The organism is Rhodobacter sp. SY28-1 (genome assembly GCF_005222785.1).
GTDB lineage: Bacteria > Pseudomonadota > Alphaproteobacteria > Rhodobacterales > Rhodobacteraceae > Tabrizicola.
In genome coordinates this window covers 1,391,476-1,811,325 of sequence record NZ_STGH01000001.1, presented here as the reverse complement: position 1 = coordinate 1,811,325, position 419,850 = coordinate 1,391,476, and the positions used below count along the sequence as shown (strand labels likewise).

At 65.9% G+C, this 419,850-nt stretch carries 422 protein-coding genes, 4 tRNA genes and 1 other RNA gene (1 of these 427 only partly in view); 213 read left to right on the top strand and 214 right to left on the bottom strand.

Annotated elements, in window-relative coordinates; translation table 11 throughout:
• Positions 1 to 244 precede the first annotated feature (244 nt).
• From E8M84_RS08990 to E8M84_RS08970, 5 genes are all read right to left on the bottom strand, one after another.
• Positions 245 to 1,111 (bottom strand): NUDIX domain-containing protein, encoded by an 867-nt coding sequence (locus tag E8M84_RS08990; protein WP_137110775.1) that lies wholly within the window; start codon positions 1,109 to 1,111, stop codon positions 245 to 247.
• A 4-nt stretch (positions 1,112 to 1,115) separates the two neighbouring features.
• On the bottom strand, positions 1,116 to 1,568 hold the full coding sequence (locus E8M84_RS08985) for a TrgA family protein (protein WP_137110774.1): 453 nt from the start codon (positions 1,566 to 1,568) through the stop codon (positions 1,116 to 1,118).
• 10 nt (positions 1,569 to 1,578) lie between these two features.
• Entirely contained in the window at positions 1,579 to 2,793 is a 1,215-nt protein-coding gene (locus E8M84_RS08980) for a cyclopropane-fatty-acyl-phospholipid synthase family protein (RefSeq protein WP_137110773.1), read from the bottom strand.
• 55 nt (positions 2,794 to 2,848) lie between these two features.
• A complete protein-coding gene (locus E8M84_RS08975; protein WP_137110772.1) occupies positions 2,849 to 4,261 on the bottom strand; it encodes a deoxyribodipyrimidine photo-lyase in 1,413 nt (470 codons plus the stop codon).
• A 221-nt stretch (positions 4,262 to 4,482) separates the two neighbouring features.
• The gene (locus tag E8M84_RS08970; protein ID WP_137110771.1) at positions 4,483 to 5,709 is read right to left on the bottom strand and encodes an aminotransferase class V-fold PLP-dependent enzyme; all 1,227 of its coding nucleotides are present in this window, start codon (positions 5,707 to 5,709) and stop codon (positions 4,483 to 4,485) included.
• A gap of 404 nt (positions 5,710 to 6,113) precedes the next feature.
• Between E8M84_RS08970 and E8M84_RS08965 the strand changes: the two genes are divergently transcribed.
• Together E8M84_RS08965 and E8M84_RS08960 are read left to right on the top strand one after the other, a co-directional pair.
• Complete coding sequence (locus E8M84_RS08965) at positions 6,114 to 7,160, top strand: PotD/PotF family extracellular solute-binding protein (protein WP_137110770.1); 1,047 nt, start codon at positions 6,114 to 6,116, stop codon at positions 7,158 to 7,160.
• Positions 7,161 to 7,361: 201 nt separating this feature from the next.
• Entirely contained in the window at positions 7,362 to 8,936 is a 1,575-nt protein-coding gene (locus E8M84_RS08960) for a cation:proton antiporter (RefSeq protein ID WP_137110769.1), read from the top strand.
• A gap of 88 nt (positions 8,937 to 9,024) precedes the next feature.
• Here E8M84_RS08960 and E8M84_RS08955 read toward each other — a convergent pair whose 3' ends face one another.
• The 4 genes from E8M84_RS08955 to E8M84_RS08940 are packed head-to-tail and all read right to left on the bottom strand — an operon-like array spanning position 9,025 to position 11,409.
• Positions 9,025 to 9,762: a type 1 glutamine amidotransferase domain-containing protein gene (locus E8M84_RS08955; protein WP_137110768.1), complete on the bottom strand. Its 738-nt coding sequence runs from the start codon at positions 9,760 to 9,762 to the stop codon at positions 9,025 to 9,027.
• Positions 9,763 to 9,773: 11 nt separating this feature from the next.
• On the bottom strand, positions 9,774 to 10,325 hold the full coding sequence (locus E8M84_RS08950) for an antibiotic biosynthesis monooxygenase (RefSeq protein WP_137110767.1): 552 nt from the start codon (positions 10,323 to 10,325) through the stop codon (positions 9,774 to 9,776).
• Between the two features lie 59 nt (positions 10,326 to 10,384).
• Positions 10,385 to 10,762, bottom strand: coding sequence for a GFA family protein (locus E8M84_RS08945; RefSeq protein WP_137110766.1), 378 nt, complete (start codon positions 10,760 to 10,762; stop codon positions 10,385 to 10,387).
• Positions 10,763 to 10,773: 11 nt separating this feature from the next.
• On the bottom strand, positions 10,774 to 11,409 hold the full coding sequence (locus E8M84_RS08940; RefSeq protein ID WP_137110765.1) for an NAD(P)-binding domain-containing protein: 636 nt from the start codon (positions 11,407 to 11,409) through the stop codon (positions 10,774 to 10,776).
• A 74-nt stretch (positions 11,410 to 11,483) separates the two neighbouring features.
• On the opposite strand from E8M84_RS08940, the gene E8M84_RS08935 reads away from it, so the two are divergent.
• The 12 genes from E8M84_RS08935 to E8M84_RS08880 all read left to right on the top strand — a co-directional run bounded on the left by E8M84_RS08935 (position 11,484) and on the right by E8M84_RS08880 (position 20,212).
• Entirely contained in the window at positions 11,484 to 12,404 is a 921-nt protein-coding gene (locus E8M84_RS08935) for a LysR family transcriptional regulator (protein ID WP_137110764.1), read from the top strand.
• A 94-nt stretch (positions 12,405 to 12,498) separates the two neighbouring features.
• Positions 12,499 to 12,853, top strand: a transfer-messenger RNA (tmRNA) gene (gene ssrA / locus E8M84_RS08930).
• Positions 12,854 to 12,965: 112 nt separating this feature from the next.
• Positions 12,966 to 13,616, top strand: a complete 651-nt coding sequence (locus E8M84_RS08925) for a DUF1194 domain-containing protein (RefSeq protein ID WP_137110763.1) — start codon at positions 12,966 to 12,968, stop codon at positions 13,614 to 13,616.
• A gap of 114 nt (positions 13,617 to 13,730) precedes the next feature.
• Complete coding sequence (locus E8M84_RS08920) at positions 13,731 to 14,528, top strand: sulfurtransferase/chromate resistance protein (RefSeq protein WP_137110762.1); 798 nt, start codon at positions 13,731 to 13,733, stop codon at positions 14,526 to 14,528.
• A complete protein-coding gene (gene chrA, locus E8M84_RS08915) occupies positions 14,525 to 15,793 on the top strand; it encodes a chromate efflux transporter (protein ID WP_137110761.1) in 1,269 nt (422 codons plus the stop codon). The genes E8M84_RS08920 and chrA overlap by 4 nt, the downstream gene beginning before the upstream one ends.
• A gap of 86 nt (positions 15,794 to 15,879) precedes the next feature.
• On the top strand, positions 15,880 to 16,335 hold the full coding sequence (locus E8M84_RS08910) for an SspB family protein (protein WP_137110760.1): 456 nt from the start codon (positions 15,880 to 15,882) through the stop codon (positions 16,333 to 16,335).
• A complete protein-coding gene (locus E8M84_RS08905) occupies positions 16,335 to 16,886 on the top strand; it encodes a class I SAM-dependent methyltransferase (protein ID WP_137110759.1) in 552 nt (183 codons plus the stop codon). The genes E8M84_RS08910 and E8M84_RS08905 overlap by 1 nt, the downstream gene beginning before the upstream one ends.
• Before the next feature lie 103 nt (positions 16,887 to 16,989).
• Complete coding sequence (gene fumC, locus E8M84_RS08900; protein WP_137110758.1) at positions 16,990 to 18,384, top strand: class II fumarate hydratase; 1,395 nt, start codon at positions 16,990 to 16,992, stop codon at positions 18,382 to 18,384.
• 12 nt (positions 18,385 to 18,396) lie between these two features.
• The gene (locus E8M84_RS08895) at positions 18,397 to 18,576 is read left to right on the top strand and encodes a DUF4169 family protein (protein WP_137110757.1); all 180 of its coding nucleotides are present in this window, start codon (positions 18,397 to 18,399) and stop codon (positions 18,574 to 18,576) included.
• A gap of 47 nt (positions 18,577 to 18,623) precedes the next feature.
• Positions 18,624 to 18,854, top strand: coding sequence for an N-(5'-phosphoribosyl)anthranilate isomerase (locus E8M84_RS08890; RefSeq protein WP_137110756.1), 231 nt, complete (start codon positions 18,624 to 18,626; stop codon positions 18,852 to 18,854).
• A 101-nt stretch (positions 18,855 to 18,955) separates the two neighbouring features.
• Entirely contained in the window at positions 18,956 to 19,174 is a 219-nt protein-coding gene (locus tag E8M84_RS08885) for a ribbon-helix-helix domain-containing protein (RefSeq protein ID WP_137110755.1), read from the top strand.
• Positions 19,175 to 20,212, top strand: coding sequence for a zinc-dependent alcohol dehydrogenase family protein (locus E8M84_RS08880; protein ID WP_137110754.1), 1,038 nt, complete (start codon positions 19,175 to 19,177; stop codon positions 20,210 to 20,212).
• On the opposite strand, the gene E8M84_RS08875 is transcribed toward E8M84_RS08880, so the two are convergent.
• From E8M84_RS08875 to E8M84_RS08870, 3 genes are all read right to left on the bottom strand, one after another.
• Positions 20,209 to 20,847, bottom strand: a complete 639-nt coding sequence (locus tag E8M84_RS08875) for a DUF1638 domain-containing protein (RefSeq protein WP_137110753.1) — start codon at positions 20,845 to 20,847, stop codon at positions 20,209 to 20,211. The two genes, E8M84_RS08880 and E8M84_RS08875, sit on opposite strands and share 4 nt — an antisense overlap.
• Position 20,848: 1 nt before the next feature.
• Positions 20,849 to 21,007 carry a hypothetical protein gene (locus E8M84_RS21420; protein WP_170971879.1) on the bottom strand — a complete coding sequence of 53 codons (159 nt, stop codon included), beginning with the start codon at positions 21,005 to 21,007 and terminating at the stop codon, positions 20,849 to 20,851.
• 88 nt (positions 21,008 to 21,095) lie between these two features.
• On the bottom strand, positions 21,096 to 21,794 hold the full coding sequence (locus E8M84_RS08870; protein WP_137110752.1) for a B12-binding domain-containing protein: 699 nt from the start codon (positions 21,792 to 21,794) through the stop codon (positions 21,096 to 21,098).
• 157 nt (positions 21,795 to 21,951) lie between these two features.
• Here E8M84_RS08870 and E8M84_RS08865 point away from each other — a divergent pair, with 157 nt between their 5' ends.
• Entirely contained in the window at positions 21,952 to 23,037 is a 1,086-nt protein-coding gene (locus tag E8M84_RS08865; protein WP_137110751.1) for a PA0069 family radical SAM protein, read from the top strand.
• A gap of 71 nt (positions 23,038 to 23,108) precedes the next feature.
• On the opposite strand, the gene E8M84_RS08860 is transcribed toward E8M84_RS08865, so the two are convergent.
• The 3 genes from E8M84_RS08860 to E8M84_RS08850 all read right to left on the bottom strand — a co-directional run bounded on the left by E8M84_RS08860 (position 23,109) and on the right by E8M84_RS08850 (position 25,137).
• Positions 23,109 to 23,480 (bottom strand): DUF4260 domain-containing protein, encoded by a 372-nt coding sequence (locus tag E8M84_RS08860; protein ID WP_137110750.1) that lies wholly within the window; start codon positions 23,478 to 23,480, stop codon positions 23,109 to 23,111.
• Positions 23,480 to 24,493, bottom strand: coding sequence for a betaine--homocysteine S-methyltransferase (gene bmt / locus E8M84_RS08855; protein WP_137110749.1), 1,014 nt, complete (start codon positions 24,491 to 24,493; stop codon positions 23,480 to 23,482). Before bmt ends, E8M84_RS08860 begins: the two co-directional genes overlap by 1 nt.
• A gap of 329 nt (positions 24,494 to 24,822) precedes the next feature.
• A complete protein-coding gene (locus E8M84_RS08850) occupies positions 24,823 to 25,137 on the bottom strand; it encodes a DUF1476 domain-containing protein (RefSeq protein ID WP_137110748.1) in 315 nt (104 codons plus the stop codon).
• 178 nt (positions 25,138 to 25,315) lie between these two features.
• Here E8M84_RS08850 and E8M84_RS08845 point away from each other — a divergent pair, with 178 nt between their 5' ends.
• The gene (locus tag E8M84_RS08845) at positions 25,316 to 26,068 is read left to right on the top strand and encodes a phosphoribosylaminoimidazolesuccinocarboxamide synthase (RefSeq protein WP_137110747.1); all 753 of its coding nucleotides are present in this window, start codon (positions 25,316 to 25,318) and stop codon (positions 26,066 to 26,068) included.
• Positions 26,069 to 26,180: 112 nt separating this feature from the next.
• A complete protein-coding gene (purS, locus tag E8M84_RS08840) occupies positions 26,181 to 26,420 on the top strand; it encodes a phosphoribosylformylglycinamidine synthase subunit PurS (protein ID WP_137110746.1) in 240 nt (79 codons plus the stop codon).
• Positions 26,421 to 26,445: 25 nt separating this feature from the next.
• On the opposite strand, the gene E8M84_RS08835 is transcribed toward purS, so the two are convergent.
• Both E8M84_RS08835 and E8M84_RS08830 read right to left on the bottom strand, forming a co-directional pair.
• The gene (locus E8M84_RS08835; protein ID WP_205914567.1) at positions 26,446 to 27,819 is read right to left on the bottom strand and encodes a sensor histidine kinase; all 1,374 of its coding nucleotides are present in this window, start codon (positions 27,817 to 27,819) and stop codon (positions 26,446 to 26,448) included.
• A gap of 10 nt (positions 27,820 to 27,829) precedes the next feature.
• Positions 27,830 to 28,507, bottom strand: a complete 678-nt coding sequence (locus E8M84_RS08830) for a response regulator transcription factor (RefSeq protein ID WP_137110744.1) — start codon at positions 28,505 to 28,507, stop codon at positions 27,830 to 27,832.
• Between the two features lie 150 nt (positions 28,508 to 28,657).
• Between E8M84_RS08830 and E8M84_RS08825 the strand changes: the two genes are divergently transcribed.
• From E8M84_RS08825 to E8M84_RS08810, 4 genes are all read left to right on the top strand, one after another.
• On the top strand, positions 28,658 to 29,695 hold the full coding sequence (locus tag E8M84_RS08825) for an ABC transporter substrate-binding protein (RefSeq protein WP_137110743.1): 1,038 nt from the start codon (positions 28,658 to 28,660) through the stop codon (positions 29,693 to 29,695).
• A gap of 122 nt (positions 29,696 to 29,817) precedes the next feature.
• Positions 29,818 to 30,762, top strand: coding sequence for a tripartite tricarboxylate transporter substrate binding protein (locus tag E8M84_RS08820; protein ID WP_137110742.1), 945 nt, complete (start codon positions 29,818 to 29,820; stop codon positions 30,760 to 30,762).
• Positions 30,759 to 31,247 carry a tripartite tricarboxylate transporter TctB family protein gene (locus tag E8M84_RS08815; RefSeq protein WP_137110741.1) on the top strand — a complete coding sequence of 163 codons (489 nt, stop codon included), beginning with the start codon at positions 30,759 to 30,761 and terminating at the stop codon, positions 31,245 to 31,247. The genes E8M84_RS08820 and E8M84_RS08815 overlap by 4 nt, the downstream gene beginning before the upstream one ends.
• Positions 31,248 to 31,251: 4 nt before the next feature.
• The gene (locus E8M84_RS08810; RefSeq protein ID WP_137110740.1) at positions 31,252 to 32,769 is read left to right on the top strand and encodes a tripartite tricarboxylate transporter permease; all 1,518 of its coding nucleotides are present in this window, start codon (positions 31,252 to 31,254) and stop codon (positions 32,767 to 32,769) included.
• Positions 32,770 to 32,796: 27 nt separating this feature from the next.
• On the opposite strand, the gene E8M84_RS08805 is transcribed toward E8M84_RS08810, so the two are convergent.
• From E8M84_RS08805 to E8M84_RS08795, 3 genes are all read right to left on the bottom strand, one after another.
• Positions 32,797 to 34,137: a cytochrome P450 gene (locus tag E8M84_RS08805; RefSeq protein WP_137110739.1), complete on the bottom strand. Its 1,341-nt coding sequence runs from the start codon at positions 34,135 to 34,137 to the stop codon at positions 32,797 to 32,799.
• Positions 34,134 to 35,351 carry a hypothetical protein gene (locus E8M84_RS08800; RefSeq protein WP_137110738.1) on the bottom strand — a complete coding sequence of 406 codons (1,218 nt, stop codon included), beginning with the start codon at positions 35,349 to 35,351 and terminating at the stop codon, positions 34,134 to 34,136. Before E8M84_RS08800 ends, E8M84_RS08805 begins: the two co-directional genes overlap by 4 nt.
• A gap of 63 nt (positions 35,352 to 35,414) precedes the next feature.
• Positions 35,415 to 36,170 (bottom strand): cytochrome c biogenesis CcdA family protein, encoded by a 756-nt coding sequence (locus tag E8M84_RS08795; protein WP_137110737.1) that lies wholly within the window; start codon positions 36,168 to 36,170, stop codon positions 35,415 to 35,417.
• 112 nt (positions 36,171 to 36,282) lie between these two features.
• Between E8M84_RS08795 and E8M84_RS08790 the strand changes: the two genes are divergently transcribed.
• Positions 36,283 to 36,513 carry a sulfurtransferase TusA family protein gene (locus tag E8M84_RS08790; RefSeq protein ID WP_137110736.1) on the top strand — a complete coding sequence of 77 codons (231 nt, stop codon included), beginning with the start codon at positions 36,283 to 36,285 and terminating at the stop codon, positions 36,511 to 36,513.
• Between the two features lie 56 nt (positions 36,514 to 36,569).
• On the opposite strand, the gene E8M84_RS08785 is transcribed toward E8M84_RS08790, so the two are convergent.
• From E8M84_RS08785 to purQ, 5 genes are all read right to left on the bottom strand, one after another.
• On the bottom strand, positions 36,570 to 39,284 hold the full coding sequence (locus tag E8M84_RS08785) for a ribonuclease E/G (RefSeq protein WP_137110735.1): 2,715 nt from the start codon (positions 39,282 to 39,284) through the stop codon (positions 36,570 to 36,572).
• A 397-nt stretch (positions 39,285 to 39,681) separates the two neighbouring features.
• Positions 39,682 to 40,542, bottom strand: a complete 861-nt coding sequence (locus tag E8M84_RS08780; protein ID WP_137110734.1) for a hypothetical protein — start codon at positions 40,540 to 40,542, stop codon at positions 39,682 to 39,684.
• 237 nt (positions 40,543 to 40,779) lie between these two features.
• On the bottom strand, positions 40,780 to 42,108 hold the full coding sequence (locus E8M84_RS08775; RefSeq protein WP_137110733.1) for a sigma-54 dependent transcriptional regulator: 1,329 nt from the start codon (positions 42,106 to 42,108) through the stop codon (positions 40,780 to 40,782).
• A gap of 10 nt (positions 42,109 to 42,118) precedes the next feature.
• Positions 42,119 to 43,879 (bottom strand): ATP-binding protein, encoded by a 1,761-nt coding sequence (locus E8M84_RS08770; RefSeq protein WP_137110732.1) that lies wholly within the window; start codon positions 43,877 to 43,879, stop codon positions 42,119 to 42,121.
• Between the two features lie 46 nt (positions 43,880 to 43,925).
• The gene (gene purQ, locus E8M84_RS08765; RefSeq protein ID WP_137110731.1) at positions 43,926 to 44,594 is read right to left on the bottom strand and encodes a phosphoribosylformylglycinamidine synthase subunit PurQ; all 669 of its coding nucleotides are present in this window, start codon (positions 44,592 to 44,594) and stop codon (positions 43,926 to 43,928) included.
• Between the two features lie 97 nt (positions 44,595 to 44,691).
• Here purQ and E8M84_RS08760 point away from each other — a divergent pair, with 97 nt between their 5' ends.
• Positions 44,692 to 46,062 (top strand): FAD-binding oxidoreductase, encoded by a 1,371-nt coding sequence (locus E8M84_RS08760; protein WP_137110730.1) that lies wholly within the window; start codon positions 44,692 to 44,694, stop codon positions 46,060 to 46,062.
• Positions 46,063 to 46,077: 15 nt separating this feature from the next.
• Here the strand turns inward: E8M84_RS08760 and E8M84_RS21610 are convergent, their stop codons facing one another.
• The 18 genes from E8M84_RS21610 to E8M84_RS08670 all read right to left on the bottom strand — a co-directional run bounded on the left by E8M84_RS21610 (position 46,078) and on the right by E8M84_RS08670 (position 65,294).
• Positions 46,078 to 46,341, bottom strand: coding sequence for a hypothetical protein (locus E8M84_RS21610; RefSeq protein WP_205914583.1), 264 nt, complete (start codon positions 46,339 to 46,341; stop codon positions 46,078 to 46,080).
• A 49-nt stretch (positions 46,342 to 46,390) separates the two neighbouring features.
• Positions 46,391 to 48,034, bottom strand: coding sequence for a DNA repair protein RecN (gene recN / locus E8M84_RS08750; RefSeq protein ID WP_137110729.1), 1,644 nt, complete (start codon positions 48,032 to 48,034; stop codon positions 46,391 to 46,393).
• Positions 48,035 to 48,070: 36 nt separating this feature from the next.
• A complete protein-coding gene (locus tag E8M84_RS08745) occupies positions 48,071 to 48,910 on the bottom strand; it encodes an outer membrane protein assembly factor BamD (RefSeq protein ID WP_137110728.1) in 840 nt (279 codons plus the stop codon).
• Positions 48,911 to 49,015: 105 nt separating this feature from the next.
• Positions 49,016 to 49,945, bottom strand: coding sequence for a UDP-3-O-acyl-N-acetylglucosamine deacetylase (gene lpxC / locus E8M84_RS08740; protein WP_137110727.1), 930 nt, complete (start codon positions 49,943 to 49,945; stop codon positions 49,016 to 49,018).
• Between the two features lie 194 nt (positions 49,946 to 50,139).
• Entirely contained in the window at positions 50,140 to 51,780 is a 1,641-nt protein-coding gene (gene ftsZ / locus E8M84_RS08735) for a cell division protein FtsZ (RefSeq protein WP_137110726.1), read from the bottom strand.
• 196 nt (positions 51,781 to 51,976) lie between these two features.
• Entirely contained in the window at positions 51,977 to 53,311 is a 1,335-nt protein-coding gene (gene ftsA / locus E8M84_RS08730; RefSeq protein WP_137110725.1) for a cell division protein FtsA, read from the bottom strand.
• Positions 53,308 to 54,204 carry a cell division protein FtsQ/DivIB gene (locus E8M84_RS08725; protein WP_137110724.1) on the bottom strand — a complete coding sequence of 299 codons (897 nt, stop codon included), beginning with the start codon at positions 54,202 to 54,204 and terminating at the stop codon, positions 53,308 to 53,310. Before E8M84_RS08725 ends, ftsA begins: the two co-directional genes overlap by 4 nt.
• Positions 54,192 to 55,112: a D-alanine--D-alanine ligase gene (locus E8M84_RS08720; protein ID WP_170971878.1), complete on the bottom strand. Its 921-nt coding sequence runs from the start codon at positions 55,110 to 55,112 to the stop codon at positions 54,192 to 54,194. The genes E8M84_RS08725 and E8M84_RS08720 overlap by 13 nt, the downstream gene beginning before the upstream one ends.
• Before the next feature lie 39 nt (positions 55,113 to 55,151).
• Entirely contained in the window at positions 55,152 to 56,081 is a 930-nt protein-coding gene (gene murB, locus E8M84_RS08715; protein WP_170971877.1) for a UDP-N-acetylmuramate dehydrogenase, read from the bottom strand.
• Positions 56,082 to 56,120: 39 nt separating this feature from the next.
• A complete protein-coding gene (locus E8M84_RS08710) occupies positions 56,121 to 56,384 on the bottom strand; it encodes a hypothetical protein (RefSeq protein ID WP_137110723.1) in 264 nt (87 codons plus the stop codon).
• Positions 56,385 to 56,390: 6 nt separating this feature from the next.
• Positions 56,391 to 56,663, bottom strand: a complete 273-nt coding sequence (locus tag E8M84_RS08705) for a DUF2484 family protein (protein ID WP_137110722.1) — start codon at positions 56,661 to 56,663, stop codon at positions 56,391 to 56,393.
• The gene (locus E8M84_RS08700) at positions 56,660 to 57,871 is read right to left on the bottom strand and encodes an APC family permease (protein WP_137110721.1); all 1,212 of its coding nucleotides are present in this window, start codon (positions 57,869 to 57,871) and stop codon (positions 56,660 to 56,662) included. The genes E8M84_RS08705 and E8M84_RS08700 overlap by 4 nt, the downstream gene beginning before the upstream one ends.
• Before the next feature lie 34 nt (positions 57,872 to 57,905).
• Entirely contained in the window at positions 57,906 to 58,184 is a 279-nt protein-coding gene (locus tag E8M84_RS08695; protein WP_137110720.1) for a DUF2484 family protein, read from the bottom strand.
• Positions 58,185 to 58,212: 28 nt separating this feature from the next.
• Positions 58,213 to 59,622, bottom strand: coding sequence for a UDP-N-acetylmuramate--L-alanine ligase (gene murC / locus E8M84_RS08690; protein ID WP_137110719.1), 1,410 nt, complete (start codon positions 59,620 to 59,622; stop codon positions 58,213 to 58,215).
• Positions 59,619 to 60,713, bottom strand: a complete 1,095-nt coding sequence (locus E8M84_RS08685) for a glycosyltransferase (protein ID WP_137110718.1) — start codon at positions 60,711 to 60,713, stop codon at positions 59,619 to 59,621. The genes murC and E8M84_RS08685 overlap by 4 nt, the downstream gene beginning before the upstream one ends.
• A gap of 94 nt (positions 60,714 to 60,807) precedes the next feature.
• On the bottom strand, positions 60,808 to 61,971 hold the full coding sequence (gene ftsW, locus E8M84_RS08680; RefSeq protein ID WP_137110717.1) for a putative lipid II flippase FtsW: 1,164 nt from the start codon (positions 61,969 to 61,971) through the stop codon (positions 60,808 to 60,810).
• A 139-nt stretch (positions 61,972 to 62,110) separates the two neighbouring features.
• Positions 62,111 to 62,749, bottom strand: a complete 639-nt coding sequence (locus E8M84_RS08675; RefSeq protein ID WP_137110716.1) for a nucleoside/nucleotide kinase family protein — start codon at positions 62,747 to 62,749, stop codon at positions 62,111 to 62,113.
• A gap of 172 nt (positions 62,750 to 62,921) precedes the next feature.
• Positions 62,922 to 65,294, bottom strand: coding sequence for an ATP-dependent helicase (locus tag E8M84_RS08670; protein ID WP_137110715.1), 2,373 nt, complete (start codon positions 65,292 to 65,294; stop codon positions 62,922 to 62,924).
• A gap of 199 nt (positions 65,295 to 65,493) precedes the next feature.
• Here E8M84_RS08670 and pyc point away from each other — a divergent pair, with 199 nt between their 5' ends.
• The gene (gene pyc / locus E8M84_RS08665) at positions 65,494 to 68,937 is read left to right on the top strand and encodes a pyruvate carboxylase (RefSeq protein ID WP_137110714.1); all 3,444 of its coding nucleotides are present in this window, start codon (positions 65,494 to 65,496) and stop codon (positions 68,935 to 68,937) included.
• Complete coding sequence (locus E8M84_RS08660) at positions 68,934 to 69,434, top strand: DUF2314 domain-containing protein (protein ID WP_137110713.1); 501 nt, start codon at positions 68,934 to 68,936, stop codon at positions 69,432 to 69,434. The genes pyc and E8M84_RS08660 overlap by 4 nt, the downstream gene beginning before the upstream one ends.
• Before the next feature lie 56 nt (positions 69,435 to 69,490).
• On the opposite strand, the gene E8M84_RS08655 is transcribed toward E8M84_RS08660, so the two are convergent.
• Entirely contained in the window at positions 69,491 to 69,688 is a 198-nt protein-coding gene (locus tag E8M84_RS08655) for a CsbD family protein (RefSeq protein WP_137110712.1), read from the bottom strand.
• A gap of 163 nt (positions 69,689 to 69,851) precedes the next feature.
• On the bottom strand, positions 69,852 to 70,097 hold the full coding sequence (locus E8M84_RS08650) for an EF-hand domain-containing protein (RefSeq protein WP_137110711.1): 246 nt from the start codon (positions 70,095 to 70,097) through the stop codon (positions 69,852 to 69,854).
• 297 nt (positions 70,098 to 70,394) lie between these two features.
• On the opposite strand from E8M84_RS08650, the gene E8M84_RS08645 reads away from it, so the two are divergent.
• Positions 70,395 to 70,469: transfer RNA gene (locus E8M84_RS08645), tRNA-Gly, on the top strand.
• 53 nt (positions 70,470 to 70,522) lie between these two features.
• On the opposite strand, the gene E8M84_RS08640 is transcribed toward E8M84_RS08645, so the two are convergent.
• From E8M84_RS08640 to E8M84_RS08630, 3 genes are read right to left on the bottom strand one after another with little or no spacing between them, the layout of a single operon-like run.
• Positions 70,523 to 71,326, bottom strand: coding sequence for a CpsD/CapB family tyrosine-protein kinase (locus tag E8M84_RS08640; RefSeq protein ID WP_137110710.1), 804 nt, complete (start codon positions 71,324 to 71,326; stop codon positions 70,523 to 70,525).
• 5 nt (positions 71,327 to 71,331) lie between these two features.
• Positions 71,332 to 72,891, bottom strand: coding sequence for a Wzz/FepE/Etk N-terminal domain-containing protein (locus E8M84_RS08635; RefSeq protein ID WP_137110709.1), 1,560 nt, complete (start codon positions 72,889 to 72,891; stop codon positions 71,332 to 71,334).
• On the bottom strand, positions 72,892 to 73,962 hold the full coding sequence (locus tag E8M84_RS08630; protein ID WP_240790318.1) for an ExeA family protein: 1,071 nt from the start codon (positions 73,960 to 73,962) through the stop codon (positions 72,892 to 72,894). It lies immediately after the preceding gene.
• Positions 73,963 to 74,397: 435 nt separating this feature from the next.
• Here E8M84_RS08630 and E8M84_RS08625 point away from each other — a divergent pair, with 435 nt between their 5' ends.
• The 6 genes from E8M84_RS08625 to E8M84_RS08600 all read left to right on the top strand — a co-directional run bounded on the left by E8M84_RS08625 (position 74,398) and on the right by E8M84_RS08600 (position 89,088).
• Entirely contained in the window at positions 74,398 to 80,721 is a 6,324-nt protein-coding gene (locus tag E8M84_RS08625) for a type I polyketide synthase (protein ID WP_137110707.1), read from the top strand.
• A 13-nt stretch (positions 80,722 to 80,734) separates the two neighbouring features.
• The gene (locus E8M84_RS08620; RefSeq protein ID WP_137110706.1) at positions 80,735 to 85,366 is read left to right on the top strand and encodes a MupA/Atu3671 family FMN-dependent luciferase-like monooxygenase; all 4,632 of its coding nucleotides are present in this window, start codon (positions 80,735 to 80,737) and stop codon (positions 85,364 to 85,366) included.
• Positions 85,363 to 86,019, top strand: coding sequence for a 4'-phosphopantetheinyl transferase (locus tag E8M84_RS08615; RefSeq protein WP_137110705.1), 657 nt, complete (start codon positions 85,363 to 85,365; stop codon positions 86,017 to 86,019). Before E8M84_RS08620 ends, E8M84_RS08615 begins: the two co-directional genes overlap by 4 nt.
• A gap of 2 nt (positions 86,020 to 86,021) precedes the next feature.
• Complete coding sequence (locus tag E8M84_RS08610; protein ID WP_240790336.1) at positions 86,022 to 86,972, top strand: hypothetical protein; 951 nt, start codon at positions 86,022 to 86,024, stop codon at positions 86,970 to 86,972.
• Positions 86,973 to 87,139: 167 nt separating this feature from the next.
• Positions 87,140 to 87,742 (top strand): polysaccharide biosynthesis/export family protein, encoded by a 603-nt coding sequence (locus E8M84_RS08605; RefSeq protein ID WP_137110703.1) that lies wholly within the window; start codon positions 87,140 to 87,142, stop codon positions 87,740 to 87,742.
• A gap of 101 nt (positions 87,743 to 87,843) precedes the next feature.
• Positions 87,844 to 89,088, top strand: coding sequence for a hypothetical protein (locus E8M84_RS08600; protein ID WP_137110702.1), 1,245 nt, complete (start codon positions 87,844 to 87,846; stop codon positions 89,086 to 89,088).
• Positions 89,089 to 89,092: 4 nt separating this feature from the next.
• On the opposite strand, the gene E8M84_RS08595 is transcribed toward E8M84_RS08600, so the two are convergent.
• The 3 genes from E8M84_RS08595 to E8M84_RS08585 all read right to left on the bottom strand — a co-directional run bounded on the left by E8M84_RS08595 (position 89,093) and on the right by E8M84_RS08585 (position 91,839).
• Entirely contained in the window at positions 89,093 to 90,070 is a 978-nt protein-coding gene (locus E8M84_RS08595) for a class I SAM-dependent methyltransferase (RefSeq protein WP_137110701.1), read from the bottom strand.
• Between the two features lie 66 nt (positions 90,071 to 90,136).
• Positions 90,137 to 91,099 carry a glycosyltransferase family 2 protein gene (locus tag E8M84_RS08590; RefSeq protein ID WP_137110700.1) on the bottom strand — a complete coding sequence of 321 codons (963 nt, stop codon included), beginning with the start codon at positions 91,097 to 91,099 and terminating at the stop codon, positions 90,137 to 90,139.
• On the bottom strand, positions 91,096 to 91,839 hold the full coding sequence (locus E8M84_RS08585) for a WecB/TagA/CpsF family glycosyltransferase (RefSeq protein ID WP_240790317.1): 744 nt from the start codon (positions 91,837 to 91,839) through the stop codon (positions 91,096 to 91,098). Before E8M84_RS08585 ends, E8M84_RS08590 begins: the two co-directional genes overlap by 4 nt.
• 166 nt (positions 91,840 to 92,005) lie before the next feature.
• Here E8M84_RS08585 and E8M84_RS08580 point away from each other — a divergent pair, with 166 nt between their 5' ends.
• Positions 92,006 to 92,974 carry a glycosyltransferase gene (locus E8M84_RS08580; RefSeq protein WP_137110698.1) on the top strand — a complete coding sequence of 323 codons (969 nt, stop codon included), beginning with the start codon at positions 92,006 to 92,008 and terminating at the stop codon, positions 92,972 to 92,974.
• A gap of 9 nt (positions 92,975 to 92,983) precedes the next feature.
• Complete coding sequence (locus tag E8M84_RS08575; RefSeq protein ID WP_137110697.1) at positions 92,984 to 94,228, top strand: glycosyltransferase family 4 protein; 1,245 nt, start codon at positions 92,984 to 92,986, stop codon at positions 94,226 to 94,228.
• 87 nt (positions 94,229 to 94,315) lie between these two features.
• Here E8M84_RS08575 and E8M84_RS08570 read toward each other — a convergent pair whose 3' ends face one another.
• Complete coding sequence (locus E8M84_RS08570) at positions 94,316 to 95,287, bottom strand: glycosyltransferase (RefSeq protein ID WP_137110696.1); 972 nt, start codon at positions 95,285 to 95,287, stop codon at positions 94,316 to 94,318.
• 176 nt (positions 95,288 to 95,463) lie between these two features.
• Here E8M84_RS08570 and E8M84_RS08565 point away from each other — a divergent pair, with 176 nt between their 5' ends.
• From E8M84_RS08565 to E8M84_RS08555, 3 genes are all read left to right on the top strand, one after another.
• Positions 95,464 to 96,948 carry a hypothetical protein gene (locus E8M84_RS08565; protein WP_137110695.1) on the top strand — a complete coding sequence of 495 codons (1,485 nt, stop codon included), beginning with the start codon at positions 95,464 to 95,466 and terminating at the stop codon, positions 96,946 to 96,948.
• 175 nt (positions 96,949 to 97,123) lie between these two features.
• The gene (locus tag E8M84_RS08560) at positions 97,124 to 98,041 is read left to right on the top strand and encodes an NAD-dependent epimerase/dehydratase family protein (RefSeq protein ID WP_137110694.1); all 918 of its coding nucleotides are present in this window, start codon (positions 97,124 to 97,126) and stop codon (positions 98,039 to 98,041) included.
• Between the two features lie 148 nt (positions 98,042 to 98,189).
• On the top strand, positions 98,190 to 99,485 hold the full coding sequence (locus tag E8M84_RS08555) for a glycosyltransferase family 4 protein (protein WP_137110693.1): 1,296 nt from the start codon (positions 98,190 to 98,192) through the stop codon (positions 99,483 to 99,485).
• 5 nt (positions 99,486 to 99,490) lie between these two features.
• Here the strand turns inward: E8M84_RS08555 and E8M84_RS08550 are convergent, their stop codons facing one another.
• Positions 99,491 to 100,330, bottom strand: coding sequence for a 2OG-Fe(II) oxygenase (locus E8M84_RS08550; protein ID WP_137110692.1), 840 nt, complete (start codon positions 100,328 to 100,330; stop codon positions 99,491 to 99,493).
• Between the two features lie 81 nt (positions 100,331 to 100,411).
• A complete protein-coding gene (locus E8M84_RS08545) occupies positions 100,412 to 102,232 on the bottom strand; it encodes an ABC transporter ATP-binding protein (protein WP_137110691.1) in 1,821 nt (606 codons plus the stop codon).
• Positions 102,233 to 102,675: 443 nt separating this feature from the next.
• On the opposite strand from E8M84_RS08545, the gene E8M84_RS08540 reads away from it, so the two are divergent.
• Positions 102,676 to 102,885, top strand: a complete 210-nt coding sequence (locus tag E8M84_RS08540) for a hypothetical protein (RefSeq protein ID WP_137110690.1) — start codon at positions 102,676 to 102,678, stop codon at positions 102,883 to 102,885.
• Positions 102,886 to 103,295: 410 nt separating this feature from the next.
• Here E8M84_RS08540 and E8M84_RS08535 read toward each other — a convergent pair whose 3' ends face one another.
• The 4 genes from E8M84_RS08535 to E8M84_RS08520 all read right to left on the bottom strand — a co-directional run bounded on the left by E8M84_RS08535 (position 103,296) and on the right by E8M84_RS08520 (position 107,422).
• Complete coding sequence (locus E8M84_RS08535) at positions 103,296 to 103,988, bottom strand: sugar transferase (RefSeq protein ID WP_137110882.1); 693 nt, start codon at positions 103,986 to 103,988, stop codon at positions 103,296 to 103,298.
• 549 nt (positions 103,989 to 104,537) lie between these two features.
• On the bottom strand, positions 104,538 to 105,119 hold the full coding sequence (locus tag E8M84_RS08530) for an isopropylmalate isomerase (protein ID WP_137110689.1): 582 nt from the start codon (positions 105,117 to 105,119) through the stop codon (positions 104,538 to 104,540).
• A gap of 27 nt (positions 105,120 to 105,146) precedes the next feature.
• Entirely contained in the window at positions 105,147 to 105,980 is an 834-nt protein-coding gene (locus tag E8M84_RS08525) for a hypothetical protein (RefSeq protein ID WP_137110688.1), read from the bottom strand.
• The gene (locus E8M84_RS08520; protein ID WP_137110687.1) at positions 105,977 to 107,422 is read right to left on the bottom strand and encodes a mannose-1-phosphate guanylyltransferase/mannose-6-phosphate isomerase; all 1,446 of its coding nucleotides are present in this window, start codon (positions 107,420 to 107,422) and stop codon (positions 105,977 to 105,979) included. Before E8M84_RS08520 ends, E8M84_RS08525 begins: the two co-directional genes overlap by 4 nt.
• A gap of 363 nt (positions 107,423 to 107,785) precedes the next feature.
• Between E8M84_RS08520 and hisB the strand changes: the two genes are divergently transcribed.
• Genes hisB through E8M84_RS08505 form a run of 3 tightly spaced genes read left to right on the top strand, consistent with a single transcriptional unit; the run spans position 107,786 to position 109,972 of the window.
• Positions 107,786 to 108,373 (top strand): imidazoleglycerol-phosphate dehydratase HisB, encoded by a 588-nt coding sequence (gene hisB, locus E8M84_RS08515; RefSeq protein ID WP_137110686.1) that lies wholly within the window; start codon positions 107,786 to 107,788, stop codon positions 108,371 to 108,373.
• A gap of 58 nt (positions 108,374 to 108,431) precedes the next feature.
• Positions 108,432 to 109,073, top strand: a complete 642-nt coding sequence (hisH, locus tag E8M84_RS08510; RefSeq protein WP_137110685.1) for an imidazole glycerol phosphate synthase subunit HisH — start codon at positions 108,432 to 108,434, stop codon at positions 109,071 to 109,073.
• A 2-nt stretch (positions 109,074 to 109,075) separates the two neighbouring features.
• Positions 109,076 to 109,972, top strand: coding sequence for a glutaminase (locus E8M84_RS08505; protein ID WP_394347400.1), 897 nt, complete (start codon positions 109,076 to 109,078; stop codon positions 109,970 to 109,972).
• On the opposite strand, the gene E8M84_RS08500 is transcribed toward E8M84_RS08505, so the two are convergent.
• From E8M84_RS08500 to E8M84_RS08490, 3 genes are read right to left on the bottom strand one after another with little or no spacing between them, the layout of a single operon-like run.
• Complete coding sequence (locus E8M84_RS08500) at positions 109,969 to 110,376, bottom strand: VOC family protein (protein ID WP_137110683.1); 408 nt, start codon at positions 110,374 to 110,376, stop codon at positions 109,969 to 109,971. The two genes, E8M84_RS08505 and E8M84_RS08500, sit on opposite strands and share 4 nt — an antisense overlap.
• A 31-nt stretch (positions 110,377 to 110,407) precedes the next feature.
• Positions 110,408 to 111,274 carry a DMT family transporter gene (locus E8M84_RS08495; RefSeq protein ID WP_137110682.1) on the bottom strand — a complete coding sequence of 289 codons (867 nt, stop codon included), beginning with the start codon at positions 111,272 to 111,274 and terminating at the stop codon, positions 110,408 to 110,410.
• A gap of 49 nt (positions 111,275 to 111,323) precedes the next feature.
• Positions 111,324 to 111,713, bottom strand: coding sequence for a DUF2147 domain-containing protein (locus tag E8M84_RS08490; protein WP_137110681.1), 390 nt, complete (start codon positions 111,711 to 111,713; stop codon positions 111,324 to 111,326).
• 145 nt (positions 111,714 to 111,858) lie between these two features.
• On the opposite strand from E8M84_RS08490, the gene hisA reads away from it, so the two are divergent.
• A complete protein-coding gene (gene hisA / locus E8M84_RS08485; RefSeq protein WP_137110680.1) occupies positions 111,859 to 112,578 on the top strand; it encodes a 1-(5-phosphoribosyl)-5-[(5-phosphoribosylamino)methylideneamino]imidazole-4-carboxamide isomerase in 720 nt (239 codons plus the stop codon).
• A gap of 176 nt (positions 112,579 to 112,754) precedes the next feature.
• Here the strand turns inward: hisA and E8M84_RS08480 are convergent, their stop codons facing one another.
• Positions 112,755 to 114,302, bottom strand: coding sequence for a GMC family oxidoreductase (locus tag E8M84_RS08480; RefSeq protein WP_137110679.1), 1,548 nt, complete (start codon positions 114,300 to 114,302; stop codon positions 112,755 to 112,757).
• A 284-nt stretch (positions 114,303 to 114,586) separates the two neighbouring features.
• Here E8M84_RS08480 and E8M84_RS08475 point away from each other — a divergent pair, with 284 nt between their 5' ends.
• The 6 genes from E8M84_RS08475 to E8M84_RS08450 all read left to right on the top strand — a co-directional run bounded on the left by E8M84_RS08475 (position 114,587) and on the right by E8M84_RS08450 (position 117,322).
• Entirely contained in the window at positions 114,587 to 115,030 is a 444-nt protein-coding gene (locus E8M84_RS08475; RefSeq protein ID WP_137110678.1) for a DUF2867 domain-containing protein, read from the top strand.
• 135 nt (positions 115,031 to 115,165) lie between these two features.
• Positions 115,166 to 115,927: an imidazole glycerol phosphate synthase subunit HisF gene (hisF, locus tag E8M84_RS08470; protein WP_137110677.1), complete on the top strand. Its 762-nt coding sequence runs from the start codon at positions 115,166 to 115,168 to the stop codon at positions 115,925 to 115,927.
• A 7-nt stretch (positions 115,928 to 115,934) separates the two neighbouring features.
• Positions 115,935 to 116,240 (top strand): phosphoribosyl-ATP diphosphatase, encoded by a 306-nt coding sequence (locus tag E8M84_RS08465; RefSeq protein WP_137110676.1) that lies wholly within the window; start codon positions 115,935 to 115,937, stop codon positions 116,238 to 116,240.
• 109 nt (positions 116,241 to 116,349) lie between these two features.
• Positions 116,350 to 116,679: a metalloregulator ArsR/SmtB family transcription factor gene (locus E8M84_RS08460; RefSeq protein WP_240790315.1), complete on the top strand. Its 330-nt coding sequence runs from the start codon at positions 116,350 to 116,352 to the stop codon at positions 116,677 to 116,679.
• Positions 116,676 to 117,119: an SRPBCC domain-containing protein gene (locus E8M84_RS08455; RefSeq protein WP_137110675.1), complete on the top strand. Its 444-nt coding sequence runs from the start codon at positions 116,676 to 116,678 to the stop codon at positions 117,117 to 117,119. Before E8M84_RS08460 ends, E8M84_RS08455 begins: the two co-directional genes overlap by 4 nt.
• On the top strand, positions 117,116 to 117,322 hold the full coding sequence (locus E8M84_RS08450; protein ID WP_137110674.1) for a hypothetical protein: 207 nt from the start codon (positions 117,116 to 117,118) through the stop codon (positions 117,320 to 117,322). The genes E8M84_RS08455 and E8M84_RS08450 overlap by 4 nt, the downstream gene beginning before the upstream one ends.
• Here the strand turns inward: E8M84_RS08450 and E8M84_RS08445 are convergent.
• Both E8M84_RS08445 and rlmB read right to left on the bottom strand, forming a co-directional pair.
• A complete protein-coding gene (locus E8M84_RS08445) occupies positions 117,319 to 117,726 on the bottom strand; it encodes a CoA-binding protein (RefSeq protein WP_137110673.1) in 408 nt (135 codons plus the stop codon). The genes E8M84_RS08450 and E8M84_RS08445 overlap by 4 nt on opposite strands.
• A 168-nt stretch (positions 117,727 to 117,894) precedes the next feature.
• A complete protein-coding gene (gene rlmB, locus E8M84_RS08440; protein ID WP_137110672.1) occupies positions 117,895 to 118,683 on the bottom strand; it encodes a 23S rRNA (guanosine(2251)-2'-O)-methyltransferase RlmB in 789 nt (262 codons plus the stop codon).
• Positions 118,684 to 118,814: 131 nt separating this feature from the next.
• Between rlmB and E8M84_RS08435 the strand changes: the two genes are divergently transcribed.
• A tRNA-Tyr gene (locus E8M84_RS08435) sits at positions 118,815 to 118,898 on the top strand.
• 12 nt (positions 118,899 to 118,910) lie between these two features.
• Here the strand turns inward: E8M84_RS08435 and E8M84_RS08430 are convergent.
• From E8M84_RS08430 to E8M84_RS08415, 4 genes are read right to left on the bottom strand one after another with little or no spacing between them, the layout of a single operon-like run.
• Positions 118,911 to 119,222 carry a hypothetical protein gene (locus E8M84_RS08430; protein ID WP_137110671.1) on the bottom strand — a complete coding sequence of 104 codons (312 nt, stop codon included), beginning with the start codon at positions 119,220 to 119,222 and terminating at the stop codon, positions 118,911 to 118,913.
• On the bottom strand, positions 119,219 to 121,081 hold the full coding sequence (locus E8M84_RS08425) for a hypothetical protein (RefSeq protein WP_137110670.1): 1,863 nt from the start codon (positions 121,079 to 121,081) through the stop codon (positions 119,219 to 119,221). Before E8M84_RS08425 ends, E8M84_RS08430 begins: the two co-directional genes overlap by 4 nt.
• The gene (locus E8M84_RS08420) at positions 121,078 to 123,333 is read right to left on the bottom strand and encodes a glycosyltransferase family 2 protein (RefSeq protein WP_137110669.1); all 2,256 of its coding nucleotides are present in this window, start codon (positions 123,331 to 123,333) and stop codon (positions 121,078 to 121,080) included. The genes E8M84_RS08425 and E8M84_RS08420 overlap by 4 nt, the downstream gene beginning before the upstream one ends.
• 15 nt (positions 123,334 to 123,348) lie before the next feature.
• Positions 123,349 to 123,705, bottom strand: a complete 357-nt coding sequence (locus E8M84_RS08415; protein WP_137110668.1) for a hypothetical protein — start codon at positions 123,703 to 123,705, stop codon at positions 123,349 to 123,351.
• A gap of 333 nt (positions 123,706 to 124,038) precedes the next feature.
• On the opposite strand from E8M84_RS08415, the gene E8M84_RS08410 reads away from it, so the two are divergent.
• Both E8M84_RS08410 and E8M84_RS08405 read left to right on the top strand, forming a co-directional pair.
• A complete protein-coding gene (locus E8M84_RS08410) occupies positions 124,039 to 125,184 on the top strand; it encodes a hypothetical protein (RefSeq protein WP_137110667.1) in 1,146 nt (381 codons plus the stop codon).
• A gap of 190 nt (positions 125,185 to 125,374) precedes the next feature.
• On the top strand, positions 125,375 to 126,358 hold the full coding sequence (locus tag E8M84_RS08405; RefSeq protein ID WP_137110666.1) for a hypothetical protein: 984 nt from the start codon (positions 125,375 to 125,377) through the stop codon (positions 126,356 to 126,358).
• Positions 126,359 to 126,417: 59 nt separating this feature from the next.
• Here E8M84_RS08405 and map read toward each other — a convergent pair whose 3' ends face one another.
• The gene (gene map, locus E8M84_RS08400; RefSeq protein ID WP_137110665.1) at positions 126,418 to 127,164 is read right to left on the bottom strand and encodes a type I methionyl aminopeptidase; all 747 of its coding nucleotides are present in this window, start codon (positions 127,162 to 127,164) and stop codon (positions 126,418 to 126,420) included.
• Positions 127,165 to 127,273: 109 nt separating this feature from the next.
• On the opposite strand from map, the gene E8M84_RS08395 reads away from it, so the two are divergent.
• Positions 127,274 to 128,065, top strand: a complete 792-nt coding sequence (locus tag E8M84_RS08395; RefSeq protein WP_137110664.1) for a dimethylarginine dimethylaminohydrolase family protein — start codon at positions 127,274 to 127,276, stop codon at positions 128,063 to 128,065.
• Complete coding sequence (locus E8M84_RS08390; RefSeq protein ID WP_137110663.1) at positions 128,062 to 129,030, top strand: hypothetical protein; 969 nt, start codon at positions 128,062 to 128,064, stop codon at positions 129,028 to 129,030. Before E8M84_RS08395 ends, E8M84_RS08390 begins: the two co-directional genes overlap by 4 nt.
• A 25-nt stretch (positions 129,031 to 129,055) precedes the next feature.
• Here the strand turns inward: E8M84_RS08390 and E8M84_RS08385 are convergent, their stop codons facing one another.
• Positions 129,056 to 129,655, bottom strand: coding sequence for a LysE family translocator (locus E8M84_RS08385; protein WP_137110662.1), 600 nt, complete (start codon positions 129,653 to 129,655; stop codon positions 129,056 to 129,058).
• Positions 129,656 to 129,727: 72 nt separating this feature from the next.
• Here E8M84_RS08385 and E8M84_RS08380 point away from each other — a divergent pair, with 72 nt between their 5' ends.
• Complete coding sequence (locus E8M84_RS08380) at positions 129,728 to 130,180, top strand: Lrp/AsnC family transcriptional regulator (RefSeq protein ID WP_137110661.1); 453 nt, start codon at positions 129,728 to 129,730, stop codon at positions 130,178 to 130,180.
• On the opposite strand, the gene E8M84_RS08375 is transcribed toward E8M84_RS08380, so the two are convergent.
• Positions 130,177 to 130,500 carry a 4a-hydroxytetrahydrobiopterin dehydratase gene (locus E8M84_RS08375; protein WP_137110660.1) on the bottom strand — a complete coding sequence of 108 codons (324 nt, stop codon included), beginning with the start codon at positions 130,498 to 130,500 and terminating at the stop codon, positions 130,177 to 130,179. The genes E8M84_RS08380 and E8M84_RS08375 overlap by 4 nt on opposite strands.
• Positions 130,500 to 131,288 carry a phenylalanine 4-monooxygenase gene (phhA, locus tag E8M84_RS08370; protein ID WP_137110659.1) on the bottom strand — a complete coding sequence of 263 codons (789 nt, stop codon included), beginning with the start codon at positions 131,286 to 131,288 and terminating at the stop codon, positions 130,500 to 130,502. Before phhA ends, E8M84_RS08375 begins: the two co-directional genes overlap by 1 nt.
• Before the next feature lie 117 nt (positions 131,289 to 131,405).
• Between phhA and E8M84_RS08365 the strand changes: the two genes are divergently transcribed.
• Both E8M84_RS08365 and E8M84_RS08360 read left to right on the top strand, forming a co-directional pair.
• The gene (locus E8M84_RS08365; protein ID WP_137110658.1) at positions 131,406 to 131,876 is read left to right on the top strand and encodes an Lrp/AsnC family transcriptional regulator; all 471 of its coding nucleotides are present in this window, start codon (positions 131,406 to 131,408) and stop codon (positions 131,874 to 131,876) included.
• 45 nt (positions 131,877 to 131,921) lie between these two features.
• On the top strand, positions 131,922 to 132,374 hold the full coding sequence (locus E8M84_RS08360; protein WP_137110657.1) for a thioesterase family protein: 453 nt from the start codon (positions 131,922 to 131,924) through the stop codon (positions 132,372 to 132,374).
• On the opposite strand, the gene E8M84_RS08355 is transcribed toward E8M84_RS08360, so the two are convergent.
• The 3 genes from E8M84_RS08355 to E8M84_RS08345 all read right to left on the bottom strand — a co-directional run bounded on the left by E8M84_RS08355 (position 132,371) and on the right by E8M84_RS08345 (position 136,681).
• Positions 132,371 to 134,125 carry a monovalent cation:proton antiporter-2 (CPA2) family protein gene (locus E8M84_RS08355; protein WP_137110656.1) on the bottom strand — a complete coding sequence of 585 codons (1,755 nt, stop codon included), beginning with the start codon at positions 134,123 to 134,125 and terminating at the stop codon, positions 132,371 to 132,373. The two genes, E8M84_RS08360 and E8M84_RS08355, sit on opposite strands and share 4 nt — an antisense overlap.
• Before the next feature lie 96 nt (positions 134,126 to 134,221).
• Positions 134,222 to 136,159 carry a DNA/RNA non-specific endonuclease gene (locus tag E8M84_RS08350; protein ID WP_137110655.1) on the bottom strand — a complete coding sequence of 646 codons (1,938 nt, stop codon included), beginning with the start codon at positions 136,157 to 136,159 and terminating at the stop codon, positions 134,222 to 134,224.
• 108 nt (positions 136,160 to 136,267) lie between these two features.
• On the bottom strand, positions 136,268 to 136,681 hold the full coding sequence (locus E8M84_RS08345; protein WP_137110654.1) for a VOC family protein: 414 nt from the start codon (positions 136,679 to 136,681) through the stop codon (positions 136,268 to 136,270).
• Positions 136,682 to 136,907: 226 nt separating this feature from the next.
• Between E8M84_RS08345 and E8M84_RS08340 the strand changes: the two genes are divergently transcribed.
• The gene (locus tag E8M84_RS08340) at positions 136,908 to 138,197 is read left to right on the top strand and encodes an O-acetylhomoserine aminocarboxypropyltransferase/cysteine synthase family protein (RefSeq protein ID WP_137110653.1); all 1,290 of its coding nucleotides are present in this window, start codon (positions 136,908 to 136,910) and stop codon (positions 138,195 to 138,197) included.
• Positions 138,198 to 138,213: 16 nt separating this feature from the next.
• Here the strand turns inward: E8M84_RS08340 and E8M84_RS08335 are convergent, their stop codons facing one another.
• From E8M84_RS08335 to E8M84_RS08325, 3 genes are all read right to left on the bottom strand, one after another.
• On the bottom strand, positions 138,214 to 139,017 hold the full coding sequence (locus E8M84_RS08335; RefSeq protein WP_137110652.1) for a hypothetical protein: 804 nt from the start codon (positions 139,015 to 139,017) through the stop codon (positions 138,214 to 138,216).
• Positions 139,017 to 140,165 (bottom strand): hypothetical protein, encoded by a 1,149-nt coding sequence (locus E8M84_RS08330; RefSeq protein ID WP_137110651.1) that lies wholly within the window; start codon positions 140,163 to 140,165, stop codon positions 139,017 to 139,019. Before E8M84_RS08330 ends, E8M84_RS08335 begins: the two co-directional genes overlap by 1 nt.
• Positions 140,166 to 140,290: 125 nt before the next feature.
• A complete protein-coding gene (locus E8M84_RS08325; RefSeq protein ID WP_137110650.1) occupies positions 140,291 to 140,986 on the bottom strand; it encodes an SIMPL domain-containing protein in 696 nt (231 codons plus the stop codon).
• A 160-nt stretch (positions 140,987 to 141,146) separates the two neighbouring features.
• Between E8M84_RS08325 and E8M84_RS21415 the strand changes: the two genes are divergently transcribed.
• A complete protein-coding gene (locus E8M84_RS21415; protein WP_170971875.1) occupies positions 141,147 to 144,095 on the top strand; it encodes a hypothetical protein in 2,949 nt (982 codons plus the stop codon).
• A 157-nt stretch (positions 144,096 to 144,252) separates the two neighbouring features.
• Here E8M84_RS21415 and cobT read toward each other — a convergent pair whose 3' ends face one another.
• Positions 144,253 to 145,257: a nicotinate-nucleotide--dimethylbenzimidazole phosphoribosyltransferase gene (cobT, locus tag E8M84_RS08315; protein WP_137110649.1), complete on the bottom strand. Its 1,005-nt coding sequence runs from the start codon at positions 145,255 to 145,257 to the stop codon at positions 144,253 to 144,255.
• An 83-nt stretch (positions 145,258 to 145,340) separates the two neighbouring features.
• Between cobT and cobS the strand changes: the two genes are divergently transcribed.
• The 5 genes from cobS (at position 145,341) to E8M84_RS08290 (ending at position 148,685) form a co-directional block, all read left to right on the top strand.
• Complete coding sequence (gene cobS, locus E8M84_RS08310; RefSeq protein WP_137110880.1) at positions 145,341 to 146,096, top strand: adenosylcobinamide-GDP ribazoletransferase; 756 nt, start codon at positions 145,341 to 145,343, stop codon at positions 146,094 to 146,096.
• Between the two features lie 86 nt (positions 146,097 to 146,182).
• Positions 146,183 to 147,265 (top strand): 3,4-dihydroxy-2-butanone-4-phosphate synthase, encoded by a 1,083-nt coding sequence (ribB, locus tag E8M84_RS08305; RefSeq protein ID WP_137110648.1) that lies wholly within the window; start codon positions 146,183 to 146,185, stop codon positions 147,263 to 147,265.
• A gap of 3 nt (positions 147,266 to 147,268) precedes the next feature.
• On the top strand, positions 147,269 to 147,769 hold the full coding sequence (locus E8M84_RS08300) for a 6,7-dimethyl-8-ribityllumazine synthase (RefSeq protein WP_137110647.1): 501 nt from the start codon (positions 147,269 to 147,271) through the stop codon (positions 147,767 to 147,769).
• A complete protein-coding gene (gene nusB, locus E8M84_RS08295) occupies positions 147,766 to 148,233 on the top strand; it encodes a transcription antitermination factor NusB (RefSeq protein ID WP_240790314.1) in 468 nt (155 codons plus the stop codon). Before E8M84_RS08300 ends, nusB begins: the two co-directional genes overlap by 4 nt.
• Positions 148,234 to 148,274: 41 nt before the next feature.
• Positions 148,275 to 148,685 carry an META domain-containing protein gene (locus tag E8M84_RS08290; RefSeq protein WP_137110646.1) on the top strand — a complete coding sequence of 137 codons (411 nt, stop codon included), beginning with the start codon at positions 148,275 to 148,277 and terminating at the stop codon, positions 148,683 to 148,685.
• A 44-nt stretch (positions 148,686 to 148,729) separates the two neighbouring features.
• On the opposite strand, the gene E8M84_RS08285 is transcribed toward E8M84_RS08290, so the two are convergent.
• The gene (locus tag E8M84_RS08285) at positions 148,730 to 149,674 is read right to left on the bottom strand and encodes an alpha/beta fold hydrolase (protein WP_240790313.1); all 945 of its coding nucleotides are present in this window, start codon (positions 149,672 to 149,674) and stop codon (positions 148,730 to 148,732) included.
• On the bottom strand, positions 149,671 to 149,958 hold the full coding sequence (locus E8M84_RS08280) for an SCP2 sterol-binding domain-containing protein (protein WP_137110645.1): 288 nt from the start codon (positions 149,956 to 149,958) through the stop codon (positions 149,671 to 149,673). Before E8M84_RS08280 ends, E8M84_RS08285 begins: the two co-directional genes overlap by 4 nt.
• 109 nt (positions 149,959 to 150,067) lie before the next feature.
• Between E8M84_RS08280 and E8M84_RS08275 the strand changes: the two genes are divergently transcribed.
• The 5 genes from E8M84_RS08275 (at position 150,068) to E8M84_RS08255 (ending at position 154,976) form a co-directional block, all read left to right on the top strand.
• Positions 150,068 to 150,586, top strand: a complete 519-nt coding sequence (locus E8M84_RS08275; RefSeq protein WP_240790312.1) for a tetratricopeptide repeat protein — start codon at positions 150,068 to 150,070, stop codon at positions 150,584 to 150,586.
• 3 nt (positions 150,587 to 150,589) lie between these two features.
• The gene (locus tag E8M84_RS08270) at positions 150,590 to 153,463 is read left to right on the top strand and encodes a helicase-related protein (protein WP_137110643.1); all 2,874 of its coding nucleotides are present in this window, start codon (positions 150,590 to 150,592) and stop codon (positions 153,461 to 153,463) included.
• Positions 153,464 to 153,784, top strand: a complete 321-nt coding sequence (locus E8M84_RS08265; RefSeq protein WP_137110642.1) for an RNA-binding S4 domain-containing protein — start codon at positions 153,464 to 153,466, stop codon at positions 153,782 to 153,784.
• Positions 153,785 to 153,836: 52 nt separating this feature from the next.
• The gene (fdxA, locus tag E8M84_RS08260) at positions 153,837 to 154,175 is read left to right on the top strand and encodes a ferredoxin FdxA (RefSeq protein ID WP_137110641.1); all 339 of its coding nucleotides are present in this window, start codon (positions 153,837 to 153,839) and stop codon (positions 154,173 to 154,175) included.
• 288 nt (positions 154,176 to 154,463) lie between these two features.
• On the top strand, positions 154,464 to 154,976 hold the full coding sequence (locus tag E8M84_RS08255; protein WP_137110640.1) for a CarD family transcriptional regulator: 513 nt from the start codon (positions 154,464 to 154,466) through the stop codon (positions 154,974 to 154,976).
• Positions 154,977 to 155,027: 51 nt separating this feature from the next.
• Here E8M84_RS08255 and E8M84_RS08250 read toward each other — a convergent pair whose 3' ends face one another.
• From E8M84_RS08250 to E8M84_RS08240, 3 genes are all read right to left on the bottom strand, one after another.
• Entirely contained in the window at positions 155,028 to 155,261 is a 234-nt protein-coding gene (locus E8M84_RS08250) for a hypothetical protein (protein ID WP_137110639.1), read from the bottom strand.
• Positions 155,262 to 155,290: 29 nt separating this feature from the next.
• Positions 155,291 to 155,839: a hypothetical protein gene (locus E8M84_RS08245; RefSeq protein ID WP_170971874.1), complete on the bottom strand. Its 549-nt coding sequence runs from the start codon at positions 155,837 to 155,839 to the stop codon at positions 155,291 to 155,293.
• Positions 155,840 to 155,946: 107 nt separating this feature from the next.
• Positions 155,947 to 156,537 (bottom strand): riboflavin synthase, encoded by a 591-nt coding sequence (locus E8M84_RS08240; protein ID WP_137110637.1) that lies wholly within the window; start codon positions 156,535 to 156,537, stop codon positions 155,947 to 155,949.
• Positions 156,538 to 156,679: 142 nt separating this feature from the next.
• On the opposite strand from E8M84_RS08240, the gene E8M84_RS08235 reads away from it, so the two are divergent.
• From E8M84_RS08235 to E8M84_RS08225, 3 genes are all read left to right on the top strand, one after another.
• On the top strand, positions 156,680 to 157,960 hold the full coding sequence (locus tag E8M84_RS08235; RefSeq protein WP_137110636.1) for a capsule biosynthesis protein: 1,281 nt from the start codon (positions 156,680 to 156,682) through the stop codon (positions 157,958 to 157,960).
• Between the two features lie 98 nt (positions 157,961 to 158,058).
• Complete coding sequence (locus E8M84_RS08230) at positions 158,059 to 159,201, top strand: polysaccharide biosynthesis/export family protein (RefSeq protein ID WP_240790311.1); 1,143 nt, start codon at positions 158,059 to 158,061, stop codon at positions 159,199 to 159,201.
• A gap of 7 nt (positions 159,202 to 159,208) precedes the next feature.
• Positions 159,209 to 161,260, top strand: coding sequence for a capsular polysaccharide biosynthesis protein (locus E8M84_RS08225; RefSeq protein WP_240790310.1), 2,052 nt, complete (start codon positions 159,209 to 159,211; stop codon positions 161,258 to 161,260).
• Positions 161,261 to 161,305: 45 nt separating this feature from the next.
• On the opposite strand, the gene E8M84_RS08220 is transcribed toward E8M84_RS08225, so the two are convergent.
• From E8M84_RS08220 to ppk2, 4 genes are all read right to left on the bottom strand, one after another.
• Complete coding sequence (locus E8M84_RS08220) at positions 161,306 to 162,652, bottom strand: MATE family efflux transporter (RefSeq protein ID WP_137110635.1); 1,347 nt, start codon at positions 162,650 to 162,652, stop codon at positions 161,306 to 161,308.
• A gap of 61 nt (positions 162,653 to 162,713) precedes the next feature.
• Complete coding sequence (locus tag E8M84_RS08215) at positions 162,714 to 163,706, bottom strand: nickel/cobalt transporter (protein WP_137110634.1); 993 nt, start codon at positions 163,704 to 163,706, stop codon at positions 162,714 to 162,716.
• Complete coding sequence (locus E8M84_RS08210) at positions 163,691 to 164,338, bottom strand: DUF1007 family protein (protein WP_137110633.1); 648 nt, start codon at positions 164,336 to 164,338, stop codon at positions 163,691 to 163,693. Before E8M84_RS08210 ends, E8M84_RS08215 begins: the two co-directional genes overlap by 16 nt.
• 75 nt (positions 164,339 to 164,413) lie before the next feature.
• Positions 164,414 to 165,337, bottom strand: coding sequence for a polyphosphate kinase 2 (ppk2, locus tag E8M84_RS08205; protein WP_137110632.1), 924 nt, complete (start codon positions 165,335 to 165,337; stop codon positions 164,414 to 164,416).
• Positions 165,338 to 165,490: 153 nt separating this feature from the next.
• Between ppk2 and E8M84_RS08200 the strand changes: the two genes are divergently transcribed.
• Positions 165,491 to 166,150 carry a glutathione S-transferase family protein gene (locus E8M84_RS08200; RefSeq protein WP_137110631.1) on the top strand — a complete coding sequence of 220 codons (660 nt, stop codon included), beginning with the start codon at positions 165,491 to 165,493 and terminating at the stop codon, positions 166,148 to 166,150.
• 35 nt (positions 166,151 to 166,185) lie between these two features.
• Here the strand turns inward: E8M84_RS08200 and E8M84_RS08195 are convergent, their stop codons facing one another.
• Together E8M84_RS08195 and E8M84_RS08190 are read right to left on the bottom strand one after the other, a co-directional pair.
• Entirely contained in the window at positions 166,186 to 167,082 is an 897-nt protein-coding gene (locus E8M84_RS08195; protein ID WP_137110630.1) for an HNH endonuclease, read from the bottom strand.
• A 133-nt stretch (positions 167,083 to 167,215) separates the two neighbouring features.
• A complete protein-coding gene (locus E8M84_RS08190) occupies positions 167,216 to 168,100 on the bottom strand; it encodes an NAD(P)-dependent oxidoreductase (protein WP_137110629.1) in 885 nt (294 codons plus the stop codon).
• A gap of 122 nt (positions 168,101 to 168,222) precedes the next feature.
• On the opposite strand from E8M84_RS08190, the gene parE reads away from it, so the two are divergent.
• The 7 genes from parE to E8M84_RS08160 all read left to right on the top strand — a co-directional run bounded on the left by parE (position 168,223) and on the right by E8M84_RS08160 (position 175,573).
• A complete protein-coding gene (gene parE / locus E8M84_RS08185) occupies positions 168,223 to 170,175 on the top strand; it encodes a DNA topoisomerase IV subunit B (RefSeq protein WP_137110628.1) in 1,953 nt (650 codons plus the stop codon).
• 37 nt (positions 170,176 to 170,212) lie between these two features.
• Positions 170,213 to 170,941 carry a hypothetical protein gene (locus E8M84_RS08180; RefSeq protein WP_137110627.1) on the top strand — a complete coding sequence of 243 codons (729 nt, stop codon included), beginning with the start codon at positions 170,213 to 170,215 and terminating at the stop codon, positions 170,939 to 170,941.
• Between the two features lie 421 nt (positions 170,942 to 171,362).
• Positions 171,363 to 171,494, top strand: a complete 132-nt coding sequence (locus E8M84_RS21795) for a hypothetical protein (RefSeq protein ID WP_276607109.1) — start codon at positions 171,363 to 171,365, stop codon at positions 171,492 to 171,494.
• 171 nt (positions 171,495 to 171,665) lie between these two features.
• Positions 171,666 to 172,355, top strand: a complete 690-nt coding sequence (locus E8M84_RS08175) for a DUF1194 domain-containing protein (protein ID WP_137110626.1) — start codon at positions 171,666 to 171,668, stop codon at positions 172,353 to 172,355.
• A 60-nt stretch (positions 172,356 to 172,415) separates the two neighbouring features.
• The gene (proS, locus tag E8M84_RS08170; protein ID WP_137110625.1) at positions 172,416 to 173,753 is read left to right on the top strand and encodes a proline--tRNA ligase; all 1,338 of its coding nucleotides are present in this window, start codon (positions 172,416 to 172,418) and stop codon (positions 173,751 to 173,753) included.
• Between the two features lie 112 nt (positions 173,754 to 173,865).
• The gene (locus E8M84_RS08165; protein WP_137110624.1) at positions 173,866 to 174,510 is read left to right on the top strand and encodes a dihydrofolate reductase family protein; all 645 of its coding nucleotides are present in this window, start codon (positions 173,866 to 173,868) and stop codon (positions 174,508 to 174,510) included.
• Positions 174,511 to 174,583: 73 nt separating this feature from the next.
• Positions 174,584 to 175,573 carry an aldo/keto reductase gene (locus tag E8M84_RS08160; protein WP_137110623.1) on the top strand — a complete coding sequence of 330 codons (990 nt, stop codon included), beginning with the start codon at positions 174,584 to 174,586 and terminating at the stop codon, positions 175,571 to 175,573.
• Here E8M84_RS08160 and E8M84_RS08155 read toward each other — a convergent pair whose 3' ends face one another.
• The 3 genes from E8M84_RS08155 to E8M84_RS08145 are packed head-to-tail and all read right to left on the bottom strand — an operon-like array spanning position 175,574 to position 177,241.
• Entirely contained in the window at positions 175,574 to 176,533 is a 960-nt protein-coding gene (locus tag E8M84_RS08155; protein WP_137110622.1) for an NADP-dependent oxidoreductase, read from the bottom strand.
• Positions 176,534 to 176,569: 36 nt separating this feature from the next.
• On the bottom strand, positions 176,570 to 176,791 hold the full coding sequence (locus tag E8M84_RS08150) for a helix-turn-helix transcriptional regulator (RefSeq protein WP_137110621.1): 222 nt from the start codon (positions 176,789 to 176,791) through the stop codon (positions 176,570 to 176,572).
• 3 nt (positions 176,792 to 176,794) lie between these two features.
• Positions 176,795 to 177,241, bottom strand: coding sequence for a hypothetical protein (locus tag E8M84_RS08145; protein ID WP_137110620.1), 447 nt, complete (start codon positions 177,239 to 177,241; stop codon positions 176,795 to 176,797).
• Positions 177,242 to 177,392: 151 nt separating this feature from the next.
• On the opposite strand from E8M84_RS08145, the gene E8M84_RS08140 reads away from it, so the two are divergent.
• From E8M84_RS08140 to E8M84_RS08125, 4 genes are all read left to right on the top strand, one after another.
• Positions 177,393 to 178,049, top strand: a complete 657-nt coding sequence (locus E8M84_RS08140; protein ID WP_137110619.1) for a ThuA domain-containing protein — start codon at positions 177,393 to 177,395, stop codon at positions 178,047 to 178,049.
• Positions 178,050 to 178,134: 85 nt separating this feature from the next.
• The gene (locus E8M84_RS08135; protein WP_137110875.1) at positions 178,135 to 178,797 is read left to right on the top strand and encodes a hemolysin III family protein; all 663 of its coding nucleotides are present in this window, start codon (positions 178,135 to 178,137) and stop codon (positions 178,795 to 178,797) included.
• 55 nt (positions 178,798 to 178,852) lie between these two features.
• A complete protein-coding gene (locus tag E8M84_RS08130; protein ID WP_137110618.1) occupies positions 178,853 to 179,701 on the top strand; it encodes a carbohydrate ABC transporter permease in 849 nt (282 codons plus the stop codon).
• Positions 179,698 to 180,477, top strand: coding sequence for a carbohydrate ABC transporter permease (locus E8M84_RS08125; protein ID WP_346763684.1), 780 nt, complete (start codon positions 179,698 to 179,700; stop codon positions 180,475 to 180,477). Before E8M84_RS08130 ends, E8M84_RS08125 begins: the two co-directional genes overlap by 4 nt.
• Positions 180,478 to 180,494: 17 nt before the next feature.
• Here E8M84_RS08125 and E8M84_RS08120 read toward each other — a convergent pair whose 3' ends face one another.
• The 3 genes from E8M84_RS08120 to E8M84_RS08110 are packed head-to-tail and all read right to left on the bottom strand — an operon-like array spanning position 180,495 to position 181,958.
• Positions 180,495 to 181,031, bottom strand: coding sequence for a helix-turn-helix transcriptional regulator (locus tag E8M84_RS08120; protein ID WP_137110617.1), 537 nt, complete (start codon positions 181,029 to 181,031; stop codon positions 180,495 to 180,497).
• Positions 181,028 to 181,681 (bottom strand): cytochrome b/b6 domain-containing protein, encoded by a 654-nt coding sequence (locus E8M84_RS08115; protein WP_137110616.1) that lies wholly within the window; start codon positions 181,679 to 181,681, stop codon positions 181,028 to 181,030. Before E8M84_RS08115 ends, E8M84_RS08120 begins: the two co-directional genes overlap by 4 nt.
• A gap of 1 nt (position 181,682) precedes the next feature.
• On the bottom strand, positions 181,683 to 181,958 hold the full coding sequence (locus tag E8M84_RS08110) for a PepSY domain-containing protein (protein ID WP_137110615.1): 276 nt from the start codon (positions 181,956 to 181,958) through the stop codon (positions 181,683 to 181,685).
• A 222-nt stretch (positions 181,959 to 182,180) separates the two neighbouring features.
• Between E8M84_RS08110 and E8M84_RS08105 the strand changes: the two genes are divergently transcribed.
• From E8M84_RS08105 to E8M84_RS08095, 3 genes are read left to right on the top strand one after another with little or no spacing between them, the layout of a single operon-like run.
• The gene (locus E8M84_RS08105; RefSeq protein ID WP_137110614.1) at positions 182,181 to 183,341 is read left to right on the top strand and encodes an AI-2E family transporter; all 1,161 of its coding nucleotides are present in this window, start codon (positions 182,181 to 182,183) and stop codon (positions 183,339 to 183,341) included.
• A complete protein-coding gene (locus E8M84_RS08100; protein ID WP_137110613.1) occupies positions 183,338 to 184,003 on the top strand; it encodes a chromosomal replication initiator DnaA in 666 nt (221 codons plus the stop codon). The genes E8M84_RS08105 and E8M84_RS08100 overlap by 4 nt, the downstream gene beginning before the upstream one ends.
• Before the next feature lie 45 nt (positions 184,004 to 184,048).
• A complete protein-coding gene (locus E8M84_RS08095; protein WP_137110612.1) occupies positions 184,049 to 186,253 on the top strand; it encodes an RNA degradosome polyphosphate kinase in 2,205 nt (734 codons plus the stop codon).
• Between the two features lie 64 nt (positions 186,254 to 186,317).
• Here the strand turns inward: E8M84_RS08095 and E8M84_RS08090 are convergent, their stop codons facing one another.
• From E8M84_RS08090 to E8M84_RS08075, 4 genes are all read right to left on the bottom strand, one after another.
• Entirely contained in the window at positions 186,318 to 186,773 is a 456-nt protein-coding gene (locus tag E8M84_RS08090) for an MmcB family DNA repair protein (RefSeq protein ID WP_137110873.1), read from the bottom strand.
• 369 nt (positions 186,774 to 187,142) lie between these two features.
• Positions 187,143 to 187,970, bottom strand: a complete 828-nt coding sequence (locus E8M84_RS08085; protein ID WP_137110611.1) for a YdiY family protein — start codon at positions 187,968 to 187,970, stop codon at positions 187,143 to 187,145.
• A 231-nt stretch (positions 187,971 to 188,201) separates the two neighbouring features.
• Positions 188,202 to 189,074: a LysR family transcriptional regulator gene (locus tag E8M84_RS08080; protein WP_137110610.1), complete on the bottom strand. Its 873-nt coding sequence runs from the start codon at positions 189,072 to 189,074 to the stop codon at positions 188,202 to 188,204.
• Between the two features lie 165 nt (positions 189,075 to 189,239).
• Entirely contained in the window at positions 189,240 to 189,551 is a 312-nt protein-coding gene (locus tag E8M84_RS08075) for a hypothetical protein (RefSeq protein ID WP_137110609.1), read from the bottom strand.
• A 193-nt stretch (positions 189,552 to 189,744) separates the two neighbouring features.
• On the opposite strand from E8M84_RS08075, the gene E8M84_RS08070 reads away from it, so the two are divergent.
• Both E8M84_RS08070 and E8M84_RS08065 read left to right on the top strand, forming a co-directional pair.
• Positions 189,745 to 190,173 (top strand): host attachment protein, encoded by a 429-nt coding sequence (locus tag E8M84_RS08070; protein WP_137110608.1) that lies wholly within the window; start codon positions 189,745 to 189,747, stop codon positions 190,171 to 190,173.
• Between the two features lie 33 nt (positions 190,174 to 190,206).
• The gene (locus tag E8M84_RS08065; protein WP_137110607.1) at positions 190,207 to 190,497 is read left to right on the top strand and encodes a DUF4389 domain-containing protein; all 291 of its coding nucleotides are present in this window, start codon (positions 190,207 to 190,209) and stop codon (positions 190,495 to 190,497) included.
• A 40-nt stretch (positions 190,498 to 190,537) separates the two neighbouring features.
• Here the strand turns inward: E8M84_RS08065 and E8M84_RS08060 are convergent, their stop codons facing one another.
• The 6 genes from E8M84_RS08060 to E8M84_RS08035 all read right to left on the bottom strand — a co-directional run bounded on the left by E8M84_RS08060 (position 190,538) and on the right by E8M84_RS08035 (position 196,772).
• Positions 190,538 to 191,368 carry a hypothetical protein gene (locus E8M84_RS08060; RefSeq protein WP_137110606.1) on the bottom strand — a complete coding sequence of 277 codons (831 nt, stop codon included), beginning with the start codon at positions 191,366 to 191,368 and terminating at the stop codon, positions 190,538 to 190,540.
• Between the two features lie 190 nt (positions 191,369 to 191,558).
• The gene (locus E8M84_RS08055) at positions 191,559 to 193,385 is read right to left on the bottom strand and encodes a M3 family oligoendopeptidase (RefSeq protein ID WP_137110605.1); all 1,827 of its coding nucleotides are present in this window, start codon (positions 193,383 to 193,385) and stop codon (positions 191,559 to 191,561) included.
• 144 nt (positions 193,386 to 193,529) lie between these two features.
• The gene (locus E8M84_RS08050) at positions 193,530 to 194,513 is read right to left on the bottom strand and encodes a Gfo/Idh/MocA family protein (protein WP_137110604.1); all 984 of its coding nucleotides are present in this window, start codon (positions 194,511 to 194,513) and stop codon (positions 193,530 to 193,532) included.
• Between the two features lie 44 nt (positions 194,514 to 194,557).
• The gene (locus tag E8M84_RS08045; RefSeq protein WP_137110603.1) at positions 194,558 to 195,178 is read right to left on the bottom strand and encodes a class I SAM-dependent methyltransferase; all 621 of its coding nucleotides are present in this window, start codon (positions 195,176 to 195,178) and stop codon (positions 194,558 to 194,560) included.
• A gap of 86 nt (positions 195,179 to 195,264) precedes the next feature.
• Positions 195,265 to 196,017 (bottom strand): CDP-diacylglycerol--serine O-phosphatidyltransferase, encoded by a 753-nt coding sequence (gene pssA, locus E8M84_RS08040; protein ID WP_137110602.1) that lies wholly within the window; start codon positions 196,015 to 196,017, stop codon positions 195,265 to 195,267.
• A gap of 2 nt (positions 196,018 to 196,019) precedes the next feature.
• Positions 196,020 to 196,772, bottom strand: a complete 753-nt coding sequence (locus E8M84_RS08035) for a phosphatidylserine decarboxylase (RefSeq protein ID WP_276607116.1) — start codon at positions 196,770 to 196,772, stop codon at positions 196,020 to 196,022.
• A gap of 93 nt (positions 196,773 to 196,865) precedes the next feature.
• Between E8M84_RS08035 and E8M84_RS08030 the strand changes: the two genes are divergently transcribed.
• Positions 196,866 to 197,831 carry an alpha/beta fold hydrolase gene (locus E8M84_RS08030; protein WP_137110600.1) on the top strand — a complete coding sequence of 322 codons (966 nt, stop codon included), beginning with the start codon at positions 196,866 to 196,868 and terminating at the stop codon, positions 197,829 to 197,831.
• A gap of 11 nt (positions 197,832 to 197,842) precedes the next feature.
• Here E8M84_RS08030 and rpoH read toward each other — a convergent pair whose 3' ends face one another.
• Positions 197,843 to 198,739: an RNA polymerase sigma factor RpoH gene (gene rpoH, locus E8M84_RS08025; protein ID WP_137110599.1), complete on the bottom strand. Its 897-nt coding sequence runs from the start codon at positions 198,737 to 198,739 to the stop codon at positions 197,843 to 197,845.
• Positions 198,740 to 198,910: 171 nt separating this feature from the next.
• Positions 198,911 to 200,887, bottom strand: a complete 1,977-nt coding sequence (locus E8M84_RS08020; RefSeq protein ID WP_137110598.1) for a potassium transporter Kup — start codon at positions 200,885 to 200,887, stop codon at positions 198,911 to 198,913.
• A gap of 361 nt (positions 200,888 to 201,248) precedes the next feature.
• Here E8M84_RS08020 and E8M84_RS08015 point away from each other — a divergent pair, with 361 nt between their 5' ends.
• Entirely contained in the window at positions 201,249 to 201,806 is a 558-nt protein-coding gene (locus tag E8M84_RS08015) for a DUF4189 domain-containing protein (protein ID WP_137110597.1), read from the top strand.
• Between the two features lie 121 nt (positions 201,807 to 201,927).
• On the opposite strand, the gene E8M84_RS08010 is transcribed toward E8M84_RS08015, so the two are convergent.
• Together E8M84_RS08010 and E8M84_RS08005 are read right to left on the bottom strand one after the other, a co-directional pair.
• On the bottom strand, positions 201,928 to 202,185 hold the full coding sequence (locus E8M84_RS08010) for a YjhX family toxin (protein ID WP_137110596.1): 258 nt from the start codon (positions 202,183 to 202,185) through the stop codon (positions 201,928 to 201,930).
• A gap of 341 nt (positions 202,186 to 202,526) precedes the next feature.
• Complete coding sequence (locus E8M84_RS08005) at positions 202,527 to 203,594, bottom strand: RluA family pseudouridine synthase (RefSeq protein WP_137110595.1); 1,068 nt, start codon at positions 203,592 to 203,594, stop codon at positions 202,527 to 202,529.
• Here E8M84_RS08005 and E8M84_RS08000 point away from each other — a divergent pair.
• From E8M84_RS08000 to E8M84_RS07960, 9 genes are all read left to right on the top strand, one after another.
• Positions 203,593 to 203,937, top strand: coding sequence for a DUF6476 family protein (locus E8M84_RS08000; protein ID WP_170971872.1), 345 nt, complete (start codon positions 203,593 to 203,595; stop codon positions 203,935 to 203,937). The genes E8M84_RS08005 and E8M84_RS08000 overlap by 2 nt on opposite strands.
• 63 nt (positions 203,938 to 204,000) lie before the next feature.
• On the top strand, positions 204,001 to 205,680 hold the full coding sequence (locus E8M84_RS07995) for an ATP-binding protein (RefSeq protein WP_137110594.1): 1,680 nt from the start codon (positions 204,001 to 204,003) through the stop codon (positions 205,678 to 205,680).
• 99 nt (positions 205,681 to 205,779) lie between these two features.
• Positions 205,780 to 207,216, top strand: a complete 1,437-nt coding sequence (locus E8M84_RS07990; protein WP_137110593.1) for an amidase — start codon at positions 205,780 to 205,782, stop codon at positions 207,214 to 207,216.
• A 95-nt stretch (positions 207,217 to 207,311) separates the two neighbouring features.
• The gene (locus E8M84_RS07985) at positions 207,312 to 208,358 is read left to right on the top strand and encodes an ABC transporter ATP-binding protein (protein WP_276607115.1); all 1,047 of its coding nucleotides are present in this window, start codon (positions 207,312 to 207,314) and stop codon (positions 208,356 to 208,358) included.
• Between the two features lie 2 nt (positions 208,359 to 208,360).
• Entirely contained in the window at positions 208,361 to 209,272 is a 912-nt protein-coding gene (locus E8M84_RS07980) for an ABC transporter permease (protein WP_137110591.1), read from the top strand.
• Entirely contained in the window at positions 209,265 to 210,065 is an 801-nt protein-coding gene (locus E8M84_RS07975) for an ABC transporter permease (RefSeq protein ID WP_137110590.1), read from the top strand. The genes E8M84_RS07980 and E8M84_RS07975 overlap by 8 nt, the downstream gene beginning before the upstream one ends.
• Positions 210,066 to 210,098: 33 nt before the next feature.
• The gene (locus E8M84_RS07970) at positions 210,099 to 211,121 is read left to right on the top strand and encodes an extracellular solute-binding protein (RefSeq protein ID WP_137110589.1); all 1,023 of its coding nucleotides are present in this window, start codon (positions 210,099 to 210,101) and stop codon (positions 211,119 to 211,121) included.
• Between the two features lie 94 nt (positions 211,122 to 211,215).
• The gene (locus E8M84_RS07965) at positions 211,216 to 212,661 is read left to right on the top strand and encodes an amidase (protein WP_346763683.1); all 1,446 of its coding nucleotides are present in this window, start codon (positions 211,216 to 211,218) and stop codon (positions 212,659 to 212,661) included.
• Positions 212,662 to 212,685: 24 nt separating this feature from the next.
• The gene (locus E8M84_RS07960) at positions 212,686 to 213,396 is read left to right on the top strand and encodes a cytidylyltransferase domain-containing protein (RefSeq protein WP_137110588.1); all 711 of its coding nucleotides are present in this window, start codon (positions 212,686 to 212,688) and stop codon (positions 213,394 to 213,396) included.
• Here the strand turns inward: E8M84_RS07960 and E8M84_RS07955 are convergent.
• From E8M84_RS07955 to E8M84_RS07910, 10 genes are all read right to left on the bottom strand, one after another.
• A complete protein-coding gene (locus tag E8M84_RS07955) occupies positions 213,386 to 214,657 on the bottom strand; it encodes a 3-deoxy-D-manno-octulosonic acid transferase (protein ID WP_137110587.1) in 1,272 nt (423 codons plus the stop codon). The genes E8M84_RS07960 and E8M84_RS07955 overlap by 11 nt on opposite strands.
• Positions 214,654 to 215,829 carry a 3-deoxy-D-manno-octulosonic acid transferase gene (locus E8M84_RS07950; RefSeq protein ID WP_170971871.1) on the bottom strand — a complete coding sequence of 392 codons (1,176 nt, stop codon included), beginning with the start codon at positions 215,827 to 215,829 and terminating at the stop codon, positions 214,654 to 214,656. The genes E8M84_RS07955 and E8M84_RS07950 overlap by 4 nt, the downstream gene beginning before the upstream one ends.
• 76 nt (positions 215,830 to 215,905) lie before the next feature.
• On the bottom strand, positions 215,906 to 217,021 hold the full coding sequence (gene neuC / locus E8M84_RS07945) for a UDP-N-acetylglucosamine 2-epimerase (RefSeq protein WP_137110585.1): 1,116 nt from the start codon (positions 217,019 to 217,021) through the stop codon (positions 215,906 to 215,908).
• A 71-nt stretch (positions 217,022 to 217,092) separates the two neighbouring features.
• Entirely contained in the window at positions 217,093 to 217,878 is a 786-nt protein-coding gene (locus tag E8M84_RS07940) for a hypothetical protein (protein ID WP_137110584.1), read from the bottom strand.
• Positions 217,878 to 219,350 carry a hypothetical protein gene (locus E8M84_RS07935; RefSeq protein WP_137110583.1) on the bottom strand — a complete coding sequence of 491 codons (1,473 nt, stop codon included), beginning with the start codon at positions 219,348 to 219,350 and terminating at the stop codon, positions 217,878 to 217,880. Before E8M84_RS07935 ends, E8M84_RS07940 begins: the two co-directional genes overlap by 1 nt.
• A complete protein-coding gene (locus E8M84_RS07930) occupies positions 219,347 to 220,150 on the bottom strand; it encodes a glycosyltransferase family 25 protein (protein WP_137110582.1) in 804 nt (267 codons plus the stop codon). Before E8M84_RS07930 ends, E8M84_RS07935 begins: the two co-directional genes overlap by 4 nt.
• On the bottom strand, positions 220,147 to 221,175 hold the full coding sequence (locus tag E8M84_RS07925) for an N-acetylneuraminate synthase family protein (protein WP_137110581.1): 1,029 nt from the start codon (positions 221,173 to 221,175) through the stop codon (positions 220,147 to 220,149). Before E8M84_RS07925 ends, E8M84_RS07930 begins: the two co-directional genes overlap by 4 nt.
• A 65-nt stretch (positions 221,176 to 221,240) precedes the next feature.
• Positions 221,241 to 221,783, bottom strand: a complete 543-nt coding sequence (thpR, locus tag E8M84_RS07920) for an RNA 2',3'-cyclic phosphodiesterase (protein WP_137110580.1) — start codon at positions 221,781 to 221,783, stop codon at positions 221,241 to 221,243.
• Positions 221,780 to 222,922: an acetoin utilization protein AcuC gene (locus E8M84_RS07915; RefSeq protein WP_137110579.1), complete on the bottom strand. Its 1,143-nt coding sequence runs from the start codon at positions 222,920 to 222,922 to the stop codon at positions 221,780 to 221,782. Before E8M84_RS07915 ends, thpR begins: the two co-directional genes overlap by 4 nt.
• On the bottom strand, positions 222,919 to 223,434 hold the full coding sequence (locus E8M84_RS07910) for a glutathione peroxidase (RefSeq protein WP_137110578.1): 516 nt from the start codon (positions 223,432 to 223,434) through the stop codon (positions 222,919 to 222,921). Before E8M84_RS07910 ends, E8M84_RS07915 begins: the two co-directional genes overlap by 4 nt.
• A 165-nt stretch (positions 223,435 to 223,599) precedes the next feature.
• On the opposite strand from E8M84_RS07910, the gene E8M84_RS07905 reads away from it, so the two are divergent.
• Positions 223,600 to 224,136, top strand: coding sequence for an NUDIX hydrolase (locus tag E8M84_RS07905; protein WP_137110577.1), 537 nt, complete (start codon positions 223,600 to 223,602; stop codon positions 224,134 to 224,136).
• A gap of 54 nt (positions 224,137 to 224,190) precedes the next feature.
• Positions 224,191 to 224,640 carry a DUF1178 family protein gene (locus E8M84_RS07900; protein ID WP_137110576.1) on the top strand — a complete coding sequence of 150 codons (450 nt, stop codon included), beginning with the start codon at positions 224,191 to 224,193 and terminating at the stop codon, positions 224,638 to 224,640.
• A gap of 250 nt (positions 224,641 to 224,890) precedes the next feature.
• Here E8M84_RS07900 and E8M84_RS07895 read toward each other — a convergent pair whose 3' ends face one another.
• From E8M84_RS07895 to E8M84_RS07885, 3 genes are all read right to left on the bottom strand, one after another.
• A complete protein-coding gene (locus E8M84_RS07895) occupies positions 224,891 to 225,388 on the bottom strand; it encodes a MarR family winged helix-turn-helix transcriptional regulator (protein WP_137110575.1) in 498 nt (165 codons plus the stop codon).
• Positions 225,389 to 225,465: 77 nt separating this feature from the next.
• Positions 225,466 to 225,702 carry a succinate dehydrogenase assembly factor 2 gene (locus tag E8M84_RS07890; protein WP_137110870.1) on the bottom strand — a complete coding sequence of 79 codons (237 nt, stop codon included), beginning with the start codon at positions 225,700 to 225,702 and terminating at the stop codon, positions 225,466 to 225,468.
• A gap of 60 nt (positions 225,703 to 225,762) precedes the next feature.
• Positions 225,763 to 226,167, bottom strand: coding sequence for a helix-turn-helix transcriptional regulator (locus E8M84_RS07885; RefSeq protein ID WP_137110574.1), 405 nt, complete (start codon positions 226,165 to 226,167; stop codon positions 225,763 to 225,765).
• A gap of 97 nt (positions 226,168 to 226,264) precedes the next feature.
• Here E8M84_RS07885 and E8M84_RS07880 point away from each other — a divergent pair, with 97 nt between their 5' ends.
• Together E8M84_RS07880 and E8M84_RS07875 are read left to right on the top strand one after the other, a co-directional pair.
• Entirely contained in the window at positions 226,265 to 227,467 is a 1,203-nt protein-coding gene (locus E8M84_RS07880; RefSeq protein WP_137110573.1) for a pyridoxal phosphate-dependent aminotransferase, read from the top strand.
• Between the two features lie 95 nt (positions 227,468 to 227,562).
• Positions 227,563 to 227,970 (top strand): hypothetical protein, encoded by a 408-nt coding sequence (locus E8M84_RS07875; protein WP_137110572.1) that lies wholly within the window; start codon positions 227,563 to 227,565, stop codon positions 227,968 to 227,970.
• Here the strand turns inward: E8M84_RS07875 and E8M84_RS07870 are convergent, their stop codons facing one another.
• Positions 227,971 to 228,612, bottom strand: a complete 642-nt coding sequence (locus tag E8M84_RS07870) for a VCBS repeat-containing protein (RefSeq protein ID WP_240790309.1) — start codon at positions 228,610 to 228,612, stop codon at positions 227,971 to 227,973.
• Positions 228,613 to 228,638: 26 nt separating this feature from the next.
• Positions 228,639 to 228,962 carry a 2Fe-2S iron-sulfur cluster-binding protein gene (locus tag E8M84_RS07865; protein ID WP_137110571.1) on the bottom strand — a complete coding sequence of 108 codons (324 nt, stop codon included), beginning with the start codon at positions 228,960 to 228,962 and terminating at the stop codon, positions 228,639 to 228,641.
• A 104-nt stretch (positions 228,963 to 229,066) separates the two neighbouring features.
• Between E8M84_RS07865 and E8M84_RS07860 the strand changes: the two genes are divergently transcribed.
• The gene (locus tag E8M84_RS07860; RefSeq protein ID WP_137110570.1) at positions 229,067 to 229,468 is read left to right on the top strand and encodes an OB-fold nucleic acid binding domain-containing protein; all 402 of its coding nucleotides are present in this window, start codon (positions 229,067 to 229,069) and stop codon (positions 229,466 to 229,468) included.
• Positions 229,469 to 229,574: 106 nt separating this feature from the next.
• On the opposite strand, the gene E8M84_RS07855 is transcribed toward E8M84_RS07860, so the two are convergent.
• The 8 genes from E8M84_RS07855 to E8M84_RS07820 all read right to left on the bottom strand — a co-directional run bounded on the left by E8M84_RS07855 (position 229,575) and on the right by E8M84_RS07820 (position 236,830).
• The gene (locus tag E8M84_RS07855) at positions 229,575 to 231,032 is read right to left on the bottom strand and encodes a Do family serine endopeptidase (protein WP_137110569.1); all 1,458 of its coding nucleotides are present in this window, start codon (positions 231,030 to 231,032) and stop codon (positions 229,575 to 229,577) included.
• 164 nt (positions 231,033 to 231,196) lie between these two features.
• Positions 231,197 to 231,385 carry a DUF2065 domain-containing protein gene (locus E8M84_RS07850; RefSeq protein ID WP_137110568.1) on the bottom strand — a complete coding sequence of 63 codons (189 nt, stop codon included), beginning with the start codon at positions 231,383 to 231,385 and terminating at the stop codon, positions 231,197 to 231,199.
• Positions 231,382 to 232,329, bottom strand: coding sequence for a protease modulator HflC (hflC, locus tag E8M84_RS07845; protein WP_394347391.1), 948 nt, complete (start codon positions 232,327 to 232,329; stop codon positions 231,382 to 231,384). The genes E8M84_RS07850 and hflC overlap by 4 nt, the downstream gene beginning before the upstream one ends.
• Positions 232,329 to 233,507: an FtsH protease activity modulator HflK gene (hflK, locus tag E8M84_RS07840; RefSeq protein ID WP_137110566.1), complete on the bottom strand. Its 1,179-nt coding sequence runs from the start codon at positions 233,505 to 233,507 to the stop codon at positions 232,329 to 232,331. The genes hflC and hflK overlap by 1 nt, the downstream gene beginning before the upstream one ends.
• A 74-nt stretch (positions 233,508 to 233,581) precedes the next feature.
• Positions 233,582 to 234,940 (bottom strand): glutathione-disulfide reductase, encoded by a 1,359-nt coding sequence (gor, locus tag E8M84_RS07835; protein WP_137110565.1) that lies wholly within the window; start codon positions 234,938 to 234,940, stop codon positions 233,582 to 233,584.
• A gap of 114 nt (positions 234,941 to 235,054) precedes the next feature.
• Positions 235,055 to 235,375 carry a low molecular weight protein tyrosine phosphatase family protein gene (locus E8M84_RS07830; RefSeq protein WP_137110564.1) on the bottom strand — a complete coding sequence of 107 codons (321 nt, stop codon included), beginning with the start codon at positions 235,373 to 235,375 and terminating at the stop codon, positions 235,055 to 235,057.
• Positions 235,376 to 235,404: 29 nt separating this feature from the next.
• A complete protein-coding gene (gene rpiA, locus E8M84_RS07825) occupies positions 235,405 to 236,190 on the bottom strand; it encodes a ribose-5-phosphate isomerase RpiA (RefSeq protein ID WP_137110563.1) in 786 nt (261 codons plus the stop codon).
• Positions 236,191 to 236,290: 100 nt separating this feature from the next.
• Entirely contained in the window at positions 236,291 to 236,830 is a 540-nt protein-coding gene (locus tag E8M84_RS07820; protein ID WP_137110562.1) for a hypothetical protein, read from the bottom strand.
• Positions 236,831 to 236,986: 156 nt separating this feature from the next.
• Here E8M84_RS07820 and E8M84_RS07815 point away from each other — a divergent pair, with 156 nt between their 5' ends.
• The 4 genes from E8M84_RS07815 (at position 236,987) to E8M84_RS07800 (ending at position 240,872) form a co-directional block, all read left to right on the top strand.
• Entirely contained in the window at positions 236,987 to 237,667 is a 681-nt protein-coding gene (locus E8M84_RS07815; protein WP_137110561.1) for a glutathione S-transferase family protein, read from the top strand.
• Positions 237,664 to 238,329, top strand: coding sequence for a glutathione S-transferase family protein (locus E8M84_RS07810; protein WP_137110560.1), 666 nt, complete (start codon positions 237,664 to 237,666; stop codon positions 238,327 to 238,329). Before E8M84_RS07815 ends, E8M84_RS07810 begins: the two co-directional genes overlap by 4 nt.
• The gene (locus tag E8M84_RS07805; RefSeq protein WP_137110559.1) at positions 238,329 to 239,708 is read left to right on the top strand and encodes an L-serine ammonia-lyase; all 1,380 of its coding nucleotides are present in this window, start codon (positions 238,329 to 238,331) and stop codon (positions 239,706 to 239,708) included. Before E8M84_RS07810 ends, E8M84_RS07805 begins: the two co-directional genes overlap by 1 nt.
• Before the next feature lie 225 nt (positions 239,709 to 239,933).
• Positions 239,934 to 240,872 carry a DMT family transporter gene (locus E8M84_RS07800; protein ID WP_240790308.1) on the top strand — a complete coding sequence of 313 codons (939 nt, stop codon included), beginning with the start codon at positions 239,934 to 239,936 and terminating at the stop codon, positions 240,870 to 240,872.
• Here the strand turns inward: E8M84_RS07800 and E8M84_RS07795 are convergent.
• Positions 240,847 to 241,515, bottom strand: coding sequence for a thiamine diphosphokinase (locus E8M84_RS07795; protein WP_137110558.1), 669 nt, complete (start codon positions 241,513 to 241,515; stop codon positions 240,847 to 240,849). The two genes, E8M84_RS07800 and E8M84_RS07795, sit on opposite strands and share 26 nt — an antisense overlap.
• 136 nt (positions 241,516 to 241,651) lie before the next feature.
• Here E8M84_RS07795 and E8M84_RS07790 point away from each other — a divergent pair, with 136 nt between their 5' ends.
• On the top strand, positions 241,652 to 243,814 hold the full coding sequence (locus E8M84_RS07790) for a hypothetical protein (protein WP_137110557.1): 2,163 nt from the start codon (positions 241,652 to 241,654) through the stop codon (positions 243,812 to 243,814).
• 26 nt (positions 243,815 to 243,840) lie between these two features.
• Here E8M84_RS07790 and E8M84_RS07785 read toward each other — a convergent pair whose 3' ends face one another.
• The 4 genes from E8M84_RS07785 to E8M84_RS07770 all read right to left on the bottom strand — a co-directional run bounded on the left by E8M84_RS07785 (position 243,841) and on the right by E8M84_RS07770 (position 246,593).
• Complete coding sequence (locus E8M84_RS07785; protein WP_137110556.1) at positions 243,841 to 244,101, bottom strand: DUF2842 domain-containing protein; 261 nt, start codon at positions 244,099 to 244,101, stop codon at positions 243,841 to 243,843.
• A 77-nt stretch (positions 244,102 to 244,178) separates the two neighbouring features.
• Complete coding sequence (locus tag E8M84_RS07780; RefSeq protein ID WP_137110555.1) at positions 244,179 to 245,471, bottom strand: adenylosuccinate synthase; 1,293 nt, start codon at positions 245,469 to 245,471, stop codon at positions 244,179 to 244,181.
• A gap of 79 nt (positions 245,472 to 245,550) precedes the next feature.
• Complete coding sequence (locus E8M84_RS07775) at positions 245,551 to 245,862, bottom strand: hypothetical protein (protein ID WP_137110554.1); 312 nt, start codon at positions 245,860 to 245,862, stop codon at positions 245,551 to 245,553.
• Positions 245,859 to 246,593, bottom strand: a complete 735-nt coding sequence (locus E8M84_RS07770) for a bifunctional 2-polyprenyl-6-hydroxyphenol methylase/3-demethylubiquinol 3-O-methyltransferase UbiG (protein ID WP_137110553.1) — start codon at positions 246,591 to 246,593, stop codon at positions 245,859 to 245,861. Before E8M84_RS07770 ends, E8M84_RS07775 begins: the two co-directional genes overlap by 4 nt.
• 67 nt (positions 246,594 to 246,660) lie before the next feature.
• On the opposite strand from E8M84_RS07770, the gene E8M84_RS07765 reads away from it, so the two are divergent.
• The 5 genes from E8M84_RS07765 (at position 246,661) to E8M84_RS07745 (ending at position 250,989) form a co-directional block, all read left to right on the top strand.
• The gene (locus tag E8M84_RS07765; protein ID WP_137110552.1) at positions 246,661 to 247,056 is read left to right on the top strand and encodes a DUF6524 family protein; all 396 of its coding nucleotides are present in this window, start codon (positions 246,661 to 246,663) and stop codon (positions 247,054 to 247,056) included.
• Positions 247,049 to 247,438 carry a VOC family protein gene (locus E8M84_RS07760; protein WP_137110551.1) on the top strand — a complete coding sequence of 130 codons (390 nt, stop codon included), beginning with the start codon at positions 247,049 to 247,051 and terminating at the stop codon, positions 247,436 to 247,438. Before E8M84_RS07765 ends, E8M84_RS07760 begins: the two co-directional genes overlap by 8 nt.
• Before the next feature lie 222 nt (positions 247,439 to 247,660).
• The gene (gene secG / locus E8M84_RS07755; protein ID WP_137110550.1) at positions 247,661 to 248,068 is read left to right on the top strand and encodes a preprotein translocase subunit SecG; all 408 of its coding nucleotides are present in this window, start codon (positions 247,661 to 247,663) and stop codon (positions 248,066 to 248,068) included.
• Between the two features lie 152 nt (positions 248,069 to 248,220).
• On the top strand, positions 248,221 to 249,864 hold the full coding sequence (locus E8M84_RS07750) for a CTP synthase (protein ID WP_137110549.1): 1,644 nt from the start codon (positions 248,221 to 248,223) through the stop codon (positions 249,862 to 249,864).
• A gap of 216 nt (positions 249,865 to 250,080) precedes the next feature.
• Positions 250,081 to 250,989 (top strand): porin, encoded by a 909-nt coding sequence (locus E8M84_RS07745; RefSeq protein WP_137110548.1) that lies wholly within the window; start codon positions 250,081 to 250,083, stop codon positions 250,987 to 250,989.
• A gap of 63 nt (positions 250,990 to 251,052) precedes the next feature.
• On the opposite strand, the gene E8M84_RS07740 is transcribed toward E8M84_RS07745, so the two are convergent.
• Positions 251,053 to 251,499, bottom strand: coding sequence for an META domain-containing protein (locus E8M84_RS07740; protein WP_137110547.1), 447 nt, complete (start codon positions 251,497 to 251,499; stop codon positions 251,053 to 251,055).
• 182 nt (positions 251,500 to 251,681) lie between these two features.
• The gene (locus E8M84_RS07735) at positions 251,682 to 252,344 is read right to left on the bottom strand and encodes a TerC family protein (protein WP_137110546.1); all 663 of its coding nucleotides are present in this window, start codon (positions 252,342 to 252,344) and stop codon (positions 251,682 to 251,684) included.
• Between the two features lie 92 nt (positions 252,345 to 252,436).
• Between E8M84_RS07735 and E8M84_RS07730 the strand changes: the two genes are divergently transcribed.
• The 17 genes from E8M84_RS07730 (at position 252,437) to E8M84_RS07650 (ending at position 269,160) form a co-directional block, all read left to right on the top strand.
• Entirely contained in the window at positions 252,437 to 253,234 is a 798-nt protein-coding gene (locus tag E8M84_RS07730) for a 23S rRNA (adenine(2030)-N(6))-methyltransferase RlmJ (RefSeq protein ID WP_137110545.1), read from the top strand.
• A gap of 9 nt (positions 253,235 to 253,243) precedes the next feature.
• The gene (locus tag E8M84_RS07725) at positions 253,244 to 253,678 is read left to right on the top strand and encodes a TerB family tellurite resistance protein (RefSeq protein ID WP_137110544.1); all 435 of its coding nucleotides are present in this window, start codon (positions 253,244 to 253,246) and stop codon (positions 253,676 to 253,678) included.
• Positions 253,675 to 254,445: a phosphate/phosphite/phosphonate ABC transporter substrate-binding protein gene (locus E8M84_RS07720; RefSeq protein WP_137110543.1), complete on the top strand. Its 771-nt coding sequence runs from the start codon at positions 253,675 to 253,677 to the stop codon at positions 254,443 to 254,445. The genes E8M84_RS07725 and E8M84_RS07720 overlap by 4 nt, the downstream gene beginning before the upstream one ends.
• A gap of 102 nt (positions 254,446 to 254,547) precedes the next feature.
• Positions 254,548 to 255,330 (top strand): ABC transporter ATP-binding protein, encoded by a 783-nt coding sequence (locus E8M84_RS07715; RefSeq protein ID WP_137110542.1) that lies wholly within the window; start codon positions 254,548 to 254,550, stop codon positions 255,328 to 255,330.
• Positions 255,330 to 256,037 (top strand): ABC transporter substrate-binding protein, encoded by a 708-nt coding sequence (locus tag E8M84_RS07710; RefSeq protein WP_137110541.1) that lies wholly within the window; start codon positions 255,330 to 255,332, stop codon positions 256,035 to 256,037. Before E8M84_RS07715 ends, E8M84_RS07710 begins: the two co-directional genes overlap by 1 nt.
• 35 nt (positions 256,038 to 256,072) lie before the next feature.
• On the top strand, positions 256,073 to 256,825 hold the full coding sequence (locus tag E8M84_RS07705) for a transporter substrate-binding domain-containing protein (RefSeq protein ID WP_137110540.1): 753 nt from the start codon (positions 256,073 to 256,075) through the stop codon (positions 256,823 to 256,825).
• A gap of 52 nt (positions 256,826 to 256,877) precedes the next feature.
• A complete protein-coding gene (locus E8M84_RS07700; protein WP_137110539.1) occupies positions 256,878 to 257,756 on the top strand; it encodes an ABC transporter permease in 879 nt (292 codons plus the stop codon).
• A 76-nt stretch (positions 257,757 to 257,832) separates the two neighbouring features.
• The gene (locus tag E8M84_RS07695) at positions 257,833 to 258,657 is read left to right on the top strand and encodes an ABC transporter permease (RefSeq protein ID WP_137110867.1); all 825 of its coding nucleotides are present in this window, start codon (positions 257,833 to 257,835) and stop codon (positions 258,655 to 258,657) included.
• A 188-nt stretch (positions 258,658 to 258,845) separates the two neighbouring features.
• Complete coding sequence (locus E8M84_RS07690) at positions 258,846 to 260,180, top strand: glutamine synthetase family protein (RefSeq protein WP_137110538.1); 1,335 nt, start codon at positions 258,846 to 258,848, stop codon at positions 260,178 to 260,180.
• Between the two features lie 121 nt (positions 260,181 to 260,301).
• Positions 260,302 to 261,009 (top strand): type 1 glutamine amidotransferase, encoded by a 708-nt coding sequence (locus tag E8M84_RS07685; protein WP_137110537.1) that lies wholly within the window; start codon positions 260,302 to 260,304, stop codon positions 261,007 to 261,009.
• Positions 261,010 to 261,051: 42 nt separating this feature from the next.
• Complete coding sequence (locus E8M84_RS07680; protein ID WP_137110536.1) at positions 261,052 to 262,407, top strand: glutamine synthetase family protein; 1,356 nt, start codon at positions 261,052 to 261,054, stop codon at positions 262,405 to 262,407.
• 4 nt (positions 262,408 to 262,411) lie between these two features.
• On the top strand, positions 262,412 to 263,713 hold the full coding sequence (locus E8M84_RS07675) for an FAD-binding oxidoreductase (RefSeq protein ID WP_137110535.1): 1,302 nt from the start codon (positions 262,412 to 262,414) through the stop codon (positions 263,711 to 263,713).
• A gap of 100 nt (positions 263,714 to 263,813) precedes the next feature.
• Positions 263,814 to 265,739: a DNA primase gene (dnaG, locus tag E8M84_RS07670; RefSeq protein WP_137110534.1), complete on the top strand. Its 1,926-nt coding sequence runs from the start codon at positions 263,814 to 263,816 to the stop codon at positions 265,737 to 265,739.
• A 90-nt stretch (positions 265,740 to 265,829) separates the two neighbouring features.
• On the top strand, positions 265,830 to 267,821 hold the full coding sequence (gene rpoD / locus E8M84_RS07665; protein WP_137110533.1) for an RNA polymerase sigma factor RpoD: 1,992 nt from the start codon (positions 265,830 to 265,832) through the stop codon (positions 267,819 to 267,821).
• Positions 267,822 to 267,832: 11 nt separating this feature from the next.
• Positions 267,833 to 268,198 (top strand): hypothetical protein, encoded by a 366-nt coding sequence (locus E8M84_RS07660; protein WP_137110532.1) that lies wholly within the window; start codon positions 267,833 to 267,835, stop codon positions 268,196 to 268,198.
• A gap of 86 nt (positions 268,199 to 268,284) precedes the next feature.
• A complete protein-coding gene (locus E8M84_RS07655; protein ID WP_137110531.1) occupies positions 268,285 to 268,587 on the top strand; it encodes a putative quinol monooxygenase in 303 nt (100 codons plus the stop codon).
• 105 nt (positions 268,588 to 268,692) lie between these two features.
• Entirely contained in the window at positions 268,693 to 269,160 is a 468-nt protein-coding gene (locus E8M84_RS07650) for a hypothetical protein (protein ID WP_137110530.1), read from the top strand.
• On the opposite strand, the gene E8M84_RS07645 is transcribed toward E8M84_RS07650, so the two are convergent.
• The 3 genes from E8M84_RS07645 to yghX all read right to left on the bottom strand — a co-directional run bounded on the left by E8M84_RS07645 (position 269,157) and on the right by yghX (position 271,399).
• A complete protein-coding gene (locus E8M84_RS07645) occupies positions 269,157 to 269,432 on the bottom strand; it encodes a hypothetical protein (RefSeq protein WP_137110529.1) in 276 nt (91 codons plus the stop codon). The two genes, E8M84_RS07650 and E8M84_RS07645, sit on opposite strands and share 4 nt — an antisense overlap.
• Positions 269,433 to 269,511: 79 nt before the next feature.
• Positions 269,512 to 270,384, bottom strand: coding sequence for a glycosyltransferase family 2 protein (locus E8M84_RS07640; RefSeq protein WP_137110528.1), 873 nt, complete (start codon positions 270,382 to 270,384; stop codon positions 269,512 to 269,514).
• 112 nt (positions 270,385 to 270,496) lie between these two features.
• Positions 270,497 to 271,399: a YghX family hydrolase gene (gene yghX / locus E8M84_RS07635; RefSeq protein ID WP_394347390.1), complete on the bottom strand. Its 903-nt coding sequence runs from the start codon at positions 271,397 to 271,399 to the stop codon at positions 270,497 to 270,499.
• A gap of 224 nt (positions 271,400 to 271,623) precedes the next feature.
• Between yghX and nrdR the strand changes: the two genes are divergently transcribed.
• Together nrdR and ribD are read left to right on the top strand one after the other, a co-directional pair.
• A complete protein-coding gene (gene nrdR / locus E8M84_RS07630) occupies positions 271,624 to 272,091 on the top strand; it encodes a transcriptional regulator NrdR (protein WP_128514091.1) in 468 nt (155 codons plus the stop codon).
• The gene (gene ribD / locus E8M84_RS07625; RefSeq protein ID WP_276607108.1) at positions 272,088 to 273,206 is read left to right on the top strand and encodes a bifunctional diaminohydroxyphosphoribosylaminopyrimidine deaminase/5-amino-6-(5-phosphoribosylamino)uracil reductase RibD; all 1,119 of its coding nucleotides are present in this window, start codon (positions 272,088 to 272,090) and stop codon (positions 273,204 to 273,206) included. The genes nrdR and ribD overlap by 4 nt, the downstream gene beginning before the upstream one ends.
• 5 nt (positions 273,207 to 273,211) lie before the next feature.
• Here ribD and E8M84_RS07620 read toward each other — a convergent pair whose 3' ends face one another.
• The 14 genes from E8M84_RS07620 to E8M84_RS07555 form a co-directional block, all read right to left on the bottom strand.
• Positions 273,212 to 273,784 carry a hypothetical protein gene (locus tag E8M84_RS07620; RefSeq protein ID WP_137110527.1) on the bottom strand — a complete coding sequence of 191 codons (573 nt, stop codon included), beginning with the start codon at positions 273,782 to 273,784 and terminating at the stop codon, positions 273,212 to 273,214.
• Between the two features lie 121 nt (positions 273,785 to 273,905).
• Positions 273,906 to 275,846: a 1-deoxy-D-xylulose-5-phosphate synthase gene (gene dxs, locus E8M84_RS07615; RefSeq protein WP_137110526.1), complete on the bottom strand. Its 1,941-nt coding sequence runs from the start codon at positions 275,844 to 275,846 to the stop codon at positions 273,906 to 273,908.
• 168 nt (positions 275,847 to 276,014) lie between these two features.
• Positions 276,015 to 276,239 carry an RC-LH1 core complex protein PufX gene (pufX, locus tag E8M84_RS07610; RefSeq protein WP_170971870.1) on the bottom strand — a complete coding sequence of 75 codons (225 nt, stop codon included), beginning with the start codon at positions 276,237 to 276,239 and terminating at the stop codon, positions 276,015 to 276,017.
• Between the two features lie 9 nt (positions 276,240 to 276,248).
• Positions 276,249 to 277,172, bottom strand: coding sequence for a photosynthetic reaction center subunit M (pufM, locus tag E8M84_RS07605; protein ID WP_137110524.1), 924 nt, complete (start codon positions 277,170 to 277,172; stop codon positions 276,249 to 276,251).
• Positions 277,165 to 278,013, bottom strand: a complete 849-nt coding sequence (gene pufL, locus E8M84_RS07600; protein WP_137110523.1) for a photosynthetic reaction center subunit L — start codon at positions 278,011 to 278,013, stop codon at positions 277,165 to 277,167. The genes pufM and pufL overlap by 8 nt, the downstream gene beginning before the upstream one ends.
• A gap of 134 nt (positions 278,014 to 278,147) precedes the next feature.
• Positions 278,148 to 278,330, bottom strand: a complete 183-nt coding sequence (gene pufA / locus E8M84_RS07595; protein ID WP_137110522.1) for a light-harvesting antenna LH1, alpha subunit — start codon at positions 278,328 to 278,330, stop codon at positions 278,148 to 278,150.
• Between the two features lie 13 nt (positions 278,331 to 278,343).
• Positions 278,344 to 278,493 carry a light-harvesting antenna LH1, beta subunit gene (gene pufB, locus E8M84_RS07590; protein WP_137110521.1) on the bottom strand — a complete coding sequence of 50 codons (150 nt, stop codon included), beginning with the start codon at positions 278,491 to 278,493 and terminating at the stop codon, positions 278,344 to 278,346.
• Positions 278,494 to 278,658: 165 nt separating this feature from the next.
• Positions 278,659 to 278,892 (bottom strand): cytochrome PufQ, encoded by a 234-nt coding sequence (pufQ, locus tag E8M84_RS07585; RefSeq protein ID WP_137110520.1) that lies wholly within the window; start codon positions 278,890 to 278,892, stop codon positions 278,659 to 278,661.
• On the bottom strand, positions 278,889 to 280,367 hold the full coding sequence (gene bchZ / locus E8M84_RS07580) for a chlorophyllide a reductase subunit Z (RefSeq protein WP_137110519.1): 1,479 nt from the start codon (positions 280,365 to 280,367) through the stop codon (positions 278,889 to 278,891). Before bchZ ends, pufQ begins: the two co-directional genes overlap by 4 nt.
• On the bottom strand, positions 280,367 to 281,809 hold the full coding sequence (gene bchY, locus E8M84_RS07575) for a chlorophyllide a reductase subunit Y (RefSeq protein ID WP_137110864.1): 1,443 nt from the start codon (positions 281,807 to 281,809) through the stop codon (positions 280,367 to 280,369). The genes bchZ and bchY overlap by 1 nt, the downstream gene beginning before the upstream one ends.
• 117 nt (positions 281,810 to 281,926) lie before the next feature.
• Positions 281,927 to 282,928 carry a chlorophyllide a reductase iron protein subunit X gene (locus E8M84_RS07570; RefSeq protein WP_137110518.1) on the bottom strand — a complete coding sequence of 334 codons (1,002 nt, stop codon included), beginning with the start codon at positions 282,926 to 282,928 and terminating at the stop codon, positions 281,927 to 281,929.
• Complete coding sequence (bchC, locus tag E8M84_RS07565; RefSeq protein WP_137110517.1) at positions 282,925 to 283,860, bottom strand: chlorophyll synthesis pathway protein BchC; 936 nt, start codon at positions 283,858 to 283,860, stop codon at positions 282,925 to 282,927. Before bchC ends, E8M84_RS07570 begins: the two co-directional genes overlap by 4 nt.
• A 131-nt stretch (positions 283,861 to 283,991) precedes the next feature.
• Entirely contained in the window at positions 283,992 to 285,104 is a 1,113-nt protein-coding gene (locus tag E8M84_RS07560; RefSeq protein ID WP_137110516.1) for a methyltransferase, read from the bottom strand.
• Complete coding sequence (locus E8M84_RS07555) at positions 285,101 to 285,964, bottom strand: polyprenyl synthetase family protein (RefSeq protein ID WP_137110515.1); 864 nt, start codon at positions 285,962 to 285,964, stop codon at positions 285,101 to 285,103. The genes E8M84_RS07560 and E8M84_RS07555 overlap by 4 nt, the downstream gene beginning before the upstream one ends.
• Before the next feature lie 106 nt (positions 285,965 to 286,070).
• Between E8M84_RS07555 and crtD the strand changes: the two genes are divergently transcribed.
• Both crtD and crtC read left to right on the top strand, forming a co-directional pair.
• A complete protein-coding gene (gene crtD / locus E8M84_RS07550) occupies positions 286,071 to 287,636 on the top strand; it encodes a 1-hydroxycarotenoid 3,4-desaturase CrtD (RefSeq protein WP_137110514.1) in 1,566 nt (521 codons plus the stop codon).
• The gene (gene crtC, locus E8M84_RS07545) at positions 287,633 to 288,466 is read left to right on the top strand and encodes a carotenoid 1,2-hydratase (protein ID WP_137110863.1); all 834 of its coding nucleotides are present in this window, start codon (positions 287,633 to 287,635) and stop codon (positions 288,464 to 288,466) included. Before crtD ends, crtC begins: the two co-directional genes overlap by 4 nt.
• Here the strand turns inward: crtC and E8M84_RS07540 are convergent.
• The 3 genes from E8M84_RS07540 to E8M84_RS07530 are packed head-to-tail and all read right to left on the bottom strand — an operon-like array spanning position 288,463 to position 291,534.
• Positions 288,463 to 288,951 carry a TspO/MBR family protein gene (locus tag E8M84_RS07540; protein WP_137110513.1) on the bottom strand — a complete coding sequence of 163 codons (489 nt, stop codon included), beginning with the start codon at positions 288,949 to 288,951 and terminating at the stop codon, positions 288,463 to 288,465. The two genes, crtC and E8M84_RS07540, sit on opposite strands and share 4 nt — an antisense overlap.
• A gap of 55 nt (positions 288,952 to 289,006) precedes the next feature.
• Positions 289,007 to 290,014: a 15-cis-phytoene synthase gene (gene crtB, locus E8M84_RS07535; RefSeq protein ID WP_137110512.1), complete on the bottom strand. Its 1,008-nt coding sequence runs from the start codon at positions 290,012 to 290,014 to the stop codon at positions 289,007 to 289,009.
• Positions 290,011 to 291,534, bottom strand: a complete 1,524-nt coding sequence (locus tag E8M84_RS07530) for a phytoene desaturase (protein WP_137110511.1) — start codon at positions 291,532 to 291,534, stop codon at positions 290,011 to 290,013. Before E8M84_RS07530 ends, crtB begins: the two co-directional genes overlap by 4 nt.
• Positions 291,535 to 291,676: 142 nt before the next feature.
• Between E8M84_RS07530 and crtA the strand changes: the two genes are divergently transcribed.
• Genes crtA through bchO form a run of 4 tightly spaced genes read left to right on the top strand, consistent with a single transcriptional unit; the run spans position 291,677 to position 296,026 of the window.
• Positions 291,677 to 292,459 carry a spheroidene monooxygenase gene (crtA, locus tag E8M84_RS07525; protein ID WP_346763687.1) on the top strand — a complete coding sequence of 261 codons (783 nt, stop codon included), beginning with the start codon at positions 291,677 to 291,679 and terminating at the stop codon, positions 292,457 to 292,459.
• Complete coding sequence (gene bchI / locus E8M84_RS07520) at positions 292,456 to 293,508, top strand: magnesium chelatase ATPase subunit I (protein ID WP_137110510.1); 1,053 nt, start codon at positions 292,456 to 292,458, stop codon at positions 293,506 to 293,508. Before crtA ends, bchI begins: the two co-directional genes overlap by 4 nt.
• Positions 293,508 to 295,163 carry a magnesium chelatase subunit D gene (locus E8M84_RS07515; RefSeq protein WP_137110509.1) on the top strand — a complete coding sequence of 552 codons (1,656 nt, stop codon included), beginning with the start codon at positions 293,508 to 293,510 and terminating at the stop codon, positions 295,161 to 295,163. Before bchI ends, E8M84_RS07515 begins: the two co-directional genes overlap by 1 nt.
• 2 nt (positions 295,164 to 295,165) lie before the next feature.
• A complete protein-coding gene (gene bchO, locus E8M84_RS07510; protein WP_137110508.1) occupies positions 295,166 to 296,026 on the top strand; it encodes an alpha/beta fold hydrolase BchO in 861 nt (286 codons plus the stop codon).
• Here the strand turns inward: bchO and idi are convergent.
• The 8 genes from idi to E8M84_RS07470 form a co-directional block, all read right to left on the bottom strand.
• Positions 295,991 to 296,563 (bottom strand): isopentenyl-diphosphate delta-isomerase, encoded by a 573-nt coding sequence (idi, locus tag E8M84_RS07505; RefSeq protein WP_394347399.1) that lies wholly within the window; start codon positions 296,561 to 296,563, stop codon positions 295,991 to 295,993. The two genes, bchO and idi, sit on opposite strands and share 36 nt — an antisense overlap.
• Positions 296,563 to 297,741 (bottom strand): geranylgeranyl diphosphate reductase, encoded by a 1,179-nt coding sequence (locus E8M84_RS07500; RefSeq protein WP_137110507.1) that lies wholly within the window; start codon positions 297,739 to 297,741, stop codon positions 296,563 to 296,565. The genes idi and E8M84_RS07500 overlap by 1 nt, the downstream gene beginning before the upstream one ends.
• Before the next feature lie 2 nt (positions 297,742 to 297,743).
• Positions 297,744 to 299,030 (bottom strand): BCD family MFS transporter, encoded by a 1,287-nt coding sequence (locus E8M84_RS07495; RefSeq protein ID WP_137110506.1) that lies wholly within the window; start codon positions 299,028 to 299,030, stop codon positions 297,744 to 297,746.
• The gene (gene chlG / locus E8M84_RS07490) at positions 299,027 to 299,926 is read right to left on the bottom strand and encodes a chlorophyll synthase ChlG (protein ID WP_137110505.1); all 900 of its coding nucleotides are present in this window, start codon (positions 299,924 to 299,926) and stop codon (positions 299,027 to 299,029) included. The genes E8M84_RS07495 and chlG overlap by 4 nt, the downstream gene beginning before the upstream one ends.
• Before the next feature lie 55 nt (positions 299,927 to 299,981).
• A complete protein-coding gene (bchJ, locus tag E8M84_RS07485) occupies positions 299,982 to 300,554 on the bottom strand; it encodes a bacteriochlorophyll 4-vinyl reductase (protein WP_137110504.1) in 573 nt (190 codons plus the stop codon).
• Positions 300,554 to 302,209, bottom strand: coding sequence for a magnesium-protoporphyrin IX monomethyl ester anaerobic oxidative cyclase (gene bchE, locus E8M84_RS07480; protein ID WP_137110503.1), 1,656 nt, complete (start codon positions 302,207 to 302,209; stop codon positions 300,554 to 300,556). Before bchE ends, bchJ begins: the two co-directional genes overlap by 1 nt.
• 102 nt (positions 302,210 to 302,311) lie before the next feature.
• Positions 302,312 to 303,712, bottom strand: a complete 1,401-nt coding sequence (ppsR, locus tag E8M84_RS07475) for a transcriptional regulator PpsR (RefSeq protein ID WP_240790307.1) — start codon at positions 303,710 to 303,712, stop codon at positions 302,312 to 302,314.
• Entirely contained in the window at positions 303,702 to 304,445 is a 744-nt protein-coding gene (locus tag E8M84_RS07470) for a cobalamin B12-binding domain-containing protein (RefSeq protein ID WP_137110502.1), read from the bottom strand. Before E8M84_RS07470 ends, ppsR begins: the two co-directional genes overlap by 11 nt.
• Positions 304,446 to 304,868: 423 nt before the next feature.
• Here E8M84_RS07470 and bchF point away from each other — a divergent pair, with 423 nt between their 5' ends.
• The 15 genes from bchF (at position 304,869) to E8M84_RS07395 (ending at position 320,824) form a co-directional block, all read left to right on the top strand.
• Positions 304,869 to 305,366 carry a 2-vinyl bacteriochlorophyllide hydratase gene (gene bchF / locus E8M84_RS07465; RefSeq protein ID WP_137110501.1) on the top strand — a complete coding sequence of 166 codons (498 nt, stop codon included), beginning with the start codon at positions 304,869 to 304,871 and terminating at the stop codon, positions 305,364 to 305,366.
• Entirely contained in the window at positions 305,363 to 306,634 is a 1,272-nt protein-coding gene (locus E8M84_RS07460; RefSeq protein ID WP_137110500.1) for a ferredoxin:protochlorophyllide reductase (ATP-dependent) subunit N, read from the top strand. Before bchF ends, E8M84_RS07460 begins: the two co-directional genes overlap by 4 nt.
• Positions 306,631 to 308,184 (top strand): ferredoxin:protochlorophyllide reductase (ATP-dependent) subunit B, encoded by a 1,554-nt coding sequence (gene bchB / locus E8M84_RS07455; RefSeq protein ID WP_137110499.1) that lies wholly within the window; start codon positions 306,631 to 306,633, stop codon positions 308,182 to 308,184. The genes E8M84_RS07460 and bchB overlap by 4 nt, the downstream gene beginning before the upstream one ends.
• Entirely contained in the window at positions 308,174 to 311,758 is a 3,585-nt protein-coding gene (locus E8M84_RS07450) for a magnesium chelatase subunit H (protein ID WP_137110498.1), read from the top strand. The genes bchB and E8M84_RS07450 overlap by 11 nt, the downstream gene beginning before the upstream one ends.
• A 25-nt stretch (positions 311,759 to 311,783) precedes the next feature.
• On the top strand, positions 311,784 to 312,686 hold the full coding sequence (gene bchL, locus E8M84_RS07445; RefSeq protein ID WP_137110497.1) for a ferredoxin:protochlorophyllide reductase (ATP-dependent) iron-sulfur ATP-binding protein: 903 nt from the start codon (positions 311,784 to 311,786) through the stop codon (positions 312,684 to 312,686).
• On the top strand, positions 312,686 to 313,354 hold the full coding sequence (gene bchM / locus E8M84_RS07440) for a magnesium protoporphyrin IX methyltransferase (protein ID WP_137110496.1): 669 nt from the start codon (positions 312,686 to 312,688) through the stop codon (positions 313,352 to 313,354). Before bchL ends, bchM begins: the two co-directional genes overlap by 1 nt.
• On the top strand, positions 313,351 to 314,784 hold the full coding sequence (locus E8M84_RS07435) for a PucC family protein (protein WP_137110495.1): 1,434 nt from the start codon (positions 313,351 to 313,353) through the stop codon (positions 314,782 to 314,784). Before bchM ends, E8M84_RS07435 begins: the two co-directional genes overlap by 4 nt.
• A 17-nt stretch (positions 314,785 to 314,801) precedes the next feature.
• Positions 314,802 to 315,566, top strand: coding sequence for a photosynthetic reaction center subunit H (gene puhA, locus E8M84_RS07430; RefSeq protein WP_137110494.1), 765 nt, complete (start codon positions 314,802 to 314,804; stop codon positions 315,564 to 315,566).
• A 65-nt stretch (positions 315,567 to 315,631) separates the two neighbouring features.
• Positions 315,632 to 316,270: a photosynthetic complex putative assembly protein PuhB gene (gene puhB / locus E8M84_RS07425; RefSeq protein ID WP_137110493.1), complete on the top strand. Its 639-nt coding sequence runs from the start codon at positions 315,632 to 315,634 to the stop codon at positions 316,268 to 316,270.
• A gap of 5 nt (positions 316,271 to 316,275) precedes the next feature.
• Positions 316,276 to 316,740 (top strand): photosynthetic complex assembly protein PuhC, encoded by a 465-nt coding sequence (gene puhC / locus E8M84_RS07420; RefSeq protein WP_137110492.1) that lies wholly within the window; start codon positions 316,276 to 316,278, stop codon positions 316,738 to 316,740.
• Between the two features lie 12 nt (positions 316,741 to 316,752).
• A complete protein-coding gene (locus E8M84_RS07415; protein WP_137110491.1) occupies positions 316,753 to 317,049 on the top strand; it encodes a hypothetical protein in 297 nt (98 codons plus the stop codon).
• The gene (gene acsF, locus E8M84_RS07410; protein WP_137110490.1) at positions 317,046 to 318,146 is read left to right on the top strand and encodes a magnesium-protoporphyrin IX monomethyl ester (oxidative) cyclase; all 1,101 of its coding nucleotides are present in this window, start codon (positions 317,046 to 317,048) and stop codon (positions 318,144 to 318,146) included. The genes E8M84_RS07415 and acsF overlap by 4 nt, the downstream gene beginning before the upstream one ends.
• Before the next feature lie 94 nt (positions 318,147 to 318,240).
• Positions 318,241 to 319,038: a putative photosynthetic complex assembly protein PuhE gene (gene puhE / locus E8M84_RS07405; protein WP_137110489.1), complete on the top strand. Its 798-nt coding sequence runs from the start codon at positions 318,241 to 318,243 to the stop codon at positions 319,036 to 319,038.
• A 13-nt stretch (positions 319,039 to 319,051) separates the two neighbouring features.
• Positions 319,052 to 320,266 carry a 5-aminolevulinate synthase gene (gene hemA / locus E8M84_RS07400; protein WP_137110488.1) on the top strand — a complete coding sequence of 405 codons (1,215 nt, stop codon included), beginning with the start codon at positions 319,052 to 319,054 and terminating at the stop codon, positions 320,264 to 320,266.
• A gap of 87 nt (positions 320,267 to 320,353) precedes the next feature.
• Positions 320,354 to 320,824, top strand: a complete 471-nt coding sequence (locus tag E8M84_RS07395; protein ID WP_137110487.1) for a cytochrome c family protein — start codon at positions 320,354 to 320,356, stop codon at positions 320,822 to 320,824.
• A gap of 41 nt (positions 320,825 to 320,865) precedes the next feature.
• Here E8M84_RS07395 and E8M84_RS07390 read toward each other — a convergent pair whose 3' ends face one another.
• Complete coding sequence (locus E8M84_RS07390; RefSeq protein WP_137110486.1) at positions 320,866 to 321,294, bottom strand: VOC family protein; 429 nt, start codon at positions 321,292 to 321,294, stop codon at positions 320,866 to 320,868.
• 90 nt (positions 321,295 to 321,384) lie between these two features.
• Here E8M84_RS07390 and thyX point away from each other — a divergent pair, with 90 nt between their 5' ends.
• Together thyX and E8M84_RS07380 are read left to right on the top strand one after the other, a co-directional pair.
• Positions 321,385 to 322,290, top strand: coding sequence for an FAD-dependent thymidylate synthase (gene thyX, locus E8M84_RS07385; protein ID WP_137110485.1), 906 nt, complete (start codon positions 321,385 to 321,387; stop codon positions 322,288 to 322,290).
• Positions 322,287 to 322,955, top strand: coding sequence for a hypothetical protein (locus E8M84_RS07380; protein ID WP_137110484.1), 669 nt, complete (start codon positions 322,287 to 322,289; stop codon positions 322,953 to 322,955). Before thyX ends, E8M84_RS07380 begins: the two co-directional genes overlap by 4 nt.
• Before the next feature lie 64 nt (positions 322,956 to 323,019).
• Here the strand turns inward: E8M84_RS07380 and E8M84_RS07375 are convergent, their stop codons facing one another.
• Positions 323,020 to 323,577 carry a transposase gene (locus E8M84_RS07375; RefSeq protein ID WP_137110483.1) on the bottom strand — a complete coding sequence of 186 codons (558 nt, stop codon included), beginning with the start codon at positions 323,575 to 323,577 and terminating at the stop codon, positions 323,020 to 323,022.
• A gap of 58 nt (positions 323,578 to 323,635) precedes the next feature.
• Between E8M84_RS07375 and E8M84_RS07370 the strand changes: the two genes are divergently transcribed.
• The 3 genes from E8M84_RS07370 to E8M84_RS07360 all read left to right on the top strand — a co-directional run bounded on the left by E8M84_RS07370 (position 323,636) and on the right by E8M84_RS07360 (position 325,053).
• Positions 323,636 to 324,118, top strand: coding sequence for a cupin domain-containing protein (locus tag E8M84_RS07370; protein WP_137110482.1), 483 nt, complete (start codon positions 323,636 to 323,638; stop codon positions 324,116 to 324,118).
• Positions 324,119 to 324,223: 105 nt separating this feature from the next.
• Positions 324,224 to 324,616 carry a DUF2177 family protein gene (locus tag E8M84_RS07365; RefSeq protein ID WP_137110481.1) on the top strand — a complete coding sequence of 131 codons (393 nt, stop codon included), beginning with the start codon at positions 324,224 to 324,226 and terminating at the stop codon, positions 324,614 to 324,616.
• Between the two features lie 110 nt (positions 324,617 to 324,726).
• On the top strand, positions 324,727 to 325,053 hold the full coding sequence (locus tag E8M84_RS07360) for an arsenate reductase family protein (protein WP_137110480.1): 327 nt from the start codon (positions 324,727 to 324,729) through the stop codon (positions 325,051 to 325,053).
• Here E8M84_RS07360 and E8M84_RS07355 read toward each other — a convergent pair.
• The 6 genes from E8M84_RS07355 to thrS form a co-directional block, all read right to left on the bottom strand.
• Positions 325,050 to 325,256, bottom strand: a complete 207-nt coding sequence (locus E8M84_RS07355) for a cold-shock protein (protein ID WP_128514143.1) — start codon at positions 325,254 to 325,256, stop codon at positions 325,050 to 325,052. The two genes, E8M84_RS07360 and E8M84_RS07355, sit on opposite strands and share 4 nt — an antisense overlap.
• Positions 325,257 to 325,391: 135 nt before the next feature.
• On the bottom strand, positions 325,392 to 325,931 hold the full coding sequence (locus E8M84_RS07350) for a DoxX family membrane protein (protein WP_137110479.1): 540 nt from the start codon (positions 325,929 to 325,931) through the stop codon (positions 325,392 to 325,394).
• The gene (locus E8M84_RS07345; RefSeq protein WP_137110478.1) at positions 325,928 to 326,659 is read right to left on the bottom strand and encodes a DNA-binding domain-containing protein; all 732 of its coding nucleotides are present in this window, start codon (positions 326,657 to 326,659) and stop codon (positions 325,928 to 325,930) included. The genes E8M84_RS07350 and E8M84_RS07345 overlap by 4 nt, the downstream gene beginning before the upstream one ends.
• Positions 326,656 to 327,501 carry a DUF692 domain-containing protein gene (locus tag E8M84_RS07340; RefSeq protein ID WP_137110859.1) on the bottom strand — a complete coding sequence of 282 codons (846 nt, stop codon included), beginning with the start codon at positions 327,499 to 327,501 and terminating at the stop codon, positions 326,656 to 326,658. The genes E8M84_RS07345 and E8M84_RS07340 overlap by 4 nt, the downstream gene beginning before the upstream one ends.
• A gap of 50 nt (positions 327,502 to 327,551) precedes the next feature.
• Complete coding sequence (locus E8M84_RS07335) at positions 327,552 to 327,857, bottom strand: DUF2282 domain-containing protein (RefSeq protein ID WP_137110477.1); 306 nt, start codon at positions 327,855 to 327,857, stop codon at positions 327,552 to 327,554.
• Positions 327,858 to 328,043: 186 nt separating this feature from the next.
• A complete protein-coding gene (gene thrS, locus E8M84_RS07330; protein ID WP_137110476.1) occupies positions 328,044 to 329,990 on the bottom strand; it encodes a threonine--tRNA ligase in 1,947 nt (648 codons plus the stop codon).
• A gap of 165 nt (positions 329,991 to 330,155) precedes the next feature.
• Here thrS and E8M84_RS07325 point away from each other — a divergent pair, with 165 nt between their 5' ends.
• Complete coding sequence (locus E8M84_RS07325) at positions 330,156 to 330,953, top strand: alpha/beta fold hydrolase (protein ID WP_137110475.1); 798 nt, start codon at positions 330,156 to 330,158, stop codon at positions 330,951 to 330,953.
• 134 nt (positions 330,954 to 331,087) lie between these two features.
• On the top strand, positions 331,088 to 331,831 hold the full coding sequence (locus E8M84_RS07320) for an alpha/beta fold hydrolase (RefSeq protein ID WP_137110474.1): 744 nt from the start codon (positions 331,088 to 331,090) through the stop codon (positions 331,829 to 331,831).
• Between the two features lie 2 nt (positions 331,832 to 331,833).
• Here E8M84_RS07320 and phaZ read toward each other — a convergent pair whose 3' ends face one another.
• Positions 331,834 to 333,102, bottom strand: coding sequence for a polyhydroxyalkanoate depolymerase (phaZ, locus tag E8M84_RS07315; RefSeq protein ID WP_137110473.1), 1,269 nt, complete (start codon positions 333,100 to 333,102; stop codon positions 331,834 to 331,836).
• Positions 333,103 to 333,198: 96 nt separating this feature from the next.
• On the opposite strand from phaZ, the gene E8M84_RS07310 reads away from it, so the two are divergent.
• The 5 genes from E8M84_RS07310 (at position 333,199) to E8M84_RS07290 (ending at position 337,951) form a co-directional block, all read left to right on the top strand.
• Entirely contained in the window at positions 333,199 to 334,998 is a 1,800-nt protein-coding gene (locus E8M84_RS07310) for an alpha/beta hydrolase (protein ID WP_137110472.1), read from the top strand.
• Between the two features lie 158 nt (positions 334,999 to 335,156).
• Complete coding sequence (locus E8M84_RS07305; RefSeq protein ID WP_137110471.1) at positions 335,157 to 335,606, top strand: Phasin; 450 nt, start codon at positions 335,157 to 335,159, stop codon at positions 335,604 to 335,606.
• A gap of 118 nt (positions 335,607 to 335,724) precedes the next feature.
• A complete protein-coding gene (locus E8M84_RS07300) occupies positions 335,725 to 336,366 on the top strand; it encodes a glutathione S-transferase family protein (RefSeq protein ID WP_137110470.1) in 642 nt (213 codons plus the stop codon).
• Between the two features lie 79 nt (positions 336,367 to 336,445).
• On the top strand, positions 336,446 to 337,000 hold the full coding sequence (gene phaR, locus E8M84_RS07295; protein ID WP_137110469.1) for a polyhydroxyalkanoate synthesis repressor PhaR: 555 nt from the start codon (positions 336,446 to 336,448) through the stop codon (positions 336,998 to 337,000).
• 3 nt (positions 337,001 to 337,003) lie between these two features.
• Complete coding sequence (locus E8M84_RS07290) at positions 337,004 to 337,951, top strand: LysR family transcriptional regulator (protein WP_137110468.1); 948 nt, start codon at positions 337,004 to 337,006, stop codon at positions 337,949 to 337,951.
• A gap of 240 nt (positions 337,952 to 338,191) precedes the next feature.
• Here the strand turns inward: E8M84_RS07290 and E8M84_RS07285 are convergent, their stop codons facing one another.
• From E8M84_RS07285 to E8M84_RS07250, 8 genes are all read right to left on the bottom strand, one after another.
• A complete protein-coding gene (locus E8M84_RS07285) occupies positions 338,192 to 339,379 on the bottom strand; it encodes a DegT/DnrJ/EryC1/StrS aminotransferase family protein (RefSeq protein WP_137110858.1) in 1,188 nt (395 codons plus the stop codon).
• A gap of 93 nt (positions 339,380 to 339,472) precedes the next feature.
• Complete coding sequence (locus tag E8M84_RS07280; RefSeq protein ID WP_240790332.1) at positions 339,473 to 339,961, bottom strand: sarcosine oxidase subunit gamma; 489 nt, start codon at positions 339,959 to 339,961, stop codon at positions 339,473 to 339,475.
• Positions 339,962 to 340,010: 49 nt separating this feature from the next.
• Entirely contained in the window at positions 340,011 to 342,920 is a 2,910-nt protein-coding gene (locus E8M84_RS07275) for a sarcosine oxidase subunit alpha family protein (RefSeq protein WP_137110466.1), read from the bottom strand.
• Positions 342,917 to 343,180 carry a sarcosine oxidase subunit delta gene (locus E8M84_RS07270; RefSeq protein WP_137110465.1) on the bottom strand — a complete coding sequence of 88 codons (264 nt, stop codon included), beginning with the start codon at positions 343,178 to 343,180 and terminating at the stop codon, positions 342,917 to 342,919. Before E8M84_RS07270 ends, E8M84_RS07275 begins: the two co-directional genes overlap by 4 nt.
• Before the next feature lie 94 nt (positions 343,181 to 343,274).
• A complete protein-coding gene (locus E8M84_RS07265; protein ID WP_137110464.1) occupies positions 343,275 to 344,525 on the bottom strand; it encodes a sarcosine oxidase subunit beta family protein in 1,251 nt (416 codons plus the stop codon).
• A 112-nt stretch (positions 344,526 to 344,637) separates the two neighbouring features.
• A complete protein-coding gene (locus E8M84_RS07260; protein ID WP_137110463.1) occupies positions 344,638 to 346,053 on the bottom strand; it encodes a pilus assembly protein TadG-related protein in 1,416 nt (471 codons plus the stop codon).
• 1 nt (position 346,054) lies between these two features.
• Entirely contained in the window at positions 346,055 to 346,483 is a 429-nt protein-coding gene (locus tag E8M84_RS07255; protein ID WP_170971868.1) for a TadE/TadG family type IV pilus assembly protein, read from the bottom strand.
• A 143-nt stretch (positions 346,484 to 346,626) separates the two neighbouring features.
• Positions 346,627 to 348,060 (bottom strand): Glu/Leu/Phe/Val dehydrogenase, encoded by a 1,434-nt coding sequence (locus E8M84_RS07250; protein WP_137110461.1) that lies wholly within the window; start codon positions 348,058 to 348,060, stop codon positions 346,627 to 346,629.
• Positions 348,061 to 348,408: 348 nt separating this feature from the next.
• On the opposite strand from E8M84_RS07250, the gene E8M84_RS07245 reads away from it, so the two are divergent.
• From E8M84_RS07245 to glpX, 7 genes are all read left to right on the top strand, one after another.
• Positions 348,409 to 350,427 (top strand): TadE/TadG family type IV pilus assembly protein, encoded by a 2,019-nt coding sequence (locus E8M84_RS07245; protein ID WP_170971867.1) that lies wholly within the window; start codon positions 348,409 to 348,411, stop codon positions 350,425 to 350,427.
• Entirely contained in the window at positions 350,424 to 350,966 is a 543-nt protein-coding gene (locus tag E8M84_RS07240) for a TadE/TadG family type IV pilus assembly protein (RefSeq protein ID WP_137110459.1), read from the top strand. Before E8M84_RS07245 ends, E8M84_RS07240 begins: the two co-directional genes overlap by 4 nt.
• A 7-nt stretch (positions 350,967 to 350,973) precedes the next feature.
• Entirely contained in the window at positions 350,974 to 351,582 is a 609-nt protein-coding gene (locus tag E8M84_RS07235) for a TadE/TadG family type IV pilus assembly protein (protein WP_137110458.1), read from the top strand.
• A 68-nt stretch (positions 351,583 to 351,650) separates the two neighbouring features.
• On the top strand, positions 351,651 to 351,887 hold the full coding sequence (locus tag E8M84_RS07230) for a hypothetical protein (RefSeq protein ID WP_137110457.1): 237 nt from the start codon (positions 351,651 to 351,653) through the stop codon (positions 351,885 to 351,887).
• Between the two features lie 65 nt (positions 351,888 to 351,952).
• Positions 351,953 to 353,242, top strand: a complete 1,290-nt coding sequence (locus E8M84_RS07225; protein WP_137110456.1) for a homoserine dehydrogenase — start codon at positions 351,953 to 351,955, stop codon at positions 353,240 to 353,242.
• An 85-nt stretch (positions 353,243 to 353,327) separates the two neighbouring features.
• A complete protein-coding gene (locus tag E8M84_RS07220) occupies positions 353,328 to 354,422 on the top strand; it encodes a hypothetical protein (protein ID WP_137110455.1) in 1,095 nt (364 codons plus the stop codon).
• A 71-nt stretch (positions 354,423 to 354,493) separates the two neighbouring features.
• Positions 354,494 to 355,459, top strand: coding sequence for a class II fructose-bisphosphatase (gene glpX, locus E8M84_RS07215; RefSeq protein ID WP_137110454.1), 966 nt, complete (start codon positions 354,494 to 354,496; stop codon positions 355,457 to 355,459).
• On the opposite strand, the gene E8M84_RS07210 is transcribed toward glpX, so the two are convergent.
• Positions 355,456 to 356,376 (bottom strand): LysR family transcriptional regulator, encoded by a 921-nt coding sequence (locus E8M84_RS07210; protein WP_137110453.1) that lies wholly within the window; start codon positions 356,374 to 356,376, stop codon positions 355,456 to 355,458. The genes glpX and E8M84_RS07210 overlap by 4 nt on opposite strands.
• Before the next feature lie 119 nt (positions 356,377 to 356,495).
• On the opposite strand from E8M84_RS07210, the gene E8M84_RS07205 reads away from it, so the two are divergent.
• From E8M84_RS07205 to E8M84_RS07190, 4 genes are all read left to right on the top strand, one after another.
• Positions 356,496 to 356,954, top strand: a complete 459-nt coding sequence (locus tag E8M84_RS07205) for a cupin domain-containing protein (protein WP_137110452.1) — start codon at positions 356,496 to 356,498, stop codon at positions 356,952 to 356,954.
• Positions 356,955 to 357,011: 57 nt separating this feature from the next.
• Positions 357,012 to 357,500 (top strand): cytochrome c, encoded by a 489-nt coding sequence (locus tag E8M84_RS07200; RefSeq protein WP_137110451.1) that lies wholly within the window; start codon positions 357,012 to 357,014, stop codon positions 357,498 to 357,500.
• A gap of 320 nt (positions 357,501 to 357,820) precedes the next feature.
• On the top strand, positions 357,821 to 359,560 hold the full coding sequence (gene recJ, locus E8M84_RS07195; RefSeq protein ID WP_137110450.1) for a single-stranded-DNA-specific exonuclease RecJ: 1,740 nt from the start codon (positions 357,821 to 357,823) through the stop codon (positions 359,558 to 359,560).
• 61 nt (positions 359,561 to 359,621) lie between these two features.
• Positions 359,622 to 359,696 (top strand) — tRNA-Glu (locus E8M84_RS07190).
• A 5-nt stretch (positions 359,697 to 359,701) separates the two neighbouring features.
• Here the strand turns inward: E8M84_RS07190 and E8M84_RS07185 are convergent.
• From E8M84_RS07185 to E8M84_RS07175, 3 genes are all read right to left on the bottom strand, one after another.
• Positions 359,702 to 360,058, bottom strand: coding sequence for a hypothetical protein (locus tag E8M84_RS07185; RefSeq protein WP_137110449.1), 357 nt, complete (start codon positions 360,056 to 360,058; stop codon positions 359,702 to 359,704).
• A 704-nt stretch (positions 360,059 to 360,762) separates the two neighbouring features.
• Entirely contained in the window at positions 360,763 to 361,821 is a 1,059-nt protein-coding gene (locus tag E8M84_RS07180) for an AI-2E family transporter (protein WP_137110448.1), read from the bottom strand.
• 709 nt (positions 361,822 to 362,530) lie between these two features.
• A complete protein-coding gene (locus tag E8M84_RS07175) occupies positions 362,531 to 362,728 on the bottom strand; it encodes a CsbD family protein (protein WP_137110447.1) in 198 nt (65 codons plus the stop codon).
• A 275-nt stretch (positions 362,729 to 363,003) separates the two neighbouring features.
• Here E8M84_RS07175 and E8M84_RS07170 point away from each other — a divergent pair, with 275 nt between their 5' ends.
• From E8M84_RS07170 to E8M84_RS07160, 3 genes are read left to right on the top strand one after another with little or no spacing between them, the layout of a single operon-like run.
• Positions 363,004 to 363,993 carry an efflux RND transporter periplasmic adaptor subunit gene (locus E8M84_RS07170; protein WP_170971866.1) on the top strand — a complete coding sequence of 330 codons (990 nt, stop codon included), beginning with the start codon at positions 363,004 to 363,006 and terminating at the stop codon, positions 363,991 to 363,993.
• A complete protein-coding gene (locus E8M84_RS07165; protein WP_137110445.1) occupies positions 363,993 to 365,198 on the top strand; it encodes an ABC transporter permease in 1,206 nt (401 codons plus the stop codon). The genes E8M84_RS07170 and E8M84_RS07165 overlap by 1 nt, the downstream gene beginning before the upstream one ends.
• Complete coding sequence (locus E8M84_RS07160; protein ID WP_137110444.1) at positions 365,195 to 365,869, top strand: ABC transporter ATP-binding protein; 675 nt, start codon at positions 365,195 to 365,197, stop codon at positions 365,867 to 365,869. Before E8M84_RS07165 ends, E8M84_RS07160 begins: the two co-directional genes overlap by 4 nt.
• A 67-nt stretch (positions 365,870 to 365,936) precedes the next feature.
• On the opposite strand, the gene E8M84_RS07155 is transcribed toward E8M84_RS07160, so the two are convergent.
• The 3 genes from E8M84_RS07155 to E8M84_RS07145 form a co-directional block, all read right to left on the bottom strand.
• Positions 365,937 to 366,191 carry a hypothetical protein gene (locus E8M84_RS07155; RefSeq protein WP_137110443.1) on the bottom strand — a complete coding sequence of 85 codons (255 nt, stop codon included), beginning with the start codon at positions 366,189 to 366,191 and terminating at the stop codon, positions 365,937 to 365,939.
• A gap of 133 nt (positions 366,192 to 366,324) precedes the next feature.
• Complete coding sequence (locus E8M84_RS07150; protein WP_137110442.1) at positions 366,325 to 367,125, bottom strand: DUF6544 family protein; 801 nt, start codon at positions 367,123 to 367,125, stop codon at positions 366,325 to 366,327.
• Positions 367,122 to 367,574 (bottom strand): cupin domain-containing protein, encoded by a 453-nt coding sequence (locus E8M84_RS07145; protein WP_137110441.1) that lies wholly within the window; start codon positions 367,572 to 367,574, stop codon positions 367,122 to 367,124. The genes E8M84_RS07150 and E8M84_RS07145 overlap by 4 nt, the downstream gene beginning before the upstream one ends.
• A gap of 218 nt (positions 367,575 to 367,792) precedes the next feature.
• On the opposite strand from E8M84_RS07145, the gene E8M84_RS07140 reads away from it, so the two are divergent.
• Positions 367,793 to 368,428 (top strand): OmpA family protein, encoded by a 636-nt coding sequence (locus E8M84_RS07140; RefSeq protein ID WP_240790305.1) that lies wholly within the window; start codon positions 367,793 to 367,795, stop codon positions 368,426 to 368,428.
• Between the two features lie 296 nt (positions 368,429 to 368,724).
• Here E8M84_RS07140 and E8M84_RS07135 read toward each other — a convergent pair whose 3' ends face one another.
• Positions 368,725 to 369,477: a Crp/Fnr family transcriptional regulator gene (locus E8M84_RS07135; protein WP_137110440.1), complete on the bottom strand. Its 753-nt coding sequence runs from the start codon at positions 369,475 to 369,477 to the stop codon at positions 368,725 to 368,727.
• Positions 369,478 to 369,664: 187 nt separating this feature from the next.
• Here E8M84_RS07135 and E8M84_RS07130 point away from each other — a divergent pair, with 187 nt between their 5' ends.
• Positions 369,665 to 369,898, top strand: coding sequence for a hypothetical protein (locus tag E8M84_RS07130; protein ID WP_137110431.1), 234 nt, complete (start codon positions 369,665 to 369,667; stop codon positions 369,896 to 369,898).
• A 14-nt stretch (positions 369,899 to 369,912) separates the two neighbouring features.
• Here E8M84_RS07130 and E8M84_RS07125 read toward each other — a convergent pair whose 3' ends face one another.
• Positions 369,913 to 370,068 carry a DUF3309 family protein gene (locus E8M84_RS07125; RefSeq protein ID WP_137110430.1) on the bottom strand — a complete coding sequence of 52 codons (156 nt, stop codon included), beginning with the start codon at positions 370,066 to 370,068 and terminating at the stop codon, positions 369,913 to 369,915.
• A 205-nt stretch (positions 370,069 to 370,273) separates the two neighbouring features.
• Between E8M84_RS07125 and E8M84_RS07120 the strand changes: the two genes are divergently transcribed.
• Positions 370,274 to 371,107, top strand: coding sequence for a YdiY family protein (locus E8M84_RS07120; RefSeq protein ID WP_137110429.1), 834 nt, complete (start codon positions 370,274 to 370,276; stop codon positions 371,105 to 371,107).
• A 60-nt stretch (positions 371,108 to 371,167) separates the two neighbouring features.
• Here E8M84_RS07120 and E8M84_RS07115 read toward each other — a convergent pair whose 3' ends face one another.
• A complete protein-coding gene (locus tag E8M84_RS07115) occupies positions 371,168 to 373,732 on the bottom strand; it encodes a cation-translocating P-type ATPase (protein WP_205914566.1) in 2,565 nt (854 codons plus the stop codon).
• Positions 373,733 to 373,862: 130 nt separating this feature from the next.
• On the opposite strand from E8M84_RS07115, the gene E8M84_RS07110 reads away from it, so the two are divergent.
• The 4 genes from E8M84_RS07110 to arcC are packed head-to-tail and all read left to right on the top strand — an operon-like array spanning position 373,863 to position 378,473.
• Positions 373,863 to 375,293 (top strand): YfcC family protein, encoded by a 1,431-nt coding sequence (locus E8M84_RS07110; protein ID WP_137110439.1) that lies wholly within the window; start codon positions 373,863 to 373,865, stop codon positions 375,291 to 375,293.
• Complete coding sequence (gene arcA / locus E8M84_RS07105) at positions 375,290 to 376,513, top strand: arginine deiminase (protein WP_137110438.1); 1,224 nt, start codon at positions 375,290 to 375,292, stop codon at positions 376,511 to 376,513. The genes E8M84_RS07110 and arcA overlap by 4 nt, the downstream gene beginning before the upstream one ends.
• A gap of 30 nt (positions 376,514 to 376,543) precedes the next feature.
• Positions 376,544 to 377,545, top strand: a complete 1,002-nt coding sequence (gene argF / locus E8M84_RS07100; RefSeq protein WP_137110437.1) for an ornithine carbamoyltransferase — start codon at positions 376,544 to 376,546, stop codon at positions 377,543 to 377,545.
• A 1-nt stretch (position 377,546) separates the two neighbouring features.
• Positions 377,547 to 378,473 (top strand): carbamate kinase, encoded by a 927-nt coding sequence (gene arcC, locus E8M84_RS07095; RefSeq protein ID WP_137110436.1) that lies wholly within the window; start codon positions 377,547 to 377,549, stop codon positions 378,471 to 378,473.
• A 660-nt stretch (positions 378,474 to 379,133) separates the two neighbouring features.
• Here arcC and E8M84_RS07090 read toward each other — a convergent pair.
• The 3 genes from E8M84_RS07090 to E8M84_RS07080 form a co-directional block, all read right to left on the bottom strand.
• Positions 379,134 to 387,434, bottom strand: coding sequence for a GH36-type glycosyl hydrolase domain-containing protein (locus tag E8M84_RS07090; RefSeq protein ID WP_240790304.1), 8,301 nt, complete (start codon positions 387,432 to 387,434; stop codon positions 379,134 to 379,136).
• 152 nt (positions 387,435 to 387,586) lie between these two features.
• Positions 387,587 to 387,802: a hypothetical protein gene (locus E8M84_RS07085; protein ID WP_137110434.1), complete on the bottom strand. Its 216-nt coding sequence runs from the start codon at positions 387,800 to 387,802 to the stop codon at positions 387,587 to 387,589.
• Between the two features lie 129 nt (positions 387,803 to 387,931).
• Positions 387,932 to 388,864: a UTP--glucose-1-phosphate uridylyltransferase gene (locus E8M84_RS07080; protein WP_240790303.1), complete on the bottom strand. Its 933-nt coding sequence runs from the start codon at positions 388,862 to 388,864 to the stop codon at positions 387,932 to 387,934.
• Between the two features lie 442 nt (positions 388,865 to 389,306).
• On the opposite strand from E8M84_RS07080, the gene E8M84_RS07075 reads away from it, so the two are divergent.
• Positions 389,307 to 389,501 carry a hypothetical protein gene (locus E8M84_RS07075; protein WP_240790302.1) on the top strand — a complete coding sequence of 65 codons (195 nt, stop codon included), beginning with the start codon at positions 389,307 to 389,309 and terminating at the stop codon, positions 389,499 to 389,501.
• 11 nt (positions 389,502 to 389,512) lie between these two features.
• On the opposite strand, the gene E8M84_RS07070 is transcribed toward E8M84_RS07075, so the two are convergent.
• Positions 389,513 to 390,265, bottom strand: a complete 753-nt coding sequence (locus E8M84_RS07070) for a Crp/Fnr family transcriptional regulator (protein ID WP_137110432.1) — start codon at positions 390,263 to 390,265, stop codon at positions 389,513 to 389,515.
• Positions 390,266 to 390,452: 187 nt separating this feature from the next.
• On the opposite strand from E8M84_RS07070, the gene E8M84_RS07065 reads away from it, so the two are divergent.
• On the top strand, positions 390,453 to 390,686 hold the full coding sequence (locus E8M84_RS07065) for a hypothetical protein (protein WP_137110431.1): 234 nt from the start codon (positions 390,453 to 390,455) through the stop codon (positions 390,684 to 390,686).
• Between the two features lie 14 nt (positions 390,687 to 390,700).
• Here E8M84_RS07065 and E8M84_RS07060 read toward each other — a convergent pair whose 3' ends face one another.
• On the bottom strand, positions 390,701 to 390,856 hold the full coding sequence (locus E8M84_RS07060) for a DUF3309 family protein (RefSeq protein ID WP_137110430.1): 156 nt from the start codon (positions 390,854 to 390,856) through the stop codon (positions 390,701 to 390,703).
• 205 nt (positions 390,857 to 391,061) lie between these two features.
• Here E8M84_RS07060 and E8M84_RS07055 point away from each other — a divergent pair, with 205 nt between their 5' ends.
• The 3 genes from E8M84_RS07055 to E8M84_RS21935 all read left to right on the top strand — a co-directional run bounded on the left by E8M84_RS07055 (position 391,062) and on the right by E8M84_RS21935 (position 392,695).
• Positions 391,062 to 391,895 carry a YdiY family protein gene (locus tag E8M84_RS07055; RefSeq protein WP_137110429.1) on the top strand — a complete coding sequence of 278 codons (834 nt, stop codon included), beginning with the start codon at positions 391,062 to 391,064 and terminating at the stop codon, positions 391,893 to 391,895.
• Between the two features lie 240 nt (positions 391,896 to 392,135).
• Positions 392,136 to 392,537 (top strand): hypothetical protein, encoded by a 402-nt coding sequence (locus tag E8M84_RS21670; RefSeq protein ID WP_240790301.1) that lies wholly within the window; start codon positions 392,136 to 392,138, stop codon positions 392,535 to 392,537.
• The gene (locus tag E8M84_RS21935) at positions 392,504 to 392,695 is read left to right on the top strand and encodes a sigma factor-like helix-turn-helix DNA-binding protein (RefSeq protein WP_394347398.1); all 192 of its coding nucleotides are present in this window, start codon (positions 392,504 to 392,506) and stop codon (positions 392,693 to 392,695) included. Before E8M84_RS21670 ends, E8M84_RS21935 begins: the two co-directional genes overlap by 34 nt.
• Positions 392,696 to 392,795: 100 nt before the next feature.
• Here the strand turns inward: E8M84_RS21935 and E8M84_RS07045 are convergent, their stop codons facing one another.
• Complete coding sequence (locus E8M84_RS07045) at positions 392,796 to 393,209, bottom strand: hypothetical protein (RefSeq protein ID WP_137110428.1); 414 nt, start codon at positions 393,207 to 393,209, stop codon at positions 392,796 to 392,798.
• 446 nt (positions 393,210 to 393,655) lie between these two features.
• Here E8M84_RS07045 and E8M84_RS07040 point away from each other — a divergent pair, with 446 nt between their 5' ends.
• The 6 genes from E8M84_RS07040 to E8M84_RS07015 all read left to right on the top strand — a co-directional run bounded on the left by E8M84_RS07040 (position 393,656) and on the right by E8M84_RS07015 (position 398,734).
• Positions 393,656 to 394,456: a lytic murein transglycosylase gene (locus E8M84_RS07040; protein ID WP_137110853.1), complete on the top strand. Its 801-nt coding sequence runs from the start codon at positions 393,656 to 393,658 to the stop codon at positions 394,454 to 394,456.
• A 43-nt stretch (positions 394,457 to 394,499) separates the two neighbouring features.
• Positions 394,500 to 394,574 (top strand) — tRNA-Glu (locus E8M84_RS07035).
• Between the two features lie 92 nt (positions 394,575 to 394,666).
• Entirely contained in the window at positions 394,667 to 395,881 is a 1,215-nt protein-coding gene (locus tag E8M84_RS07030; RefSeq protein WP_137110427.1) for an ABC transporter substrate-binding protein, read from the top strand.
• 126 nt (positions 395,882 to 396,007) lie between these two features.
• Entirely contained in the window at positions 396,008 to 396,901 is an 894-nt protein-coding gene (locus tag E8M84_RS07025; protein ID WP_240790300.1) for an ABC transporter permease, read from the top strand.
• Positions 396,891 to 397,697 (top strand): ABC transporter permease, encoded by an 807-nt coding sequence (locus E8M84_RS07020; RefSeq protein WP_137110426.1) that lies wholly within the window; start codon positions 396,891 to 396,893, stop codon positions 397,695 to 397,697. The genes E8M84_RS07025 and E8M84_RS07020 overlap by 11 nt, the downstream gene beginning before the upstream one ends.
• Positions 397,694 to 398,734, top strand: a complete 1,041-nt coding sequence (locus tag E8M84_RS07015) for an ABC transporter ATP-binding protein (protein WP_137110425.1) — start codon at positions 397,694 to 397,696, stop codon at positions 398,732 to 398,734. The genes E8M84_RS07020 and E8M84_RS07015 overlap by 4 nt, the downstream gene beginning before the upstream one ends.
• Positions 398,735 to 398,753: 19 nt before the next feature.
• Here E8M84_RS07015 and E8M84_RS07010 read toward each other — a convergent pair whose 3' ends face one another.
• The 3 genes from E8M84_RS07010 to E8M84_RS07000 all read right to left on the bottom strand — a co-directional run bounded on the left by E8M84_RS07010 (position 398,754) and on the right by E8M84_RS07000 (position 402,118).
• The gene (locus E8M84_RS07010; protein ID WP_240790299.1) at positions 398,754 to 399,740 is read right to left on the bottom strand and encodes a diguanylate cyclase; all 987 of its coding nucleotides are present in this window, start codon (positions 399,738 to 399,740) and stop codon (positions 398,754 to 398,756) included.
• A gap of 3 nt (positions 399,741 to 399,743) precedes the next feature.
• Positions 399,744 to 400,319 carry a heme NO-binding domain-containing protein gene (locus E8M84_RS07005; RefSeq protein ID WP_170971865.1) on the bottom strand — a complete coding sequence of 192 codons (576 nt, stop codon included), beginning with the start codon at positions 400,317 to 400,319 and terminating at the stop codon, positions 399,744 to 399,746.
• 71 nt (positions 400,320 to 400,390) lie between these two features.
• Positions 400,391 to 402,118: a DUF4153 domain-containing protein gene (locus E8M84_RS07000; protein ID WP_137110423.1), complete on the bottom strand. Its 1,728-nt coding sequence runs from the start codon at positions 402,116 to 402,118 to the stop codon at positions 400,391 to 400,393.
• Positions 402,119 to 402,254: 136 nt separating this feature from the next.
• On the opposite strand from E8M84_RS07000, the gene E8M84_RS06995 reads away from it, so the two are divergent.
• Positions 402,255 to 402,713, top strand: coding sequence for a GNAT family N-acetyltransferase (locus tag E8M84_RS06995; RefSeq protein WP_137110422.1), 459 nt, complete (start codon positions 402,255 to 402,257; stop codon positions 402,711 to 402,713).
• A gap of 6 nt (positions 402,714 to 402,719) precedes the next feature.
• On the opposite strand, the gene E8M84_RS06990 is transcribed toward E8M84_RS06995, so the two are convergent.
• Positions 402,720 to 403,577: a helix-turn-helix domain-containing protein gene (locus E8M84_RS06990; RefSeq protein ID WP_137110421.1), complete on the bottom strand. Its 858-nt coding sequence runs from the start codon at positions 403,575 to 403,577 to the stop codon at positions 402,720 to 402,722.
• Between the two features lie 109 nt (positions 403,578 to 403,686).
• Between E8M84_RS06990 and E8M84_RS06985 the strand changes: the two genes are divergently transcribed.
• Positions 403,687 to 404,679 carry a fatty acid desaturase gene (locus tag E8M84_RS06985; RefSeq protein ID WP_137110420.1) on the top strand — a complete coding sequence of 331 codons (993 nt, stop codon included), beginning with the start codon at positions 403,687 to 403,689 and terminating at the stop codon, positions 404,677 to 404,679.
• On the opposite strand, the gene E8M84_RS06980 is transcribed toward E8M84_RS06985, so the two are convergent.
• Positions 404,599 to 405,207: an NUDIX hydrolase gene (locus E8M84_RS06980; protein WP_137110419.1), complete on the bottom strand. Its 609-nt coding sequence runs from the start codon at positions 405,205 to 405,207 to the stop codon at positions 404,599 to 404,601. The two genes, E8M84_RS06985 and E8M84_RS06980, sit on opposite strands and share 81 nt — an antisense overlap.
• Positions 405,200 to 405,592, bottom strand: coding sequence for a DUF983 domain-containing protein (locus E8M84_RS06975; protein ID WP_137110850.1), 393 nt, complete (start codon positions 405,590 to 405,592; stop codon positions 405,200 to 405,202). The genes E8M84_RS06980 and E8M84_RS06975 overlap by 8 nt, the downstream gene beginning before the upstream one ends.
• A 203-nt stretch (positions 405,593 to 405,795) precedes the next feature.
• On the opposite strand from E8M84_RS06975, the gene E8M84_RS06970 reads away from it, so the two are divergent.
• Genes E8M84_RS06970 through E8M84_RS06955 form a run of 4 tightly spaced genes read left to right on the top strand, consistent with a single transcriptional unit; the run spans position 405,796 to position 407,774 of the window.
• Positions 405,796 to 406,299, top strand: a complete 504-nt coding sequence (locus E8M84_RS06970) for an EF-hand domain-containing protein (protein WP_240790297.1) — start codon at positions 405,796 to 405,798, stop codon at positions 406,297 to 406,299.
• Between the two features lie 41 nt (positions 406,300 to 406,340).
• Entirely contained in the window at positions 406,341 to 406,949 is a 609-nt protein-coding gene (locus E8M84_RS06965) for an RNA polymerase sigma factor (protein ID WP_137110418.1), read from the top strand.
• Positions 406,939 to 407,277, top strand: a complete 339-nt coding sequence (locus tag E8M84_RS06960) for a dihydroorotate dehydrogenase (RefSeq protein ID WP_137110417.1) — start codon at positions 406,939 to 406,941, stop codon at positions 407,275 to 407,277. The genes E8M84_RS06965 and E8M84_RS06960 overlap by 11 nt, the downstream gene beginning before the upstream one ends.
• A gap of 5 nt (positions 407,278 to 407,282) precedes the next feature.
• Positions 407,283 to 407,774: a periplasmic heavy metal sensor gene (locus tag E8M84_RS06955; protein ID WP_137110416.1), complete on the top strand. Its 492-nt coding sequence runs from the start codon at positions 407,283 to 407,285 to the stop codon at positions 407,772 to 407,774.
• Positions 407,775 to 407,804: 30 nt separating this feature from the next.
• Here the strand turns inward: E8M84_RS06955 and E8M84_RS06950 are convergent, their stop codons facing one another.
• The gene (locus tag E8M84_RS06950) at positions 407,805 to 409,193 is read right to left on the bottom strand and encodes a diguanylate cyclase (RefSeq protein ID WP_137110415.1); all 1,389 of its coding nucleotides are present in this window, start codon (positions 409,191 to 409,193) and stop codon (positions 407,805 to 407,807) included.
• 176 nt (positions 409,194 to 409,369) lie between these two features.
• On the opposite strand from E8M84_RS06950, the gene E8M84_RS06945 reads away from it, so the two are divergent.
• The 3 genes from E8M84_RS06945 (at position 409,370) to E8M84_RS06935 (ending at position 412,027) form a co-directional block, all read left to right on the top strand.
• Positions 409,370 to 409,648: a DUF3572 domain-containing protein gene (locus tag E8M84_RS06945; RefSeq protein WP_137110414.1), complete on the top strand. Its 279-nt coding sequence runs from the start codon at positions 409,370 to 409,372 to the stop codon at positions 409,646 to 409,648.
• 25 nt (positions 409,649 to 409,673) lie between these two features.
• Positions 409,674 to 410,366, top strand: coding sequence for an HAD family hydrolase (locus E8M84_RS06940; RefSeq protein ID WP_137110413.1), 693 nt, complete (start codon positions 409,674 to 409,676; stop codon positions 410,364 to 410,366).
• Positions 410,367 to 410,470: 104 nt separating this feature from the next.
• A complete protein-coding gene (locus E8M84_RS06935) occupies positions 410,471 to 412,027 on the top strand; it encodes a trimethylamine methyltransferase family protein (protein ID WP_137110412.1) in 1,557 nt (518 codons plus the stop codon).
• Between the two features lie 321 nt (positions 412,028 to 412,348).
• On the opposite strand, the gene E8M84_RS06930 is transcribed toward E8M84_RS06935, so the two are convergent.
• The 3 genes from E8M84_RS06930 to E8M84_RS06920 all read right to left on the bottom strand — a co-directional run bounded on the left by E8M84_RS06930 (position 412,349) and on the right by E8M84_RS06920 (position 413,621).
• Positions 412,349 to 412,798, bottom strand: coding sequence for an SRPBCC domain-containing protein (locus tag E8M84_RS06930; protein WP_137110411.1), 450 nt, complete (start codon positions 412,796 to 412,798; stop codon positions 412,349 to 412,351).
• Positions 412,798 to 413,139 (bottom strand): helix-turn-helix transcriptional regulator, encoded by a 342-nt coding sequence (locus E8M84_RS06925; RefSeq protein WP_137110410.1) that lies wholly within the window; start codon positions 413,137 to 413,139, stop codon positions 412,798 to 412,800. The genes E8M84_RS06930 and E8M84_RS06925 overlap by 1 nt, the downstream gene beginning before the upstream one ends.
• Positions 413,140 to 413,351: 212 nt before the next feature.
• Positions 413,352 to 413,621, bottom strand: a complete 270-nt coding sequence (locus E8M84_RS06920) for a hypothetical protein (protein ID WP_137110409.1) — start codon at positions 413,619 to 413,621, stop codon at positions 413,352 to 413,354.
• Positions 413,622 to 413,822: 201 nt separating this feature from the next.
• On the opposite strand from E8M84_RS06920, the gene E8M84_RS06915 reads away from it, so the two are divergent.
• Genes E8M84_RS06915 through E8M84_RS06905 form a run of 3 tightly spaced genes read left to right on the top strand, consistent with a single transcriptional unit; the run spans position 413,823 to position 416,244 of the window.
• Positions 413,823 to 415,109, top strand: coding sequence for a lipoprotein-releasing ABC transporter permease subunit (locus E8M84_RS06915; RefSeq protein WP_137110408.1), 1,287 nt, complete (start codon positions 413,823 to 413,825; stop codon positions 415,107 to 415,109).
• Positions 415,102 to 415,776 (top strand): ABC transporter ATP-binding protein, encoded by a 675-nt coding sequence (locus tag E8M84_RS06910; RefSeq protein ID WP_137110407.1) that lies wholly within the window; start codon positions 415,102 to 415,104, stop codon positions 415,774 to 415,776. Before E8M84_RS06915 ends, E8M84_RS06910 begins: the two co-directional genes overlap by 8 nt.
• A gap of 54 nt (positions 415,777 to 415,830) precedes the next feature.
• Complete coding sequence (locus tag E8M84_RS06905) at positions 415,831 to 416,244, top strand: c-type cytochrome (protein WP_137110406.1); 414 nt, start codon at positions 415,831 to 415,833, stop codon at positions 416,242 to 416,244.
• Between the two features lie 12 nt (positions 416,245 to 416,256).
• Here E8M84_RS06905 and E8M84_RS06900 read toward each other — a convergent pair whose 3' ends face one another.
• From E8M84_RS06900 to E8M84_RS06890, 3 genes are all read right to left on the bottom strand, one after another.
• Positions 416,257 to 416,748, bottom strand: a complete 492-nt coding sequence (locus E8M84_RS06900; RefSeq protein WP_137110405.1) for a lipocalin family protein — start codon at positions 416,746 to 416,748, stop codon at positions 416,257 to 416,259.
• Positions 416,736 to 417,317, bottom strand: a complete 582-nt coding sequence (locus E8M84_RS06895) for a hypothetical protein (protein WP_137110404.1) — start codon at positions 417,315 to 417,317, stop codon at positions 416,736 to 416,738. The genes E8M84_RS06900 and E8M84_RS06895 overlap by 13 nt, the downstream gene beginning before the upstream one ends.
• A 73-nt stretch (positions 417,318 to 417,390) precedes the next feature.
• Positions 417,391 to 418,431 carry an aldo/keto reductase gene (locus tag E8M84_RS06890; RefSeq protein ID WP_137110403.1) on the bottom strand — a complete coding sequence of 347 codons (1,041 nt, stop codon included), beginning with the start codon at positions 418,429 to 418,431 and terminating at the stop codon, positions 417,391 to 417,393.
• Between the two features lie 97 nt (positions 418,432 to 418,528).
• Between E8M84_RS06890 and E8M84_RS06885 the strand changes: the two genes are divergently transcribed.
• The 3 genes from E8M84_RS06885 to E8M84_RS06875 all read left to right on the top strand — a co-directional run.
• Complete coding sequence (locus tag E8M84_RS06885) at positions 418,529 to 419,167, top strand: ImuA family protein (RefSeq protein ID WP_137110402.1); 639 nt, start codon at positions 418,529 to 418,531, stop codon at positions 419,165 to 419,167.
• 67 nt (positions 419,168 to 419,234) lie between these two features.
• Positions 419,235 to 419,804 carry a YceI family protein gene (locus E8M84_RS06880; protein ID WP_137110401.1) on the top strand — a complete coding sequence of 190 codons (570 nt, stop codon included), beginning with the start codon at positions 419,235 to 419,237 and terminating at the stop codon, positions 419,802 to 419,804.
• Between the two features lies 1 nt (position 419,805).
• Positions 419,806 to 419,850, top strand: partial view of a cytochrome b gene (locus E8M84_RS06875; protein WP_137110400.1) — the beginning only. 498 nt of this gene lie beyond the right edge of the window; 45 of the gene's 543 nt are visible here — the first part of the coding sequence; the start codon lies at positions 419,806 to 419,808; its stop codon lies beyond the right edge, outside the window.

The window sequence follows — 419,850 nt, the reverse complement described above, 5'->3', positions numbered from 1 at the left end:
CCCGTCCCCGACGGCACCACATTCCCCGGCCTGAGGGAAGGCCTCGAAGGCGTCGCATTCGTCGATGCCTGCGTCAGGTCGTCCGAACGGAATGGGGCGTGGGTCGGGCTGAATTTGTAGGTTTGCTCTTTTCAGAAATACTCCACGGGAGGTCCGGAGGGTGTGAAACCCTCCGGGGTCGGGTACAGAAGACGGCCTTCCAGAATGTGGCGCACGCGTAAGGTGGGCAATCTGCCCACCGCCCCTACCCGCGCAACCGCGCCCGCTCGCGCTGCAGCCAAAGCACAGTCAACAGCAACGGCGCATTCCCGATCTCGCCTGACGCCATCACCTCGACCAACCGGCCAAAGGACAAGAGATGTCCCTTGATGTCCTCGCCCTCCTCCGCCGCGCCGAAGACCCCCGCCACCCCATCGGGCAGGTCGCACAGCGCGACGTAGGAATAGAGAAACTCCGCCACCGCCCCCGGCGTCGGGTAATATTCAGCCACCTTCTCCAGGCGGCCCAGCACCAGCCCCGCCTCCTCCACCGCCTCGCGCCGGGCGGCATCTTCCGGGCTCTCGCCCGGGTCGATCCGGCCCGCGATGGCCTCGAGCTGCCAGGGCAAAGGGTCCCCCCGCCCGAACGGACCCATCCGGAACTGCTCGATCAGAAGAACCCGGTCCCGGACCGGGTCATAGGGCAGGACCGTGACCGCATCGCCCACGACAAAGACTTCCCGCGTCAGCAGATCGCTCATCCCGCCGTCAAAACGCCGATGCCTCAACTGGTGCCGGTTCACCGCAAAGAACCCGGCATGGGCCGGGTCGGGCGGACCCGAAGCCACCTCCCCCGTCCCCAGCCGCAGACCAGCAACCGGCGCACCCGCTGCCCTGACCCGGCTGGCCGCCTCGACCCGCAGCGACGGCAGACGCCGCGCCACGACCTCTGGGGACAGACGGCCAAAGGCCTGCATCACCAGCCCTGCAAGCGCCAATCCCTCGGCATCCGCCCTTATCGCATCCGGCGGCATCACCCGGGCAAAGAACACGGCGCGCGCGTCACCAAGACCCGCATCCTCGCCCAGCACGACTGACCAAAGCGCCTCCGGCCAGTCCTCCGACACTGACATCAGATCACTTCCAGCGGCGTGCCGCGTTCTCGGTCAACAGGCCAGCGACGATGCCGCCCAGAAGGATCGTCCCGAACACCCCCAGCGACACCATGGCCTGTGACCGCGTCGCCATCGTCTGGAACACGTCCAGGATCGCCTCCAGCGCCGTGTCATACCGCATCTTGACCGAGTTCTCGAGCATTTCGCGCATCGCCAGCAGAAACAGCGCCGCCACCGCCAGGATCACCGCCGTCTTGATTCCGGCTCCCGCGGCCTCGACATAGCCCTTGCCGACCGTCGGTCCCATCACCCACCAGCCGATGATCGCCCCCACCACCGCGGCCCCTTCGCGGATCGGCCCGGCCGAGGAGGCATCCGGCATGTTCATGGCGTAGTAATTCGCCATGACGAAGCCTACGACCGCGAAACAGACCGCGGCCATCAGCTTGGCGCCGGTCGGCATTTTGCTTGCCATTCCAAAGTCCTCAGTTCGGACGCGTCACCGTGATCTGCGTCACGTCGCAGTTTCCACCCTGAAACGCCCCCGCGCAAGAGGCGAGGTAGAAATCCCACATCCGCTTGAAACGGTCGTCAAACCCCAGTTTCTTCACCTCGCCCCAGCGGTCGGCAAAGGTCTCGTGCCAGCGCCGCAGGGTCAGGCTGTAGCTCTCGCCGAACTCGATCGACCCCTTCACCCGCAGCCCCGCCTTCTCCACCTCGGCCCGCAGCACGGACGGCGCGGGCAGCATCCCGCCCGGGAAGATGTATTTCTGGATGAAGTCCACGCCCTTGCGGTACAGGTGCCAGCGCGCATCGGCGATGGTGATGATCTGCAAGGTCGCATGCCGTCCCGGTTTCAGCCGGTTGCGCAGCGTATCGAAATAGACCGGCCAGTACTTCTCGCCCACCGCCTCGAACATCTCGATGCTGGCGATCCCATCGTAGCTGCCCTGCTCGTCCCGGTAATCTTGCAGCTTGATCTGCACCCGGTCCGACAGCCCCGCCTTGGCGATCCGCTCCACCGCATAGTCATGCTGCGCCTGGCTGATCGTCAGGCCCGTGACACGCAGGCCCCGCTCCTTCGCCGCATATTCCGCAAAGCCCCCCCAGCCGCATCCGATCTCCAGCACATGATCGCCGGCCTGAGCGCCCATCTGGTCGACCATGCTCGCATATTTCCGGCGCTGCGCGGTCTCCAGGCTTTCCTGCGGATTTGCGAAGATCGCCGAGGAGTAGGTCATCGTGTCGTCCAGCCACAGCCGGTAGAACTCGTTCCCCAGGTCATAATGGTACTGGATGTTCTTCTTCGCCTGGCGCTTGGAGTTGGACTGCAGCCAGAACCGCATCCGTTCATAGGCGCGGATCAGACCCAGGCCCGGGAATCCGTCACCCACGATGTTGTTCGCGGGCCGCTGGATCAGGTCAAGGAAGGCCTGCAGGTCCGGCGTCGTCCACCAGCCGTCCAGATAGGCATCGCAAAAGCCCAAGTCCCCCTCGCGCACCAAGCGGGCGAAGAGATCAGGGTTCACCACCTGGATCTCGGCCACGATCCCCGGCACCCGGCCCTCGATCCGGAACCGGCGCCCGTCGGGCAGCACAAAGTCCAGCCGGCCCTCACCCAGCCGCCCCGCCGTCTCGAACGCGGTCGCGAAATAGCGCGGCAGGTCCGGCTGCCCCTTCACCGTCGTCAACACGTCCATCGGCCCACCCCCAGGGTCGTTATTGCAAACACTTTCACCAAAGGTGATGCGTTCCTCAAGCATTTCGTGCCCCATATGCCGCAAGGGCAGCCGCCCGGCCCTCGGCCAGGTCCACGACCGGCTTCGGATAGGCCTGGTCGGGCCGCAGCCCCCAGGACCGTGGCACCGCGTCGAAATAGGCCAGGGCCTCCGGCCCGGGGTTCTTCGACAGTTCCGCGATGAACCGGCGGCGATAGCGCGCATCGGCGTCGAACTTCTCGGCCTGCCCCGCCGGATTGAACACCCGGAAATAGGGCGCGGCATCTGGCCCTGACCCCGCAACCCATTGCCAGCCCATCGCATTCGCCGCCGGGTCCCAGTCAGTCAGGCAGTCGGCGAACCAGTCCAGGCCCAACTTCCAATGCGTCAGAAGGTGCTTCGTCAGGTAACTTCCCACGATCATCCGCACCCGGTTGTGCATCGTGCCCGTGACATACATCTCGCGCAGGCCCGCATCGACGAACGGCTCGCCGGTCATCCCCTGCCGCCACCGCTCCACCGCGGCACTTTCGCCGCGCCACGGGAAAGCGTCCCATTCCGGCTTCCAGTTCCCGCTGGTGATGTGGGGAGTGTGATGCATCAGGTGATAGCTGAACTCCCGCCAGGCCAGTTCCCGCAGAAAGCTCTCCGCCCCCGCCTTGCCCTCATCCCGCGCCCGCAGGCCCGCATGCCAGACCTCGCGGATGCCGATCTCGCCATAGGTCAGGTTCTCGGACAGCCGCGAGGTACCAGCCACCCCCGGAAAATCCCGCATCTCGCTGTAGCGCTGAACCGGCCCATCCAGAAACGCATGCAGCCTTGAACGCGCCGCTACCTCGCCCACTGCCTGATACCGGGCGACGACCGCGCCTCCCCGGTTCATCGCCGCCCCCAACCGCCACTCCTCCAGCCGGTCCGAGACGGGCCACCCTTCCACCCCCCGCACCGCCCTAGGCGCAGCCTCGGGCGCAGACACCTCCAGCCCGCGCGCAGCTTTCCAGTACGGCGTGAACACCCGATAGAACCCGCCCTGCCCGGTCTCGATCTCCCAAGGCTCGTGCAACAGATGGCCGGCAAAGGACCGCGCTTCGAGCCCTTCACCCTTCAGCGCCGCCTTGACGCCCGTATCCCGCGCGACCGAGGCCGGATCATACAGCCGCGACCACCAGACCCCGCCGGCTCCGGTTTCGGCCACCAAGGCCTGCAAGACATCCAAGGCGGGCCCACGCCGAAGAATCAGCCGCGCGCCCAGGCCTTCCAGCGACCGGGCAAACGCCGCGATCGCCAGCCCCAGCCGCCACTTCGGCGCCGCGCCCAGCGCCTCGGTCTCCGGGTCCAGGATGAACACCGGCAGCAATGGCCGCCCCGAGGCCACCGCCGCCGCCAGCATCGGCTGGTCCCCAAGCCGCAAGTCCCGGCGGAACCACAAGATCAACGGTTTATCGGACATTCCCCAGCCCTTGTTGCGCAGCATCAACCTAGGCCGATAGCGGCAGGGTCAATATGTTCTTGCCCATGTTCCAAATACTCTCGAGGGGTGCCGTTGGTTTCGCCCTTGGTTCGAGAGATCAGAGGCACGGGTGGCCCCCCCCCAACGCCGTCCCTTGTGCGTTCTTCACGCACAAGGGACAAACGCAAAGGCTTGCGCGCCAGCGCTCCGCTTGGCTGACCCTACAGCACCCGGTCCAGGGCCGCGATCAGCCGCGCCACTTCCTCGGCGCTGGTATAATGCACCGCCGACATCCGCAGCACACCCTTGTCGCGGTCGATCCCCATCGCCTCCAGGGGCCGCACCGCATAGAAATCCCCCGCCCAGCAGGCGATCCCGTTGCGGCCCAATTCCTCCGACACCGGCTCTGCCGCCCGGTCCAATTCCACCGCCACCGTCGGCGCCCGCCGCCCCGCATCGCGGGGACCAAGCAACCGCACATCGTTCCGCTGCCCCAGATAGTCGAGCAACGGCTGGATCACCGCCACTTCCTGCGCCCGCATCAGGTCATGCACGCCCCGGTTCCGCGCCGCCGGATCGCCCGAAATCCCATGCCGCTCGGCCAGCGCATCGATGTAATCCGCCATCCCCGCACAGGCCGCGATCTGCGCATGGTCCGGCCCCGCCGGCGTATGCCGCTTGTACAAGACCCCATGGTTGAAGAAATGCGCCTGCCCCGGCAGTTCCATCCCGAAGCCCTCGCGCAACACCATGATCCCCTGATGCGGCCCGTAGGTCTTGTAGGCCGAGAACAGGTAAACATCGCAGCCCAGCGCAGGGATATCCGGGAACCCGTGCGGTGCATAGCTCACCCCATCCACCACCGTCCGCGCCCCCGCCGCCTTGGCCATCGCGCAGACCGCCGCCACGTCGTTGATCTCGGCGATGACGTTCGAACAATGCGGGAAACAGACCAGCTTCACCTTCCCATCCGCCAGAGCCGCATCCAGCGTCTCCAGGTCCAGAGACCCCGTCGCCCGGTCGATCTTCCACTCCCGGACCTCGATCCCCTCCTCGGCCAGCCGCCGCCAGACGCCCGAGTTCGCCTCGTGGTCCTGGTTCGTCACCACCACGGCCCCGCCCGTGCCCGCCAGCCACTTCCGCACCGCCTGCGCCAAGACGTATGTGTTTGCCGAAGTGGACGGCCCGAACGACACCTCTTCCCGCGCGACGCCCATCATCGCGGCAAGCCGCGTCCGCGCCTCGTCCATCTCCGCACCCCCCGCCTGCGCCCCCGGATAGGGCCCATAGGGCTGCACCTTCCGGTCCCGGTAGAACCGCGTCAGCCGGTCCACCACCTGCAGGCAAGGGTAGCTCCCGCCCGCGTTTTCAAAGAAGGCATGGGACGACAGGACAGGCGAGGTAAACGCCGGAAACTGCGAACGGACGAAATCAAGATCAAGCGCCAAGGCTTACGGCTCCATGTTGGGGCCGCAGGGCGGGTGGCCCGCACGCAGTGCGGGAGGGTCCCGGTCTGCGGCAGGTCTTCCAGCCAGACCCCCGGATGTCTCTCCGAAGGCCAGAGCCGGGGTTCACCCCGGCATCGACGGCAACGCTATCCGCCCTGCCCTGCGCCCGCAACCCCTGGAGCCCGCTCCCAACCGCCCGTCAATCGGGCAACCTGACGCAAGGTCACCCGAATTTGTGCCGTTTTCTGCGGCAAAGGCTGCAAAATCCCGCAGATTCCCCTTGTCCTTTCGAACGCGCCTCGCCACTTTTTCCTCAGGGCGCGCCGAGGGGGCCGCGTCATCATACCAGAAAAGAACATCGGGCGGCCCACCGCGTCGTCCGCATGTCTCGCAGAGGAGAACTCATGTCCCGCAAAAGCCTCGCAATCCTCAGCGCCGCTTCGGTCCTGGCGCTTTCCGTCTCGGCTCGCGCCGCCGATCCCGACCTGACCGTGCTCGACTGGGCCGGCTGGGAAATCGACGGGATGCTGCAGCCCTATGTCGACAAGCACGGCCAGAAACCGTCCTACGTGTTCTTCGCCGATGATGACGAGGCGTTCCAGAAGGTCTCCTCCGGCTTCAAGGCCGACGTGGTCCACCCCTGCGCCGCCGCCGTTCCCCGCTACATCGACGCCGGCCTGATCGAGCCGTGGGATACCTCCAAGATTCCGGAATTCGCCAACATCCCCGCGCGGATGCACGAGCCCTTCACCAATGACCAGGGCGTCTGGTTCATCCCGACCGACTACGCCTACACCGCCATCGCCTACAACGCCGAGACGGTTCCGGCCGAGGACGTTGCCTCGGTCCAGGTCTTCACCAACGAGAAATATGCCGGCCGCATCTCGATGCCCGACAACACCGATGACGTCTGGTCGCTTGCGTTCATGGCCACCGGCGTCACGTCCTGGGACAATGTGACCGACGAGCAGTTCACCGCCGCCGCCGACTGGCTGCGCAAAGTCCACCCGAACGTCCGCGCCTACTGGTCCGACCCCTCGGAACTGTCGCAGCTGATGGCCTCGGGCGAGGTTCAGGTCGCCTGGTCCTGGAACGACCCCGTCGCGATCCTGCAGGCGGAAAACTTCCCCGTCGGCTTCAACCGCGCTGCCGCCGAGGGTGCCGCGACCTGGTACTGCGGCATGGTCAACATGAAGGACGCCCCCGGCAACGAGGACAAGGCCTACGACTATATGAACTCGATCCTGGCCCATTCCTCGGCCCAGCCGCTCCTCGACGCGATCGGCTATGCGCTCGCCAACGATGCCGCGATGGCCGAGATCCCGGCCGAAGCGCTGGCCGCGGCCTATGTCGACCCGGTGACCACGCCCCTCTTCGTGCAGTCGCCGCCCACGACCGAACTCCGCGACCGCATGATCGAGGAATTCGAGCTCATCAAGTCGGGCTTCTGATTCCGACGGTTCTGCAAGACAGACGCCCGGGGGAAACCCCGGGCGTTTTGCTTTCAAGCCCTGCAAGCTTTCCGGCATCGAAGACCGCACTTCAGCCAAACATCCATCTTCCTTGGCGAAGGCCCGCCCGAACCCCGGAAGGCCCGGTTGCGCCCCTCGCCTGTCCCCTCTAAGCCTCGGGGTGCCCCAGCCCGGTCGTCCATGTTCGAAGTCATCGCCCTCAGCTTCGCCTTCACCTTCGGCCTTGCCGTGCGCCGGCTGGGCCTGCCGCCGCTCGTGGGGTTCCTGGCGGCAGGCTTTGCCATCCACGCGGTCGGCCCCGCCCTCGGCCTGCCTGACAAGACCGGCGAGATTCTGGACCACGTCGCCCACCTTGGCGTCCTTCTCCTTCTCTTCGCGGTCGGCCTCAAGCTCCGCCTCGGCCAACTCGCCCAGCCCCAGGTCTTTGGCACCGCCCTCATCCATTCCGCGATCACCACGGCCGTCTTCTCCCTTGGTCTGGTCGTCTTCCTCCGCCTCGACTGGCCCACGGCCCTCCTCCTCGGCGTGGTCCTCTCCTTCTCCTCCACCGTTTTCTCGGCCAAGGTGCTGGAGGCCAAACGCGACATCGGCGCCTTCTACGGTCGCACCGCCATCGGCATCCTCGTCGTCCAGGACATCGTCGCGCTGGCGGTCCTGTCGCTGTACAGCGGCCAGGCCCCTTCGCCCTGGGCGCTTGCCCTTCTCGCCACCCTCCCCGTCCTGCGTCCCGTCCTGCACTGGCTTCTCGACATCTCCGGCCACGATGAGCTTCTTATCCTCGCCGGGATGCTCTTGGCCATAGTCGCGGGTGGGGCGGGGTTCCAGGCCGTGGGTCTCGGGGCCGAAATCGGCGCACTGGTGATCGGACTCCTCCTGTCCACCCACAATCGCGCCAAGGAGCTTTCCGATTCGCTCTGGGGCCTAAAGGAGCTGTTCCTGGTGGGCTTCTTCCTGCAGATCGGCATGTCCGGTCTGCCGGGGATGCAGGACCTGATCCTCGCGCTGGTCCTCACCCTCCTCCTGCCCTTGAAGGGCGCGCTCTTCTTCGCCCTTCTCCTGTCGTTCCGCCTGCGCGCCCGGACCGCCTTCCTGACCGCCCTCAACCTCACAGCCTACAGCGAGTTCAGCCTGATTGTCGCCGCGACGGTCCTGCCGGACTGGCTGGTGCCCCTCGCCCTTGCCGTAAGTCTCTCCTTCGTTTTCGCTGCCCCCCTCGACCGCTTTGCCGACCGGCTGTTCATCCGCCTGGAACCCCATCTCAAGGGATTCGAGGCCCGCCGCGTCCACCGCGACGAGCTTCCGACCGATCTTGGCACAGCGTCAGTCCTGATCCTCGGCATGGGCCGCACCGGCACTGCCGCCTACGACCAGATCACCCCGCATCTCAGCGCCGTCGGCATCGACGCCGACACCTACCGCGTGCAGGCCCATGTCGCCGCCGGGCGCCGGGTGCTATTTGCCGATGTCGAGGATGCAGGTTTCTGGCGCGGGTTGCGCCTGCCAGGCATCGAGGGCGTGATCCTTGCTATGGACAGTATCGAGGCCAAGGAAAGCGCCGCCCACGCGCTGCGTGCCAAGGGCTTCCGCGGCCCGATCGTCTCACATGCGCTGTACGAAGAGCATGTCCTGCGCCTCAAGACTGCGGGGGCCGACCACATCTACCAGACGATGAACCAGGCCGGGATCGGGCTCGCCGACCAGGCCGCCCGCGCCATTGCGCTCGACCGCCAACCTGCCAGTTTCATCGAGGTCTAGGGCCGCGGACAGACCTTTCCAGATCCTTAACGCCCGCGGCCAAGCCACTGTTTTCCTTATACCATCAGCGTTTGTCCACCGTGGACACTCACCGCCCCAGCGTCGCCACCACCAGCTCTGCCGCCGCTGCGCCCGAGTTCTGCTGCTGCCCCGTGATCAGGTTCCCGTCCCGCACCGCGAAGGGTTTGAACATGCCCTGCACGATGAAATTCGTCCCCTCGATCTTCCGCGCCTCCTCCTCGATCCAGAACGGCTGGATCCGCTTGCCGACAAAGCTGTCCGCGAAGGCCTCCTCGCTGTTGGCGAACCCGGTCCAGGTCTTGCCCTTGACCAGCAGTTCCCCGTTCGACAACCGAGTTTTCAACAGCACGCAGGTTCCGTGGCAGACGATCGCCACCACCTTCCCCGCCTCATAGGCCCGTGCCACGAACCCGTGCAGCTCCGCATCGTCGATCATCGTCACCATCGGCGACTGCCCCCCGGCCAGGAAGATCGCGTCGTATCCCGCCAGATCGACCTCATGGACCGACTTCGTCGCCTTCAGCAGCGCCGCATGGGTCGGAGATTTCTTGAACCCCAGCGAAAGGATATCCGCCGCCGAATAGCCGCTTGCATCCTCCGGGTCGGAAAACCCGTCCGCCACCAGATCGCCGCCCTTCGGGCTGACGATGTCGGCCTCGTAGCCCGCCTCGGTGAAGGTCCAGTAGGGGTGGGTCAGTTCTGCCCACCAGAACCCGATGGGCCAGCCTGTGGTGGGCGACACCCCCGGGTTCGCCGCCACCATCAGGACGCGTTTCTTGGTATGGATGTCGATGTTCCCGGACATGGGATCTCCTTTCAGGTTGCAGGTTTCGGATAGATGAAGCGGGCAATGCGCGGCGTCAGACGCGGCATGATCAGGTAGGTCATCAGCCCGACCTGGATCACCACAGTCACGAAGACCCGCAAGACGAGGGGCCAGCCCGCCATGAACGGTCCCAGGGCAAGGTTCAGGATCAGGACCAGCACGAACACCACCGCGACCAGAACCAGTGCCATTCGATGCGGACTTGGCTGCGGCACCTTCGTCCCCGGCGGCGCGTCGAACCAGAACTCCAGGCCCGTCAGCCTTTCCCAGGCCGCATCGCCAGCAAAAAGCGGCGCCGCTTCCGCCAGCATCCGCGCCCGGAAGTCCGAGCCCTCGAACCGCTCCAGCGCCGCCAGTCTGTCGAAGCGGAAGACGCTGCGATAGTCGCCGCCAAAGCCCGAGGGCCGGTGAAACTCCGCCCCCAGATAGCCCGGAAACTCCCGCGCCACTCCCTCGGTCAGCCGGGTCAGCCAGGCCTCATACTCGGCCTCCCGTCCCGGTTTCACCCGGCGGCGCACCAGGATGGTGACAGGCTCGCTCATGACAAATCTCTCCCGTTCCGGGACTGTGCCCGGCGTCCGTCACATGGGATGGATGGGGGTTACGGGGCCGTGACCGGCAGGTCGTACCAGTCCGGCTTCGACTGCTCCCACAGGTTCTTGATGATGCGTTTGCCGGTGGGTCCGTCGACCAGCCCGGCCGAGACCAGCCAACGCCCCGCGGCCGTGACCTCCTTCAGAACCCGTCCTCCGCAGGTGCCGCAGAACGCCCGGCGCGAGGCGTCCGAGGACTGGTACCACACCAGCGCATCGGCCCCGGACAGTTCAACCTCTGTCTTAGGAACGGCCAGGAAGGCATTGAAATTGCCATGCATCTTCTGACAGTCGCCGCAGTGGCAGGCCAGCACGCCCACCGAGGCCGCCGGGATCGTCATCTGCACCTTGCCACAGTGGCATGATGCGTGAAGTGTCTCGCTCATCCGTCTCTCCCTTACTGGCCCGCGACCGCGGCGAAGGCCCAATCCCGTCCCTTGCCCCGCAGGATCGCCTGATTGATCCAGACCATCCCGAAGGGCTCGAGCAACCGCGCCTTGGCCAGTCCGCCCGCATCCAGCGGCTCGAACCCCAGGTCGCGCAGCAGGGCCATTGCCGCCTCCTTCGCCGCGGTATCGTCGCCCGCGACGAACTGCACCGGGCGGTGCGGCAGATGATCGTTCTTCGCCATGATCTCGGCGCCCACCTGGTTCAGCGTCTTCACGACGCGCGCGCCCGGCAGCCAGCCCTGCACCATCTCGGCCCCGCTGGTCGTGTGGCCGACCATCAACCCCAGCGCACCATCGACCATGCCCAAGGGGTTCATGCAGTCGATCACCACCTTGCCCGTCAGGTCCCCCAGAGCCCTGACCGCCGCTTCCGCAACGCGCCAGGGCAGCGCCAGAACCACAACATCGGCCCCCTTGGCAGCCTGATCCGGCGCAGCCACCGCCGCCCCCGTCGCCGCCGTCAGCGCGACGACCTCCGGCTTCGCGGGATCGCGGACGCCCAGCACCAGCTGATGGCCCTTTCCGGCCAACCCCCGCGTGATGGCCGCCCCGACGTTCCCCGCTCCGATGATCGCGACCCGCATCCGTCTTTCCTCTTGCTTCACTCTTGCGGCCACAGATATGCGGGCAGTGGCAGAAAAGAAAACGAATAGGCTTCATGTCTGACTTAAGTGAAACGCAACTCAGGCGGCTGGACCTGACCCTGCTCCTGGTCTTCCTTGGCCTCCTCCGGCACCGCAAGGCGCTGGACGTGGCGGGTGAGCTTGGGCTCACGCAGTCCGCGATCAGCCAGGCGCTCCGCCGCCTGCGCGATGTCTTTGGCGACCCCCTGTTCCTGCGCCGCCCGCACGGGATGGAGCCGACGGCGACCGCCCTTGCCCTGGAGCGCCCCGTCGCCGAGGCGGTCGAGGCGCTGCGCGGCGCGCTCGGCCAGGCCCGCGCCTTCGATCCGGCCGTGGCCAAGGGCGTGATCCGCATCGCGGCGCTGGACAGCCAGCAGGCCGGGCTGATCCCCGCGCTTGCCGCCCGCCTGCGCGACCGTGCCCCGGGCCTGACACTCTCGCTTCTGCCGCTTGGTCGCGCGGGTGCAGTCGAGGCGCTGGTCGAAGGCCGGATCACCCTGTTCCTCGGCCTCCTCCCCGACCCGCCCGAGACGATCCGTGCGCAGGCGCTCTACACCGAAACCTACCTCGTCGCGGGCCGCCCCGAGGCCCTGCCCGACGCGCCCCGGATCAGCCTTGACGCCTATTGCGCCGCCGACCACGTCCTCGTCTCGCCCGGCGGGGACCTGACCGGCATCATGGACCTGGAGCTTGAGCGGCAGGGCCGCAGCCGTCGGGTGATCCTGGGCCTGCCTGCCTTCCTGCCCGCATTGGCCGCCGTCCAGGCCTCGGGCGCGTTGGTCACCCTTCCCGGTCGCATCGCCACGGCCTTTGCCCCCGGCTTCGGCCTGGTGAAGGCCGAGCCGCCCCTGCCCCTGCGCAGCTTCGCCGTCTCGGCCTACTGGCACCGCCGCAACGATCACGACCCGCAGGTGCGCTGGCTGGTGGACGAGGCCGCAGCGGCGGGCGACGGCTGATCCTTAGGGGTTACCATGGTGAACAGGACCTGAATGCCTATGCCCAACCTCTTGGAATCCTTGCGGCCCCTGGGTTTGTCCTGTGCGGACAGCCGCCCTTGCACCCCCCCGGTCCCACCCTTATATTCACTCTTGATCGGGGCAACCCGGTCTATGGCGATAAACGCACCTGTAATAATCGGCTCGGACCCGGGGGCGGTACCCGGCGGCTCCACCAACACCCCGTTCGTTGCGGGAGGAGGGGGCCGAAATAGGATCGACGAACGACCAAAGAGGCCAGCTTTCGCTCGGTGAGGTACCACCGTTATCGGTCCATGATCACAGTTGCCAACGACAACCGTGCTCCGGTGGCGCTGGCCGCGTAAGCGGCTCGCAAGACCAAAACTAAGTCCTTGCGGTTAGCCCCGTAAGGCGGGGTTCGCAGGTACCTGGCAACAGAAACCTGCACCTTCCCTTTATCGCTCTTCGTTCGATCTCGCCTCCACATCGCATAAAGCGACGAGAACCGTAGGGCACGACGAGCGGCTTGCCAGACAGCACCTCTCGCCCGCATCCTTCCCCATGCTCCGCGCGGCCCTCCTCCTTTGCCTCACCGCCCAGCCCGCCGTTCCCTGCGAGACGGCGCTCCTCCTGTCCATCGACGTGTCCGGCTCCGTCGACGGTGGCGACTATCGCCTGCAGACCGAGGGCCTCGCCACCGCCCTGCAGGACCCCGAGGTCGCCGAAGCCCTTATCAGGGGCCAGGTCGCCCTTGCCGTCGTCCAGTGGTCGGGCGTCCCCGAACAGGCGCTGGTCTTGCCCTGGCAGCGCATGCTGACCGAAAGCGACGTCACCCGTTTCGCCGCCCGCGCTGCCGCCATCCCCCGCGCCTTCTCGGGTTCGGACACCGCGGTGGGCGAAGGTCTCCGCTTCGCCGCCGCCCAGTTCGCCGCCGTCCCCGACTGCAAACGCCGCGTGATCGACGTCTCGGGCGACGGGCAGGAAAACGCGGGCTTCACCGACGCCCGGGCGCGGGGCGAGGCGATGGACACGGGCATCCAGGTCAACGCCATCGCGATCGAAGAGCCAGGCCCAGCCTTCCCCATCACCACCTACTACCGCCGTTGGATCATCACGCCCGGTGGCTTTGTCGTCACCGCCCGGGGCTTGCAGGACTATGCCGAAACCCTGCGCCTGAAGCTTCTCCGCGAGCTCACGAAACCCGTCGGCTGACGCTTGACCTCGGCACCTGAACTGCCTACCCCTTCCCGCATGGGGTTCGCGTCCACCCCGTGAGGCCAAGGCCCAAGCGTCGCATCCCTGACCCTTTGACCAAGGATGCACCCCATGCCCCAATTCGGCACGATCACTCCCGCACAAGCCATGCGCCTTGTCGGCACCCCCGAAGCGCCCCTCATCCTCGATGTCCGCCTGCCCGAAGACCTGCAGGCCTTGCCGCGGCTTGTCCCCGGCGCACGCGTCGTTCCACACAGCGCCGTCGACACCCTGGCCGACCCGCCTGCCCGGGCCATCGTGGTCTGCATGAAAGGCCGCAAGCTGTCGGAAGGCGCGGCCGCCCTGTTGCGGACCAGAGGCTGGCAGGCCGAAGTCCTGGACGGCGGCGCCCTGGGCTGGGAGGCCGCAGGCCTGCCGATGCTTCCGCTCGACATCCTGCCCACCCGCGGCACCCCATGGGTCACCCGCCACCGCCCGAAGATCGACCGCATCGCCTGTCCATGGCTGATCCGCCGTTTCATCGACCCGACCGCCCGCTTCCTGTTCGTCGCCCCCTCCGAGGTCGAGGCTGTTGCCGACCGCTTCGGCGCCATCCCCTTCGACATCGAGGGGGTGACCTTCTCTCACCGGGGCGAGCGGTGCAGCTTCGACGCCCTGCTCGACGACTTCCAGCTGCACACCGAGGCGCTCGACCGGCTGGCCACCGTGGTCCGAGGCGCGGATACCGACCGGCACGATCTGGCCCCGCAGGCGGCAGGTCTTCTGGCCCTTTCCGTCGGACTGTCACGGATGTTTCGTGATGACCTGCAACAGCTTGGGGCCGGGCTGTCCCTGTATGACGCCCTTTACCGCTGGGCCCGCGACGGGCACGAAGAAGGCCACGACTGGCCCGCAGGACGCCCCGAATGACCGTGACGCCGCACCCGACCCTCTCTGATCTGACCCACACATTCGCCCGCATCGGCATCCTGTCCTTCGGCGGCCCCGCCGCGCAGATCGCGCTCATGCACCGGGTGATCCTCGAAGAACGCCGCTGGGTGGCCGAGGCGGACTACCTCCGCGCGCTTTCGTTCTGCATGCTGCTGCCTGGACCCGAGGCGATGCAGCTGGCCACCTGGATCGGCTGGCGACTGCACGGCGTGAAGGGTGGCCTCATCGCGGGCGGCCTTTTCGTCCTGCCCGGCGCGTTTGTGGTGCTGGCGCTCTGCCTGATCTACGCCGCTTTCGGACAGGTCCCGCTGATCGCTGCCCTGTTTACCGGCGTGCAGGCCGCCGTGATCGCCATCGTGATCGAGGCGCTGATCCGGGTCTCTAAACGGGCCCTGAAATCGCGCGAGGCCTACATCATCGCCATCGCCGCATTCCTTGGCCTCTTCGCGCTGGACCTGCCCTTCCCGGTCATCATCCTTGCCGCAGGCCTCTGGGGCTTCTTCCGCACCGCCAGCGCAACGCGCGACCCCGCCGCACCGGCTCCTCCCGCAGCCCTCGCCCAATCCCTGCGCGCCGCTGCCGTCTGGCTGGTCATCTGGCTCGCGCCCCTCGGCGCCCTGATCCTCGCCGCGCCCGGACGCCTCGCCGAAATCGGGATCTTCTTCTCGAAACTCGCCGTCCTCACCTTCGGCGGGGCCTATGCCGTCCTCGCCTGGATGGCGCAGGAGGTGGTTCAGGACAAGGGCTGGCTCACGCTCAAGCAGATGATGGACGGACTCGGCCTGGCCGAAACCACGCCCGGTCCGCTGATTCTGGTGAACGAATTCGTGGGCTTCATGGCCGCGCATCAGGCGGGCGGCTGGCAGCTTGGCCTCGCCGGGGCAGCGATCGCCGTCTGGATGACCTTCATCCCCTCGTTCCTGTTCATCTTCACCGGCGCGCCTTTCATCGACCGGCTGACCCATATGCCGCGCCTGTCCGGCGCATTGGCGGCGATCACCGCAGCGGTGGTGGGGGTGATCGCCAACCTCTCTCTATGGTTTGCCCTGCACGTCCTGTTCGCAAACCTGCCCGAACTGACGCTCGGCCCCCTGCGCCTTCTGGCCCCTGACCCGACCAGCCTGCGCCTGATCCCGGCGGCCATCGCACTTTTCGCCACCTATACCCTGTTGTGGCGGCACTGGTCGCTTGCCGCGGTGCTGGGGATTTCAGCACTCGCCTCGGCGGCAGCGGGTCTGCTTTAGGCCCCGGTGCAGATCGCAGGCATCCGCCCCTTCCCTTGGCCCCCGAATTGCCTATGCTGCAACTCAACCGCGAAAGGACGGCGCCCATGGCACGCAGTATCGACTATGGCAATCTCATGCACCGCGCGATGCGGGGCCTGATCCAGTCGGTGCTGACCGAGGTCGCCGAACACGGTCTGCCCGGGGCGCATCATTTCTTCATCACTTTCGACACCACGCATCCCGACGTGCAGATTGCCGATTGGCTGAAGGAACGCTACCCGACCGAGATGACCGTCGTCCTGCAGCATTGGTTCGAAAACCTGTCCGTCACCGATGAAGGCTTCAGCGTAACCCTGAACTTCGGCAACAATCCCGAGCCGATGGTGATTCCGTTCGACGCGCTGCGCACCTTTGTCGACCCCTCGGTCGAATTCGGCCTGCGGTTCGAAACCCAGGAGCAGGACGATGAGGATGAAGACGAAGAGCACATCGAGGTCGAGGAAGAGCCCGAACGGCAGGCGGCCGAAGTGGTTTCGCTCGACCAGTTCCGCAAGCATTGATGAGTGATCTTGCCCTCTTCCGTCGCCGGCTTCTGAAAAACCCGCGACAGGTCTCGGCCATTGCGCCGTCCTCGCGCACCCTTGCCCGGGCGATGACCCTGGGCCTTGGCCCGACCAGCGGCCCGGTGGTCGAATTCGGCCCCGGCACCGGCCGCTTCACCGAGGCGATCCTGGCCCGCGGTGTCCCGCCCGAAAACGTCACCCTGTTCGAACTGGACGAGGAATTCGTCGCCTACCTGCGGCAGAAGTTCCCCGGCGTGACCGTCCACCAGTTGCCCGCGCAAGAGGCCGCCCGCCTGGTGCCAGCGGGCGTCGCCACCGTCATCTCCGGCCTGCCGCTTCTGTCGATGCCGCCCGAAGTGCGCGAAGGGATCGTAAGTGCCGCCTTCGCCATCCTCGCCCCGCGCGGCCGCTACGTCCAGTTCACCTACGGTCCGCGCCCGCCCCTTCCGCCCGAGACGATCTCGGCCCTCGGCCTGACCGTCAACAAGGGCCACAAGGTCTGGGCCAACCTGCCACCCGCCACCGTCTACCGCTTCCGCCGCGCCTGACCCTGCGGCATTTGCGGCTTTCTCTCGGTATACCATTGCATGCCAATTGATTTCGCGGCCCCCGGGCGCTATGCGGGGCGCGAGAGCTTGCGAGGAGGCCCCGATGACCGCGACCCGTACCGAAACCGACAGCTTTGGCCCGCTTGAGGTTCCCGCCGACAAATACTGGGGCGCGCAGACCCAGCGGTCGATCATCAACTTCCCCATCGGCTGGGAACGCCAGCCCGTGCCGATCATCCGCGCCCTTGGCGTCATCAAGCGCGCCTGCGCGCAGGTGAACATGGCACAGGGCGACCTGTCCGCCGATCTGGGAAATGCCATCGTGGCCGCCGCGCAAGAGGTGATCGAGGGCAAGTTCGACGACAACTTCCCGCTGGTCGTCTGGCAGACGGGGTCCGGCACCCAGTCGAACATGAATGCGAACGAGGTGATCTCGAACCGCGCCATTGAAATGCTCGGCGGCGTGATGGGCTCCAAGAAACCCGTCCACCCGAACGACCATGTGAACATGGGCCAGTCCTCGAACGACACCTTCCCCACCGCGATGCATGTCGCCATCGGTATGCACACCCGCGACGTGCTGATCCCGGGGCTGGAAAAGCTGGCCAAGGCGCTCTGGGCGAAGTCCCACGAATTCAAGGACATCATCAAGATCGGTCGCACCCATACGCAGGATGCGACCCCCTTGACGCTGGGCCAGGAATTCTCCGGCTACGCCACCCAGGTCGACCGCGGGATCGAGCGGGTGAAGATGTGCCTTCCCCACATCTATGAACTCGCGCAAGGCGGCACCGCCGTCGGCACCGGCCTCAACACCCGCGTGGGCTTTGATGTCCGTGTCGCCGCCGAGATCGCAAAGATCACCAACCTCCCCTTCGTTACCGCCCCGAACAAGTTCGAGGCGCTGGCCGCGCATGACGCTATGGTCATGTTCTCGGGCGCCTTGAAGACCGTCGCCGGGTCGCTGTTCAAGATCGCGAACGACCTGCGTCTCCTTGGCTCCGGCCCCCGCTCGGGCCTGGGCGAGCTGATCCTGCCGGAAAACGAGCCCGGCTCCTCGATCATGCCGGGCAAGGTCAACCCGACCCAGGCCGAGGCGCTGACCATGGTCTGCGCGCATGTCATGGGCAACGACGCCGCCGTGGGCTTCGCCGGGTCGCAGGGGCACTTCGAGCTTAACGTCTACAACCCGATGATGTCCTACAACGTGCTGCAGTCGATCCAGCTTCTGGGCGATGCGGCGTCCAGCTTCACCGACAACATGGTGGTGGGCACTCAGGCCAACATCCCCCGGATCGAGAAGCTGATGAAGGAATCGCTGATGCTGGTGACGGCGCTTGCCCCCACCATCGGCTATGACAACGCCACGAAGGTCGCCAAGACCGCGCACAAGAACGGCACGACCCTGCGGGAAGAAGCCATCGCGCTTGGCTTCGTCGATGGTGAGACCTTCGACCGCATCGTCCGCCCGGAAGACATGGTCGGCCCCAGAGGTTGATTTGGGGGGCTGATGGGCGAGATCGTCAACCTTCGCACCGCAAAGAAACAGGCGGCCCGCAAGGCCGCTCGCTCGGAGGCGGATGCGAGTGCCGCGAAACACGGGCGGACCAAGGCGGAGCGGGAGTTGGAGAAAGCCCGGGCCCACAAGGCCACGCGCGAACTGGACGGCCACAAGCTCGAGACGGAGTAACCAGCTGTTAACCCTGCTTTGGCAGGGTTTCGGCAGGAGGTGCGCCGATGTCAGTCATGCCGGAATTTCTGTCGTCCGATCAGTGGATCTCGCATCTCTTTTCGTCGCAGGCCGCGCGGGAAGGCGGGGTCATTCGCCGGAAAGTGCGTGACGTAGAACGCTACGTCGGTCGCGGGCCATTCCTGGACGAAATGAAGCGACGTGGCTTCCCGGTGGTCGAGAACGCCGGACAGTTCGTGATCTTCTGCAATTGCGAGCCGATCCGCCGAGTCGCTTGAGCGATTTCTTCGAAGAAATCGCACCGGACCCTTTGAAGGGTCCGAACCGGAGTTTTCGAAAACTCCGGTGACAACGCCGATCGTTGCGCTACGGTCCCCCCATGACCACCCGCCCCGCCAAACACTCCCTGACCCTCCATGGCCACCGCACCAGCGTCTCGCTGGAACCCGAGTTCTGGGAGGCCTTCCGCTCCATCGCCGCCGAAACCGACACCCCCCTCAACGCCCTCGCCGCCGAAATCGACGCCGCGCGTCGCGGAGAGGAGGGCCTCGCCTCGGCCATCCGGGTCTTCTGCCTGAACCATTATCGAGGAACCTGAATGCGCGCCGCCGTCCTCCGCGCCTACCGCGAACCCCTGAGCTTGGAAACCGTCCCCGACCCGGTCTGCGAGCCCGACGGCGTCGTCCTGAAGACCCTCGCCTGCGGCATCTGTCGCAGCGACTGGCACGGCTGGGTGGGCGAACACCCCAAGGTCAAACCCGGCGACATCCCTGGCCACGAATACTGTGGCGAGGTCGTCGAGGCCGGACTGCTGGCCAAATGGCGCAAGGGCGACCGCGTCATTGCCCCCTTCATCCTCGCCTGCGGTGACTGCCCCGAATGCCGCTCGGGCCAGACCACCACCTGCCGCAGCCAGCGCGTCCCCGGCTTCGGCGACCGCGGGGCCTATGCCGAATATGTCGGCGTTCCGCATGCCCACAACCTGACGCGCCTGCCGGAAAGCCTCTCCGCCGCGCTCGCCGCCGGCCTTGGTTGCCGTGTCACCACCGCGTTCCATGCCCTGACCGGCCGCGCCGCCCTGCAAGCGGGCGAATGGCTCGCCGTCCACGGCACTGGCGGGATCGGACTCTCCTGCCTGCTGATCGGCAAGGCGCTTGGCGCACGGGTCATCGTGGTCGACGTCGTCCCAGAAAAACTCTCCCACGCCCTAAGCCTTGGTGCCGAAGCCGCGCTGGACGCCCGCGATGGCGACGTCGCTGCGAAAATCGTCGACCTGACCCAGGGTGGCGCCCATGTCAGCGTCGAGGCCCTTGGCATCGAAGTCACCGCCAACAATTCGTTGAAATGCCTGCGTCCCTTGGGCCGCCATGTCCAGGTCGGCCTGCCCGTCGGCCACACTGCGCAGATGCAGATCGACATGAACACGCTCTACATGCGCCAGCTCTCGGTCTTCGGCACAAGGGGCATGCCCGCCTGGCGCTACCCGTCGCTCCTCAGCCTGATCGAGACCGGCAGGATCGACGTCAGTCCCATCGTCGCGCGGACGGTCGCCTTGTCCCAAGCCACCGACGAACTGAAAGCCTTCGACGGCCCCACCGCCCCCGGCGTCGCGGTCATCACCGATTTCGCTGGCTAACCCGCCACGCGGGCCAGCGTCAGCGCCAAGTCCCCATAACCGGTGAAGCGCCGCTCATAGGCCAGCCCCAGCCGCCGGGCGCAGTCCTCGGCCTTCGCATCCAGCGCGGGGTCGTCCGTCTGCGCCTGATAGACCAGCTTGCGGTAATTGCCGAAATACATGTCCCGCAGCTCGGGGTGGCGGTCCAGACCCATCGGCTTCCAGACGAAGGCATCAAACTGCCGGACCAGAAAATCGGTCAGGTAGAAGGCGTCGAACTCGGTCTCGGCCCGCGCCGCAAAGACGGCATTGCCCTCGAAGAAGGCATAGCAGTGCGGGCCTTCGACCATCTCGACGCCCAGCCTGTCGCAGGCCGCCTGCAAGAGCCCCCCCGTCCCGCAATCGGCATAGACGACGAAGACCGTCTCATAGGCCCCGCGCGCCCCAGCGACAGCCTCTTCCACCGCAGGAATGATCTTGTCGGGCCAGAGATGCAGCTTCGCGGGCAGGCATTGCAGGTCCAGATGCGCCCAGCCATTCGCAGCCTTCAGCGCGAGGATCTCATGCGCCAAGGCCCCGCAGGCGATCAGCAGGATGCGGCCCACATGCGCCGGAGGCAGCCCGGTCTCGGAGAGGGTAAGGTCGTCGATCACCAGATTACCGGCTGACGCGGGTCCAGGTCAGGATCACGCTGGCCGAAATCGCCGCAAAGGCGAGCGCCGCGAAGGGGACGCCGGTCCACAGCGCCAGCCAGAGGGTCAATCCTGCCGCAAGGATCACGAGGGCGATCAAACCAAGGAAATGGGTCAAGGGCATAGGCTGCGTCTCCCTGACGTTCAATCTGCGCTTCGGGAGGGCGCAAGACAAGCCCCTCCCGAATCACAGGACCGTGTCACGCGAAATATCAGCCGTTCAGCTGGTTGTGCTTGCGGGCGACCCAGGCCTTGGCGGTTTCCACGGCCACAGCCGCATCCCGGCAATAGGCGTCAGCGCCGATCGCCTTGCCGAATTCCTCGTTCAGCGGCGCACCACCGACCAGCACGATGTAGTCCTCGCGCAGGCCCTTTTCCTTCATCGTGTCGATCACGACCTTCATGTAGGGCATGGTCGTGGTCAGCAGCGCCGACATCCCCAGGATATCCGGCTGCTCCTTCTCCAGCGCATCCAGATACTTCTCGACCGCGTTGTTGATCCCCAGGTCCACGACCTCGAAGCCCGCGCCTTCCATCATCATCGCGACAAGGTTCTTGCCGATGTCGTGGATGTCGCCCTTCACCGTGCCGATCACCATCTTGCCCATGCGCGGCGCGCCGGTTTCAGCCAGCAACGGCTTCAGGATCGCCATCCCTGCCTTCATCGCGTTCGCGGCCAGCAGGACCTCGGGGACGAACAGGATCCCGTCGCGGAAGTCGGCACCGACGATGGTCATGCCCGCAACCAGCGCCTTGGTCAGCACGTCATAGGGAGCCCAGCCGCGCTCGATCAGGATGTTGACGCCCTCTTCGATCTCTTCCTTGAGACCGTCGTACAGGTCGTCATGCATCTGCAGCACAAGCTCGTCATCCGACAGTTCGGACAGGATGATCTCGTCGTCGTCAGCCATCGGGCGCGCTCCAAGCGGAAGGGTTTGGCATGGTGATGGTCGCAAAGCGACGTACCCACTATTCGCCAAGCGACATACACCGGATGAAAGCCGACAGAAAGCCGCCGCGAACCGGAAAGTTGTGGCCAATGTTCCCGTTTGGTTCTAAACTTCGACCATGACCCGAAACCCCAGCCTTCTTCCCGGCCAGCGTTTGCGGGCGCGGGGGGCCGACACGAACCGCGCCGGCCGGTTCGAGGCGACCGACCGCGAGGCCTTCGATGACGGCTGGGACCTGCCCGAGGAAGAGCGTCTGGTCGCAACCGAAGTTCGAATCGAACGTCCCCGCTCGGCCCTGAGTTACAACCGCTCGCCCGACCTGCCCTTCGACCGCTCGATCAATCCCTACCGGGGCTGCGAACACGGCTGCATCTACTGCTATGCCCGTCCGACCCACGCTTACCTGAACATGTCGCCCGGCCTCGACTTCGAAACCCGCCTCATAGCCCGCCCCGGCATCGCCGAGGTGCTGGACACCGAACTGCGCAAGCCCGGCTACCGCGTCGCCCCGATCGCCGTCGGCACCAACACCGACCCCTACCAGCCGGTCGAACGCGACCACGGGATCATGCGTGACATCCTCTCGGTCCTCTTGGCCTTCCGCCACCCGGTCTGGATCACCACCCGCGGCACCACGATCGAACGCGACATCGACCTGATCGCACCGATGGCCGCGCAGGGCCTCGCTTCCGCCTCGATCAGCGTCACGACCCTCGACGCGGACCTCGCCCGCAGGATGGAACCTCGCGCGCCCTCCCCGCGACGACGGCTGCAGATCATCCAACGGCTGGCGCAGGCGGGCATTCCCGTGCGCATCCAGGTCTCGCCCCTGATTCCGGCGCTGACCGATCATGAGCTTGAGGCGGTCATGCAGGCCGGTCGCGACGCCGGGGCCACGGCGGCCAACAGCATCCCCCTGCGCCTGCCGCTGGAGGTATCTGGCCTCTTTCGCGACTGGCTGGAGGCGACGGTCCCCGACCGGGCAGCCCGAGTCATGGGAAGGGTGCGCGAATTGCACGGCGGGCGCGACTATGACCCGGAGTTCGGCACCCGGATGCGCGGCCAAGGCCTCTGGGCCGAGCTGATCCACCGCCGCGCCGATCTTGCTCGCAAGCGGCTGGGGCTGGGCGAGGGTCTGCCTGCACTGCGAACCGACCTGTTTGCCGCACCACCAAAGCCGGGCGACCAGTTGACGCTGTTCTGACCCGACGCGCCCGGGCGCAAAACTTTTCGAAAAGTTTTGCCAAAATCCTTTGATGGATTTTGCACCCGGCCTCAGCCGTCGCGCCCGATCCCGCCCAGATGCGTGTCCTGAAACCCCGACGTCAGTTTCAGCCCGTAGCCCAGCATCCGGTCAAATCCGGCATGGGCGAGCCACAGAAACCCAAGCGTCGTGATCCAGGGCTGATCGGTCAGGGCTCCCAGTGCCATGACGATCAGGCCGAAGCCGTACAAGTGCAACGCATTGTAGACCGCAGCGCCCACTTTCGGGCCAGCCAGATAGGCCGCAAAGGACAAGTCGGGCGCGAAGAAGACGATCAGCGCCAGCCACCAGACCATCGGCTGCCAATCCAGCGTCAGGATCGCCAGCGCCCCCAGAAAGACCAGCGCGCCCTCGGCCCTTTGCCAGAGGATCGCGCCGGACATCAGCCCCGCCGCCCGCGACGCTCGCGGCGCCCTGCGCCCGCGTCATCGCCGGTCCCGTCCGAGGCCGAGGAGAACCCGCCGAGTTTCGCCTGGATCACTTCAAGCGAGGGGCGGTTGCCCTTGGGGCGGCTTTCCAGCGCCACCCGCATCGCGCGCAGGTGTTCCGGCATCGTGCCGCAGCAGCCGCCGATGATCCGCACGCCCGAATCCCGTGCCATCACCGCATATTCCGCCATCAGTTCCGGCGTGCCGTCGTAATGGATGTGACCGTCGTGATACTTCGGGATGCCCGCGTTGCCCTTGGCGATGATTGGCCGTTCCGTGCCCGTGGCCGCAAAGCCGAGCACCGTCCGCATCAGGTCCGAGGCCCCCACCCCGCAGTTCGCGCCAAAGGCGATGGGCGGGTTGATCAGCCGTTCCACCATGTCGGCCATCGCCGCCGAGGTCATGCCCATCATCGTCCGGCCCGCCGTGTCAAAGCTCATCGTGCCGCACCAGGGCATGTCGGCCCGCAGCGCCGCATCCGCCGCCGCGCGGTACTCCTCGGGGGCCGAGATCGTCTCGACCCAGAGGACATCCGCGCCGCCTGCTTTCAGCGCCTCGGCCTGTTCATGGAAAATCTCCACCGCCAGCGCATGGGTCAGCGTCCCCATCGGCTCGAAGATCTCGCCCGTCGGGCCCATCGAGCCCGCAACGACCACCGGCCGACCGGCCTTGTCGGCGATCTCACGCCCCAGTTCCGCGCCGATCCGGTTCAACTCGCCCACGCGACCTTGCGCATTGTGCAGCTTCAGCCGCGCGGCATTGCCGCCGAAGGTGTTGGTCAGGAACAGGTCCGACCCCGCCGCGACAGCATCGCCGTACAGCTTGAGGATGTTCTCGGGCTTCTCGACGTTCCAGAATTCCGGCGGCTCGCCCGAGGACAGGCCCATGTTGAACAGGTTGGTCCCCGTGGCCCCGTCCGCCATGATCCAGTCGCGCTTTTCAAGCATCCGGGTCAGTGCGTCGGTCATGTCGGGTATCCTTCGGGCTTGAGTGTCCCCCTCCCTCTGCCATGGGTCGCGGCGATAGGCAAATTCATATTCCTCATCTTGTCCCGCGGTTCGGTTCATGTCGGCAAGAGCTTGCGGACGGCAGACCCGGCGTCAAGTTCCTGTCCCGATTGGGCCAGCGGCGACCGTCAGGTCCCGGTCACCGGAAGCGATGGCCGCTTCCGTGGCCTTCATTTGTACGACAGCCCAAGGTGCACCGGCACGGCTGGCAACCCGGACGCTTCTGTTGCGCCAAAACAAAAAGCGCGGCCCCGACGGACCGCGCCAACTCTCATTCATCCTTGATGGGATCAGAACTCGCCCAGAAGCTGCGCCTTGGCCACCGGCATCAGCTCCTTCATCTTGGCGCGGATCTCGTCGGCGCTGGCCTTGCCCGCGAGATCGGCCACGACCTTGCGCACCACATCCTCGTCGCCCGCTTCCTCGAAGTCGGCACTGACGACCTCGATGGCATATTCCGCCGCCGCCTCGTCCGTTTTGCCCATCAGGCCCGCGGCCCACAACCCAAGCAGCTTGTTGCGCCGCGCCTCGGCGCGGAACTGCATTTCGCTGTCATGGGCGAACTTGGCCTCGAAGGCATTTTCGCGATCGTCGAACGTGGTCATGGGCTCCCCCGACTGGTCTGGCGTTTCATCCCATATGCCCATCCCGCCCCGTCCCTGCAAGCCCCCTTCGGGTGCGCAGGCGGCTCGCGCCTTGCGGGTATTGGCCCCTTGGACTATAGGCCTTTTAAAGCGGCTTGAAGGATCGCCCTTCCGCCCATACCCCCGGATGAAGTGAACCATGGCACGGCGCAAGAAGGTCTACGAAGGCAAGGCCAAGATCCTCTACGAAGGCCCCGAGCCCGGGACCCTGGTCCAGTACTTCAAGGATGACAGCAGCTCTTCGGTCGCCGTCCCCTCGACGCTGGAGGGCAAGGGCGTCCTGAACAACCGCCTGTCCGAATTCTTCATGTCCGGCCTGAACCAGATCGGCGTGCCGACCCATTTCATCCGGCGCCTGAACATGCGCGAACAGCTGGTCCGGATGGCCGAGATCATCCCGCTGGAAATCGTGGTGCGCAACTTTGCCGCAGGCCCGCTGACCGCCCGGCTCGGCATCCCCGAGGGCACGCAGCTGCCGCGGCCCATCGTCGAATACTACTTCAAGGACGGCAAGCTGAACCTGCCCCTCGTGGCCGAGGAACATATCGTCGCTTTCGGCTGGGCCAATCAGCAGGACCTCGACGACATCGTGGCGCTGTCGCTGCGGGTCAACGACTTCCTGTCCGGCGTGATGATGGGCGTCGGCATCCGGCTCGCCGATTTCCGGATCGAGGTCGGCCGGATATGGGAAGGCGACTTCATGCGCCTGATCGTCGCGGACGAGATCAGCCCGGACAGCTGCCGGCTCTGGGACATGCGCCAGCCCGAACGGCCCGACGGCACGATCCCCGACCCCCAGCCGATGGGCGACGTCTATACCGAGCTTGCCCGCCGTCTGGGCGTCCTGCCGACGAACATCACCCACACGATGAAGCCGACGCTGATCAACTGAAGCCCATGCACAGCCCGGACGCCCAAAATTCTTCGCCGAAGAATCTTGGCCGCCTTGCCCCGCGCCCGCCCCTTCGCTAATGACCGGGCATCCCGCAACCCGGAGGCCCCCGATGAAAGCCCGCGTCACCGTCATGCTCAAATCCGGCGTCCTCGATCCGCAGGGTGAGGCCGTCCGGCATGCACTTGGATCGCTGGGCTTTGCGGGCGTCAATGGCGTGCGGCAGGGCAAGGTGATCGAGCTGGACCTGGCCGAGACCGACACCGCGAAGGCCGAGACCGCCGTCAAGGCGATGTGCGACAAGCTGCTGGCGAACACGGTGATCGAAAGCTACCGGGTCGAACTGCTCTGACCGGGCGGTGGGCGGATCGCCCACCCTACGCTACCGCGCGAAAACGGCAGCTGACCTTCAGGCCCCGGCCCTCGGCCAAGGGATCGAACCGGCAGGTCGCGCCGAACAATCCGGCAATCTCGGCCACGATGGCCAGACCCAGCCCCGACCCGCCCGCCTGCGGCGACATCCGCTGCGGCATCGCACCGGCGCGCAATTCGGCCAACCTTTCGGCAGGCAGGCCCGGCCCATTGTCCTCGACCTCAAGGACCACGCCGTCGGCCTCGGGCCTGACCCGGACCGTGACCACCGCGCCTGACCCGGCATAGGCCACGGCATTGTCGATCAGATTGCGCAGAAGTTCCGCCGCCAGCACCGGCTCGGCCAGCGCCTCGGCCCGGTCGGCCCCGTCGTACCCCAGATCGATCCCCCGGGTATCGGCCCGCGGCAGGGCTTCGGCGGCAAGGTCCCGCGCCAGCGCCGCCAGATCGACCGGGCCCAGCGCCAGCCCCGTCGCCGCCGCATCGACCCTCGCCAGCGCCAGCAGCTGCGCCAGCACCCGCTCGGCCCGGACCAGCGCCTGATCTGCCTTGTCCAGCGCCGCCTCGCCCTGCGCCGCATCCCCCGCCCGCCGCGCGAGCGCCAGTTGGGTGCGCAAGGTGGCCAAGGGCGTGCGCAACTGATGGCTCGCGTTGCCGGTAAAGTGCCTCAGCGCCGCCACCGCGTCCTCCAGCCGCCCCATGAAGCTGTTCACCGCCCCGGCCAGGGGTGCTGCCTCCAGCGGCACTACCTCACGGATCGGGCGCAGGTCGTCGGGCGTGCGCTCGGCAATTGCCGCCCCCAGCCGGTCCAGCGGGCGGAAGGCCAGCGTCACCGCCACCCAGACCAAGGCAATGGTGCACAGCATCAACGCGAGGATCCGCAGCGCCGAGCGGATCAGGATCGTCCGCGCCAGTTCCGACCGCGCCAGCGTCGATTCGGCCACCGTCACCGTGAAGGCGACCGATTCGGACCCGGTCGACACCCGCCGCAACAGCGTCGCCGACCGGATCGGCACCTCACCATAGCGCCCGTCGGCAAAGCCGATCCCCTCCTCGTCCAGGGGCACCAGCGCCAGGTCCTCATACCCCGTCAGGAACTGCCCCGCCGGAGCATCGACCCGGTAGAACACCTGATCCTCGGCGGCAGAGGCCAGCATCTCCAGCGCGGCAAACGGGATGTCGACCTCCAGCCCGCCGCCTTCGTCCACTGTCACCCGTTCCGCAATCGCCAGGGCCGAGCCTTCCAGCACCCGGTCCGACAACCCCCGCGCCGTCGCCACCGCCTCGCGCCAGGTGTCGGCCAGGGCGATCACGCCCAAGGCCGCCGTGGCCAGGCTCAGCCAAAGGATCAGCCGCCGCCGCAAGGAATAGCCGGTCACGCCACCACCTTCATTGGGCCTCCGCCGGCTTTTCCAGCATATAGCCCAGCCCCCGCACCGTCCGCAGCACCAGCCCGTAAGGCGCGATCCGCCGCCGCAGCCGCGAGGCATACTGCTCGATCGCATTGTCCGACAACAGGTCATCCAGACTGGTCAGCGATTGCACGATCGCCTCTTTCGCGACCACCTTCCCCGCCCGCTGGAAGAACAACTCCAACAGCGCGCGTTCCCGGGGCGGCAGGTCCAGCACCGCTCCCTCCGCGCTGAACTGGCGGGTGGTCAGGTCCAGTTCCAGCCCCCCCAGCCGCACGACCGACGACTTCAGCCCTGCCTGCCGCCGCAACAGGGACCGCACCCGCGCCTCGAACTCGCGCACGTCGAAGGGCTTGGAGAGATAATCATCCGCCCCCAGGTCCAGCCCCCGCACCCGCTCTTCCGCCGTGCCCCGCGCCGTCAGGATCATCACTGCTGGCGACGGCTGCCGCGCCCGGATGCGCTTCAACAGGCTCAGGCCATCCAGCCCCGGCAGGTTCAGGTCCAGGATCACCAGCTCGAACTGCTCGGCCAGCAGCAGCGCCTCGGCCCCCAGCCCGTCATGCACGCAATCGACCGCATGCCCCGACCCCGCCAGCAGCGCGGTCAGCGCCTCGGCCAAAGGCAGATCATCCTCGACAAGCAGCAGACGCATCGCTTCCCCCTTTGGCCAGCCTAGACCACCCCGGTCCCGCAGGGGAGGCGATTTCTTCGAAGAAATCGCTACGGGGTCTTCAAAGGATCCGACCCGGAGTTCTGAAAAACTCCGTTTGAGCCACAGCCCCACATCGTGCACCCTTCCCCCATGTGGCGCCTCCTCCTCCCCCTCCTCGCTCTCCCAGCCTGGGCTGACCCCGCGCGCTTCCCCGCGCCGGGGGCGGAAGAGGCGACCCTCACCATTTACTCCACCCTCGACACCCCGCTCGCCACGCCCCTCATCACCGCCTTCCAGTCCGAACGCCCCACCGTAACGGTCGTCTACGAAGACCTCCTCGCCGCCGAGATCGCGCAGCGCGTCACGGCCGAGACCGATGCCGGCCAACCAACGGCGGATTTCGTCTTCTCCTCCGGTATGGACCTGCAGGTAAAGCTCGCGAACGACGGCTACGCCCAACCCGTCACCGTGCCCCTGGCCGCCGACTGGCCGGACTGGGCCAACTGGCGCGACATGGCCTTTGCGCTGACCTTCGAGCCCGGAGTCCTTGTATGGCACAAACCCTCCTTCCCCGACGGCCCGCCGCAATCGCGGCTGGAGATGATCGACTGGCTGAAACGCCCGCAGGCGCAGGGCCGGATCGGCACCTACGACGTGGCCCGCTCCGCCGTGGGCTACCTCTACCTCGCCCGCGACGCCGAACATTTCGCCGACATCTGGTCGCTGGTCGCCGCCATGGGCCGCGCTGGCCTGCAGACCTTCCCGACCAGCGCCGAGATCATTGACCGCGTCGAAGACGGCCGCCTCGCGCTTGGCTACAACATCCTCGGCTCCTACGCCGATGCCCGCGCGCGGGCCAACCCAGACCTCGGCGTCGTCCTCCTCAAGGACTTCACCGTCGTCACCAGCCGCGTGGGCCTCGTTCCCCGTGCCGCCGCGCGCCCCGACCTCGGCACCGCCTTCCTCGCCTTCCTGATGGGCCGCGACGGCCAGACCATCATGGCCGACCGTCTCCGCCTTGCCGCCGTCTCGCTGGAGGTCTCCGGCCAGAACACCGCCCGCGCGATGGAAGCCGCGCTTGGCGACCAGTTGCGCCCGGTTCCGGTCAGCCCCGGCCTCCTGGTCTATCTCGACCAGTCCAAGCGTTCCCGGATGCTGTCGCTCTGGAACAAGGCGCTCGGGCGCTAGGGTCGCACAACCGTTGTCAGCTTCCTGACAGCTTTCTATGCTGATCTTCCGGCAGGGAACGGCACGAGGAGGTGCCGCCCGGAACAATCCGGCGCCCAAACGCGCCTTGGGAGGAGACCAAGATGAAACACGCCCTTCTCGGCGCGGCCTTTGCCGTCGCCGCTGCCACCGCAAGCTTTGCCGAAGATTACATGATCATGGCCCCTGCTGCCCCCGGCGGCGGCTGGGATTCCACCGCCCGCACCATCCAGGAAGTGATGGTCGCCGAAGGCATCTCGGGCAACGTCCAGGTCCAGAACGTCCCCGGCGCGGGCGGCACCGTTGGCCTCGCCCAGTTCGCGGCCTCGGCCAGCGGTGACCCCAAGCAGCTGATCGTCGGCGGCTACGTCATGGTCGGCGCGATCCTGACCAACGCCTCGCCCGTGTCGCTGGCTGACGTCACCCCCATCGCCCGCCTGACTGGCGAAGCTGTGGGCATTGCCGTTTCGGCAAACTCTGACATCCAGACCATCCAGGACCTGGTCGAGAAGATGAAGGCCGATCCGGGCTCCGTCTCCTGGGCCGGCGGCTCGGCGGGCGGCGTTGACCACATCACCGTGGGCCTTCTGGCCAAGGCGGCAGGCGTCGACCCGACCAAGATCAACTACGTCGCATTCTCCGGCGGTGGCGAGGCGCTGGCGGCCATTCTCGGCAACCAGGTCACGGTCGGCATTTCCGGCGTGGGCGAGTTCCTGCCCCAGGTCGAGGCCGGCACCATGCGGATGCTTGCCGTTTCGACCGACACCCGCTGGCCCGGCACCGACGCGCCGACGCTGATGGAATCGGGCTATGACGTGAACGTGCAGAACTGGCGCATGATTGCCGCCGCGCCCGGCCTGACCGACGAACAGAAGGCCGCCGTCACCGCCGACATCGACAAGCTGGCGAAATCGGCGGGCTGGAAAGCCCAGCTGGAAGCCAAGAACTGGGCCGACACCTACCTGTCGGGCGCAGAGTTCGAGGCGCAGCTGGCCAAGGAAGTCGAGGCCACGACCGCGATCCTCAAGGACATCGGTCTGGTGAAATGACCGGTCAACCCGGAACCGGACGCCGCCCCGACGGGGCGGCGTTTGTCATCGCGGCCCTGTTGGCCATCTTTGGCGCGGTCCTTCTCTGGGACGCAGGCCGCCTGCCCCAGGACGGCGGCTATGCCGGGATCGGCCCGGCCGCCATGCCCAAGGTCATCGGCGGGGTCCTTATCCTGCTGGCGGTGCTGACCGCCCTGAACGGCCTGAAACGGGCCGTGGCCTCGGTCCCGCGCCAGAATCCCGTGCCGCTTTTGTGGATCGGCGGCGGCGTGGCGCTGCAGATCGCGCTCTTGCACGTCATCGGCTTCATCATCGCCACCGGACTTCTCTTCGCTGCCACCGCCCGCGCTTTCGGCGAACGCCGCCTGCCACTGGCCCTTGCGGCGGGATTTGCCCTCTCCTTCATCGTCTACGGCATCTTCGACCGGCTCCTGCAGCTCAACCTGCCCGCCGGTCCGCTTGAAACCCTGATCTTCGGGGGCTGACCGAATGAGCACCTTCGACTTCCTCCTCCAGGGCCTCGGGACCGCAATGGACCCGATGATCCTGCTTTACGCGCTGATCGGCGTGACGCTCGGCACCGCTGTCGGCGTCCTGCCCGGCATCGGCCCCGCCCTGACCGTGGCGCTCCTCCTGCCGGTCACCTACGGCCTCGACCCGGCAGGCTCGCTCATCATGTTCGCGGGCATCTACTACGGCGGGATGTATGGCGGCTCGACGACCTCGATCCTGCTGAACACCCCCGGCGAAAGTGCCTCCATCGTCACCGCTCTCGAAGGCAACCGCATGGCCCGAGCGGGCCGCGGCGGTCCAGCCCTTGCGACCGCCGCCATCGGCTCCTTCGTCGCGGGCCTTCTGGCAACCCTCGCCCTCGCCTTCCTCGCCCCGCATATCGTCAAGCTCGCCCTCGTCTTCGGCCCCCGCGAATACTTCGCGCTGATGATCCTCGCCTTCGTCACCGTCTCCGCCGCCTTTGGCGAATCGGCCCTGAAAGGCCTCACCTCCCTCTTCATCGGCCTCGGCCTCGCCGTGATCGGCATCGACGGTCTGACCGGCCAGGCCCGGATGTCCTTTGGCGTCCCCCAGCTTCTGGACGGGATCGAGGTCACCACCCTCGCCGTCGCCCTCTTCGCGCTCGGTGAGGCGCTGTTTGTCGCCGCCCAGACCAATGGCCACGACGACAAGGTCGAGGCGCTGAACGGCCCCGTCGCGATGACCAAAGCGGACTGGCGCCGGTCCTGGCCCGCCTGGCTGCGCGGGTCCGCCATCGGCTTCCCGATTGGCGCCATGCCCGCAGGTGGGGCCGACATCGCCAGCTTCCTCAGCTACGGCACCGAAAAGAAGATGTCGAAACACCCCGAGGAATTCGGCCACGGCGCCATCGAAGGCGTCGCGGGACCCGAGGCCGCGAACAACGCCGCCGCCGCAGGCACCCTGGTCCCCCTCCTGACGCTGGGCCTACCCACCACAGCGACAGCCGCGATCATCCTCGCAGCCTTCCAGCAGTTCGGCCTGCAACCCGGGCCGCTTCTCTTCGCCACCGCGCCCGACCTCGTCTGGGGCCTGATCGCCAGCCTCCTGATCGCGAACTTCATGCTTCTGGTGCTGAACCTGCCGCTCATCCGCTTCTGGGTCATGCTCCTGCGCATCCCGCGCCACTGGCTTTACGCGGGCATCCTCCTCTTCGCGACGCTTGGCACCATCGGCGTAAACCCCTCGCCGGTCGAGCTGACCATGCTCCTCCTCTTCGGTTTCCTCGGCTATGGCCTGCGCCTCTACGGCTACCCCATCGCCCCGGTGGTCGTCGGCCTGATCCTCGGCCCGATGGCCGAGCAGCAGCTCCGCCGGGCGCTGGCCATCGCGCAAGGGGACTGGACAACGCTTGTGTCCACGCCCCTGTCTGCCAGCCTTCTGGGCATCGCGGCACTTGCCCTGATCGTCCCGATGCTGATGCGCCTGCGCGGCAAGGGTCAGGTCCTGGCGCAAATCGCCGGGGACAGCGACTGATACGTAGGGTGGGCGATATCGCCCACCTTACCTTCGGGTCACCCTCAACCAGATCCCGTCCTTCGCCCTGACCGTCAGATGCGCCACGGGCACCGGTACACGGCCCTCCAACGCCTCGAACCGGAACGCCCGCACCAGATGCGCAAGCATCAGCGTGCCCTCCAGCATCGCAAACCCCGCCCCCGGACAGACCCGGGGGCCCCGCGAGAACGGCAGATACCCCCCCTGCGGCACCTCGCCCGTCCATCGGTCGGGATCAAACGCGTCCGGCCGTTCCCACAGCCGCTCATGCCGGTGAAGATGCCAGGGGCTGATGACCACCTGCGCCCCCCGCTTCACCTTCCGCCCCCGGAACTCCTCCGCCCCCGCCGCCTCGCGCACCATCATCGGCACTGGCGGGTACAGCCGCAGCGCCTCGCGGAAGACATCCCGGGTGAACCGCAAGGACCCCATCACCCCGAACTCTGGCCGCAAGGCCCCGGTCTCTGCCGCCACCCTCTCCTGCGCCTCCGGATGCGTCGCCAACAGATACAGTGCCCACCCAAGGGCCGAGGCGCTGGTCTCATGCCCCGCGAGGAAGAAGATCGCCACCTGATCGACCATCTCCGCTGTCCCGAACCGCTCTCCCGTCACCGGGTCCGGCGTGGTCATGATCCGTGTCGCCAGATCCGCAGGAGCCGTTCCCGCCGCAATCGCCGCCGCCCGGTCAGCCGTCAGCCCCCCGATCAACTCCCGGATCACCCGCGCCGACCGTTTCGTCGCCCCCCGGTGCAGCCGCGGCACCCACCAAGGCAGCGGCAGAAACGCCCCCAAATTCAGGATCGGCGCTGACCGCTGATAGGCCCGGAACTCATGAAACACGGCCTGGGCAACCCGGTCCTCAATGGGAATGGAAAACAGCGTGCGAAAGATCACATCCGCCGCCGCATGGCTGGCCGCCAGCTCCACCTCCACCTCGCCCACCGCCATCCGCGCCACCGCCGCCTCGGACGCCGCCCAGATCGCCGGAAACGCCTCCCTGACCCGCCCGCCCTCGAACGCCGGGTCGATGATCCGTCGCTGGCGCAGCCACTCCTCGCCGTTGGTCACAAAGACCGACCGGCCCAAAAGCGGTCGCAAGCCTTCCGTCACCCGGTCCGACTTCGGGAAATCGCCGGGCCGCTCGTCCAGCACCAACCGCACCAGCGCCGGATCATTGCACAGATAGCTGCGGAAGAACGGCGTCCGGAACTCGGCCATCCAGGCCCGATACAGCCGCGCCGGTTGCGCCGACAGGATGTCGCGCCGGAAGGCCCGCAGGTATCCCCACAGCGAAACCCGGTCCGCGCGCGGCTCTGGCTTGGGCGGAAAGGTTTCGGGGGCGGTCATGCCACGTCCCGGAACGGCGACAGCGGTGCCACGATCCGGCTGGCCGAGGGCTTGCGGCCCCTGAACCGCTCCGCCAGCGTCCGGGGGCCTGCCGTGATCCGGAAATAGTCATAGTCCCCCGGCCGGTCAAAGGCGCAGAGATATTGGAAATGCAGCCGGAAATACCGCCGCCGCAAGGCCTGCCACCGCTCCGGGCTCAGCGTCTGGGTGAACGCCGCCGAGATCACCAAGGGCCACCTCTGCCCCACAGGCGCCACCCCGCTGACCGCCACCGGATCGCACAGCGCGAAACTGCACCCGTCGCCCGGCGCCGAGACATCGACCCAGGTCAACTCCTCGCGTACCGACAAATACGCCAGATCTCCCCGCAGCCGCCCGGCCCCCGGCAGGAACGACGCCATCGGCACCGCCTGCCCCAGGCTCAGGAACCCCAGTGCCGGACCGCCCGACACTCCCCCGCGGATCAGGTCGGCCAGCACCGTCACCCCCAGATGCACGCCCGAGGAATGGCCGACCAGCAGCACCTCGTCCACCCCGCTCTCCAGCGCCGCGCGGACACGCTGCCCGAAGGCCCGCAACCGCCCCTCCAGCGCCACCGGATAGGCCCCGCCCTCGACGGCGGTATAGGCATAGTCATGCATCAGGTAGTAGACGAAGAGCCGCCGGTCGATACGCCGAAACCCTTCCAGCACCGCCCATCCCGCGCCAAGCGCCAGCCCCGCCTGCATCGCGACGCCCAGGCCGGACGTGGCCCATGCGACCAGCCAGCAGACCGCGACAGCAACCAGCGCCTGAAGCACAAGCAGGACCGCCGGATACAGCGCCGCAATCATCGGACCCTTGCGCAACCGGATTAACCGCCGCAGCGCCCCCGAGGACCCATAGACCCACGCCGTCCGCGCCAGTTGCAGATAGGTCCCAAGCACCCCACGCCCCATCGACCCCTTCACCAGGTCCGACCAGACGAGCACTTCGATCTCGGCCTCGACCTTACGCCCCTCGATCATTGAGACGACGCGCCAGCCGTAAGTCTCACCCGCCCGGGGCTGGATGGTCAGCTGATACCCCGAGATCGCCGCCTGCGCCGCCCCTTCCGTCCGGTAGAGTTCGCGGTAGCGACGCGGCGGAAACGGATCGTAGCCCGGAATGTACAGCACATGCCGCCGAAAGACGCCCGCCACGTCTGCGCTGTTGCCGTTTCCGTCCACGCCCATCCCGTCCCTCTGCCACACTCACCTTAACGGCTGGTAAGCCAGAGGGAAGCCTTGCCCCGCCGGTCAACCCGGCAGCGGCAGGCCCAGCACTTCGTAGGTTTCCAGCATCCAGTAGCTGAAGTCGGTGAAGGCCCCCGTCACCAGCGCCAGCCCGACGACGACCAGAAGCCCGCCCATCAGCCGCTCAATCAGCTTCATGTGACGCTTGAGCTTTGTCATCAAGACCATTGAATGTTCAATGAAAATGGCCGCCAGCAGGAAAGGCAGGCCCAGACCCAGCGCATAGACGCCCAACAGCAGGGTCCCGCGCTCCATGCTGCCCTCCTGCGCGGCCAGCGACAGGATCGCACCCAGTTGCGGGCCGATGCAGGGCGTCCAGCCAAAGGCGAAGGCCAGGCCCAGAAGATAGGCGCCAAAGGCCGACCCGCCCCTGTCCCCGGCATCGACGCGCATCTCCCGGTCCAGGATCGGGATGCGGTAGAGGCCCAGGAAATGCAGCCCGAAGGCGATGATGAGCAGACCGGAAATCCGCGCAAGCAGCACTTGGTTGTCCAGCACGAAACTCCCGAAGGCCGAGGCGGTGAAGCCCAACAGAAGGAAGATCGTCGATAGCCCCATGACGAAGAACAGCGCGGGCAGGATCACCCGGTGCCGGTCCACCCCGTCGCGCATGTCGCCCATGGAAATGCCGCCCATATAGGCCAGGTAGGGCGGCACGATGGGCAGGACGCAGGGGCTCAGGAACGACAGCACGCCCGCCACCAGCGCGACCAGCATCGCGGGCAGAAGGGCAGCGTCGATGATCTCGATTCCGAACATGTTCCGTCCCAGATAGCGGCTTTCGACCGGCCCGTCACCGGGTCACCCCGTCACATGCGCGTTGCGGGGTTGTAACCTTGCCCTGTGGCGGCACCGCGGCTACACCCGTTACATGCCGGATTGGGACGAGATCGTGGATTGCGAAGGGCTTCTCTGCCCCCTCCCCGTCCTGCGCGCGCGCAAGCGGCTCCTGTCGCTCGCCTCCGGCTCTGTCCTTTGCGTGCGCGCGACCGATGCCATGGCCCTGATCGACTTGCCCCACTTCTGCGATCAGGCCGGTCACGCCTACCTTGGCAACCAGGCTGATGGCACCGTCACGCTCCACCTGATCCGCCGCGGCTGAACGCAAACGGGCGGAGGGTTGCCCCACCGCCCGCCGCCTGTTCCATGGTCCCGCGCCTATCGGCCCAGCGACCACCAGCCCTTGCGCTTGGGCTTGGCCGGTTCATCCGGTTCCGGCGCGGGGGCTTCCGCCTCGCCCGGATCGGCCACCACCGTCTCGGCCACCGCCACCATCCCCGGATCGGGTGCCAGCGCCGGCGCCTCGGCCACTGCCGCAGCCGGAGCCTTGGCCCGCGATCGCCCTTTCGGCTTCGGCGCCTCGGCGACCGGGGCTTCCGCCACAGGAGCCTCCGCGACCGGAGCCTCGGCCTCTACCGTCACCGCCTTGGCCCGGCTGGCCCGCTTCTTCGGCGCAGGCTTCGCGTCGGCAACCGGCTCGGCCGCAGGTGCTTCAGCCACCGGCTCTGCAACCACCGGCTCTGCCACAACCGGAGCCGCCTCAACCGCAGCTTCCGCCGCCTCGGCCTTGGCCCCGCGCGGCTTGCGCGTGCGCCGCGGCTTGGCCTTCGGCTCCTCGGTCACGGCCTCCGCCACAACCACCGCCTCGGCCTCACCCGCAACTTCGCTCTCGTCTGCGCCGTCCTCGTCCTCGTCGCCGTCCGCTCCGGCCTCGCCGCCCTCGGTCACGGCACCTGCGCCATCACGCTGGCCACCCCGCCGCCGCCGACGCCGCCGACGCTTCTTGCGACCGCCCTGGCCATCGCCCTCGCCCGTCGGAGCGGCAGTCCGCACCTCGTCCGAAGCCTCGGCCTCCTCGGCTTCCTCCTCGACCAGATCGTCGACGATATCCTCGTCTTCCTCTTCCTCGACCGGCGCGCCCATCAGCCCGGCATGGCCCGACACGACCGGACCCTCCGGCACCGCACGGATCGCGGTCTTGAACTTCTCGATGGAGTAATCGGGCGAGACCATCATCGGGTCCGCCTCGATCCGCACCGCCATGCCATAGCGCGCCTCGATCAGCGCCACATGCTCGCGTTTCGCGTTGAAGAGATAGTTCACGATCCCCACAGGCGCCTTCAGCAGCACCTCTTTCGACCGCTTCCGCGTCCCCTCTTCCTCCAGCGCGCGCAGCACCTGCAGCGCCATGCTGTCATCGCTGCGGATCAGGCCAGTGCCATGGCAGTGCGGGCAAGGCTGGGTCGTCGATTCCAGCATCCCCGGCCGCAACCGCTGCCGGCTCATCTCCAACAGACCGAACCCGGAAATCCGCCCGACCTGAATGCGGGCGCGGTCGGTCTTCAGCTTGTCCTTCAGGCGCTTCTCAACCGTCAGGTTGTTCTTGCGCTCTTCCATGTCGATGAAGTCGATGACGATCAGACCCGCAAGGTCGCGCAGCCGCAGCTGCCGCGCGATCTCCTCGGCCGCCTCGACGTTGGTCTTCAGCGCGGTTTCCTCGATCGAGCCTTCCTTGGTGGCCCGACCGGAGTTCACGTCGATCGCCACCAGCGCCTCGGTCACCCCAATCACGATGTAGCCGCCGGATTTCAGCTGCACCACCGGGTTGAACATGCCGCCCAGATAACCCTCGACCTGGTACTTCGCAAAGAGGGGCGTCGAATCCTGATACCGCACCACCTGCTTGGCGTGGCTCGGCATGATCATCCGCATGAAGTCCTTGGCCGTGCGATAGCCGCCCTCGCCCTCAACCAGCACCTCGTCGATCTCGCGGGAGTACAGATCGCGGATCGACCGCTTGATGAGGTCGCCTTCCTCGTAAATCTTGGCGGGCGCAATCGACTTCAGCGTCAGCTCGCGGATCTGCTCCCACAGCCGCATCAGGTATTCGTAGTCGCGCTTGATCTCGGGCTTGGTCCGCTTGGCCCCGGCCGTCCGGACGATCAGGCCCGCACCTTCCGGAACCTCCAGCTCGCCCGCGATTTCCTTCAGCTTCTTGCGGTCGACGGCATTGGTGATCTTGCGGGAAATCCCGCCGCCCCGCGCCGTGTTCGGCATCAGGACGCAATAGCGACCGGCCAGCGACAGGTAGGTGGTCAGCGCCGCGCCCTTGTTGCCGCGCTCTTCCTTGACGACCTGGACCAGCATGATCTGCCGGACCTTGATCACTTCCTGGATCTTGTAGCGCCGGGCACGCGGCCGACGCGGAGCGGCGATTTCCTCGGCCACATCCTCTTCGGCGATGGATTCGATCTCGTCATCGGTGTCACTGGCATGGTCCACCGCGCGATAGCGCCCGCCATTGCCGGATTCGACCGACTCGTTGTGATGGTCGTGATCGTGGTGCCCGTGGTCATGGTCATGCTCGTGGTCATGCGCATGATTGACCGGCGCGTCCTCCTGCGCCTCGACGGCCGCCTGCACCAGCGGCCCGTCCGCGACCTCGTCCTCGCCCAGGTCCACCACATCCATGCCCGACGGCCCTTCGGCCACCGCATCGTCGGATTTCACCTGCTCGGCCTTGGCCGCAGGCCGGGGCGGACGGCGACGCGACCGGCGGTTGTCCTCTTCCTCCTCGGCGCGGGCCATTGCCCGCTCTTCCTCGATCAGCGCCTTACGGTCGGCGACCGGGATCTGGTAATAGTCGGGATGGATTTCGGCAAAGGCCAGGAACCCGTGCCGGTTGCCGCCGTATTCCACGAAGGCCGCCTGCAGTGACGGCTCAACCCGCGTCACCTTGGCAAGGTAGATGTTTCCGGCAAGCTGGCGCTTGTTTACGGTCTCGAAGTCGAATTCTTCGACCTTGTTTCCGTCGACCACGACCACCCGGGTTTCCTCGGAATGGGTGGCATCGATAAGCATTTTCTTTGACATGTTGGTCCACTGCGCCCCAAGCGCAACGGGTCGCCTGGCGGACCAGACGGGGATATGGAACGGAGGGGGCGACTTGTCTGAGCGCGGGCAGCGGGCATATGCAGCGGTCTCCGACCCCGTGGGTCGACTGTTCCGTTGCTTGAAATGCCTGCACGCCTCATCGCGGTTACAATTGAAGGGCCTTTCGGGCCCTCCACCTAATCAAGCCAGCAAATCCAGGGACTTGCGGGCAATGTGCACGACCTTGCGGCCGATCCGGCTCCTTCAAAGGGACACGAATTTCACGCGCCCAGGCCCCAAAGGAGAGAATTCCTCGGGCAGATAGACTGCCTCTGGCCGACCCTATGGGTAAGCCGCAAGAAGGGCAATGGCGAATTTCGCCCCCCCGCAGGCTGCCCTAGCGCTCCAGCAGAGACAGGCAGTTTCCGCTGGGATCATCCGCCGGGCAGATCGCGGCAGCGGCCTCTGCCATCCCGGCCGCATGGTTGCCGGGGCCCTGGGTGTTCCTTGGGGCCAGTGGAATGGCCAGGGCACGATCCAGAAGGCTCAGGTCCAGAAGATCGGGCCGCAGGGTGGCAAAGGCAATCTCGCCCTGCGCCGGGTCCAGCGGCGCCATCAGGAACCGCACCGTCTCACCCGCCCCCATGCCCGGGACGGCGGGATTGCTCCGCAGAGCCGCCTCGACCGGCCCCGGATCGGCCGGGAAATACGCCCAGGTGGTCATAACCAGATAGTCGATCCGCGAGGCCGCGGCCTGTCTTTCTTCCGCGGACAGCGCCCGGCGCCGGATTTCCCCCCCATCGGTCGGCTGCGCCCAGATTTCGATGGGCAGGTCCGCGAAGGCGACCGGCCGCGTCAGGTCCAGTCCTTCCAGCGCCGTGGCCAAGACGACATGGACCCCCGCCGCCCCGCTCGCCCGCACCACAACCGCACAGGCGCTGTCATAGCAGTACTCGTCCGGCGTGATCAGCAGCACAGTCCGTTCAGCCAGCTTCGGCGGCGATCCGGCAATCTCGCGTCCTTCGACCGACCGCAGCTTCCACGACGTCCACGCCTGGCTGACCAGCGGCACCCCCAGCGACAGGACCAGCACAAGCCCCAGCCCCTTAAGTCCTGCCCGCCGCCATTTCGCGCGGATCAGCATCACCAGCAGCGTGATCGCGATGACGAGGTAGACCAGAAACGACAGAAGCGCCGCCTCCAGGTCCTTTGCACAGGACCCCAGGCACTCCGCCTGTGCCGGGGTCGCTGTCAGCAACAAACCCGTACCGATCCACCAGTTCCGCACTCTGCCACCTCTGCGATTCATCCGCAGAGAAAGGCACGGCACGCCGGCGGCAGGCAAGTCCGGATTCCATCTTCAAGGGCCGGGAAAGGGGCGAACTGGCGCCCCCTTCAGGCACGGACAAGTCCTAACGAACCTCTAACGTCCACAGCCAACCCTTTGTTTTCGCTTGGCGCGACACCCTGTCCACCCGTGGACAGCCCCAAGGGGTCAGACGTAGTCCCCCCGGGTCAGCCCATACTTGGCCATCTTCTCGTTCAGGGTCCGGCGCGGCAGGCAAAGCTCCTCCATCACCGCCACGATCGACCCCTTGTGCCGCCGCATCGTGTTGTCGATCAGCATCCGCTCGAAGGCTTCGACATAGTCCTTCAACGGTTTGCCCTCGGTGGTCAAAGCCGGCCCCGAGGCCTCGTTCTCCGCCATCAGCAGCGACGCAATCGACCCCGATCCCCGCCGGTTCTGCAACACCGCCCGTTCCGCGATGTTGACCAGCTGCCGCACGTTCCCCGGCCAGGGCGCCTGCAACAATTGGGCCGCTTCCTGCGCCGTCACCTGCGGCGCATCACAACCGTATTCCTCGGCGAATTGCTCGGACAGCCGAGTGAACAGCTGCAGGATATCCTCGCCCCGCGTCCGCAGCGGAGGCAGCAGGATCGTCATCGCCCCCAACCTGTAGAACAGGTCCGGCCGCAGCGTCTGCTCCAACGTGGTATCCGGCGCATGGCTGTTGCAGATCGCGATGATCCTGGTTTCCGGCGGCAGGCCCTGGTCGTTTATGAAGGTCAAAAGCCGAGCCTGCAATGCCCCCGGCATCGCCTCGATATCCTCCAGGCACAGCGTGCCCCCCCGCGCCTCCTCGACCAGCGGCAGCGTTCCGTCCTCGCCCGGACCGAACAGCCGCGCGGCCAGTTTGTCCTCACTCCAGGCCGCGCAGGAAATCGCCACGAACTTCTTCGACGCCCGCGGCCCCACCGCATGCAGGGCATGGGCGACCAGAGTCTTGCCCGTCCCCGTCTCGCCGTCGATCAGGACGTGAGAATCCGCCTGCCCCAGATCAAGGATATCCTCCCGCAGCCGCTCCATCGCCGGGGAGGACCCGATCAGCTTCTTGATGATGGTGGATCCGTCCGACAACTCCTTGCGAAGCGCCCGGTTGTCCAAGGTCATCCGCCGCGCCTGGGTCGCGCGCTTGGCAAGCTCGGTCATCCGGTCGGGATTGAACGGCTTCTCCAGGAAGTCGAAGGCCCCCACCCGCATCGCCTCGACCGCCATCGGCACGTCGCCGTGGCCGGTAATCATGATGACGGGCAGCCCTGAATCCTGCCCCATCAACCGCTTCAACAGCGCCATGCCGTCCATCCCCGGCATCTTGATGTCGCTGACCACCACGCCCTGGAAATCCGGCCCGATCACCTTCAGCGCATCCTCGGCGCTGGCGTAGGTTTCCGTGTCGAACCCCGACAGAGCCAGCCACTGGCTGATCGACTGCCGCATGTCGGCCTCGTCATCGACGATTGCCACCTTCATTGCGCGGGCCATTGGGACCTCTTCATTCTGCTGCTTCCACTTTGTTGCCCAGGATCGGCAGTTGCATCTCGAAAACCGCGCCACCCCCATCCCCGTTCCGCGCGGTCAGACGCCCGCCCAGATCGGTGACGATGCCGGACGAGATCGCAAGGCCCAGCCCCACGCCCTCGCCCGGCTTCTTCGTCGTGTAGAAAGGTTCGAACAGGTTATCGAGATCGCTGATCCCGTGGCCGTTGTCGCGCACCGTCAGGGTCGCGGTTTCGCCCGCCGACAACAGGATGTCGATCTGCGGGTCCTTGATATCCTTCGTCGCGTCCAGCGCATTGCGCAAAAGGTTGATGATGACCTGCTCCAGCCGCAGCCGGTCGGCCATCACCATCACCGCCTGTCGCGGGATGCCCCGGCTGATCTTCACCACGCGCGCCTTCAACTGCGGTTCCATCATTGCCAGGGCCGAGGAGACGCAAGCCCGAAGATCAACCTCTTCAAAGGCTTCGCCGCCCTTCCTCGCGTAGGACTTCAACTGCCGCGTGATCGCGCCCATCCGTTCGATCAGGTCATCGACGCGCTGAAAAGACGACAGCGCCTCGTCCAGCCGCTTCCTCTGCAACAACAGCCGCGCGCCCGCCAGATAGGTCTTCATCGCGGCCAGGGGCTGGTTCAGCTCATGGCTCACCGCCGCCGACATCTCGCCCAAGGCCGCCAGTTTCGACGACTGCGCCAGCGTCAGTTCGGCAACCTCCAGGTCCTTCTTCACCTTCTCGCGTTCCGCAATCGCCCGCTGCAGCCGCGCGTTCAGAAGCCGCAGTTCCGCCGATTCCCGCTGGAACGACAAGGACCGCGACCATGCCCGCCGCGACAGCAGGTAGAAGGTGAAGGCCATCAGGATCGCGAACCCCATGATCTCCAGCGCGAGGATGCCGTTCACCTGATCGCGCACCGACCCGTAGGCGGTGAAGGTCGCGATCTTCCAGCCCCGGAACGGCACCCGCGCCTCGGTGCGCATCACCGCCTCGCCACGCACATAGGCATCGGGCGGGTCCTGCGTCCACTCCGCCGTCGCCCGCAACGCCCGCGCAATGGCCGAGGGCGGATCACGCAGCGCCAGCGCCTCGGCGGCAGGCAGCCCGCGCCAGCGCGGCTCGGTCGCCAGCATCACAGTGCCTTCGCTGTCGGTGACCATGATTGCATCCTGCAGACCGGCCCAGGCGCGCTCATACTTCACCAGATCGACCGACACGAGGATCACGCCCAGCGTCGACGCCCCCTCGATCACCTTGCGGGAATACAGGAAGTCGAAGCCGCCCGTATCGCGCCGAACGGCCGAAAAGATCGTGTCCTTCGACCGCTGCGCCTCGACGAAATATGTCGAATTCCGGTGGCTGGTTCCCAGCAGGTTGCGGTTGGTCGCACCGACCACCCGCCCGTCCACATCCACAAGCCGGATCGAAGCAACGCCCAGTTCGGCCTGCAGTTTTATCAGCTTGGCCGACGTGCCCGAAAAGTTCCCGCTTTTCAGCGCCGACACCAGATCCGGGTCACTGGCCAGCAACAGCGGCACGACCGAGGTCCGCTGCAACTCGGCCATCAAGTTGCCCGTATACAGCGCCAGGCGAACTTCGGCGCGGCTGCGCGTGTCGGCCGTGTAGCGGTCGGTCAGAAGTCGGTTCGACACCAGCACGACGACGACAGCCAGCACCACCAGCATGACCACAGCCAGCTTGGCACGCCACGGCAGGCCCGGCGTTGTGGCAGAGATCGAACTGGGATCCGTTGCGGTCATGCGGGCAGAGTAGGCCCCGCCCGATGGGGCCTCAAGCCGATGCGGCTCAGGCCAGCGCCATCCCGCGCATCAAGGATGCGAACAGCCCCTTGCCGTCCACGCTGCCAAGCGCTGCCTCGGTCGCACGCTCCGGATGCGGCATCATCCCCAGCACACGACGGTTTTCCGACAGCACGCCCGCGATGTCGCCCATGCTGCCATTGGGGTTCTGCGCATAGGTGAAGGCGATGCGATCCTCGCCCTGCAGCCGCGCCAGCCCTTCGGCGTCGATGGTGTAGTTGCCATCGTGGTGCGCAATCGGAATCTTGATGTCCTGCCCCTTGCGATAGGCACTGGTGAAATCCGACTGCACCGTCGCGACCTTCAGCGACACTGTCCGGCAGACGAATTTCAGCGTCGCATTGCGCATCAGGACGCCCGGCAAGAGGCCCATCTCGGTGATGACCTGAAACCCGTTGCAGATGCCCAGCACATAGCCGCCCCGGTCGGCATGGGCCCGGATCGCGCCCGAGATCGGCGACTGCGCCGCAATCGCCCCGCAGCGCAGATAGTCGCCAAAGCTGAAGCCCCCCGGCACCCCCACCACGTCGACCCCGGCCGGCAAGGCGCTGTCCTTGTGCCAGACCCGCGCCACCTCGAACCCTGCGCCTTCGAAGGCCACCGCAAGGTCACGGTCGCAATTCGAACCCGGGAAGGTGACGACAGCGGCTTTCATCGGGGCGACTCCTTTGCTGGAATGCGCGCCTGATAGCTGAAAGCCGCGCAAAGGACCAGAGCTTGCGCCCGCGCCCAAGGCGGCTAGCATCCCCTCCATGTTGACCGATCCCGCCCTTGCAGATCTCCGCGCCCTGTTCGGCGACCGCCTGTCCACCCAAGGCCCCGTGCTGGCCGAACACGGCCAAAGCGAAAGCCTGGTCAGCGCGGGCCTGCCCGATGCCGTGGTCTTTCCCCGCGCGACCGATGAGGTCGCCGCCCTGGCCCGCTGGTCCACCACCCACCGCGTACCGCTGATCGGCTGGGGCGCCGGAACCTCGCTGGAAGGCCATGCGCTGGCCGTCGCGGGCGGTGTTGTCGTGGACTTCCGCAACATGGCGGCCGTCCTGGAAATTCGGGCCGAGGACCGCCTCGTCCGCGTCCAGCCCGGCATTACCCGCGAGGCGTTGAATGTCGAACTGCGCACGACCGGGCTGATGTTCCCCGTCGATCCCGGGGCCAACGCATCTCTGGGAGGGATGGCCGCAACCCGCGCATCCGGGACCACTGCCGTCCGCTACGGCACGATGCGCGACAATGTCCGGGGGCTGGAGGTGGTGCTGGCCAGTGGCGAGGTGATCCGCACAGGCACCGGCGCTCCGAAATCTTCGGCAGGCTACGACCTGACCGCCCTCTTCGTCGGGTCGGAGGGCACCTTGGGCCTCATCACCGAACTGACCCTGAAACTCCACGGCCAGCCCGAGGCGGTAATGACCGCCGTCGCCGCCTTCCCGTCCGTGGGCGCGGCAGTCGATTGCGTGATCGCCACGATGCAGATGGGCCTGACGCCCGCGCGGATCGAGTTTCTGGACACCGACACGGTCACGGCCTGCAACGCCTATTCGCGCCTGTCCCTGCCCCCTGCCCCGCAACTGCTCGTAGAATTCCACGGCCACCCGGCCGGGCTTGCCGAAGACGTTGACCGATTCCGCACCCTGGCTGCCGACTTCGGCGCCGAAGGACTGGACTGGGCCGAACGGCCCGAGGACCGCACCCGCCTCTGGGCCGCGCGCCACTCTGCCTACCGGGCGATTCTTGCCTCACGCCCGGGGGCGAAGGCCGTGGTGACGGACGTTTGCGTGCCGATTTCCCGACTGGCGGAAGCGGTCGAGGAAACCCGGGCGGACATCGCCGCATCCGGCATTCCCGGCCCGATCCTCGGGCATGTCGGCGACGGGAATTTCCACGCGATCCTGCTGGTCGATCCTGCCTCGGATGCCGAGATCGCCACGGCCAAGGCGCTGGCGGGCCGGATGGCCGACCGCGCTCTGCGGCTGGGTGGCACGATCACCGGCGAACACGGGGTGGGCTTTGGCAAACGACCCTACATGCAGGCCGAACATGGGGAAGGCTGGGCGGTCATGGGCGCGCTGAAACGCGCCCTTGATCCTCTGGGGCTGATGAACCCCGGCAAGGTGATCCCGGACTAGGCCGGGAACCCATGCCTAGAAGTCAAAGCTCGACTTGCGGAACAGCCCGGCGTCGATCTCGCGCTGGCGGCGTTCCAAGTCGATGCGGCTGACCGAGGCATCCAGGTAGGACCGCTCAAGGTCGGAAATACGCGGGAAGGCTTTCCCGGAAACCAGCGATTTGAACAGGTTGAACATGATGTGTCCTTTCTTCTTGCCCAGAAGATAGGACGCTGCAGTGCGGCATTGTAGAGCCATCACGGGAATCCCGCCATGCGCCAGATGCAAGGGTCGCCACATTTGCGCCGTAGCTTTGGACAGATCGACGCAAAAAACGCTGAAGTTCTCGTCAGCCTGCCAAAAGCGCCCGCGCCGCGGCCCGTGCCGCCTCGGTCACCGTGTCACCAGCCAGCATCCGGGCAATCTCCTCGATTCGATCCTCGGTCCCAAGCCCCGTGACCGTGGACAGGGTCTGCCCCTTCGCCACCCGCTTTTCCACCCGCCAATGCTGCGCGCCAAAGGCCGCGACCTGGGGCGAGTGCGTCACCACCAGCACCTGCGCGCCCGACGCCAGCGCTTTCAGCCGTCGCCCGACCGCATCCGCCGTCGCCCCACCGACACCCCGGTCTATCTCGTCGAAGATCAGCGTCAGGCCGGGGCTGTCGCCCGTGAGACACACTTTCAGCGCCAGCAGGAACCGCGACAATTCCCCGCCCGAGGCGATGCGATTCAGCGGCCCCGCAGGAGCGCCGGGGTTCGTGGCCACCGTGAAGGTCACGGCATCCACCCCCTCCGGTCCCGGCTCCCCCGCCGTCACCTCGGTCACGAACACTGCGCGTTCCATCTTCAAGGGCGCCAGTTCCGCCGCCATCGCTGCATCAAGCTTCCTTGCCGCCGCAACCCGCGCCTTCGTCACCCGCGCCGCCTCGGCCGCGTAACCCGCCTCAGCCTCGGCCACCGCCTTCGCCAACCGGGCAATCCCCGCAGCCCCGCCGTCAATCGCCGCCAGTCTCACCCGCAGGCCCTCGGCGAAGCCCCCAAGATCGTCCGCCAGCACCCCATGCTTCCGCGCCAGCGCCCGGATCGCGAACAGTCGTTCCTCGACCCGCTCCAGCTCACCCGGATCAAAGTCCAGCGCCTCCAGCGCCCGCTCTACCCCGTCTGCCGCCTCGCCCAACTCAATGAGCGCGCGGTTCAACGCCTCCATCGGGCCGTCCAACCGCCCCTCGGCCTTCTCCGCCGCGCCATCCAGCCAGCGCAAGGCATCGCGCATCCGGCCCTCGGCCCCTTCGTCGGACAGTGCCATGAAGGCCTTCGCCACATCCTCGCGAATCCGCCCCGCGCTCTGCATCAGTCGGCGGCGGGCATCCAGCGCCTCGTCCTCGCCGGGCTGCGGGTCCAGCTTGTCCAGTTCCGCCACAGCATGGCGCAGGAACTCTTCCTCGGCCGCCGCCCGCGCCAGCGCCCCCTCGGCCTCAGCCAAAGCGGAACGAGCGTCCCGCTGCGCGGCCCAGGCCCCACGCAGACCCGCAAGGTCCAGCCCCGCGAAAGCATCCAACAGCGCCCGATGGCCACGGGGGTTCAGCAAGCCCCGGTCATCATGCTGGCCATGCAGTTCCACCAACGTATCCGACAGGTCCCGCAGCACCTCGCCCGAGACCCGACGGTCATTCACAAAGGCTGTCTTCCGCCCGTCCGCGCTATTGACCCGGCGCAGGATCAGCTCGTCCTCCGCCTCGATCCCCGCCTCCTCCAGCACCGCCCGGGCCGCATGGCCCGGCGCAAGGTCAAAGACCGCCGTCACCTCACCCTGCGCGGCCCCCTGCCGCACCAGTTCGGCCCGCCCGCGCCAGCCCAGCACGAACCCCAGCGCATCCAGCAGGATCGACTTGCCCGCCCCGGTCTCGCCGGTCAGCACGTTCAGGCCCGCGCCAAGCTCCAGGCTCAGCCGGTCGATGATCAGGACATCGCGGATATCAAGGCTGCGCAGCATCGGGCGCCTCGTGGGGTGCGCGACAGCGCACCATGACTACAACCACTCGCCCCGCACCATCTGGCGATAGATCGTGCGCAGCCAGCCTTCGCCCTTGGCTTCCGGCGACAGGCCCTTGCCCTTCAAGAGGCGGAAGCTGTCGTCATAGAACGGCGAGGACTGGTAGTTGTAACCCAGGATCGCCGCCGAAGTCTGAGCCTCATCGGTCAGACCCAGCGCCAGATAGCTTTCGGTCAGGCGATGCAGCGCCTCGGCCGTAAACGAGGTGGTCTGGTAATCTGCCACGACTGTCCGGAACCGGTTGATCGCCGCCGCGTAATGCTTGCGCTTCAGGTAATAGCGCCCGACTTCCATTTCCTTCGCGGCCAGCTGGTCGAACGCAAGCTCGAACTTCAGGATGGCGGACCGGGCATATTCGCTGTCGGGATAGGTCTCGATCACGTCGCGCATGCCCTTCAGCGCCTGGAAGGTGACCCCTTGGTCGCGGCCGACATCGTCGATCTGGTCGTAATAGGACAGCGCCATCAGATACAGGGCGTAAGGCGCATCCTCGTCACCCGGGTAGAAGTCGAGGAATCGCTGCGCCGCGTCGCGGGCCTCGGGATATTCCTTCGCCTTGTGATGGGTGAAGGCCTGCATGATCAGGGCGCGCTTGGCGAATTCAGTATAAGGATACAGCCGCTCGACTTCCTGGAAGTAAAGCAGCGCATCCTTGGGCTTCTTGCCGGTCTCAAGCTCCAGCTCGCCCTTCTTGTAGATTTCTTCCGCCGTGTAGGAATCAAGCGCACGTTCCTGCTGGCCGCCACCGCAGCCGGTCAGCACCATCGCCAGAACCGCCGCTCCTACAAACCCTGCGCCGGGCCTTCTGCCTGACATTCTTTGCCTATCCAACCTGCAGCCCGGGCGGTTCGCCCTATGTTTGGCCCGTCCTAGCACAGAAAAATCCGGGGCGCAAAACGCCTTTCGTGACTTTGCGCAGGTTCAGCAGGACCCGTTGCGGATGGGCAAATCGCCCGCATGGACGCCAACACCCGGCAACTTGCCCAAGGTGCGCGGCCCGCAGTCGACGATTTCATAGGCCGAAGCATCGGCAAACAGCGCGCGCAGCAGCCGGTTCGTCAGCGCATGACCTGCCCGTTCGCCCACATAACGCCCCAGAACCGGGCCACCGGCCAGCGCCAGATCGCCCACCGCGTCCAGCATCTTGTGGCGCACAGGCTCGTCCGCATGGCGCAGACCGCCCGGCGACAGCACCTGGTCGCCCGCAAAGACGACCGCATTCTCCAGCGTCCCGCCCAGAGCCAGGCCCTTGGCCCGCATTGCATCGATATCGGACTGGCGGCAGAAGGTGCGGCTGTCGGACAGCTCGCGCACGAAGGCGCCGTTGGCCATGTTCAGGCTGCGCTCCTGCACCCCGATGGCCGCGTCCTCGAAGTCGATGCGGAAATCGATCTCCAGCATGTCGGCCGGTTCCAGCCGCGCCACCGCGTCACCTTCGCGCACTTCGACGGGACGAAGCACCCGCACGGCGCGGACCGGCAGATACTGCTCGTCCAGACCTGCGGCCATGAAGCCCTCGATGAAGGCCAGCGCCGAGCCGTCAAGGATCGGAACTTCCGGCCCGTCGATCTCGATCAGTGCGTTGTGAACGGCGAAACCAGCCAGCGCAGCCATGATGTGTTCGATGGTCGAGACGGACACACCCGCGTCGTTCTCGATCACCGTGCACAGCCGCGACGGAGTGACTGCATCCCAGCGCGCCGGGATCAGCGCATCCCGGTCGGCGATGTCGGTGCGGCGAAACCAGATCCCGTGGTCGGCAGGCGCCGGGCGCACGACCATGCGCACAGGCAAGCCCGAGTGCAGGCCAAGCCCGGTAAAGGTCGCAGGGGAATTCAGCGTATTCTGCACGTCTCGCTCAACCTCATGCCGGGCAGGTTCAGTGCCTGCTTCCGGTTGCAAGTTAGGTATTCTCTCATGCGCGCGATCTCAACTCACTCTTTGTGACGGTATGTGACAGGGTTGAAATGATCGGCAAGTCCTTGCCACAAAAAGGAAAAGGCCCGGTTTCCCGGGCCAGTCTCTGTCAGTGTGCCGCGTTCTTTTCAGTTTGCCTGGCGGCGCAGGAAGGCGGGAATCTCGATCCGGTCCTGGTCGGATCCCATGTCATGATCGTCGTCGTAGGACGTGACCGGCGGTTGCGTCCGCCCGGCCGGTGCTGTCGGGCTGCCCGCTTCCAGATGGCCTGCCATACGGTTGATCAGCGAGCCGATGCCAAAGCGCGGCTTCGGTGCCGCAGCCGCTGCTGCCGCCGGGGTCGGGGCCGCAACCGGCGTTGGCCGGGTGAACTTGGCCGGGGTGCTGCCAGGACGGCTCACCGCTGCCTGCAGCCGGGCCAGAGCCTCGGGCGAGGGCTGACCTGCGACGCGCGGACGCGGGGCGACAAAGTCGCTCGGGTCGGCCTCGATCGCCGCCGGGGTCGAGCGGACCAGCGTCGGCTGGGCCGGGGCCGGACGATAGGCGGGCGGCGGCAGATCGTCGGCAATCGACAGATCGTCCATATCCATGTCGGCTTTCGACGCGGCGGCGTCGAAGGCGGCATCAGCCACGCTGTCGACCTCTTCCTCGAAGGCCATCCGCTCTTCCATCACCGGCTCGGGGGCTGGGGTATAGACCGGGGCGGCTGCACGCGACGCTTCGGGCTCACGCACCGGGTTCAGCGTCAGCGGCGTCCCCATGGACCGGCGCGCCACCGGCGGTTCGGCCTTGTTCGCAGCCGAAGCGTCGATGCCGGTCGCCACGACCGACACGCGGATCCGGCCTTCCATCGCGGTGTCGAGGGTGGAGCCCACGATGATGTTGGCTTCCGGGTCCACCTTCTCGCGGATGATGTTCGCGGCTTCGTCCAACTCGAACAGCGTCAGGTCATGGCCGCCGGTGATGTTGATCAGCACACCCTTCGCGCCGTTCAGGCTGATCTCGTCCAGAAGCGGGTTGGCAATCGCCTTCTCCGCCGCCTGCACCGCACGGTCGTCTCCCTGGGCTTCGCCCGTGCCCATCATCGCTTTGCCCATCTCGTCCATCACGGCGCGGACGTCGGCGAAGTCGAGGTTGATGAGGCCCGGACGGACCATCAGGTCCGTCACACCTTTGACGCCCTGATACAGCACGTCGTCGGCCATCGCGAAGGCTTCGGTGAAGGTGGTGCGCTCGTTCGCCAGCCGGAACAGGTTCTGGTTCGGGATGATGATCAGCGTATCGACGACCTTCTGCAGGCTTTCGATGCCTTCTTCGGCCTGCCGCATCCGCTTCTGGCCTTCAAACTGGAACGGCTTCGTCACGACGCCAACCGTCAAGACGCCCAACTCCCGTGCGGCCTGTGCGATGATCGGCGCGGCCCCGGTTCCCGTGCCGCCACCCATGCCCGCGGTGATGAAGCACATATGCGCCCCGGCAAGGTGGTCGACGATTTCTTCGATCGTCTCTTCCGCCGCCGCTGCGCCGACCGAAGGCCGCGCCCCTGCCCCAAGTCCTTCCGTTGCCTTGACACCCATCTGGATGCGCGCGCCTGCCCGGCTTTGCTGCAGGGCCTGCGCATCGGTGTTCGCCACGACGAACTCGACGCCTTCCAGCATCTTGTCGATCATGTTGTTCACCGCATTGCCGCCCGCGCCGCCGACGCCGAAAACGGTGATGCGCGGCTTCAGCTCTTCACGCTCAGAAGTCATCGTCAAATTGAGTGCCATGGGTTTGCCTGTCCCTTTGTCCGCCGCCTGTTTACCGGTCCTTTCCGCCATTAAATCCCCGCGGAAGGCCGACTTATCCCCGATTCTATCCACAACGTTTCAAAACGTCACGCGAAAACTCTCGCAAGACCACGAAATCTGGGGGTCAAGCCCCCGATTTCAGCGGTATTTCGCCCTCGGCGCGTGGATATAGTGGTCACCAGTTGTCCTTGAACCATTTGACGGCCCGCCGCAGCGAGCGTGCGGGATAGCGTTCCGCCGGAATCTCGAAGTCCCACCATTCGTCCTGCGGATGCGCAGCGAACAGGCACAGCCCTACCGCCGAGGCAAAAGCCGCCCCCGTCGCCGCCTGCGGCAAGCCTTGCACCCGCAGCGGACGACCCAGCCGCACCCGCTGGCCCAGCACCCGTGTCGCGATGCCGTCCAGCCCCGGAATCTGGCTGCCACCCCCGGTCAGCACGATCTGCTGGCTCGGCAACGTGTCAAACCCTGCTGCGTCCAGCGTGGCGCGCACTTCCTCAAGGATTTCCTCGACGCGCGGCCGCATGATCCCGATCAGCTCGGTCCGGCTGATCTGTCGCCGGTCCTTCTCCCAATCCCCGCTGTCGCCGCCAATGTCGATCATTTCCCGATCATCCATCCCGGTCGCATACAGCCCGCCGTGGCGCGTCTTGATCTTCTCGGCCGTCGCCATCGGGATCTGCAGACCCTTGGAGATGTCCGAGGTCACATGGTCCCCGCCCATCCGCACCGAATCCGCATAGATCATGTGCTTCTTCATGAAGATCGAAATGCCGGTCGCCCCGCCGCCCATGTCGATGCAGGCCGCACCCAGCTCCTGCTCATCCTCGACCAGCGAGGAAATCGCCGAGACGTAGGCGGACGAAGCAATCCCCGCCAATTCCAGGTCACAGCGCTTGATGCAGTACAGCAGGTTCTGCACCACATCGCCGTCCACTGACAGAAGGTGCATGTCGACCGCCAGCCGATGCCCGATCTGCCCGCGCGGATCGCCAAGGCCCGACCGATGGTCCAGCGCAAAGTTGACCGGCTGGGCGTGAAGCACCTCGCGCCCTGCCCCAAGGTCCGGCACGTCGCAGGATGCCAGCACCCGGCTGACGTCCTGTTCCGTCACCACCGAATCCTGCAGGTCCAGCTCGCCCGCCAGCCCATAGCTGCGCGGCTCCGCGCCCGAGAAGCAAGCGATCACATGATCGACCCGCACGTTGGCCATCTTCTGCGCCGCCTGCACCGCCGTGCGGATGGCGCGCTCGGTCTCGTTCATGACCGCGATCTCGCCGAAACGGACGCCACGGCTGCGCGTCGTCGCTGCCCCGATCACCCGGAACTGGCTTTGCCCCGCCATCGGCCCGACACCATCCTGCTCGCGCAGCCGGTCCGGCCCGTCGAACCGCAGCACAAGGCAGGCAATCTTGCTGGTGCCCACGTCCAGAATGGCGATCACGCCGCGCTGCATGGCCGCCTTGCGCATGTTCCGCATGGCGCGCTGGGAAGTATAGAGATCGGTCACAGTTCGTTCTCCACGGTTTCTAGGCCTTGCGCGCGACGGATTTCGGCAAGGGCATGGGGGGTAAGGCGAAGGGTGGGTCGGTGATCTGACCGCAGGTCCACGGTCAGGATGTCGCGGTTCATCAGGTCTTGCGCATGGTCCAGCGCCAGCAAGCGCTCCAGCGCCTGCACCGGATTCACTTCGGGCAGCAGCACGCGCTGCTCGCGGTCAAGGACCAAGTCCCAGCGCCGCTCGCCCACCCGCACCAGACCGCGAATGCGAGGCAGCAGCGGACCGGCGGCAGCGATCAGGTCCAGCGCCTCGGGCGTGGCGAGGTCAGCGCCCTCGCCCGCGATCAGCGGCAGGTCGGGCCGGTCGGCGCGCGACATCAGGCCCGCCACACGGTGGCCGGTCTCATCAACCAGCGTCAGCCCGTCCTCGGTCCGCCAGATCGCGACCGGCATGCGCTCGGTGATCACCACCTGCAACACGCCGCCCGACCGCACCCGCAGATCGGCCTTCCTGACCGCATCCAGCGCCTCGATCCTTGCCCGCGCGGCATCCAGGTCAATGTCGAAAGAAGACATCGGCAGGGGCAGCGCCAGCTTGGCCCGCACCGCCACGGCCAGATCGTCCGACGCACCCTCGACACGCGCCAGCGACACCCGGAACTCCGGCCGCGCCTCGAACTCTTCACGCAGATGCGTCAGCTGCCCGATCACCGCCTGCCGGTTCGGCTCGTGGCTGAACCACAGCGCGATCCCGCCCAGGATGACCAGCGTTGGCAGACCCTTCCAGACAAAGCCCCGGACGTAAGGCGTCAGCATCAGCCGCTGCAGCCGGTAGTCCCACTTGGACGGCGCCGGATCGCGGCGGATACCCCGGCTTGGACGGCGCGCGGTCAGCGATTGCATGACGCGTCCTCCACCATCCAAGCGCAGAAGTCGGCAAAGCTCATCCCATGCAACGCGGCATGTTCCGGGGCAAGCGAGGTCGGCGTCATCCCCGGCTGGGTGTTCGTCTCCAGCAGGATCAGCCCCGCCAAGCCCCGCGTTTCATCCCAGCGGAAATCGGTCCGCGACACCCCCCGGCACCCCAGCGCCTTGTGTGCCCGCAGCGCATAATCCAGACAGGCCGCCTCGATCTCGGCCGGGATATTCGCCGGGCACTCATGCCGACTGCCACCGGGCGCATATTTCGCCTCGTAATCATACCAGCCGTCGGTGATGATATCCGTCACCCCCAGCGCCCGGTCGCCCATCACCGTCACCGTCAACTCGCGACCCGGAGCGTAAGTCTCGACCATCACCACCGCAGGCATCGACGCAGCCAGCCGCGGCGCGTTCGACCCCTCGCGGACGATATAGACCCCGACCGAGGAGCCCTCGTTGTAAGGCTTCACCACATAGGGCGCGGGCAGGACATGCCCCGCCTCCACCTCGTCCCGCGTGGCCAGCACACTGTCGACCACCGGCAGACCGGCGGCCCTGTAAACCTCCTTGGTCTTGACCTTGTCCATCGCCAGGGCCGAGGCCAGCACCCCGGAATGCGTGTAAGGGATGCCCAGCCATTCCAGCATCCCCTGGACGCAGCCATCCTCGCCCCATCGGCCGTGCAGGGCGTTGAAGCAGACATCGGGCTTAAGGTCAGAAAGGCGCGCAGGCAGATCGGGGCCGCAATCGACCTCCGTCACCTTGTAACCAGCCTCCCGCAGGGCCTTGGCGCATTCGCGCCCAGAGACAAGCGATACTTCCCGCTCAGCGGAAAGCCCACCCATCAGAACCGCCACTTCGGGGGCCATCCTGCTCGATGCGCCCGCCATACACTGCCTCATCCGGGTCTGTTGCCGACCCGTGATTTGTTATTCGTGCGGGAATTCTCCGACCCGCATGATTTCCCACTCTAGCGTGATACCGCTTGATTGGTAAACCTTTTTCCTGACCTCTTCGCCGAGATTTTCCAGATCCGCCGCCGTCGCCCCCCCGGCGTTGATGAGAAAATTGGAATGCATGGTGGACATCTGCGCCCCGCCCACCCGAGCGCCCCGCATCCCCGCGTCGTCGATCACCTTCCAGGCCTTCAATTCATGCGTGTCGTCGGCCTTGCCCGTGGACGACCGCCCCGCCGGATTGCGGAACGTCGACCCCGCCGACCGCTCCTTCGTCGGCTGCGACGCATCGCGCTTGGCGATCTGCTCCGCCATCCGCGACTCGAGCGCCGCCGGATCACCCTTCACCGCCCGGAATGTTGCCGACACGATGACCGAGCCTGCCGGCACATCGCTCTGCCGATAGCGCAGGTTCAGCGCCGACGCGGGCAGCGTCTGCACCTCACCCGAGCGCGTGACAACCCGCACCTCCTCCAGCACATCCGCGACATAGGACCCGTAGCACCCTGCGTTCATCCGCACAGCGCCGCCGATGCTTCCCGGGATGGTGCGCAGAAATGTCAGGTCCAGCCCGGCCTCGACCGCGCGCCGCGCCACATGCGCGTCCAGCGCCGCCGCACCGGCTACAACCCTATCGCCCTGCACCTCAATCGAGTTGAACCCCCGCCCCAGCCGGATCACCACCGCCCGGATGCCGCCATCCCGCACGATCAGGTTCGACCCCACTCCCATCGGGAACACCGGCACCGAAGGGTCCAGCGTGGCCAGAAAGGCGCAAAGATCAGCCTCATCCGCAGGCTGATACAGCCAATCCGCAGGCCCCCCCACCCGCAGCCAGGTCAGGTCCGCCAAGGGGCGATCCGGCGTCAGCACGCCGCGCGTTTCGGGTAGTGTCATCCTCATGCCCGTCTTCTGCGGCGCTTTCCGCGCCTCTGCAAGACCTCAGGCCCGCCGCCGGGCCACCAGAATGCCGACCAGCACCCCGCCGAAGACGGGGGCCGCAAAGACCAGCGACTCTCGCATCAGGTCGATGCCCCCGGCCAAGTCCAGCCCAGAGTCCTGCCAGGTCATCCCGATCATCGCCGCCAGCGCAACCACCGGCAGGATCACCGCCGCGCCCCAGCCATAGCGCCGGGTCACGAAATAGGACACGACCCCGGCCAGGATCACCACCGCCCCCGCAATCGCCCAAAGCGTCCCGTTCATCACACCCTACCCGATCTGGCGGCGCAGCCAGCGCCACAGGAAAATCACCGGCCAGCGCAGGATCGAGGCCCCCGCCGCCAGAAGCAGAAGCCCTACCACCGGACCCGAGACATAGGTCGCCCAGCCCAGAAGCGGCACGCCCACCGCAATCAGCACATAGGCCGCCCGCCAGTGCTTGTCGCGCGAGGGGAACATCGCGATCACATTGGCCGCGATCAGCCAGACCAAACACAGGACCAGCGGCCAGTAATCCGGGTCGGCGCCAAGATTGCCAATCATGCGGTCTCTCCCGAAAGGACGGCGAACAGCGCCGCGCCAAGCGCCGACAGCGCGGTGAAAAGGCCTGCCCAGGGCACCCAGGCCGCCACGCGAAAAATCGCCTCGGGCTCACGCCGGTGCAGCCGGATCAGCGCAGCGTTGACCAGGACGAAGACCGCCAGCAGGATAATCGCCGTCGCCTCGGCCAGCGTCTCGACCGGCAGGGCCAGCGCAGCACCCAGGACAGCCGCGCCAACCAGCAGCGTCGCCCGGACCGGAGTGCCAAAGCGGTGATGCGATTGCGCCAGGGCGGCAAGGGCCTGCGTCTTCCGGCCAAGGCCGAACAAGACCCGCGACGCCATCACGATCTGCGCAAGAACCCCGTTCAAGGCCGCAGCGACCGCGATGGCCGAAAGGAACGCCGCGGACCCGCCCGTCGCCCGCTCCCAGATCAGCGCCACCGGCTGTTCGCTCTGCCGCAGATCGGCATGCGGCGCCACACGGACTGCCGCAAGGCTGACCAGAATATACAAAGCCGCGGTGACGGCGAGCGCCAGAAGGATCGCCTTCGGCAGCACCCGCTCCGGCTCCCTCGCCTCTTCCGCCATGTTCGTCAGGTCCTCGAAGCCGATAAAGGCAAAGACCGACAGCGAAATCGCCGCTGCAATCCCGGCCAGGGGCGGCTCGGGCAGATCACCCAGACCCGTCCAGTCCGGCCCCGCGGGCGCAAGGAACCCAGCCGCCACAACGGCGAGAAGCCCCGACACCTCGACCACGGTCAGGATGGCGATCAGGGCCAGGCTTTCCAGCACCCCGACCAGCGCGACCACGGTCAGGGCCAGCCCGATCCCGGCGATCAGCCAGGCTTCCGGCAGGTCCACGAACGCCATCAGATAGCCGACCCCGCCCCGCAGGACTGCCGCCGCCGAAATCACCCCGGTCAGCGCGATGGCCAAACCGGCCAGGATACCCAGACCGCGCGAAGAAAAGCCGCGCTCGATATAGGCGGCCTGCCCCGCCGCCTCGGGCAGCCGCGTTGCGAATTCGGCATAGGACAGGGCCGAGAACAGCGCCACAAGCCCGGCCAGGACAAAGGCCAGCGGGGCCCAGATCCCGGCATGGCCGACCACGGTCCCCACCAGGACATAGATCCCGGCACCGACCATCACGCCCACGCCGTAGGCGGTCAGCAGGCCAAGTCCAAGGCGTCGCTTCAGCGTGTCAGCCATCTGCCCGGTCCAGCAAGGCCCGCGACCTGCCGCGTCATTTCTCCAGATCCTTCGGCAGCGGGGCGGGTTTTCCCAAGGCGCGACGGACGAAGTAGATCAACGGATTGCGGAACATCGACACAAAGGCCAGCGTCCCCACCACGACCCAGACCCAGCCATGCACCCAGCCGATCCAGACCAGCAGGAACGGGGCAAGGATCAAGAGCGCCAGCCCCGGCGCCATCTGCCGCTTCATCGGCAGCATCGCGACCACCGCCGCCACCAGGATCCAGAGGCAGCCGAAGAACAGGGGCGAGATATAGCCCCAGATCATGCAGCCCTGCCCTGACCGGCGCGTCGGGTCATGCCGCAGCCCCCATCAGCTTGGCCGGCAGCGCATTCGCCCAGGCACTGATCGTCCCCGCCCCAAGGCACACCACCATGTCCCCCGGCCGCGCCTGTTCCTTGACCAGCCGTGCCAGATCGGCCTCGTCCAGCAGCGCGCGGGCATGGCGATGGCCGTGGGCGATCAGCCCCGCCACCAGATCATCGCGCGACGCGCCCGGGATCGGGTCCTCACCGGCGGAATAGACATCGGCGATGGCCACCACATCGGCTTCGTTGAAGCAGGTGCAGAACTCCTCGAAGAGGCTCGACAGCCGGGTATAGCGGTGCGGCTGGTGCACCGCGATGATCCGCCCCTTGGTCGCCTGCCGCGCGGCCTTCAGCACCGCGGCGATCTCCACCGGGTGATGCCCGTAATCGTCGATGATCGTGACCCCGTTCACCTCGGCCACCTTGGTAAAGCGACGGTTCACGCCCGCAAACCCGGCCAGCGCCTCGCGGATCTCGTCGCGCTTCATCCCCAGATGCCGCGCCACTGCCACCGCCGCCAGGGCGTTCGACACGTTGTGATCCCCCGGCATCGGCAAGGTGCAGCCCTCGATCACCTGCCCCTCGGACTGCAAGGCGATGTCGAAATGCGCCACGCCGTTATCATAGGTCAGGTTCACCGCCCGCACATCGGCCTGCGCGTTGAAACCGAAGGTCACCACCCGACGATCCGTCACCCGCCCGACCAGCGTCTGCACTTCGGGATGATCGGTGCAGCACACCGCCAGCCCGTAGAACGGGATGTTCGACACGAAATCCAGGAACCCCTTCCGCAGCGCGTCGAACGTATGCCAATGCTCCATATGTTCCGGGTCGATATTCGTCACGATGGCGATGGTCGCCGGCAGGCGGTTGAACGAGCCATCCGACTCGTCGGCCTCCACCACCATCCACTCCCCCGCCCCGGCGCGCGCATTCGAGCCGTAGGCATGGATCACGCCCCCGTTGATGACCGTCGGGTCAAACCCGCCCTTGTCGAGCAAAGTCGCCACCATCGTCGTCGTCGTGGTCTTGCCATGGGTCCCGGCGATGGCGATGTTCGACCGCAGCCGCATCAGTTCGGCCAGCATCTCGGCGCGACGCACCACCGGCAGCTTCCGCCGCCGCGCTTCCTCCAGCTCGGGGTTGCCCTTCTTGATCGCGGAGGAGATCACGACGACCGACACGCCGTCCCCGATGTTCTCCGCCTTCTGGCCCTCGAAGAACGTCGCCCCCAGCTTGACCAGCCGGTCGGTGATCTTGGATGCCTTCGCATCCGACCCCTGCACCCGGTAGCCCAGCGTGATCAGCACTTCGGCGATACCGCTCATCCCGATGCCACCAATCCCCACGAAATGGATCGGCCCCAGTTCCAGAGGAAGTTTCGTCGCTGCGTTCATGATGCGTCTCCGCCCAACTCTTCGACCAATGCCACCAGCCGCGCTGTCGCGTCCGGCTTGCCCTCACCCAGGGCCGCGCGGGCCATCGTCTCGGCGCGGTGCGGGTCCTGCAGGATCGCGGCGATGTGGCCCGCAAGGGTCCTCGCGTCAAGCGCCTTCTCCTGCACCACGATCGCCGCCGCTGCGTCAGATAGTCCCTTGGCGTTGGCCGTCTGGTGGTCCCCCGTCGCCGCCGCATAGGGGATCAGGATCGCCGGGCGCCCGATCACGGAAATGTCCGCCACCGACGACGCGCCCGAACGGCTGATAACCAGCTGAGCCTCCGACAACCTGCGCGGAATGTCGGGGAAGAACGGCGCGATCTCGGCCCGGACCTCCGCCTCGGCATAAGCCGCCTCTGCGCGGGCGGCATCCTCGTTCCGCGCCTGATGCTCCACCCGCAGGTTCGCCCGCAACCCCTCGGGCAAAAGCGCCACCGCCGCAGGCACCACGTCCGACAGGATGCGCGCGCCCTGACTGCCACCGATCACCACCAGCGCCATCGGATAATCGCCCGGAGGAATATACGGCGCCGAAGCCCGGTCCAGCACCGCCTGCCGCACCGGGTTGCCGGTGGCTTCCCCGGTCACACCCGCAGGCAAGGCCGTTGGCCAGGTGCCGCAAGCCACCTTGTCCACCCGCCGCGCGAAGATCTGGTTCACCCGACCCAGCACCCCGTTCTGCTCATGGATCATCCGCGGCCGCCGCAAGACCCAGGCCGCAGACAAGGCCGGGATCGAGGGATAGCCGCCGAACCCCACCACGACAGCAGGCTTGTCGCGCAACTGCGACCAGATCGCGCCCATGACCCCGCCCAGAATGCGGAACGGAACCATCAGCTTGGCCGCCGCCCCACCCCGCGCAAAGGTCGCACTCGCCACCTGCTCGATCCGCACCTCTTTCGGGAACCCCCCGGCATAGCGCGCCCCGCGGTCGTCGGTGGACAGCTTCACCCGCCAGCCCCGCGCCAGCATCGCCTCAGCCAGAGCCTGCGCCGGGAACATGTGCCCCCCCGTGCCCCCCGCCGCGATGAGGAGAAGCTTGCCGCTCATATCCCTGGACCCCCGGCTGCGCACCGCGACTCCCTCTCCCCCCGGGGGAGAGGGCCGGGGTGAGGGGGAAGCCCCGAAGAGACGCCGCCCATCATCAGCGTCCCCGCCGGAAGACGTCGCTCATCTGCCCGCGCGGGCGTTCCCGCGTCAAAGCCAGCAGCATCCCCAGCGTGATCCCTGCGGCAATAACCGACGACCCGCCATAAGACACGAAGGGCAGCGTCATCCCCTTGGCCGGCAAGAGCCGCACCGCAACCCCCATGTTGATCATCGCCTGGACGCCGAAGATGCAGGCCATCCCCGCCCCAGCCAGCCTCGCGAACGGGTCCCGCTCCTGCAGCAGCCGCCACAGCGACCGCACCACGATGACCCCGTACAAGGCTAGGATGAACAGAACGAGGATCAGCCCGTATTCCTCGGCCGCCACAGCGATGATGAAGTCGGTATGTGCGTCCGGCAGCGACCACTTCACCTGCCCCTCGCCCACGCCCACCCCGAAGAACCCGCCCTCCTGGATCGCGTTCGCCGCGTATCCCAGCTGAGTCCGCGGGTCGACATCCGGCGACAGGAACCCGTCGATCCGCCGCGCGAAGTGCTCGCTGCTCTCATAGAACACCAGCCCGCTCGCCGCGACGATCCCCCCCACGACACCGATCAGCAGCATCGGCGCACCGCCGACGAAATAGACCACGCCCCAGGCGAACAGGATCAGCGCCGACTGGCCGAAGTCCGGCTGCATCGCCAGGAACCCCACCACCACCAGCGTCAGCGCGAAGGAAATCGTCTTGCCCGGCGGCCCGGCTAGGTCCTGTGACGCCGCGATCAGCCAGGCCACAACGACGACGAACCCCGGCTTCAGGAACTCCGACGGCTGTACCGACGCGAACCCGAAAGAAAACCACCGCACCGCGCCCTTGCCGAAATCCGTCCCGAAGATCGGCAACAGCATCAGCGCCAGCATCGACACCGCAAATCCCATGACCCCCAGCCGGCGCACCATGTCCGGCGGCATCATCGACACCCCCAGCATCACCACCAGCGCCACCCCGCCGAAAAAGGCCTGCCGCTGCACGTAATAGAACGGCTCCAGCCCGTTGCGCGTCGCCAGCGGCACACTCGCCGCCAGCCCCAGCAGAAGCCCGATCCCGAACAGGACGAACACGCAGGTCAGCGTCCACTTGTCGATCGTGCGCCACCACTTGGGGATGACCGGCTCCGATACCCGCACGGGATTCGAGCCATAGACCATTTCAGTCATGGAAAACCGCCTGTCCGTCTGCTCTGCCTATAAGCCCAGGTGTGTCCCCCGGGTCTTGAGCGTCAGACTAGCGCCAAATCCGTCGCGTGGCCAGCAGGAATGCAGGGCTTGACCCGCGGATTTTCGGCCCTCGCTCGGCCTAGCTGTTGCGGACTACAAACTCCGCCGCGATGGACCCATCCCGGACCCAGCGTCCATTCGGCAGGTCGTTTTCTTCCAGTTTTTCAATGATCTCGGCCTCGGATAACCCCAACCGCTCCCACCGCCCGCGCAAACGTGCGCGCAGCACATGCTCAGGCACATCGACCATCACCGTGACATCAAACATCGGCCGCAGCCGGTCCCACGGCGCCTGTTTGAGCAAAAGCCAGTTCCCCTCCACCACGATCACCGGGGTCTCCCGCGGGATCAACCTTGCCCCCGCCCGCGCGATCTCGATCTTGCGGTCGAAGACGGGGACAGCCACCTCCGCCTCATCCCGCGCCCGCAGCCGCTTCAGGGTGTGGAACAGCCCCCCCACATCGAAGGTCATCGGAGCGCCCTTCCGGGGCCGCAGCCCCGCCGGCACCAGGTACAGGTCATCATAATGGTACCCGTCCATCGGCAAGACCGCCGCCAACCCCGGTTGCCGCGCGTTCAGCTTCCCCACCAGCTTCTCCGCCAGCGTCGACTTCCCCGACCCGGGAGCCCCCGCAATGGCCGCAATGACCCGGGCACCATCGGCAGCACGTGCTTCCAGAATGTCGGCAATCCGCGTCAGGTCGGCTGCTTCCGCCATGTTGCAATCCTCCCGGTCACTGCCTCACCATGCCGCCCCTTCCGGCTGCAGCGCAAGACCCTCATCGGCTTTTCCGGCGCCCGCGGGCAGGTGTTAAGAAACCCCTAACAGGAAATCCCAAGTCATTGAAATCAAAAGAGTCCCAGAGTTTGTCCACCGTGGACACATCACCCTAGAACGGCACGTCATCCACCTGATCCGCCGGGATCACCCAGCGCGCGACGACCTTTTTCGCCCCGGCGTGGTCGAACTCAACGTCCAGCTTGTCGCCCTCGATCCCCATGATCTCGCCATAGCCGAACTTCTGGTGGAAGACCCGGTCCCCGATCACATAGGGCGAGGCCGCCTCCAGATCGATCACCACATGCCGCGCCTCCTGCGGCTGCCGCATGGACCGGGCGCCCGAGTTCTCCTGCAGCCGCCGCCAGCCGGGCGAGTTGTAGACGTCGGCCTTGGAAACCCGTTCCTCCAGGCTCGACCCGAACCCCACCGATGCCGCCGCGCCGAAGCCCCCGCCATAAAGGCCCGGCGCCGTCAGCACCTCGACATGCTCCCCCGGCAGTTCGTCGATGAAGCGGGAGGGCAACTGCGACTGCCACTGCCCGTAGACCCGGCGGTTCGAGGCGAAACTGATCGTGCAGACCTCCTCAGCCCGCGTGATCCCGACGTAGGCGAGCCGCCGCTCCTCCTCCAACCCCTTCAGCCCGCTTTCATCCATGCTGCGCTGGCTGGGGAAAAGCCCATCCTCCCACCCCGGCAGGAACATGACCGGAAACTCCAGCCCCTTGGCGGCGTGGAGGGTCATGATGGTGACCTTTTCCTCCGCCCCCTCCGTCTCGTTGTCCATGATGAGGCTGACGTGCTCCAAGAACCCCTGCAGGTTGTCGAACTGCTCCAGCGCCTTGATCAGTTCCTTGAGGTTGTCGAGCCGCCCCGGAGCCTCCGGCGTCTTGTCGTTCTGCCACATCTCGGTGTAGCCGGTCTCATCCAGGATCGTTTCGGCCAGACGGATGTGGTCGTATTCCGGGTGCAGCGTCGCCAGATGCCAGCGGTCGACGCCGTCGACGAAGGCGCGGAGCTGCGAGGCCCCCTTCCCCGGGATTACCCCCCTCGCCAAGGCCTCCCGCGCGCCGTCGAGGAGGGAGACCCCCGCCCCCCGCGCGAGCACGTTGATCTTCGACTGCGCGGTGTCACCAAGGCCCCGCTTCGGCAGGTTCACCACACGTTCAAAGGCCAAATCATCGTCGGGGGACACCGCGAGCCGGAAGTAGGCCATCGCATCGCGGATTTCCTGTCGTTCGTAGAACCGGGGCCCGCCTATGACACGGTAGGGCAGGCCGATGGTCAGGAACCGGTCCTCGAAGGCCCGCATCTGGTGGCTGGCCCGCACGAGGATCGCCTGATGGTTCAGGTCCACCGGATCGCGGCCCCGGGTGCCCCGCTGGATCGCCTCGATCTCTTCCCCGATCCAGCGCGCCTCTTCCTCGCCGTCCCAGTGGCCGATCAGGCGGACCTTCTCGCCCAAGGCCCCGGCGGTCCACAGCGTCTTGCCCAGCCGTCCGGCGTTCTTGGCGATGATTCCCGAAGCGGCCCCAAGGATATGCCCGGTCGAGCGATAGTTCTGCTCCAGCCGGATCACCTGCGCGCCCGGAAAATCCTTCTCGAACCGCAGGATGTTGCCGACTTCGGCGCCGCGCCAGCCGTAGATCGACTGGTCGTCGTCGCCCACGCAGCAGATGTTCCGGTGCGCCTGGGCGAGGAGCCGCAGCCACAGGTACTGGGCCACGTTGGTATCCTGGTATTCGTCGACAAGGATATAGCGGAACCAGCGCTGGTATTGCTCCAGCACGTCCTGGTGCGTCTGGAAGATCGTCACGCAATGGAGGAGCAGGTCGCCGAAATCCACCGCGTTCAGGGTCTTCAGCCGGTCCTGATAGGCCGCGTAAAGCTCGGTCCCCCGGTTGTTGTAGGCCCCGGCTTCCGAGGACGGCACCTTCTCTGGCAGCCAGGCGCGGTTCTTCCAACCGTCGATCAACCCGGCCAGCATCCGCGCCGGCCAGCGCTTTTCATCGATGTTCGCGGCCAGGACCAGCTGCTTCAGCAACCGCAACTGATCATCCGTGTCCAGGATCGTGAAGTTCGGCTTCAGCCCCACCAGCTCGGCATGCCGCCGCAGGATCTTCACGCTTAGCGAGTGGAAGGTGCCCATCCAGGGCATTCCCTCGGCCACCTCGCCCAGCAGCCGACCCACGCGCTCCTTCATCTCGCGCGCGGCCTTGTTGGTGAAGGTCACCGCCAGGATCTCGTTCGGGCGCGCCCGGCGCTGGTGCAGCAGATGCACGATGCGAGAGGTCAGCGCCTTGGTCTTCCCCGTCCCCGCCCCCGCCAGCATCAGGACCGGACCGTCCAGCGCCTCCACCGCCGCGCGCTGCGCCGGGTTCAGGTCGTCGAGATAGGGCATCGGCCGCGCCGCCATCGCGCGCTGCGACAGGGGCACGGGCGCGGCGGCGGCCTCGAAGGCCTGTTCTTCATCCCAAGCTGTCATGCGCGACAGTATACCCGCATCGCGCGCGGGGGAAAGTCCCGCGTTCACCGATTGTTCAGGCCCACCGACCACGCAATGTTTGCGCTAACACCACACTCCCCCACCCTGTCGCAAAACAGTGGGAAAAGGACGCCAAATCCCCTTGCGCTGCATCGCAGCACCTCTAATGTCCTCGCGTCCAGCCTTGGGGGAGGCCCGAATGCCCGAGTTCAAGAAGATCCTTGTCGCCAACCGGGGCGAGATCGCCATCCGCGTCATGCGGGCCGCCAACGAGATGGGCAAGAAGACCGTCGCGGTCTATGCCGAGGAAGACAAGCTCTCCCTCCACCGCTTCAAGGCGGACGAGGCCTACCGGATCGGCGAGGGCCTTTCGCCGGTGGGCGCCTACCTGTCGATCCCCGAGATCATCCGGGTCGCACGGATGGCAGGCGCAGATGCGATCCACCCGGGCTACGGACTTCTGTCGGAAAACCCCGATTTCGTCGATGCCTGCGACCAAGCCGGGATCACCTTCATTGGCCCGCAGGCCGACACCATGCGTGCGCTTGGCGACAAGGCCTCTGCCCGCCGCGTGGCGATGGAGGCCGGCGTCCCCGTCATCCCGGCGACCGAAGTGCTGGGCGACGACATGGCGCTTATCAAGAAACAAGCCAAGGAAGTGGGCTACCCGCTGATGCTCAAGGCCTCCTGGGGTGGCGGCGGTCGGGGCATGCGGCCGATCCTGAGCGAGGACGAGTTGGAGGCCAAGGTCCGGGAGGGCCGTCGCGAGGCGGAAGCGGCCTTCGGGAACGGCGAGGGCTACCTCGAAAAGATGATCACCCGCGCCCGCCACGTCGAGGTGCAGATCCTGGGCGACAAGCAGGGCAACTGCTGGCACCTCTGGGAACGCGACTGCACCGTCCAGCGCCGGAACCAGAAGGTCGTCGAGCGCGCCCCTGCCCCCTACCTCACGCAAGCGCAGCGCGAGGAAGTCTGCGAGATGGCCAAGCGCATCTGTTCCCACGTGAACTACGAATGCGCGGGCACTGTCGAATTCCTGATGGATATGGAGACGGGCAAGTTCTACTTCATCGAGGTGAACCCCCGCGTCCAGGTCGAGCATACGGTCACCGAGGAAGTGACCGGCATCGACATCGTCCAGGCCCAGATCCTGATCGAGGAAGGCAAGTCCCTGCCCGAGGCGACGGGCGTGGCCTCCCAGGCCGACGTCAAGCTGAACGGCCATGCCCTGCAGTGCCGCGTAACGACGGAAGACCCGCTGAACAACTTCATCCCGGACTATGGCCGCCTGACCGCCTATCGCTCGGCCACCGGGAACGGCATCCGCCTCGACGGCGGCACGGCCTATGCTGGCTCGGTCATCACCCGCTACTACGACTCGCTTCTGGTGAAGGTCACCGCCCATGCCCAGACGCCGGAGAAGGCGATTGCGCGGATGGACCGCGCGCTGCGCGAATTCCGGATCCGTGGGGTTGCCACGAACATCGAGTTCGTCATCAACCTGTTGAAACACAAGACCTTCCTGAACGACACCTACACGACCAAGTTCATCGACACGACGCCCGAGCTCTTCGCCTTCAAGAAGCGGCGCGACCGGGCGACGAAGATCCTCCTCTACATCGCCGACATCACCGTGAACGGCCATCCGGAGACCGCAGGCCGCCCGAAACCCCCGGCCGAGGCCAAGCCCCCGAAACCGCCCGCGCTGAAGGCCGATCCCGCGATGGGGACGCGCAACCTTCTGGAGCAGAAGGGCCCGCAGGCCGTCGCCAACTGGATGAAGGAACAGCAGAAGGTCCTTCTGACCGACACCACGATGCGGGACGGGCACCAGTCGCTTCTGGCGACCCGGATGCGGTCGATCGACATGATCAAGGTCGCGCCCGCCTATGCCGCGAACCTGCCGCAGCTTTTCAGTGTCGAATGCTGGGGCGGGGCCACCTTCGACGTGGCCTACCGCTTCCTGCAGGAATGCCCCTGGCAGCGCCTCCGCGACCTGCGGGCCGCGATGCCGAACCTGATGACGCAGATGCTGCTGCGGGCCTCGAACGGGGTGGGCTACACCAACTACCCCGACAACGTGGTGCGCAGCTTTGTGCTGCAGGCCGCCAAGACCGGCGTCGACGTGTTCCGCGTCTTCGACAGCCTGAATTGGGTCGAGAACATGCGCGTCGCGATGGACGCGGTGCTCGAGGCGAACAAGGTCTGCGAAGGCACGATCTGCTATACCGGCGACCTTCTGGACCCGGCCCGGTCGAAGTACGACCTGAAATACTACCTCGACCGCGCGAAGGAGCTGAAGTCGGCTGGCGCGCATGTCTTGGGCCTGAAGGACATGGCCGGCCTGATGAAACCCGCCTCGGCCCGCGTCCTCATCAAGGCGCTGAAGCAGGAGATCGGCCTTCCGGTCCACTTCCACACCCATGACACCAGCGGAGCAGGGGCGGCGACGATCCTTGCGGCCTGTGACGCGGGCGTGGATGCCGTGGACGCGGCGATGGATGCGTTCTCAGGAGGCACGTCGCAGCCCTGCCTTGGCTCCATCGTCGAGGCGCTGCGGAACACCGACCGCGACACCGGCCTCGACATCGCGGCGGTCCGGCAGATTTCCGACTACTGGGAAGCCGTCCGCAAGCAGTACGCGGCCTTTGAATCCGGCCTGCAGGCCCCGGCCTCCGAAGTCTACCTGCACGAAATGCCCGGCGGGCAGTTCACCAACCTCAAGGCCCAGGCGCGCTCCCTGGGGCTTGAGGAACGCTGGCACGAGGTCGCGCAGGCCTATGCCGATGCGAACCAGATGTTCGGCGATATCGTGAAGGTCACCCCGTCCTCCAAGGTCGTGGGCGACATGGCGCTGATGATGGTGGCGCAAGGCCTGACCCGCGCGCAGGTCGAGGACCCCAACGTCGACGTGGCTTTCCCGGACTCAGTCGTGGATATGCTGAAGGGCAACCTCGGGCAACCGCATGGCGGCTGGCCGCAGGGTATCCTGAAGAAGGTCCTGAAGGGCGAAGCTCCGCTGACCGAACGCCCGGGCAAGACCCTGCCCCCGGTGGACCTGGAAGCAGTGCGCAAGAAAGTCTCCGAGGAGATGAACGGGATCACCGTCGATGACGAGGATCTGAATGGCTACCTCATGTATCCCAAGGTCTTCCTCGACTACATGGGCCGCCACAAGACCTATGGCCCCGTCCGCACCCTGCCGACGCCGGTCTTCTTCTACGGGATGCAGCCGGGTGACGAGATTTCGCTGGAAATCGACCCCGGCAAGACGCTGGAAATCCGGCTGCAGGCGGTTGGCGAGACGACCGAGGATGGCGAGGTCAAGGTCTTCTTCGAACTGAACGGCCAACCCCGGGTGATCCGCGTGCCGAACCGGGCGATCAAGGCCAAGACGGCAGCGAAGCCCAAGGCGCAGGACGGCAACCCCGCCCATATCGGTGCGCCGATGCCGGGGGCTGTCGCCTCCATCGCGATAACGGTGGGCCAGAAAGTCCGGGCGGGCGACCTCCTTCTCAACATCGAAGCGATGAAGATGGAGACGGGCCTCCACGCCGACCGCGAGGCCACCGTGAAAGCCATCCACGTCCACCCGGGCAGCCAGATCGAGGCCAAGGACCTGCTGGTGGAATTCGAGGCATGATAGCCCGCGCTGCGGCGCTGATCCTTTGTCTGTCCGGGCCCGTGTTCGCACAGGACCCGACAGTCAATTACAGCGACTCCGACGCCCAGATGCTGGCCGCCATCGCCGAGGCGCGATCGACCCTGCCCCTGTTCCTTGCCAATGCGCTGGACCGGGACGGCAACTCGATTGCTGGCGCGGTCATCAAGGTCGAACTTCCGACCGTCGAGGGGAGCGATACCGAGTCCGAGCACATCTGGGTCACGCCCTTCGCCCGCCTGCCGGATGGCAGCTTGGCTGGGCTTCTGGCCAACGAGCCCGTGAATCTGGGCGCGCTGCAGGTGGGCGACCGGGTCGACTTCACGGAAGAAATGATCTCGGACTGGCATTACGACGCACCATCCGGGCGCTACTGGGGCAGCTACACCTCACGCGTGATGTACGAGGCAGGAGCCTTTGGCGACACGCCCTTCGACCAGATCTTCGAACCCGATCCGGTCCCGCCCCAGTGGAAATGACCTGCTGCACATGAAAAGGGGCGCCAGACGGCGCCCCCTTCCACACATTGACCGCATCACACGCGGTCGAAAAACCGCTTCACTTCGGTCTCGGCCTCTTCCTTGGTGCGGCCGTACCGCTCCTGGATCAGCCCGGCGAGCTTGTCCTTCTGGCCCTCGGCCTGGTCAAGCTCGTCATCGGTCAGCTTGCCCCACAGGATCTTCGCTTCGCCTTTCAGCTGCTTCCACTTGCCGGCAATCTGGTCCTGGTTCATTGGATTTCTCCTCGTCACTGGCCGCGCGGGGTGTCGCGGCCTTCATGACGACACAACGCCGCAATCGCACACGGGTTCCACACGGACTTGCTGATCGACGGGTCACCGTCCAAACAAAAAGGGCCGCCCCGAAGGACGGCCCCCCATATCCTTGCTGCCGAAATCAGACCGCGAAAGCGCCTGCGTCCACGGCGGCCTGCAGTTCTTCCGGCGACAGCTCGCCCGACGCGTCGGTGTCGGCGGCCTTGAAGGCCTCTTCGGTGACCGAAGCGTAAGCAGCCTGCACTTCTGCCAGCGAGAAGGTGCCGTTGGCGTCGGCGTCAGCGACGACCGGGGCGGCAGCGTCCTGCGCGAACGCAGTGGTGGCGGTCAGGGCCGTTGCGGCCAGAACGAGAGCGAATTTGGTCATTGTCTTTCTCCAGTTTGCGGCAGCGCAGAAAGCGCCGCCACGCAAGAAGGCGACTGTGCCTTCGCGGCGCAACCTATTCAAAACATTTCCGAATCCAAGCCGATTCTCGGTCAGGTTGCAAAGGCCTCACACCGATTTTACTGCACCCGCAAAGGCCATTGACGCCGCGCCTGCATCATGCTGGCGGACCATAGCGGCCGCCCCCACCGCCGAATGTGCGAGAATTTTGCGCCTGCATGCACTTTCCCTCTTGCAGCCATCCGCGCCACTTTATAAATCCCCCGTCATCCAGACGGTGCGGGCGTAGCTCAGGGGTAGAGCATAACCTTGCCAAGGTTAGGGTCGTGAGTTCGAATCTCATCGCCCGCTCCATCTGGATCTGACATGGGGCCCCCTCGCGGGGCCCTTTGCCATTTCTGGACGGTCTATTCCGGATAGGCGTGCGGCTCTTCCTGTTCCATGAACCGGCACTTGTTCAGCACCACGCCCAGCACCTGGGTCCGCTTGCCCAGATCCTTGCCGCACTTGTCCACCTCGGTCGAGGTAGTCTCATCCGCCGCAGCGACCATCAGCGCGCAGTCCACCTGGTCCAGGAACGAGATCGCATCGTCGTTGGACAGCATTGGCGACATGTCGAACAGGATGACATCGGGTTGCAGCTTGGCCTCGATCTCGTCGACCATGTCGGCAGTCCGGGTGGCCGACAGAAGCTCGGCCGGGCTGTCCATGGGTTTCGAGTTCAACCCGACCGCAAGGTTCGGCCCCAACCGGCGAATCTGGCTGTAGTCGATCGTGCCGCTGGCCAGCATGCCAGCAAAGTTCTGGCTGGGTTCCAGGCCCAGGATGCCCTGAAGCGTCGGGTGCCGCATGTCCAGTTCCAGCAGCAGCACGCGGGTATCGGCCATCCGCGCCAGGCTGAAGGCCAGGTTCAGCGCAACGGTGGACTTGCCGCAACCCTGCGTCGGCGAGGTGATGGCCACCCTGCTCCACCCGTTCGAGCGCAGCGCCCGGATCAGGTTCGTGCGCATCAGATCGAAGCTTGCCGCAGCCTGCCCCGGATGCATCGCAACGACGCGGTTTCGTTCCAGCACCTTCGGGTTCAGCGGGATCTCTGCAAGGTCGTACCACGGCCCGCTTTCGACCGCCGACTGCCCGCCGGGCTTCGATGCCTGCATCTTGCGGTCACGCGCCGCCCGGGCTTTCGCGAGTGCCGATTGAATCCGTTCCATATGTCCTACTCGGTCTGTCCGGTGGTCGCGGGATCAGCCACCCCGCTGATGTCGGGTGCCTTCGAGGCAAGCCCGAGAAGTGAGTTGAGCGGCATGACGTAGATGTGAACCACCAGCATCAACACCGGAATGTTGATCAGGAACACCGCCAGCATCGCCAGGCTGCCATGCGAGAACCGCCTGGCCTCTGACGCCCCCGGAAGATAGCCCACAGTCCCGAACGGCGGGGCACCGATCACCTTGGCCAGTTCTGACGGTCTGCGGATCGTCTGGTTCATGAACTCCAGCAGGAAAAGCAGCGCGCCAGAGAGGATCACCCCGGCCCCGAATGCCGCGACCGCGATCCGCTTGCGGTTCGGCTCGGCGCGGAAGGCGGGCGGGACGGCCCGTTCGATCATGGTGATGCGCTGCCCCCGGTCCGTCGCTTCGATCCGGTTGCCCATACGGGCCTCGGACAGGCTGCCGACGGCCTCTTCGTACTGGACGCGCAGGGTCTCGTAGTTGCTGCGCAGTTCGCCCAGCCGGATCGAGTTGCCGGGTGTCGCCTCGATGCTGGCCTCCAGTGCCACCAGGTCCTTCTCGACCAGGGCCTTCTGTTCGGCGAGGTATTCAATCTGCCCATCGATATCCAGCATCTGCACCTGGAAAGGTGTCAGCCGCCCGCCGCCCGATGCGTCCAGCTGTTCCTTGACGGCCTCCTCAAGTGCGGTGACCTCGTTCTGCAGCGCCTTCACACGCGGGTTGGTCGGCGACAACACCACCAGGGCCGAGGCAAGTTCCTGCCGCAACTCGTCCAGCCGCGTTTCTTCCGGCGTGCGGGCTTCGGTTGTCGTCACCAGACGCCCGGTGCGGTCGAAAAGTTCGGTCAGGCGCTGGCGTCGGTCCCGCAGAGACGAAAGCTCCCGGTCGATCTGCAACAGGCGCTCCTGCTGTGCCGCCTGGCGTGACCGGCGGAATTCCAGGCTTTCCGGCAGGGCATCCCGGTTGGCCTGTTCGAACTCCAGGATCTTCGCGTTCTGCTCACCCAGCTCCTGCGTCAGGCGCTGCACTTCCTGTTCGAAGAAATCCAGCGTGTTGGCCGAGGCCTCGGTCCGCAGCTCCGTGCTCCACTGCAGGATCTGGTCCGCCAGGTCATTGGTGACGGCAGCCGAAAGCTCGGGCTCGGACGCGGCGAAGGATACGTTGACCACCCCGGTATTGCCCTGGTTGTTGGGCATGTAGATCGCCACGCGGCTGCCGATCGCCACCAGCTTCTGTTCCGAGGTCATCGACGGTGCGCTCTTGAACAGCTCATGCCTCTCAGCAACAGCCAGAAGGTTGTCGCGGGTCATGATCCGTTGCTGGATCGCCAGCAGGATCTCGTCAGCCGTGGACCGCACGGTCGAGGCGGCCAGTTCGTCCGGGATCTGGGCATTCTCGATCAGAAGCCGCGCCTCTGCCCGAAAGACCGGCGGCAGCGACACGGCATACAGGACGCCGGCCGTCGTCGCGGTGAAGATGATCGCCGCGATGACGGGAAGCCGCCGCAGGATCAGGGACAGGTAGAAACGCAGGTCCAGCGTCATTTAGGGGGTCTCACTCGTCTCGCTTGCGGCTGCTGCCGAAAAGAATACGCCATCATCCAGCACCTGCTGAAGGATCGCGGGGGTCACGATCTGCTTGCCCTTGGTGAAGGCATAGACCATCGCAAGATCGCACAGTTGGTTCACTAGTCGCGGCACGCCCTTCGTCAGGTCATAGATGATGCTGACCGCCGGCGCGGTGAAGATGCGCTTCTCGCAACCCGCCACCTTCAGACGATGCGGAATGTAGCCCCGGACCGTCTTGAGGTCCATCGCTGTCAGGTGATAGCTGGCCGCCACCCGCTGGGCAAACTGCCGCATCTCGGGCCGCGACACCAGCGCCCGCAGTTCCGGTTGCCCGATCAGCACCAGTTGCAGGACCTCGTCCTTGCCCGAGTTGATGTTGATGAACATCCGCAGTTCTTCCAGCGCCTCGGCGGACAGGTTCTGCGCTTCGTCGAAGATCAGGACGACACTGCGCCCCGAGGCATATTCCGACAGCAGGAAGTTCTGAAAGCGCGAAAAGAGATCGACGTAGCTTTCTTCCAGTTCGGCAGGCTGTTCCAGCGCATGCAGCACCCAGCGCAGAAGCTCGGCCCGCGATCCATGCGGGTTCGACACCAGCCCGACCTTCAGTTCGGATCCCAGCGACCGCACCAGATGCAGAAGCAATGTCGTCTTGCCCGCACCGACCTCGCCGGTGATCAGCGTGATCGGTGCATGGGCCCTGACCCCGTATTCCAGCATCGTGTAGGCCCGCTGGTGCGAGGGCGGCCAGTACAGGAAATCCGGGTCGGGGGTCAGGGCGAAGGGGCGCATCTTCAGCCCGAAATGCTCGGTATAGAGATCCGCAGAGTTCCCGACCGGCGGGTGGCTCGGCAGCAGCCGTGACCGGACCCGCACCGGGCGCGGAATCGGCGCGTCGACAAAGCTCGACGGCGGCGTCACGACGACGCTGCGGTCCTGATAGGTCGGAATGTCCAGTGCCGTATCGTCAACGCGATCCGAAGCCCCGGCCGGCGACTCCGTTTCGTTTCCGACTTCCGGATCGAACCACAGGATACGGGATAACAACCTGCGGGACCTACTTCGCGTCATCTACTCACCTTTAAGCAATTCCCCAAGGTATTGGGGCTTTGTGGCCCTGTAATAAGCAAACTTGAAAGGCATGGCGACGCCTTCCACAATACTGATGCCGAGCTAGCAACAAAGTAGGGAAATCATAGCCGTAGGGTCCGGAATCCCCCAGAAATGGCCACTTTCTTACCCAACACCCGTGCGTATCTAGACGGACTCATGTAGGAAAGCTCAAGGAAATTTTGACAGCGCGCGAATCGTTGATGGTCCCGGTCAGTCCCCGGATTTCGGGTTGGTGCAGAGTAGGTGAGATTGTGCTGAACTGTCCCGGCGCTGCGGCGCATCCTTGGGACCAAGGCCATTGTCGCCCGTCGGGCGGGCCAAACGCCAGGACAGCGCAGGTCGCTGAAGACAAGTCGAGAGGGTAGTCGCATGAAGGACGTGATGCAGGACCTTCCGGCCGAAACGGATATCGCCATTGTCGGCATGGCTGCGCATCTTCCGGGTGCCGCGGACATCCAGGCCTATTGGGACAACCTGCGCGAAGGCCGGTCGGCCGTGCGTCGGCTGACCGAAGAGGAAATCCTCGCTTCGGGCGAGAACCCCGCGCTGTTGCGCAATCCGAACTACGTCCCCGCCGCTGCCCTTCTTGAAGGCTACGACCGCTTTGACGCCGAGTTCTTCGGATTCTCCCCCAAGGAAGCCGCGATCCTAGACCCCCAGCACCGCCAGTTCCTGGAAGTGGCGTGGGAGGCGCTGGAAAACGCCGGCCACACTCCCGAAGGGTTCAAGGGCCGCATCGGCGTCTTCGCGGGCTGCGGCATGGGCAGCTATTTCTACTTCAACCTCTGCTCGAACCCGGCGCTGGTCGAAAGCACGGGGATGTTCCTTCTGCGCCATACCGGCAACGACAAGGACTTCCTCGCTACCCGCGTCAGCCACGTCTTCGACCTCAAGGGGCCAAGCCTCGGGATGCAGACCGCCTGCTCCACCTCGCTGGTCGCCACGCATTACGCGATCCAGGCGCTCTTGAACGGTGAATGCGACATGGCGCTGGCTGGGGGTGTCACCATCGACATGCCCCAGGGCCGCGGCTACCTCTACAAGGAGGGCGAGGTCCTGTCGCCCGACGGCGTCTGCCACGCCTTCGACCACCGAGCGCAAGGCACGGTCTTCGGGTCCGGTGCGGGCACGGTCTTGCTGCGTCGGCTTGAGGATGCCCTGGCCGATGGCGACCATATCTGGGGCGTCATTAAGGGGTCAGCCGTCAACAACGACGGGGCGGCAAAGGCCGGATACCTTGCGCCTTCAGTCGAGGGTCAATCCGCCTGCGTCGCCACGGCCCTCGCCGTTGCAGGGACCCCGGCGGAGACCATCGACTACATCGAATGCCACGGCACCGGCACCTACCTTGGCGACCCCATCGAAGTCGCCGCCCTGACCGAAGCCTTCCGCCGCACCACCAATGCCACTGGCTTCGCGCGCATCGGGTCTGTGAAAACCAACATCGGCCACCTCGACACCGCCGCGGGCGTAGCAAGCCTCATCAAGACCACGCTCGCGCTGCACCACGGCCAGATGCCGCCCAGCCTCAACTTCGAGGCCCCGAACCCCGCCATCGACTTCGACGGCAGCCCCTTCCGCGTCAACGACAAGCTGTCGGACTGGCCCCGCCGCAAGGGCCCCCGCCGCGCCGGGGTGAACTCCTTGGGCGTCGGCGGCACCAACGCCTTCGTCGTCGTGCAGGAACCCCCTGCCGTGGCCGCTTCCGAGGCTTCGGACTGGCCCTTCCAGCTCATCACCCTCTCCGCCCGCAGCCAGTCGGCTCTGGGCGAAGCCTCCACCCGCCTCGCCGCCCATCTCCGCGCGCATCCCGAACAGGACCTCGCCGACGTCGCCTGGACGCTGAAAGAAGGCCGCCGCGCCTTTGAACACCGCCGCGTGCTGGTGGCCGAAAGCCATGAGGAAGCCGCGAAGATGCTGGAGGCCGGTGATCCCCGCCGCGTCTTCACCCAGCGCCGGTTGGGCGACCGCCCCGACGTCGTCTTCATGTTCCCCGGCGGCGGCGCGCAATACCCCAACATGGCGCGCGACCTTTACGAGACCGAACCCGTCTTCGCCGAATGGATGGACCGGGGCCTTGCTGCCCTGGGCGATGCCGAGGCGGAAACCCGCGCCCTCTGGCTGCCCGCCAAAGGCCAGGAACAGGCCGCCGCCGAGGCCCTGCGCCAGCCGTCGAGACAGCTGCCCCTGATCCTGATCGTCGAGGTCGCGCTGGCGAAGCTGTGGGAAAGCTGGGGCATCCAGCCCGCCGTCCTGATCGGCCATTCGATGGGCGAAAACGCGGCCGCTTGCGTGGCGGGCGTGATGACGCTGGAAGCCGCCGTCGGCCTCGTCCGCCTGCGCGGGCAACTCTTCGACACCGTCCCTGCGGGAGGGATGCTGTCGGTCCCGCTCTCTGAAGCCGCGCTGAAACCCTACCTCGGCGATCTCGACATCGCCTCGGTGAACGCGCCGGAACTGACCGTGGTCTCGGGGTCCGACGCGGGCCTGAAGGACCTGGCTGAGCGGCTCAAGGCCGACGGCATCGACACCACCCGCATCGCCATCGACATTGCGGCGCATTCGAAGATGCTGGAAGGCATCCTTTCCGCCTTCCGCGCCCACCTTGGGGGCATGCACCTCAGCCCACCGCAGATCCCGATCATCTCCAACCGCTCCGGCCAGGTCCTGACCGACGAGGAGGCCACCAGCCCCGACTACTGGGTCGCCCACTTGCGCAACACTGTCCGCTTCGCCGACGGCATGGCGGCGCTGCGCCAGAAGGCCGACCGGGTCTACCTGGAGGTCGGCCCCGGCCGCGCGATGGCGTCGCTCGCGCAGGCGAACGGCGCGATGGGCGGCCAGCCGGTCCCGGCCAGCCTCCGCCACCCCGACGACACCGTCAGCGACGACCGCCACTTCATCGCCACCCTCGGCCGCCTCTGGGCCTGCGGGGCCGAACCCGACCTGACCCAGCTTTGGGGCGAGGCGAAGCGCCGCCGCGTCCCCCTGCCGACCTACCCCTTCCAGCGCAGCCGCTACTTCGTCGAACGCGGCCAGCCCACTGTCGTGACCGAGGCCGACCTGACCCCGACCCGCCACGACAGCGTCACCGACTTCGGCTACAAGATCGGCTGGCGCGTGATGCCTGCCGACTGCCCGGTCGACGTGGAAACCGAACTCGGGGAACCCCTGACCTGGCTGGTCTTCGCCGACGAAGCCGGCCTTGCCCGCGCCGCCGTCCAGCGCCTGCGGGCCGCCAACCACCGCGTCATCACCGTCCACGTCGGCGACGCCTTCGCCCGCACCTCGGACGACACCTACACGCTCGCCCCCGAACACGGGCGCGAGGGCTACGACGCCCTCCTCGCCGACCTCGCCCAGCGGGACCTCTCACCCGCCCGCATCGCCCATTTCTGGCTGGTGACCGAGAAAGAGGCCTTCCGCCCTGGCTCCAGCTTCTTCCAGCGAAACCTCGAACAGGGCTTCTGGAGCCTCTTCTTCCTCGGCCAGGCCATCGCCGAAATCGGCCTCAAGCCCGCGCCGCACGTGACCGTCGTCACCTCCGGCGCCGCACAGGTCCGCACGGAAGCCCTCCCCTACCCCGAGAAAGCCACCGTCGCGGGCCCCGTCCGCGTGATGCCGCGCGAATTGCCGGGGCTGACGGCGAGCCTTCTTGACGTGACGCTTGACAAGAAGATAGCGGGCGAAACCGTCTCCGCCGTCCTCGAAGAGATGCTGGCGACGCCTTCCAACACCGTCGCCGCGATCAGGGGCAGCCGCCGCCTGGAAACCCGCCTCGTCCCTGCAAAACTGCCGGAACAGGCCGAAGTCCCCGAAGGCTCGGTTTGGGTCATCACCGGTGGCTTCGGCGGGATCGGCGTCACCGTCGCAGAACGCCTGATGCGCGACCGCCACGCCAAGGTTGCGCTCATCGGTCGCCACGTCCCCGAACCCGGATCCGTCCGCGCCGGGGTCCTGTCGCGCCTTGAACGCCTCGGCCGCGTGATGGCCGTCGCCGCCGATGTCTGCAACCCCGAAGACATGCGCGCGGCCTTCGACCGCGTGAAGGCCGAGCTTGGCCCGATCTACGGCGTCGTCCATGCCGCGGGCACCGTCGACGACGCCCCCCTCCTCGGCAAGGACCCCGGCAGCGCCGACGCGGTCCTGTCGCCCAAGGTCCACGGGACAAAGCTTCTCGACACCCTCCTCCCCGACGGCTCCGTCGACCGGATCGTGCTGTTCAGCTCCACCTCCACCGTCCTGACCCCAGCCGGTCAGGCCGACTACGTCGCGGCAAACGAGTACCTCAACGCCTTTGCCCGCAGCAGGGCTGGCGGACGCACCCGCGTCACGGCGATCAACTGGGGCATCTGGTCCGGCATCGGCATGGCCGCTGACGCCGACGCCCGCCGTCAGGGCAAGGACGCGGGCGCCCCGCTGCCCGGCCAGCTGGTCCTCGAAAGGATGCAGAAGGGTGAGGATGAAACCCGGTTTCACGCCACGCTCACCAAAGAGCACTGGGTCATGGACGACCACCGCCTCTTGGACGGCACGGCGGTCCTCCCCGGCTCGGCCTACCCGGAAATCGCGGGCGAAGCCCTTGCAGCGGCAGGCGCGAAGCCCGGCTTCCAGCTCACCGACCTTACCGTCTTCCGCCCACTCCGGCTGGAAGCGGACCTCCCCCGCGACTTCCGCGTCAGCTTGACCCGCGGCCGCGATGGCAACCAGCGCTTGCAAGCCCGCGCGCTGGAGCCGCAAGGCTGGGCGCTGACCGCCGAAATGGGTGTGGCCCCGCTCACCACGCTGGCTGAAGAGCTGGACCTTGCCGCCATAGCCGCCCGTTGCCCCGACAAGGCCGCGGCAGCAGGGGGCGAGAACCTGCCCTCCGCCCAGGAAGACCGCATCGCCTTTGGCCCGCGTTGGCAGGTCCTCAAGGCCACCGCGCTCGGCAACGGTGAAGGCCTTGCAACCCTCGCCCTGCCGACGCAAGCGGTGCAGGATACCGCAACCTGCGCGCTGCATCCCGCGCTTTACGACATCGGCACCGGCTGGGGCATCGCGCTTCTCCCGAAGGTGCAGGAGGGCTTCGTCTGGGCCCCGGTGATGACCACTGCCATCCGGGTCTACGCAGCACTCCCTGCCGAAATCCGCAGCTGGGTCCGCCTGTCCGGCAGACCGACGGACGACACCGCCAGCTTCGATGTCACCCTGACGGACCCCTCGGGCAAGGTGTTGGTCGAGGTCGAAGGCATCACCTTCCGCAAGGTCGCCTTCGAGGAAGCCCTTGCCAAACCCGCCTCCCCGAACCCGCGCGAAGTGATCCGCGACGACGACCAACGCGGCCAGTCCCCCGCCGAACAGCGCCTGGCCCAGGCCCTTGCGGGCGGCATCCGCCCCGCCGAGGGCGCCGAGGCCTTCCTCCGCGCGCTGGCGGCGGATGGCGCGCAGGTCCTCGTCTCCTCCCTCGACCTCGACGCGCTGATGAAACAGGCCAACGCCCCCGTTGCGGTCGAGGCCGAAGGCCCGGGCTTTGCCCGCCCTGACCTCGAAACCGACTACGTCGCCCCGAGGAACAGCATCGAACGCACCCTCGCAGGCTTCTGGGCCGAGCTTCTGGGCGTCGCCGAAGTGGGGGTCGAGGATGACTTCTTCACCCTCGGCGGCCACTCCCTGATCGCCGTTCGCCTGTTCGCGATGATCCGCCGCCAGTGGAAGGTCGACTTCCCGATCTCGATCTTGTTCGAGGCCCCGACCATCGCTCGTTGCGCCCAGCTTATCATCGACCGCATCGGCCCGCAGGACGACAGCGCCCCTGCCCCGACCGAACTCGCCGACCCTGCTGGTCCGAAGTTCACTCACCTCGTCGCCATGCACCGCGGCGATGGCGGACCCAAGACCCCGTTCTTCCTCGTCGCCGGGATGTTCGGCAACGTCCTCAACCTCCGCCATCTCGCCAGCCTCCTCGGCACCGACCGGCCGTTCTACGGCCTCCAGGCCAAGGGCCTTTTCGGCGACGACACGCCGCATATGACCATCGAGGACGCCGCCGCATCCTGCCTGGCCGAAATCCGGCAGGTCCAGCCCAAGGGCCCCTACCTTCTGGGCGGCTTCTCGGGTGGTGGTCTGACCGCGTGGGAGATCGGCCAGATGCTCCGCGCCGAAGGCGAGGAGGTGGCCCTCATGGTCCTTCTCGACACCCCGCTGCCAGTCCGGCCCTTCCTGACCAAGCCCGACAAAGCGCTCATCAAGCTGGCCGAAATCCGCGCGGGCGGGCCGAAGTTCCTGGCCGACTGGGCCAAGCGCCGCTGGGAATGGGAACGCTCGCGCCGCGCCAAGGCCGCGAACGAGCCTGACCCGACCGTGCCGTCCTACAACAACGCCGCGATTGAGGCCGCCTTCCGCCATGCCATCGGCGTCTATGACCTCAGGGGCTGGGAGGATGGCAACGTCGTCCTCTACCGTCCGCCCTTGGACCGCCGCTACAAGGTCACGGGGGGCAATTGGGTGTCCGAGGCGCGGGAATATGTCTTCCACGACAACCTCTGGACGCCCTTCGCGCCGCGTCTCGACGTGGTCGAGGTCCCGGGGGACCACGATTCCATGGTGCTGGAACCGAACGTGCGCGTATTGGCCGCACGGATGAAGGCCGCAATCCAGGCGGCCGAGGCTGGCGAGCACCGCCATCCTGACCATAGACTCGCTGCCGAGTGACCGGAGATTTCCAATGACCCTGACCGCCCTTCTGATCGGCAACGAAAGCCTGACGGTGGAATGCGGCAAGCGCTGGCTGGATCGGGGGCACCAGCTTGCCGCCGTCGTCACGCGCGAACCCCGGGTCGCCGCCTGGGCCTCGGCGACCGGGCTGCGGGTCATCGCCCCGGGTGCGGGGCTGACGGATCGCACGGCGGGGCTGACGGTCGACTGGCTTCTGTCGGTCGCCAACCTCTCCCTCGTGCCCGCCCCGGTCCTTGCACTGGCCCGTCAGGGTGGGGTCAACTTCCACGACGGTCCGCTTCCAGGCTATGCCGGCCTGAACGCCCCGGTCTGGGCGCTTCTGAACGGCGAGAAGACCCATGCCGTCACCTGGCACCTGATGACCCAGGGGATCGACGAGGGCGAGGTGCTCGCCACCCGCGCTTTCGAGATCGAAGCGGACGACACCGCCTTCACCCTGAACGCCCGCTGCTTCACTGCGGCCCTTGACAGCTTTGCCGACGTGATGGCGGCGGTGGAGGCGGGCGGCCACCCGCGCCAACCGCAGGGCCAGGGTCCGCGCAAGATCTGGATGCGGGCCGACCGGCCTGCGGCGGCAGCGCGGCTTGACTTCACCCAGCCGGCCGAGGCGGTTGCCCGGCAGGTCCGGGCGCTGGATCATGGCGGATACCGCAACCCGCTATCCGTCCCGAAGATTGAAGTCGAAGGCCAGGTCTGGGCCGTGGGCCAGGCCGAGGTTGTCGCCGGAACCGCCGCGCCGGGCACGGTGCTGGCGCGCGACGAGGGCAGCCTGACCGTGGCCTGCGCCGACGGGGCCGTGCGTCTGTCGCACCTGACCTGCCTCAAGGGCTTGCCCATCGACACCGCCCGCGCGGGCGCAACCCTGCCCTCCCCCGCCCCGGCCGAAGCCGCCCGCCTGGACGCAGCCCTCGCCCCCGCCGCCGAAGCCGAAGCGCGGCTCCGAGCCCTGCTCCTCAAGTCCGATCCTGCCCTTGCTGGCAACGCCGCGGGCGCACCGGATTGGCGCCAGCTTCCGCTGGCCGCCTCTGCCGCATCCTCCGCTCAGTTGGCCCTCGCCGCCATCCGCGCTCTTGGCCGCACCGGCGGGGATGTCGCACTGGGATTGGCCCAGGACCCGGCCCCCGGCTACCTTCTGCCCTGGGTTCCGGTTCGGATCGACGCCACGGGTCCGATCGCAGCAGCCGAGGCGCGCGCCGCCCGTGCGCTCGACACGGGCCGTGCGGCAGGCGGCATCGCCGCAGATCTCGCCCTGCGCGAACCGGGCCTGACGGCGCTTCTCCCCTCGGGCCTTGCCCTGTCGGACGGGGCAACACCCGTCACCGGCAGCGTGGTCACCCTGACGACCGGCGGCGCACCCATCCTCTGGCACGATGCCGCTCGGGTTCCTGCAACCGAGGCCACCCGGCTGGCCGACCGGATCGCCCGGCTCCTTTCGGCCATGGCCGCCACGCCCGATGCGGACCTGTCGGGTCTCAGCCTGCTATCCGACGCGGAAACCCGCACCTACTCTGGCGCGCTTGCCGCCACCGCTCGCGACTATGACCGCCAGATTACCCTGCCCGGCGCGATCCTCGCGCAGGCCGCCCGCACACCCGAGACTGCCGCCGTCATCGCGGGCGACAGCCGCCTGACCTATGCCCAGTTGGCCGACCGCGCGGGCCGCATCGCCAACACACTCCGTGCCATGGGCGTCCAGCGCGGCACCCTTGTCGGCCTCGCCTGCAGCCGCTCGACTGACATGGTGGCAGGCGCCCTTGGCATCCAGCTTGCAGGCGCGGCCTATGTCCCGATGGACCCGGCCTACCCCGCCGATCGTCTGGCGCTTTATGCCGAGGATTCGGGTTGCCCCGTCATCCTGACCGAAAGCGCCGTCGCTGACGCCCTTCCGCAGGGCCCGACGCTTCTCATCCTCGACACCGACCCGCGTCTTGCCACGGCCGCCACGACCGCGCCCGCCGATGGCCCGACCGCCGACGACCCGGCCTATGTGATCTACACCTCCGGCTCCACCGGCCGCCCCAAGGGCGTCGTCGTCGGCCACCGCAACGTGATGAACTTCTTCGCCGGGATGGACGACACGCTCGGCACCGACCCCGGCACCTGGCTCGCCGTCACTTCGCTATCCTTCGACATCTCGGTCCTCGAACTCTTCTGGACACTGACCCGCGGCTTCACCGTCGTCCTCGCCAATGAGACCGCCCGCGTCCGCCCCTCGGGCGACAGCGCGATCAACCCGCGCAAGATGGACTTCTCGGTCTACTATTGGGGCAACGACGACCTGCCCGGCCCCTCGAAGTATGAGCTTCTGCTCGAAGGCGCCAAGTTTGCCGACCAGAACGGTTTCGTCGCCATCTGGACGCCCGAGCGTCACTTCCACGCCTTCGGCGGCCCCTACCCGAACCCCGCCGTGACCGGCGCAGCAGCAGCGGCGGTCACCAAGAACATCGGCGTCCGCGCCGGGTCCATCGTCGCCCCCCTGCACCACCCCGCCCGCATCGCCGAGGAATGGGCCGTCATCGACAACCTGACCAACGGTCGCGCGGGCCTCGCCTTTGCGTCCGGCTGGCAACCCGACGACTTCGTCCTGCGGCCCGAGAACACACCCCCCGCCAACCGTCAGGCGCTCTTCGACGCCCTCGACCAGGTCCGCCGTCTGTGGCGCGGCGAAGCGGTAGAGTTTCCCCGCAAGGACGGCACCCCCTTCGCCGTCAAGACCCAGCCCCGCCCCGTGTCCAGGGAAGTCGAGGCCTGGGTCACCACCGCCGGCAACCCCGAAACCTGGCGCGAGGCCGGGAAGATGGGCGCAAATGTGCTGACCCACCTCCTTGGCCAGTCGATCGACGAGGTCGCAGGCAAGGTGCAGCTCTACCGTCAGGCCCTGAAGGATGCAGGTCACGACCCCTCGCGCTTCAAGGTCACGCTGATGCTCCACACCTTCCTGGCCGAAGACCGCGAGAAAGCGCGGGAAGTGGCGCGTGAGCCGATGAAAAGCTACCTGCGCTCGGCGGCGGGCCTCATCAAGCAATACGCCTGGGCCTTCCCGGCCTTCAAGAAACCGCAAGGTCTGGCGAACCCGATGGACATCGACCTCGGCAGCCTTGCCCCCGACGAGCTTGAAGCCATCCTCGACTTCGCCTTCTTGCGCTATTTCGACGACTCCGGCCTGTTCGGCACAGTCGAAGACGCCGTGAAGCGGGTCGAAGAGCTGAAAGCCATCGACATTGACGAGGTCGCCTGCCTGATCGACTACGGCATCCCGACCGCCGTCGTTCTGGAGGGCCTGAAGCCCGTCGCCGAAGTCCTGCGCATTACCAATTCCGGTGCCGAAGACGACGACACCATGGCGGGCCTGATCCACCGCCACAACGTCACCCACCTGCAATGCACACCGTCGATGGCCCGGATGCTGGCTGAAGACGATGGCGCCCGCGCGGCACTGAAGCGGCTGAAGCGGATGCTCGTCGGCGGCGAGGCGCTGATGGGTCGCCTCGCGGGCGATCTGTCCGGCCTGATTGGCGCTCCGGTCCTGAACATGTACGGCCCGACCGAGACGACGATCTGGTCCTCGGTCGAGGCGACGACCGGCGAGGAAGGCGTGGTCAACATCGGCCAACCCATTGCCAACACGTCGCTTTATGTCCTCGACGACACCCAGGCCCCCGTGCCCGACGGGCAAGAGGGAGAGCTTTGGATCGGCGGCGAAGGCGTCACCCAAGGCTATTTCCAGCGCCCCGACCTGACCGCCGACCGCTTCCGCCCCGACCCCTTCGCCGGGTCCGGCCGGATGTACCGCACCGGCGACCTCGTGCGGAAGCGCCCGGACGGCAAGCTCGACTACCTCGGCCGCGCCGACTTCCAGGTCAAGATCCGCGGCCACCGGATCGAACTGGGGGAAATCGAGACCACGCTGGAAGCCGCCCCCGGCATCCGCCAGGCCGTCGTCATCGCGCGTGAGGATCAGCCGGGCGACGTGCGCCTCGTGGCCTATGTCACCTCTGCCGGACCCGTCGACGCCACGGCGCTGAAGACCACCCTGGCAGAGCATCTGCCCGAGGTCATGGTCCCCGCCCATATCGTCAAGCTCGACAGCTTCCCGCTGACCCCGAACGGCAAGGTCGACCGCAAGGCGCTGCCTGCGCCCTTTGCTGCGACCGCCGCCACTCCGGTCGCCGCTCCCGCCGCTGCGCCAGTGTCGGCAGCCACCAGAGAAGCCCGGCCCGCAGTCGCCCTCGAAGGCAACCTCGAAGACGCCATCGCCGCCGTCTGGGCCCGCGTTCTTGGCGTGCCGCAGGTCGCTCGGTCGGACAACTTCTTCACCCTTGGCGGCCATTCCCTTCTGGCCGTGCAGGCCCACCGCGAGATGAAGGTGGCGCTCAACTCCGACCGGCTGGCAATCACCGACATCTTCCGCTTCCCCGTCGTCTCGGCGCTGGCCGCGCATCTGGGCAAGTCGATCACCGTGGTGCCGACACCCGTCCAGCCCATCTCCGCCGCGCCCGCCCCGGCCCCCACTCCAACGGTCCCGCCGGCCCCAAGCGGCGACACAGCTGCCGACAGCCGGATGGACGCGATGGCCCGCCGCCGGGCGATGCGCGAAGCGCGGGAGAAGGCGCTGGGATGACCCAGCCTGCACGGGTCAGACGGATCGAGGCCGCCATCGGCGCGCTGTTTCCAAAGGACGTCGCCGTGGCGCTCTGCAGCCTCTCCGCCGCCGACCCGCGCGACCTCTGGCCAGAGGAACGCCCCGCCCTGAGAGGTGCCGTGCCGCACCGCGTGGCCGAATTCGCCGCAGGTCGCCAGGCCGCCCGCACCGCCCTGGCCGCGCTTGGACACCGGGCCGTCGCTCTGCCGATGGGACCGGACCGTGCGCCGATCTGGCCCGACGGCATCGCCGGGTCGATCTCTCACACCGCCGGAATCGCCGTCGCTGTCGTCCGCCACGGCGCCCCCTTGGGCATCGACATCGAAGACGACAGCCCCCTGGCCGAAGACCTCTGGTCCACCCTCACGTCGCCCGAGGAACGCTCGGCCTTTCCGCCCGGTGAAACCGGCCAGCAGGTCCGCAGGGTGTTCGCCGCCAAAGAGGCGCTGTTCAAGGCGCAAGCCCAAGGCGCACGCGCGATGTTCGGCTTCGACGCCGTCCGCGTGACCCTTGCCGAATCCGCCTTCGATGCCCAGTTCCTCACCAATGCCGGGGCGTTCCGCTCTGGCGGCAGGGTGCAGGGTCGGCTGGCCCTGGTCGATGGGTTGGTAGTGGCAGGGGTGGCACGGTGAAGATGATGACACGGCGGACGGCGATCCTTGGCAGCCTTCTCTCCGCGCTCGGCGCAGGCGGGCTCTACTGGCACCTGACCCGCGCGCCCTCTGCCGCATCGGTCAAGTCCCGGCTGACGGCAACCTCGGTCCCGAAGCCCGAGCAGCCGATGACCGTCTTCCACCTGGGCCACAGCCTGGTGAACCGCGACATGCCCGCCATGCTGGCCCAGCTGGCCCCCACCGGGCACCAGTACGACAGCCAGCTCGGCTGGGGCACCACGCTGCAGGCCCATTGGGGCGACGCGCCCATCAACGGGTTCGAGGCGGAAAACGCCCATCCCCGCTTCCGCCCCGCGCTGGAAGCCGTGCGCAGCGGTGACTATGACGCCATTGTCCTGACCGAGATGGTCGAGATCCGCGCCTCGATCCGCTACTACGACAGCCCGGTCTACCTCGCCCGCTGGGCCGAAGAGGCGCTGCGGGCCCGGCCCGACGTGCGGCTCTACCTCTATGAAACCTGGCACCAGCTGGACGACCCCGAAGGCTGGCTCGAACGGCTGGACCTTGACCACGACCGCTACTGGCTGTCGCGCGTCCTTGGCCCCGCGCTGAAACGCCTGCCCGAAGTGACGCAGATCTTCCTGATCCCCGCGGGCCAAGTCCTTGCCGCCTTCGTCCGCGCGGTCGAGGCGCGGGGCGGCGTCGGCAATGTCCGCGACCGGACCGACCTTTTCTCCCGGGCCGAGGACGGCACCCTGGACGTGATCCACCTGAACGACGTCGGCAACTACCTCGTCGCACTGGTCCATCGCGCAGTGCTCTATCAGCAGCCCACCCTCGGCCTGCCCCACGCTCTTGCCCGCGCCGACGGCACCCCTGCCACGGCCCCCGACCCCGAGGTCGCGCGGCTGATGCAGGAGACGACCGATTCTGTGGTCGACACCCTCCGCTTGTCCGGTTTCGCGGCCTGATGTTGCATATCCGCCACCGTCAGCGGCAATGGCGGGCTTCCACCGCCTGACGTGGCCTTCCCGGCTTCATTCAGGCGCATTTCCTCTTTCCGATCCTCCCTTAGACAAATATCGTGGTCCGGAAGCAGCCGAACCCGTATTTTGCGGGCGCAATGGAGAGTTTTTCGATGTCCATCCTTCGCCGTCTGGTCGCCGCCCTGTTCCTTTTGCCGATCCTCGCCCTGGCAGCGACGGCACAGGACTACCGCGTCCGCGCGGGTGACACGCTGCAGATCGAGGTTCTGGAAGATGCCACGCTGAACCGCAGCGCGATCGTGCTGCCGGATGGGCAGATTTCGCTCCCGGTCGCGGGGACCATCCGCGTTGCGGGCCGCAGCCTGGCAGAAGTGCAGGCCGAACTGGCCAGCCGCCTCGCCCCGGGCTTCGCCTCGACCCCGACCGTCTTCGTGACGCTCAGCGCGCTTGCCGAACGCCCCGCCGCTTCGGCGCCGCGCACCATCGACATCTTCATCCTGGGCGCCGCCAACACCCCCGGCAAGGTTCAGGTGAGCCCCGGCACCACCCTCCTGCAGGCCATTGCCCAGGCCGGCGGCCTGTCGCCCTTTGCCGCGAAAAAGCGCATCCAGCTGCGTCGTGTCGACAAGGCCGGGAACGAACGTATCTACAAGCTTGACCTCGACGCCATCGAACGCGGCGCCTCGTCCGGCGGCACCACGCGCCTTGTCTCTGGCGATGTCATCGTGATCCCGCAGCGCAAACTGTTCGAGTAATCAGAGCCATGCGCCGGTCCGGCCACCTTTTGGGAGGGGTTTGCGCCCTTAGCGCGGCCCTTGTGCCCGGCGCAGGCCGTGCGCAAGAGGGTGGCGTCCTGTTGACTTTCGGGATCGAGAACCGGCTGGAAATCAGCCGCAACGATGACCTGTCGATCCCGGCAAGCGGGACCGAGATTGCCAACGTCACGCTTCTGTCCTTTGGCCTGTCCAGCGAAACCGCGATTGACCGGCTTGATTTCGGGGTGACGGGCGGCATCATCGCCCGGGACGGCGATTCCGGCAGCGAGATCGACTTTGGCCGCACCGCCCTGACCTTCGCCTATCACCGGGAAGTCCCGTCTGCCGTGCTCGACCTTGCGGCCGAGTTCCGCACCGATGACGCCGATGCCTTCGGCGACGACCTCGGCGATGTCGGCGCAGTTGGCACCCGCAGCGACCTGCTCCTGTCCGCGCGGCTGGAAACCGGCCGCACCTCCACTGTCGGGCTTGCCTTCGGTCTCGCCTATGACCGGACCGAATACCAGGACACGATCGACCCCGATCTGGTCGACAGCGATGAATGGCGCGCCGACCTGGCGGCGATCCTGCGTTTCTCCGAAGTCGCGACCGGCCGCGTCGGCATCCGCTATCGCCACCGTGAGGAAGAGGATCTCGGCACCACAACCACCGATGCCGGGACCGTCTTCGCCGGCCTCGATTATGCGATCAGCGAACGCACCGACCTCTCGGTCGAACTGGGCTATACCGACACCGAAACCGAAGACGGCGGCGTGATCGAGCATGACCGTGGCCCCGATGCCAGCATCCGGCTGTCCTACGACATGCCCGTCGGCACTGCCTATGCCCTTCTGCGCGTCGCAACCGATGCCGACGAAGGCCAGCGCGAGACGTTCGAAATCGGCCGCGCTTTTGAGGCCCAGCGCGACACCTTCTCGGCCAGCCTCGGCTTGACCCATGGCGACGAAACCGGGACTGACCTGATCGGCTCGCTGGAATGGACCCGGGCCCTGCCCGACGGCAGCGTCGGCCTTCGGGTCCAACGCAGCGTTGCCTACGATGTCGACGACGACGCGTCGGTCACGGATTCCACCTTCAGCCTGTCCTGGGCCAAGAACCTGAACGACACGACGACCTTCCTCTTCGACGCCAGCTACGAAAACAGCGACTCGCCCTCCGAGCGCATCGAACAGATTTCGCTCGATGCCGGTGTCAGCCACATGCTGACCGCTGACTGGAGCCTGTCCGGCGGCATGGGCTACACCATACGCCATGACGCTGGCGGCCGCGCGGAATCGCCCAGCGTCTTCGTCGCGATCAGCCGGGACTTCCAGTTCCGTCCCTGACGCTCTAGGCGGTCCGGGCGAACAGCCCGATGCAGTCGTATTTCCGCTCGGGCCCCGCAAAGGCTGATCTTGCGATCAATCCCAGATCCCGTCCCAGACTGCGGCGCTGGGTCTGTCTGGCGCCGCCTGCTGCGCGCAAGCGCCGATGGACCAGGTTTTCCCAGGCTCGCCACCCTGCCGAGAAGTGGCGGGTATGGCCGTGGTGCACAGCGGCTGCGACCGTAAACCCGGCGTCTTCCATCAGTCGCCGCAAGGAACCCTGGGTGAAGAAGTGCACATGCCTCGGCACGTCCAGCATTTCCGAGATTTCGGCATAGGTCTGGAAATGCAGCGCCGCGCAGTTCGGAACCTCGCAATAGAACCCTCCGCCCGGGGCAAGCAGATCCCGCACATTGCGCAAGGCGCGCGCCGGGTCGGCGCAATGTTCCAGCACATGGGTCATCACGATCAGGTCGAACGTCTGCCCCCCGATGGCAGAAGGCATGACCTCCGCCGTCCCCGCTTCGACCGTCACGCCGCGCGCGGCCGCCATGTCCCGCGCCTTCGGATCGGGGTCGACCCCGAACAGCTCCCGCCCCGGAGCGGCCAGGCTGGCCACGAAATCCCCGCCGCCACAGCCGATGTCGAGGACCCGCCGCGCCCCGGGCTGCAGCTCCTGCAGCCGGGCCGCATCCATCATCCGGCCACGGTCTGTCAACCAGGCCAGCTTGACCAGGACCCGGTCGGCCAGACCCGGAGCCACATCCGGAAAATGCGTCTGACCATGCGTGTAATAGGCCGCCATGTCATAGCTGACCCGCACTTCCTCGGGCGTCATCGCCCGTCGCATCAGCCCGACGTCGCAGGACTGGCACCAGACCAGCTTGCCCGTGTCGATCGGTTGCCCCGTCTTCACATCAATCGGGATGTCCAGCCAGGTTGTCAGCTCCCCCGCCGAAGTTCCGCAAATCGGACAGCGAGGCTGTCGTACAGGATCGTCCATGGCAGATGTCCCGTGCTTTTTTAGAATTGCTTAACCAAAGATAAGCAATCCTAGCACCGAAACACCCTACCGACGATCAACACTCTGTTTCCTGAACAGGCTGCGCAGGGCATGTCCCACCAGGTCACGCAGGAAATGCGGCGGTCCGGGGTCAATTTTCGGCTGCACCAGCCGCCGCGCCTTCAGGATCAGCGCCCCCAAGACATGCGCCAGCGTCGCAGCCACTGCGCGCGACGTGCCGCCCACCTTGCGGAAGTAGTGCCAGCGGCTGTCGAACCAGTAGCCCGGCACCCGTTTCCAGGATTTCATGCCCGTGGACACCGAGCCGATATGCTCGACCCGGCTTTCCTTGACGAAATGCGTGGGCCAGCCCGCCTCGGCCGCGCGACGGCACAGGTCGGTTTCCTCGAAATACAGGAAGAAGGTCTCGTCGAAGACCCCGACCGTCCGGATCACCTCTTCCCGCAGCATCATGCTGGCACCCGCTAGCCAGTCCACCGGCCCCGTTGCCTCGGGCACCCCGATCGCCACCAACTTGTGCCGCAGGAGGCGCGAGATCGGCCCGGTCCGCGCCGCCACTTCCAGTTCCGACGCGACCGAGGGAAAGCGGAAACAGGTCACATGCGGCTCGCCGTCCGACCCGTGGATGTAGCTGCCGACGATCCCGACCCTGGGATGCGCCTCAAGGTAGTCCAGCAGCAGCCGGATCGCATCCGGCGCCGGAAAGGCATCCGAGTTCAGGATATAGACATAGTCCGGCCGCACGCCCCCCAGCAGCCCCAGCCGGATGCCCACGTTGTTGCCGGCCCCAAAGCCGCCATTGCGGCCCGATTGCACCACGCGAAACCGCGGCCGATCCTTCAGCGCCGCGCTCATCTTCTCGAAGGACCCGTCGCCGGAATCGTTATCGACGACGACGATCCCGCCTTCGATCCCTTCCATCGCCCGCTCGGCACTGTCCGCCGCGCGCAGCGTCATGTCCGCCGTCCGCCAGTTCAGCAGCACAGTCAGGACTGTCGGAGCGCTCATTTCCCCGCCCCCCCGTTGCGCGCCTTCAGCGCCGTCACCGTCATCGACGGCAATACCAGCGCGCAGTCCAGATAGCGTTTGGCCAGACGCCGCGGGTTCGACAGCATCCGCCAGAGCCATTCCATCGCGATCTTCCGCACCCAGACCGGCGCGCGGGTCTGATGCCCGGCGATGAAATCCAGCCCTGCGCCAATGGACAGGAACCCCATCCCCGGATGCCGCGCCAGACCCCGCGCTGCCAGAAGCTCCTGCTTCGGTGCCCCCAGCGCCAGCAGACAGATCCGCGCGCCCGAGGCCGCGACCTGATCCAACAGCGCATCCGCCGCCGCGCTCGCCGGGTCAAACCCATAGGGTGGCGCCAAGCAAGCCGCGACCTCCAGCCCCGGATGATCCGCCTTCAACTGCTTCGCCGCCGCCTGCAACACCGGCTCTGTCGACCCCAGAAACGCCAGCGGCGCCCCCACCCGTGCCGCCATTGCCGCCACCGGAGCAATCAGCTCCGACCCCGGCACCAGCGCCACATCAGACCGCCCCGACAGCCGCGCCATCCAGACAATCGGATTGCCATCCGCCACCACATGGCTATGCGTCCGGTAGGCCGCCAGAAACGCGGGGTTCCGGCGCAGCTTCACCACATGGTCCAGGTTCAGCGTTGCGACCGCAAAGCCCTGCCCTCGCGCCAGACAGGCCTCCATATCCGCCAAGAGCGCCGCCTCGGTCGGAAAATTGACCAATGTCATCGGGTCCAATCGCGCATCTCCGGAAACAGACAAACCAACCGTCACAACTCTATCCCTTGCCATCCTGTCGCCACACACATCTGGCACCGCACCTGACTGACAGGCGATTGTTCATTCGCCGTCAAGACGATAGTCTGCGACATACAAGGTTTGGCAGGGTTTTTTCGTGGCATTCGCGCAAGAGACATTCAGTCAGGGGAACGATCCCGCGCCATCAGCCGAATTGTTGCCGGTGTCGTTTACCATCGTCGTCCCCACCTTCCGGCGCCAGGCTCTCCTGCCCCCTCTCTTCGCCGCCGTCGCCACCGAACGCGCATCGATTCCGGAACCCGTCGAACTCCTCCTGATCGACAATTCGCCCGAAGCCTCGGCAAAAGCTGCCGCCGCTGCCGCCCCGGCCTTCGTCCGATATGTCCACGAACCGCAGACCGGCGTCGCCCGCGCCCGCAACCGTGGCGTGGCCGAGGCCGCTGGCACGCATGTGATCTTCCTTGACGACGACGAAACCCCGGCCGCGGGCTGGCTTTACGCCTTCGCCCGGGCCGCCCGGCAGGGCGCCAAGGCCGCTTTCGGCGCGGTCGAGCCACGTTTTGAAACCGACCCGCCCGCCGCCTTGCGCGGCCCCCTCGACCGCGTCTTCAGCCGCCGCCTTCCCGCCGCCGACGGGGCCGAGGTACAGCACCTCCGCGCCTATCTTGGTTCGGGCAATTCGATGTTCGCGAAGGCCACCCTTGCCCTGGTCGATCCCCCCTTCGACACCGCCTTCGACCGGGGGGGAGAGGACGTCTGGCTTTTCCGCCGCCTCGTCGACGATCACCAGATCCCGATGCTCTGGTGCCCCGGCGCGCTGGTCCAAGAAATCGTCCCCGCCTCCCGCGCCAGCCTCGCTTTCCTCCGCGCCCGCCGGTTCAGCGACGGCCAGCTCCGCTGCCTTGTCGAAAGCGGCCATGGCGGCCTGCGCGGCGCGGCCCGCGTGGCGCTCTGGATGGCCGTCGGCGGCGCCCAGGTCCTGGGGCACGGCCTCGCTGCCCTTCTGACCCGCTCCTTCTCGCCCACCCGCTCCACCCACTTCCAGCTTGCCGCCTGCGGCGGGGCGGGCAAGATCCTGTGGTGGCGGCGTAAACTTGTGCGATAGAGACCCGGCATGACCGAAACCCCCGACACCCGGCCCGTCGCCTATCTGACCGGCGACTATCCCAAGGTCTCGCACACCTTCATCCTGCGCGAGGTGCTGGCCGTCCGCGCTGCAGGCGTCCCGGTCATCACCTGCTCGATCCGCCGCCCGCCTGCATCCGAGTTCAAGGGGCGCGAGGAACAGGAAGCCCGCGCCGAGACCTTCTACGTCATCGCCGCCGCAAAGAACCCGCTGACCCTCGTGAAAGCCCACGCCCGCGCCCTTGTCCGCGCGCCGGGCACCTGGTTTTCAACCCTAGCCCTCGCGATCAGGATGCGCTCACCCGGCCTCAAGGCCTTCCTCTGGCAGCTGTTCTACTTCCTTGAGGCCGGTGTGCTTGCCGATCACCTCCGCACCCAGAACGCCCGCCACCTGCACAACCACTTCGGAAATTCCAGCTGTTCGGTCGCCATCCTTGCGGCGAAACTGGCGGGCATCCCCTTCAGCTTCACCGAACACGGCCCCGCGATCTTCTTCGATGTCGACCGCTGGTCCCTGCCCGAAAAGATCGCCCGGGCAAAGTTCGTTGTCGCCATCACCCATTTCTGTCGCTCGCAGCTGATGCTGTTCTCCGACCCCATCCACTGGGGGAAGATCGCCATCGTCCATTGCGGCCTCGACCCCTCGCTCTACCACCGCACCCCCCGCGCTTTCGGCAAGCGCGTGGCCTTCGTCGGCCGTCTCGACCCGGTAAAAGGCGCACTCCTTCTGATCGAGGCGATGGCCGAGGTCCTGAAAACCCACCCCGACGCGACCCTGACCCTCGCCGGCGACGGCCCCGCCCGCGCCCCGGCCGAAGCCCGCGCGCAGGCGCTCGGCATCGCGGCATCGGTCCATTTCGCAGGCTTCATGACCCAACCCCAGGTCGCGGACCTCCTCTCAAACTCCGACATGCTGGTCCTGCCCTCCTTCGCCGAAGGCCTGCCGGTCGTCTACATGGAGGCCCTCGCCTCCCGCATCCCCGTCGTTGCCAGCCGTGTCGCGGGCGTGCAGGAACTGGTCGAGGACGGCGTGACCGGCTTCACGGTGCCCCCGGGGGACGTGCCAACCCTCGCCGACCGGATGATGCGCCTGATGGCCGACCCCGAGCTTTCCGCCCGGATGGGAGAGGCCGGGCGCAAGGCGGTGGAGCGCGAACACGACATCGCCCGCGAAGGCGCCTGGCTTGCCGACCTGTTCCGGGCCGGAGGGCCAGACGGCAATCTTCGCCCCTGACGCTCCTCGGTGACTTCGTCCCTCGTCGCTACCCTCAGCGACGAGAAGCCGAAGGCGCACGAGGAGCATTCCCAAGGCAAGCTGCCCCTACTTGTATTCGATCAACCCAGCCCGCCGCCGACGCAGCCGGTTCAGCCAATACTGCAGCACCCCCAGCGCCTCGGGGAACTTGGCCAGGACCATGAAGACCCCACGCTCCCAGCCATAGCGGCGGCCAAGGCGCAGCATCTGCACCGGATAGAGCAGCAGCAGCACCAGCGCCCAGGGGCTCACCAAAGCCCCGACCAGCGCCACCACCGGCAACACTGCCCCCCACAGCACCGCCCGCCGCGTCTCGGCCACCCAATGGCGTTCCGGCGGTGCGCCATGCAGCGCCGCGCCCTCGGCAAAGGCATGTCCGCCCCGCCGGGTCCGCTTCCACCATTGCCCGACCCGCGTCATCGCCGCATCGTGCAGCGTCATCTCCTGACCCGACCGCCAGACCTTCCAGCCCGCAGCCCGCAGCCGCACGCACAACTCCGGCTCTTCCCCCGCGATCAGCGTCGGATCATAGCCCCCCACCGCCTGCACCGCCGCCACCCGCATCAGTGCATCGCCACCGCAGGCCTTGGCCTCACCAACTGGAGTATCCCATTCCGCGTCGCACAGCCGGTTCCAGATCGAAACCTCAGGCTTCATCTCGCGCCGCCGCCCGCAGACCACCCCCACCTCGGGACGCGCCTCCAGAAACGCCCTGGCCGCCGCCAGCCAGCCCGGCTGCATCACGCAATCGCCATCGACGAACTGCACGAACTCGGGCGCGCCAAGCTCAACCAGCCGCCGGAACCCCTCGTTCCGCGCCCGCGCCGCGGTGAAGGGCAGCGACATGTCCAGCGCCACCACCTCGGCCCCCGCCGCCTTCGCTGCCGCGACACTACCGTCCGTCGATCCCGAATCGACATAGACCAGCGGCCGCACGCTATCGGGAAACGAGGCCAGGCACGCCACCAGCCGCGCCCCTTCGTTGCGCCCGATGATCACGGCCCCAAGGCCACTGGGACGAAGCAGCTGGTCGGTCACGCAGAACTCTCGGGGCTTTCGGCAATCATTCCGCCAGAATGCACAAAACCGGAAGGCTTCCAAGGGCCGCCGGTCTCCGGAAATCTTCGCCTCCCACCCCCCGCGCCACCACTTGGCATTTTCCTTGCGCGCCAGAGCGGGTAAAAGAAACCACCCAGCACGTCCGGACAGGTTTGATGCCGAATATCCTTGCCTATCTGGTCCTGCTCAGTTCGCCCCTTGCAGCCGTGGTGCTGTTCCGCTTCCTTTCCCTGGAACGCGCGCTGGTCTGGACGCTGATCGGCGGGCACCTGCTGCTGCCATCCGGGACCTACATCAAGTTCCCGATGATCCCGGTCATCGACAAGTCGCTGGTTCCTGCGGTTTCGGCGCTGGTGCTGTGCCTGCTCATGGCGCCCCGGATCAAGGTCCCGCAGGACGCCTCCTCTCGCACGGGAAGGCTGGTTCTCGTCTGCCTTCTGGGCCTTGTTGTGGTGACCCCGGTTCTGACCGTGCTCTACAATACCCAGCCGATCATCGACGGCCGCACCTTCCTGCCGGGCCTCCGGCTCTATGATGCCTGGGGCCTGATTTCGGCGATCCTTGTCGCGCTCATCCCGCTTGGGCTCGGCCTGCGCTATCTGAACAACGAGGCCGGTCACCGCGCGCTGCTGGAAGCCATCGCGATCGGCGGCCTCGCCTACTCGATCCCAGCGCTGATCGAAATCCGCCTCTCGCCGCAGCTGCACACCTGGCTTTACGGCTTCTTCCCCTCGGACTTCGTGCAGCACGTCCGCGCCGGAGGCTTTCGCCCCACCGTCTTCCTCAACCACGGCCTGATGGTCGGCATCTTCTTCTGCATGGCCATCATCGCCTCGGCCGTCCTGTTCAAGGAGGCCCGCCGTGAAGGGCGCACGTCCTTCGGCTGGCTTGCCGCGACGCTCTGGCTCACGCTGGTTCTCTACCTTTCGAAAAGCCTGGGCGCTCTTGCCATCGCCGTGCCCTCGGCGCTGATCGTGATCCTGCTTGGCAGCCGCTTGCAGGTCATCCTCGCCACCGGCATCGCCGCGATCGTCATGTTCTACCCGATGCTGCGCGGCGCGGGCTGGATCCCGGTCGACACCGCCTACAACCTCGCCCTGTCGATCAGCGAGGACCGGGCCAGCTCGCTGAAATTCCGGCTGGACAACGAGGACGCGCTTCTGGAGAGGGCCAACCAGAAGCCTATCGCCGGTTGGGGCAGCTGGGGCCGCAACTCGATCTTCGACCCCGAGACCGGCCAGATGACCAGCGTCACCGATGGCATCTGGCTGAACTTCATCGGCGTATACGGCTGGCTTGGCTACATCGGTCGCTTTGGCCTCCTGACGGTGCCCATTCTCCTCTACGCCCTCCGCCGGAAGTCGTCGGGCCCCTCGCTCATCACACCGGGCCTGACCGTCCTTCTGGCGGCCACGCTGATCGACCTCCTGCCCAACTCCGGTCTCGTCAACTATGTCTGGCTTTGCGCCGGGGCAGTCGCCGGCGCTGCGGTGCTTCGCTCCGCAAGGGACAGCGCCGAAACAGCAGGCACAGCGAATCCCCAGGCGGACGACGACCGGGCAAGCTGGCTCATGCCGGACGAACGCGGCACGCCTCAGAAGAGACAGAAACGATCCGAGCAAAGAGGCGCCTTGAGATGAATTCTCCCTCCCGGGCGGTGACGCATTTCGCCTGGCCGAACGTGAGCCCTACGCCTGCGCTGCGGCCTGTGGCGGCGAGGGAGACCTGTTCGCTTGCAACGGGCGGGCGTGTGGTGGCATGACGATGCGGCGCGCCTGCGTTTGCGGATGATCGGGATTTGAGGGTGGAATTGAGATGGCGGAATATCTGATCACCGGAGGCTGCGGCTTTGTCGGATCGCATCTGGCGGACGCGCTTCTTGCGCGGGGCGACGGGGTGGTCGTGCTGGACAATCTGTCCACCGGCAAGCGCAGCAACCTGGCGCCCGAGGTGCGGGTGATCGAGGGGGACGTAGCGGACCCCGAGGTGGTGGCGCAGGCCATTGCGGGCTGTGCAGGCGTGTTCCATCTGGCCGGGATCGCTTCGGTCGCCTATTGCAACGAACACTGGCGCGAAGGGCATCTCACCAATCAGACCGGCACTGTGACGGTGTTCGAGGCAGCGGCGCGGGCGGGACGCGTGCCGGTGGTCTATACGTCCTCGGCCGCCGTTTATGGCGATGCGGGTACAGGGGCGGTTGACGAGGCGCGGGTGCCGCGCCCGCAGACGCCCTATGGCGTGGACAAGCTGGGATCGGAACTGCACGGGCGCATCGCGATGGCGGTGCATGGCCTGCCGACCGTGGGCCTGCGGCCGTTCAACATCTATGGCCCGCGGCAAGATCCGTCTTCGGCCTATTCGGGGGTGATCTCGATCTTCAACAGCCGCCTGGCGCAGGGATTGCCGGTGACGGTTTTCGGTGACGGATTGCAGACGCGAGACTTCGTCTTTGTCGCCGATGTGGTTCGGTTTCTCATGGCGGCGATGGCCCGCGCGCCGCAGGCGGCTGGCGAGGTGTTCAACATCTGCACCGGCCGGACGACGACGCTTCTGGCGCTGATCGACACGCTGGCGCGGCTGCACGGGCGGGTGCCGGTGGTGCAGCATGGCGATCCACGCGTGGGGGATATCCGGGAATCGCTGGGCGACCCGAACCGCGCGCGCGCGGTGCTCGGCGTGACAGCAGAGGTGACGCTGGAGGACGGGCTGGCGGCGCTGCTGGGGCGGTCGTAAGGGTCCGTAGAACCGCCCCCTCCCGCGCTCGCCAACCGCTCGCCCAAGCCTGGGTTCCCTTGACAGCACTTGCCGGTTCTGCTCACTGTCCTCCGGCGAAAGACGCTGGGCGAAACGCTGATTACCATTGGTACGCTTTTGATCTTGAATGCGAACTTTATCGGCCTTTGCCCAAGATGCCTGGACGTCAGCAAACCCAGCGCAAGGTCCGAACTGCGCGGCAGAGAGGCCTTCAATGACCAAGGGCAGTGAAGCCCGGCCGCTGCGGGTCGCCTTTGTGACACCGGCTTGGCCCGGTGTTCTGACGCCAAACGGAATTGCAACCGCAGTCAGCCACCTGGCAGCGGGTTTGCAGAAAGCAGGGCACGAAGTCACCATCATAGCGCATTGGTTGGATGCACCGCATGACCACCCGCGCGTCATTGCGATGCCCGATGCCAGGCTGCGGCTTGTGGATCGTCTGAGGCAAAAGCTGGACCCGGAGGGCGCGCAGGTCCGGTCGATGGTCGATCAGCACGTAGAGGCGATCCGGCGCGCAGTTGCCCTGTACGGTGTCGAAGTTGTCGTGATGGAAGAGACGCAGGGCTGGGTCGGACAAATCCGGGGGAAGGTGTCCGTACCGATCGTGGCGACCTTGCATGGCCCGTGGTGGCTGCACCGCATGGCAGGCAGTGCCCCGGATGATGCCGCCAGCGCCCGTCGAGAAGCGCGCGAGGCCAAAGGCCTGCAGCGGGTGGATGGCATAACCTCGCCATCAGCAGTCGTGCTACGGCAGACCGAAGCGCTGTGGGGCCTGCCGAATGTCCCCAAGGCCGTGATCCCGAACCCGTTTCCGGTTCCGGCGCAAGGCATTGATCTGAAAGAAGAGCTTCTGAATCACGTCCTCTTTGTCGGTCGGTACGACCACATCAAGGGTGGCGACCTTGTGGTAGACGCATTCGCGTTGATCGCCGCGGCGCATCCTACTGCGCAGTTCACTTTCGTCGGGCCCGACGACGGGGTGCCGCGTGACGGGGGCGGCATGGAGATGCTATCCGACCGACTTGCCCGTCTGCCCGAACCGGTCCGCTCGCGGATCAAGGCGGTCGGAAAGCAGTCGCGTGAGGAAGTGGCTGCCTTGCGTGCACGGCACGGGGTCACTCTGGTCGCGTCACGCTATGAAAACTTCGGGGGCACCCTGATTGAAGCCATGGCGGCAGGGTCAGCGGTCGTCTCAACCAGCGTTGGTGGCCAGCTAGAGATCGCGACGCATGAGGAGACGGCCCTGATGGTCCCGCCTGAAGATACCGAAGCGATGGCCAATGCCTGCCTTCGGCTGATGCGGGACCCGTCCCTGGCGTGCCGTCTGGGTACTGCCGCGCGCAGCCACGTTGCCGCCAGCTATGCGCCGGACGTCATCGCCCGGCGGATGGCTGACTTTCTGTCCTCGGTCTTGCGCCGTTAAGGTCCTCAGATCCCCAGCTTGCGCAGCCGGTGGCCCAACCTGCGGTAGATCACCGGTGGCAAAAGGTTCTCCATGATCCGATGCCGCTGTTCCAGTCGGTCGACCTTGTCCTTCGTGCCGGGACGCGGCTTGAACAGCGTCGTGTGCGACACCTTCGTCGAATCCCAGGTCGCGGTGTAATAGTACAGCGCAATCGACATCCGGGGTTCCTTGTCGGGATGGTTCACCGGCTCGGGGTTGCCGTGCCAGGTATCGGACCCGGTGTTGAAGCAGCACATCCGGTTGAACAGCGGCACAAAGCCCGCGACCTTGGCCGTCATGTCGGTGTTCCAGACCTCGAACGACCCGCCGTATTCTTCCTTCCAGTCCTTGTTCAGGTAGATCAGCACGTTCAGCCGCCGTTCCAGGTTCAGCTTGCCCTGACGGTTGAAGTCGGCATGGATGTCCAGGTGCCCGCCGTTCGACACCACATGGATGCCACCGCCCGCGTAATAGGGGTCGGGGATCAGCCCGTCGATGCCGGTCAGCTCCTCCAGGAAGGCCAGGAAGGCCTTCGAGTTCAGCGAATGGAACAGGGCGCGGGTATAGGGCCCCAGCCGTTCGGGCATATAGGCCGCCTTCAGCTTTTCCTGCGGGCGGTTGAAGAAACTTTCCGCCGCTGGCAGCTCGCGCAGCTCCTCGCGGACCTTGTCCAGGATTTCCGGCGGCATGAAATTGTCGAAGCAGCCATAGGGATAGGGCGTCTTCGACCGATAGGCCTCGGCAACGGACTTGCCAAACTCACGCGCGCCATCGGCGTCGATCAGCAGCGTCTCGGGATCGATCGGCAGAGTGCTAACGGACATATTCAACCTCTCAGTCTTCTTCTCTCGGCTTTGGTCTAACAGGCCTGCCAACACGCAGGTCCGGGTTCAAGAATCTCGCATTCACATCGTAGCATGTACTTCTTCCGCACCCCCTGCGACCATTCGCCGGAACACCTCGTTTCCGGCGAGCAGCTCGTCATAACTGCCCTGGGCCAGAAGCCTGCCGCGATCCATCAGGAAGATCGTGTCGCAGGTCTTTACCGTCGTCAGCCGGTGCGCGATCAGGATGATCGTCTTGTCGGCACGGATACGGTCAACCGCCTCCATCACCACCCGCTCGGTGATGTTGTCCAGGGCCGAAGTTGCCTCATCCATGATCAGAAGCGTCGGGTTACGGTACAACGCGCGGGCAATCCCGATCCGCTGCCGCTGCCCACCGGACAGCCGCACCCCGCGCTCGCCAACGAAGGTGTCATAGCCCTGCGGCAGGTCGGCCATCACAAAGTCATGCAGCGCCGCAATCTTCGCCGCGCGCTCGACCGCGGCCATGTCGATCTCATCCTTGGGCACCCCGAAGGCGATGTTCGAGGCGATCGTCTCGTCCGTCAGGTAGATCGTCTGCGGCACATACCCCAGTGTTCCCTGCCAGGCCCTCACGTTCTCCGGCGTGATCGGATGCCCGTCCACCCGCAGCTCCCCCGCGTCCGGGGTCAGCAGCCCCAGGATCAGGTCCACCAGCGTCGTCTTGCCCGCCCCGGTTCCCCCGACGATCCCCACCGTCGTCCGCGCCTTGATCTTCAGATCGACCCCGCGCAGCGTCGGCTTGTCCGCCTGGGCATAAGCAAAGCTTACCTTCTCCAGTTCCAGTTCCCGCAGCAGCGGCAACGGCTCGGTCCGGGTCGCATCCGCCAGCGGCAGGGGTGGCGTCGAAGCGAAATCCGCAACGATGGCATCCAGGATCGCCGTTGCCCCACGCACCGACACCAGCGAGTGATAGATCTGCTGCAAGGACGGCAGCAGCCGCATTGTCGAAAACGCGATGACCCCCAAAATCGGCACGATTTCGGTGACATTGCCCCCGCTCTTGACCAAGAGCAGCAGGATCAGCGCCAGCATGGTGCCGAAGGTGATCGCCTCCAGCACGAACCGCGGCAATTCCTGCATCACGCCCATGGTCGCACCGGACTGCGCGGCCTTTTGCGCCGCCGCCGAATAGCTGCGGACATAGGTCGACTCCAGCCCCATGAGCTTGACGTCCTTGATCCCGCCGGTTGCCTCCTGCGCGACGAGGAAGCGGTTTTCAAACGCATCCATCATGACGGTGCCAAGCCGATGCAACCGCCCGCGGAACCGCATGTAGATCAGCCCGTAGCCCAGTCCCAGCACCCCGCCGGAAAACAGCGTGACCAGCGGGTCAACCATCAACAGGAACCCAAGGATCGCCAGCACCAGAAGGCTGTTCGATACCAGCCGCAGGCAGGGCAGGATCACCCGGTCGACCAGGCCATCCACCTCAATCAGCACGTTCTTTTCCAGTTCGGCGCTGTTGCGCTGCAGGAACCACGGATAGGGCTGGCTCAGATAGGACGCCAGCAGGCGGGAGGAGATGGTATAGCCCCGCATCGTCGAGAACCGGATCGTCGCGTAGTTCCCCAGCGCCTTGATCGCAAGTCCGACCATGACCACGCACAGGACAGCCGCCGACAGCCCGACCTGAAAGCTGAACGTGCTCTCAAGTCCGAAAAGCTGCGCCAGGTAGGATAGGGTCTGGTTGGTCTGCAACGACTCCGGGGTCGCAAGCACGTTCAACAGCATCAGGACAGCCGAGATCCCGGCAATCTCCGCCGTCGCCACCAGCAGCATGACCCCGGTCAGGACCCAGAACCGGCGCCGCTCGACCGCGTCGAACAACGAAAACAGCTTGCGATACGTTGCGATCAATTCCCGTCCTCACGGCCTGCGACCGGCCCACCTTGCTGCCCGGGCATGACAAAAGAAAGGCATTCCTCGTGCACTTCGCGGGCCGAATCACTGCCTCTGCAGGCAGTTTCGCGCCATCTTCCGGCCGGGTCACGAATTTGGCTGCTCGGTCCGGCCGAATCGCCCGAATCCGACAACCATCCGAAAGACACGATACCCATTTTTTCTGTTTTCTTTCAATATGCTACAGCCCAAGCACGAAGCTCAGTACCGAATTTCCCGTCAAGGTTGCACCCACCTTGCCCCCCGGCCTGCTGGTGGCAGATCCAAGACAAGCCCATTGATAACGCTACGTAATCTCGGGGAACTTCTGCCAAGACGACGAACTTTGACCAAAGCGCGGCCACATTCTTGCCACGCGTGACGAGCATCCTGACTACACACTTCGCGTAGGGGTTGCGAAAATGCTTGTCGGAAACATCCTTCTGTCTGCTGCAGTCGGCATGATCTTCCTCTGCACGGCGATTGCCCTGTCCGTGCCGCTCTGGATCGCCCTTGTGGCCTACCCGGCGATCACCAGCCTCACGCTTCTGTTCTTCGCTGCAGCCTGGAACATCCGCACCTCGACCACCGCGTCGAAAGACCAGTTGGCGCGGCAATACTCCCACGGCTGATTGCAGCTGAGCTTTCGGCGCCCCGGGATGCCCGCGATCATCGGCGAGAAACGTCGCCTTTGGTAGCCGATGTTCGGCCAAGTTTCGCCAAATGCCAAGCGAACCTGGCGAGCATGAAAAGTAAATCACGTTTCGTATCTCGACATACGCCCCGAGTTGCCTAAGCTAACAAATGACGGGGGTCTGTTGTGGTGTGAAGATTTCTCCGAACAAGGAGACGGGGATGGCATTGGGGCTGGTTCTGATCGCGATGTTCGGCGCAGCCAGCGTCTCTGTGGTCCTTTTTGTCTATGACTATCCGCTCTGGGCCGTTGCCCTGGCTTATCCGTTGACCGGAACGGCAATCCTGTTACCGGGCGTCGCCCTGGTTGGCTGGGTGCGCCAGCACAGCCCGTCCGATCAGTCGATGATTACTTCCCAGTCGCCCGCAGCACCACACCCACAGTCGACAGCAGGATCTTCAAATCCTTGAAGAACGACAGGCTGCGCTCGTATTCGGCGTCGAACTCGGCACGCTGCGCGAACGTCGACTGGTTGCGATCCGAAATCTGCCAGGTGCCGGTCAGTCCGGGACGCAGCGCATAATAAGCGGTGCCCGGGTACAGCTCCTGCTGGTCCACCATCATCGGACGCGGGCCGACAAGGCTCATGTCGCCAATCAGCACGTTCCAAAGCTGCGGCAGTTCGTCCAGCGAGCTCTTGCGGAGGAACTGACCGAATTCGGTGATGCGCGGGTCATGCGACAGCTTCTGGTAGGCGTCCCATTCCCGGCGCGCGACGTCGTCGTTCTGCAGATACTCCTGCAGCCGCTCTTCCGCGTTGGGAACCATCGTCCGCAGTTTCCAAAGCCGGAACGTCCGACCGCCCATCCCCACCCGCTCTTGCGTGAAGAACGGCGCATTGCCGCTGAACTTCAGCACTGCAGCAAGCACCAGGATGACCGGCAGCACGAAAGGCAGCGCCATCAGGACGAAACCGACGTCCAGGCAACGCTTCAGCGATCTGCGGTAAAGCGGCTCGCGCCGCACCCTAACCCACCCGTCGCTGACGTTCGCGGACGGCCGTTCAAAGTCTTGCCCTGCCAATCCAGAACGAAAGTCCATCTGCAACGCCTCCGCAAGGGTACCAATCGCTAAGCGAAATTTTCGGTGCCGACGCTATGCCGCCGACCCAGAATGAACTCTCGCACTCGCCACATAACCGTTTTCACTGTTAGGCTTCTACCACTCGGACGGTCCGGTAGCAATGCAGTCCCGAGGAACGCACAAGCCAGAAAGTGGTTATTTCTCATTAGGTTACACGCTATGGTTGTGTCGATTTCCGGTCTGGGACAGGGCTCGAAACAGCCGTTTTGCCAGCCTGTAAAGCAGCCGCTGCCACAATTCAGACCAGGTTGCCAACCACTGCTATGATTTTCTTCGCCTTTTAAAGAATTCCGATTCAAATGGTTCCTTCCGCCCTCTCTAGCTTTGGGTCAGGTTCCCTCACAAGTCAGGTTTCACGACCGAAACCGCCGTTCCGATTGTGCGTCTTTTTGAAACGGTGAATTTTCCGTTAAAGTGCTCCGTCAACCACAGTTTGGGTCAAGCCTGCCTGCAAAACCGGCAGCGACCCGGCGCAGGCGGGATTGCGCGATTCGATTTCCTGACGGATCAGCGGGTGGAACCGCCTGACACCCTGCGCCAGGCGACCAGCGCGACGAGGATCGGGCCTGGCAGTTCCAGCAGCCAGTTCAGCTTGATCCCGGCCGAGGAACTACCCAGAAGCACGTCGACATGGTGAAAGCTCGCAGCCCGGATCACAACGAAGGCGCAGACAAAGCCAAGTCCGACCAATGCCAGCCAGATCCGGCTCAGGATTCCCCGCAGGAGCAGCGTCATCAGGCCGATGGTGACGACGGCACCAGCCGCCACAAGGTAGATGAAGGCTTCCTGCACCCCGCGCCGGGCACCGTACCAGCCGGACAGCTGGGCATGGCAGCGGGCGAACAAAGTCAGCAGGGATTGCAAGTCCAGCTGCTTGTTCAGCGCCAGAAGCAGCAGGATCACTGACGCCATCCGCCAGAACCACCGCTCGCTACGGTTGGCCGGATCCGCGGACGCCAGCCGCCGTGCCACCAGCCCGGACGCCACCGCCGCGCCCAGATAGACGCCCACGGTCACCCAGCCCATCAGATGGTTGTCGCCCAGCTCCGGGCGCCATTGCGTGAAGGCGCAGGTCAGGGCCGTCCGCATCAGGTCGGTCCACGCCCTGGCATGGCGTCAGCCAAAACGGCGGCCGTTGATCCAGCTAAGCACCTTGCGCGCCGCCTCGCGCCGCCAGGGCAGGAACTTGCGCCAGGCGTCATGGTCCGCCGGAAAAACAATGTGATGCACATCGGCCGGATCCGCCCTGTCGCCGGGAGGCGCACCTCCCGCGATAAAGGGAAGAAACCGCTCTGACTTTGGCCAGACATAGGTGTCAGAGAAGGTCCAGGTGTTCGTCCGCTTGTAGAGATCGGTGATCTCGGCCGCCAGGGCGGCATCGATCGGCATCGGCGGCGTCGGCCTGCCAAAGAACCGCAGGTTCCGCAACATCAGCGCTTCGGACTTCTGCGCAACGTAAGCCGGCACCCACAGCCGGAACCCCATCTCCGCCGCAAGCCTTTCCACCACGCGGAACACCTGCACATGGTCCTCATGGCCATATTCACCCCAGGGCCCATGCGCGATCACGTTCCGGATGCCTGCAAACCGTGGGCGCAAAGCGTCGGTCAGCTTGCCGAACGTGGCGCGATACGCTTCCGGGTTGAAGTGGTCCAGGATCCGCAGCGCGCGATGCGGATAAAGCCCGTAATCGGTTTCCCGCACCTCGGGCCACGAGGCACTGTCGAACACGCCCACTTCCGGCAGCGCCAGCCAGTCGAGCGTCGGCAGCGGAAACTCCGCCATCGACGCGCGGCGCCCTTCGTTGAACGCCGGCTCATTCGGTCTGTCGCCATAGACCAGGATGATCTTCTCGGCCGCCTTCAGCGCCGAACAGGCCCACAGCACCTCGTCATCGGGATGCGCCATCACGATGGCCAGCCGGTCCAGGATATCAGTTGCTTCGCTCACCGCGCTGGACCCTTCTCGTCGCCCCGGGCATAGATGTCCTCGTAGCGGATGATGTCATCCTCGCCCAGATAGGCCCCGGTCTGCACCTCGATCAGCACCACTGGCACCTTGCCCGGGTTGGCCAGCCGGTGAATCGCCCCCAGCGGCACATAGATCGACTGGTTCTCGCTCAACAGCTTCACCTCGTCGCCCACGGTGACCTGAGCCGTTCCACTGACCACGATCCAGTGTTCCGCCCGGTGGACATGGCTTTGCAGGGACAGTGCCGCCCCGGGCTTGACCACGATCCGCTTGACCTGGAACCGGTCGGCCAGCGCCAGCGTCTCGAACCAGCCCCAGGGCCGGTGATCGCGCGGGAAGACCTCTGCCTGCCGCACCGAGCGCGCCTTCAGCTGCGCCACCGCCGTCTTCACGTCCTGCGACCGCGACCGGTCGGCCACCAGCACCGCATCCGGCATTGCCACGACGACCAGATCCTTCAACCCGATCCCCACCACATGCTGGCCCTCGACCTCCGACCGCAGCAGGGTCCCCTCGCAGTCGATCGCCGTCACTGGGCCATGCGTGACCGCGCCCCCCGCCGCCCCGCCATTCTCGCGCCAGACCGCGTTCCAGTCGCCCAGGTCCGACCAGGCCGTGCCCAAGGGCACCACCTCGATGGTCGCTGCCTTCTCCATCACCGCATAGTCGATGGAAATGTCACGCACCCCCGCCCACGGTGCCTCGGCCAGGCGCAGGAACTCCAGGTCCTGCCGCGCGTCGCGGACCGCCTGCGCCACCGGAGCCACCAGATCGCCTGCATGCGCCTCGAACGCAGAAATCAGCGCCTTGGCCGACATGAGGAAAATGCCCGCATTCCACAGATAGCGCCCCTCGGCCAGCATCGCCTCGGCCTTGTCCAGCGCGGGCTTCTCGACAAACCGCGCCACCTTCTGCGCCTGGCCATCGACCGGGGCCGCAGCAAGCTCGATCCAGCCATAGCCCGTCTCGGGCCGGTCGGGGCGAATCCCGAAGGTCACGATCTGCCCCGCCAGGGCGCGCGGCACCCCGGCCGCCACTGTCGCACGAAACGCATCGACGTCCGGAATGCTGTGATCCGTAGGCATCACCAGCATCAGCGCCTCAGGATGATCCGCCACCAGATGCAGCGCCGCCGCCAGGATCGCGGGACCAGTGTTCCGCGCCGCAGGCTCGATCAGGATCGCCGCCGGGCGGATGCCCTCTGCCGCCAGCTGCTCGGCCACGATGAAGCGGAAGTCTGAATTGGTCAGCACCAGCGGCGCGACAACCCCTTCCGCCCCCTGCATCCGTCCGGCCGCCGCCTGAAACAGGGTTCCTTGCCCGGCCAGCGGCACGAACTGCTTGGGAAAGCTCTTGCGCGAGACGGGCCACAGGCGGGTCCCCGACCCGCCGCACAGTAGAACCGGAAAAATCTCAGGCATGACCTGATTGAACTCCAAACTTTGGTCCGGCCCCGAGTCGAAGCCGCGGTGAATGTCTTGCTGCCAGTCTGGGCCATATTAAGCCAAGAATCGGGCCAAAGGGACCGCATTCGCGACAGGAAGGCAACTGCCGAACCGGCGCCCTTTCGCCTTTGCGACCACAAGGCGACCGGGTGCGGGACGCATCGCCCGCTGGTTGGGCCGCACCCGCCGAAGCTACACTATATATAGTCGGTGCGTGCGGACGTCCCCGCTGTGGCACCTCTGCGCAGCCCGAAGGCCCAAGGACGGCCTCACCCCGGAACCGCCTTCCCCTTGCGCCCCCCGCGCCCTATAAGGCCCGCGTTGTCAGGAGAGCCGCCGATGCGCGAAGCCACCGTCACCCGCAAGACCGCCGAGACCGAGATTTCGGTTTCCCTGAACCTCGACGGCACCGGCCGCTCCGACTGCCAGACCGGCGTCGGCTTTTTCGACCACATGCTGGACCAGCTGTCCCGGCACAGCCTGATCGACCTCACCATCCGTGCGAAGGGCGACCTGCACATCGACGACCACCACACGGTCGAAGACGTGGGCATCGCCCTTGGCCAGGCCTTGACCAAGGCCCTGGGCGACAAGCGCGGCATCCGCCGCTATGGCCACTTCCGCCTTGCGATGGACGACGCCCAGATCGTCACCGCGCTGGACCTGTCGGCGCGGCCCTACCTGATCTGGACCGTAGCTTTCCCCACGGGGAAGATCGGCACCTTCGACACCGAGCTTGTGCGCGAGTTCTTCCAGGCCCTGTCCACCCACGGCGGCATCACGCTGCACGTCGATCAGTTGCACGGGCTGAACAGCCACCACATCGCCGAAGCCACGTTCAAATCCGTCGCCCGCGCCCTGCGCGAGGCGGTGGAACCCGACCCTCGTCTTGGCGACGCGCTTCCCACCACCAAAGGCGCGCTCTAACCCCGCGCGCCCAAGATTTTTCGCCGAAAAATTTTGGGCCCCGAGAGACCCGAACCCGATGCCCCTGACCGCCCTCGTCGACTACGATTCCGGCAACCTGCACTCTGCCGAGAAAGCCTTCCAGCGCATGGCGTTGGAGGTTGGCGGCGGCGATATCCTCGTCACCTCGCGCCCCGAGGACGTGGCCCGTGCCGACCGCATCGTCCTCCCGGGCGACGGCGCCTTCCCGGCCTGCCGCGCAGCCCTTGGTTCCTATGGCGGGCTGTTCGAGGCCATCGAAGAGGCCGTCATCCAGAAGGCCCGCCCCTTCCTTGGGATCTGTGTCGGCATGCAGATGCTGGCCAGCCGTGGCCACGAATACCGCGAGACATCGGGCTTCGGCTGGATCCCCGGCGATGTCGTGAAGATCGAACCCACGGACCGCGCCCTGAAGGTCCCGCACATGGGCTGGAACGACCTTGTCGTGGAACGCCCCCACCCGGTGCTGACGGGCATCGCTACCGGCGACCACGCCTATTTCGTCCACTCCTACCACTTCCGCGTCACCGACCCTGCGCACCGCCTCGCCTTCTGCGACTATGGCGGCCCCATCACCGCCATCGTCGGGCGCGACAACATCCTCGGTACCCAGTTCCATCCCGAGAAGTCCCAAGCCGCCGGTCTCCGCCTGATCGGCAACTTCCTCCGCTGGGCCCCGTGAGCCTGTCGCAGACCCTAGCCGAGATCGCGGCGGAGATGGCCGGCCGCACCGACCGGGGCCAACCCGCCGACTATATCCCGCAGTTGGCCGAAGTAGACCCGAACCAGTTCGGCATCTCCGTCTGCCTTGCCGACGGCACGCAACTCTCTGCGGGCGACAGCGCCACGCCCTTCTCGATCCAGTCCGTCTCCAAGGTCTTCGGCCTCGCCATCGCGCTTGGCCGCCTTGGCGACCAGCTCTGGACCCGGGTCCGGCGGGAACCCTCGGGCCTCGCGTTCAACTCGATCCTGCAGCTGGAAAGCGAACAGGGCATCCCCCGCAACCCCTTCATCAATGCGGGCGCCATCGTCACCACCGACGCGGCCTTGGGTCACCGCCCGCCCAAGGAATACCTCGCGGAACTCCTCACCTTCCTCCGCACCGCCGCCGGGGACGAGGACATCCACATCGACCGCGCCGTGGCGAAGTCGGAAACTGAAACCGGTCACCGCAACTTTGCCCTCGCGCATTTCCTGAAATCGCAAGGCAACCTGACCAACGCCCCCGACCTCGTCCTCGGCGCCTATTTCCACCAATGCGCCATCGCGATGACCGTCGAACAACTCGCCCGCTCCGGCCGCTTCCTCGCCGGGTTCCAGCGCCTGATCGCCCCCGAACGGGTCCGCCGCATCAACGCGCTCATGCTGACCTGCGGCCATTACGACGGTTCGGGCGAGTTCGCCTTCCGCGTGGGCCTTCCCGGCAAGTCGGGGGTGGGAGGCGGCATCCTCGCCATCGCCCCCGGCCGCGCCTCGATCGCCGTCTGGTCCCCGGGCCTGAACACGCAAGGCAACTCGCAACTCGGTACGGAGGCCCTCGAACTCCTCGCCCGCCGGACCGGCTGGTCGATCTTCGGCTAGGCGTCCCACAACCGGGGTTCGGCAAACTCCACCGAGTTCCCGCCGGGGTCCCGCACATACAGCGACCGCGCGCCGTTCGGCCAGTCGAACTCCGCTTCGATCCCGACCCCGGCGGCGGTCAACCGCTCCCGCCAGCCCGCGATCTCTTCCCGCGAGGCGGCAAAACAGACATGCCCCGGCCCCCGCGCCCCATGCGTGGGCACCGGTAGGTCCGGGTTTGCGGACGGCACCTCGGTTGCCGCCGGATCGAAGACCAGCAGCACCCCTGCGCCCACCCCGAAGAACACATGCCGCCCGGCAACCCGCGCGATCACGGGCAGTCCCAGGACCTCGCCATAGAACACCTCCGCCGCCGCAAGATCGGACGCATAGACCGCAGATTCGAGGATGGCCTTGGGCTTCATCTGCCCAGCCTGCGCGTCCTCGCGCCCAAGGTCAACGCCGGGCCCGCTCGATCAACGCAAGCCCACCCAGGATCAGCGCCAACCCCGCCAGATGCCGCGCCTCCAGCCTTTCGCCCAGCACCAGCCATCCCAGACCCGCCGCACTGAACGGGATCAGGAACGTCACCAACGAAATCGCCACCGCCCCCGCCCGCGCCAGTATCTGGAAGAAGATCAGATAGGCCAAAGCCGAGGACAGCACGGCCAGCGCCACGACCGCCAGCACCGGCCCCGGCTCCGGAACGGCCATCGCCCAGGGCCGGTCCACCGCCAGCCAGACCGGCGTCAGCATCACGCTGCTTGCCGCCAGCATCCCCGCCGCCGTCTGCAAGGGCGTCACCCCCGCCGCCCTGAACCGCCGCCCCCAGACCCCGGCAAACCCGTAGGACAGCGCGGCCCCCAGACAGGCCAGCATCGCCGGCAACTCGCCCCCCAGATCCTCCCCCGCCATCATCGCGACGACCCCGGCGAACCCCAGCCCCACCCCCGCCGCCTTCACTGGCGACAGCCGCTCGTCCGCCGTTGCGAAATGTGCGACCAGCATGGTGAACAAGGGCGTCGTCGCGTTCAGCACCGACGCCAGCGCCCCGGTGATCTGCCCCTGCGCCAGCACGAACAGCGTGAACGGCACCAGGTTGTTCAACACCCCCATCACCGCCAGCGCAGGCCAGACCCGCCGCGGCGGCACTCCCTGCCCCGACATCCGCACCGCCATCGCCAGCACCACCGCCGCCAGCGCCACCCGGCCCCAGACGATGGTCAGCACCGGCAGGCCCGCCAGCGCCAACTCGTTGAACAGAAAAGACCCTCCCCACAGAAGGGAGAGGGTCCACAACAATATCCACTCAATCGCTTTCATGCCGCCTTCATGCCCGAAGCCACGGGCAAAGGCGACCCGAAGCCTGCGGTTACTTCACCCGCTTCCAGGTCCCGCCGTCACGGCAAATGCCCAGCACGCAGCCCCGCACCTTCAGGCTGTCGCCCGCCAGCGTCATGTCGCCGTTGTAGGTCTTGTCCCGGTCCGGCGAATAGATCGTGCCGTCGTCATACAGGCCGTCGGCATAGGCCACCATGTCCGACACGATCTTGCGGCCCACATTGGGGCTGTCGATCTCTTTTCCGTCCGACCCGAAAGCCTTGATCAGCGTCCCGCAGAACGCAGGGCCGCAAGGCTTGATCTGGACATGGCCGAAGTTGCCGTTGTCGTCCTTCTTGGTCTGCCAGATCCCTTCCACTGGATCGGCCCAGGCCGCACCCGCCAGCAGCGCCAGCGCCGCCGCCATTGCGAAAACCTTCATCTTGCGTCCTCCTCCGCAATCTCCCTCTGCGCGCGACAATGCCCCGTTCGCAAAACCGATCAAGCGTGACGTGGGGTCGCTTTTGCCCGCTTTTCATTCCGCGCGCCCCATGCCAAAGACCCCCCGTCCAGCGACGGAGCCCGCGATGATCCTTTACCCCGCCATCGACCTGAAAGACGGCCAATGTGTCCGGCTCCTGCGTGGAGAAATGGAGGCCGCCACCGTCTTCGGCGACGACCCCGCCGCCCAGGCGCTGAAGTTCCAGGCCGCAGGCTGCGAATGGCTCCACCTCGTCGACCTGAACGGCGCCTTCGCGGGCGAGCCGGTGAACGGAGCGGCGGTAGAGGCGATCCTCAAGGCGGTGAAAGTCCCCGCCCAACTCGGCGGCGGCATCCGCGACATGGCGACGATTTCGATGTGGCTGGACAAGGGCCTCGCCCGCGTCATCCTCGGCACTGTCGCCGTGGAGAACCCCGCCCTGGTGCGTGAGGCCGCGAAAGCCTTCCCCGGAAAGGTCGCCGTCGGCATCGACGCCCGCAAGGGCCGCGTCGCCACCAAGGGCTGGGCGACGGAAACCGACGTCATGGCCACCGACCTCGCCCGCAGCTTCGAGGATGCCGGAGTCGCGGCCATCATCTACACCGACATCGACCGCGACGGCGCGATGCAGGGCCCGAACATCGAAGCGACCGAGGCGCTCGCCCGCGCCGTGACGATCCCCGTGATCGCTTCGGGAGGCGTCTCCCGGATGGAGGACCTCATCGCCCTCCGCGACACCGGAGTGATCGCGGGGGCCATCTCGGGCCGCGCGCTCTATGACGGAGCGATTGATCTGGCGGCGGCGCTGGCGGCTCTAAAGGCTTAGGCGTTCTGCGCCTAAGAAAGGCTACCTGACGACAGCTTCGGGCTCGGAGTGGACCTTTAGCGCAGGCGAAGCAAGGTTGAGGCATTCTCAAACGTTGCTTGGTGATCGGCCCTGTGCGGCCATTGCTGAATATCGCGGGGATCAAATGATCGCTTGGCCCACGTCAACGGCGCGCCTCAGCCATTCATCACAAGAGCAGCCCCCTTCCAGGCTACCATCATGGTGGGGCCATTGATGTTTCCGGAAATGATATTGGGGAACACCGAGGCATCGATGACACGGAGTCCGTCAACGCCGCGCACACACAATTTTTCATCTACAACCCCGTCTGCGCCCATGCGAGCCGTACAACAGGGATGAAAAACGGAGTAACTGCGTGCTCTTATGTCGGCCTCCATGTCGGCATCTAGTTGAGTCGAAAGCCCCGGCTTTATCTCCGCCGCAATAACACTGGCCAGCTGCGGTGTCATTGAAAGCGCCCGTATCAATCGCGCCCCTTCCAACATCTCTGCAAGGTCGTGTTCAGTAGCGAGCAAATTGGGTTGTATGGAGGGAGGATCGCTAGGTGAAGCTGACTTGATCTCGACCGACCCCAGACTTGTCGGGCGGCAATTTGAAAAGCCCATCATAATGCCGGGAAACGGATCAGGTTTGACCGATGTGAGTTCATAGGAAGAGGGGGTGAAATAGAGCTGGATATTGCAGCGATCCAGTCCCTTACGGGAAAATACAAATCCGCCTGCATGGGTCCCCCCGCAGGCCAACGGGCCCTTCCGATCCCAAAGATAGCGCAAAGCAACCCACATCCTGCGATGCAAGGGCCCAAGCTCTTGGTTAAGTGTCGGCACTCGCGTCCTATAGACATGATCATAGCACGCATGATCTTGGAGGTTGCGGCCCACCGCTTCATTGGCGACCAGAACTGCGATTCCGTGGCGTGACAATAAACCCGGAGGCCCGACGCCAGAGAGTTGCAGAAGTTGCGGCGTGTTGATTGCTCCAGCTGATAATATCACCTCGCGCGCGGCCCGGGCCACTCTCTTTACTCCATCGCGTATATACGCAACGCCGACCGCTTTTCGATCCTCAAACTGAATACCCGCTACCAGTGCCCCGGTTTCGATTTTTAGATTTGGTCTTCTTGCGGCTGGCGCCAGAAAGACAGCGGCAGAAGACATGCGACGCCCGCGATGAATATTCACCGGGTTGTATCCGACGCCGTGCAGGTCAGGGCCATTGGTATCGAGATTGAGTGACAAACCCAGCTGTCGGGCAGCGTCAAAATAAATCTCAGACAGCGAATGGGCGTTGTCCCGCGTGCTTCCAATCCGGAGCCTGGACTCAATCGCCTCAAAACCCTGCCGGACGTCGTCCCACCCCCAGTTGGTACAGCCCGCAGCTTTCCAATCCTCGAAATCATTGGCCGCTCCGCGGAAGTAGATCATGCCATTGATCGAGCCTGAACCTCCGATCACTTTCCCGCGTGGATAGTATGTCCGCCGTCCGTTAAACCCGGCTACGGGCTCCGACTCGTACATCCAATTTAACTTTGGATTGCGAAAATTCCTGGCGTAGCCAAGCGGAACAGTAATCGAGAGATTGCGGTCTGGTGGGCCGGCTTCAAGGAGCAGAACCCTGGTGGCCGCGTTCTCAGTCAGTCGGCTGGCGACAATGGAGCCAGCCGAACCCGCACCCACGATTATGTAGTCAAATAGGTCGGTCATGATGTGATACAGTATCACGTTCCGAAGGCCGCTACATCTCCGGCTTTTTTGGAGCAACGCAGTCGGAGACCGCTTTTGGCCCTCTTTGTCGGTCCTCCCGCAACTTGAAACAGGAAGTTGGAAGCTGCAGCTAACGGAAGATGTCCGCATAACCGACCATCGTCACTTTTGGCGGAACCCTGCGTCAGGCGAAGAACACTCAGGGCAGCAGAAAGCAAGCCATCTCTTAACCTGCGTCACCCTGCCTCCTGTTCAAGCGGTCGCAACTGAGGGATTTTTTTCACATGACCCAAGTCCGCGCCGACATCCTCCCCCCTCAGTCCTCGCTCTGGTCGCATCACAACCCGGGCGACTTCCTTGACTGCTACTCGGTCCCCTCCACCCTCTCCCCGCGTGAGGCCGCAACCCGTGGCCTCGCGCTCCCCGGCTGGGCCGCAGCACTTCTCACCCTTCGCAACACGCTCGTCCGCCCCTTCGGCCTCAAGACCGGAGACCCGGACGCCCCGATCTTCCCCACCTGCCTGGAAAGCGAAACCGAGCTGATCCTCGGCACCGACGACCGCCACCTGAACTTCCGCATCGGTCTCTTCCGGCAGGACGGGCTGATGTTCATGTCCACTTGGGTCCACCCCCACAACCTCTGGGGCCGCGCCTATCTGCGGCTTGTGACGCCCTTCCACATCCTGATCTCGCGCGGGGCCGTGGCGCGGATGGCGACCGGGCGTTAACCATCGGGTTTCCAATTCCCTAACGCCCACGCCCAAACCCATGGTTCCAAAACGGAATCCGGAAATGCCCACCGTGGACATCCCACCCCGCAAACCCGCTTGCTTTTCCGCCCCCCGCGCGGCATCTCTCCTTCCATGCTAAAGACCCGCATCATCCCCTGCCTCGACGTGGCCGACGGCCGCGTGGTGAAGGGCGTCAATTTCGTCGACCTGATCGACGCGGGCGATCCCGTGGAGGCCGCGAAGGCCTACGATGCCGCGGGTGCGGACGAGCTCTGCTTCCTCGACATCATGGCGACCGAGGACAACCGAGCTACGATGTACGACCTCGTGACCCGCACCGCCGAACAGTGCTTCATGCCCCTCACCGTCGGCGGTGGCGTGCGGACCCCCGAGGATGTGAGAAAACTCCTCCTCGCCGGGGCCGACAAGGTCAGCTTCAACTCCGCCGCCGTGGCCCACCCGGATGTGGTCGCCGAGGCCGCCGATCGCTTCGGATCGCAGTGCATCGTGGTGGCCATCGACGCCAAGACCACCGCCCCCGGCAAGTGGGAGATCTTCACCCACGGCGGCCGCCGCGCGACCGGCATCGACGCCGTCGACTTCGCCCGCACCGTCGCCGCGAAAGGGGCCGGCGAGATCCTCCTGACCTCGATGGACCGCGACGGGACCAAGGGCGGCTACAACATCCCCCTGACCCGCGCCATCGCCGATGCCGTGGACATCCCCGTCATCGCCAGCGGAGGCGTGGGCACGCTCGACCACCTCGTCGAAGGCATCACCGAGGGCCACGCCTCCGCCGTCCTCGCCGCCTCGATCTTCCACTTCGGCACCTTCACCATCGGCCAGGCCAAGGCCCACATGGCCGCCGCCGGCATCCCCGTTCGACTGACGTGAGGTGGGCATGAGCCTGGAAAAACTCGCCGCCAGCATCGCCTCCCGCAAGGGGGCGGACCCCGAGACCTCCTGGACCGCCAAGCTCCTGTCCAAGGGCCCGGAGAAATGCGCCGAGAAGTTCGGGGAAGAAGCCGTCGAGGCGATCATTGAGGCCGTGAAGGGTGACCGCGCCCGGCTGACCGCCGAGGCGGCAGATGTCCTTTACCACCTCCTCGTCATGCTCGCCGCGCGGGACGTGACTTTGGACGAAGTGCTGGCCGAACTGGACCGCCGCGAAGGCACCTCGGGCATCGCCGAAAAGGCACAGCGCTAGCCACAAGGCGCAAATCTTTCCGAACAGTTCTGCAAGGTCCTTCGAAGGACCCCGGATCACCGTTGACAAACCAATCACCAAACGGCTATGGATTATCCATAACCAAACGGTGATCGATTTGACCCCGCGAGACACGCTCTTCCACGCCCTTGCCGACCCCACCCGCCGCGGGCTCCTTGAGCAGCTCATGCGCGATGGCGAGGCGAATGTCGTCCGGCTCACTCAAACGGCAGGGGTCTCGCAGCCCGCTGTCTCGAAGCACCTCGCCATCCTGCGCAATGCCGGTCTGATCGCTGGTCGGGCCGAGGGGCGCGAGGTGCGCTACCGGGCGGAACCAAAGGCCCTGGCACCGCTGTTCGACTGGATGACCTTCTACCGCGCCTTCTGGGATGACCGGCTCGCCGCGCTGGAGGACACGTTGAATCGGATGGACCAATGACCGACACGATCCTGATTGAAAAAGACCTGCCGCATCCGGTCGCAAAGGTCTGGCGCGCGCTGACCGATGGCCCGCTGCTGGCCGACTGGCTGATGGCGAACGACTTCCGGGCCGAGGTCGGCCACCGCTTCACCTTCCGACATCCGCCTATGCCGCACTGGAACGGCATCACCGACTGCGAGGTGACCGAAGTCACGCCGATGACCCGCCTCGCTTACCGGTGGAGTTCCTCGGGCGACGAGGCGACGAACGGCATCCGCACCACGGTTACCTGGACCCTTGCCCCGACAGCCACCGGCACGCGCCTCAGGATGGAGCAGTCCGGCTTCCGCCCGGACCAGACCCAGGCCCTCGGCGGGGCTGGCACCGGCTGGCGGCGCTTCCTGGCGCAACTCGACGGTCTTTTGCACCGCATCGAAAACGAAAAGGACCCGACATGACCCTGCACAGCCTTGCCCGGACGAGCCACCGCTGGCTTGGTCTTCTCTTCACCCTGTTGTCCGTCGCGCTCTGGCTGTCGCTTGGTCTCGGGATCACCGTGCCGCAGGCGGTCTACTTCCTGCCGCTCGCGCCCTTGGCGCTGATGATGGTGTCGGGACTCTATCTCTTCTTCCGGCCCTACCTGCGCCGGACGGCGGCCTAAAGCCCCAGCCGCGGGATCTCGATCGCAGGGCAGCGGTTCATCACCACCTGCAGCCCTGCCCCCCGCGCCCGGCTCGCCGCAGCCTCGTCCACCACGCCCAGCTGCATCCAGACGACCTTCGCGCCCAACCGCACCGCCTCATCCGCCACTGCCCCCGCCTCCTCGCTGCGGCGGAAAATGTCGACCATGTCGACCGGCCCGGCCTCGGCCAGCGTCGCGACGACCGTCTCGCCCAGGGCCTCCTGCCCCGCCTGCCCCGGATTCACCGGGATCACCCGATAGCCCTTGCGCTTCAAGTAGTCGGCCACCCGGTGGCTGGGCCGGTCGGGCTTTGGCGACCAGCCGACCAGGGCAATGGTTTTCACCGAAGTCAGGATGTCGCGAATGTCGGCGTCGCTGGTCATGGTCACTCCCGATAGAAAAAGGCGCCCAAGGAGAACCTCAGGCGCCAAGTCGCGGAACGAGGGACAGTGAAGAGAGTACGGGGTTCCGGTCCCGTGCCTCTTCACTGTCATTTAGAAAGCTGAATGCGTGGTTAAAGGCCTGTCGCAAATAAGTGAACGAAGCGGCCTTCACCGGCGTGTCGCGGCATACAGTGACACCGCCGCTGCGTTCGACACGTTCAGGCTTCCGAATGCCCCGGCAAAGGGAATTCGTGCGAGGACATCGCAGGTCTCGCGGGTCTTTTCGCGCAGGCCCGGCCCCTCGGCCCCAAGCACCAGCCCAATGGGCCGACCACCCACGCCCGCCACCGCATCCGCCAGGGTCACTGGCGCTTCACCATCCAGCCCGATCAGGGTAAAGCCCATGTCCTTCAGCTCTTCCATCGCTTCGGCCAGGTTCGTCACCTTCAGATAGGGCTGCCGCTCCAGCGCGCCGCTGGCCGTCTTCGCCAGGGCCCCGGTTTCCGGCGCCGAGTGATGCTTCGGCGCGATCACCGCGCGCGCCCCGAACACCTCGGCCGACCGCAGGATGGCCCCCACGTTGTGCGGATCGGTCACCCGGTCCAGCAGGACAACCAGCGGCAGCCCCTCGCCTGCCGCGCAGACATCGGTGAACTTGCCCCAGTTCAGCGCGCGGACCTCGACCGCTGCCCCCTGATGCACCGAACCTTCGTCGATCGGCACACGGAAATTGCGCGGCTCCACCACCTCCGGCACCATGCCCGAGGCCGCAACTGCCGCCTCCAGCTTGTCGAGCGCGTTCTTCGTCACCACCAGCCGCAGCTTTTCGCGCCGGGGGTTCACCAGCGCGTCCCGCACCGCATGCAGCCCGAAAAGCCAGACGGTCTCCCGCGCCTCGCGCCGCTCACCGCGTTCCTTTTCGACCACCCAGGCCGGTTTCTTTCCGCCCGCTGCCATTGCAAAACCCCCTGAAATCAGGCCCGGACCTTGGCCCGCAGACGCCGCGTGATGCAAGCCGAAAACTTGGCCCCGTCGGCTCTGATCCACCCTTGACGCCCCCGGCCCCCTTGAGTACACGACGCCGCAGTGGGCGATATGCTACAAGGTGTGGCAGCGGACTGTAACTCCGCCGAGGCGACTCATGCCTGGTTCGATTCCAGGATCGCCCACCATCTTCTGGACAGTCAGATCGGCAGGGAAGCACGCAGGTCGCGCGCGGCCTTGAGGATGCTGCCAGCTGTGGTCTCCGTCGGCAAGGACGCCAGAATGGCCCACATCTGGCGGGCGCGCATAAGGTCCTGATCGCTTGCCGCCTGGATGAAGCGCAGGGCCAGGACATCCGGCGTGTCGCTCACATCGGCAAGCCGGTCCCGCGCCCAGGCAGACCATTCGTCATCGCCGTCCGTGAGGGCGGCCAGCCACAGCGCCATCGTCGCCGAAAGGGACGGGCGAAGGGCCCGCAACTGGTGCCCTTCCGGGCTTTCAAAGGCAATCATCGCAAGCCCCCCAGAACATCCCTCAGAGGACGGTATCGGTTGATATGTCCCACAAGCGGTCCCATCGTGACGGGTGGCGCTTGCGGTCCCAGGTGGCCCTGCGCGACCCGGTTCGCCTCCTCCAGAAAACTGCGGCGCGCGGTCTTCACCAGATCCATCGTGGCACGGCGCACTTCGTTGCGGGTCAGCCGCCGCGCCACCATTTCCGCCACCCCCGCCGCAACGGCTTCGGGCGTAGCGTCGACAATCACGGAATTGGACGCGGACAGAAAGGCGTCTCGGCCGCCGATGGACGGAACGGTGACCAGCGGCAGGCCCGACAGCAGGCATTCCATCGAGGCGCGCATGACGCCCTCGACCTGGGACAAGGCCAGCCCCACGCGGGCGCAGGACATGACCTTTGCGATGTCTTCGTGGGTCAGTTGCAGATGGCTGCCGTCGCCCAGCAGATGGTTCACGAACTGCGCCGTAGGAAGCTGCGCGCGATAGTCGTCCAGCAGTCCGGGGTTCTCAAGCAGATCGCGCCGACCATAGACGAACAGCGGGCGGTCCAGCCGGGCTGCCAGCCGGTGGTTCTTCCAGCTGGCCAGTCGCGCGATGTAGATCGCGTCAGCCGGTTCAAGGCCCGGAGGCGGCGGGGCATCTTCGGCCCAGATCCGTTCGTCGGCAAAGATGTTCGAATTCCCAAGGATCGAGCGGATGCCGTGTGCGCGATACTTCTCCTCCTCCTTGTCTGACGCATGCAGGGCAACAAAAACCTGCCCCGGGTTGGCGCTTTCCGCCGCGGTAACCGCCTGCGCCAGCTCGCTCAGCGACCCCCGTTCCATCGTCCAGGACGGGCGCAGGAAATGCAGACCTTTCCTGTCACCGAAGATCCCGGTCGCGGTCGCCATGACAGCGGCAAGCGGTGAGGTGTTGTACTGGATCGACGTGATCGTCATCACCGGATCAACCGACAGAACCGCCGAGGTCACATGCATTTCAAGCGGGTTTTCAATCTCGGCCTGCTTGGGGCTGGCGGCCGGTCTTGCGGGCGCTGGCGATGACAGGAAGCACTCCAGCGGCGCCTCTTGCGCATAGTCCAGCAGGCCGCACCCGGCCAGGGCCGCCGCGGTCTCAAAGCCGTTGGCGATCTTCAGGCGCCAATCCGGGCTTTCATCCTGTTTGACAAGCCAGTTCTCCGGCCTTGCATGCGAAACACCCTGTGGCAGGCCCACGGCGACAAGGGCATCGGAAATGCGCGCCTTGCGCTGGTCCTGGTCGATGTCCAGATCGCGTTCATAGTTCAGGTAGCTGTAGGGAACGCCCGCAGTCCGGACGCTGCGATACATTGCCTCCAGTTGGTGGTCGTCCTGGAACATCTCCTTCAGGAAACCGAGCGTGCTGATCAAGGGGCGGGTCTCGGTCGTGTTGGCCTGCAGGTATTTGCCACTGATCCGGGCCTTTTCCGCCGAGATGAAGCGGTCGATCCTGCGACGGGACAGGAAGATCACCCTCAGGTTCGGGCGGCGCAGGATCGCGTCCAGGTGGGGAATGGAAATCTGGTGGTCGAAGATCTTGCAGGTGATCGATCGCGCGCCTGCCTCTCGCGCGCCCTTCGACAGGGCATCGAAGAACGCCACCGGGTCACTGTCCCGGGCGGCGATCAGCTCGGCGCTGTCGGCCGTCGCGCCCGGAACCGTAAGACTGGCGGCCACCCGCGCCTCGACCGCGGGATGCCACTGCAACCCCTCGATCCTGTCCTTGGCCAGGATCTCGAAGAACCCGATGTTGTCCGGCAGGTCCCGCAGGATCGAACACAAGAGGTTCGACCCGGATCGTGGCGATCCCAGAACGACTATCTCCCTGAACTCAGTCATTCTCGTCCCGTACCCTTCCACGCGTCCCAGTCCGGCGCTGTCGTCAGAAGGCCCATCCGGGTCAGTTGCCGGTCACCCCGATAGGTCCTTGTCCACAACCCGCGCCGGATGCCGTTGCCCTGCAGCCGGGCCAGCATGTCGCGGTAGAACCGCCCGCCGAGGAAATGCTCGCCCCGCTCGACAGCCTCGACAAAGCGGGCCTTGGCATCGCCCACGAACTTGTAATGAAGCAGTGCCGTTGTCACGTCGCAAGGCGGCAGGTGCGTGTGCAGATGGTTGTTTTCCAGGAAGACCACATCTGCGTCGACCCGCACCAGCGGCGACTTGGTGATCAGGAACTGCCGCCCCGTCAGCCGCCCCCGCACGCCGCCCTGCACCACCCGGTAGGGCGGCAGGACCGAGGGGAAGCTCACATACTCCCGGTCGAAATAGCGATGCCCGGCAAAGCCTTCGGTCGCCGAACCGGGGCTGGCGAAAAGGTCCAGCATGTAGGACGGGAAACAGCCCGCACCCCGCGCTTCGGCATAGGCGACCAGATCGGCCAGCTTGCGGCCTTGGCCGCTCCCCGGGAACACCAGATGCTCGTCGATGTCGACAAACAGCGCCCAGCGGCCCAGCGCGTGCTGCTGGATCAGCGGGTTGATCCAGGCCACCCCATGCGCCGAGGCGCGGAAACTGCCGGGCTGGTCGTAAAGGACCACATCGGGCGCCGCCGCCAAAGCCTCGCGGGTCCCGTCGGTCGAGCCGTTGTCGACCATGACGAACCCCTCGACCCCCAGCTTGCGGTAATGGTCCAGGAAGGGCTGCACATAGTCGATGCCATTGAAGACCAACGCAAAGACGACGACGCGCCCCTTGGGTTCGCGCCCCGGCTGCACTGGCACTGCCGCGGTCGTCTCGGCCGAGAACACCCGATACCCGCCCTGCCGCGCATGGTCGGCCCAGGCCTGCCGGACCCCGGAATGGTCGCCCTCCGCCTGACGAAAGCCCAGCTCGACCTCCCGCACCAGGCGCGAGGTGCGCAGGCCTTCCGGCAGGACCGCCAGATGCGCCTTCGCCTCCTCGGCCCGGCCACAGGCGACCAGCAGCGACAGGAACAGCCGGTGGAAATAGGGGTTGCCCTTGGCATGGGGCAGGCCGGTGCGGACCACAGCCAGCGCATCAGTCAGGTCCGACCGGCGCCGGGCCGCGTTCAGAAGATAGCTGCCGAACTGCATCTCCGGCCCGGCGTGGCCCACCCCCAGGGCGCGATAGTCCCGATAGGCCCGCAGCGCCACCCGGCGCGGGCAGGAGGGATCCGTGGTCGCAATCCCCAGGCGCAGGCGGCAGGCAGCCTCGCCCGCCTGATCGCCAAGCTTCGCCTGTTGCGCCCAGGCAGCCGCATAGTCATCCGCGTCCAGCGCCTTCAGAGCCCGCAGCTCCACCGCCTCGGGCCGCCCCTCCAGCGCCGAGGCGCAGCGGGAAAGCCAGGGCGTCACCTCGGCCAGCCGATCCAGCCGGATCGCGACATAGCGGATCAGCTGCACCACGGACGGGCTGGCCGGGACCCGCTCCAGAAAGGCCGTCCCCCGCGCCAGACAGTCGTCAAGCCGCCCCAAGGCCTCCAGCGCCGAGAGGTAGGAGGCGGCCAGTGGGGCATCGGTCACGCTTGTGATGCCGCCGGCGGCCTCGACATGGGCACAAAGCTCTGCATGCGCACTTGCCGCCTGGAACGTCTCGACCATTGCCTTTGCCAGGTCGGGGCTGTTCACCCCGTCCTTTCCGCGCGCCAGGACCAGCGCCTCGTCCACCCGGCCCGCCGCCACCAGCCCGCGCAACTGCGCCGCCTCGGCCCGCGTGGCATCATATCCCGGAGCGAAGGCGGCCAGTTCCGCCAGCCGTTCGGCCCCCGCATCGCACTGCCCCAGCAGAAAATCCGCCCGCACCAGCGCATCCAGGATGCCGGGTTTCCGACGCTCGTTCTCCGACAGGCTCGACAGCACCGCGCGCAGCGTCCGGACGATCCCGGTCTGGCCCCGAATGGTTTCGTGCAGCATCCAGCGCGCGACCAGTTCCATGTCCTTGGGATAGCGCTTCGCCGCCTCACGATCGGCCCATTGCAGCCAGTCATCGGCCCCCCCGGCCTCGGCGCGGTCGATCAGGGCCAGCAGATCGCCGTAGTCCACCGCCGCGACGCGAAGCGCCTCGCCCAGATCCGAGGCAAAGGGCGGAAGCACGTCATGCTTCCGCCCCATGTCGTTGTCGTTCTGCACCACGGCCTGCAAGGATCAGTAGACGTAGATGGACATGAACCCGTTGGGATTGCTGTCTTCCCAGACGATCCGTTCGATCCGGTTCGGCATGTTGGTGAAATTGGCCGTGCGCTGAACCACGATCTCACGCGCGATCGCGGCGTATTCGGCCGTCAGGGGCGAAGAGCCGCAGGCTTCCAGATAGGCGATGTAGATCTCGGTCTTGTCGGCCTTCTGGACATGAGCCCACAGCTTCGCACTCTGCTCGGCATACTCGGGCTTGGAACACACATCGGAAATCGTGATGCCACTGCCCTCTTGGGCCAACAGTGCCGCCGGAGCGATGGTTGCAGCCCCGAGGGACAGCAGGAACCGGCTAACAATCTTCTTCACAAGTAGTCTCCATTTACATGCGCATATTTGCGTAAAGTCCCGCAGACCTGTCGTCCGCGGCACGAGGTCCAGTTTACGCCAAAGTCGGGAAACACTGGGACCCAAATGCGGCATAACTTGGTATCTGCGAAAACAATCCTATCCTTCTGGTTGTTCTGCCTGACCCCTCCTGAACAGAGTTGCGTCTCTGGCAAAGCCTTGCACCGCATCGGTTAACGCGCGGTTTCCGGCCGATGCGCGATTTTCTGCCCCCAGGGAAAGTCCGCAAAGGAATCGTCGCCCACTCGCGTTTTTCGTGTAATGTTAATATCATTAACAAAGGACGAGGCCGAGATGGATCGCCGCCAATTCACCCTGTCGACCCTGGGCCTTGCCGCCAGCCTCGCCATCCAGCGCCCGGCGCTGGCCCAGTCCGCCGGTTACCGTGGCCCGAATGTCATTCTGGTCCGCTTCGGCGGCGGCGTCCGGCGGGCCGAGACCATCGACGAAGCCACAACCTGGGCGCCCTACCTGCGCCACACCCTTGCCCCGCGCGGCACCTTCATCCCCGACCTGCGCATCGACCGGCTGGAAGGCGTGAACACCTCCCACGCGGAAGGCACTCTCAACCTCCTTACCGGCCGCTACCTCGCCTACCGCGAACTGCCGGGCGTCGGCGACCAGCTGGAACCGACCGCACCCACGCTGTTCGAATACCTCCGCCGCGCCTTCGACATCCCCTCGCACCAGGTCCTCCTCGTCAACGGTGAGGACCGCCCGCAGGAGGAGTTCTTCACCTTCGGCGCGGGCGACCATTTCGGCGTCGAATACCGGTCCGAGATGCTGTCGCTGCATCGCTACAAGCTCTACCGCACCGCCATGCAACTGGCTGAGGGCCGCCTGCCCGAGGATGAGTTGCGGAAGGTCCAGGAAGAACGCCAGACGCTTCTGACCAAGGACCCGCGCGGCGCAACGCCCGACCCCTCGCCGCAGGTCACCGCTTTCTGGGAACGCTGGCGGCAGGACTTCGGCGACACTGGCTTCAAGAACCCGCGCGGCGACCGGCTGCTGACAGAACTCTCGGTCCGCGCGATGGCCGAACTGCAACCCCGTTTCCTGATGGTGAACTACCAGGACCCGGACTACGTCCACTGGGGCAACCCCAGCCATTACACCCGCGCCATCGCAATCATCGACGAAGGCCTGCAACGCCTGGTCAGCGCCGCCGACGCCAATCCCTTCTACCGCGACAACACGATCTTCGTCATCACCCCCGACTGCGGCCGCGACGCGAACCCCTTGGCCGAGGTGCCGTTCCAGCACCACTTCAACTCCCGTTCGGCGCATGAGACCTGGGCGGTCATCTTCGGCCCCGGCATCGGCAAGGGCGTGATCGACCGACCTGTCGACCAGTCCGCCATCGCCCCCACTATCGCCGCCGCCATGGGCTTCAGCGCGGATCGCGCCGAGGGTGACGCACTCGACGGGCTGTTCCTGTGACAGCCCGCGCCCACTCCCACTTGCGGCTGCTTCCACCCGGCGCCCCCTCTCCCGCTTTCAACGAGAGCGCCAGGGAGGGGGTGAGGGGACCAGCGCACCGCTTCACCATCCCATTCCCCCCTCTGGCCACCCCAAATCCGATAGCGCCCGCCCGTCGCACACCCAGCCAAGCCCCAGGGAAGCCGACCCCATGACCACCCTTGCCCCCGTCGCCTATGGCCCCGGTCGCCTCGCCCGCCTTGGCCGGTTCATTGCCAATCTTGCCGCCGGCACCCTCCTCTGTACCGGCCCTGTCACCGCGGTGATCGCCTTCGGCTGGCTGACCCGCAGGCAAGGCCATCTCGCCCGCACCCGCTTTGGCAGCGCCGAGGAACCCCCCGGCTGGCTCCTTGGCCCGCGCGAACGGGGGCGCACCGCACGCGCCCTTGGCGGCCTTGCCGCCAACATCCGCACCGGGCTGATCGCCCTCACCGCCCTGCTCGCCTGGACCCTGCCCTTCACCCTCCTTTGGCTCGGCGCCTGGTGGGCCGGATGGGAGAACTCGTTCAACAAGGGCTACGAACAGGCCCTCGTCGGCCCCGCCGTCTTCCTGACCGGCGCCTTCCTCGCTGCGCTGATCCTGCCCGCCCTGCCCCTGATGCTAGCCCATCTCGCCACCGCGGACCGCCTCTCTGCCGCGTTCGAGCTGCGCCGCATCCGATCCCTCGTCGCCCAGGCCGGTTGGCGCATCCCCGCGCTGATGACCCTGACCACGCTTGCCGCCCTGCCCTTCGCCGCCGCCCGCGGCCTGATCACCACCGCTACCGACTGGGCCCCCGGGATCGAGGACCTGACCGCAGAGGACCTCGCCGCGCTGCAAGGACAGATCACCCTCGCCCTCGCAGCCCTGGCCTTCCTGGCGGCCTGGGTCCTTCGCGCAGTTTCCGCCCGGATCTACGCCACCGCCGCCCCGCGCGCGGCGGGCCTGAAGCCGGGCCTCTGGGACGGCTCTCAGGCCGCCGAGGCCGCCTGCCCGGCCCGCGCCCGGTCCCGCCTGATGACGGCGGTCTGGTACGGGCTGGCCATGGCGATCACCCTGGCGCTGTCATTCCTGATCCTCGCCGGGCAGTTCCTCGACCACGCCTGGTGGCGCTGGCTTTTCCACCCCGCGCTGACCCTGCCCTGGGCGGGCTAAGGCCCACCGCCTCCCACTTGCGCCCCCTCCCAGACAGGCGGAGGGCCGCGGAGGGTGTCTCACCCCGGGAGCGTCACGATCAACGCCCCACGCTCGGTCGCGACCACAGTATGCTCGTACTGCACCGCCAGCGCCCGCGGCGCGGCCAGAAGCGTCCAGTCATCCCGGCCCGAGACGGCAAACTGCCCGCCCAGCGACAGGAACGGCTCCACCGTCAACACCAGGCCCCGATGGATCTTGCGCCTGTCCCGGTTCGGCCAGGTCGCGATTTCCTCGGGATACTCGTGCAACGCCCGACCCACCCCATGGCTCGCCAGATTGCGGATCAGCGAATAGCCGCGCTTGGCTGCAAAGCGCCCGATGGCGTTGCCGATACCCGCCAAGGGCCGACCATGCCCGACCTCGGCAATCCCGACCTGCATCGCGCGCCGCCCATCGCGGCACAGCCGGGTGATGTCGGGCCGCACCGGACCCAGCGGGAAGCTCGCCCCGGTGTCGGCAAAGAACCCGTCCTTCACCGCCGAGACGTCGATGTTGACCAGATCGCCCGCAACCAGCACCCGATCCCCCGGGATGCCATGCGCGATCTCCTCCCCCACGCTGATGCAGGTCGCGCCCGGAAAACCATAGGTCAGTTCCGGCGCGGACTGCGCTCCCGCTTCCTCCAGACACCTCCGCCCGATCCCGTCCAGCTCCCGCGTCGTCATGCCCGGCTCCATCGCCCGCGCCATGACCTGCAAGGTGTTGGCGACGATCCGGCCGACGGCCTTCAGCCCGTCAAGTTCGTCCTGATTGGTGATGGTCATGCGCCCTCGCTTTGCCCGCCCGTTTAGCACATCAGCTCACCCTTCCCCATCCCCCTTGCATGGCCCCATCCGGGATGCGACACCCTGTGCGCGAACCCCGGGGTCCTGAATGTCCTTCTCCACCCATTTCACGCACGCCATCACACGGGCGCCAGCGGCCTCGATCACCCGGGGCCTGCGCGCAGTCGACACCGGCTCGCCGGACCTTGGTGTGATGCAAGCCCACCACGCGGCCTACATCGCAACCTTGCGCGAAACCGGCGCGACGGTCGTGGAACTGCCCGCCCTCGACGCCTACCCCGACTCGGTCTTCGTCGAGGATACCGCCCTCTGCCTGCCACAGGGTGCCGTCATCATGCGCCCCGGCGCGCCCTCCCGCCTGGGCGAGGCCGCCGAGATGGACCCGCACCTCAAGGCGATCTACTCCGACGTCGTCGCCATCACAGGTGACGGCAGCTTCATCGAAGGCGGCGATATCCTTGTCACCGAACGCGAGATCCTCGTCGGCCGCTCCGCACGCACCAATGCTGCCGGGATCGCCGAACTCACCCGCCTCGTCGCCCCGTGGGGCCACACTGTCCGCGAGGTGCACACGCCCCCCGGAGTCCTGCATTTCAAGACCGACTGCTCGCTTCTGGACGCGGACACGATCCTCTCCACCAAACGCCTCTCCGCCTCCGGCTGCTTCACCGGCTACAGGATCATCGACGTCCCCGACGGCGAGGAAGCCGCCGCCAACACCATCCGCTTTAACGATCTGGTCCTGATGCCCGCGGGCTTCCCCCGCACTCGCGACGCCATCGCCGCGGCAGGCTTCACCGTCCGTGAGATCGGCAATTCCGAATGCGCGAAGCTTGACGGTGGCATGTCCTGCCTCTCCCTGCGCTTCACCCCCCGATGACCTTCAACATCCTCGCCATCGCGCAATCCGGTCGGCTGGAACACGAGGCGATCCTGCTGGCCGCCTCGCTCCGCCACTCCGATCCCGTCTTCCCCGGCACGCTCTATATCGCCGAACCGCAACCGGGGCCGAAATGGCAGGGCGATCCGCGCATCTCGGACCGGACGCGCAAGACGCTCACCACTCTTGGCGCGCAGATCCTGCCCTTCGAGGCCCGCGCCTTCGGCTCCGACTATCCCCACGGCAACAAGATCGAGGCGCTGGCCGCCCTGCCCGATGCCCCTTTCCTTTTCGTTGACACCGATACCCTGATAACCGGCCCCCTGTCGCAGGTGCCGTTCGACTTCTCGAAGCCCTCCGCCTCGATGAAACGGGAAAACACCTGGCCCAAGGTCGAGCTTTACGGCCCCACCCTGACCGAGACCTGGGCCGCGCTCTATGACCGCTTCGGCCTCGATTTCGCGTCCAGCTGGGACACCACCCACCCGCAGGACTACTGGCAGCGCTACCTCTACTTCAACGCGGGCTGGTTCTTCCATGAAAGCCCCAAGACCTTCGGCAACCGCTTCCTCGCCTGGGCCAAGAACATCCGCGACAACCCGCCCGAAGCGCTGGTCTGCCAGGAGCTTTACCCCTGGCTCGACCAGATCACCCTGCCCCTGGTCATACATTCCCTTGGCGGCGGGCGCCCGGGACCCGAACTTGCGGCGCTGGACGGCAGCGCCACCTGCCACTACCGCACCCTGCCGCTTCTCTACGCCCGCGAAAGCGACCGGGCGGTGGAGGTGCTGGAGACGCTGGCCGACGACCTCCGCCCCGTCCTGCGCCACTGGGGCGCCTTCAAGCGCATGTTGATCCAGGGCGAGGGTGCCAAGGCCCGCGCTCTCTTCGACCGGACGAACCTGCCCCGCCGCGAACAGATGATCCGCAACACCCTGAAACGTGAAGGGTTATGGGTGCGTTAGGTCGGGCTTCAAACCGACCCCGCCCTCACATCTCCAGCGTTACCACCGGCCACAGCGACAGCACCAGAAGTCCCGCCATCGTCCAGTTGAACGCCCGCAGGCGCCCCGGCGCGTCCAGCCAGCGCCGCACCGCCTGCCCGGCCCCGGCCCAGACCGACACCGAGGGCAGGTTCACGCAGGCGAAGGCCCCGGCGACCGCGGCATAGGCCCAGACCGACGGCTCGGTCACATAGGCCGCGACCGCCCCCAATGCCATCGCCCAGGCCTTCGGGTTCACCCACTGGAACGCCGCCGCCTGCAGGAAGGTCATCGGCTTTGTCTTAGCCCGCCCCTCACCCGGCGCGCCCGCCTGGGCGATCTTCCAGGCAAGCCACAGCATGTAGGCGACCGACGCCGCCTTCAGAGCCAGCAACGCCGGGGGCCAGGCCTTGAACACCCCCGCCAATCCCAGCCCCACCAGAAACACCATCAGCGCATGCCCGACGCTGATCCCCAGCATATGCGGCACCGTCCGGCGAAAGCCGAAATTCACGCCACTGGCCAGAAGCATCATGTTGTTCGGCCCCGGCGTGACCGAGGTGACGAAGGCAAAGCCCAGCAGGGCAAGGAAAAGATCATATGTCATGGCGCAATCCTGCAGCGCCCCATGAGACAAAGGATTGCAAAGATGCCGCATTGCAAGCACAATTCACAACAAATGACCAAGCTTGACGACATCGACCATCGTATATTGCAACAGCTGACCCGCGACGCGCGCCAGCCCAACCTCGCCTTGGCCGACCGCGTCGGCCTCTCGCCCTCGGCCTGCCTCCGCCGGGTGCAGGCGCTGGAAAAGGCGGGGATCATCAAGTCCTACCGCGCCGTCCTTGACCCGGCGAAGCTGGGGATCGGCTTCGTGGCCTATGTCACAGTGGGCCTCGGCACCCACACCAAGGCCGCGCAAGAGGCGTTTGAGCGTGCCGTCGCCCGCGCGCCCGAGGTTCGGGAATGCCACAACATCACCGGCACCGTCGAATATCTCCTCCGCGTCGAATGCGCCGACCTCGCCGCCTTCAAGCACTGGCATACCGAGGTGCTGGGCACCCTGCCCCAGGTCCGCGCCATCACCACCTTCGTCGTGATGGGCAGCCCCAAGGACGACCGCGCCTAGGCCAGCAACCGGTCCAGCCCCTCCGCGGTGGCAAAATCCACTTCGGACAATCCGCCGATCTCGTGCGTCGTGTAGGTCACGCGCGCATAACCCCAGCCGAAGGCAATGTCGGGGTGGTGCCCGGACTTCTCGGCATACCACGCGCAGAGGTTCGCCAGTTGCACGGGCTTGGCGAACCCCTTGAAGGCGAAACTCCGGGTGATGCAGGTGGCGGCGGGGTCAAGGACCCAATCTGAGTGCAGCCCCCCCATCCGGGCGCGGCAATCGTCGGGGACCAGCCGGGGCGTGGCTTCGGAACAGGGCAGGCATACGGCGGTCATCAGGCGCTCTCCAGCTTTGCAGGGAATTTCGGGGCGTGCAGTCCCAATCGCCGCGCCGTCGCCACATCCGCCAGCAGGTCCCGTTCGGCGGCGGCGAACAGGTCGTCCAGCCGATCGATCACGAAATAGACCGGCTGGTGGATGTCGATCCGGTAGGGCGTCCGCAGGATGTCGATCACGTCAAAGGGTCGCAACTCTGGCCCCTCGCTCACCGCCCACAAAAGCTCGGACGGCGAGGACGCCAGCCCCGAGCCCAAGGTCTTCGTGACGCCGCCCTCAATCGTCAGACCGAACTCGATCGAAAACCAGTACAGCCGGATCAGCCAGGCGTAATCCTCTTTCCCGGCCCGCAACCCCGCTTCGCCGATGGCCTGCGAGAAGTTCGCGAAGCAGGGGTCGGTCAGCAGCGGCGTATGCCCGAAGATTTCGTGAAAGATGTCCGGCTCCTCGATGTAATCGAAGTCCTGACGGCTGCGGATGAAGCTCGCCGCCGGGAAGGTCCGCTCGGCCAGCATCCGGAAGAACCGCCCGAATGAGATCAGCGCCGGGACCGGCACCACCTGCCACCCTGTCAACGCGCGCAAGCTCTCCGACAAGTCCGGGCATTGCGGCACCCGCGTCCGCGGCATGTCCAGCAAGTCCAGCCCCTTCAGGTAGGGTGCCGCCGCATGGGCCGCCACCATCGGCCATTGCCGCGCGACAAGGTCCGCCCAGACCGCATCCTCTTCGGCCGTATAGTCGATCCGCCCCACGGCATCGGACTCTTTCGCAAGATAGCTCGTCGGCATCGCGGCTACTCCCTGCCATAGCTGGCCAATCTTTGCCCCGCCACACCGAAATCAGGTTTCTTTCTTGACACTTATAGTGCATACTTATGGTAAACTTTACTCCAAAAGCGCCAAACCATGCAAAATTATGCCCTGGACGATACTGACCGCCGCCTCCTCGCCGCCCTCCAGCGCGACAGCACCCTGTCGATCCAGGCCCTAGCCGAAATCGCGCAGATGTCCACTTCCCCCTGTTGGCGCCGCATCAAGGCCCTGCGCGAGGCCGGGGTGATCCGGGGCGAGGTCGCCCTCGTCGACCGCCGCAAGGTCGGGATGTCCACCCTCGCCTACATCCACCTGTCGCTGGTGGACCACTCCGAACCCACCATCCGCCGCTTCGAGGATTTCGCCCAGCGGCACGACCGCGTGGTCGAATGTGCCACGATCACCGGGGCCGACGACTACGTCATCAAGGTCATGGCCCAGGACCCCGAAGACCTAGAACGCTTCCTGATGCGCGACCTTCTCTCCCTCGGCCTCGTCCGCGCCTCGACCACCCATTTCGTCCTGCGCCAGACCAAGTATTCGACCGCCGTGCCGCTGGATTGACAAGCGGCCGAAACCCGGCACCGTAGACCCAAAAGGGGGACCACGATGACCGTCTGCTTCACCACTGACCGGATGCTGCATTTCGGCGATTGCGACATCTCGGGGACCGCCTATTACCCGGCCTACCTCAACATCCTGAATGGCGTGGTCGAGGAGTTCTGGGCCCATATCGGCTGGCCCTGGCATGAGATCATCTGGAACGAACGCTGGGGCACCCCGACCGTGCATCTGTCCTGCGACTTCTCGAAACCCTCGTTCTTCGGCGACAAGCTGACCTTCCGGCTGTCGATCCTGAAGGTCGGCAAATCCTCGGTCCGGCTCCACCACACCATCCACTGCGGCGACGAACACCGCTGGTCGGTGGAACAGGTCCTCGCGGCCTCCTGGCTCGACAAGCACACCTCGATGCCCTGGCCCGATGCCGTGAAAGCCAAGCTTGAAAGCCTGATGGCCCCGCCCGAACCCGCCGACCGCCGCGCCGTGGGGGCGCCGACCTAACTGCTCACCGTGTGCTCGGCATTGCCCAGAAGCAGGCTCTTGCCGGAATAGATGTCTCCCGCCATCTGCAGGGCCAGCCGCTCGGCATCCCGTTTCCGCACGCTTTCGGCAATCTCCTCAACCTCGTCACGATCGACCCCCAGCACCTCCAGCACCTCGGACCCAAGCGCCAGCGCCGAATGGAACAGCTCGCGCATGTGGTGATCGACGCCCAGCTTGACCAGTTCCAGCAAATGCGCCCGGTCGAAGGCCCGCGCCAGGATGACCGCGTTCGGAAACTCGTCCCGGACAAGATGCGCGATCCGCGTCGTGACCTCGGGCTTTTCCGTTGCGATCACCACCGCCCGCGCCGTCCCCGCCCCGGCGGCCTTCAGGATATCCAGCCGCGTGCCGTCACCGAACCAGACCTTGAAGCCGAAGGTTTCCGCCGCGCGGATCATCTCGGGATCGTCGTCGATGATGGTGATTGAACATTTCCGCGCCAGAAGCGGCTGGCTGGCAATCTGCCCAAAGCGGCCGAAGCCGATGATCAGCACGCTGGCGCTCTGCCCATCCGGCGCCTCCATCCCTTCCGTCGACACCGCAGACGCCGGCCTGAACCGGTCATGCAGGATCACCATCAGCGGCGTCATCACCATCGAGATGATGATGATCGCGTTCAGGATCGCGTTCTCCTCAAGCGACAGCAGCCCGACCGCCAGCGCGGCGGAATACAGGACAAAGGCGAACTCGCCGCCCTGCGCCATCAGCACCGTGCGTTCCAGCGCCTCGGCGTGATCGGCCCTGTTCAGCCGCGCCACGCCGTAGATGATCGCCGACTTCAGCACCATCAGCGCCAGCACGCTGACCGCGACCAGCCCCCAGTTCGCGGCAATGACCGACAGGTCCAGAGCCATCCCGACCGCAAGGAAGAACAGCCCCAACAGGATCCCCCGGAACGGCTCGACATCCGCCTCCAGCTGGTGACGAAAGCTTGATTCCGACAGCAGCACACCCGCAAGGAAGGCCCCCATCGCCAGCGACAGGCCCCCAAGCTGCATCCACAAGGCACTGCCCAACACCACCAGCAGCGCCGCCGCCGTCATCACCTCTCGCGCGCGGGACGCCGCCAGAAGGCGGAACATCGGGTTCAAAAGATAGATCCCCGCCACGACCAGCGCCGCGATGGCCCCCAGCCCGATCCCGACGCCGATCAGCCGGTCCATCAGGGTCACCTCCTCGCCCCCAGGTGCCAGGAACGCAACCAGCGCCAACAAGGGCACGATGGCCAGATCCTCCAGAAGCAGGATCGACACCATCCGCTGCCCCTTCGGAGTGGAGATATCGTTCCGCTCCTGCAGCATCTGCATCACGATGGCAGTCGAGGTCAGCGTGAACCCCGCCCCGGCGATCAGCGATCCCGCATAGGGATAGCCCAGCGCCACCCCGACCAGCCCCAGGATCGCGACGCACAGCAGCACCTGGATCAGCCCGAGACCAAGAATGTCCCGCCGCATCGCCCAAAGCTTCGACGGCTCCATCTCCAGCCCGATGATGAACAGGAACATTACCACGCCCAGCTCGGCCACATGCAGGATCGCCATCGGATCGGAAAAGAGACCCAACCCGAACGGCCCGATCGCCAGCCCCGCCGCCAGATATCCCAGCACCGATCCCAGCCCGATCCGCTTGAACACCGGCACCGCGACAACCGCCGCGCCCAGCAGCGTGACCACCGAGACCAGATCAACTCCCGCGGATTCCGTTGCCATGCTGTGCTCCCTTGTCAGTAGGCCAGATTTGGCCGGGAAGCCGAGAATGGCAATGGGGATCGCTCCCTCACGATCTCGGAAGAGCGGATGGACCCCTTACAGTCGTATATCCCTTTGCGCCAGGATTTCGATGATTTCGCCCGCCCCTTCGGCCATGACCCGCCCGACATGCTCAGGGCGAAGCAAGGTGTCGAATGTGGTCAGTTTCTCGAAACCAAGCCCCGACAGCTGCGTCAGGGTTGCCAGACCAACCTGATAAAGCCGGAACGGATCCAATTCCAGCCGCTCTATGTCATGCATCAGATTGCTTTGCGACAACAAGAACGCCGCGCAGCGCAATTCCTCGTCGGCAGCTGCCCGATAAGCGATTAGCTTCCAGAACGATTGCGGCACCTTCACGCCGCGATAGGACATATCCTCGTCACTGAAGATTGGCCCGGCCATCACCGAGATCCGGATCTTCAGAACATCCGTCTGGTTGAATACCAGGTCTTCCAGCTTTCCCCAGAGACCACCTTGCTTGGATTGGTTAAACCCCTGATGCTGGGGAACAATATTTGGAAAGTAGAACGAATCCTTGTTTGCCACCTGGGCTTCTTCGAGCGTTCCCCAACACAAATCCGCTCGGCGGGCAAGATGACCTCGGTCCAGCTTGTTGTCCCAGTAAAGACTTTCCCCGGTCTGGTACTTTGCATCGATCCGCGGGTCGAGAGCGAAGCCCCTGCGCGGAAGCTTCACCATTCGGGCGCCATCCACATTCCAGGAAACGTAGCGCGCCATCTTCTTTTCTTGGCTCAGGCAGACCGAGAAATGCGCGTAGGGAATCGTCTGCCGACGCCCAAAATTCAGCGCATCCCGCTTGAGCGACGTGGACAATTCAGGTTCCGGAACCGGCAGCCCCAAAAACTCCGGATCGTAACCAGAGCGAAAGTCCGCAGGCTCGGATTTGGCCACACCGGGCGCTTGGACCGCAGGGCTTTCGAGGACAAAATCGAGCTTCTTCTGGACGGAGAGAGCGTAGCAGGCTAGCGCATGCTCATCGTCAGTCGATCCGGACTCGCCGGCAAAATGCAGCCCGGCAAAGATGTCCGTCGGCTTGCCAGCCTTGCTGATCAGCCAGGCTGAGCCGGAATCGCCTCCTTTGCTGACTTCGCCATCAACTGGCGGGTTCTTCGGATCGACACCGATCTCGAAGCCGCCAATGGCCACTTTCCCGGCTGGAAGATCGTAGTCGAGCTTGGCCATCACATCGACCCGGCGCACAATGCCATGGGTCAGGCCGGTCGTCCGCCCCGACTTGATCACCCGGTCTCCTAAGGCAACGTTTGCCATTTTGCTTGGCACGACATCCAGTTCGAAAACCTCCCGCTTCCAGTCGCGCAATTCGATCTTCGCCAGGGCACAGTCGCCTGCCGCACCAAGATGGCTGCGCAGCAGCGAGCCCGCGCGATTTCCGGAAGTGTTGTTGTCGTCGAATGGCCCCGGTTGCACGATCTGGTCGCCAATAGTGCCCCGGTTACCGTGCAGAACATGCCAGTTCGACAGGATACAGGGCAGACCCGTCGCCCGATCGAAGACGACAAGGCCCAGAGTGCCCGCCGTCTCGGTTGTGATCGCAACACTGATGCCCGGCTGGATCGGGTCCCTCCGCTGGCGGCGCGCGTCAAGCTGCTCTGGCGCCACAAGCTCGTAGGACGGTCTGTAGCGCCGCGCGATCACGTCAGTCAGAACCGCGTGGCCGTCAACCTCGATGCTTTCGGGAATGCGTTCGCTGCCCAAGGCCTCAATGGCGGACTCGCCTTTTTCCCCGACAGTAAACTGGATGCAGACGGGCCCGTTGCCGTTCTTCAATCCGATGCCAATTGACGTGATGTTGGGGTCCTTCAGGTACTCTGCACCTTTTGCCCGAATGAAACTGCGCAGTGCGGCCTCACTTGGCCCATCGTTTGGCGCTGCCTCTTTGTTGCGGCCCTTCCTTCGCGCTTTGCCTTTTGGTTCCACTTCGGGAGTTGGGGATTTTGGTCCTGTCGCCACGAAATTCCCTCCTGAAAATAAGTTAGCCCGGAAAAGTCAGTAAAATCCCCCGCATGCTAATCGCGAAACGGGTCCTGCAAAATGATTCTGTTTTCTGCGGTTTCCGGGCTAAGTGCCGAACACCCCCTCCATCGCGGCAAACCCCTTCACCTCGATCGGGTTGCCCGACGGGTCCCGGAAGAACATTGTCCACTGCTCCCCCGGCTGCCCCTGAAACCGCACCTGCGGCGGCAGGACGAACGCCACCCCCGCCGCCGTCAGCCGGTCGGCGAGCCGCTGCCAGTCCGGAAGATGCAGGACCAGTCCCAGATGCGGCATCGGCACCATATGGTCCCCCACCTTCCCGGTGTTCGTCGTCCTGAACGGCTCGCCCAGATGCAGGCTGATCTGGTGGCCGAAGAAGTCGAAATCGACCCAGGTCTCGGTCGAACGCCCCTCTCGGCACCCCAGCACCCCGCCATAGAAGGCGCGGGCCTCGTCCAGGCTGGTGACATGATAGGCCAGATGGAACGGGGTCAGCATCGTCAGGGTCTCCGGGTTTCGGGCGGGCAATCCAAGCACGGAACACTTTGCGACCGCAACGATCCTTCTCCCCATCAGCGCTGCCAGAGGTTAAGATTCCCCGAACGACCGCGCCCAAGCCATTGATTTCTCTATCTTGGCTTGGCCTGTCCACCGTGGACACGTCCCCGTTGCCAGCCTCGTCATTCCCCCCTACCCTCACTCCGAAATTCAGGGAGGACGACCAATGACCGACAAACCCCTCGGCTTCGACACGCTTTGCATCCACGCCGCCACCGCGCCCGACCCGGCTACCGGTGCCCGGCAGGTCCCGATCTACCAGACCACCGCCTACGTCTTCCGCGACGCCGACCACGCGGCCAAGCTCTTCAACCTGCAAGAGGTGGGCTACATCTACTCCCGCCTGACGAACCCCACCGTCTCGGCGCTCGCGAACCGGGTGGTCGCGCTGGAAGGCGGCGCGGGTGGCATCGCCTGCTCGTCGGGCCATGCGGCGCAGATCATGGCGCTCTTCCCGATCATGGCCCCCGGCCGCAACATCGTCGCCTCGACAAAGCTTTACGGCGGCACGATCCAGCAGTTTTCCAACACCATCCGCAAGTTCGGCTGGTCGGCCAAGTTCGTCGACTTCGACGACCCGAAAGAGATCGAGAAAGCCATCGACGCCGACACCCGCGCCCTCTTCTGCGAGACGATCTGCAACCCCGGTGGCGCGCTGTCCGACCTCGACGCCATCGCCCGCGTCGCGAACCAGGCCCACATCCCGCTGATCGTCGACAACACCACCGCCAGCCCCTACCTCTGCCGCCCAATCGAGCACGGCGCGACCATCGTCGTCCATTCGGCCACCAAATACCTGACCGGCAACGGAACGGTGACCGGGGGGATCGTGGTCGATTCAGGCAAGTTCGACTGGTCCAGGGACGACAAGTTCCCCTCCCTCTCCCAGCCCGAGCCCGCCTACCACGGCCTCGTCTTCCACCCGACGCTCGGCAACATGGCCTTCACCTTCCATTCCATTGCCATCGGGCTCCGCGACCTGGGCATGACGATGAACCCGCAAGGCGCCCACTACACGCTGATGGGGATCGAAACCCTTTCCCTCCGCATGCAGCGGCACGTCGAAAACGCGCAGATCGTCGCGGAATGGCTGGAGCAGGACCCGCGGATCGGGAAGGTCACTTATCCGGGCCTCAAGTCCTCGCCCTACAACAAGCTGGCACAGTCGATCACGCCCAAGGGCCCCGGCGCGCTGTTCACCTTCAGCGTCAAGGGCGGGTATGAGGCCTGCGTCAAGCTGATCGACAACGTGAAGCTCTTCTCGCATGTCGCGAACCTTGGCGACACGCGGAGCCTCATCATCCACTCGGCCTCGACCACGCACCGGCAACTGTCCGAGGAAGCGCAGATCAAGGCCGGCGCCGCACCGGATGTCGTCCGCGTTTCCATCGGGATCGAGGATGTCCGCGACATCATCGCCGATCTGGATCAGGCCCTGACCAAGGCTACGGCGTAAGCGACTGCCCCGCCGCTCAGCCGCCCGGTGCGGTGGTCAGCGGTGGGGCCACGAACATGCCGTCGGGCAGCGGGTCGAGCCAGCCGATCACGGCCTGCGCGCGGGGCGGTTCACCGGGCGTCCAGTCCAGCGTCAGCCGTTGCATCCGGCACAGATCGCCTACGGTTTCGGCCGCACAGGCCCCGGTCACTGCGGCCAGCGCCGCACCCAGCGCCGCGTCGGCCGTCGGGGTCAGTGGCGCGGCCTCATCCTGCGGAAGCTCGACGACAGCGGTCTGGAACACATGTGCCGCAAGGTCGGGCAATTCCTCAGGCGGCTCTGGCAGGCGATAGACAAGTTCCAGCCGGAACTCTGCCGTTCCCGCAACGGGATCGACGCTGCCGTCCACCACCCGGGCCGAATGGACCGCACAGTCGGATGCGAATGCCTGCACCAGCACTGCGCACAGCCCCTCGGCCACCCGAGGCGCGCGGATATCTGCCAGCACCTGCAGGTAGTCTTCTTCCGGCAAAGTCTCTCCTTCGGCCAGAAGTTCGGTCAGGCTGGCCTGCTGCGTGACCAGCACCGTCCGCGACGGGGCAAACCGCTCTTGCGCCAGATAGGCCCGGACCTCGTCCTGCGGGATCACGTCGCCGGTCGGGGACATCAACCAGCTTTGCCGGGTCACCGCGGGCAGGGACGGCTGAGCGGCGGCGCTTTCGACCGCTGCCACTGCTGCACCCGGCTCTGCCGGGGGAAGCGTCTGCCAATACTGCCACCCGGCCGCGCCAAAGCCCACGGCCATCAACAGAACACCGGTTCCGATCAGAAGCCGCAGCATCAGAACTCTGCCCCTTGGCGCAGGTAACCCAGATCGCCGAACGCGAACGTCGTCGCAATCGCCCTGACCCGCGACGCGAAATCCTCTCCCTTGGCGACCTGGCCCGCGATCTCGAAATACGCGCCGCGCGTCGTGCGCAGCGTCGCCTCTTGGATCGGGGCATATTCCGGCCTTGCCGCCGCATCACGCGGGACCGGGCCGACGACCGAGATCGTGCCGACGTCAAATCCGGCGCGCGTTTCGCTTGACAGGACGCCAAAACTATCGCGGAACCAGTTGTCATAGGCCCGCACGGCATCGGCCAACTCGGCCGGGGTCAACTCCTCCCCGGTCGCCGCAGCCGCGGTCTCTTGGCCGGGGCTCAGGGGATAGGCCGGGCTGATGCCGCAACCCGCCAGGCCGTCCTGCAGGATCACCTCCACCGGGACCACTGGATCAAGGTTGGCCACTCCGGCCTGCCCCCCGCCCAGCAGGATCACCCGTTCGATCCGCGCACCTTCGGCCGCGTGGATGTTCCAGATCCGGTTGCCGGTCCGGCTTTCCAGCACCAGATAGACTGGCTCTCGCGTTTCGGTGACGGCCACATCATAGGCCTCGTAGTTCGGCCCGCGCAAGTTTGCACCCGGGTCCGCCGCGCCAGCGCGCATTGCGTCGACAAAGTCCTGCACGCCGCGGGCAAGATCGCCGTCACCATAGGTGGTCAGCGGCAGGTTCAAGGTGCTTTCCCCCGCCGTCACATGGCCCACCGAAGTGCCTTTAGACGGAGGCGTCAGGCGGCAGCCGCTGATCGGGCGGATCGCCATGACCGTGGCAGGCACCCCGGCATCCGCACTGGGTGCATAGCCCGCGATCACATCCTCGATCAGGATCGGCCGGTTGCCTGCAATCGCTGCAATCGGACCCTCGGCGCGAAGGCCTTCGGGGCCATCGGACAGGAACCGGCCCGGACCTTCCTGCACCGAGGCGACGGTTTCCCGTTTTGGCGTGATCTCGCCCGTCGCCGGAGCACCGCCCCTCGCTCGATCCATCGCCGTCAGCACCGCAGTCGGCAGATAGGCATCAAGCACCTGATACCGCAAAGCGGCGAACCCGACGCCAATCAGCGCAGCGATGACGCAGATCACTACCGCGAAGGAGCCGCGAAACATTCTGAAACCTCTGCCCAGGCCCGTTTATCGTTGAACGTCTATTGCCCCGCGACTTGGGCCAAATCATGACAAGAACGGCGGAATTACAGGGAATTCCGCCGTTTGCCAGCCCTTGCTGCGGGGTTTCAGTCGGCGATCGCGAAGGTGACCGAAACGTTCGCCACCAATCCCAGCTCACCGCCCACAAGCGGGACCGGAGCAGCGGACACCGCCTCGCGGTACATCGGTGCCGGGTCGGTCATCGCCCCGTTGTCGGTGATCGACATCACGGTGCCCACGCTGACCCCTGCCGCCGCAGCCAGAAGTTCGGCCTTGGCCTTCGCATCGGCCACCGCCTCTTTCCGCGCCTCGTTGTAGGCAGGTTCGGGATCGGCGAGGCCAAAGGTCAGGCCGTTCAGCGTGTTGGCACCATCGGCCACCGCCGCATCCAGGACCGCGCCCGTCGTGTCCAGCTTGCGCACCCGCACCGTCAGCATGTTCGACGCGACATAGCCCGAGATCGTGGGGGTCGAGCTGTCATAGCCCGTCCAGTTCGGGTTGATCGACAGGTTCGAGGTCTGCATGTCCCGCGCCTCGATCCCCGAGGCCGTCAGCCGCGCGATCACCGCCTCGGTGGCAGCGGTGTTGGCGGTCAGCGCCTCGGCGGCCGTGGTGCCCTGGGTCGTCACGCCGATCATCAGTGTGGCCATGTCCGGGGCGGCCTCGATGGTGCCGGTGCCGGTCACGCTGATCGTCCGGCTGGGGGCGTCCTGCGCCATGACCGGCGCGGCAAGCGGCAGGATCAGGGCTGCGGACAGGAACAGGGCAGATAGGGCACGCATGGGGGTCTCCTTTATCTAGCGTGACATTTCGCACTTGTGACGCGCGCCGCAACCGCTTCCTTGGCCGTTTTCCTTCCCTTCGGCGAAAAGCTGCTTTAGTAAAGCGGCAACCGGCTGGGGCACGTTCCAGCGCTTTGACGATCCGTGCTAGACCCGCGACATGAAACCGACATTTGCACTTGACCTCACGCGTGAGACCATCGGTCTTCTGCACCGGACGCCGAAAGGCTGGCTCTCGATCGGCGAGGCGGCCTTCGACGCACCCGATCTTGCCGAAGCGCTGGACTACATGCGCAAGACCGCGCTTGGCCTGTCCCCGATGGGGGTGGCGACCAAGCTGATCCTGCCGAACAGCCAGATCCTCTACACCGAGGTTCACGCCCCCGGCCCCAGCCGCGACGACAAGCGCCGCCAGATTGCCACGGCGCTGGAGGGCCGCACGCCCTATGACGTCGAGGACCTCGTCTTCGACTGGTCGGGCAAGGGCGCCACCGTCAAGGTCGCCGTCATCGCCAAGGAAACCCTGGCCGAGGCCGAGGCTTTCGCGGTCGAGCACCGGCTGAACCCGGTCTCCTTCGTGGCAATCCCGGAAGAGGGCAACTTCGTCGGCGAGCCCTGGTTTGGCCCCGCCGCCGCTGCGGCCGGGATCCTCGCCGAGGACGAGACCGTCGAGCGGGACCGTGACCCGGTCACGGTTCTGCACCGGGAACTGCCCAAGGCAGAACCTACACCCGCTCCCGCGCCAGCGCCTGCGCCTGAACCCGCTGCCGTCGCAGCGCCCGAACCGGCCGAAACCGTCATCGCTGCCGAAGAAGACGATCCGCTCCCCGGCCTGGAAGAGGCGCTGAACGACGATCTGCCAGACGTCGCTGAACCGGCCACCATTGCGGCAATGGCCGCTCCAGCCCTCGATCCGATCGAAGATGTTGTCGAAGACGACATCACCGTCGACCCGGACCCGGCCCCGGCAGAGATCGCGGTGGCCGCCGCCGAACCCGTGGTTGTCGCTGACGTGGTCGACGACCTCCCGCCGCCCGCCGCGACCAAGCCCACCCCGGCCCCCGAACCGGAAGAAGCCCCCTTCGCGCATGTGACGGACACCTCGGCCTTCCCCGAGGATGACATCCCCCCCGCCCCGGCGTCGTTCGGGCGCAAGCTCACCGCCCCTGACGCTGGTGATGATATCCCGCCCGCGCCGTCCTCGGCGGCGATGGTGGCCTTTGCCAGCCGCCGTGCCGCGGCAGGCGATGCGGCCGCGCGTCCCGTCGATGGTGTGACCCGTCCGACAGCGACCACACCCCCCGCCAAGGGGGCAATTGCCCGCCCGGCGACACCCAAGGGCTATTCCGGACTGGTCACCGCACCCTCGATCCCCGGCACCCGCGCCAAGGCCAAGGTAAAGGGCCCCGACATTGCCCGCCCGGCCATTGGCCCGACCACGGTGAAGTCGCCCGCCCGGCCCGGTGGCACCTTCGGCGCCGCAGCCCCGGCGAAAAAGCGCACCGGCACGGTGTTCATGGTCCTGGTGGGCCTTCTCCTGTTGTTCCTCGCGCTGATCGGCCTCTGGTCCTCGATGTATCTGGGCGGCACCGCGACCACGGATGAGGCGGACGCTTCACAGGTCATTCCGGACGCCAGCGACGAGATGCTGGCCGACATGCAGGACCCCGAGGGGATGACCGGTCCCCTGCCCGAAGCCGAGGGCATCTCTGGAACGGCGGATGTTGACGCGCTCGCAACCGAAAGCCTGCCGGTCAACATGGGCGGCGAGGACCTTGCGGCGGACGCAACCGACCCGTCCCTGACCGCGGAACCGGCTGCCGCCGATCTTGCCGCAGCGACCGAGGAAGCCGACCCCGCGCTTGAGACCGCTACCGAAGAGGCTGTCGAGGCGACACCGGAGCCCGTTGCGGAACCCCCGGCGGAAATCGCCGCCGCACCGGAAGCTGCCCCCGAGCCAGCCCCCGGTACTGCTGTCACGACAGAAGTCGCCGCTGCCTCCGCCCCGGTCGAGGATCAGGACGAGATCTTCCTGTCGGCGATGGACGCTCCGCCCCCGGCCCTGGATGCCCTGGCCCTGCCTGCTTTGACCGAAATGCGGGACACACTTCCCGATCCGGTGATGCCGCCACCTGCCCCGGGGACGGTCTACCAGTTCGATGCCAACGGTCTCTTGAAGCCGACACCCGACGGAATCATCAGTCCCGACGGGGTGATGCTGATCGCAGGCAAGCCGCCGCTTCTGCCGCCGTCGCGCAGCGAAACCGCGTCAGCCGCCGCAGTGGCGGCTGCTGCCGTTTCAGCACCTGGCGTCGATCCGGTCACCGCCGCCGACGCCTCGCTTGTCACAGCGGGCGAGACTGCCGCTCCGGCCGAAACCGCGCTGCCACCGGCGGACCCGGCCATGGCCGGCTTCCGCCCCCGTCCGCGCCCCGAAGGTCTGGCTCCGGCCCCGACTGCTGATGATGCCGCCCTCTCCACCGAGGCCGCCGCCGAGTTTGCGGGCTTCCGCCCGTTGCCCCGCCCTGCCAGCGTCGTCACCGCCGCCGCCGCGGTGCTTCCCGCCAGCGCGCCCGCCGATCTGGGGGCGCAGGGCGCCTCGCTGACTGCCCAGGCCGAAGCAAAGCTGGCCGAGGCGGCTGCGCTTGAGGCGCAGAACCCCTCGATCGTCGCCATCTCGATGCGCCCGGCCGCGCGCCCCCGCGACCTGAGCGCCGCGGTCGAGGCCGCCGTTGCCGCCGCCGTCCGCGAACCGGCCCCGGAGGAGACCATCGAGGTCGCCGCCGCCGCGCCCGAAGCCAAGCCCGAGGAAATCGACGAGCTGGATGAGCCGGAGACCACCAAGGCCGCGCCGTCGATCCCGACCAAGGCGAACGTGGCCAAGCAGGCGACCTACGCGAACGCGATCAACCTGTCGAAGATCAACCTGATCGGCACCTACGGCACCGACTCGCGCCGCTATGCGCTGGTCCGGCAGGCGAACGGAAAGTACAAGAAGGTCAAGGTCGGCGACAAGATCGACGGCGGGACCGTGAAGGCGATCACCGAAACCGAGGTCCGCTACCAGAAGGGCGGGCGGCTGATCAGCCTGAAGATGCCGAAGGCCTGACCTGTCCACGCAGGACAGGCCGGCGCCTTCGTTTCAAATCAACAGCTTGCCTGTGGGCGTTTACCGTCCGGAAACCTTGCACATCACCGCTCGTCGGTGACTTCGTCCCTCCTCGCGGACACCCCGCGACGAGGGGACGACGTCGAACGAGGAGCCGTCACCCCGCGGCCACGCCTGCCTCGGCAAAGGTCGCCATGCCGGAATGGCAGGCCACCGCCCCCTGCACCACCCCGATTGCCAGCGCCGCGCCCGAGCCTTCGCCAAGCCGCAGGCCCAGCGACAAAAGCGGCTCTTTCCCCAGCTTCTCCAGAAGCCGCGCATGCGCCCCTTCGGCGCTTTGATGTCCCGCGACGCAGTGATCCAGCGCACCGGGAGCCGCCTTCTCCAGCACCGCCGCCGCCGCGCAGGCGATGAAGCCGTCGAGGATCACCGGCACCCGCGCCATCCTCGCTCCAAGGATCGCGCCCGCCATCGCCGCGATCTCGCGCCCGCCGAGGCAGCGCAAGACTTGTAACGGATCGGACAAGAGCTCCTTGTGCCGCTCCACCCCCGCGGCGACCGCCGATTCCTTGCGCCGAAGCCCCGCGTCATCCACCCCGGTCCCCCGCCCAGCCCAGCCGACCCCGCCATAAAGCGCGGTGGCGATGGCTGCGGCAGAGGTCGTGTTGCCGATCCCCATCTCGCCCGCGACGAAGACATCCGCCTCCAGGTTGACCGCCTCATAGCCGCGGCGCAGAGCGTCGACGACCTCGGCCTCGGTCATCGCGGGGCTTTCGGTGAAGTCGGCCGTCGGTTGGTCGAGGTCCAGCGCATGGACATCCAGCTTCGCCCCGAACGCCCGGGCCAGTTGGTTGATCGCCGCCCCGCCATGGGCGAAGTTCGCCACCATCTGCGCGGTCACTTCCGCCGGAAAGGCCGAGACGCCCTTTGCCGTAACCCCATGATTTCCGGCAAAGATCACGATCTGCGGCTTGGCGGCGGTGGGCTTGTCGGTGCCCTGCCACCCGGCCATCCAGATCGCCAGCTTTTCCAGCCGTCCCAGTGCCCCCGGCGGCTTGGTCAGCCGGCCGTTCCGCACTTCGGCCGCCGCAATGGCCGCAGCGTCAGGGGCCGGAAGCCGGGCAAGCATGGCATGGACATCGCCAAGGGACTGGAAGGGCATCGGTTTCTCCGGATTGATCCTGCGTGGCGATGGGGCTACCCCAGAGGCCGAACGAAAGCCAGCCGGGAACAGCCGCTTTGACCATGCTTCGCGACATCGCCCTCCGGCTGCCATCGGACCTCTTGTCGGCCTTTGCCCTGCTGTCCCGACTGCCCCTGCCCAACCACACTGGCACCGGCGCGGCCTCGGCCTGGGCCTGGCCGGCGGTTGGCGCGGTCCTGGGGGCCCTGGGTGCCGCCTTGGCGGAAGGGGCGCAGTGGCTGGGGGTCACGCCGGGGCTGACGGCGGCACTGGTGCTGGCCCTTGGCGCGATGCTGACCGGCGGTCTGCACGAGGACGGCTTGTCGGACACCGCCGACGGGCTTTACGGCGGCTGGACGCGCGAGCGTCGGCTGGAAATCATGAAGGACAGCCGGGTCGGGAGTTACGGCGTGCTGGCCCTTGTCCTGGTGACGCTGGCGCGCTGGTCGGCACTGACCGCGCTTCTGGTCCATGGGGGCTACGCGCCCGCCCTGATTGCCGCCGGGGCGCTGTCGCGGGCGCCGATGGCACTGATGATGGCGCTTCTGCCTAACGCCCGCGGCGAAGGCCTGAGCCACGCGACGGGGCGGCCCAGCCCGGCCACCGCGCTGGCGGGGCTGGTGCTGGCGGTGGCCCTAGCCATCGCGCTGACCGGGTGGGGGGCCATCCCGATGGTCTTTGCGGCGCTTGGCGTGACCCTGTGGCTGGCCTTCACGGCGCTTCGCCGGATCGGCGGCCAGACCGGCGACATCCTGGGGGCCGCCCAGCAGCTGGCCGAGGTCGCCTGTCTGGCCGTCCTCTCTGCCCGCGCGGGGTAACCCTGCACGGGCGCACCGCCGAAGCTCTGGCCTTTGGCCCCGCCCCGCGATACATGGGCCAAGAGAGCTTGTGAGGCCTGCGACCCATGTCCGACTATGCCGACGCCATCTCCTCGACCGAGGAGATCATCGAAGATGCCCGCAACGGGCGCATGTTCATTCTGGTCGACCACGAGGACCGCGAGAACGAGGGCGACCTGGTGATCCCGGCGCAGATGTGTACGCCCTCGGCGATCAACTTCATGGCGACGCATGGCCGCGGGCTGATCTGCCTGGCGCTTCCCGCCACCCGGATCGAGGCCCTGGGGCTGCCCTTGATGAGCCCGAAGAACTCCAGCCGACACGAGACTGCCTTCACCCTGTCAATCGAGGCGCGCGAAGGCGTGACCACCGGGATTTCCGCCGCCGACCGGGCGCGAACCGTGTCCGTGGCGATCGACCCGACCAAGGGCGCCGCCGACATCGCGACGCCAGGCCATATCTTCCCGCTGCGGGCCCGCGATGGCGGGGTGTTGGTGCGTGCAGGTCACACCGAGGCGGCGGTCGATGTCAGCCGCCTGGCGGGCCTGAACCCCAGTGGCGTGATCTGCGAGATCATGAACGACGACGGCACGATGGCGCGCCTGCCGGACCTGATCTCCTTCGCGCAGAAGCACGGGTTGAAGATCGGCACGATCAGCGACTTGATCGCCTACCGGCGGCGGCACGACAACCTGATCACCGAAAAGGCAGTCAGCTCGGTCAATTCCGTCCATGGCGGCGACTGGCTGATGCGGGTCTTCGCCGACGAAACCCATGGGGACGAACATATCGTCCTGTCAAAGGGCGACCTTGCTGCCCCCGGCCCGGTTCTGGTGCGAGTACATGCGCTGAACCCGCTTGAGGATGTGCTGGGCGTCGGCGGCGGCGGTGAGCTTCCGGCCGCCATGCGCATCATCGCCGCCGAAGGCCGTGGCGCCGTGGTCCTGCTGCGCGACACGACGATGAAGATGGTCACGCCGGGGGAACATTCGCCGCAGACCTTGCGACAGTATGGGGTGGGCGCGCAGATCCTGTCCTCGTTGGGGCTGTCGGCGATCACGCTGGTGACCAATTCCGCCACGCCGCGCTTTGTGGGCCTGGACGCTTACGGCCTGTCCATCGCGGGCACCCGCCCGATCAAGGAGTAAGCCATGGCCACCGCCGAGACGCATTACACGCTGCCCCTGCCCAGCTTCGACAAGCCGGTGAAGCTGCTGATCGTGGTGGCCCCCTACTACAAGGACATCGCCGACAACCTCGTCGCCGGGGCCAGGGCCGTTGGCGCCGCCTGCGGGGCCGAGGTTGATCTGGTCGAGGTGCCGGGCGCCTTGGAAGTGCCCACGGCCATTGCCATGGCGGAACGGCTGGCAGAGTACGATGGCTATGTCGCACTTGGCTGCGTAATCCGGGGGGAAACCACGCATTACGACACGGTCTGCAATGACAGCTCGCGCGCGATCAGCCTGCTGGGGCTGCAGGGCGCCTGCGTCGGCAACGGGATCCTCACGGTGGAAAACCGCGCCCAGGCCGAAGTGCGGGCCGATCCGGCGGGCCAGAACAAGGGCGGGGGTGCCGCAGCGGCGGCCTTGCACCTGATCGCGCTTTCGCGCAAATGGGCCGGGAAATCCAAGGGGATCGGTTTCCGGGCATGACGGACAAGCGGACGGAAAAGCGCCAGATGAAATCGGCGTCACGGCTTTATGCCGTGCAGGCGCTGTTCCAGATGGAGGTCTCGGGCCAGACGGTCGAGGCCGTGACGCGCGAATTCGAGACGCACCGCTTTGGTGCCGTCTACGAGGAAGGCGAGTTCGCCGAGGGCGACGTGGATCACTTCCGCGCCGTCGTTGGGGCGGCCGTCAACTGGCAGGCGAAGATCGACCAGCTGACCGACCGGGCGCTGGTCGCGGCCTGGCCGATCGACCGGATCGACCCGGTGCTCCGGGCGCTGTTCCGGGCCGCGGGGGCGGAACTCGTGGACTTGTCCACCCCTCCCAAGGTGGCGATCACCGAATATGTCGACGTGGCCAAGGCTTTCTTTCCGGACGGGAAAGAGCCAAAATTCGTGAATGCCGTTCTCGACCACATGGCGCGCGAGGCCAAGCCCGAGGCTTTCTGACGCGTCAAAGGGATGTCTGACCTCTTGAAGGAGCCTGTCCCATGCGTCTTAGCCTCTTGTCCCTGACCGCACTTGCGGCCTGCGTCACCCCTGCCCTATCAAACGAGATTGCCGGGATCGACTGGCACCTGGTCGGCCTGGAGGGCCAGGAAGTCCCCTGGGAAGCCTCGCTGCGGTTCGACGGCGACAAGGTGTCGGGCAAGGCGCCCTGCAACCGTTACTTCGGCACCAACGCCGTCGCCCTCCCCGCGCTGAGCCTTGGGATGATGGGGGCGACCAAGATGGCCTGCCCGGAGCTTGCGGCCGAGGACGCCTTCTTCGCGGCGCTGCAGGCGATGCAGCGGGTGGAACTGGATCAGGGCCATCTCTACCTCATCGGGCCCGAGGGGCGGATCATCGAGTTCGCCAATGACCCGGCCGAGCCCTGCCTGTCCTGCCTGGCACGGCAGTAACCCCGGGCGTTCGCGCGTAGGGTGGGCAAGACTGCCCACCTTATCTAGCGGTTCGCCTCGAACAGCGCGGCGGCGCGGTCGAAAAAGCGTTTCCGCGTCGCCGGGCCTTCCATCATGATCTCATGCTCGGCCCCCGGATACAGGTCCAGCTGGCCGTTCGACCAGCCCGCCATCCGCAGATGCACCGGCGGGACGTCGACCACCTTCTCGGCCGTGCCCAAAGCGCAGATCACCGGCACCCTTGGCGCGGGCATCGCCGCCAGGTCCGCACATTCCCGCAGCGCGGCCTTCAGCCAACCGATCGACGGGCCTCCCAGCGCCAGCGCGGGCACTTCGGCGACCTGGCGGCGCATGTAGTCCCACATCTCACGGTCGGTGGTCAGCACATTGCCCTGGAAGGGCGCCTGCAGCAGATAGGTTTCGGCGCTGGTCGAGGGGGCGTAGCGGCTGACGAGGCCCAGAGGCCCGGCCAGCGCCGAGACGACCGAGGCCACGGGCCGCAGCCAGGCCGCCATCGCGATGCCCCACATCGGCGCCGAGAACACCGCCGCCTTGACCGGCAGCCCGCGCATCAGCCCGCGCAGGGCGATGCAGCCCCCCATGGAATGAGCGACCATGTAGTAGGGCTGCGGCAGGTCCAGGCGGGACGCCTCGGCCAGAAGGGCGTCAAGGTCTTCCTGAAACTCGGAAAAATCGTCGACATGGCCCAGCATCGGGTCGGCCATCGCCCGGTCGGCAAGGCCCTGACCGCGCCAGTCGATGGTGATAACCGAAAACCCGCGTGCGATCAGATCACCCGCTGCGCGGCCGTACTTCTCGATACATTCCGTCCGGCCGGGCAACAGCAGCACCGTGCCCTTGTCGCCCGCCTTCCACGAGGCCAGCCTGATCCGCGCCCGGCCCGCCTGCGCCCAGACCACCACCGCGCCGGGCGGGGCATCGGCCACAACCTGATGGAAGGGCGCTGGCTGGGCGCTGTCGTGTTTCACCCCAGCACCGAGCCGAGCTTCATCGCGAGCCCCATGCTGCCGTCGACCGAAAGCTTGCCGGTCATGAAGGCCATCGTCGGGTTCATGTCGCCGTCCAGAATCGCCCGGAACACGTCGGCCTCGGCGGTCAGGGTCACATCCGCCTCTTCATCGCCGGCCCGGACGCCCTGTCCGTCCAGCATGATCGCGCCCTCGCCCGGGATCACGAACTTCGCCACCCCGTCGAAACCGCCCGAAACCTTGGCAGACAGCGCCTTCACGGCAGCATCGATCATCTCGCTCATCAAGTCTCTCCTTCGTGACCCCGGCGCCACTGGCAATCTGGCGCGGATCGGTTACTTTCCAGTTATGCGTGTCCCGGCCGTCATTCTCAATCGTATCGTTACGGCACTTGTGCCGCTTTTCCTGACTTGCGCCGCAGCCTTTGCGCAGGACAACGCCAAGCTCGACGACCTGTTCCAGCGCCTGAAGACCGCCGAAGCGGGCGAAGCGGGCCGGATCGAGACGGAAATCTGGATCGAATGGTCGAAGTCCGGCTCTCCAGCCCTCGACCTTCTGCTGCAGCGCGGCAAGGATGCGATGGACCTTGGCGACTTTCCCGCCGCCATCGAGCATTTCAGCGCCATCATCGACCACGATCCGGATTTCGCCGAGGCCTGGAATGCCCGCGCCACTGCCTTCTACATGGCGGGTGAGTTCGGGCCTTCGGTTGCCGACATCGGCCATGTCCTGACGCTGAACCCCCGGCATTTCGGCGCCCTGTCGGGGCTGGCATTGATCCTGGAAGAAACCGGCAAGCCCGAACGCGCGCTGGAGGTCTATCGCGCGGCGATTGCCATTCATCCCCATATGCAGGGGGCAGCCGAAGCCATCGAGCGGCTGGAAAAAGAGGCCGAGGGGCAGGAGCTTTAAGCCATGGACGCCACCCGGCGGGTGACGGCGGTCCTTGGGCCGACGAACACCGGCAAGACGCATCACGCGATCGAGCGGATGCTGGCCCATCGGACCGGCGTCATCGGCCTGCCTTTGCGGCTGCTGGCGCGGGAGGTCTATGATCGCATCGTTGCCAAGGTCGGCCCCTCGGTCGTGGCGCTGGTCACGGGCGAGGAGCGGATCGTCCCAGACCGCACCCAATACTGGGTCTGCACGACAGAGGCGATGCCCCTGGAAATCGGCGCGGACTTCGTCGCAGTCGATGAAATCCAGCTTTGCGCCGATGCCGACCGGGGCCACGTCTTTACAGACCGCCTGCTCCGCGCGCGGGGCCTGAACGAGACGCTGTTCCTGGGCTCCGACACCATGCGGGGCGCCATCGCGGGGCTGGTGCCGCATGTGACGTTCCTGAAGCGCGACAGGATGTCGACGCTGAAATATGCGGGTTCGAAGAAGATCAGCCGGATGCCGGAACGCTCGGCCATCGTCGGCTTCTCGGTGGAAAACGTCTACGCCATCGCCGAACTGATCCGCCGCCAGAAGGGTGGCTGCGCCGTGGTGATGGGCGCGCTGTCCCCCCGCACCCGGAACGCTCAGGTCGCGCTGTATCAGAACGGCGACGTGGACTACCTGGTCGCCACCGATGCCATCGGCATGGGCCTCAACCTCGACATCAAGCATGTCGCCTTTTCCGCCACCGCGAAGTTCGACGGCCGCCGGATGCGGGGACTGTACCCGCAGGAACTGGCCCAGATCGCCGGCCGTGCTGGCCGCCATACCGAGGACGGGACGTTCGGGGTAACGGGTGAAGTGCGCCCCTTCGACGAAGACACCGTCGAGGCGATCGAGACCCACCGCTTCCAGCCGGTGAAGAAGCTCCACTGGCGCAACGAATCGATGGATTTCGGGTCAGCCGACCGCCTGATCCGCAGCCTTGAGACGCCCACCTTCAACGACTGGCTCACCCGGGCGCGCGATGCCGACGACGTCTTGGCGCTGAAGGCACTCTCGGCCCTCCCCGAAGTGCAGGACAAGCTGACCGAGCCGAAACGTGTCCAGCTTCTGTGGGACGTTTGCCGGATTCCCGACTTCCGCTCCTCGACCGGGCCCGAACACACCACGCTTCTGACGCGGATCTTCGAATTCCTCGTCGGTCGCGGCCTTGGCGGCGGGCGCATCCCCAGTGACTGGCTGGCGACCGCGATCAAGCGCATCGACAAGACCGAAGGCGACATCGACACTTTATCGCGCAGGCTCGCCTATATTCGCACCTGGACCTACGTCACCCAGCGGAAAAACTGGGTCGAAGACGAAACCCATTGGCGCGAGGAAACGCGCGCTGTAGAAGACCGCCTGTCGGATGCCCTGCATGCGGCGCTGACGCAACGATTTGTCGACCGGCGGACATCTGTTCTGCTCCGCCGGTTGAAGCAGAAGGAGGCTCTCGTGGCCGAAGTGAACGACAAGGGCGAAGTGACGGTCGAGGGCGAGTTCGCCGGTCGTCTGGAAGGATTCCGCTTTAAGCAGGACGCCAGCGCCACGCCCGACGGGGCCAAGACGCTCGCGCAGGCTGCCTTGCAGGCGCTGAAGCCGGAATTCCACCTGCGCGCCGACCGCTTCTACAACGCGCCGGACACCGAGCTGGACTTCACCGAACAGGGCGGCCTGATGTGGGGCACCAATGCGGTGGGCAAGTTGGTGAAGGGCGCCGAACCTGCGAAGCCCACGGTCGAAGCCTTTGTCGACGAAGAGGCCGGGCCGGAAGTGGTGGAAAAGGTCCGCCGCCGCCTGCAGCACTTCATCGACCGCAAGGTGGCCGCCCAGTTCGAGCCGCTTCTCAACATGTCCCGCGACGAGACCCTGACCGGCCTCGCCCGCGGCTTTGCGTTCCGTTTGTCCGAAGCGATGGGCGTCCTGCCCCGCGACGCCGTGGCGGCTGAGGTCAAGGAACTGGATCAGGACGCCCGCGGGGCGCTGCGCAAGCACGGTGTCCGGTTCGGCCAGTTCACGGTCTTCCTGCCCCTGCTTCTCAAGCCCGCGCCGACCCGGCTGCGGCTGGTGCTGTGGTCGCTGTGGAACGGGCTGCAGGAATTCCCCGAATCGCCTCCGCCGGGTCTGGTCACGATTCCGAACGTCGCCGAAGTGCCGAAGATGCACTACACGCTGGCAGGCTACCACCCCGCAGGCGCCCGGGCGATCCGCATCGACATGCTGGAACGTCTGGCCGATATCCTGCGGCAAAAGGACAGCCGCGCCGGTTTCGAGGCCACGCCCGACATGCTGTCGATAACCGGCATGACCTTGGACCAGTTCGCCGACCTGATGGGTGGCCTTGGCTACAAGGGCGAAAAGGCCGAGCGCCCGAAGGTCAAGGCCGAGGCCCCCAAGGCCCCCGAAATCTCCGAGGAAGCCGCCGCCGCCATCGCCGCCGGCGTGCCGATCCCGGAAGAGGTCTCGATCCTCGCCCCCGCTCCGGAACCCGAACCCGAAGCGGCACCCGAGATGGAGTCCTTCTACACCTTCACCTGGGCCCCGAAGCCCCGCCCACGCCCGGAACGCGGGCCTCGGCCTGAACGCAAGGAAGGCGAAGGCCAGCGCGCACCCCGTGGGGATCGCCCTCAAGGCGAGCGTCCGCAGGGCGACCGGCCCAAGCGCGAAGGCCAGGGCGACCGGCCCCGCCACGACGGGCAGAAGCACGACCGCCCGAAAGGCGACCGCCGCGACGACCGCAAGGGCGGCAAGCCCAACCGCGACGACCGGCAGAAGTCGTTCGAGGCCCGCCCGCCCCGGCAGGAAAAGCCCATCGACCCGGACAACCCCTTCGCCGCCCTTCTGGCGCTCAAGGGCAAGGTCTGATTGGCCGGGCCTTCGGGCAAGCCTGACCCGAACGCCGCGCAGAGGCTGCGGCTGGACAAATGGCTCTGGCAGGCGCGGTTCTTCAAATCGCGCGGCCTTGCCGCCGAACTGATCGAAGCGGGGTCCGTCCGCGTGAACGGAACCCGCGTCTCCCGCCCCGGTCGCGATGTCAGCGAGGGCGACACCCTCACCTTTCCGCAAGGTGCCCGCATCCGCGTCGTGCGCGTGACGGCACTTGGCCACAGGCGCGGCCCCGCGACCGAGGCGCAGGCTCTCTATGTCGATCTTGACCCTCGGGACGGCGCGGAGCCGCTTGAATGATCCGCCCTCCTGCTCTAGCTAGCAGTCGAACCTTCCGCTTTGGGGCCGGCCCATGACCTATGTCGTCATCGACAACTGCATCGCCTGCAAATACACCGACTGCGTCGAGGTCTGCCCGGTCGACTGTTTCTACGAAGGCGAGAACATGCTTGTCATCCACCCGGATGAATGCATCGATTGCGGCGTCTGCGAACCGGAATGCCCCGCCGACGCGATCCGGCCCGATACCGAACCGGACATGGAGGAATGGGTTTCCTTCAACCGGAAATACGCCGTCCAGTGGCCGGTGATCGTGACGAAGAAGGACCCGCTGCCCGGGTATGAGGAGCGCGACGGCGAGACCGGCAAGCGCGACAAGTACTTCTCCGAGGCCCCCGGCTCCGGCGGCTGATCGTGTGGCCGATTCGGGGGCCTACGACCCCACGAATCAGTTACATCCGGACAAAGCGAGACATTCCAACGCCTTGCATCTGAACTGCCCGGTTTCGCGGCAGTTGGAATCAGTGCGTTTTTGTGTTATCTTTCCTTTACAAAGCAAGCATGGAAGCCTGAAACCGGCTTAGAGCGCAGCATCTGGGCCCAAATCTTTTGTGACAATCCAGCTCCACACGCCTGAACAAAGGGTTCAGGGCGCGGGGCCTTTGTCGCGGAAGGGGGCCTCCTTTCTGGGGAAGAATGAATGACCAAGTCGAAGAAGCCTGAATTCCGTCCGAACGATTTCGTGGTCTATCCTGCGCATGGCGTGGGCAAGATCATCTCGATCGAAGAACAGCAGATCGCCGGGATTCAGCTGGAGCTTTTCGTCATCTCCTTCGAGAAGGACAAGATGACCCTGCGGGTTCCGACCCACAAGGCCATCGACATCGGCATGCGCGCGCTCTCGGCCCCGGATGTGGTGACCAAGGCTTTGGACACGCTGAAGGGCAAGGCCAAGGTCAAGCGCGCGATGTGGTCGCGCCGCGCCCAGGAATACGAACAGAAGATCAACTCCGGCGACCTCCTGTCGATCGCCGAGGTCGTCCGCGACCTGCATCGCACCGACGACCAGCGCGAGCAGTCGTACTCCGAGCGTCAGCTTTACGAAGCTGCCCTGGAACGCCTGACCCGCGAAGTCGCGGCTGTGTCCGGCGTGGACGAGGCGGGCGCGGCCAAGCAGGTCGACTCGGTCCTGGTCGGTCGCGTCGCGGCCTGATCTTTCGGGTTTATCGAATGCAAAACGGCGGTCCGAAGGGGCCGCCGTTTTTCATTCCGGGCGCTTGAGATAGAGGCGGCGGAGGTAGAACAAGAGGCCGCCCAGTCCCAAGGCAATAAAGCCCGTTGTCATACCCTGAACCAGGCGTTGGTAGATTGGGATGCGATACGTATCTTGTCCGGGCAGCGGTTCGGGTAACGACCGAAGAAACCCCGCGTCAACGCTATATCCCTGAATCGCGATCAGGATCAGTAACAAACCCTGCAGCACCAGCGCCCATTGCACCACCAACAGCGCAATATACCCTACCCGCCTCACCCGAAATACCGCTCCGCCGGCAAGTACCCCGCCAGCCGTCCCGCTGCACACCAATCGCGTTCCAGCCCAAGGTCGCCCACCAGGATCACCTGATCCGACGGCAGCTTGCCTAGCGCGGCCCGGACTCTCTCCCGCATCTCGCTGAACCCCGCCAGCGCGTAAGGCGCGGGGGAAACCCCGTCCAGCACCGGGTTTGCGGCCTCAACCATCCCCGGCGTCAGCGGAGCCACCGCCAGAGCCAGCCGCCCGCATTGCACTTCCGCCAGCTTCACTGCCCGCTCCACGGGAATCGCCGGTCGCACCAGCGTCACCCGCAAAGCATTGGAGGAAAACAGAAACGCCACCACGTCATGCCCCGTGGCCGCCCGCACCCCGGCATAGGTCTTGTAATCCAGCCCCAGCGCCTGCGCCCGCTTGACCCGCGTCCGTACAACCTCGATGGGCAGCGTGGGCAACAACCGCTCCCGCGCCGAAGACCAGCAATGCTTGCGCCAGCTGACTCCGCCCTCCATCGACGGCCCACCGTTATGCCCGATTTCGCCCATCACACTCTCCGAACCATTTGACTCAAATTGTGCTTGCTCTTTTCCCAAGTACTCCACGGGAGGTCCGGAGGGTGTGAAACCCTCCGGGGCCGGCCACAAGCGCCCCCTCAGTCATACTCGCGCAGTCGCGCCACGTAGCGGGCCATCGTGTCGACCTCCAGGTTCACCCGGTCCCCCACGGCCACTTCCCCCCAGGTCGTCACCTCTTGCGTATGCGGGATCAGGTTCACCCCGAACTCTGCCCCTGCCACTTCGTTCACCGTCAGCGAAGTCCCGTTCAGAGCCACCGACCCCTTCGGCGCGATGAACCGGGCCAGAGCCTCTGGCGCGCGGAAGGTCACCCGCACCGAGCCGCCCTCGTGCCGCACGGCCACCACCTCGGCGAGCCCGTCCACGTGGCCGGAAACGATGTGGCCCCCCAGCTCATCCCCCACCTTCAGCGCGCGTTCCAGGTTGACCCGCTTGCCGGGCACCCAGCCGCCCAGATTGGTCTTCGACACCGTCTCGGCACTGATCTCGACATCGAACCACCCGTCCGGGCCCAGCGCCACCACCGTCAGGCAGACCCCGTCGCAGGCGATGGACGCTCCGATGTCGATCCCTCCCACGTCATAGCGCGTGGCGATCCGGGCGCGCAGGTCGCCCGTGACCTTCGTCTCCACGATCCGCCCCACATCGGTGACAATTCCAGTGAACATGCCCGCCTCGCGCTTTTTCTATCCCAGACTTCCGAGGTAAAGCCCGGCCCGGCGGCTTGCAAGTCTCGGGCCCTTGAGGCCATGGTCTGTTTACCATTTCTGAGGCAGTCTGTGGCAGATCGCCGCGAACCCAAGGACGGACGTGACCGAAACCAGCCGCACCTTCCTGTTCCTGCAAGGCCCGCACGGGCCCTGGTTCCACCAGCTTGGCCAACAGCTTCGCGCGGCCGGGGCCAAGGTCTGGCGCGTGGGTTTCAACCTGGGCGACCGGGTGTTCTGGCCCGGACCCGGCTTCATCGCCTTCCAGGACCCGCAGGACCGCTGGCCCGAAGTCTGCGCCGACCTGATGACCCGCCACGGCATCACCGACCTAGTCCTTTACGGCGACACGCGGGCGATCCACGCCCAGGCGATCCGCATCGCCCAGGCGCGCGGGATCACGGTCCATGTGTTCGAGGAAGGTTACCTTCGGCCCTACTGGGTCACCTATGAACGCGGCGGGTCGAACGGCCATTCCCGGCTGATGGACCTTTCGGTGCCCGAGATGCAGGGCGCGCTGTCCAAGGTCGACCTCGACCTGCCCGAGGTGCCTGCCACCTGGGGCGACATGCGCCAGCACATGTTCTGGGGCGCGCTCTACCACGGGTTCGTCGCGGCGGGTTTCCGCGCCTATCGCAATTTCCGCCCGCACCGGGCGCTGACCGTTGGGCAGGAGTTCCGGCTTTATCTGCGCCGCTTCCTCTTGATGCCGCTCCACCGGCTGGAACGCCGCCTTGCCACCAGGGCCATCCGGCGCGGCGGGTTCCCCTATCATCTGGCGATCCTGCAGCTGGAACATGACGCCAGCTTCCGCGACCATTCCCCCTTCGCAAGCATGACCGAGTTTCTGGCCGTGGTGATCGAGGGCTTCGCCAAGGGCGCCCCCCGCCATCACCACCTGGTCTTCAAGGCGCATCCGCTGGAAGACGGGCGCGTGCCGCTTCTGCCGGAAATCCGGCGGCTTTCGGCCCAGCACGGGGTCGCTGACCGGACCCACTTCGTCCGGGGCGGCAAGCTGGCCGAACTTCTGAACGATGCGCGTTCGGCGGTAACGGTGAACTCGACCGCCGGACAGCAGGCGCTTTGGCGGGGCCTGCCACTGCGCACCTTCGGGGCGGCGGTCTATGCCAAGCCGGAATTCGTCTCCTCGCAGCCGTTGGAGGCGTTCTTCGCCGCCCCCGAGCGGCCCGACACCCGGGCCTACCGCGACTATCGCCACTACCTTCTGGAAACCTCGCAACTGGTCGGCGGCTTCTACTCCGCGCGGGGGAGGAGACGGCTGCTACGACAGGTTGTGGACCTGATGCTTGCGCCCGATGATCCTTACCAGGCGCTGTCGCAAGGGACAGCGGCACCGCGGCAACAGTTGCGGGTTGTGCGCTGATTTCCGCGCGGCGGTGTAGCCATCCCCAGGTTGTTTCGATAATCTCCGGCGGCGGAAGCGCATCAATAACCCAAAGCAGAACGCAGGGGACAAGGGCAGTGACGATCAGGACGTCCCACACGGTCAAGGCGATTGCCTTGCTGGCATCGGTGGCCTTGGTCGCCTCGTGCGGATTGCCGCGTTCTGGCCCGAACAAGCGTGAAATCTACGCCGGATCGGTGGAAAAGAAGGGCAACGCCCATATCGTCACCGTGACCCCCGAGGTGACCCGGGCCACCTCGGTCCAGCCGACCTTCGGCTTCAGCCCCAGCTTCCGCAACGCCGGTGTCGTCGCCTCGGACATGATCTCGGCCGGCGACACGATCAACGTGACGGTCTACGAAAACGTCAAGGACGACCCGCTTCTGGGCAATACCGGCCAGCGCGTTTCCGGCCTGTCGCAGATCCAGGTGGACGGCCAAGGCTACATCTACATCCCCTACGGCGGACGCATCAAGGCGGCGGGCCAGACGCCCGAAGGCCTGCGCCAGGCGATCACCCGCAGGCTGGAAGACCAGACGCCTGACCCGCAGGTCAGCGTCTCGCGCACTCCGGGCGAAGGTTCCACCGTGTCGATTGCCGGCCAGGCCGGACTGAACGGCGTCTACCCGATCGAGGCCTCGACCCGCACTCTGGCCACCATGCTGGCCAAGGCCGGCGGCGTGACGGTCGATCCGTCGATTGCCATCGTCCGCGTGACGCGCGGCAGCCATACCGGCAAGATCTGGCTGAACGACCTGTACGAGAACCCCAATCTCGACATCGCGCTGCGGGCTGGCGACAAGATCGTGGTCGAGGAAGACAGCCGCCAGTTCATCGCCCTTGGGGCGACAGGGGCGCAAAGCACGGTGCCCTTCGAATCGGAAACGATGTCGGCGCTTGAGGCGATTGCTACCGTCGGCGGTCTTGCCACCATGTCCGCCGACCCGACCGGGGTCTTCATCCTGCGCGACGAAAGCGAGGAGATCGCCCGCGCGGTTCTTGGCCAACCGGACCTGATCGGCGACCAGCGCATCGTCTATGTGCTGGACCTGACCGAACCCACGGGACTGTTCGAGGCCCGCGATTTCCAGATCCGCGACGGCGACACGCTCTATGTGACCGAAGCGCCGTTCGTGCAGTGGCAGAAGACCCTGGGCGCGATCACCGGGACGACGACCGCCGCGACGGGCCTTGCGAACACTGCCAACGCGGGCGAATGACGACGCCGTGACCGGCGGGGGGGCGGGCGCGATCAGCCTGCCCGCGCTGGCCGGGGTTCCCCGGCGGCTTTATCACCAGAACCTGTCGATCCTGCGCAATGCCCGGCTGCACCGGGTGTTGCAGCTTGCCGGGCATGAGCTGCACTTTGGCCTGCCCGGCCCGCAGGACGGCGTTCTGGTCTGGGGCCGCAGCCCGACCGCCTGGCGCGGCGAGGCTCTGGCCGCCCAGCGCGGGGTGCCTCTGGTCCGGGTCGAAGACGCCTTCCTGCGGTCCCTCCTTCCCGGTCGGGCGGGGGGCGGTCCTGCCATCGGATTCCTCTTCGACCCGGTCGGCGTGCATTTCGACAGCAGCCGAGCGTCGCGGATGGAGGAGATTCTTGCCAACTCGCACTTATACTATTCGAATATTCTGCGTGAGGCTAAACATCTAACAAATTGTTTTCTGGAATCTTACTTATCGAAATACAACAATTTTGATCCGGATTGCCCCACCCCCGACCCGGGCTACGTCCTGATCGTCGACCAATCCGCCGGTGACGCCTCGATCCGCCATTCCGGCGCCTCGGCCCAGACCTTCCGGACGATGCTGGCCGCCGCCCTGCAGTACCACCCCGACCGTCGCATCGTGATCCGCACCCACCCCGAAACCGCGCTTGGCCTGCGCCCCGGCCACTTCGGCCCCAAGGATGCCGGGGGCCGTGTCATGTTGTTGACCGACCCGGTCTCGCCGCATCGCCTGCTGGCCCATGCGGCCGAGGTCTACACCGTCTCCTCGCAGATCGGGTTCGAGGCGATCCTGCACGGCCACCGCCCCCGGGTCTTCGGCCAGCCCTTCTATGCCGGTTGGGGTCTGACGAGCGACGACCAGCCGATCCCGCGCCGGACCCGTACCCTCACCCGGGAAGAACTGTTCGCCGGGGCAATGCTGCTGGCCCCGGTCTGGTACGACCCCTGCCGCGACCGACTTTGCGGGCTGGACGACGTGATCCGCCAGCTTCAGGCCGAGGTCCGCGCCTGGCGCGAGGATCGCCGGGGCCATGTGGCGGCCGGCATGCGGCTGTGGAAACGCCCGCGCCTGCAGGCGGTCTTCGGCGGCACGCGCGGCCTGCGCTTCCGCGATGATCCTGTGGCGGCGGACCGGCTGGCCAGCACCACCGGGCGCAGCCTGCTGATATGGGCGGGCAAGGAACCGGCAGGCTTTGCGCCCAAGGCCCCCTGCCTGCGGGTCGAGGACGGCTTTCTCCGCTCGCGCGGGCTTGGCGCCGAACTGGTGCCGCCCCTGTCATTGGTGACTGACGACCTTGGCATCTACTATGACCCGACCCGCCCCTCGCGGCTGGAGAGGCTGATCGCCACGCCCCTGAGCGAGGCACAGCACCAGCGGACCGAGGCCCTCGTGCAGCGGCTGCGAAGCGACGGCCTGTCGAAGTACAATCTCGGCGGCGACCTGCCGCCGCTGCCCGAAGGTCATCGCATCCTTGTCCCCGGACAGGTCGAGGATGACGCCTCGATCCGCACCGGCGCGGGGGCGGTCCGGACGAACCTTGCGCTTCTGCAGGCGGTGCGGGCGGCCCATCCGACGGCGGTGGTGATCTACAAGCCGCACCCGGATGTCGAAGCGGGCCTGCGGGCGGGGGCCATCGCCCCGGCGGATCTGGCGGGCGTTGCCGATAAAGTGGCCTCCGCCGCCGATCCTTTGCGCCTCATGGCCGAAGTGCAGGAAGTCTGGACCATAACTTCGCTTCTGGGCTTCGAGGCGCTGCTCCGCGGACTGCCTGTCACCTGCCTTGGCACGCCGTTCTATGCGGGCTGGGGCCTGACGCGGGACCTGGGCCCGGTGCCGGACCGGCGCAAGGCGCGACCGGACCTGATGCAACTCGCCCATGCCGCGCTGGTGGCCTATCCGCGCTACTGGGACCCGGTCAGCCGCCGTCCCTGCCCACCCGAAGTGGCGCTGGACCGGCTGGTATCGGGTGACATCCCGCATCCGGGTCGGGCGAACCGGCTGCTTTCGAAGCTGCAGGGCCGTTTTGCCAGCCTCGCGCATCTCTGGCGTTAGCTTCCGCGTCGCGGCTCCGGCGTCTCGTCGCGGGCGGGCACCAGATTACCGAACCAGCCGCCAGAACCGCCACATCAGGCTGGCCGCAGCGCAGAACAGGCCCACCACCAGACCCAGCCAAAGCCCCTGTCCGCCATAACCCAGCGGGAAGGCCAGCACATAGCTGCAGGGGATGCCGATCAGCCAATAGCTGACCGCCGCCAACCACATCGGCACCTGCGTGTCCTGCACCCCGCGCAACAGCCCCAGCGCCATGACCTGCATCCCGTCGGCCAGCTGGAACAGCGCCGCCAGCACAAGAAGGGCCGAGCCATGGACCAGGATCGCACTGCTTTCCGGCTTCGACAGATCCAGAAACAGCGCGACAATCTGCTGAGGGATCGCCAGGAACAGGCAGACCGAAGCGACAGCCACCGCCAGCGACAGGACCACCGCAACTTTAGCCGCCCGCCGCAATGCGACCCGGTCGCCCTGCCCATCGAACCGCGCGATGCGGATCGTGGCGGCACTGGACAGGCCTACATGCAGCATGAAGGTCAGCGCAGCGACCTCCAGCGCGATGCCATGCGCGGCAAGCTCGACCGTGCCGATCCAGCCCATCATCAGCGCCGAGGCCTGGAAGAGCCCACCCTCCGCCAGCCCGGTCAGCCCGATCGGCAGCCCCAGACGCCAGACCTGACGCATCGCGGGCCAGTCGGGCCGCCAGAAGCGCTGGAACAGGTGGAACTTGCGCAGTTCGGGCAGGAAATGGGCGTAAAGCCCCAGCGCCAACAGCGACACGACCTGCACCGTCACAGTTGCCACAGCGGCCCCGCTTGCCCCCATCTCGGGAAAGCCCCAGTTGCCGAAGATCAGCGCCCAGTTGATGCCGATATTCACCGCCACCGCGGCCAGCGTCACCCACAGCACGACCTGTGTCCGGTGCAGCGCCGAAAGGTAGCTTTGCAGCACGGTGACCACCAGCGCCGGGGCCATCCCCAGTCCGGCAATCCGCATGTAGTCCTGTGCGATAGTCGAGACCTCAGGGTCCTGCCCCAGTGCCATGAGGATCGGCTTCGACCACCAGAAGATCGGGTAGACCGCCACGCCGAAGGCGATCGACAGCCAGAGACCCATCCGCGTGTCGCGGCGGACCTGGGTTTCATCGTCCCGACCCAGCGCCGCGGCAACCATCGGCATAACCGCCTTGGCAAAGCCCGAGCCCACGACATAGACGATGAAAAAGGACGAGGCCCCCAGCACCACGGCGGCCAGCGGCACCACGCCATACCAGCCAACCATGACGGTATCGGTCACATGCAGCGCCATCTGCGCCAGCGACGACCCGATGAGGGGAAGCCCCAGCACGAGCATCTCCCTCGCGTGGGCGGTCTTGGTCATGGTCTGTGTCATGCGTCCGGCTTACCCTTGCCGGACCGAGGGCACAAGTCGGGCAATTCGCTGCCCTGCGGCGTCAGAGACTGCCGATGAGAAGCCCCAGCGCCGCCCCGGCAATCACCAGTCCGACGGTCAGTTCCACCACCGGGAAGACCCGCGCGATCCGGCCGACGCCGAACTCGTAGACCGCCCCCTCGCGCAGCCAGACCGACAGGACGGCGGCCCCGCTGGTCACAAGGGCCGTACCCAGGCCCATGACAAAGGCCCCCACCACCCCGGCAAGCGCCACCCCCAGCTGCCAGGTCAGGACGAGCACGAAGAGCGCGCCGGAGCAGGGTCGCAACGCAATCCCTGCGACCAGTGCCAAACCGTCGCGCCAGCCCTTGACTTGCGCGACCTCGTCCAGCGTCGGGCCGTGGGCATGGCCGCACTGCGGCCCGTGGACATGGTCCAGCCCACCGTGCGCATGGTTGTGTGCGTGGTCGTGGGGCCTTGAGCCATGGTCATGATCGTGATGGGCGTGGTCATGTTGGGGATGGGCATGGTCGTGGTGCTGGTCGCCCGCGAGTCCCGTCTCGCCTGCCAAAAGCCCCCGAACCCCGCGCCAGACCAGCCAGAGCCCGAGGCCGGCAATCATCGCATGACCGAAAGGTGTGACCCAGCGTTCCGCCGCGCCCTCGACCGCGACCCGGCCAAGACCCAGCACCGCCAAGACCGCATAGACCAGCGCCACCGCGACTGCCGCCTGCGCCAGGCTCGACGCCAGCGCCAGCCCCGCCAGCCGCCCGACCGGCACCCGCCGCGCCAGCCCATAGCCACCTATGACCAGCTTGCCATGCCCAGGCCCCGCCGCATGCAGCACGCCGTAGCCGAAACACAGCGCCCAGAAGGCCGCAACCGCTCCCGGATCGCCCCGGCGCAGCGCGCGGATCGCCCCGGCCAGTTCGTTCTGCGCGGCCCGTTGCATCATCGCCAACCCCTGGGCCAGCCCATCCAGCGCGCCCGCGAACCACAAGGCGACAAGGGCCAGCACCACGACCAGCGCCGTCAGCATCACGGCGCGGCGCATGTCACCCGCACTTCCTCGGCGAAATTGGCCCCCACGGCCGGATAGTCGGCCTCGACATCGACGTCCGGCGTGTATTCCGACAGCGCATCCAGAAGCTTCTGTTCCGCCTCGTTCAGGTCGGGCACAAAGACCTGAGCCGTGCAGCCCTTGCCCCCGGTCACCACCGGGCGCCCGGGAATCCCGTAGGCGACGTAATACCCCGGATCATAGGCCTGCACGATCAGCGGCACCTCCCCCACGGGAACGGGGGCCGCAAAGTCCCGCACATGGGTCGAGGTAATTTTCCCCTCCGCATAGCCCGCCGTCCAGTCGCGCGGCCCCGACAGCGCCAGCGGCTTTTCGGCCATCAATGCATAGGTATCGCCCTCGAATCCCTCGATCCATTCCATGTCGAAGCCGGACAGCCGCTCCACCTCCTCGGGGGTCAGCTTGCCATCCCAGTCGGGGTCCAGCCCCATGTCGCCGACGATATACAGCGAATAGAGGTCGTCGTAGGTCCAGGTGATCCGGACCCCCGTCGCCTCGTTCCGGTCGTTCAGGATCACCTCAATCCCGGTGTCGATCCAGACATGCGGGTGGGTCCAGGCGGGACCGGCGGCAAGAAGCAGAACAAGCAGGGTAGGGCGCAACATGGCGCGCACTCTACCGATCCCCTGAGGCAAGGCCAAGTGCGACCCACTGCCACCGGCGCCGGTCTGCCCTGTCTCTCAGCCCTTCAGCATCGCCGGATGGGTTGCCACGTCATAGATCGCCGGTCCCATCCCCAGCACCTGCGTCGCCCGCCCCACGATCAGCGGGTCCGGCGTGCCCACCACCTCGTGATCCTTGTTCGGATAGTCTATGGTCGACAGGAAATGCCGCATGCAGTTCAAGCGCGCCCGCTTCTTGTCGTTCGACTTGACGATCACCCAGGGAGCATCGGCGGTGTCGGTGTAGAAGAACATCGCCTCCTTCGCCTCGGTGTAATCGTCCCAGCGGTCCAGGGACGCCTTGTCGATCGGCGACAGCTTCCACATCTTCAACGGGTCCGTCTCCCGCGCCAGGAACCGTGCCCGCTGCTCCTCCCGCGTCACGGAAAACCAGTATTTGTAAAGCCTTATCCCCGACCGGACGAGCATCCGCTCCAACTCCGGCGCCTGGCGCATGAACTCCAGATACTCGCTGGGAGAGCAGAACCCCATCACCCGTTCGACGCCCGCCCGGTTGTACCAGGACCGGTCGTAGAACACCATTTCCCCCGCCGTCGGCAGATGCGCGATGTAGCGCTGGAAGAACCACTGGCCCTTTTCCACGTCCGAGGGCTTGGTCAGCGCGCAAACCCGGGCATAGCGCGGGTTCAGATGCTCCATGAACCGCTTGATCGTGCCGCCCTTGCCTGCCGCGTCGCGCCCCTCCATCAGGATCACGAACTTCTGCCCGGTCTCCTGCGCCCAGATCTGCACCTTCAGGAGTTCGGCCTGCAGGCGGGCCTTCTCGGCCTCATAGGTGGCCCGGCCCATCAGGCGGGCATAGGGGTAGCGGCCGGATTCGAAAGCCTGGTGCAGCGGGTTTTCCGGCACCGGACGCGGCTTCGGGCTGGCCTCGACCGGGCTTGCTTCGGCGGGTTTCAGGATCGTCGCGCTGTCGTCCATGCGGTTGCACCTCCCTTGCTGATGACCGGGAAACCCATGCACAGGCTGCGACTTTTTGCCTTGATGCGGATCAAGACTGCCGCAGATCGCTGCCCCCTTTTGCTTCCGCGCCACAGGGCATAGGCTGGATACCGGTCATTCATGGAGTCCCCCATGCCCACCCTCTACGGCGTCTTCCGCAGCCGCGCCTCGCGTCCGATCTGGCTGCTCTATGAACTGGGCGAGACGTTCGACCACGTCCCCGTCATCCAGGCCTACCGCCTGCCGCAAGCCAGCGCGCCCGATGCGCCCCTGAACACCGCCTCGCCCGCGTTCCTGAAAGTGAACCCGCAGGGCCAGATCCCGGCCTATGTCGAGGGCAACCTTGTGCTGACGGAATCGCTGTCGATCACCAACCACATCGCCCGCACCCGTGGCGGCATGCTCGGGCCACAGACCCCGGCCGAAGCTGCGCTGATCGACCAGTGGACCCTCCTCGCCGTCACCGCCGTCGAAACCCCCGCGCTGGAAATCCTTAACGTCGTCGGCGCCGGCGGCGACAAGACCCCCGAAGGCCAGGGCGCCATCGCGATCAACGCCGAAAAACTCCGCCGCCCGCTGAAGCGGCTGGAGGCGCATCTGTCAGCGCATCCGTATCTGGTGGGGGACCGCTTCACCGTGGCAGACCTGAACCTGGCCGAGTGTCTGCGCTACGCTCAGGGCCACCCGACGCTGCTGGGAGAGTTCCCGGCGGTGAAAGCCTGGCTGGAGCGCTGCCAGTCGCGCCCGGCCTTCCAGAAGATGTGGGCGGCAAGGATGGCGGAACCGGCGTGAGCGTTTAACGCCCGAGCGCAGTTCGCCGCGCTTCCTCACGGCACGTCAGCAAATTGATCCGGCGAAAGTCCGCGACGGATCAATAGGTTGGGCGCACATTTCAACACGCACCCTACCGCCCCGCGCCGATCTGCCTGCGTCGCTTCGACCTCGGGTCCAAGCTTGAACCAACGCTCCTTGCCAGCGATAGGCGGTGTGAAAAGATAACCCGCGCTGATGTGTGCACCTGGAATGAAATAGGTGCCGATGGGCCTTACCGGGTTCACTGTCAAGCTTCCGGTCGGCGTGGGAAACTTCAGTTTTGTTGGCGGAGTTGCGACTGCGAGCAGCCGATTAAGGCCGTCCCAGTTTACCTGGACCACCTCCCGCAATCTCGGGTCTTCAAGTCCAAGTTGCAGCAATGTGTATTTGTCCTTGCCAAAATTGCACAGCGCGCAACTAACGACCGAGTTCTGAACGTCGGAGCACCCTCCATGTGAATAAGGAACGACATGGTCGAACTGCAACCAAAGAGCCTGCAGCCCCATGTGTCGATTCGTCGGGCTATTTTCATCCCAGGGTGCTGCTGCGGGATAGAGTCTGCAAATCAGTTTTCTGACCTCAGGACTTATGACCGGGCAACCACAGTAGCGACACCGGTAACCATCTCTCTTCAGTAGCGCCACCTTGTCGCTTGAGGTTAGGAAGCGCTTAGTGTCACGCTCCGACTTGGGCACGGGAGTCGTGTCGCCATGCGGCAACTTGTCGATGACATTCAGGTGGCATTTCTCCCATTCCGGATAGAGCCACGCCCACAGAGCCGGATTGTTTGCCTCATGAATGAGCGCTTCTGCGGACTTCAGTTCACCGGATAGATGCGCATCCGCAGCTTGGCTCAACAGTTCCCAAGCTTCGAACAGTTGCGGGACAGGTTCTTTGATTGACAGTCGCATATGCCCCTTTTTCCCACCAAATGCTTGATGTGAATACCTCATTACTCTAACGCGCCATTCCCAAATCACCTTGCTCTTTTCAGAAATACTCCACGGGGGTCCGGGAGTGTGAAACCCCCGGTCCGCCGCCAGCCTACTTCACATACTTCTGCCACGGATGCTGCTCAACAAACCCCAGCACCTCCCGGATCTTCCGGTTGGACAGAAGCCCCTCCCTTTCCCCGACCGGCCGCGACAGGGGCACGTTCGGGAAGAACCGCGGCAAAAGCTCCGAATTCGGCTGTGGCACCGCGTTCTCGTCGTTCACCGCGTTGAACACCTGGAACCCCAACCCGTCCTTCTTCAAACACAGGTCCACGATCTGCCCCAGGTCCCGCGCGTCGATGTAGCTGAATGTGATCCGCCGCCGCAGCCCCGGGTCCTGCGCCAAGGGCGGGAATAGGGTCGCATATTCATGCGGCTCGATCACATTCCCGATCCGTAAGGCATAGACATCCGCCCCGAACCGCCGCTGGAAACTCCGCGCCGTGACCTCGTTCACCTTCTTCGACATGCCGTAGCTGTCCATCGGGTCGATGTCGTAGTCTTCCTCCAGCGGCAGCACCTTCGGGTCCACCACGCCGTCACTGAAGCACACCCCGTAGGTCGTCTCCGACGACGCGATGATGACCTTCCGGATCCCCATCTTCAGCGCCGCTTCCAGCACATTGTAGGTCCCCACCGTGTTCACCCGGTAGCACTCGGTATCCGGCACCATCCCGTAGCGGGGCACGGCAGCGAAATGCACCACCGCGTCGAACAGCTGCGCCGCCCCGTCCTCCATCTCCTCATACCCCGCATGGGTCCGCATCGCGGAATAGACCTGCCCCGCGTCGCAGATATCCCCCGTCAGGTCATGCACCCCCGGCAACCCCAACGGCACCCGGTCGAAGTTCATCACCTTGTGCCCCTGCGCCACCAGATAGGGCACCACATGCTTGCCCGCCTTGCCCGACCCGCCCGTGAACAGTACCCGCATCGCCAATTCCTCCTCTGTTACCCCACAACCTAGGCCGCCCCGCCGCCCCAGACCACCCCCCACATCTTGCGCCCCTTGCCCCATCAATGCTCTAATGCCTGCGCATTTGAACAGGTGATCCCATGTCCAACGACCTCCTCTCCGGCGCCTCGACCTATGACGCCTCCTCGATCGAGGTCCTCGAAGGCCTGGAACCCGTCCGCAAACGCCCCGGCATGTACATCGGCGGCACTGACGAACGGGCGCTGCACCACATGGTCGCCGAAATCCTCGACAACGCGATGGACGAGGCGGTGGCAGGCCACGCCAACCGCATCGAACTCGAACTCCACGCCGACAACTCCGTCACCGTGCGCGACAACGGGCGCGGCATCCCCGTCGACCCGCACCCCAAATTCCCCGGCAAATCCGCGCTGGAGGTGATCCTCTGCACCCTCCACGCCGGGGGCAAGTTCAACGCCAAGGCCTATTCCACCTCGGGCGGCCTGAACGGCGTCGGCTCTTCCGTGGTCAACGCCCTGTCCGATGCCCTCACCGTCCAGGTCGCCCTGAACAAGGAACTCTACGAACAAAGCTTCTCGCGCGGCATCCCCCTCGGCCCCATCCAGAAACTCGGCCCCATCCAGAACCGTCGCGGCACCTGGTTCACCTTCCACCCCGACCCCGAGATCTTCGGCTCCCAGACCCTGAAACCCGCCCGCCTCTTCAAGATGGCGCGGTCCAAGGCCTACCTCTTCTCGGGCGTGGAAATCCGCTGGAAATCCGCCATCCCCGACGGTGACACGCCGCAGGAAGCCACTTTCCACTTCCCCGGCGGCCTTGCCGACTTCCTGAACGACAGCCTCAAGAAGGTCACCACCTACGCCGAACGCCCCTTCGCCGGGCGGGTCAGCTTCGAGGAGAAATACCAGGTCCCCGGCTCCGTCGAATGGGCGATCAACTGGACCCCCGCGCAGGACGGCTACCTGCATTCCTACTGCAACACCGTCCCCACGCCGGAAGGCGGCACGCATGAGGCCGGGTTCTGGGCCGCGATCCTGAAAGGCATCCGCGCCTACGGGGAACGCGTCAAGAACCGCAAGGCCGAGCAGATCACCCGCGAAGACCTTCTCACCGGCGGCTGCGCGCTTCTGTCGATCTTCATCCGCGAGCCGCAGTTCGTCGGCCAGACCAAGGACCGGCTTTCGACCGAGGAAGCCGCCAAATGGGTCGAAAATGCCGTCCGCGACCATTTCGACACTTGGCTCGCCGCCGACCCGAAATCAGCGGGCGCGATCCTCGACTTCCTCGTCCTCCGCGCCGAAGAACGCCTGCGTCGGCGTGAGGAGAAGGAAACCCAACGCAAGACCGCCACCAAGAAACTGCGCCTGCCCGGCAAGCTGACCGACTGCTCCTCCAAGACCCGCGACAATACCGAGCTGTTCATCGTCGAAGGCGACTCGGCTGGGGGGTCAGCGAAGGGCGCGAGAAGCCGCGAGACGCAGGCCCTCCTCCCCCTCAAGGGCAAGATCCTGAACGTCCTTGGTGCTGCCTCTGCCAAGCTGAACGAGAACGCCGAAATCCGCGATCTTTGTGAGGCGCTTGGCACCGGCATGGGCACCCGCTTCAAGCTGGACGATCTGCGCTATGAAAAGATCATCATCATGACCGACGCCGACGTCGACGGCGCGCACATCGCCAGCCTCTTGATGACTTTCTTCTTCACCCAGATGCGCCCCCTGATCGACAAGGGCCACCTCTACCTCGCCTGCCCGCCCCTGTACCGCCTGACCCAAGGCGCACGGAGGATGTACGTCGCCGACGATGCCGAGAAAGAGCTTTGGCTCGCCAAAGGTCTGGGCGGCAAAGGGAAAATCGACGTCCAGCGCTTCAAGGGGCTGGGAGAGATGGACGCCAAGGACCTGAAGGACACCACGATGAACCCTGCAACCCGCAAGCTGATCCGGGTGTCGATTGATGAGGACGAACCGGGGGACACCTCCGACCTCGTGGAGCGCCTGATGGGCAAGAAGCCGGAGCTGCGGTTCCAGTACATCCAGGAAAACGCTCGGTTTGTGGAGGAGTTGGATGTGTGATATGTAGTTCTCCTTCAAATTAGTCCGGAGGTTTAGAATGTTTGGTTTTTCCAACGACCTGCAGATTAAAGCAACAGATATCTTGTTTACCATTCTTATTGGAACAGCGGGTTACTTCACCGGGATATATTTTGACTTCTTAAAGTTTCAGAAAGATCAGGCAGACAGTGCCTTTTCGCAAACTATCGACAATAGAAGCCTCAATTTAGCTGAAGGTGAGCTGGTAACGGGCTTGTTTGACGATTTGGTTGGAAACAATGAGCTCCGAAAGAATCTAGCGATTGAGACCATCAAGGTTTCTGCTCCAACACTTGGTGGAACGATTTTACCCCTAGTTGTGGCTCAGTCACAAAACTCTGGAGACAAAGCCAGCGCTCAAGCTGCACAAACAGCAATTGAAGTTCAGCGAAAGATACTTTCCTCGCAGCTTTTCGATGTGAAGAAGGATACCCGGGTCGCTGCTTTCGAGGCAATTCGAACTGGCTGGACTCAAGACCCTGAAATGGTTACATCAATCATCGACACTGCTAGTTCCTTTATTGGATCCGAGAACTGGCCACTAGTAAATGGATTTCCGAACGAAGCTCTATTTGAGAGTGGAGTGATGAATTCGCTCCTCGTACTTGCAACATTCCCCGTTGCAAGCTTAAAGCAGAATAAGGAAAGCCTTTGCAAGTTCCTCTTGGCAGTCCAAGTCAACGGTCCTCAAACAAAATCGCGGGCGCAGCAAATGGCTGCTTTGATCGACGGATGCCCGGGGATCTAGCATGCGTAGGGTGGGTTTCCAACCCACTAATGCGCGAAACCAAGCGTAGGCTGCGTGCTCGCACGCACCAATTCCGCCACCGGATGGTGCGCGAGATCACGCACCCTACAAGGTCCACCTCTCGGTCAGCTATGCACCGCGGCGTTGCTCCCCAATTGTCATCCCCGCGAAGGCGGGGATTCATGTTGAGGTGGTGCATCTGGATCCCCGCCTTCGCGGGGATGACAGACATCGCGTAGATCGGGGTCCACCCCGACTCCCCCCGCCAAACCACTCCCCCAACCCTTGCATTCCCTCCCCCCGCCCCCCACCTTTCCCCTACAGGCTCCGTCCCCGCGCAAGCGGTGCGCCCCTGATGCCGCGCGCTGACGCCCGTCAGCCTCTGGCGGCAGCCTACTCCGGGCAGACAAGGAACACTCCGATGTCCAAGGACAGAAGCAAAGGCAACAAAGAGGCCAAGAAGCCCAAGAAGGAAGCCCCCAAGGTGCTGGCCACCGCGAACTCGGGGCTGAACAAAGACGGCATGGTCATCGCGGGCAAGAAGGTCAAATAGCCCGCGCGGATGGTGCGAAGTAGGTCGGGTTTCAGACCGACTCCGCCCGCCCAACCGCAAACCTTACCACCCGGTTAACGCCCACGACCAACCCCTTGCAACCAAAGGACAATCCCGGATTGTCCACCGTGGACACTTGCCGCATCCCACCCCCGCCCCATATCCAAGATGATGCGGAAGCTGATCGCCCTCCTCCTCCTCATGACCCCCCTCCACGCCCAGGAGGTGGACCTCGAACTCGTCCTCCTCGCCGACGCCTCCGGCTCGATCACCCAGGATGAGATCGACTTCCAAAGGGAAAGCACCGCCACCGCGATCACCGACCCCGCCGTCCTTTCCGCGATCTCGAACACCCTCACCGGCTCCATCGCCGTCACCTACATCGAATGGGCCGCCAACCAGGCCACCGTCGTCGACTGGACCGTCATCGACAGCCCCGAGACGGCGGAGGCCTTCGCGGCCGCTCTCCTCGGCCCGCCCCGGCTTGCGACGGGAAGGAACGCCATCGGCAACGCCCTTCTGGAAGGCAAGCGGGTGATCGAGGCCAATCAGATCACCTCCCTCCGCCAGGTCATCGACTTCTCCGGCGACAGCACCGGCAACTTCTCGGGCGTCGGCATCGAGGAAGCCCGTCAGGAAGTCGTCGCCGCCGGGATCGTCATCAACGGCCTCCCCATCCTCGACGGCGGCCCGGACGACCCGCTCCTCCAGGAATACGAATCCCGCATCATCGGCGGCCCCGGCGCCTTCGCCATCCCCGCCCTCGGCCGCGCCGACTTCGTCACCGCTCTGCGCCGCAAGCTGATCCTGGAAATCGCAGGCACACCGCTTGGCGCCGCCGACCTTACCGCAGCGCCCTGACCTTGCCTGCATGGCCACGACCCGCTAGGAAACCCAAGTCCCTTTCCAAGGCAGGCCAACATGCGTCTTTCCCGCTACTTCCTCCCCGTCCTCAAGGAAAATCCCGCCGAGGCGCAGATCGTCAGCCACCGCTACATGCTGCGCGCGGGCATGATCAAACAGCAGGCGGCGGGGATCTATTCCTGGCTGCCGCTCGGCCTGCGGGTCCTGCGCCGGATCGAAGAGATTGTGAACCAGGAACAGATCCGCGCGGGGCACATTCCCCTGTTGATGCCGACCCTGCAGCCTGCCGACCTCTGGCGCGAAAGCGGCCGCTACGACGACTACGGCCAGGAAATGCTGCGGATCAAGGACCGGCAAGAGCGCGAGATGCTGTATGGCCCAACGAACGAGGAAATGATCACCGACATCTTCCGGTCCCACGTGAACAGCTACAAGGACCTGCCCCTCACGCTCTACCACATCCAGTGGAAGTTCCGCGACGAGATGCGGCCTCGGTTCGGCGTGATGCGGGGGCGCGAGTTCCTGATGAAGGACGGCTACAACTTCGACGTCGACCGTGAGGCCGCGCTGCACGCCTACAACCGTCACATGGTCAGCTACCTGCGGACCTATGAACGCATGGGCCTGACCGCGATCCCGATGCGCGCGGCCTCGGGTCCCATCGGTGGGGACAATACGCATGAATTCCTGGTGCTGGCGCAGACGGGCGAGAGCGAGGTGTTCTACGACGACCGCGTGACCGCCCTCAAACTTGGCCAGCGTGACATCGACTACGACGACCGCACGCAGGTGGCCGATGTGTGCAAGGAGTTCACCACGCTCTACGCCCGCACGGATGAGACCCACGACCAGGCGATCTTCGATCAGGTGCCAGAGGCGCACCGCAAGGTCGGTCGAGGCATCGAGGTGGGGCAGATCTTCTACTTCGGCACCAAGTATTCGGCGTCGATGGGGGCCGAGGTCACCACCGCCGAGGGCACCAAGGTTCCGGTCGAGATGGGCTCGCACGGGATCGGCGTCAGCCGCCTTCTGGGCGCGATCATCGAGGCCAGCCACGACGACAAGGGGATCATCTGGCCGGAAGGGGTCACGCCCTTCCCGGTCGGGATCGTGAACCTGAAGCAGGGCGACTCGGCTGCGGACGCGGCCTGCGACGGGCTTTACAAGGCTCTGGCCGCCAAGGGGCTAGAGGCGCTCTATGACGACCGCGACGAACGCGCCGGGGCGAAGTTCGCCACGATGGACCTGATCGGCCTGCCCTGGCGGATCACCGTCGGCCCGCGCGGTCTGGCGAACGGGATCGTGGAACTGACCAGCCGCCGCACCGGCGAAAGCGAAGAGTTGAGCCCCGAGGCCGCCGTCGACCGGATCGCCCAGATCTACGCCGGGCGGTGAGCTTGCGGGTCGCGGTTCACTGGACCGCGACCCACGCGTTCTGCGAAGCTCTTCGAGTTTCTGGTGACCTGAGCATCTACGCCCGTTAAGGTGTGGCGGAACGGAGGATGCCATGTCAAAGCTCGTCGTCCGCTGCTTTTCCATCTCTGTCGACGGCTACGGCGCGGGGCCGGAGCAGTCGCTGCAGGACCCGCTGGGCCAAGGCGGGATGGCGCTGCACAACTGGGTGTTCAAGACCAAGAGCTTTCAGGACATGCACGGCGCGGGCGGGGGCGAGGCGGACAGCATCGACAATGGCTTCGCGGCGAAGGGGTTCGAGAACATCGGCGCCTGGGTCCTGGGGCGCAACATGTTCGGGCCGATCCGGGGGCCCTGGCCGAATTACGACTGGCAGGGCTGGTGGGGCAATGAGCCGCCCTATCACTGCCCGGTCTTCGTGTTGACGAACCATATGCGCCCCGACTTGCGTCTGGCAGACACCACGTTCCACTTCGTCACCGACGGCCTGGACGACGCCCTGACCCGCGCCAAGGCCGCCGCAGGGGGCAAGGACGTGCGGCTTGGCGGTGGGGTTGCCACCCTGCGCGAGGGGTTCCGCGGCCGCCACATCGACGAGGCCCATTTCGCGATCTCTCCAGTCCTGCTGGGCCAGGGCGAGGCGGTCTTCGCCGATCTCGACCTGCCCGCACTGGGCTATGCAGTGACCCGTCGCGTGGCGGGCGAAGGGGCCGATCACATCGTCATCGGGCGGGCCTGACCGCGCCTTTGGCCCTTGACCTTTGCCACCCACGGGTCACCTCTACGCCCTTGCGCAGTCAATGGAGGTCGCCATGGAATACCGTCGTCTTGGAAAATCGGGGCTCAAGGTTTCGGAGTTTTCCTTCGGCTCCTGGGTGACCTTCGCGAAACAGGTGGACCTGCGCCCCGCCAAGGACCTCTTGACCGCCGCCTATGACGCCGGGATCAACTTCTTCGACAATGCGGAAGGCTATGAAGCCGGGCGGTCGGAGCTGGTCATGGGCCAGGCGATCCAGGAGCTGGGGTGGTCGCGCGACAGCTATATCGTGTCCTCCAAGGTGTTCTGGGGCGGCGAAAAGCCCACTCAGCGGGGCCTGTCGGCCAAGCATGTGACCGAGGCTTGTCATGCCGCGCTGAAGCGGCTGCGGGTCGATCATCTGGACCTCTACTTCTGCCACCGGCCCGACATCGACACGCCGATCGAGGAAACCGTGCGCGCGATGCACAACCTGATCGTGCAGGGCAAGGTGCTGTATTGGGGCACTTCGGAATGGTCCGGTCAGCAGATCACCGAGGCGCATCTGGTGGCGCGGCGCGACGGGCTGACCCCGCCGACTATGGAGCAGCCGCAGTACAACCTGTTTGAACGCGACAAGGTCGAACGCGACTATGCGCCGGTCTATGACAGCTACGGGTTGGGCACGACGATCTGGTCGCCGCTGGCTTCGGGCCTGCTGACGGGGAAATACAACGACGGTATCCCGCAGGACAGCCGGGCCGCCTTGCCGGGCTACGAATGGCTGCGCGACATCATTGCCGGGCCGAAGGGGCGGCGGCGGGTCGAACAGGTGAAGGCGCTGGCCAAGATCGCGGACGGCGCGGGGATGCCGATCCACCACCTCGCGCTGCTGTGGTGTCTGGCAAACCCGCGGGTGTCGACGGTGATCCTGGGGGCGTCCCGGCTGGAGCAGTTGCACGACAACCTCAAGGCGCTGGACCACAAGGCGAAACTGACGCCCGACGTGCTGGCCGCCATCGAGGAGGTGGTGCAGAACAAACCCGAGGCGCCGCAGCGGTTCTGACTACATCGTCACCACGATGTTGCCGGGCTTGTGGAAGCCTTCGGCGATGGCATGGGCCTGGGCAAGATCAGTAAAGGGCAGAACCGGGCCGAGCGCCGGGGTGTAGCCCCCTGCCTTGTGGATGTCGACCAGACGTTGCATCGAGGCCAGGTCCTCCTTGTTCGTGCCGGTGATGATCCGACGCCCGTCCCGCCGGGGTCGCAGGTTCGCCCCAAGCATCTGCCAGAGGTCGGCGGTGATCTGGATATAGCGGCCTCCGGGGGCCAGGAGGCCCCGGGCGCCCGCCCATCCCAGCTTGCCCATCACGTCCAGGATCACGTCATGGGGGCCAACAGGCGGCCCGACCCGGTAATCCGTGACCTCCTCGGCCCCCAGACTGCGCGCCATTGCGTGATTGGCGGGTGAGGCAGTCGCAGCGACACGCGCCCCAAGATGGCGCCCGATCTGCACCGCCGCCCCGCCGACCGCCCCGGTCGCCCCGCAGACCAGCAGCCGCTCACCCGCCGCAAGCCCCGCCTTGTCGATCAGGAACTCCGCCGCGGTCAACCCGCCGAAGAAGAAGGCCGCACCCTCTTCCAGGCTCAGCGTCTCGGGCAGCGGCAAAAGCGGGCCATCGGCGCGGATCACCAGGAATTCACGATGCGAGCCACCCTTGAACCCGGTCAAACCAAAGACCCTTTGCCCGGACTTAAAGCCAGTCACGCCAGAGCCAACGCCTGCGACTTCTCCGGCAAAGGCCCAGCCGGGGGCAACACGGGGACGGCGCATACCGATGGCCAGCCGCAGCATCAGCCCCAACCCGCGGGGCACGATACCAGACCGAAGCCGCGCGTCGCCCGCAGTCACCGGCGCGGCGCGGACCCGCACCAGCACGTCGCCCGGACCGGGCTGCGGGATCGGCCTCTCGACAAAACCGATGGTGTCCGGCGGCCCGTAGGCCGTGTAGATCGCTGTTTTCATGTCCTTGTTCCTTCTGGCCCGGCCTGCGCGCCCTGCCTATTCGTCGTGATAGGTGAAAACCTCATCCAGCCCGACGCCGAAGGTTCTGGCGATGCGGAAGGCAAGCTCCAGCGTCGGGAAGTACTTGCCGTTCTCGATGGCAAGGATGGTCTGCCGCGTGACACCCACGCGGTTGGCAAGGTCCTTCTGCGTCATCTCGCCCGCGTCGAAACGCAGACGGCGGATGCGGTTCTCGATGCGTCCGGGCGGGGCTGCCATGCGTCACGCCCCGCGCCGGTAAAGCCACAGCTTCAGGCCGTCCTTGAAGAATTCCGACAGCACGCACAGCGCAAGGACCAGGTTCATCGCCCGGAAAGCACTGGACCCGAGCGCAAGATCGACGATCACGCCCAGAAGGCCGAAGGACAGAAGATACCAGGCCCAGGTGAGCGCCCGCCGCTCGATGTCGCGGTCGCGCTCATCGCGGCGGTCATCCGTCTTTTCGCCGGTCATCAGCTCATAGGCGATGTGAAAGCCGATGGTGACCACGATCGCGATGCCGATCGACCAGGCCACCAGCACCAGCACCGACCGCGCCCAGGTCTGCAGCGCCTCGGGCCCGTCAAAGAGACCCGCCGCATCCTGACCGGACAGCCGCCAGAGAAACAGCGCCAGTACGATTGCCGTTGTGATGAGGCCGGTCACAGCCTCGCGTTCGCCCATCGACATCAGAACCCCTCCTGTCTTGCGGAGTGGGTACAGTGATGCAGACACAAGGTAAAGGATTCTTTACACCGTGTCGGGTATTCCATACCAGATACCAAGGATTGACCGCAGGCCGCAGGCTTTCTAGCCTGCGGTCCAAACAAGCGGAGGCAGCATGGCACGGGCATTGGTCACCTGGGGTGGATGGGAGGGGCACGAGCCCGAGAGGGTCGGTCCGATGTTCGCGGACTGGCTGCGAGAGGAGGGGATGGAAGTCACCCTGACCGACAGCCTCGCCTGCTTTGACGATGCCGAGGCGGTCAAGGCATATGATCTGATTGTCCCGGTCTGGACCATGTCGAAGATCGAGAAGCAACAGGCCCTGAACGTCTGCGCGGCGGTGGCTGCGGGCACCGGGATCGCGGGCTGCCATGGCGGCATGTGCGACGCCTTCCGCGAGAATGTGGACTGGCAGTTCATGACCGGCGCGCAATGGGTGGCGCATCCGGGCAACGACGGGGTGGAATACGGGGTACGGATCACCTCGACTGACCCGCTGGTCGCGGGAGTGGGCGATTTCACCGTGAAGACCGAACAGTATTACCTGCATGTCGATCCGGCGGTGAAGGTGCATGCAGTCTGCGATTTCCCGGTGGTCGAGGGCCCGCATTCGGTCAACGGGCCGGTGGCGATGCCGGTCGTCTTCACCAAGGGCTATGGCGCGGGGCGGGTCTACTACAACGCGCTGGGTCACCAGAAGAACGTGATCGACCATGGCCCGGCGGCCGAGCTGATGCGGCGCGGGCTTCTCTGGGCGGCGCGCAAGAGCTGACCCTGCGTCACCTCTGGCAAAGGTGACTTGCATTGTGGCAGGGCAAGGTCATGCTTTGGCAATAATTCGCTGCAACACTATGACCATGACCCTGCCCGCCAACCACTACCGCACCCTCAAGCGCGATCTGTCGCTGGCCGAACTGCTGGCCGACGGTATCGTGCATGCGCTGGCGCTGCTGGCCGGGCTGATCGCCTTTCCGCTCCTCCTGTTCCACGGGCTGCAGAACGCAGGCGCCGGGACCTTTGTTGCGCTGACGGTCTATGCCGCAGGGTTCTTCCTGATGTGGGGCTTTTCGCTCGCGTACAACATGACCCCGCCCTCGGCCCTGAAATGGCTTCTCCGCCGGTTTGATCATTCGATGATCTACGTCATGATCGCCGGGACCTATACGGCGGTGATCCCGCATCTGGACAGCCCGGCCTGGGCCTGGACGCTGGGCGCGGTGGTCTGGACGGGGGCGGCCCTCGGCATCCTGGTCAAGGTCGCCCTGCCCGGTCGCTATGACCGGCTGGCGATTCTCGCCTATGTCATGCTCGGCTGGGTCGGGGTCATCGCCGCCGGGCCGGTCATTGCCGCCCTGCCTACGGCCTCACTCTGGCTCTTGGTGGCGGGCGGGGTGACCTATGTGGCGGGGGTCGGCTTCTATGTCTGGGAACGGCTGCAGTTCCAGAACGCGATCTGGCACCTGTTCGTCGCCATCGCCGCCGGTCTGCACTTCGCCGCCATCGCCGTCGCCGTCGCCTGATTCCCATCGGCGACGGGGTTGACTTGTGCCGCCCGGCGCGGTCGTCTGGCAGGTGATGCGCCCCCACGATAATCGAGCCTGGTTCCTCGTCACCCCCGCCCTTCTGCTGCTTGCCCTGGTCGGGGGGCTGCCGCTTCTGGCGGTGCTGAACTACGGGTTCCATGACATCTTCACCCTCACCGATGTGCACTGGGTCGGGGTCGACTGGTTTGCCGACATCCTCGGCTCCGAGCGCTTTCTCGCCTCGCTGGGCAGAAGCCTTCTGTTCTCCACCCTCGCCCTGGCGATCCAGGTGCCGCTTGGCATCGCGGTGGCGCTGCTTCTTCTGGGATATGGGCGCCATGCAGTCTGGGGGCTGATGCCGGTCGCGCTGCCGCTGGTCGTGCCCTGGAACATGATCCCGATGCTGTGGCTGGGCCTGATCCAGCCCGAGACCGGACTGCTGGGCCCCGGCCTTGCGGCCATCGGCTTCGACTGGAAATTCACCGGCTGGCACACCTGGGTTCTGATCCTTGTGGTCGACACCTGGCATTGGCTTGGGCTGGTCGTGGTGCTCGCCTACGCAGGCCTTTCGGCGATCCCGCCCGCCTACCGCCAGGCCGCCGCCATCGACGGCGCCTCGCGCTGGGCCGTCTTTCGCCACATCGAACTGCCCCGCATCACCGGAGCGCTGGCCATCGTCTTCCTCCTCCGCTTTGTCGACAGCTTCATGATCTACACCGAGGCCTTCGCGATCAACGCAGGCGGCCCGCAGGACGCAACCCGCTTCCTGACCCTGGAGCTTGGCGAGGAGATCAAGGGCTTCTCCTACGGCCAGGCCGCCGCCCGCGCGACGCTCTACTTCCTGATCGTCCTCGCCGTCGTCTGGGCCTTCGTCGCCGCCACGCGCGAGCGTGAGACATGATGCGCGGCCTTGCCCTGCTGGCGCTGGCCGGGTTCATCCTGTTGCCCCTGGTGCAGGCGGTGATCCTGTCCTTCACTGCCACGCTGCCCACCGACACGCTGGCAAAGGGGACAATCGGCCTGATGAACTACCGAAATGTCCTTGCGACGCCGGACCTCCGGGCGGCGATGCTCAACTCTGCCATCTATGTCAGCCTGAACGTCGCCCTCTGCATCGCGGTCGCCCTGCCCGCCGCCTATGCGCTGGCCCGCACGCGGTTCACCGGAGACCGGCATTTCCTGATGCTGATCCTCGTCTTCCGGGTCACGCCCCCGGTTGTCCTGTCACTGCCGATCTTCATCCTGTTCAGCCGGTTCGGGCTGGTGAACTCTCCCGTCGGCATCGCGCTGGTGCACTGCCTGTTCAACCTCCCGGTGGCGATCTGGATCCTGGAAAGCTTCATTCGCGCCGTCCCCCGCGAGTTCGACGAGACGGCCTACCTCGACGGCCACTCCGGCCCTTCGTTCTTCCTCCGCCACCTGATCCCGCAGATCGCCCCCGGCATCGGCGTCGCGGCCTTCTTCTGCTTCATCTTCTCCTGGGTCGAGGTCGTCTTCGCCCGCATCCTGACGGTGACCGGGGGCAAGCCGATCACCATGGCGATCCAGGCGATGTTCAGCTTTCAGACCGACATCGGCAAGGTGATGGCGATGACCTGCCTGTCCCTGCTGCCCGGGGTCGCGATGATCTGGTTCGTCCGGCGGCACCTGGCAAGGGGCTTCACCTTGCGGGCGTAGACGAAAGGCCCGCAGCCCTATCCGGCTTTCACGGTCGAAGCCTCGGCGGAAGGCACCCCCGCCCCCAGCAAATCCTCTACAAAAAACGCTGCGAACTGCGCCCTCCCGCTGACACCCGCCTTCGAATAGATCCGCGTCAGTTGCGCCCGGACCGTGCCCTGGGCGGCCCCCCGCAGCTCGGCGATTTCGGCGACGTCCAGGCCCTTCAGCGCCAGAAGGCCCACATCGCGTTCCGCCGGGGTCAGGGCCCAGGCGGTGAACTGGCCCTCGATCACATCGGACAGAGCCCCGCGTGCCACGGCAAGGGCCTGGTCCTGCGCGCGCAGAAGCTCGATCGTGCGGCGCAGAGCGAAGGCGCCGAAGATGATGCCCAAGACCAGCGCAGCGGTTACCACCGCCTCGAAGATGAAATGGGCCGAGCCCGGGTCCTCACGCAGGTCGCCGATCACGTCGCCGACGAAGAACACCGTGCCAAGGGTCTGGATCAGCAGGAAGATCGACAAGGCGGCCGTTTGGCGCCGCCCCGCCGTCCGGATATCCGGGCTTTCGCTCATTTGCCGCGCCGCACGTCACCCAGAAGCATCGGCCGGACCAGGCTGCGCCGCAGGACGCGGCCTTCCACAATAACCCCTGCGATATGCAGCGCCGCAAGCAACAACAGCAGGTTGGCAGCCACTTCGTGTACCTCCTCGACCGTATGGCGAAGGCTCTTGTCCTCCTCCGAGGATTCGCCTCCGCCCTCCGCGATCAAAGCAGACCAGTCGCCGGATGCAACCGCTGCTTTCTCTTCGGCCACCTGCATCGGTGTCGCACCGCCAGTCAGGTACAGGCCCGACGCCGTCACCACCGCCAGCGTGGCCCAGAAGGCATAGGCCATCAGCGCGCCTGCCGGATTGTGCGACGGGTAATGCCGCACCCGGCCCGCCACCAGCTGGCGCAGATGGCGCACGGCGGTGACGGGATTGGGCGGGAAAGCCGAGAAGCGGGCCTCCGCCGGGCCAAGCACCCCCCAGACCAGCCGCAGCACCAGAAGCGCCATCACGATCCAGCCGACCGAGACATGCAGAAGGCTGCCACCTTCATCCAGCACCGCGTTGGTCAGGACCGAAGCCGCGATACCCCAATGCGTCAGGCGCACCACGGGGTCCCAGAGGCTGGGCGAAGCGCCAACGGCCGTTGAGGCCAGGGTCCGGGGGGTGGCCATGTCAGTCTTCCGACTTGATGTCGGTGACCTTGCCGGTCGCGGGGTCGATGTAGACCTCCATCGCGGCGCCGGTGGCGGCATCCTTGCACTTGGCCTCGATCTTGCCGTCCTCGGCCTCGAATTCATCGACCGGGCAGCCCGCCTTTTCCAGCGCGGCCTTCGCGGCCTCGGGCTCGGTGCCGATCATGTCGCCGACAACGGGCATCGCGAAGGCGGCCAGCGGGGCAGCCAGCGGCAGGGTCGCCACGGCCAGGATGGAGAGAAGCTTGGTTTTCATCGTCTTGCCTTTCGTTTGGGCCCACCTGAACCGGCAGACCAGGACCGGAAGCGTCGTGCCCCGGCCGCCGCTTCCTGGCGTAAAAAACGGGGCGGCCTCTATCCCGGCGCCGCTTACCGGACCGGGCTTAAGCGCATGCTGACAGCGGGTTTTCGCCTGCCCTTCCCCTTGCGCGACCGGGCGGCAGCGGCGATATGTGGGGCAAAGCGAAGGAACCCCAGGATGGCCCTGCCGATCAACGACCAGTTCCGCTACTGGGGCATCGCCGCCTTGGTGTTCTTCGTGCTTCTGTGGTTCCTCGGCGACGTGCTTCTGCCGTTCATCGTCGGCGGCGCCATCGCCTATTTCCTCGACCCCATCGCCGACCGGCTGGAGCGGATGGGCCTCAGCCGCGTCACGGCCACGGCGGTGATCTCGCTGATCGCACTGCTTCTGGTGGTGCTTCTGGTGCTGGCGGTGATCCCGACGCTGGTCAACCAGCTGACGGCCCTCGTCAACGCCGCCCCCGACATCGCCAGGCGGCTGCAGGGCTTCCTGCTGGAACGCTTTCCCGATCTCGCCGATTCGACCTCGACCATCCGCCAGACCCTGGCCGAGATCGGCACCGCGATCCAGGCGCGCGGGGCGGAACTGGCGCAGGGGGTGTTGTCGTCGGCCCTTGGCGTGATCTCCATCGTCCTTTTCATCGTCGTCGTGCCGGTGGTGGCCTTCTACCTGCTTCTGGACTGGGACGACATGGTGGCCCGGATCGACGGGATGCTGCCCCTGGACCACGCCCCCACCGTCCGGCGCCTTGCGCGGGAAATCGACGCGGTGCTGGCAGGCTTTGTCCGCGGACAGGTCTCGGTCTGCCTGGCACTTGGCACCTTCTATGCCGTGGCGCTGATGGCCGCGGGGCTGCAGTTCGGCCTGATCGTCGGTGCCATCGCGGGGGCGATCACCTTCATCCCTTACGTCGGATCATTGGTCGGGGGCGCGCTGGCCATCGGGCTTGCGCTGTTCCAGTTCTGGGGCGACTGGGTGCAGATCGGCATCATCGCAGCGATCTTTGCCGTCGGCCAGTTCGTCGAGGGCAATATCCTGACTCCGCGCCTTGTCGGCAAATCCGTGGGCCTGCACCCGGTCTGGCTCTTGCTTGCGCTGTCGGCCTTCGGGACGGTCTTCGGCTTCGTCGGCATGCTGATCGCCGTGCCCGTCGCCGCGTCCATCGGCGTCCTGGCCCGCTTCGGGATGGAGCAGTACCGGGCCAGCCTGCTCTATCAGGGCCGGGCGGCCGTGCCCGCCCCGACCGCCAGCTTCACCAGCGCAGCCGAGCCGCCGAAACCCCGTCGCAGACGCAAGACCGCCGCATCGGCCCCGGCAAAGCGGGACCCTGGCGCGTGATCCGCCAGCTTGCTTTCACCCTGCCCAACCCCGAGGCCCTGACCCGCGAAGATTTCTTCGTCGCGCCCTCGAACGCGCTCGCCTTGCAGGCGGTCGAAGGCTGGCAGGACTGGCCCGGGCGCAAGTTGCTGCTGATCGGCCCGGAAGGTGCGGGCAAGACCCACCTTGCCCATGTCTGGGCGGCGATCTCCGGCGCGGTGCTCCTGTCAGGCCCGGACCTCGCCACGACCGATGTCGCAACCCTTGCAGGCCGTCCCGTGGTGGTCGATGACGCCGACCGCATCGGCCCTGCCGAGACCTCCCTGTTCCACCTGCACAACCTCGCGACCTCCGGCGCGGCACTGCTGATGACCGCCCACACCCCGCCGCGTGACTGGGGGCTGCACCTCCCCGACCTAATCAGCCGGATGCAGGCCACCCAGATCGCCCGGCTGGAGGCGCCCGACGATGCGCTGCTGTCTGCGGTCCTGGTCAAGCTGTTCACGGACCGCCAGGTCGCGGTGCCTGCGAACCTGATCCCCTACCTGGTCAGCCGCATGCCCCGATCCGTGGGTGCAGCGCGGACGCTGGTCGCGGACCTCGACGCCCGCGCCCTCGCCGCAGGCCGACCGATCACCCGGGCCCTGGCGGGCGAGGTGCTGGACAGGCATGATCCCGAATGAAAGACTGTCACAATAGCTTCACGAACCGCACGGCATAAGCCCGTTATGACCCAGGCAGATTTCCTCAAATCCCCCTTCCCCACCCCTGTCGAGCTTCCCTTCGCGGAGACCGCCGGGCCGGGACGCTTCTTCAACCGCGAACTCAGCTGGCTCGCCTTCAACTGGCGCGTTCTGGAAGAGGCGGCGAACCCCGCCGTGCCGCTTCTGGAACGGCTGCGCTTCCTGTCGATCTCGGCCACCAACCTGGATGAATTCTATACGGTCCGCGTGGCGGGCCTGCGCGCGCTGGTGCGCACCGCGAATGCCACGCTGTCGGAAGACGGTCGCAGCCCGGCGGAACAGTTGCAGCTGATCAACGCCGATGCCCGCCGCCTGATGCAGACGCAACAGACCACCTTCAACCGCCTGCGGAAAGAGATGGAGGCGGAAGGGATCAGCATCGTCCCCCGCTCCAAGCTGACGGCGCGCGACCTGAAGCATCTGGAAGCGTATTTCCTGTCGAACGTTTTTCCGGTGCTGTCGCCGCTCGCCATCGACCCGGCCCACCCGTTCCCCTTCATCCCCAACACCGGCTTCAGCCTTGCGCTGGAGCTGGAGCGGATGACAGACCACCGTCAGCTGAAGGCGCTTCTGCCGGTCCCGCAGCAGATCGCCCGCTTCATTGCCCTGCCGGGGAAAGAGGGCGAGCATCGCTTCCTTCCGCTGGAAGAGCTGCTGCTTCTGCACCTCAACATGCTGTTCCCCGGCTATACCGACCGCGGCCATTGCACCTTCCGCGTCCTGCGTGACAGCGACCTGGAAGTCGAGGACGAAGCCGAGGACCTGGTCCGCGAATTCGAGACCGCCCTGAAACGCCGCCGCCGGGGCGAGGTGATCCGCCTCAAGATGTCCGCAGGCGCGCCCGAAGACCTGCGCGCGCTGATCATGGAGGAACTGGCCGTCACCGAGGACGAGGTGGTCGAGGTCAAGGGCCTGCTTGGTGTCGCGGACCTGAAGGAACTGATCCTGTCGTCGCGCAAGGACCTGATGTGGCCGCCCTTCACCCCCCGGGTGCCGGAACGGGTGCAGGACCACGACGGCGACATGTTCGCCGCGATCCGGCAAAAGGACATGCTGCTGCATCACCCGTATGAGACCTTCGACATGGTCATCCGCTTCCTGCAGCAGGCGGCGACCGACCCGAATGTGCTGGCGATCAAGCAGACGCTCTACCGCACCTCCTGGGACAGCCCCATCGTCAGCGCGCTGTGCGAGGCGGCCGAGGCAGGCAAATCCGTCACCGCGCTGGTCGAACTGAAGGCGCGCTTCGACGAGGCCGCGAACATCCGGCAAAGCCGCCGACTGGAACGCGCTGGCGCCCATGTCGTCTATGGCTTCGTCAACTACAAGACCCACGCAAAGATCAGCACCGTCGTGCGACGCGAGGGCGACCATCTGGTCACCTATACCCACTACGGCACCGGCAACTACCACCCGATCACGGCCCGCATCTACACCGACCTGTCGTTCTTCACCTGCGACGCAGCCCTCGGCCGCGACGCGACCAAGGTCTTCAACTACCTGTCGGGCTATGTGCAGCCCGAGGGGTTGGAGAACCTGGCGATCAGCCCGATCACCCTGAAGCCGCGCCTCTTGGAACTGATCGCGGCCGAAGCGGACCACGCCCGCTCGGGCCGTCCGGCGGAAATCTGGGCCAAGATGAACTCGATCATCGAGCCCGACGTGATCGACGCGCTCTATGCGGCGTCACAGGCGGGCGTGAAGATCAGTCTCATCGTCCGCGGCATCTGCGGGCTTCGGCCGGGGGTAAAGGGCCTGTCCGAGAATATCCGCGTGAAGTCCATCGTCGGGCGCTTCCTGGAACATTCCCGCATCGTCTGCTTTGGCAATGGCTATGGCCTGCCTGCCAAGAAGGCGCGGGTGTTCTTCTCTTCGGCTGACTGGATGGGCCGCAACCTGACGCGTCGGGTCGAAACCCTGGTCGAGGCGCTGAACCCGACGGTCAAGAACCAGATCCTCAGCCAGATCATGGCCGCCAACCTGCGGGACGAGGCGCAAAGCTGGCTTCTGTCCCCGGACGGCAGCTATGCCCGTGATCTTGGACCGGCGGACGGGATCCTGTTCAACTGCCACCAGTTCTTCATGGAGAACCCGTCCCTGTCAGGACGCGGCACTGCAGGGGTCAAGGACGCGCCCCGGCTGATCCCGGTGAAGGATGACGATGCGGCCGGTGCGGCAGCGGCGCGGTAAGGCAAGCGGCCAAAATCCTTAAGCAAGGATTTTGACAAATTTCTTGCTTAAGAAACTTGGCCCCTCAAACCCCCGCGCCCGGGTCGCGCATCAGCTGCAGCCGCCCCGCCGCAGCCCGCGCGAAGGTCCGCAACACCACCTTGCGGCGCGCCCCTGACAAGGGCGTCTCGGGCGCCATCCGCACCACCTCGGCATCATAGGCGTCGGCCAGGATCAGCCCCGTGCCTTCCGGCAACAGGTCCACCGGGAAATCCGCATCCACCGCCCAGAAAAACCGGTCGCACCAATCCAGATAGCCGTGCCACTTGCGGTCGGCCCGGTAATCCGCCCGGCCCGATTTGCATTCGACCACCCAGACCTCGCCCTTCGGCCCCAAGGCCATCACGTCGACCCGAAGGCCCGAGGTCGGGATCAGCTCCTCGACGCAGACGAAATCCAGCGCCCGCAGGCCCCGGCAGACGCCCCGTTGCAGGCGTTGCCCCGGCAGGGTCGGAAGGATCTCGGCAAGGTCGACCGGCATGTCCATGGCGGAAATATGAACCAAAGGTGAACATCTGTCCAGAACCTGCGCGAGCCCAAGAATTTTCGTCGAAAATTCTTGGATCGCCGGGCGGCCCCCAGACGCTTGCAGCCCGTGCCCCTGCACCCTATCTTCACGGATGGCGGGTTCTGCTCCTCGCGTGCGGGGCCAATTTTCCAGTGGCCGATAAGCAAGCGAACGGGGGCTGGCTCTGCCTGGATCCTGGTCCAGGTAACTGGCGCCCACCTGAGACCTCTGGCTCTCGGGAAAACCCCGGTCCTCACGGTTGCTGCGGGCCCGCCACCCTTCCATATGGAAAACGGGGCAGGTTGCCCTGCCCCGTTCCCCGCTGACCGTGGGCGAGGGAAATCAGAACCCCACGACCAGCGAAACGCCCAGACGGTTGTCCGTCTCGATCGCCCGCGCATCGTTGTAGTCGGTCAGATAGCTGACCCGGGTCGACAGCGCGTCGGTGATCTTGAAGTTCACGCCAAAGTCGTTGCTGGCGCGCAGTGCCGTATCCGACGACAGGACGTCCGTGTCATTGGTCAGGAAGACCGAGTCCGAGATCTGGTAGAAGAACCGCGACGAGGCGATGTAACCCGTCTCGGTCTCGGAATTGCCCAGACCGTCCTTCAGGTAGCTGACCCCGATACCGCCCTGCAGACGCCAGGCCATGTCTGGCTCGTTGATGACCCGGTAGCCGGGACCAAAGCCGACAAAGCCGTCGCGGGCGATGTCATCGGCGGTCGATGCCAGACCGTCCCGTTCCACCCGGGCCAGGCCGAACAGGTAAAACCGTTCGTTCAGGTAGTAGTTCGCGTCATAGACAGCGAACAGGTCTTCCTTGGTCTTCACACCCGCGTCTTCGGCAAAGTCGGCGGCCACGCCGAAGGTCTGCACCCAGTTGCCTTCCGCATAGCGCAGCCGGGCGCCCAGGTTGAACTCCTGGCTTTCGGTGTTGCCCGTCTCGGCCGTATAGCCCAGCGAGGCGCTGCCGCTGAAGCCGGGCTGGTATTCCGGGAAACCGAACCGCGCCGCGTCGTTCGACCGGTCCATGTCCTCGGCCACTTCTTCCTCGATGTCGGTGATGCGGTCATCAAGGTCGCGAACGCCGGTGATCGCGTCCTGCGCAAAGGCGGGGGTCATGCCCAGGATGGCCAGGGCGGGGACGGTCAGGAACAGATGCTTTTTCATCGTCAAACCTCATTCTCTGCAAGCGGACCGGGATGGCCGCGCTTCGGTGAGGCAGAGATAAGGTGATGATATGTATAAGAAAAATTTGGAATGCTTGAGGGGGTCTCAAGAATTACTCGTGACCCCGGCGCCTTGATCCAGCGCGCCGCAATCCCATACGGCCGGGATCAAGGCTCAAAACCGCTGGCAAATCAGGGCGATGCCAGCGGCACGCAGCGACGGCCGGGGCAGCTACATCACCTCGCTCGCGTCCTCGCGCACCGCAGCCAACGTGTCGGCCAGTGCCCTCTGCGCAACACTGCGCAGGTCTTCGCCGATGTCTTCCCGCCAGACCGCCCAGGACACCAGGGAAAACCCCGGCGCATCCTGCACGGCGAACAGCTGGCCCGTCTCCAGCGAGGCATGGGCCAGCCGCGTCGGGATATAGGCCGCGCAGGGGCGCGAGCGCAGGAACCACGCCGCCATCGCCCCATCGCTCAGCGTCAGGCGCGGATTGGCCAGGCGCGGCAGCGCCGCCTCGTGAAAACGCAGGAACTCCGGCCCCCAGTCGACCAGCGTGTAGGCCGAGGCCACGCTTTCGACAGTGGCGTCAGACCAGGGGCAGACCATGACCAGCTGTTCCTCTATCAGCCGTTCGGAATAGAGACCGGGCCGGTCCAGGGGGCCATGTGTCAGCATGACCTGCACTTCGCCCGACAGCGCCATCTGCACCAGACCGTCAGGCTCGGCCAGAACGGCGCGGATCTCAAGCTCCGGGTGGCTTTCGCGCAGGCGGTCGATCCAGCGGAAACCGAACCGCGGCCAGAGCGTGCTTTCCGCGCCGATGACCAGCGTCCGCGCCACGTCGTCCAGCGCCCCCACCCGCTGCCGGGCCTGTTCCCAGTTGCGCAGGATTGTTGTGGCAAAGCCGCGAAACTCGCGCCCCGCCGCGGTCAGCGCGACCCCGGCCTTGGTGCGGTCGAACAACGGACGGCCCAGCTGATCCTCCAGCCGCTGGATGCGCAAGGAGACCGCCGATTGCGTCACATACAGCCGCCCGGCCGCCGCGCCGAACGAGCCGGTCGAGGAAACTTCAAGAAAGGTTTTGATCAGCTGCAGGTCCAAACGTCACACTCCCGACGACACACAGCCGGGAGACCTGCATCATTTCCCGCGAATGCCAAGGTCAGCGGTGCAAGGAACCCGCTTCGATGCCGAGAACGTCATCCAAGGATCACGCCGTGGCGCAACGGCCGAAACCCGTCGCAGCAAATCGTGAAAAGGGTCGGCTCAGCGCGTCCGGCGGCGCGACGGGACCGGCACGCGGACGGGCACCAGCACCAGCTCACGCGCGCCACGACCACCGGGCGGGGGGCTGTCCGCTTCGGCCATCCCCATGATCCGGAATGCAAACTGCACCGCCGAGAACACGATGCCGTTGAACACCACCAGCATCGCGGCCGCAACCCAGCCGATGTCCGAGCCCAGCACCAGATGCCCGATCCCCGCCACGTCCAACCACATCAGCCCCGCCGTGAAGGCCCCCGCAAGGCCAAAGCCGATGGCCACGGACTGGATGTAAAGACGGACAAGCTTGGGCATAGGAACCTCCATGCGTCTTAGTCAAAGCTAGGCCCGCCGCCACCGCTTGCCAAGCCCTTGCCGCCGCCCCCGCGCTGATCCGCCGCATCTTCGGCGCCTCCGCCCGAAAATCAGGCAGCGGACTGACACAGATCATGGCGCGCGCCGGGCTTTGCCCCGATCCTTGCGATAGATACGCCACGGAGGATTTGCCATGAAGCCAGTCGTCACTCTCTATTGCATCGCCGACGAAGCCGGATTCCGGCTGGTGCGCGGCAAGGGCGCCGCGATGGAAGAACTGCTGAGCGCCAGCGCCGAGGCCTTCGACGATGTGGAATACGAGTTTTCCAAGGGCGGCCGCAACCGCGCCGGGACGGCAAGCTTCGGCCACGACACCAAGTCCGCCGCCGAAGTCGAACGCCCGCGTCTGGCAAAGCACGTCGTCCGCGCGCTGGAGGCGGAATGGTTCAAGGGCAGCGCCGACCGGATCGTGCTGGCGGCGGGGCCGAAGATGTTGGGCGCGCTGCGCGATGCGATGCCGGGCGCGCTGAACACCCATGTCGCGGCCGAGTTGCCGAAGGACCTCTCCGACGTGCCGGTCCACGCGCTTGCCGATCACCTTTCGTCCGTCGGCAAGGTCTGACGGGCGGCACGCCACAAGTGAGAGGAGGACAGGATGTCCGACGGCAACACCGATCCCAAGGTCCTGCCGGAACCTGGTGCCACGCCCAAGGGCTCGATCTGGATGCGTGGGCTCATGATGCTGATCTTCGCGATCCTGATCAGCCTTGCGCAAACGATCCTGCACATGCTGACCGTGCTGCAGTTCGTGCTGATGCTGATCGACAAGGGCAAGCCCAACGCCCGGATTGCCGAGTTCGGCAAGTCTCTGGGCGGCTGGCTGGCCAAGGCGGCCGCCTTCCAGACCGCCCAGACTGAAACCCGGCCCTGGCCCTTCGACGTCTAGCCCCCCGGTCTGGCCACGCCGCCGGGTGACCACAGCCCAATCAGGTCTGGCCGCGCCCCGGCATCCGCGATTCCCGCAAGGCCCGCAGGTCGTCCGCGCTGACCCGGGCGACCTCGACGGTTTTAACCCTTTCCGCTTCATAGCGGTTGCGGGTGCGGTCCCAGGCCAGAACGGCCGTCGCCCCAAACCAGCACGGCCCCCACAGCACATAGGCAATCGCCGCCGACAGCGGCACCCAGCGGATCGGCTTGATCTCGGTCGTGCTGATCTTCAGCAGGTCGCTGAACATCAGCTGCAGTCCAGTGGTGACCGCTTCGACAAGGACGGTGAAGAGGCCCAGCATGAAGAACCCGGTGACCCAGATCGCCCAGGCCGTCAGGGCCGAGAAGAAGCCTTGGCCAAAGCCGTAGATGACCCCCGGATCGCGGCCATGATTGGTCGCCGCATGCGCGAGCGCCGCGGTCGGTACCGACATCGCCGCCTGAAAGCCGACCAACAGGGCAAGATACACCAGAAACGCCGAGGCCGGCCCCCAGGGAATCGGGTTCTTGGTGCCGGGCAGTTCCGCATTCTCGCCGATGCCGAACCAGCCCAGAACGATGGCAATGGCCATCGCGACGATCAGGATCATCAGGCTGGCAAAGACGTACATGAAGCCCAGGGCCAGGCTGGACTTCACCAGCTTGACGATATCGGGCTCATTGCCCACCCCATAGGCTGTCAGGGCGCAGCGGTAGACAATGATCGTGTAGAACGCCGTCAGCCCGGTCGAGAACACGATCCCCAGGACCGGGATCATGCTGAGGAAGACGAAGGGGATGCTCATCACCACGACGATGGGAAGAACGAATACATAGTGCCACAGGGTCATCACGGACAGCGGCAAGGAACGCAGGAACAACGGCAAGACAAACCTCGGAATAGCCAACGCATGCCAGCCGGAAAGGACTGGCACCCGCCAGACGATGCCAATGGCCCCGCGCTGCCGCAAGCGCGAGGACTATGGCAGCCGAAACTATCCTTGGTTGTGTTGCAGGCCGGACATCACGCCCGGCCCCTCGTCACGCCTCCAGCGCCTCAAGCTCGTCGATGAAACCGGCGATCATCGACAGGCCCTTGTCCCAGAACTTCGGATCGCTGGCGTCCAGGCCGAAGGGGGCAAGCAGGTCCTTGTGGTGCATCGACCCGCCCGCCTTCAGCATGGCGAAGTACTTGTCCTGGAATCCCGGCAGGCCCGAGGCATAGACCGCATAAAGCGCGTTCACCAACCCGTCGCCGAAGGCATAGGCATATACGTAGAAGGGCGAGTGAATGAAATGCGGGATATAGGCCCAGAAGGTCTCGTATCCGTCCATGAACTCGAAGGCGTCGCCCAAGGACTGCGCCTGAACGCTCATCCACAGCGCGTTGATGTCTTCGGGCGTCAGCTCGCCTTGCGCCCGGGCTGCGTGCAGCTTGCATTCGAAGTCGTAGAAGGCGATCTGGCGGACGACCGTGTTGATCATGTCCTCGACCTTGCCAGCCAGCAGGGTCTTCTTCTCGGCCGGTGTCTTGGCCTGGTCCAGCAGCTTGCGGAAGGTCAGCATCTCGCCGAAGACGGATGCGGTTTCGGCCAGCGTCAGGGGGGTGGAGGACAGAAGCTCCCCCTGCCCGGCCGCCAGAACCTGATGCACCCCATGGCCCAGTTCATGAGCCAAGGTCATCACGTCGCGCGGTTTGCCGAGGTAGTTGAGCATGACATAAGGGTGGACCGTTGTGACGGTCGGGTGCGCGAAGGCCCCGGGGGCCTTGCCTGGTTTGACGCCCGCGTCGATCCAGCCCTTGTCGAAGAACGGAGCGGCAAGATCGGCCATCCGGGGGTCGAAGGCGGCATAGGCCTCGGTCACGGTCTTCCGCGCCTCGGGCCAGTCGACAATGCGCGGCGTCTCCGTGGGCAGGGGGGCGTTCCGGTCCCAGACCTGCAGCTTCTCCAGCCCCATCCACTTGGCTTTCAAGCGGTAGTAGCGGTGCGACAGCTTCGGATAGGCCGCGACGACGGCGTTGCGCAGCGCTTCGACCACCTCGGGCTCGACATGGTTCGACAGGTGGCGGCCATGCTGCGGCGTCGGCATCTTGCGCCAGCGGTCGTGGATTTCCTTTTCCTTGGCCAGCGTGTTGTGGATGCGGGCGAAAAGCTTGATATTCTTGTCGAAAACCCCCGCCAAAGCCTTCGCCGCCGCCTCGCGCCGAGCGCGATTGGCATCGGTCAAAAGATTCAGCGTCGCCTCAAGGTTCAACTCCTCCGGCTCGCCCTCGACGGTGAACATCAGGCCCGCCATCGTCTCGTCGAACAGCTTGTTCCAGGCAGAGGCACCAACGACAGACTCGTCATGCAGGAACCGCTCCAGCTCGTCCGACAGCTGGTGCGGCCGCATCGCGCGCATCCGGTCGAAGACGGGCTTGTAGCGGGCCAAATCCGCGTTCTGGGCCAGGAGACGGGCCAGATGGTCATCGTCCAGCCGGTTGAACTCCAGGCTGAAGAACACCAGGGGCGTGGTCGCCGTCGTCACCTTGTCCTGCGCGTTGCCCATGAACTGGGCGCGTTCCGGGTCGATGGTGTTCTGGTAATACCGCAGTCCCGCATAGGACATCAGCCGCCCGGCGATCACCTCGATCCGTTCGTATTCCTGCACGCAGGCGAGCAGCCCCGCCGCATCCTGACGGCCAAGGCGGCCCTCGTAGGTCTTGGCAAAGGCCGCGCAGGCGCGTTCCAGTTCCGCCATGTCGGCGGCGAACTCGGGGCCGTCGGCGGACGGATAGAGGTCGGTCAGGTCCCAGTCCGGCAAGTCCCCGAACCCGCCCCCGCTGGCATTGGCGTCGAACACGGGCTGGGGCAGGTGCAGGGTCATGGCAATCTCCGAAAAGCGTTCACTGTCATCTATGGCGTGGACCGGCCCGAGAAAACCCCCGGACCCCTCCTCGTTCGACTTCGTCTCCTCGTCGTGAAGCGTCCCCCCAAGCGAGGAGTGACGCAGTCATCGACGAGCGACATCTCAGATCTCGACGGCCACGTCGTAGACGCGGTCCATCATCGCCTGCGTGCCCTTCACGAACTCCAGCGGGCAGGGATAGGCCACGCCCTCGCGGACCGTGCGGCCAAACGCCTCGACCTGCAGCTTGTAGTGGTTCGCCGTCGGAAACCGCTCCACCGTTACCCGGTTGCCGTTCTGGTGCAGTTCCACTTCGGCCAGATCGTTGACGTTGGCGTTGAAGCAACCGCCTTCTAGCCGGATCATCCCCTTGGTGCCCTGGAACGTCGCCACCTGCCGGTTGTACATCCGCATCGAGGTCATCGAGCCATAGGTGAACCGCCCGCGCGGACCCTCCATCGTGGCCGCCACTTGCGCAAACGTGTCCACCCCGTGGTCGCGGTGGATGCGGGCCGAGATGTCCACTGGCTCTGCCCCGGTGACGAACCGCATCGAGCCGAACGTGTAGACCCCGATGTCGCGCAATGACCCGCCCCCGGTTTCCGGCTTCATCCGGATATTGCCGGTGTCGGTCAGGTTGAAGCTGAACGCCACATCGGCATGGACCAGATCGCCGATCTCGCCCGCCTCGAACCATTCCTTCGCCCGCTTCCACTGCGGATGATGCACGATCATGTAGGCCTCGGCGGCCAGAAGCTTGGTCCGGTCCCGCGCCGCGATGATCTGGTCGATCTCATGCGCCTTCAGCGCGATCGGCTTTTCGGTCAGCACATGCTTGCCCGCCGCAAGGGCCTTCAGCGTCCATTCCACATGCATGTGGTTCGGCAGCGGAATGTAGACCGCGTCGATGGACGGATCGGCCAGCAGCGCCTCATAGCTGGAATGCACGGTCAGGGTCGGGCAAAAGATCTGGAACCCCGCAGCCTTGGCCGGATCAGAGGTTGCCAGCGCAGCAAGCTCTGCCCCGTGGGCGGCATGGATCGCCGGAGCCATATGCTCACGCGCGAAATTGGCGGCACCAAGCACGCCCCATCTGACTGGTTTCATGGAATCCTCCCCAAGGCTTTGCGGCCACTAGGTCAGGTTTTGCGCTAACCTTCAACCCGTCGGAAGCGCAGGAAGGTCATCAGCCCGAAGGGCGACACCTGACGGCTTTCCTCAAGCCGCAGCTTCGGATGGCCCAGGACACGTTCGATCGGAAAGTCCGAATGCCAGCCCAGAAGGTTCGCCAGGGGCGCCGCCAGCCGTTCGGCAAAGGTCCAGCCCTCGGCGCGTCCGGCAAAGTGGTTGGCGATCATCACCGAGCCACCGGGGCGGCAGACCCGCGCCATCTCGTCCAGGACCCGCTCGGGCTCGGGCACGACCGACATGATGTGCATCGCGGCCACATGGTCGAAGGCCGCATCCGGAAAGGCGATCTGGCGCGCGTCCATCTCGTACAGCCCGGCCAGGTTCTTCAGCCCCCGCTTCTTCGCCCGCGCTGCCGCCTCGCGCAGCATCTCGGCCGACAGGTCGATCCCGGTGATCCGGACATTCGGAGCGTAGTAATCCAGCGCCAGCCCGGTTCCGATGCCCACTTCCAGCACCACCCCGCCCTGCGCGTTGACATGATCCGCCGCAAGGATGCGGCCCCCTTGGGTGATCCGGCCAAAAGTCAGGTCATAGACCGGGGCCCAGCGACGATAGGACTTCTGAATCGCGTCGATCTGCATCTGTCTTCCGTGAAAAATTCCTTTGCCGGGGGGACTTTGCCCAGCTTCGGGAAGATTGCAAGTAAAAGACGCAACTTAAGCGTGTGTCAGCCGACCGGGGGTTTCCGCATCCCGCGCAGCGCCAGCCAGAGGACTCCCGCCAGATAGGCCATGCACAGGATCAGCAGAGTGACCCAGGGGTAGGTCAGCACTGCCGCCACGACCACCACAGCCCCCACCAGCACATAACGCGCCATGTCCGTGGCGATGGTGATCCGCTTCAACGACGGCGTCCGCACCCGGCTGATCATCAGCGCGCCGATGCCCACCATCCAGGCCGCCACGATCACCGGATGCACGTGCAAGGTGCGGCCGGTGGCAAATTCCAGATACAGCGGCGACAGGACCAGCAGCGCCCCCGCCGGGGACGGCACCCCGATGAACGCGGTCTTCTCTGCCGCCTCGCCCACCGCGACCTTGGAGCCGACGTTGAACCGCGCCAGTCGCAGCATGCAGCAGACCGCGTAAACCAGCACCGCGATCCAGCCAAGGCTCGTCTCGGGACGCAGGCCCCACAGGTACAGGACCAGCGCCGGAGTCACCCCGAAGTTGACGAAATCGCAAAGCGAGTCGAGTTCCGCCCCGATTGCGCTTTCCGATTTCAGCATCCGCGCCAGACGCCCGTCCAGCCCGTCCAGCGCCGCCGCGACCCCGATGAGCAGGACCGCCAGCGTGAAGTTCCCGGCAATCGCATAGCGGATCGCCGTCAGCCCGGAACACAGCGCCAGGATCGACACCAGGTTCGGCAAAAGCTTCAGCAGCAAAAGCTGGCGCGGTGCGTCGGACGGCTTGCGGTCCATAGTCACTCCACCCGGGCCGCGCGGGCCGGGGCGTCCTGCCCGATCAGCGCGATCACTGTCTCACCGGCGCACATGGTCTGACCCAGAGCGACTTGCGGGTGAACCCCCTCGGGCAGGTAGACATCAAGTCGGCTGCCGAACCGGATCAGGCCAAAGCGTTCGCCGGTCCGCACCATCTCGCCCGGCTGTTTCCAGCACATGATCCGCCGCGCGACCAGACCCGCGATCTGCACCACGGCGATCTTGCGGCCGTCCGCCATCTCGATGGCCAGTGCATTGCGCTCGTTCTCCTCGGAGGCCTTGTCCAGCGAGGCGTTAAAGAACTTGCCGGGCCGGTAGGCCACCGCCGTCACCTTGCCGGCGATGGGTGCGCGGTTCACATGGCAGTTGAAGACCGACATGAAAACCGAAACCCGGACCAGAGCTTCGGGGCCCATCCCAAGCTCGGACGGGGGCACAGCGCGTTCGATCAGGCTGACCACCCCGTCGGCCGGACTGACCAGCAACCCCGTATTGACCGGGACCGCGCGTTTGGGGTCGCGGAAGAAGTAGTAGCACCAGACCGTCAGGCCCAGGCCCAGCCAGCCCAGCGGGTCCCAGATCCAGAACAGGACCAGCGAGACCACCGCAAAGACGGGAACGAACTTCCACCCCTCGGGGTGCATCGGCTTGAGAAAGGTGTCAATCATGCGCATCGGATGTCTCCGTTGTGAGAAGGCTCGTAGCTCTTGATCGCCGTCGGAGCAATGCCGAATGAGGTCACGCACGCCGCATGACGCCGGATTGACCTTGGTCAAGGACGCCGGACCCAACCCGGTTTCCTATGTTCCGCGGACAGGAGAGGCGGGATGCGGCGCAGGAATCTCTTGAAACTCGGGACAGCTGCCCTGGTCTCGGCCGGTACCGGCGCAGCGATCTGGGATTACCGCCGGGTCCTGCATGACGCCCGGGCCGCGATTGCCGCCGCTGGTCCCTCCCTCCGGGCCCCAAGCCGAATCGGGCCGCAGGAGTATGCCGATGTCGGAGACGGCCCACCGCTCCTGATGATCCACGGAACCGGGGGCGGTTTTGACCAGGGCCTGCTCTTCGCCCGCCGCCTGATCCAGCAGGGCTTCCGGGTGATTGCGCCGTCACGGTTCGGCTATCTGGGCACGGCCTTTCCCGCCGATCCGGGACCCGAGGCCCAGGCCGATGCGCTGGCCGACCTCATGGACAGCCTGGGTCTGGACCGGATTCCCGTCATCGGCGGATCGGCCGGGGCCATCCCGGCGCTGGCGTTTGCTCTGCGCCACCCCGACCGGACCCGGGCACTGGTGCCCATCGTGCCCGCAACCTTCGTCCCGGGACGTCCCGCGCCACCGCCCCCCAATCCGCTTGCCGCCTGGATCATCGAACACGGTCTTCGCTCGGATGCCCTGGTCTGGGCCGGTCTTCGTCTGGCGAGACGGCAGATGATCGCGACACTCTTGGCAACCGATCCGGATCTGGTGGAAGCCGCCGCACACGACGAACAGGACCGCGTGTCCGCGATCCTGCATGGCATCCTTCCGGTCAGTCTGAAGTATGAGGGCCTATTGAACGACGCCCGCTGGGCGGCCGCTCCACCGGATTTTCCGCTGGACCGGATCACCGCCCCAACGCTTGCGATCTCGGTCGAGGACGACCGCTTCGAAACCGCGGCCGCGGCACGACACATCGCTGCGACAGTGCCCGGCGCAGAGGTGTGGATCCTGCCTGAAGGCGGTCACGTCTGGGTGGGCCATGACCAAGAGATCATGGCCCGCATTGGCGATTTCCTTCGGCAAGTCGGATAGCCGTCCCCGCTTTACGCAGGGATTGCCATCCCCTTGCCCTTGGCCAGTTCGCGCATCTTCGCCTGCAACTTCTCGAAGGCCCGTACCTCGATCTGGCGGATGCGCTCACGGCTGACGCCATAGCTTTCCGACAGTTCCTCCAGCGTCACCGGGTCTTCAGCCAGGCGGCGCTGCATCAGGACGTCCTTTTCGCGGTCGTTCAGCACGGACATCGCCTGCACCAGAAGCGCGCGGCGGGCGTCCAGCTCGTCCTTTTCCTCATAGGCCTCGGCCTGGTCGGAATCCTCGTCCTCCAGCCAGTCCTGCCACTGCGTCGCACTTTCCCCGTCCGAGCCCACGGTCGCGTTCAGCGATGCGTCCGAGCCCGACAGCCGGCGGTTCATGTCAATGACCTCTTCCTCGGTCACCGACAGGTCCTTGGCGATCTGCGCCACGTTCTCGGGGCGCAAGTCGCCTTCCTCCAGCGCGCCGACCTTGGCCTTCGCCTTGCGCAGGTTGAAGAACAGCTTCTTCTGCGCCGAGGTCGTGCCCAGTTTCACCAGGCTCCACGACCGCAGAATGTATTCCTGGATCGACGCGCGGATCCACCACATCGCGTAAGTGGCCAGCCTGAACCCCTTCTCCGGGTCAAACCGCTTGACCGCCTGCATCAGGCCCACGTTCGCCTCCGAGATCACCTCGGCCTGCGGCAGGCCATAGCCGCGATAGCCCATGGCGATCTTGGCGGCCAGACGCAGGTGGCTGGTCACCATCTTGTGCGCGGCCTGCGCGTCCTGATGGTCGACCCAGCGCTTGGCCAGCATGTATTCCTCTTCCGGCTCCAGCAGCGGAAACTTGCGGATTTCCTGCAGATACCGGTTCAACCCCTGTTCAGGGCTTGGTGCGGGTAGGTTCGTATAGGTGCTCATCATGCCCCCTCATTTGCCCGGTGCGTCAGCGCCCCCGGGAAGGCGATAACCTAAAGTAACCGCCACCCCCATGCAAGGGCTATCTAGCACCAAACGCTTAACGACAGGTGTGGGTCCCTCCGTCGCGCATAAAGCTTCATGTCAAGCGACTCACGCGAATGTCAGGCCGCGTCAGATCGCCACCCGCTCGCCCAGTTCGACCACCCGGTCGCGCGGCAGGTGGTAGAAGTCCGTCGGGTCCGCCGCCATCCGGCTGAGCGCGACGTAGACCTTGTCCATCACCAGCTCCACGCCCGTCCCCGTCGCCACCGCCCGCCTGCGCCCCAGGAAGAAGGTCGAGGCCATGACGTCGAACTTCAGCCCTGCCGCCCGCGCATGCGCCATCGCCCGGCTGACGTTCGGCGTCTCCATGAACCCGAACCGCAGGATCAGCCGCACGAAACAGCCGCCCAGCGGCTCCACCGTCGCCCGTTCCTCGGCCGTGGCATAGGGCACACGCAGGGTCTCGACCGTCAGCAGCACCGTCTGCTCGTGCAGGACCCGGTTGTGCTTGATGTTGTGCAGAAGGGCCGAGGGCACCACCTCCGGGTCGCCCGTCAGGAAGAAGGCCGTGCCCGGGATCACGTTGACCGACGAATTCCGCATCATGCGCACGAAACTGCCGACCCGGATCGCCAGCTTCGCCACCCGCGCCTTCACCGCCTGCGTCCCGCGCCACCAGGCCCACATCAGCATCCCGACGACCGCCGCGACCACCACCGGCACATAGCCGCCATCGCCGATCTTCACCGCGTTCGAGGCCAGGAATACCAGTTCCACCCCCAGGACCGGCGCCGCCAGCAGCACGGCCAGCGGGGCCTTCAACCGGCCCGAGCGGATCAGGTAAAGCACCCCCAGGATCGAGGTCAGCACCATCGTCCCCGTCACCGCGATGCCATAGGCCGAGGCCAGCGCCGAGGACGAACCGAAGGACAGCACCAGCCACAGCACACCCGCAAGCAGCAGCCAGTTGATCGCCCCGATGTAGATCTGCCCGCTTTGCCCCTCTGCCGTGTGCACGATGCGCAACCGCGGCAGGAAGCCCAGCTGGATCGCGCCCCGCGCCATGGAGAACGCCCCGGTGATCACCGCCTGGCTGGCAATGACCGTGGCGGCAGTCGCCAGCACGACAAGGACCGGAAGCAGAGCCTCGGGCGCCATGGCAAAGAACGAGTTCTCTGCCAGATGGGGATGCGCCAGCACCATCGCGCCCTGGCCCAGGTAGTTCAGCACCAGGGCCGGAAGCACCAGCCCGAACCAGGCCAGCATGATCGGCTTGCGGCCGAAATGCCCAAGATCGGCGTACAGCGCCTCGCCCCCGGTCACGGCCAGGAACACCGCGCCCAGCACGACGAAGGCCACTCCGGTATGGTCCAGCAGGAACCCAAGCCCCCAGACCGGGTTGAACGCGGCAAGGACCGACGGCTCATCGGCGATATGCCACAGACCCAGACCAGCCAGCGCCAGAAACCAGACCACGCAGATCGGACCGAACAGCGCCGCCACGCTGGCCGTCCCCCGGCGCTGCACCATGAACAGCGCGACCATAATGCCAAGGGTGATCGGCAAGACATAGGTCGACAGCGAGGGCAGGATCAGGCCCAGCCCCTCGACCGCCGACAGGACGGAAATCGCCGGCGTGATCGCCGCGTCGCCCGCGAACAGCGCCGCGCCCGCCAACGCCAGCAGCAGCACGGGAACAGACCGTTTCCCCGCCGCCAGCCGGACCAGGGTATACAGGGCCAGGATGCCCCCCTCGCCCCGGTTGTCGGCGCGCAGCAGGAAGAAGACGTATTTGACCGTCACGATCAGGATCAGCGTCCAGATCAAAAGCGACAGGATCCCCAGCACCTCCGGCGCGCCGGGGCTGGCCGCCCCGGTGGCCCGGATCGCCTCGCGGAAGGCATAGATCGGTGAAGTGCCGATGTCGCCGTAGACCACTCCAATCGCGCCCAGCGTCAGGGCCGCGATCCCCTGCCGCCTGGTCTCGTCGGTGTGGATGTCGTCGGCGTCCTGCTCGGCCCTGAGATAGTCCGAGATATCCAGCGCCTCCTCGTCGAACAGGGGCAAGGCAGGCTGAATCTCCCGCGGAATCGGGTCATGGATCATGGGTCACCCTTGGGTGCTTGTCTGGATTGACGGGGGGGCAGGCTTTATCGGCTGATCCGGATCAGGAAGCACCGCAGGGTCGCAGTGGTCCGCTCCGTTCCCCCCCTGGCAGGAGGGGTAAGCATGGCTCCGATGCCGGTACCGACTCGAGGGTCGGCAATGCGGGTGTGGTACGCCGATAACAGGCTTGTGACAAGATGCTGCAAGTGCACGATGGCCGAACCCCGCCCGGGCGGCGACGCGGTCCGAAGGGCGCGGCCCCAGGCGACATACCATCCCACGTCGGGTTTTCCCAACCGGACAGCGCGGTCAGGATCGACTATCCCACGCTGGACACAGGATATTCCCAACAAGGCTCGCCATGTTTTCCCTTCGCCCCCACTTGCCGACCGCGCTGCCCCTTCTCGTCTGCGGACTGGCCCTGCATCTGCCCACGGCGGCCCTGGCCTATTACCCCTGCAACGGGCCGGGACCGGGTGAGGTGCTGATCGGCGTCGATCCCGGCGGCAACGGGATCGCGCCCACGCCGCTTTGTGAATATGTCGGCGAGGACGGCGGCGGTGGCGGCGATCCGGGCGGCTACTGGGTCGACCAGTACGCCACGCTGGTCTGGGGCACCGATCCGAACGGCGGGCCGACCTATTCCTGGTATATGAACGCCGCCAGCCAGTCCGAAGCGGACAACGGCGCGCTCGCCCAATGCCAGGCCTCGGGTTTCCGCGATTGCCGGATCGCGATGGGCGTGACGAACGGCGCCATCGCGGTCGCCATCGACAATGGCGGGTCAATGCACACCGACTGGGGCAAGGACGCCCGTCAGGCAAAGAAGAAGGCGCTGCGCTACTGCAAGCAACAGGGTGGCAAGGGCTGCAAGATCGAAGAAGTCCTGGAAAGCCCGGCGGCCTGGGTCAGCAACTGATGCGGCCGGGGCCGGAAAGCCCCCCAGGCATTTGCTCTCGTCCCGAATACTCCCGCCGGAGGCGTCCGCAATCGCCACCCGCGCAAGGCCCGGCCAGATGGGCCGGGCCCTGCCCGAAAGCCTAGCCCTGATTGTCCAGCTGCGCCCGGACGGACAACCGCCCCAGCCGCGAGATGCGATAGGGCCCGCCGCCTTCCGAGGCGATCAGCCGCTTGCGCCGCAGGCGCCGGAAGATGTCCAGCGTGCAATCGGCCAGGATGAAGCCGTCACGGGTGACACAGAGGATGTCGTCGATCCTCTTGCCGTTCCGCGAATGGTCGATGCGCCCGCCCAGGGCGAGGACGTGCAGCACCCGCTGCTCGGTCCGTGAGATGTTCATTTGGGTAAGTCCGAAGTGTCGTGCCATGCCGTACCGGACGCAGGCAGATGCGCTGCATCAGGTCGTTCATGTCATCCCGTGGCCCCGGCAAGCGGGGCGGATGACGTCAGCAGGCGAATACAATCTCGGACATAAGACGCACTCCGGGGCCAGGCTCGGCCCGTGCGGCCGGACTTATAGCCGACCCAAATCCCTTGCGTAAGGGATTTGACAAGTTTCTTTCTCAAGAAATTTGGGGCCCGTGGCGGAAGACAAGACCTTTCCAGAAGCTTAACAGAAAAATTCAAGTCCTTGATTTTGCCTGTCTTGCAGCGTTTGTCCACCGTGGACACATCCCGGGCCTACCCCGCCCGCAGGGCCTCCATCAGCCGGGCCATGTCCCCCGGGAGGGGCGAGGTGAACTCCAGCCGCTCTCCGGTCACCGGATGGTCGAACCCCAGGCTCGCTGCATGCAGGGCCTGCCGGGGAAAGCTGTTCCCGACCTCGGCCCCCTGCCCGACCGCCTTCTCCGACAGCCGCTTCTTGCCGCCATAGGTCGGGTCGCCCACCAGCCCGTGCCCGGCATAGGCCAGGTGAACCCGGATCTGATGCGTCCGCCCGGTCTCCAGCCAGCAGTCGACGAGCGCTGCCTGGCCCCCGAACCCCTCCACCACCCGCGCCCGGGTGACGGCATGGCGCCCCTGGTCCCAGACCACCGCCTGCCGCTGCCGGTCGGTCTTGTGCCGGGCCAGATGCGTCGCAATCCGCAGGATCCCCCCCGCCTCAAAACTGATCCCCCGCAGCCCCCGCAGCCGCGGATCGGCGGCCGAGGGCACCCCATGGACCACCGCCAGATAATGCCGGGTGACCGAGTGATCCTCGAACTGCCGGGCAAGCCCATGATGCGCCCGGTCCGATTTCGCCACCACCAGCAGCCCCGAGGTATCCTTGTCGATCCGGTGCACGATGCCTGGCCGTCTTTCCCCCCCGATCCCCGACAGCGTGTCGCCGCAGTGATGGAGGAGGGCATTGACCAGCGTCCCCGCGGGCGACCCCGGCGCGGGGTGGACCACCATTCCGGCAGGCTTGTCGATGACGATCAGGTCGGCGTCCTCCCAGACGACCGAGAGGGGGATGTCCTCGGCCCGCGTCTCGACCTCTGCCGCCGGGTCCAGGCGCAGCAGATAGACCTCGCCCTCGGCGACCTTGGCCTTTGGATCGGTCACCGGTACGCCGTCCCGGCTGACCGCCCCCTCGGCGATCATCCGCATCAGGCGCGACCGGGACAGCGCGGCTTCCTCTGGCACGGCAACGGCAAGAGCCTTGTCAAGCCGGGCGGGGGCATCCTCGCCGATGGTGACGGCCAGGCTTTCCCCCGGGCCGACACCAACACTTGCGACTGCGTCGTCGTCCTCGTAAGGCTCATCCATGTCCGATCCCGTCCCGCCTGCCATCGCGCCCGACGCCCCCGAGGCCCCCTTGCCGCCCAGCCTGCGGCTTTTGAAGTGGCTGGTCATCCTCTTGACCCTGACGATGATCGGCGGGGTCATAACCGTGGTCGGCCTGCTTGTCACGCGCATGCCCCAGGCTTTCAGCGCGCAAGCCCCCTCCCTTCCGGAGGGCCTGACCCTGCCCGAAGGCGCCGAGCCAGCCGCCATTACGTTCGGCACCGGCTGGATCGCGGTCGTCACGACAGATGATCGTATCCTGATCTATGGCAAGAACGGCACCCTGCGTCAGGACATTCGCATTTCCCCCGATCCCGGCCCTTGACCGACCGCACAACGATGGGGCTACACTCATTCCAATCGTTGCAACCATTGGTCGTCCCGGCAGATGCCCCTTTTCGCCAGACTTTCGAATGCCGATGGCGAGCGGTTGCGCGACGAACTGGCAAGGCAGTACCGGATCATCCGGGGTGAGTTTGCCTTTCGCCTGTTTCTGGTCGCCGTGGCCTACGGCCTGTGCAGCCTTTACGTCTGGCCCGCTCTCATGCTGGTGCTGTTCTGCGTCGAACTGATCGGCGAGTTCGCGTCGCAGCGACTTCTGCGCGGCCTTGACCCGATCCGGTCGCCCGGGCGCTATTTGGCCTTTCTCTTCTCGCTTGTCCCGATGGAAGCCGCGATCATCTCGGCCGCCGGGATGGTCTGGCTGCAGGACGATCCCTATGCAAAGGCGATCTCGGTCGGGATCGTCATGGGGGCGCTTTTGCACCTCACCACGGTCAGGTCCATCCACCTGATCCTCGGCTGCGTTGGAATGGTCACAGCGGGAGCAGTGGCCCTGACCTTCAACGCCTATCACTGGATTTCCCTGGGCAACTGGATCGGCCTGGCAGTGTCCAGTGTCACGGCGATCGTCGCGATCGGCTATGCCCTGACCGCCATGGTGTCGAACCACCGTCTGCACCGCACCGGCGTCGAAGCGACGATGGCCGCCCGGGCAGCCAACGTCGCCCAGGGGCGGTTCCTGGCGCAGATCAGCCATGAACTGCGGACGCCCTTGAACGCGGTGATCGGCCTTGGCGAGATCGAGGCCGCCACCGCAACCGGCCCCTCGCGGCAACGCCTGCGCACTGTCGTCACCTCGGCCCGCGACCTGGCCGTGATGCTGGACGATGCCGTCGACTATTCCTCGTTGACCGAAGGCCGGGTCACGATCACGCCACGCCCCGTTGCCGTGCGCGCCGAGCTTTCGGCCAATCTTCTGGTCTTCGACCTGCAGGCCCGCAACCAGGGTCGCGAGCTTCTGGTGACGGTCGAACGCGACGTGCCGACCAACCTTCTGATCGACAGTCAACGCGTCCGGCAGTGCCTTGGCAACCTGGTCGGCAATGCGCTGAAGCACTCCTCGCGCGGGCCGGTGTCGGTGACGGTGCGCTATGCGCGCTCCCGGCTGGTGATCGATGTGGCCGACCAGGGCAAGGGCATCCCACCCGCCCTGCACGAACAGGTGTTCGAGCCGTTCTACCGCGGCTCCAGCGAAACGCCCGGGGTCGGGCTGGGCCTGTCGATCAGCCGGGCCGTGGCGCGGCAGATGTCGGGCGACCTGGTGATCGTCCCCACCGCGCAGGGGGCTACATTCCGTCTGACGGTGCTCGCCCCCGAGGCAGAGGCGGTCGGGCAGCGGACAGGCGCGGCCGACCTGCAGGACCGGACGGTCCTTGTCGTCGACGACATCGCGACGAACCGGCTGGTCGCAAGCCAGCTTCTGATGGCCTCGGGCGCCCGGGTGATCGAGGCGGCAAGTGGCTTCGAGGCGCTGGAGCGGCTGACCCAGGGGGGCGTGGATGCGGTGCTTCTGGACCTGATGATGCCGGAAATGGACGGGGCCGAGACCTTGCGACGGATACGGGCCAGCTATGGCAACCGCATTCCGGTAATCGCGATGACGGCCGATGTTCTTGCGGTTCGGCGTGACGATCAGCTGCGTGTCGCGCTGGACGGCTTTCTGGCCAAGCCGATCCTGCCCGAAGCCCTGCGTGAGGCACTGGGTCGGGTCTTGCCCGGGGGCTGACCCGGGGCGCGATAGCGGCAGGCGATGTCGGTCGCGGACATGACGCGGGCTGGGGGCGCGGCGCAGGCTGACCCCTAAGGCGGCAAGAGGGGACCCCTGATGATCGGCGATCTTGGCGTGACGGATGCAACGGCGCTGGCCGACCTGGTGGCGCGGCGCGAAGTGTCGCCGTCCGAACTTCTCGACGCGGCGCTTGCAGCGGTCGAGGTGCGCAATCCGGCGATCAATGCGGTCGTCCTGATGCAGGAAGGCGTGGCGCGTCAGGCGATTGCCGATGGCCTGCCGCCGGGCCCCTTCCGGGGGGTGCCGTTCCTGATCAAGGACCTGGGGATCGAGGCGAAGAATTTTCCGTCGCACAACGGCTCACGCCTGTTTGCCAACACAGTTTATCCGGGCGATTCCAGCATCTTCCAGCGGATCAAGGCGACAGGCGTGGTGACCTTCGGGCGCACCACTTCGCCTGAGGGGGGGATTGGTGCAGCGACCGAAGCTGCCGTCTACGGCGGGCCGACGCGGAACCCCTGGAACCTTGAGCATACCTCGGGCGGGTCCTCCGGCGGGGCGGGGGCAGCAGTCGCGGCGGGGATCGTGGCCTTTGCGCATGGGTCGGACGGCGGCGGGTCGGTGCGGATTCCCGCGTCCTCCTGCGGGCTGTTCGGCTTCAAGCCGACGCGCGCGCGGTTGCCGGACGGGCCTTATGCGGGCGAAGGCTGGGCGGGCATGGCCATCGACGGGTTCCTGTCCCGGTCCGTCCGCGACACGGCGGTAATGCTGGACGCCTGCGAGGGGGCGGACCTGGGCGCCCCCTATGTCGCGCCGCCGCTGGTGCGAAGCCACTCTGACGCCATCGCGCGGCCGCCGCGCCGCTTGCGGGTGGCGATCTGCGACACGACGCTGACGGGCGAACCGATCCACCCCGAGGTGGCCGAGGCCGTGCGGGCGGCGGGGCGTCTGCTGGAAGGCCTGGGTCATACCGTCGAACCGGCCCGCCCCAAGGCGGATGTCGCGATGATGATGCGGGCCTGGACCGATATCGTTGGCGTCGGGACCGCCCTGTCGATCCGGTCCAAACTTGGCGACCGTGCGCCCCGGTCCAATGAGGTAGAGGGCGTGGGGCGCGGTGCATGGGCCTATGCCCAGACCTTGCATCCGACGCGCTATCTGGAAGCGGTCGGGGAAATCCACGCCTTTGGCCGCCAGATGGCCGGGTTCTTCGATACGGGGCCGGACATCCTTCTGACCGCCACGCTGGCCGAGCCCCCCGCGCCGGTCGGCCGCTTCAGCCACGCGACCGAGGATTACCTCGGCTATCGGGTCGGTCCGGAGGGCATCTTCGCCTATTCCCCGTTCTGCGCGGTCTTCAACGCCAGCGGTCAGCCAGCCGCCAGCCTGCCCCTCGGCTGGTCACAATCCGGCCTGCCCATCGGCATCCATCTGGCCGCGGCCTTCGGTCAGGATGAGCTTCTGATCAGCCTCTGCGCGGAAGTTGAGCGTGCGGCCCCATGGGCAGCGAAAAGAGCGCCGATGGACGGATAGTCCAGAACGAATCGCTTGTCGTGCAAGAAGGTTTCCGCCCAATATGATCAAATGACGGAACAGCATTGGGGGTGCTTGTGGCCGGTGAAGTGACCATCTCTGCCCGGAATGTCGTCAAGGCATTCGGGCAGGGCGCAGGTGCCGTCAGGGCGCTGGACGATGTGTCGGTCGATATCCGGCAGGGCGAGTTCTTCACGCTTCTGGGTCCATCGGGCTGCGGCAAGACCACGCTTCTGCGCCTGATCGCCGGGTTCGAGATGCCGACCGAGGGCACGATCCTGCTGGACGGCACCGACATCTCTACCCTGCCGCCGAACCGGCGTCCGGTGAACACGGTGTTCCAAAGCTATGCCCTGTTCCCGCACCTGACGGTCGCGCAGAACATCGCCTTCGGGCTGGAAATGCTCGGGAAACCCGGGGCCGAGGTGAAGGCGCGCACCGCCGCGATGCTCGCCCTCGTCAAGCTGGAGGCTATGGCGACCCGCAAGACCAGCCAGTTGTCGGGCGGACAACAGCAGCGCGTGGCTCTGGCCCGTGCGCTTGCGCCGCAGCCGAAGGTGCTGCTTCTGGACGAGCCCCTGAGTGCGCTTGACCTGAAACTGCGCAAGGAAATGCAGATCGAACTGAAGCGGCTGCAACTAGAAACTGGCATCACCTTCATCTTCGTCACGCACGATCAGGAAGAGGCCCTGACCATGTCCGACCGCATCGCGGTGATGAGTGCGGGCAAGATCCAGCAGGTCGGCACGGCGAAGGAAATCTACATCCACCCGAAGAACCGCTTCGTCGCCAGCTTCATCGGCGAGACGAACTTCCTGACCGGCACCGCCGAGGCTGGCGCGCTGCGCTTGGCGACCGGCGACCGGATCGACGTGCCGGGGATGACGCCGGGCGGCACGGTCACGGTCTGCGTGCGCCCCGAACAGCTGCGCCTTGGTCCAGCCGAGGACGGCGCGATCAAGGCCCGCGTCCGCACGCTGGTCTACTTTGGCACCGACACGCATTGCCATCTTGCCCTGTCAGACGGGACCGAGATCGTCGCGCGCCTGCAAAGCCCCGCCTCGGGCGACGCGGGACTTGCCGAGGGGCAGGAGGTCGGCGTGACCTTTGCCCCCGGCGCGGTCCAGCGGGTGGAGGACTAGGGATGAGCCCCGCCGAAGACGCCGTCCGTCAGCGATCCGACCGGAACGGCTGGCTTCTGGTGACCCCTGCGCTGGTCGTACTGGCTTTGGCCGCGATCCTGCCGCTGTTGGTCATGCTTGTCTATTCCTTCCTGGCCCCCGGCGATTTCGGCAATGTCGAATGGGAGTTCTCAACGGATGGCTGGACGTCGATCCTGTTCCAGCGTGACATCTTTGACGGCACGCTCAGCCTGGCCGATGCCCATCTGACGATCTTCTGGCGCTCGCTCTGGCTGTCGACAGTGACGACGCTGCTGGCCTTCGTGATCGGCTTTCCCACTGCCTGGTTCATCGCCACCCGCCCCGTGCAGCAGCGACCGATCTGGCTGTTCCTGGTGACCCTGCCGTTCTGGACCAACCTTCTGATCCGAACCTTCGCGATCCTTGAGGTGATCCGGTCCGAGGGCCTGATCAACTCGGCCCTTATGGGTTTGGGCGTGATCGAAGAACCGATCCAGATGCTGTACACCGATGGCGCGGTGCTGGTCGGGATGGCCTATGTCTATCTGCCCCTCATGGTGCTGCCGCTTTACGCGGCCATCGACCGCTTTGACATGCGGATGCTGGAGGCCGCCTACGACCTTTACGCCAGCCGCTGGCAGGCCCTGCGCCGGATCGTCCTGCCGATCGTCAAACCGGGGATCGTGGCGGGGTCGATCCTGGTCTTCGTCCCCTCGCTGGGCGCCTATGTCACGCCGCGCGTGCTGGGTGGCGGCAAGAACATGATGATCGGCAACTTCATCGAGCTTCAGTTCGGCCAGGGCCGCAACTGGCCGCTGGGTGCCGCGCTGTCGATGACGCTTCTGATCATCGTGACCATCGCCCTTCTGTTCTACGTCCGGGCCGCCAACCGACCGAGGGCGGATCATGGCTGAACGCTTTGCCATCAATCGCCTGCCGGGCTTTACCACCATTGCCGTGCTGGCCTTTCTGGCGCTGTACATCCCGATCATCACGCTGGTCTTCTTTTCGTTCAACGCCGGCAAGACCGTGATGGGCTGGGACGGCTTTTCCCTGCAATGGTATGCCGTGGCCTGGGGCAATGTGGCCGTGCAAGAGGCCGCCTGGCGGTCTGTGGTCATCGCCTTCTGGGCGACGCTGATCGCGACGACGGTGGCAACGATGGCCGCGCTTGGCACAACGCGCCGCCGACCCTTCAGGGGGCAGACCGCTGTCTACGTGGCCATCAACCAGCCCTTGATGGTACCCGAGATCGTGACCGCCGTCGCCCTTCTGATCGTCTTCGCCTGGGTCAAGGTCCAGTCGGGCTATCAGGGTCTGGGCTACCTGATCCTGGCCCATGCCGCCTTTTGCATCCCCTTCGCCTACCTGCCGATCCGCGCCCGGCTGGAGGGGATGGACCTGTCGCTTGAAACCGCGGCCGCCGATCTCTATGCCACCCCTTGGCAGACCTTCCGCCGGGTGACGCTGCCGCTTCTGGCGCCGGGGATCGTCGCAGGCGCGATGCTGGCCTTCATCACCTCGCTGGATGACGTCGTCATCACCGAATTCGTGAAATCTGCCGGACAGGACACCTTGCCCACCTACATGCTGGGGCAGCTTCGCCGCGGCGTGACACCCGAGGTGAACGCGATCTCGACCGCCCTTCTGGGGCTTACCGTGGTCATCCTGACCGCATTCTTCCTGCTAACCCGCGAACGGCGCTGACAGAAGACGCCGTCGCTCAACAAGGAGACGACCATGAAACGCACATTGACAGCCCTCGCCCTGCTTTGGGCGGCAAGCCCGGCTTTTGCCGAAGGCGAGTTGCAGCTGTTCAACTGGGGCAACTACACCAGCCCCGAGCTTCTGGCCAAGTTCGAGGCCGAGACCGGGATCAAGGTCACGGTCACCGATTATGACAGCAACGACACCGCGTTGGCCAAGGTCGAGGCGGGTGGAGCGGGCTTTGATCTGGTCGTTCCATCGGCCAACTATGTCCCGATCTGGATCGAGAAGGGCCTAGTGACCGAGCTGGATCTTTCCAAGCTGCCGAACCACAAGAACATCGCCCCGGAATGGATGAACATCGACTACGACAACGGCCGGAAATACTCGGTTCCGTGGCAGTGGGGCACGACCGGGGTTGCGGTCAACAAGTCGGTCTACGCGGGCGACGTGAACACCAGCGCGATCTGGCTGGACCCGCCGGAAGAGCTGAAGGGCAAGATCAACGTCACCCCGGAAATGAACGACGTGGTGGCGCTGGCGACGATGTATGTCGGCGGCGAGCCCTGCACCGAAGACACCGAAGTCCTGAAGAAGGCCCGCGATGCGCTTCTGGCCGCCAAGCCCTACTGGATGTCGATGGACTACGGCATGGAAGACAAGATGGCCACCAACGACGTCCCGGCCTCGGTCTACTGGAATGGCGCGATGCTGCGCGCGCGGCTGAAGAACCCCGACATCGTCTATGGCTATCCGAAGGAAGGCTACATCGTCTGGATGGACCAGGTAATGCTGCTGAAGGACGCCAAGAACGTCGAGGAGGCTTACAAGTTCCTCGACTTCATCATGGTGCCGGAAAACGCCGCGATGATCAGCGCCTTTGCCCGCTATGCCAACGGAATCGCCGGGACCGAAGAGTTCATGCCCGACGACATGAAGGGCGCGCCCGAGCTGGTGATCCCGGCAGAACTGGTCGACGAGGGCCATTTCATCCCGACCTGCGGGCCGAAGGCGCAGGAATACATCACCGCGATCTGGACCGAGTTGCAGAAGTAAGCGCGTCTCGCTTCGGCAGAGCGGGGGGTTTAACACCCCCCGCCACGCCAGCGGCTGCTTGAACCAATGGCGCAGCCGCTGGCACATCCGTGAGATGTTTATGGAAGAGAAAGCGATGCTGGAGTGGTCGGCGACAGAGCTTTCGGCGGCGATCCATGCGCGGAAAGTGTCTCCGTCCGAGGTGATGACGACCTGGCTGGCGCAGGTTGAGGCCGCGAATGGCGCGGTGAATGCCATTGTCAGCCAGCGCGACCCCGATGCTCTGATGGCCGAGGCGCGGGTGCTGGACGATCAGCAGCCCTCCGGCTGGCTGCACGGCATTCCCTTTGCGGTCAAGGACCTGGTGGCGACCGCCGGGCTGCGGACGACCTGGGGCTCGCCGATCTGGAAGGACCATGTCCCTGTCAAGGATGACCTTGTCGCCGGGCGGCTGCGGGGTGCGGGGGCGGTGATCGCCGCCAAGACCAACGTGCCGGAATGGGGCCAGGGCTCGCATTCGTTCAACCCGGTCTTCGGCGTCACGCGCAACCCCTATGACCTGACCCGCAGCGCCGGCGGCTCGTCGGGCGGGGCAGCGGCGGCTCTGGCGACCCGGATGGCCTGGGTGGCGGACGGGTCGGACATGATGGGGTCCCTGCGCAACCCGGCGGCCTTCTGCAACGTCTACGGCTTTCGCCCGACCTGGGGCCTGGTCCCGCAGGATGCGGAAGGCGAGACCTACCTTGGCACCCTGTCGACCGAAGGCCCGATGGCCCGGACCGTGGAAGATATCGCCCGGCTGCTGGAAGTCCTGGCGGGCGAGAACCCCGAGGCCCCCTTTCCCCGCACCGTCCCTGACCTGTTGTCCGGATTGGACCGTGGCATCAAGGGCTGCCGCATCGGCTGGCTGGCCGACTGGGGCGGGGCCTATCCGATGGAGCCGGGTATTCTGGATGCTTGCGCCGCCGGACTGTCAGTGCTGGAGGAGCTTGGTGCCGAGATCGTCCCCCTCCCCCCGCCCTTCCCGGCCGAGAAGCTATGGTCGTCCTGGGTCACCCTGCGCGCCATGCTGAACGCCGGGTCCAAGCGGGCTCTGGCCGAAGACCCGGCCAAGCGCGCCCAGACCAAACCCGAGACGCTGTGGGAAATCGAACAGGGGCTTGGGCTGTCGGCACAGGCGGTCTACGAAGCGAGCGTGATCCGCAGCCGCTGGCACGCCCATGCGGCGCGGCTGTTCGACCGATTCGACGCCGTGGTGCTTCCGTCGGCGCAAGTCTGGCCCTTCCCGGCCGACTGGCGCTGGCCCGAAACCATCAATGGCAAGCCGATGGACACCTATCACCGCTGGATGGAGGTCGTCGTCCCCGCCAGCCTGATCGGATTGCCCGCACTTTCGGTCCCGGTCGGCTTTGGCGCGCAGGGCCTGCCAATGGGGATGCAGATCATCGGTCGGTCAGGCGATGATGCCCGCGTGCTGGCCTTCGGCCAGGCCTATCACCGGGCGACCGAATGGCCGCAGCGCCGCCCGCCCTCTCTGGCATCCGGACCCGCGCCGCGCTAAGGCTTGGCCAAAAGGGAGGCGTCGATGATCCTGGGGCATATCGGGGCGCGCAAGGGCTCGAAGGGCGTGCCGGGAAAGAACTTCCGCATGCTTTGTGGCAAGCCGCTGATCGACTGGTCGCTGGACCAGCTGTTCGCCAATCCGCGGGTCGGGGCGGTCGTCGTCTCGACCGATGACGAGGCGATCTATGACCACGCGGTCAAGCGCGGCGCGCTGGCAATCGGCCTGCGTCCAGCAGAGCTTGCCACCGACACCGCGCCGAAATGGGGGGTCTGGCAGCATGCTCTGGCGGCAAGCGAGGCGCTGGTGGGTCCGGTCTCGGCCTTTCTGGATCTCGACTGCACCTCTCCGCTGCGGCTGCCCGAGGACGTCGATGGCGCGCTGACACTTTACGAAATCGAACACCCTGACATGGTCATGAGCGTCTGCGAGGCACGAAAGAATCCATATTTCAACCTTGTCGAACCGGACAAGACCGGCGCGCTCCATGTGTCGAAACCACTGCCCGGCGGGGTCTGGGCCAGGCAGGACGCGCCGGTGGTCTATGAGCATGTGGGCCTCGTCTATGTCGTCGACCCGACCTATCTGCGTCGCGCGAAGACAATCTACGAAGGCCGGGTGATCCCATACGTCCTGCCCGCCGAACGCTGCCACGACATCGACACGCCTTATGACTTCAGATTGGTCGAGTTCCTGTTGTCCGAACAGCTGAAGGACGGAATCGTCAAGGCTTGAGCAGAGGCTCCAGCGCGGCCAGGGTCCGCCGCGTCGCCCCGGAATGGGCCGCCATGAAGGCTTCCATGGCGGAAGGCGCGGGATCGGGCCAGGTCAGCACGTCCTGCACCAGTTTCTCGGCAGTGGTCTGACGGCAAACCCCGGCGGCAATCGCCTCGACCGCCGGATACTCGATGGTCTGAATCTGTGGCCCGACGATGACTGGGCGCTGCAGGGCCAAGGGCTCGATGATGTTGTGCGACCCCTTGGGCTGGAAGCCGCCGCCGACCACCACGCGGTCCGACAAACCCAAGTAGAAATACATCTCGCCGAGCGAATCCCCCAGAAGCACGTCAATGGGCGCCTGCGACTGCTGGACGAACTTGCGGCTGAACCGGGTGCTGCGGCGATCGAACAGCACCCCTTTTTCCGCCAGCATCCGTGCCACCGCATCAAAGCGTTCCGGGGCGCGGGGGATCAGGATGACGAGCGGCGGCGTGCGGACCGACAGGATCTCACGCGCAGCAGCAATGAACAGCGCCTCCTCCGCCTCTGTTACCGAAGCAAAGGCGATAACGCGCCGGGGGCCAAGACCGGGACGCAGGGCCTTTGCCGCCGCGAGATGCGCCGCCGGGATCGGCTGGTCAAAGCGCAACTCTCCCGTCACGGTGATGTTGTTGACCCCCACGGATGCAAAGCGTTCCGCCTGCAGGTCGGATTTGACGAAGGCCCCGGCAAAGCCGCGCATCATCGCGGGTCGCAGCCCGAACCGCGCGTCCCGCACCATGGAATCGCTGGGATACTGCGCGTTGCACATGAACAGAGGCACACCCGAGCCTTTGGCGGCAAAGATCATTCGCGGCCAGATCTCGATCTCCATCACCAGACCCAGCTTGGGGCGGAAGGCTTTGAAGAACCCCGAGTAAGCCCATGAAGTTTCAAACGGAACCCAGACCACGGCCATCCGGCCTGCGGCGATATCCGCAGCAAATACCGCTTCCGCCTCGCGCCGCCCGGCGGGGGTGAAATGGGTGGTGACCACCCGTTCGCCCCGGTCCAGAAGCGCCCGGACCAGCGGCACCGCCGACCGCATCTCTCCCAGGCTGACCGCATGGACCCAGACCGCGCCCGGCATCTCTTGGCCATAGCGTCCGAACCTCTCACCCACGGCCTGCGCGTAAAGAGGGTCCTTCCGGCCCCGGCGCCAGAGGTAAGCCAGCATGACCGGAAGGCCCAGATGCCAGGCCAGGGACCAGAGGCGCAGGAACAGCCAAAGCCTCATGCCATCCCCCCCAATTCCAGCAGTTCGGCGGCAAGCCCGTCCACGCCACCTTGTGCCGCATCCGAGAGCATCTTCGCACGGGCGGCCATGGCGGAGTGATCAGCGGTCAACGCCGCGCCAAGGCTTTCGGCTCCGGCCTGCAGGGCGGCGCCATGTTCATGCAGCGCGGCGAAATCGGCGGCGAAATTGGCCGTGCGCGGGCCGTGCAGGATGGCCGAGCCTGACGCCGCGGGTTCCCATGGATTATGGCCCTCGGTCATGCCGAACGTGCCGCCGATCACCGTCACGGGGCACAGCCTATACCACAGGCCCATCTCGCCCAAAGTGTCGACGATCCAGACATCCGCCGTCGGCCCTTCGCCGGTGCTGCGACGGGTGGCGGTCAAGCCAAACTCACCGACATGGGCCGCGATCCTCTCGCCGCGCGCGGGGTCACGCGGTGCGATGAGAAGCAGGGGACGATGCTGGATGGTGGGCAGGGCCGCCAGCACCACGGCCTCGTCCTCGGCATGGGATGAGGCCAGCAGCACCGGGTTCCGTCCGACCAGCGCGGCACGCGCCTGGGCCAGGGCCGCGGGATCGGCGGCGAGGGCCGGTGCGGCGGCCTTGAGCGACCCGGTGACACGGACGCCCTGTGCACCCAGCTCCGCAAGGTGGCGCCCGGTCGCTGCGTCTTGCGCCGTGATCACGCGGAACCGGGCGAAAAGATCGGCGTAAAGCCCCCGCCAGCGCCGCCTGCGGGCATGGGCATCGGCGTTCATCCGGGCGTTGACCAGCGCCAGCGGAATCCCTCGCCGCGCCGTGGCCACCACCGCGCCGGGCCAGAGGTCCTGCTCCGCCCAGACGGACAGCGCGGGGCGCCAGTGGTCGAGGAACCGGCCCAGATAGCCCGGCGCATCCAGCGGCAGGAACTGGTGCCGGGTCCGGGGCGGCAGGTTCGCGCCGAAGACTTCGGCCGAGCCGCGCGTGGTCGAAGTCACCAAGAATTCCACCCCAGGTGCCCGCGCGGCCATCGCCCCGATCAGCCCACGCAGCGCGAGGATTTCACCAAGACCTACCGCATGTAGCCAGACAACCGGCCCCTCCGGGCGCGGCAGGCTCGGCTCGCCCAGCTTTTCGCGCCAGCGGTCAGGGAGTTCCTTGCCCTTTGCCAGCCGCTTGTCCAGCAGCACGGTCGCCACAAGCGGTATTGCGTGGCTCGCCGCAAGGTAGGCCCGGAGCGCGGGACCAGTCGGGCAAGGCGTTGTCCTAGTCACGGAACGCCTTCTGCAGGCTCAGGTCCCAGAATTCCGGCTGCGCCAGGACAGCGACAAAGCGTTCGGCCGCCGAGCCTGTACCAAAGCCCTCATGCTGCTCGGTCGCCCGACCCCAGTGCGCTTGCAGGAAATCGAGGATCACCGCCCGGTCGCCCGCCTTGCAGGTGATGACCGAGGGCGCCTCGGCCCGGTTGGTCTGGCGCGTGCCCACGTCCAGCGACGGCAGGCCAAGGAACGGCGCCTCGCGCACGCCAGCGCTGGAATTGCCGACCAAGCAGGCCGCGTTCTTCATCAGTTCGGAAAAATGCGCGAACCGCATCGAAGGCAGCACCCGGAACCGCGCCTTCGGCAGGCGGTCCAGCACCGCAAAAATCTCGGCCGAGCCGGGGTCGTTGTTCGGCGCGATCACCACGAAATTGCGCCCCGACGCCTCCAGCGCGCCGAACAGGTCCGCCGCCTGCTGGCCGATCGTGTCCTGTTCCGAGGTCACCGGATGAAAGACCGCAATACCGTAGTCGGCGAACCCGATGTCATACCGCGCCCGCACCTCGTCCAGCGTGACACCCGAGGGCCGTGCGTGGAAGTCGAGTTCCGGCGAGCCGATGGTGTGGATCGTCTCCTCGGGTTCGCCCAGCGCCATCACCCGCCGCGCCGCCGCCTCGGACGACACGAAATGGCAAGCGCAGAGCTTGGAACAGCAGTGCCGGAACACCTCGTCAATGGTCCCCGACACCTCGCCGCCCTCGACATGGGCCGAGCGGATGTAGTTCGTCGCCGCCACCAATGAGGCCGCCAGCGCCTCGATCCGGTCGCCGTGGATCACGATCAGGTCGGGGCGGTTTTCGGTGACATAGTCGGAAAAGCCCATCACCGTCTTCGCCAGGATCACGTCCTGCGGATCGCCGGGCCGCTGGTTCAGGAACTCATGCACCCCCACCCCGGACATCCGCCGCACTTCGTTCACCGTCAGGCCATAGCGGTCCAGCATATGCATGCCGGTGACGAAGAAGGTAACCCGATGCCCGGCATCGCGGGCAGCGATGGCCAGGGGTTCCAGCTTGCCGAAATCGGCGCGGGTCCCGGTGAGGAAGAGGAGGTGGCGGGTCATGCTTTGCCTGTTGCGGCGGGATCGAAGCCTTGGCTTACCGTCTAAGCCCGTGTGCCGCAACCGGCCTGCACTCAGCCCTTCAAGCGTCCGCCGCCGTTGTCGCGCCAGTAGTCCACCATCCAGCTGACCGGACCATGGCCCAGATGCGGGAAACGGTCCCAGAAGGTCTTGCCCTGCCCGATCAGATCGGCCGGGCGCGGCGTGCCGTGAAACGCCAGCACCTTGGCCGAAGGCGGGGGCAGGCGCGGCTCGCGCACAAGATCCACCAGCAGCGGCTGGCGCAGCGTCCGCTTGAAGCTGATGACCCAGCCTTCGGGCCAGAAGCCGATCTTGCCAAGCTCGGCCTCGGTAAAGGCCTGCTCGGTGCGGAACTTGCCCATGATCGCCGATTTCTCGGCGCGAAACTTGTCGGCCAGATGGCCCAGTTCGCCCAGATCATAGGCGATCAGCGCGCTGCACAGCTCTTGCGGGGCCGTCGACCCCGGCCGCCCCCAGCGCGGTCCGCCGTCGATCCCGAGGAAGGTGCCCGGCACGTCAAAGAAGGCGTCCAGGTCCCGCAGCACCACCATGTCCAGGTCAATGAACACGGCCCGACCCTTCAGCCCGTGGAAATGCCGGTCATAGATGCCAAGCTTGGGCCAGATGCCGCCCACGAACCACTCCTGCGGCAACAGCCCCACATCCGGGATCGGCAGCGCCTCGATCCCCGGCAGCAGGCCTTCGGGGCGGTCTGTCAGGCAGACAAAGCGGAACGGACCTTTCATCGCCTTGCGGGACGCGTTGAACAGCACGTTCACATAATCGGCCGGATAGCGGGTGCCATATTTCAGGCAGATGATGAAGCGTTCGGCGGCCATCAGCGCGCAGCCTTGAATGTCATCGGCGCTGCCCCGGTAAGAAGCCCAAGCAAGGTGCCCGCGACCGCATCGGCATTCGCCTCAAGGTCGATGCCAGCCGTCCGATCCTTGTACAGAAGCTCGATCACCCCCTTGTGGCAGCGCGCCTGCAGGTTGCCAAAAGCCTGTTCCAGCGCCTCGTGCGGGAAGGTCGTCTCGGCAATGGCGGCAAGGTCCATACCCGGCTCCCAGGGAAAGACACCGGGGAAATCCCGCCACCAGCCACCACCGAAGACCACAACCGGCTTGCCCTTCCGCAGGGCCTCCCAGCCGGCGGTTCCGGCCACCGTCGCCGTGATCTTCGCGCGGGTCGACAACTCATGCGTCGAGGTTTCCGAGGGCACGAACTGCACGCCCCGGATCCGCGACAACCGGTGAAGGAACATCGGACCGCGCGCATAGGCCCCCTGACGCGGGTTTTCCTTCACATAGATCCGCCAGCCTTCGGGCAGGACCGAGGCCATCGCCTCGACCGCCAGAACCTGATCGCGGAAGACCCCGCCCAGCGATTGGGTCGACATCTCGGGCTGGTTGTGCAGGGGCACGTATACGAAAGGCACGCTCAGATCGACGGGCTTGTCCTCATACCCCGCCAGATGCTCGAAATAGGCCAACTCGTTGGTATGGAAGAACTTCGAGAACGGATCGCGCCACTCGGGCAGCTTGCCGTAGGCATCCCGCATCCGCTTGAGGTTGCCAAGGATGTAGGACGGACTGAACAGCTTGCCGGGCTTGTTCAGCGCCACATGTTTCAGCAGGGACAGCACGGCCTTCGCGGTCAGCTTGCCGCGCGGACCGCGTTCCTGCCAGCGGGTGTCCATGTAGAAAAGATCGGGCGCCGACCCCTTTTCGATGGCAACAGGCGGGCCATCCGGGGCGTCGGGGTTCAGGTGGCCGAAGTCCTCGATCCGTTCCAGTGAAAAGAAGCTGTCGGCAAAGAAGGTCTGGCTTACGATCAGGACCTTCAGGCCCAGCGTCTTGGCGACGTGGTAGAGGATCACGTCATAGCCCAGATGCGGGATGTTCATGAACAGCGCATGGGTCGCGCCGGTCTCTTCGATTTCCTGCGCATAGCCGTCGGCAAGGACATGGTAGTAGTCGATGTAATCCTGCAGATGCGTCAGGTTGTGCGACCGATAGCGGTAGTCGGCGCTGTAGCGTTGCAGCTGCTCGACCCCCTGCTCCAGCATCAGGTGATAGTCCGGCGCGGCCAAGAGCGGCATCTCGGCCCCGCGCGCCTTGTGGCGCTGGATCAGATGGCCCTTCTTGCCATGGCGCACTTCGGCGCGGCTGAGGCAAGCGGCGTGGAAGTCGGCATCCCTGTCGCCGAAATGCACTGCGACCTCGACGGCGCCACCCGACTTTGCCACCAGCCGGTCCAGGATCTGCCGCCGCAGCGGCCCGCGGCCATCAACCGCCAGCCGGATCGTCATGCCCGAACCCCTTCGCGGACGACGACCTTGGGCCACAGCATGCTATGCCGCCACAGCCAGATCGCCCGGCGGAGGTAGTTCGCCGCCTTCAACCGGTAGTGCGGCAGGCGTTTGGTCCAATGCGGTTTCTTGACCAGCGCAAAGCCCGTCCCGGTGATCGTGCTGGTACCGCCGTCATCCGGGTGGCTTGACCAAGGTTCCAGCCCAAGCTGGCGATAGTTGTGGACGAAGAACCGGTTCAGCTCATGGTCCAGCGCCCGGGTCTGCGGCCAAAGGCCGGGGGCAAGCCGCGCCGCGACCTCGCGGTGGATCAGGTAAGCGGCGTTCCCGGTGAAGGGACCGACATAGGCGTTCAGGCGGTATGCGCCCAGCCGGGCCTGCGTGACCGGCATTTTGGCCCGGATCTTGTTGAACCGCACCAGATCCCACAGGTCCGCATTGGCCAGCGCAGTATCCAGCGCCTGCAGGAAATCGTCGTGGAAGACGACATCGTCCTCAAGGATCAGCGCCACCTTGTGGGGCGAGGCGAGGAAGGCCCCCCACACTGCCAGATGGCTGGCAAAGACGCCCAGCTTCCCCGGCAACAGCGGCGCCCCCATGTTGCGGGCATAGGCCACCGGGTCGGCCTTCTGCTTCAGACGGGCCTCCTCGACCCGGCCATCCACCGCCGGAAACACCGTGAAGGCCAGCCCCATCGCCGACAACTGCGCCTCCATCCGCGCGCGGCGGTCCACGTCTCGCGGCAGATTGATCAGCCAGATGCCGATGTCGGCCCGCGTCAGCGGGCGGGTGAGGGTCACCCCAGATCCCCCCACTTCAGCTGCGTGTTCCGCGTCACGGCGCAGTTCAACCGCTTGCCCAGCACCTTGTCGAAGTCATAGGCGGCAATCTCGCCTGACCCCGGACGGCGGGCCCAGATGTCGGCCTCCTGGATCACATGACCTTCGGGCAGGTCCTTGTCGGCCACCACGGACCCACGGGCAAAGCGGTAGACGTCGTCCTCGGGCGCCGACCGCTGCTTGGGGTTGTTCGCGGCGATCCAGATTTCCTTGGACCGGTCGATCAGGAACCGCAGTTCAGCCGGGTCCATCGAGTTGATGATGTCCGGCCCCTTGCGATAGCGGGTGTCGGTGTAGTGCCGCTCCAGGATGCAGGCCCCCAGCGCGACCGAGGCCAGCGCCATCTCCGGCCCGATGGAATGGTCCGAGAACCCGACGACAGCCTTCGGGAAGGCGGTCTTCAGCTCCGTCACGCCCCGCAGCGACACGATCTCCGCCGGGCTGGGATAGAGGTTGGTGCATTCCAGCAGTGCATACTCGATGCCCGCCTTGTCCAGAATGTCCACCGAAGCGCGTATGGTTTCAATGGTTTGCATCCCCGTGGACAAGAGAACGGGCTTGCCCTTCCGCGCGATGTGGCGGATCAGCGGCAGGTTGTCAGCCTCACCCGAGCCGATCTTGTAGGCGGGCACATCCTGCGTCTCCAGCCAGTCAGCGGCGGCACGGGAAAACGGCGTCGAGATCCAGATCAGCCCCAGGCTTTCGGTATAGCGCTTCAGCTCGGCCTCTTCGTCCAGCGTCAGGGCGCAGCTTTCCATGACATGCCAGATCGAGACGTCGGCGTTCGGCGGGAAGATCGACTTGGCCTCTTCGGTCATCTCGTCTTCGATGATGTGGGTCTGGTGCTTTATCATCTCGCAGCCCGCACCGGCCGCAAGCCGCACCATTTCCTTGGCGACGGCCAGGTCGCCGCCGTGGTTGATGCCGATCTCGGCAATGACAAGCGGGGGGTGGCCGGGGCCAATCTCGCGGTGGGCGATCTTCATTGCGGGTCTCCGAAAGGCTGGTCCCCGTGCTGCATGAGGCGTGCGCGCCTGTCAAGACAAGCACGTCAGCCAAGCGGATAGCGGACCAGCACCTCGTAGTGCGGGCCGCGGGCTGTCAGATGGCTGCGCCAGAGGGTCAGCTCGGTGACCTCCCAAGGGTCCGACCGGAACCCGGCCCCGAGGGCGACGGCCCGCTCCAGCCGCGCCACCTCGGCGGGTTCCGGCGTGGGAAAGCGGCCAAGGGTCACATGCGGCAGGAACTTGCGGCTGTCGACTTCGCATCCGGCGCGGCGCGCGATGGTCTCGACTTTGGCCTGCAGATGGGCCAGCGCGGGCGATGGCGCGACACCGGCCCAGGCGGTATGCGGCTTGGACTTGCCAAAGAGGCCAAGCCCTTGCAGGGACAGGGTAAAGCCTCTTTCCCGCAAGGCCTCGAACCCGTCGTGCGCGGCCTCCAGCACCGGCTCGGGGCAGTTTCCCAGAAAGACCAGAGTCAGGTGCAGGTTTTCTGGCTCCACCTTGCGCGTCAGGGGCATCAGGAACTGCTGCACCTGAAGCGCGCCGCGCACGGCCTGCGGCAGGTCGATCCCGATAAAGGCCCGGATCATCGTCGTGCCAGCACGGCCAGCCGATCGCGGATCTCGACCCGGACAGGGCCTTCGCGGTGGGGGTCGAGGAGGGTTTCCAGCATCTTGGCCGCAGGCAGGGGTCTGGCACCGCCATTCCAGCTCAGCCCCTCTAGCACGGCGCGGGCGGCCTGGGGAAGCCGGTCGGGCACGTCCCGCCCCGACAGAAGCCCCCAGATCGCCGTCCACAAGCGCCCGACCGACCACGGGTTGTAGCCGCCCCCGCCCAGGACCAGCACCCGCGGGGCCAAAGGCACAAGGGCGCGCACTGCCTCCAGATAGGCCCGGTTCGACAGGGCAAGCCGTGACAGTGGGTCTTCGGTCAGGCTGTCCGCCCCGCATTGCAGAACCAAAGCGTCCGGGCGGTGCTCGGCTACCCGCGGCAGGATCAACCCGTGCAGCACCACCCGGGCCTCGCTGTCGTTGTAGCCCTTCGGCACCGGAAGGTTGAAGGCGCTGCCGTGTGCGGTATCGGTCAATGCGCCGGTGAACGGCCAGCGCCTCTCCTCATGCACCGAGATCATCCGCACGCTTGCGTCCCCGGCAAAGGCCAGTTCCACCCCGTCGCAATGATGCGCGTCCAGATCGACATAGGCGATCCGCTGCAGCCCAGCGCGTTTCAGGACCTTGATCCCCAGAACCACGTCATTCAGGTAGCAGAACCCGTTCGCCCGCCCCGGCAGCCCGTGATGCGTGCCGCCCCCCGGGACGTGGATCACCCCCGGCGCAGCCGCCAGCAACTCGGCCGCCAGCATCACACCCCCTGCCCCGGTCGCCGGGCGGCGATACACCTGCGGAAAGACCGGGTTCGACAGGGTGCCCAGATGGAACCGTTCGCGCATTTCGGGCGTCGCCTCGCCCGTCGTCTCGGCCTTCTGCAGGGCGGCGATATAGTCAGGCTCGTGCCACAGGGCCAGGGCTGCGGGTTTGGCGCGCGGGCTGGTGCGGAACTGGTCCGGCGGCAACCAGTCCAGCGCTCGCGCCAGGTCCATCACGGTCGAGACCCGAGGCACCCGCAGGGGATGGCGCGACCCGTAAGATGACCCCCGATAGATTTCGGACCCGATGAACAGGGGCGCGGCCACCGTCCCGGCGGGTGCGGGCGGCGGCGCGATGATCATTCCAGCAGCGCCTCGATCCGACCGGCGATGGCCGCGCTTTCCGGGGCCACCGGCGCGCCAAAGGTCGCGACCACCTCGCCGTCCGGCCCGATCAGTGCCTTGTTGAAGTTCCAGCGCGGCACGAACCCCGTCTCCTCCTTCAGCCAGGCATAGAACGGATGCGCCTCGGCGCCCTTCACATGGGTGATCTCGGTCATCGGCAGGGTCAGGTCGAAGGTCAGCGCGCAGTACTCCTTCACCGCCGCCTCATCCTCCAACTCCTGCTCAAAGTCGTTGGACGGCACCGCCAGGATCAGCGCCCGGTCGCCAAAGCGTTCGTGCAGGGTCTGCAGCCCATCGAACTGCCCGGCATAGCCACACAGCGAGGCGGTGTTGACCACCAGCACCGGTTTGCCGCGCCAGTCCGCCAGGTCGATCATCCCGCCGTCGATCGAGGCGAAGCGAAAGCTGTCCCCGGCCTGAGCGACCGAGGCTGCAAGGCCTGCCACAAGGCTGATCAGAAGCCGGTTCATGCTGCACCCTTTTCCATCACGCAACTGATTTTCAGATAACCCGACCCCGGTTCCGGTCAACTTCTCCTGATTTCCCTGTGATTTTTTCCACAGCCATGCCATATTCCTGTGGAGGTATACGAGCAGGGGCCAGTTCGGGGAAACCGGCGGCCAGGTAGGCGTGAGATGAGTTGGCAAGAAAAGATTCCGGCGCCGGGCGCCGGACTGGGAAGCGCGAAAGTGCAGTATGGTGCCTTGTGCTGGCGTGACGGCGGCGACGGGGTCGAGGTGCTTTTGATCACCAGCCGCGACACGGGTCGCTGGGTCATCCCGAAAGGCTGGCCGATGCCGGGCCTTGCGCCCGAGGCCGCCGCCGCGCAGGAAGCCTGGGAAGAGGCGGGGGTGAACGGCCAGATCAACCCGCTGTGCATCGGTCGCTTCGGCTATCAGAAATGCATGTCGGTGTCGGCAACGGTTCCCTGTGCCGTCGCGGTCTATGGGCTGCGGGTCGCCAAGCTGGCATCGACCTTCCCCGAGGTGAAGGAACGCCAGCGGAAATGGTTCTCGCGGGAAGAGGCTGCCACCCTGGTCGCCGAGCCGGAACTCCGGCAGATCATCGCGGGCTTCACGCCCCCCGAAGACGGTCGCCCGGCGCCGATCTCGGCCGAGGAAGACGAAAGCCCCGGCCCGCGCCGCAAGGACGGGAAGCGGCGGGGGCATTGATCTTTTGCCGGGCCTCATTAGGTAGAGGCGGACTTTGATGCGGGCTGTGACACGATGATCCGATACAGTCTTCGTTGCGCCGGGGACCACGGGTTTGAAAGCTGGTTCAAGGGCGCCGATGCCTTCTCTGCGCTGCAGGCGGCAGGGCAGGTTGTGTGCCCGGTCTGCGGGTCGGCCGATGTCCGGAAGGACCTGATGGCCCCGGCCGTCCGGCCCGCCCGGAAAGCCGCCGCTGCCCCGCAATCCGCCCCGGAGACCCGTCCTGACCTGTCGGCCCCCGCCTCGGAGCTGGAGGCCCAGATCGCGGCCCTGCGGCGGCAGATCGAGGAGAACTCGGAATACGTCGGCATGAACTTCGCCGCCGAGGCGCGGGCCATGCATGCGGGCGAGGCGCCGGGGCGGGCGATCCATGGTGAGGCCCGGCCCGACGAGGCGCGGGCTCTGATCGAGGAGGGCCTGCCGGTCGCCCCCCTGCCCTTCCTGCCCGCCCGAAAGGTCAACTGACCGAAATCTGTCCACGGTGGACAATCGCCGCAATTCAAGCGATATCAGTCACTTGGTCGCGGGCGTACACCCTTTCTTAACGCCTGCCTACCCCAGGGTTTCCCGGCCCCTTCGCGCGGCCAGAACGCACAGTACTGCGGCTCATGGACCTGCGAGGCGAAAGCGGCCCGCTTTGCCGCCAACCCTGAACCGGGCTGAAACCAAGTCCTGCCACGCGGCCACAACAGTCCTGCCGCCAAGGCCCAGTGCGTCAGTAGATGTAGCGGATCTGTTCGGTCCAGAAGCGTTCCATCCGCTTCAGCGACATGTTGATCTCATCCATCCCCGAAGCATCGATCAGCGCACGGCGTTCGATGCCTTCGGCGTGGCGGGCGAAAAGGTCGGACAAGAGCCCCCGCACCTGCCGCCCCCTTTCGGTCAGTCGCACCCGGACCGACCGGCGGTCGATTTCGGACCGCTGGTGATGCATGTAGCCCAGTTCCACCAGCTTCTTCAGGTTGTAGCTGACGTTCGAGCCCTGGTAATAGCCGCGCGACTTCAACTCGCCAGCCGTCACCTCATTCTCGCCGATGTTGAACAGGAGAAGCGCCTGGACCGAGTTGATTTCGAGAATGCTCAACCGTTCGAATTCGTCCTTGATCACGTCCAGGAGCAGCCGGTGCAGCCGTTCGACCAGCGCAAGATTGTCAAGGTAGCAGGACAGGAACGCCTTTTGCGACCCATCCAGCAGCGGGGCATACATTGTCATACCGTTTCTCCACCGTTCGGACGGGGACAGAATCGGCACAAACCGCAAACATTCCGTAAACTTGCGAAGAACTTCGTCTATTTTGCCGCCTTCAACCGGGCTTCGGCAAAGGCAGTGATCCGCGCCAGAAGCGGCGCCAGCGCCTCGGGCGGTGCCGACTGGCCAAGAATCCAGGCCATCAGGTCCTGGTCGTTCTCGGCCAGCAGGTCGTCGTAGAGATCAAGCTCGGCCCGGCTCATCCCGGACAAGTTCGCGTCGGCGAAGGGACCCAGCACCAGGTCCATTTCCTTGGTGCCACGCCGCCAGGACCGCATCTTCATCCGCTTCAGGCGCGACTCCCCGGTTTCCACGATCCTGGCCCCCTGCCCTGTCCGTCACGCGGCCTTGCGCATCGCCTGCCGCATCTGGCGTTCCACTTGCGCCAGTTTGTCGGCCAGCGCAATCGCCCCGGCGCGCAGCCGCTGCAATTCGGCCAGCGCCTCTTCGGCGTCAGCCGTCAGGGGCTGCGGTGCCGCGTCCGGTGACTGCAACCCGTCGCCCTCGGCGGTCAGCAGCCAGGTCAGCGAGACATTCAGCATCCCCGCCAGCATCTGCAGCCGGTTGCCGCGCGGCTCGGCCAGGTCTTCCTCCCAGTTTTGCAGGGTTGTCAGCCGCACGCCCAGCCGCTGGGCCAGGTCCTCCTGGCTTAGTCCCGCCATTTCGCGCGCACCTGCCAGCCGGTCGCCGAAGGTCGCCACATCGGCCGCATACCAGTTGGTCTCGGGGCCTGTTTCCGCCATCACGCCTCTCCTTCTTTCGATATCGCTTGTGTCGGTTGAGGGGCCAGCCTAAGACCTGCATCCGAAAATCGCAAACCGCCTGACGGAGTGTTGACCAATGGCCGTCCTGTCCGACACGCTTGCGCGCGTCAAACCCTCGCCCACCATCGCGGTGACCACGAAGGCGCAGGTCCTTAAGGCCGAGGGGCGCGACGTGATCGGCCTGGGCGCGGGCGAGCCTGATTTCGACACGCCGGAGAACATCCGCGAGGCGGCAAAACGCGCCATCGACAGCGGAAAGACGCGCTATACGGCAGTGGACGGCATCCCGGAATTGAAGGCGGCGATCTGTTCCAAGTTCCTGCGCGAAAACGGGCTGACCTACACGCCGCAACAGATTTCCGTCGGCACCGGCGGCAAGCAGATCCTGTACAACGCGCTGATGGCGACCTGCAATCCGGGTGATGAGGTCATCATCCCGGCCCCCTACTGGGTCAGCTACCCGGAGATGGTGCTTTTGGCGGGCGGCACGCCGGTGACTGTGGTTGCGGGGATCGAGACCAATTTCAAGCTGACGCCCGAACAGCTGGAAGCCGCGATCACGCCGAAGACCAAGTGGTTCATCTTCAACTCGCCGTCCAACCCGACGGGCGCGGGCTACACGCGGGAGGAGCTGAAGGGTCTGACCGACGTGTTGATGCGCCACCCGCATGTCTGGGTGATGTCGGACGACATGTACGAACACCTGGTCTTCGACGACTTCGAATTCTGCACCCCGGCCGAAATCGAACCCGGGCTGTATGACCGCACGCTGACCTGCAATGGCGTGAGCAAGGCCTATGCGATGACCGGCTGGCGGATCGGCTATGCGGGGGGCCCGGTGTCGCTGATCAAGGCGATGGGCACGATCCAGTCGCAGTCGACCTCAAACCCCTGTTCGGTCAGCCAGTATGCCGCCCTTGAGGCGCTGAGCGGCCCGCAAGAGTTTCTGGCCGACTGGCGCCGCGTCTTCCAGGGCCGCCGCGATCTGGTGGTCAGCATGCTGAACCAGGCAAAGGGCATCCGCTGCCCGAAGCCCGAGGGGGCGTTCTACGTCTACCCCGACATTTCCGGCTGCATCGGCAAGGCGACGCCCTCTGGGGTGGTGATCTCGAACGACGAGGTCTTCGCCTCGGCGCTCTTGGAGGAAACCGGGGTCGCGGTGGTCTTTGGCGCGGCCTTTGGTCTCTCGCCCAATTTCCGGGTCAGCTATGCCACCTCGGACGAGGTGCTGCACGAGGCCTGCAGCCGCATCCAGCGCTTCTGCGCCAGCCTCGTCTGACGGCAGGGTTGACGATTCTGCGGCACTCGGGAAGGAATGGCAGGGTGCACGGCGGGGTTGTCCCGGGCGGTGCCAGGCAATGGACCGATTGAACGATGACCGCTGACCTTCCCGACTACTACTTCCGGGTGCGCGAGAATGGCGCGGCAGTCTTCCGTCTGGGCACCGAGAACCGCCAGCGCCGGATCGAGATGGACGAGATCGCCACGGTCAACGTGAAGAACGGCAACATCAAGCCGCATGGCGAGGTGGAGCTGACCAAGGCCGACCTGGCGGCGATCGAGGAATGGCTGGCGGCCCGTCAGGCGCAGCTGGCTGCGCGCGAGGTCGACGACATCCTGCGGACGGTGGACCATCTGAACCTGACGACACAATGGGCGCAGTCGAAGGCGACGGACGCGCAGCTGGAGGCGGTGACGGATCAGCTTTTGCTGGCGATGCACGACCTGCGCACGATGCTGGTGCGGCGCAAGGCCGACCGGCTGGGCAAGGGCGAGGACTGATCAGCAGGGCGGGATGGTCAGGCCGGTTGCGGGCATCGGGCCAAGATCGCTAACCGTGCCGCGGCGCACCTGCACCACACGGGTCCAGTCGGCCGATGCGAGGATCAGTTCCGGCCCCTGCCCGCAGTCGCGAACCCCGCCCGAGATGAAATCCTCGCCGATCCGGTGGTTGGTCAGGCCCGGCAGGCGCAGGGCCTCAATCAGTTGGTCGCCTTCCAGCCGGACGAAGACCAGCTCCTTGCGCAGGTGGGGGCGGTCGACATAGGCGATCTCGATCCGGCCATCGCCATCGAAGTCGGCAATCCCGGCGGGGGCGAGCCAGCGGCTGGACTGGCCGATGAAGGGTGTGGCGGCGATCTTGCCGTCAGGGCCGTAGATGGCCAGCGAGGCGCCTAGTGCCACGTCGGTCTCGACCACGATCACCTCGGGTAAGCCGTCGCCGGTGATATCGGCGAGCCTTGCCTCCACGTCTTCGAAGACGCGCGTTTCGGGCAGGGTTACGTCTTCGTGCCGACCGTCCGCCAACGTCAGCCGCAGCCCGCCCCATTCCAGCGCGTCGCCAAGAACAGCGTGGCCATATCGGTCGGTGGGCTGGATCAGGTCAGCCGAAACGATCTCGGCCGCAGCGGGTGGCGCGGCCAAGGCGGCAAGCAAGGCAAGCGCGCGGATCAGATCTGCTTTTCCGGCATCTGCACGCGCAGGCCGTCCAGCGCATCGGTGACCTTCAGCTGGCAGGTCAGCCGCGACCGGGCCGGGTCGGGGCGCCAGGCGAAGTCCAGCATGTCGGCTTCCATGTGGTCCTTCTTCGGCAGCTTGTCGACCCAGGCCGGGTCCACATAGACGTGGCAGGTCGAACAGGCACAGGCGCCGCCGCAATCGGCCTCGATCCCGGGGATGCCGTTGTCGCGCGCGCCTTCCATCACGGTCAGGCCGTTTGCGACCTCGACGACGTGCTCTTTGCCACTGTGTTCGACGTAAGTGATCTTCGCCATTTGGGTCTCCCGGGGATCGTCAGACGTGACATAGGCCAGTCTGCCCCGATTTGCCAGAGGGGAGCGGGCTTGTCCTTCGCAGCGGATGTTCTATGATTGTTCGCATGACGCTGGTCCTCTCCCCCACCCCGCGCGGCGGGTCCTGGCCGCGCCCGCCGAAGGCGCTGCAGGCCGCCCGGCTGGGCGAGCCCCCGGCCGGCGCGCGGGTGACGGTGGCGGGGCTGGTGCTGGTCAGGCAGCGGCCCGGGACGGCGAAGGGGGTGATCTTCGTCACGCTGGAGGATGAGACGGGGACCGCGAACGTCGTGGTCTGGGCCCAGACTTACGAACGCTTCCGCCGGGCGGTGATCGCCGGGCGGCTGTTGCGGGTGACCGGAAAGCTGCAGCGCGAGGCGGGGGTGGTGCATGTGGTGGCAGAGGTGATCGAGGACCTGTCGCCCCTGCTGGACCGGCTTCTGGACCCCGGGTTCCGGTATGACGGGGTCAGGGCGGGGGACCAGCCTTAGCACCCGGGACGCAAATTCCTTAAGCAAGGAATTTGTCAAATTTCTTACTCAAGAAATTTGGCGGCGAGGATGACCCCGCCGCCATTCCATGCCGTGAAACCGGCGCTCAGTCCTGGATCGACAGCGCCACGAACCGCGGGTCGCCGCCTCGCCGGACGAGAAGGAGGATCGACTTGCGCCCGGCGTCCTTCGCCTCCTTGATCCGGTCCTCCAGGTCCTGCAGCCGGACGACCTTCTGCTGGCCGGCCTCGGTAATCAGGTCGCCCTCGGTCAGGCCCTTGGTGAAGGCCTCGGACGCCTGATCGACTGCCACGATCATCAGACCCTCCGCCGAAGGCTCCAGCCCCAGCTTCGCGCGCATCTCGTCGTCAAGCGGCGCCAAGGTCAGGCCCAACATCTCCATCTCTTTCGGACCGGCATCGGCGGGGGCCGAGGCGGGCACCGTCACGGCCTCGGCCTCTTCGCGGCGGCCAAGCGTGACCTGCAGCGTCTCGGTCTTGCCGTCGCGCAGCACGATCACCGGCACCGCCTCGCCGATGGGCGCATCGGCCACGCGACGGGTCAGATCGCCCGCGCTGGCGACTTCCTGCCCGGCAAACCGGGTGATCACGTCGCCCGCCAGGATGCCGGCATCCTTGGCCGGACCGTCGGGGACATCCGACACCAGCGCACCTGCGGTCACCTCAAGCCCCATCGATTCCGCGATTTCCGGCGAGATGTCCTGGATGCGCACACCCAGCCAGCCGCGCCGCGTCTCGCCGAATTCCTTCAGCTGGTCGACGACCTTGCTCACCACGTTCGAGCCCATCGAGAAGCCGATACCAATCGACCCCCCATTGGGCGACAGGATCGCGGTGTTCACGCCCACGACCTGTCCGTCCATGTTGAACAGGGGACCACCCGAGTTGCCCCGGTTGATCGCGGCGTCGGTCTGGATGTAGTCGTCATAGGACCCCGACAGCTGCCGCCCCCTGGCCGAGACGATCCCAGCCGAGACCGAGAAGCCCTGGCCAAGCGGGTTGCCCATCGCCATGACCCAGTCGCCCACGCGCATCAGGTCGCTGTTGCCGAAGGACACGAAGGGCAGTGGCTTGTCGCTTTCCACCTTCAGCAGCGCGATGTCGGTCTTGGGGTCGGTGCCGACCAGCTTGGCCTTCAGCCGCTCGCCCGAGAAGAACTCGATCTCGATCTCGTCGGCGCCTTCGATGACGTGGTTGTTGGTGACGATATAGCCGTCCTCGCTGATCACGAAGCCGGAGCCGAGCGCCTCGGACCGTTGCGGGCCGCCGGGGCCGGGGCCCCCGAAGTCATCGAAGAAATCCTCGAACGGGCTGCCTTCCGGCACCATCGGCATGCCGTTGGCCGGGCCGGAGACCATAGCGCTGGTGGTGATGTTCACGACCGAGGGACTGATCTTCTCGGCCAGTTCGGCAAAGCTTTCGGGTGCGCCAAAGGCCTGGACGTCGCTGGCCGGAGCGACACTGAGACCAAAACCCAGGACCAGCGCCAAAAGCGTGCTGGAGCGCAGGGCAGCGCGAATGGAGGGGGTGAGGTCGGGCACGATGCGAACTCCTGTTCATCGGGTCAGGCTGGGGTGGTTGTCCAAAGTACAACCTCCCCGTCGCCGCTGAACAAACAGTTAGTGAAAGCTCCCCGCAATGCAAACCCTGTCGCGGCGCATCAAACGCATGTGAACGCAATTGTCACGGAAAGCGCAGGCGGGACAGGTCAGGCCGATTGCACCAGCCAGACGATCAGCACGCCAAGAGCCAGCGCCCCCAGCCCGATCATCCGGCGTTGATCGACCGGCAGCGAGGCGAGAAGCCGCAGTGCATCCTCGATACGACGAGGGGCCAGTGCAAGCACCAGCCCCTCGATCGCAAGCACCAGACCCAGTGCCAGAAAGATTTCGGTCACGGCGAGGCCGGGGCCGTTTCCGCCGGGGCCGCTGGGGCCGGAGCAGGCGTCGTCGGGCCCACCGAGGCGCCGCTGGGACGGCCAGCGTCCGAGCGCAGATAGTCGAAGAACTCGCTGTCCGGCTGCATGACGATCGACGAGTTGCCCCCCTTCAGGCTCGCCTCGTAGGCCGAGAGCGAGCGGATGAAGGCGAAGAACTCCGGGTCCTGGCCATAGGCTTCGGCAAGGATCGCGTTCCGCTCGGCATCGGCCTCGCCGCGGATCACCTCGGCCTGGCGCCGCGCGTCCGAGGTCAGTTCCACCACGGTCCGGTCGGCCGAGGCCCGCACCCGCTGCGCGGCTTCGCCACCACGGGCCTTTTCGTCGGCCGCTTCGCGTTCGCGTTCGGCGCGCATCCGGGCGAAGGTCGCTTCCAGGTTCTGTTCCGGCAGGTCGGTCCGGGTCAGCCGCACGTCGATGACGTCGATGCCCAGCGCCTGGCCCTCGCGCTTGGCGATGGTCAGGATCTGGTTCATCAGCCCGGCGCGGTTCTGGCTGAGGACCTGATCCTGCGTCGCGTTGCCCAGGACTTCCGGAATGGCCTGCGACAGGATGTTGCCCAGAAGCTGCTGGGCACGTTCCTCGGCCCCGGTGCCGACCGACTGGCGGAATTCGACCAGGTTGACGATGCGCCAGCGGGCGAAGGCATCCACCACCAGACGGCGGTCGGACAAGAGCGTGACTTCGATCGGCTGGGTCTGCAGCCCAAGTATCCGGTCTTCGTACAGGACCACGTCCTGCAGAAGCGGGACCTTGAAGCCAAGGCCGGCCTCCTCCTTCACTTGCATGACCTGGCCGAACTGCAGGACCAGCGCCTTCTTGCGTTCATCGACGATGAAGACCGACGACAGGACCAGGACCAGGGCCACGATCAGAACGGCGGGAATGACATAGATCGCACGCATCAGTTTGACCCTCCAGCCGTGCCGGCCCCTTGGGCGGGCGTCATCCGGCCAAGTTCGTTCAGGGGCAGGAAGGGCACCACGCCCTGTCCGGCTTCGCCGCCCGAGACCCCGTCAAGGATCACCTTGTTCATGCCACCCAGCACCCGCTCCATGGTTTCCAGATAAAGCCGCCGCCGGGTTACCTCGGGCGCCTTCACATATTCGGTGTAGACCGACAGGAAGCGCGCCGCTTCACCTTGCGCGCTGTTCACCGCCTCGGCCCGGTAGGCCTCGGCCGCTTCCATCAGCCGCGCTGCCTCGCCTCGGGCACCGGCGGTGACCTGGTTGGCGTAGGCGTCGGCCTCTTTCTCCAGCCGGTCGCGTTCCTGGGCTGCCGCCTGCACGGCGCGGAAGGCGTCGATCACCTCGCGCGGGGCCTGGGCGACGGACAGGTTGACCCGGATCACCGTGATCCCGGCGTTGTAGCTGTCGAGCGTAGCCTGCACCGCCGTCCGCAGGTCCGCGGCGATGACGCCCCGGTCGCGGTTCAGGATCGGCGACAGTTCCGACCGGGCGATGATGTCGCGCATCGCGCTTTCGCTGACGGCCTTGATGGTGACTTCCGGCTCGGCCAGGTTGAACAGGTATTTCTCGGGGTCCGAGATGTTCCAGACCACCTGGAAGCCGATGTCGACGATGTTCTGGTCGCGGGTCAGCATCAGGCCGCCATCCGCGTTACCCTGCACCGCGCCGATGTCGGTGGTGCGTTCGCCGGTCACCTGGACCTTCTCGTAGGTCACGATCGGCCAGGGGGCGAAGTTCAGCCCCGGATCACCCACACCCGCGCTTTCGCCCAGGAACAGCTCGACCGAGCGTTCTTCGGGCCGGACGGTGTAGAAGGACATGAACGACCAGACCGCGATCAGCGCAAGGACGCCAAGGGCCACGCCCTGCTTGGTCAACATCGGACCGTCAGGATCACCGCCCGGGCCTCCGGTGCCGCGATTGCCGCGCCCGCCCATCAGGACGCGCAGCTGTTCCTGCCCCTTCTTCATCAGCTGGTCGATTTCGGGGATCTGACCGCCGCCCTGACCGGGCCTGCCGCCGCGACGGTCGTCGTCGTCGTTGTTGCCCCGTCCGCCCCGGTCATCCCCGCCCGAGCCGCCACCGCCGCCCCAGGGACCGCCACTTCCTGCCATTGATCGAACCTCTTTCAGAACTTTTCCCTAAGCTGGTCATATCCAGCCGGAAATCAACCCGTCGCGACCGCCTGTCAGGCAGTTCGCACCGGTTTTCGCATCGTCACCAGCTCTTCGGCCATCGTAGGATGGACCGCGCAGGTGGCGTCGAAATCCTCTTTAGTCGCCCCCATCCGGATCGCGATGGCCGCAAGCTGGATCATCTCGCCCGCTTCGGGTGCGACGATATGGCAGCCCAGGACCTTCCGCGTCGCCTGGCTGACGATCAGTTTCATCAGCACCCGGTCGGGCTTGCCGGCGAAGGCCGTCTTCATCGGGCGGAAAGCTGTGGCATAGACCTCGATCGGCTCCTGCGCCCGGGCCGCCTCCTCGGACAGGCCCACGCTGCCCATCTCGGGCTGGGTGAAAATGGCCGAGGCGACCAGCTGATGGTCGAAGACCGTGGGCTTTCCGCCAAAGACGGTGTCTGCGCAGGCATGCCCCTCGCGGATCGCCACGGGGGTCAGGTTGATCCGGCCGGTCACGTCGCCCACCGCAAAGACCGAAGGCACGGCAGTCTGGCTGTAGCGGTCCACGGGGATCTCGCCGTTCCGGCCCAGCTCCAGCCCCAGCGCCTCCAGCCCCAGGCCTTCGGTGTTCGGGCGGCGGCCGGTGGCATAGAGTACGAGGTCGAACTCGGCCTCGCTGCCGTCGGTCGCCACGGCAAGGATGCCGGTCGCGGTCTTTTCCAGCCGCATGACCGCCGTGCCGCAGTGGATGTTGATCCCGCCCGCGCGCATCGCGTTCGAGACATGCCCCCGCGCCTCGTCGTCGAAGCCCCGCAGGATCTGCGCCCCGCGGTAGTACTGGCTGACCTCGACACCCAGCCCTTTCAGGATGCAGGCAAATTCGCTGGCGATATAGCCGCCGCCGACCACCAGCGCCCGCTTGGGCAGCACGTCCAGGTGGAACATCTCGTTCGAGGTGACGGCGAGATCCGAGCCCGGGAAGTCAGGCACGAAAGGCCGCCCGCCCGTCGCGATCAGGATGTGCTTGGCGGTGAACTCGGCCCCCGAGGCCAGCCGCACCCGATGCGGATCGACCACGGTGGCGCGCTCGTCATGCACCGTCACGCCCGCGTTCTTCAGCGTGTTGCGATAGGCCCCTTCCAGCCGGTCCAGCTCGGCCTCCAGCCGGGTGCGGAAGGCGATCCAGTCGAACGGCCCGGCCTTGATGTCCCAGCCGTAAGCCTGCGCTTCCTCGACCATCCCGGAAAACTCGCTGGCAAAGACCATCAACTTTTTCGGCACGCAGCCTCGGATGACGCAGGTCCCGCCCATCCGGCTTTCCTCGGCCAGACCCACCTTCGCGCCATACTCGCCCGAAGCGATCCGCGCCGCCCGGACCCCGCCCGAGCCGCCGCCGATGACAAAGAGATCGTAGTCGAAGGTCATGTCACGCGCCTCGTCCGCAGCTCTATTCAGCGCCACAGCTAAGCCTTCGCGGCCCGGGACGGAAGCCCGGGGCCGCACTTTTCGGTTCCCTGATGGTAAGTGGGGGCCGCGCCCCTAGCGAAGGATGCGCTGAAGGCGGGACTGAAACAGATCGACCAGTTCCGGCTGCATGAAGTCATAGGTGTCGGGAATATCCAAACAAACCAGCCGCTTTCCCTTAAGCTGGGCGGCCATCTGCCGTTTCAGGCGGGACAGCTGGGCCTTCTCCATCACCGCGATCGTGTCTGCCCAGGCCAGATGCTCGGGTGTTACACGTTCGTCGGCATCGGTGCTGAGGCCCGCAAAATCGGAATGGAGACCCAGCTGCTCGGCCACAGCCGCTGCCGTCGGGCTGCGCTTTCGCGCCTTGCCGCAAATGAACAGGATGTTGCTCATCCGGCCCGGATCACGCCGCGATCCGCCGCTCAGTCGAGGTCGGCAAAGATGTTGCGGCTTTCGGTCAGGTCGACCGCGCCATTCTCGATCCGGCCCGAGTTGATGTCGCGCACCGTCACCCGGCCGTCGCCTTGCCCGATCACCACGATGTCGCAGATGTCAATGAAGAGCCCGTTCTCGACCACGCCCGGGATCTGGTTCAGGACCAGCGCCAGCTGGCGCGGATTGCCGATCCGCTTGAGGTTCAGGTCCAGAAGGTAATGCCCCTCATCCGTCCGCAAGGGCGCATCATTGACCATGCGCAGGCTGACTTCGCGGTTCATCACGTCCAGGCTGTACAGCGTTTCCTCGATCAGCGCCTTGGTGGTCTGCCAGCCGAAGGGGATCACCTCGACCGGCAGCGGAAACGCGCCAAGCTGTGCCACTTCCTTCGCCGCATCGGCGATCACGATCATCCGGTCGCTGGCCGTCGCCACGATCTTTTCCTGCAGAAGCGCCGCGCCGCCGCCCTTGATCAGGTTCAGGTTCGCGTCAAACTCGTCCGCGCCGTCGATGGTCAGGTCCAGCCATTTCACCTCGTCCAACCCGACGACCGTGAGCGCGCTGGACCGCGCCAGATCCGCCGTGCGGGTCGAGGTCGCCACGCAGGTCACCTGCAGCCCGTCCTCGCGCACCCGTTCCGCCAGGCAGCGCACCATCCAGGCCGCCGTCGACCCGGTCCCGAGCCCCAGCTTCATCCCCGGTTCGACGAAATCGACAGACCGGCGCGCGGCGACGTATTTGGCCTGATCGATGGGTGAAAGCTCGGCAGCCATGCGAAATCCCCTTTTGGTTGCCCCGCAATAGCGCAAAGACTGCCACAGGGCGAGAGGCTTCGCACGGGACAATTCACCCGCAATCGGGAAACACCGGGGCTCAGCCGGCCTGTGCCGCAAGGGCCGCTGCGGCCTCGATCTCGTCCACCGACAGGGCGGCATTGCCATCGCGGTCCAGCGACAGGAGCGCGCGCAGCATCGTGGCCTCCTCCTCGCCCAGGGCGCGCAGGGCCGCGGCGCGGGCATCGGCGGCCATCTCTCCTGTGTCGATGCGGCCATCGCCGTTCAGGTCAGCGGCGCGGAACTGACGCTCCAGCCTGCCCCGGCCGCTGGCGCTGGCGGCGCGCTGGGTGACTGCAAGTTCCCGTGCGTCCAGCGCGCCGTCGGCATCAAGGTCCATCGCCAGCATCCGCCGCAGGGAGGACGCGCGGGCCGCCGCCCGTTCCAGCTCGATGTGATCCTCGATCCCCGCAGCCGTCAGGCCCTCCGGCCCGCCGAACCCGGCGATCAGGTCCGTCACCCGCGGGGCGAAGCGGTCGGGGTCTCGGCCCATCGCCTTTTCCAGCCCCGTCTCCTCGGCCAGGGCCACCTGTGCCATGGCAAGCATCGCCAGAATGATGATCCCCGTTTTCCGCTGCATTCCGTCCTCCGCCAGCTCTCGCCGGGCAAGTCTTGCCCTGACAAGGTTTCCAGCCGGTTAACTGCACAGCGTCGATCTGCTGCAGAGGGTCGCTTTTTTCGCAGCGATGTGGCGATAGTTGCGCAAGCTTGGCACCACCAAGGCCGAAGGACCCCGATGTATCTGTTGCACTACGCCCCGGACAATGCCTCGCTGATCATCCGGCTGGTGCTGGATGGGGCAGGCATTCCCTATCGGACGGCGCTGGTCGACCGGTCCCGGCGTCAGCAGGACGGACCCGCCTACCGCGCCTTGAACCCGACCGGGCTGATCCCGACGCTGGAGACGCCAGTGGGGCCGATCTCGGAAACCGGGGCGATCCTGTTGTGGCTGGTGGACACGCACAAGCTTGGCCCCGCGCCCGGCAATGCGGACCGTCCGGTCTTCCTGAAATGGCTGTTCTTCCTGTCGAACACCGCGCATGCCGACCTGCGCACGATCTTCTACCCGCATCAGTACGCGCCAGCCGATGCCCATGCCGCGCATCATGAAATCATGTCGGCCCGCATGCTGCGCCATTTCGCCTTGCTGGACGCTGCCGCCAAGGCGCATCCCGTCCTGTTCGCGGCGGGTCGGCCCCTGGGCGTCTACACCATCACCTTGTCCCGCTGGTCCGCGCTGTATCCGGTGGACGCCCCGCGCTGGCTGGACCTTGCAGAGTTTCCCACCCTTGCAGAGCTTGCCCGCGCACAAGAACATCGGGTGGAAACCCCCATCGTCGCCCGGGCCGAGGGGCTGGGCCCCCATCCCTTCACCCGGCCCGAACAGCCGAACCCGCCGGAAGGATCTGTCCTGTGACCCTGACGCTCCACCACGCGCCCGACTTCGCCTCGACCATCGTCCGCTTTGCGCTGGAAGAGCTGGAATTGCCGCACACGCTGGCCATCGTCGACATCGTGGGCGGCGCGCTTTCCAGCCCCGAATACCGGCAGGTGAACCCCGTGGGCCTGATCCCGGCACTAGAAACCGACGACGGCCCGATGTTCGAGACGGCGGCGATCCTTCTGTGGCTGGTGGACCGGACGGGGCGGCTTGGCCCCGGACCCCAGGACCCCGACCGCGGGGCCTTCCTGTCCTGGCTGTTCTTCACCTCGAACGCGCTGCACCAGGCGGCGCTGGCGATGTTCTACCCACACCGCGCGGCAGGCGAAGCGAACTCGGCTGCGGCACAGGCCGCGGCACAAGAGCAGATCGTGGCGCGACTGGGACTGGTGGAGCAGATGATCGCCACGCAGGCCCCGCGCTGGCTGTCGGCGGATCATCCAGGCGTGCTGGGCTATTACATCGGCGTCCTCGTGCGCTGGCTGATCCTTCTGCCGCCCGCGCCCTATGGTATCCGGATCGACGACTTCCCACATCTGAAAGCCGTCCTCGCCGCGCATGAGGCCCGCCCCGCCGCCCTGCGCGTCGCAGCCTCCGACGGCCTCGGCCCCACCCCCTTCACCAACCCAGGTTCCTGATGTTCCTCTCAGTCTTCGACATGTTCAAGGTGGGCATCGGCCCGTCCTCCAGCCACACGATGGGACCGATGGTCGCCGCCGCGCGGTTCCTTGATGCGCTACGCGCCTCGCCGTTCCATTTCCACGGATTGCGGGCGTCGCTGCATGGGTCCCTCGCCTTCACCGGGGTCGGCCATGCCACCGACCGGGCGACGATCCTCGGCCTCGCCGGGTTCGCGCCCGACACCTATGACGCCGACAAGGCCGAGGCGGTGCTGGCGCGGATCAAGGAGACGAAGGTGATCGAGGCACCGGGCCTCGGCACCCTTGCCTTCGACCCGGGCAAGGACCTGGTCTTTGACTACGGCCCAGCCCTTCCCGGCCATGCCAATGGGATGATCCTGAAAGCCACTGACGCCCAGGGCGACGTGATCCTGGAGGAGACCTACTATTCCATCGGCGGCGGCTTCGTCCTGACCGCTGCCGAACAGGCCGAGGCCGGGGGTGCCAAGTCCAAGGCGCGGGCCGATGTGCCCTGGCCGTTCGAGACCGCCGCCGAAATGCTGGAGATGGCGAAGCGCTCCGGCCTCTCCATCGCGGCGATGAAACGCCAGAATGAGCTGAAGTTCCGCTCTGCCGCAGAGTTGGACGCCGGGATCAACCGGATCTGGCAGGTGATGAACGACTGCATTTCCCGGGGCATGAAGGGCGAGGGCATCCTGCCCGGAGGCCTCAAGGTCCGCCGCCGTGCCAAGGGCATCCACGACGCGCTGATCGCCGAACGGGTCCTGAACCTCACCCCGCCGCATACGATCAACGACTGGATGTCGCTGTACGCGATGGCGGTGAACGAGGAGAACGCCGCCGGTGGCCAGGTCGTGACCGCGCCGACCAACGGCGCCGCAGGTGTGGTCCCGGCAGTCCTGCGGTACTACCTCGACCATGTGCCAGGGGCATCGACCGCAAGGGTCGGCGACTTCCTCCTGACCGCCGCCGCGATCGGAGGCCTCTGCAAACACAACGCCTCGATTTCCGGCGCCGAATGCGGCTGCCAGGCCGAAGTCGGCTCTGCCGCCGCCATGGCCGCCGCAGGCCTCTGCGCCGTGCTGGGGGGCACCCCCGAACAGGTGGAAAACGCCGCCGAGATCGCGCTGGAGCACCACCTCGGCATGACCTGCGACCCGGTCAAGGGCCTCGTGCAGGTGCCCTGCATCGAACGGAACGGCCTCGGCGCGATCAAGGCGGTCTCGGCTGCCTCGCTCAGCTTGCGCGGCGACGGCCAGCACCTCGTCAGCCTTGACGTCTGCATCGAGACGATGCGCCAGACGGGCCGCGACATGCACGAGAAGTACAAGGAAACCTCGCTCGGCGGGCTGGCGGTCAACGTCCCGAACTGCTGAACTTTCCCGTCTCGAAAAATCCCGGGGGGGGGGGGCCGAGGGTTTCGCCATTGGTTCGGGAAGCCGGAGGCACGGGCAACGCCCCCATCACCCGAGGAGGAGGGCGCAGGCCCGACGACGAGACAAAAGGCTCGCGCGTCAGCGCTCAATTCGAAGACCGCCCCCTCCGCCTGCGATGTCGCTTTCAGGCAGGAATCCGATGGGCCCAGCCGCTAGGCAAGACACATGACCCGCGACACCACCCTTCAGGGCGTCGTCCTGATGCTCGCCTTCTGCGTGATCGCGCCACTTCTGGACGTGGCCGCCAAGCTTGCCGCCGAAAACGGCGTGCCCGTGGGCCAGGTCACCGCCGCCCGCTTTGTGGTGCAGACCGCCCTCATGCTGCCCGTCGTGCTGGTCATGCGCCTGCCGCTGGGACTGGACGCCAAGGCACTGGCCTACACCACCCTGCGGGCCCTTTTCCTGCTCGTCTCGACCTATGCCTTCGTTTCGGCCATCGAATACATGCCCATCGCCGACGCGCTGGCCATCGTCTTCGTCGAACCCTTCATCCTGTTGATCCTGGGGTATTTCCTCTTTGGCGACCAGGTCGGCCCGCGCCGTATCGCCGCCTGCGCCGTGGGCTTTGTCGGCGCGATGTTCGTGATCCAGCCCTCGCTCGCCGCCTTCGGACTTGTCGCGCTCTGGCCCCTTGCCACGGCCTTCCTCTTTGCCTTCTACATGCTTGTCACCCGCGCGATTTCCGCCTGGATGCACCCCGTTACCATGCAGTTCCACACCTCCTGGACCGGGCTGCTTCTCTGCCTGCCGGTGATGATCCTTGCCGATGGCTCCGGCATCACCTCGCTCGACCCGATCTGGCCTGCGGGCTGGAACTGGCTCTGGCTCTTCGGCGTGGGCTTCTGGGCCGCGGTCAGCCACATGTGCATGACCTACGCGCTGAAGTATGCGCCCTCGGCCACGCTCGCCCCCCTGCACTACTGCGAGATCGTGACGGCGGTGATCCTGGGCTACCTGATCTTCGGCGACTTCCCGAACCGTCTGACCTGGATCGGCATCGCGATCATCGTCTCCTCCGGCCTCTACATCATCTACCGAGAGCGTCTGACGGCCAAAGCCAAGGCGCGCGAGCCCAACGTCACGGTGCTGCCCGAAGCGCCCTGATCGCCGCGTCCAGCCGGCGCCGGGGCAGGATCACCAGCATGCCCCTCCGGTCGAACTCCAGCACGACCCGACGCTCCACCACCCGGTTCGATGTGCCGATCATCCCGTCAGGGGCAAAGTCGATGCCCGAGATCGGCCATTCCAGGCCCGTGCTGGTCCCCGTGACCGATGCCATCGGAAACAGGGACAGAGGATCGCCGGGCATCAGGTCCAGTTCCAGCCGGCGCGGCGCGGCGAAGGCAAAGTCCTTCGGGCCGATCAACAGGCACCGCCGTTCGGCCCGGGCGATCAGGGTGGCAAAGGCGGCGAGCCCATGGTCCAGCCGCGCCCCGGCAAAGCCCAGAGCAATGACCAGCGGCGCCTCGATCAGCCGCAGCGCCTTGTCGAAGTCGGTGGTGACCTGTTCCGCCACAAGATGTTGGTGGGCCACGGGAATTGCCGCGCGCGCCGTGGCGGAAATCGAATCCATGTCGCCGATCACCGCCTGTGGCGTCACCCCCAGCTGCAGAAGCCGGTCAGCCCCGCCGTCCGCGGCCACCGGTACCGGCGCGCGTCGCAGCGCCAGCGCAAGATCACGCGCCGGGAACGGTCCCCCTCCGGCAAGCGTTACACCGTGGGTTGACTGGACAATCGGCAATTTCATGTAAGACTGTATCCAATTAAGGCAGATTCCTGGGGGCCCGGCCACAATCAATCCATCAAATTACCCCGGTCTGTCCATGCATTAGGACGGTGTCCGAGACTATCGTGAGACGACCAAGGCGAAAGGCTGTCCAGTCATGACCAGTGAAAGCAAGATCCTGACCGTGTCCTACGGGACTTTCAGCTGCACGCTGGAAGGCTTCGAGAATCCCTTCGACACCATGAAGGCGATTGCCGAATACTTCCGCGACCTCGCCGCACAGGACCGCCATTTCGGGGCCGAGCCTCCGCCGCCCGATGCCGCCATGCTGCACCGCCTTGCCGAACGAGAATTGTCGCGTCTTGCCGCCGCCGCCGGGCAGCGTGACGATGCCCCGCGGGCCGAGGCGCTGGCAGACAGCCCGGCCGAACCCGCAGTGACCCCGCGCATCCTTTTCAACCAGGTGCCCCGCCGCCAGTCGGCCGATCTGGACGCGCCCGACTTCGCGGTCGAGGAAGACGAAGGCGCGACCGAGCCTTCGGTGCAGGATGTGATCCCGGATGGCGTCGCGGCCAAGCTGGCCCGCATCCGTCGCGCGGTGAACCCCGCTGCCGCCGACCTGACCACAGCAGCGTCGCCCTTCGTGGCCGAGCCGATCGAGGCCAAGCCGGAGTTGACCGCCGATCTGGACGGCGATGCCGCCGTCGCGCTGGTTGACGAGGATACGGCCGACGCGGCCGGGGACAGCCTGGAGGCTGAAGTCGGCCAGGACGTGGCCGCCCGTCTGGGTGCGCTGATTTCCGATGCCGAGCCTGCCGAACCTGCGGCCTTCCTCGCCGACGACCTTGTCGAGGACGCGATGTCCGAAGTGGCCGAGACCGAGGAACGGGCCGAAACCTTCTCTCCCTTCGTCGAGCCGGTGGAGGAAGAGCCTTTCGTCGCCGTGGCGGACCTTGAGGAAGCGCCCGTTGAAACGGCAGCCGACGCCGAGGACCTGGCCGATCTTGCCGCCATGGACGGTGTCAGCGCCGACGAGGCCGCAGCCTTTTCCGCAGCGCCCGATGCGCCGCGCCTGGAAGATGATCCGCTGTATTTCGACAGCGACATGGAGCTGCCCGTCGCCCCCACCGAAGCGCCGGTCGCCTTCGTCGCCGAGGATGCGGGTACCGAGCTTGAGACGGCTGAAATCGCCGAAACGTCGACCGAACTCGCCGTTGAGGCCGATGCTGATCCCGAGGTCACCGCCGAGCCTGCGGCGGCCGAGGCCGCGCCCGAGCTTCCGGTCGTCAAGGCCAACAAGCGCTCGCGTCGCCTGAACTCGCGCGTCGTGCGCCTGCATCCCAGCGAAGACCTCGACGCCGCGCCAAGCGATCCGGCGGCCACCCGCGCGATGGCTGGCGAAAGCGAATCGGACGAAATCGCGCGCCTGATGCAGCAGGCCGAAGAGGTGATGGCCGAAGAGGCGAACCGTCGCCGGCAAGAGGCCCTGTCGCATCTGAAGAACGCCGTCGCCTCGACCGAGGCCGACCGCGCCGACCTGGACTATGAGGCCCCGCGTACGGACGTGAACCTCGACCCCTACCGCGACGACCTGGCCGAGGCGATCCAGCCCGACGCGCCTGCTGCCCCCGAGGCCGCGCCCGATGTGAAGCCCACCCGCCGCAAGTCGGTCAGCATCCGCCCGCAGGAACCACGTCCCGGCACGATCCGCCCGGGCATGATCAGCCCGCCGCCGCTTGTCCTGGTGTCGGAACAGCGCATCGACCGCGTCGGCCCCGCCGTGGCCCCCGCTCCGACCGCAGCGCCGCTCGTCTCGCCCGCCACGCCCGGTATCGCCCCGGCCAAACCCGACGGCCAGCCGATGGTCGCGGTCCGGACCGGCCGCCTGTCGGGCGCGATCGGTGCCGGTGCGGCGCTCGCCGCCTCTGCGGCACCGGCCCGCAACATTGCGCTCGACAAGCCATCCTACGGCCCGGCGACCGATGCTGACGACGACGAGGATCTGGCCGAAGACAGCCGCGAGATCGACGAATCCGGCCTGGCCGCTTTCGCCGAGAACGTCGGCGCGAAGTCGATGGCCGAAATGCTGGAAGCCGCCGCCGCCTATGCCACCTGCGTCGAAAAGCGTGAGCAATTCACCCGGCCGCAGCTGATGCGCCGCATGATGGCCTCGGCCGGCGGCAAACCGGTCAGCCGCGAGGATGGCTTGCGCAGCTTCGGCACGCTTCTGCGCACCGGCCGGATCGAGAAGGTGACCCGCGGCCACTACAGCCTAGCCGAGACTTCGCCCTACCTCGCCGAGGCTCGCCGCCTGACCTGAACGCGGCCTGGATCACCAAAGACCGATCAGACGGATGGGCCCTGCCCGTCCGTCTTTTCCTTTGCGACCCCGGGCGCGTCGGGGTCGGCCTGACCGATCCCCCGGAAGATGAACCGGAACGGCAGCGCCCAAAGAAAGCCCAGGCCCACATAGATCACCAGTTCGACCAGAAACGACGGCCGTTCGATCAGCCCGACGAGCGTCACCGCCGCGACCACATAGAGCGGCATCCCGATCAGCAGGATCACCAGCGCCCAGCGCCGCCGGGCCTTGTAGCTTAGCGCCATCTCGTCACTCCAGGCCTGCTCCTCGCGTCCTGCGGTCGCGCCTCGCGAAGAGAACGCGAAGCCGCACGAAAAGCCGTTCAGTCCGCGAAGGGATCCGTCACCAGGATCGTGTCGTCCCGTTCCGGCGAGGTGGACAGTAGCGCGACCGGGCACTGGATCAACTCCTCGATCCGGCGGACATACTTGATCGCGGCCCCCGGAAGCTGCGCCCAGGACCGCGCCCCGGCCGTCGTCTCCGACCAGCCTTCCATTTCTTCGTAAATGGGCGTGCAGCGCGCCTGTTCATCCGCCGCGATGGGCAGATAATCCATCCGCTTGCCGTCCAGATCGTAGCCGACGCAAATCTTCAGCGTCTTGAACCCGTCCAGCACGTCAAGCTTGGTCAGCGCGATGCCCGACACTCCGGAGGTCGCGCAGGTCTGCCGCACCAGCACCGCATCGAACCAGCCGCAGCGGCGTTTGCGCCCGGTCACCGTGCCGAATTCATGCCCGCGCTCGCCCAACCGCTCACCGTCCGCATCAAACAGTTCCGCCGGGAAGGGGCCTTCCCCTACCCGCGTCGTATAGGCCTTCACGATCCCCAGGACGAAATCGATCGCGGTCGGGCCGACCCCGGTGCCAGTCGCTGCCTGCCCCGCGATGGTGTTGGAGGACGTCACATAGGGATAGGTCCCGTAGTCGATATCCAGAAGCGAGCCCTGCGCGCCTTCGAACAGGATGCGTTTGCCCGCCCGACGTGCCTCGTTCAGCACCTTCCAGACCGGCCCGGCATAGGGCTTCAGCTTCGGCGCGATCTCCAGAAGCTGCGCTTTCAACGCTGCGGGGTCCACGGGCTCCAGCCCCAACCCCGCCCGCAGCGCGTTGTGATGCGTCAGCAAGCGGCCGATCCGCGTGTCCAAGGTCGCCGGATCAAAGAGGTCCGCCACCCGGATCGCCCGGCGCCCGACCTTGTCCTCATAGGCCGGGCCGATGCCGCGTCCCGTGGTGCCGATCTTGGCCACGGAGGTCTGCGCTTCACGCCCACGGTCCAATTCGCCGTGAATCGGCAGGATCAGCGAGGCATTCTCCGCCAGCATCAGGTTCTCGGGCGTGATCTCCACCCCCTGCCCGCGCAGCTTCTCGATCTCGGCCACCAGATGCCAGGGGTCCACCACCACGCCGTTGCCGATGACGGAAAGCTTGCCGCCGCGCACGATGCCGCTTGGCAAGAGCGACAGCTTGTAGACCGTGTTCCCGATGACCAGCGTGTGGCCCGCGTTGTGCCCGCCCTGGAACCGCGCGATCACATCGGCGCGCTCGGACAGCCAGTCGACCAGCTTGCCCTTGCCCTCATCGCCCCACTGGGCACCCACCACGACGACGTTGGCCATGCGCATTTCCCCGAGTCAGTGACAAACCCTGCGCGGTATAGCGACAGGTCCCGCACGGGGAAACCCGTCAAATGCACGCTCAGAGGTAAAGCCGGGGCATCCGCGCGCCGGAGGTGAGGGTCACGATGACCCCCGTCACCACAAACACCACGATCAGCACGACAAAGGCGCGCAAAAGCCAACGTGGCCGCGATCCCGTGGTCAGCATCTGCCCGCCCATTGCGATGACCACCCCGCCGGTCACCAGAAGCCACAGGACCGATAGCCCGGCCCCGTCCGGGGTGATCCGCCAGCCCATGACCCCGGTCAGAAGGTAAACCGCGATCCAGACCAGCACCGCGCCGCACAAGAGGAAGGCCACCCCGCCCAGGCGCATCCGCTCCGTAGTCATGCCAGCCCCCCAAGCGGGATGAAGTCCGGGCAGCCCGGCTGCAACGGACCGCCCCACGGATCGCCATGCCACCGGTCCACCCGCAAACCGGCCGCCGCAATCGCCCCGGCCAACTCGTCGAACCCCGGAAAGGCGATCCGCGACCGGGCCTGCCAATGCCGCCCATCCTGCAGCCGGTAATGCGTCTGGTACTCGATCACCCCCGGCACGTCCGTCTCCTCCGCCGCGTTCCACCGCTCGAGCGCGCCATATTCGGGATGCGCCCGCACCTCCCGGGTGGCCTCGGGCGTCCACTGCTCCCACTCCCGCGCGTCCGGATTGCGGCTGTCAAGGAAGAACCGACCACCCGGTGCCAGATGCCGGGCGATCGTTGCCAGACAGGCCGCCCGGTCTTCCGCGCGCAGCAAGGTCTGGAACGCATGCCCCGTCATCACCACCGCCTGAAACCGACGCCTCAGGTCCAGCCCCTGCGCCGGGGCCTCAATCCAGCGCACCGCGTCCCCTCCCGGCCGCGCCCGGGCGACGTCCAGCATCGCCGCCGCCGGGTCGACGCCCACCACCTCTGCCCCCCGCGCCGCCAGCGCCACCGAGAAGATCCCTGTCCCGCAGCCCAGGTCCAGCGCCGTATCCGCTCCCTCGACCAGCGTCAGGAACCAGTCGAAGTCGACCGGCCAGGGATTGTCCCAATCGTACAGCACGGCGAGCGCCGGATCGTGATACAGCGCGTCCATTCCACCCCCTTGCCTCAACCGCGCACGAGGCTAGCATGGGGCCGCCGAAACCGTCAGGAACAAGATCATGGGCTTCCTTTTGCGCTGGCTTGGCGCCTTCCTCCTTCTCGCCGCGATCTTCAACCCGACCGCCTGGAACTACGTCACCTGGGCGCGCGAGGCCTGGGGCGAGCAGACGCCGCTGATCGTCTTCCTGGGCCTGATCCTTGCCGTCGCCGCGATGGTCTATCTGGTGGCGACCATGCGCTCGATCGGCATCCTCGGCGCGCTGATCATCGCCGCGATCTTTGGGGCAGGCATCTGGGTCCTGACCGATTGGGGCCTCCTCGGCCTCGACAACTCGGCGCTCAACACCTGGCTCGCGCTGATCGTGCTGTCGCTGATCCTCGGCATCGGCATGTCCTGGTCAATCCTGCGCCAGCGCCTGTCCGGCCAGCAGACCACGGACGAGGTCGATGGCTGAGACCCTCCTCTACCTGACACTCGGGACGAACGACCTCGACCGGGCCGCGCGGTTCTACGATGCGGCGCTTGCCCCCCTCGGCCTGATCCGCCGCGCGACCGAAGCGACCGAGGTCGGCTACGGCCTGACCTCCGACCGCCGCACCCGGCTCTGGATCACGTTGCCCTTCGACGGCAAGCCCGCAACCGTCGGCAACGGCTCGATGCCAGCGCTCGTGGCCCCCGACCAGGAGGCCGTGCGCGCCTTCCACAAAGCCGCACTGGCGCATGGCGGCAGCGATGAAGGCGCGCCCGGCCTGCGCCCCTATGGCCCCGCCTTCTTTGCGGCCTATGTGCGCGACCCGGATGGCAACAAGCTCTCTGCTGTCCACGAAGGCCCCTGACCCGCCCGCCTTCAGCCCATCGCACAGGTTCGGCTCTTGCCCATGGCCCAAATACTCCCGCCGGAGGCTCCGCCGTCGCCACCCACGATCCGCTCGGCCCTGGTCCGCGGCAGCGCCGTCCGAGCGGGGCTCGATGCCCCCGAGGACGGCTCCCCCGTCCAGGAACCCTTGCGCCTTGGCCCCCTTCCGCCTAGATAGGCGCGTCAGCCGCCGGAGCCCGTCTTGGAAAACGTAATCCTCATCATCCACCTGATCCTCGCCCTTCTCCTGATCGGCGTCGTGCTCATGCAACGCTCCGAAGGGGGCGGACTGGGCATTGGTGGTGGTGGCGGCACGATGTCCGCCCGGGGTGCCGCGACCGCGATGACCAAGCTGACCTGGATCTTCGCCGCGGCCTTCATCGTGACCTCGATCACCCTGACGATCCTTGCCACCCGCGGCGGCGAGGGCGGTTCGGTCGTCGACACCGCAACGACCGAGGGCACGACCGAAGCCCCGGCAACCGACGCCCCGGCAACCGGCGGCGGCCTTGCCGGCACCGACCTGACCCTGCCCGGCACTTCGACGGGCAACGCTCCGGCAACCCCGCCGCGCGCCGACGAACCGGCCGCTCCGGCCACGAACCCCTGATCCTACAACTGCTTGCAGTCGATCCTGACCGAACCCGCATGATCTAGCGGGGCAGGCGTTGCCTATCTTGCCGGGAGCCGCTATACCTCGACTCCCGTGGTGCCGCGATTCCACCCCATCCGAATCGCGCAAGTAAACACGGGAGACCCGCCTTGGCGCGTTACATCTTCATCACCGGCGGCGTCGTTTCCTCCCTCGGCAAGGGCCTCGCCTCAGCCGCCCTGGGCGCGCTTCTTCAGGCCCGAGGCTACACCGTTCGCCTCCGCAAGCTTGACCCCTACCTGAACGTCGACCCCGGCACGATGTCGCCCTTTGAACATGGCGAGGTCTTCGTCACCGACGACGGCGCCGAGACCGACCTCGACCTTGGCCACTACGAACGCTTCACCGGCGTCCATGCGCGGACCACCGACTCCATCTCCTCCGGCCGCATCTATTCCAACGTCCTCGAAAAGGAACGCCGTGGCGACTACCTGGGGAAAACCATCCAGGTCATTCCCCACGTCACCAACGAGATCAAGGACTTCCTCCGCATCGGCGACGATGAGGTCGACTTCATGCTGTGCGAGATCGGCGGCACGGTCGGCGACATCGAGGGCCTGCCGTTCTTTGAATCCATCCGCCAGTTCATCCACGAACGTCCGCGCGGCCAGTCGATCCTGATGCACCTGACGCTGCTGCCGTACCTCTCGGCCAGCGGCGAATTGAAGACCAAGCCCACCCAGCACTCCGTCAAGGAACTGCAATCCATCGGCCTTGCCCCCGACGTGCTCGTCTGCCGGTCCGAACACCCGATCCCCGAGCGCGAGCTGGAAAAGATCGCCCTCTTCTGCAACGTCCGCAAACAGGCCGTCGTGCCCGCCTATGACCTGAAGACGATCTACGAGGCCCCCCTCGCCTACCACCGCGCGGGCCTTGACCAGGCAGTCCTCGACGCCTTCGGCATCACGCCTGCGCCGAAACCCAACCTTGCCCGCTGGGAAGACGTGATGGACCGCATCACTCACCCCGAAGGCGAGGTGCGCGTCGCCATCGTCGGCAAATACACCCAGCTGGAAGACGCCTACAAATCCATCGCCGAGGCCCTGACCCATGGCGGCATGGCTAACCGGACGAAGGTCCGCGCCGAATGGATCGACGCCGAGATATTCGAGCGCGAAGACCCCGCGCCCTGGCTGGAAAACTTCCACGCCATCCTCGTCCCCGGCGGCTTTGGCGAACGCGGGACGGAAGGAAAGATCAAGGCCGCCACCTTCGCGCGGGAAAAGAAAGTGCCCTATCTGGGCATCTGCCTTGGTATGCAGATGGCCGTGATCGAGGCCGCCCGGAACCTGGTGGGGGTGAAGAACGCTGGGTCCGAGGAGTTCGACCACGAAGCCGGTGAAAAGCGTTTCACCCCCGTGGTTTACCACCTGAAGGAATGGGTCCAGGGCAACCACACCGTCCGGCGGAAAGCCGACGACGCCAAGGGCGGCACGATGCGCCTTGGCGCCTATACCGCGAACCTCAAGGACGGCTCCGCCGTGGCCCGCATCTACGGCACCAACGTGATCGAGGAACGCCACCGCCACCGCTATGAGGTGGACATCCAGTACCGTGAGGACCTGGAGAAATGCGGGTTGATCTTCAGCGGCATGTCCCCGGACGGGCGTCTGCCCGAGATCGTCGAGGTCAAGGACCACCCCTGGTTCATCGGCGTCCAGTTCCACCCCGAGCTGAAGTCCAAGCCCTTCGCCCCGCACCCGCTGTTCGCGGATTTTGTCCGGGCGGCGGTGGAGGTGTCGAGGCTGGTCTGACGCCCACAAGCACAACCGAGACTGCCAGACAGAGCTGAGTTTCTGACTGCCGCCAACCCCGTCACGCCCCCTTCTGGAGCGTGATGCGGATCAGGCACAGTGCGATAAAGACAACTCGGCCATTTTGATCGAACGTTCCATATTCAGTTAAATTAATATCTTATTAAGACTTCTTAACGAGCTCGGGCTCTACCTCGCGCAGCAAAGGATTGAAAAATGAAAAGCGCTCTTGCCCTGTGCCTCTTGACGATTTCCGCCCCCGGCCTTGCCCTCGCGCAGGACATGTCGGGCGCAGTTACCCTCGGCTTCGGTGACCACAACGTTTCGGACATCGACCAAGGTCTCTCGACCGCCAGCCTCGACGGCCGGATCAACCTGACATTCGCAAACGGCATGACTCTCGGCGTCAACGCCGGGTATCTGGACCTTGGCATCGACGGCGTGCCCGTCGACATCACGGCGACCTTCGTTGGCCTCGACGTCGGCTACAAGATGGCCAGCGGCCTGTCCTTCGGCGTCTACGCCGAGCAGCTGACCGGCCAGATCAGCCTTGCCCCCATCGACCTGTCGCTGAAATCCATCGGGGCCGAGGTCGGCTACGAAACCGGCAACCTTGACCTTGGCGCCTTTGTCGGGCGCACCTCGGTCAGCCCTGACATCGCCGATATCGATGCCGACACACTGGGCCTGTCGGCCAAGTATGCCGCGATGCCGAACCTGACCATCGGCGGCAGCTTCCAGCGCGCCTCGATCAGTGCAGGCGGGGGCGAAGCGGATGTCGACCTGCTCGGCCTGGCCGGCGCTTACGACATCACCGACCAGTTCTCGACGTTTGGCGGCATCAGCCGCACGACGATCGATGGGGTTGACGCGGACATCACCACCATGGGCCTTGGCCTGGGCTACAACCTGGACCTCGGTGGTGTTTCCTCGACAGTCTCGCTGGAACTGGCGCGGACTGACCTCTCGGCGTTGGGGGGCAGCACGGATCTCGACACGGTCCGCCTCGGCTTCACGCTGCCGCTGGGCGGCGCGGGCACCGAGGCACCGTTGAACAGTGTCGCCGACTCGATCTTCAACCCGCGCCACGGTGCGGTGAATGCGGCGCTGACCGGCGCGTTCTGATCAGGGTCCATGACCTTGAACGGGCGGCGCAGACCCTGCGCCGCCCGTTTGCATTGTCGCCGGTCACTCCAGACAGGCCGCCACCGACCCGTCCTCGCGCATAAGCCACAGCCCCGCGGGCGACACCACGAACCCTCGCGCCTCGACCAGCGCCTGCAGCCAGGCGGCCTCACGCTCCATCCGATCCGGCTCCACGCAGGCCATTTCGGTGACGGCCAAAGGGCCAAGCTGTAGCGTGCCCGCATCAAGGTCAGCCGTGCCGGTAAAGCGGTTGCAGCCTGTGGTGCCCTCGACGCGGCCTTCGAAGCTGACCGACAGCGACAGGCCCGCGCCATCGGGCACCGCCACTCCGTCAATCCACGTCGGCTCCCAGACCCGGTCCGCGATCCGGCCGACCGAGATCGAGACGCCGGTTTCGGGGTCACCGTCGAAAACCGGCGGTGTCGGGCCGCACGCGAGGGCGAAGTTAGGACACAGCGCCACGGCAATGGCTAGAGACAGGCGGGGCATCGGGACCTCCAGGTGATCACGGCGATCCTGACAGGGCCGGACACTGCTGCCAAGGCAGTCCCTCCCCACCCCGAAAGCCAAGGGCCGAGGCCATTGCAACCCCGGCCCCTTGGTTAAGTCCACGTGAACGCGCCTGGCCAAGCCCTTGATTTTCCAAGGTCCGCAAGCGCTGTCCTGCGTGGTCAGCCGAGCGCCCCCAGCACCACCGGCTCCACCTCGTGCCAGCCTTCCCACATCATCTTCAAGGCGACGTAGAGGATGATGAGAAGCCCGATATAGGCGATCCAGCGGTACTTGTTCAAAAGGTTGGCAATCCAGCTCGCCGCGAGGCCCATCATCGCGATCGACAGCGCCAGACCGATGATCAGGACCGTCGGGTGGTCCTTCGCGGCCCCCGCCACGGCCAGCACGTTGTCGAGGCTCATCGACACGTCCGCCACCACGATCTGGGTCGCGGCCTGCGCGAAGGTCTTCTTCGGCGCGTCGTCGGCGATGGCTCCGTCCTTGTCGAGGTCCTGGTTGGCCAGCGCCTCCACCGCCTCGATGTCATGGGCGTGCGCCCCGGCGCGCAGTTCCTGCCACATCTTCCAGCAAACCCACAGCAGGAGGATGCCGCCGGCGAGGAGAAGCCCCACGATGGCCAGAAGCTGCGTCGTGATCAGCGCGAAGCCGATCCGCATCACGGTCGCCGCGCCGATCCCCACCAGGATCGCCTTGGCCCGCTGTTCCTTCGGCAGGCCCGCAGCGGCAAGCCCGATCACGATGGCGTTGTCGCCCGCAAGCACGAGGTCGATCCCGATGACCTGCATCAGGGCCACGAAGCCCTCGTAGGTGAAGATTTCCATGACTGTCCCTATCGCTTTTTGCAGGTCCTACGCCCACTGCGTTGCCGGTTCAAGCCGGTTGCAAGGCGCTGGCCGTGCGGCTAGGCAGGGTCATGCTGTCCTACCAACACCTCTACCATGCCGGGAACCTGGCGGACGTCCAGAAACACGCGGTGCTGGCCTGGGTGCTGGACTACCTGACCCACAAGGAGAAGCCCCTGACCTACATCGAGACCCATGCCGGGCGCGGGGTCTATGATCTGCGAGCGGAGGAGGCAGTAAGGACGGGTGAGGCGGCGGCGGGAATCGGATTGGCCGAGGCGCTGTTTCCGCCGGACCACCCCTACCGGCAGCGGCTGGAGGAGGCGCGGGCCGGTTACGGGGCGCGGGCCTATCCGGGATCACCCCTGATCGCGGCGTTGGGGCTGCGGGAGACGGATTCGATCCACCTGGCGGAACTGCACCCGCAGGAATTCGCCGCGCTGGAGAAAGCCGCGAAGGACTGGGGCGCACATGTCCACAGGCGCGACGGGTTCGACCTGGCGCTGGCGCTGACGCCCCCCACCCCGCGGCGGGGGCTGATGCTGATTGATCCCTCGTATGAAGTGAAGACGGACTACGAGACGATCCCGCGCCACATGGCGAACATCCATCGCAAGTGGAACGTCGGCATCCTGATCCTGTGGTATCCGATCCTGACGGGCGGCGCGCATGGCCCTATGCTGAAGGCGCTGGAAGCCGCGTTCCCCTACGGCCTGCGGCACGAGGTCCGCTTTCCCCCCGTGCGCGAGGGGCATCGGATGGAAGGATCGGGCCTGTTCATCGTCAATGCGCCCTATGGTCTGGCGGAAGAACTGGCCGCGCTCACAACCCGGTTTGCCCGGCTTCCAAAGCCCGGCTCGACGCCCTAGGTTGTCTGCATGATCGATCTTCTTCGCCGGCTCTTGGCCCCCGAACCCGCCCGACTGCCCGAAACCGACGCCCAGCTTGCGCTGGCGGCGCTGCTGGTCCGCATTGCCCGCACCGACGGGCTTTACGCCGCCGAGGAGGTGGAACGGATCGACCGCGTGTTAACGCGTCGCTATGGGCTGGACCCCTTCGCCGCGGCAAGACTGCGGACCGAGGCCGAGGAGCTGGAAAGCGCAGCACCGGACACCGTCCGCTTCACCCGCGCGCTGAAGGACGCCGTGCCGCTGGAGGACCGGGCCGATCTGATGGTGGCTCTGTGGTCGGTCGCCCTGGCCGATGGCCTGCGCGAGGCGCATGAGGACCGGCTGATGCGGCTGGTGGCGAACCTTCTGGGGCTGACGGATGTTGAATCGGCCTTGGCACGGCAGCGGGCGGAACGGGAATGATCGCAAGCCTTGGGATGTATGACTTCGGCCCGGCAGTTGCCGCAAACGACCGGCTTTGGGCGCTGATCCGGAGGGGTCTGACAGGCCGTGGCATCGCTGCACCCGAGACGCTGACCCGGGGCGAGCACGCCTATTGGGACGCGTGGCAGGCCCCCGAACTGGTCCTGTCGCAGACCTGCGGCTATCCGTTCCGGGCGCGTCTGCAGTACAAGGTGACCTATGTCGGCACCCCGGATTACGGGGTCGATGGCTGTGCGCCGGGCCATTATCGCTCGGTCTTCGTGGCCCGAGCCGACGACCCGCGACAGACACTGGCCGACTTCCACGGCGCGCGATTTGCCTACAATGAGGCGTTGTCGCAATCCGGCTGGGCTGCGCCGCAGACCCATGCCTCCAGGCTTGGCATTTCCCTGCCGCCGCTGCTGCAGACGGGCGGGCACCGACTGTCGGCCCATGCGGTTGCCGAAGCCAGGGCGGATATCGCGGCACTGGATGCAGTCACCTTTGCCTTGTTGCTGGAAGCCGATCCGGTCGTTGCACGGCTGAAAGTCGTCGCCCTGACCGACCCGACCCCCGGCCTGCCCTACATCACGGCGGCGGGCCGTGATCCGCAGCCGATCTTCGACGCGGTCGGCGAGGCCATCGCTGCCCTTGACCCGGCGGATCGCGCCACCCTGCGGCTGAAGGGCTTTGTCCGGCTTCCCGTGGCGGATTATCTCGCGGTGCCCAATCCCCCGTCACCCGAACAGATTGCCGCGCAAATCTGATCAAATCACCGGCTTGGGGAAGACGAACCGGCCAAATCGCCGTTGCATTGACACAAAATCTGCTTCCTACTGCCTGACCAACCGCCTCAGATATCAAGAGCCATGCCCGACGCCTCTGCCGACACTCCGGTCATCCAGATCCGCGACCTGCACAAAAGCTATGGGCAGCTTGAAGTGCTCAAGGGGGTCGACCTGACCGCACCGCGCGGGCATGTCGTGTCGCTGATCGGGTCCTCGGGGTCCGGCAAGTCCACGCTTCTGCGCTGCTGCAATCTTCTGGAAGACAGCCAGCAGGGCGAGATCAAGTTCGAAGGTGAGGCGGTGCGCTGGAAGGGCGAGGGCATGGCCCGGCATCCGGCCGACCGCGAGCAGGTCACGCGCATCCGCACCAACCTGTCGATGGTGTTCCAGCAGTTCAACCTGTGGTCCCACCTGACGATCCTGCAGAACGTGATGGAGGCGCCGGTCACCGTGCTGAAGCGCGACCCGAAAGAGGTCGAGGCGAAGGCGCGGCAGTATCTGGCCAAGGTGGGCATCGGCGACAAGGCCGACGCCTGGCCCGCGCAACTGTCGGGTGGCCAGCAGCAGCGCGCGGCCATCGCGCGGGCACTGTGCATGGAGCCGCGCGCGCTGCTGTTCGATGAGCCGACCTCTGCGCTGGACCCCGAGCTTGAGCAGGAGGTCGTCCGCGTCATCAAGGCATTGGCGGATGAAGGGCGGACCATGCTTCTGGTCACGCATGACATGAAGCTGGCGGCGGATTGTTCCGACCATGTGATCTTCCTGCACAAGGGCAAGATTGAGGAACAGGGTCCGCCGTCCAGCCTGTTCGGCAATCCGCAAAGCGAACGGCTGCGCGGGTTCCTGTCGGCGACGGCGGCGTGATGTCCTGTGCGGGGGCGATCGCCTATGCCGTGACCGGGCTGGTGCTTGCGGCATCCGAGCCGGTCGTGATCGGCACCGACGCCCCGTTTCCGGCCTACACTTATGTCGACGAGGCCGGGGTGATCACCGGCTTTGAACGCGATGTGATGGATCAGGTCTGCAGTCGCGCCGCGCTGACCTGTACCTGGGAACTGGCGAATTTCGACCAGCTGATCCCCGGGGTGATGACGGGCCGGTTCGACGTGGTTCTGGGCGGGATCGCGGTGACGGAAGAGCGGCGAGCGATGGTCGACTTCACCGATCCCTATCACGGCACCGACCCCAACGAATGGTACATCGGGCGTCCCGGGGCGAAGGCTCCGGCAGAGGCGCTGGTGGCGGTGCAGTCGGGCACGGTGCAAGAGGCGCATCTGCGGCAGATGGGGTATCGGCATGTGTCGTTCCCGACCGAGCCGCAGGTGCTGGAGTCGCTTCTGGAGGGCCAGGTCGATCTGGCGCTGGGGCCATTCGAGACCCGGCAGGACATCAACGACTTCGTGGCCGTCAACGGGTTCGATTACCTGTATTCCGAAGTGATCCTTGACGACGGCGTCGGAATGGCCGTCTGCAAGGGAAACAGCAGCTTGCTGGGCAGTCTGAATATGGCGCTGGATGCGATGCGCCGTGACGGAACGCTTGCAAGCCTGGAAAACCGCTGGTTCGAATGACCGGCAGAACAACCATCCAATAGGGGAGACTACGGATGAAAAGACTACTTCTCGCAACCGCTCTGGTGGGCATCTCGGGCGCGGCCTTCGCGCAGGACGTCGTCCGTCTGGGCACGGAGGGCGCCTACCCTCCCTACAACTTCATCAACGACGCGGGCGAAGTCGCGGGCTTTGAGCGCGAGTTCGGCGACGAGCTCTGCAAGCGCGCTGGCCTGACCTGCGAATGGGTGACGAACGAGTGGGACTCGATCATCCCGAACCTGCAGTCGGGCAACTATGACGTCATCATCGCCGGGATGAGCATCACCGACGAGCGTGAGGAAGTGATCGACTTCAGCCAGGGCTACCTGCCCCCGGCTTCGTCGGCCTATCTGGCGGCGGCGGCGGATGCCGACCTGATGTCGGGCCCGGTCGCAGCGCAGACCTCGACGATCCAGGCGGCCTTCGTGGCCGAGAACGGCATGCAACTAGTCGAATACGCCACGCCGGAAGAAACCGTTGCGGCGGTGAAGAACGGCGAAGCTGTTGCGGTGCTGGCCGACAAGGACTACCTGGTGCCGATCGCGGCGGAATCGGGCGGGGCGCTGGTTCTGTTGGAGAAGGAAGAGTCGATCGGTGGCGGCGTGGGTCTTGGCTTCCGGGACAGCGACGACGACCTGCGCGGCAAGTTCGACGTGGCGATCAAGTCGATGAAGTGCGACGGCACGCTGGACGCGATGATCACCAAGGCCGAATACTTCGGACCCGAGGCCAAGACCTGGGGCGATGCCGGCAAGGAAGGCTGCTGAGGCCTGACCCGGGCGGGCTTTCGGGCCCGCCCCTTTCCGACAGGATCCACGAATGTTCGAAGCCTGCGCCGATCCGAAATCCATCGAGGGCCTGACCTGGTACCTCTGCTATTTCACGTCGGCCAAGCACGTCGATTTCTACTGGTCCTTCCTGACTGTCCTTCTTCTTCTCGCCATCACCGCCCCCGCCGCGCTTGGCATGGGATTCATGGGCGCCACCGCCGCACGGTCGCATATCGCGCCGGTCAGCTGGCTGGGCAAGATCTACATCTGGATGGTGCGCGGCGTGCCCGACATCATCTTCTTCCTGTTCTTCGTCATCGCGCTGGATCAGGTCATCGAATACTCGAAAAGCCTGGTGGTCTGCGAAAGCCATGCTTGGCCCTGGCAGGGGTTGGAATTCCGGGTCTGCCCCGAAGCCAAGGTCCCGCTTGGCAAATCCGCGGCCTTCTGGCACCAGGCCTATGGCTTCATGCTGGCCGTCGTCACCTTCGCCATCGTCTTCGGGGCCTTTGTCGCCAACGTGATCTACGGCGCGATGCAGGCCGTCCCCCGCGCGCAGCTGGAAACCGCCGAAGCCTACGGGATGAGCCGCAGGCAGGTCTTCCGCCGCATCCTGGTGCCGCAGATGTGGATCTACGCGCTGCCCGGCCTTGGCAACCTGTGGATGATCCTGATCAAGGCCACCCCGCTCTTGTTCCTGCTGGGTGTCCGGGACATCGTCTACTATGCGCGCGAGTTGGGCGGGTCGAAGACCCAGGCCTATGAGTATCCGCATGGCGACTGGCGGCTTTGGTACTTCCTGGGGCTTCTGGTCTTCTACCTGATCTTCACCCGCATCTCGGAAATCGGCATCGGCAAACTGACCGCGCGGCTGAGCCACGGCCAGGCCACGGCGGGCGGCGAAGCCCTGCGGAGGGCCGGCGCATGAGCGACCAAAAGTCTTCGAAGACTCTCGCAAACTCCTTCGAAGGAATTTGGCCCGGGCAGGAGGCTTCGGCATGAGCATGACCTGCTGGGAAACCATCCAGGCCTACAGCCTGCGCTCCATCGGGATCGGCGAGAACCTTCTGCCGAGATCCGACTTCACCATCTGCCAGCAGTTCACCCTGATCGGGTCCGGCCTGATCTGGAACCTCTACTTCGGCATCCTCGCCCTGGTCTTCGGCTTTTTCCTGGCCAATGCCGTGGCGCTGGCCAGGACCGCGCGCAACCCGCTGATCCGCAAACCCGCCGAATGGTTCGTCTTCGTCTTCCGTGGCTCGCCTCTCTTCATCCAGTTCTTCCTGGCCTACGAGGCGCTGGTCCTGCTGCCGAAGGAGTTCATGCTGTTCGGGGTCGAGATCAACACCTCCTGGACCACCCGCGCCTGGGCCGGGGCGCTTCTGGTCCTGTTCCTGAACACCGCAGCCTATTCCGCCGAGATCTTCCACGGGGCGCTGAAGTCGATCCCCAAGGGCGACCTTGAGGCGGCCGAGGCCTATGGCCTGACCGGCTGGAAAAAGTTCATCCGCATCGAATGGCCGACCATGCTGCGGCTCGGCTGGCCCGCCTATACCAACGAGGCGATCTTCCTGTTCCACGCCACGACGCTGGTCTACTTCTCGGGCTTTCCGGCCTTCGCGCAGAAGGGTGACGCGCTCTATTACGCGAACTACTTCGCCGACAAGACCTTCAACCCCTTCATCCCCTACCCCATCGTCGCCTTCTACTTCATCCTGCTGACCCTGGCCGTGACCTTCATCTATGGCAGGGTGAACCGGCGGCTGAACCGGCACCTGCCCTCGAATTCCCGGATGAAAATCCGCTTGCGTCCGAACCTGATCCGGTAGTAGGCTACTTTTGATCAAATTATCCGGGCACCCGCCCGGACCCTGCGGAAACGCCGAAAAGTAGGCCTGCGGGGCAAGGCGATCAAAATCAGGGGAAGGGCCAAGGGCATGGTCCGAACCTGCGCATGAGGCAGCCATGGCTGGCTGCGGGCGCGGGAGCCGTGCCCTGACCTCATAACGACATGACGATGAAAGATTACCTTCGTAAGCACCCCGACGTGCGCACCATCCGGGTGGCCGCTGCGGACCTGAACGGTCAGGCGCGGGGCAAGCGCGTCCCGGCCCGCTTTGCCGACAAGGTCGTGAAGGATGGGACGCGGTTCCCCTTCTCGGTCCTGAACCTTGACATCTGGGGCGAGGATATTGACGACAGCCCGCTGGTCTTTGAACAGGGCGACGCCGACGGCGTGTTGAAGCCCACCGAACGCGGCTTCATGCCGATGCCCTGGCTGGAGGCACCGACCGCGCTGCTGCCGATCTGGATGTTCCGCGAGAACGGCCAGCCTTATGAGGGCGACCCCCGCCACGCACTGAACGCTGTCGTGCAGCGCTACAAGGCGCGCGGCCTGACCCCGGTCTGCGCGATGGAGCTTGAGTTCTTCCTGATCGACGACAGCGGCAAGACCATGCAGGTCCCCGCGTCCCCCCGGTCCGGCAAGCGCCGCAAGGCGGCCGAGACCCTGTCGATCCGGGCGCTCGACGCCTTCGATACTTTCTTCACCGACCTCTACGACGCCTGCGAGGCGATGGACATACCGGCCGACACCACCACTTCGGAGACGGGCCTCGGCCAGTTCGAAGTGAACCTGATGCATTGCGACGACCCGCTGCGGGCCGCCGACGATGCCTGGCTGTTCAAGATGCTGGTCAAGGGCCTCGCCCGCCGCCACGGCTTTGCCGCAAGCTTCATGGCAAAACCCTATGCCGAATACTCGGGGTCGGGCCTGCACACGCATTTCTCGGTGCTGGATGCCAAGGGCGACAACATCTTCGATTCTGGCGGCCCCAAGGGAACCGCTCAGCTGCGCCATGCCGTCGCGGGTTGCCTTGCGGCAATGCACGATTCCACGCTCCTCTTCGCGCCGCATTTCAACAGCTACGAACGTCTGGTTCCCGACAAGCATGCGCCCACCGCGATCAGCTGGGGCTACGAGAACCGCACCGCCGCGATCCGGATTCCAGCTGGCAACCCCAGTGCCCGGCGGATCGAACATCGCGTGGCCGGTGGCGACGTGAACCCCTACCTGATGCTGGCCGCGATCCTGGGCGCCGCCCTGACCGGCATCGAGGACGAGATGGAGCCTGCGCCGCCGGTGACCGGCAATGCCTATGCGATGGACCTGCCGCAGATCCCCGCATCCTGGGAAGAGGCCATCGAGGCGTTCGAAAACTCGGACGTGCTGTATCGTTTCCTGCCGAAGGAACTGATCCGCAACCTGGTGCAGACCAAACGCCAGGAACTGCATTATCTGGCCGAGCTTACGCCCGAGGAACGGGTGGAACTGTATCTCGACACTGTCTGACCGCTCCGCGTTGGCCTTCGGCCCTCGTCGCTGACCTGCGAAGAGAAGCCGAAGGCGCACGACGAGCCTCTTGACCGGCCCGCGCTTCGCTTCCACCTTGAGGAAAACATAGGGATCAGAGATGCAGATCGGCATCCTTCAGACCGGCGAAAGCCCCGACGCCCTGCGCGCCGACATGGGCGATTACCCCGATTTCTTCGAGACTCTGCTGGCAGGCCGGGGCCTGACCTTCCGCCGATGGGCGGTGCTGCGTAATGACTTCCCGAAGGACGTGCACGAGTGCGACGGCTGGCTGATCACCGGGTCGCGTTTTGGCGCCTATGAACCGCACGACTGGATCCCGCCGCTGGAGGACTTCATCCGCCGCGCCTACGCCGAACATGTGCCGGTGGTCGGCGTCTGCTTCGGCCACCAGATCATCGCGCAGGCGATGGGCGGCAAGGTCGAGAAATATGCGGGCGGCTGGTCCGTTGGTCCCACCGAGTATGATTTCGGCGACCAGACCTATACCTTGAACGCCTGGCATCAGGACCAGGTGGTGAAAAAGCCCGAGATGGCAAAGGTCCTGTCGTCCACCGCTTTCTGCGAAAATGCGGCACTCCTTTACGACGACCGCATGTTTACCGTTCAGCCCCACCCCGAATTCCGCAAGGAATTCATGGCGGGCCTGATCAAGTACCGGGGGCCGGGTCTGGTCCCCGACGCGCTGCTTGCCGACGCCACCCAAAGGCTCGACAAGCCCACCGACAGCCCGTCGATGGCCGACCGGATCGCGGAATTCTTCCTGACCCACCAAGCCAAATCTGGGGCCGAGAAGCTCCGCGCCTGACCCGTTCGGCCGCGGGGGCCACCCCCCAACAATGTGTGACCTATGTCCAAATGGACCGACCAGCTGCCCGAGGCAGCGCGCGACTACATCGGCAACCGCCGGGTAGACGAAGTGGAATGCATCATCGGCGACATCGCCGGGGTAGCGCGGGGCAAGGCGATGCCGGCCGCCAAATTCGCCAAGCAGACCAACTATTTCCTGCCGAACTCGATCTTCCTGCAGACGATCACCGGCGAATGGGCCGACAACCCTTTCGACGCCTTCACCGAACCCGACATGATCCTGGAACCCGACTGGTCCACCGCCACCGCCGCCCCCTGGACCGCCGACATCACGCTGCAGGTCATTCACGACGCCAAGGACCAGCAGGGCAACCTGGTCCCCTTCAGCCCCCGCAACGTGTTGCGCCGCATCTGCGACCTCTACGCCGCGCAAGGGTGGCGGCCTGTGGTCGCCCCCGAGATGGAATTCTTCCTGACCGCCCGCAACATCGACCCGAACATGCCGGTGATCCCACCGATGGGCCGCTCTGGCCGCCGGGCTGCGGGGAAACAGGCCTATTCGATGTCCGCCGTCGACGAATACGGCAAGGTCATCGACGACATCTACGACTTCGCCGAAGCACAGGGGCTGGAGATCGACGGCATCCTTCAGGAAGGTGGCGCGGGGCAGATCGAGTTGAACCTCGCCCACGGCGACCCGGTCCGGCTGGCTGACGACGTCTTCTTCTTCAAGCGCCTGATCCGCGAGGCGGCGCTGCGCCACGACTGCTTTGCCACCTTCATGGCCAAGCCCATCGCGGGCGAGCCGGGTTCTGCGATGCACATCCACACATCGGTCGTGGATACGAAGACCGGCAAGAACATCTTCGCGGGGCCCAAGGGCGTGGAGACGGAGGCCTTCCTGCACTTCATAGGGGGGCTGCAGAAACACCTTGGCGCCGCCGTGGCCTTGTTCGCGCCCTATGTGAACAGCTACCGCCGCTACGTCCCCGACTTCGCGGCACCCATCAACCTCGAATGGGGCCGCGACAACCGGACCACGGGCCTGCGCATCCCGATCTCCTCCTCGGCCGCCCGGCGGGTGGAAAACCGCCTGCCCGGCATGGACTGCAACCCCTACCTCGGCATCGCCTCGACGCTGGCCTGCGGCTACCTGGGCCTGATGAACAAGGTCCAGGCTCGGCCGGAATTCTCGGGCTCCGCCTATATCGACAGCGAGGACATTCCCGCCACGATGGGCGATGCGCTGGACCTCTTGGACGAGGACCAGGCGCTGAAAGAGGTGATGGGTGTGGACTTCATCAAGGTCTACGACTCGGTGAAGCGCAACGAATACAAGGAGTTCCTGCAGGTCATCAGCCCGTGGGAGCGGGAACACCTGCTGCTGAACGTGTGACGCGATGAACCTCTTGCATGTGAACGACCGGCGGGGCGAATACCCCGCCAGCTACTATGCTGCGACGGCGGCACCGCTGGACCGTTTCCCGATCCTGAAAGGCCAGCAAAAGGCCGATGTCTGCATCGTCGGCGGCGGCTATACCGGGCTCTCGGCGGCGCTACACCTTGCGCAACGGGGCTATGACGTGGTGCTGCTTGAAGCGCACCGTGTCGGCTTCGGCGCTTCTGGCCGAAACGGCGGGCAGGTCGGGTCGGGCCAACGGCAGGATCAGGTCTGGATCGAGAAGACGGTGGGGAAAGAGAATGCTCACCGCCTTTGGGACCTGGCCGAAGAGGCCAAGACGCTGGTCAAGACGCTGGTGAAAGACCACGCCATGCCGGTGACCTTCCACCCCGGCATCGCCCACGCCTGCCGGTCCGAGGCAGAGGTTCGCGACACTCACGCTTACGCCGAAAAGCTGCGGCGCGACTATGGCTACCAGCACCTTGAATCGCTTGACAGAACCGGCATCCGCCGCCTGATCGGATCAACCGAATATGTCGGCGGCGAGATAGACCGCGACGCGGGCCACCTGCACCCGTTGAACTACGCCATCGGTCTGGCGCAGGCCGCGGCCCGGGCGGGCGTCCGCATCCATGAGATGAGCGAGGTTCACCGGGTCGAGCCCGGCGCGCGCCCCGTCGTCCGAACGCCATCGGGCCATGTCGACTGCGCAACGGTGATCCTGGCGGGGAACGGCTACCTTGGGCAGCTCAGCCCGAAGGTTTCGGCAAAAGTCATGCCGATCAACAACTTCATCGTCGCAACGGAACCTTTGGGTGAACGGGCGAAGGACATCCTGTCCGAACCTGTCGCCGTGGCCGACACCCGCTTTGTCGTCAACTACTGGCGTCTCAGCGAAGACAACCGCCTCCTCTTCGGCGGCGGCGAGTCCTACGGCTACCGCTTCCCGGACATCATCAGGACGGTCTCGAAACCCATGCTGCAGGTCTACCCGCAACTGTCCAAGACCCGGATCACTCACGCCTGGGGCGGAACGCTGGCGATCACGGTGAACCGGATGCCCTGCTTCACCCGTCCCGGCCAGAACATCCTGTCCGCTTCCGGCTACTCTGGCCATGGGGTCGCGATAGCGACGCTTGCGGGGAAGCTGATGGCCGAGGCGACGGCGGGCCAGATGGAGCGCTTCGACCTGATGGCGAGCCTACCGCAATACCGCTTCCCGGGCGGCGCGGCCCTCCGCTGGCCGCTTCTCGTCACCGCGATGACCTGGTACGCAATGCGGGACCGGCTGGGGCTCTGAAGCCACTTTCTTCTGTTCGAAAACATCCTGGGTGTCCGGGGACTAGCCCCCGGGGCTTCCGCCTCTCGACTCGCCAATCGCCAAGGGCCATATCTGTCCCATGTCCCTGCCGAACGGATTCCTCGACGAGCTTCGCACACGCGTCACCCTGTCCTCGATTGTCGGGCGCAAGGTCACTTGGGACATGCGCAAGTCGAACATGGCGAAGGGCGACTTCTGGGCGCCCTGCCCGTTCCACCAGGAAAAATCCGCCAGCTTCCACGTCGACGACCGCAAGGGCTTTTACTACTGTTTCGGCTGCCATGCGAAGGGCGACGCCGTCACCTTCGTGAAGGACTCCGAGAACCTGGGCTTCATGGAAGCGGTAGAGATCCTGGCGCGCGAAGCGGGCATGCAGATGCCCGCCCGTGACCCGAAAGCCGCCGAGCGCGCTGACCGACGGACGCTTCTCCAGCAAGTGATGGACGAGGCGATCAAGTTCTACCGCCTGCAACTCAAGACCGCCGCCGGGGCCGAAGCGCGGACCTACCTGTCGCAGAAGCGCCGCCTGTCGGAACAAGCCTGGGACCGCTGGGACATCGGCTGGGCGCCCGCCTCCCGCACCGCGCTGATCGCACACCTTGCCTCCAAGGGTATCTCCAATGACCTGATGGTCGCCTCGGGCCTGATCGCCAAGGCGGATGACGGCAGCCTCTACGACCGCTTCCGCGCGCGGATCATCTTCCCGATCAAGGACACCCGCGGCCGTCCGATCTCACTTGGCGGGCGCAGCCTCGACTCGAACGCGCAGGCGAAGTACCTCAACGGGCCCGAGACGGAACTGTTCGACAAGGGCAGGAACCTCTTCAACCACTCCCCCGCCCGGGAAGCCGCCGGGAAGGGCAAGCCGCTGATCGTCGCCGAAGGCTACATGGACGTGATCGCGCTGTCCGAGGCCGGATTCACCGCCGCCGTCGCCCCCTTGGGCACTGCAGTCACCGAAGACCAGCTGCGGATGATCTGGCGTATCGCCGACGAGCCGATCATGGCGCTGGATGGGGACAGCGCCGGGATCAAGGCCGCGCATCGGGTGATCGACCTTGCCCTGCCATTGCTTGAAGCCGGGAAGGCGCTGCGCATCGCGATCCTGCCCGGCGGGATGGACCCCGACGACCTTCTCAAGGCGCACGGCACCCCGGCGATGCAGGCCGTCCTGGACCAGGCGAAGCCCATGGTCCAGCTACTCTGGCAGCGCGAAACCGAGGGCCGCGTCTTCGACAGCCCGGAACGCCGCGCAAGCCTGGACAAGACCCTCCGCGGTCATCTGGCCCGGATCAACGACCCCTCGATCAAGTCGCACTACGCCGAGGAGATGAAGCGCCTGCGGCTGGAGTTGTTCGGCACGGCCCAGGCCCGCCCCTTCCAGCCCGGCCCCTGGCGCGGCCGCAAGTTCGCCCCGCCCGGTGGCGCGCTGGCCACGACCCGGTCGTCGCTTCTAGCGCAGGCGCAAGGCCCGGTGGACGAAATCCTGCGCGAGGCGGTGATCCTTGCCACTCTCATCCTGCACCCGGCGCTGATCCACCGATTTGAATCCGCGCTGGAACGGCTGGACCTGGCGGGCGAGGCGCACGACACGCTGCGCCAGATGATCCTGGCGGGCGCCGAGATGCCCGACCTTCACGCAAAGATCGCGGCTTCGGCCCCCGCGGCCCTTGACGCATTGATGTCGCGACCCCATGTCGCCATCGCACCCCCAGTCCGCAACCGCGAAGATGATGACCTCGCCGCACTGTGTCTGGCCGAGGAACTCGCGAAGCTTGAGGCCCGCCGGGGCGCGCACCGTGAAATCGAAGACGCGATGGAGGATATGGACGGCCTGCCTGACGAAGGCCTGACCTGGCGCCTTTCCAAGGCCGCCGAAGCCCGCCACCGCTCGGATAAAAGCGGCATATCAGACAGTTCGGACCTCGGCGAAGACCGCGCCGCCCTGTCAAGACATCTGCAATCCCTGATCGATAGCCAGGTCTGGGTCAAGAAAAACCGCTGATTCGGCCTTTCCCCCGGCCTGATTCGCGTTATTGATTCGACCAGCCCCGACTCGATTCGCATTCCTGCCGATTCGCCTTATGGAGACCCCATGGCCCTCAAGGACACCGACGACGCCAAGCCGGAAACCGATGACGCGGACGTCTCGCTCGACATGAGCCAGGCGGCGGTCAAGAAGATGATCGCCGACGCGAAAGAGCGCGGCTACATCACCTATGACCAGCTGAACACGGTCCTGCCTCCGGAACAGGTGTCTTCGGAACAGATCGAAGACGTGATGTCGATGCTGTCCGAGATGGGCATCAACATCATCGAGGACGAAGAGGTCGAGGAAGGCGAAGCCCCCGCCGGGGAACTCGTGGAAACCTCGACCAGCCGCGAGATCGCGGTTGCGGGCACCACGACCGAGACGCTCGACCGCACCGACGACCCGGTCCGGATGTACCTGCGGGAAATGGGTTCGGTCGAGCTTCTGAGCCGCGAGGGCGAGATCGCCATCGCCAAGCGGATCGAGGCCGGGCGCAACACGATGATCGCGGGGCTTTGCGAAAGCCCGCTGACCTTCAAGGCCATCATCATCTGGCGCGACGAACTTCTGTCCGAAGAAATCCTGCTGCGTGACGTCATCGACCTTGAAGCCACCTTCGGCCGCAGCCTGGACGGCGAGGAAGATCTCGACGGCCCGCCGCTTGACGAAGTGGGTGTGGGCGAAGCTGCCCCGCGTCGGCCCGCCAGCGCCGAGCCGGAACTCGACGCCGACGGCAACCCCATCCTGCGCGAGATGGACGAGGACGAGGACGACGAGGCCTCGAACATGTCGCTGGCGGCGATGGAAGCCGCGCTGAAGCCGCGCGTGCTGGAAACGCTGGACCTGATCGCCCGCGATTACGACAAGCTGGCCGAGATGCAGGAAAGTCGCATGAATGCGACGCTGTCCTCCTCCCAGCGCTTTTCCACGGCCGACGAGGCCGCCTACCAGAAGCTGCGGTCGGAAATCGTGCTCTTGGTCAACGAGCTGCACCTGAACAACAGCCGGATCGAGGCGCTGATCGACCAGCTTTATGGCATCAACAAAAGCATCATGACCATCAACTCCGGCATGGTGAAACTGGCCGATGCCGCGCGGATCAACCGTCAGGAATTCATCCAGGAGTATCAGGGCTACGAACTTGATCCCTCCTGGCTGGACCGGATGGCGCAGAAATCCGGTCGCGGCTGGCAGGCGCTGATCGAACGGTCGTTCGACAAGGTCGAGGCGCTGCGCAACGACATGGCCCGTGTCGGCCAGTATGTTGGCGTCGACATCAGCGAATTCCGCCGGATCGTGAACCAGGTCCAGAAGGGCGAGAAAGAGGCGCGTCAGGCCAAGAAGGAAATGGTCGAGGCGAACCTGCGTCTGGTGATCTCGATCGCCAAGAAATACACCAACCGCGGGCTGCAATTCCTGGACCTGATCCAGGAAGGCAACATCGGCCTGATGAAGGCCGTCGACAAGTTCGAATACCGCCGCGGCTACAAGTTCTCCACCTACGCGACCTGGTGGATCCGTCAGGCGATTACCCGCTCCATCGCCGACCAGGCCCGGACGATCCGTATCCCGGTCCACATGATCGAGACGATCAACAAACTGGTCCGCACCGGCCGCCAGATGCTGCACGAAATCGGCCGCGAACCGACGCCCGAGGAACTGGCCGAAAAGCTCCAGATGCCCTTGGAGAAGGTCCGCAAGGTGATGAAGATCGCCAAGGAACCGATCTCGCTGGAGACTCCTATCGGCGACGAGGAAGACAGCCAGCTGGGCGACTTCATCGAGGACAAGAACGCGATCCTGCCGCTGGATTCCGCCATTCAGGAGAACCTGAAGGAAACGACGACACGCGTGCTGGCGTCCCTCACCCCCCGCGAAGAACGCGTCCTCCGCATGCGTTTCGGCATCGGCATGAACACCGACCACACGCTGGAAGAAGTTGGCCAGCAGTTCAGCGTGACCCGCGAACGCATCCGGCAGATTGAGGCTAAGGCGCTGCGGAAGCTGAAGCATCCAAGCCGGTCTCGGAAGTTGCGGTCGTTCCTGGATCAGTGAGCGAATAGCCCGTGAACATCTCCGACCTGCGCGACGAAATCGCCTCTGCTGACGCGAAAGCTGCCTTCGACGTGATCGTCGAGGCATTTTCCTCGGCAGGGGATTTCTCTGTGGTCGCGCACGAGCAGGGCTTTCTCAACAGCCTGCGGATCAAGCGGGGCGAGGAATTCTGCTTTGCCGGAATACCGAATGATGAGTGGGTTCTGGCCTATATCCGCAAGCCAGAGCTGCGGCGGGGAAAGCTCACCCCGGAAACGGTGTTCGCAGCGTTTCCCGAGGCCCGTTTGACCAGCGGTGGTGAAATCACGTTGCGCATCTCCGATCCGAAGACGGCGAAACGCTGGATCGAAATGATTCAGGCCGCCGATCAGGGCTGACAGCCATCGGGCCCAAGTTCTCAGCCCCCCGACTCACCCCGTTCCATGCTATCCTCGCCGCCGTGGGAACCTGGGGAGGGATCGCCATGACCGTCATGAACGTCGTGCACATGCGGGTGAAGCCGGGGCAAGAAGCGGAATACATTCGCCTGCACAAGGACTTCGACATCAAGTCGATGCCGGGGGGCCGGAACTTCTGGCTGGTGAAGACGGGAGAGCGCAATTTCACCGTTGTCGGCGAATGGGCCGACATGGAGGCGATGGTGGCCGCCCGTCCGGCGATGATCGCCAGCCTCGACAAGCTGCGCCCGATCCTGGAAGACCTCGGCGGCGGTCGGGGCGTGACCGAGCCCTGGTCGGGCGAGGTGGCCCTGCATCTCGGCCAGTAGCGGGCCCGGCGAAGAAACCCAGGACCCGACGCCCTGGTCGGGATGCCTGACCTTGTGTCCTCGCGCCGGGGTCTCCACACTGCCGCCAAACCCGTGGAGCCCCCGATGCGCGCAGCCCTTTTCCTCGCCCTCCTCGCCGCCCCCGCGCAGGCCGCCTGCCAGGGGGACGAAGCCTTCTCCTGCCCGATCGGCAAGAAGACCGTCGAGATCTGCTACTGGAAGGGCATGCTGACCTACCGCTTCGGCCCTGAAGGCAAACCGGAGCTGACCCTCAACGAACCGCTGGAGACGGTGGACTACATGCCCTGGCCGGGGATCGGACGGGCGATCTGGGACTCGGTGGTGTTCACCAACCAGGGCGTGACCTACGAAGTCTGGTCCTCCTTCGACCGGTTGGACGAAAACGCGGTCATGGAAGGCGGGGTCAACGTGATGCAGGGCACCAAGACGCTCGCAGCACTTGCCTGCGACAAGGGCAGCGTCGAGGCCGGGCTGGACAGGATCAGCGACCTCAAGGCCGGGATCGGCCAGTGCTGGGACTATGACAGCCGCAGCTGGGGCCTTTGCAACTAGGCGGGCGGCGGGATCACCGCTTCCCAGGCCTCGCCCATCGCCAGGATGCAGGCCGTCCCGTCGGCATAGCTTTGCACCAGCGTCCAGTCGCCCGAAGCCTTGGTCCAGACCTCCAGCACCGTCTCGGTGTCGCGCAGGCCCGAGCCGGAGATTTCTGCCCCCTTCATCCGCTGCACCAGTTCTGACCGCGGGATGCAGATCACTTCCGCAATCGGGCTTTCGGCGGCGACCGGACCGGCCAGCAGGGCAAAGGGGATGAGTCGAAGCCACATGCATGGAATCGTAACACGATCATGACGCATTCCAACCGGTTTTCGGGCCAACCGGTTTTCGGGCCAACCGGTTTTCGGGTCAACACGCCTCGACGAAGGGCCAGACCGGATAGTCCATCCCCGCCGCCCGCAGGATCGCACACAGCCGCGCAGCCTGAACCCGCATCGGGGCGGACCGCAGCGCCAGAAAATCATTCCGCACCCCGCCAGCATCGAACTCCGGCAGCCGGGCGTCCAGCTTGGCGCGCTTGCGATCCGGGAACTGCGAATTGGCATGGCCCCGCGCGCGCTTTTCCGCGAACTCCTCCTGCGACTTGACCGCATAGTGGTGCAGCGCCGCGATCGCGGTATCCGGGGCGTCCGAGGCGGTCAGCCCGTCGAACACCACGTCCTGCCCCGAGGGTGAGACATAACGACCCTGCGCCACCGCCACCCTATGGATGCCCGTCCCCGACAGCCGGTCCCGCCGCCCGATGGCCTTGACCGTGCGGCTTTCCTTCGCCGCAGCGGGCAGCGCATCGGTAAAGCGCTCGATGACTGGCAGGGGCCGATAGCCCGACTGGCCACCGCTGCCGAAGACGATCCAGTTCACCGCGACGGCGGATACGTCGTCGGCAAAGCGGGCCAGGAAATCGCCAATGCTGGCGTCCCGGTGCAGCACGAGGAACTCGTCAGCGTCGAAGAAGGCGAGCCAGTCGGCATCAGAATGGTGCCGCGCATGTTCATAGGCCAGACGCTGCGGCCGTGCGCCCACCGAATGCGGCCAAGGCAGATGCACCAGCTCCCCCGCCTCGTCCAGGACCCGCAAGAGGTCGGTCGTGCCATCCGTGCTGTCGTTGTCGTAGATCACGACATCGGTGAACCCCAGCGCCTTGTGATGCGCCAGCCATTCGACCAGCGACCGGATTTCGTTCCGGACGATGGCGCAAAGCGCGATCCTTTGTTCTGCCATTCCCGCCAATCGACTTTCTGCAAGGACCAGGCCGCAGTCACGCTCCAAACCCTGCCCGACCCATGTAGCGGGTCGGGCTTTGCGCAATCAAGATGCGGTCGGTTCACGGCGATCAGGCCAGATTCGCGGTGAAGAAGGCCACAGTCCGGTCCCAGGCCAGTTCAGCCGCTGCGGCGTCATAGCGGGGTGTCGTGTCGTTGTGGAACCCGTGGTTCACTCCGGGGTAGATGTGCGCCTCGTAGGTCACCCCGGCCGCCTTGAGCGCCGCTTCATACCCCGGCCAACCCGAATTGATCCGCTCGTCCAATTCGGCGAAATGCAGCAACAGGGGGCATTTGATCTTTGCCACATCTGCCTCGAACCTCGGTTGGCGGCCATAAAACGGCACGGCCCCAGCGAGTTCGGGGAAGGCCACCGCGCAGGCATTCGCCACGCCCCCGCCATAGCAGAACCCCGTCACGCCGACCTTGCCGGTTGACGCCTCATGCGCCAGCAGCCATTCCACGCCGGCGAAGAAATCGTTCATCAGTTTGGCCGGGTCGACCGTCGTCTGCAGCTCACGACCCTTCTCGTCATCGCCCGGATAGCCGCCCACGCTGGTCAGACCGTCCGGCGCCAGCGCAAGGAACCCGGCCTTGGTAAGCCGTCGTGCGACATCTTCGATATACGGGTTCAATCCCCGGTTCTCATGCACAACCAGAACCGCCGGAAGCTTGCCCGTCGCGCCTGCAGGCCGCACTAGGTAGCCGTTGACCGACCCGTGACCGTTGGGCGACGGGTAGGTCACCCGTTCGGCCACGATCCCCGCATCATCGGCCGCCACCTGCTGGGCCAGCGCATAGTTCGGCGACAGCATGTTCAGAAGCATGACCGCCGTCACGCCGCCCACGGCCCATCTTCCGGCGCGGTCCAGGAACTCGCGCTTGGTGATATTGCCGTGGGCATAGAAGTCGTAAAGCTCCAGCAGTTCCTGATCGAAGTCCTTCGCCGTCATCCGTGTCATCGGTCGGTTCATCGGTGCCTCCTGTGACTATGCAGGGGAGTAGGGTAGCCCGAGACCGGCGACACGCCACAACACGACGGCGTGAGTCCTGCCCGCCACAGTGCCGCCCCCATATTCTGGGCCACAAATATAAGCCTTCCCGAAATCCTCGGCCCTCCCCTATAGTCAGTGTCAGGGAACCGGGGGAAACACCCGGCCTTGAGGCAGGAAGTCTAACAACAGCAAGGGAGGGGCCGATGCGCTGCCCATTCTGCGGCAACATCGACACGCAAGTGAAGGACTCGCGGCCGGCTGAGGATCACGTCTCGATCCGCCGCCGTCGCTTCTGTCCGGCCTGCGGTGGCCGCTTCACCACCTACGAGCGCGTTCAGTTGCGCGATCTGGTCGTCATCAAATCCTCGGGCAAACGCGAGGATTTCGACCGTTCGAAACTGGAACGCTCGATCCGGATCGCGATGCAGAAGCGGCCGATCGACCCCGAACGCATCGACCAGATGATCTCTGGCATCGTGCGGCGGCTGGAATCCCTGGGCGACACCGACATCTCGTCCAAGGTCATCGGCGAGATCGTGATGGAAAGCCTGGCCCGGATCGACACCGTGGCCTATGTGCGCTTTGCCAGCGTCTACAAGAACTTCCAGACCGCGGACGACTTCGACGGCTTCGTCAGCGAGCTTCGGCCCGGAGCCGCCGGGGAAGAGTGACCGACCCCGCCCAAGACCGGGACCACATGGCCCATGCCCTGCGCCTTGCCGCGCGGGGCCTTGGCAATACCTGGCCCAATCCTGCCGTCGGCTGCGTGCTGGTCAAGGACGGCGTGGTCGTCGGTCGCGGCTGGACACAGCCCGGCGGACGTCCGCATGCCGAGGTTCGCGCTTTGCAGCAGGCCGGGTCGCAGGCGGCGGGCGCCACCGCCTATGTCACGCTGGAGCCCTGCGCACATCATGGCCACACCCCGCCCTGCGCCGAGGCGCTGATCGCCGCCCGCGTCGCGCGGGTCGTCACCGCCCTGACCGATCCCGACCCCCGCGTGTCGGGCAAGGGCCACGCGATGCTGCGCGCGGCGGGCATCGCCGTGACTGAGGGCGTCCTGACCGATCCGGCAAACCGGCTGAACGCGGGGTTCCTGAAACGGGTGACGCAAGGCCTGCCCTTCGTGACGCTGAAGCTGGCCGCGACGCTGGATGGCCGGATCGCCACGGCCAGTGGCGAAAGCCGCTGGATCACTGGGCCCGAGGCGCGGCGCAGGGTGCATGCCATGCGCCTGGCCCACGACGCCGTCATGGTCGGCTCGGGCACTGCCGTGGCCGATGACCCCGACCTGACCGTCCGCGACATGGGGGCGGTCCGGCAACCCGTCCGCGTGGTTCTGGACCGTGCCCTGCGCCATAGCCCGGACAGCCGTCTGGGCCGCACTGCGGGTGACCATCCGGTCTGGATCCTGCATGGCACCTCTGCCCCGCAGACCGCCCGGGCCGCCTGGAGCCAGACCGGGGCCACCCTGATCGAAGTACCCGAGGCAGCAGGCCAGCTTGACCTGACCGCCGCACTGCGCAGCCTGGCGGATCGGGGCCTGACCCGCATCCTCAGCGAGGGCGGCAGCACTCTGGCCGCCGCCCTGGTGCGGGCGGGGCTGGTCGATGAGCTGATGCTCTTCTCTGCAGGCGCGCTGATCGGGGCAGACGGCCATCCCGCTCTTGGCGCCTTGCGCCTGAATGCACTGGCGGATGCCCCGCGGCTTGCTCTGGTCGAAACGCTGCAGGTCGGGCCTGACCTGATGAGCCTGTGGCAGATGCCCCGGCGCGATCCGCGCGCCTGACAGGATCAGCGCGGCAGCTTGTCTTCGTCCAGCGCGGCGGTCACGTCGGTGCCCAGAAGCACCTCTTCCACCGCACGGTCGATGGACACGACGCAGGTCGAGCAGACCTCGTAGTTCACATGCGTCGGGTGCCGGTCGCCGATGTCATCGCAGGATGTCCATTCGGCTTCACCGTCCAGTCTGACATCGCCGCAGAACGAACATTTCACATCCCGCGCCGCGGGATCGTAGTGCCAGCGGTTCAGGGGCGGCGAGAAGTGCCAGGCGTCGCGCAGGTCGTGAACCATCAGCGCCCGGTCATCCTTCATCGGCTGGATCGTCATCTGGAACTTGCGGGCAACGCTGGGGGAATCGCAGCGATACTCCAGCCGCAAGGTGCGCTTGTGCTTCAGCACCGCATCAACCATGCGGGCCGTTTCCGCACGGGTTTCGGACCCGGCGATGTGAGACATCACCGAGGTCGACAGGACGGCGTTCGATGTAGCCGAGTTTGCGCCTCCGTTGAGAGCGAACTCATCCCACTCTCCACCAACCCAAAGTACGCGATATTCGCTGTCTACAACGGCGTAGACCTGCATGAACTTCACTGCTCTCGCCCTCCCAAGCGTAGTCAGCGAAGCGAACTTAACACAGTTCTGCAGAAAATCCCGCCCGAAGTTTACACTTCTGACAGTTTTCCACAGCTAACACCGTCATCTGTCAGCGAAGGTTGACAACCTCGCCCGATTTCGTTGGCAAAACAACGGCACGGGCCATCACGGCGATGTCTTCTGCGGCCAGACCTGCCCAGGCATACATCTTCGCGGGACTGGCCTGATCGATGAAGCGGTCGGGCAGGGTCATGGTGCGCACCGACCCGCGCCGGTCCAGCGCGCCGGTGGCGGCAAGGTGATGCAGGACCAGCGCGCCGAAGCCCCCGGTCGATCCCTGTTCGACCGTCACCAGCGCCCGGTGATGGCGGTAAAGCTGGTCGATCAGCGCGTGATCCAGCGGCTTTGCAAAGCGGGCATCCGCCACGGTTGCGTGAATGCCTTCGGCTTCCAGGATGGTAGCGGCGGCCAGCACTTCGGACAGATGCGCGCCGAAGGACAGAAGCGCAATGTCGCTGCCTTCGCGCAGGATCCGGCCCTTGCCGATCTCCAGCGCCTGCCCCCGTTCGGGCATCGCCACGCCCATCCCCTCGCCCCGCGGATAGCGCAAGGCGATGGGGCCGTCGTCATGCTGGGCGGCGGTGGCGATCATGTGGACAAGCTCTGCCTCGTCGCCTGCGGCCATGACGGTCATGTTCGGCAGGTTTGCCAGGAACATCGTGTCGAAGGCCCCGGCATGCGTCGCGCCGTCCTGGCCGACCAGCCCTGCCCGGTCAATCATGAAGCGGACCGGCAGGTTCTGTAGGGCCACGTCATGGACAATCTGGTCGTAACCGCGCTGCAGGAAGCTGGAATAGATCGCGCAGAAGGGCCGCATCCCCCCGGCCGCAAGACCGGCCGCGAAGGTCACGCCGTGCTGTTCGGCAATGCCCACATCGAAGACCCGCGCCGGAAAGCGCTTTTGCATCACATCAAGGCCCGTCCCCCCCGGCATCGCGGCGGTGATGGCCACGATGCGCGGGTCGCGGGCGGCTTCCTCGGTCAGGGTCTGGCCGAAGACCGCCGTATAGTTCGGCGCATTGGCGGGCGTCTTGTGCTGCTTGCCGGTGGCGATGTCGAACTTGGCGACACCGTGATACTTGTCGTCCGCCCCTTCCGCCGGGCCATAGCCGCAACCCTTCTTGGTCACGACGTGCAGCAGGACCGGCCCGTCCGCGTGGCTCCGCATCGAGCGCAGCGCGTGCAAGAGCATCGGCACGTCATGCCCGTTGACCGGGCCGAAATAGGAAAAGCCGAGCTTCTCGAACAGGGTGACGCCACCCGGGCGGTCACTGACCATCTCGCGCGCCCGCCGCGCACCCTCACGCAGGGGGGCAGGCAGGTGATCCTCCAGCCCCTCGGCAATGGCTTTCAGCGTGGCCAGCGGGCCTGATCGGGCGATGGAATTCAGATAGGTCTGCATCGCGCCCACCGGAGGTGCGATGGACATGTCATTGTCGTTCAGGATCACGAACAACCGCTTGCCCAGATGGCCCGCGTGGTTCATGGCCTCATAGGCCATGCCCGCCGTGATCGCGCCGTCGCCGATGACGGCCACGGTGTCGCCGACCGCCTGCCCCATCTCGCGCGCCATGGCGAACCCCAGCGCCGCCGAGATCGAGGTCGAGCTATGCGCCGCGCCGAACGGGTCGTATTCGCTTTCCGACCGCTTGGTGAATCCGCTCAGCCCCTCGGCCTGGCGCAGGGTCAGCATCCGGTCACGGCGGCCGGTCAGGATCTTGTGCGGATAGCACTGGTGCCCCACATCCCAGATCAGCTTGTCGCGCGGCGTGTCGAAGACCGCGTGCAGGGCGACGGTCAGCTCGACCACCCCCAGCGAAGACCCCAGATGCCCGCCGGTCTGGCTGACCACCTCGATCACTTCCCGGCGCAATTCGTCGGCAAGCTGGGTCAGGTCCCGGTCGGGCAGAGCCCGCAAATCGGCGGGACTGGCCACGCGGTCGAGCATCGGCTTGGGGGACAGGGCAGCATTGGGACCGGACGCGGTCATGGCAGCCTCCTAGGGTCAAAAGGTGCCGTGTGGGGTTGACCACACGGCACAAGTGCCTGTCGTCCGACAGGAAGGGAACCGGGGCCCGGAGGTCCCGACATCCGGACCCGTGGGAGGGTGCGGATCGGCATGTCCGGTCCGCCGCAGGACGCGACGGGCCGGACTGTCTCAGGCCAGATGCTCGACCACCAGCGGTGCTTCAAGCTGGGAGTAGGGCGAGGGCGTCTCGCGGCTTTCCTCCGGCAGAAGGAGGCCGACCAGGTAGATCGCCCAGACGAAGAGCGAGATGGCGATGACGAAAGCCGCGGCATAGAGCGCGCCCTTCAGCATGTGGCCAAGGCTCCAGTAGACCAGGTTCGTCTGCCGGCTTTCGTTGAAATAGTCGTTCGGCATCATGCCCTCCTATTGCAACGGCGCGTAGCCGTGCTCCTGTGCCCAGACGTACCAGTTGTCGACGACCGTTCCCGTCAGCAGGATGCCGATACCGCCAGTCAGCGTGACCAGCACTGCAAACCACCAGGCCCAGCGGTGAATCCCTTCCATCGTCGCGTTGAACCCCATGGTCCAGCGCCAGAAGAGAGCCGCCCGTTCGGACGCGGTACCGCGGTCGACGATCTGCTCAAGCTCCCGGTCGCCACCAAAGCGGCTGACGGCCAGGATCGTCGCCCCGTGCATCGCGAACAGGAGCGCCGACCCGTAAAGGAAGGCGATGCTGAGGGCGTGGAACGGGTTGTAGAACAGGTTGCCGTATTGCAGCGAGAAGTTGTTGGTCCAGTCGAGGTGGCTGAAGATGCCGTACGGGACGGCGTGGCTCCAGGACCCCATCAGGATCGGCCGGAACAGGCCCAGCACCAGGAACAGCCAGATCGCGCTGGCAAAGGCCCAGCTGACGTGCTTGCCCATGCCCAGCGCCTGAGCGCGCAGCCAGGTCCGGACCCACCAGGCACAGACGCTGACCAGAAGGAAGAAGCTGGCAATGATCCAGAGCCCCCCTTCGGCGATCGGCGCGAAGCCCAGGCCGTATTCCTCGGCCGGGGGTTCCAGGCTGAACCAGAACAGGTCGCGCAGGAACACAGCCGGGTTGAACCCCGCCTGATACCAGTACCAGCCGCCAACAGTCATGAACCAGGCCAGCCCGGAGACCAGCGAGATCACCCCCATCGTGCCCAGGTAGACCGGGCCAAGCTGGGCGTTGCCGAACCAGCCCGCCAGCGACGAGAAGCTCGCGCCCTTGGTCCGGTTCGAGAGTTCGACGCTTTCGGTCATACCCATCTCGGGGGCGCCGCGCACCTGAACCTGGGTGAAGATGTTCTGATACTCAGCCATTTACGCCTCCCTCGATGCCGGCCCACCAGGGCAGTTGCAGCCACCAGTCCCACCAGACGACCCATTGGTCGAACCAGATCGTGCCCGAGATCACGATGCAGACCGCCGACCAGAAGACGGCGTTCAGCGCGAGAAGGAGGCCAAGGCGGTGGATGCCCAGCGTGCCCACCGAATAGCCGATGAGATCACGGAAGTAGGTGTCCTCATGGTCGGGCGTCCGCATCTCCTTGCCCTTTTCAGGGTTGGCCGCGGACAGGATCAGCGCGCCGTGCAGGGCCAGCGCGAGTGCCGTGGTGAAGAAGAAGCTCACCGCGATCATGTGCGCCGGGTTGTAGTGGAAGTTGCCGTACTGGTAGCCCGTGTTCGACACCCAATCGAGGTGCGTCCAGATCCCGTAGGGGAAGGCATAGCCCCAGGCTCCCATCAGCGCGGGCCGGATCACCACCAGCGTCACATAGGCGAGGATCGCAAAACCGAAGGCGAAGGGCACATGGTAGCCCATCCCCAGCTTCCGGCAGATCTCCACCTCGCGCAGCGCCCAGGTCGTGAAAGCGCCGATCGCGCAGATCGTGATGATCTGCCAAAGGCCGCCCTCGCGCAAAGGTGCCATCGCCATGCCCATTTCCACGGGCGGCGGGTTGATCGAGATCAGCCAGGGGTTCCAGGTCCCTTGCAGCACGGCGCCGTACAGGATCAGCACGGTGCCAAGCACGGCAAAGAAGAAGGTCAGGACCCCGAAGAACCCGACATAGAAGGGGCCGACCCAGAAGTCGAACAGATTGCCCCCGATCAGCGTGCCCCCCGGCACGCGGTATTTTCTTTCGAAGCTGAGCAGTGCCATGCTTCCCTCTCGTTTTTCTTCCGGGCAAAGCCGCCGTCGGGCGCAGTCGGCGGATCAGACCAGATGTGTGTCGGAGCGTAGATTGTCGGGGGCGGCGGGCACTGGGCTGCGCCGCCCCCAACGATGGTCACGGCTTATTCCGTGGCTGCCGGCGCGGTGTAGCCATACTTCGCGGTCGCGATGTCAAGCCAGTTGTAGGCCGGCGTGCTGAGCAGCACGAGGTGGATCATTGCCGCCAAGAGGAACAGGAACACGCCCTGTGCCACGAAGACGCGACGAGGATCGAAGATGAGCCAGATTTTGTAGAACTTGGACATTTATCGTTCCTCCTCAGAACCACGGACGCCAGATGTACACCGCCAGATGAGCGACGACGGCGATGACTGTGAACAGCCAAAGCCCGCTCATGTAGACGGAGTGCAGCTCTTGCGCCTGCTCGTCGGTGAGACCTGTGAAACTCAGGTCGGATTTATCAGCCATTCTATCCTCCGGATTGGCAGACTGACGCCGCATCCCCTGCGGCTGGGTACACGGGGCAGCGGACTGCTGCACCGTTGGTTCCGGAAAGGCCGGGTTTCCCCGCCCTCCCCGAAGGCTTCACCGGACGGGCGGGCGCACCGCGTCGGTCATAGGCTCCGGCCCTTTTCAGGGGCGGAAGATCGAAGGCGTGATCTCCTCGGCATCGCGCAACGCGCGGGCCAGGGGACCTTCCGCCGGAAGGGTCATGTGCCGCAGGGCCTGTGCCAGCCAGACCAGGCATTGCACCGGCAGGGCCAGGATCAGGATCAGCGCGAAGTAGGTCGCGTACTCGGCCTTCGGCGTGCGCTTGTGATGCGCCGTCTTCAGCTGAACGTGGCTGATGTAGCTCTGGTCACTCATGGTCTCTCTCCCTTGGCAGTCCCGCCCGGGCTTGCGCCCGACAGGGTTTCGACGAATTCCAGGATCACCCGCTCGGCCCCTTGGTCGAGCGCGGTCTTTTCGGCCGCATCGCGCAGGGTGCGCGCAGCGGAAATGCGGGTCAGCACCGGGTGCTGCTGCAGGATGCGGTCCAGCGCCAGTTGCGCGTCGGTGTCCCAAGGCATGTCACGGCGCAGGGTCGTGGGCGTGGCTGCCGCGCTATCCATTTCCGACCCCAAGGGCAGGATGTGGAACAGCGCGTCGAAAAGGCCGTTGCAGACCTCCTGCAGCAGATAGACCGCCCCGGCGTAGCCCATGAACGGCGTCCCCGTGGCGCGACGGATCGCAGCGCCGGGGAAGCTTGCGGGGATGAAGCTTGGCGCGGGGCCATGCCCACCCTTCAGTTCCGCCAGGTACATCTTCTCGTTGATCGACCCCATCACGATCAGCGGCCGGTGCTGTTTCATCAGCGCCCGCACACCCTCGTTGTTGGTCTTCTGCCCCGCCAGCCGCGGCACCGCGAAGGCGCAAGGCAGACCAAGGTCGTCTTCCAGATACTTGCGGATGCCCCGCGTGTAAGTCTCGTTCGCAACGATGGCGAAGCTGGCCGTCGCGAAGAAATCCTGCGTGACGGACCGCCAGAGGTCCCACAAAGGCTTCAGCGTCGAATGCTTCTCCCGTTCGATGAACGGCTCGGGGTCCAGCCCCAGCATCTCGCCCAAAGTGCGCAGGAAGAGAGTCGTCGATTCCAGCCCGATAGGCGCCTGCAGGTAAGGCTTGCCCAGACATTCGGCGAGGCCCCGCCCGAACTCGCGATACATCACCACGTTGGCGTCGGCGTTGACCAGGTTCCGCATCTCGGCCAGGTGCGCGCCAAGCGGCATCACCATGTTGATCTCGGCCCCGATGCCCTCGACCAGCCGCCGGATTTCCGCAAGGTCCGACGGCATGTTGAACGTGCCGTACATCGGGCCGAGGATGTTGACGCGGGGCTTCGACCCCTCGGGCCGCGGCGTCTCAGGAGGCATTCGCCCCTTGGTCATCCCGAACTCGGTGAAGATCCAGGTCATCGCCCGGTCGGCACACTGCCACTGGTCCTCGTCGATGGTCCTGGGGAGAAACCGCTGGATGTTCGTGCCCTGCGGCGTGACACCCCCGCCGATCATCTCGGCAATCGACCCGGTGACCACGACCGCAGGCAACGCCGGGTCCAAAGTCTTCCAGGCGCGCGCCATCGAGGATTCAGTCCCCGAAGTCATCTCGCCTTCGCCCAATCCCGTCACCACAATCGGCAACTCATGCGGCGGCAAGGCGTCGGTGTAGTGCAGGACGGACGTCACCGGCAGGTTCTCACACCCCACCGGTCCGTCGATGACGACCTGCAGGCCCTTCACGGCACAGAAAGCGTAGATCGCCCCCCAGTAGCCGCCTGCCCGGTCATGATCCTGCACCAGCATCAGATCATCTCCTCGGCTTTGGCGGCTTTCGCGGCCTTGTCGAGTTTCTTCTGATGGATCGCCCGGAAGTCCGGCCGCAGGTTCGGCGAGCCTTCCCAGATGCCAGCTGTGTCGCCGGAGCCGACCCCTTCGAAGAAGGCCTTCATGCCCTCCATCCGGGTCTTGTTGCCCATCGCCGCATTGACGACCTGCGCCAGGGACCCAGCGCCCGCAGGCCCCATCAAGGGCCGCGCGGAAATCAGATTTGTGAAGTAAAGCGAGGGGATAGCCTTTTCCTTCGCCTTCTGCACGACCGGAGTCGTCCCGACGGCGAGGTCCGGCTTGAACGCCTCCATCGCGGCCAGATCATCCTCCAGGCTCGCGCGGTATTTCACCACGCAGCCCTTGGCCTCCAGCCATTCGCGGTCGGCTTGCGACCATTCGTTCTTCGCGCAAGCGGTGCCCACGTAAGGCACGTCCGCGCCACTTTCGATCAGCAGCCGCGCGACCAGCAGTTCAGAGCCTTCATAGCCCGACAGCGTGATCCGCCCCTTGATCGGGTTGGCCGCAAGGGCTCCCTTGATCGCCGGACCGAACGCATTCTGAGCCGCCGCAATCCGCTCGGGTGCCACGTTGTACGCCGCCCCAATCGCTGCCAGCCAGCCCATCGTGCCGTCATGCCCCACCGGGGCGCTGCCGACGATGGTCCGCCCCGCCGCCTGGAACTCCCGGATCGCCGCCGTGTAGAACGGATGGATCGCCGCCACGACGCCCGAATCCAGGGCCGCATAAAGCTCACGCCATTCGCGGCACGGCACCACGGGACCGGCGGCCAGACCCATCGGGGCCAGCATCGCGCCGATCATCATCGGGTCGGCCGGGAACATCTCGCCCAGCAGGGTTACGGTCGGACGGTCGCTGCGACCCTGAGCAGGCGCCGCCACCGGCCCCGCCTCGATCTCGGACCGAGCATAGGCCAGCATCGCCCCGGCCAGCACGTCCTTCGCCTCGGCGTGGGTCGGCACGCCAAACCCCGGCACGTCGATGCCGATGATCCGCACACCGTTGATCTCATTGGGCAGCAGCCGCAGCGGCACGCCCGAAGCGGTCGGCACGCACAGGTTCGTCACCACCACCGCGTCATAACGGTCCGGGTCCGCCAGCTCGTGCACCGCATCCCGGATGTCCTCGAAGAGCTTGCCGGTCACCAGCGTCTCCGAGTTGAACGGCACATACCCGACCGACCTACGCGCACCATAGAAGTGGCTGACAAACGACAGCCCATAAACGCAGCAGGCCGACCCCGACAGAACCGTCGCAACTCGCCGCATCCGAAGGCCCACGCGCAGCGAGCCAAACGCCGGGCACATCGATTGCGGCTTGTCATGCGGCCCCTGCGGATAGTCCGCCGCGTAGCGGTCGAGGATTTCCGAATTGCCAGCCGCTCGCGCAGCCTCCGCCATCTGCCCCGCACCCGCGTGGCAGCCCAGTCCGTCAACCGGTTGGGTGGCGGTCAGGTCGCTCACTTGCGGCCCTCCCGCGCCTTCAGCGCGGCTTCGATCTGGGCAAGGGCGTCCAGGTCAAACATTGTCGTAGACCACTTCCAGGCTGGGTTTCACGGCGGCGAAGGACCCGCGCATGTCGGCGTCCGTCGCGGGATCAAGGACGAAGTTCGACCCCGTCGTCTCGGCATCGAACAGGCCCAGCAGGCCGTCCTGAGTCAGGGGCTTCGGGCGCAGCGGCGGAGCGTCGGCGACGGCACAGGCCAGCACTTCGAACAAGGCACCCCATTGCGTCGCATTGGTCCCAACGATCTGATAATTCGCCGATTTCCGGCGCAGATCATCATCAGCGGGGATCGACGCCAGCACCGGAATGTTGACCGCCTTGGCGAAAGCCGCAGCCTCGCCCGTCCCGTCATCCTTGTTGATGACCAGCCCGGCCACACCGACGTTGCCGCCCAGCTTGCGGAAGTATTCCACCGCCGAGCAGACGTTGTTCGCGACATACAGCGACTGCAGGTCGTTCGAGCCGACCACGATCACCTTCTGCGCCATGTCGCGTGCGATCGGCAGGCCGAACCCGCCGCAGACCACATCGCCCAGGAAATCCAGCAGCACATAGTCGAAGTCCCAGTCGTGGAACCCCAGCTTTTCCAGCAGCTCGAACCCGTGGATGATCCCGCGCCCGCCGCACCCGCGACCGACCTCGGGTCCGCCCAGTTCCATCGCGAAAACGCCGCCGCGCTTGAAGCAGACGTCGCCGATCTTCACTTCCTCACCAGCAAGCTTCTTGCGGGTCGAGGTTTCGATTATCGTCGGGCAAGCCTTGCCGCCGAACAGAAGCGAGGTGGTGTCCGACTTCGGGTCACAGCCGATCAGCAAGACGCGCTTGCCCATCTCGGCCATCATGTGGCTGAGGTTCGCCAGCGTGAACGACTTGCCGATCCCGCCCTTGCCGTAGATCGCGATGATCTGCGTCTTTTTCGACGGCGGGTCCTGCGGCACTTCCAGCGAAGGCTCTTCGCTGGCTTCAGCGCGCAGCCGGGCGTCGAAATCCTTCAGATTGGGAACTTCGGTCATGCAGCAGCACTCCAATCGAGGATCATTTTCAGGCAGGTCGGGTCGGTGAAAGCGGTCGTGTATGCAGCCCCCGCGTCAGCAGCAGCGGCGCGGTGCGTAATCAGCCCGTCCAGCGACAGGCGGCCTTCGTCCAGCAGACGGCGCGTTGCGTCCAGGTCGGCAGGCTGCCATTCGGACGCGATCCGCAGCCGCAGCTCCTTCATGAAGGCGGGCGGGAAGGCAAAACTGATGGGGGCGGTGTAGAAGCCGCAGAGGACGACCTCGCCACCCTTGGCAAGGCGCGGGACCAGAGTGTCCAGAAGGCCAGATGCCCCCGAGGCATCGAGGATCACCTTGTAATCGCGGCGCGCGTCATCCTCGGGCGCGATGACCTGATAGCCCTCGGCACCAGACCGACGGGCCGCGTCAATCTCCCAGACCGTCGGCCCGGCACCCATCGCGAGGGCGATGCGGGCTAGAAGGCGCCCAAGCGTCCCGTGCCCGATGATCAGGTCCGGCAAGGCCCCACCGGCCAGCGCGTGATAGGCCGTTGCGGCCAGCGCCAGCAGCGCGCCCTGCTCACCATACCCGGCATCAAGTTTCGCGACGCGCGCAGCAGGCGTCACCAGCAGGCCCGAAGCCCCGCCGAACAACCCGCGCACGCCATCCTCAAAACAGTTCGCACCCGGAACGAAGACGTGGTCGCCGACTGTCAGACCCGTCTCGCCACAGGTCTCCACCACTTCGCCAAAGCTCTCATAGCCCGGGACCAGCGGATAGCCCATGCCCGGGAAGGGCGGCATCGTGCCCAGCCAGAACAGCTTTTCGGTGCCAGTGGAAATGCCGGAGTGCCGCACGCGGACCACAACGTCACCAGCGACCGGGGCCTTCAGTCCAACCAGACCCAGTTTCAGGGATTGGGGGCCAGAGAGGATGACGGCATCGGTGTCCACGAACTTGCAGCCTTCCTGAATCGGTGCGGCTATCGCACTATGTGTAAGTCTAGCCTGACAGTTTAGGATGTCAAACTAATTGGACACTTTTTCGGCATTTGACGAACTCGGCAGCGGAAAAGACGCAAGCATCACGCCCGGATAGCCGTGACAGCCGAGGTCACATAGGGCCGATCCCCTGCCCTGGCCCGGATATCGGTGAAACCGGTTGCATTCAGGACCGCGCCAATCTCTGCCGCTGACCTTGTGCGGCCAGTGCGCATCGCCAGAGTGTAGATCGCAAAGTAGACGTCCGTCGCCGGATCGGGCCGGTCACCGCCCGACATTGGCTCTGACACCAGAATCATCCCGCCCGACGGCAGGGTCGCGTGAACCTTGGCCAAAAGCTCTGCTACAGTCCGGTCGTCGTGGTCGTACAGCACCCGGACTAGGCTGATCGTATCAGCGCCGCCCGGCAGGGGATCGCTGAGGAAACTGCCGGGATGCAGGCTTAGCCGGTCGCGCAAGGCCGCAGGCACCCCGGCTAGCACCGCGGGCATGTCGAACAGCGAGAGCTTCAGCGCGGGGTGCACCTTGCCGACTTCGGCCAGGAAGGCCCCCGTCCCGCCGCCCACATCCAGCAGATGCTTGCGCATCGACAGGTCAACCAGCCGCAACGTATCCTCGGCCACCAGCACCTGGCTTTCCGCCATCAACCGCGAATAACGCGCCGCCAGCCCGGCATCTTCCTGCGCCATCGGCCCGAAGACATAGGGCCAGAACCCGGCGAGCTGCGTCTCGGTCTGGCCTCGGAAAAACGCAAGCGGATCAGCAAGATCGCCGTAAAGCACATGATGATGCCGCACCATCGGCTCCAGCCCAGGCACGGTCAGAAAGGCCGCCCCGCGCGGCGCAAGGTGCCAGCGGCCCTTGCGGTCGCCGGACAGAAGCTTCAGCGCCGCCCCGGCGCGCAGCAGCACCAGCAGGGGCGCGGGCGGAATGGCGCAATGCCGCGAAAGATCGTCGGTCGTCTTGGGACCCGAGGCGAGGACATGCAGCACCCGCCCCTCGACCAGCGCGACCAAAGCCTGCGACTGGACAAAGCCGGACAGGATGGAAAACAACTCCGCCCCCTCGGCCCTTGCCTTCCAGCGCAGGCCCGGGATGCGGGCGGCAAGCTTGTGAAACCGGGGCGACATCGCCAGCCGGGTCAGCAAACCCAGCGCTTCGGGCCGCGCAGGCGGCGGGCGCGGTTCGGCGTTCATCTCGCCGTCTCGGGCAGGACAGTCATCTTGCGGGCATAGGCGGTGACGAGGCCCGCCAGCATCGCCTCGCCCGGGCAGGACGGAATCGAGGCAATCGCCCCCGCCAGAATGTCCTTCATATGCGCCATTGCCCCCTCGACCCCCATCTGGGCCACCGCGTTGGGCCGCAGATGTACCGCATCCTGCCCCGCCGGTTTCCCGGTCTGATCGCTGGTCAGCAGAGCGTCCTTCAGATCATCCGCCACCTGGAACGCCGCGCCGATCCGGTCGCCAAGCTCGGTCCAGGGCTCGGCCTCCTGCCCTGCCGCCACGGCCCCCATCTGGGTCGCCGCGACGAACAGCGCCGCCGTCTTGGCGCGGTGATAGGCCAGAAGATCAACCTTCGACTCGCTCTCCCAGGCCTGCCCCGCGCAAATCCCGAAGGGTGCACCCGTATGTCGCGCAAGCGCCCCGGTCAGCGCCAGGGCCCGCTCCGGCGCGCGATGCCCAGCCTTCGCAAGCACCTCAAACGCAAGGACAATCAGACTGTCCCCCGCCAGCACCGCCAATGGCTCGCTGAACGCCCGGTGCAGCGTGGGCTTGCCGCGTCGTAGGTCGGCATCGTCAAACGCAGGCAGGTCGTCATGGACGAGGCTCGCACAATGGATCAGTTCCAGTGCCACCGCCGCCGCCGTGGCCACCTCGGGCCGGTCATCGCCACAGGCCGTCGCCACCGCCAGAAGGATCGTGGGCCGGATCCGCGCCCCGCCGGGAAACACGGCATAGGGGATGGCCGCCGACAGCTTCGGCGGCGCGTCCTTGCGGTTCAGGGGGGCGAGGCTCTCATGCAGGGCCTTCTCGATACGGTCGTCGAACGGCATGGGCGCACTCCTGAGGCCTGTCGATTCAGTTTGGCATTGCGATTGGCATGTGTAAACTTGAATTTACACTATGTTGTCATGTGAAGCTGACAAGAGGTCGCCCGCAATGCCTTCCGCCGACCACAAAGGCCAGCCCCGCGCGGTGGTGATCGGGGCAGGCATGGGCGGTCTTGCTGCCGCAATCCGGCTGGCCGCAGGCGGTTGTCGCGTCACCGTCATCGAGACCGCCGACACCCCCGGCGGCAAGGCCCGCGCGCGCACGACCGGGGCCGGACCCGCCGCGATGGGTCCCACCGTCCTGACGCTGAAATCCGAAGTCGACGCGCTGTTTGCCCTCTGCGGGACCACGACCGAGGCCGAGGTCACCATAACCCGCCTCCCGCGCCTCGCTCGCCACTGGTGGCCAGACACCGGCCCTCTCGACCTTCACCCCGACCGCGACGCCAATATCGAGGCGATCCGCGCCTTCGCCGGGAACAGTGAGGCGCAAGGCTTCGCCCGCTTCGACGCTGCCGCCCGCGCGTTGTATCAAGCCTTCGAACACCCCGTCATGCGCGCCGCCAAACCCGATCTGGCCGCCATCGCGCGCACCACCCTAACCCAGCCCAAACTCTGGCCCGCCCTCCTCCCCGGCATGACGCTGGACCGCTGGCTGACCCAGTTCTTCCGCGATCCACGCCTGCGCCAGTTGTTCGGTCGCTACGCCACCTACGTCGGCGGCCGCCCGTCCCATACCCCCGCCGTCCTCTCCCTCGTCTGGCAGGCCGAGGCGCAGGGCGTCTGGGCCGTGACCGACGGCATCCAGGCCCTCGCCCTTGCCCTCGCCCGCGCCGCCGAACGCATCGGCATCCGCTTCCACTTTGCCACGCAAGCCCGTCGCATCACCCGCCAATCCGGCCGCGTCAGCCTGGTGGAGACCGACCAGGGCCATCACCCTGCCGACATCGTCGTCTTCAACGGCGACCCGCGCGCCCTGACCGATGGCCAGTTGGGCGAGGCCGCGCAATCCGCTCTCAAGCCACCCGGCAAACCCAGCCTCTCCGCCTGGGTCTGGTCCTTCGCCGCGACGCCAGAAGGCCCCCGCGCGCAGGAACTGATCCACCACAACCTCTTCTTCACCGACGATCCGACGGCCGAATTCGGCCCCATCGGTGCGGGGAGGATGCCCGACAGCCCCACCCTCTACCTCAACGCCCAGGACCGCGAGCTTGGCCGTAGCGCGACAATCGAACGCTTCCAGATCATCCTGAACGCGCCCCCCAACCGCCCCGACCACAAGGACGAGGACCAATCATGCCACGACCGCACCTTCCCCGTTTTGGCGCAGATGGGGCTGACCTTCTCGCCCCCGCCGGGACCGGAGGCGTTGACCCGGCCCAAGGATCTCGCGCAACGGTTCCCGGCCTCGCTGGGCGCGATCTATGGCGCCTCGCCCGAGGGGGCGCTGGCGGCGTTCAAGCGTCCGGTGGCGCGGACGGGACTGCCGGGGCTCTATCTGGCGGGGGGCGGGGTGCATCCGGGGGCGGGGGTGCCGATGGCGCTTCTCTCCGGCCGGCAAGCCGCCTTACAGGCGCTGCAGGACCTGACTTCTCCCTCAACGTCGGCCCGGACGGTTACGCCTGGTGGTATGTCGACGGCATCTCTGAGGACGGGACAAAAGCCGTCTCGCTGATCGCCTTCATCGGGTCGGTCTTCTCGCCCTGGTACAAGTGGTCGGGCCGCCGCGAGCCGCAGAATCACTGCTGCATGAACCTTGTCACCTCGGGCCTCAACGGTCGCTTCACCATGACCGACCGGGGGCGACAGGCGCTGAAACAGTCCCCTGAAAGGCTGCAGATCGGCCCCTCCTCCGTGACCTGGACCGGCAGCCAGCTGGTCATCGAGGTAAACGAATGGGGCGCGCCGCCCATGGTGACCCCGGTAAAGGGCCGCATCACCCTGACCCCCCGCGCCGTCACCCAGACCGAGGTTCTCCTCACTCCCGACGCCGCCCATCTCTGGCGCCCTTTCGCCCCCATCGCCGATATCGAGGTTGATCTGACGCAGGGTCACAATTGGCGCGGCCACGGCTACTTTGACGCCAACTTCGGCACCCGCGCTTTGGAGGCGGACTTCGCCTTCTGGACCTGGGGCCGCTACCCGCTGAAAGACCGCGCGCTCTGCTTCTACGACGCCGAACTGCGCGACGGTCGCCACTTCGACCTGGCGGTGGAAATCACACCTGACGGCCAGGTGCGCGAAACGACCGCCCCGCCCAGAACCCGCTTCCGCCGCAACCCTTGGGCCGTCCGGCGCGAAACCCGCGCTGATCCCGGGACCACGCCCCGCCCGCACCTGTCGCTGCTGGAAGCCCCGTTCTACTCGCGGTCGCTGGTGGAAACCCGGATCGACGGCGAAGCCACCATCGGCATGCATGAGGCCCTCGACCTCACCCGCTTCCGCCAACCACTCCTGAAACCGATGCTTGCCGTAAGGGTCCCGCGACGGGCGCGCTGGCCTTAGGCTGCCACCGGACCCTTTGCCTGTTCGGGGTTCAAAGACACCACCGACCAGTTCAGCGCCCCGGCCACGGTGACCCAGGTCAGATAGGGGACGAACAGCAGCCCCGCGACCCAGTCCACTCGCCAGAACGCGACCAGCGTCGCGGCTACGGCCAACCACAACAGCGCCAGCACCAGCATCCCCGCCCGCATGCGCCTCAGCCCGAAGAAAACCGGCGTCCACAGGCAGTTGAGCCCCATCTGCAAGGCATAAAGCGCCAGCGCCATGCCCACCGCGGGGTCCACCCCCGCTTGCCGCGCCACCCGCTCGGCCGCCAGCGCCATGCAGATGTAAAGCGTCGTCCAGGCCACCGGGAACAGCCAGTTCGGCGGGGTCCAGCTGGGCTTCTTCAGCGCCTCGTACCAGGCTCCGGGCGAAAACATCGCCCCAGTGGCGGCGGCTGGCCCACAGGCCAGAAGGAACACGAAGAACACCCAGATATCCATGACGCCATCCTACCGGTTGCGCCCGGCAAACGCCAGCGCCTGCGCCGGGGTTCCCTCAGACCGCGCCGCGCCGGTCGCGCGCCTCAAGCTGGGCAAGGATTGCCAGCAGCGTCTCCGACCGCTGCGCCCGGGCCGACCGTTGCCCCGCCGCATCGACCAGGAAGGCAACTTCCTGAACGGGCCGCGCGTGCAGCTGTGCCGGTTGCGGCAAGACATGCGTCAGCGCCGCCGACCCAAGTGCCCGACCCATCAGCATCAGCTTCTGCCCGCGCGAGGTGCGCGCTCTCCGCCTCACGCTGTCATGCCCTGCCCGAGCGACCTCGGTCCCGATCGCCGCATAGATGTGCCGCGCTGCCGCGATCCCCAACCGGCAATCCGTGGGCAGCGAGGACACCCCGGCCGAGGCCCGGCGATACAGGTCGTCCGCAACACCCAGCAAACGCTGCAACACGCCCGACAAGGCTGCCGAGGGCTGCGGGTTTGCCAGGAACCGCTCGGCATCGAGCCCCGCCTCCTCCAGCCAGACCAGCGGCAGGAACAACCGCCCGGCCCGCGCATCTTCCCCCACGTCGCGGGCGATGTTCGTCAGCTGCATCGCCAGCCCCAGGTCCGCCGCCCGCGCCAGCGCATCGGGATGGCGCACACGCATCAGGACACACATCATCACGCCGACGCTCGATGCGACGCGCGCGCTGTAAGCATGAAGATCGGACAACGTGTCATACCGCCGCCCCATCGCGTCCCAGGCCAACCCCTCCAGCAAGGCATCCGGCAGGGCGCGCGGCATGTCGAAGTCCTGCACCACCGCCGCAAAAGCCCGGTCCGAAGGCCGCGCTTCAGGCCTGCCCGCATAGATCAGGTCCAGCCTTTCGCGCAGCCGCAAGACCGCATGGGCCTTGTCCTGCACCTCGTCCACATCATCATCCGCTACCCGGCAGAAGGCATACAGCGCCAAGGCCGGGTCCCGCACCCGCGAGGGCAGCAACTTGGACGCGGCATGAAACGACAAGCTTCCCGTGCGGATCATCGCCCGGCAGGCGGCCATGTCATCCGGCGCAATCATTCCGCCGCCATCCTCAACGGGACCTCTGCAGCAACCGGAGCATCCGGCACCAGCGAGGCCAGCACTTCCGCCGTCCCGATCACGCCTGGCACCCCCGCGCCGGGATGCGTCCCCGCGCCTGCCAAATAGAGGCCCGGCAGTTCTTCGGACACATTGTGCGGCCGGAACCAGGCCGATTGCAGGATGCGCGGCTCCAAGGAGAACCCCGCCCCATGCGGTGACAGATAGCGGTCGCGGAAGGTCTCGGGCGTGAAGACCAGGCTTTCCGTCACCCTTCCCGTCAGCCCCGGCAACAACCGTTGCTCCAGGATTTTCAGCATCTTCTGCCGGTAGGGCTCGGCCTCAACCGCCCAGTCCACCCCGTTCTTGTGCCCCAGATGCGGCACCGGAGACAGGACATAAAACGTATCATCCCCCTCCGGCGCGACCGAAGGGTCGGTGACCGAAGGTCGGTGGACATACAGGCTCATATCCTCGGCCAGCCTTCCGGTCTGGAAGATGTCGCGGATATGCTCCCGATACCGCGGCCCCACGACGATGGAATGGTGCCCGGCCTCCGGCCACATCCCCTTGGTCCCCTTCGTCCCGAAATACCAGACGAACAGGCTCATCGACCAGCGCGACCGCATGAGCTTTGGCGCAGTCCACCGCTTCACCGGCTGCTTCCGCAAAAGCCGGGTGTAGGTCGTCGCCGGGTCCGCGTTCGAGACCACCACCTCGGCGGGCAGCACCCGTCCGTCGGCCAGCCGAACCCCCGACGCCCGCCCCTGGGAGACGAGCACCTCATCCACGTCCGCACCCTGCACGACGAACCCGCCCTGATCCTTCACGACCGACGCCATCGCCTCGGCAATCGCCTGCACGCCGCCCATCGCGTAATGGACGCCAAACGCGCGCTCCAGATGGCTGACCAGCGCATACATCGAGGTCACATGGAACGGATCGCCCCCGATGAAGAGGGGATGGAACGACAGCGCGAACCGCAGCCTTTCATCCTTCACCCGCCGCGCCGCGTGGGCATAGACCGACCGGTCCGCACGATACCAGGCGAACTTCGGAAGGACCTTCACCAGGTCTAGAAACCTGTGCATCGACCGCCGCCCCAGGTCCTCGAACCCGAACCAGTAGCGCGCTTCGGCGTCCTTCAGGAACCGCCGGAACCCCGGCAGGTCACTGGGAGACAGCCGTGCGACCTCCGCCTCCATCAGCTCATCGCCCTTCCTGGCGGTAAAGCTCGACCCGTCCTCCCAGAGGATCTTGTAGTACGGGTCCATCGGCACCAGCCGGACATCCTGGTCGAAGTCGCGGCCACACACGGCCCACAACTCGCGCAGGGTCTGCGGCACCGTCACGATGGTCGGCCCCAGGTCGAACCGATGGCCGCCTTGCGTGATCGAGGATCCCCGCCCCCCCGGCCGGTCCAGCCGGTCCACCACCGTGACCTGCCAGCCCTTAGCGCCCAGCCGCATGGCCGAGGCAAGGCCGCCAAGCCCCGCCCCGATTACCACCGCCCGGCCCATGCCGCCCCGTGCAGTTGGCAGAGTGTCAACCTGCCCAGACCTTTGATGCTGTGTCATTGTATCAGCCTATACTGTCCACCCAGATTTACAACTTGGCTTTTTGCGGAGGCAAACAAAGGCGATTTGGCTTCCCTGGCGCTGCATTAAGTGTAATCTGATCCTGACACATGGGCCCCGAGTCACGGGGCGAGAGGATCACGCCATTTCCGTCGCCACGCTCAGCCTCTTCCGCTTCTCGTCGCCCGCCAGCCGGCTCTGGGTGATCGGGCAGATGGCGCTTGCGCGGTCACGCGGCCTCTGGACCGGCGCGCGCTTCGTGAAACTCTGCGGCTCGGGCACCGGCGAAGGCTTCACGCCGAAACCCAACTGGTCGGTCTGGGCGATTTTCGCGGTCTGGCCCGACCTCGCCAAAGCGCGCGAGCACATCCGATCCCACAAGGTCATCACCCGCTGGCGCGCCCGTGCTGCCGAAGACTGGACAGTCTTCCTCGCCCCCTTCTCCGCCCGCGGCAGCTGGGCCGAAGTGAACCCGCTTACCGACACGGTCGACGCCACGGCGCACCACGGCCCCATCGCCGCCCTGACCCGCGCCACGGTGAAACCCCAGCACGCCCCCGCCTTCTGGAAGCGAGTCCCCGACATCTCGGCCCGGATCGGGTCAGACACCAATGTGCTTTTCAAGATCGGCATCGGCGAGGTTCCCCTCCTCCACCAGGTCACCTTCTCGATCTGGCCGGACGCCGCCCGCATGGCCGAATTCGCCCGCCACATGGGCCCCCATGCCGCCGCCATGAAGGCCGCGCGGGACAATGGCTGGTTCGCCGAAGAACTCTACGCCCGCTTCCATGTCCTTGAAACCACGGGAAAATGGAATGGCACCGACCCCCTCGCCGGGGCCTGGGATTTGGGAAAGGACGCCGCATGACAGCGCTTCACCGCAACCAGAAGGTGCCCGCACAGGCTGCCACCGGCAAGCCGCCCTTCCCCTTCACCGCCATCGTCGGCCAAGACGACATGCGCCTTGCCATGACCCTCACCGCCATCGACCCGCTGATCGGCGGCGTCCTGGTGTTCGGCGACCGGGGCACCGGCAAGTCCACCGCCGTCCGCGGCCTTGCCGCCCTTTTGCCCCCCATCCGCGCCGTCGCCTCCTGCCCCGTGAACAGCGCCGACCCCGCGCAATGCCCGCCTTGGGCTCAGATCGCCGACCCCACCGTCATCGACAAACCCACCCCCGTCGTCGACCTGCCGCTCGGCGTGTCCGAAGACCGCGTGACCGGAGCCCTCGACGTCGAACGCGCCATCGCGGCAGGCGTCAAGGCGTTCGAGCCCGGCCTCCTTGCCCGTGCCAACCGGGGGTATCTCTACATCGACGAGGTCAACCTGCTGGAGGACCACATCGTCGACCTCCTCCTCGACGTCGCCCAATCCGGCGAGAATGTGGTCGAGCGTGACGGTCTGTCGATCCGCCACCCCGCCCGCTTCGTCCTCGTCGGCTCCGGCAACCCCGAAGAAGGCGACCTTCGCCCCCAACTCCTCGACCGCTTCGGCCTCTCCGTCGACGTCCGCTCCCCCCGCGACATCGCCACCCGCGTCGAAGTGGTGCTTCGGCGTGAGGCCTATGAGGCCGACCCCATCGCCTTCGCCTCAACTTGGGGGCCCGAAGAAGCCAAACTCCGCGCCACAATCCTCTCCGCCCGCGCAGCCCTCCCCAAGGTCCAGACCCCCCGCACGGCCCTCGAAGACTGCGCCGCCCTCTGCATCACTCTCGGCTCTGACGGTGTACGGGGCGAGCTCACCCTCCTCCGCGCCGCCCGCGCCCTTGCCGCCAGCGAAGCCGCCCCGCAAGTCACCCGCGGCCACCTCCGCCGCATCGCCGCCATGTCCCTCGGCCACCGCCTCCGCCGTGATCCCTTGGACGAAGCCGGGGCGTCGGACCGCGTCGCCCGCGCCGTCAGCGAAACCCTCGCCTGATGGACACCTGGGCGCGCCTTTCGCTCGCGCTGCGCATCCTCGCCGTCGACCCGGTGGGCCTGGGCGGCCTCTGGCTCCGCTCCCGCGCCGGTCCCGTCCGCGACATCGCCACCACGGCGCTTGCGGCCACGCCCTTCGACCGCCCCCAGCGCCGCCTCTCCGCCAGCATCGACGACCTCGCGCTGCTGGGAGGCCCCGACCCCGCCGCCACCCTCGCCGCCGGTCGCCCCGTCTACCGCCCCGGCCTCCTCGCCGACCCGGCCCTCCTGATCGTGCCGATGGCCGAATCCGCCCCCCCGTCCCTCACCGCCCGCCTCGCCCAGGCGCTCGACAAAGGCCACCACGCCCTCATCGCCCTCGACGAATCCGCCGAGGATGGCGAGGGCCTGCCCTCCGCCCTCACCGACCGCCTCGGCCTCTTCTTGACCCTCGAAGGTGAACGCAGCCCCCGCATCCTCCCCAAACCTATCGGCCGCCGCACCCTCGCCAAGGCCCGCGCGCTCTACCCCTTCGTCACCCTGCCCGACGACCTGACCCAGGCCCTCGCCCAACTCGCCGCCCGCCTCGGGATCGCCTCTACCCGAGCCCTCCTCACCACCCGCCGCGCCGCCCGCGCCATCGCAGCCCTCGACGCCCGCCTGACCGTCACCGAAGACGACCTGATCAAGGCCGCCGAACTCGGCCTCGCCCACCGCGCCCTGCCGGAAGCCGAGGCACAGCCCGATCAACCGCCTGAGCCACCGCCGCCCGACCAGCCGGACACGCCCGACTCGCAACCCGAGGAACAAGACCTCCAATCCCTTGCCGACCTCCTGATCGAGGCCGCCCAAGCCGCCCTCCCCCCCGACATTTTGGCCAAACTCCAGTCCGACCGCGCCAACCGCGCCGCACGGGGGGCCTCCGGCACCGGCTCGGCCAAAGCAGGCAACCGAAGGGGCCGCCCCCTCCCCTCCCGCCCGGGCTGCCCCGACGGCCGCTCCCGCATCGACCTCGTTGCCACCCTCCGACAAGCCGCCCCTTGGCAGGTCCTCCGCAAGCAGTCCGACACGCAAAACCGCGCGCTGATCGTCCACCGCTCCGACTTCCGCCTGAAGCACTTCAAGGAAGTCTCCGACCGCGTCCTGATCTTCATCGTCGACGCCTCCGGCTCTTCGGCCATGGCACGCCTCGGCGAAGCCAAAGGGGCTGTCGAACTGATGCTCGCGCAAGCCTACAGCCGCCGCGATCACGTCGCCCTCGTCGTCTTGCGCGGGCAACAGGCCGAGCTTATCCTCCCCCCCACCCGCAGCCTGACCACCACCAAGTCCCGGCTCAGAGGCCTACCCGGAGGCGGCGGCACCCCCCTCGCCTCCGGCCTCGCCACGGCCTTGGACACGGCGCTAAGAGCAAGACGCCAAGGCATGACCCCCAGCCTCGCCCTCCTCACCGACGGCCGCGCCAACATTGCCCTTTCCGGCCAACCCGACCGCGCCCAGGCGCAAGCCGACGCCAAACAGATCGCGACAGCCATCCGCGCCGCCGGGATTGCCGCCGTCACGCTGGACGTCGCCAACCGCCCGCAACCGGCCCTCGCCCAGCTTTCCACCCTGATGAACAGCCGCTACGTCCCCCTCCCCCGCGCCGACGCCCGGGCGATTGCCGCAACGCTGGCCTAGGCATGACCCCCGCCGCCCTGCCAAACGACTGGCCCTTCAAGGCCCAATCCAGCCTGATCCAGTCTGGCCACCACCGTTTCTGGGTCGCCGACACCGGCCCGAAGGACGCCCCCGCACTCCTCCTCCTCCACGGCACCGGAGCCTCCCTCCACAGCTTCCGCCGTACCCTCCCCGGCCTTAGCGAAACCTATCGGGTCATCACCCCCGACCTCCCCGGCCACGGGCTATCCGCCAAAGGCTTCCAGGGCCGCCTCGGCCTCGACGCCATGGCGCAAGACCTCTGGACCCTCTGCGACACCCTCCAAATCCAACCGCAAGCCATCATCGGCCATTCCGCCGGGGCCGCCATCGGCCTCCGCATGGCCGAACTCCGCGATGTCCCCCAAGTGATCGGCCTCAACGCCGCCCTCGGCGAATTCGACGGCGCCGCCGCCTTCCTGTTCCCGATCATCGCCAAGGGCCTTGCGACCCTGCCCTTCGCCGCCACTGCCATCACCGCCTTCTTCGGCCGCCCCGGCACGGTCGAGCGTATCCTTGCCGGCACCGGCTCCCCCTTGGACCCGGAGGGCCGCGCCCAATACCTGAGGCTCGTCCGTGACCCCGACCACGTCACGGGCGCGCTTGGCATGATGGCCGACTGGCGGCTGCAACCCCTGCTGAACCGCCTCCCCGAGACCAAAACGAAAGTCACCCTGATCGCATCCGAAGGCGACCGCGCCGTCCCCGCGCAGGTCTCCATCGACGCGGCCAAGCGTATCCCCGGCGCAAAGCTGCACCTTATGCCGAAGCTCGGCCACCTTGCACATGAGGAAACGGAAGACGGGCTCTCAGCCCTGATCCTGGACAGCCTCGGACAGGCTTGAGGCCGCAAAGATCATCGCTGCGTGCTTCTCAAGGTAGATCCGCAGCCACGGAGTAAACGCCTCCGGCTTCACGGCAATCTCGGCCCGCAAGGCGTCCAGCGACACCCACCGCACCGCCTGAACCTCGTCGGGGTCGAGCTCCAGATCCAACGGCCAGCCAGCCTCGCCCACGAAAACCTCGACCACCTCGTGCTCGATCAGGTTTTCGCGGATACCCGGCACGTCGGCCCGATACTCCACCTGCCCCACATGCCGCAGGGCCAGCCCGGAAATCCCCAATTCCTGCCCCAACCGCCGCACCGCACAGTCGGCAGCCGTTTCACCCCAATTGGGATGCGTACAGCAGGTATTCGCCCACAGCCCGGGAGTGTGATACTTCCCCGCCGCCCGTTGCTGGATCAGGATCTCCCGCCCGCGCAGGACAAAGACCGATACCGCCGGATGCCGCAGACCCTGCCGATGCACGGCGAGTTTCCCCACAGGGCGCAGCACCCCGTCCGGCCCGAAGGCCGGGATCGGCAGGTCTATCGGCTCCATCACGACCATTTTGGACTGACGACTCCCATCAGGTGCATCACGTTCTTCACCCCGATCTTCAGATGGGCCAGGGGGCGCGCCGCGACAAGCTTCTTGTTCATGTAGGCCTCGAAGGTCAGGCGCTGCACGTCGATGTCGTGGCACAGGCTCACGAACCGCTCGCGCCGGTCGTCGCTGCGATAATACGCGTTCTGCATTGACCGCAAGACCTTGAACACGGTCCCATGCTCTTTCAGGAACATCTTCCGCGCCAACTTCAACTCGCTGGCCTTGCCGGTGCGAAGGAACGCCTGAGCCGCCGTCGCCGCCGCCCGCCCCCCCGCCATCGCGTAATAGATGCCCTCGCCCGAGGACGGCGCGACAACCCCCGCCGCATCCCCGGCCAGCACCACGTCCTTGCCATTGTCCCAACAGTCCAAGGGCTTCAACGGGATCGGGGCACCCTCGCGCCGGATCGTCTCACACCCCGTCAGCCCCGCCATCTCCCGGAGGTCGGCCGTCGCCTTCTTCAGGTCCACCGAGCCATCCTCGGTCCCCATGCCGACCGAAGCCTTGTCGCCATGCGGGAAGACCCAGCCGTAGAAATCCGGGCTGATCTGCCCGTCATAGATCACATCACACCGCACCGGGTCATAAACACTGTTCGCTGCCGGGGCCTTGATGATCTCGTGGTAGGCGATGACGTAAGGGATGCTGTCCCCGCCCGGCACCTCGGCCCGCGCGACCCCCGACTTCGCCCCATCGGCCCCAATGACCACGCGGGTCAAAGACCGCTGCTCCTGCCCCGAGGCCTTCTCGCGCCAGACCACATGGGTGCCCGCTGCATCCCGCTCCACCCGCAGGAAGGTTCCGGTCAGCCGATCCGCCCCCACCATCCGCGCGCGGTCGCGGAGGAACTCGTCGAAATCCTCGCGGTCGACCATGCCGACATAGCCGCCCTCGATGTGGATATCGACGGCCCGCCCCGTGGGGGAAATCATCCGCGCGGTCTTGATCTTGGCCACCACCAGATAGTCCGGAATGTCGAAATCCTTGATCGCCCGCGGAGGGATCGCCCCCCCGCAAGGCTTGATCCGGCCGTCCCGGTCCAGAAGGGCCACCTTGTAGCCCGCCCGCGCCAGATCCTCCGCCGCCGTCGCGCCCGAAGGCCCACCGCCCACCACGAATGCGTCATACATGCTCATTCTCCCGGTACCAGCTGGCCTTGGGGCGACCGCAGCCGCCCGGCATCAATGATCCGCCAGGCCATCCACCCGGCGGCTACGAACAACAGCGCTTCCAGCGCGAAGGCGATCCCGAAGGCGTTGGCCGTCGACCCCGACAGCCGCAACGCATCGACCAGCGCCGCACCGGCGAACCCGCCAAGGCCCTGAGCAATCGCCTGAGACGCGCCCCAGACGCCCATCCGCGTCCCCTCACGCCCCGCGCGGCCCTGCCCCGCCAGCTGCATCATCGCCCCGATGGAGGCGATGGCGAACATGCCCGAGAAGACGCCCAGGACCGCGACCGCAGGCGTCAGAAGATCAACCCGCACCTGCCCCAGCGCCGCAATGACCGCCAGCATCACCGCCGAGCCAAGGCATCCGCCCACGACCCAGGCGCGCAAGCTGCCGATCTTCAGGCCGCTCACGGCGATCCCCACGGCCAGCATGCCGATGAACATGCCCCCATGCTGCGCGCCCGACAGGCTTGTCGACGCACCGGGAGAATAGGCAAACACCAGCCCCGCATAGGGCTCCAGGATCAGCTCCTGCAGGAAGAAGGCCGTCATCGACAGAAAGATGAACAGGGTAAACACCCGCGTCCGCTTCTCGGCCCAGACCTCGGCCAAACCCTGCCGCAGCGGAGTCTCGTCGGGCATCCGGGCCGGAATCACCCGCCGCTCGATCCCCCAGATCGCCGCCGCGGTCAGCAGCATCGCGCCGACCGTCACCACGCCGACAATCGCCATCAGCCGCTCAGGCGAATACGGGTCCAGCATCGCCCCGATGACTCCGCTCGTCACCGCAATCCCGAAGATCATCATCAGCCAGGTGATCGTTGCGGCCGCCGCCCTCCGGCTGGGGGCGCAACCGCTTGCCAACAAAGCCAGAAGCGAAGTCCCCGAAGCCCCCGCGCCCATCCCGATCAGCACATAGGCCAGCACGGACACCGCCAGCCCGATCCCATGCCCGGCAATCCCCAGCGCCACCATCCACGACGCCAAAGCCGCCCCCGCGGACAGAACCGCCATCCCGCCAATGATGAACCGCGTCCGGTTGCCCTGCGCGTCCGACAGGAAGCCCCAGCTTGGCCGGGTGATTTGCACAAAGGAATGCAGCGCCACCAGCGCGCCCGACAGCATCGCGGGCAGCGCCAGTTCCACCACCATCAGCCGGTTCAGGGTCGAGGTCGTCAGCACCACCACCGCGCCCAGGCACAGCTGAACCAGGCCAAGCCGGACGATCTGAACCCAGGACAAGATCATGCCAACCCCCTGATCGCAAAGGCGGAAATCATCATGCCGGTGACGTACAGCACCACGCCCGTCCCGTTGTACCAAGGCGCCTTGCCCTTCGGATCGCGGAACAGCACCCGCATCGCCGCAACCTGAGCCAGAAGCACCGCCAGAACCGCCAGCGCGTGCCAGGGCTTGCCCCAGATCAGCAGAAGCGCCACCACCAGCAGCTGCGCCATGCCCATCACCGTGCAGGCGATCTTCGCGGCGACCTCCGGCCCCAGCACCACCGGCAAGGACCGCACCCCATGCTGCCGGTCGCCCTCCAAAGCCTTGAAATCGTTCAAAGTCATGATCCCGTGCGCGCCAAAGGCGTAGAGCCCCGCGATCATCACGTTCTCGAACCTTGGCGCGCTGCCCAACAGCACCGCCGCCCCGGTGAACCAGGGCAGCCCCTCATACGAAAGGCCCACCAGCCCCGGCCCCCACCAGCCCGACCGCTTCAGCCGCACAGGTTCCGCCGAATAGGCCCAGGCCGCAATCACACCCACGACCGTCGCGCCAAAGCCCCAGGGCCCCAGCAGCCAGCCCACCGCCAGCGACAGAACCGTCATCGCCAGCGCAATCCACAGCCCCCAGCGCCCCGGTATCCGCCCCGAAGGGATCGGCCGATGCGGCTCGTTCACTGCGTCCACATGCCGGTCGCACCAGTCATTCGCCGCCTGGCTCATCCCGCAGACGATGGGACCGGCCAGCACCATGCCCAAGAGGACCGTCGTCCAGTTCGCGCCCAGGGGCACGCCTGACGACACAGCGCCACAGAGGTAAGCCCAGACCGGCGGGAACCAGGTGATCGGCTTGATCAACGTCAGCATGGCACGGGGTTCCGGCCAGCTGTGCGGGGGGTGGATGAGTGCGTCGCTCATCTGTCAATTAAACCTGACACATCCGAGTCTGGCAAGGATTACATTGCCGCAAGCTTCAGCCTGACACCTCAAACCGGCAGGCCGGGTCGCCACAGGCGCAACAGGCGACCTCACGCACCTGCACCCCAGGCCAGACCAACCGCCCATACAGCCGCCGGAAGACCGCCACATGCCAGATGCACTGCGGGGTCAACGCCCGCCACCCGGCCACCAGAGGGTTACGCGCCACCGACACCACAAGGGGCCGCGAGCCCTCAACCCGGAACTCCCCCGTCCCCGCAAAAGTCCAGGCATGCCGGGCAATCGCCCTAGTCAGGATCGGGGCCGCCAATCCTCCCGGCAGCACTCGCAAAACCCCCTGCGCCAGCTTTGGAATCCGGTGGGCGAGGATGTAGTCCCCCGTCGCCAGCCCTGCCTCCTCCAGCAAACCCTCGGCCCCGGGTGCCTCTCGCCGCAACGCCTGGTGCACCGCCGCGCAGTCGGCTTCGGGCAGCATCCCGGCATCGCGCAAAGGCCGCTGAACCCCCGCCTCAGCCAGCACGGCGGAAAGAAGGTCCCCCTCCCCCCGCCGCTCCAGCACATCGACCAATTGCAGGATCGCGTTGGGCCCGATCCGGCCGGCTTCCATTACTCCGCCGGCTCCTGCATCTGCTCGCGCCCTCCGCCGCAAGCCATCGGTCCCAGGTCGGGAACCGCGCGCTCGACAGCCCGCTCCTTCATCTGCGCCTTCACCGCCGCGCGCCGCTCGGCCGCCCGCGCGGCCTTGTCGGCCGAAGCCTCCCAGTCCGCCATCTGCGCCTCGGCGATCGTCCGCGTCTCGTCGAAGCCGAAGTCCAGATTGTCCCGCTTCACCGGCTTGAAATAGCCATGCTTTCCAAGGTCATAGAAGCTGCGCTGCACCCCGGCCTTCAGGAACGCCTTCAGACAGCCAAGCAGGTACTTCCGCCGGAACCCCGTCCCCCGCCAGGGGTAATGGAACAGCGCCTTCTTCATGTAGAAGCGGCGGTAGTTCTTCAGCACCCCTTTCAAAAGCGCCCCCCGCGTCATCGCCGCGGGCTTCATGATCGGCGTGACGAAATTGTATTTCGAATAGTCGAAGACCTCGACCTGATCGCGGATCTCCTGGAAGAGCGGCGTGAACGGCCAGGGCGTGTACATCGACCAGTTCGCCAGGTCCGGCTGCCAGTCCCAGGCCATGCGGTAGGTCTCTTCCAGCGTCTCCGGCGTCTCGTTGTCGAGGCCCACGATGAACTGCGCCTCGGTGAAGATGTCCGCCTCACGCAGCAGGCGGATGGCTTCCTTGTTCTCCTCGACCTTCGTTTCCTTGTTGAAGAGATCCAGTTTCAGCTGCGCCGCCGCCTCGGTCCCCAGGGACACATGCACCAGCCCCGCCTCGCGGTAGAACTTCAGCAGGTCCTTGTCGCGCATGATGTCGGTGACCCGGGTGTTGATCCCCCATTTCACCCGCTTGTTCAGGCCCCGGTCGATCAGCTCCTGACAGAACTCCACGAACTTCTTCTTGTTGATGGTCGGCTCCTCGTCCGCCAGGATGAAGAACCCCACCCCGTGGTCCGTGAGCAGCCGATCGATCTCGTCCGCCACCTTCTTGGGGTCCCGCACCCGGTAGTCCCGCCAGAACTTCCATTGCGAGCAGAATGAACAGGTAAACGGGCACCCCCGCGCCATGTTGGGGATTGCAACCTTCACGCCCAGCGGAATGTAAATGTAGCTGTCCCAGTCCAGGATCGACCAATCGGGATCAATGCCGTCCAGGTCCTTGACGGTGCTGGCGGCCTGCGTCGCCACGATCTCCCCACCATCCGCAAAGGCCAAGCCCTTGATCTTGCGCTGATCCGCAGGCCAGCGGCCATCACGCACCGCCTCGGCCAAGGCCACCATGATCTCCTCGCCCTCGCCACGGACGATCACGTCGACCCAAGGCGCCTCACTCAGCACCTGCCGGAACATGAAGGTCGCATGCACGCCCCCCAGCACCCGCAGTGCCCCCGGCACCACCTCCTGCGCGATGCGCAGAACCTCCTCGGCCTCGTAGATCGACGGCGTGATCGAGGTGACCCCCACGATGTCCGGCTGCAACTCCGCCAGCTTTGACCGCAGCACATCCGGCCCCAGATGATAAGTCATCGCATCCAGGAAATGGATGTCGTCGAACCCCGACCGCTTCAGGCTGCCCGCCAGATAGGCGACCCAGGCCGGGGGCCAGTTGCCCGCAATCTCGGCCCCGCCGGAGTGGTAGTTCGGATGGATGAAGACGATGCGCATGGGCGAGCCCTCCGTGCCAAGGCACCCGCCGTCAGCAGCGGTGTCAACCCAGATTGACAGATTGGCGTCAGCGCGACTTGACCCAGATCAAGTCCGAAAGGATCACTCGGCTTCCTTGTTCAGGATGCCGAACTTGCGCAGCTTCACATAGAGCGACTGCCGCGACAGGCTCAGAAGCTCTGCCGCCGCCGCCCGGTTGTTCCCCGACATCTCCAAGGCCGCCTCGATGCACATCTTCTCGATGATCTCGGTCGTCTCGTCGACGATTTCCTTCAGCGTCGAATAGCCCACCAGCCGCATCACGTTGCGCAGGCCCTCGTTGTCGTTCCCGCTGGTCGGCGGCCAGACGATGCTGTCCGACACAACCTTGTCGCGGGCGACGATCCCGATGATCTGCTTGCCCTTGTCCTGGAACAGCGTCGCAGACAGCTCGACCGAAACCTCGCCCATATAGTCCGTGTTCAGCCGCGTCCGGTAATGCCGCAGGTGACCCACCCGCTTGACGTTGTCCAGAAGCACCTTCAGGTCCACCGCGCCCCGCGACAGGAAGTCGGAAAACGCCCGGTCGATCACCACCGACTGGCTGTGGCTGTCCGTCAGGTTCAGGAACGCCTCGTTCGCCGCCTTGATCAGCCCGGCGCCGTCCACGAACACGATCGCATCGGTGCCCTTCTCGAACAGGTTCTGCATCATCACGCTGCGGTCGCTTTCCTGCGACTGTGCGCTTTCCGACAGGCCCACCCGGCACAGAAGCAGCCGGTCGCGTGAGGCGCGGAACATCTTGGCATTGATCTTCACCCGCTGGCCGGTGCGCCGGACGTTCAGGTCCAGATAGCCCGTCCCGTCGCTCGTGCCGTTCTTGGCCAGCGAATCCAGCAGTTCCCCCCGGCGCCGACCGTCAAATTCCTGCGCGATGGAGGCGTTCAGCAAATCGCTCCGCGCCGCACCCAGCAGCCGCGCGGCCGAGCTGTTCAGGTCGACGATGCGCCCCGTGGTTTCGGAAATGATCAGCAGCGGGAAGGAGTTCTCTTCCATCAGCACGCGGTAGCGTGTTTCCAGCTCGCGCTGCGCCTCGTGGTCGCGGCCGATCGCCCGGTGCGCCTGCACCAGCTGCTGCTGCACCTCAGCCAGCTGCCGCAAGTCACGCCCGAGGAGCAACAGCTTGTCCGTCCCCGGCCAGCGGCGCAGGGCATAGCGGACCGGAAACTCATACTGCGCCTGGCCGCCGTGGTTCAGCTCCAAGGATGGCGAGGTATCGGGCGCGGTCAGACGCTGGCTCAGCTTGGACCAGCTTTCCGGGGCGAAGAGCGCATCAAGTGGCTGCCCCTCCCATCCTGTCGCCAGCGCGGCAAGGCTCGACTGCGGGTTTACGATCACGGTCTCGACCCGCTGACCGGCCCCAACGACAAGGGTCAGGTCGGCCGCAGCGCTCAGCAGGTCCAGAACGACCCGCGAAGCAGGATCGACGGACGACAGCGGCTGCGTCTGGCTGTCAGGTGTCACCGTGATCCCCTTTCAAAGACGATCGTGAGCCTACCCTCTCGCCTCTTTTCTCTAGACGATCAAGCGCGGGCTCAGCGACCGTCGCACCAAAATCTGTCAATAGTGCGGAAACGTCGCGCAGGGCACGATCAGCCCCTGTCACGGACAGCAGCTTCTCATCCGACAGGGGAACCGCGCCGCCAACATAGATCCGCATTTCGCCCCGCGACAGAAGCCGCAGCGTGCGCACCAGGCCGATCCCGGAATCCAGCCCGGCCGAGCAGCCGATGGAAACCAGAGCCAGGTCGAACCGGTTGGCACCCAGCAGAACCGTCAGATCGGCCGCCACCGGGGCAATCCGGACCACAGCGCTGAACCCGGCCAGCCGCAGCTGCAGCGCCAGAACGAAGGCGCCAAGCGTATGCTGCTCGGCCTCGGCGACCAGGATCAAGGCCGAAGGTCCGGTGGGCTGGGCCGAGGCCATCAGCACCTCGTCGACCCGGCGGACAACGCCTTGCAGCCGTTCGCTGCGGATCGTCACATCGACAAAGCTCATCGTGTCGGCGGCCCAGCTGTCGCCCAGCGACCGCGCTGCCGCACCGACATAGCCACAGGCAACCATTTCCGGATCAAGGTGGCGCGCCAGCATCGCGTCCAGCAGCAGCGCCGGATCGACGGAATTGTCGTTCGCCAAAAGCTCCATGAACAAGTCCAGATGCTCTTGCCTGACCTCGACCCCTTGCTGGTCGCGCATAGAAATCAAACGCCCCAGCGCCTCCTGCACAAGTCCAGCAAACCAGTCCAGGCTCCCCTGATCCCGAGTTTCCGGCATCCCACTGTCTCGCATCGGCGACCCTCCCTGGGTTCTCCCGCTGATGCCGGGGGCAACTTAGCATTGCGAAAGCGCAAATAGAAGCCATCGACTCGCTGACACCATGACACTCCAAACCGTCATTTATGTCCACTCAAATTGACATATCGTGCATTGCAGTGGCTGGGATTTCATCTAAAGCACTGAAAACGAATAATATAATTTGCAAACCGTTAAAGGCTTCTCCCGACACCATCCCCGGTGAAAAGTCCCGCCTGATCGCAGAAATGTGTAAATCTACATTGACAGACAATGCTGCCTGACTACGATGAGTGTAAACGCGACTACAACATCGAGGCGTATGGAATGTCCGCTGCGACCTCAGATACCAGGTCCGATCCCCTCTACACGCCAAGCCAGCGCGCCCGTCGTGATGCGACCGTCTGGACCCTGGTCCAGGGCATCCTGGCGCCCATCCAGTTCCTGGTCTGCGCCGTCTCCCTCATCCTCGTCCTGCGCTACCTCTTGACCGGGGACGGTTACTTTGCGGCGACCGTTTCGATCCTCATCAAGACCGCGCTTCTCTACACGATCATGGTCACCGGCGCGATCTGGGAGAAGGTGGTTTTCGGCCAGTATCTCTTCGCCCCGGCCTTCTTCTGGGAAGACGTGGTCAGCTTCGTCGTGATCGCGCTGCACACGGTCTATCTCTATGGCTTGCTTACACAATCCATCGCACCGCAGCAGCTGATGCTCATCACGCTCGCGGCCTATGTGACCTACTTCGTCAACGCGACCCAGTTCCTCCTGAAGCTCCGCCGCGCCCGTCTCGACACCGCCACTCCCAGGGGGCACCCGGCATGAGCCTCGACACCCCCACCACCGGCTGCCTGCACACGCCTGTCCTGCGCGAACGCGGACAGCGTGAGGTCTTTTGCGGCCTGACCGGGATCATCTGGCTGCACCGCAAGATGCAGGACGCCTTCTTCCTCGTCGTCGGCTCCCGCACCTGCGCGCATCTCCTGCAATCCGCCGCCGGCGTGATGATCTTTGCCGAGCCGCGATTCGGCACCGCGATTCTCGAAGAGAAGGACCTCGCCGGCCTTGCCGACGCGCATCAGGAGCTGGAGCGTGAAGTCGAACGCCTCCTCTCCCGCCGCCCCGACATCCGCCAGCTCTTCCTCGTCGGCTCCTGCCCGTCCGAAGTCATCAAGCTTGACCTCTCCCGCACTGCCGAACGCCTGAACGCCCGCCACGGCGGCGCGGTCCGAGTCTACAACTACTCCGGCTCGGGGATTGAGACGACCTTCACCCAAGGCGAGGACGCCTGCCTTGCAGCAATGGTCCCCAGCCTGGAGGAAACCACCGAGGCAAACCTTCTCGTCGTCGGCGCGCTGCCCGACGTGGTCGAAGACCAGTGCCTGTCGCTCCTGACCCAGATGGGCATCAAGAACGTCAGCTTCCTGCCTTCCCGCCGCGCCGCCAATGCGCCCAGGGTCGGTCCGAACACCCGCTTCATCCTGACCCAGCCTTTCCTGGCCGACACCGCCCACGCGGTGGAGCGTCGCGGCGGCGAGCGTATCGTCGCCCCCTTCCCCTTCGGCGAAGAAGGCACGACCGACTGGCTCCGCGCCGCTGCCAAGACCCAGGGCGTGATGCTGGAAACCTTCGACGCAGTCACCGCCGCCCCCCGCGCCCGCGCCCGCAAGGCCGTCGCGGCCCATGCGGAAACCCTGCGCAACAAGACGCTGTTCATGTTCCCCGACAGCCAGCTAGAAATCCCCCTCGCCCGCTTCCTCGCCCGCGAATGCGGCATGCTCCCGGTCGAGGTCGGCACCCCCTACCTCCACCGCGGCCTGATGGAACCCGAACTCGCCCTCCTGCCGCAGACCGTCCTTTCCGAAGGCCAGGACGTCGACCTGCAGCTTGACCGCCACGCCGCCCTGAAGCCCGACCTCACCGTCTGCGGCCTTGGCCTTGCCAACCCCTTGGAAGCCGCCGGTTACGCCACCAAATGGGCCATCGAGCTCGTCTTCACCCCCGTTCACTTCTACGAACAGGCAGGCGACCTTGCCGGCCTCTTCTCCCGCCCCCTCCGCCGCCGCGCGATGCTGGCAGGAGGTCAGGCATGAAACTCACTCTCTGGACCTACGAAGGCCCCCCGCACGTCGGCGCGATGCGCGTCGCCACCGGCATGAAAGACGTCCACTACGTTCTGCACGCCCCCCAGGGCGACACCTACGCCGACCTTCTCTTCACGATGATCGAACGGCGCAACCACCGCCCGCCGGTCACCTTCACCACCTTCCAGGCCTCCGACCTTGGCGGCGATACCGCCAACCTCTTCAAGCGCGCCGCGCAAGGCGCCTATGACCGTTTCAAGCCGCAAGCGATGATCGTCGGCGCCTCCTGCACCGCCGAACTGATCCAGGACGACCCCGGCGGCCTCGCCTCGACCCTGGGCCTTCCCTGCCCCGTGGTCCCGCTGGACCTGCCAAGCTACTCCCGCAAGGAAAACTTCGGCGCGGACGAGACCTTCCACGCCCTGGTCCGCGCCCTGGCGCAGCCGCAAGAGCGCACCGCAGAAGTCTCCTGCAATATCCTCGGCGCGACTGCGCTAGGCTTCCGCCACCGCGACGACGTGACCGAGATCACCCGCCTGCTGACCTCGATGGGCATCGCCGTGAACGTGGCCGCCCCGCTCGACGCCAGCCCAGATGACCTGAAGCGCCTCCCCGCCGCCCATTTCAACGTCCTGCTCTACCCCGAAACCGGCGAAGGCGCGGCCCGCTGGCTGGAAAAGACCCACGCTCAGCCCTGGACAAAAACCACCCCCATCGGCGCGCAAGCGACCCGTGAGTTCATCGCCGAAGTTGCCGCCCTGGCCGGTGTCAGCGCCAAGGTCGACGAAAAGGACCTTCGCCAGCCCTGGTGGTCGGCCTCGGTCGATAGCACCTACCTCACCAACAAGCGCGTCTTCATCTTCGGCGACGCCACCCACGCGATGGCCGCCGCCCGCGTCGCCCGCGACGAGATCGGCTTCGAAGTCGTCGGCCTCGGCTGCTACAACCGCGAATTCGCCCGCCCCATGCGCGCCGCCGCGAAAGAATACGGCCTCGAAGCCCTCATCTCCGACGACTACCTCGACGTCGAAGCGGCCATCATCGCCGCCGCCCCGGAACTTATCCTCGGCACGCAGATGGAGCGTCACATCGCCAAGCGCCTCGGCATCGCCTGCGCCGTGATCTCGGCCCCCGTCCACGTCCAGGACTTCCCCGCCAGCTACTCCCCGCAGATGGGTTTTGAGGGCGCGAACGTCCTCTTCGACACCTGGATTCACCCGCTGGTGATGGGCCTCGAAGAGCACCTCCTCACCATGTTCCGCGAGGATTTCGAGTTCCACGACGCCGCTGGTCCCAGCCACCACGGCGGCAAGGCCACCCCGGCGCCCGCACCGATCCTTGAACCCACCGCCAACGCCGCGACGCAAATGATCGAGGCCGCACAGGCCCTCGCCGACGCCCTCCAGTGGCTCCCGGACGCGGAACGCGAACTCAAGAAGATCCCCTTCTTCGTCCGCGCCAAGGCCCGCCGCAACACCGAGAAATACGCCGCCGAAAAAGGCGTCACCCAGATCAGCATCGAGACCCTCTACGAGGCCAAGGCCCATTATGCGCGATGACCGCTACACATCGCCGGACCTGAAGCAAACCGCCCCGGTGGACCTCTACCATTTTGTCATCGTCACCCTCGACGCCCATGCCGCAGGCCCCGCCCAGCGCGTCGCCGCGCGCCTGACCAAAGACTTCCCCGGCCTGACCATCTCCGTCCACGCCGCCGCCGAATGGGCCGAGAACCCCGCGTCCCTCGCCCGCGCCAAGGCTGATGTCGCCCGTGCCAACATCATCGTCGCCAACCTGATCTTCCTCGAAGAGCACCTGACCCAGATCCTGCCCGACATGCAGGCCCGCCGCGACCAGCTGGACGCCTGCGTCGGCATCATCTCCGACCCGCAGATCGTGAAACTCACGAAAATGGGCGACCTCGACATGTCGCTCCCTGCTTCGGGAGCCATGGCCTTCCTGAAAAAGCTCCGGGGCAGCAAATCCCCCTCCGGCTCCTCGGGCGAAAAGCAGATGGCGATGCTCCGCCGCCTGCCGAAGATCCTGCGCTTCATCCCCGGAAAGGCCCAGGACATGCGTGCCTGGTTCCTGTCGATGCAGTACTGGCTCGGTGGGTCCGACGACAACATCGAAAGCATGGTCCGCTACCTCGTCAGCCGCTACGCCCCGAACCGCGACTGGAACAAGGTCAAGGCCGCCGCCCCCGTCGATTACCCCGATGTCGGCCTCTACCACCCCGACGTTCCCGCCCGCGTCTTCACCGACCCCGCGCTCCTGCCGAAACCCGACGGCATGACCGCCACCGTCGGCCTTCTGATGCTGCGCTCCTACATCCTCGCCTCCGACACCGCGCACTACGATGCCGTCATCCGGGCGTTCGAGGCCCGCGGCATCGCCTGCGTCCCCGCCTTCGCCTCCGGCCTCGACGGCCGCCCCGCCATCGACGCCTTCATGACCGGCGGCAGGATCGACGCCCTCGTCTCCCTCACCGGCTTCTCCCTCGTCGGCGGCCCCGCCTACAACGACAGTCCCGCCGCCATCGCCGCGCTCGCTGCCCTCGACGCGCCCTACATCGCCGCGCACCCGCTTGAATTCCAGACGCTCGGCCAGTGGGCCGCCACCGACGGCGGCCTTGGGCCCGTTGAGACCACCATGCTCATCGCGCTGCCAGAGATCGACGGCGCGACCAACCCCACCGTCTTCGCCGGCCGCCACGACGCGGGCGGCTGCACCGGCTGCGCCAAGAACTGCCCCGCGCCCACGGACGTCACCTCCCGCGTCATGGCCCCCTGCTCCGAACGCATCGAGACCTTGGCCGAGAAGGTCTTCCGCCTCGCCACGCTCCGCCGCTCGGAAACCGCAAAACGCAAGGTCGCCATCGTCCTTTACGGCTTCCCGCCGAACGCCGGGGCCGTCGGCACCGCTGCCTACCTTGGCGTCTTCGAAAGCCTCCTGAACACCCTTCATGCGATGAAGGCCGGGGGCTACGACGTCACGCCCCCCACCTCGGTCGAGGCCCTCCGCGACCTGGTCCTCAAAGGCAACTCCGCCGCCTTCGGCCAGCCCGCCAACGTCGCCGCCCGCATCCCCGCCTCGGAACTCGTCCGCCGTTCCCGCTGGCTTGGCGAGACCGAAAAGGTCTGGGGCCCCGCCCCCGGCCGTGCGCAATCCAACGGAGCCGACGTCTTCGTCCTCGGCCACCAGTTCGGCAACATCTTCGTCGGCATCCAGCCCGTTTTCGGCTACGAAGGCGACCCGATGCGCCTTCTGTTCGAGAAGGGCTTCGCCCCGACCCACGCCTTCACCGCCTTCTACGACTGGATGAAAAAGGATTTCGGTGCCGATGTCCTCCTCCACTTCGGCATGCACGGGGCGCTGGAATTCATGCCCGGCAAGCAGGCCGGCCTGTCCGGCAAATGCTGGCCCGACCGCCTGATCGGCAACCTGCCGAACGTCTACCTCTACGCCGCGAACAACCCGTCCGAGGCGACCCTGGCCAAGCGCCGGTCGAACGCCGTCACCGTCACCCACCTGACCCCGCCCCTGGCGCAATCCGGCCTCTACAAGGGCCTCGTCGACCTCAAGGACAGCCTCACCCGCTTCCGCGCCCTGTCCCCCGACGCACCGGACCGCGAGGACCTCGCGCTCCTGATCGCCGAACAGGCCCGCGCCGTGGATATGGACCCGTCCAACCCCGACGCGCTTTGGCTGAAGCTCCTGGAGACGGAAGGCGCCCTCATCACCGATGGCCTCCACGTCCTTGGGCGGCCCATGACCGACGCCCAGCGCGCCGAGTACCTGGCGCTGATGCCCGACGATGCCGAGGCCCGGGCGAAAGCCTCCGAACACCTCCAGCAATCAACTGAAATCCCCGCCCTTCTCCGCGCCCTCTCGGGCCGTTACATCTCCCCCGTCCCGGGTGGCGACCTGATCCGCTCGCCCCAGATCCTGCCCACAGGCCGCAATATCCACGCCTTCGACCCCTTCCGGATGCCTACCGCCTTCGCGCTGGCCGATGGCAAGGCCCAGGCCGACCGCCTCCTCGCCACTCACCCGACCCTGCCGCGCACCGTGGCGCTGGTCCTTTGGGGCTCCGACAACATCAAGTCCGACGGCGGCCCCATCGCCCAGGCCCTCGCCCTGATCGGCGCCAAACCCCGCTTCGACAGCTTCGGCCGCCTCGCCGGAGCCGACCTCATCCCCCTTGCGGAACTGGGGCGGCCAAGGATCGACGTGGTGATGACCCTCTCCGGCATCTTCCGCGACCTCCTGCCCCTGCAAACCCGGATGCTCGCCGAAGCCGCCTTCAAGGCCGCCACCGCAGATGAACCCGAGGCGCTGAACTTCATCCGCGCCCACGCCCTGCGCTACGCGGCGGAGATGGGCTGCAACATGGAAACCGCCGCCCTCCGCGTCTTTTCCAACGCCGAAGGGGCTTATGGCTCGAACGTCAATGTCCTTGTCGGCTCATCCGCCTTCGGGGATGAGGATGAACTCGCCGACGCCTACCAGAACCGCAAAAGCTTCGCTTATGGCGTCACCGGCAAGGCCGCCGGCAACCCGGCACTGCTGCAGAAGGCGCTCAAGGACGTCGACCTCGCCTACCAGAACCTCGAATCCGTGGAACTGGGCGTGACCTCGGTAGACCACTACTTCGACACGCTGGGAGGCATCGCCCGCGCCGTGAAACGCGCGCGCGGCGGCCAGGACACCCCGGTCTACATCGGCGACCAGACGCGCGGCGGCGGCACTGTCCGCACGCTCTCCGACCAGATCGCCCTCGAAACCCGCTCGCGCAGCCTGAACCCGAAGTTCTACGAAGGCCTCCTCCGCCACGGGGCCGAAGGCGTCCGCCAGATCGAGGCGCATGTCTCGAACACCTTCGGCTGGTCCGCCACCACCGGCACCGTCGAACCCTGGGTCTACCAGCGCCTGACCGAAACCTTCGTCACCGACGAAGCCATGCGTCGCCGCCTCGCCGCCCTCAACCCCGAAGCCTCCTCCCGCATGGCTCAGCGCCTGCTGGAAGCCTCGGACCGCGCCTATTGGACACCCGATCCCGCCACCCTCGCCGCGCTGCAAAACGCCGCCGACGAACTTGAGGATCGCCTGGAAGGGATCGCCGCCGAATGACACCTCACATGAAAGGGGCCACGACATGAGCCCGCGCGACGAAATTCCGAATCTCCGCGGCCTTGACGGCGAAGGCTCCGTCCAGGTCGCACTCGACCCCGCCGTCAAGATCGAAGGCGCGAAGGTCTTCTCGGTCTACGGCAAGGGCGGGATCGGCAAATCCACCACCTCGTCGAACCTCTCCGCCGCCTTCTCGATGATGGGCAAGCGCGTCCTGCAAATCGGCTGCGACCCGAAGCATGACTCGACCTTCACCCTCACGGGCCGCCTGCAACCCACCGTGATCGACATCCTCAAGGAGGTCGACTTCCACTCCGAAGAACTCCGCCCCGAGGATTACGTCGCCACCGGCTTCAACGGCGTGAAATGCGTCGAGGCTGGCGGGCCGCCAGCGGGAACAGGCTGCGGCGGCTATGTCGTCGGCCAGACCGTCAAGCTGTTGAAACAGCACCACCTGCTTGAGGACACCGACGTCGTGATCTTCGACGTCCTCGGCGACGTGGTCTGCGGCGGCTTCGCGGCCCCACTGCAGCACGCCGACCGCGCCGTCATCGTCACCGCCAATGACTTCGACTCGATCTACGCGATGAACCGCATCATCGCCGCCGTGCAGGCCAAGTCCGGCAACTACAAGGTCCGCCTTGCCGGCTGCGTCGCCAACCGCTCCCGCGAGACGGATGAGATCGACCGCTACTGCGCCCGCGTCGGCTTCAACCGCCTTGCCCATATGCCCGACATCGACGCCATCCGCCGCTCGCGCCTGAAAAAGAAGACCCTCTTCGAGATGGATGACGAGCAGGACATTGTCACCGCCCGCGCCGAATACCTGCGCCTGGCCGACACGCTCTGGAAGTCCGTCAACGGCGAAGGCTCCTCGCCCGAACCGCTCCCTGACCGCGAAATCTTCGAACTTCTGGGATTTGATTGATGCCTGCCTACGGCGAAACCCGCGACCGGGTCGAAACCTACTTCGACCGCACCGCGACCCAGACGTGGGAGCGGCTGACTTCGCATGAGAAGGTGAGCCGCATCCGCGAAACCGTCCGCAAGGGCCGGGACCGGATGCGTGCCCTGATGCTGTCGCGCCTGCCCGAAGACCTGCGCGGCGCGCGGGTCCTTGACGCTGGCTGCGGGACCGGCGCGATGGCCACCGAGCTTGCCCAGCGCGGCGCACAGGTCACCGCCGTCGACATCTCGCCCCAGCTCATAGACATCGCCAAGCGCCGCCTGCACCCCGCCCTGACGGATCAAGTCGACTTCCACGCAGGCGACATGTCCGACCCCGCTTTGGGCCGCTTCGACTTCACCCTGGCGATGGACAGCCTGATCTACTACCGCGACGCCGACATCGGCCGCGTCATCGGCAACCTGTCGCAACGCACCGCCCAGGCCATCGTCTTCACCGTCGCCCCGCGCACCACCCTCCTCATGGCGATGTGGCACGCGGGCAAACTCTTCCCGCGCTCCGACCGCTCGCCCACCATGGTCCCGCACGACGCCGCGCGGCTGGCCAAACACTGCCCCGGCCGGCTGACCAGGATCGACCGCGTCACCTCGGGCTTCTACATCTCGGAATGTCTGGAGCATCAATCATGATCCTCCGCCGCAAAGACGTCGCCAAACTGGGTGCAAGCTGGATGCCCTTCGCCGACGCGGCCTCGGCCGACCTGCCCATGGGCCAGCTCTGGCGGCTCGCGCTCTTCCAGGTCTCCGTCGGCATGGCGCAGGTCCTGCTCCTTGGCACACTCAACCGCGTGATGATCGTCGAACTGTCGGTCCCCGCGATGATCGTCGCCCTGATGATCTCGATCCCGGTCCTTGTCGCCCCGTTCCGGGCGCTCCTCGGCCACCGCTCCGACACCTACCGCTCCGCCCTCGGCTGGAAGCGCATCCCCTATCTCTGGTTCGGCTCGCTCTGGCAGATGGGCGGCCTCGCTGTCATGCCCTTCGCGCTCATCGTCCTCTCGGGCGACCAATACAAAGGCCCCGCCTGGGCCGGTGAAGTCCTTGCGGCGCTTGCCTTCCTGATGGCGGGCCTTGGCATGCACATGGTGCAGACCGCAGGCCTCGCCCTCGCCGCCGACCGCGCAACCGAAGAAACCCGCCCGCGCGTCGTCGCCATGCTCTACATCCTCTACCTCGTCGGCATGGGCATCTCGGCCCTGATCGTGGGCTTCCTTCTGCGCAACTACGACCCGATCTGGCTGGTGCAGGTGGTGCAGGGCTGCGGCGCGGCCACCCTGATCCTGAACATCATCGCCTTCTGGAAGCAGGAGCGCGTCCGCCCGATGTCCAAGGCCGAACGTGAGGCCCCCCGCCCCTCGTTTTCCGGCGCCTGGAAGGAACTGATGCAACAGGACGGTGCCCGTCGCCTCCTCGTGGTCGTCTTCCTCGGCACGCTGGCCTTCAACATGCAGGACGTGCTTCTGGAACCCTATGGCGGCCAGGTGCTTGGCCTCTCCGTGTCGGCCACCACGGTCCTAACCGCGCTCTGGGCGCTTGGGGCTCTGGCAGGCTTTCTCTGGGCCACCCGCCGCCTTGGCCTCGGGGCCGACCCGTACCGGCAGGCAGCCACCGGCCTTCTGATCGGCGTCGCTGCCTTCTCGGCCGTGATCTTCGCCAGCCCCTTGGCCAGTTGGCCCCTGTTCTACATGGGCGCCTTCGCCATCGGCCTCGGAAACGGCATCTTCGGCCTCTCGACCCTCAACGCCGCCATGGCCCGCACCCAGGGCACGCTTGGCGCAGGCCTGATCCTTGGCGCCTGGGGCTCGGCCCAGGCCACGGCCGCGGGCCTTGCCATCCTTGCCGGGGGCACGATCCGTGACCTCGTCGGCCACATCGTCGATGCCGGGCTCCTTGGCCCGCTGCACGACATCAGCTTGGGTTACACCGTGGTATACCACGTTGAAATCGCACTTCTCTTCCTCACTCTCGCCGCACTTGGCCCCCTGGTCCGGATCGGCGTTCCCAAATCCAAACCGGACCAAGGCCAGCCAGGCTTGCGGCTGACCGAATTCCCAACCTGACAACGGAGGACCTCTGAATGGTTGGTGTCACTTTCTTCGGAAACTTCGACCTCGCGTCGCTCTCGATCTGGCTCTTCTGGGGCTTCTTCGCGCTGCTGATCTACTATCTCCAGACCGAGAACATGCGCGAAGGCTTCCCCTTCGAGAACGAGGACGGCTCGCAGGCCTCGAACCAGGCGATCTATCCGCTGCCGAAGCCCAAGACCTTCCTCCTGCCGATGGGCAAGGGAACCGTTACCGTGCCCTCGGCCGAGAACGAGGCCGCGCATCGCCGCACCGACCTCGCGCTGGTGCCGTCCGGATCGGAAGGCTTCCCGCTGGTGCCCACCGGCAACCCGATGCTTGACGGCGTCGGTCCCGCCTCCTGGGTCCCGCGTCGGGATGAGCCCGAGGTCGACGCCCACGGCCATGCCAAGATCCAGCCGATGGCCAAGATCGCAGGCATGGAAGTCAGCGCCGGTCGCGACCCGCGCGGTCTGCCGGTGCAGGCCGGGGACCTGGAAGTCGTCGGCCGCATCAAGGAGATGTGGGTCGACGTGCCGGAACAGCTGGTCCGTTACCTTGAAATCGACCTGAACTCCGGCTCGTCGCGGCTTGTCCCGATGACCATGTGCAAGATCTGGGCTGACCGCGTCCGGATCAACGCCCTGACCTCGGACCTCTTCGACGCGATCCCCGCGACGAAAAGCCTGACGAGCGTGACCAAGCTCGAAGAAGAAAAGATCTCCGCCTATGTCGCCTCTGGCTGGATGTACGCCAAGGGCCGCAAGCGCGGGTTCTGACGCATAAGGGAAGCGGCGTGCGCCCGCGCCGCTTCGTCTTACCCTGAACGACGAAAGGGTCTGCCATGTCAGACCATGACAAAGACTTCGACTTCGAACCGCAACCCGGCCTCCCGAAACCCCTGCCCCCCGGAGAAGACCTGCTCTGGCAAGGCTCCCCCGATCCCGCCGCTCTCGCGCGTGAAGCGTTCAAGGCGAACTGGGTCTTCGGCTACCTTCTGGTCCTCGCCGTCTGGCGGGCCTCCGTGGCCTTTTCGGCGGGCGGCTTCGGCCAGTCCGTGGCGGTCTTCATCCCCTACGTCGTGATTGCCCTTGCCGCCTATGCGCTGATCCGGCTTCTCGCCCGCACCGTGGCGCGCGCCGCGATCTACTCGATCACCACGAACCGGGTGATCCTGCGCATCGGGGCCGCGCTCCAGGTCACCTGGACCGTGCCCTTCACCAAGATCGCCGCCGCCACGCTGTCCACCCGCCCGATGACCGGCACCGGCACGATTGCGCTGGAACTGGTGGACGGCCAGCACATCTCCTACCTCGCGCTCTGGCCGCATCTGCGGCCCGGCTTTGCGAAGAAGGTCCAGCCCGCCTTCCGCTGCATCCCCGATGCCGCCCAGGTCGCCCGGATCCTGTCGGACGCCGCCCAGACCCGCGTGAACGAACCCGTCGTCACCTTCACGGCCCCCGCGGCCGTCCCGGCGGAGTGACGGCCATGTCCTACCTCAAGGCCCTCGCCGACCGCCCCAGCCCTGAACGCGAGATGATCCCGCGGACGCTCCTCTGGGCGATGCTCGCGCTCGCCCTCTCGGCGCTTGCGATCACCAGCTTCGCCGTCCTCACCGACCGCCCCCCGACCGGCACTCCGGCCCCGGGCAAGGTCGTGGCCGAGCGCGAACTCATCCTGGAGGGCCGGTCGGCCCAGGCCGTCACCGTCTATGCGGCCGACGGCACCCTCATCGCCGAGATGGACCACGGCGGCTTTGTCACCGTGATCCAGAACGCCATCCAGCGCGCCCGCACTGTCGCGCGCGTCCAGGGCAATCCGCCCATCAAGATCGTCCAGTATGACAACGGCCGCCTCGTGGCCGAAGACCCTGCCTCGGGGGCGTCGATCGAACTCTACGCCTTCGGGAACGACAACAAAGCTGCCGTAGAGCGGCTCCTCGATCAACAATAAGGGAACGAAATCATGGGTATCTTCACCAAAGCGAAGGAAACCGTGCCCTGCACGGTCGAAGTCAGCCACCGCTTCGAAAGCCTGCACGCCCACGTCCGCTTTGACAACGGCGCGGTCGTGCATCCCGGCGACGAAGTCCTCGTCCACGGCGCGCCGATCATGGCCGCCTACGGCGAAGTCATCGTCGAACGCCGCAACGCCACCATCACCCGCGCCACCCCGATCGAGCGCTGGTGGACCCGCGCCACGGGCGACCTTGGCTTCATGGAACTGTGCGAATTCTCGTTCTCAGAGGAGTTGCTGGCATGAAAGACGTGACCCACGACACCACGCATGGCGAACTCCACTCCGAACTCGCGGGCAAATTCGACACCACCGCGATGGCCACGGAAACCACGCTTCTGAACCCGCGCTTCTACACCACCGACTTCGACGAAATGGACAAGATCGACGTGACCCCCGTCCGCAAGGAATGGGACGCGCTTCTCGCTCAGATGAAGTCCGACCCGAACAAGGGCCATTTCAAGAAGACCGAAGCCTGGGATGACGTCGACTGGGAAGGCATGGACCCCGCCCTCCGCGCCGAGTTCATCGACTTCCTGGTCTCCTCCTGCACCGCCGAATTCTCCGGCTGCGTGCTGTACAAAGAGATGAAGCGCCGCGGCACAAACGCCGACATCTGCGAGCTGTTCAACTACATGGCCCGCGATGAAGCCCGCCACGCCGGCTTCATCAACGACGCGCTCCGCGAGGCTGGCGTTGCCGTGAACCTCGGCTTCCTGACCAAGGCCAAGAAGTACACCTACTTCCGGCCGAAGTTCATCTACTACGCCACCTACCTGTCGGAAAAGATCGGCTACGCCCGCTACATCACGATCTTCCGGCACCTCGAGGCGCACCCCGAACACCGCTTTCACCCGATCTTCAAGTGGTTCCGCGAATGGTGCAACGACGAGTTCAGCCACGGCGAGGCCTTCGCGCTCCTCATGCGGACCGACCCGAAGCTGACCCAAAGCTGGAACAACAAGCTCTGGATCAAGTTCTTCCTCGTCGCCGTCTATTCGACGATGTGGGTCCGCGACCACGCCCGCAAGGACTTCCACAACGCCCTCGGCGTCGACATCGACTGGTACGACCAGGAGGTGTTCCGCAAGACCTCGACCATCGCGAAACAGGTCTTCCCGATGGAGATCGACATCGACCACCCGGCCTGGATTCCGTCGCTGAACCGGATGAACGCCGCGATGCTCGACATGGAACGCGGAAAGCGGAAGGGGGGCCTGATGGGCCGCCTGCAGCATGCCACAGCCTCGGCCCGCGCAATGACGGCCTTCGCGCGGATGTATCTGATTCCGGTCAAACGCAGCACTCCGCCCCTCTCGGTGCGGCTGGAGCCGTCGTATTGACCGCACACCATCATACCGTCGCTTCGGCGGCAGGTAGGATGCGGGATGGGCGCGTCCCGGCATCCTGTGCGGCATCCCTTCGGGGGTGCCGCACATGACTAATCCATGGATCATCGCCCTCTCGGCCATCTTCCTCTGGTGGGCCTCCACGGGGCTGATCCTCTGGCGCGTCCGCAAGGCCGATCTGGGCGGACCGGATGACCACCTCTGGTCCGTCCTCCTCGGGCTGCCGCTCCTCGTCGGCGGTGCCATCGGCGCGCATACCTCGGTCAGCCACCTGACTGTGGGCTCGGTCTATACCGGCTTCCTCTCTGCTCTGGCCTTCTGGGGCTGGATCGAGCTTGCCTTCCTGTCGGGCATCGTCACCGGCCCGCACCGTGAACCCTGCCCGCCAGACGCGCGGTTGCCCGAACGCATCTGGCGCGCCGTGGGGTCGATCCTCTGGCACGAATTCGCGTTGATCGCGGGCCTGCTCGCCATTACCCATCTCACGCTGAATGCCCCGAACCCCTTCGCGGCTCTGACCTTCGCCACGCTCTTCTTCGCCCGCGTCTCGGCCAAGCTGAACCTTTTCCTCGGCGCCCCGCGCATCAATACCGAATTCCTCCCCCGCCCGCTGGCCCATATCGCGAGCCACTTCCGCAGGGCGCGCGCCACGGCCCTTCTGCCCCTCTCCATTGCCGCCCTCGCGCTCGCCACCGGCTGGTGGGCCGCCCAGGCCGCCAATTCGGCCGAGGATGCCAGCTTCATCGGCTACCTCCTGCTCGCCGTTCTCACCGCCCTCGCCCTGATCGAGCACCTCTTCATGGTCGTGCCGGTCCCTGACCATAAACTCTGGCACTGGATGCTTCCCGAAGCCCCCACTGCCCAATCCTCCAAACAAGACACCTGACAGGAAGCACGCCATGGACTTCGCCACCTACTTCCAGGACCGCCTCACCGCCCTCAAGTCCGAGGGCAACTACCGCGTCTTCGCGGATCTGGAGAAACGCTGCGGCAGCTTCCCCAAGGCCGAACGCCACCGCGCTGACGGGACCAAGGAAGAGGTGACGATCTGGTGCTCGAACGACTACCTCGGCATGGGTCAACACCCCGAGGTTGTCGCCGCGATGGTGGACGCCGTGCAGACCTGTGGCACCGGCGCAGGCGGCACCCGTAACATCTCGGGTACCAACCACCATCATGTCATGCTGGAACGCGAACTGGCCGACCTGCACGGCAAGGAAGGCGCTTTGCTGTTCACCAGCGGCTACGTCTCGAACTGGGCCGCACTTTCCACTCTCGGATCACAGATCCCGAACGCTGTGATCCTGTCGGACGAAAAGAACCACGCCTCGATGATCGAAGGCATCCGCCATTCCCGCGCCGACAAGGTGTTGTGGAAGCACAACGACTGGCGCGACCTTGACCGCAAGCTGCACGCCGTCGGCGACCGTCCGAAGATCGTGGCCTTCGAATCCGTCTACTCAATGGACGGCGACATCGCCCCGATCCGCGAAATCGTCGAGGTCTGCGAAGCCCACGGCGCGCTGTCCTACATCGACGAGGTCCACGCCGTCGGCATGTACGGCCCCCGCGGCGGTGGCGTGTCGGAAGAGCGCGGCCTCGCCCATCGGATCGACGTGATCGAGGGCACCCTCGGCAAAGCCTTCGGCGTCGTCGGCGGCTACATCACCGCCAAGGCCGAGCTGATCGACTTCGTCCGTAGCTTCGCCAGCGGCTTCATCTTCACCACCGCCCTGCCGCCCGCCTGCGCCGCGGCCGCAGCCTCCTCGATCCGCCACCTCAAGGCCTCGACCGAAGAACGCGCACGCCAGAAGGCCAATGTGGCCCGCGTCCGCGCCCAACTTGACGCCCACGGCATCCCGCACATGCCGAACGAAAGCCACATCATCCCGGTGATGATCGGCGACCCGGTGAAGTGCCGGATGATCTCGGACATGCTGATGGCCGACTGGGGCATCTACGTCCAGCCGATCAACTACCCGACCGTGCCGAAGGGCACCGAACGGCTCCGCATCACCCCCGGCCCGCTCCACTCGGCCGAGGACATCGCCCATCTCATCACCGCCCTCTCCTCCCTTTGGAGCCGCTGCGCCATCGCCCACGCCGTGGCCTGACCAAATCGCGCCGATGTGTGCGATAGCCCCTTGCCTTTTCATCAGGGCGGATCATCTCGTATGGCCGCCAACATCGGGAGGACACCCATGAAGCTGAAACTCACCGCAATCCTTGCCCTTCTCGCCGGCCCCGCGCTGGCGCAGGAAGTGCCCACCGGCGATGCCGCTGCCGGGGAAAAGGTCTTCGCCAAGTGCCAGACCTGCCACATCGTCGCCAACGAAGCGGGCGAGGTCCTGGCTGGCAAGGGCTCCAAGACCGGCCCGAACCTCTTCGGCCTGCCCGGCCGCGTCGCGGGCACCTACCCCGAGTTCAAATATGGTGAGTCCATCGTCGCGCTCGGCGCTTCGGGCTTTGCCTGGAACGAGGCCGACTTCGTCGCTTACGTCGCCGATCCGGCCAAGTTCCTGAAGGACAAGACCGGCGACAAGGCCGCCAAGTCGAAGATGAGCTTCAAGCTCCCGAAGGAAGAAGACGCCAAGAACGTCTACGCCTTCATCGCCTCGCTGTCACCCGCTCCGGCCGCAACAGACGCCGCAGCCGAGCCTGCCTCGAACTGAGGCGTCGGTGGCCTGCCGCTCCCCAGACGGCAGGCCACACATCACCAGTGCCCGGTCGAGGCCATGCTGGCCCAGGGCTCTGCCGGCGCTTTCGCCGCCCCCTTCTGCAACAACTCGATCGACACATTGTCCGGGCTGCGCACGAACGCCATCCGCCCATCCCGCGGCGGCCGGTTGATCAGCACCCCATGCGCCTGCAGATGCGCGCAGGTCGCATAGATGTCGTCCACCTCATAGGCCAGGTGCCCGAAGTGCCGGCTGTCCGACGGCAGCCCGGTATCGCCATCCCAGTTGTAGGTCAGCTCCACCGGGCAATCCTCCTGCCCGGGAGGCGCCATGAACACCAGCGTGAACCGCCCCTGCTCGCTCTCATGCCGCCGCGTCTCCTTCAGGCCCAACAGCCTGTAGAACGCCATCGACTTCTCCAGATCCTTCACGCGCACCATCGTGTGCAGATACTTGATGCCCATCTCAGCCTCCATCTTTCATTCATCTAGCGGTATCACACCGATCAACCGCAAGCTATAGTAACACCCGACTCGAACCACAGGACGCCGCCCATGCCGCTGACCCCCGACCAACTGGCCGAAATCGAGGCCGCCCGGGCCACCCCCCACCCCACCCTTCGCGCCGTATCGGAAGGGATGGAGGCGCATCTCTACCGCGCCCACCCCGTCCTTGACCACGGCTTCATCCGCGTCATCGACTACATGGGCGACGACAGCGCCATCGTCCAGGCCGCCCGCGTGTCATATGGGGCGGGCACCAAGCACGTCCAGAACGACGAGGGCCTGATCCGCTACCTGATGCGCCATTGGCACTCCACCCCGTTCGAGATGTGCGAGATCAAGCTCCACGTCAAACTCCCCGTCTTCGTCGCCCGCCAGTGGATCCGCCACCGCACCGCCAACGTCAACGAATACTCCGCCCGCTACTCGATCCTCGACCGGGAGTTCTACATCCCCGCCCCCGACCAGCTCGCCGCCCAGTCCACCGTCAACAACCAGGGCCGGGGCGAGGTCCTGACCGGCGAGGAAGCCGCCCGCGTCCTCGAATTGCTGAAGAGCGACGCCAACCGCGCCTATGACCATTACGAGGCGATGCTGTCCCAGGACGGCCAGCAGGGCCTCGCGCGAGAGCTTGCCCGCATGAACCTCCCCGCCAACATCTACACCCAGTGGTACTGGAAGGTCGACCTGCACAACCTCTTCCACTTCCTCCGTCTGAGGGCCGACCCCCACGCCCAATACGAAATCCGCGTCTATGCCGAAGCGATTGCGGCCACCGTGAAGGACTGGGTCCCGCTGGCCTACGGGGCCTTCGAGGACTACCGGATGGGGGGAGTGACGCTCTCCTCCAAGGCGATTGCGGTCCTGAAGCGTCGCTTGGCTGGAGAGACGGTCACGCAAGAGGCCTCCGGCATGTCGAAGGGCGAGTGGCGGGAGTTTGTGGAGGTTTGGGGGTGAGGGTATTTTTCGACTATTTTCTTATTGAGCTGCTCCCATTCTGGCAAAATCTCTTCTCATTGATCGCCTCAATATCGTGGCCGCTTGCGCTAATCTTGGTGGCTCGCATTTTCCGCCCTTTGATTTCTCACATTTTCGCAGATAGAGGCATTTCATTTGAAGGATTTGGCGCGCAAATCCGCATAGATGAGCGCAAGATTGCTCAGACGGAAGGCGGCACTATCCCAGAGAATACCCTTTCGAGCACGAAGTTTACTCTACCACGAACGGCAGCAATCGCCGAGCAAGAGAAGGTGCTGAGGGCGGCAATAGAACAATTGCCCAAGGGGGACGTCCTCGACATCACGATAAATGCCCTTGCAATAGAACAACTAGAAAAAGGCTATGCACTTGCTTATGCGGATATATTCGGAAGTCAGATATTGCTTCTTCAGAAGATCAATGAACGTGGCGGGCAAGTTAGTAAATCAGATGGAGAGGAATTCTTCTCTGAAGTAAAGTCCAGATTTTCAGAGCTTTCAGACTGGGATTTTGAAAAGTACACAAACTTTCTTGTTCAAAGAAATCTCTTACGCGTAGATTCTTCAGTGGAGTTGACGCCTCTTGGTAAGGATTTCATCCACTTCATTGTGAGATATGGACTCAGAACCGACAAGGCTTTTTAGCAAGTGTAGGTCGGGGTTTACCCCGACTCTCTACCCGACTCCTGATGGCGGGGCACGCCCCGACCTACCACACCGCCCCGCCCGCATCGCGGTGCCATGACGAAAACGGCCACTCTCGCGGATGCCCGACCAACCCGTGCTTCACCGGGTTGGTCCAGCAATACCGCACATGCACCTCGAAATCCCGGTCATCTCGGATGTGATGCTCCCAAAACCGCTTCTGCCAGATGGGCGCTTCCCCCCGTAGGTCGGGGTTCACCCCGACTCTTTCTTCATACGCCCCACCATGGCGCACACGCCCACCGTTTGCGCCGTATCCGTTCCTTGGGATGGGAGTCGGGGTGAACCCCGACCTACGGACGTCGCGCGTGAACTGCGCCTTGATCGCCGCCATCCGCACTGAATAATCCGCATCCCCCTCCGGCAACGTCCAAACGCAATGCATATGATCCGGCAACACCACCCACGCATCAACCCGGAACGGCCGCTTCGCTTTTGTCACCGCCACCGCCTGCCGCAACACCTCGACATGCCGGACAAGCGTATCCGCCCCCCGGTCCACCAGATTGACCGTGAAGAAGACGCAAGCGCCGGGAACCCTGGGACGGAGATACGCGGACATGGTCGCATGATTGTGCCTTTTCGGTTAACCTCGGGTTACCCGAACCCACGAGGCCACCATGGCGGACTTCACCAAAGCTGTCGTGTCGCTGCCGGGCCACGAGCGCAAGGCGCGCACACCCTTTGGTGCCGAGGTCCACATCCACGCGACAGCAGCCGAGACCAATGGCGCCTTCGGCATGTGGGAAACCTTCACGCCGCCCGGACAGGGACCGGCCCCACACACCCATACCCGGGAAACCGAGGTCTTCCGCGTGGTGCGTGGCACCTATCTTTTCCGCTGCGGCGATGACGAATTCGTCGCAACTCCCGGTGCCGTCGTGACCCTTCCGCCCCATGTGCAGCATGGCTGGCGCAATATCGGCGAAGAACCGGGCCAGATGTTCGCCATTGTGACCCCGGGCGGTTGCGAGGGTCTGTTTCGGGACATCGAAGCAAGCGGGGCCGACACGCCGGAGAAGATTGCGAAAATCGAAGCGCGGTATGGCATCTTCAACGATCTGACCGAGGCTCTGGGCCTGAACCCCGAGAAGCGATCGTAGGTTGCGTGCTCGCACGCACGGCTTTCACCGCAGGATTGCTGCGTGAATTCAATCCCCCTACCCCTCGCCCCATCCCGCCCTACCTCCTGCCAAAGGAGCCCGCCCATGACCCTCACCCTCTACGCCGCCACCGCCGCCGTCTTCCTGATCCTCGACGCGATCATGCTGACCCTGGTGATGAAGCCCCTCTTCACCCGCTACATCGGCCCGCTTCTGGCCGAGCCGATCCGCATCGCCCCCGCCGCCCTTTTCTACCTCGCCTATGTGGGCGGCCTTGTGTACCTCGTCTCCCTCCCCGCCCTGAAAACCGGCGCGCCCGTCATCCTCCCCGCCCTAATCATCGGCCTCATGGCCTATGGCACTTACGAGTTCACCTCCTGGGCCGTGATGAAGGACTGGCACTGGACCATGGTGGTCACCGACACCACCTGGGGCGGCATCCTCACCGCCTTTTCCGCCTGGGCCGGGGTGACCATCACCCGGATGATCCACGGCTAAGCCCCTTTGCGGCCCCCGCCGGGATATGTTACCAACCGGTAAACGCCCACAGGCAAGCGACTGAAACCAAACGATATTCGAAATCCGTCCAGCGTGGACAAGGAGAGCGCATGATCCTCTACGGCATCCCCACCTGCGACACCTGCAAGAAGGCCCTCAAGACCCTTCAGCAGGCCGGCAAGGACGTCACCTTCCGCGACATCCGGGCCACCCCGCTGACGCAAGCAGAGGTCGACCGCATCGTGCAGGAATTCGGATCAAGGGCGGTGAACCAGCAGTCCACCACCTACCGCAGCTTCAATGATTTCCTGAAGGCTTCGGACCCCGAGGCGCAGATCATGGCGCAGCCGACCGTCATGAAACGGCCGGTCATCCAGGACGGGGATCGCTGGTTCCTGGGCTGGGACAGCGCGACCGAAGCCGCGCTGACCAGTTAAAGCAGGCGCAGGTCGCCGGCCGACTGCTTGCCGTCGCGGCCCGACTGCAGTTCGTAGCCGATCTTCTGGTTGTCGCTGAGCCCCTTCAGCCCCGCACGCTCCACCGCCGAGATGTGCACGAACACGTCCTTGCCGCCATCGTCCGGCGCGATGAAGCCATAGCCCTTGGTCGAATTGAACCACTTCACGGTGCCTGTCGGCATTCCGCTTCTCCTCTCAGAACCCCCTGCGGCGCCATTACCGCAAGCCGTGCCACCAGGTCTTCCAGGGCTTCGTTCCGAGAGCCGGTCAGGAAATCTGTCGTCACTAAGGCGATGATGCCAAGGATTCGCCGAAAATCAAGCCGCAAGGCGAGTTGGCTCAACCCCAAGCGCACGATCCGCCGAAAGAGGCCCCGCCCCTTTGCACAATAAAACGGCCAACACGACCAACCACAGCGCCCGCTGGTCCAGGATCAGCGCGTCCGAGGCCCGGTCGAACCAGGCTCCGGCTGCCGCCCCGTGTCCGTAGATGTCGGTCAGGCTCTGGAGCAGCACGAACCCCATCATTCCAGCCGCAGCCAACCGCGTCAGAAGGCCGAGCACGATCAGCAGGGGCAGGACCAACTCGGCCCAGGACCCGACCAGAACGACTGGGCGCTGCCACAGGCCCAGTTGCCCCACATCATAGCCGACGGCCTCGAAGGCCTTCGGGAAGATCTGGGCGAAAGCCCCGGTAGACGGGCTGAACGGCCCGTCCAGCTTGGTCAGGGCCGAGGCCCAGAAATAGCCCAGCAGGACAGCCGCAAACACCAGCCGCGCCAATGTCGGCAGAACCCAGTCGCCCTGCCGGGAGGCAAATGCCCCCACTTCCCGATAGAGACCCAGCAGCCAGTTCATTCCTCAACCCCCGTGATTGCCTGGCCCGCGATCATCACGCCCAGAACCGCCGCCAGGTCCAGCTCCGGCCCGGACAGGTCCACGCAGTCCCCCAGGGTCCGACCCTCGATCAACCCGGCCACAAAGGCCCCGCCACCTGCGGGCAGGACCTGGGGCCTTGGATCGAACTCTGGCCGCAGGATCAGGGCATCTTCGGCAACGGCCTTGGGCGCAGGTCCGCCCTCGTGGTTCGCGGCCCAGATCGACACCACCGGCCAGCGCGACCGCACCACCCGCAGCGAGGGGGCCAGGCGCAGGCGCAAACCCGCGATATCCGCGCCAACCAGCCGCTGGAACTCGGCCTCGGGCAGCGGCCGACTGTCCGATGCGTGATAGCTTTCCCGCACGGCCTGATCCAGCCGTGCCACGTCGGGCAGATAGCCCAGTTGCGCCACCGGTTGGAACCGCGCCAGAAACGCGGGCATCTCTGCCCCATACAGCATCAGCATCCGCGACCTCGGCGGATGGGCCCGCAGGAACTCACCCGCCAGCGCCGCAAAGAAGGCCTCACCCACCAGCTTGCGCACGGTCGGGAAGGACGCCTCTAGCGCGCGGGTCAAAGACAGCGCGACATTGTTGCGGTAGACGGCGAACCGCCGGGGTGCGGCCAGCCCATCCGGGCCGACAATGCCCGCCGGAACCGGGGCCGCGGGGTCCAGCAGGGCGGCGGCGAAGTCTGACTGGTTCATGTCACCGGCTCCAGCACGGCAGCCGCGCGTGCGGCCTCGGCCATCAGGACCGGCCAGTCCGGCACGTCATTGTCCCATTCGATCAGCGTGGGCTTTGGCCCCGCGCACCCGATCACCCGGGCGTACAGCGCCCAGACCGGGTCCACCACCTCGGCCCCATGGCTGTCGATCAGCAGCCTGCGCCCGTGGTCATCGCGGTCCTCGTCATGGCCGCCCAGATGCACTTCGCCCACCAGATGCAGCGGGAAGTCGTCCAGATACCCCACCGGGTCATAATTCTGATTGGTGCCCGAGACATAGACGTTGTTCACATCCAGAAGCAGGCCGCAGCCGGTCCGGCGCGCGATCTCGGTCAGGAACTCGACCTCGCCCATCGCGGTCTCGGCAAAGGCGATGTAGGTTGAGGGATTCTCCAGCAACATCCGGCGACCCAGCACGTCCTGCACCTCGTCGATGTGATCTGCGACGCGGGCCAAGGTTGCCGCCGTGTAGGGCAGCGGCAGAAGATCGTTCAGAAACGCCCCGTCATGCGTCGACCAGGCCAGATGTTCGGAAAAGCTGGCCGGGTTCAGCCAGCCGCACAGCGCCTTCAGCCGTTGCAGATGCTCGGCATCCAGCCGCCCCTCTCCGCCGATCGACAACCCGACACCATGCACCGAAATCGGAAACCGCTCTGCCAGATGGCGCAGCTGCGCCAAAGGCCGGCCGCCCGCCCCCATGTAGTTCTCGGCATGGATTTCCAGCCAGCCGACAGGGCCCGCATCGGCCAGGATCGCGCTGAAATGCTGCGGCTTGTAGCCGACGCCCGGACGGGCAGGCAGGCCGAAGGTCTGGTCAAGCATCGGGTCCCCCATGGAAAACGCCCCGGCCGGAAAGACCGGGGCAAACGGCATCAGGCGGCGGGCAGGTCACGCTCCAGCGCGGTCAGCGAGCCCTTACGCATCATCCCGTCACCACCGGCAGGCAGTTCCATGGTTTCGCAGGTGCCAGCCGGGACCAGCTTCCAGGCGTTGCCCTGATAGTCGACCTTCGAGGTCCCGGCGCAGGTGGTGCCTTCACCCGCCGCGCAGTCGTTCTGACCGGCCAGCGCCACGCCAAAGCACTTTTCGTTTTCCTGGGCCGAGGCCATCCCGGCAACGCCGGACAGGGCAGCGGCAAGGGCGCCAGCGATGGCAAGCGATTTCGATTGATAAGACATGTGAGCAGATCCCTTGAGTTGGTCGTCGCAACCGTTGCGACTGCTCAAGGGTTAGGGGATAGCTACGCTCACAAGCGACCCACGGGGCCGTGAACCACAGCTTCGTGACAGGATGTCGCAGGCGCAGAAATGCAGAAAGCCCCGACGCCGGGCTCGGGACTTTCATTAAATATCAATCGGCTATGCTCAGCTGTTCGCGGGAGGCAGGGCCTCGAACCCGAAGGTGGCAACGGCCTGATCGAGGGTAATCGTTTCAGTCCGCGTCTCGCCCAACCGGCGAACTGAAACAGTTCTCGCCTCGACCTCCTGCATCCCGATGGCCAGGATCACGGGAACTTTGCCGACGGAATGCTCGCGGACCTTGTAGTTGATCTTCTCGTTCCGGACATCTGCCTCCGCCCGAACCCTTGCCTTGCGCAAGGAAGCCACGACCTCATGCACAAACGGGTCCGCATCCGACACGATGGAGGCCACCACCACCTGCCGCGGGGCCAACCAGAAGGGCAGCTTCCCGGCATAGTTCTCCAGAAGAATGCCAATGAACCGCTCGAACGACCCCAGCACCGCGCGGTGCAGCATGACGGCGCGGTGCTTGGCCCCGTCCTCGCCCACATATTCCGCGTCCAGCCGAACCGGCAGGTTGAAGTCCGCCTGGAAGGTGCCGCACTGCCATTCGCGCCCGATGGCGTCGGTCAGCTTGAAGTCGAGCTTCGGCCCGTAGAACGCCCCGTCGCCCGGGTTGATCTCGTAGGGCAGACCCAGCCCTTCGATGGCTTTCTGCAGCGCGTTCTCCGCCTTGTCCCAGATTTCATCACTTCCGACCCGCACCTCGGGCCGCGTCGACAGCTTGATGTCGAACTTGTCGAAGCCGAGGTCGCGATAGACCGAGGACAAGAGCGAGATGAACCCCGCGCATTCCTGTTCGATCTGGTCTTCCGTGCAGAAGATATGCGCATCGTCCTGCGTGAAGCCGCGCACCCGCATCAACCCGTGCATGGACCCCGAGCTTTCATACCGATGGCACGACCCGAACTCCGCCAGCCGCAAGGGCAGGTCGCGGTAGGATTTCAGGCCCTGATTGAACACCTGCACATGGCAGGGGCAGTTCATCGGCTTCAGCGCGTTGATCCGCTTTTCCTTGGCACCCTCTTCGTCGACCTCCACGATGAACATGTTCTCGCGGTAGGCCTCCCAATGGCCCGACTTCTCCCACAAGACGCGGTCCACGACCTGCGGCGTCCTGATTTCCTTGTAGCCCGCCTGACGCAGACGGCCGCGCATGTAATCCTCAAGCTGACGATAGATCGTCCAGCCGTTCGGATGCCAGAACACCATCCCCGGCGCTTCTTCCTGCAGATGGAACAGCTCCATCTCGCGTCCCAGCTTCCGGTGGTCGCGCTTGGCGGCCTCCTCCAGCATCGTCAGATGCGCCTTCAGGTCATCGCGATTCTTGAACGCCACGCCGTAGATGCGCTGCAGCATCGGGCGGCTCGCGTCACCCAGCCAATAGGCCCCCGCCACATGCGTCAGCTTGAACGCGTCCGCCGGGACCTGCCCGGTGTGCTGCAGATGCGGCCCCCGGCACAGGTCCTGCCAGTTGCCATGCCAGTACATCCGCAGGTCCTCGCCCTCGGGGATGCGGTCGATCAGCTCCAGCTTGAAGGGCTCGCCCCGGCCCCGGTAGTACTCCACCGCCCGAGCCCGTTCCCAGACTTCCGTCCGCACCGGGTCCCGCGCGTTGATGATCTGCTTCATCTGCGCCTCGATGGCCCCAAGATCCTCGGGCGTGAACGGCTCCTCCCGGTCGAAATCGTAGAACCAGCCCTGATCCCGGACCGGCCCGATCGTCACCTTCACGTCCGGCCAGATCTCCTGCACCGCCCGCGCCATGATATGCGCCAGGTCATGCCGGATCAGCTCCAGCGCCGCCGCATCGTCCTTCAACGTGTTCAGCGAGATTGTCGCGTCCGACGTGATCGGCCACTGCAGATCCCAATGCTTGCCGTTCACCTGCGCCGAGATCGACGCCTTGGCCAGCGAGGGCGCAATGGACGCCGCCACCTCGGCAGGCGTCACGCCCGCGTCATAGACACGCGTGTTGCCGTCGGGAAATGTCAGGGAAATCTGGGCCATCGGCCGTCTCCTCGTCAGTTTGGCGCCTACGAAACGCCCGGTTGCGGGTTATGTCGGGCCGCTTGATGCCCCCGCGCGGCCCCCAAGTCAAGCCATGCGCGGTTCTTCGCCCGTGGGTTGCGACCACCCTGCCGAAACCGCCCTCCGCTTGCTATCTTCTTGGACATGACAACCTTCCTCACCACCCCGCAGGGCCGCCACATCGCCTACCACCAGACCCAGGGCAAAGGGCCGGGCGTGGTCTTTCTGGGCGGCTTCCGGTCTGATATGACCGGCACCAAGGCGCTTGCCCTGCAGGCCTGGGCCGAGGCGACGGGTCGCGCCTTCCTGCGTTTCGACTATTCCGGCCACGGGGCATCCCACGGTTCCTTCGTCGACGGCGCCATCACCGACTGGCGCGAGGATGCCGCCGCCGTCATCGACGTCCTGACCGAAGGCCCGCAGATCCTCGTCGGCTCCTCGATGGGCGGCTGGATTGCGCTGCTCCTCGCCCGCGACATTCCGCACCGGGTTGCTGGCTTTGTCGGCATCGCCGCCGCCCCCGACTTCACCGAACGGATGTGGGAGGCCGAGTTCACCCTCGCCGAACGCACCACCCTCTTGGAGGAAGGCGTCTTCCTCCGCCCCTCGGACTATTCCGACGACCCCTACCCGATCACCCTGCGGCTGATCGAGGATGGCAGGCAGAATCTGGTGATGAACGGTCCGCTGCACCTGCCCATGCCCGTGCGCCTGTTGCAGGGCAGCGCCGATACCGATGTGCCGCCGACCGTCGCCATCTCGCTTTTCCACCAGATCGCCAGCCCAGACCTGCGGCTGACCCTGGTCAAGGACGCAGACCACCGCTTCTCGACGCTTTCCTGCCTGTCGATGATTACCGAAGCGGTCGAGGACGTGACCCGTTCGCGTGAGGCTTTGCCCTTCGACGAAAGCCCGGACTTGAAGGTATCGAACATCCGCTGATGTGATCTTTTCGCCGATCCGGGGAAAGACGGCCGAAAACTGGATTTGAATCCAGAGCCTTGTGGGTTACGCTTCAAAAAAGACCAAGAACAGCCGCTTGCAGAAACCCTGCGTTGAAGGCCCGCGCCGTGAACATGCTTGTCCTGCGAAACCCGACTCCGCCCGAACCCCTGGTGCTGATCCCCGGCTTCATGGCCGATGCCCGCAGCTTCATGCCGCAACTGGCGCGGTTCGGGGCTGACCGCTCGGTTATCCTGCTTACCCCGGGTCTGGGCGATTCCATCGAGAAGATCACCGCCGAGGTTGCGCCGCACCTGCCGCCCCACTTTGCGCTGATTGCGCACGGCCTTGGCGGCAACATCGCGATCGAGATCCTGCGCAAGCGGCCCGAGGCGGTGACCCGCATCGCCCTTATCTCCACCGACCCGCTGCCCGACACGCCCCAGGTCGCGGTGGACCGCGAAGCCATGCTGATTGCCGCCAAGACCGGCCATCTTCGGGCCTGCATGGAGCAAATGCTGCCGCTGACCGCGCTGCACGACGCCCCCTGGCGGGATGAGGTCATGGCGCTGGCCATGGACATGGCTGAAAACCTCGGGCCCATCCAGTTCCAGCGCCACCTTCGCGTGCTGCAACGCCGTCCGGATCAGCAGAAAACCCTGCGCAAGGTCCATGTGCCCACGATGATTATCGCAGGTGAAAGCGACACCTTGGTCCCCCGCCGCCGGGCCGAGTTCCTTGCCGCTATGATGCCGCAGGGCTGTCTGGAAATCATCGCCGAAGCGGGCCACCTGCCCCAGCTTGAACAGCCCGAAGCGGTGACAAAGGTCTTGGAAACCTTCCTCGCAGGCCGCCTGCCGACGCTGATGCTCAAATAGCGCTACTGCGCCGAAGCCAGCGCGATCTTCGCCTTGGTCTTGCCCGCCGCGCGGTCGATGAAGTTCAGCACCAAGGGGCGGATGTTCAACCGCCAGCTCTTCCCGGCAAAGATGCCATAATGGCCCGCGCCGGGTTCCAGATGCTGGCCCTTCTTGTCATCCGACAGCCCGGTCAGCAAGTTCAGGGCCGCAACGCACTGGCCCGGGGCCGAGATGTCGTCGTTCGCGCCCTCGACCGTCATCACCGACACCTTGGTGATCGCGCCCATGTCAACCTTGCGGCCCGCCACCATGAACTCGTTCTTCGCGATCTCGCGGTTCTTGAAGACGCGTTCCACCGTGGACAGGTAGAACTCGGCCGTCATGTCCATGACCGCCAGATATTCGTCGTAGAATCGGTTGTGAGCGTCGTGGTCGGCCGACTCTCCGCGCGAGGCACGGAAGATCTGCTCGACAAAGGCCTTGCCGTGCCGTTCCGCGTTCATCGTCATGAAGCTTTGCAGCTGCAACAGCCCCGGATAGACCAGCCGCCCCGCACCTTTGTATTTGAACCCGACGCGCTGGATCGCGATGTGCTCCAGCTGCCCCATCGTCACCCGGCGACCAAAGTCCGTTACTTCGGTCGCGGCGGCATCGGGATCGACCGGTCCGCCGATCAGCACCAGCGACTTCGGCTGCGCATCCGGGTCTTCCGCCGCCAGATAGGCTGTCGCCGCAAGGGTCAGCGGTGCGGGCTGGCAGATCGCGATCACATGGGTGTCCGGCCCCATGAATTTCATGAACTCGGCCAGGTACAGCGTGTAATCCTCGACGTCGAACTTGCCCGCCGATACCGGAATGTCACGGGCATTGTGCCAGTCCGTCACGAAAACATCGGCATCCGGCAGCAGGCTGGCCACGGTAGAGCGCAGGAGCGTCGCATAATGCCCCGACATCGGCGCGACCAGCAGCACCTTGCGCGCCATCGGCGACCGGCGACGGACGTAAAACTGCACCAGATCGCCGAAAGGCTTTTCCACCACCGGCTTCACGTCCACCAGATGGTCCTGCCCGTCCGGCCCCACAATCGACCGGATGCCCCAATCGGGCTTGGCGACCATGCGGCTGAAGGTCCGTTCCGTCACCTCGCCCCAGGCGGCCATCAGCGGCAGCATCGGGTTCATCGACATTGCAAACGCCGGGTAGCTGGCAAAAGCCCTGGCAGATGCCCCCAACCACTCATTCGTGTTACGGGCGCTTTCCATCAGGTCATAGGTGTACATATACTTCATCACGTCTCCTTGCCCCCGGCGGGCGTATGTCGCATGGCGGGGCGCAAGGCGCACCGTTATGCTGCATAGCGGCGACGATAGGGGGGAATGGTTAGCATGACAACAGAAGACAGCACCCCCGAGACCAAAGCCGCACTCGAAAAGGCCGAGAGGTTGAATGCTAACCTCGCAAAGGTTGAGGAGTTGTCAAAGCGCCTGACCGCTGCCTTGACACATCGCCGACAGGTCGACCCCGCGCTGCATGGCCCCGCGCCCGACGTCTACATGAAAGCTGCCGCCGCCTATTTCGCCGAGATGGTCTCGAACCCCGCCAAGGTGGTCGAGCATCAGGTGAACTACTGGGGCAAGACCCTGAAGCATTATGTCGAGGCGCAGCAGACCCTTGCGAAGGGCGAATTCAAAGCGCCCCCCGACCCGAACCCCAAGGACCGCCGGTTCGGCAATCCTCTGTGGGAGACGCATCCCTTCTTCAACTACCTCAAGCAGCAGTACCAGATGAACGCCGAAGCGATCAGTACCGCGGTCGGCGACATGGAGACGCTGACCGCCGAAGACCGCCGCCGGGTGGAGTATTTCACGAAACAGATCGTCGACATGTTCTCGCCCACCAACTTCCTCGGCACCAACCCCGAGGCGCTGGAGAAGGCGGTCGAAACCGACGGTGAGTCGCTGGTCCAGGGCCTGGAAAACCTCGTCCGCGACATTGAGGCGAACCAGGGCGATCTTCTGGTGACGCTTGCCGACCGCGAGGCCTTCCACGTCGGCCAGAACATCGCCGCCACGCCGGGCGAGGTCGTCTACCGCAACCGGATGCTCGAACTGATCCAGTACGCGCCGACCACCGAGAAGGTCCACAAGACCCCGCTCCTGATCTTCCCGCCCTGGATCAACAAGTTCTATGTGATGGACCTCAAGCCCGCGAATTCGCTCATCAAGTGGATCGTCGACCAGGGCTTTACCCTGTTCGTCGTCTCCTGGGTCAACCCCGACGCCAGCTACGCCGGGACCGCGATGGACGACTACATCCGCGAAGGCTTCCTTCGCGCCATGGCCGAAACCCGCCGCATCACCGGCGAGAAGCAGATCAACGCGGTCGGCTACTGCATCGCCGGCACCACCCTCGGCCTCACCCTCGCCCACCTGCAGAAGGCCGGCGACGACACCGTCAAGACCGCCACCTTCTTCACCACCCTCACCGATTTCTCCGACCCCGGAGAAGTCGGCGTCTTCCTCAACGACGATTTCGTCGACGGGATTGAACGCCAGACCGAACGCGACGGCATCCTGTCGAAGTTCTTCATGTCCCGAACCTTCTCCTTCCTCCGCTCGAACGACCTGATCTACACCCCCGCCATCAAGTCCTACATGCTGGGCGAGGCGCCACCCGCCTTCGACCTCCTCTACTGGAACGGCGACGGCACCAACCTCCCCGCGAAGATGGCCGTCGAATATCTCCGCGGCCTCTGCCAGGGCGACGGTTTCGCCAAGGGCGAATTCCAGGTATTCGGCAAGCCCGTCAGCCTGTCGGACGTCAAACTCCCCGTCTGCGCCATCGCGTGTGAGACCGACCACATCGCCCACTGGCGCGGGTCGTTCAACGGCATCAAGCAGATGGGATCCAAGGACAAGACCTTCCTTCTGTCCGAATCCGGCCACATCGCCGGGATCATCAACCCGCCGTCGAAGGACAAGTACGGTCACTACACCAACGACGCCCCCGTGGCCGGCGACCCCGAGGTCTGGCTGAAGTCCGCAACCTTCCACAAGGGCAGCTGGTGGCCCCGCTGGGGTGAGTGGCTCGCCAGCCATTCCGGCCCGATGATCCCCGCGCGGAAACCGGCCGATTCGCTGGCCCCTGCACCGGGCACCTACGTCGTGGCCCAGCCGCAGCTCTGACATTTCACCCGCTTTCCGCAGGGTTACCCGGCTCGCCTTCCGGTTTTGCTGCACTGCAGAAAAAGACTTGAAATGCTGCGCTGCAGCGTCTATATGTCTGTCATCAAGGAAACGGGCCGATCCTACCCCTCACCCTCGCAGGCCCCATGGAGAATGACATGACCAAGACCCCCGACTTCACCAAAGTCATGCAGGACATGATGGCTTCGTTCCCGGTTGACGCTTCGGCCTTCCAGAACGCCTTCAAGACCCAGGCTGCCTTCGCCGAGAAGTTCTCGAAAGTCGCGATTGAAGCCGCTGAAAAGTCGACCGAAATCTCGGCCAAGTGGACCAAGGACGCGCTGGCCAAGGTTGGCGACGTTGCCAAGGCCAAGGCTGATCCGGCCGACTACACCAAATCGGTGACCGACTTCGCTTCGGCCGCTGCCGAAATGGCTGCCGAGAACCTGGCCGCCTTCGCTGAAGTGGCGAAGAAAGTGCAGATGGAAACCGTCGAGCTGATGCTGGCTGCTGGCAAGGACATGTCGGAAGACGCGACCGCCGCCGTCAAGAAAGCCACCGCGGACGTGACCTCGGTCGCCAAGAAAGCCGCTGCGGCTGCGAAGTAATTTGCAAGGTATTCTTAACGAGTTTCGTCCCCCAAGGACGTCAAAGGCCCGGAGCATCCCTCCGGGCCTTGTTCTTTTCCGGCCTCCCGCACATCCTCCCGCAGGACAGGAGGCCGCGATGACCCTGACCATCTGGACCTACGATTGGGTGCCGCAAGGCCCTCGCGGCCATGTCCGCGATCTCCGGCTCCGCTGGGCCTGCGAAGAGGCGGGCTTGCCCTACCAGGTCCGCTCGGTCCGGTTCGAGGACCGCACCAGCCCGGATCACCTGTCCCGCCAGCCCTTCGCCCAGGTCCCGGCGCTGCAGGATGGCGACATCACCCTTTTCGAAAGCGGCGCTTGCCTGCTGCACCTCGCCGATAAGTCGGAGGCCCTGATGCCGCGCGAGGCCCAGGGCCGCGCCGACACCCTGCAATGGGTGATGGCCGCGCTGAACTCGGTCGAAATGGTCTCGGTTCCCTGGTGGTTCATCGGCCTGTCAAAACCCCAAGAGAACCCGCTGGAGGGCTGGCTCAACGCACGCCTTGGCCGCCTTGATGCCGTGCTCGCGACCCGCGACCACCTCGCAGCCGACCGCTTCACCGTCGCCGATCTCCTGATGGCAGATATTCTCCGCGTGAAAAAGTTGCACGCCGCCCTCGGCCCCTATCCCGCACTTCAGGCCTATGCCGTCCGCGTCCTTGCACGCCCGGCTTTCGCCAAGGCCCTGCAAGACCAGCTTGACCATTTCGCGGCAGCCGATGCTGCGCGGGCGAACTAGGCTTTCGCAGAGTGCTTTCTTTTTGCTGCAGCCCGGCCTAAGCTTCTCTGCAAGCGCATAATCCCTGGGGGAGGGAACCATGGCCGACACCGACAAGCCGCTTCTGATCAAGCGCTACGCCAGCCGCCGTCTCTACAACACCGAGACCTCGGATTACGTCACGCTGGAAGACATCGCCGGCTTCATCCGCCAGGGGCGCGAGGTGCAGATCGTCGACCTCAAGACCGGCGATGACCTGACCCGGCAATACCTGCTGCAGATCGTCGCCGAACATGAATCCAAGGGCGAAAGCGTCCTGCCGGTCGACGTGCTGACCGACCTCGTCCGCAGCTATGCCACCGGCATGCAGGCGGTGATGCCGCAGTTCCTCGCCTCCAGCTTCGAGATGCTGCGCGACAGCCAGGCAAAGATGGTGGAAAACCTCGCCGCCATCCCGAACCCCCTCGCCGCCGTCCCGGGATTCGAGGCGCTGCGGAAACAGCAGGAAGCCTTCCTGAAGACGATGATGGGCGGAGTGCCCGGCTGGGGCGGCTCGGGTCCGGCGAAAGAAGACGAGGCACCGGCCTCGACCGACGACATCGCCGACATCAAGAAGCAACTGGCCGAGTTGCAGAAGAAACTCTCCAAGCTCTGACCGATGGCCGAAGCCGAAGGCCGCGTCACGCTGTGGGGGATCGAGGTCTTTGTTGCCTCTGCCGAGGAAGGCTCGATTTCCGCCGCCGCCCGCCGTCTGGGCGTCTCGCCTTCGGCTGTCAGCCAGCAGCTTGCCGCGCTTGAGACCGCCCTTGGCGCCTCCCTCCTCGACCGTGCCAGTCGCCCGATCCAGGTCACGCCCGCAGGCGCGATGTTCCGCCGCCACGCCCAGACCATCCTGAACGCCGCCTCCGAGGCCCGTGCGGAACTGGCCATGGCCGACCTCTCCGGCCTCACCACCCTCCGCCTTGGCGTGATCGAGGATTTCGACAGCGACGTCACCCCACGCCTTCTCTCGACACTCGCCCGCGATCTGAAAGGCTGCCGCTTCCTTTTGGAAACCGGGGCAAGCCACCGCCTGATGGACCAGTTGGAGGCCCGCGCACTTGACATCGTCATCGCCGCCGACAGCACGTCCGATGCGGCCCCCGAAGACTGGCGCGAGGTCCATCCGATCCTCTCCGAACCCTTCGTCGCAGTGACGCCGCCGGGTGCGAAGATCGAGGACCTGCCCCTGATCCTCTACACCGCCCGCCACCTGATGGGCCGCCAGATCGCCGCCCACCTCGCCCGCCACGGGTTGAAACCCGCGCACCGCTTCGAACTCGACAGCTACGCCGCCATCCTTGCGATGGTCGCAGGCGGCGAAGGCTGGACCATCCTCACCCCCCTCGCCCTCCATCAGGCCCGCGCTTTCCGCGCATCCGTCGAGGTCCGCCCCCTGCCCCTCCCGGCGCTGACCCGCACGCTCTCGCTTTCCGCCCGCGCAGGCATCCTGCACGACGTGCCCACCCAGATCACCCAGCGCCTGAAGCCGCTCATCGCCGAGGTCGTCATCGCCCCCGCCCTCGCCGCCGCCCCCTGGCTCTCCCCCGCGCTGCGGGTTCTCTAGGCGCTGACGCTCCCCAGGTCTTGCCCATTGCCAAATACTCCCGCCGGAGGCATCCGACAGTCGGGCCAGACGCACGGCCGCCCGTCCGGGACCAACAGAACCGCCAGGCGTCCCCTCTCCCCTTGGGGGAGAGGGCCAGGGTGAGGGGCCGGCCCGCAAAAAAGATTGACGATTCCCTAACGAGAATCGCCAACCATTTGATTTCACTCACCTAAGGCGAATTTGTCCACCGTGGACAGATCAGCCGCGAACCTCTGCCGCCGCGTCCACGATCGCCGCCGCGATATAGTCCAGCTCGGCCTCGGTCAGCCGGGTCGGCAGCCGCACATCGCAGGCCCGCATCAGCATCGCCCGGGTCTGCGGCAGCTCCGGCACCTCGCCCAGGAACTGCCAGTTCCAGAACGCCCGCGCATTGCCCTCGCTCAAGCCAAAGACCTGCACCGAGACCCCGCGCGCCTTGGCTGCCGTCTGGAACGCCACCGCCTCTGCATCCGTCCAGCCGCCCGTCAGGTTGAACTGGATCGAATCCGGTGCCCGCTCCTCCGGCCCCAAAGCCTCGGGCACCGCCAGATGTGCCGACAGGTTCAGCTTCGCCGCCACCCGGTCATGCCCCGCCCGCCCCTTCGCGACCCGCTCGGCCACCATGGGCAGCTGCGGCCGGATCACCGCCGCCGACAGGTTCTGCATCCGCAAATTGTACAGCGGCAGCTTGTTCTGCCAGTGCGCGCAGGAATTCGTCAGGCCCGGATGTTTCTTCCAGTTGGTCTCGTAGGCCCCCGACATGATGATCGCCCGTGCCGCGATTTCCGGATCATCGGTGACCATGATCCCGCCTTCGCCCGCATTCACCAGCTTGTAGGACTGGAAGCTGAAACAGCCGACCTTGCCAATGGTCCCGATGTTCCGCCCGCCCCACACGGTCCCCAGCGAATGCGCCGCATCCTCGATCACCGGCACTCCGGCGGCATCGCACAGCCGCATGATCGCATCCATGTCCGAGGTATGCCCCCGCATGTGGCTGATCATCACCGCCTGCGCCTCGGGCAGCTTCCGCTCGAAGTCCGCCATGTCGACCCGGTAGTTCTCGCCCACCTCGACCAGCACCGGCACACAGTCGGCATGCACGACCGAAGACGGCACCGCCGCGAAGGTGAACGCCGGGATCAGGACCTTGGCACCCTTGGGCAAGTCCAGCGCCTTCAAGGACAGGAACAGGGCCGCCGAACAGGACGACACCGCCAGCGCATAGCGCGACCCCAGAAGCGCGGCGAACTCGGCTTCCAGAAGCGCCACGGGCGCATCCGACGGGGCCGTGTAGCGGAACAGATCGCCCGAGCTCAGAAGCCGGTCGATCTCGGCCCGCGCGGCCTCGGGGATCGGTTCGGCATCATAAACGTTCGGAGCCAGGGTCTGACCATCGGGGGCCATCATGCACCTTTTCTTAATCTCGCATTAAGAAAAGGTTTAAACTCCCGCCCCGTGACACGCCAGTGACAAAATGTTCTCTTCGCGCCTTTCCGCCTAGATTTTCGTCCCAAGGCGGGCCGCCACCATATGCATAGCGGTCTCGACCTCGTGCCAGGCGGTCCGGGCCATGGACCGGAAGACCATCACCTCGAAGGCATGGTCGCCCACTCGCAGGATCACCACGTTCATATGGTTCAACTGCGTCCGGACGGCCCGGCCCACCGGAAAGGCCGCCAGCCGCAGATCGATGGGCACCCACCGAGCAAGAACATCCGCCACGCCGGCCCCGCTGACCGACAGGACAGCCCAGCCGTCCGACTGGTCGGTCACCGCAGCCCCCTCCAGCACCGGAGGCGCGACGCCGATCAGGAACGCCTGATCGCGCCCCGTCCAGACGATCCGCGCGCCCTTCTTCTCAGCAAAGCTGTTGGGCTCCGGCATCGCCAGACCCAGCGTCTTCAACCCCTTAGCCACGGCCTTTGCCCCGCCCGGGAAGACAGCGATCGAGGTGATAGGCCCCACTGCAACTTCGGCCAAAGTCACAGTCCCAGACGTCGAGCTGCGCCCTTCAAGCGCGGATTTTGCAATCAGTTCAGGCACGCAACTTCTCCCCTTCCGGGTCGTGGAACACCGGGTGGCAAACCTCGCAGATCACGTCTAACCCGCGCAGATGGTCGACCAGCCGGATTTTCTCGCCATGGCGCGCCCGGCCGTCCTTCAGGAACCCCAGCCCCAGCCAGGCCCCAACCGTCGGTGACCAGCAGACGCTGGTGACATAGCCCTGATCCGTCTCACGGTGCACTTCCGTCGCTGGCACGAAGAGATGCGCCCCCGCCGAAATCGGCGCATGGGTCTTCAGGCCCACAAGCTGCTCCCGCTCTGGCCCCCACATCCCCGGCCGCGTCGCCGCCGCCTTGCCGATGCAGTCCTTCTTGGCCGAAACCATCTTCTCCATGCCGATGTCATGCGCCGTGACGCGGCCATGAATCTCGGCATGCGTGATGAACCCCTTCTCGATCCGGAGGACGTTCAGCGCCTCCATCCCGTAAGGCCCACCGCCCATCGTTTCGGCCCGCGCCACGAGATCACGGAACAGCGCCTCACCATAGCGGGTCGGAACGGAGAGTTCATACCCCTCTTCGCCCGAAAACGAGATCCGGAACAGCCGCCCGTCCACCCCCCCGATCCGCACTGGTGCGACGCCCATGAAGGGCAGTTCCACTGGCACCTCAAGGAAGGAATTCACCAGTGCCCGCGCCTTCGGCCCCGCCACTGCGAACTGCGCCCAGGACTCGGTGACCGAGATGAACCGCACCTGCCAGTCCGCGCAGAAGGCCTGATGCACGAAATCCAGATGCCGCATCACAAGCCCCGCCGCAGCGGTGGTCGTCGTCATCAGGTAGTGATCCTGCCCGAGGCGCGCCGAGGTGCCGTCATCCAGGACCAGCCCATCCTCTCGCAGCATAAGGCCATAGCGGACCCGGCCCACCGGCAAGGTGCTGAAGGTGTTGGTGTAGACGAAGTCCAGGAACCTTCCCGCGTCCTTGCCCTGAATGTCGATCTTGCCCAGCGTCGACACATCCGCCACCCCGACCGCCTGTCGGACCATGTTGACTTCCCGGTCGCACGCGTCGCGCCAGGTCGTCTCCCCCGGCTTCGGGAAATAGGACGGCCGATACCACAGCCCCGCCTCGATCATCGGCGCGCCCCGGTCGCGGCTGGCCTGATCCGAGGTCAGGAACCGCTGCGGCGCGAAGCCTTCAGCCCGCCCCCCCGCGCCCATGGCGGCAATCGACACAGGAGTAAAGGGCGGCCGGAAGGTCGTCACCCCCGTCTCAGCAATCCCGCGCCCCGTCGCATCCGCCAGCACGGCCAGCGCCGCCACGTTGGAGTTCTTGCCCTGATCCGGCGCCATGCCTTGCGTCGTGTAGCGCTTCATGTGCTCGACCGACCGGAAGCCTTCCTGCGCGGCCAGCTTCACGTCCTTGGTCGTAACGTCATTGGCAAAGTCGAGCCAAGCGCGTCCGGTCCCCTCAACTGCCCACAAGGCCTTGAGGCGATAGGGCATGTCCTCGGCTTCCGGCACCGCAACCGACACCTTCCGCCCCAGAGCCTCAACCGCCTTCAACGCCGCCGCATGGCCAGTGACCAGCGCCCCATGCGTCGACATCGACCCATTCGCCGCGCCCACCGCGACCAGACCGGGCACCGCGCCCTCCATGGGCACAAAGGCCGCCAACTCCTCGCTCCACCGAGGCCGCCCGTTCATGTGGCAGGTCAAGTGGATCGTCGGGTTCCAGCCCCCCGACATCGCCAGACAGTCGGTCTCGATCTCGATGATCTCCGACCCCTTGCGCACCTGAATCCCCGACAGCCCCAGCCGCCCACGGGAGCCAACAACCTCCGCCCCTACATGCACCGGACAATCCTCGACGCTGGAGGCATCGGGCCGCGGGTCGATGATCGCCGCCACCGTCACCCCCGCAGCCATCAGCTCCCGCGCAACGCCGCGCGCCTGGTCGGTGTTGGCGAACAGCGTCACACGCTTCCCCGGCACCACGCCATAGCGGTTGAGGTAAGTCCGCACCGCCGAGGCCATCATGATCCCCGGCCGGTCGTTGTTCTCGAACGCTACAGGCCGCTCCAAGGCACCCGAGGCCAGCACCGCATGCTTCGCCACGATCCGCCAGAAGCACTCCCGTGGCAGGTTCGGGCGCGCGGGCTTGTGCAGCCCCACCCGCTCCAAGGCGCCATAGGTGCCGTGGTCATAGGCCCCGGTCACCGTGGTCCGCGCCATGATCCGCACGTTCGGCAGCGCCTGCAGTTCGGCCACAACCTGCGCAACCCACTCGCCCGCAGGCATCCCGCCAACGGTCTGATTGTCCGACAGAAGCCGCCCGCCCAAAGCATGGCTCTCCTCGCACAGGATCACATCCGCGCCCGACCGCCCCGCCGTCAAAGCCGCCATCAGCCCCGCAGGTCCCGACCCGATCACCAGCACATCGCAGAAGGCAAAGGCCTTCTCGTAAGTCCCCTCGTCATGCTTTCCGGACAGGCTGCCCAGCCCCGCCGCCCGGCGAATGATCGGCTCGTAAAGCCCCTCCCAGAAGGCGCGCGGCCACATGAAGGTCTTGTAGTAGAACCCCGCCGACAGGAACGGCGACAGGTAGTCGTTCACCGCCAGAAGGTCGAAGCGCAAGCTGCCCAGCCGGTTCTGCGACTGCGCCACCAGCCCCTCGAACACCTCCTGCATCGTGGCGCGCACGTTCGGCGTCTGGTTCGACGGCCCCACGACCTCCACGAGCGCATTCGGCTCCTCCGACCCCGCCGTCAGCACGCCCCGAGGCCGGTGATACTTGAACGACCGCCCCACCAGCCGGACATCATTGGCCAGCAAGGCCGAGGCCAAGGTATCCCCCTTGTACCCGGCATAATCCTTCCCGTCGAAGCGGAAGCGGACCGGCTTCGTCCGGTCGATCAGCCCCTTGCCGTCGATCCTCATGCCTTGCGCTCCGCTACCAGTTCGACCGCCGAGATCTCATGCGTCACCGTATTCCGCGTGACCAGCAGCCACTGCGAACACCCCGCCTCGTGATACCAGAGGTCCTTCGTCACCCCCGCCGGATTGTCCCGCAGGTGCAGGTAGTTGTCCCAGTCGGCCACGGGAGCGCCCTCCACCGGCCGGTGCAGATAATCCTCCGCCCCGTAATAGTAGAACTCCCGCCGGTCCCGGTCACCGCAAAGGGGGCATGTCAGGCGCATGGAGACACCCCAGCTTTCTTCTGTTCAAAAATATCCCCGCCGGAGGCATCCGCACGTTCCACGGGACGTAGGTGCAAGGTCATCTCGCGCGCCCTCAATGCAAATTATGCTGGCTGCCGGTGCCTTCTTCGTCCAGAAGATGCCCCGTCGCAAAGCGGTCCAGCCGGAACTTGGCAGCGACCTCGTGGCTCTCGCCGGTCGCCATCAGATGCGCCATGCACCAGCCGGACGCAGGCACCGCCTTGAACCCCCCGTAGTTCCAGCCGCAGTCGATGAACAATCCGTCGACATGCGTCTTGTCGATGATGGGGGAGCCGTCCGGCGACATGTCCATGATCCCGCCCCAAGACCGCAGCACCTTCGCCCGGCCGATCATCGGCATCAGCGTCATGCCCGCTTCCATCACATGCTCTACCATCGGCAGGTTCCCCCGCGCCGCATAAGAAGCGTAGAAGTCGAGGTCGCCGCCGAACACCAGGCCGCCCTTGTCCGACTGGCTGATATAGAAGTGCCCCATACCGAAGCTGATCACATGGTTGATCACCGGCTTCAGCCCCTCGGTCACGAAGGCTTGGAGAACATGCGATTCAATCGGCAACCGCATCCCCGCCATTGCCGCAACCTGAGACGACCGCCCCGCCACCACGATCCCGACCTTCTTCGCCCGGATCGCCCCGCGCGTGGTCTGGACGCCCCGCACGACACCCCCGTCAATGTCGATCCCCGTGACCTCGCAGTTCTGGATCAGATCCACGCCCCGCTTGTCCGCCCCCCGCGCATAGCCCCAGGCTACCGCGTCGTGGCGGGCCGAACCCCCGCGAGGGTGCAAGAGACCTCCATAGATCGGAAACCGGGTGTTGTCGAAATCCAGATAGGGCAGATGCTCCCGCACCCCGTCCCGGTCCAGAAGGATCGCGTCATCCCCCTGATTTATCATCGCATTCCCACGCCGCACGAAGGCATCCCGCTGCCCATCCGAGTGGAACAGGTTGATGAGGCCCCGCTGCGAATGCATGACGTTGTAGTTGAGGTCGGCCTCCAACCCCTCCCACAGCTTCATCGAATGCGAGTAGAACTCTGAATTCCCTGGCAGGAAGTAGTTGGCCCGCACGATGGTCGTGTTCCGCCCGATGTTGCCCGAGCCGAGATAGCCCTTCTCCAGAACTGCAACATTGGTGATGCCGTGGTTCTTCGCCAGGTAATAGGCCGTCGACAGCCCATGCCCGCCGCCCCCGATGATGACCACGTCATACTCCGCCTTCGGCGCCGGATCGCGCCAGGCGGGGGTCCAGCCCTTGTTGCCAAGAAGCCCCTCGGTGATGACCTTCAGGCCGGAATAGCGCATGGATGATGCCTCCTGTCGCCGGCATCAAACCGGGACCAAGGCGGATATTCAAGACCGCGTCACGAATTCCTGCGCCATCGGCGACAGAGCGCGTCGCAAACGGTGATCCGCGCTACTGGACCATGCGGAAGTAGTCGAGCGACAGGTTGTCCTCCATCCCCGTGCCGCACAGCCCCATTTGCATGTTCGACGTCCCCGACACCGTGTCGCCCGAGATGATCGAGGTGCCGCGCAACCCGTCGCCGTTGGCCGCGAAGGCGATCTCGCGCAAGGCAAGCAGCTGCCCGCCATGGATCGAGATGCCCGAGGCGAAGTTCATCCCGCCCAGCGAAACCAGCTGTGCCCCCCCGCCGGCCCCGCAATCGTCGATCCGGCCGATCCGGCTGTCCGATGCCCCGGAAATCGAGGTCCGGCCGGTGTGGAGCGTGGCGATCAAGCCGTTCTCCAGCGCGCCGCCCGATCCAAAGCTGATCTGACAGTTGGTGATGACCACGACATTGGTCAGCACCTGCCGGATCTGCAACTGGGTGCTGGTGCTGGAACAGTAGACGTAGTTGACCGCATTCGACCGCAGCGCCAGGGCGCCGTCCCGGTTCAGAAGATCCCGGCCCGCCTGGACGGAATCGTTGTCGGCACCGGACGGCGCCGGGCGTCCGTTCACGATGGTGATCTGCCGCGGTGCGCCGCTCAGATAGTCCAGTTGCCCATCCTGGGTCGCCAGCTGGATAAAGCTCCACATCGCCTGCGAACCGGTCGAGAACGGTGCTGCGGGAACCTGGCTCAGCGCATTGACCAACCGGATCTGCATGGCCCCGTAGCGCAGGGCCTGGATCAGCCCTTCGTTGCTGGTCTCACCCGAGGGCGGCATGTCCAGCCGGGACGAATCCGGCATCGAAACCACCGTGCCCTGCTCGAAATAGTTGTTGTTGTTCATCGACACCACGTCGTTCGAGTGGATGCAGAACCCGTTCCGGTAGGTGTTGTTGCTCTGGATGTCGACCAGGTTCTCGGCGACAAAACCTTCGCGCAGGCAGTCGGGGACATAGGTCTCGAAGACTGATGATCTGCGGACCTCAAAGGCGTCAAAACCGGCGAACTTCAGCAGGAAGGTTCCGACCGGGTTCTCGCCCGCCTCGTCGCGATGCGTGCGCACCCGGACGGCCGACCGCGAGGTCTCGTCGGGGCTGAAGGTGCGGGTGGCTCGATCCCAGACGCCGAATTCGATGTCCTGCGCGGTCAGCACCTCGCCGAAGAACGACTGCGGCATGTTGACGTCGCCGATTGCCAGCGCCTCGGTCCGCGCCTCGCCCGCTGTTGCGTTCAGCGTGTAGTTCCGCGTGTAAAGCGCGGCATGCGCGGTCGCATCCGCGGCCATCTGCAGCTGCGTCCGCTGGCTGATCGCGTTCGACACGTCCACGGCCAGACCACCGACTGCCAGGAAGATCGTGATGAAGATCAGCCCCCCCGCCGTCATCCCGCCGGCGTCGTCAGCGGCGAACTTTCCCAAGGCTCCGGACCAGCGCACCATGTCAGAACTCCACCTTCTGTTCGGACGTGACCACCATGGTCATGTCGATCATCAGACCCAGGAAGCCAATCTGGGCGATCTCTCGGGTTTCCATGGTTGCCTGCGTCCGCACCACCCGGTTCACTTCCACCGTCGTTGCGGTGGCGCTTGGCGACAGGCCGCTCAGCCGCGCCAGCGCATAATCCTGCGCCTGCTGGATGCGTTCTGCCGGGGTTCCGGTGAACTGGCCGACCGAATACAGCCGGTTGGTGTCCTGCAGCACCCGCATCGCGTGGGTGCGACTCATGAACAGCATGCTCGAATCGACAATCAGCAGAAGTATTGCAATCACGATCGGCAACCAGAGCACGAATTCGATCGTGGCCCCTCCGGTTTCCTGCCTTGAAAATGCCTTTATTTCAGACCACTTGCGACCCGACCCACCGTTCATCGCCCCCACCCCGTAAACAGCCTATGCTTTTGAAAGCAAATGCAAGTTAGGGGTTCAGCATATCGTCTCCGACATTAACGCTGGATAAACGAAGGGTAAGATTGCGTTAACTTCGCGACTAAATTTGGGCAGACCTTTGGGCGTCAAAGGCCCTTCGACCGGTAGGTTTGCGCCACCCGTCCGATGGAAACGATATAGGCCGCGACCCGAAGATCCTCGACATCCTGGCGGCTGTGCCAGACCTCTCGCATCGACTGGTAGGCGGTCCGCATCGTGTCATCCAGACCCGAGCGCACCAGGGCCAACTCGTCCGAGCCCTGCAGGAACTTCTCCTTGAAGCCTTCGGCCAGCGTCCAGCCCAGACCCTGATCGGCCGACAACCGTTCCAGTTCCTCGACCAGAAGCCGCGACCGCGCCTCTTCGGCCCGGCGCTGCATCCGGCCAAAGCGGATATGCGACAGGTTCTTGACCCATTCGAAATAGCTGACCGTGACGCCCCCCGCATTGGCGTACATGTCCGGAATGATGACGCAGCCCTTCCGCCGCAGCACCTCGTCGGCGCCAAAGGTGATCGGGCCATTCGCCGCCTCGATGATCAGGGGCGCCTTGATCCGCTCGGCATTGCCCAGATGGATCACCCCCTCCATCGCCGCCGGGATCAGGATGTCGCAGGCCTCCTCCAGCACCGCCGCCCCGTCCGCCAAATGGGTCGCGTTGGGATAGCCAGCCAGAAACCCGCCGTGCCGGTTCATCCACTGCCGCACATCCTCGACGTCCAGCCCCTTGGGGTCCAGGAGTGCCCCGTCCCGCTCGATCACCGCGATGACCTTTGCCCCGTCCTCCTCGCTCAGGAACTTCGCTGCGTGATAGCCCACGTTGCCCAGGCCCTGCACGATGACCCGCTTGCCCTCCAGACTGCCGGTCAGCCCCGCCTTGCCCAGGTCCTCCTTGTGGCGGAAGAATTCGCGCAAGGCATACTGCACGCCCCGCCCCGTTGCCTCGACCCGCCCCTGGATGCCCCCGGCATGCGGAGGCTTTCCGGTCACGCAAGCCTTGGCGTTGATGTCCGTCGTGTTCATCCGCGCATACTGGTCGGCGATCCAGGCCATCTCGCGCTCACCCGTCCCCATGTCCGGGGCGGGGACGTTCTGCGCCGGATGGATCAGGTCGCGCTTGATCAGCTCATAGGCAAAGCGGCGGGTGATCTGCTCCAGCTCATGTTCATCCCATTGGCGCGGATCAATGCACAATCCGCCCTTGGACCCGCCAAACGGCGTTTCGACCAAAGCGCATTTGTAGGTCATCAGCGCTGCCAGCGCCTCGACCTCGTCCTGGTTGACTGAAAGCGCATAGCGGATGCCGCCCTTGACCGGCTCCATGTGTTCGGAATGGACGCTCCGATATCCGGTGAAGGTTTCGATCTTGCCGCGCAACCGGACCCCGAAGCGCACCGTGTAGGTCGAATTGCAGACCTTGATCTTCTGTTCCAAGCCCGGGCTCAGATCCAGAAGCTTTGCCGCCCGGTTGAACATCAGATCGACAGATTGACGGAAACTCGGCTCACCTGACTGCTGCATCCTGTCCTCCCTGACAGCCCGCGCGACTTGCGGTGCAGGGCAAGGCTACGTCCGGAAAGCGAAGCTGGGAACCCGGAAAACCGTCAACCTTTAAAGCGCGGCAGGCCTGCGTCCTTCACTCTCGGGATGCGAATCGGGCTGTCGGCAAATCCTTTCCAACAGGTGAACGGCGGGAAAAATTTTCACGCTGCCGGATCAACCGGCCCGATAACCCTAGATTGTTTCCGGAATCTGGCATTAACGCCCCATTGGATACGGGTTTGCCTTACTTCTGCCCGAACTTGTGCCTAACTAGCCCCTTGGGGACCCGTCACTTTAGGCGGGCTGCTGTTAGTGATGGATCGAGACATGTTTGAACAAGCTGCCAAGCGTTCAGTTTCCGCGCGCCTCCTCCAGAAGGTCAAGGATTTCCGGTCCGACGAACATGGCGCCATCGCCATCTTTGTCTTGCTCATCTTCGTGATGATGCTGCTTGTCGGCGGCATCGCCGTTGACGTCATGCGCTCCGAGATGCGCCGCGTCACCTATCAGCAGACCTTCGACCGCGCCGTGCTGGCCGCATCGAACATCGCCCTGCCGCCGTCGCAGACGCCGACCACCGTCGGACAAAGCTGGTATGACATCGCTGGCCTCGGCGACCAATTCACTGTCGACTACATCACCCCGACCATCACGGGTGAAGCGACCACCAGTTCGCGCAAGACCGAGATGACCGGCAAGGTGCGGTCCTACAACCATTTCATGCACTTGATGGACATCCCCTACTTCGAGATCCCGGTGAAATCCGCCGCCCAGCAGGGCATCGCGAAAGTCGAGGTCATGATGGTGCTCGACATCACCGGCTCGATGTCCGAATCCTCGGGGTCGACCACCAAAATCGCCGCCCTGCGGCAGGCCGCGACGAACTTTGTGACGATCCTGAAATACGACAAGGACAGCGGCGGCAACTACACAATCCCGAAGGACCCATACAACCTGATGTCAATCGGGATGGTGCCCTATTCGTCGAACGTGAACATCCCGGTCGCCCTGCGCAACCAGTTCACCGTCCAGAACTTGTCGTGGTGGGACGGCGTCGCCGACCAGGGCGTGCCCGATACGAACTGCTTCGAAATCCCGGAAAGCACCTATTCCACGACCTCCCTGTCGCTGACGAACCCGATCCGCATGCAGGCGGTCGCCCAGACCGCTGGAGGCGCGCCAAGCGTGGGCACGATCACGCTTCCCGGCGCAAACAACACCAACGGAAATAACGGCGGCGTCATCGCGCTCAGCAGAGCGAACCCGACAAACCCCGCCGAACCCAGCCGGAACACCAACTCTTACACCTGCAACCACGGCGACAACTTCAACACTGGCGGGAACGAAAAGGGCTCGAACCTGATCGCCCTGCCGACGACGGACATCAACACCCTGAAGACCCAGATCAACCAGCTGAACCCGCGCGGCACGACCTCGATCGCAGTCGGGATGCGCTGGGGGACCGCCCTGATTGATGAAGCTGCACGCCCGATCTACACTAACCTGCTTGGCGGCGTGCCAGGCATGGCTGGTCGTCCGGCAAACAACGACGACATCGGCACCAAGAAGTACATCGTTCTGATGACCGACGGGACCCACGTTGCCAGCAAATACATCCTCGACGCCTACAAGACCGGCCCCTCGCCAATCTGGCGCGGCGCCGATGGCCGCTACGCAATCGAATTCAACGACAGCGGCAGCGGCCTGAACGGTGGCACCCGACCCGGCATCAATCCGAACGGCAACCCGAAGAACAGCTGCTCGGGCTGGTCGCTGGCAGACAAGGTGGTCAACGGCGTCACCGTCAAGCGCAACTTCTTCGTCCCGCATCTGAAGGAGAACGCTGTTACCAGAACAACCGACCCAAACCGCGCGGAAGGCAACGGCAACTCGGGGTCCGCTGTCACTGGCGCCTGCGATCCCCGCGCCTGGGTCGCACCTACCAACGGTGCACCCACCTGGTCCGGCAGCGGTGTCGTCCGTCGCCTCGACTGGAGCGAAGTCTGGCGCTACCTGACGGTCGACTGGGTCGTCGAACAGCTCTACATGCGCTCGAACGTGTCCGGCGCGACGAACTACAACACCGTCTACAACACCTTTGTCGGCAACTACCTCGCCGGCGAAGCGAACATGAACGCGCTGCTGAACACCAACTGCACCGCCGCCAAGCAGGCCGGGGTCGAAGTGTTCGGCATCGTTCTGGGCGACGACGTCACCCCCGGTCCGATCCAGAACTGCTCCTCGCCCGGCAACGGCTATTTCTATTGGGTCAAGAACGCCAATGACCTGAACGCTGCCTTTGAGCAGATCGCCGTGCTGATTTCCGAACTGAAGCTGACGCAATGACCTCGCTCCGCCAATTCCTCAAGGATGACCGTGGAACTGCGACGGTAGAGTTTCTCTTCGTCTTCCCGATCATCTTCCTTGTGTTCACGGCGTCGTTCGAAAGCTCCATGTACATGGCGCGCTACATCATGTTCGACCGCAGCGTCGATATCGTGGTGCGCAATTTGCGGCTGGGCAATCTGAAGAACGTCACGCATCAACAACTCAAGGAACGGATCTGCGAAAGCGGCATGATGGCCAAGTCCAAGGCAGACTGCACGAACAAGATGCGGATCTGGATGCAACCGGTGAACACTGCCGACTTCAATATGCTGGCGCCGCCGCTTGCCTGCGTCGACAAGGCCAGCGAGGTCAACACCGATGAGCCGCCCGCCAACGAATTCGCGGCCGGGACCGACAACGACATCATGCTGATGCGGATTTGCCTGAAGGAATGGCCGATGTTCCCGACCTCGGGGATCAGCGTCAAGATGGCGACCCAACCCGACGGATCGGTCGCCATGATAGTGACCAGCGTCTTCGTGAACGAGCCGGGGTGACAGGATCATGCGTAGACTGAAGCAGCGTTTCGGCACCTTCCTTCGCGATGAAGACGGCCTGATCCTGGCCGAAGGACTGTTGATGCTGCCGCTGGTGATCTGGGCGCTGGTGGCCATGTTCATCTATTGGGACGTGTTCCGCACCATCAACATCACGCAGAAGGCTGCCTATGGCATCGCCGACCTGCTGTCGCGCCAGAAGGCCGACATCACAACGACCTATGCGAACGGCTTGCAGAAGGTGGTGAACTTCCTCACCCCCGGCGGACATCCGGTCAGGGTCCGGATCACCAGCCTGGAATGTGTCGCCCCAACCGGTCCGGGTTGCACGGCTGCCAACGGCAGCTACAAACTGCTGTTCTCCTTCTCGCCCGAGAACAAGATCACGACCCTGACCGAGGCCAACATCCAGAACTGGAAGAACGGCAAGATCCCGGTTCTGAACCATGGCGAAAGCGTCTTCGTCGTGGAAACCGAAGTTGCCTTCAAGGCCCAGCTGCAGACCGCCATTGCCGGTTTCATGGTCGGTGTGGAAGACGCCAAGTACGGCCAGTTCATCGTGACCAAGCCGCGCCATCGCCGTCTGTGCCTGCAGGGCACGACCACCTGCACCTGATCGCCGCAGCACGGTGCTTCCCCCCGCTGGACTGACCGTATAGGCTTGCGGCGGCTCAGCGGGGTATCATGCGAACGTCAGTCCTTCTTGTCCTTGCGCTGTCGGTCGCTTGCGGCTGCGCCCCCTTTCCAGAGCTGGACGCCGTCGGTCCCGACACCGGCCCACCGCCGCGACTTCTGCCGATCGACGACCTGCTCCAGCAGGCACAAGGCGCACCGGCCGATCCTGGCCCGGCGCTTGCCGCCCGCGCCGCCCGCCTGAAAGCCCGTGCCGCCGCGCTCAAGGCCGCCCCGCCTCCGGCCTGACAGCGTTGCACCCCGCGCGGCTTCCGGCTAACAGACGCAAGCCACAAACTGCCAAAGGTTTCCCGATGTCCGCCGCCCCCCTGCGTCTTGGTCTTGCCGGTCTCGGGACCGTCGGCATCGGTGTCGTGAAGATCGTCCAGGCCCATGCCGACCTGATCGCCACCCGTGCCGGACGCCCTGTCACCATCACCGCCGTCTCGGCCCGCGACCCGAAGAAGAACCGCGATGCGGACCTGTCCGCATATGCCTGGGAAACCGACCCCGTCGCCTTGGCGAAACGCGCCGACATCGACGTCTTCGTCGAAGTGATGGGCGGCCATGAAGGCGCAGCGAAAGACGCGACCGAGGCAGCCCTCGCCGCGGGCAAACACGTCGTCACTGCGAACAAGGCGCTTCTCGCCCACCACGGCCAGGCTCTCGCCGAGCAGGCCGAGGCCGCGAACCTTGCCCTGCGGTTCGAGGCTGCCGTCGCCGGGGGCATCCCCGTCATCAAGGCCCTGACCGAAGGCCTTGCGGGCAACCGCATGAAGCGGGTGATGGGCGTGATGAACGGGTCCTGCAACTACATCCTGACCCGGATGCAGAACGAGAACCTGCCCTACGAGACCGTGTTCGAGGAAGCCCGCCAGCTGGGCTATCTGGAAGCTGATCCGAACCTCGACGTCGGCGGCATCGACGCGGGCCACAAGCTGTCGCTCCTTGCCTCCATCGCCTTCGGCACCCGCGTCGCCTTCGACGCCGTCGAACTGGAAGGCATCGGCAATGTCTCGATCGACGACATCCGCCTGGCCGAGGATATGGGCTATCGCATCAAGCTTCTGGGCGTCGCCCAGATGACCGGCCGCGGCCTCGAACAGCGCATGACCCCCTGCCTTGTCCCTGCCGACAGCCCACTGGGCCAATTGCAGGGCGGCACCAACATGGTCGTCCTTGAAGGCGACAGCGTCGGCCAGATCGTCCTGCGCGGCCCCGGCGCCGGGATGGGCCCGACCGCCTCGGCCGTCATGGCCGACGTCATCGACATCGCCCGCGGCTTCCGCCTGCCGACCTTCGGCCAGCCCGCCAGCACGCTGATCGCCGCCCGGCCCGCCCGCGCCGCGACGCCGGCGCCCTATTACCTGCGCATGACGCTCCTCGACAAACCCGGCGCGCTGGCCAAGATCGCCACCTGCCTCGGCGATGCCGGCGTCTCCATCGACCAGATGCGCCAGTACGGCCATCAGGGCACCAACGCCCCGGTCCTGATCGTTACCCACAAGGCCGCCCCCGACGATGTCGCCCACGCCATGACCCGCTTTGGCGCGACCGGCGTTCTGGTCGGTGAACCCGTCGCGATCCGGATCGAGGAAGTCTGACCACCCCCTTTCGCGGTTCCAGCTTGACAGACCCCGCAGTCTGACCCGACCCTTCCGTCATTGGTTCAAGGGTTGGGAGACGGCGATGCGCGCATTCCTTCTGGCACTGGTCCTCGCTTCCCCGACGCTGGCCGAACCCGTTCCAGGTGCCGACGCCCCCGCCTTCCGCGCCCCCTTTGACCGCGCCTTGCAGGGCGACGACCCCACCGCGCTCCTCGATCTTCACGCCGCAGCCGAGGCTGGCAACACCGCAGCCCTCCTCGCTCTTCCCGCCGTCAGCGACTGGCTCCGCGCCACCCTTCCCTTCGCTGAACGCAAGAAGCTGATCCGCATCAACGGACTGCCCATTGCCGAAGCGCTGGCCGCCGCCGATCCCGTGGCCGCCCTCTGGGCCCAGGGCGAACCCGGCAGCGACATGGGCGCACTGCTGCAACGCGCCATCGCGCTTTACGACGCGGGCGAGCCGGACAAGGCGACCCTTCTCTTCATGACCTGGCTTAACCAGACCGGCGGCTACAGCGATCTGCCAAAGGATTTCTTCAACCACCCCGTCCCGCCCTGGGCCATGGCGCAGGTCCTCCGCGGCCGGTTGATCGACAACGGGGTCACCCTGCCTGCCGACGGCGACGCGCTGATCGTCGACCGGCTCAAGGCAGATGACCCGGCGGCCTGGATCGCCCTCGCCGGGTTTGCGGGCCTGGACCGCACGGATGCCGAGCCCCCCGACGCCGCCCGCCTCGCCGCGCTGTTCCAGGCCGCAGGCATCCCGCAGGACGAGGCCGTTCGCCGCATGCAGGCCGCAGTCCCGGCCTTGAAGGTCATGCGGTATGAGCCGGTTGACGCGGTGACCGCCAAGGCCGCCACTGACCTATTCCGCGCTGAACCCGAGTTCCAACCCCTGCTCTCCCTCTGCGCGGCCACCTGCCCGCAGACGCAGGACCAGTGCGCTACCGCCTTCGTCGCGACTTTCGGCCACCCCTACGGCCGCGCCGCCCGAGCACAGCCCCCAGCCTCGGTCATTCCCACCAGCGATTTCTTCGCCACCCCGCGCGGCCGCCTTGTCCTCCTGCGCTCCACCCTCGGCCGACTTGGCGACGATCCGGCCACGTCCCCCGCCCTCGCCGCCACGCGCGAAATCGACGCCTGCCTCGCCGATGCGATCCTCGCCGCCCTGCCCTGACTGTTAGCGCCACCACGCTTGCCGCCCTGCAAACCCCCGGCTACACGGGAAAAAAGCACCCTGGGGGACACATGTCAGAAAAATCGCAATTCCAGGATCGTCTCCTGTCTCTCGGCCTTGGCCGGGTCTCGGAAGCCGCCGCCCTCGCCTCTGCCCGCCTCATCGGCCGCGGCGACGAAAAGGCCGCCGACCAGGCCGCCGTCAACGCGATGCGCGACCAGCTGAACCTTCTCGACATCAAGGGCGTCGTGGTCATCGGCGAAGGCGAACGCGACGAGGCCCCGATGCTTTACATCGGCGAGGAAGTCGGGACCGGCCAGGGCCCCGAGGTCGACATCGCGCTTGACCCGCTGGAAGGCACCACCCTCACCGCCAAGGACATGCCGAACGCGCTGACCGTCATCGCGATGGCCCCGCGCGGAACGCTCCTGCATGCCCCCGACGTCTACATGGACAAACTCGCCATCGGCCCCGGCCACAAGCCCGGCACCGTGACGCTCGCCATGTCTCCCTCCGAACGCGTCTCCGCCCTGGCCGCTGCCAAGGGCTGCTCGACCGAGGACATCACCGTCTGCATCCTCGACCGCCCACGGCATGAGGACCTGATCGCCGAAGTCCGCTCCACCGGTGCCGCGATCCGGCTCATCACCGACGGCGACGTCGCGGGCGTCATGCACTGCGCCGAGCCCGAGCTGACCGGCATCGACATGTACATGGGCTCGGGCGGCGCACCGGAAGGCGTCCTTGCCGCCGCCGCGCTGAAATGCATGGGCGGGCAGTTCTACGGCAAGCTTCTGTTCCGCAACGACGACGAACGCGCCCGCGCCCGCAAGGCCGGCATCACCAACTTCGACCGGGTCTATACCCGCGACGACCTCGTCCGCGCCGACGTGATCTTCGCCGCGACCGGGGTGACGAACGGCTCCTTGCTGGCAGGTATCAAACGCGATCCCGGCTGGGTGACGCTGGAGACGATCCTGATGCGCTCCAAGTCAGGGTCCATCCGCCGGATGACCTACAAGACCCCGGTGCGTTAGGGCCAGCAGGACTGCAAGTCGACCTCGGCTTTCGCCTTCGTCGCAAGAAACGCAACGAAGGCTTTGACCCGTGCAGCGATCAGCTTGTTGTCGGGGTAGACCGCGTGCAGCGGCACCGTGCGCTGCTCCCACTCGGTCAGGACGGGCACAAGCCGTCCCTCGCGCACGTCATGCCCGATGATGAAGGTGGGAAGCTGGATCAGCCCCGCCCCCTGCAACGCCGCCTCGCGCAGGGCGAGTCCCTCGGACAATTCCAGCCGGGGAGTGACCGGCACTTCGATCTCTTCGCTCCCCCGCCGATAGGTCCAGCGGCGACCGCGCCGATAACCCGAGAAATGCATCACGTCATGCCCCAGAAGGTCCATCGGCTCCTGCGGCACGCCCCGCCGCTCCAGATAATCCGCCCGTGCACATGTAATCAGTACCGCCTTGCCCAATGACCGCGTGATCAGGTTTGGCTCCACCTCCAGTGTGCCCCGGATCGCCAGGTCGAACCCGCTTTCAATGAGGTTGCGCGAGGTATTCGACAGGTCCATCTCGATCGAGATCTTCGGGTGCGCCGCCATGAACTCGGTCGCCCATACCACCAGGAACCGCAACGCCAGGTCGGGTGGCGCTGTCATGCGAAGCCGCCCCTCGGGTACGGTCTGCTCTGCTCGCGCCGCCCGCTCGGCCTCTGCCATCCGGGCAGGCAGATCGACGATGCGCTCGCGGTAGGCGGCCCCCGCCGGCGTCATCCGCACACTGCGCGTCGAGCGGTGCAGAAGCCGCACCCCCAATCTGGCCTCAAGTTCGGCCACCTGGGCGCTGACCGTGGCGCGCGTCAACCCCAGCGCCGCTGCACCTGCGGTAAAACTTTCATGCTCGGCCACAGCAAGGAATGCCGCAACGCCGTGCAGGGGGTCCACCGTCTTCATTCGTCAAGCCATCCAGACAATCTTGCAGCATCCACCCGGATTATCATGCCTGATCTTCTCCGCTATAGACCAGTCCCACGACGACTTTAACCGCAATTTTTTCAAACGGAGATATCAGGATGACCACTTTCGACAAGGCTGCCTTTTCCCACTCCGGCGCAGGCATCGAAGCCTTCGCCTTCGGGCGCCACATCATCCGCATTACTGCGGACCAGACCGGCGGGAGCCTCGGCTGTTTTGAAGACGAGGTTCCCGCAGGCGAAGGACCTCCGTACCATGTCCATGAAAAGGAAGACGAATTCTTCCGCGTTCTTGAAGGCCGGTTTGCCTTCTGGTGCAATGGCGCCCGCGTCGACCTTGCCGAAGGAGGCGTGATCTGTGTGCCGCGCGGCTCTGTCCATCGCTTCCAGAACATCGGGGCCTCGATGGGCCGGATCATGGTCGTCGTGACCCCCGGCGGGTTCGAGGGCTTCTTTCACGCCGTCGACGCGGTCCCCGGTGCATCGATGGACCAGATTGGCCAGATCGCCGCACAATTCAACCTGCGCTTCGTGTTCGATGCTGCCGAAGCAGCCTGAACTGAACCCCTGCGCCCGGCTTCTTGACCGGGCGCAGCCAAATCCAGCCGGAGCCCGATGATGCCCTTTCCCAATCTCTCGATTGCTGCCTTCCTTGTGGGTCTTCTGACCCCGCCCGCCTTCGCCGAAACTCCCGTCGAGCGCGGTCAGTATCTCGTCACCGTCATGGGCTGTACCGACTGCCACACGCCCGGACACTTCCTCGGACAGCCTGACATGGCGCGCTTTCTCGGCGGCTCGGACGTGGGCTTCGAGATCCCCGGTCTCGGTACGTTCTACGGTCGGAACCTGACGCCCGACCCTACGGGTCTCGGATCGTGGAGCGAGGACCAGATCGTCGCCGCCATCCGTACCGGCGTCCGCCCTGATGGAAGGCAACTCGCCCCATCAATGCCCTGGATGGGATATGCGGCGCTGACCGACGACGACGCAATGGCCATTGCCAGCTATCTCAAGACCCTCCCTGCAGTCGCCAACGACGTTCCCGGCCCCTTCGGCCCCGGCGAACCGACTGGCGGCTTCGTGATGAAGGTGGTGGCCCCCTGACAGCACTTGCCGGTCCGGCGGGCCACAATGGCGCTGATCCTGCCTTTCGGCTTGCCCATTTCTCAAATACTCCCGCCGGAGGCATCCGCGGCCGCAACTAGATCCGCGGTCCGGACAGGTCACTGCCGTCACAGTTTGCGTCCCCTCTCTCCATGGGGGGGAGAGGGTCAGAGTGAGGGGAGATCGCGTCGGCTCGTGGTAAAGGCCCGGTAAACGCCCACAGCCAACCCCTTGTTTCCAAACGATACGACAACCCTGTCCACCGTGGACACCCCTCTCCCCCCTTGTCAGGCGGCCCCCTTTCCGGCACCCCTGTCCGCATGACCGCCTTCCTCTCCGTTCAGACCTCCCTCACCGGCCGCCGCTGGGTCGGCCCCGACCCCGTTCAGGACCGGCTGGCCGAGGGCATGGCCCAGCAGACCCGCCTCCCCCTCCCCCTTTGCCGCATCCTCGCGGCGCGCGGAGTGACCCCCGAGGACGCCCCCGCTTTCCTCGCCCCCTCGCTCCGCGACCTGATGCCCGACCCCCTCACCCTGAAGGACATGGGCCCCGCCGCCGACCGCCTGATCCGGGCGGTGCAAGGGCGGGAAAGGATCGCCATCTTCGCCGACTACGACGTCGACGGTGGCTCCTCTGCCGCCCTCCTCCTCACCTGGCTGCGCCACTTCGATCTGCAGGCCACCCTCTACATCCCCGACCGCATCGACGAAGGCTACGGCCCCAACATTCCCGCGATGACCCAGCTGGCCGCAGCCCACGACCTGATCCTCTGCGTCGACTGCGGCACGCTCTCGCACGACCCCATCGCCGCCGCGAAAGGGGCGGACGTGGTGATCCTCGACCACCATCTGGCCCTCGAAACCCTGCCCGCGGCTCTCGCCGTCGTGAACCCGAACCGGCAGGACGAGGACGGCGCGCTGGCCCACCTGTGCGCCGCCGGGGTGGTCTTCCTCCTCCTCGTCGAAGCCAACCGCCGCCTCAAGAGCCAAGGACAACAGGCCCCCGACCTCATGGCCCTGCTCGACCTCGTGGCCCTTGCTACCGTCGCCGACGTGGCCCCCCTCACCGGCCTCAACCGCGCCTTTGTCAGGCAGGGGCTGAAGATCATGGCGCGTCGTGAGCGCCCCGGCCTGCGCGCCCTGGCCGATGTCGCGCGGATGGACCAGACCCCAACCCCCTATGCCCTCGGCTTCCTCCTTGGCCCCCGCGTCAACGCGGGTGGACGCATCGGCCAGGCCGACCTCGGCGCGCGCCTTCTCGCCACCGCCGACGAGATGGAGGCCGCCCGCATCGCCGCGCGGCTTGACCAGTTGAACACCGAACGGCGCGAGATCACCGAACGGGTGCGTGAGGAAGCCCTCGCCCAGGCCGAAGCACGGGGCCTTGACGCTCCCCTGGTCTGGGCCGCCGCCGAGGGCTGGCACCCCGGCGTCGTCGGCATCGTCGCGGCACGACTGAAAGAGGCAGCGAACCGTCCTTCGGTCGTCATCGGCTTCGAAGGGGATGAGGGCAAGGGTTCGGCCCGGTCCGTCCCGGGCGTCGACCTTGGCGCGGCGATCCAGCGCCTGGCCGCGGAAGGGATGATCGTGAAGGGCGGGGGTCACAAGATGGCCGCCGGTCTGACCCTGACCCGGTCCCAGCTCGATCCGGCCATGGCGCGCCTTTCCGACCTCCTCGCCCGGCAAGGAGCGGGGTCTGGTGGCCCGCAAGAGCTGCGAATCGACAGCCTCCTCGCCACCAGCGCGGCGACGGTCGCCCTGGTCGAGGACATCGAGAACGCCGGTCCCTTCGGCGCCGCTGCCCCCGCACCGCGCTTTGCCTTCGCCAATGTTCAGGTGAGTGCCCGCCGGATCGGCGACAGTCACCTGAAGCTGTCGGTCAGCGATGGCGCAGGCCCCGCCCTGGATGCAATCGCCTTCGGGGCTTTCGACGGCCCGCTGGGGGCCGCACTGGAAACGCCCGGACACAAGCGGTTTCACCTAGCCGGAAAACTGGAGCTGAACCACTGGAACGGCCGCACCCGCGTCCAGCTGCGTCTGGAAGATGCTGCCGAGGCCTAGGGCGCAATTTTCCTCTTGCAGAACCCCCGCGCAGATTCTAGACACCGCCCACCAATAGCGTGGCCCGTTCGTCTATCGGTTAGGACACCTGGTTTTCAACCAGGTAAGAGGGGTTCGACTCCCCTACGGGCTGCCACCTTCTCATTTCTTTCCTTTCTGTTCAAAGGCTTGCGGGGTCGGCTTGTCCAGCCTCCCCGATAGGCTGGTCAAATTCTGATCAGGTTTCAGGCCGGTAGCGCGCGCCAGCGCCTTGTCGGCCTGCTTGGCCCGGTTCGCCTTCTTGACGTAGGTCCCGCCGTCGTTCGGCGTCGCATGGGCGAGGAAGCTCTTGATCTCGAGCTCCCCGCCCCCGGCATCAGCGATTCTCGTCGCCTGCCCCTGGTGCAGCCTATGGGCCGAACAGTGTGGCATTCCAGCGACGCGGCACTGATCCTTGAACCAGTTGCCGAACGATTCGACCGTACAGGGCCGCCCCAGCTGGCAGGTCAGGAACAGCATCTGTCCCTAGGGCAGCACCTCGATTTCGCGCCCCAATTCCGGCAGGATTTCGTAGTCCCCACCTGCGCCTGTCTTGTGCCACTGATAGCTGATCCTGCCTTTCCGGACTTCTGCGAGCCGAGGCGCACCAGGTCCTGCCGCGCCGCCAAGCCGGCCTTTGTCCCCGGCCCGTGGTGGGCAAGAAGCTGACCGATCTCGGCCTCGGTCCGGGTATGGTATCCGTCTGGGTTTTCCTCTCGCCGATCGGCATCGCGGGCTGGGTTATTCTTCTGCCCGGCCAGGTCGTGCTTGATCGCAATGTTGAACAGCATGGACAGGTCTTTCTTGACCGTGTTCGCCCCAGTCGGCCCGGCCTTCACCCCCCGAGGGGGTAGGCATAAAGCTGAGCTACCGGGGCGAAACCCCGCGTTGGAAGTCAATTTTCGCGCAGGACATTTCGAAGAAAAAAGCCACAGGTAGGAGGGGTTAGCTGTGTGCTGACATCAGCGCTACAAGTGCGAACCATGGCCGCAGCGAACATAGGAATTCCCGTCCTCACCTTCCCCCCGGAAGCTCTCGGCCCATAGCTGGCACTAATAAAATGTGCCAGCGCCAGCTGTTGAGCGGAAAGAAAGACAACATGGTAACGAAACGCGGAGCTAGCTCTAGTAGATTGCCATACTTGTAGCGGCCAGCACGTTGCCCAACTGGCATACTGCTCCCTGCTATCGGTCAGGACGATCCTCAGCAGCCTCGTAGGTCATCCAAAATTTGGCAACCAACAGCGTTGTTGTCGCGGCGAGAGGTCCCAGGATGAAACCCGGCGCTCCGAACAGCAAAAGGCCGCCGATGACCGAAATGAATGCCGGAACAGTATGCAGGCGCAAACGGTTGCCGATGAACATCGGTCGCAGCACGTTATCGATTCCGCCCACCACTATTCCACCCCAAACAGCTAGAATGACCGCGCGCACCCAGCTTCCGTCCAGCATCAGCAGCGCCGCCGCAGGAAGCCAGACGACAAAGGCCCCAAGGACCGGCACGATCGACAAGAGCCCCATGACCAGCCCCCAAAGCAGCGGCGTGTGCAGTCCAAGCACCCAGAACATCAGCCCACCAAGGGTTCCCTGAACGGCGGCGACGGCAAGGGTTCCATAGACAGTCGCCTGCACGGTTTCCGAAACCCGGCGCAAGAGCTGGGCTGCCTCAGGCTTCGACAGCGGAAGCCAGGCCACGATTGCACCCTTGGCCGCCGTCGCATCACGGAGAAAATAGAAGAGCAGGTAGAAGGTAATGAGCACCTCGACCACCTGCAGCATCGACCCACGGACGAATATCGCCCCGATGTTGCTCAGCCACGTCGCGATCGTGGACATCACCGACGGCAGATCGAATTGCTGGTCGATCCAGACCCCGAAAGGAGCCAGTGCCGGATGATCGTCCAACAAGGCCTGCAGTTCGCCGCCCTCGACGCGGGCCTGAAGCGACAAAATGCCCGAGGTGGCTTCCGAGATCAGGCGTTCCACCACGAAGACCGCAGGGACCACCACGACCACACCAACGATCAGGGTTGAAACTGCGGCGGCGATGTTTGGGTGCCGGATCACCTTTTCGAGTCTCTTCTGAAGCGGCGAAAAGAGGATCGCGAGCGTCACCGCCCAGGTGATGGCACCAAGAAAGGGCCATGCGACAAGGGTGCAAAGAGCGACACCGGCGATGCTTGCAACCGCCAATGCCAAGCGCCGCAAACTGGTAGAGTTGTCGGATCGGGGTGGTGATGTCATGCGCTCAACTCATGGCAGGCACCTGAACTGCCTCCGATGACAGCCTCAGTCGGTTATGCTGCATCAATGTTGCGAAGGCTTCCGTCTGCTGCCTTCCTCTATCAGCATTTCAGGCGGCGGTACCTCGGGCAGCCCGTCGGGGACCGTATCAGGGATTTCGGGCACCGTCGATTCAGGCACTTCGGACCCTCCTGGCGGCATTTCCATGGGCGAAGACGGCGGTTCTTCGGTCGGGGCCTCAAGCGGCGGTCTGGCCAATTCGAGAAAGGCAAACCGGCTCGTCACCCGGGGCGAACGGACCGACACGCAGCCTGACCGCGCACTCCGGAACCGCATGTCGCGCGTCGTGCGCACGAGGTCCGCTTCCTGTTGCTTGCTGCGGGCAGGATCGAAGGATCGGGCATCAAGTGCCCGCCAGTGCAGCCTCGTCAGCTGAAAAGATCCAGGTGAGGATCCCGCACCGGCCGGGCGACTACCGCAATCCAAAGTAGCCCAGCACGAAAACGATGATGACAACTGCACCGACAAGCCAGATCAGATTGTTCATGTGTCTTCCCTTCCATCCTTACAGAACGGCAGCCGGTTACCGGCCGCGCCTACTTAATTTGAGTCCACGCTTGCGTGTCCGTCTGTCGCGACAGCCCGCAGCCAGAAGGACAAGCGCGCAAGCGCAAAGGTGTTCGGGCCGCAAGCGGACCTGCCACTGCGATCAGGAGCCGCGCGTCCAGTCATCGACTTCGCGCTCTGCCGCTTCCTTTGCCAGCCCGTACTTCTCCTGGACCTTGCCGATCAGCTGATCACGCTTGCCGGCGATCTGATCCAGATCGTCATTCGTCAGCTTGCCCCACTTTTCGAGCACCTTGCCCTGGACCTGCTTCCATTTGCCTTCAACCTGATCCCAGTTCATCGCGTCTCTCCTTCTCGAAGGTCAGTGTGGCCGAGAACGATCTGGGCCTGCTGCAAGGCTACCTTTTGCGTGCACGGTCACACTTACATGGATCAGTCTTGGCCAGAATGGGGCGGGAACTGCACGACGGACTGCCGCAGATCAGCTTTTGCGCGGGCCAGCCCAGGTATGACTGCGGAATGACCGCTGTCGCCGAACCCAAGCCCACCCCCGGTGTTCGCAAGGGAGGAAAGCGCCTTTTGCGTAGTCTTGTCTTGCTCGCGGTTGGGGCGTTTGTGGCTGCAGGCTGGTGGTTCGGCCCCTGGCGGGCAAACGGACCTGCGGTAACGTTCGAGGTGATGGCCCCCGGCCCGGTCACCCTGGTCCTTGCCGTCAGCGGCAAGGTGGCCCCGCGCGATCAGGTTCAAATCCGGTCGGCCGTCTCGGCCACCCTGCTTGAGGTGCTGGCCGTCGAAGGCCTTGTCGTGCAGCCCGGCGATGTCCTGGCCCGGCTGGACCCCAGCCAGCAAGAGGCGATCGTGCGGCAGGCCGCCTCGGCCCTGGGTCAGGGGCAGGTTCTGCAACAACAGGCCGAACTGGCCTATCTGCGCAATCAGGAACTGGGCAACCTTGTGCCTCGGTCCCGGCTCGAGGATTCCCGGCTGGCGTTGGACGGGGCGGCACAGGACGTTGCACGGCTGACCGCCCTTCTCGATCAAGCGACGATCCAGCTGGGCCGGTTCACCCTGCGCGCGCCGATTGCGGGCACCATCACCGTGCGGTCGGTGGACCCTGGACAACTGGTGGATCCCGCGACCGCCCTCTTCACCCTGGCCGACATGACCGAACTTCTGATCGAGACCGATGTGGACGAGGCCTATGCAACGCGCATCGCGGTCGGGCAGGAGGCGGCAGTGCGTCTTGTCGGCGGTCGCGGGATATTGGAGGGGACGGTGATCTTCGTTTCCCCCCGGGTGGACCCGGCGACCGGGGGGCTGGCGGTCAAGCTTGGTCTGGCCGACCCGCTGCGCGCGCCGATTGGCCTGACGGTGACGGCGAACATCGTCGTGGGGCGCGAGACGGCGCTGACCGTCCCGCGCACCGCCTTGCAGGGGGATGCGGTGTTTCTTCTGGTCGGCAACAGGGCCGTGCTGCGGCCCGTCATGGTGACCGATTGGCCCGCCGCCCGGCTGATCGTGACCGAAGGGCTGGCACCGGGCGACCGGGTCATCACCGACAGCACCGGGCTGAGCGACGGGCTGGCCGTGGATGCGGGCGAACCCTGATGCTTTACGCGCTGAAGATCGCCAGCCGCTACCTGACCGCCTCCAAGGCGCAGACCGCACTTCTGGTGCTGGGCGTGGCGGTCGGCGTCTTCATCTTCATCTTCATGTCCGCCCTGATCGGCGGGCTGGCTGAGTTCATCCTGTCGCGCACCGCCGGAGATATTTCCCACGTCACCATCGAGGCCGAAGAGATCGACCCGGTCCTTCTTCTTGCCCTGCCCGGAGAGGTGCTGCTGGCACAGGAAACCGCCTCTGAAACCGCCGACCTGCGCGAGGCGGCAGGCTTCATCCCCCTAATCGAGGCGCTGCCCGAGGTCAGGGCCGTCTCGCCCCAGATCACCGGCGCGGGCTTCCTGCGGCGGGGCACGAAGGTTGCGCAGGTGACGGTGACCGGGCTGGAGGCGGGGCGGGAATCGGCGATCCTGAATCTGGACAGCTACATGGTCGAGGGCGATGCCCGCCTGCGGTCGGGTGCGGTGCTTCTGGGCCGGACGCTGGTGGATGACATGGGGCTGGCCCTTGGCCAGACGGTCGTCCTGCAATCGGCCGACGGGGTCGAGGTGGCACTGACGCTGACCGGCATCTACCAGATCGGCACGGGCGGTGGGCCGGACCGGCGGATGGCCTATGTCAGCCTGCCCACCGCGCGTACGCTCTTCGCCATGCCCCAGGGCCTGAGCCGGATCGAGATCAAGCTTTTCGACCTTTACGCCGCTGATGCGGTCACCCTGCGCGTCGAAGGGCTGACCGGCCTGCCCGCGACATCCTGGACCGAGGATGGCGCGCAACTCCTTGAGGCGCTGAAGGCGCAGGCGCAGACCGGGTACTTCCTGAAGACCTTCGCGATGATTACGATCATCATCGGCGTCGCCTCGGCGCTTCTCCTGTCCACCTACCGCCGCAGGCCGGAAATCGGGATCATGCGGGCGATGGGCGCCTCGCGGCTGTTTGTTGTCGGGGTCTTCGTCACCCAAGGCGCGCTGATCGGGGTCCTGGGCGGGCTCTCCGGCGCAGTGCTGGGCTATCTGGCGCTGCTGCCCTTTCCCACTCGCGATGCTTTCCGGTCGGGCACCTTGCCGATGGACATCACCCAAGGCTCCTATGGGCTGGCCATCACGCTGACGGTGATCGGGGCGATCCTCGCCTCGATCCTGCCTGCCCGGGCAGCGGCGCGGGTGGATCCGGTCACGGCGATCGGGCAATGAGCCTGTTGACCGTCACCGATCTGGTCAAGACCTTTGGCGAGGGCGACACCGCGACGCGGGTCCTGCGCGGCTTGAACCTGACGCTGGAAAAGGGGCAGATGGCAGCGCTGCTCGGGCCGTCGGGATCTGGAAAAAGCACGCTTCTGACCATCCTCGGCACCCTGATGCAACCCACCTCGGGCGCGCATGTCATGCTGGGGGTGGACCTGACCACCGCCACCGATGCCGAGCAGACGGCCTTTCGCAACCGCCATATCGGCTTTGTCTTCCAGTTCCACAACCTTCTGCCAGACTTCACCGCACTTGAGAACGTGATCTTCCCTACCGCCATCCGTGAAGGCCGCGAGACTGCTGCCGCTCGCAGGCGCGGGGCGGACCTGCTGACGCGGATGGGGTTGGCCGAGCGGATAGACTATCCCTCCACCAACCTCTCCGGCGGGCAGAAGCAGCGGGTGGCCGTCGCCCGCGCGCTGATGAACGCACCCGAACTGGTGCTGGCCGATGAACCCACCGGCAACCTCGACCGCGCCTCGGCGCTGCAAGTGATGGAGCTGATCGGCCAGATCAACCGCGATGAGGGGACGACCTTCCTGATCTCGACCCATGACGAGAAGATCGCGGCGACCTGCACGCGTCAGATCATCGTGGGGGACGGGCAGGTCACGGGCTAGTCGACACAGACCGTCATGTGGTCGACGGCCCGGCCAAGTGGGGCAGTTCCCGGACAAACGCGACGGGCTACATGTCGCAGGCGACAAGTTCAGCCATTTCGGCATCGTTGACCGGGATCATCTCGGTCCGACCGGGAAACTCTGGCCCGCCGCTGACAATCAGGTACCTGGCAACGCGCCGGTAGGCATTGAAGGTCAGCCCCTCCAGGCGCTCTTCTTCGGTCAGAAGGACATAGTCGCCCGGAGGCATCGTCCTGTCTGAAAGCGGAAGGGTGAACGGTTTGCGAAAGGTCAGCGTCGTGCGGGTTGAGCGGATGTCCATTCTTGCCTCCATAGTTCGGTTCGATTGCGCATGACCCGTCAGCGCCGGACGTCCGAACCCGACGGGCCCCGGTTTCACACCGCCCGCCCGGCTTGCACCGGACGGGCGGGCTTCCCACATCGGCAAGGGGATTTCAGCCAATGCGAGTATGGTTTTCAGTCACCGTGATGCGCGGGGAAGCTGTCCCCACGGCGGGGGGCCGGTCGCGCAGGGTTTCGGAAGGACGCCTGGGCCGTGTGGACGTGACCGATGATACCGGCGGCACCAGCATCCAGTCGGTCAGGCTGCCGCGCCAGTACAGATTGCGCTTGCCGTCGATCATCCAGGCAACCTCGGCGGAATAGGGCACGGAACGGCCCTGGCACAGACGGTAGTCCGAGAACTGGCCTTCCCAAGGTGTCGGCAGGGTCGGCGAGGTAGCCGAACGGGGGCGGTCCTCGGCCCAGACGCTGCCGATGTGCCCGTCGGGGTCCAGCGTGAAGATCACCTCGGCCCGCTGTGCGCCACTGCCGGTGGCAACCGCAAGCCGGTTCCGGTCGATCTCGCGCCACTCCAGCGCCGGATTGTGCAGGATGGCATCGGGGGCATAGGGAAGTTCGGCAAGATAGCGCTGCAGCTCGCCCTTGGTCAAAGCGGCCGAGGATCTGGACCGGACCAGTGGAAAGACCCCGAAGGCAGTCACATCCATCCGGCCTTCGCCATCGACCAGAGCGTCGAGCACTGTGAGATAGCCCAAGGGCCAGAAGCGGGCGCGCCAGGAAAAGGCACAACGCGTGACCTCAAGGGTCTGGCTGGCGCGGAAAGGCAGCCAGCCGTCGGTGTCCAGCCGCAGCTTCATGCTGCCTGTCTGGGTCAGATGCACCGGCCCCGCGATGCGTGCCGGACTTGCGCCAAGCCGCAAGGCAAGGTCACGGACGGCGCCGGGAAGGGTCATCGGACAGGCCCCGCGACCGGAGACCCTTCGTCGATCATGTCCTTCCGGCCCTGTTCGGCCGCGCCGGTCTGCTTGCGATCCCTCTCGTGCTGGTCGGCCTCGGCCTTTGTCGGCTCGACGAGGCGGTCGGCATGCTGGGGCGGGGCGTAAAGCGTGTAAAGCCGCAGGCGCCGCTTGCCGGTGTTGACAAGGTTGTGCCGCGCGCCCGCCGGAACAAGGATGGCATCGCCCGCCTGCACATGGCTGCGCTGCCCGTCCAGCACGATCTCGCCACGACCCTTTTCGATCCGGAAGAATTGGTCATGCGTCGCATGGACCTCGGAGCCGATCTCTTCACCGGGTTTCAGCGCCATCAGGACAAGCTGCAGGTGGGTGGCCGTGAACAGCACCCGGCGAAAGTCACGGTTGCCTTCGGTCAAGGCCTCGATCGGTCCGACATAGCCATGCATCTGCGTTCTCCGGGTTCGACTGCCATCACTGTGACAGAGGCAACCAGGCCCGATCCTGCCTGAGGTTAGCGGCGGGGCGATTTCAGCCGGACGGTCAATCTGTCAGCCTGCTGATGCAGATTAGGGCGGTCTCGGCGGATTTGCGCCATCGTTGCACAGGACTGAACCCTATGGCCCCGCGACCCTCTCGCCAGGCCTTGCCACCGAAGGAACACATCATGACCCGCACCTCAGGCCCAATCCTCCTCGCCGCGACACTGGCACTTTCTGCCTGTGTCTACAGCGACGGCACATCCAACAAGCCCGCCACCGGGGCGCTGATCGGTGGCGTGACCGGCGCGGTCGTCGGCAAGGCTGTCGGCGGCGATGACCGCTCGGCCATCATCGGCGGCGTGGCCGGAGCCGTGATCGGCGGTGCCATCGGCGAAAACATGGCCCGGCAAGAGCGCGAGCTGAACCAGCGGCTTGCCGGAACCGGCGCCAGCATCACCAACACCGGCAGCCAGTTGTACGTCATCCTGCCCGAGGGCGTGACCTTCGCGACCGGCTCTGCCGTCGTGGACCCAGGCTTCCTGCCTGCCTTGCGTGACATTGCGCGGTCCTTGCGCGAACACCCGTACTCGACCATCCGCGTGGTCGGCCACACCGACAACGTCGGCGGGGCGGACTACAACCGGACGCTCAGCCGCGAGCGGGCACAGGCCGTGGCGCAGATCCTGGTCCGCTACGGTGTTGCATCCAACCGGATCACCTATTCGGGCCGCGGCTATGCCGATCCGATCGCTTCGAACTCCTCGGCGGCCGGGCGTGCGATGAACCGGCGGGTCGAGATCATCATCACCCCGACGAATTGACGTTCGCAACCTTCCGGAATCCGAAATGCCGCCTGCCGCATCCCGGCGGGCGGTTGCTTTCCGGTCGGCGTCTCGGGAATGGCAGCCTTGCCCGAACCCCGCGCCTCGACCCGCAATCGGCTGATTTTCCCTGCATCGGACCTGTCACCGCAGAAAACCGGCTTCGCGCAACCCTCAGTCAGTATCGGCGGGATTGGCCCGACCTGACGTTGCTGGAAGCCGCGACTGGAGTCCTGGAACAGACCAGTCGTTCCTTCCGGGGCTTGTCATCAAGCCTCGGAAGCACACCCAATGGCCTACAGCAGAAGCGGTCTGTCCTGGTCCAGGTATGTGCGGTCGAACCCTGCCATCTCGACCAGGGCGTCGTAGTCGTCGAACACGACCCGTCCCTTCTGGAAGGTGAGCATGCCTTCCTCGCGCAGTTCCCGCAGGACGCGGTTCACGTGCACGGCGCTGAGGCCCAGGGCATCGGCCAACAGGTACTGCGACATCGGACAGAGGTACCCCGCCCGGGTCCCCAGACCGACCAGCCGCAGCCGCGCGCCAAGCTCCAGCAGGAAATGCGCCATCCGTTCTGTCGCGGACCTGCGTCCGATATCGACCAGATGCTCGACCACCATCGCCTCGTCGCGGGATGCGGCCCACAGGACCGCCGTGGCCAGCCGCGGCGTCTGCGAGAAGGTGTTCAGAAGATCGCGCTGCTTGACCTCGGAGGCCTGGACCAGGGTGATCGGCTCGACATTGTGGTCGGCGGTCCGGAACAGCACCGACCGAAGGCCAAGGAAGTCACCCGGGATCTGGATGTCCACGATCTGCCGCGACCCGCCTGGCAGGATCTTGTAGGAACAGGCCCAGCCGGAAGCCACGACATAGGCGCTTTGGTTGGTCTGGCCCTGGTGGATCATGTCGACGCCAACCGCAAAGCGGCGGCGGCGGCGGTAAAGGTCCGACATGGCTGTCAGGTCCAGGTCCGACAGCTTTACGAAGGCTGCAAGCTTCCGCGCGAAAGGGCTGTCCTGGATGGCAGACAGACTGGCGGTCTCCGGCATTGTTCACCTCACGGGGATCGGCGGGTGATCTGGCCGCCCCAAGGTCCTTGTTCCGCAAAAGATGCGTCCGATTGCTGATCCAGATCAGTCCGGCTGCCGGATATCCTGCCAGGATCGCGCAAGTCATGACATCGCGCGAGCTTGTGTGCGGTAGTATAGCAGAACCCTTCCAGAAAGTCGAAATCCCATGGCCGATATCTCCGATGTGGCCGGAATTGCCGCACTGACCATCTGCGAGTCGCTTCTCCTGGCGTTGAACGACCGCAATGTCCTGCCCGAGCGGGAAATCGTCGGCATCCTGCGCGACGCGGCAAGCGCACATGCACCGGCCCCCGATGGCGGGAACCCGGCGATGCATGCGGCCGTCGCGGCGCTCATCACCAAGATCATCGACGGCGGGAACTCGGTCCGCCGCAGATAGGGCGGTGTGACGGTCTACAGGCGACCCGTCAGCAAAAGCACGACCAGGATGATGACGATCACGCCAAGCGTGCCGCTGGGCAGATAGCCCCATGACGCGCTGTGCCGCCAGGTCGGCAGGGCACCGATCAGCAGCAGGATCAGGATGACGACAAGCATGTTGGTCAGCATGGGACGGACTTTCTTCCAGGGTCAGGACTTCGGCTGCCGATCATGCCGAACCCCTCTGCAACGGCACTAACCTGCGACAGTCCTGCGATGACCTGACGGCAAAGCGGCAGGGATACTGATCCAGGGCAGCTTTGCCTCCGGCCGCCTGTGGCATTCAGGGTCAGGCGTTCATTCAGGGCGTTACCTCATCCAAAAGGCAAATCGCATGACACACGCTGCTCTCGTGGCGGGAACGACCGTCGCCTTCATCGCCCTTGGTGCAACGGGCGGGGTCGCCCAGACCGTCCTGACCGGCATCGACTCGGTCGACGACCGGATCGATGACATCGACCGGGAGGCCCGGCTTGACCTCGACCGCGGCAACGACGCCTTCCGCTACGGGTCGCCCGAGTACCGCGAGGGCCTGTCGGGCAGTGCCTCGCTTGGCTATTCCGGCAAGACCGGGGTCACGGATTCCAGCGAATTCAGCCTGGGCGCGCGGTTGCGCCTGGCCAATGGCCCGATGATCCAGACCCTTGGCCTGGTGCTGGACTTCGCCGAATCCGGGTCCGTGAAGACCAAGGAAGACCTCTTCGCGATCTATGACGCGAACTACTACTTCGACGATGCCTTCTATGCCTTCGCCCTTGGCCGGGTGAAGACCGACGGCCTGGCCGAGACGGCAGACACCGTCAAGACCGACGCCTTCATCGGCGTGGGGCCGGGCTACCGCGTCATCAACACGCCCGACCTCAGCTGGCGGGTCCAGGCGGGAATCGGGGTCAGCTACCTGAAGGACGGCGCGGGCACCTCCGAGACCGAGACCGGCTACATCGCCTCGTCGCGGCTGTTCTGGCGGCTGAACGAAAGCCTCTTTGCCACCAACGACACCGACGTGCTGAAGTCCGACAGCGCGCTGCGCGTGAACAACGACCTTGGGTTCAACGTCAAGATGTCCGACATGTTCGCCACCCGTGTCAGCTACCTGACCGAGTACAACGACTCGCGCGCCGTCAGGACCGAGAACAAACTGGGCGTCTCGCTGGTCTATTCCTTCTGACAGCGATCACCCAGCACCGGAACGGGGCGGGGGAAATCCGCCCCGTTCCAATGTCAGTGGTCAGGGCGACGGCACCTGCCGCACAGCGCGGCGCCAGAGGGGCTTCAGAACCTCCAGCACGACCAATATTCCGGCGCCTGCCAGGGGCGGGACGGCCAACCAGGCCGACGGCAGCGCGGAAAAGTCGAAAAGGTCTCGCGCCGGTTGCCAGAAAAGGCTGACGGCCAGCAGAACCGCTACGACGGGCAGCACCACGGCCAAGGCCCGGTTCGGCCGCCGGATCGCCGTCACGATCGACGCGGAAAGCGACCGATCCACAAGGATCAGCGCCACCACCCCCAGAACCAGCGTCGCGAAGGTCAGCCCGCGGGCCTGATCGGTCGACAGACCGTAGCCGGGTGCCAGCACGAAGACCGCGCCGGTCACGCCAAGAACCAGCGCGCCTTGCACAAGGCTCCACAGGATGGTCGGGCCGGAAAAAAGCGGCTCGCCCGGCGGGCGCGGCGGGCGGTCCATGACGCCGTCTTCCTCTTCCTCGGCCTCGAAGACCAGGCTGCAGACCGGGTCGATGACCATTTCCAGAAAAGCGATGTGGACCGGGCCGAACAGCAGCGGCATCCCGAACAGCAACGGCATAAGCGCCAGCCCGGCAATCGGGACGTGCACAGCAAGTATGAAGCTCATCGCCTTGCGCAGGTTGTCGTAGATGCGGCGGCCAAGGCGCACGGTGGTGACGATGGACCCGAAGTCATCGTCCAGCAGCACGATGGACGCGGCCTCACGCGCGACATCGGTGCCACGCTTGCCCATGGCCACGCCGATATGCGCGGCCTTCAGCGAGGGCGCATCGTTCACCCCGTCGCCTGTCATCGCCACCACCGCGCCGCTTGCCTTCAGGGCGGTCACGATGCGCAGCTTCTGTTCGGGCATGATGCGGGCGAAGATCGTAGTGTCCGCGACGGCAGCCGCAAGGTCGGCGTCCGACATCTGCGCAAGCTTTGCGCCGTCGATCACCTTGTCACCGGCAAGCCCGGCCTGGGCCGCAATGGCCTGCGCGGTTGTCGGGTAATCACCGGTAATCATGATGACCCGGATGCCCGCGCTTCGGCACTGCGCCACCGCCCCGGGCACTGCGGCGCGCAAGGGATCGGCGAGGCCCACAAGCCCCACCAGGCGGAAGGTGAAACCCAGCTGGCTGTCGGGCAGCGTCGCTCCGGCAAAGCCCGCCTCGGCCACGCCCAGCACCCGGAGGCCCGCCCCGGCCATCCGGTCCACCTGCGAGGTCAAAGCGGCGCGGGTGTGGGATGGCAAACGGCAGAGATCGGCAATCGCCTCGGGCGCGCCCTTGGCCGCGACCTGCCAACCGCTGCCGGTCGCCGTCCAGACCTGCGACATTGCCAGGAGGTCAGGCGCAAGCGGATAGCTTCGCACCAGCTTGCGCCCCGCGCCCGGCAAGGTCTCGCCTGCCCGCAGATCCGCTGCCGACAGGGCATGGAACGCCTTCTCCATCGGGTCAAAGGGGTCCGGGGCCGAGGCCATGGTGCCCGCCGCCACCAGTTCGCGAAAGGCCTCGGGCAAGGCCGGGCCAACTGGGGTCTCGGTGCCTTCTGGCAGGCAAAGCCGGGCGACCACCATGCGGTTTTCCGTCAATGTGCCGGTCTTGTCGGTGCACAGGACGCTGGCCGCGCCTAGGGTCTCAATGGCCGCGGCACGGCGCGTCAGCACCCGCACCTTCGATATCCGCCAGGCCCCCATTGCCATGAAGACGGCCAGCACCATAGGAAACTCTTCCGGGAGCATCGCCATGCCGACAGCGATGCCCGCCAGCACGCCCTCCAGCCAGCCGCCGCGCAAAAGGCCATACAGCACGACCACAGCCAGGCTCACCACGGCCCCCACACCAGCAAAGACCAGCACCAGCTTGCGCATTTGACGCTGCAAGTGCGGCGTTTCGGTTTCCAGCTGCCCAAGCGACGTGCCGATGCGCCCGATCTCGCTGCTCGGGCCGGTGGCCGTGACCTCGGCCAGGGCCGTGCCGCGCACGATCAGGCTGCCGGAATAGACCATAGGCTGATCCTCGCCCCCCGGTCTTGCCCCTGGATCGGCCTTGCCCGCCAGCTTGCGCACCGGAACCGCCTCGCCCGTCAGCAGGGACTCGTCCGCCGCAAGACCCGTGGCTTGCAAAAGCCGCGCATCCGCCGGAACCCGGTCGCCCTCGGCCAGCACGATCAGATCGCCCCGCGCCACCTCGCGCCCGGCGATGCGCTGCCGCTCGCCATCGCGGATCACCAGGGCGCGCGGGCTGGTCAGGTCGCGCAGTGCCTCAAGCACCCGTTCCGTCCGGGCTTCCTGCACCACGGTGATGCCGACCGAGAGGCAGGCGAAGGCCAGAAGGATAAGCGCCTCTTCCCGGTTGCCCAGCGCCAGATAGACCACGCCACCGGCCAGAAGCAGTGCCAGCATCGGTTCGCGCAGGACGTCGAGGATGATCCGCAGCGGCGACCGCCGCCGTGTGCGCGGCAGTTCGTTGAACCCCTCGTCCTGAAGCCGGGACTGCGCTTCGGCCCGTGTCAGTCCTTTGGGCAAAACCCTCGCAAGCGGCGCTCCTTTGGCGGATCTGGTCACGTCATTCACCTTTCACTGCAAGGCGCGAGCCTCACACGCCCTCGCTGGTACCGATCCTAACCTGCATCAACCCGGCGCCGCGGGCTTGCGCCTAGGCTCAGGATATCGCGTCAGCGCAGGGAGCCGTGCCATGCCCACCACCCCGAAGCCGGGCTTTCGCTTCCCCTCGGCCTTCACCATCCTCTTTGCGCTGATCGTCCTTGTCGCCGCCCTGACCTGGATCATACCGGCTGGGAAATACACTCGTGTCCCCTCTGAAGCCCTGGGCCGCGACGTGCCCGTGGCTGGCACCTATGCGCCGACCGAGGCCAACCCGCAGGGTCTCTTCGACGTCATCCTGGCCCCCATCGCGGGCTTCTACGACCCGGGCAGCTATGCCGCCAACGCCATCGACGTGTCGCTGTTCGTTCTGATCATCGGCGGGTTCATCGGTGTGGTCACCGCCACCGGGGCAATCGACGCTGGCATCGCACGCGCCATGGTCCGCCTGAAGGGGCGTGAGACCTGGATGATCCCGTTCCTCATGGCGCTGTTTGCCCTGGGCGGCACGACCTATGGCATGGCCGAGGAAACGCTGGCCTTCTATGTCCTCCTGATCCCGGTGATGATCGCCGCAGGCTATGACGCCCTGACCGCCGTCGCCGTGATCTTGCTGGGCGCAGGTGTGGGGGTGCTCGGCTCGACCATCAACGCCTTTTCCACCGTCATCGCGTCGGACGCCGCCGGGGTGACCTTTGCCGACGGGCTGATGCTGCGGCTGGCCATTCTTGCGGTCACCTGGGTCGTGACCGTGGCCTTCGTCATGCGCTATGCCGCAAGGGTGAAGGCCGACCCGTCGAAGTCGCTGGTCCATGATCGCAAGGCCGCGAACGAGGCGCATTTCGGGACCCAGACCACCGCTGGCCCCGCCACCTTTACCGGCCTGCACCAGATCGTCCTGATCCTTTTCGCGCTGACCTTCGGCGTGATGATTTGGGGCGTTTCGCTGGGCGGCTGGTGGATGGCCGAGATGAGCGGGCTGTTCCTGGCAGCCGCCATCGTCATCGGCATCGTCGCGCACCTCGGCGAAGCCAAGCTGGTCGAGGCCTTCGTGAACGGCGCCCGGGACCTTCTGGGGGTCGCCCTCATCATCGGCCTGGCGCGCGGGATCGTCGTGGTGATGGATGCAGGTCTCATCACCGACACGATCCTGCACAGCGCCGAGGTTTCGGTCGCGGGCCTGCCGCCCACCGGCTTTCTTCTTGTCGTCTACTGGATCGAGGTCGGGCTGTCGTTCTTCGTCCCCTCGACCTCGGGCCTTGCGGTGCTGTCGATGCCGATCCTTGCCCCGGTCGCCGATTTCGCCGGGGTGCAGCGCGAGCTTGTCGTCACCGCCTTTGCCACCGCCAGCGGGATCGTCAACCTCATCACCCCCACCTCTGCCGTGGTCATGGGCGGGCTGGCCATCGGGCGGGTCCCCTACGAACACTGGCTGCGCTTTGTCTGGCCGCTTCTCGTGGTCCTGACCCTTGTCATCATGGCCGCGCTGGCGCTGGCCGTCAGCTTCGGAGCCACGCCATGACCCTGACCTATGGCGTCCATTCCGAGGCCGGGACCCTGCGCCGCGTCCTTGTCCACCGCCCGGGGTCGGAAATGGCCCGCCTGACGCCAGCCAATGCCGAGAGCCTGCTCTTCGACGATGTCCTGTGGGTAAAGCAGGCCCGCATCGACCACATGGCCTTCGTCGACATCCTGCGCGAGCGGGGGGTGGAGGTCGTCCTTCTGCGCGAGATGCTGGAGGAGGTGCTGGCAATCCCCGAAGCCCGTCAGTGGCTGCTGGCGGCGCGGATCAACGACAATTCGGTCGGCGTCGGGCTGTCGGCGGACCTTCTTGCCTGCCTGACCGAGATGCCCGCCAAGGCGCTGTCCCACATCCTGATCGGGGGCATGAGCAGGGCCGAACTGCCGATCCCGGAAGCGGGCGTGGTCGTGCCGATGCTGCGGGATGAGGACTTCCTGCTGCCGCCGATGCCGAACACGATCTTCACCCGCGACTCGTCCTGTTGGATCTATGGCGGGGTCACGCTGAACCCGATGTTCTGGCCCGCGCGACGGTTGGAAACCCTGAACCTGACGGCCGTCTACCGCTTTCATCCCGATTTCGCGGAGGCCGGGTTCCCGATCTGGTTCGGCGACCCTCTGGTCGATCACGGTATGGCCACGCTGGAAGGCGGCGATGTCATGCCCATCGGCCACGGCACTGTCCTGATCGGCATGGGCGAACGCACCACGCCGCAAGCCGTTGGGCAAGTCGCGCGGGCACTCTTCGCCGGGGGCGGGGCGGAACGGGTCATCGCCTGTCAGTTCCCCCGCGCGCGGTCTTCGATGCACCTCGACACCGTCTTCACCTTCTGCGACCGGGATCTGGTGACCGTCTTCGCCGAGGTGACCGACGCGATCCGGACCTACTCCCTGCGCCCCGGCGACAGGGGCAAGGTCACCGTGACGGCAGAGAACGCGCCCTTCCTGGACGTCGTCGCCGGCGCCCTTGGCCTCAAGAAACTGCGCACCGTGCCGACAGGTGGGGACGCCTACGAATCCCAGCGCGAACAATGGGATGATGCGAACAATCTCCTCTGCATCTCTCCCGGCGTGGTCGTCGGCTATGAGCGCAACGAACACTCCAACACCCTTTTGCGCAAGGCGGGGGTGGAGGTCATCACCATCTCGGGTGCCGAGCTTGGCCGGGGTCGCGGCGGCTCGCACTGCATGACCTGCCCCCTGATCCGTGACGCGCTGTGATGTGCCCGCCCTTCCCGAAAGGACCCCATGATGGCCCAGAACCTGCACGGTCGCTGCTTCCTGAAACTCCTGGATTTCTCGGGCGAGGAGTTGCGCTTCCTTCTGCGCCTTGGGGCCAGCCTGAAGGAGGCGAAGGCGACGGGGACCGAACGGCAGCTGCTGAAAGGCAAGGAAATCGCGCTGATCTTCGAAAAGGACAGCACCCGCACCCGCAGCGCCTTCGAGGTCGCAGCCTTCGACCAGGGCGCGCATGTCACCTACCTTGGGCCGACCGGCACCCACATCGGCACCAAGGAGACGATGAAGGACACCGCCCGCGTGCTGGGCCGGTTTTGCGATGCCATCGAATACCGCGGCTTTGGCCAGGCCGAGGTGGAAACCCTCGCGGCCTTTGCCGGGGTGCCGGTCTACAATGGCCTGACGGCGGAGTTTCACCCGACGCAGGTCCTCGCCGACCTGATGACGATGCGGGAAAACACCCACAAGCACCTGTCGGACATCGCTTTCTGCTTCGTTGGCGATACCGGCGGCAACATGGGCTCCTCCTTGATGGTGGGTGCCGCGCTGATCGGCATGGACATCCGGCTTTGCGGCCCGCAGGCCCTGTGGCCCGACCCGGCGCTGACCGACCATTGCCGCAAGCTGGCCGAGGTCAGCAGCGCCCGGATCACGCTGACCGAGAAACTGGCCGAAGGCGCCGAGGGCTGCGATTTCCTTTACACTGACGTCTGGGTCTCGATGGGAGAGCCCGATACCGTTTGGGCCGACCGGATCGCCCTTCTGTCACCCTACACCGTCACGCAAGCCGTGATGAACCTGACCGGCAACCCGTACACCAAGTTCCTGCACTGCCTGCCCGCCTTCCACAACCGCGACACCGCGACCGGCGAGAAGGTGTTCCAGACCTACGGGCTGGACTGCATGGAAGTGACCGAGGAGGTCTTCGAAAGCCCGGCCTCCAGGGTCTTTGACCAGGCCGAGAACCGGCTGCATTCGATCAAGGCGCTGCTTGTCGCCACGATCGGGGCCTGACATGCGCATCGTCGTGGCCCTGGGCGGAAATGCCCTTCTGAAACGCGGCGAGCCGATGACGGCCGAGGCGCAGCACACCAATGTCCGCATTGCGGCAGCGGCACTGGCCGACCTTGCCCGCGATCACCAGATCGTCGTGGCCCATGGCAACGGCCCCCAGGTCGGGCTGATGGCGTTGCAGGCGGCCAGCTTCGCGCCCGATACCCCTTGGCCGCTGGATGTGCTGGGGGCGGAAACCGAAGGCATGATCGGCTACCTGATCGAGCAGGAACTGATGAACGCCCTGCCCGCAGGCTCCAACGTCGCCACGCTTCTGACCCGCGTCGAGGTCGACCCGGCGGATCCGGCCTTCGACCAGCCGACCAAGCCCATCGGCCCGGTCTACACTGCCGAGGAAGCCGGGTTGGTCCGGGCCGAGCACCAATGGTCGATGGTGTCGGAAGCCTCGGGCGGGTTGCGCCGCGTCGTGCCCTCGCCCCTGCCGGTCGCAATCCTTGGGATCACCCCGATCCAGCTTCTTGTCGAGGCCGGGGTCAGCGTGATCTGCGCCGGAGGTGGCGGCATCCCCGTGACGCGCGGTTCGGATGGGAAGATGCAGGGTGTCGAGGCGGTGATCGACAAGGACCTGACGGCGGCCCTTTTGGCCAAGGCCTTGAGGGCCGACATCCTGCTGATGCTGACCGATGTCGACGCGGTCTATCGCGATTGGGGCACGTCGGATCAAGCGGCGCTGTCCGAGACAACGCCCGACGAACTCGCCGCGATGACCTTTCCGGCAGGGTCGATGGGCCCGAAGATCATTGCAGCCTGCGACTTCGTTCGGAGTGGTGGCGCCATGGCTGGCATCGGCCGAATGACCGACGCAGGCAAGATCATCAACGGGACCGCCGGCACGCGCGTGCGCAGTGGCGATAGCAGGGCAGTCTGAAAACGGGGTCAGCCTATGGGGATCGTCATCCGATCGGCGTCAACGCCGCGAACATCCCGTCGATTGCTAAACGCGCCCGATCAAGACTGCCGCGCGTCTTTTGGCAAAGCAGCATATTGAACGTCTACTGTCTGCTGCCGCCGAACCGACAAGGTCCTCGACACCTCCTTGTTTGGGACCAGAGCCATCAGCGCGAAGGTCTGCTTTCCGCCCTTTTGCTTCGCCATGTTCACACTCGGCCCCTAGCGGCCAGCCGCTAACCCATGCGGCGTCAACCTTGGACACCATCAAGAAGGCACCTTGCGCACGGCCGAAGCTTTTGCCGACCGAACGCAGATAGTCTTGTCGAGCCCGACAGTGTCGATCCTTGCCAATCGGCACGTTCAAGTAACTCGAGATCTGCCAAACTCAATCGGCCGCCTATCCTGTATGGTTCGGTTCAGGTCATTAGGGTCACCGAGCCTTAGCTCCATTTGGCTTATCCCAGATGCAGCGACTTCTGGTTGGGGCCGTGCAACCAAAAGATACTGTGGTCTATATGCCTGGCACACGACGGGCCCGATCAGTGTGGGCGCGTTTTTCCCCGCATATGCTTGCGTCAGGCCGCCCTTGCATTGTCAAGACGAGCAGCCACACGAAGCAGGTTCGGATCGTAGGACCTCAGCCAGCCGCCAGTCGGACGACGAGGTGGTGGATTCCGTCTTGCAGGGGAACCATAAGACCATCGGGCCCGACCTGCAGGTCCGATCCATCCAGGCTCGCTGATCCTTTCCCATTGCCGGGACCGTCCTCTCTTTGCAGGGAGATGGAATAGCAGGCATCCCCCAAGGTGATCGTCACCCGGACGTCCGTCCAGCCCGACGGCAGGCATGGATTGAGGCAAAGTCGGTCGCCTTTGCGCGTGATGCCAAGGATACCCTCGATCCCCGCGCGATACATCCAGCCGGCAGAGCCGGTATACCAGGTCCAGCCGCCGCGGCCTTCGTGCGGCGGGGTGGAATAGACGTCGGCGGCGACGACGTAGGGCTCGACCTTGTAGCGGTCCGCGGCCTCAGGGGTCAGGGCGTGGTTGATGGGGTTGAGGAGCGCGAAGAGCCGGTGCGCGGCGTCGCCATCGCCGAGCCTGGCCTGCGCCAGAACCGCCCACATTGCCGCGTGGCTGTACTGGCCGCCGTTTTCGCGCAGGCCGGGAGGGTAGCCCTTGATGTAGCCGGGGTCCAAGGGCGTGCGGTCGAAAGGCGGAGTGAAGAGAAGCGCGAGGCCGGGGTCGGGGCGGATGAGGTGCTCCGTCATCGACGCCATTGCCTGCCGCGCACGTTCGGGGTCGGCGGCGCCGGAGAGGACGGCCCAGGACTGGGCGATGCTGTCGATGCGGCATTCCTCGGACGTGGCCGAGCCGAGGTGCGTACCGTCGTCGAAGGTGCCGCGACGATACCATGCGCCGTCCCAGCCGTGGGTCTCGATCGCTTGCAGAACCGTTGCCCGATGCGCCCGCCAGCGGCTGGCCCGGGCCGGGTCGCGGGTGTCGGCCAGGGGGGTCATCAGGTCGATGGTGGCAATCAGAAGCCAGCCGAGCCAGACGCTGGTGCCGCGCCCGCCCTCTCCAACGCGGTTCATCCCGTCGTTCCAGTCGCCGGTGCCGATCAGGGGCATTCCGTTGTCCCCGGTCAGCTCGATGGCCTGATCCAGACCCCGGGCGCAGTGCTCGAACAGCGTGGCGGTGTCATCGGCAACCTGTGGCTGGAAGAAGTCGTCATGCGCCCCGGGCGGGACGGGCGGGCCCTGCAGGAAGGCGACCTGTTCGTCCAGGATCGAAGCGTCACCCGAGACGGCGACATAACGCGCGACGCCGTAGCCAAGCCAGACCCGGTCGTCCGAGATGCGCGTGCGGACGCCCTGGCCGGAGTGCGGCAGCCACCAGTGCTGGACGTCGCCTTCCGGGAACTGCCGCGCGGCGGCGCGCAGAAGGTGGGAACGCGTCATCTCGGGGCGGGAGAAGGTCAGTGCCATCCCGTCCTGCAACTGGTCGCGGAAACCGTAGGCGCCGCTGGCCTGGTAGAACCCCGCCCGCGCCCAGATGCGGCAGGCGAGCGTCTGGTACATGAGCCAGCCATTCAGCAGGATGTCCATCGCGCGGTCGGGGGTCTTGACCTGAACTGTGCCGAGGAGGCTCGACCAGTGCTCCTCGACCTTGGCCAGAAGGGTGTCCGGGTCTTCGGCGCGCAGGCGCTGGATCAGGGCTCTGGCGGCAGTGTCGCTGTCGGTTTGGCCGATCAGGAAGGTAAGAGTGGCGCTTTCACCAGGGCGCAGAGTCACGCGGCGCTGGAGCGCGGCGCAAGGGTCGAACGCGGGCCCGGTCCGGCCGGAGAGGGCTATGCTGCGCAGCCCCGCAGGAAAGGCTAGGCTGCCGCCTGATCCGATGAACTCCACCCGGTCAGCGGTCAGGCTGGTGACCCCCTCCCCGAAATCGGCAAAGGCGATGCGGCCGGGGAAAGCGGTGCTGAATGTGTTTTGCGCGAGGATTGCGCCGGTGACCAGGTCGGTGCGGGTGACGATATGGGGGGCCGTCGCCCCGCGCGCCGTGCCGAGGACCCATTCGGCATAGGCAGTGACCGAAAGCGTCCGGGTCGTCGTGCCCGTGTTGCGCAAGGTGAGGCGGCTAATCTTGGCCGGGGCGTCCAGCGGCACGAACTGGACCATGTCGGCGGCAATGCCCTGCGTCTCATGCTGGAAGCGGGAATAGCCGAAGCCGTGGCGGGTGATATAGGTGCCGGGGCCGCGGACCGGGAGGGCTGTGGGCGTCCAGACCTGGCCGGTATCGACGTCCTGCAGGTAGATCGCCTCGCCCGCGGGGTCGGTGACTGGGTCGTTGGACCAGGGGGTCAGCTGGTTCTCGCGACTGTTCTCCGCCCAGACATGGCCGCTGCCTTCGGCCGAGACCTGGAAACCGAAGCCTGGGTTGGAGATGACGTTGATCCAGGGGGCTGGGGTCGTCTTGCCGTCCTGCAGGATGGTCGCGTATTCGCGCCCGTCGCGGTCGAACCCGCCGGTGCCGTTGAAGAATTCGAGGGCGGGGAGGTCCGGCGCGCGCAGCGGAAGGGACGGCTCGGGAGCAAGCAGGACGAGGGGTTCGGACGCGGGCAAAGACGACAGGCGCGCAAGCTGACTGGCAATGTCCCCCCGACTGGCAACCAGGATGACCCGGGCGATGGATAGGAGCTGCGCACGCGCCCCGGCGTGCAAGAGGTCGGAGCGCAGTACGTGGATCGTCCCTTTGGCCGGTGCGTGGATGCCGGGTGCCTGGGGGCGGGAGCGGGCGGCGCGCACGGCGCCCTCGATTGCGATCTGCAAGTCCTGGACATAGGACGACATCCGGTCGTTCAGCACGACAAGGTCCACGGCCTGCTGGCGCATCTGCCAGTATTCGTGCGCGCTGATCGCCTGCTGCAGGACGGCGATGTCCTCGGCATCGTCGATCTGCAACAGCACGATGGGCAGGTCCCCGGAGATGCCAAGCGCCCAGAGTGCGGATTGCGGGGCGGCCCCGGCGATGATCTGCGACGGGGTGGCGCGCAGCCGGGTGTCGTTCCGCATCACCATGCCGCCCAGCGACTGGAAGTCGGCGGCATCGGCGTGGGTGATCCCCAGATGGCGCAGCTGGACCTGGGCCTGGGTCCAGGCCAGCGTCGCCGCACGGGCGAAGGCCGAGGCGTCGCGGTGGCGGTCGACAAGGTCCAGAAGCGCGTCTGGCGTGTCGGCGACCATGGTCCAGAAGGTGACGCGCGTCGTCCCGCCGGCCGGGATGCGGACGCTGCGGCGGATCGAGAAGATCGGGTCAAGGACTGTTCCACTCGTCCCCGACAGCGGCTGGTCAAGTGCGGTGGCCGTAGCGATGCTGCGCCCCCGCCCGATGAAGCGCGCGCGGTCGGTCTCGATCTGGATGGGCGCGGTGACCTCGCCTTCCACCACGGAGATATGGGCCGCCCAGACTTCGGGATCGTGGGGCGAGCGGCGGCGGCGGGTGGCGATGATGACGCCCAACTCCGGCAGGTAGTCGGTGACGACGAACATCTTGGAGAAGGCGGGATGGGCGAGATCCGCAGACGGCGGGGCCAGCACCAGTTCGGCGTAGGAGGTCACGTCGATCTCACGCGCGCGGCGGCCGCTGTTCGTGAAGGTGATCCGACGCGCCTCAGCATCGTCCTCGGCCGAGACGACGACTTCAGTGGTGGTGGTCAGGCGCGGGCCTTGGTGGGTGAAGGCGGCGTGGTGTTCGCAGAAGACCGCGCGATGGTGTTCGGGCACTCTGCTGGGCTGTACGGCCGAAGACCAGACCGCGCCCGTGTCGCGGTCGCGCAGGAAGACAAAGGCACCAAGGGCAGCCTGCGCGGCCTCGTCCCGCCAGCGGGTGACAGCCATGTCGCGCCAGCGGCTGAAGCCTTCGCCGGTCGGGGTCAGCATCACGCCGTAGTTGCCGTTGGACAGAAGATGCGCGGTTGGAGGCTCTGCCGCGGGGCTGTCGAACGTCCGCACGGCGGGGGCGTCCAGCTGTTCGACGGGTGCAACCAGCACCTCGGTTGCCCGGGGCGGTGCGCTGGCGACATCGCGGGGGATGCGTTCCTGCAACAGAAGCTCGGTCCCCTGGATCATCGGTTCGGCATGGAAGTGGTCGCGCAGGCGGCCGCCCTGCAGGGCGTTCGCGATGGCTGTGATCGTCATGCCCTGGTGGTGCGCCATGAAGCTGCGGACGATGGCGTGGTCCTCGTTCGAGGGCAGGCGCGAGGGCGTGAAATCCACCGCCTCGTAGAAGCCAAAGCGCCCCTCGGCCCCGATGCTGGCAAGATGAGCGTAGTTGTCGACCGCGGCCACCGGATCGACCATCGCCGCGAGGCCCGTCGCATAGGGTGCGATCACCCGGTTCTCGCTGAGGCCACGCTTCAGGCCAAGGCCCGGTACGCCGAAGTTGGAATACTGGTAGGTCATCTCCAGGTCCCGGGCGTTGTAGGAGGATTCCGAGATACCCCAGGGAATCCCCAGCGCCTCCGCATAGGCCCGCTGGCGCGCGACGACGAGGCGGGTGGTCTGTTCGAGGACCGACCCGGCTGGCGCGCGCATGACAAGGGACGGCATCAGGTATTCGAACATGCTGCCCGACCACGAGATCAGCGCCGAGCCCGACCCGATGGGTGTCGCGGGGCGGCCCAAGCGGAACCAGTGCCGGGTCTCGACATCGCCTTTGGCGATGGCGAAGAGGCTTGCAAGACGAGCCTCGGAGGCTAGGAGGTCATAGCAGTTGGTGTCCAGCCGGTTGTGCGCGACCGAGAACCCGATGGACAGGAGCTTCTTGTCAGGATCGAGCAGGAAGCCGAAGTCCATCTCCAGCGCGAGGATTCGGCACAGCGCCTCCACCTCTTGAAGAAGGGCGAAGTCGGGCGGGCTGGCGAGGTCCTCCAGATGGTGGGCCAAGGCAGTCTGCATGGCCAGCGTCCAGACTTTCGCCTCGGACAGGGTATCGCCGGTGAAGGCCAGTGCCCGCTCCATCGGCTCGTTCAGCGCAGCAAGGGGCGTTGCAGGGTTCCCCGCCGCTGCGGCCACCTCGGACAGGGCGCGGATGAGTTCGAGATCCTCGGCATGCGAGCCAAGCGACCGGCGCGCCAGAAGTGCGCAGTCAGCCATGGCTTGCCGGACAACCAAGTCATCCGGCGCAGGCTCGGCTGCCCAGGCGCGACAGGCTTGGGCTATAGCGACCAGATGCCCGGCGAGGTTGCCGCTGTCTACCGATGAGACATAGGCCGGGTCCAGCACCCGCAAGTCGCGGGTGTCGTGCCAGTTGTAAAGGTGGCCGCGAAAGCGGGGCATCCGTTGGATGGTCTGCAGCGTGTCGTGCAGTCGCCGCAGCGCCGCCCGCTGGCCAATCCAGCCCATGTCATGCGCTGCGACGGTGGACAGCAGATAAAGCCCGATGTTGGTGGGAGAGGTGCGGTGCGCGATGGCCGGGCGTGGAATTTCCTGGAAGTTGTCGGGGGGCAGGAAGTTGTCTTCTGGGGTCACAAAGGTCTCGAAATAGCGCCAGGTTCGGCGGCCGACCAAACGCAGCTCTTGCGCCTGGGCCAGGGTCAGGCTGCGGGTCGCAGCGGGCCGCCTGGGCTGGCTTATCGCGCGGGCCAGGGCCGGGGCAGCGCACCAAAGCAGGCCGAACGCAGCGGGGATTGGCCAGACCGCAGGATTGAGAAGGAAGGCTGTGCCGGCGAGGCAAAGGCCAAGCGCCAGCCCCGGCAGCATTGACCGATACTGCCGGAACAGACCGGGGCGCGCGCTGCTGCCGGCTTGTGCCGCCGTCATCCACTCGAGCAGGTGACGGCGGGAGACCCCCAGCCTCCAGCCCGTCCGGATGATGGCATCCAGCATGGTCGCCGCCGTATCGGCAAGAAGCATCAGGCTGGCGGCAATTTGGCCCAGGGCGGTCAGCGCGTCCGACCGAAGTGCCGCGAAATGGCTGCCGAGGCTGACGCCCGCACGGGCGGGGAAAAGGCCGAAGGGCAAAGAAAGAAGGCGCGGAACGGCAAGCATTGCCAGGGTGAGCGACGTCCACATAATGGCCTGCGGCCAGGGCAGAAGCCAGCCAGCGAACAGCGACAGGATGGCCATCGGCGCCAGAAGCGACCGGCGTAGGTTGTCGAGCATCTTCCACCGGCCTAGCGCTGGAAGTCCGCCGCGTTCATGACGCCGGGAGCCGAAGATCCAGGGCAGAAGCTGCCAGTCGCCCCGCGTCCAGCGGTGCTGGCGGCGGATGTCCACGTCGTAGCGGGCGGGGTAATCCTCGACCACTTCGATGTCCGAGGCGAGGCCCGCGCGGGCAAAGGTGCCCTCGAAAAGGTCGTGACTGAGAAGCGCATTCTCGGGCACCCTGCCCTCCAAAGCCGCTTCGAAGGCATCGACGTCATAGATGCCCTTGCCGGTGAAGGTCCCCTCGCCGAAGAGGTCCTGGTAGACGTCCGAGGCCGCAGCGGCATAGGGCTCGATGCCCCCAGGGCTTGAGAAGAGGCTCTGATAGACGGAGCGGTCCTGCCCGGCCGGCAGCGAGGGGCTGACACGGGGTTGCAGGATGCCGTAGCCGGCCGTGACGCGTTGGCTTGCGGCATCGAAGCGGGCGCGGTTCAGCGGGTGGGCAATCTTGCCCACCATCTGCGCCACGGTCCCGCGCAAAAGCCGGGTGTCGGCATCCAGCGTGATGACATAGCGGATGTCGGGGGGCAGCGGGCTGCTGATGACGGCGTAGCTGGTGTCGGTGGACCCGCGCAGAAGTCGGTTAAGTTCGGCCAGCTTGCCCCGCTTGCGTTCCCAACCCATCCAGACGCCCTCGACCCGGTTCCAAAGGCGACGGCGGTGCAGGAAATGGAAGCGGTCGCCAGCCTCGCCCGGATAGCGGGCGTTCAGCCGTGCGATGGCAGCGGTGGCCTCGGCGATCAGCCTCGCGTCCCGGGGATCGGTTTCGGTCGTGGAATCCGGACCGTCGGACAGTAGCGCGTAGTGCACCGCCCCACCGGTGCTGGACAGGTGATGGACCTCCAGCCGCTCGATCTCGTCCGCGATGTCGTCCGGGTTTCGCAAGAGGACCGGGACAGCGACAAGCGTGCGCAGATCGGGCGGGATGCTGCGGGTCAGATCGAGGCCCGGCAGCGGCTTGGGCGGCACCGAGCGGGTAATCACAAGGTTGACGATGGCCGTGGCCAGTTCGGCCGCAGGCCCGGCACCAAGAAGGCCGAGGATCAGAAGCGGGAAGGCCCCAGCCCCCGCCGCCGCCATCAGCGCAAGCGAAACGGTCAGGATGGCAACCCCCAGCGCCAGAAGGGCTGCGATGTAGCCGCCAAGGCCGATCTGCCCGATGCCGCGAACAAGGGCCAAGCGGACGGGGGGGCGAAATCCGATCGCGGCTTCCAACTCTGCCCGCCCCTCGCCGATCAGCCAGTGGCCAGGGTCGCGTCGGAAACCCGTATCGCCTTTCGCCGCCAGAACCAGCGCGGCGTCCGTCACTTCGCCTTCGGTCAGGGGCGCGTGCTGGGCCAGGATCTCGATCTCGGTCCGGTAGCGGTTGCGGGTCGCGAAATCCATCGCGGGATAGGTCGGGTGGCCGCGCAGGCGGGCTTCGACAAGGCTCACCTCCTCGAAGAAATCGGCCCAGTCCATTTCGGACGCCAGCCGCATCGAAGTGACGATATTGCGCATAGTGACGTTCGAAGCGCCAAGCCGGGTCTGCGTGCTGGCCACCACCTCGTCCAGCGTGGTTCCCTGCTGTCGAAGCCGCTCTTCCAGCCAGCCCAAAAGCGGTGTGTGCAGGGGATCGAGACCGCGCAGCCGCTTGGCGATCTGGCTGGCGACGATGTCGGGCAGCGGGTCGATCTCGTAGGGGGCGACCATCCGCTGCATGACCGAAAGCGTCGTCTGCCCGGGCGTCTTCGACGCGGCCAGCACGGCGTCGACGATGGCATCGGCCTTCTGACGCAACGCATGGCCGTCGACGATCTGGATGGCAAGACGGCGCATGTTCTCGACCAGGACGATCCGCAGGGTGATCGCGACGGCCCAAAGCTCACCGATCATCAACGGCTGGACCTGCTGGTAGGCACGCACGAAGCGCGCGAGTACGGGGCCGGACATCAGGCTGTCGGTATGCGCGACATAGGCCCAGGTCAGGCCGAAGACCTGGGGATAGCCCGCGAAGGGCCCTTCGGACAGTTTGGGAAGCTGTCGGTAATAGCCCGGTGGCAGGTCGTCATGGATCTGCCGCAGCTGCTGTTCGACCAGGTGGAAATTGTCCAGAAGCCACTCGGCCGCGGGCGAAATGACCTCACCCGCCTGAACCGCTTGCGCGCAGGTGCGGTAGGCAGAGAGCAGGATGTCGGCGTTTTCCCTTACGCGGCGGCCAAGCGGCTGCACCCGCAGCGGCGGGCCAATGGACACTTGCTGCGCCGCCGCCAGGCTTTGTGCATGGTGCTCCAATCGCTCTGTGCCGAAGAGATCGGACCGGATTGGCGCACTGTCCTGCCAGACCCCCGGGTCGGTTCGTGGGCCAACCAGTGACTTAAGACCCGCTAGGCGGTCAGTCCAACCTCTCACTTGGACGTGGTCTTGGACGCGGGTTGCTCAGCCGAAGCGGTCTTGCTTTCGGCGATGCTTGCCGGAAGGGCGTGACTGCGCGGCAGGTCTCGCGTCGAGCCGCGCGAAGGCTCGATCCGGTCGCACACATAGTCCGCGCGAATACGGCGGGTCATCGCCGCCCACTTTGTCTCGATCTGCTTCCATTCCATGGTGTCGTCCTTTCCGGTCATGGCAGTGCCCAGAACGAAGACGTCCCGGTGCAGGATCCGGCCTGTCCGATCCGTCTGGCTTCGATGTACAAAGGCTGGCTTGAAAAGCGATGCAGGGACCTGGCCAGGCCCCGCACCTTCCGTATCAATTCACTGAATATCGGCCACAGCCGTCGCACGGCCCACCCGTACTGCCGGGCTCGGCATCACAGTCGGCAGCATAGCACGGACCTCGCCGCCAGAGGCATCCGAATTCGTCGGTTTGAGCGGGAGAGCGCCAGAAACCTGTCCGGCCATCGCCTGCCGGGCAAGACCTGCCGCAAGCAGACCTTCGTGGTTGCCACAGTCGTGGCGGGTTCCGCTGAACTTGTAGGCCACGACACTGGTCGCGGCCGACGACAGGGCGATGGCATCGGTCAGCTGCAGTTCACCGCCCTTGCCGGGATGAGTCTTTTCCAGCGCGTCGAAAATCACCGGATCCAGGATGTAGCGCCCGACCGCCGCGATTGAGGACGGGGCTTCGCCGACAGGCGGCTTCTCAACCATGCCCGCGACCGGGAAGCAGTTGTCCCGAGGCAAGCCACCCAACCGGAAGATGCCATATTGCGAGGTTTCCTCGGGTCGGACCTGCATGGCTGCAACCATATGGCCGCCCTGGTAATGCGCTGCCATCTCGGCAAGGCAATTGGGGCCAAGGATGATGTCGTCGGGCAGAAGGACGGCAAAGGGACCGGGCAGCGTCACCTCCTTGCAGCAGAGGACCGCATGGCCCAGTCCGCGTGGCTGGTCCTGGAAGACGAAGATCATCTCTGGTCCGGTGCTGCGGGACAGATCGTTGGCGGACGCGCCCGTCAGGGTGCCGACATGGCCGCTCAGATAGGCCTGGATCGCCACTTTCTCGGTGCTGATGACCACGATGATCCGCTCGGCACCGATGCCGATGGCCTCGTCGATCGCAAAGTCGAGCACGACGCGGTCAAAGACCGGCAGAAGCTCCTTGGCAGTGACCTTGGTCGCGGGAAGCAGGCGGGTTCCCTTCCCAGCGGCCGGAATGATGACGGTTCTGATCGGTGTGTCCGGCAAAGATGTCTCCGCTGTTTGATGGAGGGAGAAGATATTCCCCTTGGGCATTAACTCTCGGCGCGCCCTTCTGTTCCGTCATGCTTCATTTATATGTCGGCCTTGCGGATCGACGGCGGTTTCCGCCCGGGTGCTCGCGGCGCGGGCGCGGCGCCTTTGGGCGATGGCCCACCCGCTCGACTTTCGCCGGACGGGTGGTTTTCCGCACGGGCGAGGGGATCGACCCTTGCGGAAATGTGAGGTTGTGGGGAAAGCCTGCCACTTCATGCCGGGGTCGCCGCTGATCGAGGTTAGGATGGGTCCGTTTTCAGGACGTCAATCCGAAGAACCGCTGACGCAGATCAGCGCGGGCTCTCGGGACCAGGCGCAGGATTGAAGTCGCAACCTTGCTGGTGCAGACCCCTGCCCCGCATCGCGGTTCCCCCTCAGGTCAACCGAGGATCACATGTCAACGATGAACGCTTTCGTCTCCACCGCAGAGGAACTGCAATCGGCACGGCTTGCCAGCGCCCTGGCCCCGGCCGGCCCGAAGAAGGATGCGGCGCTGATCCATTTGCGCGCCGCTGAAAGCGCCGAGGCGGCACATCGGGAGGCCGACTGCCTCAAGTCGCTGTCCGCCGCGATGGCGGCGCTGGACTGACGGCGGAACGGTTACAGCAGAAGCGGTCCGTCCTGGTCCAGGTATGTGCGGTCGAACCCTGCCATCTCGACCAGGGCGTCGTAGTCGTCGAACACGACCCGTCCCTTCTGGAAGGTGAGCATGCCTTCCTCGCGCAGTTCCCGCAGGACGCGGTTCACGTGCACGGCGCTGAGGCCCAGGGCATCGGCCAACAGGTACTGCGACATCGGACAGAGGTACCCCGCCCGGGTCCCCAGACCGACCAGCCGCAGCCGCGCGCCAAGCTCCAGCAGGAAATGCGCCATCCGTTCTGTCGCGGACCTGCGTCCGATATCGACCAGATGCTCGACCACCATCGCCTCGTCGCGGGATGCGGCCCACAGGACCGCCGTGGCCAGCCGCGGCGTCTGCGAGAAGGTGTTCAGAAGATCGCGCTGCTTGACCTCGGAGGCCTGGACCAGGGTGATCGGCTCGACATTGTGGTCGGCGGTCCGGAACAGCACCGACCGAAGGCCAAGGAAGTCACCCGGGATCTGGATGTCCACGATCTGCCGCGACCCGCCTGGCAGGATCTTGTAGGAACAGGCCCAGCCGGAAGCCACGACATAGGCGCTTTGGTTGGTCTGGCCCTGGTGGATCATGTCGACGCCAACCGCAAAGCGGCGGCGGCGGCGGTAAAGGTCCGACATGGCTGTCAGGTCCAGGTCCGACAGCTTTACGAAGGCTGCAAGCTTCCGCGCGAAAGGGCTGTCCTGGATGGCAGACAGACTGGCGGTCTCCGGCATTGTTCACCTCACGGGGATCGGCGGGTGATCTGGCCGCCCCAAGGTCCTTGTTCCGCAAAAGATGCGTCCGATTGCTGATCCAGATCAGTCCGGCTGCCGGATATCCTGCCAGGATCGCGCAAGTCATGACATCGCGCGAGCTTGTGTGCGGTAGTATAGCAGAACCCTTCCAGAAAGTCGAAATCCCATGGCCGATATCTCCGATGTGGCCGGAATTGCCGCACTGACCATCTGCGAGTCGCTTCTCCTGGCGTTGAACGACCGCAATGTCCTGCCCGAGCGGGAAATCGTCGGCATCCTGCGCGACGCGGCAAGCGCACATGCACCGGCCCCCGATGGCGGGAACCCGGCGATGCATGCGGCCGTCGCGGCGCTCATCACCAAGATCATCGACGGCGGGAACTCGGTCCGCCGCAGATAGGGCGGTGTGACGGTCTACAGGCGACCCGTCAGCAAAAGCACGACCAGGATGATGACGATCACGCCAAGCGTGCCGCTGGGCAGATAGCCCCATGACGCGCTGTGCCGCCAGGTCGGCAGGGCACCGATCAGCAGCAGGATCAGGATGACGACAAGCATGTTGGTCAGCATGGGACGGACTTTCTTCCAGGGTCAGGACTTCGGCTGCCGATCATGCCGAACCCCTCTGCAACGGCACTAACCTGCGACAGTCCTGCGATGACCTGACGGCAAAGCGGCAGGGATACTGATCCAGGGCAGCTTTGCCTCCGGCCGCCTGTGGCATTCAGGGTCAGGCGTTCATTCAGGGCGTTACCTCATCCAAAAGGCAAATCGCATGACACACGCTGCTCTCGTGGCGGGAACGACCGTCGCCTTCATCGCCCTTGGTGCAACGGGCGGGGTCGCCCAGACCGTCCTGACCGGCATCGACTCGGTCGACGACCGGATCGATGACATCGACCGGGAGGCCCGGCTTGACCTCGACCGCGGCAACGACGCCTTCCGCTACGGGTCGCCCGAGTACCGCGAGGGCCTGTCGGGCAGTGCCTCGCTTGGCTATTCCGGCAAGACCGGGGTCACGGATTCCAGCGAATTCAGCCTGGGCGCGCGGTTGCGCCTGGCCAATGGCCCGATGATCCAGACCCTTGGCCTGGTGCTGGACTTCGCCGAATCCGGGTCCGTGAAGACCAAGGAAGACCTCTTCGCGATCTATGACGCGAACTACTACTTCGACGATGCCTTCTATGCCTTCGCCCTTGGCCGGGTGAAGACCGACGGCCTGGCCGAGACGGCAGACACCGTCAAGACCGACGCCTTCATCGGCGTGGGGCCGGGCTACCGCGTCATCAACACGCCCGACCTCAGCTGGCGGGTCCAGGCGGGAATCGGGGTCAGCTACCTGAAGGACGGCGCGGGCACCTCCGAGACCGAGACCGGCTACATCGCCTCGTCGCGGCTGTTCTGGCGGCTGAACGAAAGCCTCTTTGCCACCAACGACACCGACGTGCTGAAGTCCGACAGCGCGCTGCGCGTGAACAACGACCTTGGGTTCAACGTCAAGATGTCCGACATGTTCGCCACCCGTGTCAGCTACCTGACCGAGTACAACGACTCGCGCGCCGTCAGGACCGAGAACAAACTGGGCGTCTCGCTGGTCTATTCCTTCTGACAGCGATCACCCAGCACCGGAACGGGGCGGGGGAAATCCGCCCCGTTCCAATGTCAGGCGCCTGCCACCGGATGAGAAACCGTCATGGCATTTGACAGATCGCGACCCGGGAAAGGACCAGAAATCCCGACTGAATCACCCCCCCTGATCTGCATTGGCGCACGTCCCCCGCACCTGCGGCAGTGTGACGTTTGGCATCAAGTTACGCCAGCTGTCGGCCTTTTGACTTTGGGGAAAAACATGACCATCAGCACGCCTGCATACGGTTTCAGGGAACCGTTCCACCCATCGAACCTTGGGACAGCACCATCGGGGCCAGACGCCCGCGACGATATCTTCGCGTACCTCCGACCGCTTCGAGCCTATGCAATCCTGCTGGTCGGCGATCCGGTCCAGGCCGATGACCTCGTCGAAGAGACCCTGCGCAAATCCTGGGCCGAGTTTCCGTCCAGCGGATCGCAACCCAGTCTCCGCGGCAGGCTCTTCTCGCTGCTCCGCCAGGCCTGCCAAGTCCGGCTGTCGCAGCCACAGCACCGGAATGGCAACGGGTCGGATGCGCAGCCCACCGCCTCTGTCGATCTGCGGTTTTTCGGAACTGTCTCGCGGCCCTGCCCGTCCACCAGCGCGATGCGCTGCTCCTGATCGTCGGAGAGGGCTTCTCAACCCTTGATGCGGCAACAATCTGCGGATGTTCAGCCGGAACGATCACGCGCCGTGCCGGACGTGGCCGACGGAAGCTGGCGGAAACTCAGGTCCTGGCGCAGGCGCACCTTGCCCGCGCAGAGCGGATTGCTTTCTGACGGGATCGGGCACGGAACCGGGATTGGCCGGTTGAGTTCTGGCGACAAGCACTGATTGTCCCGCATCAGGCTGCCGAACTCCGGACGCGCTTGCGTCCGATCAGGGACGTCCAAGGCCGTCCAGGAAAGCCCATTTCAGTAGTCTGCTGTGGGCCAGCGTATTCCGGCGCTTTTTCCAGTTCACCTCCGGCCATTCATCCATCGCTTCGACAACGAGGCGGTTTGTGTGGATGGCCGTGTCGACACCAATCTCGGCCAAGGCTGCGCGCCGCCACTTTATCTGCCTCTGGACTGCGCGTTCCTCGTTAGAAAGACGGCGGCTTTCGGCGCGGCTCTGTGTCTCGATCAGCATTTCTTGGACGACCGGATGCGCCCAGCGGACCTCGCCCTCGCAGTCGTCCATGTACCAGCCGTTCAGAGGCGAAATAGCGGCGCGACGTAGATCCTGCCAAACGGCGAGGTCGATCCGTATCAGCCAGGCCAACAGAACGTCGTCCGCGGGGAACGTGCCCATCGGGCTTTGGTTCTGGGCAATGCACTACAGGGCCACCGCCAAGCTTTGAACTTCGTAGCTGCCGGTCAGATGCAACGTGCTGTTGAGCCAGCGGTGGTGCCACCAAGCGATGACGTAATGCGTTGGCATCCGCAGGTTTTGCGGCAGTGGTTGGGTTTCAGCCCTGTCTCGGGATCGGCAAAAGTGGGGCTGGCTCATGCCGACATCACGCCATTGCAGGGCGTCACATTGTTGGACAACGCCGACTTTTTGCCAATGTTCTCAATGGCCGTAGGTTGCAGGGTTGGACAACCCAAGTCCCATAATCTGGCAGGACAGTTTCGGCCCCTTACGCGCCGCCACTTCACATTCTTGTCAGGCGATCGGCGTCACAGGTCTTTGCGACCCGCTTGATTGTTTCCGCATGCTGATTAGACTGGCTAAAATTCCCAAGGAAGGTGTCTGACGTGAAGCTGTTGCCGCGTGCTTCTTTTGTTGCCCTGCTGTTGTCCTTGCCATTTGCCGCCAATGCTGCCTCCTGCAGCGACACCGGTGGCCAGTATGAAAGCTGGAAATCCGAAATGGCCGCCGAGGCGAAGGCGGAAGGGGTAGGCAAGCGTGGGATCGACGCCTTGATGGCGACCTCGTACTCCAAGGCCACCATCGGGGCGGACCGGAACCAGAAAAGCTTCAAATACAGCCTTGAGAAGTTCCTGAACGTCCGCGGGGCCGATACCATCGTTGCCCAAGGCCGCAGCCGCAAGGCCAAGAACGGCGATTTCTACGCCAGTCTCGAAAGGGCCTATGGCGTTCCAGCGGGCGTGCTGCTCGCGATCCACGGAATGGAGACGGGCTTTGGCGGCTTCATGGGCGACACCAATGTCGTCTCGGCCATCGCCACCCTGACCTATGACTGCCGCCGATCCGACTTCTTCCGCCCGCACCTGATCGGGGCTCTGAAGATGGTCGACAAGGGAATGATCTCGGCCAACACCGTCGGCGCCAAGCATGGCGAGCTTGGCCATACGCAGTTCCTGCCCGGCAATGCCTATACCTACGGGGTGGACGGCAATGGCGACGGGGTGGTGGACCTCTACAATCAGGCCGATGCGCTGGCGACCACTGCCAACTACCTGAAGAAGAAGGGCTGGAAACCCGGCAAGGGTTACCAGGAGGGCGAGCCGAACTTTGCCGTGATCCGAGAATGGAACGCGGCCAAGGTCTACCAGCAGGCCATCGCCATCATGGGCGCCAAGATCGACGGCTGACCCCTTGCACCCGCCCGCGCCTGCCGGTAACAGGCGCGGTAGTGGCCCGTTCGTCTATCGGTTAGGACACCTGGTTTTCAACCAGGTAAGAGGGGTTCGACTCCCCTACGGGCTGCCACTCTCCCACTGTTACAGACGGCCAACGGGCATGTGACTGGCAATTGCCGGATCGATGGGTTTGATAAGCCTGCAATTTGTCCGGGAACCATCATGTTTCGCAGCCTCGCCGCCCTTCTTCTTCTGTCCACCGCCGCCCTGGCCGACACCGCCGACGGCGATGCGCTGAAGGCGATGACCTGGGATGAGGTCGTGGAACAGGCGCGCGGCGGCACGGTGAACTGGTTCATGTGGGGCGGGGCCGACAACATCAATTCTTATGTCTCAGACTATGTGGCTGGCCGTCTGAAGGCCGACTACGACATCACGCTGAACCGCGTCCCGATCACCGACGCGGCCGAGATCGTGAACCTGATCCTGTCCGAGAAAGAGGCGGGCGTGACCGATGCCGGGACCGTCGACCTCATCTGGATCAATGGTGAGAATTTCCGGTCGATGAAGCAGGGCGATCTGGCCTTCTGCGGCTATACCGGGCTTCTGCCCAACGATGCCCTCGTGAACTGGGACAACCCTGCCATCGCCAATGACTTCGGTGTCCCAGTGGATGGCTGCGAAGTGCCATGGAACACCGTTCAGTTCGCCTTTGCACATGATACAGCCGCAGTCGCAGAACCGCCCGCCGACATGGCCGGGCTGATCGCCTGGATCAAGGCCAACCCGGGCCGCTTCACCTATCCCGCCCCACCCGACTTTACCGGCAGCGCCTTCCTGCGCCACGTCTTCATCCATGCTGCAGGCGGGCCGGACAGCCTTCTCGGCCCCTTCGATCAGGCGAAGTTCGACAAAACCGCCGCGAAGACCTGGGCGATCCTGAACGAGATCGAGCCCTTCCTCTGGCGCGAGGGTGCCACCTATCCCACCACCGTCACCCAGCTGAACGAGTTGTTCGCCAATGGCGAGGTCGCTTTTACCTTCAACTACGACCCCGCGCAGTTCGGACTGGCCGTCGACGCCGGGACCTATGCCGAAACGACCCGCTCCTTCGGGCTTGCGGACGGCACAATCGGCAACACCAACTACACGCTGATCCCGTTCAATTCGCCGAACAAGGCGGCTGCGATGGTCGTGCAAAACCTGCTTCTGTCGGGCGAAGCACAGCTGGAAAAGGCCAAGACCGAGGTGTGGGGGGCCGCCCCCGCCATCGAGATCGGCCGCACCACGCCCGAGGTGCAGGACGGCTTTGCCGCGATCAAGACGCATCCCTCGGTGATCCCTGCCGCCGAACTGGCGAAAGCCGCGCTGCCCGAGCTGCAGGCCGACTGGCTGACCGCGATCGAGAAGGGCTGGGCCGAGAACGTCGGCAACTGACCGCTCCTCGTTCGACTGCGTCTCCTCGTCGCCGACGAGGAGACGCGGCAGCGACCAAAGGCCTGCGAGGCGGGACGCAGTCCCCGACGAGCCCCCGCTTGCCCGCACCACCGCCTTGACGCAAGCTTGCCGGACCTTGCCGCGAAAGGCCCAGAGCTGACCGACCGCACCCGCCTTGCCCTTCTGCTAGCGCCCGCGCTTCTGCTGCTGGGCGGGCTGTTTCTTGCCGGATTGGGCCTGACGCTGTTGCGGTCGTTCCGCTACATGCCCGCGCTTGGCCTGACCGAGCCTGACCTGGCCGCCTATGTCGCGATCCTGACCACGCCGGATTTCCTGAAGTCGCTCGCCCTCTCGCTCTGGATCGCCGGTGCATCGACCATCCTTGCAGCCTCCCTCGCGATTGGCGCCGCCCTTCTCCTTCGCCAGACCTTCCCCGGCCGCGCCGTCGTGTCGTTCCTGGTCCAGCTGAACCTGACGGTCCCGCACATCGTCGGCGCGATCGGCATCCTCTACCTCGTCTCGCAATCCGGCAGCTTTGCGCGCCTTGCCCACGCTGCGGGCCTGATCGCCACCCCGGCCGAGTTTCCGGTCCTGACCCATGATCCCTACGCCATCGGGATCATCCTCCTCTACGTCTGGAAGGAACTGCCCTTCATCACCCTGATCCTCCTCGCCAACCTGCAGACCCTGGGCGAAGATCACGAAGCCGTCGCCCGCTCGCTGGGTGCTTCGCGCTGGCAGGCCTTCCGCCATGTCCTTCTGCCGATGATCCTGCCCGGTCTGGCCGCGTCCTCGGCCCTGGTCTTCGCCTTTGCCTTCGGCGCCTACGAAGTGCCGCTGGTCCTGGGCCAGCATGCCCCGAAGGCGCTGCCGGTCCTCGCCTGGCAGGCCTGGACCGACACCGACCTTGCAACCCGGCCCGAGGCCATGGCGATGGCCATCGTGATTGCGGTCGTCGGTCTGGCCCTTCTTGCCCTGGTCGCGCGCGGCCTGATCGCAGGGGACCGGGATGCGCCCTGACCGGTTGCGGCTGCTTGCCGCCCTTGCCTTGGCCAGCTTTCTGATCCTGCCGCTTCTGCCGCTGGCGATCTGGTCATTTGCCCATGGCTGGCGCTTTCCCGACCTCTTGCCGCAGGTCTGGTCGCTGAAAGCCTGGTCCTACGCGCTGGGGCCTCGGTCGGGCGTGCTGCAAAGCCTGGGCGTGACGACAGGCATTGCGCTGGCAACCACCATTCTTGCCGCGCTGGTCGGGATTCCGGCCGGGCGGGCGCTGGGGCAGTACCGCTTTCGTGGCAAGGGGCTTGTGACTCTCCTCTTGCTCGCCCCCGCCTTCCTGCCGGGCATCGCCGTGGTCTTCGGCCTGCACGGCATCTTCCTGCGGCTTGGGCTGGTGGGCACGGTGCCGGGCGTGATCCTTGCGCATCTGATCCCGGTCCTGCCCTATATGGTGCTGGTCATGGCGGCCGTCTTCTCGCGCCTCGATCCGGATTTCGAAGCCCAGGCGCGCTGCCTTGGCGCTACCGCGTGGCAGACCTTCCGCAACGTGACCCTGCCCGCAATCCTGCCCGGGCTGATGACCGCCGCGCTTTTCGCTTTCCTCGTGTCCTGGTCACAGTACCTTCTGACCCTCGCCATCGGCGGGGGACGGGTGCAGACGCTGCCGCTCCTCCTGTTCGGCTTTTCCAGTGCCGGACGGAACGACATCACCGGGGCGATCGCCCTTCTCTACATCCTCCCCGGCCTGCTGGTGATCCTCCTGACCGCCCGTCAGATCACCGGGCGCGGCGCCGCATTGGCCATAGGGTTGCGGCCATGACCGCGCTTGTCCTGGACCAGCTGCGCAAGTCCTACGCTGTCGCCGGCCAGGCCGCGCTGCATGGGCTGAGCCTTGCGGTCGAAAGCGGCAGTCTGACCGCCTTGCTTGGGCCGTCCGGATCGGGCAAGACCACGACGATGAAGCTGATCGCCGGACTGATCGCACCCGACTCGGGCGACATCCGGCTTGGGGACCGCAGCATCCGCGACCTACCTCCGGAACGGCGCGGCGTGGCGATGGTGTTCCAGAACCCGCTTCTGTTTCCCCACCTGACCGTCGCGGGCAACGTGGGTTTTGGCCTGCGGATGCGCGGGCTGGCCTCGGACCGGATCGCCGCCAGCGTCGCCGAGATGCTGGAGCGTGTCCGCCTGACCGATCTTGCCCAGCGCAAGCCCGCGCAACTGTCCGGTGGCCAGGCGCAGCGCGCGGCCCTCGCCCGGGCGCTGATCCTGCGCCCCGAGGTCCTCCTGCTGGATGAGCCCCTGTCCAGCCTGGACCCGGGCCTGCGCGACGAGATGCGCCAGTTGATCCGCGCGCTGCAGCGCGAGACGGGGATCACCACCATTGTCGTCACCCATGACCAGACCGAAGCCGTTGCCTTGGCAGACCGGATTGCCCTTCTGCTCGACGGCAGGCTTGCCCAGTACGACTCGCCCCAGGCCTTCTACGGCCGCCCCGCAACGATGGCCGTCGCCCGCTTCTTCGGCGGGGTGAACTTCATACCGGGGACGGCACGGGCGGGGATCTTCGACGGCGCCCTTGGCACGCTGACCCTGCCGCCCGGTCTGCCCGAGGGTCCGGGCGTCCTGACGATCCGACCAGAGGCCCTGCGGTTTGGCGAAGGTCCGAACCCCCGGGCCGCCCAGATCGTCGCACTATCGTTTCTTGGCAGCCTGACACGGGTCGATCTCGACCTCATGGGCGTGCCTCTGCAAGCGCTGGTGACCCCGGACACCGCCCGCACGCTTGGCCCGGGGACAGAGGTGCAGGTTTCCCTGCCGCCCGAGGCGCTTTGGCTTTTGCCGCCCGACGCCTGATACCGGGTCGGTCGCCGCGTCAGTCGTGCAGAATTGCCAGGCCGCGCCCTGCATGCTTTGCGGCGTAAAGCGCCCGGTCGGCCGCAGCGATCATATGCGATGCGTTCGAATCCTTGCAGTTCAGCGACCGCACGATCCCGATACTGGCCGAGACCTGGGCAACCTGGCCCTCGAACATCATCGGCTCGCGGATCTTTGCGATGATGCGGTTGGCGATGGTCATCATCGAGCGCGGATCGCTGCGCCCCGCCACGATCATCACGAATTCATCCCCCCCGATCCGGGCGGCACAATCTTCGGTCCGCAGCTGGTCGCGCAGGATTCGGCCCACGTTTTCCAGAACGAAGTCCCCCGCCGCATGGCCCAGTGTGTCGTTCACCGCCTTGAAGTAGTCCAGGTCCAGATGCATCAACCCAAAGTTCGCCCGCGCCGCGCAAAGCCGTTCCAGCACCAGATCAAAGGCCCGGCGATTGCGCAGCCCGGTCAACGGATCGGTCATCGCCTCTTCCACCGCTGCCACCCGTGCGCCTTCCAGCCGCAGGTTCAGCCCCCGCAACTCGCTGGTGACCGAAGCGTTCGCCTCAGCCAGAAACAGGACCTCGCGCACAAGTTCCGAGGCCGCGAAGTCGGAGTCCGACAAGGCAAGGCTGCGGGTGGCGGCGATCAGGTCGATGAAGGTCATGTTCAGAAGGATGCGCCCGTCTCCCGGAAGGCGCTGGCCATGGCCCCGCAGGCCAGAGACCAAGCCGTTACGCGGCGCGATGCGAAAGCGGTTCCCCGCCCGGGCCAGCACATCGTCGATGGTGACCGCGCCGCCGGGCGCGCGCACCTCGAACATGTCCTCGAACCGGGCCCCCAGCTTTGCATCGCCCTGCAGGACCTGTGCGAGTGTCGGTCCGAAACTCAACGCGCAGCCATCGGCATCCAGCAACAGGTGCATGGGCATGAACCGCGCCAGCGTCATGATGTCCAGCTTCAGGCGGAACCTGGAAAGGTCGGCATGCATGGCTCAGACCTCGGGCATGGCAAGATCGAAGGCCTTCGCCGTGGCGTGACGACTGTCCAGCACCGCGATCGTGATGCAGTCGTCCGCACCCGTATCGATCAGACACAGGGCCCCGTAATCGTCCGCCATCGCGGTCACGACCCCCATCACGACCCGCTGAATCCCCCGGATGTGCGACCGACAGCGCAACTCGAACCGATCCGGCCCGACCTCATCCAGAAGAACCTCGGGTGGATCAAGGTCCGGCAGGGCCAGCTTCGCGCGGGCGGGAAGTTCTTCAAGCGAGTGCAGGAAATCACTGAACGACACGCCGCCAAAGCGCAGCAACCGGCGGATCCCGTCGCGGTCCGGGTTCGTCACCAGATAGGTGCCGACGTCTTCCCAGATCGCTTCGACCGGCCGCCCCAGCACGCGCGAGACGATGTCGCCCACCCGGTCGGCCAGCCCGGGACTATAGTGCAGCATGGGTTCGAACATCTGGCTCGGGTGATCGGCAAGCGAACAGACTTCCTGCCATTTGGCAGACCCGAAGGTCCCAAGCACATAAGTCTGCAAGGATCGCAACAGCAGCGCGTCCATTCCGGACCCCGTCAATGGTTCTGCGGCAAGCCTAACCTGCATTTCTTAACGAACTCTTCATCTGCACCGGGTCACGGCAGGATAATCAGTCCCGTGTCGCCCGTACCCAGCTGGTTCAGCATCGCGGCGGTCACGGGCGGAGGCGTGTCCAGATACGCGCGCATCAGCGCAAGCGCATCCGGGGCCGAGAAGACATTGCCGTCCGGCCGAGTCGTGCCGCGCACGCGCACATAGCCGTCCGGGCCCAGATACAGCCCGGAAATCTCGACATAGTCGACGCTGCGCTGCAGGAAGAGCATCGCCTCCTCGCCTGGCATGGTGGGCATCAGGTCCGCCACCACCATCAGGCAGGACGGCTGGTCGGAAGAGAGCCGCGCTTCACAAACCCGCTTCCAGTCTTCCAGCATGTAGTCGTCGGTCACGTCAAACAGCGTGTCGCGAGTGCCGGTCGCCGTTGCGGGCTGCACTGGCATCGCGGCCCGCAGACCGGCAAGAAGCTCATCCCGATCCACCCCGCTTGCCGGGGCCTCGCCCGCAAGACGCGCCGCCAGCGCCTCTTGCCCCGGCTCTTTGGCAAGGGCCTCCAGCACGGCCATCACCTCTGCACCTGGCTTTCCCCAGTCTCGCAGCGCATAGATGTCCAGTGCCTCAACCGGGGTCGTGCCTGCCGTGAACCGCGCCAGCTGGTCCTGCGCCGAGATGCGTTCCGCATTCAGCACCGGGGTCAGCCACAGCGCCGCCAGCCCGATCACCACCAGCGCCATGATGATGTTGCCCTGCCGGATCCGCTCCATCCAAAGGCCACGACGCAGGACGGCCTGCGCATAGACCACCCCGTAGGCCACCCCGATCCCGGCGATCAGGACGACGAACACCCGGTCGGGCGACCAGCCGCGATCCGCCACCCGCAGCCAGATCGCCCACAGCGCCAGCCCCGCAACCAGGGGCAAAAGCAGCGCCATGCCTTGGGCCGAGCGGCGCAAGAGCGGACTGTCCGTGGCATCCGCATCCGACTGGTCGACCGCGATCGACACCAGCGAAATTCCCCCGGCCACCATGGTCAGAAGAAGAAGCGCCGGTGACAGGCCTCCGGCCAATCCGTCCAGACCCCGGAACGGCAGCGCCACCAGAAAGACGACCATGACGCCAAGAACGACCGGCAGGAACAGCCGGAACAGGCGTAGGACGACATAGGGTGACAACAGGTCCGCAAGGTCGTGGATCACCGCCATCCCCAGGCCCAGCACCGCGCCCGAAAGGACCAAAGGCACCACCTCGTTGTCCAGAAGCCGACGGATCACGTCGATGCCGACGATGTTCAGCACCTCGTCGGACAGGAAGATCACCAGCCAGACCAGCCCGGTGAAGGCCCCGGCGGCCGCAAAGCGCAGCGCGACCGACCAGGCTTCCAGAAACAGCGCCGCATAGTCCCGCCAGCCGGACTTTGCCCCGGCGATCAGGAACGGCACCGGCAAGGTCGCCACCGCCAGGACCGCCAGCACCGGAAGCCCGGCCTGCACAAAGTCATCCGGACTGGCATAGCGCAGCATGGTCAGCGCGATCAGCCCAGCGACCACCACCGCAAGTCCTGCGGCCCGCGGCAGGGCCCGGCCAAGTCCGATTGGCCCGGCCATGCCCAAAAGCGCCCCGAACAGCGTCACAACCGCCCCGCCCAGGATCAGCGCCGGATACTCCCCGATCCAGTCGCGATCCAGCGCCTCGACCAGCGTCCAGACCAGGAATCCGCCCAAGCCCCCCGCGATGGCGAGCTGCGTTCGCGCGGCGATCTGGCCTGTCATCCGATGCTCCCTTGGCTGCCCCGGTCACCGTCCAGCATAGCGGGTCCGGCACCGTCGCCGCATAGTCAGGATTTCCGTCCAGTTGCCAAGTGTTATGCAGCGGTCCAGACTTGGGAGAGCAACGGAAGGAACCCGCATGCCCCCCCAGACTTCCCCGCAGATCCGCCCTCTGCAAGCCTCGGACGAGGCCGGTTGGCGCCAGCTCTGGACCGACTATCTGCGGTTCTACCAGACCGAGGTGCCCGAGGCCGTCTATGCCTCGACCTTCGCGCGGCTTCTCGGGGACGATCCCCGCGACTTCAGCGCCCTGGTGGCCGAGGTCGACGGCAGGCTCTTGGGCCTGACCCATTTCCTCTTTCACCGCCACGCCTGGAAGATCGAAGAGGTCTGCTATCTGCAAGACCTTTATGTCGCCCCCGAGGCCCGTGGCCTTGGTCTGGGGCGCGCCCTGATCGAGGCGGTCTATGCCCGCGCCGATGCGGCGGGTGCCCCTGCGGTCTACTGGCTGACGCAGGATTTCAACACGACGGCCCGGCAGCTCTACGACCGGATCGCCAAGGTCACCCCCTTTATCCGCTACAACCGCACGCTTTAGGCCTCACTACCGCACCCGGTCGCAAAGTGCCCGCAGGTGCGCCGACATGTCCCGCGCACCGATTTCGGCCTCGCGGACCAGAAAGTCGAAGTGCTGGCTGATCGTCTCGATCCGGGCGCTGTCACGGAACGCAAGGTAGTGGCGCCCCAGGTAGATCACCGCCAGGAGGGGGCCAAAAATGGTGACCGGCGCCGAGAAAAGCTTCCGAGCGTCGAACAGGCAGACCCGCAGCGAGGGGTAGAGCTGGTCGCACAGTGCAATCAGGTGGCGCAATTGCTGCAACCGGATCTCGGCCGAGATGCCCTCGTAATAGCCCGAAGCCGTGGCGAAGGCCGTCAGTTCGTGGACCGGCAGCGCGATCTCGTAGTCCGACCCCGCGCCCCGCATCCACTGCAGCCGGTCCTCGAACGCACCGATCGCCTGTTCCGCCGTGCGGCCAAGCTGTGGCTCGTATTCCCATTCAACCACTTCCCGGGTCTTCAGCATGTCGGGCAGTGTCGCCGGAACATGACGGATCTTGTAGCCCGCAGCTTCCTGGTGCCAGCCGAAGATGCGTTCGTCGATCAGCGCGCGCGGTGCCTCGGTCAGGCTAAGCGAGGCCGCCAGCAGATCGGCAATCGATTCCGGACGCCCGGAGAGACCCAGCAGCCAGTCCGCACTGATCCCCAGCGCCCGCGCGCAATCGGCCGCAAGCTGGGCGTTGGGCAGACGTGTGCCATCCTGCAGAAGGGCCGAGATCGTCGAGCGGTCCACCCCGCAGGACCGCGCCAGGGCGGACTGGCTGACCTTGCGGGTGGCCATCGCCTCGGCCAGGCGCTGGCGAAACAACTGGGCACGGTCACGTTTGTCGACTTTATCCAACATGTGATGACCTTCCAGAACATGTGCTGGATCGAGTTTACAATATCCCGAATACACGGCAGAGAGCGGACTTGTTACCGTCACACAAACGTTACTCGAAACGGGACCCATCTTGCAGACCGAAGCCCGGGCCGTCGAATGGCCCACCCTGATCGTCTTCGCGGCAACCTACGGCCTCTGGGCCCTGGCAACCACCGTCCTCTGGACCTTCTCTCCCACCCTCGCCATTCTCGCCGCCGCGTTGGCCATCGGCCAGTACTCCTCACTTACGCACGAGGTCCTGCACGGCCACCCGTTCCGGTCGCAGACCCTGTCTGAGGCGCTGGTCTTTCCCGGCCTTACGGTCTTTGTCCCCTACCTGCGCTTCAAGGACCTGCACCTGCAGCACCATTTCGACCCGGCTCTGACCGATCCCTATGACGACCCGGAATCGAACTATCTCGACCCCGCTGTCTGGGCGCGGCTGTCCGGGCCGGCGAAGGGGCTACTGCGGTTCAACAACACGCTCTTCGGCCGCATGCTGGTTGGCCCCGCAATCTCGATCTGGGCCCTGGCCAAGGGTGACCTCGCCGCGATGCGCAAGGGCGACCGGCGGGTCTGGCTGGCCTGGGCCCTTCACCTCGCAGGACTGGTGCTGGTCTGGGCCTGGCTGCAATGGGTCGGTGCGATGCCCGGCTGGGCCTATCTCCTGGCGGCCTATCTGGGCTGGAGCCTTCTGAAGATCCGCACTTACCTCGAACACCGCGCGCATGAGGCCGCCAGGGCGCGGACCGTGGTGATCGAAAGCCGGGGGCCGCTGTCCTTGCTGTTCCTGAACAACAATTTCCATGTGGTCCACCACATGCATCCCGGCGTCGCCTGGTACAAACTGCCCGCACTCTACTTCGGCAACCGCGACCATTACTTGCGGCGGAACGATGGCTACCAGTACCGCAATTACATCGAGATCTTCCGCCAGCACCTCTTCCGCGCCAAGGACCCGGTGCCGCACCCGGTCTTCCCGGTCGACAAGGGCGGGGCGATGTCAGACCAGCCGGCGGAACTGCGGGGTGGTGCCGGAATTGTCGAAGAACGGCACGCCGGGTTGGTCGTGGCCCGCCACTAGCGCGGCGACCTCGGCCAGCACCACCTCGGTGATGAAGGGCAGGTCCAGCGCCCGCGCCTCGGGCAGGGGAAGCCAGCGCAGGTGCTGAAGCTCGCCCGAAGCAAGGGCGAAATCCTCGCGGTTGTCGTCCAGACTGTCGGCATGCGCGAGAAGGAAGCGCGCATCGAAGCGGCGCGTGCGGCCTGGGGGAGTGATCGCGCGGAAGACGAATCGCAGCGAAGGATGCTCCATCCCCGCCAGGTTCAGCCCGGTTTCCTCAGTGAGTTCGCGCAACGCAGTAGCAACCAGCGTTTCAGGCGCCGGAGCATCGGCCGGGACCGTCAGCATCAGGCGACGGGCGCAGTCCGAGGACAGAAAGCCCGAGCGGCCCGCAGCCGCGTCCTCAGGATCGACACGACCGCCGGGAAACACGAACTTGGAGGGCATGAAGACCGCCCCTTCGCCGCGTTGACCCATCAGAACCTGCGGACCGTCGGGGCTTTCCCGCCAAAGGACAACGGTCGCGGCAGCGCGGATCGGTTCAGTCATGCGGGGTCGAGCCGAAGCCGTGCATGCGGTTTGCCCATTGCAGCGCGACCAGCGCCCCCTTCAACCGGGGCAGAAGGTATAGCGACAGCGCCACGGTTCCGATGGTGAACCCCACCGCCATCACCAAGGGCTCGGGACGGAACTTGGTGAAGGTGAACAGAAGGATCGGCGCCAGCAGGTGGCCGACGATCAGGATCGTCAGATAGGCCGGGCCATCGTCGGCGCGGTGGTGGTGCAACTCCTCGCCGCAGACCGGGCAGGCGTCGCGCACCTTGAGGTAGCCGCGCAGCATCGGCCCCGCCCCGCATTGCGGGCAGCGCCGCCGCCAGCCCCGCATCACGGCAGGCTTCCACGGGCGGTCTTCGGGTTCGGTCGTGTCGGTCATGGTCATCGGGTCGCGTCCTGTGCGCCCGATCCGGGCGTCCGGGCGACACGGACCATAGCGCGGGCCGTCGTGCGATCACAGGGGAAAGACGGCCCTGTGTCCGCGTGTCGCAATTTGCTGCCCATATCCGCGACGGAAACTCGCGGCCCGGTCGTGTGAATGGGCAGAAGGGTCGACAGGCGACCCGAAACCGGAGAGAGAAGATGACTGCTTCGAAGAAGACCGCCGTTGCCGTGCTTGCCCTGATGGGGGCGGCCTTGGGCTCGGCTGCGCTGGCCGAACGCGGGATGGGTGGCATGGGCGGCCATGACGGCCGCGGGCCGATGATGCTGGAAATGTTCGATACCATCGACGCCGACAAGGACGGCAAGATCACGCAGGACGAACTTGCCGCGCACCGGGCCGCCGAGTTTGCCGCCGCCGACACCAACGGCGATGGCGCACTCAGCGCCGAGGAACTGCAAGCGAAGATGCTGGCCGAGATGCTGGCCCGACGCAGTGCCCAGATGATCGAGAACATGGACGACGACGGCAACGGCAGCCTGTCGGTCGAGGAAATGGGCGAAGGCCCGATGGCCGAGCATTTTGCCCGGATCGACACCGACAACGACGGCGCGATCTCGAAAGAGGAAGCCCAGGCCGTCGCCGAAAGGATGGGCAAACGCCGCGAAGGCCGCCGTCACATGATGGGTCACGACGACAACTGACGCTTTGCTCCCGGCTGGTGCCGGGTTAGACCAGACGCAGGATGACGATGGCCTTCGATGCAGGCGGTGATACCTCGGATGAGGCGCTGATGGTGCTCTATGCCAATGGAGACCGTCACGCGGCGCTGGCCTTGACCCAGCGCGTCACCCCACGCGTCCTGGCCTATGCCGCGCGGCTTCTGTCCGGCGACCGGGCCGAGGCCGAGGATGTGGCGCAGGAAACCATGCTGCGACTGTGGAAGGTCGCCCCGCAGTGGCGGCAGGGCGAGACAAAGGTGACGACCTGGGCCTATCGGGTCGCCACCAACCTCTGCATCGACCGGCAGCGCGCCAAGGGCCGCAAGCGGCAGATGGCGCTGGACGACGCCCCCGAGATCGCCGACGGCGCGCAAGGGGCCGAGGACCGGATGCAGGACGCAGGCCGGATGGCCGCGCTTGAGGCGGCGCTGGCCGAACTCCCCGACCGGCAACGGCAGGCAGTGATCCTGCGGCATCTGGAAGGGATGACGAACCCCGAAATCGCCGCGATCATGGAGATCGGGGTCGAAGCGGTGGAAAGCCTGACGGCACGCGGCAAGCGCGCGCTGGCGGCAGTTCTGGCGGGCCGGAAAGCGGCCCTTGGATATGAGGATGACAGTCATGCAGGATGATGACCTCGACCACCTGCTGGCGGCAGCGGCAAAGGCGACCCCCGCCCCGTCCGAAGCCCTGATGCAACGGGTGCTGGCCGATGCGCTGGCGCTGCAACCACAGCCCGCCGCCTTGCACCCTGCCCCGGCCCCCGCCCGCACTGGCCGCCTGACCCGGTTCCTCCAGGCCCTCGGCGGCGGACCCGCCCTAGCCGGGCTTGGGACTGCAGCGGTGTTCGGCGTGGTGCTCGGCTATCTCAGCCCGACGACACTGGACTATCTGACCGGCTCGACCGCCGATGCGGCAGAGTTCTTCCCCGATGCCGATTTCCTGACGACCGAAGGCTGACGACGATGACCGACCAGACCCCTCCCCCCGCGCCCGTTTCACCCGACCCGACCAGATCGCGCTGGCTGAAGCCCGCGCTGATCGTGTCGGTCGCGTTGAACCTTGCCGTCGCAGGCCTTGTCCTTGGCGCCTGGCTTGGGGACGGGCCGCGCAAGGGAATGCCCCGCGATATGTCCTTTGGCCCCTTCAGCGAGGCACTCAGCGATCAGGATCGTCGCGCCCTGCGCAAGGGCCTGATGGAGCGTGCGGGAGAGTTCAGGACCTCACGCGAAGCCGCCCGCGCCGAGTTCGAGACCCTTCTCGCCGCCCTGCGCGCCGACCCCTTCGACCCCGACGCGATGAAATCCGCCCTCGCCGCCATCGAGACTCGCAATGCCGAACGGCTGCAACTCGGCCGCAGCCTGATCGAGACCCGCCTGATCGAGATGTCGCCGGAAGATCGCCAGGCCTTTGCCGACCGCCTGGAACGCGGCCTGCGCCACCGCCCGAAGGACTAGGCCCCGGTCGGTCGGCAAGGCCGCGCCGCGTCAGGCCGCGCTCAGCCGGAAGGTCACCTGATTGCGCCCCGCACCCTTCGATTCCAGCAGCGCAATGTCCGCCTGCTCGACCAGGCCCTCGACGCCAAAGCTCTCCTCCCCCGCCGTGCCCGCCACCGCCACGCCGATGGAGACGGTGACCCGCAGCTCCTCGCCCGACGCCAGCCGGATTGGCTGGTCATCCATCATCTGGCACAGCCGCTCGGCCACCCGCCGGGCCATCGCCATGCCAGTCCGCGGCAGGATGACCAGAAACTCCTCGCCTCCGATCCGGGCCAGAACATCGGTTTCACGCAGGTTGACCGTCAGGCGATGCGCCACCTCGACCAGCACCTGATCCCCGGCCGCATGCCCATGCACGTCGTTCACCTGCTTGAAGCGGTCAAGATCCATCACCATGACCGCAAAGGGTGACCCCTCGGCCCGCGCCCGATCGGCGATCGACGCCAGTTGCGGCACCGCATATCGGCGATTGTAAAGCCCCGTCAGCGGATCGCGCATCGCCAGCCGCAGCCCGTCCTGCATCCGGGCGCGCAACTGGTCGAAGTGCCGCTTGCGGCGCAGAAGCCCGCGGGTGCGCAGCACCAGTTCTTCCGCCGTGACCCCGGGGCCCACCGCGTCATCCGCGCCCAGGTCAAAGGCCATCGCGGCCTCGTCCCCCGCACCCGCCGGACCGACGACACAGACCGCGGCATGCCGGGTCGCCTGATGGCTCTTGAGTTCCGACAGAAGCCGCAAGGTTGACGACGGATTGCGACCGTCGTCCTGCAGCACGAATACTTCCGGAACTGCGGTGCAGCCCTTGCCCGCCGCAAGCTCGGCCAACGCCTCGCGCCGGGACAGGACGACCAGACGGTCGCGCAACTGCCCTGCAAGCGCATCGCGCAAACCCTGGCCGGGCATATGCGGCGGAGTGACCAGCGCAATGGTCCCCTGCGGCTCGAACCCGGCGGGGGCCTCGGCAAGCCCCGGAAAGGCCAGCGCATCAGGCGCCGGAAAATCGCTTTCCGCTTTCAGACGCAACAGGTTGCGCAGCCGCGCCAGCAGCACACGTTCGTTCGCGGGGTGATCCATCACGTCATCGGCCCCGGCGGCAAAGGCCGCAAGCCGCTCCGCCGCTCCCCCGGTCGATGTCAGGGCGATTACCGGAATGTCGCGGCAAGCAGGATTGCGGCGCAAACGCTGCAGCACCTCAAGGCCCGAGATATCGGGCAGGCCCAGATCCAGCAGCACAAGATCGGGACGTTCCCGCTGCGCAATCTTCAGACAGGATGCCCCATCGGCCGCGAGCACAGTCTGATAGAAGGCCGCAGCCAACCGCGCCTGCTGCAGGATCCGGTTCGCTGCAATATCGTCAACGATGAGAATCCGTGCGCTCATCTTCCACTGCCGTCTTGTTCATCGCCCTGATGCAGGACAGTCTGACGCCAAGAAGGTTAACAATTCCTTTCACTGGTTCGCCCGATAGGGAATTCCTGACCGGGTGACACAGAAAGGCACAAGAAACAGACCCAATCAGGGCTGTCAGGATGAATACATTCACAGGGGGAAAGACGATGTCGCCAGAAGCAGCCCAGGTTCTGGCCCTGCAGGCCCTTGGCTGGATCGCTGCCCAGGACGACATCTTTCCGGCCTTCCTCACTGCCACCGGGGCCGGATTGGACGATCTTCGGGCGCGCGCGGCAGAACCCGAGTTCCAGAGCGCCGTGCTGGATTTCCTTCTGCAGGACGACCGATGGGTGGTTGCTTTCTGCGACAGCCACGGTCATCCCTACACTGCTCCACAGGCGGCGCGGATCGCGTTGCCGGGTGGGGCGGACACCTATTGGACCTGACCCCTGTCTCCGGGATGAGCTTGCGATGATCGACGGCCTGTTGTTCGACAAGGATGGAACGCTGTTCGACTTCCGGGTCAGTTGGGGGCGTTGGGCGCAAGGGTTCCTGGCCCAGATCGCACGCGACGCAGCGCACGCAGCGCGGCTGGGGCAGGCAATCGGCTTCGATCCCGTGACCGGCACCTTTGCGCCTGACAGCCCGGTGATCGCCGCAACCGCCGCCGACATTGCGGCCGCGCTCGCCAGCGAGTTGCCGGGGCAAAGCGTTGTCGAACTCACCGACCGGATCGACGCCAGCGCCGCCCAGGCGCCGATGTCTCAGGCGGTGCCGCTCTTGCCGCTCATGTCAGCCCTGCGCGCACGCGGCCTGCGCCTCGGGGTGGCGACCAACGATTCCGAAGTGCCCGCCTGCCAGCATCTGCAGAACCACGGGATCACCGAGTGCTTCGACTTCATCGCGGGCTATGATTCCGGCTATGGTGCCAAACCGGGTCCGGGCATGTGCCTCGCCTTTGCGCGCCAACTGGAGTTGGACCCTGCCCGCGTCGCGATGGTCGGCGACAGCCGCCACGATCTGGAAGCGGGTCGGGCGGCGGGAATGCGGACCGTCGCCGTGCTGACCGGGATCGCCAAACGGGACGAGCTTGCGCCCCATGCCGATGTCGTCTTGGGTGATATTGGCGAGATCCCGGACTGGCTTTCCAGCCTCTCTGGCTGACCTTGCGCAGTCACATGCAAAATGCGACGCATTTTTGTCGCTAACGCGGTAACGCCCGACGCGTCCCTTCCTCATCTTCGGACATGAGTAACGGAGATGCAAAGATGACCGATGAACCAGCCCGCAGAAAGCGCGCCGGAGGACGGGCGGGGATGAAAGTTCGCGCCGGGACGGCGGTGATCGACCAGATGCCCTGGCGGATCCCGGTGAACCCGGATGCTCCCACCGAACCCCTGGACGCGGACGGCGTGCAGCGCGTCCACGAGACCGCTATGCGTATCCTGCGCGACATCGGGATCGAGTTCCTGAACCCCGAGGCGGTGGAGCATCTGCGCAAGGCAGGCTGCACGGTGAACGGCACCAACGTACGGATGGACGAGGATTTCGTGATGGAGATGGTGCGGCGTGCGCCTGAGACCTTCACGATCACCCCCCGGAACCCCGAGCGCGAGCTCATCATGGGCGGCAAGCACATGCTGTTCGTGAACGTCTCCTCCCCCCCGAACGCCTGGGACATGGAGCGGGGCAAACGGTCCGGCGACTTCGAGACGTTCAAGGAATTCATGAAGCTGACGCAGTATTTCAACTGCATCCACATCGCGGGTGGCTATCCGGTGGAGCCGGTGGATATCCATGCCTCGGTCCGGCACCTGGATTGCCTGTATGAAAAGCTGACGCTGACCGACAAGGTCGTCCACGCCTACAGTCTGGGGGCCGAGCGGGTCGAGGATGTGATGGAGATGGTCCGCATTGCGGGCGGTCTGACCGAGGAGGAGTTCCAGGCCAAGCCGCGGATGTACACCAACATCAACTCGGTTTCCCCCCTGAAGCACGACTATCCGATGCTGGACGGGGCGATGCGGATGGCCAAGCGGGGCCAGCCGGTGGTGGTGACGCCCTTCACGCTGGCGGGGGCGATGGCTCCGGTCACGATGTCGGGGGCGGTGGCGCTGTCGATTGCCGAGGCTTTGGCGGCGGTTGCCCTTCTGCAATACATCGCGCCGGGGTGTCCGGTGGCGATCGGGACCTTCACCTCGAACGTCGACATGAAGTCGGGGGCACCCGCGTTCGGCACCCCGGAATACATGCGGGCAACGCAGATGACCGGGCAGCTGGTGCGGTACTACGGCGTGCCGATGCGGGCGTCGGGGGTCTGCGCGGCGAACGTGCCGGATGGGCAGGCAATGTGGGAGACGTCGAACTCGCTGTGGTCGGCGGTGCAGAGCCGGACTAACATGGTCTACCACGCGGCGGGGTGGCTGGAGGGGGGCCTCATTGCATCCCCCGAGAAGTTCGTCATGGACTGCGAGGTCCTGCAGATGATCCAGCGGTACTTCGAGGAGGCGACCTTTGCGACGCGGGACGAGGATCTCGCTTTCGATGCGATCAAGGAGGTGGGTGCGGGCGGGCATTACTTCGGCATCCAGCACACCCAGGACCGGTATCAGCAGGCCTTCTACCAACCCTTTGTCAGTGACTGGCGGAACTATGAAGCGTGGCAGGCGGACGGGTCGGTCTGGACGGTCGAGCGGGCGCACCGGATCTACAAGCAGATCCTGGCCGAGTTCGAGGCGCCGGAGATGCCGGGGGATCATCTGGAAGAGCTGCAGCGGTTCGTGGCGCGGCGGAAGCAGGAGGGCGGGGCGCCCACCGACTTCTGACCCTGTCCACGGTGGACAAGCGCGGATGGTGCTCTGGAAACAAGGGCTTGGTCGCGGGCGTTAGGGGTTTGTTTACTTGTGCGGAGGGTGGGTCAACCTGCGCCGCTCGGCGCAGAACGACCCACCCTACTTGCCCCGGGGCGCAAGTTGGACGGCACCTCTCCGGTTGAGACGGTTGCCAAATCGAGCGCCTGCGGCGCGAAGACTCTTTGTCTCGGCCTTGCGCGTAAAGGACGCGCAAGACCTCGGAGCGCCTCCGGCGGGAGTATTTGGGACATGGGCAAATGAGGTCGGGGTTTGCGCACATCCGGGCGTTCGACATCAGTCGGGAAAGGCTAGACCTTCGATCCGGGCGTAAACCTCGGCGATCCCGTCGGTGAAACCCTGTTCGATGGCGGTCGCGCGGGCGGCGGCGTCGCGGTAGCGCATGACGACGGTCATCCTTGTGCCGGAGCCGTCGGCGACAAGGGTGGTGGTGACGGTGGGTCCTTCTGTCGTGTCGCCGTTGAAATGTTCGACATGGACCATCCGGTTCGGCGGACAGGCTTCGAGGATCGGGCCGGAGAAGAAGAACTCGGGCCAGTCGTAGCGGAATGAGCCGCCCGCGCGGGCGTCCATCCGGCAGTCGGTGATGTCGGGCGCGAGCCATTGCCGGATCAGCGCAGGCACGGTCAGGGCACGCCAGACCTTTTCAGGCGGGTGTGAGAAATTGCGGCGAATGACAATGTCGGTGTCGCCGTCAAGGACGGCCTGGGCCTGGCTGAAAGACATCACGGGGCCCTTTCGGTTGGAGGGTCGTCGGGCAGGCTGTCGAGAACGGCGTCCAGGCGCTGGAACTGCGCCTCCCACAGCGCGCGATACTGGCCGAGCCAGTCCCACAGCCCGGCCATGGTCTCAGGCTTCAGGCGGCGGGGTCGGGCGGTGCCGTGGATGCGCGTCTCGATCAGGCCCGCGTCTTCCAGCACTTTCAGGTGGCGGCTGATCGCGGGCTGGCTGATCGCGAAGGGGCGTGCGAGGTCCTGGACCGTGGCCTCGCCCTCTGCCAGCCGTGCAAGGATGGCACGACGGGTCGGGTCGGCGAGGGCGGCGAAGCTTTGGTCGAGGTCAGGCATTTGCGCGATCCGTTATGTAATGAATCGTTTATATAATGGATCCTCGAAATTGGAAAGCCCGGATCAAGGTCCTGGGTCTTGCGTGTCCATCGAACGGAATGGGGAAATTCTGTTCAGACGCGGTCGGCGCACAAAGGGCAGCACCACCGGATCACGGCGCGGCCGGGGCGCGGCAAGTGGTCCGGGCCTGAGCACGGCCCGGACCAGCGGTGTCACTTCGACAGTTCCGCCATCATCTCGTCCAGCGCCTTGCAGGTCGCGGTCAGGTCATCGCCCCCGGCGGCGGCTTTGGTGGCCAGTTCCTGCACCTTCGGCCCCAGTTCCGCCAGCTTGGCCGGGTCGGAGGCGGCAAGCTCCTGGATCTTGGTGGTCAGATCGGTCGCCTTCTTGGTGGCAACTTCCTGGGTGCAGGCTTCTTCGCTGGTGCAGGCCGCCAGAAAGCCGGTGGCGACAAGCGCCAGCATGGTCGATGCAATACGCATGATATCCCTCGTGTTCTGTTCTGGTTCGCGCGGCCCCTTGGGCCGCAAAGAAAGGCTAGCGCACATTTGGGGCGACTGCCCTGCCCCCTGCCCGACCCGCGCGGAAATCCGCGCTGACGGGAGCGTGCCTTGACCTTTCGGCGCGGCTCACGGATGGTGCCGGGCACTCAAACAGGCCCGGGAATAAGGGCGAAAAGGCAGATGGCACAGAGCACGGCACCCTTCTCGGGCTTCGAATTCATGATCGCGTGGCGCTACCTGCGCGCGCGGCGGGCCGAGGGCGGGGTCAGCGTGATGACCTGGATATCCCTCATCGGGATCACGCTGGCGGTGTTCGCGCTGATCCTGACGCTGGCGGTGCGGGCGGGGTTCCGGGCGGAGTTCGTCGACACGATCCTTGGGGCCAACGCGCATGTGACGGTCTATTCGTCGGGCGTGGTGGGCGAGGACGGCCAGCTGATCCGGGGGTTCACCCAGCCCGATGCGATGGCGGCGGCGATTGCCAAGGTGCCGGGGGTGACGCGGGCGGCGCCGCTGATCAAGGGCAAGCTGATGGTGTCGGACGGCGAGGACACCACGGGGGCCGAGGTCTATGGCATGTTGCCCGAGGATTTCGCGGCGATCCCGCGGATCGGGGCGGGGTCGGAGGCGATCGGCGATCTGGCACGCTATCCCGAGGGGATTGCGCTGGGGTCTGGCGTCGCGCGCGAGCTTGGCGTGACGGTAGGCGACCGGGTGCGGCTGATCGCGCCGGGCGGCGTAAAGACGGCGATGGGGACGACGCCCCGGGTGAACGCCTACGAGGTGGTCTACATCTTCACCGCTGGCCGCTATGACATTGATACGACGCGCATCTACATGCCCTTCGTCGAGGCGCAGAGCTTCTTCAACAAGGAGGGCCGCGCCGACGAGATCGAGGTGATGGTGGAAAGCCCCGATGCCATCGAAAGCTATGGCACCGCGATCCTGCAGGCGGCGGGGCCGGCGGCACTGCTCTGGACCTGGAAGGACAGCAGTGGCGCGTTCCTGCGGGCTTTGGACATCGAGGACAACGTGATGTTCGTGATCCTGTCGGTGCTGGTGCTGATCGCGGCGATGAATATCGTGTCGGGCCTGATCATGCTGGTGAAGAACAAGGGCCGCGACATCGGCATCCTGCGGACGATGGGGCTGACCGAAGGCTCGGTCCTGCGGGTGTTCTTCATCTGCGGGGCGTTTACCGGGGTGATCGGGACGGTGGCGGGGGTGGCCCTGGGCTGCCTGACGGCCTTGAACATCGACCAGATCATGTCCGCCATCAACTGGGTGAACGGTGCCGAGGTCTGGGACCCCTCGATCCGGGGGATCTATTCGCTGCCCGCCAAGCTGCAACTGGGCGACGTGATGTCGGCGGTCGCTTTGTCCTTGGGCCTGTCCTTCATCGTCACGTTCTTCCCGGCCCGGCGCGCGGCGCGGATGAATCCGGTCGAGGCGCTGCGCTATGAGTGAGATGCTGCGTCTGGAGGGGGTCGAGAAGGGCTACAACCGGGGCAAGCCGTCCGAGGTGCTGGTGCTGCGCGGGGCGTCGGTCACCATTGCGCGCGGCGAGGTGGTGGCGCTGGTGGCTCCCAGTGGGGCGGGGAAGTCGACGCTTTTGCACATCGCAGGGCTTCTGGACGTGCCGGATGCGGGCACGGTGCGGCTGGACGGGCGTGAGATGGGCGGGCTGTCGGACCGCGCGCGGACCGAGGCGCGGCGGGCGGAGGTGGGGTTCATCTACCAGTTCCACCATCTTCTCCCTGAGTTTTCGGCGCTGGAGAACGTGGTGATCCCGCAACTGGCCAACGGCGTGGCGAAGGCTGCGGCCGAAGCGCGGGCGATGGAATTGCTGGAAAAGGTGGGCGTGGGCAGCCGCGCGGGGCATCGCCCGGCGGCCCTGTCAGGGGGCGAGCAGCAGCGGGTCGCCTTCTGCCGCGCGCTGGCGAACCAGCCGAAGCTTCTTCTGGCCGACGAGCCGACGGGGAACCTGGACCCGGCGACCTCGGACCAGGTTTTCGGGGTGCTGATGGATCTGGTGCGATCAACCGGGCTGTCCGCGCTGATCGCGACGCACAACCTGGAGCTTGCAGCACGGATGGACCGGGTCGTGCGGCTGTCGGCCGGTCAGGTGACCTAGATCAAGGCCGCGCGGATCGAGAGCGGATCAACTGAACAGACGGAGGACCGAGTGATGCGCCATGCCTGGATGATCCTGCCTATGGCCCTGCTGTTGGGGGCCTGCGTCGAGAAAGCCGAGGAGGCTCCGACCGGGGCCGAGGATTTCGCCAGCTTCTGTTCGGCCTGCCACGGGATGGGCGGCAAGGGCGACGGGGATGCTGCGGCGGTGCTGGACCGCAAGCCCGCCGACCTGACCAGACTTTCGGCCCGCAACAAGGGCGTCTTCCCGGGGACGCGGGTCATGGCCAAGGTCTGGGGCTATACCGGGGTGAAGCCGGGCCATGTTGCCGACGGCTCGCCCATGCCGGAGTTCGGGCCGCTTCTCCAAGGCGACCTCGTGCCCTATGACGGCGGCGACGGGATTGAGACGCCAACCCCGGTCCGGCTGGTCCAGATCGCGGAGTATCTGAAAACGCTGCAGAAATAGGTCCCTTCGGGCCTACAGCGCCGTCAACCCGTCGGTCCGGTAGCCGTTGAAATCGAAGATCTCGCGCGCCGCGTTCAGCCGGTCGCCCGGGATCGCCCCACGGTCCAGGATGAACCCGAACCGGCCCGAGGGCGTGCCGATGGCCATAGTGCGATAGCCGGTATCGACCCAGAGGACCCACCAGTCCTGCCCCGCGACCGACAGGCGGCCCGGGCCAGTCGGCACCGCCAACCCCGACACATCGCGCGCGACCCCGGCAAGGCACAGCGAGCCGTTCAGTCGCAGACCCTGAGCCTCGGGCGTGATCTCGACGCCCCCTGCCCCGCAGCTTGCCCCCGCAGGCTGGAAATCCGCGACCTGACGCCAGGTCCCGGCGGCCTGGGCAGGCAGGAAGGCCGCGGCGGACCAGATCGGCGCATCGGCGGCGCGGAAGGCGGAACCTGCGGGCGGCTTCGCGGCACAGGCGGCCAGCAGCAGGACGGCGGCCAGGATCAGTCGAGACACAGGGTCACCCGTGCACCGTTGTCCTGCAGGATCTCGTTGCAGCCAAAAAGCGGCTTGAACGGTGAACAGGTGCCGGAGCGGGCCAGGCAGACCCCGTCACACTGGCTTTCCCGTTCGCAGCGTTTTCCGGCATCCCGGGTCTGGAAGACACAGGCCCGCTTGTCGCCCTTGCCGACCCTGGCCCACTTTCCGCGCTTCTTTTCGCAGGCCAGCTGCATTTCCGACTTTGGCGTGACCGGCGTTTCGGCCAGATCGGGCTTGGGGGCGGGATTGGCAGCGGCGGCGGCGGGGTCCGCTTCGGACGCGGTCTCGGCTGCGGCCCCGGCGGGGGCGACCTGCGGGGCGGCGGTGTCAGGCCCGGCGGGTTCGGCTGCAGCGTCCGACGCTGCGACGGGAGCCTCACCCGGCACGGCATCCAGCGCGGTGACCTCGATCTCGCTGCCCGCGACAGCGTTGGGGGTCACGCCATCCTGCGGCCCCGCCAGCCCCTTCGGCCCGCCGGTCTGGCAAGCAGAAAGCAGGGTTGCGGCACAGAGGGCCATAACGGCAAGGGACAGGCGGCGCGGCATGGGGCACTCCGGTTCGGGGGCTCTCCGGTTCGCGCACAGCAGTGCCTTGAACGCCTGCGCGCCGCAAGTCCCGTCAATACGGCCAGGGGTGCGCCCGGTGGGTTTCCGCGATATCGGCCATCACCTCTGACGACAAAGTGATTCCCGCCGCGCCGATATTGGTCTTCAGCTGCTCGATCGTCGTCGCCCCGATGATCGGGATCGTGGTGAAGGGCCGGGTTCGGCAGAAGGCGATGGCCATCTGGCAGGGGTCAAGCCCGTGCCGCGCCGCCACCCCCAGATAGGCCGCGACCGCCGGGAAGACCCGCGAGGTGATCCGCCCGCTGAGATCGGGGTTCAGGCTGCGGCGCGAGCCGTCGGGGACCACGTCGCCCGCGTATTTCCCGGACAGCAAGCCGGTGGCCAGGGGCGAGAAGGCCAGAAGCGGCATGTCCTCGACCACCGACAGCTCGGCCCAGTCGGTGTCGAACTGGCGGCACAGAAGGCTGTATTCGTTCTGCACCGTCGCCACGCGCGGCAGGCCCAGCGTATCGGCCAGATGCAGCCAGCGCGCCGCGCCCCAGACGCTTTCGTTCGACAGGCCGATGGCGCGAACCTTGCCTTCCGCGACCAGCGCCTGCGCGGTGGTCAGGATGTCAGTCATGTTCGCCGTCTCGGCCACCTTGTCGATGCCCTTGGGCGCATAGGTCCAGGACTGGCGGAAGTGATAGCTACCGCGGTTCGGCCAGTGCAGCTGATAAAGGTCGATGTAATCGGTCTGCAACCGCTTGAGGCTTGCCTCGCAGGCCGCCCGCAGCGTGGCGCCCGTCGTCACCTCGCCCGGGCGCAGGATCGGCCCCTTGCCCGTCACCTTGGTCGCCAGCACGATCCGGTCGCGCCCGCCCCGCGCGGCAAACCAGCTGCCGATGATCTCCTCGGTCCGGCCAGCCGTCTCGGCCCGCACCGGGTTTACCGGATACATCTCGGCCGTGTCCCAGAAGTTGACCCCGGCGTCCAGGGCCAGGTCCATCTGGGCATGCCCCTCGGCCTCAGAGTTCTGCGTGCCCCAGGTCATCGTGCCAAGGCACAGTTCGGATACGGTCAGGCCGGTCTTGCCAAGGCTCAGCGTCTTCATCGGGGTCTCCTTCTGCTTGGGGGAAGGCTAGGGCGGAAAGGTAACAGGGCAAAGGGTCGGACTTGAGAACATTTCAGGAACAAGCTAGCTTTTCCGCATGAGTCTGCCGATCCAGCATCAGGCTGCCCCGCAGCCCCGCGACCTGCAACCCCTTGCGGGCGACCTGACCCTGCGCCGGGGCCGGGTGCATGAGCTGTGCGGGCCGTCGCGGATCATGCTGGCCGCGCGGATCATGGCCAGAACGCACGGCCCGGTGGTCTGGATCCGCCCCGGCTGGGTGGCCGAGCGGCTGAATGCGGCAGGCCTGCAGCCATTGGCCGATCCCGCGCGGCTGATCCTGGTGCAGGCGCACCGCGACGAAAACCTGCTCTGGGCCGCGGAAGAGGCGCTGCGGTCGGGCGCGGCCCCCCTTGTGGTGGCCGAGCTTCTGGCCCCCCCGGCCCTGACGCCCACCCGCCGCCTGCATCTGGCGGCCGAGACCGGGGCCGAGGCGGCCCGCCGCGATGGACAGACAGCGCCGCTTGGCCTGATCCTTCTGCCCGGGGCGGGTGGCGCGCAAGGCGTGGAAAGCCGCTGGCACATGGCCCCGGCCCCCAGCCGCGCGCTTCTGTGGTCCGGGGAGGACAGCTTCACCCTGACCCGACAGCGCGCGCGGCTTCTGCCGCCCGCCAGCTGGTCTCTGCGCACCACGCCCAGGGGCGAAACGCTTGAGCCGCGACCGATGGCCGACCCCTGACCCCGCACGACAGCTTGATTTTGCCCGACTGCTCCTCGCTGATAGCCTGGCCCAGAAGGGAAAACCCATGCTCAGATCTACCGCCCTTGCCTTTGCCGCCATCCTGCTTGCCCTGCCCGCCCAGGCTGCGACCGTCGCCTACAGGCTGGATGCCGCCCATTCGACCGTGGCCTTCGAGACAGACTTCGGCCCCGACAAGATCACCGGCGCGATCCCGCTGCAAAAGGCTGACCTGAAGCTCGACTTCGCCAACGTGGCGAACTGCACGGTCGAGGTCGCGCTGGATGTGACCGGCGCCACAGCCAGCTTTCCCTTCGCCGCGCAGGCGCTGAAAGGCCCCAAGGTTCTGGCCGCCAAGGATCACCCGCAGATGACGTTCACCAGCACCTCGCTCAGGGGCGCGGGCAATGCGGCCGAAGTGACGGGCAACCTCACCATCCGGGGGGTGACGAGGGAAGTCACGCTGACGGCCCAGCTTTTCCGCCCGCAGGGCAGCGCTCCGGACGATCTTGACCATCTGACCGTCAAGCTGTCGGGCCGCGTCAACCGCAGCGACTTCGGCGCGACCGGCTGGTCCGACATGGTCGGCGATCAGGTCCGCATCCTGATTACCGCGCAGATCGACGCGCAGGACTGAAATGGGCTTGCGCAACGGTCCCGCCGAATTCGGCCTTGTCACCCGT

Bases quoted from the DNA above. Each gene is read 5' to 3' on its own strand.
- E8M84_RS07075 (WP_240790302.1), top strand. From the start codon at position 389,307: ATGTCAACGATGAACGCTTTCGTCTCCACCGCAGAGGAACTGCAATCG.
- crtD (WP_137110514.1), top strand. From the start codon at position 286,071: ATGCCTTCCGCCGACCACAAAGGCCAGCCCCGCGCGGTGGTGATCGGG.
- E8M84_RS08975 (WP_137110772.1), bottom strand. From the start codon at position 4,261: ATGTCCGATAAACCGTTGATCTTGTGGTTCCGCCGGGACTTGCGGCTT.
- E8M84_RS08280 (WP_137110645.1), bottom strand. From the start codon at position 149,958: ATGAGCGAGATGATCGATGCTGCCGTGAAGGCGCTGTCTGCCAAGGTT.
- E8M84_RS07555 (WP_137110515.1), bottom strand. From the start codon at position 285,964: ATGCCGTTCGACGACCGTATCGAGAAGGCCCTGCATGAGAGCCTCGCC.
- E8M84_RS07390 (WP_137110486.1), bottom strand. From the start codon at position 321,294: ATGGGCATCAAGTATCTGCACACGATGGTGCGCGTGAAGGATCTGGAG.
- pssA (WP_137110602.1), bottom strand. From the start codon at position 196,017: ATGGACCGCAAGCCGTCCGACGCACCGCGCCAGCTTTTGCTGCTGAAG.
- E8M84_RS08660 (WP_137110713.1), top strand. From the start codon at position 68,934: ATGATAGCCCGCGCTGCGGCGCTGATCCTTTGTCTGTCCGGGCCCGTG.
- E8M84_RS21415 (WP_170971875.1), top strand. From the start codon at position 141,147: ATGAAACCGACATTTGCACTTGACCTCACGCGTGAGACCATCGGTCTT.
- pufL (WP_137110523.1), bottom strand. From the start codon at position 278,013: ATGGCACTGCTCAGCTTCGAAAGAAAATACCGCGTGCCGGGGGGCACG.
- E8M84_RS08540 (WP_137110690.1), top strand. From the start codon at position 102,676: ATGCTTGTCGGAAACATCCTTCTGTCTGCTGCAGTCGGCATGATCTTC.
- E8M84_RS07320 (WP_137110474.1), top strand. From the start codon at position 331,088: ATGCTTGTCCTGCGAAACCCGACTCCGCCCGAACCCCTGGTGCTGATC.
- pyc (WP_137110714.1), top strand. From the start codon at position 65,494: ATGCCCGAGTTCAAGAAGATCCTTGTCGCCAACCGGGGCGAGATCGCC.
- E8M84_RS07790 (WP_137110557.1), top strand. From the start codon at position 241,652: ATGACCAGTGAAAGCAAGATCCTGACCGTGTCCTACGGGACTTTCAGC.
- E8M84_RS06905 (WP_137110406.1), top strand. From the start codon at position 415,831: ATGCGCCATGCCTGGATGATCCTGCCTATGGCCCTGCTGTTGGGGGCC.
- E8M84_RS07780 (WP_137110555.1), bottom strand. From the start codon at position 245,471: ATGGCCAACGTCGTCGTGGTGGGTGCCCAGTGGGGCGATGAGGGCAAG.
- E8M84_RS08155 (WP_137110622.1), bottom strand. From the start codon at position 176,533: ATGAAAACAGCGATCTACACGGCCTACGGGCCGCCGGACACCATCGGT.
- E8M84_RS07185 (WP_137110449.1), bottom strand. From the start codon at position 360,058: ATGCTGTTCCTGACCTGCCAGCTGGGGCGGCCCTGTACGGTCGAATCG.
- E8M84_RS08180 (WP_137110627.1), top strand. From the start codon at position 170,213: ATGTTTGGTTTTTCCAACGACCTGCAGATTAAAGCAACAGATATCTTG.
- E8M84_RS08635 (WP_137110709.1), bottom strand. From the start codon at position 72,891: ATGACGCTGGACCTGCGTTTCTACCTGTCCCTGATCCTGCGGCGGCTT.
- E8M84_RS08795 (WP_137110737.1), bottom strand. From the start codon at position 36,170: ATGTTCGGAATCGAGATCATCGACGCTGCCCTTCTGCCCGCGATGCTG.
- E8M84_RS08845 (WP_137110747.1), top strand. From the start codon at position 25,316: ATGGCACGGCGCAAGAAGGTCTACGAAGGCAAGGCCAAGATCCTCTAC.
- rpoH (WP_137110599.1), bottom strand. From the start codon at position 198,739: ATGAGCACCTATACGAACCTACCCGCACCAAGCCCTGAACAGGGGTTG.
- E8M84_RS06975 (WP_137110850.1), bottom strand. From the start codon at position 405,592: ATGACCGACACGACCGAACCCGAAGACCGCCCGTGGAAGCCTGCCGTG.
- idi (WP_394347399.1), bottom strand. From the start codon at position 296,563: ATGGAGCCGATAGACCTGCCGATCCCGGCCTTCGGGCCGGACGGGGTG.
- E8M84_RS08270 (WP_137110643.1), top strand. From the start codon at position 150,590: ATGGACGCCACCCGGCGGGTGACGGCGGTCCTTGGGCCGACGAACACC.
- E8M84_RS07200 (WP_137110451.1), top strand. From the start codon at position 357,012: ATGATGCCCTTTCCCAATCTCTCGATTGCTGCCTTCCTTGTGGGTCTT.
- E8M84_RS07925 (WP_137110581.1), bottom strand. From the start codon at position 221,175: ATGAAGATCGCCCACCGCGAGATTGGCCCCGGCCACCCCCCGCTTGTC.
- E8M84_RS07130 (WP_137110431.1), top strand. From the start codon at position 369,665: ATGGCCGATATCTCCGATGTGGCCGGAATTGCCGCACTGACCATCTGC.
- E8M84_RS07255 (WP_170971868.1), bottom strand. From the start codon at position 346,483: ATGAACGGTGGGTCGGGTCGCAAGTGGTCTGAAATAAAGGCATTTTCA.
- E8M84_RS08685 (WP_137110718.1), bottom strand. From the start codon at position 60,713: ATGAGCGGCAAGCTTCTCCTCATCGCGGCGGGGGGCACGGGGGGGCAC.
- E8M84_RS08605 (WP_137110703.1), top strand. From the start codon at position 87,140: ATGTCCATCCTTCGCCGTCTGGTCGCCGCCCTGTTCCTTTTGCCGATC.
- E8M84_RS07495 (WP_137110506.1), bottom strand. From the start codon at position 299,030: ATGATCTTGTCCTGGGTTCAGATCGTCCGGCTTGGCCTGGTTCAGCTG.
- E8M84_RS07435 (WP_137110495.1), top strand. From the start codon at position 313,351: ATGATCCTCCGCCGCAAAGACGTCGCCAAACTGGGTGCAAGCTGGATG.
- bchB (WP_137110499.1), top strand. From the start codon at position 306,631: ATGAAACTCACTCTCTGGACCTACGAAGGCCCCCCGCACGTCGGCGCG.
- E8M84_RS08430 (WP_137110671.1), bottom strand. From the start codon at position 119,222: ATGATTGCCTTTGAAAGCCCGGAAGGGCACCAGTTGCGGGCCCTTCGC.
- E8M84_RS08045 (WP_137110603.1), bottom strand. From the start codon at position 195,178: ATGCAGATCGACGCGATTCAGAAGTCCTATCGTCGCTGGGCCCCGGTC.
- E8M84_RS07305 (WP_137110471.1), top strand. From the start codon at position 335,157: ATGACCAAGACCCCCGACTTCACCAAAGTCATGCAGGACATGATGGCT.
- E8M84_RS08245 (WP_170971874.1), bottom strand. From the start codon at position 155,839: ATGGGCGAAATCGGGCATAACGGTGGGCCGTCGATGGAGGGCGGAGTC.
- fdxA (WP_137110641.1), top strand. From the start codon at position 153,837: ATGACCTATGTCGTCATCGACAACTGCATCGCCTGCAAATACACCGAC.
- E8M84_RS08520 (WP_137110687.1), bottom strand. From the start codon at position 107,422: ATGCCTGAGATTTTTCCGGTTCTACTGTGCGGCGGGTCGGGGACCCGC.
- E8M84_RS08565 (WP_137110695.1), top strand. From the start codon at position 95,464: ATGCCGAATATCCTTGCCTATCTGGTCCTGCTCAGTTCGCCCCTTGCA.
- E8M84_RS07290 (WP_137110468.1), top strand. From the start codon at position 337,004: ATGGCCGAAGCCGAAGGCCGCGTCACGCTGTGGGGGATCGAGGTCTTT.
- E8M84_RS08925 (WP_137110763.1), top strand. From the start codon at position 12,966: ATGCTCCGCGCGGCCCTCCTCCTTTGCCTCACCGCCCAGCCCGCCGTT.
- E8M84_RS08890 (WP_137110756.1), top strand. From the start codon at position 18,624: ATGTCAGTCATGCCGGAATTTCTGTCGTCCGATCAGTGGATCTCGCAT.
- thrS (WP_137110476.1), bottom strand. From the start codon at position 329,990: ATGGCCCAGATTTCCCTGACATTTCCCGACGGCAACACGCGTGTCTAT.
- E8M84_RS07450 (WP_137110498.1), top strand. From the start codon at position 308,174: ATGCGCGATGACCGCTACACATCGCCGGACCTGAAGCAAACCGCCCCG.
- E8M84_RS07875 (WP_137110572.1), top strand. From the start codon at position 227,563: ATGACCGCTGACCTTCCCGACTACTACTTCCGGGTGCGCGAGAATGGC.
- E8M84_RS06965 (WP_137110418.1), top strand. From the start codon at position 406,341: ATGACGATGGCCTTCGATGCAGGCGGTGATACCTCGGATGAGGCGCTG.
- E8M84_RS08920 (WP_137110762.1), top strand. From the start codon at position 13,731: ATGCCCCAATTCGGCACGATCACTCCCGCACAAGCCATGCGCCTTGTC.
- E8M84_RS07540 (WP_137110513.1), bottom strand. From the start codon at position 288,951: ATGGATATCTGGGTGTTCTTCGTGTTCCTTCTGGCCTGTGGGCCAGCC.
- E8M84_RS08450 (WP_137110674.1), top strand. From the start codon at position 117,116: ATGACCCTGCACAGCCTTGCCCGGACGAGCCACCGCTGGCTTGGTCTT.
- E8M84_RS07370 (WP_137110482.1), top strand. From the start codon at position 323,636: ATGGCGGACTTCACCAAAGCTGTCGTGTCGCTGCCGGGCCACGAGCGC.
- E8M84_RS08060 (WP_137110606.1), bottom strand. From the start codon at position 191,368: ATGACCCTGTGGCACTATGTATTCGTTCTTCCCATCGTCGTGGTGATG.
- hisA (WP_137110680.1), top strand. From the start codon at position 111,859: ATGATCCTTTACCCCGCCATCGACCTGAAAGACGGCCAATGTGTCCGG.
- E8M84_RS21610 (WP_205914583.1), bottom strand. From the start codon at position 46,341: ATGTGGCGACCCTTGCATCTGGCGCATGGCGGGATTCCCGTGATGGCT.
- E8M84_RS08940 (WP_137110765.1), bottom strand. From the start codon at position 11,409: ATGCGGGTCGCGATCATCGGAGCGGGGAACGTCGGGGCGGCCATCACG.
- E8M84_RS07960 (WP_137110588.1), top strand. From the start codon at position 212,686: ATGATCCTGGGGCATATCGGGGCGCGCAAGGGCTCGAAGGGCGTGCCG.
- phaR (WP_137110469.1), top strand. From the start codon at position 336,446: ATGGCCGACACCGACAAGCCGCTTCTGATCAAGCGCTACGCCAGCCGC.
- hisH (WP_137110685.1), top strand. From the start codon at position 108,432: ATGCCCCTGACCGCCCTCGTCGACTACGATTCCGGCAACCTGCACTCT.
- puhC (WP_137110492.1), top strand. From the start codon at position 316,276: ATGTCCTACCTCAAGGCCCTCGCCGACCGCCCCAGCCCTGAACGCGAG.
- ribB (WP_137110648.1), top strand. From the start codon at position 146,183: ATGTCCGACTATGCCGACGCCATCTCCTCGACCGAGGAGATCATCGAA.
- E8M84_RS08055 (WP_137110605.1), bottom strand. From the start codon at position 193,385: ATGACCCTGCACCTGCCCCAGCCCGTGTTCGACGCCAATGCCAGCGGG.
- E8M84_RS07210 (WP_137110453.1), bottom strand. From the start codon at position 356,376: ATGAAGACGGTGGACCCCCTGCACGGCGTTGCGGCATTCCTTGCTGTG.
- E8M84_RS07245 (WP_170971867.1), top strand. From the start codon at position 348,409: ATGTTTGAACAAGCTGCCAAGCGTTCAGTTTCCGCGCGCCTCCTCCAG.
- E8M84_RS21795 (WP_276607109.1), top strand. From the start codon at position 171,363: ATGTCCAAGGACAGAAGCAAAGGCAACAAAGAGGCCAAGAAGCCCAAG.
- E8M84_RS06915 (WP_137110408.1), top strand. From the start codon at position 413,823: ATGGCACAGAGCACGGCACCCTTCTCGGGCTTCGAATTCATGATCGCG.
- E8M84_RS08090 (WP_137110873.1), bottom strand. From the start codon at position 186,773: ATGCCGGTCGACCTTGCCGAGATCCTTCCGACCCTGCCGGGGCAACGC.
- E8M84_RS08550 (WP_137110692.1), bottom strand. From the start codon at position 100,330: ATGTCCGTTAGCACTCTGCCGATCGATCCCGAGACGCTGCTGATCGAC.
- chlG (WP_137110505.1), bottom strand. From the start codon at position 299,926: ATGAGCGACGCACTCATCCACCCCCCGCACAGCTGGCCGGAACCCCGT.
- E8M84_RS08905 (WP_137110759.1), top strand. From the start codon at position 16,335: ATGAGTGATCTTGCCCTCTTCCGTCGCCGGCTTCTGAAAAACCCGCGA.
- dxs (WP_137110526.1), bottom strand. From the start codon at position 275,846: ATGACCGCGTCCGGTCCCAATGCTGCCCTGTCCCCCAAGCCGATGCTC.
- E8M84_RS07120 (WP_137110429.1), top strand. From the start codon at position 370,274: ATGACACACGCTGCTCTCGTGGCGGGAACGACCGTCGCCTTCATCGCC.
- E8M84_RS08860 (WP_137110750.1), bottom strand. From the start codon at position 23,480: ATGTCCGGCGCGATCCTCTGGCAAAGGGCCGAGGGCGCGCTGGTCTTT.
- E8M84_RS07885 (WP_137110574.1), bottom strand. From the start codon at position 226,167: ATGGCGGAAACAGGCCCCGAGACCAACTGGTATGCGGCCGATGTGGCG.
- E8M84_RS07725 (WP_137110544.1), top strand. From the start codon at position 253,244: ATGATCGATCTTCTTCGCCGGCTCTTGGCCCCCGAACCCGCCCGACTG.
- E8M84_RS08725 (WP_137110724.1), bottom strand. From the start codon at position 54,204: ATGCAATCGCTGACCGCGCGCCGTCCAAGCCGGGGTATCCGCCGCGAT.
- E8M84_RS07135 (WP_137110440.1), bottom strand. From the start codon at position 369,477: ATGCCGGAGACCGCCAGTCTGTCTGCCATCCAGGACAGCCCTTTCGCG.
- E8M84_RS08800 (WP_137110738.1), bottom strand. From the start codon at position 35,351: ATGGGCGTGGACGGAAACGGCAACAGCGCAGACGTGGCGGGCGTCTTT.
- E8M84_RS07970 (WP_137110589.1), top strand. From the start codon at position 210,099: ATGAAACGCACATTGACAGCCCTCGCCCTGCTTTGGGCGGCAAGCCCG.
- E8M84_RS08555 (WP_137110693.1), top strand. From the start codon at position 98,190: ATGCGAACTTTATCGGCCTTTGCCCAAGATGCCTGGACGTCAGCAAAC.
- E8M84_RS06880 (WP_137110401.1), top strand. From the start codon at position 419,235: ATGCTCAGATCTACCGCCCTTGCCTTTGCCGCCATCCTGCTTGCCCTG.
- E8M84_RS08675 (WP_137110716.1), bottom strand. From the start codon at position 62,749: ATGGCGGAAGCAGCCGACCTGACGCGGATTGCCGACATTCTGGAAGCA.
- E8M84_RS08655 (WP_137110712.1), bottom strand. From the start codon at position 69,688: ATGAACCAGGACCAGATTGCCGGCAAGTGGAAGCAGCTGAAAGGCGAA.
- E8M84_RS08695 (WP_137110720.1), bottom strand. From the start codon at position 58,184: ATGATCTGGGGCTATATCTCGCCCCTGTTCTTCGGCTGCCTCTGGATC.
- E8M84_RS08950 (WP_137110767.1), bottom strand. From the start codon at position 10,325: ATGAGCGAGCCTGTCACCATCCTGGTGCGCCGCCGGGTGAAACCGGGA.
- E8M84_RS07340 (WP_137110859.1), bottom strand. From the start codon at position 327,501: ATGCTTGACCAGACCTTCGGCCTGCCTGCCCGTCCGGGCGTCGGCTAC.
- nrdR (WP_128514091.1), top strand. From the start codon at position 271,624: ATGCGCTGCCCATTCTGCGGCAACATCGACACGCAAGTGAAGGACTCG.
- puhA (WP_137110494.1), top strand. From the start codon at position 314,802: ATGGTTGGTGTCACTTTCTTCGGAAACTTCGACCTCGCGTCGCTCTCG.
- E8M84_RS07940 (WP_137110584.1), bottom strand. From the start codon at position 217,878: ATGGCCGCCGAACGCTTCATCATCTGCCTGAAATATGGCACCCGCTAT.
- E8M84_RS06925 (WP_137110410.1), bottom strand. From the start codon at position 413,139: ATGCCTGACCTCGACCAAAGCTTCGCCGCCCTCGCCGACCCGACCCGT.
- E8M84_RS07560 (WP_137110516.1), bottom strand. From the start codon at position 285,104: ATGAACGCCGAACCGCGCCCGCCGCCTGCGCGGCCCGAAGCGCTGGGT.
- E8M84_RS07815 (WP_137110561.1), top strand. From the start codon at position 236,987: ATGTATCTGTTGCACTACGCCCCGGACAATGCCTCGCTGATCATCCGG.
- E8M84_RS06940 (WP_137110413.1), top strand. From the start codon at position 409,674: ATGATCGACGGCCTGTTGTTCGACAAGGATGGAACGCTGTTCGACTTC.
- E8M84_RS07690 (WP_137110538.1), top strand. From the start codon at position 258,846: ATGAAAGATTACCTTCGTAAGCACCCCGACGTGCGCACCATCCGGGTG.
- E8M84_RS07685 (WP_137110537.1), top strand. From the start codon at position 260,302: ATGCAGATCGGCATCCTTCAGACCGGCGAAAGCCCCGACGCCCTGCGC.
- E8M84_RS07225 (WP_137110456.1), top strand. From the start codon at position 351,953: ATGTCCGCCGCCCCCCTGCGTCTTGGTCTTGCCGGTCTCGGGACCGTC.
- cobT (WP_137110649.1), bottom strand. From the start codon at position 145,257: ATGCCCTTCCAGTCCCTTGGCGATGTCCATGCCATGCTTGCCCGGCTT.
- E8M84_RS07265 (WP_137110464.1), bottom strand. From the start codon at position 344,525: ATGCGCTATTCCGGCCTGAAGGTCATCACCGAGGGGCTTCTTGGCAAC.
- E8M84_RS07260 (WP_137110463.1), bottom strand. From the start codon at position 346,053: ATGGTGCGCTGGTCCGGAGCCTTGGGAAAGTTCGCCGCTGACGACGCC.
- E8M84_RS07285 (WP_137110858.1), bottom strand. From the start codon at position 339,379: ATGGCCCCCGATGGTCAGACCCTGGCTCCGAACGTTTATGATGCCGAA.
- E8M84_RS07045 (WP_137110428.1), bottom strand. From the start codon at position 393,209: ATGGGCACGTTCCCCGCGGACGACGTTCTGTTGGCCTGGCTGATACGG.
- acsF (WP_137110490.1), top strand. From the start codon at position 317,046: ATGAAAGACGTGACCCACGACACCACGCATGGCGAACTCCACTCCGAA.
- E8M84_RS07300 (WP_137110470.1), top strand. From the start codon at position 335,725: ATGACCCTGACCATCTGGACCTACGATTGGGTGCCGCAAGGCCCTCGC.
- E8M84_RS07395 (WP_137110487.1), top strand. From the start codon at position 320,354: ATGAAGCTGAAACTCACCGCAATCCTTGCCCTTCTCGCCGGCCCCGCG.
- E8M84_RS08820 (WP_137110742.1), top strand. From the start codon at position 29,818: ATGAAACACGCCCTTCTCGGCGCGGCCTTTGCCGTCGCCGCTGCCACC.
- E8M84_RS08455 (WP_137110675.1), top strand. From the start codon at position 116,676: ATGACCGACACGATCCTGATTGAAAAAGACCTGCCGCATCCGGTCGCA.
- E8M84_RS08610 (WP_240790336.1), top strand. From the start codon at position 86,022: ATGATGACACGGCGGACGGCGATCCTTGGCAGCCTTCTCTCCGCGCTC.
- hflK (WP_137110566.1), bottom strand. From the start codon at position 233,507: ATGGCAGGAAGTGGCGGTCCCTGGGGCGGCGGTGGCGGCTCGGGCGGG.
- E8M84_RS08175 (WP_137110626.1), top strand. From the start codon at position 171,666: ATGCGGAAGCTGATCGCCCTCCTCCTCCTCATGACCCCCCTCCACGCC.
- E8M84_RS08880 (WP_137110754.1), top strand. From the start codon at position 19,175: ATGCGCGCCGCCGTCCTCCGCGCCTACCGCGAACCCCTGAGCTTGGAA.
- E8M84_RS06970 (WP_240790297.1), top strand. From the start codon at position 405,796: ATGACTGCTTCGAAGAAGACCGCCGTTGCCGTGCTTGCCCTGATGGGG.
- hflC (WP_394347391.1), bottom strand. From the start codon at position 232,329: ATGCGTGCGATCTATGTCATTCCCGCCGTTCTGATCGTGGCCCTGGTC.
- E8M84_RS07530 (WP_137110511.1), bottom strand. From the start codon at position 291,534: ATGGGCCGGGCGGTGGTAATCGGGGCGGGGCTTGGCGGCCTTGCCTCG.
- E8M84_RS07785 (WP_137110556.1), bottom strand. From the start codon at position 244,101: ATGGCGCTAAGCTACAAGGCCCGGCGGCGCTGGGCGCTGGTGATCCTG.
- neuC (WP_137110585.1), bottom strand. From the start codon at position 217,021: ATGACCCGCCACCTCCTCTTCCTCACCGGGACCCGCGCCGATTTCGGC.
- E8M84_RS08125 (WP_346763684.1), top strand. From the start codon at position 179,698: ATGATGCGCGGCCTTGCCCTGCTGGCGCTGGCCGGGTTCATCCTGTTG.
- E8M84_RS07515 (WP_137110509.1), top strand. From the start codon at position 293,508: ATGGACACCTGGGCGCGCCTTTCGCTCGCGCTGCGCATCCTCGCCGTC.
- E8M84_RS08300 (WP_137110647.1), top strand. From the start codon at position 147,269: ATGGCCACCGCCGAGACGCATTACACGCTGCCCCTGCCCAGCTTCGAC.
- E8M84_RS08615 (WP_137110705.1), top strand. From the start codon at position 85,363: ATGACCCAGCCTGCACGGGTCAGACGGATCGAGGCCGCCATCGGCGCG.
- E8M84_RS08020 (WP_137110598.1), bottom strand. From the start codon at position 200,887: ATGATCCATGACCCGATTCCGCGGGAGATTCAGCCTGCCTTGCCCCTG.
- E8M84_RS08670 (WP_137110715.1), bottom strand. From the start codon at position 65,294: ATGACAGCTTGGGATGAAGAACAGGCCTTCGAGGCCGCCGCCGCGCCC.
- E8M84_RS07345 (WP_137110478.1), bottom strand. From the start codon at position 326,659: ATGAACCAGTCAGACTTCGCCGCCGCCCTGCTGGACCCCGCGGCCCCG.
- E8M84_RS08330 (WP_137110651.1), bottom strand. From the start codon at position 140,165: ATGTTTCGCGGCTCCTTCGCGGTAGTGATCTGCGTCATCGCTGCGCTG.
- E8M84_RS07770 (WP_137110553.1), bottom strand. From the start codon at position 246,593: ATGGACGCGCTGTATCACGATCCGGCGCTCGCCGTGCTGTACGATTGG.
- E8M84_RS08365 (WP_137110658.1), top strand. From the start codon at position 131,406: ATGCAAAATTATGCCCTGGACGATACTGACCGCCGCCTCCTCGCCGCC.
- E8M84_RS08700 (WP_137110721.1), bottom strand. From the start codon at position 57,871: ATGGCTGACACGCTGAAGCGACGCCTTGGACTTGGCCTGCTGACCGCC.
- argF (WP_137110437.1), top strand. From the start codon at position 376,544: ATGGCCCAGAACCTGCACGGTCGCTGCTTCCTGAAACTCCTGGATTTC.
- E8M84_RS06960 (WP_137110417.1), top strand. From the start codon at position 406,939: ATGCAGGATGATGACCTCGACCACCTGCTGGCGGCAGCGGCAAAGGCG.
- E8M84_RS06945 (WP_137110414.1), top strand. From the start codon at position 409,370: ATGTCGCCAGAAGCAGCCCAGGTTCTGGCCCTGCAGGCCCTTGGCTGG.
- E8M84_RS08495 (WP_137110682.1), bottom strand. From the start codon at position 111,274: ATGAAAGCGATTGAGTGGATATTGTTGTGGACCCTCTCCCTTCTGTGG.
- E8M84_RS07415 (WP_137110491.1), top strand. From the start codon at position 316,753: ATGGGTATCTTCACCAAAGCGAAGGAAACCGTGCCCTGCACGGTCGAA.
- E8M84_RS07955 (WP_137110587.1), bottom strand. From the start codon at position 214,657: ATGAGGCTTTGGCTGTTCCTGCGCCTCTGGTCCCTGGCCTGGCATCTG.
- E8M84_RS07360 (WP_137110480.1), top strand. From the start codon at position 324,727: ATGATCCTCTACGGCATCCCCACCTGCGACACCTGCAAGAAGGCCCTC.
- E8M84_RS08425 (WP_137110670.1), bottom strand. From the start codon at position 121,081: ATGACTGAGTTCAGGGAGATAGTCGTTCTGGGATCGCCACGATCCGGG.
- E8M84_RS08500 (WP_137110683.1), bottom strand. From the start codon at position 110,376: ATGAAGCCCAAGGCCATCCTCGAATCTGCGGTCTATGCGTCCGATCTT.
- E8M84_RS07905 (WP_137110577.1), top strand. From the start codon at position 223,600: ATGAGTTGGCAAGAAAAGATTCCGGCGCCGGGCGCCGGACTGGGAAGC.
- E8M84_RS07860 (WP_137110570.1), top strand. From the start codon at position 229,067: ATGACGCTGGTCCTCTCCCCCACCCCGCGCGGCGGGTCCTGGCCGCGC.
- E8M84_RS08405 (WP_137110666.1), top strand. From the start codon at position 125,375: ATGACCACCCTTGCCCCCGTCGCCTATGGCCCCGGTCGCCTCGCCCGC.
- E8M84_RS07060 (WP_137110430.1), bottom strand. From the start codon at position 390,856: ATGCTGACCAACATGCTTGTCGTCATCCTGATCCTGCTGCTGATCGGT.
- E8M84_RS08150 (WP_137110621.1), bottom strand. From the start codon at position 176,791: ATGGCAGCCCCGCCCGGACGCATCGAGAACCGCATCCGCCGTCTGCGT.
- ftsZ (WP_137110726.1), bottom strand. From the start codon at position 51,780: ATGGCACTCAATTTGACGATGACTTCTGAGCGTGAAGAGCTGAAGCCG.
- E8M84_RS07150 (WP_137110442.1), bottom strand. From the start codon at position 367,125: ATGACCCTTCCCGGCGCCGTCCGTGACCTTGCCTTGCGGCTTGGCGCA.
- E8M84_RS07775 (WP_137110554.1), bottom strand. From the start codon at position 245,862: ATGACTACGGAGCGGATGCGCCTGGGCGGGGTGGCCTTCCTCTTGTGC.
- E8M84_RS08380 (WP_137110661.1), top strand. From the start codon at position 129,728: ATGACCAAGCTTGACGACATCGACCATCGTATATTGCAACAGCTGACC.
- E8M84_RS08985 (WP_137110774.1), bottom strand. From the start codon at position 1,568: ATGGCAAGCAAAATGCCGACCGGCGCCAAGCTGATGGCCGCGGTCTGT.
- E8M84_RS08590 (WP_137110700.1), bottom strand. From the start codon at position 91,099: ATGAGCGCTCCGACAGTCCTGACTGTGCTGCTGAACTGGCGGACGGCG.
- E8M84_RS08785 (WP_137110735.1), bottom strand. From the start codon at position 39,284: ATGTCAAAGAAAATGCTTATCGATGCCACCCATTCCGAGGAAACCCGG.
- bmt (WP_137110749.1), bottom strand. From the start codon at position 24,493: ATGACCGACGCACTGACCCGGATGCTTGAAAAGCGCGACTGGATCATG.
- E8M84_RS07640 (WP_137110528.1), bottom strand. From the start codon at position 270,384: ATGGCAGAACAAAGGATCGCGCTTTGCGCCATCGTCCGGAACGAAATC.
- E8M84_RS08625 (WP_137110707.1), top strand. From the start codon at position 74,398: ATGAAGGACGTGATGCAGGACCTTCCGGCCGAAACGGATATCGCCATT.
- E8M84_RS07235 (WP_137110458.1), top strand. From the start codon at position 350,974: ATGCGTAGACTGAAGCAGCGTTTCGGCACCTTCCTTCGCGATGAAGAC.
- E8M84_RS08990 (WP_137110775.1), bottom strand. From the start codon at position 1,111: ATGTCAGTGTCGGAGGACTGGCCGGAGGCGCTTTGGTCAGTCGTGCTG.
- E8M84_RS07460 (WP_137110500.1), top strand. From the start codon at position 305,363: ATGAGCCTCGACACCCCCACCACCGGCTGCCTGCACACGCCTGTCCTG.
- gor (WP_137110565.1), bottom strand. From the start codon at position 234,940: ATGACCTTCGACTACGATCTCTTTGTCATCGGCGGCGGCTCGGGCGGG.
- E8M84_RS07935 (WP_137110583.1), bottom strand. From the start codon at position 219,350: ATGACGATCCGGCTGGCGGTTGATGGCCGCGGGCCGCTGCGGCGGCAG.
- E8M84_RS08145 (WP_137110620.1), bottom strand. From the start codon at position 177,241: ATGTCGATGGGCGAACGCGAGGCTGTGACCGGCCTCATCACAACGGCA.
- E8M84_RS08120 (WP_137110617.1), bottom strand. From the start codon at position 181,031: ATGAGCGAAAGCCCGGATATCCGGACGGCGGGGCGGCGCCAAACGGCC.
- E8M84_RS07710 (WP_137110541.1), top strand. From the start codon at position 255,330: ATGTCCTGTGCGGGGGCGATCGCCTATGCCGTGACCGGGCTGGTGCTT.
- E8M84_RS08340 (WP_137110653.1), top strand. From the start codon at position 136,908: ATGACCGACAAACCCCTCGGCTTCGACACGCTTTGCATCCACGCCGCC.
- E8M84_RS08650 (WP_137110711.1), bottom strand. From the start codon at position 70,097: ATGACCAAATTCGCTCTCGTTCTGGCCGCAACGGCCCTGACCGCCACC.
- E8M84_RS07715 (WP_137110542.1), top strand. From the start codon at position 254,548: ATGCCCGACGCCTCTGCCGACACTCCGGTCATCCAGATCCGCGACCTG.
- E8M84_RS08815 (WP_137110741.1), top strand. From the start codon at position 30,759: ATGACCGGTCAACCCGGAACCGGACGCCGCCCCGACGGGGCGGCGTTT.
- E8M84_RS07180 (WP_137110448.1), bottom strand. From the start codon at position 361,821: ATGACATCACCACCCCGATCCGACAACTCTACCAGTTTGCGGCGCTTG.
- E8M84_RS07720 (WP_137110543.1), top strand. From the start codon at position 253,675: ATGATCGCAAGCCTTGGGATGTATGACTTCGGCCCGGCAGTTGCCGCA.
- E8M84_RS07865 (WP_137110571.1), bottom strand. From the start codon at position 228,962: ATGGCGAAGATCACTTACGTCGAACACAGTGGCAAAGAGCACGTCGTC.
- E8M84_RS06950 (WP_137110415.1), bottom strand. From the start codon at position 409,193: ATGAGCGCACGGATTCTCATCGTTGACGATATTGCAGCGAACCGGATC.
- E8M84_RS08215 (WP_137110634.1), bottom strand. From the start codon at position 163,706: ATGCGCCGCGCCGTGATGCTGACGGCGCTGGTCGTGGTGCTGGCCCTT.
- E8M84_RS08790 (WP_137110736.1), top strand. From the start codon at position 36,283: ATGCCGGATTGGGACGAGATCGTGGATTGCGAAGGGCTTCTCTGCCCC.
- ftsW (WP_137110717.1), bottom strand. From the start codon at position 61,971: ATGACTGAAATGGTCTATGGCTCGAATCCCGTGCGGGTATCGGAGCCG.
- E8M84_RS08620 (WP_137110706.1), top strand. From the start codon at position 80,735: ATGACCCTGACCGCCCTTCTGATCGGCAACGAAAGCCTGACGGTGGAA.
- E8M84_RS08945 (WP_137110766.1), bottom strand. From the start codon at position 10,762: ATGAGCGAGACACTTCACGCATCATGCCACTGTGGCAAGGTGCAGATG.
- E8M84_RS08335 (WP_137110652.1), bottom strand. From the start codon at position 139,017: ATGCTGCGGCTTCTGATCGGAACCGGTGTTCTGTTGATGGCCGTGGGC.
- E8M84_RS07055 (WP_137110429.1), top strand. From the start codon at position 391,062: ATGACACACGCTGCTCTCGTGGCGGGAACGACCGTCGCCTTCATCGCC.
- E8M84_RS07175 (WP_137110447.1), bottom strand. From the start codon at position 362,728: ATGAACTGGGATCAGGTTGAAGGCAAATGGAAGCAGGTCCAGGGCAAG.
- E8M84_RS07145 (WP_137110441.1), bottom strand. From the start codon at position 367,574: ATGCATGGCTATGTCGGACCGATCGAGGCCTTGACCGAAGGCAACCGT.
- E8M84_RS08345 (WP_137110654.1), bottom strand. From the start codon at position 136,681: ATGCTGACCCCGTTCCATCTGGCCTATCATGTCACCAGCCTGGACGAG.
- bchF (WP_137110501.1), top strand. From the start codon at position 304,869: ATGTCCGCTGCGACCTCAGATACCAGGTCCGATCCCCTCTACACGCCA.
- E8M84_RS07325 (WP_137110475.1), top strand. From the start codon at position 330,156: ATGACAACCTTCCTCACCACCCCGCAGGGCCGCCACATCGCCTACCAC.
- E8M84_RS08030 (WP_137110600.1), top strand. From the start codon at position 196,866: ATGCGGCGCAGGAATCTCTTGAAACTCGGGACAGCTGCCCTGGTCTCG.
- E8M84_RS08000 (WP_170971872.1), top strand. From the start codon at position 203,593: ATGTCCGATCCCGTCCCGCCTGCCATCGCGCCCGACGCCCCCGAGGCC.
- E8M84_RS08200 (WP_137110631.1), top strand. From the start codon at position 165,491: ATGCCCACCCTCTACGGCGTCTTCCGCAGCCGCGCCTCGCGTCCGATC.
- E8M84_RS08955 (WP_137110768.1), bottom strand. From the start codon at position 9,762: ATGTCCGGGAACATCGACATCCATACCAAGAAACGCGTCCTGATGGTG.
- E8M84_RS08640 (WP_137110710.1), bottom strand. From the start codon at position 71,326: ATGGAACGGATTCAATCGGCACTCGCGAAAGCCCGGGCGGCGCGTGAC.
- E8M84_RS07735 (WP_137110546.1), bottom strand. From the start codon at position 252,344: ATGGAAATCTTCACCTACGAGGGCTTCGTGGCCCTGATGCAGGTCATC.
- E8M84_RS08865 (WP_137110751.1), top strand. From the start codon at position 21,952: ATGACCCGAAACCCCAGCCTTCTTCCCGGCCAGCGTTTGCGGGCGCGG.
- E8M84_RS08770 (WP_137110732.1), bottom strand. From the start codon at position 43,879: ATGACCGCAACGGATCCCAGTTCGATCTCTGCCACAACGCCGGGCCTG.
- E8M84_RS07645 (WP_137110529.1), bottom strand. From the start codon at position 269,432: ATGTGGCTTCGACTCATCCCCTTTGCCCTGCTGGCCGGTCCGGTCGCC.
- E8M84_RS07765 (WP_137110552.1), top strand. From the start codon at position 246,661: ATGGGCTTCCTTTTGCGCTGGCTTGGCGCCTTCCTCCTTCTCGCCGCG.
- nusB (WP_240790314.1), top strand. From the start codon at position 147,766: ATGACGGACAAGCGGACGGAAAAGCGCCAGATGAAATCGGCGTCACGG.
- E8M84_RS08130 (WP_137110618.1), top strand. From the start codon at position 178,853: ATGCGCCCCCACGATAATCGAGCCTGGTTCCTCGTCACCCCCGCCCTT.
- E8M84_RS08810 (WP_137110740.1), top strand. From the start codon at position 31,252: ATGAGCACCTTCGACTTCCTCCTCCAGGGCCTCGGGACCGCAATGGAC.
- E8M84_RS06890 (WP_137110403.1), bottom strand. From the start codon at position 418,431: ATGAAGACGCTGAGCCTTGGCAAGACCGGCCTGACCGTATCCGAACTG.
- E8M84_RS07880 (WP_137110573.1), top strand. From the start codon at position 226,265: ATGGCCGTCCTGTCCGACACGCTTGCGCGCGTCAAACCCTCGCCCACC.
- E8M84_RS08395 (WP_137110664.1), top strand. From the start codon at position 127,274: ATGTCCTTCTCCACCCATTTCACGCACGCCATCACACGGGCGCCAGCG.
- E8M84_RS06995 (WP_137110422.1), top strand. From the start codon at position 402,255: ATGCCCCCCCAGACTTCCCCGCAGATCCGCCCTCTGCAAGCCTCGGAC.
- E8M84_RS08105 (WP_137110614.1), top strand. From the start codon at position 182,181: ATGGCCCTGCCGATCAACGACCAGTTCCGCTACTGGGGCATCGCCGCC.
- E8M84_RS06955 (WP_137110416.1), top strand. From the start codon at position 407,283: ATGACCGACCAGACCCCTCCCCCCGCGCCCGTTTCACCCGACCCGACC.
- crtB (WP_137110512.1), bottom strand. From the start codon at position 290,014: ATGATTGCGCCGGATGACATGGCCGCCTGCCGGGCGATGATCCGCACG.
- pufB (WP_137110521.1), bottom strand. From the start codon at position 278,493: ATGGCTGATAAATCCGACCTGAGTTTCACAGGTCTCACCGACGAGCAG.
- rlmB (WP_137110672.1), bottom strand. From the start codon at position 118,683: ATGGCAGCGGGCGGAAAGAAACCGGCCTGGGTGGTCGAAAAGGAACGC.
- rpiA (WP_137110563.1), bottom strand. From the start codon at position 236,190: ATGGCTGCCGAGCTTTCACCCATCGATCAGGCCAAATACGTCGCCGCG.
- purQ (WP_137110731.1), bottom strand. From the start codon at position 44,594: ATGAAAGCCGCTGTCGTCACCTTCCCGGGTTCGAATTGCGACCGTGAC.
- E8M84_RS08585 (WP_240790317.1), bottom strand. From the start codon at position 91,839: ATGACATTGGTCAATTTTCCGACCGAGGCGGCGCTCTTGGCGGATATG.
- E8M84_RS08560 (WP_137110694.1), top strand. From the start codon at position 97,124: ATGGCGGAATATCTGATCACCGGAGGCTGCGGCTTTGTCGGATCGCAT.
- E8M84_RS06980 (WP_137110419.1), bottom strand. From the start codon at position 405,207: ATGACTGAACCGATCCGCGCTGCCGCGACCGTTGTCCTTTGGCGGGAA.
- bchJ (WP_137110504.1), bottom strand. From the start codon at position 300,554: ATGGAAGCCGGCCGGATCGGGCCCAACGCGATCCTGCAATTGGTCGAT.
- cobS (WP_137110880.1), top strand. From the start codon at position 145,341: ATGCTTCGCGACATCGCCCTCCGGCTGCCATCGGACCTCTTGTCGGCC.
- E8M84_RS08290 (WP_137110646.1), top strand. From the start codon at position 148,275: ATGCGTCTTAGCCTCTTGTCCCTGACCGCACTTGCGGCCTGCGTCACC.
- E8M84_RS07240 (WP_137110459.1), top strand. From the start codon at position 350,424: ATGACCTCGCTCCGCCAATTCCTCAAGGATGACCGTGGAACTGCGACG.
- E8M84_RS07065 (WP_137110431.1), top strand. From the start codon at position 390,453: ATGGCCGATATCTCCGATGTGGCCGGAATTGCCGCACTGACCATCTGC.
- E8M84_RS07995 (WP_137110594.1), top strand. From the start codon at position 204,001: ATGCCCCTTTTCGCCAGACTTTCGAATGCCGATGGCGAGCGGTTGCGC.
- E8M84_RS08085 (WP_137110611.1), bottom strand. From the start codon at position 187,970: ATGAAAAAGCATCTGTTCCTGACCGTCCCCGCCCTGGCCATCCTGGGC.
- pufA (WP_137110522.1), bottom strand. From the start codon at position 278,330: ATGTCCAAGTTCTACAAAATCTGGCTCATCTTCGATCCTCGTCGCGTC.
- E8M84_RS06885 (WP_137110402.1), top strand. From the start codon at position 418,529: ATGAGTCTGCCGATCCAGCATCAGGCTGCCCCGCAGCCCCGCGACCTG.
- E8M84_RS07990 (WP_137110593.1), top strand. From the start codon at position 205,780: ATGATCGGCGATCTTGGCGTGACGGATGCAACGGCGCTGGCCGACCTG.
- ppk2 (WP_137110632.1), bottom strand. From the start codon at position 165,337: ATGGACGACAGCGCGACGATCCTGAAACCCGCCGAAGCAAGCCCGGTC.
- E8M84_RS08375 (WP_137110660.1), bottom strand. From the start codon at position 130,500: ATGACCGCCGTATGCCTGCCCTGTTCCGAAGCCACGCCCCGGCTGGTC.
- E8M84_RS07740 (WP_137110547.1), bottom strand. From the start codon at position 251,499: ATGCCCCGCCTGTCTCTAGCCATTGCCGTGGCGCTGTGTCCTAACTTC.
- E8M84_RS07230 (WP_137110457.1), top strand. From the start codon at position 351,651: ATGCGAACGTCAGTCCTTCTTGTCCTTGCGCTGTCGGTCGCTTGCGGC.
- E8M84_RS07680 (WP_137110536.1), top strand. From the start codon at position 261,052: ATGTCCAAATGGACCGACCAGCTGCCCGAGGCAGCGCGCGACTACATC.
- E8M84_RS08720 (WP_170971878.1), bottom strand. From the start codon at position 55,112: ATGGCGGGCGCATCGAGCAGGATGGCCCCCGAAGTGGCGGTTCTGATG.
- E8M84_RS08885 (WP_137110755.1), top strand. From the start codon at position 18,956: ATGACCACCCGCCCCGCCAAACACTCCCTGACCCTCCATGGCCACCGC.
- E8M84_RS07700 (WP_137110539.1), top strand. From the start codon at position 256,878: ATGTTCGAAGCCTGCGCCGATCCGAAATCCATCGAGGGCCTGACCTGG.
- rpoD (WP_137110533.1), top strand. From the start codon at position 265,830: ATGGCCCTCAAGGACACCGACGACGCCAAGCCGGAAACCGATGACGCG.
- E8M84_RS07355 (WP_128514143.1), bottom strand. From the start codon at position 325,256: ATGCCGACAGGCACCGTGAAGTGGTTCAATTCGACCAAGGGCTATGGC.
- E8M84_RS08965 (WP_137110770.1), top strand. From the start codon at position 6,114: ATGTCCCGCAAAAGCCTCGCAATCCTCAGCGCCGCTTCGGTCCTGGCG.
- thpR (WP_137110580.1), bottom strand. From the start codon at position 221,783: ATGATCCGGGCCTTTATCGGGATCGACCTGCCGCAGGCCGTGCGCGGC.
- arcC (WP_137110436.1), top strand. From the start codon at position 377,547: ATGCGCATCGTCGTGGCCCTGGGCGGAAATGCCCTTCTGAAACGCGGC.
- E8M84_RS08390 (WP_137110663.1), top strand. From the start codon at position 128,062: ATGACCTTCAACATCCTCGCCATCGCGCAATCCGGTCGGCTGGAACAC.
- E8M84_RS08710 (WP_137110723.1), bottom strand. From the start codon at position 56,384: ATGAACGGGACGCTTTGGGCGATTGCGGGGGCGGTGGTGATCCTGGCC.
- E8M84_RS08160 (WP_137110623.1), top strand. From the start codon at position 174,584: ATGGAATACCGTCGTCTTGGAAAATCGGGGCTCAAGGTTTCGGAGTTT.
- E8M84_RS07270 (WP_137110465.1), bottom strand. From the start codon at position 343,180: ATGCGCCTGACATGCCCCCTTTGCGGTGACCGGGACCGGCGGGAGTTC.
- E8M84_RS07085 (WP_137110434.1), bottom strand. From the start codon at position 387,802: ATGACCGGAAAGGACGACACCATGGAATGGAAGCAGATCGAGACAAAG.
- E8M84_RS08135 (WP_137110875.1), top strand. From the start codon at position 178,135: ATGACCCTGCCCGCCAACCACTACCGCACCCTCAAGCGCGATCTGTCG.
- E8M84_RS08220 (WP_137110635.1), bottom strand. From the start codon at position 162,652: ATGACACAGACCATGACCAAGACCGCCCACGCGAGGGAGATGCTCGTG.
- E8M84_RS07805 (WP_137110559.1), top strand. From the start codon at position 238,329: ATGTTCCTCTCAGTCTTCGACATGTTCAAGGTGGGCATCGGCCCGTCC.
- E8M84_RS08760 (WP_137110730.1), top strand. From the start codon at position 44,692: ATGTTGACCGATCCCGCCCTTGCAGATCTCCGCGCCCTGTTCGGCGAC.
- E8M84_RS07470 (WP_137110502.1), bottom strand. From the start codon at position 304,445: ATGCGCGACCAGCAAGGGGTCGAGGTCAGGCAAGAGCATCTGGACTTG.
- E8M84_RS08015 (WP_137110597.1), top strand. From the start codon at position 201,249: ATGTTTTCCCTTCGCCCCCACTTGCCGACCGCGCTGCCCCTTCTCGTC.
- E8M84_RS07165 (WP_137110445.1), top strand. From the start codon at position 363,993: ATGCTTTACGCGCTGAAGATCGCCAGCCGCTACCTGACCGCCTCCAAG.
- E8M84_RS08190 (WP_137110629.1), bottom strand. From the start codon at position 168,100: ATGCGGGTACTGTTCACGGGCGGGTCGGGCAAGGCGGGCAAGCATGTG.
- E8M84_RS07695 (WP_137110867.1), top strand. From the start codon at position 257,833: ATGACCTGCTGGGAAACCATCCAGGCCTACAGCCTGCGCTCCATCGGG.
- E8M84_RS08140 (WP_137110619.1), top strand. From the start codon at position 177,393: ATGGCACGGGCATTGGTCACCTGGGGTGGATGGGAGGGGCACGAGCCC.
- E8M84_RS08830 (WP_137110744.1), bottom strand. From the start codon at position 28,507: ATGCGTCTGCTGCTTGTCGAGGATGATCTGCCTTTGGCCGAGGCGCTG.
- E8M84_RS08165 (WP_137110624.1), top strand. From the start codon at position 173,866: ATGTCAAAGCTCGTCGTCCGCTGCTTTTCCATCTCTGTCGACGGCTAC.
- bchL (WP_137110497.1), top strand. From the start codon at position 311,784: ATGAGCCCGCGCGACGAAATTCCGAATCTCCGCGGCCTTGACGGCGAA.
- E8M84_RS07975 (WP_137110590.1), top strand. From the start codon at position 209,265: ATGGCTGAACGCTTTGCCATCAATCGCCTGCCGGGCTTTACCACCATT.
- bchE (WP_137110503.1), bottom strand. From the start codon at position 302,209: ATGCGCATCGTCTTCATCCATCCGAACTACCACTCCGGCGGGGCCGAG.
- map (WP_137110665.1), bottom strand. From the start codon at position 127,164: ATGACCATCACCAATCAGGACGAACTTGACGGGCTGAAGGCCGTCGGC.
- E8M84_RS07830 (WP_137110564.1), bottom strand. From the start codon at position 235,375: ATGAGCAACATCCTGTTCATTTGCGGCAAGGCGCGAAAGCGCAGCCCG.
- E8M84_RS21670 (WP_240790301.1), top strand. From the start codon at position 392,136: ATGACCATCAGCACGCCTGCATACGGTTTCAGGGAACCGTTCCACCCA.
- purS (WP_137110746.1), top strand. From the start codon at position 26,181: ATGAAAGCCCGCGTCACCGTCATGCTCAAATCCGGCGTCCTCGATCCG.
- pufX (WP_170971870.1), bottom strand. From the start codon at position 276,239: ATGCCGAACGACTATTTCAACGAAAGCCGGCAGACGAACCTGGTCTAC.
- pufQ (WP_137110520.1), bottom strand. From the start codon at position 278,892: ATGAGTGACCAGAGCTACATCAGCCACGTTCAGCTGAAGACGGCGCAT.
- E8M84_RS06895 (WP_137110404.1), bottom strand. From the start codon at position 417,317: ATGCCGCGCCGCCTGTCCCTTGCCGTTATGGCCCTCTGTGCCGCAACC.
- E8M84_RS07155 (WP_137110443.1), bottom strand. From the start codon at position 366,191: ATGGACATCCGCTCAACCCGCACGACGCTGACCTTTCGCAAACCGTTC.
- murC (WP_137110719.1), bottom strand. From the start codon at position 59,622: ATGAACGCAGCGACGAAACTTCCTCTGGAACTGGGGCCGATCCATTTC.
- E8M84_RS08895 (WP_137110757.1), top strand. From the start codon at position 18,397: ATGGGCGAGATCGTCAACCTTCGCACCGCAAAGAAACAGGCGGCCCGC.
- E8M84_RS08255 (WP_137110640.1), top strand. From the start codon at position 154,464: ATGACCAAGTCGAAGAAGCCTGAATTCCGTCCGAACGATTTCGTGGTC.
- E8M84_RS08050 (WP_137110604.1), bottom strand. From the start codon at position 194,513: ATGAAACCAGTCAGATGGGGCGTGCTTGGTGCCGCCAATTTCGCGCGT.
- E8M84_RS08595 (WP_137110701.1), bottom strand. From the start codon at position 90,070: ATGGACGATCCTGTACGACAGCCTCGCTGTCCGATTTGCGGAACTTCG.
- glpX (WP_137110454.1), top strand. From the start codon at position 354,494: ATGTCAGAAAAATCGCAATTCCAGGATCGTCTCCTGTCTCTCGGCCTT.
- E8M84_RS07010 (WP_240790299.1), bottom strand. From the start codon at position 399,740: ATGCATGCCGACCTTTCCAGGTTCCGCCTGAAGCTGGACATCATGACG.
- E8M84_RS07730 (WP_137110545.1), top strand. From the start codon at position 252,437: ATGCTGTCCTACCAACACCTCTACCATGCCGGGAACCTGGCGGACGTC.
- E8M84_RS07800 (WP_240790308.1), top strand. From the start codon at position 239,934: ATGACCCGCGACACCACCCTTCAGGGCGTCGTCCTGATGCTCGCCTTC.
- dnaG (WP_137110534.1), top strand. From the start codon at position 263,814: ATGTCCCTGCCGAACGGATTCCTCGACGAGCTTCGCACACGCGTCACC.
- E8M84_RS07620 (WP_137110527.1), bottom strand. From the start codon at position 273,784: ATGCAGGTCTACGCCGTTGTAGACAGCGAATATCGCGTACTTTGGGTT.
- E8M84_RS08575 (WP_137110697.1), top strand. From the start codon at position 92,984: ATGACCGAAACCCCCGACACCCGGCCCGTCGCCTATCTGACCGGCGAC.
- E8M84_RS08240 (WP_137110637.1), bottom strand. From the start codon at position 156,537: ATGTTCACTGGAATTGTCACCGATGTGGGGCGGATCGTGGAGACGAAG.
- E8M84_RS08325 (WP_137110650.1), bottom strand. From the start codon at position 140,986: ATGCGTGCCCTATCTGCCCTGTTCCTGTCCGCAGCCCTGATCCTGCCG.
- E8M84_RS08805 (WP_137110739.1), bottom strand. From the start codon at position 34,137: ATGACCGCCCCCGAAACCTTTCCGCCCAAGCCAGAGCCGCGCGCGGAC.
- hemA (WP_137110488.1), top strand. From the start codon at position 319,052: ATGGACTTCGCCACCTACTTCCAGGACCGCCTCACCGCCCTCAAGTCC.
- E8M84_RS07250 (WP_137110461.1), bottom strand. From the start codon at position 348,060: ATGCAGCAGTCAGGTGAGCCGAGTTTCCGTCAATCTGTCGATCTGATG.
- E8M84_RS07900 (WP_137110576.1), top strand. From the start codon at position 224,191: ATGATCCGATACAGTCTTCGTTGCGCCGGGGACCACGGGTTTGAAAGC.
- bchZ (WP_137110519.1), bottom strand. From the start codon at position 280,367: ATGCTGGTGCAGGATCATGACCGGGCAGGCGGCTACTGGGGGGCGATC.
- E8M84_RS08465 (WP_137110676.1), top strand. From the start codon at position 115,935: ATGAGCCTGGAAAAACTCGCCGCCAGCATCGCCTCCCGCAAGGGGGCG.
- recN (WP_137110729.1), bottom strand. From the start codon at position 48,034: ATGCTGCGCAGCCTTGATATCCGCGATGTCCTGATCATCGACCGGCTG.
- E8M84_RS07675 (WP_137110535.1), top strand. From the start codon at position 262,412: ATGAACCTCTTGCATGTGAACGACCGGCGGGGCGAATACCCCGCCAGC.
- E8M84_RS08775 (WP_137110733.1), bottom strand. From the start codon at position 42,108: ATGGCCCGCGCAATGAAGGTGGCAATCGTCGATGACGAGGCCGACATG.
- E8M84_RS07125 (WP_137110430.1), bottom strand. From the start codon at position 370,068: ATGCTGACCAACATGCTTGTCGTCATCCTGATCCTGCTGCTGATCGGT.
- E8M84_RS06930 (WP_137110411.1), bottom strand. From the start codon at position 412,798: ATGTCTTTCAGCCAGGCCCAGGCCGTCCTTGACGGCGACACCGACATT.
- E8M84_RS08410 (WP_137110667.1), top strand. From the start codon at position 124,039: ATGGATCGCCGCCAATTCACCCTGTCGACCCTGGGCCTTGCCGCCAGC.
- E8M84_RS08490 (WP_137110681.1), bottom strand. From the start codon at position 111,713: ATGAAGGTTTTCGCAATGGCGGCGGCGCTGGCGCTGCTGGCGGGTGCG.
- puhB (WP_137110493.1), top strand. From the start codon at position 315,632: ATGTCAGACCATGACAAAGACTTCGACTTCGAACCGCAACCCGGCCTC.
- E8M84_RS08480 (WP_137110679.1), bottom strand. From the start codon at position 114,302: ATGACCGACCTATTTGACTACATAATCGTGGGTGCGGGTTCGGCTGGC.
- E8M84_RS08445 (WP_137110673.1), bottom strand. From the start codon at position 117,726: ATGACCAGCGACGCCGACATTCGCGACATCCTGACTTCGGTGAAAACC.
- E8M84_RS08870 (WP_137110752.1), bottom strand. From the start codon at position 21,794: ATGGCTGACGACGACGAGATCATCCTGTCCGAACTGTCGGATGACGAG.
- E8M84_RS07980 (WP_137110591.1), top strand. From the start codon at position 208,361: ATGAGCCCCGCCGAAGACGCCGTCCGTCAGCGATCCGACCGGAACGGC.
- thyX (WP_137110485.1), top strand. From the start codon at position 321,385: ATGCCGCTGACCCCCGACCAACTGGCCGAAATCGAGGCCGCCCGGGCC.
- E8M84_RS08355 (WP_137110656.1), bottom strand. From the start codon at position 134,125: ATGGCAACGGAATCCGCGGGAGTTGATCTGGTCTCGGTGGTCACGCTG.
- bchM (WP_137110496.1), top strand. From the start codon at position 312,686: ATGCCTGCCTACGGCGAAACCCGCGACCGGGTCGAAACCTACTTCGAC.
- E8M84_RS07015 (WP_137110425.1), top strand. From the start codon at position 397,694: ATGACCGCGCTTGTCCTGGACCAGCTGCGCAAGTCCTACGCTGTCGCC.
- E8M84_RS07020 (WP_137110426.1), top strand. From the start codon at position 396,891: ATGCGCCCTGACCGGTTGCGGCTGCTTGCCGCCCTTGCCTTGGCCAGC.
- E8M84_RS08360 (WP_137110657.1), top strand. From the start codon at position 131,922: ATGACCGTCTGCTTCACCACTGACCGGATGCTGCATTTCGGCGATTGC.
- E8M84_RS07745 (WP_137110548.1), top strand. From the start codon at position 250,081: ATGAAAAGCGCTCTTGCCCTGTGCCTCTTGACGATTTCCGCCCCCGGC.
- E8M84_RS07915 (WP_137110579.1), bottom strand. From the start codon at position 222,922: ATGATCATCGCGCCGCCGCCCGCACCCGCCGGGACGGTGGCCGCGCCC.
- E8M84_RS07005 (WP_170971865.1), bottom strand. From the start codon at position 400,319: ATGGACGCGCTGCTGTTGCGATCCTTGCAGACTTATGTGCTTGGGACC.
- E8M84_RS07160 (WP_137110444.1), top strand. From the start codon at position 365,195: ATGAGCCTGTTGACCGTCACCGATCTGGTCAAGACCTTTGGCGAGGGC.
- fumC (WP_137110758.1), top strand. From the start codon at position 16,990: ATGACCGCGACCCGTACCGAAACCGACAGCTTTGGCCCGCTTGAGGTT.
- E8M84_RS07350 (WP_137110479.1), bottom strand. From the start codon at position 325,931: ATGAACTGGCTGCTGGGTCTCTATCGGGAAGTGGGGGCATTTGCCTCC.
- proS (WP_137110625.1), top strand. From the start codon at position 172,416: ATGCGTCTTTCCCGCTACTTCCTCCCCGTCCTCAAGGAAAATCCCGCC.
- E8M84_RS07030 (WP_137110427.1), top strand. From the start codon at position 394,667: ATGTTTCGCAGCCTCGCCGCCCTTCTTCTTCTGTCCACCGCCGCCCTG.
- chrA (WP_137110761.1), top strand. From the start codon at position 14,525: ATGACCGTGACGCCGCACCCGACCCTCTCTGATCTGACCCACACATTC.
- E8M84_RS08535 (WP_137110882.1), bottom strand. From the start codon at position 103,988: ATGGACTTTCGTTCTGGATTGGCAGGGCAAGACTTTGAACGGCCGTCC.
- E8M84_RS07965 (WP_346763683.1), top strand. From the start codon at position 211,216: ATGTTTATGGAAGAGAAAGCGATGCTGGAGTGGTCGGCGACAGAGCTT.
- E8M84_RS08210 (WP_137110633.1), bottom strand. From the start codon at position 164,338: ATGTTGCGCCCTACCCTGCTTGTTCTGCTTCTTGCCGCCGGTCCCGCC.
- E8M84_RS08110 (WP_137110615.1), bottom strand. From the start codon at position 181,958: ATGAAAACCAAGCTTCTCTCCATCCTGGCCGTGGCGACCCTGCCGCTG.
- E8M84_RS07705 (WP_137110540.1), top strand. From the start codon at position 256,073: ATGAAAAGACTACTTCTCGCAACCGCTCTGGTGGGCATCTCGGGCGCG.
- recJ (WP_137110450.1), top strand. From the start codon at position 357,821: ATGACCGCCTTCCTCTCCGTTCAGACCTCCCTCACCGGCCGCCGCTGG.
- murB (WP_170971877.1), bottom strand. From the start codon at position 56,081: ATGAGGATGACACTACCCGAAACGCGCGGCGTGCTGACGCCGGATCGC.
- arcA (WP_137110438.1), top strand. From the start codon at position 375,290: ATGACCCTGACCTATGGCGTCCATTCCGAGGCCGGGACCCTGCGCCGC.
- E8M84_RS07895 (WP_137110575.1), bottom strand. From the start codon at position 225,388: ATGACAATGTATGCCCCGCTGCTGGATGGGTCGCAAAAGGCGTTCCTG.
- E8M84_RS08705 (WP_137110722.1), bottom strand. From the start codon at position 56,663: ATGATTGGCAATCTTGGCGCCGACCCGGATTACTGGCCGCTGGTCCTG.
- E8M84_RS07910 (WP_137110578.1), bottom strand. From the start codon at position 223,434: ATGAACCGGCTTCTGATCAGCCTTGTGGCAGGCCTTGCAGCCTCGGTC.
- E8M84_RS08115 (WP_137110616.1), bottom strand. From the start codon at position 181,681: ATGGCCACCCCCCGGACCCTGGCCTCAACGGCCGTTGGCGCTTCGCCC.
- E8M84_RS08850 (WP_137110748.1), bottom strand. From the start codon at position 25,137: ATGACCACGTTCGACGATCGCGAAAATGCCTTCGAGGCCAAGTTCGCC.
- parE (WP_137110628.1), top strand. From the start codon at position 168,223: ATGTCCAACGACCTCCTCTCCGGCGCCTCGACCTATGACGCCTCCTCG.
- bchI (WP_137110510.1), top strand. From the start codon at position 292,456: ATGACAGCGCTTCACCGCAACCAGAAGGTGCCCGCACAGGCTGCCACC.
- E8M84_RS08745 (WP_137110728.1), bottom strand. From the start codon at position 48,910: ATGTCAGGCAGAAGGCCCGGCGCAGGGTTTGTAGGAGCGGCGGTTCTG.
- bchO (WP_137110508.1), top strand. From the start codon at position 295,166: ATGACCCCCGCCGCCCTGCCAAACGACTGGCCCTTCAAGGCCCAATCC.
- E8M84_RS08980 (WP_137110773.1), bottom strand. From the start codon at position 2,793: ATGGACGTGTTGACGACGGTGAAGGGGCAGCCGGACCTGCCGCGCTAT.
- E8M84_RS07760 (WP_137110551.1), top strand. From the start codon at position 247,049: ATGGCTGAGACCCTCCTCTACCTGACACTCGGGACGAACGACCTCGAC.
- E8M84_RS07335 (WP_137110477.1), bottom strand. From the start codon at position 327,857: ATGTCTTATCAATCGAAATCGCTTGCCATCGCTGGCGCCCTTGCCGCT.
- E8M84_RS08910 (WP_137110760.1), top strand. From the start codon at position 15,880: ATGGCACGCAGTATCGACTATGGCAATCTCATGCACCGCGCGATGCGG.
- E8M84_RS07220 (WP_137110455.1), top strand. From the start codon at position 353,328: ATGCGCGCATTCCTTCTGGCACTGGTCCTCGCTTCCCCGACGCTGGCC.
- E8M84_RS07275 (WP_137110466.1), bottom strand. From the start codon at position 342,920: ATGAGGATCGACGGCAAGGGGCTGATCGACCGGACGAAGCCGGTCCGC.
- E8M84_RS06990 (WP_137110421.1), bottom strand. From the start codon at position 403,577: ATGTTGGATAAAGTCGACAAACGTGACCGTGCCCAGTTGTTTCGCCAG.
- E8M84_RS08475 (WP_137110678.1), top strand. From the start codon at position 114,587: ATGACCCAAGTCCGCGCCGACATCCTCCCCCCTCAGTCCTCGCTCTGG.
- E8M84_RS07890 (WP_137110870.1), bottom strand. From the start codon at position 225,702: ATGCGGTCCTGGCGGCGTGGCACCAAGGAAATGGACCTGGTGCTGGGT.
- hisB (WP_137110686.1), top strand. From the start codon at position 107,786: ATGCGCGAAGCCACCGTCACCCGCAAGACCGCCGAGACCGAGATTTCG.
- phaZ (WP_137110473.1), bottom strand. From the start codon at position 333,102: ATGAAGTATATGTACACCTATGACCTGATGGAAAGCGCCCGTAACACG.
- E8M84_RS07000 (WP_137110423.1), bottom strand. From the start codon at position 402,118: ATGACAGGCCAGATCGCCGCGCGAACGCAGCTCGCCATCGCGGGGGGC.
- E8M84_RS07375 (WP_137110483.1), bottom strand. From the start codon at position 323,577: ATGTCCGCGTATCTCCGTCCCAGGGTTCCCGGCGCTTGCGTCTTCTTC.
- E8M84_RS08825 (WP_137110743.1), top strand. From the start codon at position 28,658: ATGTGGCGCCTCCTCCTCCCCCTCCTCGCTCTCCCAGCCTGGGCTGAC.
- E8M84_RS07070 (WP_137110432.1), bottom strand. From the start codon at position 390,265: ATGCCGGAGACCGCCAGTCTGTCTGCCATCCAGGACAGCCCTTTCGCG.
- E8M84_RS08095 (WP_137110612.1), top strand. From the start codon at position 184,049: ATGACCCAGGCAGATTTCCTCAAATCCCCCTTCCCCACCCCTGTCGAG.
- E8M84_RS08005 (WP_137110595.1), bottom strand. From the start codon at position 203,594: ATGGATGAGCCTTACGAGGACGACGACGCAGTCGCAAGTGTTGGTGTC.
- E8M84_RS08070 (WP_137110608.1), top strand. From the start codon at position 189,745: ATGAAGCCAGTCGTCACTCTCTATTGCATCGCCGACGAAGCCGGATTC.
- E8M84_RS07140 (WP_240790305.1), top strand. From the start codon at position 367,793: ATGACCCGCACCTCAGGCCCAATCCTCCTCGCCGCGACACTGGCACTT.
- E8M84_RS08010 (WP_137110596.1), bottom strand. From the start codon at position 202,185: ATGAACATCTCACGGACCGAGCAGCGGGTGCTGCACGTCCTCGCCCTG.
- phhA (WP_137110659.1), bottom strand. From the start codon at position 131,288: ATGCCGACGAGCTATCTTGCGAAAGAGTCCGATGCCGTGGGGCGGATC.
- yghX (WP_394347390.1), bottom strand. From the start codon at position 271,399: ATGAACCGACCGATGACACGGATGACGGCGAAGGACTTCGATCAGGAA.
- pufM (WP_137110524.1), bottom strand. From the start codon at position 277,172: ATGGCTGAGTATCAGAACATCTTCACCCAGGTTCAGGTGCGCGGCGCC.
- E8M84_RS08065 (WP_137110607.1), top strand. From the start codon at position 190,207: ATGTCCGACGGCAACACCGATCCCAAGGTCCTGCCGGAACCTGGTGCC.
- E8M84_RS08385 (WP_137110662.1), bottom strand. From the start codon at position 129,655: ATGACATATGATCTTTTCCTTGCCCTGCTGGGCTTTGCCTTCGTCACC.
- E8M84_RS07365 (WP_137110481.1), top strand. From the start codon at position 324,224: ATGACCCTCACCCTCTACGCCGCCACCGCCGCCGTCTTCCTGATCCTC.
- E8M84_RS06935 (WP_137110412.1), top strand. From the start codon at position 410,471: ATGACCGATGAACCAGCCCGCAGAAAGCGCGCCGGAGGACGGGCGGGG.
- E8M84_RS07655 (WP_137110531.1), top strand. From the start codon at position 268,285: ATGACCGTCATGAACGTCGTGCACATGCGGGTGAAGCCGGGGCAAGAA.
- E8M84_RS07795 (WP_137110558.1), bottom strand. From the start codon at position 241,515: ATGAAATTGCCGATTGTCCAGTCAACCCACGGTGTAACGCTTGCCGGA.
- E8M84_RS06920 (WP_137110409.1), bottom strand. From the start codon at position 413,621: ATGCGTATTGCATCGACCATGCTGGCGCTTGTCGCCACCGGCTTTCTG.
- E8M84_RS08530 (WP_137110689.1), bottom strand. From the start codon at position 105,119: ATGCGGACGGCCCTGACCTGCGCCTTCACGCAATGGCGCCCGGAGCTG.
- E8M84_RS07310 (WP_137110472.1), top strand. From the start codon at position 333,199: ATGACAACAGAAGACAGCACCCCCGAGACCAAAGCCGCACTCGAAAAG.
- E8M84_RS07110 (WP_137110439.1), top strand. From the start codon at position 373,863: ATGCCCACCACCCCGAAGCCGGGCTTTCGCTTCCCCTCGGCCTTCACC.
- E8M84_RS07205 (WP_137110452.1), top strand. From the start codon at position 356,496: ATGACCACTTTCGACAAGGCTGCCTTTTCCCACTCCGGCGCAGGCATC.
- E8M84_RS07500 (WP_137110507.1), bottom strand. From the start codon at position 297,741: ATGTATGACGCATTCGTGGTGGGCGGTGGGCCTTCGGGCGCGACGGCG.
- E8M84_RS07820 (WP_137110562.1), bottom strand. From the start codon at position 236,830: ATGCAGCGGAAAACGGGGATCATCATTCTGGCGATGCTTGCCATGGCA.
- hisF (WP_137110677.1), top strand. From the start codon at position 115,166: ATGCTAAAGACCCGCATCATCCCCTGCCTCGACGTGGCCGACGGCCGC.
- E8M84_RS08075 (WP_137110609.1), bottom strand. From the start codon at position 189,551: ATGCCCAAGCTTGTCCGTCTTTACATCCAGTCCGTGGCCATCGGCTTT.
- E8M84_RS07570 (WP_137110518.1), bottom strand. From the start codon at position 282,928: ATGACCGAAGTTCCCAATCTGAAGGATTTCGACGCCCGGCTGCGCGCT.
- E8M84_RS08195 (WP_137110630.1), bottom strand. From the start codon at position 167,082: ATGCGACTGTCAATCAAAGAACCTGTCCCGCAACTGTTCGAAGCTTGG.
- puhE (WP_137110489.1), top strand. From the start codon at position 318,241: ATGACTAATCCATGGATCATCGCCCTCTCGGCCATCTTCCTCTGGTGG.
- E8M84_RS08935 (WP_137110764.1), top strand. From the start codon at position 11,484: ATGTCTGACTTAAGTGAAACGCAACTCAGGCGGCTGGACCTGACCCTG.
- E8M84_RS08960 (WP_137110769.1), top strand. From the start codon at position 7,362: ATGTTCGAAGTCATCGCCCTCAGCTTCGCCTTCACCTTCGGCCTTGCC.
- E8M84_RS21420 (WP_170971879.1), bottom strand. From the start codon at position 21,007: ATGCCCTTGACCCATTTCCTTGGTTTGATCGCCCTCGTGATCCTTGCG.
- E8M84_RS07650 (WP_137110530.1), top strand. From the start codon at position 268,693: ATGCGCGCAGCCCTTTTCCTCGCCCTCCTCGCCGCCCCCGCGCAGGCC.
- bchY (WP_137110864.1), bottom strand. From the start codon at position 281,809: ATGGCGGAGGCTGCGCGAGCGGCTGGCAATTCGGAAATCCTCGACCGC.
- E8M84_RS06910 (WP_137110407.1), top strand. From the start codon at position 415,102: ATGAGTGAGATGCTGCGTCTGGAGGGGGTCGAGAAGGGCTACAACCGG.